Consider the following 445,344-nt stretch of genomic DNA (forward strand, 5'->3'; position numbering starts at 1 on the left):
GGGGAGCGGCGAGCTGGTCCTGGTCCTTCCGGTCTTGGCGGCTCCGGGAAAGATCGATTCCTCCCTGCGGGCGGGATTCCAGCGCGCGCGGGACGCCCTGCCCCAGCGCCCGCCGCATACCGTGCAGGCGAGCACCTGGGTCGATCGGGGCAAGCTTTACCTCGAGCTCAAAAGCACCGAAAAGAAGGCGGTCATGCTCGAGTCGCCCCGCTTCCTGCCCGCGGAGGAGGGCCTGATCGCCGACAGCGCGCAGCAGTCTTTCCGCCTCAAGCAGTTCGGCATTCAGATCGAGATTCCCGAACGCCCCCGGGCTAAGCCTCTTCCCAGAACGCTGGAAGGACTCCTGCTCGCCCAGTCGACCGAATGGAAGGGGACCCGGAAGATCGCCTGGGAGATCCGGGCGGCGCGGGTGCCGCCTCCGGTCAGCCTTCGCGCTCTCCCCGGTTCCCGGAGCTTCTGGCTGATGATGGGCTTTGCCTTCCTGGGCGGGCTGATCCTCAACTTGATGCCCTGTGTGTTTCCGGTCCTTTCCCTCAAGGTGCTCCATCTGGTGGAGCAGGGGCGGGAGGAAGGCAAGACCGCCTTCGCGCACGGGCTGGCCTTTGCGGCCGGCGTGGTCTCTTCCTTCCTCGTCTTGGCGGCGATCCTGGTCGTGCTCCGGGCGCAAGGGGCGCAACTGGGATGGGGCTTTCAGCTGCAATCCGCCCCGTTCGTCGCGTTTCTGGCCGTCCTCTTCTTCCTGGTCTCCTTGAGCCTTTTCGGGGTCTTCGAGTTCGGCGCCTCCTTCGGAAGGGTAGGGCAGGCCGCCGAGCGGATGCACGGTCTGTGGGGGAGTTTCGGAAGCGGGGTGTTGGCGACCGTGGTGGCCAGCCCGTGCACCGCTCCGTTCATGGGGGTAGCGCTCGGCTTCGCCCTGACTCAGCCGTTCTGGGTCTCCTTGCTGGTCTTCGGGGCCCTGGGGTTGGGGGTGGCTACCCCGGTCTTGCTCTTCTGCACCTTCCCGTTCCTGTTGCGGCTGCTGCCGCGGCCGGGCCGGTGGATGGAAGATTTCAAGCAGCTCTTGGGTTTTCCCATGATGGGGGCCGTCGTCTGGCTTCTCTGGGTCTATGGGAAGCTGCGCGGAATCGACGGGATCGGGTCTCTGCTCCTGGGCCTTGTCGGAGTCGGATTCGGCGCCTGGCTCTACGGGAGGTACGCGAACCCGAGCCGGATCCTGCCGGTGCGGCTCCTGGCGGGGCTGGCCGGGGTGCTCGTAGTCGGCTTGACGATCGGTTATCTCCTGCGGGACGCTACTGCGGGCCGCAAGGCGGAGGAGCCCTGGGTCCCCTATTCGGCCGCGCGGTTGAGCGAGCTGCGGGCCGAAGGGGTTCCGGTCTTCCTCGATTTTACGGCGGCCTGGTGCTTGACCTGCAAGGTCAACGAGCGTGTCGCTCTGGATAATGCGGAAGTGCGCAAGCGGTTCGCCGAGCGGGGAGTGGTCTGGATGGTTGCGGACTGGACCAACCGGGATCCGGCGATCACGCAGGCTTTGACCGAGCTGGGCAGAAGCGGGGTTCCGACCTACGTGCTCTATCCCCCGGACCCCCAGTCGCAACCGAAGCTGCTGCCGGAGCTGCTGACCCCCCGCATCCTCCTGGAGGAGATCGATAGGCTCCCGAGCCCGCCGATCGCTAGGCCGGGAGCCGCACCCGCGCTCTCCGCCACGCCGCAGGTCCGGCCGTGAACCGCAGCGGGCTCTCGTCGGCGCCGGAAGGAGGCCGTTCGTTTTTTCCGGGGTTCGGCGCATTCGAGACGCTGCGGGTCGAACAAGGGACCCCGCAGTTTGTCGAGGAGCATTGGCGCTCCCTCGGCTTAGCGGCCGAGGCCCTGGGCATTGCGCGAAAGATCGACTTCCGGACTCGGGCTTCCGCGCTGCCGCCCGGGGAGACGGGCCGGTGGCGCTGGGTGATCACCTGGGAGGATCAGTGGGATGATTTTGCCCGGGAAAAGGTTTCCGATCGGACCGCCTACTCGCTCGAACCGGCTCCCCAGCGCGTCGGCTCGGAGAATTGGGATGCCCGCTTCAAGACGCTCAGCTACTTGACCAGATGGCAGGCTCGGCGGTCGGTGACGGCCGACGAGGCGCTCCTGTGCAACGAGCGGGGCGAGATCGCTTCCGGAGCTTGCACCAATGTCTTCTGGGTGCGCGGAAAGTCGATCTACACGCCTTCCCCGGAAGCGGGCTGCCGAGCCGGTGTGATCCGCGGCTGGATCCTCGGGCGCGCGACGGTGATCGAAGGGCGCTTCCCCCTTTCCGCGCTCGACGACGCGGAGGAGATCTTCCTGACCAACAGCTGGATCGGAGTCATGCCGGTCAACCGGTACCTGGGCCGGGCCTTTCCCGTCGGTCCGGTCGCCCGCCGGCTGCGCAAGGAGCTCGAAACCGCACTGCACGGCGGAAAGAGGGATGCACGCTAAAGCGGGAGGTCGTGCTCCTCGGGTCCGATTCGCTCCGCGGGCGGGAGGGGAGAGGAAAGCCGACCGCTCCGCTTCCGTTCGAGGCCGATCGCGAACCAGAGGGAGGCTTCGTAAAGGAGGTACATCGGGACCGCAAGCAGGGCGAGGGTGAACGGATCGGATGTAGGGGTGATGCAGGCGGCCGCGATGACGATGGCCACGATCGCGTGGCGGCGGTACCGGCGCAGAAGCTCGGCGCGGAGGATGCCGAAGTAGGTGAGGAGGACGACGACAAGAGGGAGCTCGAAGGCGAGGCCGAAGCCGACCACCATCTGGACGACGAAGTCAAGATAGTTGGGTAGGGTCCACTGGGTTTCGACCCCCAGGCTGTGGCTGTACTGGATGAAGAAGCGGAGGGCCTGGGGGAGGAGGACGGCGTAGGAAAAGAAGCCGCCGAGGAGGAAGAGGAAGGCTCCGGCGGAAAAAACCGGGAAGAGCGCCCTCTTCTCCGCCGGGGTGAGCGCGGGGAGAAGAAACTCGCCGACGAAGTAGAGGACGGCGGGCAGGGAGAGGACGACTCCGGTCAAGAGGCTGATTTGCAGTTGGACCGAGAAGGGATCGACGACCCCGAGGAAGCGGAGAATCTTGGCCGGGTCTTCTCCCGCCTGCTTGAGGGGTGCGAGGAGGAGTCCGAGGATCGGCTTGGTGGCGGCGAAGCCGACCGCGGAAGCCAAGGCCAGGGCGGCCAGCGCCTTGAAGATCGTCCAGCGCAGATCTTCCAGATGCTCGAGGAAGGGCTTCTCGTCGGAGGAAGGGGGCATTCCTAATCGGGAGGCGCCGCCGGTGCGGCGCAGCGGGGGTCCGGCGGCGACGGACTTCCGTAAAACTTCTTTCCCAGCTCGATCTTAGGTCGCCCATGCGCGGTCCGCCAGCGGTTGGCGTCGCGCAGCGAATAGAGGCAGCCGCAATACTCCTGCTGGTAGAAGCGTTCTTGGCGGGAAATTTCGATCATCCGCTGGGATCCGCCGCGCTTTCTCCAGTTGTAGGTCCAGTAGGTCAACCCGGGATAGCGAGCGGCGGCGCGCATGCCGGCCCTGGTGACCTGGTCGAAGTCCTTCCAGCGCGAGATGCCTAGGCTGCTCGTGAACACCGGGAAGCCGTGCTCGGCCGCGTAGAGGGCGGTCCGCTCGAAGCGCAAGTCGAAGCAGACGGTGCAGCGCGCCCCCCGTTCCGGCTCCCATTCGAGGCCGCGCACCCGGGCAAACCAGCGATCGGTGTCATAATCGGCGTCGATGAACGGAACGGAGAGCTTTCGGGCGAAGGCGATGTTCTCCCGCTTGCGCAGCTCGTACTCGCGAAGGGGATGGATGTTCGGATTGTAAAAGAAGACCGTAAGCTCGCAGCCCGCCGCCAGGATGCTCTCCATGACGGCTCCGGAGCAGGGGGCGCAGCAGGAGTGGAGAAGGACCTTCCTCGCCCCCAAGGGGGGCTCGAGCGTCGGAGCCGGAGTTGGTCGGCGCATTTTCTTTATCGTAACCCAAGCGCTGAACGGCGTCCCTTGGCAAGCGGAAGTTGCCGGAGGAATCTCCCGCTTTCCTCATTTCCGCGTCACCGGAAGGAGCGCTCGAGGGTAGCGCGCAGAGCTTCGAGCTTAGCCGAGAAGCGAACCGGGTAGGGAACCGCCGCCGGAGCGAGGTCGCGCAGATCCTCCGGTAGGGCCGCGAGGGATCGGGCGGCCCGCTCCCGGACCGAACGCAACGATTCCGGGGGAGCCAGGCGTTTGCCCTCCCGCATCACGGGAAGCAGGAGAGGAGTGCCCGGATGGTCTTCCCCGTCGAGAGCCACGAGGTCGGAAAGCGCCTTGCCGTCGCGGCCGTGCTGCCGGAAGACCTGCTTGCGTCCCGGCCAGGTCGCCTTGCCTTCCGACCGCTTCCGCCGCGGCTTTCCCGCGTACTCCTCGAGCTTATAGACGCAGTCGAGGTACGGAGCATCCGAGGAGGTGTCGAGGGAGGTTCCGATCCCGAAACCGTCGATCGGGGCTTCGGTCCGGACGAGCTCCCGGAGCCGTTCCTCATCGAGGTTCCCGCTCGCGAAGATGCGGACGTCGGCTAGGCCCGCGCGGTCGAGGATTTGGCGGATCGCCCGCGCATGGGCGCCGAGATCGCCGCTGTCGATCCGGACGGCCAGTGGGCGGATCCCGCGCTCCTGCAGCCGCGGAACGAGCGCGGCCAGCTTGCGGACAGCCTGCTGGGTGTCGTAGGTGTCGACGAGGAAGACCGCCCGGTCGGGGTTGGCTTCGGCGAAACGGAGGAAAGCCTCTTCCTCGGAGTCGTGGGCTTGGATGAAGGAGTGGGCCATCGTCCCGGAGAGGGGGATGCCGAATCGCTCGCCGGCCAAAACAGTGGCGGTCGCTGCGAAGCCTGCCAAGAAGGCCGCTCGGGCCGCGTAGAGCCCCGCCTCCGCGCCGTGCGCCCGGCGGAGGCCGAAATCGACCAGCTCCTTGCCGGGGGCGGCCAGCACCGCCCTTGCCGCCTTGGAAGCGATCATGGTTTGGAAGTGGAGCAGGTTCATGATCCGGCTCTCGAAGAACTGCGCTTGCGCGATGGGTGCGGTCACCCGAAGGATCGGCTCCTCCGGAAAGAAGACCGTGCCCTCGGGCATCGCGTGCACCTCTCCCCGGAAGCGAAAATTCCGGAGCCATTCGAGGAACTCCCGCCGGAAGCCCTGGGTCCCCAGCCAGTCGATCTCCTCGGGCTCGAACCGGGCCGATTCGAGGAAGGCGAGCACCTGCTCGAGCCCGGCGGCGACGAGGAAGTTCCGATTTTTAGGAAGCTTGCGGACGAAGAACTCGAAGACGGCCGTCTCGTTCATGGCCGCGTGGACATAGCCCTGAAGCATGGTCAGCTCGTAGAGGTCGGTGAGGAGCAGGGTCGATTCGAGGTTCATGGTCCGGCTGGAGGAAATACAACTACATGGCCGAGAAGCGCGCCGGAGGCAAGCCGGCGATCCCGCCTCTTCGCGCCGGGCGCGGCTTCCGAACGGCTGCTTGCGTGCGCCGAACCAACGGTGATAGGCTTTCCGCCGTGATGGCGCCTGCCGCCGACGATGGACCCCATTCTCCTCCTTCGCCGGCGGTCGTCGGTCGGATCGTGGAGGTCCACGGGCCGGTGGTCGATATCGAATGCGATCGCCTGCCCCCCATTCACTGGTGCCTGCGGACCTGCTTCGATCACGAATGCTACACCTTCGAGGTCCACCAGCACCTCGATGCGCATCATGTCCGGGCGATCACCCTCCATTCGACGGCAGGCCTGCGCCGGGGCATGCCGGTAGAGGACGGGGGCGGCTTTCTCCGGGTTCCCGCCTCGCGGGCGTGCCTGGGACGGCTGGTCAACGTCTTCGGGGAGCCGCTCGACGGGAAGGAGCCGATCGCCGCGACCGAGTACCGGAACATCGTCCAGGACCCGCCCCCGATTTCGGAGATGATCGGGGCGAAGGAGATCCTGCGGACCGGTCTCAAGGTCATCGACCTGCTCTGCCCGTTTGTCAAGGGAGGCAAGACCGGGCTCTTCGGCGGAGCGGGCGTGGGTAAGACGGTGCTCATGATGGAGTTCATGCATGCCGTCGCTTCCATCTACCAAGGCGTGTCGGTCTTCGCCGGAGTAGGCGAGCGGATTCGGGAGGGTCACGAGCTCTGGCATTCGATGCAGGAGGCCGGGGTCATGGAGCAGACCCTGATGGTTTTCGGCCAGATGAACGAGTCGCCCGGCGTCCGCTTCCGGGTAGGGCTCACGGCACTCGCCTACGCCGAGTACCTGCGGGACACTCTTCAGAAGGAAGTGCTCTTCCTGATGGACAACCTTTTCCGCTTCGTTCAGGCCGGCAGCGAGGTTTCCGGGCTCTTGGGGCGGATGCCGGCGATGGTCGGCTACCAGCCGACCCTTCTGACCGAGGTGGCGGAGCTCGAGGATCGGATCGTCTCGACCCAGCGGGGCAACATCACGGCCGTCCAGGCGGTCTACGTTCCGGCCGACGACATGACCGACCCGGCGGTCATGGCGATCCTGAGCCACCTCGACACGGTGGTGATCCTCTCGCGGGGACAGGCCGCCAAGGGGTTCTACCCGGCGGTCGACCCCCTTCTTTCCACGAGCCGGATGATGGATCGGGCTTTTCTGGGCGATCGCCACTACCGGATCGCCGTCGAGGTCCGGAAGGTCCTCGCCCGGTACAAGGAGCTCGAGGACATCATCAACCTTCTGGGCATGGAGGAGCTTTCCGAGGAGGATCGAAAGACGGTCCTGCGGGCGCGCAAGCTCCAGCGGTACCTGACCCAGCCGTTCTTCACGACCGCAACGCACACCGGGATTCCCGGGCAATCCGTGCCGCTCGAGGAGGTGCTCGACGACTGCGAAGCCTTTCTCCGGGGGGATTGGGACGGCTTGACCGAGGAGCAGTGCTACATGCGCGGGAGCATGAAGGAGCAAAAGAAGGAGGAGCGGAAGAAGGGAGCATGAGAGTCTTTTCGCTGATCCTGCGCGATCCGACGCAGATGGTACGGCGGGACGACGTCGTCTCCTTGGTGGGGGCGGACGCCTCGGGAAGCTTCGGAATCCTCGCCGGCCACGAGCGCTTTCTTACCTCTCTGCGGCTGGGATTGGCCCGGTTCCGCGCGGAAGCGGGCGACGTCACCTATCTGGCGCTGGCCGGAGGGCTCCTCTCCTTCGAGGGCAACACGGCGACGATCTGCACCCGGCATTTTTTTCTCGACCGGGACCGGGACCGGATCGCTCAGGCTCTCGAGGGAGAGATCGAGCGGGAAGAAGCCGATCTGCGGGAGATGCACGCCCTTGCACGCAATCTCGAGCGGGAGATGCTCCGCCGGCTCCGGGAGCTCGGCCGGACGGCTTCCAAGCCGATGCTGTAGGGCCGGGGAGGGCCGCGACTCGTGGAGGGTGACGAAAAGGACGGAAAGAACCGGGAAGTCCGGCGGAAGCCGACGGAAGAAGACCGAAGGCGGCTGGCTAGCCAGGTAAGCCAGGACGTGGAGAGGATGAAGAGGGCCGAACAGGAGAAGCACCGCATTCTTTCCTCCTGGCTCACCCTCGGAACGATCGGTCTTCTCTTCATCCTTCCGGTCGTCCTCGGGGCCTTCGTGGGCCGCTGGCTCGACGAGCACCTGGCGGGCTATGCCATCCACTGGACGATCACGGGGATTCTCTTGGGGGTCATTCTCGGCGCCTGGAGCGTCTACAACCATATCCGACCCAACCTATGAGCTCGGGAGGACTTCTTGGGCAGCCGACTTTCCGGATCGGCTCCTTCGCCGTGAGCGAGTCGGCGGTGACCGCGACGGTGTTGACGATCCTCTTGGTCGGGGCGGCCGGCTGGGCGAGGAGCCGGCTGCGCCTCCGGGATCCCGCCGGCTGGCAAGTCGTCGTCGAGGCGGCGGTCCAAGCGATGGACACTACTGTGCGCGAGTCGATTCCCAAGGCGCCGGAACGCGTCCTGCCGCTGGTCGGGGCGCTCTGGATCTATATTCTTTTCGCCAACCTGATCGGGCTGCTCCCCGGGCTCCATTCCCCGACGGGGGATCTTTCGGTGACGGGGGCCTTGGCGGTGATCGTCTTTCTGGCAGTGCCCTATTACGGGCTGCGCGCCGAGGGCCCGGCCGCCTACCTGCGAGAATATTTTACCCCGATGTTCTGGATGTTCCCTTTTCATGTGATGAGCGAGCTGACCCGAACCTTGACCTTGGCCGTCCGGCTCTTCGGGAACATGACGGGAATGGAGGTCGCCATCGGCATCCTCCTGCTGCTGGCCGGATTCCTGGTGCCGGTCGCCTTTCTTTTTCTCCATCTGATCGAGGCGCTCTTGCAGGCCTACATTTTCGGGATGCTGGCCCTGGTCTACATCTCCGGAGGCATGCAGGCGCTAGCGGAAAAGGAACAATAACGGGAGGAATCAGACGATGAGCGAGTTGGGCATGTTTACTACCCTTGTGACCGCTTTGGCGGTTCTGGCTATGGGGGTAGGCGTCATCGGGCCAGGGATCGGCATGGGGATGGCGATCGCCAAGGCCCTCGAGGCATTGGCCCGTCAGCCGGAGGCCGAAAAGTCGATCATGCGCTGGCTCTTGATCGGCCTGGCGATGATCGAGTCGCTGGCGATCTACGTGCTGGTCATCGTGCTCATCGTTCTCTTCCGCAGCCCGATGCTCGATTACCTGCTCCATAAGTAGGTTCCGGGTGGAATCGAACGAGAGGCGATCGCCGTGAGCTTGGACTGGACGACCTTTCTTCTTCAGGTCTTCAACTTCCTGGTCCTGGTCTGGCTGCTCCGCCGGCTCCTCTTCCGTCCCGTCCTGCGGCTGATCGCGGAGCGGAAGGAAGCGACGGCAAAGGCGTGGGAAGAAGCGGAGAGGATCCGGAAGGAGGGCGAGGATCTCCGGAGCGCCTACGAGAACCGAATGGCCCTCTGGGAAGCGGAAAAGGAGAAGGCGCGCGCCAAGCTTTTCGAGGAGATCCAGGCGGAACGGAGCCGCCTCCAGGCCGAAAATGACCGGCTCATCCGGGAAGAGCGGGAGCGGGCGCGGGCGGCAGAGGCCCGCCGGCTAGCCGCGCTTTCCCAGGAAGCGGAGGCCCGGGCGCTGCGGATCGCCAGTCAGTTCGCCAGCCGCTTTCTCCGCGATCTGGCCACACCGGACCTGGAGGCGAAGCTGATCGACCGGGCGGTCGAGGAGATCGAGCGGCTGCCCGAGGCGCAGCTGGCGGAGATCCGGAGCTCGGTAGCCCGGGAAGGCGTGGAGCGGATGGAGATCCGGACCGCCTTCGCCCTGACGGAAGAGCGGCGTGAGCGGTTGGCGAAAGCCTTGCAGAAAGCCTGCGGAAAGGAGTTGGCCTGCGAATCCTTTGTCGACGGTTCGCTCGTGGCGGGCGTCCGCGCTATCGTCGGCAGCTGGATGGTCCGTGCCAACGTGAAGGACGAGCTGGCATTCTTCGCTGCGAAAGGAGGGGGCTGAATCATGCCGGAAGAGAAGGAGCTTTCTCCGCTCGAGCAGAAGGCGAAATGGGTCGAGCGGTACCGGTTCGCGCCGGAGGTGGCCGAATTCGGCCGGGTCATTTCCGTCGGAGATGGGATCGCCTGGGTCGACGGTCTCTCCTCGGCCGCCATCGACGACCTGCTCGAGCTGGAGGACGGGAGCCAGGCGCTGGTCTACAGCCTGAGCGCGGAGTCGGTCGGGGTAATCTTGCTGGTGCAGACGAGTCGGCTGACGGCCGGCACGCTCGTCCACCGGACCGGGCGGCGGCTGAGCATCCCCGTCGGAGATTCGCTCCTGGGGAGGGTGGTCGATCCCGTAGGGAACCCGCTCGACGGGAAGCCGCCCCCCGCTGCCGATCGGACCGGGCTGTTGGAGGCTCCCGCACCGGCGATCATCGACCGGGACTATGTCGATCAGCCCCTCTACACGGGAAACAAGATCGTCGATGCGATGATCCCGATCGGCAAAGGGCAGCGGGAGCTGGTGATCGGGGACAACGGGCTGGGCAAGACGACCTTCTGCCTGGATATGGTCATAAACCAGAAGGGACGGGACGTGCTTTGCGTCTACGTCCTGATCGGCCAGAAGCGATCGAGCATCGTTCAGGTCGTGGAGACGCTCCGGGCGCAGGGCGCCCTGGAATATACGGCGGTCGTGGTGGCCGAGGCGACGGCGCTTCCCGGTCTCCAATACCTGGCGCCCTTCGCCGGCTGCGCCTTGGCCGAGGAGTGGATGCGCGCCGGGAGGCAGACGCTGGTCATCTACGACGATCTTTCCCAGCATGCGCAGACCTATCGGGAGCTCTCGCTCCTCTTGCGTCGGCCCCCGGGGCGGGAGGCCTATCCCGGAGATATCTTCTATCTCCATAGCCGGCTCCTGGAGCGGTCGACGCGCCTGACCGCCGCCCAAGGAGGGGGAAGCCTGACGGCGATCCCGATCGTGGAGACCCAGCAAGGGGAGCTCGCCTCCTACATCCCCACCAACCTGATTTCGATTACCGACGGACAGGTCTTCTTCGAGCAGAGCCTTTTCGCCGCGGGCATCCTGCCGGCGATCGACGTCACCCGATCGGTCTCGCGCATCGGAGGAGCGGCGCAGCATCCGGTGCTGCGCAAGGAGGCCGGGCGGATGAAGCTCGATTATCTCCAATTCCTCGAGCTCGAGGTCTTCACCCGGTTCGGAACCAAGCTCGAGGCATCGCTCGAGAGGAGAATCCAGCGGGGAAGGCTGCTTCGGGAGCTTCTCAAGCAGGATAAGCTCGCTCCGGTGACTCCCGAGCAAGAGTTCGGATGGCTCTTGGCCTTCAACGAGAACCTCTTCGATCCGATCGCGCTCGACCGGGTGCGGGCCGCGCAAGCCGCGCTGTTCGCCCGCATCGACCGGTCGGGCTTGACCCTGGAAGAGCCCCGCGAACGCTGGCTTGCCTTGGCTAAGGAGGTCCTGGTCCCGCTGGTCCCCCCGCCGCCTCCGTCGCCTTCGCCGAGGCAGGCCGCCTCCGTCGCCGCATGAGCCGCCGCCGGGAAGTGCTCCGCTATCGCCGCTCCCTCCGGGAGATCGGCGAGATCATGAAGGCCATGAAGAACATGGCATTGGTCGAGGTGCGCAAGCTCGCCAAATTCGCGGGTGTGCAGCGCGACCTGATCGCGGCGCTGGAGGCGATGGCCGAAGCCTTCTATGGATCCCATCCCGAGCTGCTCCCGCCGGATCGGCCCGGGGATCGGCCTATCTACCTGCTCCTGGGCTCGGAACGGGGCTTTTGCGCCGATTTCAACTCGTCTCTGGTCCGTTTTTGGGAGGAGCGGGTTCGGGAGGTCGCGGGAAAGGGGGATTACGAGCTGCTCCTGGTCGGAGCGCGGCTGGAGGCCCGCGCGGCGGGCTTTCCCAAGATCACTAGAGCTTTGGCGGGGCCGAGCGTCTGGGAGGAAGTCGCCGGCTTTCTCCCGCGCCTGATGGCTGCGATCCGGGAGCTGGTCGAGAGGGGAGCGACCGGACTGATCGTCGTCTTCCACGAGTCCGACCGGGAGTCGATCGAGGAGCGGAGGCTCCTGCCCCTGCCGATCGCGGCCGAAAAGCTCCGGAAGCGGGTTCCGGGGCCGGCTCCCCTGCTGCAGATTCCCGCGCGGGACTTCTCGGAGGATCTGGTCGAGACCTATCTGCTGGCGGCCCTGCACGAGGCACTCTATTCGTCGCTGGCCGCCGAGAACCGGAAGCGGATGGAGCACATGCAGAACGCGCTCGACCAGCTGGACAAGCGGGTCGCCGAGCTGACGAACGCGGCAAACCGGCTCCGTCAGGAGGAGATCACCGAGGAGATCGAGGTGATCCTGCTTTCGGCCGAGGCGCTCCGGCGGAAGGAGGCGCGGAAAAGGATTCCCAGGCCGGCAGGCTAGCAAAAAGGCCGACGCTCTGCGGCTCGCGCAACGGGAGTCGCGCGTCTTTTCCCCGGCGGCCGATCGGATGGTGCCGGCCTCGTCAGGTCGGCTCTGTCTTGCAGCGATGCGATCAGCGGACAAGAGACATGCCCGTGCTGCGAGCGGCAGGCGGATACCAGGCCGGAGAGCGTGGTTTCTATGCGTGCCAGATCGGCGATCTTTTCCCGCACGGCCTTGAGCTTGTTCTCGGCCACCTGGGCGGCTTCCTCGCAATGGGCGCCGTCGTCCAGCCGCAGCAGGTCCGCGATCTCCTTCAAGCTGAATCCGAGCCGTTGGGCCGACTTCACGAACTTCACCCGAGCCACGTCCGCGGCGCCATAGCGGCGGACGCCCCCGTGAGGCCTGGCGGGTTCCCGCAGGAGGCCTTTGCGCTGGTAGAACCGGATCGTCTCCACGTTGACTCCGGCCGCCTTGGCAAAACCGCCGATGGTCAGCTTCTCCCCGGTGTTTTTCATCTCGCTCGATCGGGGCTTGGACCCGTAACGATCAGAGGCTGCGCGTGAAACGGAACACAAAGCAGGGACGGCCGATCCGCAGCATCTACGAAGCTCTTCTCTCGTCCGATATCCTTTTTCGGATAAGCGGTCCCCCTTTCCTTTCGAAAAATCGGTTGGTCCTGCTCCGTCCTCACTATGGCACGACTATTGCACAGGTTCATAGCCGAAAAGCCGTCCGGCTACGCCGCGGCGGATTCGGCTGAACTCATCCAATCGGAGCTCGAAGAATTCCTGGTCCTCGTTGTATCCCCCGTGGCCGGCTCCCACGCAGGCGAAATCGGAAAGAAACTCGATAGCCGCAATCCACTTGAGTTGCTTGAAGCCAAGCCGCCATTTCTCACAAGCTTTCTCCTACGGCTTGCAAAACGGTCTCGGTCTGCTTCGCTCCCGCTTGGTTTTCCTCGCACTATGTCTTCCTGCAGCTCCGGTGGAAAACCTGCGCCCCGCCTCGCACCCAAGCCCATTTGCGGTGCCTCGGCTACGAAAGTTGTAAGAAATGGCGGGCTAGCCGACCGCCGGGCGCGGGGCGCTCCACGTCCAATTCTGGATTTCCGGCATGTCGTCGAGATGGCTTTTCACGTAGATGCGGTGTTCCGCCAGCTTGGCTTCGAAAAGATCGATCGCCGGCTGGGCGCGCGAGGCGAGCCGGGGGACGCGGCGGAGCGCTTCGATGGCGAGGTGGTACCGGCTTATCTCGTTGAGGACGACCATGTCGAAGGAGGTCGTCGTCGTCCCTTCCTCGACGTAGCCCCGCACGTGGAAGCGCGCCGGATTGGGCCGTCCGTGCACCAGGTCGTGGACCATCCGCCGATAGCCGTGGAAGGCGAAGATCACCTCCTTCTCCTCCGTGAAGAGGTTGACGAAATCCTGATTATCCATTCCATGGGGGTGGTAGGCGGGGGGAGAGAGGACCATCAGGTCGACGACGTTGACGACCCGCACCCGCAGCTCCGGCACGTGGGTCTGGAGCAGCCAGGCGGCGGCGACCGCTTCCAGCGTCGGGACATCGCCGGCGCATCCGAGAACAATGTCCGGATCCCCTCCATCGTTTCCGGCCCAGCTCCAGACGGAAGCGCCGCGGGCGCAATGCACCCGGGCCTCCTCGATGGTCAACCATTGGAGCGCCGGCTGCTTCTCGGCGATGATCAGGTTGATGTAGTGCCGGCTGCGCAGGCAGTGGTCGAGTGTCGAGAGAAGGGTGTTTGCGTCGGGCGGAAGATAGATCCGGACGACGTCCCCCTTCTTGTTGATTAAGGTGTCGATGAATCCCGGCCCTTGGTGGGTGTAGCCGTCGTACTCCTGCCGCCAGACATGGGAAGTGAGCAGGTAGTTGAGGGAAGCAATGGGATGGCGCCAAGGAATCTCTTTGTAGAGCTTAAGCCATTTCGCATGCTGGCTGGCCATCGAGTCGAGCACGGTGGCGAAGGCCTCGTAGGAGACCAGGAGCCCGTGCCTCCCGGTCCACAGGTAGCCTTCGAGCCAGCCCTCGCAGGCATGCTCGCTTAAGACCTCCATCACCCTTCCGTCCGGGGAGAGGTTGTCGTCTCCCGGCAGGACCTTGGAAACCCAGCAGCGGTCGGTCACCTCGAAGACCGCACCCAGCCGGTTCGAATCGGTCTCATCCGGGCAGAAGACCCGGAAGTTGTTGGGATTGCGCCGGAGGACGTCGCGGATATAGTTGCCCGCCACCCGCGTGGCTTCCGCATCCACCGTCCCGCGCGGCTTGATCGCCACCGCGTAGTTGGCGAAGTCGGGCAGATCGAGATCGACCAGGAGCTTTCCTCCGTTGGCGTAGGGGCTCGCGCCCATCCGGAGGTCGCCTTTCGGCGCGAGCGCCTCCAGATCGGGCCGGAGCCTTCCGTTCTCCAGGAAGAGCTCTTCGGGCTTGTAGCTCCGCAGCCAGCTTTCGAGCAGCCGGAGGTGCTCAGGGTTCTCGCGCGCGTCCATCAAGGGCGAACGGTGGGACCGGTAGGTGCCCTCAAGGGGAACGCCGTCGACCTCCTTGGGACCCGTCCAGCCGTCCGGGGTCCGCAACAGGATCAGGGGCCAGCGGGGACGCCCCTTGACCCCGCTTTCCCGAGCCTCCTTTTGGATGGAGCGGATCTGCCCGTAGGCCTCGTCCAGCGCTTGCGCCAATTCGGGATGCACCTTGACGGGATCGGAACCGGCGACCGTGAGCACCTGGTATCCAAAGCCCGCGAAAAGCAGGCGAAGCTCCTCGTCCTCCATCCGGCCGAAGACCGTCGGACCGGAGAGCTTGCCGTCGTTGACGTGGAGGATCGGCAGCACCGCCCCGTCCCGTTTCGGGTTGAGGAAGTTGATCGACTGCCAGCTTCCGGAGAGGGGGCCGGTCTCCGCCTCGCCGTCGCTCACGACGGCGACCGCGATCAGCTCCGGATTGTCGAAGGCCGCTCCGAACGCATGGAGCAGGGAATAGCCGAGCTCTCCGCCTTCGTGAATCGACCCCGGGGTCATCGCCGATACGTGGCTCGGCACGCCTCCCGGCGAGGAAAACTGCCGGCAGAACCGGGTGAGTCCCGGCAAATCGCGGGTCATCTCGGGATAGAATTCGGTATAGGTGCCCTCCAAGTAGACGTTGGCCAGGACGGCGGAAGCGCAGTGGCCCGGGCCGGTGAGGAAGAGGAAGCGAGCACCGGTATCCTGGATCAGCCGATTGAGGTGGACGTAGATCAAGTTGAGGCCCGGCGCGGATCCCCAGTGGCCGCGGATCCTCGGCTTGAGATGCTCGGGGCGCAGCGGTTCCCGGAGCAGGGGATTCTCCTTGAGGTAGAATTGAGCCGCGGCCAGGTAGTTGGCGGCGCGCCAGTAGGAGTCGAGCTTTGCCAGTCTTTCGGCGGAGAGCGGGGTCATGATCGGGCCAAACCTCCCAATAGAGTGTTACGGTGGATTACGCCGGTCCCGGCGTGACGCCAGCATGGCAAAACGGCCGGCCCGATGGCAAGCCCGCCTCCAGTGCGGCGGCGGGCGCGCTACTTTTTGTCGTTCTTCCCGGACGCCCGGCGGGAGGGCTTCTTCTCCGGGGTCTTCTTGGCACGGGCGGGCGCTCGCTTGTTGCTGCCGGCCGAAGCGGGGGAGCCCGCCTCCAGTGCGGCGGCGGGCGCCCGCTTTGCGAACGTGAAGCCGATCTTTCCCCCGTCCTTGAGCTCCAGGAAAGCCGAGAAGCGGCGCTTGGTCTTCCGGGAGAGAAAGCCCGAGAGCAGTCCGGTCTTCCGGTCGCGCAGCAGCTGGGCGATCTCGGCGCGGGAAATCGGCCGACCGAGGATCTGCTTTCCGATCCGGAACGAGCAGCTCGGACTTTCCTTGAGGGCGTGCTCGCAGGCGTAGGCGGCGGCGGTCTCGACCACGCCGCCGCCGTCGACCGGACAGGAGCCGAGGGGTTCCGGATCGATGATCCGCGGGGGATCTTCCTCGGAGCCCTCTTCGGCGAAGACGAAGGCGACCTTGCCGTCGGGGCCGAGCTTGAGCCGAGCCGAAAAAGGCCGGCCCGAGCGGCTGCGAAAGCCCGAGAGGGGGCCGATCTCTCCCTCTCTCAGGAGCACGGCCACCTCCTCCCGGGAAAGAGGCCGGCCGGCCAGAAACTTCGGAATCCGGAAGCCTTCGGCCGAACGGTAGTCATAGAGAGTCTCCACGAGAGGGGAGCCGTCCGGAGCCTGGACCTCCATCGGCTTGACGTAGGCGTCGGCCGAGCCGAAGCGGCGTGCCTGGTCGACGATCTGGCGGGTCAGCCGGCGGATCTCTTCCATGAAGCGAGGCCGGGTGAAGGATCCCCGCTCGATCTGCTGGAGCTTCCATTCCCAGTCGCCCGTCATCTCCGGGGAGGAGAGCACGGGGATTCCCGCGGCCTGCAGCAGGTCGAAGAGCGCAAAGGCCTTCGGCGTGGCCAGAAGCTCCCGCCCCTCGCGGCGAAGGTACTCTTCCTCAACGAGGCCGTCGATGATGGCCGCCCGGGTGGCGGGCGTGCCGAGCCCCTTCTTGGCCATCGCCTCCCGGAGCTGCTCCTCTTCCACGAGCTTTCCGGCATTCTCCATGGCCGAGAGGAGGGTCGCTTCGGTGAAGTGAGGCGGCGGCTTGGTCGAGAGCGTGACGACTTCGACGGCTTCCGCGCGTGCGCTCGCCCCGGGAGGAAGGGGGGCGAGGTTCGCGTCTGGCTCCGCTCCCATCTCCTCCGCCGCCTCTCTCCCGTAGACGGAAAGCCAACCGGGATCGCGGAGGATCTTCCCTTCGGTCCGGAAGCTCTCTCCTTCGACCACCGTGATCCGGGTGAGCGATTCGAAGCGGGCCTGGGGATAGAACACGGCCAGGAAGCGCTTGCAGACCAGGTCGTAGATCCGCCGCTCGGCCGGATCCAGGCCGCCGGGCAGGGTGCCCGTCGGGATGATCGCGAAGTGATCGGAGACCTTGGCGTTATCGAAGATCCGCCTGTTGGGACGGATCCAGCCGTTCTCGAGAATCGCCCGGGCCGCGCCACCCCAAAGCCCTACGAGCTTTTCGATTACGCCGCGGACGGTCGCCGGGAAGTCTTCGGGAAGGTGGCGGGAATCGGTTCTCGGATAGGTGAGGACTTTGTGGACTTCGTAGAGGGCCTGAGCGATCTGCAGGGTCCGCTTGGCGCTGAAGCCGAAGCGTCCGTTCGCTTCCCGCTGGAGGGAGGTCAGGTCGAAGAGGGGCGGAGGAGATTGCAGGACGGCCTTCCGCTCCTCGCTGACGGAGCCGCTTTTCCCGAGGCACTTCTCCCGGATCGCCCGGGCCCGCGCCTCATCCCAGATTCGCTCGGGCCTCTCTTCCGAGGAGTCGCCTCGCCGGCCGGAGGCGGAGATCCCGGGATCGAACCAGCGGCCGGTGTAGGAGTGGGCGTCCGCCTGGAAGGTAGCGTGCAGCTCCCAGTAGTTGCGGGGGCGGAAATCCTGGATCTCCCGGTCCCGCTGGACGACGATCGCCAGCGTCGGCGTCTGCACCCGGCCGACCGGGGTAAGGACGAAGCCGCCCGGCCTCGAGTGGATGCCGGTCAGCGCTCGGGTTGCGTTGATCCCGATCAGCCAGTCGCTTTCGGAGCGGCAGAGGGCCGCCTGGGCCAGAGGCTCCATCTCCTCTTGGGGACGAAGGCGGCTCAGGGCTTGACGGATCGCCTCCGGCGTCATCGATTGGAGCCAGAGACGGTCTACCGGCTTCCGGACGCGGGCGTACTCGATCAAGTAGCGGAAGATGAGCTCGCCCTCCCTCCCCGCGTCGCAGGCGTTGATAATCCGCTCGACATCGCTGCGCCGGAGCAGCTGGAGAAGCAGATCGAGCCGCCGCTTGGTCTGGGGGATCGGGCGCAGCCGGAAGGAAGAAGGGAGGATCGGGAGATGCTCGAGCGACCACTCCTTGTGCTTCTCGTCCATCTCGCCCGGCCTGCAGAGCTCGACCAGATGGCCGATCGCCGAGGAGATGACATAGCGGTCGTTCTCGTAGACGTCCTGGCGTCCCTGGGAAAATCCGCCGATGGCCGAGGCGAGATCGGCGGCCACGCTCGGCTTTTCGGCAATGATCAGGGTCTTAGCCATACGTTCCCGAGTGAAGGGCCCGAGATGCTTTTTAGCCGCCGCCCGCATCGCTAAGCGACGCGCACGAAGACGTTGCCCGGAAGACGACGGACGAGCCGCTTCAACTCGAGTCGGAGCAACGTAGAAGAGACGGTGGGCGATGGCAAACCCGTTCTCGCGACGATCGCATCGAAAGGGCTTTCCTCCAGGCCGAGAGCGGTAAAGACCGCGCGCTCTTCCTCGGACAGAGAGGAGGGGAGCGGCCGCTCCCCGGTCGCAGGGACCGAAGGGAGCCAGAGCGCCAGCTCCGATGCGATGTCCCCGGCGTCCATCACGAGCTTGGCTCCTTGCTGGATGAGCCGGTTGGAGCCGGCGGCCAGGGGGTTGTCGATCCGTCCCGGAACGGCGAAAACCTGGCGCCCCTGCTCGAGGGCGCACTGTGCGGTCAAAAGAGCGCCGCTGGCGCTCGGCGCTTCGACCACGAGCACCCCGGACGAGAGGCCGCTGAGGATCCGGTTGCGCTGCGGGAAGGTGTGGCGCGCGGGGGCGGTCCCGAGCGGGAGCTCGCTCAAAAGGCAACCGGACTGCTCGATCCGCCGGGCCAGCGCCTCGTTTTCCGGCGGGTAGAGGCGATCGATCCCGGAGCCGAGGACGGCCCAGGTCGTCCCCTGAGCGGCCAAGGCCCCCATGTGGGCGGCGGTGTCGATGCCGCGCGCCAGACCGGAAATCACCGGAATGCCGGAGTAGGCGAGCTGGTAGGAGAGCCGGCGGGCCGCTTCGATCCCGTAGACGCTCGTGCGGCGCGATCCTACGACGGCCACCCCGCGCAGCCAGCGCTCGGGCCGCTTGCCGCGCAGATAGAGCAGGAGGGGCGGATCGGGGATCTCGGCGAGCGCCTCGGGATAGCCGGGCTCTCCGAGGAAGAGGAGCGCAATCCCCTGGTCCCGGCACCGGGCGGCCTCCTTTTGCGCCCTGGCGGGATCGGCGCGGACGATTTCCGCGGCGAGCTTGGGTCCGATCCCCGGCAGGCGAGCCAGTTCGGCTTCTTTGGCGGTGAAGACGGCTTCGGTGGAGCCGAAGGCTTGGGTGAGGCGGCGCGCCCGGGCCGGCCCGATTCCCGGTAGGAGGTGAAGGAGAAGCGCCGCTTCGCGATGGGTCATTCCGGCGGATCGAGGATGAGGCCGAGCGCCCGCTCGACTTCCTCCTCGGGGACTCGGCAAACGAGCGGATCGCCCAGTGCGCGAAGCAGCACCCAGTGATTGATCCCCCGCTCCCGCTTCTTGTCGGCCTGGAGCGCCTCCCGAATCCGGACCCGGGAGACGCCCGGCAGAATCCGGGGAAGGCCGTGGCGGAGGAGCAAGCGGTCGAGGAGAGCCCCAGCCGATTCCGGAAGCCCGCAGATCCGCTGGGAGAGGCGGACCGCCACCCGCATGCCGAGCGCGACCGCTTCCCCATGGACGAGCGTCTCGTAGGCCAGGGCGGCTTCGAGGGCGTGGCCGGCCGTATGGCCGAAGTTGAGGATCGCGCGCCGCCCGCGGGTCTCCCGTTCATCCTCACGGATGACCGCCGCCTTAATTTCCGCCGAGCGTCCGACGAGCTCCTGCCAATCGAGCGGGCTCTCCTCCAGGCGCGCAAGGAGGGAGGGATCGACGATCATGCCGTATTTGATCACCTCGGCCAGGCCCGCACGGATCTCCCGCTCCGGCAGGGTCGCGAGCGTCCGCAGATCGGCGAAGACCTCCCAAGGCTGGTAGAAGGTTCCCACCAGGTTCTTTCCTTGCGGAAGGTTGACGCCGGTCTTCCCTCCGATCGCGCTGTCCACCATGGAGAGAACGGTCGTCGGCAGATGGAAGAGCGCGATCCCCCGGAGGAAGATCGAAGCCGCCAAGCCTGCGAGATCGCCGACCACCCCTCCACCCAAGGCGAGCACGGCTCCCTGTCGGTCGATCCGGTGCTCGGCCATCGCTTCCAGGAGCCGGCCGAGCTGTTCCAGGCTTTTCGAGCTTTCTCCGGATGGAACCCAGAGGACCACCGGATCGAAGCCCGCCTCCGAGAGCGAAGCCAGAACCGCTTCCGCATAGAAGGAGAGACGGGCGTCGGCGACGAGCGCGACGCGCGCGCTAAAGTCGTAGTCGGAGGAGAGCCGCTGCCCGATCGTCTCCAAAAGGCCGTTGCCGATCCGGACCGGATAGGAGCGGCTGGCGGCCGAGACGGTGAGAGAGCGGATGGGATTCATGCGGGAGAAGGGAGAGAAGAGGGAGAGAGGGAGCGAGAAGAGGTGCGCGGCTGCTCTTCTCTGTTTCTTCGGCGGGACCCGACGCGCGTCGGAATCCGGCCGGAGACGAGAAGCTCGACCGCTTCCGGGCCCAGCGCCTGCTCGAGGGCGGAGAGGAGCGGCGCGGTCACCTCGACGAAGAACTTTCGGGACGGCTCGATCTCGACGAAGGCTCCGTCGGCTCGCCGGCAGCGGAGGCGCACGGCGACCTTTCCCGGCCGGCTTCGGAGGATGGCGGCGAGCCCTTGCCACCGCTCCGCCGACCACCGGTCCAAGGAAATGTGGAGAAGAACGGCCTCCACCAGACGCTCCCGGGCCTCCGGCAGCGAGAGAAGCTCGGTGGCCCGCACGCTGACCCCGTTGTCCCGCCGGGAGACCGTGCCGGCCAGGATCGCGATCTCGCCCGGTTCCCACCCTTTGGAAAGGGAGGTGTAGAGGTCGGGAAAGACGATCGCTTCGACCGAACCGGTCGCATCTTCGATCTGGAGACGGGCGAAGGGACGCTTGTCGCGGCTCGAGACCCGCACCTCGACCCGCGTCAGAATCCCGGCCAGCCGAACGGGGGTGGCGTCGGCCAGGGCTGGGAGCGCGCTGATTTCGGTCGCGCGGAACGGCCGGAGCTGGCTCTGGTATTCCTCGACCGGATGGCCGGAAAGATAGACGCCCAGAAGTTCTTTCTCGAAGCGGAGCTTCTGGGAGGCAGGAAACTCGGGAAGATCCGCCTCCTTTTTCGGGGGCGCCGGAACGGACACGAGGTCGAAGAGCGAGCCCTGCCCTTCGGCCCGCTCCCGGGCGGCCGCCGCCGCCGAGGCGAGGGCCAGATCGATTTCGGAGCAGAGCTGGGCACGCGAGCGGCCGAAGCCGTCGCAGGCTCCCGCCTGGATCAGGCTTTCCAGGACCTTGTGATTCAGTGTCCTGCCCGTCACGCGCAGGCAGAGATCGGCCAAGGACGAAAAGCTCTTCTGCTTCCGAGCCGCAACGAGGCTCTCCGCCACTCCGACGCCGACGTTCTTGATCGCCGCCAGGCCCCATCGGATGCCGCCGCCTTCGACCGTGAAGCGGGCTTCGCTGCGGTTGACGTCCGGGCCGAAGATGGGGATACCCAGCCGACCCGCTTCGGCGACCAGGGAGGCGATCTTGTCGGTGTCTCCCATTTCGTTGGACAGCAGGGCGCTAAGAAAATAGACCGGATAATGGGCTTTCAGGTAAGCGGTTTGGTAGGCGAGGAGCCCGTAGCAGGCGCTATGGGCCTTGTTGAAGCCGTAGCCCGCGAACTTTTCAAGCGTGTCGAAGATCCTTCCGGCCTGCTCCTCGGGAATGCCGTTCTTCTCCCGGCAGCCGCGGACGAAGAGATCCCGGTGCAGGCGCATCTCTTCGGGTTTCTTCTTCCCCATGGCCCGCCGCAGGAGATCGGCTTCTCCTAAGGAGTACCCGGCAAGCACGCTGGCCGCCTGCATGACCTGCTCCTGGTAGATCATCACCCCGTAGGTATCCTTGAGGATCGGCTCGAGGAGGGGGTGCGCATACTCGATGGGGATCTTGCCGAGCTTCCGGTCGGCGTAGGCCGGAATGTTCTCCATCGGCCCCGGGCGGTACAGGGCCACCAGCGCGATCACGTCCTCGATGTTGCGCGGCTTGAGCCGGCGGCAGAGATCGAGCATTCCCGGAGATTCGAGCTGGAAGATCCCCACGGTCTTCCCGGCGGAAAGCAGTTCGTAGGTGGGAGCGTCGTCGAGCGGGATCGAGCCGGGCTCCAGAGAGAGACCGGTGTGCTCGCGGATCGCTGCGAGCGCATCGGCGATCACCGTGAGCGTCTTGAGGCCGAGAAAGTCCATCTTCAGAAGGCCGATCTCGGCCAGCGGCTCCATCGACCACTGGGTGACCGTTTCGCCCTGCTCCCCCCGGGCGAGCGGGACGAACTCGACCAGGTCGCCGGGGGCGATGACCACCCCGGCGGCATGCACGCCCGGCTGGCGCGTCAAGCCCTCCAGGCATCCCGCCAGCCGCAATACCTCCCGGGCGTCCGCGTCATGCTCGTTCTCGAAGCGAAGGTCGGCGCTCTCCCGCAACGCCCGCTCCAAGGTCATCGCGGGATCGGCCGGAATCATCTTGGCCAAGCGGTCGGCCTGCCCGTAGGAGAGGCCGAGAACGCGGGCGACGTCGCGCACGGCCATCTTCGCGCCGAGCGTGCCGAAGGTGATGATCTGGGCTACCGACCCTGTGCCGTACTTCTTCCGCACGTATTCGATCACCTCCGGGCGCCGGTTGTAGCAGAAGTCGATGTCGATATCGGGCGGAGAGATCCGTTCCGGATTGAGAAACCGCTCGAAGACAAGCCCATAGCGAATCGGGTCGATGTCGGTGATCCCGAGCGCGTAGGCGACGAGGCTGCCGGCGGCGCTTCCGCGGCCCGGTCCGACGGGGATCCCCCGCCTCTTGGCGTAATCGATGAAGTCCCAAACGATGAGAAAGTAGCTGACGAATCCGGTCTTCTCGATCACTCCCAGCTCGTAGTCGAGCCGCCGCCGCAGCTCCTCGCTCGGGTTCCCGTAGCGAGCCGCCAGGCCCTTCTCGCAGAGCTCCCGCAGGAACTCGGCCTCGCTCCGGCCGGCGGGCGGGGTGAAGGAGGGGTACCGGTTGCCTCCGAGGGCGATCTCCAGACGGCAGCTTTCGGCGATCCGGACCGTGTTGGCCAAGGCTTCGGGGTGGTCGGGGAAGAGCGAGGCCATCTCCTCGGCCGACTTGAAGTAGAACTCGGCGGCGCCGTACCGCTTGCGATCGCTGTCGGTCAGGCGGGCGCCGGTCCCGATGCAGAGGAGGGCGTCGTGGGCGGCGGCGTCCTCCTTACGGAGGTAGTGGACGTCGTTGGTGGCGACGAGAGGATGGCCCGTCTCGCGGGAGAGCTGTGCGAGCCCTGCCCGGACGATATCCTCCCCGGGAAGCCCGTGGTTTTGGATTTCGAGGTAGAAACAGCCGGGCTCGAAGCAGGCGGCGAGAGTCTCGATCGTGCGCCGGGCGCCGTCGCGGTCCCCCTCGAGCAGGTGCTGCGCCACCTCGCCCTTCAGGCAGCCGCTCAATCCGATCAGCCCTTTGCCGTGCTCGCGCAGAAGCTCCTTGTCGATGCGCGGCTTGTAGTAGAAGCCTTCCAAGTAGGCGAAGGTCGCCAGGCGGAGCAGGTTGCGGTATCCCTCCTCGTTCCGGACCAGGATGGTCAAGTGGCTCGTTTCGGATCGGCCGCCCTTCCGGGAAAAGCGGCTCTCCCGAGCCAGATAGGCTTCGTATCCGAGGATCGGCGTGATCCCGGCCGACCGGCAGGCCTTGTAGAATTCGATGGCGCCGAATAGGTTGCCATGGTCCGTCAAGGCGACCGCCGGCATGCCCGCCTCGCGGGCGGCCAGCGCCAGCCCAGGGATCCGGCAGGTGGCGTCGAGCAGGCTGTAGTCGGAATGGACGTGGAGATGAACAAAATCGGAAGAGGCCATGGCTCGTCCTTTTCAACGTACTCGATCGGACGGCGATCGCCGAAGCGCTTTTTCGCCGAACGATGGGCGGGCTAGCCGGGACGGAGATCGGTGTAGAGCTCGCGGGGAATTTCCGCAAGAAAGCGGGAAGGGCGGAGCGAGTTTTCGCCGTATTGGGACGCCCGGTATCGCGGATAGACGAGGAAGAGGCGGTCCCGGGCACGGGTCGTCGCCACGTAGAAAAGCCGGCGTTCCTCTTCTTCCCCCATGAGGGATTCGGCCGAGCGGCCCGAAGGGAAGAGACCGTCGGCTAGCATGATCACGAAGACCGCCTGCCACTCGAGGCCTTTGGCCTGGTGAATGGTGGAAAGCTGGACCCCTTCCCGGGAGGCGGCGCGGTCGGTGTTCGTCAGGAGGGTGAGCTGGGTCAGCAGGCTTTCGGTATCCGGGAATCCGGCGGCGAAGGAGACGAGCTGAGAGAGGTCTTCCAGCCGGTGCGCGGCATCCGCATGCTGCGATTCGAGGTAAGTGCGGTAGAAGGTTTCGATCACCTTCTCGATCTGCGCCCCGGGCCGGCATCGCAGCTCGGGCGAGGAGATCTCCCGGTGGAGCTTGACCCACTCCTGCCATGCCGTGCCGCAGGACTTGGGCGGGACGACCGAGGCGAGATCGCCCTTGCGGGCAAACTCTTCCCAAAGGCGTCCGGCGGTCTTCTCCCCGATGCCCGGAAACATCCGGACCACTCGGGAAAACGCAACGGAGTCGCGAGGATTGACGGCCAGCCGCAGGAAGGCGGCAACATCCTTCAAATGGGCCTGCTCGAAGAAGCGGAGACCGCTGGTGATTTCGAAGGGAATGCCCGTCCGGGTCAGCTCGAGCTGGATCTCGAGGGCATGGAAATGAGCGCGATAGAGGATCGCGATCTCTTCCCAAGGGATCCCTTCTCGGTGCAGTTCCTGGATCCGGGAAGCGACGAAGGAAGCCTGGGCGTTGGCCGTCGGACAGCAGACGACCAAGGGCTTGAGGCGCAAACCTTTGCGCACCGGGGCCAGCTCCTTCGGGAACTGAAAGCGGTTTGCCGCAATCGCCGCGTTGGCCAGGGAAAGAATTTCCGGGGTGCTGCGATAGTTGGCCCGCAGGTAGAGGGTGCGGGAGCCGGGATAGCGCTCCGGGAAGGAAAGCATGTTGCGGATGTCGGCGCCGCGCCAGGAATAGATCGATTGCGCGTCGTCGCCGACGGCCATGATCTGCCGGTGGCCCGAGGCCAAGAGATGGATGAAGTCGGCTTGCAGGCGGCTGGTGTCCTGGTACTCGTCGACCAGAATGTGATGGAAGCGGTCCTGGTATTCGGTGCGGAGCGTCTCCTGTTCCCGCAGCAGCCGGACGGTCTCCGAAAGCAGATCGTCGTAGTCGACCGCCGAAGCCTTCTGCTTCCGCCTTCGATAGAGGCGGGCAAGCTCGACGAGCCGGTCGGTCTGTTCGGAGAAGTGGGGGAACTCCTCGGCGATCAGGGTCTCCAGCGGGATCTCCCGGTTGGCGGCCAGCCCGAAGATCTCTAGCGCTCCTTCGCGCCGCGGGAAACGAAGCCCGCAGCGGGCGAGCTTGAGCTCGTCGTAGCATTCGGAGAGAAGCTCCGCCGAGTCGGAACGGTCGAGGATCGTGAAGCTCGGATCGTATCCGGCGAGGGAAGCATGACGGCGCAGAATCCGGTGGGCGAGGTGGTGGAAGGTCCCGCCCCAGATCGCCTCGATCCCGTGGGGAATCAGCTGGGCGACCCGTTCGAGCATCTGCCGGGCCGCCTTGTTGGTGAAGGTGGCCAGCAGAATGCGGGACGGCTCGACACCGTTGTCCAGAAGATAGGCGACCCGGTAGGTGAGCGCCCGGGTCTTCCCGCTGCCCGCCCCCGCCACCACCAGAATCGGTCCCGGGGGCGCGGTCACCGCTTGGCGCTGCTCTTCGTTGAGGAGTTTTTCGTAGTCGATCACGGTCCGGCGATCAAGCTAACGGGCGCTCGGTCGATTGACAATGAAGCGAGGCGCCGAAGCGGAGCATCATCCATTTGCCCTTCCGTTTTTTCCCTTGCAGGCGGAGGCCCTTTGCTTCGAAAGCCGCAATCAGCTCCGGAGCCTGTTCCCGGAGGAGGCCGCTGACCAGGAGGATACCGTCGGGAGAAAGCCAGGCCGCCAGACGGCCGGCTCTTTGGAGCAGCGGCATGAGAAAGAGGTTGGCGACGATCCGGTCGAAGGGCGGACGGGCGTGCCAACGGGCCAAATCGGCTTGGATCCAGCGGATGGTGCTCGATGGGAAGTTGGCTTTCTCGTTCCGGCGGGCGACTTCCAGGGCAGCCGGATCGGTATCCAAGGCCCAGATGCGGGCCGCTCCCAGCCGGCGGGCGGCCAGGGCCAGGATGCCGCTTCCGGTTCCGATGTCGAGCACGCGGCTCCCCGCCCAGCCGGGGAGAGCCGCCATCTCCCTCAGGATCATCCCGGTGGTGGCGTGCCTCCCTGTGCCGAAAGCCGTGCCGGCCGGGATGACCAACAGGCGCCGCGAGCGCCGGCGAGGATCCTCGCCCGGCATTCCGGGTTCCGCCTCCGACACGATCCAGAGCTTTCCGCCGATACGGATCGGTTCGGCGGGCTCGGAAGAAACCGGGGCCGCCATGGGGACCGTGCGGAGCTTCCCGCCGTAGCGGTCGAGAAGCGAGTGGCCCATGTCCTGGTCGGGCAGATAGGCTTCCAGCCTGACGGTCCGGCGGCCGGCCAGCTGGTGGAGGGCGAGCCTGCCTTCCCCAAGGAAGCGCAGACGCTCGGCCCAGCAGTCCGCCATCTTGGCGGAAGCCAGCCGACTCCATACCCAAAGGACCGGCGGTTTGTTCACATCGAGAAGCGGGGGCCGAGGTAGAGCTCGCGGGTGACCGGATCGTTGATCAGGAAATCACTCGTCCCATGGCTCATGACGCGCCCCTCGCAGATCAAGTAGGCGCGATCGACAATGGCGAGCGTCTCCCGGACGTTGTGATCGCTGATGAGCACGCTCAGGCCCCGGTTGCGGAGGCCGAGCACGATTTGCTGCAGGTCGTCGACGGCGAGCGGATCCACACCGCTGAACGGCTCGTCGAGCAGGAGCACGGTAGGGGCGGTGGCCAGGGCGCGTGCAATGGTCAGCCGCCGCTTTTCCCCGCCGCTCAGGGCGAGGGCCATGGTCCGGCGCAGATGGGCGATGCCGAAATCCTCCAAAAGGGCCTCGCAGCGGAGGCGCCGTTCCTCGGGGTCGATGTCCAGAAAGTCCAAGATCGCCATCAGGTTTTCCTCGACCGTGAGCTTGCGGAAGATCGACTCTTCCTGCGGGAGGTAGCCGAGTCCCTTTTGCGCCCGCCGGTGCATCGGCATCCGCGTGACCTTTTCTCCGTCGATGAAGACATCGCCTTCGGTAGGCCGGATCAGGCCGACGAGCATGTAAAAGGTGGTCGTCTTCCCGGCCCCGTTAGGACCCAGGAGCCCGACGATCTCGCCCCTTCCGATGTGCAGATCGACGCCGTTGACGACGCGCCTATGGCCGAACTGCTTGACGAGCCCCTTGGCAGAAAGGGGATAGATTCCCTCCTGCTCGTCGGCCGCGGGGGGGTGAAGAACCCGGGACGGAACCGGCTGTCCCGCCGCCTCGTGGACCGGGGCTTCGGAAACTTCGGGATTGGTTCGGTGCGGCGAGCTTCCGCCGGGGCCGAACGGCGAGGGATTGTCCCATGGCGGGAAAGAGACGCGGCCGCGGGAACCGAAGGGGTGGGAGGCCGGATCGGGAAGGCCGTCCTGGCGGGGACTGTCCATGCTTCCCGCCAAGAGTATCAGAAGTGCCGCCCTCAGGCAATGGACTCGGCGGCCTGAGAGGGGAAGAGAGACTTTCGATTGCCATCGGGCGGCGATTTCCGCAAAGATCCATAGGTTGTGAATCCTGCAACCGCCGGAAAGCTGGAGCCCAAGGAGGGGCTCTTCGTCCTCCACCTTTTCTACCGGTTCGAAGGAAGAGATCTCGCAGGGGCGGCGTCGTCCAAGGTGCTGCTGGGAAGCCTGGAAGCATTGCTCGCGGAGGCCCGCGAGGCGGATCGGACGCAAGTTGCTACCCTGTCCCTGATCGGGAGGGCCGACCTCGGCTTCCTTTTTTTCTGCCCCGACCTCCACCGGCTCCATCGCTGGGAGAAGCGGCTGGCCGCCCTGCTTGGCCGCAACGGGTGGGCGAAGACCTTCTCCTTCTTCTCGATGACGGAACGTTCCGAGTACACGACCTCGGAAGAAGAACATGCCGATCAGCTCATTTCCCAGGAGGGGCTCGTTCCCGGATCCCAGGAATTCGAGGAGAAGATGAAGTCCTTTCGCGAGCGGATGCGCCACTACACCGAGGTCCGGCTCTACCCCACCCTGCCGGATTGGCCCTTCTTCGCCTTCTATCCGATGAACAAGAAGAGGGAGGCGGGGATGAACTGGTACGTCCTCTCGCTCGCCGAAAGGAAGGAGCTGATGCGGGGCCACGCGCTGGTCGGACGGCGTTACACCGGGCGGGTCGTCCAGTATGTGACCGGATCGACCGGCTTGGACGACTGGGAGTGGGGTGTTACCCTCTTCGCTCACGATCCCTACGAGGTGAAGGCGATCGTGACCGAGATGCGCTTCGATTCTGTAAGCGCCCGTTACGGGGAGTTCGGTCCCTTCTACACCGGGTTGCAGGCGCCCGTCGCCGAAATCCTCGACCGGCTCGCCGTTTGAGCTATCCTCATCGGCCGGGAACTCCTCGACTTTTCATGCGGGAAGGAAAAGCGAGCCTGAGCGACGGAAATGAAGAGGCCGTCAATCGCCGTTTGAAGCCATGCAGCGAGTAACCCTATACGTGAAAACAGGTTGTCCTTGGTGTGCCGAGGCGGAGGCCGTGCTGCAACGCTACGGCATCTCCTACGATCGTTTCGACGTTTTACGGAACCCGGAGGCCTATCGCCGGATGAAAGCGATCTCCGGACAGTCGCGAGCGCCTACCATGGAATGGGGGGACGAGGTGCTTGCGGATTTCGGGGCCGAGGAGCTCGAGGCCTTCCTTCGGGACAAGGACTTGAAGTAAGCCGAACGGTCGTCCCGGCCGCTTCTTATTCTTTCGGAGCCATGGCTGGCAGACCTTGCCGGATGCGCGCGAGCTTTTCCTTGATCTCCTTCCGCTGAGCGGGCTTGAGGTAGTCGATGAAGAGCTTGCCGTGGAGATGATCGACCTCGTGTTGAATCACCACGGCCAGAAAGCCGCTCGCCTCGAAGACCAGGGGCTTCCCGCGAAGATCCTGGGCCCGGACCGAGACACGCCGGGAGCGCGGGACGTCGATCCGCAGCCCGGGAAAGCTCAGGCAGCCTTCGTTGCCGATCTCCTTGGATTTCGTCAGCGAGAGGACGGGGTTGGCCAGGAAAAGGGGCATCTGCTCTTCGAGCGGCACCGGCCTGCCTCCGACGATCATCGAGGAGGCGGCTTTAGCCGCCGTGACGTCTACCACCGCAAGCAGCAGAGGCTTGCCCACCTGCTGGGCGGCGAGGCCGACACCCTCATTGGCGGCCATCGTTTCCCGCATGTCCTCGGCGAATTTTTGGAGATCGGAATCGAATCGCCGAACGGCGGCACCGGGTTGGCGAAGAATCGGATTGCCGTAGAGAACGATCGGAAGAATCACGGGTTGGGGACCTGCGAGGATTTGGCTTCTACCGTAAAGGTGGGAAGGTTGGCAATCCCGGCAACTTTGGCGGCATCCATGACCTGGAGAATGATTTCGAAGGGGGCCTTCTTGCTTGCCTTGAGAGCGATCTTGGTCTCCGGCGACTTGGCGAGCGTCTCCTTGAGGAGACGCCCCAGATCCTTGGGCTCGACCGGCTTGTCGTCGAGGAAAACCTTCTCATCCTCGGTCACGTAGAGGATGCGGGGAAGATCGGCCCGGACGGGCTTGGCACGCGCCGACTCCGGCAAATCGATCTTCACGGCGGGCTCCTCTCGCTGAAAAGTCGTGGTTACGACGAAAAAGAGGAGCACGATCGACAAGATGTCGATCAGAGACACCAGGTTGATGAGGGGTTGCCGCTTCGGGCGTTCAACAAACCGCATGGAAAGTCCTGCTCAATGGAAACGATTTCCGGGCGCGATCAAGGAAAAAAGTTCAGTCGGAGCCTCGCGTTTTTCGGAGCGTCAGGGGCGCGTCGGCTGCGCCTCCTGGGAGAGGACCGGGGGAACCCGATTTGCCTGCTGGAAGAAGATGTAGGAGAGGATCAGGGACATTTTATCCTCCCGGGCGATGCGGAGGTTCGGCGGGACCCGGAATGGGGTGCCGCTGGTGAAGAGCACTCGGACCTTTCCGCCGGCCAGCAGGAAGACATGGACCAGCGGGGCCTTCGGGGGTGGAAGCCTTTCGTGAACGAGGATGTAGCTCCCGCTAAGGGAGTCGGTCCTGCCGACTAGCGCGTGGGTTCCTTTTCGATTCAGATGGTGCTCGATGGCTTTCCTCTGCGCATCGGACAGCGATTCGAGAAACTGCCGCAGCCCCCCGGTCGGATCAAATGGAGCTTCCTGACCGTTTCTCTGGGCGCCGCCGACGGCTGGCGCAGGCCTGGGCGCGGGGTCGCCGGCTTGGCCTATCTGCACCGGATGCAGGGGGGGTTCCGACGGAGCCCGTTCGGGTGCCGGGGCTTGGCCTTCCGCTGCCGGCAGTGGATATTCGGGGTCGGTTTGCGCCGCAATCGGGTCGGGACCCAGAAGGACGGCGAGAAGAAGGGGCAAGGCGACCAGCCATGACAGGTCGGTAAGACTCGTAGGCTCGTCATTTGCGAATCCATGTGCCGTCCGGCTCTTGTACATATTCTCCCGGGAATGCGCGTCGGCTCCAGCTACGCGCATAGGCTTCCTGGATCTCTTCGAGGGGCTTGCCCTGTAATTTACTTTGGGCCATGTAGAGCTGCAAGCGGTCCCGGTTCTCATCCTGGACGACGCGCTCCGCGTACTGCTTGTACGCGGGGTCGGCCGGAGGATGGACGACGGCCAGGTATCCGTCGCGGTCTTCTCCGACGATGCCTGCGTTCTTCAACCCCTGGATCTCCCCGGAACGGAGCCGCCGGCGCTCCGCGACCTGCGGCGAGACGGGCGGGGCATGCGCGCTCTCCTTCTCGGTGACGACCACATTCATGTGGACGTGGATTTTCACCGGTTCCGGAGTCGTGACGCGCACCGTCGGAGAGCACCCGAAAAGGACGATCGGAACGGCGGGAAGAAGCCAACCCTTAGGGGGAAATCGGTGGGTGCTCTCCATTCGTGACCTCCGGCAACTGATCAGAATTCGGCTCCAGAGACAAGCCGCTTGCGATCGGCTTCCCCAAGCGGGGATCTTGTTGCCAGCGGATCGTGAAGTTTCTCCTTCCTTCGGGCCCGCGCAATTCCAGCCGGAGGCGGCTCTCCGGGAGGGCGTAGGAAAGGGAAAGAAAGCCGACGTTGTAGGCATAGCTGCGGAGAGCACGGGCGAGCATCTCCATGAGCTGGCGCTTGGCCGGCGTCCAGTCGGCGGGAAGGTGTTGGAGGAAAGGATCGATGTCCCGGATCTCCAGCTTTCCCGGACCGTCGAGCGTCAAAAAGCCAATCGCGCTCCGGAGGCTCGTTCCGCGCGCGTCGAGGCGGAGGCGGCCCTCCGCCGTGCCCGTGAGCAAGAGAGCGAAGCGATCGCTGGTGAACTGACGGGCGATCGGTTCGACCGGCACGCCGGTAAAGTGAATCCACCCGCTCCATGGGAACTCGTTCTGGAAGAGGATCGAAAACCCTCCGTTCCCCTGTCCTCCGTAGAGGTTTCCTCCGAAGTGGCCGAAGATCCCGCTGCTATTGAAGGTGACGTCGAGCCAGTCGTCGGTCGCCGTGATCCCCCGCCAGGATACCGAATCGAAGAAGATCGTATGGACGAGATTATTGGCCTTCCGTTCGCTCGCCGGCAGGTTGAAGGAGAGATGTCCGCGGCGCACTTCCAGCACGACATTGTAGGCCGGATACTCGATCCGCCCCGGCATGATCTCGATCTCGTTCCGAAGGCTTGCTTGCGACCAGTCGTTGAGCGGGACATCGTGAGCAGTCAGGCCGAAAAGGAACGGGAGGACAACTCCGGGCGCGCCGAAGGCGCTGATGAGGAACTGGCCGCCCCGAACGAGCACGTCGTCGGCGGTCCAGTATTCCAAGGTTTCTTCGCGGTGTTTCTTGCGCCGGATCTCCTCCTCCCTCCGGAACTGTTCCACATACCAGAAAAGATCGGGTCCGAGATAGAGGACCGGATTGAAAATGCCCAACTGCTCGACGCGGTGCTCCGAGAGCCCGCGCCAGGAAAACTTCACTCGGAGAGCGCCGATCGTGAGGATCTTGGCAAGGGGGTCGTAGGGAGAATAGACCTCCACGTTCCGGGCGGTGGCGATGTTTAGCAGGCGATCGTCCCGGCTCAGTCCGGCGATCGGGATGTCGTGGAGCTCGATGGGGTGGTCGTGAAAGCCAAGGGCCAGCGGGATCGGCGGCAGGTGGGGCGCCAAGCGGTCGATGTTGATCGTGGCCCGACCCACCCGGACGGTGTCGATCCGGAGGCGGGGCTGCGGCAGAAGCTCGACCCACCGGTGAGGACGCCCTCCTGAGCTCGAGGCTCGCTCGAGAAAGGAGATCAGGGCCGAGCTCCAGACCGTCGGCGAATCGATTCCTACGTAGGCCAGCCGTTGCCGTAGGAGGAGATCGTCCCACCGCCAGCCGACCTCGACACGGGGAATGGAGCCGACCTCCCCGAGCGAGACGTCGCGAAGGAGGAGGGAGTGCGGGGAGAGCCATTCGGCGGACGCCACGTCGAACGGAAGGTCGAGGGAGCGGGCGAGCCGGGTGAGAAGCAGGGCCGTATTGGCCCGGATCCGCCGGCCGACCCATGGCCCGACGGCGAAGAGCAGCGCCGCGAGTACGAGGGGTAGGGCGAGCGCCCAAACGGACCTCCGGAGAACCCGCTTCTTCCACGGAGGGCCGTGCGGCTGCGGCTCCGGTCCATCGTCCGTCATCCGGCACGGGATGATAGCAACGGTCCTCCGGATCGGAAACCGTAAAGCAGCGATTGGTGCGAAACCTAGAAAAAGAGATTGAAATGAGCCTTGTAGCCGCGTTTGCTATGCGGGGAACAGGGGGAAGGCTTTGGTGTGTCTTTTCTACCGATGAGTACTTCTACGGATGCGCAAAAAAACGAGGGAGAGAACCACGGTCCTAAGGTGACGGTCTTGACGAGGGATACCGAATTCCGGGGGACGGTCGGCTTCACAGGAGAGCTGCAGCTCAACGGAAGGCTGGAAGGAGAGATCCTCTCCGAAGACGGAACCCTGATCATCGGCGATACGGCTCTGGTCAAAGCCGACATTCGGGCGAAGCGGGTGATCGTGCGCGGCCAGGTGTTCGGCAACATCCTCGCCCGCGAGCGGTTGGAACTGGTCGGCTCGGCCCGCGTCGTGGGGGACGTCCAGACCGGGGCTCTTGCCATTGAACAGGGTGCGGTCTTCATCGGAAAGTCGGAGAGCTTGCAAGCAGACAAGGTCGAGAAACCCGATCTCTCCTCCTTCTTCAAGATGCTGACCTCCGTCAGCCGGGAACCGGCGCCTACGAAGGCCGGGAAGGGGATCGACGCGACCAGGCTCATTCCCGGCATGGAAGCAAAATCCGGCGAGAAGGGAAACCCTTAGCCGCGCGGCAGGACGGCCTTCTTTTGCGGCTGGAAACCGCGCCATGGGCTTGCGCATCGGCATCGTCGGGGTGACCGGAGCGGTCGGTCAGGAGGCTCTCCGCCTGCTCGAGCAGGGGGATCTTCCGATCCGCGAAATCCGGCTTTTTGCCTCGGCCCGTTCCGCGGGGCGGAGCTTTCTCTTCCGCGGGGAGCCGGTTCGGGTCGAAGAGGTCGCGACGGAACGGCTCGCGGGGCTCGACTATGTCTTCTTCAGCGCCGGCGGCTCGATCTCCCGTCGGTACGCGCCGGAGGCGGTCGAGGGCGGTGCGGTGGTGATCGATAATTCGTCGGCTTTCCGGATGACGGACGGGGTCCCGTTGGTGGTACCCGAGGTCAACGCGAAGGCGCTCGGCCGCCATCGGGGCATCATCGCCAATCCGAATTGCACCGCGGCCATTCTCGCCACGGCGGTTTGGCCTCTCCATCGAGCCGCAGGTATCGAACGGATGGTGGTCGCGACCTATCAGGCGGCAAGCGGAGCCGGGGCGAAGGCCCTGGCCGAGCTCGACGCCCAGGTCCGGCAGTATGCGGCTGGAGAAGCGATTCAGAAGAAGGTCTTTCCGGAGCAGATCGCCTTCAACGTCTTTTCCCACAACACCCCGATCGACGAATCCGGGTTCAACGAGGAGGAGAATAAGGTCGCGCAGGAGATCCGCAAGATTTTCGGCGAGCCGGATCTAGGCGTATGCGCCACCTGCATCCGGGTGCCGGTCTTCCGGGCGCACTCCGAGGCGATCGTGATCGAAACCCGGCGGAAGCTTCCGGCGGAGGAGGCCCGGGAGATCCTGAGCCATGCCCCCGGCGTCACGGTCGTCGATGACCGTAAGGCTAATCGCTTTCCCACTCCCCTGGAGGCTGCCGGAAAGCGGGAGGTTTTGGTCGGCCGGATCCGGGAGGACCTTTCCCATCCGCGCGCGCTCGCGCTCTTCGTGAGCGGCGATCAGCTCCTCAAGGGCGCCGCCTGGAACGCGGTCCAAATCCTCGAGCTGCTCGCGGGTCGTTAGTCCGGGGAACCCGGTCCGTTCCCGCTTGGGGAACGGCGCGGCGGGCGCGTATAGTGAAAGCATGACTATCCGACTGCGAATCGGCGGCATGACTTGCTCCAACTGCGCCCGGCACGTGCAGAGCGCCTTGAGCGCCGTTCCGAAGGTGATTTCGGCGCGGGTCGAGCTGGAGAAGGGACGGGCGACGGTCGACGTCGAGGAGGGCGGTCCTTCCCCGTCGTCGCTCGTGGAAGCGGTCCGGAAGGCCGGCTACGAGGCCGCGCCGGCGGACGAAGAAGAAGACTCTTCGGGGCCTTGGCAGCGGGGCTTGCTGGTCGGCATCGTGCTCACCCCGCTCCTCTTCCTCCTGCCCTGGCTCGTTCGGGCTCCCCCGCATGCCGCCTGGGTCGGCTGGCTCGAGTTCGCCCTGGCCCTGCCGGTGCAGATCCTCACGGGCCGTCCTTTCTACCAGGGAGCCTACCGGCAGCTCCGCCACGGAAGGCTCGATATGGACGTGCTGGTCTCCTTGGGAAGCACGGCCGCGTTTCTGTTGAGCCTCTACGGCCTCTTGCGGCCGGCGGCACTTGCCCATGTCTACTTCGACGAGGCCGCGGCGATTCTTACCCTGGTCAGCGTGGGTCATTGGCTCGAGGCGCGCGTCTCGCTCCGCGCTTCCCGCACGTTGCGGACGCTTCTGTCGCTGGCTCCGCCCAAGGCGCGCCGGCGGCTCGACGACGGTAGCGAGGAAGAGGTTTTGGTGGAGGATCTCCGAAAGGGCGACTTGGTCGTGTTAAGACCCGGAGATCGCGTCCCGGTCGACGGCGTCCTCGAGGAGGGGAAAGCGGTCCTCGACGAAAGCATGCTCACCGGAGAGTCCCAAGTGGTGGAAAAATCAGCCGGCAGCCCGATTTATGCCGGGACGATCAATATGAGCCGCCGGATCACGTTGCGGGTTTCGGCCGCCGGGTCGGAAACCGTGCTCGCCCACATCACGTCGGTCGTCGAGCGGGCGCAGCAGAGCCGGGCGACGATCCAGCGGCTGGTCGACCGGGTGAGCAACGTCTTCGTGCTTGCGGTGCTCGCGGTGGCCAGCGGAACCGTGCTCGGTTGGGCATGGGTCGGTCTGGGCTGGGAAACGGCTCTGCTGCGGGCCGCGTCCGTTCTCGTCGTCGCCTGCCCCTGTGCGATGGGGCTGGCGACTCCTGCGGCGATCCTGGTCGCCGCCAACGTGGCGGCGCGCCGCGGCGTTCTCCTCCGCGATGCCCAGGCGCTCGAAAAGTGCGGACGGATCCGGAAGATCGTCTTCGACAAGACCGGCACGCTGACCGAGCCGGCCGTAGGGAAGCCGGTCTACTACGGGAAGCCCCAGGCGGGGGTCGAAGGACTGGCGCTGGCGCTGGCCGCCCCGAGCCGCCACCCCCTGAGCCAGGCGGTGGCGAGGCGTTTCTCGGACGCCCCGGAAGTGGAGTTGGCGGACTGGGAGGAGGAACGCGGGCTTGGGGTGCGGGCTTCCTACCGGGGGGAGGTCGCGCGGCTGGGCTCGCTGCGCTGGCTAGCCGAAATCGGCGTTCGGGTCCCGCCGGAGGCGGAGGGAGAGGCGGATGGGGCGCTCGGACTCGCCGTGGGGAAGGAGTTGTTGGCGACCTTTCCGATCCTCACCCGGCCCAAGCCCTCCGCCGCGGGCGTGCTGCGCGGCCTCCAGGAACGGGGCTACGAGGTCTATCTTGTATCGGGCGATCGGGCCGAGGCGGCGTTCGCCTTCGCACGCGAGGTGGGAATCCCGGCAGAGCGGACCTTCGCCGAGGTGCGCCCGGAAGCCAAGGCCGAGATCGTCCGAAGGCTCCAGGCCGAAGGAGGAGGGGTCGCGTTCGTGGGAGACGGGATCAACGATGCCCCGGCCCTCGCCCAGGCCGATTTGGGCATCGCAGTCCTCCAGGCGACCGATATCGCGCGGGAATCGGCCGACGTGATTCTGCTCCGGCAAGACATCGAGGCGATTCCGGAGATTCTGGCCCTGAGCGCCAAGACTCTCCGCACGATTCATGAGAATCTCTTCTGGGCCTTTTTCTACAACGCGGCGGCGATTCCACTCGCGGTCTTCGGAGTGCTCTCTCCGGCTGTCTGCGCGGCGGCGATGGGCCTCTCCGACCTGTTCGTCGTCGGGAATGCCTTGCGACTCTCCCGCCGGTGACGTAGGAATGGGGTCCGCGGCCCAGGCCGCTGCGAGGCCGCGCAGCCGTCGAATCCAATGGGTTGGGATCTCTGGCTCTTTTACGAGATCAACACGCGCTGGACCTCTCCGCTGCTCGACCGCTGGATGCCCGTGGTCTCCCACTACCACCACTTCCGGGGAATCGTGCTCGCGGGCGTTCTGGCCTTGGCCGTCTTCGGCCGCTTTCGGGACCGCTGTTTCCTCGGCCTTGTCGGGCTTTGTCTCGTCGTGGGGGACATGGGTGTGACCGATGGAATCAAGCATCTGGTCAACCGGCCCCGGCCGTTTTCCGTTCTTCCCGGTGTCCGCCTGGTCGACGAAGGAAAGATTTCCTGGTCCGATCCGAGCCGGGGGCCGCAAGGCCGGTCGTTTCCTTCCGGGCACGCGGCAAACAACGCGGCCCTCGCCTACTTGGCGACCGCTTTCTACGGGCCGAGGTTTGCCTGGGTTTGGCTCTGGGCGGGACTGGTGGGCTACTCGCGGGTCTATCTCGGGGTCCACTATCCCTCCGACGTTCTGGCGGGCTGGCTGGCGGGAGCGTTCTACGGCTGGGCGCTGAGCTCCGGGGCCGCCTATGCTTGGCAGCGGTGGGGGAGTCACGCCTTCCCGCGACTCTACGCCGCCCATCCCCGCCTCCTCTACGAGCCGCGGAAGCCGCGAAAGGAGCCGGAGCCGCCGCGGGAGAGCAATATCGGCTAAGATCGGACGACGACGGATGCTCATCTCGGCTAAGGCTGTCCTCCTCGAACCCGGAGAGATCGTGGCTCCCGGTACGGTGCGCGTGCTCGGAAGCCGGATCGTCGAGGTAGCGGAGGATATTTCCTGCCGCCCCGGCGAAGAGCGGATCGTCCTCGAGGACGCCGTTCTCTCTCCGGGCCTGATCAATGCGCACGTCCATCTCGATTACTCGGGCCTTCGCGGAAAGCTACCCTCCGGGTCCTTCCCGGCCTGGCTGAAGGAGATCATCCGCCTCAAGGCCGCCTTGAGGCGGACGGATTTGCAGGCGTCTCTCGAGGAGGGGTTCGCGCGGCTGGCCGAATCCGGCACGACCGGCGTGGCCAACATCGAGGCCTTCCCCGAGCTTCTTCTTTGGGCCGAGCAGTTCCCGCTCCGCTGCTGGTGGTTCCTCGAGCTTATCGACGTCCGCCCTCATATCTGGTCCGCGGAGGCGACCGGCGCTGTGCTCCGCTTCTTCGACCAACCTCCCGGCCCGCTCGGCAAGCTCGGGCTGGCGCCGCATGCGCCCTATACGGTCTCGCCCGAGCTCTACCGGCTGGTCCGGGAGGCCGCCCGCCGCTTTCGGCTTCCTGTGACCACGCATCTGTCCGAGTCGCCCGAGGAGTGGGAGATGTTTTATCACGGAGACGGTGCGCTCCTCGACCTGGTCCGCCAAGCCGGGCGCACGGCAGAGAAGGGGCGGGAGATCTCTCCGCTGCAGTGGCTCGACCGGATCGGCGGCCTCGCTCCCGGAATGCTGCTGGTCCACTTGAACTATTTAGCCGATGCGGACTGGGCCCTGCTGGCACGAAGGGACTACTCTGTCGTCCACTGCCCCAAGTCGCACGCTTTCTTTTCCTACGCTCCTTTCCCTCTGGAGCGGATGCTCTCGCTCGGAATCCCCATCTGCCTGGCGACCGACAGCCTCGCCAGCAACGACTCCCTCGACTTGCGGGAGGAGATCCGGTCGGCCCGCCGCAAGCATCCCGGAATTCCCGCCGAGCGGTGGTGGGAGATGGTGACGGCCGCGCCGGCTCGAGCGTTGGGCTACGGCGGCACCCTGGGCGAGATCCGAAGCGGAGCGTGGGCGGACCTGGTCGCCTTCCGGTGGAAGAGCGGGCTCGATCCGTGGGAAGCCTGCTGCGAGGGCCGGGAGGAGCCGCTCTTCCTCATGGTGCACGGGAGGGTGCTCAAGGCGGAGGGACGCTGGCATCGATGAGCGGGGAATTCCGCGCGGCGCTCCGGAGGGAGCTCGAGAGCCTCTCGGAGGCGGGGCTCTACCGGTCGCTGCCGCAACCATCGCACAAAGACGGCAAGCGGCCCTGGTGCAACTTCGCCTCGAGCGATTATCTCGGGCTCGCCCGACATCCGGAGGTGATCGAGGCGGGCTGCCGGGCATTCCGCGGATGGGGGGCGGGCCTCGGCGCCTCCCGGCTGCTTTGCCCCGATGCGTCGCTGCACCGGGAGCTCGAAGCGCGCTTGGCTTCCTGGAAGCGGCGTCAAGCGGCCCTGGTCTTTTCGAGCGGCTATGCGGCCGCCGTAGGAACGATTCCCGTTCTGGTGGGGGCCGAGGATCTGGTCCTCCTCGACCGGCTCAGCCATGCATCCCTGATCGACGGAGCGCGCGCGAGCAAGGCGACACTGCGCGTCTTCCCCCACAACGATATGGCCGCGCTCGGCGAAATCCTGCTTCGCCAACGGCGGCGCTTCCGGCGGGTGCTGCTGGTGACCGAGTCGGTCTTTTCCATGGACGGTGACGTCGCTCCGTTGCGGGAGCTGGTGGCGCTCAAGGAGCAACACGGGGCCTGGTGCCTGGTGGACGAGGCCCACGCCGAAGGCGTCTTCGGGCGGACCGGAGCGGGGCTTATCGAGGCGCTCGGCTTGGAGGGCCGGATCGAGGTGGAGTTAGGAACCCTTTCGAAGGCGCTGGGATCGGCGGGCGGGTTCGTCGCGGGAGACCGGGAGCTTATCGATCTCTTGGTCAACCGGGCACGCTCCTTCGTCTACTCGACGGCCCTCCCGGGGCCTGCGGTCGCGGCGGCCGCGGCGGCTCTCGCCCTGGCGATCGGGGAGGAGGGAGAGGAGCGGCGGAAGCGGCTGCGCGAGCGCATCGCGCTCTTCGCGGGAGGCGACGGAAGCCGCCCTCCCATTTTTCCGGTGGTCTACGGGGAGGAACGCCGGGCGGTTGCGGCGGCGGCCCGGCTTCGGGAGGGGGGAATCTTCGCACCGGCGATCCGGTTTCCGACCGTTCCCAAGGGGGAGGCCCGGCTGCGGATTTCCCTTTGCGCGTTCCATACGCCGGAGGAGATCCGGGCGCTCCAAGCAGAGCTCCGGAGAGAGGAGCCGTGAGCCCCGCGGAGCGAGACAGGGCCTTCGTCTGGCACCCTTTTACGTCCGATCGGCCCTGGCGCGATCCGGCGTACCCGATGCCGGTGATCGTGCGCGGGGAGGGCGCCTATCTGTGGGACGAGAGAGGGAATCGCTATTGGGACGGCAACTCCTCGATTTGGACCAACATCCACGGCCACCGCCATCCCCGCCTGGTGGCAGCCGTCCGGGAGCAGCTGGACCGGATCGACCACGTTTCTTTTCTCGGGCTGACTCACCCCTGGGCGTGCGAGCTTGCCGAAAAGCTGAGCGTCATCGCGGGGGGCGAGAGCGGCCCTCGGTACCGGACTTTTTTTTCGGATGACGGCGCGACGGCGATCGAGGCGGCTGTCAAGATTGTTTGGCAATATTATCGGCAAAACGGCCAACCCCGGCGCAACCTGTTTCTCTGCCTCGAGGAGGGCTACCATGGGGACACCGCGGGGGCGATGAGCGTCGGCCGGAGCCGGTTCCACCGGCTCTTCCAGGAACTCCGTTTCCCTTCGGCTTCCGTTCCTTCGCCGGCGTGCTACCGCTGCCCCTTCAACCGCGCGGCGGCGGGCCTTCGGGATGCGAGGCTCGACCGCCGCTGCTCCTGGGAATGCCTCCGGGAGCTCGAGAACGCGCTCGATCGCCACTGCGATCGAGTCGCCGCGCTGGTGATCGAGCCCAAGGTGCAGGCCGCCGCCGGGATGTGGATGCATCCGGAAGGGTACCTGCGGGAGCTCGACCGGCTCTGCCGGGAACGGGGGATCTTGTGGATCGCCGATGAGGTTTTCACGGGCCTGGGCCGGCTGGGGAGCTGGCTCGCCTGCGGGCGGGAAGGGGTCTTCCCCGACCTGCTCTGCTTGGCCAAGGGGCTCACGGGGGGGATGACTCCCTTGGCGGCCACCCTCGTGCGCGAGGAGATCTACGAGGGATTCCGCGGGGGGCGCGGCCGGGCCTTTCTCCACGGGCACAGCTACACTGCGAACCCGATTGGCTGCGCGGCGGCGCTGGCTTCGCTCTCGGTCTTCGCAGAGGAGAGGGTCCTTGAGCGGGTCGCCCGGCGGGCGGCAACTCTGCGCGAGCTTGCCATGGGGTTCTGGCGGCACCCGCGCGTGGGGGATGTGCGGCAAGAGGGTCTGGTGCTGGCGGTTGAGCTTGTCGAGCGCCGGGAGGATCGGGCACCCTTTCCCGCGGAGATGGAGGTAGGCTTTCGGGTCTGCGAGCGGGCGCGAGCGTACGGTCTTTTGACGCGGCCCGTCGGGGACGTCCTGGTCCTGGTCCCGCCCCTGTGCGCTTCCCGCGACGACCTGGCCGGGATGGTCGGCGCGCTGGAGCGGGCGCTCCGGGAGGAGCTGCCGTGAGCATCGAGCGAAACAGGGCAGGGAACGGAAAGCGATGTTTTGGTCCCGGACCGTTTGGGGAGGGGCGGCTCTTTCGCCCCTTCGGCAAGTTTTGGGGAAGGCCCTCGGGGAAGATTCCCTTCGGCTTCTCGAAGCGGGGATCTTCGTTCTGGCGATCGTCCATACTTTCCTTGCGCCCTCCCTCCACCGCATGGGATGCGGCCGTTTGGAGCGGGCGCGCCGGCTCGAGTCGGGACAACAGGCGAGCGCGGCGAACCAGCGGATGGTCGGCGAGCTGCTGCTATTCCTGGGCCATGTCGAAGTGGTCTTCGGCATCTGGGTCGTGCCGCTTTTCTGGATTCTGGTCGGCGTCAAGGGATGGGCCGGAGCCATCCAGCGGTTGGGGCTGAGCCGGGATTTCGCAGAGCCGGTCTTCGTGGTTGCGATCATGGCGGTCACCTCAAGCCGGCCGATCCTTCTCTGCCTGGACCGATGGCTTCAACGGGTGGCCGCCTTGGGGCGCGGGTCGGTCGCCGCTTGGTGGTTTTTCCTGTTGACGCTGGGGACCCTGACCGGCTCCCTCGTCACGGAGGCAGCGGCCATGACCGTGACCGCTCTTTTGCTCGGCAAGCGCTTCTTTTCCCTCGGCCCTTGTCCCGCCCTCTCTTACGCGACGGTCGGTCTTCTGTTTGCCAACATATCGATCGGCGGCTGCCTTACCCATTTCGCTGCCCCGCCGGTGTTCATGGCCGCGCGTCCTTGGGGCTGGGGAACCGGATATATGTTCGTCCACTTCGGGGCGAAGGCGATCGTAGCGACCGTGTTGAGCAGCCTGCTTTACCTGGCGGTTTTCCGGAAAGAGTTCGCCCGCCTCGAAGCGATCCGCCGCCGGGGCCCGGCGGAACAAGTCGCCCCGGAACGGATTCCCGGATGGATCACCGTAGTCCATTTCCTCTTCGTTGCTTGGATCGTGGCTGCGGCCGACACGCCGATCCTCTGCCTGGGCGGACTCCTCTTCTTTCTCAGTTTTTTTCGCATGACGCGGCCCTTCCAGAGCGGGCTCTCTCTTCGGCAAGCGGTGCTGGTCGGGTGTTTTCTCGCCGGGCTGGAGATTCTCGGGAGCCGGCAGAGTTGGTGGATCCGCCCGCTCCTCGAGCGGCTCGGCGAAACGAGCCTCCTCTTGAGCGTCGCGGCGATTGCAGCCTTCAACGACAACACGCTCGTGACCTACCTTGCCAGCCTCATCCCCGACCTGACGGAGACCTCAAAGCAGACCGTGATGGCAGGGGCGATGGCCTCCGGGGGACTCACGGTAATCGCCAACGCTCCCAACCCGGCGGGTCAAGCCCTTTTGAGCCGGTACTTCCCGCATGGCCTCTCCCCGCTCGGATTGGCCGCAGGAGCTCTGATGCCCACCGCGATCGCCCTGGTGCTGCTCAGTCCGTAGATGCTTCAGTTTCCGCAGCCGCACCCCATTCGGCCGCCCATGCGGTGGTGACGGCAGTGTCTCCTCCCGCCTCCGCCCATGCAGCTCGAAGCCGGGCCCGTGGTCGGCTCGCCTTTTGTTTTCCCGCGGACGGAGGCGACCTGATCGGCCGAGATCTTCTCTCCTCCCCGGTTCGACCGGAGATAGGTGAGGATGGAAGCGATTTGCCCATCGCTCAGGATCGTTCTCCACGAAGGCATCCGGCCGGTGTACTCCTCTTCTCCGACGCGGATCCTCCCGGCATAGCCGTTCAAAACGATCCGGATCAGCCGCTCCGGATCGCCGGTCACCCAGGGTGAGTCTTTGAGCGGAGGATTGGGATCAAGCCCCTCTCCGTCGGCGCCGTGGCACTGCGCGCAGTGCTCGAGGAAGAGCGCCCGCCCGCCCTTCGCGTGCAGCGGGAGAGCCGAGAGAAAGAACAGCAGGACGAAAGAGGCGAAGAGCCGGCCGGCGGTGACATGTCTAACGGAAGGGATCACGGAAAGAACATTCCCGCATCCGCGATCCGGAGAAAGGGGAAAGATTGCCAGCTTTGTCCTATTCGCGGAGTCCGGGTTTTGCTGATTCAAGACGGCGGGTCGGACAGGGTGCCTGCGGCCAACATCTCCAAGAGATCGACAAGCCTCGGCTCTTCGGGCAGCGAGAGCCGGAACCGGCTTTCGAGCACCCGCCGGATCTCCCCGCCGCTCGCCAGCCGACGGCGCTCCGTCTTTCCCCCGATCCCATAAATCTTCAGCTCGCCGTTTCGAAGCGCATACCGGCAGCCGGCGTCCGGCCGCGCAGCGATGAGCTCCTTGCGGAACCGGGAGGCCGGATGGGAGCAGACATACCAGTTGGCCATCTCATAGTCGACCGGAAGTTGCGGCTGCAGGTCGAATCGATAGAGGGCCTGCCACTCCCCGCCAAGGAGGACTTGCACAAGAAAGCCGTCCGCGGAGCGGAGGATCCGCATCGGTTCGTGGCGGGTCTCCTGAACGACATCGGGCTCAAGGCGGAGAGGAGCGGTGAAAGTAAGCCCTCCGAATCCGACGTCGGCGATGCAGGGTGTGTCCAGGTTTACGAGAAGAACCATATGCGTTCGAGGGGACGGGGTATTTTCGGGAAGGTTCCAACAGACGCGGGCTGCTAGGCCGGTGACCGGAAAGCCGAGCGAGCGCAAGACCTCGGCGAAAAGGAGATTGTGCTCGAAGCAGTAGCCCCCGCGGCCTGCGAGAACGAGCTTTCGCTCGATCGAGTCATCTTCCGACGACACTCAATGCGGGACAGGAAGAGCTGGTGATCTACTTGCGCACGCAGCTCCGGCTGCCGCTGGACGATCTGCTGGCCGTCATCCGCGAATTTATCGAACCCTCCATGACCCGCTCGGCCTTGGGCCGGCTCCTGCGGCGCCGAGGCCACTCCCGGCTGCCTCAACCGGAAAAACCGGCCAATCCCACTCAACCCTTTAAAGTTTACCTGCCGGGCTACTTTCATGTGGACCTCAAATACCTGCCCCAGATGGCCGACGAGACGTCTCGCCGTTATGTCTTCGTCGCCAAGGACCCGAGCCACCCGTTGGGTCTTCTTGGCGGTCAAGCGTGCAAAGACCCCAGCGGCCGTCCGCAGCTTTCTCCAGGCGCTGGCCAAGGCGGCACCCGTGAAAATCCGAACCATCCTCACCGATAACGGCAAGGAGTTCACCGATCAGGTCTTCGGCCAAGAACCCAAGGATGCCACCGGATCCCATGAGTTCGACGCGCTCTGCCAAGCATTGGGAATCGAGCACCGCCTGACCAAGCCAAAGTCGCCTCGCACCAATGGCATGGTGGAGCGCTTCAACGGAAGACTGGCGCAGATCCTCCGTACTCATCACTTCCAAAGCTCCCTCGACCTGAAAACCACGCTCCACCGCTACGCCTGGCTCTACAACGAACACCACCCTCAAAAATCGCTCAATCACCAAACCCCACTTCAGGCCCTCAAAACATGGCAACAATCCCATCCGCATCTCTTCCAAAAAGCAGTACGCAATCATGCGGGACCTGACAGCTAAGGAATCTATCGAGACTACCAGCGGGAAAAGGGAATCCCAGTTCAGCGGGAAACCCACGTAATCCCGGATAAACCCACGTACATGTTTGCGCGGGTGGTTTTCCTTGGCTGGACGTGCGTCCAGCGGGTTTGAGGAAAGAGGGCGGATCCCAGAGGGAAGCGGCTGATTTAAGTGGCTGCCGCGCTAGGACTCGAACCTAGAACACCCAGATCCAGAGTCTGGTGTGCTACCAATTGCACCACGCGGCAGTGAGGTTGGCGGAATCCTTTGTAGGGCAAAAGCCGCGTCATGGCAAGGGCGGGCGAGGGGCGGCCGCAAAGTAGCGCCATTCGAGGTTCGGGAAGAGGTTGTCCCGCCGTTCGCATTCGTCCAGGAACGCGAAGTCGGGGGAGCCTCTTTCCAGCTGGTCACAGAGCCGATCGAGCCGGTAGAGATGGGTTTCGGTCCGCTTCCGGGCGTAGGAGGAAGCGGTGCCGGTCTTCATGAGGAAGGCCCAGTCGCTCGCTTGGGCGAGGAGAAGCTCGCGGGCCGCCTGCCGCAGCAGCCTTTCGGGCGGGTCCGGACGGGCGGCGTATCGGGTGGCCTGGGCGACCAGACGGCGGGCGCCTGCGTGGAGGGGCGGATAGATCCAGTCGTTGACGCCGTCGAGCCAGACCTCCGAATGGCCGCGCCACCCCCAGGAAGAGGAGGCGGGCTGGGCGAGCTGCTGGGTCGGGTAGCGCTCGAGGAATTCGCCCGGGGTGGTCGGGGAGAGGGGAGCGGGATCGGAAGCCATTCTTCGGAAAAGGGCGTCGAGGAACCAGGGCCCTTCGTACCACCAGTGGCCGAAGAGCTCGGCGTCATAGGGGGCCAGCACGATCGGGGGGAAAGGAAATCCCTGTTCCCGGAGAGAGGCGACCTGGCGCCGGCGCTTGGAAAGAAAATCCTCGGCGTGGACGGCCGCCTTCGCGCGCGCCGCCTCCGGAGAGTACGGCTCTTTGGCCGGGGTCGGGCCGGTGATCCGGTAGTACTTGATCCCGAGGAACTTTCTCTCGCCCGTCGGGAGGATGTAGGGGCGCAGGTAGTCATGGGCGAGCTCGAAGCCGATATCCCGGTAGAACTCCCGATAGTCGAAGTCCCCGGGGTAGCCTTCGGAAGCGCTCCAGACCTCGCGGCTCGAATCGACGTCCCGGGCGAAGGCGGCCGGCCCATGGGGGGTGTAGACCGGGGCGTAGGAACCCAGGAAGGGACGGGGATCGGCAAAGAGGAGGCCGTGGGTATCGACCGCGAACCACCGGATCTCGGCCTCTTGGAGATAGGCGTCGAGCCCCGGATAGTAGGCGCATTCCGGGAGCCAAAAGCCCCGGGGCTCCGCGCCGAAGATCTCCCGGTGGGAATCCCGGGCTACGAGGATCTGGGCCCGAACCGCTTCGGGGGTTTCGGCCAAGAGCGGCAGGTAGCCGTGGGTTGCTGCGCAGCTGATCAGCTCGAGCTTTCCCGTATCGGCAATCCGCCGGAAGGCTCCCGGAAGATCGGCCCGATAGCGGTCGACGTAGGCCTCGCGAGCTTCCTCGAATCTCTTCCGGTAGAACCCGGCGAGCTTGTGGAAGGGCGGGGAAGAGATCGTCCGGTCCGATTCCCGGCAGGCGAGCTCGAGAAGCCGCTCCAGGTGGCGCCGGAACCGCCTTCGGAGGAGAGGATCTCCGAGCATCGCGCAGAGGGTCGGGGAGAGGGAGAGGGTGAGCCGGAAGTCGATCCCGTCGCGCAAGAGCCCCTCGAGGACCTCCAAAAGGGGGAGATAGCATTCGAGGATCGCCTCGAAGAGCCAGTCCTCCTCGAAGAACTCCTCATGCTCGGGATGGCGGACGAAAGGGAGGTGGCCGTGAAGAAGAATCGAGAGGTAGCCTCGGGCTTCCATCGGGCGGGGCCGCTTTCTCTCCGGAGGCCGTCTTAGCCGGGGATGCGTCCTAACGGCTCGGGGGGAAGCGGCGGCTGCGGGGTGGCGTCGACCTTCCCGCGATAGGTGCTCCTCCGGAAAAAGGCGAGGGTGGCCCCGCGAGTCTCCACTTTGTCGGGAGAAAGCGCTTCGATGGGGATTCGATAGCTCCCGTCGGGAAGGAGGAAGTGGTAGCGGAAGGTTCCGTCGGGCTGGAGCGGGATCGGTTCCCCGAGTACGGTGACCTGCGCTTGGGGATCGGTCCCGCCGTAGAGGATGAGCTCCGCATTAACGTGGAGGAAGAAACCGCGCTCGCCGCCGAGCCCCGGCGGAACGCCCCAGGCGGCTCCGAAAGGGCTGGACATCCATGACGCGGGCCAGGCGAACGAGCCCGGCCAAGCGAAGCTCCCCGGCCACCCGACTGCGGCTCCCGGCCGAGCCAGAGAACCGGGCCAAGCGCTCACCGAGCCCGGCCAAGGCAGGGAGCCCGGCCAGGAAAAAAGGCCGAAGGCGGGAGGGCTGCCTCCAAAGCTTCCGGCGGTCTGCGATCCGGCCCAGGCTGCCGTCCACCTGTCGGGGAGCCCGGGGGAAGACGGGGAGGGTCTCCCCCCGCGCGGCTGTTGGAGGCGGGCGAGGGTTTCGGCGAGCCTCTCGCCGGGTCGGGAAAGCGGGTGAAGCTCCGCGGCGATCCGGCGGAACGGGACTCCCGGGGGGAAGGTGACCAGCGTCCGGTCGGTCCGCTCCGAGGGGGCGAAGCGGGGAAGCGGAACGGACGGGGAGGCGCAAAGCGGAAAGAAGGTCTTCTCGGTTCCGCGGACCCTATAGACTCCGAGCTCGGCCGAAAAGCTCCGCCCGCCCTCGGGGAGCCGGAAGTACCAGTTCCGGCAGCCGGGGGAAAGAACATGCTCCTCGCGGACCGTCCCGTCGGCCCGGCGGAGCCGGAGGACGATGCAGCCGTCGCCGGCCTCGCGGGCGACTTGAGCCAGGCGCGCTTCGGATCCGTTCCAGTAAGCGAAGAGGGAATCCGGTCCTCGCGCGACTAGGCACAGGCGGAGGGTGTGCCCGTCGCCCGAGGAGACCGGGACCCCGGAGGGCGGATCTACCGGCGTCGAGGCTGGGCGGCGGGGTGCCGTTGCGACGGTCGGTTCGAGCGAGAGGGTCGGATCGGCCGGAAGCTTTCGCCGAGGGGGGCGCCGGCCGGGCCGGTTCGCTTTCTGGATGCGGACGGCGGCCGCTTCGGATCGTGCGGAGCGTCGACGGGCGGTGTTCTTGCGCGAAGTCATGGCCTAAATCTTCCTACCTCTTTCGCAGATCCCGCGAGCCGTCTCCGTTCTGCCCTCGGCCGGCGCCTAGACTTTCCGATAAGCGGTGCGGCCGGCGGAGGAAGCGATCTCCCGAATCTGCTCGGCTCCGATACCTATTTAGAAGCTTACCGGAACGCCGGCGGCGTGACGAGGAGGAAGTCTCGAAAACTCTTTCTTCCGGCTGCCGGAGACGGGGCGCTCTGCGGCGGAGCCCTATGAATGACATGTCCATATTCGACCTTGGTGGCGGCGATCATCGGGACCGCCGTCATCCCGACCGTGATCGCCAATAGGTTCTTTCTTTCGCGCCATCGCCTGCCGAAGACCGCTGCGGTGCCTCCGGTTGCCGGAGAGAAGGCGGCCCGGCTCCGGCCGCCGCTTCGGCAGCAGTCCAGCCGTCTATAACGCGCACCGGGCCCAGGAATAGCGCTACTCCATCCCATGCTCCTCCCGAAGCTTCTGGTGAAAATGCCGCCCGTTTCACCCTCGTAGCGCTCCCGATACAGTCCGAGGTCCTGCTCCACCGTCTCCATCGGCGCTCTTGCGGACGAGGGACTTCCCGCTCCTCCGATCCAAAAGCCGCGTCGCATCCAACCAACGGATCCGCTTGGCCATCGCCCGGATGATCACCTCCGGAACTTTCCTGACCCGCCATCCTTCCGCCTCGCCATAAGCCGTCCATGCCCCCATCTCATGGACGATCCTACGGCCCCCACACTGCACTTGCTTACGACAGCTTTCCGGCCGACCCCTTGACCGGTAGAGACCGAGCGGCTACCCTAGCGAGTCACGGTGCTTATTCGGCGGCTCCTTTTGGCTCTGCTTGTGACCGGGCTCGTGCCCGCGCGACTCTATGCTCCGCTTGTCTGGAGGCCCGGCGAGGGTTGGACCGACGAAAGCACGGGAGCCGGCCTCTCGGCGTCGAGCTCGCGCGATCAGCTCGCGCTCGGCAAAAAATTTCTGGAGGCGAAAGACTACGACAACGCGATGCGAGCGTTTATGGTGCTCGTGCGCCGCTGGCCATACTCTTTCTTCGCCCCGGAAGCCCAGTTTCGGATCGCCGAATGCCTGGAGAAGCGAGGGGATTTCCTTAAAGCCGACAAGGCCTACGACAAGATGATCCAGAAGTATCCGGCGAGCTCCTTCTTCGAGCAGGCGCTCGAGCGGAAGCTGGCGATCGGCAACCTCTATCTGGCGGGCGAGCCCCAGCGAGTGCTGGGCGTGCCGTTCGGTCCCTCGATGAAGATCGCTGTCGAGATTTTCGAGTCGATCATCCGTGCGGCCCCATACGGCCGGCTGGCTCCGATCGCGGAGTTTCAGTTGGGCCTGGCGCGGACCAAGGAGAAGAAATACAGCGAGGCGATCGCGGCTTTCAGCCGGATTCTCGACAAGTATCCGAACTCGGAGCTGGCCGACGACGCCCAGTACCAGCTGGGCTACACTTGGTACTTGTCGGCCTTGTCTACGGCCTACGACCAGAGCGCAGGGGAAAAGGCGGTGGAAGCCTTCGAAGATTACATCATCCGCTACCCCTTGGGGGATAAGGTAGCCGCCGCGCGCGAGCATCTGGAGCTGCTCAAGAAGCGGGCCACGCTCGGCAGCTTCAACATCGCCGCCTTTTACGAAAAGATGCACAACTACAAGGCCGCCTTCATCTACTACAGCGACGTGATCCGCCAGAACCCGCAATCCGAGCAGGGGAAGGTCGCGGAGCAGAAGGTCAAGCAGCTTCGTCCGATGGTCGAAAAAGACCTCGGCTTGCCGGGGACCGCAACGGCCAGCACGGCTGCTCCGGCGCTGAATCCCCCGAGTCCGGCTCCGGCGGGTGCCCCCGCTGACGGCAGCGGAGCGAGCGGCCCGTGAGGCTTGGGTCGAACGCGAAAAGGATGGGGCCTTGTTGGCTCTTGCTCCTGCTCCTTGCGGTCTTGCTCACCGGTTGCTCGGGAGGCTATCGCCTTGGAACAGTTGGGGGCAAGCAGATGCACGGGCTGCGCACCATTTGGGTCCCGACCGTGCGGAACAAGACCGTCATCCCTCAGCTTCAGTCGATGGTCACCAACGAGATCATCCAGGCCTTCGACAACGACGGGAGCTTGCGGACGGTCGGACCGGAGGAGGCGGACGCGGAGCTCGATGTCACGCTCACCGACTTTGTCCGGATGCCCATCCGTCCGGAGGTCCTTGATCCGCTGACGACCGCCGAATACCGCTTCGTCCTTATCGGAACGGTCACGCTCTTGAATCGGAAGCTCGGGAGGAAGGTGATCAACGGCGCGGGCGTGTCCGGATCGAGCTTCTTCTTTACCCAGATCAACTCGCCGGAGGCGCAGCGGCAGGTGATGCCTTGGGTGGCGCAGGATTTCGCCAAGCGGGTCGTGACCCTGGTTACCGAAGGTTGGTAGTGTCCCCGCTCGGACCGGGCGGTGGCAGGAATTCGTAGGGTCCGGATCGGGAGGTGTGGGGAAGCAGCGCGGTGAGCCACCCTTTGGCCGCCGCCACGGCGGCGGGGAGTGGATCTCCCCAAGCCAAGCGGGCGGTGATCGCGGCGGAGAGCGCGCAGCCGGTACCGTGGGGATCCGATCCGGGGACCCGCGGAGCCTCGAAGGAGCGCACCGTTCCCCCTTCGGCAAGAAAGTCGACCGCCCGATCGCCCCTCAAGTGGCCGCCTTTGACCAGGAAGGGAACCCCGTGGCGCTCCTCTAGCTCGCGGGCCGCGTCCGCCAGCTCCCCCGGGGAACTGATCCGCCTTCCCAGCAGCCGCTCGGCTTCGGTTCGATTCGGAGTTACCAGGCGGGCGATGGGGAAAAGGGAGTCCGCGATGGCAGCGAGGGTCTCTCGCGCGGCGAGGGGCTCGCCGCACGAAGCGGCGAGGACCGGATCGATAACCAGGGGTAAGCCAGACGCGAGCTGCCGCAGGCGGTCGGCCGCCGCCCGGACGATACCGGGGAGGGGAAGCATTCCGGTCTTGACGGCCGCAACGGGGAGGGACGCGAAGACGGCATCAATCTGGCTGCCGACCAGGGAAGGATCGACGGCGGAGACCGCCACGACCTTGCCGGGGTGTTCGGCGACGATGGCGGTGATCGCCGTGGCACCGTAGACGCCGAATGCGCAGAAGGCCTTAAGGTCGGCTTGGATGCCCGCGCCCGCGCTCGAGTCGGAGCCGGCGATCGTCAGGGCGACAGGAGGGAAAGGAGGCATCGAGTGGCCTTGCCAAAGGCAGGGGGCGGATTTAGTCTAAGGGGATAGTCGCCCTCTCGGAAAGGGAAATGAAGACCTCTTTCTCCCCACAGGCTGTACCCGGGCTCGAGGTGAAAATCGAGCAGCTTCGATTCCGGGTCTCCGGCAAAGGAGAGCCGGAACGGCCGCTGGTCTGCCAATATTATCTCAGCATCCGCAACGGAAGCGATCGGACCGTGCAGCTGCAGGGAAGAAAATGGGTCCTCACCGACGAGGAAACCGGCGAAAAGGTAGTGATCGAAGGCGAAGGGATTGTGGGATCGTTTCCGGAGCTGCGGCCCGGCGGAAAGTTCCGCTATTCAAGCTATCATCTCTACCGGCAACCTACCTGGGCTGAAGGAGCCTATTTCGGACGGGATGAGAGCGGGAGGCCGATCGTGGTCAGCATCCCGCGGTTTCGCATGGCGGCCGTCCCCGAGGGAGAGGGCGATCGACCGCTGTTTTGAGCGCAAGGCATCTTCGCTCCTCCCGCTCGGAAAATTCGTTGCGCGGGCGGGGCGTTCGCTTATGCTTAAAAGCAGAGTTCTCAATCACGAGACGGAGACAAGACATTCTGCGCGTGGAAGAGGAAATCGCTGCCGGACCGGAAACCTCCCCCTTTCGATGGAGGATAGGTAAGCAAGCGGCGTATTCCTCGGCTTCGGTCCGAGCTTCTTTACGGCCGTTCGTCTCGTCATCCCGATTAGGGGATCACCATGGCGTGGCGGCCGGGGAAGAGAGGTCTCTTCCTTTCGCCGACCGACTTCCGGCATCGCCTTGTCTCCGCTTCCCGGCTATCCGCGGCGGATCGCGGAGGGAAGCCGTTCCAAGAACAGGAGACGCACGAATCGAATCGAACCATAAGCCAGAGATCCCTTTCGGCTTCCCGGCGCTAGCGGGCAGCGGAATTCGGGATCTTCGCCAAGGGATAGTTCATCATGAGCCAGGATCCTTCAACATCACGAAACGACAGGCGCTATTCTCGGCGCCGCCAGCGGTCGCGGAGGCGCGGAGGACGCGGCGGCAGGCCTTCCGAGGAGCCGCGCAAGCTCTCCTTCGGGAAGAAAGTGCAAGCCTTTTTCCAGGGGCTCTTTCGGAAACGGCAGGAAGCATCGGCTGCCTCCCCCCGTCCGAGCGCGCCGCGGGAGGACGGGCGGCCGCCCAAAGCCGCAAAAGCCGCAAGCCAGGGGCCGAAGCGCGAGGAGCCGATGTTCGAATCGGTCGTCGAACCCTCCACCCCTCGGCTCTACATCGGCAACCTCTCCTACGAGGTGGCGGAGAGCGATCTCTTCGAGTTGTTCTCCAAGGTCGCGCCGGTCAAAAACGTCGACATCGTTCGCGACCGGAGGACCAATCGCTCGAAGGGCTACGGCTTCGTTGAGATGGCCGACCTGGAGGCGGCCAAGCTGGCCTTCGCGCAGCTCAATCACGCCGAGCTTGTCGGCCGGCAGATCATCGTCAGCGGCGCCAAGTCGGAACGGCGGGACGGGCGAAGGGAGACCTCCGAGCCCCCTCGGTAGGCCTCGCGCGTCATGGCGGTCGAGGAGGCGTTGGCGCTGCTGCTGAGCGGCACCGAGCAGGTACATTCTCCGCAGGAGCTGCGGGCGCGGCTGGCGGCCTCCCGCCCGCTGCGGGTCAAGTTCGGGGTCGACCCGACCTCCCCCGATCTGCATCTGGGCCATGCGGTGCCGCTCTTCAAGCTCCGCCAGTTTCAGGATCTGGGGCATCTGGCGGTGCTGGTGATCGGCGATTTTACCGCCCAGATCGGCGATCCGACCGGACGCAAAGCGGTCCGGCCGGAGCTTTCCGCGGAGGAGGTGCGCCGCCATGCGGCGACCTACCGGGAGCAGGCGTTCCGAATCCTCGATCCCGACCGGGTCGAAATCGTCTGGAATGCCGACTGGTTCGAGAAGATGACGAGCCGGGATCTCCTGCTCCTCGAGCGCCGTGTGACCGCCACCCGTATCCTCCAGCGCCGCGACTTCCAGCAGAGATGGGAAAAGGGCGAGCCGATCGGGCTCCACGAGCTGCTCTATCCCCTTCTCCAAGGATGGGATTCGGTCATGGTCCACGCCGACGTAGAGATCGGCGGCAGCGATCAGCTCTTCAACATGCTGATCGGCCGGGATCTCCAGGAGCAGATGAATCAGCCGCCTCAGGTGGTCCTGACCCTTCCCCTCCTTGAAGGCCTCGACGGCGAGAACAAGATGAGCAAGTCGCTGGGGAATGCGATCGGCGTGGCCGAGCCGCCGGAGGAGATCTTCGGCAAGACGATGCGCATCTCCGATGCCCTCATGGCCCGCTGGTATCCGATCCTTTTGGGTCGGCCGCTCTCCCCGGATGTCCATCCGATGGAAGCAAAGAAGGCGCTCGCCGAGTGGCTGGTCGCCCGGTTCCACGGCACGGAGGCGGCCCAAAGTGCGCGCAAGGGCTTTGAGCGGGTCTTCTCCCAGCGGGAGGTCCCGGAGGAAGTCCCCGAGTTCGCGTTGCCCGGCCACCAGATGCCGATCGTGGAAATCTTGCTTTTGATCGGAGCGGCGCCCTCCAGGTCCGAAGCCAAGCGCCTCCTCGCGCAAGGGGCGGTGCTTATCGATGGGCAGCGAGTCACCGACCCCCGCGCGAACGTGAACCTCTCCGGGCATCCCCTCCTTCGCTGCGGCCGCCGTTTCTTCGCGCGGCTCCACCCCGCGCCGGGGTAGCGAGGGGTTCGCCGGGGGGGCATCCTCCAGGCTTTTCCGCCGGCGATAGCGGCCATTTTTTACCAAGGCGAGGTTTCGCGCGAGGGAGAAGCGCAGTGAGTTGTCGACGAGGAACTTCGGCCCCGAAGAGTTTCTGCTCGAGGAGATCCTGGCGGCCGGACCGGCTCGCAAGCGACTCAATCGGCACCTCTCTCGCGCGAAAGCTCGTACTGGTGAGAAATGGGGGCTAGCACCGATGGGCTGGAAAGCCTACAGCACGGGGCGTGCTCCCGCGGCGACGCCCGCACGAGCAAGCTGGTGGTCCGGAAGATCGCCCGCCCTACGTCGATTCGCTTCCTTCGGAGCGGACGGGCTTGGGCTTGGGTTGGACCTTTTCGTAGAAGATCCGGACTTCGCTCTCTTTTTTGCCGAGGAGCTGCTGGGCGCGGAGGAGGGCGTTCCGGGTGGAGAGGTTGGGATGGACGCCGAAGAGGGGGAAGACGTTTTCCCGACCGATGGTGTCGATCACCCCGCTGCTGCGGAGCACGCGGATGATCGGCCGTGTCGCCCCGCTGATGAGGAGGTGGCGGCCGCTCTCGTGCATCATCTTGGCCAGCTCGTCGATAGCCAGCGCGCAGGTCGCGTCGAGATGGTGGGCGTTGCGCATCCGGAGGATGACTACCCGGAGAGAGGGATCGAGACAGATCCGGCGGATCTGCTCCCGAAAGAGATCGGCGACGCCGAAGAAGAGCTCTCCCTCAACGTGGATGATGCAGATCTCGGGAAGGATCCTCTCCTCGCTGCGGCCTTTTTCCCGTAATCCCTCTTCCGCGTCGTAGGTGTACTCGACGAGGGTGGGCTGCCCGACTTGCTTGAGAAAGAGGAGCACCGAGACGCCGATCCCGAGGCCGATCGCGAAGTCGAGGGGGGTGAGAAGGGCGCTTAAGAAGGTCACCCCGAACGCGATCCCGTCGGCTGTCGTCGATTGGAGGGCGATCCGGATCTCGCGCCAGTTGATGAGGGAAAATCCGGTCAGGACGACCAGAGTCGCCAGAGCGGGCATGGGGATGTAGGCGAAGAGGGGGCCCGCCAAGAGGAGGCCAGCGGCCAGCAGTAGTCCGCTCCAGAAGTTGCTCAGGACGGTGGCGGGCCTGCTGATCCAGTTGAGTGCGGAACGGGTGAGCGAGCCGGAAACCGGCATCCCGCCCAAGAAGGCGCAGGCCACATTGGCCGCTCCCTGGGCAAACATCTCGCGGTTGAGGTCGATCGGCTCCCCGGAGCGGCTGGCCAGCGACTTGCCGATGCTCGCCCCCTCGATCGCGGCGAAGGAGGCGAGCGCCAGGGAGGTGCTGGCGAGCTGGGAAAACCACTGCCAGCGGAAAGAGGGGAGGGTAACCGGCCAGTACCCGAAGGGGATCGGATCGAGATAGCGGACCGGAAGGTGGAGCAAGCGGAAGGGAAGGGCCAAGACCGATACGACTAGGAGGGCGACCGCCACCGCGGGCAGCTTGGGGAAGAGCCTCTTGACCCACAACCAGGCGAGAAAGGCGAGGAGGCTCAGGGCGACGGACGGCCATTGGGCTTGGGGGGCGTGACGGACCGTCTGCTGAACGATGTCGAAGAAGGTGGAAACTTCCGGGATCGAGATCCCGAGCATATGGTGCGCCTGATTGGCGATGATCAGGAAGGCCGCCCCGGTGACGTAGCCGATCACGACGGTCCGGGAAACGTATTGGGTAAGGGCCGCGGCCCGGAAGAGGGCTCCGGCCAGAAGGGCGATCCCCATCAGGAGCAGCAGCAGGCTCAGGGAATGGAGCTTGTCGATCTTGCCCTGCATGCCCAGGTAGAAGCTAAAGACCAGAACGGCCGTGGCGTTGGTCGGCCCGAGGACGACATAGCGGGAGCTCTGGAAGAGGGGGCCGACGATCGAGGCGACCGCGCAGGCGTAGATGCCGAACTGGACCGGTAGTCCCGCGATCAGGGCATAGGCCATCCCCTGGGGAAAGGAAAGGAGGGCGACGTTGACCGCCGCGCTCAGGTCGGCGCGCAGCTTGGCCGGGGAGTAGGAGCGAAAGGTGCTTCGGAGGGGGCCGAGATCCAGGTGGAGCTCATTCCACTGGTCGCGCAGCCTGCGGGCCAGCCGAGCCGAGACCGGCCGGACGCGTTTCAGGAGGAGCCGTCGCGCATCGTCCGCCAGTCGATTCCCCTTGAGCGGCTCCATTTCCGATAAGCCTCCGGCAAGATTTCCGATGGTTTGATTTCGCTGCGTCCTCCCCAGAAAATGTTCGAATAGAGGACCGGGATCCCGATCTGCCGAAGATGGTCGTCGATGGCGGCCTTGTGGAGCAAGAGCCGATCCTTTTCCCGGCCGTGCGCGACCGCCATCAGGTTGACGTTGCCGAACTCGGGACCAGCCTCCCGCCAGTAGCAGTGCGTCAGGATCTCGAAGCGGCCGATCTCCTGGCCCGCCTCCTCCACTCTTCCCGGCGGCACCGCCCAATGGAACAGACCGTTGAAGCGCGTGACCCGCTCGCCCGTCGAAAGCGGTTTCACATGCTCGAGGAAGGTCGAGAAGCGGCCGAGAATGCCAAGCCGCTCAAGCTCTCGCGCCACGCGGACGAACTCCGGGAAGTCGAGGCCGGCCGATCGGGTGCGGGACTGCCAGAAGCCCAAGCGGATCTCGTCGGGCCGAAGCTCTTCCTTGAGCACTTCCAGGACTTTCCACTGCACGTCGGAGAGCCTTCGCACTGTGACCGGGTGCATCCGGGCCCGGGCGGGAGAGAGGGCGCCGATTTCGAGAGTCCGTCGGCGGACATGACCGACGCCCAGGGTGAAGATCCCCTTGGCGCGCAGGATCCGGTGGCGAACCGCCCCGATCTGGCCGGAGAGGTAGCGGCAGTGGGCTTCGAGGGAGAATCCCTGCGGAACCTTGAGGGTGCTCCAGAGGCGGAAGGAAGAGCCGGCGGAGGCGGAATCGGTGGAACGGATGACCACATGGCCGCTGAAGGGATCCTCCGCCACGAGAAAGTCGAAGGCCGCGCCGAGCTTCTCCTCGGGAATCTCCCAGGCGATCAGGGCGCCGGGGGCCAGATCGTTGGCGAGCAGGGTCTGCCGGACTCGGCGGATTGTGCCTGCGGAGAGCATCGCCCGGATCCGGGCAGTGACGGTCGCGAGGGGAAGGCCGGAGAGGCGGGCGATCACGGCAAAAGGCTCCTCGTGGAATCCGGCCAGCTTGTCCTCGGAGACAGCCAGGATCCGCGCGTTGACCGGATCCTCGGTGCTCACGGGAAGAGGTTCGTCGAGGTCGAGGGAGCTCATGATCCTTCTTTTTGACAACGAAAAAGCACGCAGGGAAAGCAAAACCCCACGTCCCCGGAGGCGCTCAGGGGTTTTCGAGGCGATCGAGGATTGCTTGGGCGAAAGCTTCGGTTCCCACCGTCTTCCCGCCGTCGTCGGCGATGTCCGGCGTACGGAAGCCGTCGCTCAGGGCGGCGCGGAACGCCGTTTCGATCGCCTGGGCCGCCTTTTCCTCGCCCAGGCTGTAGCGGAGCAGGAGGGCCCCGCAAAGAATTTGCGCGCTCGGATTGGCGATCCCCTTGCCGGCGATGTCCGGAGCCGAGCCGCCCGCAGGCTCATAGAGGCCGAACCGGGCCTTGCCCAAGGAAGCGCTCGGGAGCATGCCCAGAGAGCCGCAAAGAGCCGCCGCCTCGTCGCTTAGGATGTCGCCGAAGAGGTTTTCGCAGAGGAGCACGTCGAACTGGCGCGGATTGCGCACCAGCTGCATGGCGGCGTTGTCGACGTAAAGAAAGCCCAGCTGGACGTCGGGGTATTCGGCGGCGATCCGGCGCACGGTCTTGCGCCAGAGCAGGCTCGATTCGAGCACGTTGGCCTTGTCGACGAGGGTCACGAACTTTTTGCGGGAGCGCGCGGCCGAGAAAGCGACACGGGCCACCCGCTCGATCTCGGCGGTCTCGTAGACCAAGGTGTCTATGGCTTTCTCGCCCCGGTCGGTCATCACGGTTCCCTTGGGCTGGCCGAAATACAGGCCGCCTGTCAGCTCCCGGACAACGAGCAGGTCGACGCCGCGGGCGATCTCAGCCTTGAGAGGGGAGGCGCTCAGGAGTTCCGGGTAGCAGATGATCGGGCGGAGATTGGCGTAGAGGCCGAAGGTGCGCCGGAGGGGAAGAAGGGCGGCCCGCTCGGGCTGCTTTTCGGCGGGAAGGGCTTCCCATTGGGGGCCGCCGACCGCACCGAAGAGGATCGCTTGCGAGTCGCGGCAGATCGCGAGGGTCTCCTCCGGCAGGGCCTTTCCGACGGCATCGATGGCCGCCCCCCCCACCAGGGCTTCCTCGAAGTCGAGGCGGAAGCCGAACCTGTGCGCCGCGGCCCGAAGGATCGGCAAAGTAGCGGCCATGATTTCCGGCCCGATGCCGTCGCCGGCGAGGACGGCGATGCGATAGGTCTTCATGAGCGGAAAGAGATCCCGGATCGAAGCGTCCCTATGGGGTGGGAACCATGCCCGCTCGGCGGGCGTATTGGAAAAGACCTCCGGCCTCGATGACGGGCCGGGCCTCTCCCAGGGGTTTTAGCGGGTGGAGCGCACCGCCCGAGCGGAGACTTTCGTCCTGGAGATCGATCTGGACGGGATCGCCGGTTCGGATCGTTTCGCAGAGGCGCTGGGCGCACTCATAGGGATAGAGGGCGCCGGTCGAAACCGCATTGCGGAAGAAGATCCGGGCGTAGCTTTCGGCGATCACGATCCGGCAGCCCGCGGCGGCGAGCGCGATCGGGGCGTGCTCCCGGGAAGAGCCGCAACCGAAGTTGCGGCCGGCGATCAGGATGGGATAGCGGGTGGTTTCTTCCCCCGGGCTGACGAAGCGCACCGGGTAGAGTTCCTCGGGGAGGCCCGAGAGCGCATGGGAGCCGAGCTTGCGGTACTCTTCGGGCACCGTCGGAAGCAACATCAAATACTGGGCGGGGATGATCTGATCGGTGTCGATGTTATCGCCGACGACGTAGGCAAAGCCGGAAATCGTAGCCACTGTGTGGTCTCATTCGAGCTTTATCGAGGTCCCGGAGGGATGGCAATCGCAAAGTAACCCGTTCTTGCGGAAAAATCAAAACGGAGCTTGTCCTTGCGGGCGGTGCCGGCGCGCCGGGGCGGAGAGGAAAAGCGGAGCAAGAGGCTGGACGGGGTAGCCCCCTTTTGCGATTTTCCTTCCACCATGGCGCCGGAAAATCCCGGGGAGATTGCATCCTCTTCCCGCGCGGGAGGTTGGCTGCGCCGCCATCTCCTCGGACTGCGGGATCTTGAGAAGGAGGAGATCCTCCTCCTGCTCGATGCGGCCGAGAGGATCGCGAAGTGCTTGGAGGCCGGAGCAGAGCTTCCTTCTCTGCACGGGCTGACCGTCGTCAATCTGTTCATCGAGCCGAGCACGCGGACGCGGGTCTCCTTCGAGCTGGCGGCCAAGCGGCTCGGGGCGAGCGTTCTGGAGATCGACCAGGAGTCGAGCTCGATCCGGAAGGGGGAGAGCCTCAAGGACACCGCTCGCAACCTGGAGGCGATGGGGGCCGATTTCCTGGTACTCCGCCATTCGGCCGCAGGGGCGCCGCACTTTCTGGCCGACCGGGTGCGCTCCTCGGTGATCAACGCGGGCGACGGCGCGCATGAGCATCCCACGCAGGGGCTCTTGGACCTTCTCACGATCCGGCGCCGCCTCGGGAGGGTCGAAGGGATTCGCGTCGCGATCGTGGGGGATATTCTCCACAGCCGGGTGGCCCGTTCGGATCTCTGGGGCTTGCGCAAGCTCGGCGCCGAGGTGACACTCGTCGGTCCCCGGACCCTGCTCCCGGAGGTCTTCAGCCGCTTCGGGGTGCGGGTGAGCAGCGAGCTCGACCCGGTCCTCCCCTGGGCGCAGGTGGTGATCCTGCTGCGCATCCAGCACGAGCGACAGCGGGAAGGGACTTTCCCTTCCCTCGAAGAGTATGCTTCCCTCTACGGCCTCAACGCCGCCCGTCTGCGCCGCTGTCCCCCGGAGGTGCTGCTGATGCATCCGGGGCCGGTCGAGCGGGGGGTGGAGATCGAGAGCGAGCTTGCCGACGGTCCGAGCTCGGTGATCCTCGACCAGGTGGCCAGCGGGGTGGCCGTCCGGATGGCCGTCTTTTCGGAGTTGGCCCGGTTTCACCGGCGGGAAAAGGGGGGGAGGTGAGCGGCTTCTACCGTCTTTCGGGCGGACGCATCCTCGATCCGAGCCGGGGCCTCGACGAGGTCGGCGACCTTTTCGTGGCCGGGGGCCGCCTGGTCGATCCCGCTTCCCTTCCTGCGGAGACGCGATGGGAGCCGATCGACGTCTCGGGCCACATCGTCGCTCCGGGCCTCATCGACATCCATGTCCATCTCCGCGAGCCGGGAGAGCCGCACAAGGAGACGATCGCCTCGGGAACGCGCGCCGCCGCTGCGGGCGGGTTCACGGCCGTCGTGGCGATGCCCAATACCCAGCCGCCCGCCGACCAACCGAATACGATCGGCTGGATTCGGGAGCGGGCGCGGGAGCAGGGGGTCGTGCGCGTCTACCCGACCGGCTGTCTTTCCGTGGGGCGGAAAGGGGAGAAGCTCGCTGCCTTGGGCGCTCTGCGCGCCGCCGGGGCCGTCGCGGTGACCGATGACGGGAGCTGCATCCAGAACGCGGGCCTCATGCGCCGGGTGATGGAGTATGCCGCCATGCTCGGCCTTCCGATCCTGGAGCACTGCGAGGAGACGAGCGTTTCGGCCGGAGGGGTGATGCGCGAAGGCTACTGGAGCGCGGTCCTGGGCCTCCGCGGGTGGCCCGGCCTGGCCGAGGAGCTCATCGTGAGCCGGGATCTCCTCCTGGCGGAGCAGACCGGCGCCAAGCTCCACTGCCAGCATCTTTCGAGTGCGGGCTCGGTCCGGCTCATCCGGGAAGCCAAGCGGCGCGGGGTGCCCGTTTCGGCCGAAGTGACCCCGCACCACCTAGCCTTGACCGACGCAGAGCTCGCGCGCTACGACACCCATTTCAAGATGAATCCCCCGCTCGGCTCGGAGGCCGACCGGGAAGCCTTGCTGGAGGGGATCGTCGAGGGGACGATCGACGTGATCGCCAGCGACCACGCCCCGCACGCTTCTTTCGAGAAGGAGGTCGAGTTCGATCGGGCGCCATTCGGCGTTGTGGGTCTCGAAACGATGCTCGGGGTGGCGGCGGAGACCCTGGTCAAGACCAAGCTGCTTGATTGGCCGGGGCTGATCGCCCGGCTGAGCACGATCCCCGCCCGCCTTCTCGGGCTTCCGGGAGGAACGCTGGCCATCGGAGCCCCGGCGGACATCGTGGTCATCGATCCCCATCTCCGGTGGATGGTGGATCCGCAGGCATTCCAATCCCGGGGCCGGAACACGCCGTTCTCTGGGCGGGAGCTGCAGGGGAGGGCGGTGCTCACGATGGTGGAAGGGAAGATCGTATGGCGGCTGTGAGGGAGAAGGAAGCCGTGCTCGTCCTGGAGGACGGGGAGGTTTTTCGGGGACGGGCGGTGGGGGAGAGGGACCGCCGTGGGGAAGTCTGCTTCAACACCGCGATGACCGGATATCAGGAGGTGCTCACCGATCCCTCCTACCGAGGACAGCTGGTGGCCATGACCTTCCCCGAAATCGGCAACTACGGGGTCAATCCTTCGGACGATCAGTCGCCGAAGGTGCAGGTCGCCGGCTTTTTGATGCGGGAGCTGTCCGAGCGGGCGAGCAGCTGGCGCGCGACCGGAACCCTTCGGGAGTATCTGGCCGCGGCAGGGGTGGTCGCCGCCGATCGGATCGATACGCGGCGCTTGACCCTCCGGCTGCGGCAGCAGGGGGTCTGCCGGGGGGTGCTCTCGACCGAGCCGATCGAGGTGGCCGAAGCGGCGGCGATGGCCCGCGAGTGGAGCTACGGGGAGCGCGATTTTGTGCGGGAGGTGACCTGCGCCGAGCCCTATGCTTGGGAGGACCACCCGGCGGCGCAGGACTTCCCGGAGGACGGGGAGGGAGCGAGAGGAGGAGCGGCGGCCAAGGCCCCGCTCCGGCTGGCGGCCTTCGACTTCGGGATCAAGTACGCGACGCTGCGGCTGCTGCGGTGGGCGGGCTTCACGGTGCGGGTCGTGCCGGCGGGGACCTCTCCCGAGGAGATCCTGGCGGGTGGGTTTGACGCAGTCTTTCTGTCCAACGGCCCCGGGGATCCTGCGGGCCTTCCCGCGCTCCACCGGACGGTGCAGGCGCTGCTCGGCAAGAAGCCGATCTTCGGGATCTGCCTCGGGCACCAGCTCCTTGCCTTCGCGCTGGGCGGAAGGACCTTTAAGCTGAAGTTCGGCCACCGCGGCGCCAACCATCCCGTAGCCGATCTCGAGACAAAAAAGGTGAGAATCACTTCGCAGAATCATGGCTACGCAGTCGATCCCGAGTCGCTGCCTCCGAACGTGCGCGTCCGGGAGGTGAGCCTCAACGACGGGACTTGCGAAGCGATGGCCCACGAAGAGCTGCCGATCTTTTCGGTCCAGTATCATCCGGAGGCGGCCCCCGGCCCCAATGACGGGCTCGGCTGGTTCTCGGTCTTTCGAGCCATGGCGGAGAGCGGCCGCCCGCTGGGGGGGGGCCCGGGCGGATCATGAAGCCTTCGGAGCTGAGGGACCTATGCGGCCGGCGGCTCGGACGGGAGGAGGTCGAGAGGGCGGTTGCGCTCCTGCTCGACGCGGAGATCCCAGAGGAGGAGAAGATCGCGTTCCTGACCGATCTGGAGGAACGCGGGGCGACGGGCCGGGAGGCGGCGTTTTTCGCCGCAGCCTTTCGGGCGCGGGCGGTCCCCCTGGGATTTTCCGGCCATTGGGAAGGCAAGCCGCTCTTGGACTGCTGCGGCACTGGCGGAGGAGGGCTGAACCTCTGCAACGTCTCGACCGGAACCATGTTCGTGCTGGCGGCCGCAGGCATTCCGGTCGTCAAGCACGGCAACCGCGGGATAAGCAAGGTTTCGGGGAGCGCGGACGTCCTGGAGGCGATGGGCATCCCGATCGAACTCTCGCCGGAAGCGGCGGAGCGCAGCCTGCGGGAGCTCGGGATGACCTATCTCCATGCCCCTGACTACCATCCGGCGTTCCGGACGCTGGGTCCCCTGCGGAAGAAGCTCGCCGCCCGGGGCCGGAAGACGATCTTTCACCTGCTGGGGCCGCTCCTCAATCCGGCCCGCCCTTCGGCGCAGGTGGTCGGGGTCTTTTCCCGCGCACACCTGGCCCTTATCGAGGAAGCGCTCCGGCTGGGCGGTTGCCGGAGGACCGCTGTGGTCTTCGGGACCGATGCGCAGGGGCGGGCTCTCGGAGAGCTCGGCATCGACGGCGAGGCGGAGGTCCGGGGTCTTGCCCTCCAAGGGGTCCGGGAGGCGTTGACCGTCTTCGCCCGCCGTCGGGGCTATGCGGGCTCCAGGTTGGAGGAAGCGCTGGTCGGGTCCGCGCGGGAGAGCGCGGCCCGGCTCCGGGCGGTGTTCGAGGGTCGGGAGAAGGGGCTCGTCCGGGGGCTTCTCGTGGCGAATGCCGCGGTGGGGCTGATCGCCGGCGGGTATCCCGGTTCGTTCGCCGAAGCGCTCGATGCGGTTGAGGATCTGCTCGATCGCGGTATGGCGGCGGAGAAGCTCCGGGCGGCCGAACGCCTCGCCCCCGACCTGCGCCGCGCCTCTCGGTTCTAGAACGGAAAGCGGAACCGGGAGGGAAGGGAAGTGCGTTTTGCCGCGGAAAACGGAGAGAAGACCAGACCGATGAGACGACGATGGAGAGCGAAGGGCTGCGCCGGACTCGCCCTTCTTTGGCTGCTCGGCCCGGCGCCCGGCCGGGCCGAGGCTCCGGCCGACGAGCCGGCCGTCCAGGTCGTCCAGCGAGTCCTCCCGGCCGTGGCGAACATCAACGCCGAGCGGGTCGTGCGCCGGCAGGTGCGGGATCCGTTCGAGCTCTTCTTCGGCCGCTACTATATCTTCTCGGAGCGGGTGCGGAGCCTCGGTTCGGGCGTCGTCGTCGCACCCGAGGGATTCGTCCTTACCTGCGCCCACGTCGTCGAGCGGGCGGTCAATCGTGCGGTCAAGGTAAGCCTCTCGCAAGGAAGCGGCTACCAGGCAGATGTTCTGTTCGAGGACCCGGCTCAGGATCTGGCGCTTCTCAAGGTCCATGCGCATAAGGCTCTCCCTGCTTACGACATCCAAAGGCTTTCTCCCAACCTTTTGGGCCAGACGGTGATCGTGCTCGGAAACCCGGTCGGCTATCAGAACAGCGTCTCCAAGGGGATCCTGAGCGCCAAGGACAGGGCGATCCAAACGGAGGAGGGGCAGATCGGTGGACTGCTCCAGACCGACGCCGCGATCAATCCGGGCAACAGCGGCGGGCCGCTCGTCGACCTGACGGGCGCCTTCGTCGGGTTGAGCTCGGCCAAGTTCAGCGGGGAGGCGATCGAGGGGATCGGCTTTGCCATTCCCGGGGAGCGGGTGCTCGCCTGGTACCGGAAGGCGAGGGAAGCGGCCCTGGGCGGCCGGAAGGCTCCGGTCGCCACCCTCGACCGTTTTCTGGCGAAGCGGTTCGGCATCGTCGCCCAGGAGCTGACCGAGGAGCTGGCCGCCTCCTTCCGGGTCGCGCCGGGAAGCGGCCTCTTGATCGGATCGGTGGAGAGAGGAAGCCCGGCCGCCGCCGCCGGGATCCAGGCGGGGATGATCCTTGTGGCCATCGGGAACATTCAGGTGTCGGATCTTGGGGATCTTCCGCCCGAGCTGGCGAAGATCGGTCCGGGAGCCCGGGTCCCGCTGACGATCACGATCGTGGAGCAGCGGGGGCCGATCCTTTTTCAGCGGACGCAGACGGTGGAGGTCGTCGCCCGTTAGCGCGGAGTGCGCATGGCAGGCGGTCGGTGGCGAGGTGGCGGAAAGGAGGGGGGCGGGATGCTCGCCCCTTGTGCGCGCCTCCGCATTTGCATAGAGTCTTTCTAATGTTGAAGAAGACCCTGGAGATGCTCTTCGGTTCCAAGAACCGGAGGGAGCTGGCGCGGATCTGGCCGCTGGTGGCGGAAATCAACCGGATTGAAGAGCGGCTGCGGGCTCTTTCCGACGAAGAGATCCAACAGAAGACGGTCGAGTTCCGGAAGCGGCTTGCGGCGGGAGAAACCCTCGATGACCTGCTGCCCGAGGCCTTTGCGGTCGTCAAGAACGTCTGCCGCCGGTTTACCGAGGCCGGGAAGGTGGTCGAGGTGCGGGGCCACGCGATCCGCTGGGAGATGATCCCCTTCGACGTCCAGCTGGTCGGAGGCATTGTCCTCCACCAGGGAAAGATCGCGGAGATGGCGACCGGCGAGGGGAAGACCCTAGTCGCGACCCTGCCGGTCTACCTGAATGCGTTGACGGGAAAAGGGGTGCACGTCGTGACGGTCAACGATTATCTGGCTGCGCGCGACAGCGAGTGGATGGGCGAGATCTACCGGTTCCTCGGGCTTACGGTGGGCTGCCTGCAGCAGGGACAATCCTTTGAGGAGCGCAGACGCCAGTACGCATGCGACATCGTCTACGGGACCAACAGCGAGTTCGGCTTCGACTACCTGCGCGACAACAGCATCGTAACGAGCCGGGAGGAGAAGGTCCAGCGGGGCCATGCCTACGCGATCATCGACGAGGTCGACAGCATCCTGATCGACGAGGCACGGACCCCTCTGATCATCTCGGGCCCGGCTACGGTCGCCTCGACCGGGGAGTACGAGCGCTACCGGGGCGCGGTCGCCCGTCTGGTGCAGCAGCAGATGATCGAGTGCGCGCGGCTTGCCGAGGAAGCGCAGAAAGCCTTGTCCGAAGGGCGCCCTCGGGAGGAGACGGGTCGGATCCTCTTCAAGATCAAGCTCGGGATGCCGCGCAACAAGCAGCTGCTCAAGATCCTGGAGGACGGGGAAGCCCGCCGGATGATGGAAGATGCGGAACTGGCCCTCTATCAGGACTCGCGGCGGATCGAACTCTACCAGATCAAGGAAGAGCTCCTTTTTGCGATTGACGAAAGAAACCACGAGGCCGACTTGAGCGAGCGCGGGCGCAAGTTCCTGAGCCCGGACGACCCCGATTACTTCGCTCCGCCGGACCTGGCCACGCTCTTCGACGCGATCGGGAAGGATACGGCGCTGAGCGACGAGGAGAAGGAGAAGAAGCGTCAAGAGGCCCAGAAGCGGTACGAGGAGGCCAGCGAGCGCATCCACACGATCGCGCAGCTTCTGCGCGCATTCTGCCTCTATGAAAAGGATGTCCACTACGTCGTGCAGGACAACAAGGTGATCATCGTCGACGAGTACACCGGTAGGCTCATGCCGGGCCGCCGGTGGAGCGACGGCCTCCACCAGGCGATCGAGGCAAAAGAGGGGGTACATGTCGATCGGGAGACGCAGACCCTCGCGACGATCACCATCCAGAACTATTTCCGGCTGTATGCCAAGCTCGCCGGAATGACCGGCACGGCGGCCACCGAGGCCAACGAGCTCCATGACATCTATAAGCTCGACGTCGTGACGATCCCGACCAATCGTCCGTGCATCCGGAAGGACCTCGACGACAGCATCTTCAAGACAAGACGGGCCAAATACCGGGCGATCGTCGACAAGATCCGGGAGCTCCATGCGAAAGGCGAGCCGGTCCTGGTGGGCACGATCTCCGTCGAATCTTCCGAGCTCCTGAGCCGGATGCTCAAGAGGGAAGGGATTCCCCACAACGTGCTCAACGCGAAGTACCACCAGCAAGAGGCCGAGATCATCGCGCGGGCGGGCCAGCGGGGAATGGTGACGATCGCCACGAACATGGCGGGGCGCGGCACGGACATCAAGCTGGGAGAAGGGGTCAGCGAGCTGGGCGGGCTCTTCGTCCTCGGGACGGAGCGCCATGAGGCGCGGCGGATCGATCTCCAGCTCCGGGGGCGCTGCGCCCGCCAGGGAGATCCCGGCAGCTCGAAGTTCTTCATTTCCTTGGAGGACGATCTGATGCGCAACTTCGGCGATTCCCGCCGGATCGCCGGTCTGTTGACCCGCCTCGGGATGAAGGAGGACGAGGAGCTTGAGCATCCTTGGCTTACGAAGGCGGTCGCCACCGCGCAGAAGCGGGTCGAGCAGCGCAACTACAGCATCCGAAAGCATACCCTGCAGTATGATGACGTGATGAACCTCCAGCGGGAGGTGATCTACAGCTTCCGCGACCAGATACTGGAATCCGAGGAGCCGCGGAAGGAGCTTTTCGATGTTCTCGCCGAGGTCGTGCGGGAAGAAGCTCAGGCCCGATTGGGCGGAAGCGCCGCGGACTTGGAAGGGCTGCTCGGATGGACGAATGCCACCTTCCCGGTGGGGATGCGCAGGGAGGATTTGGGCGACGGCGATCCGGAAACCGCCGCGCAGAAGATCCTCGAGCGGGTCCAGCAGGCCTACGAGCTGAAGATCAAGTACGAAGATCCCGCTTCGCTCCAAGAGCTCGAGCGGATCACGGCCTTGTCCGCCATCGATCGGCTCTGGCAGGAGCATCTATACGCGATGGACGGACTGCGGAGCGGGATCGGGCTGCGCGCTTACGGCCAGAAGGATCCGCTGATCGAGTACAAGCAGGAGGCCTACGCCCTCTTTCAAGACCTGATGAGCAGGATCAAGCGGCAGATCGTACAGAACCTTTTCCGGTCGGCCTCGAGCGTGCTCGCCTTCGAACGCTTCCTCTCTTCTCTGCCGCAGCAGCGGACGCGGCCCGAACTTGTGGACGGGAGCGCGGCGGCCCCATCCCAACCGGCTGCTGCGGTGCCGGAGCCGGAAGCGGTGCCTCACGATCGTCCGATCCTCCCGATCAGCCGCAGCGGCCCCAAGATGGGGCGCAACGACCCGTGCCCGCTCGATCCGACCAAGAAGTTCAAGAATTGCTGCGGCGCCTTGGGCGAGAAGACTTGCATCAAGGTCTCCTTTCCGGCGGGGCAGCCCTTTCCGGCGGCACCGGCAAAGAACCAGAAGAAGAAATCCTGATCGTCCGGGGATCAAGAGAGGCCAGCGGACGCTGGGACCCGATGACCGTCGAACTAGTGAGCACCGGAACCGAGCTCCTGTTGGGCGAGGTGGCGGAGGCCCATCTGGCCTTTGTGGGCAGGGAGCTTCGGTCCTTGGGGCTGCGGCTGGAGCGGCAGACAGTCGTGCCCGACGGGATGGTTGTCCGGCGCGTCCTTGAGGATGCGCTCTTCCGTTCGGATGTCGTGCTCGTGACGGGCGGGCTGGGAGCCACCTCCGACGACAACACGCGGGAAGCCGCGGCCGAGGCGATCGGCCGGGAGCTCGAGTTCCAGCCGGCGGTCGAATCGCGAATCCGGGCCTTTTGCTCCGCCAAGGGGATCGCGGCGCTGCCGGAAGCCATTCGGCGACAGGCGATGGTTCCCAAGGGGGCGCAGGTCCTCTGGAACTCCGCAGGCCCCGCGCCCGGACTTTTCATCCAGAAAGGGAGGCTGGCGATGTTCCTGCTGCCGGGACCGCCCCGGGAGCTGGTGCCGATGTGGCGCTCGGCGGTCGTCCCTTGGCTGCGCGCCCGCGCGAACGGTCAGGCTTTTTTCTGGCGCTCCTGGTGGAGCGTGGGCTTGAGCGAGTGGGAGGTCCAGGAGCGGGTGGAGAGAGATCTCCGCGCCTTGGGGATACAGGAGATCGGCTATTGCGAGCGGGCAGGAGAGGTGGAGCTTCGTATTGGCCACTCCGAGGCGTCGGTCCTCGACCGCGCGGAGGTGCTGGTCAAAGAGCGGCTAGGATCGTCTCTCTTCGGCGGGGAGGGTATGACCTTGGAGGGAGCGGTCATCGAGCTGGCGACGCGTGCCGGCCGGACCATCGCCACTGCGGAATCCTGCACGGGGGGGCTGGTCGCTCACCGACTGACGGATGTGCCGGGAAGCTCCGCAGCGTTTACTTTCGGCTGGATCGCTTATGCGAACGCGGCGAAAGTGGAGCAGCTCGGAGTGGCTCCCGAGCTGCTGGAGGCCCACGGGGCCGTGAGCTCCGAGGTGGCGGAGGCGATGGCGGCTGGTGCGCTGCGGCGGAGCGGGGCCGACTTGGCGGTTTCGGTGACCGGGATCGCCGGGCCGACGGGGGGAACCCCCGAAAAGCCGGTCGGCCTAGTCTGGTTCGGGTTGGCGGCCAAGGGAAAGGTCGTTTCCTTCCGGAAAATCTTTCCTGGGGATCGGAGCATGGTGAAGCGGCTGGCTTCGCAAGCGGCGCTCGATGCGCTCCGGCGGGCTCTTCTCGCCGGTGGTGAGCTTGGATAGTGATGAAATTAAGAGTTGTTTTGGAGCGGGAACTTTTTTTTAAAATAACGCCGTGGCAGCGATCATTCTGAACCTCTTCCGCATTCATTTTCCGGATGTATCCCGCGCCGATCCCGACGGCTTGGTGGCGGTCGGAGGGGATCTGTCGGTGGGCCGGCTTCTCGCGGGCTACCGGTCGGGCATCTTTCCCTGGACCGATCGGCCGCTGACTTGGTGGTCGCCCGATCCGCGGGCCATCTTTGAGCTGGATCGCTTTCATGTCCCCCGGCGCTTGGCGCAGAAGCTGCGGCAAGGGAAATTCGCGTTCACGGTCAACCAGGCCTTTCCGGAAGTCATCCGCGGCTGCGCCCGCCCGGCGCCCGGACGGGAGCACACATGGATTAGCCCGCGGTTTATCAAGGCTTACTGCGAGCTGCACCGGCAGGGATACGCCCACAGCGTCGAGGTCTGGAAGGACGGCGAGCTTGTCGGAGGGCTTTACGGAGTGGCGATCGGGGGGTTCTTTGCCGGCGAATCGATGTTTCATCTGGTCTCGGATGCCTCGAAGGCGGCCCTTGTCTTCACGGTGAACCGCCTGATCGAGCGCGGCTTCCGGCTCTTCGACACCCAAGTGGCCACCCCGACGACGCGCCAGATGGGGGCGATCGACATCAGCCGCGACGAGTACCTGCAGCGGCTTTCCGAGGCTCTCTCCCAGCAGGCTTCTTTTGCTCCCTAGCGGTCCCCGCTGGACGGGGCTTCCCCGGCCGGTTCCTGCTCGCTGCCCGGCGGCCGGACCGCGGCCTCCCCGCAGATGTCCCGTGCGAGGCCCGGCCGGCCGCAGCAGTCGTGGAGGAGATAGCCGATCAGCCGATTGACCGTCGCGAAGTTGACCGAATAGAGGACGAGCTTCCCCTGCCTTTGCGAGCGCGCCAAGCGGGCGTGCTTCAGCTGCTGCAGATGGAAGGAGAGGGTGGCTAACGGGACCTTGAGCCGCGCCGCGATCTCCCCGGCCGGCATCCCCCCGGGTCCGGCCTGAACCATCAGCCGAAAGACGTCGAGCCGGGTCTCCTGTCCCAGCGCGGCGAGGACTTCGACGGCTTGACGCGTTCTCATGGTTTTAGTATTGTAAAAATATCAATATGGATGCTAATTGGCTTCCTATTGCTTTATAATCGCTTATGAATGCACAGTCAAGCAAGCGGGTTGCCTTCTTCGAGCGCTATCTCAGCCTGTGGGTTGCGGCGTGCATGGTGCTCGGCGTAGCTCTCGGCAGGGCATCTCCCGCGGCCGCCCACCGCCTAACAGCCTGTCGGCCTTAGTACGAGAGTTTGCCACGATGCGGCGACGGTCCGATGCGGCATGGGGAGCGATTGTCTCGGGAATCCTAAAAACCAAGACAATGCGACGACCGTTTTTCCGGCGGAGAGCGACCATAGGGATCCAATCGGAAGGGAACCGGGCTTGCGGGCTCCCCCAAGCTTCCAAAGTCGCTTGAAGTTGTACGCCAAGCAGACCAACGACCATTCGCCCTGGACTTTGGCTTGCCCGCGGAGCCGAAATGCTCGGAAGCCCATTACCGATTTGATGATGCCGAAGACCGGTTCGACCGTCTGCTTGCGTCGAGCATAGAGGCGGCGGCCTTCCGGACTGGCGAGCTTCTCAACCATCTTGCGTCTCCACGGGGCGGTATATTCCACGGGCTTCTCCCGTCGACGATCGGTGGGCCGGAACTCGTATCGCCGGCGGCATTCCCGAGCTTCAGCCCTCATCGGACAGTAGACTTCGATTCCCTCCGCCTGCAGAGCCTCGACCTGTTCGCCATTGGCATACCCCGTGTCTACCAGCACCGCACGGACCCGACCGGCTTCCGTAGGAATGGCCCGCAGGTCGGCTTCCCACTCGCCGGCATCGTTGGCGCACACACTCACCCGAGCCGAAAGAAAGCACCAAGGCACTCCCTTCCGCATCTACGGCCGCTTGCGCATTAATAGCTCCGTGCGAAGGCTTCGCTTCCCGCTCTTGCGCATCTGCCGGCTCAAGGGCTCGGTCAGGTTGCTTTGCTCCTCCGCCCCAGGCTTCTCCTCCGGAGGGTGGATATGCCGCCCTTTGGCACTCCCCTTGCGAGCTTCCCGTTCTTTTCCCTTCCGCTCGTAATCCGCACGCTCCCGCTCCGCTCGCTCCTTGGCCCGTTCCTCCAGCCGGCGTTGCGCTTCCTCTAGCTTTGCCTGGAGCCGCTCCCGCCGACCAATCTCCTCAGGTAGCTTGCCCGGATCCGCTTCCTCTCTCCGGTCCGCTTCCTCCGCCTTCTTCAAGAGATCTGCCACATCCGCCCGCAAAAGCTCCACCAGTTCTCCGGCCCGCTCGTAGGTCACATTCCGATGCTTGCTCGCGTTGGCCCGAATCTTGGTCCCGTCGACACTCACCACCCCGACCTTCAAAAGCTTCATCTCCCGGGCCAACTCCAAGACCTTCAAAAAGCAGTCCGCCACCGCAGCAAAGTTCTCCCGCCGAAACCGGCAGATCGTGTCGTGATCCGGATGGGTCTTCGCACAAAGATAACGCACCGCCACGTCCCGCCGCGTCGCTGCCTCAATCCTCCGACTCGAAAAGATTCCGTTGGCGTAGCAATAAATCAAAAGCGAGAGCATCATCGACGGCGGATACTGTGCGTCCCCAGTCCCGCATACGTTCACCCGAAAGCCCCGCAGATCCATCCTCTCCACCGCCTCGATGACAAAATGCACCAAGTCGTCCTCCTCCACCCAATCTCGCAGGTCCTCGGGCAAAAGCATCGGCGTCATCCGATCCACCGTCACAAATCGCTCAGCCATGCCCTCTTTTACCATATTCCAGAAGGAAAAGGAAAGTCCGACAGGCTGCTAAGCGGCATGGAATGGGGAGGGAGCCACATCAACATCCCGATCGCGGTTCTGATCTGGCTCATGATCTTCCCGATGATGCTCAAGATCGACTTCGGCGGCCTGCGCGGGGTCGCCCGGCGGCCGAAGGGGCTGGCGATCACCCTCTTTGTCAACTGGCTGGTCAAGCCCTTCAGCATGGCTCTGATCGGATCGCTCCTCGTCGTCGGGCTCTTTTCCTCGGCGTTCCACTGGATCGACCCGGCCACCGCCCACAATTATCTAGCCGGCTTGATCATCCTGGCGGCGGCTCCTTGCACGGCGATGGTCTTTGTCTGGAGCTATCTGGTCGAAGGGGATGCGGCGTACACGTTGGCGCAGGTGGCCGTCAACGACCTCATCATGACCTTCGCCTTCGCCCCCATCGTCATGCTGCTTGTCGGGGTGAGCGGGATCGTGGTCCCCAAGGAGGTGCTGCTCACCTCTGTCGTCGCCTTCATCGTGATTCCGCTGGCGGCGGGCTGGGTGACCCGCAGCCTCGTCATCCGACTCAAGGGCCTAGCGGCCATTTCTCACAAGCTTTCTCCTACGGCTTGCAAAACGGGCTCGTCTGCTTCGTTGGGCTTGGTTTTCCATCCTCGCAGTATGTCTTCATACAGCTCCGGTGGAAAACCTGCGCCCGCCTCGCACCCAAGCCCATTTGCGGCGCCTCGGCTACGAAATTTGTGAGAAATGGCCGCTAGCCTGGTTCGAAGGTGCGTTCCTTCCGCCCTTCCAGCCGGTGACGACTCTCGCCCTCCTGGCAACGCTGGTGATGATCTTCGCCTTCCAGGCGGAGAACATTCTGGCGAACGGGATTGCGGTCGGGTTGCTGGCCATTCCGATCCTGATCCAGGTTTATGCCAACGCGGGCCTCACCTACCTGCTCATGCGCTGGTTCCGGGTGCCGCACCCCGTCGCTTCTCCCGGAGCATTGATCGGGGCGAGCAACTTCTTCGAGCTTGCGGTGGCGGTCGCGATCACGCTCTTCGGCCCGACCTCCCCCGCGGCGCTGGCGACGGTGGTCGGGGTTCTGGTCGAGGTGCCGGTCATGCTTTCGGTCTGCCGCTTCTGTGTCGGCACCAAGGCCTGGTACGAAGCGATCGGATTGGATTTCTTCGACACGGAATCGATTCCGCAGGAAATCGAGTGTGTCGGAAAGGCAGCGGAAGAGAAAATCGGACAAGGAAAGGAGAAGCGATGACGACGATCGAGATTTTTGAACCGCCTCTCTGTTGCCCTACGGGCGTTTGCGGGGCCGAAGTCGACCAGGCTCTCGTCGATTTCGCCGCCGACGTGGAGTGGGCGAAGCACAAGGGCATGACGATCCGCCGGTGGAACCTCCTCCGACAACCACTCGCCTTTGCGGAGAACCCCAAGGTGAAGGCCTTCCTGGAGCGGTCCGGCCAAGAAGCTCTTCCCTTCTTCCTTGGAGGAAGGTTGCCTAGACGATCGGCAACCGCTTGCTCAGAGCGAACTCGGCCAACCTGGCCAATTGCCGGTCCAGATCCGCTTTTGGATCGGCGCTGGACACGCGCGCCTAGAGGGCGACGCCGTTAGGCTGCGCCGGCTCCGCATGCACGATCACGGTTCCGGCCGGCAACTGCTCGGCCGGGACGGGCAAACGCCCATCCTTCCGCATCCGCCAAGCCGTCTTGTAGCTAATGCCCTGCTGCTTGGCCCAGACACTCAACGTAAATTTCGCTCTAGGCAAGCCGCCACGGGGGTAGGCTGATTCGTCAGCGGGGCCGGCGGGTCGGCCGCTACCCCGACGAGAGCTTGCGCAGCTCGGCCTCGAGCTGCGGCCGAGCGAGGCTCTCCAGCGGAAGAGCAAGCAAGCGCCGGAACCGCTCTTCGAGCGCCTGCGCGATGCCGACGAACGCCCGCTCTTTTTCCTCGACCGTCCCTTCAACGGCGGCGGGATCCGGAAAGGGCCAGTGCGCGCGGGCGGCCGGATAGGGCCAGAGGGGACATTCGGCCGCCGCGCTGTCGCAAAGGGTGATTACCGCCGCGAAGGGATCGCTCGGAAGCTCGTCGAGCCGCTTGCTGCGGGCAGAGGAAGCATCGATGCCGTACACCTTCCGGAGCACGGAAAGGGCGTGAGGGTTGACCCGGCCTGCCGGGTGGGAGCCGGCGCTTTCGACCCGGCATCGGCCGCCGGCTAGGGAACGGAAGAGGAATTCGGCGAGGATGCTCCGCGCGGAGTTGCCGGTGCAGAGGAAAAGGAAGCCGGGCTTGGTCGGGGACGCGAGCGGTTCGGCTAGCATGGGTGCCGGGGATAGAGTTGCGGATGCAACGGATTTGCTTGTTCGGCGCTGCGATGGCAAGGCAAAGTTTTGGCTCCCATTCGATGAGAAGCCAACCGGATTGCTCACAGGAGACGGCGGCAGGAGATCGATACCCCGGCCTGCGCCCGGCGGCGAACGGCTTACCCGCCAAGGACCGGAAGGGAGAGCACGGCTACGGGCGGCTCGACCAGTCCGGGAGGGACCGCTTTTTTGCCATCGGGGGAGCGATCTGCCACTGCGTTCTCCGCAGGAGCGCTCGCATCGCGATCGAAGGATTGGAGCGGATCCCCCGCAGCGGCGGCTGTCTTTTGGTCGCCAACCACATCAGCCATTTCGATCCGATCCTGCTCGGGATGAAATCTCCGCGGCCGATCGACTATGTGGCGGACGGGAAGCTCTTCAACGACCTGCTCCTCGCGCAGATCCTGAGCGCGCTCAACGTGATCCCGGTCGACCGGAACCGCCAGGATGCCCGGGCGGCCAAGGCGGCCATCGACCGCCTCAAGCAGGGTAGGATGGTGGGCCTATTCCCCGAGCGCGGGATCCGCCATGGGAAGGCCTCGATCCTGCTGGGCGCCCGGCTCAATCCGAGCGCGGCCGTGCTAGCCCAGAAGGCCAACGTGCCCGTTCTGCCCGCGGTCGTCGTGGGTTCCGACCGGCTCTATCAATTCCGTTCGTGGCGTCGCCCGCCGCGGGTCTTCGTCGCCTTCGGGGAGCTGCTCGCTTCGGAACCGGGCGAGGACCGCTCCTCCTTTGCCGCGCGCATTCATGATCGGCTCCTTTCCCTCTTCACAAGCCTTGTCAAGCGCTATGGGATCGACCCGATCGACTTTCCCCATTCGGCGCAGGAGAGGTGGAGGGAAGAGGAGCGCGCGCGGACATAACATCCTGGGAGCGGCGGGAGGAGACGCGGCGCGGGCGGCCATCGCCGGAAGGCAGCCTCCCTGCGGCGAGCAGGGCGAGCGCCGCGTCGATCGCCTCCATGTGGGCTTTGACGCGCAAGCCGACGTCGAATTCCGAGGGGGTCTCGATCGTGAAGACCCTCCGGCATCCCTGGAAGTGGAGATAGGCGGCTTCGGGCAAGCCGATCTTCTCCAGCCATTTTTTCCGCAAGGGCCGTGTGAGAATCCCGTTGCGGTGCTTGCGCCCTTCGATCCTGTCGCGGGGATCGACGGGACACCAGGAGCTCACCCGGGAGAGGATCTCTTCTCCGAACCCGGCTTCGCCGCTCCGGCCCGTCTCGTAGAGGTAGATGCCGCAGGCATCGTAATCCTCGTGGAGGAGGAGGGCGAGGTCGAAGGGACCGCGGCGGTCGTAAAGGGCGTGGAGCTCCCGGATCAGCGGCAGGTCGCTCCGGTGAAAGGATCGATTGAGGTCAAGACCCTGCTCGTTAAGCCGCGAGTTGTGGCGCAGCCCCCACGGGTTGAGCAGCGGGACGACCGTAAAGCTAAATTCGGAAACCCAACGCGGCTTTTGCTCGAAGTAGGAGAGCAGGGCTTCGACTCCGGCGGGCTCGTCTCCATGGATCCCTGCCGAGAGGAAGACATGGGGCCGTCCCTTGCGGCCGCCGAGTTCCCGGGAGCAGAGCACCTCCACCGGGTCGTTGCCGATCCGGAGGAGAATGGTCCGCCTCCATCCCAGCAGCCGGCCCAGCGCAATCGCCCGCCTGTGGATGCAGGCGGGGTCGTGAACGGCATGAATCATGGGTTGAGGAAAGGGGACGGAACGAGCGCCGGAAGTCAAGAGGGATCGGGAAGGGTGCCGCGTCCTCCGGCGGCCTCTTTGCTCTGCTGCCAGAGAAGCTCCAATTCGGCCGACGTGGGCGCGTTCCCCGGAGGGAGGTTACGCAGTTTCTCCTCGATGAACTCCACCCGGGACCGAAAGCGCCCGGCGGCCGCGCTCAGCGCGCATTCGGCGCTAACGCGCAGATGGCGGGCTAGGTTGACGACCGTGAAGAGGAGATCGCCGATCTCCTCCTCGATCCGCTTCGGATCCCCTCCGGCGACCGCATCCTCCAGTTCGGCCAGCTCCTCGGCGATCTTCGCCCTAGGTCCGTCCGCATCGTTCCAGTCGAGGCCGAGTTTGGCCGCCTTGCTCTGGTACTTCTGGGCGCGAAGGAGGGCGGGCAATGCAAGCGGGATTCCGTCGAAGACGCTCTTCCGCTCGGGCTTTTCTTCCCGCTTGGTTCGTTCCCAGTGGACGATGACCTCCTCGGCGGTCTCGGCGCTCGCGTCTCCGAAGACATGGGGATGGCGCCGAATGAGCTTTTCCGAGAGGCTTTGGGCGACGTCATGGAAGGAGAAGGAACCCCGCTCGTTCGCCATCTGGGAATGGAAGAGCACATGGAGGAGAAGGTCGCCGAGCTCCTCCCGGAGCGCTTCCGGCTCGTTCCGGTCGATCGCTTCGAGCACCTCAAAACACTCTTCCAGGAGCTGCCCCTTGATGCTTTGGTGGGTCTGCGCCCGGTCCCAAGGGCAGCCGCCGGGGGCCCGCAGCCGGGCAATGATGGATTCGAGCCGGTGGATGACGGAGTCGGAGGAGGTGCTCATCGGAGGGGAACCAGCAGGATGTTCTTGGGATCGGAGGTACCCAGCCCGTACTCGACGGCGGTCTGGATGTAATGGATCATGGGCTGCAGCGAGGGGATGTGCGCCCCGATGCGCCATGCGTCAACGCGGCCGACGAGCAGCGAGTCGATCGCCACAGGATCGTTGCTCAGGTAGATCGCCCCGAGGGGATAGGTATATTCCGGGGAGAAGTCGGGCCCGCCCGCGTATTGGGCGATGAGGGCGTCCATCACGTGGAGAACGACCTTGCTCCGGACGAAGGGCCGGTCCAAGATCTCCGCAATAGCGGGATCGCCCCAATTCCCCTCTCCTTGGAACCGCCGCGTGTTGTCGACCATCCCGAGGGCGAGGGAAGCGAGGCTGCCGTAGAAGCCCACCGCGCTGTTGTCGGTGCAGACCGGGACGTTGATGATTTTGGTGCAGATCTGCGTCACCAGCCGCGCGTAGTAGGACTTGTTGCTCACCTGGTTCTCCAGGCTTCCCGCCGACACGCCTTGGCCGTAGAGCTGCGCGACACTCTGCTTTTCGCCGCGCTTCTGGGATCGCTGCGCCTCTCCGCCGCCGGGCTTGATGCCGCGAAAGGCTAAATCCCCCCAAATGAGGCGGCCGAGGACTTCATTCACATAGAAGACGTGCTCATCGAAACCCGTTTCCGGAATCACGGAGCGGACGCTGTACGGCGCGCCTTGCGGGCGGGGCAGGTAGGCGGCTTCCCGGAGGTCATCTTCCAGCTTGTCCCAGACGACGACTTGGTAGAAGGGAACGCCCGCTTCCTCCAAGCTTTCGGCGATGGCGGCCACCAGAGGCTTCCGGCTCGACATGACCGGACCGCCCGAGGCGCAGATCTTGATTCCCACGACGTCCTGCGGTGAGACGCCGAGCTTGGCCCAGGCCGCCTTCATCGATGCCTGCTTGGTATATTCGAGGAGGGCGTCGCGGAACATGGTCCGAACCGCGGCATCGTCTACCGAGAAGTTATGGACCACCGAAGGCCGCTCGACGATGACCACGGCCGAACCGGCGGAGATCGCCCTCGGGGTGTCCGTAAGCAGCAGTAAGAAAGGTACAAGAAAAAGCAGGTGCCCCATAAGGAGCGCGAAGGCCTTGCGTTTTGCCACGGTAACCGATTTATTCCAGCGCGATGGGGACGCCGGCATTCCGAGATTTTGTCGAAACGGTCCGAGCCGCCAGCGACATCGTCGAGATCATCGGCAGTTATGTTCCTCTAAAGCGAGCGGGCTCCAAATACAAGGCTCTCTCCCCATTCAATCCCGAACGGACTCCTTCTTTCTTTGTCGATCCTCAGAAGCAGCTTTTCAAGTGTTTCAGCAGCGGTCACGGGGGTACGGTGTTCGATTTCGTGATGCGCTACGAGCGGCTCGATTTCCTGGGCGCCTTGCGCTTGTTGGCCGAGCGCGCCGGAATAGAAATGCCCGCCGGCTTCCGGAAAGAGACGGAGTCCCCTTCGTCGCGCGAGCGCCTTCTCTCTCTCCACAAAGCGGTAGCCGACTGGTGGCGCACGATCTTGTGGAAGGAGGCCGAGGGAGAAGCGGGTCGGCGCTATCTGGCATCCCGAGCCGTACCGCGGGAGATCGCGGAAGCTTTCGGGATCGGATACGCGCCGAATCGCTGGGACGGCGTCCTCCGATGGGGGGCGGCGCAGGGCTACCCGGTCGAGCTTTTGGCGGAGGCCGGTCTGGTCGTGCTCGGAGAGAAGGGGAGGCCTTACGACCGGTTCCGCGACCGGCTCATCCTCCCGATCGCCGACGAAGGCGGCAGGATCGTGGGCTTCAGCGGCAGAATCGTGGGCGGCGACGGATCCGGCCCGAAGTATCTCAACTCTCCCGAGACTCCGATCTTTACCAAGGGGAAGGTCCTCTTCGGCATGGACCGAGCCAAGCGGGCGATTCTTCAGGAAGGGAGAGCTGTTCTCTGCGAAGGACCAATGGATCTGATCCGCTGCCATGCCGTCGGGTTTTCGCATGTGGTCGCCGTCCAGGGCACGGCCCTCACCGAACACCATGCTCGGCTTCTCCGGAGATTTACTGAAGAAGTGATCGTCTGCTTCGATGCCGATCGAGCGGGGGAGAACGCCGCCGTGCGGGGGATCGAGATCCTGACCGAAGCCGGACTCGAGGTGCGCGTGGCATCGCTCCCGGCGGGCGAGGACCCGGACAGCTTCCTCTGCGGGGGCGAGGCGGCGGTCTCCCGCTTCCGGGAGATTTTGCAGCGGGCCCCTACCTACCTCTCCCATCTGCTGGAACAGGCCGCATCCCGGAATGACCTGAGCCTGCCGCGCGGCCGCAGCCGCGCAGTGCAATCGATTGCCCCCTGGCTCGCCAAAGTGTCCGACCCGATCCGCCGGGAAGCTCTCGCTCTGGAGGCGGCGGTGCGCCTAGGCGTTTCTCGCGGCGCCCTGGAACAGGCGATGCGGAAGGCCGACATGCCGAGCCAAGGCGGCCGATCCCCCTCCGTACCTCTTCGGGCCAAACGGGATGCGGTCCTGACCGAGTTGATCTGGTTGCTCTGCGAAGCACCGGGGATTCAGGGGAGGGTCCGCATGGAACTGGATCTGCGGTGGCTTGAGGAAAACGAGGAGGGAGGGCTCGTGCAGAAGATCCTTTCGGCCGGGTCGGATCCGGAGGCGCTTTTCCCCGCTCTATCGGAAGAAGAACGGTCCTTGGTCACGGGCTTGCTTGTGAGTCCGCCGCCCGTCGATCCTTCCATCGAGCCGGAGGAGCGGTGGAGCCAGCTCCGCGAGCGGCTTGCGTATCTTTGGAAGCAAAGGCGCATCCGCCTCCTCGAGGAGCGGGTTCGCGCCGGAGGTTCCTCCGCAGAGATACAGTGTGCCTTGCGGGAACTCGTTGACTTGCGCAGGAGCCTCGAGTAACCTTAACCACTTTGTCTTTTTGTGGCCGTCTCCTAGACGTCGGAACCTTGAACCTGAGTCGAGCATGACCATGCCGCGAAATCCAAGAAGCAAGAAAACCAGCCTGTCATCCACTCCGTCCTCATCGATTCCTTTCCCCCACTCTGCGGATGCGCCCATGCATTCCCCGACTGCGAACAAGACAGACCACGCTGCGGAAAACGGCCATTCGGCCGTCGTCCCCGCTCAGCCGCCCCTGCCGTCCGTCCCGCTCGTCGTCGAAGAGCAGCAGCTAGCCCAAAAGCTCGCCAAGATATGGTCTGATGAGCCGCTACGGCAGGAGAAGCTGCGGGCGCTGGTCAAGCTCGCCAAGGAGCAGGGCTATCTCACTTACGACGACATCAACGAGGCTCTTCCCGATTGCGTGCCGCAGCCCGACGAGATCGAGGCGATCATCGCCTTCTTACGGAGCCTGGAAATCGATGTCATCGAAAGCTCCGAGGTCGATCGGCAGAAGAGCCCGGCGCCGGCAGAAACCGGAATGGCGGCCGAGGAAAAGGAGGCCAAGCTCGATATCCTCGACGACCCGGTGCGGATGTATCTGCGGCAGATGGGACAGGTGCCTCTGCTGACCCGCGAGGAGGAGGTGGAGATTTCCAAGCGGATCGAGAACGCCGAGCTGATGGTTCAGAAGTGCCTCCATAGCTTCGGGTTCATCGCTCGGGAATACCTAAACCTAGCCCGCAAGCTCGAGCAGGGGCGGGAGCGCTTCGACCGGCTGATTCAAGACAAGCATATCGAAGGGCGCGATGCCTACATGAAGATCCTGCCCGGCCTCATGAAGAAGCTCGAGGAGAAGATCGAGGAGAGCGATGCCACCTATGTCCGAATGAGCGAATTGCCGGCCGGCTCGAAAGAGAGGGAGAAGCTCGCCAAGGAATTGGAAAAGCAGCATCAAGCCCTCGAAAAGATCGTGCGCCGCTTCTATTTCAAGCAGAAGGTCGTCGAGGATCTTGTGCAGGTAAGCGAAGAGCGCTTTCAGGAAATCTGCCGGTGGGAGAACGAGAGGAAGCGGCTCCGCGCCCAGGGACGCGGGGCCAAGACCGCAGAGGCGCTGGCGGCCGTCGAGGAGCAGCTGCAGCAATTCCAGCGGCAGGCCCACGCCGGGATCGAGGAGTTTAAGAGAAAGCACAACGAGCTCAAGAAATGGTTGCAGCAGGCGATGCGGGCCAAGACCGAGATGGTCGAAGCCAACCTCCGGCTGGTGATCTCGATTGCGAAGAAGTACACCAATCGCGGCCTCTCCTTCCTCGATCTCATCCAGGAAGGAAACATGGGGTTGATGAAGGCGGTCGAGAAGTTCGAGTACCGCCGAGGCTACAAGTTTTCGACCTATGCGACCTGGTGGATCCGCCAGGCGATTACTCGGAGCATTGCGGATCAGGCTCGGACCATTCGGATTCCGGTGCATATGATCGAGACGATCAACAAGCTCATGCGGGTCCAGAAGCAACTGATTCAAGAGCTGGGCCGGGAGCCGAATCCGGAGGAGATCGCCGACGAGATCCAGCTGAGCGTCGATCGCATCCGAGCGATTCTCAAGATGGCCCAACAGCCGATCTCCCTACAAAGCCAAGTCGGCGAGAGCGACGACACGACCTTTGGCGACTTCATCGAGGACAAGTCGGCGGAAAATCCTTCTGAGATGACCGCCTACTCGCTTCTCAAGGAGAAGATCCGCGACGTGCTGCACACTCTCACCGAGCGAGAGCGAACGGTGATCGAGCAGCGCTTCGGGCTGCTCGACGGCTACCCGCGCACGCTGGAGGAGGTCGGTCGGCAGTTCCGCGTCACCCGCGAGCGGATCCGGCAGATCGAAGCCAAAGCCCTTCGGAAGATGCGCCATCCGACTCGACTGCGTCATCTCGAAGGCTTTCTCGAAGCCAATCGAGGCTTTTAGTTGCCGTCATGTCTCCCAGGCCTTTTGGCGGAGCTTCCCTTCCGGATCGGCCTCGGCTTTTGCGGAGTCGCGCGGAAGGCTTCTTTTGTGGTAAGATGGGCGGCGGAAGCAAGGAGGTGTTTTGTGGAATCGGAAAAGATGGATCTCAAGGGGCGGAGGCAGGATAAGAATCTCGATCTGGCTATCCAGGCCATCGCGAAGGAATATGGCGAGGGGGCGATTCTTCGCCTGGGGGACGATCAGGCCCGGCTGCAAATCGAAGTCATTCCCACCGGCTGCCTGGTGATCGATCGGGCCCTAGGAGCCGGAGGCTTTCCCCGGGGCCGTGTCATCGAAATTTTCGGCCCTGAATCTTCCGGGAAGACCACGCTCGCCCTCACCGTCGTGGCCCAAGCCCAAAAGCTGGGAGGGGTCGGCGTGATCATCGACGTCGAGCACGCGCTCGACCCGCAATACGCCCAGAGGCTGGGTGTCAACATGTCCGAGCTGCTGATCTCCCAGCCCGACTGCGGGGAGGAGGCCTTAACCATCGCGGAGACTTTGATCCGTTCCAACGCGGTGGATGTGATCGTGGTCGATTCGGTGGCCGCGCTCGCCACACGTGCCGAATTGGAAGGGCAGATCGGAGACGCGACGGTCGGCGCGCAGGCACGCCTGATGAGCAGCGCGCTTCGGAAGTTGACCGCGCTCATCAGCAAGGCGAAGACGGTCTGCATCTTCACCAATCAGCTTCGCGAAAAGATCGGAGTGATGTTCGGGAATCCCGAGACGACGCCGGGAGGCAAGGCGCTCAAGTTTTATGCCTCGGTGCGCATCGACGTGCGTCGCATCGGACAGCTCAAGACAAGCGACGGGACCGTCTACGGAAACCGGACGAAGATGAAGGTCGTAAAGAACAAGATCGCTCCTCCCTTCACCGAGTGCGAATTCGACATTCTGTATAACGAGGGGATTTCCCGCGAAGGGGCGCTCATCGACTTCGGGCTCGACCAGAAGATCCTCGACAAGCGCGGCGCATGGATCTACTTCGACGGCACCCAGATCGGCCAGGGAAGGGAAGCGGCCGTCCAGGCGATCCGGACCAATCCGGAGCTTGCCGCCCGCATCGACGCGGCGGCGCGCGCAAAGGCCTTCGGCGGCGCTCAGGTCGAGGCAAGGCGGGAGGCGGCCGAGAAGCCGGCCGGCGACTGATCCCGCCGGATGCGCGGAAGCTCCTTACTGCGAGATCTCTCTCAGCTGATCTTCGATCCGGCGGATCGCGGTTTCGAGCGCTTCGGCCTGTTTTTTCCAGGTTTGGAGCTTTTCCGGAGCGACCCGGCCGGAGATCTCCGGATTCTCCAGCCGCTCCCGAACGGCCTTCCAAGTGCAAGCGAGCTTCTCTTTCTCGCTCGCCAGCCGCTTCCGCTCCAATTCCAGATCGATGACCCCCTCCAAGGGCAGATAGAGCTCGCCGATGGGGGTAAGCACCATCGGAGCCTTGGGAGGCGGGCCATCAATGTCGGCGATTTCGCTCGCGTTGGCGAGCGCTGCAAGCACCGCCCGCTCGTCCCTATTCAAGGGAGCCTCGGCTCGAAGTCGAAAGGGCACCTTTTGGTTGGAGGGAACGGCGTAGGTGGAACGTAGGCGGCGGGCGCGCTCAGCAGCTTGGTAGACCGCTTGCGCGCGCAGGGCGGCTTCCTTCCGATCCGAAATCCGGTGTGCAAGTCGCCGCGCCTCCGCCGCGCTGAACCAGCCGGCGAATTGAATAGTGGTGGCGCCGAGCCCAAGGCGGTTCCAAAGCTCTTCGGTAACGAAAGGGCAGAACGGATGGAGGAGCCGAAGAATCCAGGAGAGAGTGTAGTCGAAGGTTGCGAGGGTGCCCGAGGTGGTCCGGCTTCCCTCTTGGCCGAGATCCACCTTGGCCGCCTCGAGGAAGGAGGCGCAAAAGTCATCCCAGACGAAGCCGTAGAGAAGGCCGGCAGCCTCGCTGAACTCGTATGCTCCGAAAGCATCTTCAAGCCGGATGCCGGTCCGGCTCAAAGCGGAAAGGATTTCGACCGCGAACGGCGTCAGAGGGTGCTCCCAAGGCCGGGCGTGCGCCGAAAGAGGTCCATAGCGGACGCGAAAGCGGCAAGCGTTCCAGAGCTTGTTGCAGAAGTTGCGGCCCTCTTCGATCTGCTTTTCGTCGAAGCGGATGTCCTGCCCCTGCGGGGCGATCCGCAGGAGGCCGAACCGGAGGCCGTCCGCTCCGTACTTTTCGATCAGGACCAGAGGATCAGGGGAATTGCCGAGGGATTTCGACATCTTCCTACCCAATCGGTCCCGGATGAGGCCGGTGAAATACACGGTCCGAAACGGGATGTTCTCTTCTATATCTTCGCCTCGGCCCGGTCGGAATTCGAGTGCCGCGATGATCATGCGGGCGACCCAGAGAAAGATGATGTCGGGACCGGTCACGAGCACCGATGTCGGATAAAACTTTCTGCGCGTGGGAGGGTCCATCGTTTCGAACGCCCAGAGCCAAGAGGAAAACCAGGTGTCGAGGGTGTCGGGATCTTGCACCCAATCCGGGCCGGGCGATTCGATCTGGCATCGATGCACGCCGTCTTTCCACCAGACCGGAATGCGGTGTCCCCACCAGACCTGGCGGGAGATGCACCAGTCTTGGATGTTTTCTATCCAATGTTCATACACTTTTTCCCAATGCTCGGGGAAGAACCGGATCCGGCGCTCCCGCACGACCTGGAGGGCTTCCTCGAGCCTCGGATAGCGCAGGAACCACTGTTCGGAGAGCCGGGGCTCGATCGGCACGCCCGCCCGCTCGCTCACCCCCACGGTATGGCGGTAGGGCTCGACCTTGGCGAGCAGGCCCAATTCGTTCAAGAGCGCGGCGGCCTTCGTCCGCGCGGCGAAGCGATCGAGCCCGTCCAGCTCGGGCACCGCCGGGCAGTGGAGACGGCCGTCCGGATGGAGGATATCGACGATCGGCAGGCTGTGCCGTTGCCCGATTTCGAAGTCGAGCTTGTCGTGGGCGGGGGTGATCTTGACGGCTCCCGTGCCGAAGGAAGGATCGACCGCCGCATCGGCGACGATCGGAATCGGTTCGCGGGGAAAGGGACGAAGGGCCCGCTTTCCGATCCATTGCCGATAGCGCTGGTCGTCCGGATGCACCGCGATGCCCGTGTCACCGGGAATCGTTTCCGGCCGGGTAGTGGCCACCGTGAGGAAAGAACCGGGTTCGTCCTCCAGCGCGTAGCGCACGTAGTAGAGGTGCGACTCCTCTTCGCGCGGCAGGACTTCCTCGTCGGAAAGGGCGGTCAAGGAGGCCGGGCACCAGTTGATCATGCGCTTGCCCCGATAGATGAGCCCTTTCTGGTAGAGGGCGACGAAGACCCGTTGTACCGCCTGCGAATAGGCGGGATCCATCGTGAAGCGCTCCCTCGACCAGTCCGCCGAGCATCCCAGCTTCTTGAGCTGCTCGACGATGATGCGTCCGTGGGTTTCTCGCCATTCGCGGACCATTTGGAGAAACTCTTCCCGGCCTACTTCCTTGCGCCCGATGCCCCGCTGCTTGCGCAGCGCTTTCTCCACGACCATCTCGGTGGCCAGGCCCGCATGGTCGGTGCCGGGAAGCCAGAGAACCTCATAACCTTCGAGGCGGGCCTTCCGGGCCAGGACGTCCTGGATGGAGTTGTTCAGGACGTGCCCCAAGGTCAGCACCCCGGTAATGTTCGGAGGCGGCATGACCATGGAGAACGCGGGCTTGGGAGACTGGGGATCTGCTCGGAAGATGTCGTTGCGGAGCCAACGAGCGTAGAGCGATTCGGCGATCGTTCCGGGCTCGTATGCTTTCGGTAAATCGGACATTCGCTTTCCCTAGCCTATCGACCCTCGGGTTGGCCAGCGAGGATGTGCGGCGAATCAGGCCAGCGGACCCGGCTATAGGTTACGCGGCTTCCACTCCGGTGCGGTGAGCTTGCCGGAGCCATGATACTCGAAAAGCTTGCTGATCGGGAAGAGGACAACCCCCATCGGCCCGCGAAGGTTGACCCGGGCGTCGGCTTCCAGATCGTCGCGGAGGAAATTGTAGCTCCCCTTACCGATGACCGTAAAGGCGACGCTCGCGATGGTGAACTGCTCGGTCGAGATCTCGCCGTTTCCGACGCGGAAGTGGGCGTGCGCCTTATCCGCCTTGGCCATGGCGAAATCGGGGATGACCGTGCTTATGGCGGTCGACAGCCCCCCCAAAAACGGGATGGAGAGAATGTAGCCGTGACGAACGTCAAAATCCCCTTCGCCGGTGAGCGAGGGGAGATTGCCCACGTAGCCGGAGAGGTCGAGATGAAATTGCAGCGGACCCGAGCATTTCTCGATGTGGTAGAGGTTTGCCATGACCTTATGGAAATCGGCGTGATCGAGATCGAAGATCGAATGAAAGGGGCACGGGGCGGGCGGGGGTTGAGGGTAACCTGGACGCTTCCATGAAGCGGGCCGTCGAAAAGGGACGCGCGGTCGACCTGGACGGTGAGCTCGCTCCGGCGCAGGAGGACCCTCCCTTTGGGCGCCACGACGGGGAAGTTGCGCCCGAAAAGGACGTAGTTGAGGATCGAATCAGAATCGACCTCGACCCGGAGGTTGGTAACCGGGTTCTTGCTCCCCTCGTTAAGATCGACGATGCCGCTCACCTGGAGTTTCGGCGGCTTTTCGAAGCGATAGGGCTCCACATATTTCGGGAACTTCTCTCCCAGCGCCGGAGCCGAAGCGATGACGTCGATCGAGGAGGAAAGGTCGTGGACGGTCACGATCTTGCGGGCAAAATCGTTGTCGAAATTTGCCGAAACCGTCCCTTCGGGCCGCACCGCCACGAAGTGCGAGAACCGGAGGGTTTGGTCCCGATATTCGATGTCGGACTGGATGGAGCGGACGGAGACTCCCTTATACGAGCAGTTCTTCGCCGAAAAGCTGCCGCGGGCTTTCCAGCTCGAGAGATCCAAGGGATTCAGGCTTAGGACCTCGCCCCGTGCCCGGGGAGGCTCCTTCGGGAAGGAGAGCGACTCCAAGAACCGGTCGGCTGCGGAACCGCCTAGGCCCAGGAAAACGGTCGGGTCGATGCTCGACTCCGCCTTGATGCGTAGCTTGGGCGGCGAGACTTCGTAAAGGATCTCCGCATCGACATTTCCTCCGGCGGAACGAAGCTTGGCCTCCGGAATGAAGAGCTTGAGCCCGTCGTAGGCCAGGGGGACGGAAAGCTCCTCGAAGGGATGACCCCGATAACGGAAGTGGTGCCAATGGAGATCGGTCGAAACGCGGAGGGAGCGTTCCGAGCCCCACTTCGCCGTCAGCCGTCCGCTCAAGCTGGGGAGATCGAGGAAATGGAACTCTTGGACGACGGCGGCGATGCGGTCCGGAAGCGAAGGACGGAGGACGGTCGGATCGGCGTTGCTCAGGAATTCGACGAAGCCGGTCCGTTGCGTAAGGTCTGCCTCTCCCCAGAGGGAGATCTCCCCCCGCGGAAATCCGAGGCGGACCTCTTCCATGCGGAAGGTCCGGCCGGCCAGACGGAGATCCCCGGTAAGCCGTCCGAGGGGAATCTGCCGCCAGGAGATCGGGGAAGGGAGGATTCGGCACTGAATGCTCGCTTCCCAGGGGGCTTTCGTCGCCATCGAAAGCTCGACCTCCACAGGAATCGGCCGCTCGGTTTCGATTTCATCGACGACGGCCAGAATGCGGTGCCAGAGTTGATCGGCCGCTTGATACCCCTCGGGAGTGGCCGGCGGCAGCGAGGGGTATCCATTGAGGAGGATGCGTCCTTTGATCCGGAGCTCGAAATTGAGGACCCGAGCGCTGGCGCTCAAGATTTCCAAGGCTCCCGGCACGAAGTTGACGCGAGCAGAGACTTGGGAGAGCTCTACTTCGCACTGCGGAGTAATCGGAAGGCGGATCGTGGCGTTGTGCACCGATGCGTTCTTGATCCAGGGTGTGCCTTTCCACCAGGCGAGCCAAGCGACCGAAAGCCGGACGCGGTCGACCTGGAGCCAAACGTCCTGTCGATCCCGATTGCGGAAGATCGCCACCCGGCTGGCCACGAGATGACCGAAAGGGTCGAGGGATAGGTGCCCGACGGAAACGGGTATATCTCGCGCCTCCAGCTCCGCCAAAAGGACGTTTTTGATTTGCGTGGGGACTCCGTTGAATCGTAATAGGAGGAAGACGGCGACGAGCACGGCCCCCAGCAGCCCGACCGTGGCGAGGACAAAGTGGCTCGCGACTCGGGCAGCGAAACCGGAGAGTATCCGCAGGACGGAGGACCGGGAGGGGGGTAACTTCCTTGTCTTTGACCTTCGTGACATCGATTCGCGGCCGCTCTCGTCGGCATCCGACGGGACGGGGCACTGGGCCTTTGTTCATTTTATGACAGAAGAACCTTTAATGGAAAAGATCGTTGCGCTCTGCAAGCGACGCGGCTTCGTCTATCCCTCTTCGGAAATCTACGGCGGGCTCAACGGCTTGTGGGATTTCGGCCCGCTCGGCGTCGAGCTCAAGAGAAACATTAAGGAGCATTGGTGGCGTTCGATGACCCAGCTGCGCGACGACATCGTGGGTTTCGACGGCTCGATCCTCATGAACCGGGCGGTCTGGAAGGCGAGCACCCATGAGGATCAGTTCGTCGACTGGCTGGTCGACTGCAAGGTCTGCAAGGCGCGCTTCCGGGCCGATCAGCTCGCCGACGCCCGCTGCCCCCAAAAGCCCTCAAAGCATCCGGGAGAGTGCGGCGGCGAGATGACCGAGCCTAGAAGGTTCAACCTTCTCTTCCGGACTTACGTGGGACCCCTGGAAGAGGAGAGCGCGCTCACCTATCTGCGCCCGGAGACCGCGCAGGCGATCTTCGTCCAGTTTCGGAACGTGCTCGAGACCTCGCGAAAGAAGATCCCCTTCGGGATTGCGCAGATCGGCAAGTCGTTCCGCAACGAGGTGAATCCCCGCAACTTCCTCTTCCGGTCACGCGAGTTCGAGCAGATGGAGGTCGAATATTTTATCCGGCCGGGGACCGGGCTCGAGGAGCTGGAAAAGTGGAAAGAGGCCCGCCTGGCCTGGTACGAGTCGATCGGGATCCGGCGGGAGCATATTCATGTGCGGGACATTCCGGCCGGGGAGAGGGCCTTTTATTCGGAAAAGACCTATGATCTCGAGTACACCTTCCCTTTCGGACGCCAGGAGCTCGAAGGAATCGCCTACCGGACCGATTTCGACCTGCGCCAGCATGCGGAGGCCAGCGGCAAGCCGCTCGACTATTTCGACGAGGAGACCGGGCAGAAGTACATACCGCATGTGATCGAGCCGAGCGGCGGCGTCGACCGGACTTTCCTGGCGCTCCTTTGTGAGGCGTATGACGAGGAGGACGTGGCGGCCGAAGGCGGGAAGGTCGAAAAGCGGGTCGTCCTCCGCTTCTCCCCGCGCGTGGCGCCGATCAAGGCGGGCGTCTTTCCCCTTCTCAAGAACAACGAGGAGCTGGTCCGGAAGGCCCGCGAGGTCGCCGACCTCCTCCGGATATCGATGCGCGTCTTTTATGACGAGAGCGGAGCGATCGGCCGCCGGTACCGGCGGATGGACGAGGTGGGAACGCCGTTCGGCGTGACGATCGACTTCGAAACCTTGGAAGGGGTGCGAAGCGGAGCGCTTGCCGGGGAAAAGGATACGGTCACCGTCCGGGAGCGTGACTCCATGCGCCAGGAGCGCGTCCGGATCGCCGACCTGCTCGAGTACCTCAGACCGCGGGTTTCTTGAGCCCGACAAGCGAGGATGCGTAAAAATTTCCGGCAATAAGAATTCGACTTCCGATCGGAACGTGGGGATCGGGAAATCATGCCGACGCCTCTTCCACCCGGCGAGCTGTCGAAGGATGCCGAGGAAGTTCCCTTCAAAAATGCGCAGCGAGGGATGGACGGTCGCGGAACTGGAGGACGGCACCGCCGTCTGGGTCAAGGCGGAGATCATCCGGATCCTCCGTTTGCGAGAAAAGAAGGATCCTGCCGGCAATCCTCTTTACGGCGTTCGATCGGCCCCATTTGTGTTCATCGAACACGCGTCCGGCACCGAGCGGAAGGATCAACCATGATTGCTGCGGAAATGGCCGCCGGAAGCCTCTTTTTGCAGACGGAATCTTGGAGGCTTTGCCTGCCCACGGAGGAAAAGGTCGAAGAGCCGGCATCTTCTGCGGCGACAATTGCATGGATCGGGGCCGGCCGACCGCGGCCCGGGCAGCCGGTGACGCCCCTCCTCGCCCTCTCTCCACGAAGGGCGCACGGCGGTCGGGATTTGTCTTGCCGACTGTTGCCGGCGAACAACTTGTTTCCTTTGTCTCATCGGATGCGGTTTTTGTTTCCGGCGACGCATCTCTGCCGTTCCTCCCTTCCGACATCGAGGCAAAAAAGCGGTTCTGTCCTTCCTGCGACAAAATCCGGATTTACTACGACCGGTGATCGCCGGCATCGCCGAGAAACTTGCAGCATATTTTAAGAACCGGCCGGTTGCTCCTCCCGCGTTAGAGGTCGTCGAGAATCCGGAGGAGCCGGACGATCGGATGCTCGTGCTTTTCGCGGAAGCTCGGCTCTCGATCTCGGAAGGCCTTCGGGATCTCGAGGCGTTCTGCCGGGAGTGGTGGTTTCGACGGCAAGCCTTTCGCGAAGGCGACCGGGATGTTCCTCTCGGCTTCTCCGAAGTTTGACCGGTCCGGCTTCTTTGCGTTGGCCGGGAGCCTACAACAAGGTTCCTTTCCCGCCGGTCCCCGCGAGGCATGCCTGCGCACCGCAAGGAACCGGGCGTATTTCGCGGTCTTTTGCCCCGCCAAGACCTATTCGGGATTCCGTGCCCGAGGCAAGAACGCAGGGCATAGGCGGGTGCGCGATCGCTTTAAGCAATCCTCCAATCTAGCGGCCATTTCTCACAAGCTTTCTCCTACGGCTTGCAAAACGGGCTCGTCTGCTTCGCTCCCGCTTGGTTTTCCATCCTCGCAGTATGTCTTCATACAGCTCCGGTGGAAAACCTGCGCCCGCCTCGCACCCAAGCCCATTTGCGGCGCCTCGGCTACGAAATTTGTGAGAAATGGCCGCTAGTCGAACGATCCATTGGACAACTTGTTGACGCAACTCCCTGTCGACCGCTGCCATGCGGACTACAAGGCGGACGCCGCAGATCCGGAGAGGAGAACTCCGGAAAGCTCGGCCAAAGCTTCGAGGATCGCCGAACTTCTGCGAGAGCTATCCGATGTCTGACGCCGGGAAACGGGAAGAGGCCCGGACCGCTCCGAAACCTCGGTAAGCGTGAGAAATCGCGCGTTTCGGCCGACACGGGAGGGCGCGCGGCCGGACGCCGCATCCTTGAGTGGCCTCGCTCTTGAGCGTGCGGACGGGTGCCGCTTCTTTCCGCGCGTCCGTCGGCCCCGGCTCGGCATCCAATCGGACAGGAAAATGAAAATACACTATCCGCCGAAAGGTCGATCGATTAATAATAAAAAAAAACGGTTTTCGCTTTTTTCGTTTCCCACCATTAATCGATGAGCTTATGGCAAGGCAGGCTGCCTCCTCTTTATCCCTGGATCGGATCCTTCGTCTTGCACGCCCTGAGGAGAATCGCGAGTGAAGCGCGTCAATTGGCCGACTAGTCTCTTTCTCTTTTCCACCTTGATTCTCGCGGTAACCGTGACGCCGGCGTACGCGTTCTTCTACGGGATCGATCGGTTCCAGTGGGCGCTGTTCCTTTCGCTTTTCCTGGCCACCGGGTTGAGCATCACCCTCGGCTACCACCGGCTCTTTTCCCACCGTTCCTTCCAAGCGAAATGGCCGGTGCGCCTATTCGTGCTGCTTTTCGGCGCGGCCTCCTTCGAAGGGTCGGCGATCTCCTGGGTGTCCGACCACCGCCACCATCATAAGCATGTCGACCAGGACGAGGATCCGTACGACATCCGCAAGGGATTTTTCCACGCCCACATGGGATGGCTCCTCGTGAAGTTCCTGCCGGAACGCCCGATCGACAACGTCAAGGATCTCTTCTCCGACCCGCTCTGCCGATGGCAGCACAAGTATGCGGTGCCGCTGGCGTTCCTGGTGGGCTTCGGCCTCCCGACCGCCTTGGGCGCGGCGCACGCCGGATGGATCGGCGCGTTGGGCGGCTTCCTGGTCGGCGGGGTCGCCCGGGTGGTGGCCGTCCAGCAGATGACCTTCTTTATCAATTCGCTCTGCCACATGATCGGGGATCAGCCCTACTCGTTCCGCTGCACTGCCCGGGATAGCTGGATTATGGCGCTCTTTACCTTCGGGGAGGGCTACCACAATTTTCACCATGAGTTTCAATACGATTACCGCAACGGCGTGAAGCCCTGGCAATGGGATCCGACGAAGTGGACAATCTGGCTTCTGCACCGGATCGGCTTGGTCAGCAACCTGAAGCGGGTCCCCTCGGAGAAGATCCTTTTGGCCGAGCTCATGGCGGCCCAGCAGAGGATCCATTCCCATCTTTCCCGTGTGCCGGCCAACGGGTCGATGTGCCGGATCGCCGCCGCTTGGCACGATTGCCTCCACCGGGTGGCCGCGTCGCTGGCCGCCTATCGAGACGAAGTGAGCTCGGCGCTCGAGGAGAGGAAACGCCTTTCTCGAGACGCGCTCCTGATGATTCGGCGCGAGCTCCGTCTTGCGCTGGCGCAGTTGAAGCTGGGGACGAGCATCCTGGCTTCGTAGCCGATTCCCCGGCCGTCGAGAGGAAGTGGAGGAGCTCGGCGCGATGCGGCGGGCGCTTCCGCGTGGTTACGAAGGCGGAAATAGGTTCCCGCAACGCCGCGGCTTCGGCAAGCGAAAGATCGATCCCGAGCCGCCGATATCCCCACTGGATAGCGCGGGGCCCGGAGTGTTTGCCCAGCACCAGCTCGTGGGAGCGGCCCAGCTCCTTCGGATCGAAGGCTTGATAGTTCCAGGGGTCCTTGAGCAGCCCGTCGATATGGATCCCAGATTCATGGGTGAAGACGCCTTCGCCGACGATGCTCTTTCCTGCGGGAACCGGACGTCCGGAAATTTCCGCGACGAGCCGGGAAAGAGGGAGGAGAGCGTCGGGGCGCACCCCGCAGTCGATCCGGCTGCCGTAGCGGAAGGCGGCGACGACCTCTTCGAGCGCGGCATTGCCCGCCCGCTCGCCTAATCCGTTCACCGTGACGCTGATGTGCGTCGCGCCTGCCCGGTAGGCCGCCAACGAGTTGGCCGTCGCCATGCCTAAATCGTCGTGTGCGTGGATTTCGAGCTCGACGTCGACCGCACGGCGGAGCCTGCGCAGCGAGCGGAAGGTCGTGAAGGGATCGAGGATGCCGAGGGTGTCGGCGAATCGGTAACGCGAGGCGCCGGCTGCCTGCGCGGTCTCCGCGACCCGGAGAACGAAATCGAGATCGGCGCGCGAGGAATCCTCGCCGCCGACGGCGACCTCCATGCCCAGGTCGACAGCCTCCCGAACGAACCGGCGGATGGTCTCGAGCACCCAGTGGCGGGACTTTTGGAGCTTGCGCTCGATCTGGAGATCGGAGACCGGAATGGAGAGGTTGGCGAAGCGAATCGGCAGGGTTCGCATCGCCGCCAAATCGGCGGGATGCATCCTGCCCCACAAGACGAGCCGGCAGCCGGAGCCGGCGAGCGCCGCCATCTCCCGGAGAATTTCCTGCTCCGCGGGGCCCATGACGGGAGTCCCCGCCTCGATCTCGCCCACCCCGGCGGAAATGAGGGCTCGGGCCAGACGGAGCTTCTCCTCCCGCGAAAAGGCGACGCCCGCAGCCTGCTCCCCGTCGCGAAGGGTGGTGTCGACCAGCCGCGGAGGCGTGCGCGGTTTCCACAAGGGCGCCACGCCCGCTTTCGAGCAGGAAGCATGCCAGCGCTCCTTTCCCGCGAGTCCGCTTCGAGAGCGGGCCGGGCCTGTTTGTTTTGCGACATCGGCCGGCCGTTTGTTGGTTTTCGCACGCGGCTGCAGGGAACGATGTCGGGCGGCCGCCGGATGCCGGAGTCCGCCCGTGCGCCGGGCTGCCGCCGGTGCCTGCCCCTGGCCGAAAAAGGCGGAGCCGGCTCATTGAGGACGGCGTTGGCACGCGATCTGCTCGGTTGGACTGGAAGCGCCGAAGGGTGAGAGCAGGAGACGATCGCCCTCGGGAAAAGGAAAAAAAACAAGGGAGATCCAGAATGAGCGAGCTGCGACAAATTGCCTTCTATGGAAAGGGCGGAATCGGGAAGTCGACGACTTCCCAGAACACTCTTGCCGCTTTGGCGGAGCTGGGACAGAAGATCCTGATCGTCGGTTGCGATCCGAAAGCCGACTCCACCCGGCTGATCCTCCACTCGAAGAATCAGGACACGATTCTTCACCTGGCTGCGGCCGCCGGAAGCGTCGAGGACCTGGAGATCGAGGACGTAATGAAGGTCGGCTACCGGAATATCCGGTGCGTCGAGTCGGGCGGGCCCGAGCCCGGGGTCGGCTGCGCCGGGCGGGGCGTCATCACCTCGATCAATTTCCTCGAGGAAAACGGGGCCTACGAGGGGATCGATTACGTATCCTACGACGTCCTCGGGGACGTGGTCTGCGGCGGCTTCGCGATGCCGATCCGCGAGAACAAGGCTCAAGAGATCTACATCGTGATGTCGGGGGAGATGATGGCGATGTATGCCGCCAACAACATCGCCAAGGGGATCCTCAAGTATGCCAACTCGGGCGGGGTGCGCCTCGGCGGCCTTATCTGCAACGAGCGGCAGACCGACCGGGAGCTCGAGTTGGCGGAGGCGCTCGCCGCCAAGCTCGGGACCACTCTTATCCACTTCGTTCCCCGCGATAACGTGGTGCAGCACGCCGAGCTGCGCCGGATGACGGTGATCGAGTATGCGCCCGAGTCGAAGCAGGCGGACGAATACCGCGCCCTTGCGAAGAAGATCCACGCGAACAAGGGGAAGGGTGTGATCCCCACGCCGATCACCATGGACGAGCTCGAGGATCTGCTCATGGAGTTCGGCATCATGAAGCGGGAAGACGAATCGCTGGTGGGCAAGGTCGCCGAAGAGGCGGTCCTGTGCGCCTGAGGAACCAAAAAGAAGGATCGGCCGGTCGGGTCGGCGGTTTCCCGACCGGCGTTCCTCCGATGGGGGAGGAGGAAGCAAACCGCAGAGGAGAGAGGAATTATGAGCCTGACAACGTCTGCGCCTGAACAGAGCCAGGAAGTGCGTGCCCGGAACCGCGAGCTGATCGAGGAGGTGCTGAAAGCCTATCCCGAAAAGGCGGTCAAGAAGCGCGCGAAGCATTTGGGGGTTTTCGAAGAGGGGAAGCCCGACTGCGGGGTCAAGTCGAACATCAAGTCCCTGCCCGGCGTGATGACGATCCGGGGCTGTGCCTACGCGGGCTCCAAGGGGGTCGTCTGGGGGCCGATCAAGGACATGATCCATATCAGCCACGGCCCGGTCGGCTGCGGACAATACTCCTGGGCCTCGCGGCGGAACTACTACATCGGGACGACCGGCGTGGACACCTTCGTGACCATGCAGTTCACGACCGATTTCCAGGAGCGCGATATCGTCTTCGGCGGCGATAAGAAGCTCGCGAAAGCGCTCGACGAGCTGCAGGAGCTCTTTCCCCTGAACAAGGGGATCACGATCCAGTCAGAATGCCCCATCGGACTGATCGGGGACGACATCGAGGCGGTAGCCAAGGCGAAGACGAAGGAATTCCACGGCAAGACGATCGTGCCGGTGCGCTGTGAAGGGTTCCGCGGGGTCTCGCAATCCCTCGGCCACCACATCGCCAACGACAGCATCCGCGACTGGGTGCTCGACAAGACGGCCGGAAAGGAGCCGGAATGGGTCTCCACCCCCTACGACGTCGCCATCATCGGGGACTACAACATCGGGGGCGACGCCTGGTCCTCCCGCATCCTGCTCGAGGAGATGGGGCTGCGCGTGGTCGCCCAATGGTCGGGGGATGGAACGCTCAAGGAGCTCGAGCGGACTCCCAAGGTGAAGCTCAACATCCTCCACTGCTACCGGTCGATGAACTACATCTCCCGCCACATGGAGGAAAAGTTCGGGATTCCGTGGGTCGAGTACAACTTCTTCGGCCCGACAAAGATCGAGGAGTCGCTGCGCAAGATCGCCAGCCACTTCGACGACAAGATCCGGGAAGGGGCGGAGCGGGTGATCGCCAAATATCGGCCGATGGCCGACGCGGTGATCGCGAAGTTCAAGCCGCGGCTGGCCGGCAAGAAGGTGATGCTTTTCGTCGGGGGACTCCGCCCGCGCCATGTAATCGGTGCCTATGAGGACCTCGGCATGGAGGTGATCGGCACCGGCTACGAGTTCGGCCACAACGACGACTACCAGCGGACGACGCACTACGTGAAGGACGGCACGCTCATCTACGACGACGTGACCGGATATGAGTTCGAGAAGTTCGTGGAGAAGCTCGAGCCCGATCTGGTCGGCTCCGGAATCAAGGAAAAGTACGTCTTCCAGAAGATGGGAGTTCCCTTCCGCCAGATGCATTCCTGGGACTATTCGGGCCCTTACCATGGCTATGACGGCTTCGCCATCTTCGCGCGGGACATGGACATGGCGATCAACAACCCGATCTGGGGGCTGACCAAGGCGCCCTGGAAAAAGGACTGAAGCCGGCGGGCGGGAAGCGGGTCCGGCGGAACACACCAAGGAAGAAAGGGACAAGCTATGGAGACAAACGGAGAGACCAAGAGTCAGAACGCCGAGCACGTTCTCGACCACTTTCATCTCTTTCGGCAGCCGCAGTACCTCGAGATGTTCGAGCGAAAAAAGCGGCAGTTCGAGGACCCGGCCTGCGCCGAGGAGGTCGAGCGGATCCGCGAGTGGACGAAGACCAAGGAGTATCGGGATAAGAACTTCGCCCGCGAGGCGATCACGATCAATCCGGCCAAGGCCTGTCAGCCCCTAGGGGCGATCTTCGCGGCGGTCGGGTTCGAAGGAACGCTCCCCTTCGTCCACGGCTCGCAGGGGTGCGTCGCCTACTTCCGCAGCCACTTCAGCCGGCACTTCAAGGAGCCGAGCGGCTGTGTCTCCTCCTCGATGACCGAGGATGCGGCGGTCTTCGGCGGGCTCAACAACATGATCGACGGGCTGGCCAACAGCTACGCTCTCTACAAGCCCAAGATGATCGCGGTTTCGACGACCTGCATGGCGGAGGTGATCGGCGATGATCTCAACGCGTTCATCAAGAACGCCAGGGAGAAGGGAAGCATTCCCCAGGACTTCGACGTCCCCTTTGCGCATACGCCCTCGTTCGTGGGCAGCCATATCACCGGATATGACAACATGATGAAGGGGATCCTGGAGTACTTCTGGGACGGAAAGGCGAAGACGGTGGCCCCGCTCGAGCGGAAGCCCAACGAAAGGATCAACCTGATCGTCGGCTTTGACGGCAACGTGGTCGGGAACATCCGGGAACTCCGGAGGATTCTCGATCGGATGGGGGTCGACTATCTGATTCTCTCCGACAATAGCGACGTCTGGGATACCCCGACCGACGGGACCTTTCGGATGTACGACGGCGGGACCAAGCTCTCCGAGATCTCCGAGGCCCTCCATTCGAAGGCGACGATCTCGATGCAGAGCTTCTGCACGCCCAAGACGCTGCCCTATATCCAGAGCAAAGGGCAGGAGACCGTCGCGTTTCATTACCCGATCGGGGTCGCGGCGACGGACCGCTTTCTCCAGGAGGTCTCGCGCCTATCGGGCAAGCCGATTCCCGAAACGCTGGAAAAGGAGAGAGGACGGCTTGTGGATGCGATCGCCGACTCGAGCCCCCACATCCACGGCAAGCGCTTCGCGGTCTACGGCGATCCCGATGTCGCGCTCGGAATGGCGGGATTCCTGCTCGAGCTCGGGGCCGAGCCGGCGCATATCCTGGCCACGAACGGCGATTCGGAGTGGGAAGCGAAGGTGCGCGAGCTCTTGAGCAGCTCTCCCTTCGGGGCCGGCTGCCAGGTCTATCCCGGAAAGGATCTCTGGCATCTGCGCTCGCTGCTCTTCACCGAGCCGGTCGACTTCCTGATCGGGAACACCTATGCCAAGTACCTGGAGCGCGACACCGGGACGCCGCTGATCCGGTTCGGTTTTCCGATCTTCGACCGCCACCACCACCACCGGTTTCCGGTCTGGGGCTACCAAGGAGGACTCAACGTGCTCGTGAGGATCCTCGATAAGATCTTCGACGAGATGGATCGGAACACCAACGTTCCTGCGAAGTCGGACTACAGCTACGACATCATTCGCTGAACGGACGGAGAGCGGGCGTCGGCGCGGAGACTCGGATGAGCAATCTCTCGGAGAAGGTCCAGGCGGTATTCCAAGAGCCCGGTTGCCCGAAGAACCAGGCGAAATCGGAAAAGGAGCGGAAAAAGGGGTGCACCAAGCAGCTCCAGCCGGGAGCGGCAGCCGGCGGCTGCGCCTTCGACGGGGCGAAAATCGCCCTCCAGCCGATCACCGACGTGGTCCATCTGGTCCACGGGCCGATCGCCTGCGAAGGAAATTCCTGGGACAATCGGGGGTCCAAGTCCTCCGATTCCCATCTCTACCGGATGGGCTTCACGACCGACATCCAGGAAATGGACGTGGTCTACGGGGGGGAGAAGCGCCTTTTCCGGGCTATCAAGGAAGCGATCGACCGCTACGACCCGCCGGCGGTCTTCGTCTACCAGACCTGCGTCCCGGCCCTGATCGGCGACGACATCGACGCCGTCTGCCGGGCGGCCCGGAAACAGTTCGGCCGTCCGGTCGTCCCGGTCCAGTCGCCGGGCTTCGCCGGGAGCAAGAACCTGGGCAACAAGCTCGCCGGCGAGGCGCTGCTCGATCATGTGATCGGCACCGAGGAGCCGGCCTACACGACTCCGTACGACGTCAACATCATCGGGGAGTACAACCTGGCGGGCGAGCTCTGGCAGGTAGAACCGCTTTTCGAGCAGCTCGGCATTCGGATCCTGGCCTGCATTTCCGGAAATGCCAAGTATCGCCAGATCGCCTCCTGCCACCGGGCGAAGGCGGCGATGCTGGTCTGCTCCAAAGCCATGATCAACATCGCCCGCAAGATGGAGGAGCGCTACGGGATTCCCTTCTTCGAGGGCTCCTTTTACGGGATCTCCGACACGAGCGATGCCCTGCGGAATCTCGCCGATCTGCTCGTGCGGCGGGGCGCCCCCGAGGAGCTGCTGGCAAAGACCGAGCTGCTGATCCGGCGGGAGGAGCAGAAGGCTTGGGAAGAGCTCAACGCCTACCGGAAGCGGCTGGCGGGTAAGCGGGTGCTCTTGATCACGGGCGGGGTCAAGTCCTGGTCGGTGGTCTCCGCCCTCCAAGAGGTCGGCATGGAGATCGTAGGGACCAGTGTGAAGAAATCGACCGAGGAGGACAAGGAGAGGATCAAGAAGCTCATGGGGGATGAGGCCCATATGATCGAGGAGATGACGCCGCGGGAGATGTACCGGATGCTCAAGGAGGCGCGGGCGGACATCATGCTCTCCGGCGGACGCTCTCAGTTCGTCGCCTTGAAGGCGAAGATGCCCTGGCTCGACATCAACCAGGAGCGCCACCATGCCTACGCCGGCTATGAGGGGATGGTTGCGCTGGTCCGCGAGATCGACCGGGCTCTTTACAACCCGGTCTGGCAGGAGGTGCGCCTTCCGGCTCCCTGGGAGGAAGGATAGGCCGCCCGATCGGAAAAAGGAGGAAAGGTGGCTGAGGTCGTAACATCCAAGAAAGCGTGCAGCGTAAGCCCGCTCAAGATGAGCCAGCCGATCGGCGGAGCGCTGGCCTTCCTGGGCATCCAGGGCTGCCTGCCGGTCTTGCACGGCTCCCAGGGTTGCACCGCCTTCGGGCTGGTCCTCTTCGTCCGCCACTTTCGCGAGATGATCCCGCTGCAGACGACGGCGATGAACGAGGTCACGACTATCCTGGGCGGAATGGAGAACATCGAGCAGGCGCTCTTGAACATCGCCAAGCGGGCCAAGCCCGAGATCGTCGGGATCTGCTCCACGGGGTTGACGGAGACCAAGGGGGACGACGTCGCCGGCTATTGGAAGCTCATCCGTCAGCGGAGACCCGAGCTGGCGGACCTGCCGGTCGTCTATGTCTCTACCCCCGACTTCCAGGGAGCGTTCCAGGACGGCTGGGCGAAGGCGGTCGCCCGGATCCTCGAGGAGCTTGTGCCACCCGCGTCGCACCGTTACGAGGACCAGATCAACCTGCTGGCGGGAAGCCATTTGAGCCCGGGGGATCTCGAAGAGATCCGCCAGATTGTCGAGTCCTTCGGCTTTCGGCCGATCCTTCTTCCCGATCTCTCCGGCTCCCTCGACGGGCATATTCCCGAAGATTTCACCCCGACGACCCTGGGCGGCACCCGCCTGGAAGAGATCCGGAGCATGGGCTCTTCGCGAGTGACGATCGCCCTCGGCGAGCAGATGCGCGGGGCGGCGCTGGCTCTCGAAATGAAGTGCGGAATTCCGCACATCCTCGTAGATCGGCTCATGGGGCTCCGGTCGGTCGACCGATTCTTCCGCCTGCTTTCGGAGCTCTCGGGCCGGCCGGCGGCTCCGATCTATCGCCGCCAGCGATCCCAGCTGGTCGACGCGATGCTCGACAGCCACTTTTTCCTGGGCGGGGTGAAGGTGGCGATCGGCGCCGAGCCCGATCTGCTGCAGAATGTGGGGCATTGGCTCGTCGAGCTCGGCGCCGAGCTCAAGGCGGCCGTTTCGACGACCGAGTCGATCGTCTTCGCGGACCTGCCCGTGGCGCGGGTCCGGATCGGCGATCTGGAGGATCTGGAGCAGGAGGCTCTCGGGTGCCAGCTCCTGCTGACCCATTCCCACGGCCGCCAAATGGCCGCTCGGCTCCGGATTCCTTTTTACCGGATCGGTCTCCCCATCTTCGACCGGCTGGGCGCGGCCCACCAAGTGCTGGTGGGCTACCGGGGGAGCCGGAACTTTCTTTTTGAGGTCGCCAACCTGCTCATCGCGGCGCGGGAAGAAGAAGAGGGAGCGCATCGGCCCCGGCGGATGCCCCGCGAGGGGATCGGCCGGGAATGCGGATGCCAAGAGGAGATTCGGAGGACGGGATGAAGGTGGCTTTTGCAACACAGGATGGAATCCGGGTCAATGCCCATTTCGGCTGGGCGAAGACCATCGCGATCTACGAGGTCGACCAGACCGAGGTGCGGCACTGGAAGACGGTCGAGTTCTCCGGGGAGCTCGAAGAGGACGGGAACGAGGACAAGCTCGAGCCGAAGCTCGCTGCGATCAAGGATTGCTCGATCCTCTACGTGGCCGCGATCGGTGCTTCGGGGGCGGCGCGTGTGGTCGCGCAAAAGATCCACCCGGTCAAAGCGAAGGACCTGGAGCCGATTCGCGAAATCCTGGAGAAGCTCCAGGAGGTGCTTCGGGGGACGCCTCCGCCTTGGCTGCGGAAGGCGCTCTTGAAGGGAAAGGAGAGAACATGGGACTTCGAGGAGGAGAAGGAGTGAAGACGACAAGCGAACCGCAGAGTGGGACGAGCGAGCTGCGCGAAGAATTCCTTCGGGAGCTGGCGAAGCAGCAGCGAGCCCAGGACACCTACGGGGTCTGGGACGGAAAGAAGGACGAGGAGCTGCTCGCGCCTTTCATTCTCGATGCCGCGAAGCGGAAGGAGATCCCCATCGTGGGCGATCCGGATCCCGAAACGCTCGAACGGGTGGAGCTCTTCTTCAACGCGGTCGGACTCGTGATCGAACGGAAGACGGGGGTGATGGTGGTGCCCATGATGTCGATGCACCACGAGGGATTCGGGAAGGTGGTCCTGCTCGCGGGCCGGCTGGCGGTGGTCAACAAGGTGCTCCGGGATGTCCATCGCTTCGGCTTCCCCAGCCGGGAGAAGCTCGGAGAGGCCGGGGAAAAATACGTCGCCGCAGCTCTCGGGATGATCGAGAAGTTTCCCGAGGTCGCCCGCTACGGGGGATAGGCGATTATGGTTGCCTGCGCCGCTTCTTCTCCCGTATCTTTATCGAAAAGTTCGACTTTTCCCGTCGGGCGGACGGACGAGGAGGCGGTGCTCCTTCGGGGCATGTTCCTGCACGTCCTTCGGCGGTTCGCGTCTGCGGGCGCCTACCCCTGCGTCCCGCGCCTCGGGCTGGCGGAGCCGACGTTCGGCCGGCTGCTCGCAGCCTGCGAGGTCGAGGGGATTTCGGAGCCTTCGGGGGGGATAGTGCCGGAGGATTTTTGGGACCTTGCGTCTCTCTTGACCGCGTCGGGGGACGGATCGGAAGAGACGCGATGGGTGGCGCATGCAATCGCTGCGGGCTGTCTGGCGGACGACCACCTCTGGCGGGATCTTGGCCTGCCGGATCGGAGGGCGCTCACCCGGCTCTTGGAGCGCTACTTTCGGCCGCTGCGGGAGCGGAACGTCGGTGAGATGCGTTGGAAGAAGTTCTTTTACAAGGAGCTTTGCGAGCAGGCCGGATTTCGGGCTTGCAAGGCGCCCAGTTGTGGGGAATGCAGCGATTACGCGATGTGTTTTGGGAAGGAATAGGCAACAACCAAAGGAGAGTACGATGACGACGATTGGGTACGCGCATCCGGAAAAGTTGGTCGAGACCGAATGGCTTGCCGAACACCTGAACGATCCGGGCATCCGCATCGTGGAGAGCAACGAGGACGTGCTGCTCTACGATACGGGGCATATCCCGGGGGCCGTCCATATCGACTGGCGGAGCGATCTCCAGGATCCGGTGGTACGGGACTATATTTCGCCGGAAGCCTTCGCCGCCCTCTGCCGGCGAAACGGGATTGCTCCGGATACCACCTGCATCTTTTACGGGGACAAATCGAACTGGTGGGCCTGCTACGCCCTTTGGGCGTTCGAGCTCTTCGGTCATCGGAACTCGAAGATCCTCAACGGAGGCCGGGACAAGTGGATCCGCGAGGGCCGGCCGCTTACCCGGGAAAAGCCTTCCTATCCCGAGACGAACTACCCGGTGCCGACCGCGCGTAGGGATGGGGAGATCCGCGCTTTCTACGAACAGACGCTCGCCCACCAGCGTGCAGGGCTTCCTCTGATCGACGTGCGGAGCCCGGGCGAATACACCGGCGAGCTCCTCCACATGCCCGAGTATCCGCAGGAAGGAGCGCTTCGCGGCGGCCATATCCCCGGGGCGAAGAACGTGCCCTGGAAGATGGCGGTCAAGGAGGACGGCACGTTCAAGCCGGTCGACGAGCTCCGGAAGATCTACGAAGGGGATTGCGGGCTGAAGCCCGACAGCGACACGATCGTCTACTGCCGGATCGGCGAGCGGTCGAGCCACACCTGGTTCGTGCTCACCTATCTGCTCGGTCACACGAAGGTGCGCAACTACGACGGATCGTGGACCGAGTGGGGCAACAAGGTCGGGGCGCCGATAGCGCGGCCTTAGACGGCTTTTCCAGTGATCGCTGAGCGGGTTTGTGCAGCGCGGCCGGGGTCTGCCGCCCGGCCCCGGCACGCTGCATGGATTCTGACCGCATCGAGCAGCCGGACGTCGGAAGGAATCGGGGCGTATCAAAAACGGTAACCGATCGCCACTACGCCCAGTGGCACATAGATCCAGCCGCCGGACAACCCGGCGTGAGGCGTTTCGTTCACTGTCCAATCGGAGCCGGAGCCGGTGAGTCCGTTCACCCCGCCAAGGAATCGGAAGAGACCTTCGACGGTGATCGACCATCGCGTCTGCGGGATGTAGTAGCGGAGGCCGGTAACGGGGGCGAACCAGTAGCCCCAAACTTCTCCACGGTTGATCCCTGCGCTTTCTAGCGGCCATTTCTCACAAATTTCGTAGCCGAGGCGCCGCAAATGGGCTTGGGTGCGAGGCGGGCGCAGGTTTTCCACCGGAGCTGTATGAAGACATACTGCGAGGATGGAAAACCAAGCCCAACGAAGCAGACGAGCCTGTTTTGCAAGCCGTAGGAGAAAGCTTGTGAGAAATGGCCGCTAGATTGACAATCACGCCTCCCCCGGCAAAGCCGATGAACGGCTCGAACCGGTCCTGCGCCACCCGGTAGCCCACCCTTCCCCGCAAGCCCAAGAATCCCAGGTTGATCTGACTCCTCCCTTCCAAGGCCGAGGTGCCTGCTCCCAAATACGCGCCCACGAAATCGGCATCGAACGACCAGTGGCCCCACCGCTCCGGATCGAACCAACGATACCCTACTGACAGAAGCCCGGTGAAGGCGAAGCTGGCGTCGGCTCCGAGCGGCCTCACCATTCCGGTACGGTGATTGACCAGTTCTCCGTCGTCGTATTGCGGAAACCCCGTGCCGGACCCAATGCTGAGGAACCAGCTGCCTGACGAGTGTGTCGACCTGCTGGGCAGATCCGCAAAGAGTAAGGGAGTCTGAGGTTTGCGACTCTTTGGCGTATCCTGGACCGACGCCGCATTATCGGGTGCCGCCAGCTCCTCCGGCAAAGGAGCGGGGAGGAGGCACGGCGCGGTGAAGGCCAGAAATGCGAGGCCGGCGGTAAATAGCGGTAGGACGCAAAAATCGTTCATGAGCTCCTCGAAGAAGAGGGATCGGGTGATCCAGGCAGTCTTCGTCCGGTGTCCTGGACAGGAAGCGGCCGACGGCTCGGGTTACTCCGGCGATGGCGAGAGGAGCCGCAGAAGAGCTCTCTTCCAGGGAATCCGATCCAAGGTGCCGGCGGCGGCGGCTGCGGCGAGCGCCCCGCTAAAAGCGAGGAGAGCGGGGGCGTAGGAATGGGTCAGGGACTTGACCAAGCCGAAGGCGATGGGGAGCAGGAAGCCGCCCACCCCGCCGGCCGCCCCGATGAGACCGGTGACAAGGCCGATGTGGGGCCTCATCCGCGAGCCGACAAGCTGGAAGACGGCTCCGTTCCCCATCCCGAGGCATCCGAGAAAAAGGAAAAATGTCCCGACTTCTAAGGGAAGGGGAAGGAAGGCGCTCGTCGCCAGGGAGCAGAGAGCACCGACAACGAAAAGAGCGGCGAGGACAGCTTGGCCGCCGAGTCGATCGGCAAGACAGCCTCCCACCGGTCGCAGGAAGCTGCCGGCGGCGACCACAAGCGTCTGCAAGAGTCCGGCAGAAACTGCGCTTACGCCGTATTGGTCGTGGAAGAATATGCCCAGAAAGTTAGTAAAACCGATAAAGCCGCCGAAGGTGACACAGTAGAGCAGGCAACAAGTCCAGGTATCGGGCAGGCGCAGCACTTGCCGGTATCGGCGCGCTCGGCCGCGGGTTCCGCTTGGTCGCGGGCCGTCCTTGGCTAGGAGAAGCACGCTCAGAAACGTCAGCAGGACGGGCAGGAGGGCCAATCCAAAGACCGCATGCCATCCGAAGCGGGAGGCCAAGAAGGGGCCGAGAAGCGTAGCCAGGAGCGTGCCGCTGTTCCCGGCGCCCGCCAGGCCCAAAACCAGACCCTGATTCTCCGGCGGAAACCAGCGGGAGGCCATCGGCAGGGCCACCGCAAAGCTCGCTCCGGCAACACCCAAGAGAATGCCGATCGCCGGAAGCTCCCAGAAGTGAGAGGCCCCTATCCAGCTCCAAAGAAGCGGGAGTGCGGTGAGGCCGAGCCCGGTCAGTGCGGTTTTCTTTCCGCCGAAGCGGGTTTCCGCCCATCCCAGGAGAATGCGGAAGAGGCTTCCGGCCAAAATCGGCACGGCAACCAGGTCTCCCTTCTGCCAGGGCTCCAGCCGGAATTCGGCGGCGATTAAGTTCGCCAGCGCCCCGAAAAGGACCCAGACCGCAAAGCTGATATCGAAGTAGAGAAAAGAGGAGAAGAGCGTCAAGAAACGGACATCGATCGCGGTATTCGTGGGCCGGTCCATTTTTTTTCTTTCCGTGGAGAGAGTGGCCGAATTCTGCCCGAGGAGGCGGATCGAGCAACGTGGCGGTCCCATGGTGCGCAACGGCCTAAGGCACATCGGCCAGGGTGATCGGCACATAGCGATCCGGTTTCATCGCCTCCGACGCGGCTTCGATGCATACGCCGGCGGCCAGGTTGTAGGCGCCGATCCAAGATTCCGCCATTTCCCCAGACCATGCGGGCCCCAGAAAATGCTTGAGCGTGGCCAAAAGGCACTTGCCGACGACCGAATAGTGCTCGGGCCGGACGTCATATCGGATGTGCCTGACGCCCAGATTCCTGAGGTACGGCAAGAGCGCCTCGGTTTTGTCTACGTTGCCGGTGATGAACAGGAGCGACTGGAAGAGCCGCAACTTCTGGTCGGTCATCTCCGCCGGGAAGAGGGAACGGACCTCCGGATAATGAGTGAACATGTAGTCGTAAAAATGCTCCGTGACCGTGGTTCCCAGGCTTTGAAGGGCGGCTCCGCTCTGTTGAATCAATGCGGTGTTGATGCTCATGGTTTCTGTTGTGCCTCTTGCTGTGGTTGATCCTGCAAACCGGCTTCCCAACCGCAGGAGCGCGCCGGGAATCCGGGGCCATCGCCGGTTCTTCCGGGCGCGCAACGCGCGCCGAAGGGCTTTTGAGAAAGTGGAATCTTCGCCAGAATCCGTCCGTCCGAGGATCGGACCTCATACGAGCGGACCGAGAGCGGATGTCCGAGTCCCTCTCCGGTTCGTAGCGAAAAGGCGAAGCCATGGAGCGGGCAGAGCACTTTTTCTCGGTCGAGGATGCCCTCGGAGAGCATTCCCGCCTGGTGGGGACAGACGGCATCGAGAGCCCGGAGTCCTCCCTCACGGAGCCGAAATACCGCAATCCTCCGGCCGCCTGCCTGAAAGCAGCGGCCCTGGCCGACGGGGATCCGGTCGATGCGGCCCAGGTCGAGCCAGACATCTTTCCCCGGAGAAATGGCCTGTGTCATTCCCCCCCCCGTGCGGAGACCGTCGTGACGCTCCGGAACTGGCCCGGTTCGACAGGGTCTTCTCCTTCCTGCCATGGGTCACGATAGGCGGAGACCGCCGCCTCGATTTCGCGATCGAGCTCCGCGGCCCGCCCTTGCGCGTCCTCGACGAGGAGAGAGCGAAGCCGTTCGATTCCAAGTCGCTCGACGAAGGAGTAGCTCCGTTCGGCGTACCGGGCGTTTTCCTGATAGTAGGCAAGAAATCGGCCGACGAGGCGGAGCACCTCCTCCGGCCAAGCGACGGTGGCGAGCAGATCTCCCGCGCGCACGCGGGATCCGGCGGCTCCCCCCACGTAGACTTGCCATCCCGACTCGATGGCGACGACGCCGATGTCCTTCGTGGTCGCCTCCGCGCAATTCCTCGGGCAGCCGCTGACGGCCATCTTCACCTTGGCAGGGGTTTCCAGCCCCTGGAACCGCTTCTCGATGGCGATTCCCAGCGCGGTCGAGTCGCCTAGCCCGAATCGGCAGAAGTCGGTGCCCACGCAAGTCTTGCACGTACGAAAAGCCTTCGTGTACGCATGACCGCTCGGCATTCCGAGATCCCGCCAAACGGCCGGGAGCTGCTCCTTGCTTATTCCCAGCAGGTCGATTCGCTGGCCGCCGGTGATCTTCACCATCCGGACCTTGTATTTCTCCGCAACGTCGGCGATCCGGCGCAGCTCGGCGGGAGACACGATGCCGCCGTAGATGCGCGGCACCACCGAATAGGTGCTGTCCTTCTGGATGTTGGCGTGCACCCGGTCGTTGATGTGCCGGGCATCCCGCTCGTCTTCATACCGGTCCTTCCAGAGGCTTTTTAAGAGGGATGCTAAGCCCGGCTTGCTTGCGGCGTCTTCCCGGCCGCCGGCAAGCTCGCGAAAAACCGCCGAAACCGACCGAAGCTCTTTGCGGCGGATTTCCGCCACCAGCTCGGCCTTGGGGAGGGGCACTCCGGGCACGTAGTAGTGTGCCTTCGGATCTTCTTCCGCCGGTGCGCCCAGGAATTCCTGAAGGAGCTTTTCCACCTCCGTCTTGCAGGAGCCGCAGCCGGTGCCCGCCCGTGTCCTCTCGGAGACCGCCCGGAGGGTGCGGCACCCCGCTGCGACCGCTTGACGAATCTCTTTTCTGCTGACGCTGTTGCAGAAGCAGACCCGTTGCGCTTCGGCGGCTTCCGGGAGAGCCCCCGCGCCCGAGAGAGATCCGAAGAGGATCCCACCGGGGGAAGCGGGAAGGGGGATTTGCAGGTCGAAGAGGCTTAAGAGCTCGGCCGCTTTCGGGTCGTCGCCCAGGATGATGGCTCCCGCGAGCTTTTTCTCTCGAAGAACGATTTTTTTGTAGACCCCGGCGCTCGGCGCGGCATGCTGAAGAATTTCATCGTCCGGGCGCTGCGGCTCTATCTCTCCCATGACGGTCAGATCGATGCCGCCTACTTTCAGGCGAGTCGCAATCCGGGATCCGCGGTAGCGGGCCTGCGGATTTCTTCCTGCGAGGAGATCCGCGAGCGTCTCGGCCTGCTCCCAGGCGGGGGCCACCAGCCCGTAAACCCGGCCCTCATGCTCGGCGCACTCGCCGATTGCGTGGATGCACGGATCGGAAGTGCGCAGCTGGTCGTCCACGACGATTCCCCGCCGCACTCGGAGGCCGCAGTTCTCGGCGAGCGTCACGTCCGGCCGGATGCCCGCGGCCACGATGACGAGGTCGGCCGGAAGGGTCGTTCCATCCGCGAGCCGGATGCCTTCGATCCGGAGGCCGGTGCCTAAGATCGCGCGGGTCTCGGCCTGGAGATGAACGACGATGCCACGCCGCTCCAAGGCGGTTTGGAGGATCGCCGCGGAGGCCGCGTCGAGCTGCTGCTCCATGAGGTGCCTTTGGAGGTGGACGACATGGACCTCCAACCCGTGGGCCGCCAGTCCGCAGGCCGCTTCCAGGCCCAGAAGGCCACCCCCGATCACGACGGCGCGCCGGCAATCTGCGGCCGCCTCCAGGATCCGCCGGCAGTCTTCCACGGTGCGAAAGAGGAAAACACCCGGGCGAAGGCGGCCTTCACCGGCTTGGAGCCCCGCGATCGGAGGGAGCAGCGGCCGGCTGCCGGTCGCCAGGACAAGCTTGTCATACGGCAAGGCGGCGCCGGCTGCATGGACGAGCCGCTTTGTCCGATCGATCCGTTCGGCACGGGTCCCCAGCCGCGTGCGGATGCGATTTGCGCGATACCACTCGGGCGGCTGGAGGAGAATGTCTTCCGGCTTCCGGCTCTTTTGTAGAATGGAGGAGAGCAGGATCCGGTTGTAGGCCGCGGTCGGCTCCTCGCCGATGAGCGTCGTCTCCCAATGGTGGAGTCCGCCGCCCGTTTGCATCTTTTCCAGCAGGCGGGCGGCGGCCATTCCCGCTCCGATCACGACCAGCCGCGGACGTTGCCGACGAGTGCCGGTCGGTTCAGGGATCTTGTTGTTCGTCATGGGCTTTTCCTTTGCTTCCCGGCGTTGCTTCGGAAAGGCTTGCCTTCGTTTCCGAGAGCCCCTCGGTCTCTCGCTCCAGCCGGGCGGAGCAGAGCTTGAACTCGGGCATCCCGGATTCCGGATCCAGGGCCGGGTTCGTGACGCGGTTGACCGAGCCTTCCCCGCCCCAGTGAAAGGGGGCGAAGAGACAGTCGATGCGAAGCTCTTCGGAAATCCGGGCGATCGCCCGCAGGGAGCCGCGGCGAGTCGTTACCCGCACACCATCTCCTGCCTTGATCCGGAGCCCCTTGGCGGTTTCCGGGTGGATCGCCACGGTCGGCTCCGGCTCCATGGCCAGCAGGGTGGGAGACCTCCTCGTCTGGGTTCCCGATTGGTAATGGACGAGGAGGCGCCCGGTGATGAGCCAGAGGGGAAAATCCGAGTCGGGCAACTCGGCGGGGAACGACTCCTCGATCGGATGGAATCGCGCCTTGCCGTTCCCGGTGGCGAACCGGTCCAGGAAGAGCCGGGGCGTGCCCGGATGGTCCGCCCCGGGGCAAGGCCAGAAGATCCCCTCTCCCTCGCGCAGCCGGGCATAGGAGATCCCCGAGTAGTCGGCGGCTCCGCCCGCGCTCGCCCGGCGGAGTTCGTCAAAGACCCGAGGCGACTCCGCCGGAAAGGCTTGCCCGCACCCCAAGCGGCAGGCCAGCCCGTGAAGGATTTGCAGGTCGGTCCGTACCCCGGGCGGCGGGGGCAGGGCCCGCTCGCGAAGGAGGACCCGGCCTTCGAGGTTCGTAACGGTCCCCTCTTCTTCGGCCCACTGGGCCGCGGGCAGGACTACGTCGGCCAGAGCGGCCGTTTCGGATAGGAAGAAATCGGAGACGACGAGAAAGTCGAGCCGTTCGAGCCGCTCGATTACCTCGAGGCTCTTCGGCGCGGAGACGGCGGGGTTGGCGCCCATCACGAAGAGGCCCCGGAGCCCGCCGGCCTCCCCGCAGCTCCGTAGGAGAGGATCGGCAGTCGGCCCGGATCCGGGCAGGTCGGCGTCCGCAACCTTCCAGAACCGGCACAGGCGGGCCCGGTCCGCCGCCGCCTCGATGCTGCGGTAGCCGGGCAGCTGGTCGGCCTTCTGTCCGTGCTCTCGTCCTCCCTGGCCGTTGCCTTGGCCCGTGAGCGAGCCGAAGCCGCAGAAGGGCTTCCCCACCTTACCGAGAGCCAGGCAGAGGTTGATCCACGCCAAGAGATTGCCGACCGAGCGGCTTTGCTGCTCCTGCCCGCGGCCCGAGAGGACAATCAGGGTTTCGGCGTTGCCCAGAAGCGCGGCCGTCTCCCGAAGCTGCCAGGAAGAGAGGCCGGTCAGGCGGGCCGCGCGTTCCGGCCAGAATGCCACGGCTTGCCTCCGCACCTCCTCGAAGCCGGTTGTCCTCCTCTCCACGAACTCCGTGTCGACCCGGCCCTGCGCGATGATCAGGTGCAGGAGGCCGAGTGCCAGGGCCGCGTCGCTCCCCGGCCGGAGAGCAAGATGGAGATCCGCCCGCCGCGCTGTCGGCGTGGCGCGCGGGTCGATGACGACGAGCCTCCCTCCCCGGCGCCGCTGCTCCTCGAAATACTGCTGGAGCGGAGGCATGGTTTCCGCGATGTTCGCCCCCACAAGAACGAGGACCTGAGCCTGCGCGATGTCGGCGATCGGGAAAGGGAGCCCGCGGTCGAGGCCGAATGCTTTTTTAAGGGCGACAGCGGCCGAAGCCATGCAAAAGCGGCCGTTGTAGTCGATGGAGCGGGTTTTCAAAGCGACCCGGGCGAACTTTCCCAGGAGGTAGGCTTTCTCGTTGGTTAGGCTTCCCCCGCCGAATAAGCCGAAGGCGTCGCGGCCGCAGTCGGACTGGATGCGCCGAATCGCCGATGCGATTCGATCCAATGCTTCATCCCATGGCGCAGGGCGGAGCCTAGCCCCCTTGCCGTCGCGGAGGAGCGGGGTGAGCAGCCGATCCGGGTGGTGCAGCGGCTCGGCAGCCGCCCACCCTTTGGGGCACAAGATCCCGCGGTTGGTCGGAAAGGGCCTCGCCCGCACAAGAACACGCGGGGAGGCCACGCGGACCTCGATCGCGCACTGGAGAGCACAATACGGGCAGTGGGTCCCGCGGCTCTCGGCGGGCCAACCCGCTTGGGCGTCCGCCGCAGCGGATTCCGTTCCAGGCTTCTGCATAACTTTAAAAAGCAGGCGCCGTGCCACGCCATTACCTGGAAACGATGCGTTTAATCTATTATTAACATAAAAAACATGTGTAAAACGCATCAATAGATCGCCGGACGGTCCGCGCACGACGACCGGGTTTCGATCCGGAGAGAAGGTCGGAGGAGAAAAAGGTTCTTTTCCGAAGCCCGACCTTGTTCGGCCGGGTTAGGCCCCGGCGGGAACGATGCGTAACCTCGCCCTCCGCGCGGCGGCGAGGTAGGCCTCCCGGCAAAAGACAGGCGAAGGACGGGTTGCGGTCGGCGGGACCACCCCCGCCTCCCGGAGATTCCGCCAGACCCAATCCTCCTGCCCGGGATTCGGGTCATTGACGGCCGGCCCCGAAAAGATCACAAAGCGCCTTCCCGCGAGAAGGCCGGCAGGGGCGGGAAAGGGTCCGCATAAGCTGAGCGCCACCCAGTCTTTGGGCAGGCCGAGCCAACGCCGGCTTGCGAGCAGGTCGGCCAAGGCGAGGCGATTTTCGGCCAGATCGCACCAGGCGCAGGCTTCGAGCAGCGATTCGATCAGGGCCGCGTGTGCCTCCGGTTCGCGGCCCGCAAAGTCGGGGTGGACCAGAAGAACCTTCTCCGGATGGTTCGGCTCCAGATCGGCGCTCGTGGCGACGCAGGAGCCGAAGCCTTCGACGAGCGCCGCGGATCCCCACGGTTCCCCCACGCAATACCCGTCCAGGTAGCCTTCCTTTAGGTGCACGGCCATCTGCGCAGGGGGCAGCACGGGGATGTAGACATCCCGGTCAGGATCGATCGCCCCGCGGCGAAGCCAGGAGCGCAGCAGAAAATGGTGAGCCGAAAAGCGGGATACAACCGCCAGCACCGGCTTTCGACCGGCCCGCGCTGCGAAAAGCCGCAAGGAGCGGGGATCGCGCACGCCGTCCGCCCAGAGGGATTTGGCTAGGATGAGGACGTTTCCCTGCTGGTTGAGGACGAGGCTGACCGAAACCGGAGAGGGGATGCAGCCGATTCCGAGAAGGGCGGAATACGGCAGACCGCAGACCGCATGGGCCGCATCGAGTTCCCGGTAAATGATCTTGTCGCGGATCGTGGCCCAACCCGGCTGCGGATCGATCCGAACCCGCAGCCCTCTCCGGGCGAAGATGCCCATCTCCTCGGCGACGGCGAAAGGGGCGGCATCGACCAGCGGGACGAAACCGATGCGTACGGTCCGGCTGCCGGCGGCGCAGCGAGGTGCGGTCATGCGGCTTGCTTCCGGGGAAGCAGGGACCATGCCAAAGCACCCCGGGGTTGCATCTGCCGAATTGCGCAAAAAACATCGCTGCCATAAGCAATAAGCATCGATGGAGGCTGATATCGATTGGCGGCAGTTGCGTGCTTTTATCGCTGTCGCGGAGAGCGGAAGCTTCACGCAAGCCGGCCGGCGAATTCGCCTGAGCCAGCCGGCGGTCAGCCGGGCGGTCGCCGCGCTCGAAAAGCAGCTCGGCGTGCCGCTCCTGGAGCGAGTCGGAAGGCGCGCCTCGCTTACCGGCGCGGGGCAAAAGCTGCTCGCTCGCGGTCGACGCCTTCTGGCGGAGACCGCCGCTCTCCGCGAGGAACTCCAGGCGTCGGAACGGCTGGGAGCCGGATCCCTGCGGCTCGCCGCCGATCCGAACGCTTGCCAATTTCTCCTCCCGGCGGTGCTGCGGGAGTTCAAGGAGAGCTTTCCGGCCTGCGGGTGGACGATCACCCCGGCAAGCTCGCTGGCGGCCGTCGATTTCCTCCGGGAGAAGAGTGCCGATGTAGCGATGGTGACCCGTCCGCTGCGGCTCCCCGCCTCCGTCCGCTTCGAACGGCTTTTCGAAGAAGAGCTCGTCTTCGCCGTGTCCCGCTCTCACCCCTGGAGCCTCAATCGGAGGGCGCCTCCGGGCGACCTCGAGAGGTATGCCTTCCTTCTGCCGGAAAAGGGGAGCGAAAGCTATGAGCTCATCGAACGCTACTTCGCCAAGAGGGGCAGGCGCCTGAAGATCTTGGCCGAGCTGGGAAGCGTCGAGGCGATTCGCGTCATGGCGGCCTACGGCCTCGGAGTCGGCATCCTGCCTCGCTGGTCGATTCCGGGCACGGCCGAGGAGGAGAAGCTTGTCGCGATCCCCTTGGGGCGGAACCCGCTCCGCCGGAGTTGGGGCCTTCTCACGCTGAAAGGGAGGCATCCCGGCTTGGCCGAGCGCGCCTTTCTCGAGCTCTGCCGCTCGATTGTTCCGCAGCTCATCCGGGAAAAGGCGAGAGGAGGCCCGTCCGCCTCCGACGGGGACTAGCGGCACTCCGAGCGGTGCTCCCGTGAGGGAGAAACCGAGCGGCGCTCCCGAATGTTGCTCTTCGGCGGCTCGATGTAGGGCAGCAGCGTTCCGTCGTCAATCTGGGGCCGAATGTCCGGGCAAATCCAGGGGTAGGCGCTCAGCACGAGGGCATCGGGCTTTTCGAGGACGACATAGGCCGACCCTACCCAGGTGCGTTCTTTAGAGCCCGTCACCTTAATCCCGGCGCAATCGGGAATGTCCACCGGTTCATTCAGCAGGACTTCCACGCACGGCTTCCGGCCCCCGAACGGCCGGTTAACCATTGGATAGATGTAAAACACATATAGCAAGAAGGCGGGAGCGACGAAAATGAGCGCCGGCATTGCGACACGCAACCACAAAAAACGATCCCAGTTCGTCAGCCGGCTGAACCATGCCGCCAGAAAGAAAAGAATTCCGGCCAACACAGAAAGAATGACGATGGCCAGCGAAATGGACCAAGGAGCGGGCGGAGCCCAATACAGCATCGCCAATCCTCCCAGCCACACAATCCAAGCAAGCACCGCTCCAAGGCGCAGAGCCCATAGCACGAGTTGATGCTGTGGGTCTTCGGGACGGCGCATCGGATCCCATGCGAAGGAGCTCACCACCAGCCCCGAGCCGATCGCGCCCACCCCAACCCAACCAATGCAGATGGCAAACATGGAACTGGTAGGGGTATGGCAAGGTAGCCAGTAAAGTGAAGCGGCCCATAGCCATAGCAACAATAGAGAGAATCCCAAAAACATGGTCGAGTAGGGTAGCGAAAGGAGCACGTGGAGACGGGGAGAGGAGGGCAAGCGGAGCCCCATTCGCCTCAGCCATTCGATGAAGGGAGGGAGCGTTCCAGCAAAGAGAAAAAATCCAAACGCGGTGGATGCGGCTAAAAAACCGAGCTCGAAGAAGCCGATGGCCAGATAGTCAGCCTTCGCCAGCTCGACGGGAGCCAAACCATAGGAACCCAGATCGAGCGAAACCGAGAGAAAGCCCAGGACGTAGCTGACCCCGACCGCAAGCGCAACAAATTGGGACGCCTGCGTCAGGAACTGCGTCACCCTATCCATCGGCGCGCGCTCCTATTCCAGCCTGGAGTGTTCGGCCGGAACCGGATACACCCGGAAACTTCCGCCCGGGAATTCGGGGATCTCGCCGCACAGATTGAGGTATGCCATGACCAGGACCCCGGGCAATCGGAATTGCGGAAGGCGGCGGTAAGAGTCAATCCTTTTTCGGCCGACCGGAGGAGAGCCGATCCTTCGAGCCCGGGCGAAGCCTGCGGGGAACCCTCCGAGCGAAACGTTCGTATCGGGACGCCGTCCCGACGGAAGCGAAGCAATGTTGTTGCCGGACGGGCAGGCTTCGTGGCAAAAGCGGTGCAATCTTGTAACGGGTAAGAAAAAATGGACTCGACGAGGACCAGCTGCTACCAAACCCAAGCCGCGCTGCGGCTCATATGTCTATTTCTTGTCCTAGTTCTGGGCGAGTTCCGGTTGCGGGCCGAGGGCCAGGCGGAAGGAGCTTCTCCCAAGGCCGACTTGGCCGCGCTCGTCCAAAAGCGGACGCTGAGCAACGAGGAGCTTTTATCCCTGGTGAAGACGATCGCCACCTGGCCATTGCCGGAGTTTAACAAGCTCCCCGGAGCCTTTAACGTGCCCTTTACCGGAGGCTTGCAGGGCCAATATCCCGCAGAACTTTTCAACCTTCACTGGGGCGCGCCCTATTATTGCCAAGAACATGCTTCGATGTGGTTCGATCGGCCGTCCGTGCTCGTCGAGCCGCCACGCCCGGCTGAGGCTGCGCCTCTGTTTCCTATGGATGGACCTCTGTCCGCTGGCCTGGTGCTTGGCCGCCGTTTCGAGGCAGCCGTGGACGATCCCGATTCGGATCGCAAGGGAGCGGTTCTTGAAATCATCATTTACACTGACTGGAGTCTTTGGAAGGATAGCCGGGGCCGCTTGGTCTTTACACGGGTCAATCTCGCCTTCCGGAAGGGCCGGGTGTCGCTGCGGGAAGCCGACGTCATCCGTGCTTGGGGGAAGCCGTCCAGTTCGCAGCTTGAGAGCCACGAGGACACATGGGATCGGAATGTCCCCTATTCGGAAGTTGAATATGATCCTTCTCCGGGCAGTTCGGATACCGGGACAAAGTTTTGCTTCTACACGGCGTCGAGCGAGGAGGTGCCGCTCGAAGTGGAAATTCTGTTCCGCTTCCGCCAGCCGAAGCCGCCGGAGGAGCTAAGAAGAAGCCATTTTCCACCAAGGAGAAGCGATCCCCATGAACTCCCGAGCAGCGGTCCAGCCGCCTCCCGCAGCCCCTCCCCGGCTCCCTGATCCCACCAACACCCTCATCGTCGCGTGCGGAGAGGAGCACGCATGGATCGGCAGTTTTGACTACGAGGAGCTTTGCCATGTTGTAAACGACGCGACGGATTGCGGCTTCCGCGATCTTGCTCTCGAGCTGCCCCGGGATTGGCAACCCTTGGTGAACGAGTTTCTTCGCGACGCGGAAGCCGATGTGCGGAAGTGGCGGCGGACGCAAGGACCCGACGCCACCTCGGAAGACGCTTGGGTCAACGTCGGCATACGGAAGTCATTAAAAAAGTCCTGGGACGCGACGTGGAAAAAACTGAGAGAAAACGGCTGCTATGTTCCGTCTGATGTCGCGACGGAGGTCGAATCGGGCAAGATCCTTGGGATGGTAGCCTGCGTCAATGGATTGCATCCCGAAGCGCGGATGCGGGTCCATTGCGTCGATCTTCCAAGCGAAGAGTGGCGGAAGGCGATCCGCGAGGGAGATCTCTTTTTGGGAGTCGCTCTTCCGCAAAGCTGCCAGAGGGAGATCGATGGATACCTCGCGCACGGGGAAACTCTGGCTCGGCAGGGGAAAAGGCTTTCTTCTCAAGCTGAGAAGAAGTTCGGGGAGGCGTTCTAGCCAAGCTACAGGCCGCAAATCGGGAATTTGGACGGAGCCCGGAGCAACGCGCGGCTTTTTGGGCTCAAATGAAGACTCTCTGCGAGGGCCCCCCCGGGATGGACTGGCGAGGACTGAATAGCTTAGCCCGGGCTTGGGCCTTGCATCCGGTGGAAAAGCCGCAGGTGCGGACCCTTCCTCTGGACGACCGGACCTATTGGCAGGAAGTCAGAAAGCCGATGCCCGAGCTCTTGCCGACGTCGGAAGTGACCGCGCGGTTCGTCGACGGTCGCACCGAGCGGATGGCGGCCCGCATGGCGGAGATCGCTCAATCGGTCCTACGGGAGGAGCCGGTCTGCCAAATGATCGCTTGGGCGGGCAAGCTTCATGTGGACCCGAATCTTCGGAGGGCCTCGCCTTACGATCCGCAAACGCTCCGGCGAACTCTGGGAAGCGAGCTCGCGGGACGGGCGGATACGCCGGCCTATGTTTGCGGTCAGAAGGGAGAAACGCTTTACGATCTCATCTGGCGAAAAGGAGAAGAATTTCAAAGGCGGGCCGAGGAGCGGGAGCGGGGGCGCTCCCAACCCGAGCGGAAGGCGCCTCCGAGGGAGTCCTCCGCCGGCGACAGGAAGCTGCCGCCGGTGCGGGTGTGCGCGCAAACGGTTCAGGATTTCGCGGCTCGGTTCCGGGGGGTCGCCGAAGCGATGGAGGCCGCCCGGGGCAGGGCGACCACGCCCGAGGAGTGGGCGGAAGCCCGGAGCAGGAAGCCGCGCCAGGGGCTGACGCCCGGTCAAAGGCTCTTTCTGGTCACGGCGCGGCAGCGGAATGCGTGGGAGCATCCTCCGGATCTTGCCCGGCAGCCGATCGGGGTGCTCCGGGGAGCAGCCAATGCGGAGGTCGCGGCGGCTGCGGCCCGTTTGCAGGAAGTTCCAGGGAGGCCTGCTGTTTCCCGCGGGTTGGTGCTCGCCAAAGCCGATCCCGAGCGGAAGGAAAGGCAGGCGCAAGCGTTGGGCCGCCTGTCGGGAGTGTCGCGGGACGGCGTGGACGCGCGGGAAGGCGGCCGGCGGGAGGATCCGATTTGGCGGGAGGCGATCCTCTCCAGGATTCCCGAGCTCAAGCATCCAGCGGAGTTGTCCTCGGAGAAGCTGACTCCGATTGATTACAGTAAAACGAATTGGCGGGTCGATCGCTGCCGGCAAGCGGCTCGCGAAGGGCGGTAAGCGGATCGCCTCCTCGTTGCCTCGGGACCGGAGTATGGCCGAACCGGAAGGAACATGCATCGCCGCAGGCGTGCGTCTTGATCCTGCCAAGATAGCTTGCGCAGGCATCCTTTGGCGGGTGCCTCCTCCCTATCGTTCTTGCTCTCGGTAGCCTTGGCATACTCCGTTTCCGGTGAGCTCCGAAGCGCTCCCGGTCCAACTGGACTCGGCAAAACGGTACTACACCCTCTCTCTGGCGGGACCCGCTGCTCCGGGCGAGGGGGCGCAGCCCTACGTCCGTTATCCGGCGGAATGGCGCTTTCAATAACGGCCATTTCTCACAAATTTCGTAGCCGAGGCGCCGCAAATGGGCTTGGGTGCGAGGCGGGCGCAGGTTTTCCACCGGAGCTGTATGAAGACATACTGCGAGGATGGCCAAAAACCCAAGCGAGAGCGAAGCAGACGAGCCCGTTTTGCAAGCCGTAGGAGAAAGCTTGTGAGAAATGGCCGTTAAGGGCTCCAGCTTACGTTTCGAGACCGAGAACGACGAAGTCGCTTATCTTCCTTACCTGGAATACCGCGCTTGGGTCGGCGGCATCCCGCTCCCGGGGCAAAAGATCGGCAATCGGTATTTCTTCCGCATCGTCCTGCGGCGCCGGCAAACCGCCACGGTCCAGGTCTCTTCGCCTCCGCGTGTCCTGCCGATCGGCCCCGCCCGAAAGACCGACGAGTTTGAGGATCGTATCGAGTGGCGCGGCTGGAGGCCGCCCATCGAGGATTTTGGGATCGTCGTCGACCTAGGTGGCATCTTTGCCGTCTACCGGAAACAAGCGCCCGCTCCCGGTCTCTCCTTTCCGCAATTTCTTGCAAACCGGATCGTCCAAATTTCACCGGGCGGCTACCGGCAGGGCGCGGGCAAGAAGACCGGTCGTGCGATCTTCCCCTCTCGGCGACGCAACCCGGGACGAACAGCGCGGAGGCGTTCTGTCGCTGCTTTACACCCGGGCCGTGAAGACGATCTCCAACTTTTTCTTTTCTGTGGTAAGACTACGCGCCAGAATCTCCGGCTGGAGAACTCTCGCGTACGGGAGGAAACCGATGAAGCGCGCGCTCCGGCTCATCTGCGGTGGGTTCTTGCTCCTGCTGCTGCCTTCCGCGCGCGCTTGGGCCGCCAGCGCCACCGAAGTCTTCGCGCGGGTCTCTCCCAGTGTGGTGGTGGTATTGAGTCTGGACAGCGCCGGCAAGCCGCTGGCACAGGGCAGCGGGGTGGTGATCCGGAGCGGTGTGGTGGCGACCAACTGCCACGTCATCCAGGAAGGCAGCAGCTACACGGTGCGCGTCGACGGTCAGGATTACCCCGCGCGCCTGCGGGCCACCGACTGGCGGCATGATGTGTGCAGCCTGGATGCTCCCAATCTTTCGGCGCCGCCGGTTGTGCTCGGCGACACGGCATCGCTCAAGGTCGGAGCCACGGTTTACGCGATTGGCGCGCCGGAGGGATTGGAACTGTCGCTGTCGCAAGGAATCGTCTCCAGTCTGCGTCATGTAGGGGACGGCCGCTACATCCAGACCACCGCCGCGATCTCTCCGGGCTCCAGCGGTGGCGGCCTCTTCGACGATCAGGGGAAGTTGCTGGGCCTGACCAGCTTTGGCGTCAAAGGCGGCCAGCAGCTCAACTTCGCGTTGCCGGTGGAATGGATCAAGATGCTGCCGCAGCATGCGGCTCGGTTGTCGCGACGGGGCGAGAGCGAGGTCGCTTGGATCGGTCGCGCCGCTGTGCTGGAGGCTAGGAATGACTGGGGCGGTCTTCTATCGGTTTCCCAAGCCTGGGTGAAGGAGCAGCCCGAGAGCGCGCTCGCCTGGTATGCTCTGGGTGAAGCTTACGAGGCTGCCGGCCGGTATGCGGAGGCGCTCGAGGCCTGGCGTCAGTCGGTGAAGATCGATCCGCGAGATGCGCAGGCTTGGTTCCACCTGGGGAATGTGTGCTTTAAGACCGGTCAGTACGCCGACGCGATTGCCGCGTGGCGGCAGACGTTGCAGCGTAATCCGCAGGAAGTGCATGCTTTGTACAACCTGGGCAGCGCCTACCACAAGACTCACCAGTACGCCGAGGCGATTGCGACCTGCCGTCAGTTGTTAAAGATCGACCCGCAGCAAACGGCGGCTTGGTGGCTCTTGGGAAATGCCTACGATGATGCCGGCCAGCGTACGGAGGCGGTTGAAGCCTACCGCGAGGGGTTGAAGATCGACCCGCACGATGCGATCGGTTGGTATAACTTGGGCGTGTGTTACTGGAACGCTCATCGGTATGCGGAGGCGATCGATGCCTCCCGGGAGGCGGTGAAACTCGACCCACAAAATGCGAGCGCTTGGTCCAACCTGGGAAATGCCTACGAGGGTGCCGGTCGGTATGCGGAGGCGATCGAGGCCCTCGGCCAGGCACTGAAGATCGACCCGGGGCATTGGATCGCTTGGGGCAATCTGGGATGTACCTATTTGCACACCGGCCGGTATGCGGAGGCGATCGAGGCCCTCAACCAGGCAGCGAAGATCAACCCGCAGTCCGCGTCGATTTGGTACAACCTGGGAGTCGCCTACAAGCTATCTGGCAAAAATGACCAGGCGATCGAGGTCTATCAAAAACTGAAGCCGGTGGCACCGGAACTGGCCAACGAGCTTGCCAAGCTTCTGAACGTGCCGCGCTGATCCGGGGACGAAAGCGAGGAGCTTGAAAAGTCTTGAACATGGGGTGCTCTGGGTTGATGCCGCTGCTGATTTAACGGCCATTTCTCACAAGCTTTCTCCTACGGCTTGCAAAACGGGCTCGTCTGCTTCGCTCCCGCTTGGTTTTCCATCCTCGCAGTATGTCTTCATACAGCTCCGGTGGAAAACCTGCGCCCGCCTCGCACCCAAGCCCATTTGCGGCGCCTCGGCTACGAAATGTGTGAGAAATGGCCGTTAAAAGTGATTTACTTGCGTTTTGAAGATTGACCAGTGGACTCAAGAGCACGGGAGCGGCCCGAAGCCGTGGAGGACGAGGGTTGTTCCGGCGGCGGTAGTCCGGGCAGCGAGACCGCTGCCACGGGCGGATAGGGTCCAGCCGCCATGGCTGGAAGCAACTCCCCCGAGGTTGTCCCCATCGCCGGACACAATCCGGAGCCGGCGTCTCTTTTCCTGCTTTCCGACCCCGGAACGGACGGCCAACCTTTCGATAGACGAAACTTCCACACGGCCGGAAGGCCAAGGCGGCGGCAAGAGTCAATCCTTTTTCGGCCGACCGGAGGAGAGCCGATCCTTCGAGCCCGGGCGAAGCCTGCGGGGAACCCTCCGAGCGAAACGTTCGTATCGGGACGCCGTCCCGACGGAAGCGAAGCAATGTTGTTGCCGGACGGGCAGGCTTCGTGGCAAAAGCGGCGCCATCATTGGAGCGGGTAAGACCGAGGCCCTGGAACAGGGCGAGGCGCCGCGGAACGCAAGCGGATCGCAAGGGGCGGCAGGCGGATCGCCTCCTCGAATCCATTGGAAACGGAGCATGGCCGAACCGAACGCAACCAGCATGGCCCCGGGCGCGCGCCGGGATGCTCTCCGGATTCCTTGCCCAGGCTTTCTTCGGGGGCACGCGCTCCCGATCGTTGTTGCGCTAGCCGGCCTAGCGGCTTTTCTCCCGGCGGCCTCGAAGGCGATCCCGGTCCAATTGGTCTCCGCAAAACGGTATTACACCCTCTCTCTGGCGGGACCCGCTGCTCCGGGGCAGGAGTCCCGGCCCTACGTCCGTTATCAGGCGGAATGGCGGTTGGTGAACAAAGGCTCCGGTTCGAGCTTCGAGATCGAAAACGACGAACTTGCTTATCTTCCGTACTTGGAATACCGCGCTTGGGTCGACGGCGTCCCGCTCCCGGTGCAAAAGATCGGCAATCGGTATTTCTTCCGCATCTACCTGCGGCGCCGGCAAACCGCCACGGTCCAGGTCTCCTCGCTCCAGCGCGTCCTGCCGATCGATCCCGCCAGAAAGATCGACGAGTTTGAGGATCTTATCGAGTGGCGCGGGTGGATGCCGCCCATCGAGGACTATTGGGTCGTCGTCGACTTGGGCGGCATCTACACCGCCTACCGGCAACAAGTGCCCGCCTTCGGACTCGGCGGGAACGGGCCCGCTCCCGGTCTCTCCTTTCCGCAATTTCTTGCGAACCGGATCGTCCAAATTTCACCGGGCGGCTATCAGCAGGGCGCGGGCAACAAGATCTGGTGGCACGAGCAAAATGTTTGGAAGCCGCAGGAGTATTTCACGCTGCGCGTCCGGTGGCAGGCCTGGTATCGGTAGGCTCGGGGCCGGAATGGGCATAGCCTGTAGGCCGGGCGGGATCCGGAGAGGATCAAAACTTCTTGATCGGGATGCCGTACTTGCGCAGGGCGTAGCCCAGCTGGCGGGGGGTGAGGTGGAGCATCCGGGCCGCCTTGGCTTGGACCCAGCCGCACCGTTCCATCGCTTCGATCAGCTGTTCGCGTGCTCCGGAGGGCGAGCGAACCAAGTTGGGTTTCCCTAGGCCGTTCGTCGGCACCGGCGGCGGCTCGGCGACGATCGGAGTTGGAAGCGGGGTAAGCTCGCGCTTCCACAGAAGGGAGGAGAGGCACTGGCCGGTTTGGCAGGCGATGTGGGTCTCCGCGATCCGGCCGGCGCCTCCGGCGGCGTTGGCGGCGCGCTCCAGGCAGTTTTGGAGCTCCCGGACATTGCCCGGCCACTGGCACCGGACGAGAACCTCCAACGCGGGGCTGGAAATCGAAAGCCGACGGCCGAACTCCTCGCTCATCTTGTTGAGGAAATGCTCGACGAGGAGGGGGATGTCCTCGGTCCTCTCCCGCAAGGGGGGCAAAAAGAGGCTGACCACGTTGATCCGGTAGTAGAGGTCGGCGCGGAATTCCCCCTTGAGCACGGCCTCCTCGAGATTCCGGTTGGTCGCGCTGATGAGGCGGACGTCGACGCGGATGGTCCGGGTTCCGCCCAGCCGCTCGAATTCCCGTTCCTGGAGGACGCGCAGAAGCTTAACCTGCACCGCCGGAGAGATGTCCCCGATCTCGTCGAGAAAGAGAGTTCCGCCGTGGGCCAGCTCGAAGCGACCCTTCCGCTCTTGGAGCGCTCCGGTGAAAGCCCCTTTCTCGTGTCCGAAAAGCTCCGACTCGAGCAGAGATTCGGGCAGGGCGGCGCAATTGAGCTTGATGAACGGACCGTTCTTCCGCGGGCTTAAAAAATGAATGGCGCGGGCGATCGCTTCTTTTCCCGTTCCGCTCTCGCCGCGGAGGAGAACCGTGGAGCGGCCGGGGGCGACTTGATGGGTGAGCGCGATCACCTCCTGCATCCGCTTGCTCTGACCGACGACATTCTCGATCCGGTGCTTGGTCGCCAGCTCGGTCCGGAGGCGGTCTCGTTCCGCGACCAGGCGGCGCTGCTCTTCGGCTACCTTGTTGCGGAAGCGGATCGCCTGGCCCATCAGGTTGGCGACGAGTTGGAGCAGCCGCATGTCCTTGTCGAGCTGGGCGGAAGGTCCGGCCGATCGCCGCTCGAAGATCAGCACCCCGAGGCACTCGCGATCATGGAGGATCGGGATGGCCAGGAAGGACATCGGGGTTCCCTTCCGGCGCGGGAAGCCGACGAGGTAGCTCGCCAGCAAGGGCTCCTGGCTTTCATCGGGGACCGCCGTCGGGAACCCGGTCTTTTGAATGTAGCGGACGACCGATCCCGCTCCGGCCATCCGGTCGGGTCCGAGTTGCTCTTGAGGGAAGCCGAACCAGGCGACGGCACGCGCCGCCTCGTCCCGTCCCAGGACGACCATGCCCCGCTCCATTGCGAGGTTGGCGGCCAAAAGCTTGAGGATGCCGCGGAACGCCGGCTCCAAATCGAGGGAGGAGTTGAGGAGCTTGCCGATCTCGTAAATCGTCGTGAACTCGGGGTTGAACGGCTGCCGCGCCTTCCGGCTCTGATCAGCGATCGAGGAATCGATCATCCTGAGTGAAGGAAAGCAGATTCCTTGCCAACTTTCCGCGCGAGCCGCCGTCTTCCTGGCACGCAATATGCTTGGCGGAAGCGTATGGAGGCAAGCACGACGGCAGGGAAAGACAGGCTGGGGCCGGAAGCGGAGGTTGTCCCCGCGGTCACGCTGACGGCGGACGCGGCGGAGAAGATCCGGGCCCTTCTCGAGGAAGATGGGCGGACCGACCTCAAGCTTCGCGTCTATGTCACGGGCGGGGGATGCGCCGGTTTCCAGTACAATTTCGCCTTCGACGAAAAGCGGGAGGAGGACGACTTCGCCGTGGAGTGGGGCGGGGTGACCGTGGTGATCGATCCGCGGAGCCTTCCTTTCCTGGCGGGAGCGCAAATCCGGTACGAAGAGGACTTGAGCGGCGCCCGTTTCGTGGTGGTCAATCCGAACGCGGCTTCCACCTGCAGCTGCGGATCCTCGTTTTCGACCTGTTCCCAATCGGAGGGATGACCGGAGGCGGCACGCCATGGCGATTGAGCTGACACCTGCGGCGGCTGACCGCCTCCGCTCTTTTCTCAAGGGCAAGTCGGAGGAAACCGCTTTCCGGGTCGGGGTCACCCGCTCCGGTTGTGCCGGTTGGAGCTACCGGCTGGAGAAGGCGGAATCCATTTCATCGGAAGACCGGATTTTCGAAAGCCGGGGCTTGCGCCTCGTGGTCGACCCCGAGAGCCTCCCGCTGATCGACGGTCTTCTTTTGGACTATGTCCGCAAGCCGTTCTCCGAGGGGTTTGCGTTCCACAACCCGAAGGCAAAGAGCGAGTGCGGCTGCGGCCAGAGCTTCAGCGCATGAGCCGGCTCCGCCCCGTAGGGCGCCGGCTATCCTTCCCTGTTTGGCCCGTTAACGCTTTTCCCGGCGGATTGCGCCGTCTCCGCTTTTGTGTCTGTCCGCGTGCTGTGGGGAAGCAAACAAAAGAAAACAACGTGCTGTCGCGGTTGCGACAGGGTGCGCTCCCGAGGCAGCGGGCAAGACGCTCGCCGGCTCGGCATCCCCCCGATGGGAAGAGACGATCCATGAGTTGGCACGCACTTTGCTCGAATCGATTCCGGTGTGCGACTTTCCGTGACCGAAAGCACGGAGGCCGACAGGAGCAACAAAGAAGCCGCCAGAAAGGACAATGCGATGGAAGCTCTGATGGAACCGGAACGGGGTGTCAAGGCACGGTTTGCAAATCTCAAGGGGCTGGCGATTCCCGTCGCGCCACACAAAGGTTGCGGCTCCAGCGGGGGAAGCGGCAAGGCCAGCTGCGGCTCGGGGGCCGGCTCCGGCGACCTGCCGCCCGAGATTTGGGAGAAGGTCAAGAACCATCCCTGCTACAGCGAGGAGGCGCACCACCATTACGCCCGGATGCACGTGGCGGTCGCTCCCGCTTGCAACATCCAGTGCAACTACTGCAACCGGAAGTACGATTGCGCCAACGAGAGCCGTCCCGGGGTGGTGAGCGAGCGGCTGACCCCGGAGCAGGCGGCCAAAAAGGTGCTCGCGGTGGCCTCCGCGATCCCGCAGATGACGGTCCTCGGGATCGCGGGGCCGGGGGATCCGTTGGCCAATCCGGAGAAAACTTTCCGGACCTTCGAGCTGGTGGCCAAAGCCGCTCCGGACATCAAGCTCTGTCTTTCGACCAACGGGCTCGCCCTGCCGGATCACGTCGCGCGGATCAAGGATTTCCGGGTCGATCACGTCACGATCACGATCAACATGATCGATCCTGAAGTCGGGGCGCGGATCTACCCTTGGGTCTTCTTTCGCCACAAGCGCTACACGGGGAAGGACGCGGCGAAGGTTCTCACGGAGCGGCAGCTCGAGGGGCTCGAGATGCTGACCCAGGCGGGAATCCTCTGCAAGGTCAACTCGGTCATGATCCCCGGGATCAACGACGACCACCTGGTCGAGGTGAACAAGGCGGTCAAGAGCCGCGGGGCGTTCCTGCACAACATCATGCCGCTGATCTCCGCGCCCGAGCATGGAACGGTCTTCGGTCTCTCCGGCCAGCGCGGCCCGACCGCCCAGGAGCTGAAGGCGCTCCAAGACAAGTGCGAGGGCGAGATGAACATGATGCGCCACTGCCGACAGTGCCGGGCCGACGCGGTCGGCCTGCTCGGGGAGGACCGGGGAGCCGAATTCACCACGGACCGGATCGAGTCGATGGAAATTACCTACGATGCATCCAAGCGGCAGGCCTATCGAGAATCGGTCGAAATCGAGCGGGCGGCGCGGCGGGCGGCCAAGGAGCGGGAGCTCCTCACGCTCGCCGGGGAGAACAGCAACCGGAAAATTCTCATCGCGGTCGCCACGAAAGGTGGGGGCAAGGTCAACGAGCATTTCGGCCACGCCAAGGAGTTCCAGATTTACGAGCTGAGCACCGCCGGCTCGAAGTTCGTAGGCCATCGGCGCGTCGATCTCTACTGCCAAGGAGGCTATGGCGAAGAGGACGCCCTCGCAGGGGTCATCCGCGCGATCAACGACTGCGTCGCGGTGCTGGTCGCCAAGATCGGAGCCTGCCCGAAGGAAGAGCTCCAAAAGGCGGGAATCGAGCCGGTCGACCAATATGCCTACAGCTACATCGAGACCGCGGCGATCGCCTACTACCGGAGCTACCTGGAGAGGTTGAAGAGCGGGGCCCTCGCCGAGGTCAAGCGGGGGGATGCGCTGATCCGCCAGGGCGCGTTCATCGATTCGGGCGCGGCCGTGCCGCAGGCGGCTTGAAGGGCGGAACGAAAACAGAAAGGAAACGGAGAAACATCGATGCCATACAAGATCGTGGCTTCGCAGTGCACGGGCTGCTCGGCCTGCGAGCCGGAGTGTCCGAACAAGGCGATATCGGAAAAAGATGGGATCTTCCGGATCGATCCCAAGAAGTGCACCGAGTGTGTCGGCTTTTTTGACGAGCCCCAATGCGTCGCCGTCTGCCCGGTCGACAACACCTGCATCATCGACAAGAGCCTTCCGCGGTACCCGAGATGAAGATCACGCTCACCCCGAAGGCCCAAGCCTTCATCAAGAAGATGACCCGGATGGGGACCGGAGGGCGACCCGGAGGCGGCCTGCGGTTGAGGGTCCAGCCCGGCGGGTGCTCCGGGCTTTCGACGGAGTTCACCGTCGAGCTGGGACCCAGGGAAGGAGATGCCGTCTGGGAAGGGAACGGTTGCCGGATTTTCGTCCCTGCCGAGAGCCGGCCGCTGCTCCGGGAAGCGATCCTCCATTTCGTCGAAAATCCCATGGAGACGCGGTTGATCGTCCTTTCCGGGCCTACCGGAAGCTGCGCCTGCTCTCAGGAAGCGGCAGCGGGAGCCTCCGGCGCATCCGCGAAGGCGGGATAGGAGGAAGATGCCGATGGAAACGGGGGGCGCGGTCGCTGCGTGCCGGGAAGAACGGCTGGCGGAAGCGCATTGGGGCCCGCTCTCGAGGCGGACCGAAGATCTCCTGCGCGCCGCAGGCCGCTTGGGTCGGTCCCAGGCTCGGGCCGAGTCGCTTTTGCGCGAAGCGGCCGAGGCGGAGCCCAACCATGTCGCCGTCTTGATCGGCAACTACCGGTACGCTTTCTACTCGGGCAAGCTTGCGGAGGCTCGGGATTGGGCTCTCGCCTGCCTTGCGGCCGTGGCGCAGAAGGCGGGTTTTCCTGAGGAGTGGCCGTTGGTCCGACCTCCGCTTCGGAAGGAACGGGCCCGGGAAGACCCTCTCTTTCGCCTCTACCTCTTCGCCCTTAAGGCCTACGGCTATCTGGAAATCCGGCTGGGCGAGCGGGAGAAGGGGCTTGCGGCTCTGCGGAAGCTGGAGGAGCTGGACCCGGAAGGACTGCTGCACGGCGGCGATCTGCGGAGGATCGTCGAGCGGGGAGCGGCGGAAGAAGAAGGCTGAACGGAGGAACGGATGGGGATGAACGACGAAGTGGAGCTCGATCGGCCGCCCGCCTTCACCTACGGCCAAACGGTGGTTTCCCGCAAGCATATCCGCAACGACGGCACCTTCCCCGGAAAGGAGATCGGCGAAATCTTGATCAAGAAAGGGGAGAAGGGAGTGGTCACCAGCATCGGCACCTTCCTCCAGCGATTTTACATCTATGGGGTGGACTTTTACGAGCGGGGCTGCGTGGTCGGAATGAAGGAAAAGGAGCTCGAGCTGGCGCCGGAAGGAGAAGAACAGAGACTCGAGCGGCCCGAGTCCGAGGCGAGCCATGGGTGAGTGCGACCGGATCGATCTCGACCATAACGCGACGGCTCCGCTGCGGCCGGAAGCCCTGGCGGCCATGCTTCCCTATCTTCGGGAGCGCTACGGGAACCCGTCGAGTCCCGGCTTCCGCGGAAGGCTCGCCAAGGAAGCGGTCGGCCGGGCGCGCGGCGAAGTGGCCGCCCTGATCGGTGCCAAGCCCGAGGAAATCGTTTTCACCAGCGGCTGCACCGAATCGATCCACCAGGCGGTGCTGGGCGCGCTCGAGCTGGCTCCGCATTCCCCCCGGGTCGTGACGACGGCGGTCGAGCACCCCGCCAGCTCCCTGCTCTTTGACCGGCTGAAGAGCCGCGGGGTGGAAGTCGTCCGCCTGCCGGTCGATCGCCGGGGTCGGCTCGACCTGGAAGCCCTCGAAGAAGCGCTCGCTGCTCCGGCGGCGCTGCTTTCCCTTGTCTGGGTCAACAACGAAACGGGGGTGATCAGCCCTGTGGAAAGGGCGGTCGCCCTGGCGAAGGAGCGGGGTCTCCTCTGCCACCTGGACGGGGCGCAGGCGGTCGGGAAGCTCCCGGTCGATGCGCGCTCCCTCCCCTTCGATCTGCTCTCCTTTTCCGCGCACAAGCTCGGAGGACCCAAGGGGACCGGCGCGCTCTTCGTTCGGAAGGGAATCGCCCTGCCTCCGTTGATTTGTGGCCACCAGGAGCGGGGCCGGAGGGGAGGGACGGAGAACGTGGCGGGCATCGTGGGCTTCGGTGCGGCGGCGCGGCTGGCCGGAAACGATCTGGGGGATCGGGCGGCTGCGGTAGGGCGGCTACGTGACCGGTTGGAGGAGGAGCTCCTCCGGGCTCTCCCCTTTGCGGCGGTCAACGGCCGGGAAAGTCCGCGGGTGGCGAACACGACGAGCGTCCGATTCGGCGGAATCGAGGGAGAAGAGCTGCTCGTCCGGCTGGAGCGGCGCGGAATCGAGGCTTCCTTAGGCTCGGCCTGCGCAAGCGGGGGAACGGAGCCCTCCCGGATTCTTTCGGCGATGGGGCTCTCGGAGGCCGAAGCCCGATCCACCCTCCGGTTCAGCTTGGGTGCGGAGACGACCATCGAGCAGGTCGACCGGGCTTCCCGGGCTATCGTGGAGGAGGCTCGGGCGCTCAGGGATGGAGAAGAGAAAGGAGGGAAGGCGGCGTGAAGGTGATGATTCGGCGAGGAGCCGCGGGGGGGCTTTCGGTCTACGTAGCCAAAAAGGACCTGGAAGAGCCGGTGGTCCGCGCGGAGAAACCCGGGCTTTGGGGCGGGACGGTGACACTCGCCAACGGTTGGCGCTTCCAGCTTCCGGACATGCCGGGCGACACACCCCTGCCGATCACTGTCGAGGCGCGGCGCTTGTCCGAAGAGGGAGAGCCATGAGGGAGGGGTCGCCCGCCACGGGTCCTCGGTCGAGGATTCCGTTATCCGATCCGGATTTCACCGAGGAAGAGCTGGCGGCCGTCGATTCGGTCCTCCGGTCGCCGGATGTCAGCGGCGGATCCTTGGTGGAAGCATGGGAGGAAGCGTTTGCCGCCTGGGTAGGACGGAAGCAAGCGGTGGCGGTCGCGAGCGGCACCGTCGGTCTCTGGCTCGCGCTGCGGGCTCTGGGTATCGGCCCCGGGCAGCGGGTGATCCTCTCGGGCTACACCTGGCACCAGATAGGAGCGGCGGTGGCCTTGTGCGGGGCGGAGCCCTTCTTCGTCGACATCGACTACTGGTCGGGGGCCCTGTCGCCGGAACGGGTTGCGGAGGCGGCCCGCCTAGGCGCCCGGGCGATCCTCGCCGGCAACGTCCTCGGACATCCGGCGCCATGGAAGGAGCTCGCCCGGCTGGGCGAGGAGCACGGGCTGCTGCTCCTGGAAGATTCGACCGAGGCGATCGGGTCCCGCTACGGCGATCGAATGACCGGGAGGTTCGGCCATGCGGCGGTCTTCGATTTTTCGCAACCCGGGGCGCTTGTCTGCGGAGAGGGAGGGATGGTCGTGACCGACGACGAGGAGCTGGCCGCCGCCATCCGGCACGGGAGGAGCCGCCCACGGACCGACCGTTTTTCGGACATCGCGACGATGGTTCCCTGCCTCCAAGCGATCCCGAGCAATCTCGCCGCCGCGCTGGGGATCGCGCAGCTCCGCCGGGTCCGGGAGATTCTGGAACGCCGGCGCCTGGTCGAAGCGTGGTACTTCCGGCAGATGAAGTCCTTCGAGGGCATCAAGGACCCCTACATCGCCCCGGAGGTCACCGAGGTGCACTGGTTTCTCTATCCGGTCCATTTGGGGACGCGTTTCGGCCGCTCGAGCCGGGATGCGATCCTCGAAGACCTGGCCCAGGCGGGGATCGAGGCGTCGGCCTATTGCCGGCCGATGCATCGGCATGGATATTTCGTCGATCGCGGCCGGCGGAAGGGAAGCCTCCCGGTCACCGAAAAGGTGGCCGACCGCTCCATCGTTCTTCCGTTTCACGTCCATCTAACCGAAGAGCAGGTCGCCTTTGTCGTGAAAACGCTCAAGGACGCTTCGGTCAATGTCGGAGCCGGCGCGGCGATATACTTGTAAGCCGGAAACAAGAGGAGAGCCAATGAACGAAGAGTTGGTAGTCATCCATGTCCGTTTCGCCAACGACGGGTCGGTGCAGGAGATCGGGGAGAGACCGCGCGGGCTTTCCGCGCAGGCCTGGTTCGGCCGGCTCTGGAAGAAAGCCGGCGACCGGTTCCAAGCGTTGGCCGGCGGGCGGGGCATCTTCCGCCTGCCGCGGGCCGAGCTCGATGCGTTGCGGGTGCCGGAGCCCGAGGGGGAGACCCAGGGAGAAGCGGAGAAAGGAGCCGGAGCATGAGCGGCGCCGAGAGCGAAATCACCAGATGCCTCGAGGAGGGGAAGCTCGTTCCCTATTTGGGGCCCGGGATCTGGAGCGGAGAGGGCGGCAACACCCCTCCGTTCCCGACGGACGCCGAAAGCCTGGCCGAGAGCCTCGCCCGTCGAGTGGCCGTCCCAGGTCGGGCGAGGAAGATCCTCTCGGCGGCGGCCCAATATATCGAAAGCCAGAAGCATCGCAAGACCCTACGGAAGCTCCTTCTGGATACTTTTTCGGTCCCGAGCCCCAAGCTCGTTCTCCATGAACGGCTGGCCGGCCTAGCTCCGCTACCCCTGGTCGTCGATGTCTGGTATGACGGAGCCCTCCGCTCGGCATTCCAAGGGCGCTCGGATTGGGGGGAGATTCAAGGGGTGAGCCAAGCCGAACATCCCGGCAGCTGGACGCGAGCCTATCGGCCGGACGGCGAGGAGGCGGCCCCGGAGGAGGCGAGCCGATGGGGGACGGTTCTGTACAAGCCGCTGGGCTCGGTCAGTCCCGCCGGGAATTTCGTCGTCTCGGATTCCGACTTGGTGGAGGTGTTCACCGAGATCGATATCCAGACGCCGATCCCGGGGGTCGTGCAGGAGAGGCGCCGGGGTCGACACTTCCTCTTCCTCGGGTGCCGCTTTGCGACCCAGGCGGAGCGGATCTATACCCGGCAGATCCTCAAGAGGTCGTCGGATCGCCATTGGGCGGTCCTACCAGGCGAGATCACCCGCAACGAGGAGCGCTTCGTGCAGGAGATGCGGATCGAGCGGATCCCGTTTTCCCTAGGCGAGATCTGCGACCGCCTCTTCGCCTCGCCTCCCGCCGCAAATCCGAATTTGTCGTAAAAGCGACCAGAATCGGGTGCGTTTGGCCGGAAGACCACAGAACTACCCACCTCGCGGGCGCTTCCCCGCCTCCTTTGCCGGGCAACCTCAGGAGCGAAGCGGGCCGGCGGAAGCTCGAAAAAAGGGAAAGGTTGGCACGCGGCCTGCTGCTCCAGTCGGCAGAGGATTCCGATGATCGATCCGATTCTCGCCGACTTGAGCCGCCTTTCGGCGGCAGAGGAGTTTTTCGACTATCTGGAGCTTCCCTACGATCCTCAGGTCGTTCGCGTCAACCGGCTCCACATTCTCAAGCGCTTCCAGAAGTACCTGCTCTCGGCCGAGGCTCCGAAGGAGCGGCACCAGGCTCAGCTTCGCGTCTTCTACCGGGGGCTGCTCGAAGCGGCCTACCAAGATTTCGTCCACTCGACCGCGCTGCAGGAAAAAGTTTTCGCGGTGTTTCAGCGGCCCCCTCCGGAAAAGAAGCCGATGACCGCCGCCGTCGCAATCGAGGACCTGCGCTCCTCGCTGCGCGGGAAGCCGGTGCCGGGGGGGGCGCCGACGGTGCCGGGGAGTCGGCTCCCTTCGGGAGGGGACGGAGCATGAGGGGCCCTGAAATGGTGGTTTGTGTGAAACAGGTGCCGGATAGCGCCCAGATCCGGGTGCATTCGGTGACCGGAACCATCATGCGCCAGGGAGTTCCCGCCGTGCTCAACCCCTACGATCTCTTCGCGTTGGAAGAGGCTCTCCGGATCAAGGATCGGCTGGGCGGCCGGATCGTCGCGCTCTGCATGGGACCGCCGCAGGCGGAAGCGGTGCTGCGCAAGGCCCTCTCTCTCGGAGCGGACGAAGGGGTTCTGGTGTCCGACCGAGCGTTTGCCGGGTCGGACACGCTGGCCACTTCGTTTGCGCTGGCCTCGGCCATCCGGCGGCTCTCCGAAGAACGGCCGGTGGACCTGGTCTTCACCGGCAAGCAGACGGTCGACGGAGATACCGGCCAGGTCGGACCCGGCGTCGCCACGAGGCTCGGGATGCGGCTCCTCAGCTATGTCTGCCGGATTTCGGTTCTGGATAGGAATCGCGGGAGCATCGTAGTCCACCGTTGGACCGAAAAGGGAGTCCAGGTGCTGCGCAGCCGGTTACCGTGCCTGATCACCGTCTTGGAGGGGACGGGAGAGCCCCGGTTTGCTTCGCTGCCCGAGATGATCCGAGCGGCCCGGCAGCCGATTCGGGTCTGGGACCGGAAGGCGGCCGGCATCGAGGACGTGAGGAAGATCGGCCTAAAGGGATCGCCTACGGTGGTGGGAAAGGTGTTCGCGCCCGCCCGCCGCGCGGAAAGGGCGGAATGCCTCGAGTTGGATGCGGAGGAGCCTGCGAAGGCGGCGGCGTTGCTTTGGGAAAAGGTTCTCTCCCGTCAGCCGGGGCTCGCGGCGAAATGCTTCGGCGTCGCGGACGAAGGGGAGGGGAAGGAGGGAAGTTCCGAATGAGCGAAGCGGAGGGTAAACCGGCAGAGAGGAAGGGAGGCGCACGGAGGCAGGCGACCTTGGATCCGCGACTAGCGGAGTATCGTGGAGTCTGGGTCTTTGTCGAAAGGGATGCCCAAGGGGTCCATCCGGTCTCCTGGGAGCTTCTGGGCGCGGCCAGGAAGCTCGCCGATCAGCTCGGAACGGAGGTGGGCGCGGTGGTGGCGGGAGCTCCTTCCGAATCGATCGACGCCGATTCCCGGGATGCCATCGCCTATGGGGCCGATCGGGTCTTCGCGGTCGCGCATCCGGTGCTCGCCGGATATCGGAATGAGCCTTACGCCAAGCTCCTCTGCGGGCTGGTCCGCACCTACAAGCCGGAAATCCTGCTGCTAGGGGCCACCTCTCTCGGGCGGGATCTGGCGAGCACCGTCGCCACGACGCTCGAGACGGGCCTGACCGCAGATTGCACGGAGCTGGCCATCGATCGGGAGAGCCGTGCCCTGGCCGCGACACGACCCACCTTCGGGGGCAACCTCCTCTGTACGATCCTGACCCTCAACTACCGGCCCCAGATGGCTACGGTGCGGCCGCGGGTGCTTCCCCTGCCTGCGAAAGACGGCCGCAGAACCGGGGAAATTCGAAACGAACCGATCGACCTTCGGGAAGAGGAGGTCGTGACGAAGCTGCTCGAGTTTCTCCCGCACTGCGGCGGCGACCAGAGTGATCTAGCCCTGGCCGAGGTGATCGTGGCCGGAGGCAAAGGGCTGCAGAAGGCGGCCAACTTCGCCCTCCTGCGCGAGCTGGCCGGAGCCTTAGGGGGCGAAGTGGGAGCGACGCGGGCGGCCGTGCACGCGGGATGGATCGAGCCCCATAGGCAGATCGGCCAGACGGGCAAGACGGTGCGGCCGAAGCTGTATATTGCAGCGGGCATCTCGGGAGCGATCCAGCATCGGGTCGGCATGGAAAGCTCGGACCTCATCGTCGCGATCAACACCGATCCCGATGCCCCGATTTTCGAAGTGGCCCATTACGGGATCGTCGGGGACGCGCTCGTCTTCCTTCCCCTCCTGACGCGGGCCGTGCGCGGGCACCCTGGTTCGGGAAAAAGGACTGCAGTGGCACTGGGGGCTTCGTCGTGAAAGAACGGTTCGATGCGATCGTTGTCGGCGCCGGGCCTTCGGGAACCGCCGCCGCGCTCACCTTGGCGCGAGCGGGATGGAAGGTCCTCCAGATCGAACGCGGGGAATACCCGGGCTCGAAGAACGTACAGGGAGCGATTCTTTACGCCGACTCGCTCCAGAAGCTGGTCCCGAATTTTCGCGAAGAGGCCCCGCTTGAGCGCCACCTAGTCGAGCAGCGGCTCTGGATTCTCGACGATCGGTCTTATATCGGCACCGCCTTCCGCTCGCCGGCCTCGGAGGAGAGAGAGCCGGACCGATACACGATCCTTCGGGCGCAGTTCGACAAGTGGTTTGCCAAGAAGGCCCAAGACGAGGGTGTTCTCCTGATCTGCGAAACCACCGTCCTCGATCTGCTTCGCGAGGGCCGACGGGTGGTGGGGGTACGGACCGACCGGGAGGAAGGCGATGTGTATGCCGATGTCGTGATCCTGGCCGACGGTGTCAACTCCCTGCTGGCTCGGAAAGCCGGGATTCGCCCGGAACTCCGGGCGGGAGAAGTCGCGCTCGCGGTGAAGGAGATCCTCTTCTATCCCCAGGAAGTTCTGGAGGAGCGCTTCGGGCTTTCCGGCGAGGAAGGCGTGGCGATCGAGATGGTCGGGAAGATTACCCAAGGGATGGTGGGGACGGCCTTTCTCTACACGAATAAGGAATCGCTTGCGGTCGGGATCGGCTGCCTTCTCTCCGATTTCCGCCGGGAGAAGATCCCGCCGTATGTGCTGCTCGAGCGGCTGAAAGAGCATCCGGCCCTACGTTCTTTCTTGCGCGACGGGGAGATGAAGGAATACACCGCGCATCTCATCCCGGAAGGCGGCTACAAGGCAATCCCGAAGCTCTTCGGCGACGGTTGGCTGATCGTGGGAGACGCCGGGATGTTCGTGAACTCGGTCCACCGGGAGGGATCGAACTTGGCGATGGAGACGGGGAGGATCGCCGCAGAGACCGTCATCGAGCTCAGGCTAGCCAAGCAACCGCTGATCGAGCGCAACTTGCGCCGCTATCGCCAGCGGCTCGACCAGAGCTTCGTGATGAAAGACCTGCGGAAGTATCAGCATGTCCACGAGGTGCTCGATCGGAACCGCCACTTTCTCACGACCTATCCGGAGCTCGTCAATCGAGCGGCGGAAACGCTGCTCCGGGTGGATGGAGTGGATAAGCGCTCGAAAGAGAAGGAGGTGACCCGAAGCTTTCGGAAACACCGTTCCTACGGCGGCCTTTTCTCCGACGCGGTGAAGCTCTGGAGGGCATTCCGATGAATCCGGTCGAAGAAAAACTCTATCAAAACCGGTATCGCCTCGACGCGGGACGGCCCCATATCCGCATCCGCAACCCGGAGGTCTGTCGGGTCCGCTGCACGGAAAAATCGTGCGCCTCCTGCTGCCCGGCGGGCTGCTATACGCTGGGATCCGCCGGTGAGGTCACGCTCCTGACCGACGGTTGCCTCGAATGCGGAACCTGCCGGATCATCTGCAGCGAATTCCGCAACGTCGATTGGGAGTATCCGCGGGGCGGTTTCGGCGTCCTCTTCAAGTTCGGCTGAGCGGAAGCCCGGCCGCGCCGCTCCTCCGCGCGGCATCCGCTTTCGCGGATAACCGGATTGACGGCGGGGTTTCTTGGCGGGAACGGACCGCCGGAGGCCCGCCGGCAGCCCGGCTTTTATTGCAAGAAATACTTGACCGGACCGCGGGAGCGGAGCAGTGGTACTTGTACGTTAACATTAAAGAAAGGCTGAGAAAGCTATGAGGCTTGGAGAAAAGAGATTGTCATCGGGATGGCTGCTTGCTTTTTGTCTCGTTTGTTTGCTCGGGCTCAGCGCGGGATCGAGTCCGGCGCGCGTGCTCGAGTCGACCAACGGGCCGAGGCTCACGGTCGGGCCTTCCGGCCATGCGTATACGAAGGAGGAGCTGGCCAAGCAGCAAGCCGGTAAGTCGCACGGGAAGAAGAAGAGGGCGTCTTCCGAAAGCGGTCCGAAAGAGACTCTCGGAAAAGAGTAAGCAGGGTAACCGCCGGATCCCGTGGTGGAAGTCGTTCGCTTGAGTCGGCGCGTCCCCAAAGGGGGGACGAGGCGCATGAGGGAAGAGCGGCAGAAGCGTGCACAGGCGGAGAAGATACAAATTCTTCTCGCCGAACCCGATGCGAAGGTAGCCGCCACAATCGAAGCGGAGCTGGAAGCCAAAGGGTTTGCCTGGAGCCGGGCGGCGACGTCCGAGGAAGTGTTTCTGGAGCTCAATTTCGGGGAGTTTGCCGCCGCGCTTCTTGACGCGAAGCTTCCGGGCCGCCCGGTTCTCGAGGTGATCGAGGTGCTCCGCAAGCGGAACATCACCACCCCGATTCTGCTTCTAGGCGAGGAAGCCGATTCCCAGTCCCGGATCCGCGCTTACGAAAAGGGGGCGGACGATATCCTGCCGAAGCCGTCCGTAGCGGCGGAACTCTCCGCCCGTCTCAAGGCGCTGCTGCGGCGAAGGTCGAGCGCGCCCCCTTGGGTGCGGTCGGTGGAGGATCTGGAAGTCGATCTTTCGGCCCGCAGGGTCTTCCGCGCGGGGCGGGAGATCGCGCTCACGCCCCGGGAGTTCGGGATTCTTGAGTATCTGCTTCGCAATCAAGGCAAGGCGGTGAGCTTCGAGGCCTTGGCCACAGACGTCTGGCACCAGCCGGAGCGGGCCAAGACGATCAGCAACGTGGTCCGTGTCCATATGGCCAGCCTGCGCAAGAAGATCGACTGCGGCCGCCCGATCAAGCTTCTCCACACGATGCGCGGCTACGGCTTCGTCCTGCGCTCCGGCAACCGCTAAGTGGTTCGCGGCGAGTGCGCGGGAGGGTGTGCCTGCGGCTGCGCTCGTTCGGAAAGCCGCTTCGATTCGGTCGGATTCCGGTAGCGCCAAGAGACCGCTTCCCGGTTCTCCGCTTCCAAAAGGGCCTCCTCGATCCGGTGATGATGGGGCGAGAGGATGCATGCCGGGTCGGTTGCGCCCGCATCCTGGGTGAGCAGGAAGGCTTGGCAGCGGCATCCTCCGAAGTCGATCTCCCTGCGCGGGCAGCTCCGGCAAGGTTCCGGCAGCCAATCGGTCCCGCGGAATCGGTTGAAGGCCTCGGAGTGGAACCAGATATCCCGGAGGCTCTCCTTCCGGACGTTCGGGAACGAAAGGCGGGTGATCTCCCGGGCCGCCTGGCAGGGCAGGGCCAGCCCGTCGGCGGACACCGTGAGGAAGGCTCGTCCCCAACCGTGGAGGCAGGCCTTGGGATAGGTGGCGTAATAGTCGGGGATCACGAAGAGGATCTCCATTTTGCCGCGCAGCCGCGCCCGCGCGGCCTCGGCAGCCCGGGAGGCGCGTTCGACTTGAGCGCGGGTCGGCAGGAGCCAGCGGCGGTTATGGAGCGCCCAGCCGTTATATTGGCTGTTTGCCAGCTCGAGCCGCTCGGCCCCCCAAGCCTCGGCGAGGGCGATGATCTCTTCGATGCGGTCGATGTTCTGCCGATGGAGGACCGCGTTGATTCCGAGCGGCAGGCCGGCGTCTCGCGCCAGGCGGGCGGCCTCCGCCTTCTTGGCGAAGCTGCCGCGCATGCCGGCGATCCATTCCGCGCTCTCGGCGCGGCTGTCCTGGATGCTCAGCTGGAAGCCTCCCAACCCGGCCGCCTTGAGCCGGCGGGCAAGCTCGGGGCTCAAGAGGGTGCCGCCTGTGCTCAGATTCGTGTAGAGTCCGAGGGAATGGGCCGTCGCGACCAGCTCCGGCAGATCCTTCCGCAAGAGCGGCTCTCCCCCGGAGAAGTGCGCCTGCAGGACGCCGAGGCCCGCCGCTTCCTCCAGGACGCGCCGCCACTCCGCGGTTTCCAGCTCGTTTCCCAAGGTGCGGGCGAAGCCGAGCGGGTTGCTGCAGTAGGGGCATTGGAGCGGGCACCGGAAGGTCAGCTCGCAAAGGAGCGAGAACGGATAGCCCAGGTCTAAAGCACGGACCTCCCCCCGGGCGGCCGGACGATCTTTGCCGGAAGGCTCATTCGGGATCCGCATTACGTTTGCCCTTCCTGCGGCGCTGCGAAAAGGAGAAGTCCTCGGTCGCGAAGCTCTTCTAAAAACTGCCACACGTCGGCTTGGACGGCAACCGGGTCCGCCCCGAAGCGGCTCGCGAGCTCCGAGACGATCGCCGGAACGGCCCGCCGGCCGTCGCAAAGGGAAAGGATCGCTTCCGCCGTCCGGTTCAGGATGAGCACTCCTTCCGGATAGAGAAGGATCGGCTTCTTCCGTACCGCATCCCAACGCAGGGAAGCCTTGGAAGCCAGACGGGGGGTGGCGCGGTTAAGGTCCATCCGGGGCGGGCATCTGGATGCGGAGGACATAGGCCATGTACATGGCGTCGAGCATCGACCAGAGCAGCTCGCACTTGAAGCGGAGAGCGGCCAGAGCCGCTTCCTGGGCCGCCCGGGTCCGGCAGCGATCGACCACTAGCCGGAGGGTGAAGCTCACGTCCTTCGGAGCTTGGGTGAGCCGCTTCCGGAAATACCGGAGGCCCTCTTCCCGGATCCAAGGGTAGAACTTAGGGAAGGCATCGATCCGGGTCTGGTGGATCGACGGGGCGAAGAGCTCGGTGAGGGAAGAAGCCATCGCCTCGATCCAGCTGTGGCTGCGGCAGAAGTTCACGTAGGCGTCGACTGCGAAGCGGACCCCGGGGAGCAGATGTTTCTGCTCGAGGAGCTCTTCCCGGGAAAGGCCGACCGCTTCCCCGAGCATGAGCCACCGTTCGATCCCGCCGGGATCCTCTCCGGTCCCGTCATGGTCATGGATCCGGCGGATCCATTCCCGGCGCAGCTCCCGGTCGGGGCAGAGGGAGAGGATGATGGCGTCCTTGATCGGAATCTGGGCTTGGTAATAGAAACGGTTGGCCACCCAGCCGCGGATCTGCTCCCGGCTGCACTTCCCTTCATTCATGAGGACGTGGAAGGGGTGCCTGTCATGGTAGCTGCTCCGGCCGATCGCGCGCAGCCGCGCCTCGAAGTCGGGCGGGGAGAGCGGCGGCTCGGTGTCCGGCAGGAAAGAAAAGGGCATGCTCATGAGTCCGTAGGATAGAAGGAGAGAAGCATACCGTCATAGGCAATTTGCACACCCGCTTCTCTCACCTCTTTTGCCTGGGGGGAGTCCGGGTCAAGCATGGGGTTGGTGTTGTTGATGTGAATGTAGAACTTCTTTGCGACAGGCAGCTTCGCGAGCCGGGCAAGCGAGCCTTCCGGGCCGGAAACGGGCAGGTGGCTTCGCCGGATCGACCGGCGGCGCTCCTCGCTCATCGGCGCGAGCTCCTCCTCCGACCAGAAAGTTCCGTCGACGAAAAGCGCGTCGCAGCCCGAGACGAAGGCGAGGAAGGCGTCGGAAATTTCCGGAAGGCCCGGCGCGTAGGCAACACGCCGCCCGCTCTTCGTGCCGAGGAGGCGGAGGGCGACGACCTGCCCGGGCTCTTCCGAGGGAGCCTCATAAGGTGCCGGGGCGCCGGGGAGGGAGAGAGCTTCGATCCGAACGCCGCCGAATTCGGCAGGATACGCGGAACGCTCGACAGGGAGGAAATGGCGGAGGACGGATACGATCGGGAAGGTCGAGTTGAGGCTCTTCCAGACGGGATCGGTGCAGGCGATCCGGATCTCCGTTCCCTCGCGCAGGAAGAGAAGCCCGGTCGTGTGATCGAGCTGTCCGTCGGTCAGCGCGACACCGGCAAGCGGGGAACCGCGGAGCGCCCCCTCGGGAGGGGCGAGCTCCGCTGCTTGCGCAAACTGAGAGCAGAGATCGGGTGAGGCGTTGATAAGGGTCCAGCGCTCTCCGGGCTCCGAGACCGCGATCGAAGCCTGCGTGCGCCGAAAACGCTTTTGCGCCGCGGGAAGGTCGCGTTCCTCCCGGGCACGGCGGCACTGGGGGCAGAGGCAGTTCCACTGCGGAACTCCGCCGCCCGCTCCGGAGCCAAGAACGAGCAAGCGCATCGAGAGCGCATCTCCGCAGCCAAGAGAAAGGAGAGAGCAGAAAACCGGGAAGAGGGCGACCCGGACGGATCGCCCTCTTCCCGAAAACATTGCGGAGATTACTTGCCCGCTACGTTAACGTAGGCGGTGACCTCCATGCAAAGGCTGATGTCTTCAAATTCCGGCTTTACCCAATTCATAATAGCATAGGCTCCTGGTTTGGAAGGCGCTTTCTCCTCAAAACGCACTCCCGGTTGCACACTGCAACCTACTGATCCCCCGAAGAGGCCTCAAGGACTTTTTGCGGCTTTCCCCGGCGGCCGGAAAGAACGCAAAAACGCAAATTCCGCATTGTCGACGGCTGGCGGGATGATTAGTAGTAAAGGAGGAACGCGCGAGGTGACCCTCGGTTACTAAGGGAATCTACTACCGGAAGGAGAGACGGATCGGAGGCGGGATGGAGAACGGGAAGGCCGAGAGAAAAAACGAGCTGGAGAGCATCTTGGAGAAGTTTGCTCGTCAGGCGAACGGATTGATCCCCGCCTTTCATGCGATTCAGGAGCGTTTCGGCTACGTCCCCAAGGAATGTCTCCCCGAGGTGGCGCAGGCCTTCAACCTCTCCCAAGCCGACGTCTACGGCGTGCTCACCTTCTACCACGACTTCCGGCGCGAGCCGGCGGGACGGCACATCGTTTCCGTCTGCCGAGCCGAGGCGTGCCAGGCGAACGGATCGGGGAAGCTGATCGAAGAGCTGCGGGGGAGGTTACGGATCGATTTCGGCGAGACCACTCCGGATAACGAGGTCACTCTTCTGCCGACCTACTGCTTCGGGAATTGTGCCTGCGGGCCTTCGATTGCGATCGACGGCAAGCTCTACGGCCGGATGACCGCCCAAAGGGTGGAACGGATTCTCCGGGGAATGGGGGCGCTCGAATGAAGGTCTACGTTCCTCGGGACTATTCGGCATGCGCTCTGGGGGCGGACGAGGTGGCCCGCGCCATCGAGCGCGAAGCGGCCGCGAGGGGGCTCTCCATCGAGCTGATCCGGAACGGATCGCGCGGCCTCTATTGGCTCGAGCCGCTGGTCGAGGTGGAGCGGAACGGGCAGCGCATCGGCTATGGACCCATCGGCGAAGAGCAGGTCGAAAGCCTCTTTGCCGCGGGGTTCTTAGAAGGCGGGGAGCATCCCGCGCGCGTGGGCGATCCGGAAGAAATCCCCTACTTGCGCCGGCAGAAGCGGCTGGTCTTCCGCCGCGTCGGGAAAAACGACCCGCTTTCGCTGGACGCCTACCGGAAAGACGGCGGGCTTGCCGGCTTGGCGCGGGCGCTCACGCTCTCCCCCGGGCAGATCGTGGAGGAAGTGACCAAGTCGGGATTGCGCGGGCGCGGAGGAGCCGGTTTTCCCACGGGAATCAAGTGGAAGACGACGCTCCAGGCGGAAGCCGATCAGAAGTATATCGTTTGCAACGCTGACGAGGGAGACTCCGGCACCTTTTCCGACCGGATGGTGATCGAGGGGGATCCCTTCCTCCTGATCGAGGGGATGGTCATCGCGGGCCTCGCGGTCGGAGCGACCGAAGGCTACGTCTATCTCCGCTCCGAATATCCTCTGGCGCGCCGGATTTTCGAGCAGGCGCTCGAGAAGGCGGAGGCCGGCGGCCTGCTGGGGAAAGATATCCTAGGAAGCGGCAAGTCTTTTCACCTCCACCTTTATATCGGGGCGGGAGCCTATGTCTGCGGCGAGGAGACCGCGCTCCTCGAAAGCCTCGAAGGGAAGCGGGGTATGGTTCGCCCGCGCCCGCCGCTGCCCGCCGTTCGCGGCCTGTGGCAAAAGCCCACCGTGGTCAACAACGTGATCACGCTCGCCTCGGTGCCGGCCATCCTGGCCGAGGGGGCGGAGGCGTACGCGCAGCTCGGGGTGGGGCGGTCGAAGGGCACCCTGCCGGTGCAGCTCTCGGGAAATCTCAAGAGGCCCGGCCTTGTCGAGGTGCCTTTCGGGGTCACCCTGGAGGAGCTGCTCTTCGAGTACGGCGGGGGGACCGCGAGCGGGCGGCCGCTCAAGACGATCCAGATCGGGGGTCCCTTGGGACCGTATCTGCCGCCTTCGCTCTTTTCGGTGACCCTCGATTACGAGGAGCTGGCGAAGGTCCGAGGAATCGTCGGTCATGGGGGGATCGTGGCTTTCGACGACACGGTGAACCTCGGGCGGATGGCGCGCTACGCGATGGAGTACTGCGCCGGGGAATCCTGCGGAAAGTGCACGCCCTGCCGGATCGGCTCGACGCGCGGCATGGAGCTCATGGACCGGATCCTCTCGGGGAAGAAGGAGCCGGGAGCCGCCGAGCTCCTTGTCGATCTTTGCGACGTGATGGTCAACGCGTCGCTCTGCGGGCTGGGGGGGATGACGCCCTTCCCCGTGCTGAGCGCCCTGAGATTTTTCCCGGAGGATTTCGGCTATACGAAAGAGGAAGTGGAACCGTTGCTGCAACGGATGTAAAAGGGGGCAAAAGGAGCGGGGGAAGCCGGTAGCCGGTAAAGCGGAGGGAGATCATATGCTGATGCAGAGACACGTCGATTTGGGAACGCCGAGCCGCGGCTGCGAATGCGGCGGGCACGGCCCCCACCACGGCCTCAACGGCCATTGCGGGGAACCGCGCGTGGAGGGGCGGCAAGTGACGGTGTCGATCGATGGGAAGGAGATCACCGTTCCTGAAGGGACTTCGGTGCTGCGCGCAGCCGGGCTCGCCGGGGTGGGCATTCCGAAGCTCTGCGCGACCGACAGCCTCGAGCCCTTCGGCTCCTGCCGGCTCTGCCTGGTGGAAATCGAAGGGAAGAGGGGCTTTCCCGCTTCTTGCACCACCACCGTCGAGCCGGGAATGAAGGTAAGGACCTATTCGGAGAGGTTGGCGAAGCTGCGGCGGGGGGTCATGGAGCTCTACATCTCCGACCATCCGCTCGATTGCCTCACCTGCCCGGCGGACGGGGATTGCGAGCTCCAGGACATGGCCGGAGACGTGGGCTTGCGCGAAGTCCGCTACGGATATGCCGGGAAGAACCATCTTCAGGCCGAAAAGGACACGAGCAACCCGTATTTTACTTTCGATCCCGCCAAGTGCATCGTCTGTTCCCGATGCGTGCGCGCTTGCGATGAGATTCAGGGGACCTTCGCCCTGACCGTCGAGGGCCGCGGGTTCGATTCGGTGATCATGCCCGGCCCCACGGGCGAGTTCCTGAGCTCGGAGTGCGTCTCTTGCGGGGCCTGCGTCTACGCCTGCCCGACCTCGGCGTTGATGGAAAAGGCGGTGATCGAACTGGGCCTGCCGAGCGAGTCGACCGACACCACCTGTGCCTACTGCGGCGTCGGCTGCTCTTTCCATGCGGAAACCAAAGGGACGACCGTCGTGCGGATGACGCCGAATAAGGAGAGCCTTTCCAACCACGGCCACTCCTGCGTGAAGGGGCGCTTCGCCTGGTCGTACGCCTCCTCCAAGGACCGAGTGACCAAGCCGATGATCCGGAAGCGGATCGAAGATCCCTGGCAAGTGGTGAGCTGGCCCGAGGCGATCCAGTACGTGGCATCCGAGTTCCTCCGCATTCGCGAGCGGTACGGGCGGAATTCGATCGGAGCCGTAAGCTCCTCCCGTTGCACCAACGAGGAGGACTATATCGTCCAGAAGCTGGTTCGGGCGGTCTTCCGCAACAACAACATCGATACCTGTGCCCGGGTCTGCCATTCTCCGACCGGCTACGGTCTCAAAAAGGCCTTCGGGGAATCGGCCGGGACCAATCCGTTCGACTCTGTCGATTCCGCAAACCTCATCTTCGTCATCGGAGCGAATCCGACCGACGGCCATCCGGTGTTCGGCTCCCGCATGAAGCGGAGGTTGCGGGCGGGGGCGAAGCTGATCGTCGCCGATCCGCGCCGCATCGACCTCGTGCGCAACCCCCACATCCAGGCGGATATCCATCTGGCGCTTCGGCCGGGCACCAATGTCGCCCTGCTCAATGCGATGGCGCATGCGATTCTCGAGGAGGGTCTGGAGAACCGGCAGTACATCGAGAGCCGCTGCGATCCGGTCTCCTATGCGAAGTGGCGGGACTTCATTCTGCGGCCGGAGAACTCACCCGAGGCGATGGCCCCGGTCACCGGGGTTTCCGCCGACGCCATCCGCGCCGCAGCGCGCCTCTACGCGACGATCCGTCCGGCGGCGATCTACTACGGCCTGGGTGTGACCGAGCATTCCCAAGGATCGACCGGTGTCATGTGCTTGGCCAATCTTGCGATGTTGACCGGAAACGTCGGCTTGGACGGGGCCGGTGTCAATCCGTTGCGCGGCCAAAATAACGTCCAGGGAGCCTGCGACATGGGCTCTTTCCCCCACGAGCTGTCGGGCTACCGGCATATCTCGGATGAAGCGGCCCGAAGACGCTTCGAGGAGGAGTGGGGCGTGGAGATCGATCCGGAGCCGGGCTTCCGGATCACCAACATGCTCAGCGCCGCTGCGGCCGGAGAGTTCAAGGCCCTCTACATGCACGGAGAAGATCTGGTGCAGTCCGATCCGGATGCTTCCCATGTCATCGAAGGGCTGCGGAAGATGGAGCTGGTCGTCCTCCACGATCTCTTTCTCAACGAGAGCTCCAAATACGCCCACGTCTTTCTGCCGGGCTGCTCCTTCCTCGAGAAGGACGGGACTTTCACCAATGCCGAGCGCCGCATCCAGCTGGTCCGCCAGGTTATGCCGCCGCTCTGCGGCAAGCAGGAGTGGGAGGTGGTGCAAGAGATCGCCCAGGCGATGGGCTATCCGATGCACTACCGTCACGCCTCCGAGATCATGGACGAAATCGCGCGATTGACTCCGACCTTCCACGGCGTGAGCCACGAGAAGATCGCGCGGCTCGGCTCGATCCAGTGGCCGTGCAACGACAAAGCTCCCGAAGGCACTCCGATCCTGCACGAGGAGGAGTTCGTCCGGGGGAAAGGGTTCTTCGCCCTGACGGGCTACGTGCCGACGAAGGAGAAGGCTTCCAGCCGCTTCCCGCTGCTCTTGACCACGGGTCGGATCCTCTTTCACTACAACGTCGGAACGCAGACCCGCCGGACGGCGAACGCGACTTGGAGCCGGGAGGACCTGCTCGAGATCCATCCGAGCGATGCGGAGGAACGCGGCATCCGGGACGGGGACAAGACGGAGCTGCGGAGCCGGAAGGGAAGCGTGATCATGCGTTGCCGCGTTACCGATCGGGTGGCACCGGGAACGGTATACGCCACCTTCCATTTTCCGGAAAACCGGACGAACGTGCTGACGACCGAGAACTCCGACTGGGCAACCAACTGCCCCGAATACAAGGTCACGGCGGTGCAGGTGACCCGGGTGTTCGAGCCGACGCCTGCCAAAGAGCGGGAGAACGGGAAAACCCTGAAACGGCGGGAGGCCGTTCCGGCTGCCGGGGAATAGCGGAAGGGAGCGCATGATCGAAGACTTGGTGCGGATGGCGAACCAGATCGGCGAATTCTTCAGCAGCTATCCTTCCCCGGACGAAGCGGCGGACGGAATCGCCGATCATTTGCGGAGGTTTTGGACTCCGTCGATGCGGGAAAAGCTCCTCCACTATGCCGAGCGGGACGGCAAGGATCTATCGGAGCTCGTGCGCGCGGCTCTGGGCCGCCTTCGGAAGCCTGTCTCGGGTGGCGCCTCCTGAAGCGGAAGTTCCGGCGGCCGATCTCGGGGAAAAGATCGCCGCGAAGGCGGGCGCGGTTCTTCTTTGCGGCGGTCAGGGACGGCGGATGGGCGGCATAGAAAAGTGCCTTCTCCCTCTGCTCGGCAAGCCTCTCTGGGTCCATGCCGCGGAGCGGCTGCGGCCGCAGGTGAGCTGGATCGCCGTCAGCGCCAATCGGGAAAGCAACCGCTATGCGGCCGCGGGGCTGCCGGTTCTTCCCGACCGGCGCTCCGGCACTGGTCCTTTGGCCGGCGTCGAAGCGGCCTGGGAGGCTCTCCCGCCGGACTTGTCGCTTCTTCTAGCCGCTCCGGGAGACTCGCCGTTCCTGCCGGACGACTTGGTCGTGCGGCTCTTCCTCAGAATGAACGCCACGGGCGCAAGGGGCGCCTTCGCGCACGACGGGGCGCGCGGACAGTTTCTCTGCGCGCTCTTCGAGAGGCGGTGCGCGGAATCCCTGCGGGACTTTCTGGACCGGGGAGAGCGGAGAGCCGAAGAGTTTCTACGCTCGATCGGGGCTGCGGCGGTTGATTTTTCCGATCGACCCGCCGATTTTTGGAACGTGAATGCGCCGGAGGATTGGGAGCGAATCCTGCAGAGGGCGGCTGCGGAGCGGAAGGCGCGGTGAGTCAAGGGTGGAGGCCTCCGGCCATCGCATTCGTCGGACGGAGCGGTGCGGGCAAAACGACCCTTCTCTGCTCGGTTCTGCGGATCCTTAGGGCCAAAGGGATCCGTGTCGCTGCGATCAAGCATGCCCACAAGGGTTTCGAGATCGATTACCCGGGAAAGGACAGCCGGCGCTTGCGAGAGGCGGGCGCAAACCCGGTCCTTCTCGTCGGTCCGACCCGGCTAGCCCGGATCGAAGAGCTGGCCCCGCCGAGGGAACCGGAGATTGCGGAGGCGATCGCGCTCCTCGGCCCCACACCGGTCGACCTGCTCCTCATCGAAGGGTTTCGGGCGGAAGGGGTGCCGAAGATCGAGCTCTTCGTGCCATCTTTAGGTCAGCTTTTTTGTCGCAACGATCCCGATCTTCTCGCCGTGGCCTCCGAAGGGGATGGAGCTGTGCTTCCCGAAGGCGTGCTCTCCTTCGACCGGAACGATGCCGAAGGGATCGCCGCGCTGATTCTCCGGGCGTGCGGCCTGTTCCCGCGCTCCGATGGGGGCTGCAGGGGTTCGGCATCGACTCCGAAAGGCGCGATCCCGCTCAAGGAGGCGCGAAGAAAGCTTCGGGAGGCGATGGCGGCGGATCGGCCGAACGCTGCCGAAGAGGTGAGCCTGTCGCAAAGCGCCGGACGCGTCCTGGCACGGGACCTCGTTTCTCCCTTCGATCTCCCCTTGGCACCGACGGCGGCGATGGACGGCTATGCGGTGAGAGCATCCGAGCTGGGCGAGGAGGGTCGGGCGTTCTCCGTCGCAGGGACGGCCGCGGCGGGAGCTCCCTTTGCCGGCGTTCCGCCGGAAGGGAGTTGCGTGCGCATTTTCACGGGGGCGGTTCTGCCGGAGGGGACCGACTTGGTGATCCCTCAAGAAGAAGTTGTTCTTCACGGCGACCGAGTAATCTTGCCCGCGGGCCGGCGGGCGGGGGAAAACGTGCGGGCAAGAGGAGAGAGCTTCTTGCGGGGCCAGGAGTTATTGCGCGCGGGCACCCGGATCGGCCCCGGGGCGCTCGCGCTGCTCGCCGCCGCCGGACAGGACACGGTCCCGGTCTATCCCAAGCTTCGCGTCGGGCTCCTCTGCACCGGCCGGGAGCTGCGGCCAGTCGGTGCACCTCTCCGCCACGGGGAGATCTACGACAGCAATCGGGCCTTTCTCTCCTCCGCGCTCGCCGAGCTCGGGGTCGTGCTGGTCGATGAGGGAATCGTCGATGACGATAGCCGAGTTTTGGAGGAGAGGCTCGATGCTCTCGCGGAAAAGGCCGATCTGCTGGTAACCACCGGCGGGGTCTCCGCCGGGGAAAGCGATTACGTCGGCAAGCTCCTCGCGGAGCGGAACGCCGTCGTCATCCGGCAGATCGCGGTCAAGCCCGGGCGCCCCTTTCTCTTCGCCCGGTGGAGAGGCAAACCCCTATTCGGCCTGCCCGGAACGCCCGCTGCGGTCTTCGTCCTCTACTACGATCTGATCCGCCCGCGGGTCCGATCGGCCATGGGGGAGAGAGAGCCGGTAGAAAGGGCGCGGCTGCCCGCGCTTTCCCGGATTCCGAAGAAAGCGGGCCGCACGGAGTATTGGGCGGGTCGCCTCGCCCTCGGGACGAAGGGAGAGGCCGCCTTCGCCCCCGTCAGCACGGTCGATGCCGCGGGATTTCTTCCCGCCGCCGCCGCGGATCTCCTCGCTCTCCTGCCGGAGGAGTCGGAATGCGTCGAGGTCGGCGAGCCGGTCGAGGTGATCTTTTTGCCGAAGTAAAGGGGAGGGAATACGGAGGAGAAGCGTGATTTCCGCCGGCCGTCCATGGCGGGAACGAGGCGAAGGATGCCCGGACCGATGGAGGGGCGCCGCTTCCCTTCGGGGAGGGAAACGGTGGTCAGCGGGCGGTCGCCGGATAGGCGGCCGCAAATTCGAGGAAATCGGTGACGACACGGCGGAAGTCGGAGGCAAAGGTCCGCTCCTCGTGGGAGGCATGAGGAATCACCCACCACCGTTTCGGCTCCGGCGCAGCATCGTAGATCTTATGCACGACGTCGACCGGCATCCGGCGGTCTTCCTCGGCCGCGAGGACAAGAATCGGCGCATGAATGTGCCGAGCGGCTTCCACGCAGTCGACCTTGCTCGGGTCGAGGGAATAGAGCCGCTCGAGCTCCCAGGAGACGAGATCGACAAAAGGAAAGGCGGGAAGGCCGAAGAAGAGCCGGGCGTGGACGGCCATCGAGTTGCGCAGGTTGTCGAAGGGGGCGTCCGCGATCACCCCAGCTACCCGCGGGTCCTCGGAAGCGAAACGCAAGGCCGTGACCGCACCGAGGGAGGTTCCCCACACCAGCGGATGCGAGAGCCCCTTGCCGGCCAATCGATCCGTCCAGGCCTTGAGATCATCCGGCTCTTTCCACCCGAGGGTGGTTATGGTCCTCTCGCTCTGCCCGTGACCCCGGAGGTCGACGGCGAGCACAGGGAAACCGAGCCGGTGTCCTAACACGATGTAGTTGATCTGGAATTCCTTGCTGGCTCCGAGTCCGTGCACCACGATGAGCGGGGGCTTGGTCGGGGTGCCCTCGGGCGGAACGAACCAGGCCGCCAGCTGGAGTCCGTCTTCGCTTGTGATCCGCCAGTCTTCGTAGGGGATGCCGGCCAGGGCGGGGGTGATGCTAAGGAAGCTGTGCGGGGGGACGGTGACCGCGACTCGGGCCAGAGAGTCGATGTACCACTTGAGCCCGGCGAAGAGCGCCGCGAGCAGACCGAGAAGCCCTACCGCCGCGAGGAAGCGCTTCGTCCCGCCGGGGAAAACAGCCGCAACCAGGGGGTGCGGCCGGTCCGCGGCCGACTGAGAGGCTAAAATTTCCGCTGCGTTCTCCTCCTTGCCCATCGCCTCGCCCTCGAGCACGACAAAGAATCGCTCAAGGAGGGGCGGAAGGCAAGCGGCGGTAGGCAGTTCGCGGCGACCGTCCTTCCGTTGGGCGAAAAGGGCGCCTAAGGCAACGGGCGAACCCGAAAGAGGGGACGGTCGAAGTCCACCGGCTTGCCGTTTTCGGCGAGGACCTCGGTGATAATGCCGCGCATCTCGGCCTTGATCTCGTTCATGACCTTCATCGCCTCGATAATGCAGACGACCGTGTTTTCGTTGACCTCCTGGCCAACCTCGACGTAGGGGGCCGAGTCGGGCGAGGGAGAACGGTAGAAAACGCCGACCATGGGGGAACGGATCTCGCGGATGGTTTCGGCCGCGGGCGCTGCCAGCTCCTTGAGCTTTTCGGGCGGGACGAGCGCGGCGTGGGAAGGATAGACGATATGGGGGTGGGCCGCGGCCGGCGGCGGTTCCTTTCGGAGCCGTATCCGGAATCCCTCGCGCTCCACCTCGAGCTCCGAAAGGTTCCCTTTGGCCATCAACTCGATCAGTTCGGCAATTTCTTTCGTATCCATGAAGGTTCCCTACGGGGAGATGGGCTCATCTTGGTCGACCCCTCGATCTCGAGGCAAGCTCGGGTGTATGCGAGTCCCGGGTCGAGCCCCCCCCGGAGATCCCGCAGCAGCTCCTCGAGGATCCGAATCTCCCGACCCGGCACTTCTCCTCGTTCCGGATCGGCCGCCTTCGCGTAGGCCTCCTCCAGTTGCGCCAGCAGCTGCTCGCGCCGGAGGTCGACTTCCGATTCGATGAACGACGCACGGATCTCCTCGGGTTCGTTCTCGTCCGCTTCGCTCACTTTGCCTTCGATCTCTTTGCGGATCTCGAGCACAGTGTTTTCCAGCAGGGCTGCGCGCCGGAACGCCCGCAGAAGGCCCGGATCCGGACTAAACCAGTCGGCCAGAAATCGGGCGTGCCGCGGATCCTCCGGCGCGGTGGCGCGTCGCTCCGCCCGCACAGCCAGCGAGAGGCAGCGGGAGGAGACCGTGGGAAGGAGCATCTGGGGCTGAGTGCTGGTGAGCAAGATCACCACATCCCGGGGCGGCTCTTCCAGCATTTTCAAGAAGGAGTTCGCCGCTTCCCCGCCTCCGAGGCACATCCGCTCGGCGTCGCAGACCAGCGCCACGCGGAAACGGCTGCTATACGGCTTGAGCGCGAGCATCGCCATAAGCGACCGCATCCGTTCCACCGGAATGCGGCGCAACCGGGACTCGGGCTCCACCAGGTGGAAGTCGGGATGGATCTCCGGACGGGGCCCAAGCAAGAGTTCGGCGATCCGGAGCGCGAGCGCCTTGAGTTGAACGGAAGAGGAACCAAGCAGAAGGTAGGCATGGGCGAGGCGGTCTGCGGCTAAAGCCTCTCGAAGGCGAAGGAGAATGGTGTCAGAGTCCAAAGACACGGCTTACGTTCTCCCAGATGCGGGTGGCGATCTCCTCCTCGGATCCGCTGGCGTCGATGAGCACGATGCGGCCGGGCTCGCTCTCGGCCAGCTTTCGATAGGCGGCCCGAACCCGCTCGAAGAATTCGGGCGGCTCCGTTTCCATCCGGTCGGTCGAAGCGCCCGCTGCCGCGCGCCGGGCGATGCGGGCTCTTCCCTCCGCCGAGGAGATGTCGAGGACGAAGGTCATCCCCGGGGTGAGGCCCGCGCAGGCGATCTCGTTGAGCGAGCGGAGGAGGGGGGCCGGAAAGCCCCGTCCCGATCCCTGGTATGCGAGTGTCGAGTCGGAGAAGCGATCCGAAAGGACCCAGGATTGGTTGCGCAAGGCGGGTTCGATGGCTTCCCGGACGACCTGCGCCCGTGCGGCCAGGAAGAGGAGGAGTTCGGCTTCCGGACAGATCGAAAGTTCGGGGGTTCGCTCCTTGAGCAAGGCGCGGAGCCGCTCCCCAAGCAGAGTGCCGCCCGGCTCCCGGACGGTGAGGACCCGGTGGCCCAAAGCGCGCAGCCGGGCTTCGAGCCGGCGGACTTGGGTCGACTTGCCGGCTCCTTCCGACCCCTCGAAGGTGATCAGGCGGATCGGTCGGGGGAGGCTCATTTCCTCCGGAGCTCCTGGCCGCCGGGGGTATCCCGGACGGTCCATCCCTCCTTTTCGATCGCTTCCCGCAGCAAGTCGCTCTGCGGCCAATCCTTCCGCTTCCGCGCCTCCGCCCGCCGGGCGGCCATCTCCTGCACGTGCGGCGGGATCGCATCCTGCGGCTCGCCGAGGCCGAGGATGGCATCGATCGCCTTCCAGATCGACGGCAGATCCGGCAGAGGGGCGCCGAGATCGATGGCCCGGTTGGTGGCGCGGAGGAATTCGAAGAAATGGCCCAGAGCCTCCGGGAGGTTGAGGTCGTCGGCCAGGGAGGCGCAGAATTTGTCCAGGAACTCGTTGCCGACCGGAGACCCGGCAGCGAACCGTTCGGCGGGAAGGGTGCGCCAGCGCGCCGTCCAGTCGTCGATCCGTTCGACGGCCGCCTTGGCCGCGGCGAGGCCATCCCAGGTGAAGTTCAAGGTCTGGCGGTAGTGGGCGGACGTGAGCAGGAGGAAGCGAAGATGGCGGCCGGTGTAGCCTTTGGAGAGGATGTCCTCGACCGAGTAGGTGTTGCCGAGGGATTTGGACATCTTCTCTCCGTCGACGAGCATGTGGCTGCAGTGGAGCCAGGTGCGGACGAAAGCCTTTCCGGTCGCGCAGCAGCTCTGCGCGATCTCGTTTTCATGGTGCGGGAAGATCAGATCGACGCCGCCGCAATGGATGTCGAACTCCTGCCCCAGGTAATGCATGCTCATGGCCGAGCACTCGATATGCCAGCCGGGCCTCCCTCTGCCCCAGGGAGAATCCCAACCGACCTCCCCATCCTCGGGCTTCCAGGCTTTCCAGAGGGCGAAGTCGCCCACGCTCTCCTTGATGTATTCATCCTCCGCAATCCGGGTGCCGGGCTGGAGCCCCTGGCGATCGAGGTGGGCGAGCTTCCCGTAGTTAGGGTAGGAGCTGATCCGGAAGTAGACCGAGCCGTCTTCGCCTACGTAGGCATGTCCTTTCCGAAGCAGCTCCTCGATCAGGGCGATCATGATCCCGATGTGGTCGGTCGCCTTGGGGTGGTGATCCGGGAGCAGGATGTGAAGGATCTTCAGGTCTTCCTCGAAGAGGCGGATGTACCGGCTCGTGAATTCCCGGAGCGGAAGGGATGCCGCCCGCGCCGCGGCGATCGTCTTGTCGTCGACGTCGGTGTAATTCATGACCGATTCGGGCTCGAAGCCGAAAAGCCGGAGGACCCGCCGGAGAAGGTCGACGAAGAGAAAGGTCCGGAAGTTCCCGATGTGGGCCCGTCCATAGACCGTCGGACCGCAGGCGTAAAGGCGGACCTTGGGCGGGGAGAGCGGTTGGAACTCCTCCCGCCGACGGGAGAGGGTGTTGAAGAAATGCAGGCGGTGGCGGCAGCGGATCATGGGTTCATCGGCTTCCGTCGAGGGCGGGAGACCCGGACGCCCGGCGCCGGGCGACCAGCCGATCGATCTCTTCGGCCGGATAGGTCAGAATCTCGGAGAGGGTGGGATGATAGTGGGGTAGCCGGGCCAAGTCGCCTGCCGTGGCGCGGACGGACTGGAGGGCGACGAGCTCATGGATGAGCTCCGACGCTTCGGGGCCCGCGATCCCCGCCCCGAGGAGCTCGCCGTTCTCGGGGTCCGCCAGCAGCTTGACGAAGCCTTTGGTTCGTCCCATCAGAATCGATTTGCCGTGATCGGCGAAAGGGTACCGGGCGACAACCACCGGGCGGCCGGCGAGGCGCGCAGCGGCCTCGGTCAGGCCCAGGCGGGCCATTTGCGGTTCGGTAAAGACAATTTCCATCGCAAGCCGGTAATCGAGGCGGCGAAACGGTCCGCCGAGGCCCATCGCCTGCCGGGCCGCATTCTCTCCGGCCGCCTCTCCTTGGAGCACTGCGATGTGGACGACCTCCTCGATTCCGGTAACGTCGCCTGCGGCGAAGATGTGGAGCACGCATGTCCGCATTTCGGCATCGATGGCGGGAGCCCGAGAATGCGCTTTGATCCCGGCGGCCGAGAGGCGGAGCCCTTCTACGGCCGGGGACCGCCCGGTGGCCAAGAAAATCTCCTCGGCCACCAAGTCCTGGACTGCTTCCTGTCGGACGATGCGGAGCCGCTTCCGCTCTCCGCACCGGTCCGCGGAAAGAAGGGAGGCGTGGGTGAAAAGCTCGATCCCCTCTTCCCGAAAGGCCTCTTCCAGTACGACGGCGAGGTCCGGATCGAACCGTTTGAGGAGATGGGCTCCCCGCTGGACGAGAGAGACGGCGGTGCCGAGCCTGGCAAAGAACTGGGCGTATTCGACGGCGACCGGCCCGCCGCCCAACACGATGAGGCTTTCCGGGAGCTTGTCCTGCTCGAGGACGGTGTTACTGTCCCAGAAGCCCACCTCCCGGAGCTCGGGCAGGGGGAGGGCTGATCCGTGATCCGGTGGCGATCACGAAGGTCTTGCTGCGCAGGCGGCTCTTCTGACCGTCCCGGTGGGTCAGCTCGACGTGATCGGCGTCGAGAAAGGCGGCGTGGGCGCGGATCAGCCGGAAGCCGCCTTTGGCGAGGTCTTTTTGACGGTCGGCGGCAAACTCCGAGACGAGCCGCCGGGTCCGGGCCAGGATTGCGGAAAAATCGGCTCGTACCGGCCGCACCTCCAGGCCGAAGAGCCCCGCCTCCCGGCTGTCGTGCCAGCGCCGACTCGCTTCGAGCAGGGCCTTGGTCGGCATGCAGCCGGCCAGGATACAGAGGCCGCCCAGTCGCTCCGCTCCGTCCACCAAGGCTGTGCGCGCCCCCATGGCGGCCGCAGTCCGCGCCGCGGCGAAGCCCGCGCTGCCTCCGCCGATGACCGTTACGTCAAATACCGGCACCATTCCTTTGCCTCCGGACTCCGGCTCCATACCCCCCTTACGTCGCCTCGCGCTTCTGCCCTCCGTTGTGATGCGGATCGGTCTCAGGAGCACCCACCGACGAGGGCGAGCACCGGCTTGAACTGGGCCAAATCCGGCAACAGCAGGGTCGGCCGATAGGCGGCGAGCTCCGAGAGGGAATAGCCCCCGGTGGCCACGGCGATAGAATAGGCGCCGATTGCTTGCGCGCAAAGCACGTCGTAAGGGGTATCGCCGATCAAGAAGATCTGCCGGGCGCAGAGGGTATCGCCCCATCGCTCCCGGAGGAACGCGAAGGCGGCCCGCGCCACCTCGTTCCGACACTCCCGCCTGTCACCGAAGGAGCCGAACGCGAAGAAACGTCGCAGCCCGAAGCGGTCGAGCTTGATCTCGGCTCCGCGCTCGAAGTTTCCCGTGAGCAGACCCTGCGTCCAACCCGGTGTCTGTTCGATCGTGGAAAGCATCGGCTCCACCCCGGGAAAGACCTGTCCGGAGCAGGCCGCGATCTCTTCCTGCAGATGTTCGAGGTAGGTGTCGCGGAATCGGACCACGTTCTCTTCGGACCAGGGGATTCCGAACCGCGTGAAGATCTGCCGGACGATCCGGGAATCGGTTTGGCCCCGGTAGTCCAGCTCGTGCAGGGCGAGATCTTTTCCGTAGAGGGTCCGGGCGGTACGGATGATCGCCCTCTCTCCTGCCCCTCCGCTATGCAGAAGCGTGCCGTCGATATCCCAAAGGATGACGCGATGCGGATTCACGGTAAAACACACACCCTCGGCAGCCGGCGGCTAGGCGCCCAGGATCGAATAGCCGCCGTCGAGATAGATCGTCTGCCCGGTGATCGCGGCTCCTCCTTCGCTGGCCAGAAAGACGGCGGCAGCCCCGATTTCCGCCGGCTCCACCAGCTTCCGCAAGGGAGCCTTCTCCTGGTGATGCTTGAGCATCCGGGTAAAGCCCGGGATCCCGCGGGCGGCGAGGGTGTTGACCGGACCCGGGCTCAGCGCGTTGACCCGGATCCCCCGCGGCCCGAGCTCGTAGGCCAGATAGCGGACCGAGGCTTCCAAGGCCGCCTTGGCGGTTCCCATGATATGATATTGCGGCGTCACCTTCTCCGACCCGTAGTAGGTGAGGGTTAGCAACAGCCCGCCGCGAGTCATGAGCCCCTTCGCGCGCCGCGCGATCGCCAGAAACGAATAGACGCTGATGTCGAAGGTAGTAAGGAAATCGGTCCGCTTGACGTCGGAAAGCTCGCCGTCAAGCGCCTCCTTCGGCGCAAAGGCGACGCTGTGCAGGACTAGGTCGACGGTAGGCGTTGCAGCCGCGACCTCGGCGAAAAAGGAATCGAGCTGCCGATCGTCGCCGACGTCACAGCCGATCGCTTTTCCCGGCGCCGGCAGGGACCGAGCCAGCTCTTCGACATTTTCGCGCAACCGTTCTCCTTGGTAGCCGAGGACGAGCGAGGCGCCGGCCGCGCTCCAGGCCTGCGCGATCGCCCAAGCGAGGCTTCTCTTGTTGGCCACTCCGAAGACGAGGCCGGTTTTCCCTTCGAGGGATTCCGTTTTCATCTTCTTCACAGAAGCCCGCACCCGGGGCAAAAGTCACGTTCTTTTGTGGGTCGGCCAGCTTCGGAAGGGAAACGGATGGGGAGGAGCACAAGCGGGCTATGCCGCTCCCTCTTGCAGAAAGGGGTTGGTCGCCTTCTCCAGACCGATTGTCGTCGGACGTCCATGGCCGGGGAAGACCTCGGTTTCCGGAGGGAGCCGGAGCAGGTAGCGGCGGATGCCCTCGAGGAGCTCCTGCCGGGAGCCGCCGGGCAGATCCCAGCGGCCGACGCCGCCGGCGAAGAGGATGTCGCCGTCGAAGACCCGGCCGGCGCGGGGTTCGTAGAAGGCGGTGCTACCCGGACAGTGGCCGGGAATGTGAAAGAGGACGAACTCGCGGCCGCTGCAGCTCCAACGGACCGAGCCGTGCGGTGGGACCGGGAGCGGCGTCACCTGCCGGAGGGGGGGGTACTCTCCGGATACGCCGTAGTTTCGCGGCACAACTGGATGGTAAAGCAGCGGGAAGTCGGCCGGATGGGCATAGGCGACCGCTCCGAATTCGGAAACGAGCTCGGCCGCATCCCAAACATGGTCGAAGTGGCCGTGGGTAAGAAGGAGGGTTTCCAGGCGCAGCTTTTTTTGCCGCACAAAGGAAGCGATTCCTTGCGGCGCGTCGACGCAGATCCAGCCGTCTTCGCCGGGGAAAAGGTAGGCGTTGGTCTGGAGTGGGCCTCCGACGAAGATGTGAAGATCGCGGTTCATGGCAGGGTTTTCCGGCTCATCCGTTCTCGGGCCCGCGCCACCTCTTCCGCGTAGGTCTGCGCGGGGTTTTCGCCCTCAAGCCCGCTCTCCTTGCGCTCCCAGGAGCCCGGAGTGCCCGCCGAGTAGAGGCCGAAGCGCGGAGCATAGCTGCCCCACTCGTAGTTATCGACGAGGGACCAGTAGAGGTAACCGAAGAGCGGAGCTCCCTCCTCCCAGAGACGGGTCACCGTTTGGACGTGGGCGCGGATGTAATCGGTCCGCCGCACCGCGTCCGGCCGGTCTTCCAGGACGCCGGAAGCATCGCCGCGGTAGGCGATTCCGTTTTCGGCGATGAGCAGGGGGAGGCCGAAGCGGCGGAGCTGCTCGACGACAAAGGCGAGTCCCTCGGGCAGCATGTGCCAGTCCCACCATTTGCTCGTGAACCCTTCGACGAGCCATTCGTGGAACGCCTTGTTCTGGCGGGGGAGCTCGTCCCGCCAGTGAGGCCAGCGAAAGGCGTGCTCGACAAAGGGGTCGTAATAGTCAAAGGCGATGTAGTCGAGCGGGCGCCTCGGGGAGGAGTAGAGCACATCGACCAGCCGGTCCCAGCTATCCCCTAGGGAGCAGGCGTAAGCCAGGAAGTGCTGCAGCATTTTGATGGCGCTTCCGAGGAACCTGCGCCCGAGGGAAAGGGTGGGGAATCGGGCGCGCCCGAACTCCCGGTCGAGACGGCGGGCGTTTTCCCAGAGGTGGGAAAAGATCCGCTGCTTGGGGATCCCACGGTGCTGGCAGTGGAGGAGGTCGAGCCACGCCTGATCGAGCCAGTAGAGGTTGTTCGCGTAATTGTTGAACCCGACCAGCGGGCGGATCGGGGTGTCCCGATAGAGGTCGTGGATGACGCGGTAGGCGCGGATATGGGCTTCCAACAGATGCATGAGCGTCTTGGCCGCCGGGTGCACTCCTCGGGCGGGGCCGGTGGGAAAATAGCCGTAGAGGTAGTGGCAGGCCGCAAGCATGTTGGGCTCGTTCGTCGTGAGGTAAACGCGGGGCGGGAGGACGCCGTGCCTTTCGGCGAGCAGGGAGAGGAGAGATTGGACTGTATGGCGGACATAGGCGACGTAGTGGTCGATCGTCTCGGTGTGGAGCCAGGCATCCAGGCCGAGCCAAGCCGGGTGGGTAAAATGGTGGAGAGTGACGATCGGCTCGAGTCGGAGGAGACGGCAGTGGGCCAGGATCTCGGCATACCGCTCGAGAGCGCCGGAGTCGAAAGGAGGCGGTGCTGCGCCCCTATCCGGGTCGGGAAGAATGCGGATCGGCTGGATGCGGCTCCAGGAAAGCTCGAGCCGAAAGGAGTTGAGTCCAAGCCGGGCCGCCCTCTCCAGGTCGGCTTCGGCCAGCTCCCAGAAATTGCTGGCCCGTCCAGAGATCTCGACCAGCCGGTCCCGTTCGGCCCAAGCCCAATTGTTGAGAGGTTCTCCGGCCCCGTTGATCCCCCCCTCGTGCTGATAGCCGGAAGTGGCCACACCCCAGAGGAATTCGGGGAAGGCGGTGGCGACGTCCGAAAGAAAAGCACGGGAAGGAATTCCCGGAAGGCCGAAACTCTTACCTAGAGTCGCACTGCCTTGGCCGCCTGGGCGATCTGTTCTTTTTGTTTGCGATTGATCCAAATCGGTTCTGGCTCCTGGGCTTCGTCTTCGAGAAGGCGGCGGACAATGATCTGCGCGGCGTTGGGGTGGGCCGCGTTCCGAGCCGCCGTCCGCATCACCTGCAAGCGGGAAGGATTGCCGAGAAGGGAGTCAACCTTGTAAGCGAGGGTGGTGAACTCGTGGCATTTGACCGCAGCACCCTGCTCCAGCAGGTAATCGCTGTTCAGCTCTTCCTGGCCGGGGATGGGGGCCACGATGACCATCGGCAGCCCCCTGGCCATCGCTTCTGAGGCGGTAAGACCGCCGGGCTTGCCGATCAGGAGGTCGGCAGCGGCCATCCACCGGTGCATCTCTTGGGTGTAGCCGAACACTTTCAGAGGGGAAGATGCCCTCCATTCGGCTTTCGTCTTCAAGAGCCGCTCGCGGAGAGAAGGGTTCTTGCCGCAGATGACCACGATCTGGACGAGCGTGGAAAGGCTGCGGAGGGATTCGACAACCACCTCTGCGGGTCCGACGCCGAGGGCGCCGGCGGAGACCAAAAGGAGGGGGAGGTGCGGGTCGACCCCCAGGGCCCGACGCGCGTCGGAGCGGGCGAGCGGCACAGAAAACACGGGGTCGATCGGGATCCCGCTGACAGTGATCCGCTCTTCCGGCAGACCGAGGCGGCTCAAGTGGACGCGCGTCTCTTCGGTGGCGACGAAGTAACGGTGGAAAAGGCGGCAGAGCCACATAGCATGGAAATGGAAATCGGTCACGACAATCGAAAGGCGCGTGCGCAATCGAGCCTGGGAGATCAAGTGAGAGATCAGCTCCGCCGGAAGGAAGTGGGTGCAGACGGTGATGTCGGGGGCGTAGCTTTCGAGGAATTCGACGAGCGGGCCGGTATTGAGCCGATCGAGCATCAGCCGCATCCGGTCGGTCTTCCACGGCTCGTCGGTCATCTTGTACCACCAGCCGAGAAAGGCAGGCGCTTTTTCCACGAGCTGGATGTAGAGGCTCGAATAGAAATCGCGAAAGATCTTGTTCGTGAACTTGAGGGCGTCGAGGGTCAGGACTTCGTCGGTTTCCGGTTGGCGGCGGAAGACCTTGCCCAGCGCCTCGGCTGCGCGAAGATGCCCCGTGCCGGCGCTCGTGGAAAGGATGAGAACGCGTCGACGAAACATGGCGCGGGCCTTTCCTTATCGATTGGGGGCGGGCTGCGGCGGCTGCGCCGGATTCGCCCCTTGGTAGAGGACGACCTTGCTATGGCCGTCGACCTGCATCTGGTCGGTGTCCCGAAACAGGGTGATGACCGTTCCGGTCACATGGTTCTGATCATCGATCACCTCCGGATTTCCCGTCATGATGAGCTTGTTCTCCGCGACGATGTATTCCATCTGTTGGGACTTGCCTGTCCTCTTCGGCTGCTCGAGAAGGGCATCGCCGCGGGCGATCAGCCGCTTCACCTGGCTGCCGCTCTCATCGAAGAAGACGGTCATCTCGTTGGATCGCAGGCGCATGTTGTTGGTGATCATGATGACGTTCCCGTTAAAAAAGCCCTGATGGATATTCATGTCCAGCCGGAAGGTGTTGGAGGTGACGACCGTAGCGTCCGGATGCGCCTGCAACTCCGGCGGCTTCGCCTCCGGAAACTGAGCATGAAGCTCGGAGGGCCCGCCGGCGATGAGAACCAGCAGGCAGGCTGCGAGAGGAAGGAGGGATTTCATGGCGTCGATTCCAACGGCTTTAAGAGAGGCGGTCCGCCGGACCGCAAAGCGGGAGCTCCGTTGCCGGCGCTCTCCTGCCTGGCGGGCTTGGCCAGGGGGAGATGATAGAGGACGACGCGGACGTTTTGGCGGAAGACGCCGCGGTGCCCGCCGACCTCCCAGTCCATGATCTGGCTCGTCAGCCGCAGATCGGGCCGCTCGATCACCGCTCCCGATTGCGTGCTCAGCCGGCCCTCCAGCTTCCAGAGGTCGCACCGCGGCGAAAGAATCGTGGTGCTCACCTTGCCTTGGTCGTAGAGGTCGATCTTCATATCCAGGATTTCGGTCCGGTTGACGCTAATCGCCCGGGCTTCGCGGCCGGTGATGATGCCGTCGAGCTGGCCTTGGGAGTTCCGTTGCGGGAGGCGGAACTCCTTGACGACCGATCCAAGCGGGATCGAAGCCGAGTCGGCGGCCGACCGCTCCGAGAAAGCGAGGATCACCGCCCAGCAGAGCGCTAGGAGCAGGAAAGCCGGGGAGAGGGAGACCTCCCGCGGCGGGCGGGTCCCTCGACGGACAGGCTGGGGATCCCCGTTTTTAGGCAGGCTCGCCGGGTTCGGCCGCTTCATGGATTTTCAAGAGCTTCTCGAGGACAGAGGGGACTTGCGCCAGGGGAATCATGGTCGCTCCGTCGGAAGGGGATTCTTCGGGTGCGGGATGGGTCTCCAGGAAGAGTCCGTCGATTCCCACGGCGACGGCCGCCCGCGCCAAGGGATAGGCCAGATCCCGGTCTCCTCCGGAAGCGGAGCCGAGAGCGCTCGGCTTCTGGACCGAGTGGGTGGCATCGAAGATGACGCGGTGACCGCTCTTTCGCATCCGCACTAGATTTCGCATATCGACGACGAGGTCATGATAGCCGAACGAAGTCCCCCTCTCGGTAAAAAAGAAGTGGGAGCAGCCCGCCGAGCGGAGCTTTTCGGCAATCCGGTCGACGTCCGAGGCGGCAAGAAACTGCCCCTTCTTCACGTTGACAGGCTTCCCCGTCTCGGCGGCGGCCAAGAGAAGGTCGGTCTGCCGGGAAAGAAACGCAGGGATCTGCAGCAGGTCGACCACCGCCGCGACGGGCGCGGCCTGGGCGCTCTCGTGGATGTCGGTGGTCACCGGGATGCCCAGCTTTTCGCGGATGCGCCCCAAGGTTTCGAGGCCGGCGGCCAATCCCGGGCCCCGGTAGGAACCCAGGGACGATCGGTTGGCCTTGTCGAAGGAAGCTTTGAAGCAGAAAGGGATCCCGAGCCGTGCGGTGGTTTCCCGCAGGCTTGCGGCGATCTGAAGCGCCAGAGGCTCGGATTCTAACACGCAGGGTCCGGCGATGAGGAAAAAAGATCGACTCTTCGGGAACATGGGACTATCCGGCCGGGGTGCGGAGCGCTTCCCGCAAAAAGCCAGAGAAAAGGGGATGGGGGGAGTTGGGCCGGGAATGAAATTCCGGGTGGAACTGGCAACCCACGAACCAGGGGTGGTCGGTCAGCTCCAGCAGCTCGACCAGCTTGCTGTCCTCGGTGGTTCCCGCCACCGCGAAGCCCGAGCGCGCGAACGCTTCGCGGTAGGCGTTGTTGAACTCGTAGCGGTGGCGGTGGCGCTCCCGTGTCGTCATCGCCTGATAGGCGGCCTGACACTTGGTCCCGGGAACCAGCCGGCAGAGGGAAGCGCCCAGCCGCATCGAGGCTCCTTTTTGCACCGTCTGATGCTGTTCCTCGAGAAGGCAGATCACTGGGTCGGGCGTCGCCGGACAGAACTCGGTGCTGTGCGCCTCCGGCAAGCCGAGGACGTTCCGGGCGAACTCGACGGCGGCGATCTGCATGCCCAAGCAGAGGCCGAGGTAGGGGATCTTTCGCTCCCGGGCGAAGCGAGCCGCCTCGATCTTTCCCTGAACGCCCCGGTGGCCGAAGCCTCCCGGCACGATGATGCCCTGCGCCTTCCCGAGCAGGTCCTCCGGACCTCGCTTCTCCACCTCCTCCGCATCGACCGGGATCAGATCGATTCCGGTTTGGAGTGCCGCGCCCGCATGCGCCAGGGCCTCGTTTACGCTCTTGTATGCGTCGTGATGCTCGATGTATTTGCCGACCATGGCGATCCGCACTCGGTACTTCGGCGCGAGGATCTGCTGGAGAAACTTTTCCCACTCCCGCAGGTCCGCGGGGGGCAGCGCCAAGCGGAGGGAACGGACGACCAGCTCGTCAAGCCGCTCCTTTTGGAGGAGGAGCGGTAGCTCGTAGATCGAATGCTCCAGGTCGATTTCCTCGACGACTGCCTCCAGCGGAACGCTGCAATAGAGGGCGAGCTTGGCCCGCACCTCGGGTGTGAGCGGACGCTCGGTGCGGCAGACCAGAATGTTGGGTTGGATGCCGATCTCCCGAAGCTTGGCGACACTCTGCTGGGTCGGCTTGCTCTTGAGCTCTCCGGCGGCGCGAAGGTAGGGGACCAGCGTGACATGGAGGAAGAGGGCATTGCCCGGTCCGACTTCCAGCGCAAGCTGCCGGACCGCCTCCAGGAAGGGCAATCCTTCGATGTCCCCGGTGGTTCCCCCGATTTCGGTGATGAGCAGATCGTAGTCGCCGGCGGAGGCCGCCGCGCGGATCCGTTCCTTGATTTCGTCGGTGATATGGGGAATGACCTGGACGGTCTTTCCGAGATAATCGCCGCGCCTTTCCTTGTGGATGACCGATTCGTAGATCTGGCCGGTGGTCGCGTTGTTCTTCCGGGTGAGCTTGACCGACGTGAATCGCTCGTAGTGGCCGAGATCCAGATCGGTTTCGGAGCCGTCCTCGAGCACGTAGACCTCTCCATGCTGGTAGGGGTTCATGGTGCCCGGGTCGACGTTGATGTAAGGATCGAGCTTTTGCAGGGAAATCTTGAGGCCCCGGCTTTCCAGGAGCGTACCCAAGGCAGCGGCGGTCAGTCCTTTCCCAAGGGAGCTGACCACTCCGCCCGTTATGAACACGTACTTCATCTTTGATTCACCTTTTCTTCCAAATAGGCGCGGGCTCGCTCGATGTCTTCCGGAACGTCGACGCCGAAGGATCTCATGGCGGTAGGCAGGACGATCACCGGCACGCCGTTTTCCAGGGCGCGCAACTGCTCAAGGCCTTCCGCCTGCTCCAATTCGCCCGGCGGGAAGCCGACGAAAGAGCGAAGCGCATCCGCTTGGAATGCGTAAATTCCCACGTGCGCCCACCGAGGAGGTGCGGCTGCCCCGTTGCGGACATGAGGAACGGCCGCCCGTGAAAAGTAAAGCGCGTAGCCGCGCCGGTCGCAAACCACTTTTGTCACGTTCGGATTGTCCGCTTCCCCCGGCGCCAGCCTGCGGCGGAAGGTGACGATCGGAGCCGAGCCGGCTTCCAGGATCAACCGGTCGATTTCCTCCGGATCGACGGCCGGCTCATCTCCCTGAAGGTTCAAGTAGAAATCCGCGGGGATCCGCTCGGCCAGCTCCGCCATCCGGTCCGTCCCGGACCTGTGGTCGGAGCGGGTCATCTCGACGCGGGCGCCGAAGGCCCGAGCCGTCTCGAAGATCCGGCGATCGTCGGTCGCCACAATGACCTCGCGCACCCGCCGGCAGCGGATTGCCGCCTCCCAGACCCAGCGGAGGAGCGGCTTGCCGGCGATCACAGCCAGCGGCTTGCCCGGAAAACGGCTCGAAGCCCAGCGTGCCGGAATGACTAGGACCGTCTCTTTTCCCATGAGGATCCCGTAGGAAGCCGCCTCAGGCGGGATCCGTCGAGGCCAAAATCCAATCCGCCGCTGCCGGCAAGGAAGGAACCACCCGGTCCGCAAGGTTCCGCGCCCACTCCGCCGCCCGCTCGGTCTCTGGATCCGGCCGGTCGTCGGCAAGGAGGACGGTGCGGCAGCCGGCATTCCGTCCACAGAGGACGTCGGCGATCCGATCGCCGACGAAATAGGATCGGCGGAGCGCGATGTCGAATTCAGCCGCAGCGCGCCAGAGGAGGAGCGGAGAGGGTTTCCGATCGCCTAGCGGGTCGTTGTCGGGAGCGGCAAAGGAAAGATAGATCTTTGCAAACGAGATTTCTAGCCGCTTCTGAAGGGACCGGTTGACCGCCTCAACGTCTTGCGGGCGCAGCCAGCCGCGGCCTACACCGGATTGATTGCTGACCAGGAAGAGCAGGAAGCCGGCGTCCCGGAGACGGGCGAGGCTTTCCTTAGCTCCCTCGGCAAGGACGATCTTCTCCGGATCTCCTAAGTAGGGGAAATTTTTGATCAGGGTATCGTCCCGATCAAAGAAGACAGCCCGCCTCTTCATGGCACCGGCGTGAGGTTCGCGCGGAGCTCAGCGGGGGAGACCGTTGCGGTCCCCAGCTTTCCGACGACGATACCCGCCCCGAGATTGGCCAGCTCGGCGGCCTCCATCGCCTCCGAGCCGGCCGCGAGCGCAAGGCTGAAGAGACAGAGGGAGGTGTCTCCGGCCCCTGAAACATCGAAGACCTCGCGTGCCGCCGTCGGGATGCGCCGAGGACGGCTCTGCTCGTCAAGCAGCAGCATGCCTTCTTCTCCGAGAGTCACGAGCAGGTGGAGACAGCCCCACCGTTCCTGCAGTTGACGGGCCGCGTTCTCGACCGCGGCAAGGCTCTCCTCCGGGTCTTCCATGCCGCTTAGAGCGAGCGCTTCGGAGCGGTTCGGCTTGAGCACGCTCACCCCCTTCCAGCACAGGCGGTTGTGGGTGTGTGGATCGGCCGCCGTGAGCTTGCCGGCCCGGGTTCCCTCTTCGAGGATGAGGTCGACGATCTCCTGGTCAAGTAGCCCCTTCGCGTAGTCTTCGACCAGGATCAGATCGAAGGAAGGGATCCTCCGCCGAAGGAAATCGAGAAGTTCCCCTCGTGCCGGAAAGGGCAAGGCATCTCTCGTCTCCCGGTCAACGCGGACGATCTGCTGCTGCCTCCCGAAGACCCGGGTCTTGACGGTCGTCGGCCGCCCGGGAATGGACCAGATGCCGCTGACATCGCATCCGATCTGCTTCAAGGATCCGACGAGCTCCACCCCGGCGGGATCGTCGCCGACCATTCCGCATAGCGTGACGTGCGGGGTGAATTCCAAAAGATTGCGAGCGACGTTGGCAGCACCGCCGGGAAAGCGGGAGCAGCGCTGCACCTCGACCACGGGGACGGGCGCCTCCGGAGAGAGCCGGCGGACCCGTCCCCAGAGAAACTCATCGAGCATGAGATCTCCGATCACCAGGGCGCGCAAGCGGCCGAAGCGCGCCAGCAGCAGGTCCAGCCGGTCGGGGGCGAGAGGCACGGAGCCAAGGGGTACCCGAAGGTCTCCGCTCTGTCAAACGCCATCTCCGGCTTCGCCGGAAGATGGAGGCGGAAAGACAAAGAATCTTGCTCCGCCGGACATTCTCTCGAAGGATACAGCATCGCATCGAATCGCGCGAAAGGAGATCCTTTTCTTGTCCATCATCGCCTATCTCGGTCCGGAGCATACTTTTTCCCATCTGGTCGCACGCAAGAGGTTCCCACAAGGACGGCTTTTTCCCTGCGCGTCGATCGCCGAGGTGATCGCCTTCGCGCAGGACCAGGAAGAGCATCTGGGCCTGGTCCCGATTGAGAACTCCTCCGGCGGGATGATCCTGGAAACCGTCGATCTCCTCCTAGAGGAGGACAGCCCGCTCTTCATCCAGGAGGAACTCTCTCTCCGTGTCCGTTTGGCCCTCGTCGGGCATCCCGGCACCCCTCCGCGGATCGTCTTTTCGCACTGGGCGCCGCTTGGCCACTGCCGGCGCTGGATCGAGACCCGGTTCCCCCGAGCCGAGCTGCGGGTCGCCGGAAGCACCGCCGAGGCCGCCCGACTGGCGGCGAAGACTCCCGGAGCCGTAGCGCTGGCGACTCGAGAGGCGGCGGCCGCGACCGGGCTTTCCGTGCTCCACTACCCGGTGGAGGAGGAGATCCTCAACTTGACGCAGTTCGTTCTCCTGGGCCGGCAGAAGCTTACCTCCGGAGGACAGGAGACCAGCCTCGTGTTTTCCTTGCCGCAGAAGCCCGGGAGCCTCTGTTCGTTCTTGGAGCCGTTTCGTGCCGAAGCGATCAACCTCAAGCGGATCGTTTCCCGGCCCGTCCCCGGACAACCCAACACCTACGTCTTCTTCGCCAGCCTTGAGGGGAGCGATGCGGAGCCTCCGATGGAGCGGGCTCTCAAGACGGCCGAGGGGCGGGCGCTCCGGTGCCGTTCCCTCGGCTCCTATCCGGTTCTTGCTCCTTACGAGTCGTAGCGGCCGGCGCTTTCGCGCCGAGGCCCCGGGCCGGCTCTCTCCCCGGCCGGAGGATGTCCTCCCACGGTGTGGTGAAGCTCTCGTCCGAAAGGAAGAAAGAGGCGGGCGGGTCGGGCGCTTTTTCATCCTCGGGGTGGCGCACGTTCTTCCCAAGCGTCTGATCTTCGGGCTGGGTTTTGGCGATCGAAACGGGCGTCCCCGGGCCGATCAGCTCGTAGAGGCGCTCCGCATCCCTTCCGGTCAAATGGAGGCAACCATGCGTCCGAGGAACCGACCAGAGAAACCCTTCGTGGAAGCCGTACCCGGGTAGGAACCCTATCCAGAAGGGCATCGGGTAGCCGACGTAGCGCCAGCCGGGCTTTCGATCCGGAGGGCCGCCGACCCGGGTGCCTTCGACCGCCCGGCCATCCTTGACCCAAAATCCATACCGCCCCGAGCGGCGCCGCTTAGCCTTGCCTCGCACATGAAAGTCGCCGGTCGGCGTGGCATGGCCCGGCATTCCGGAGCAGATCGGGGCGACCAGCAGGGGCTGACCGCCTTCCAGCACGTAGACAACCCGCCTCTCAAGGGAAACTTTGACGATCCGCGAAGAAGCGGCGGACGCAGGCACCCGGTGGTGGACGCCGGCGGTCCACGAGCCCGCCTGCGTCGTTCCGGCACGGGCCGAAGGGCCGGCCGGGAAGAGCGCCGGAACCAAGAGGAATATTAGGATAGGACCAAGAGCGGGCCGACCATGCCGGAGCGTCTGCATCGCCGCGAGGAGTCGAACTCTTCTATCGGATCCCCCGGCTCGGGGAAAGGCCAAAAGAATCGGCGGCTTTCGCGGCACCGGCAGCCGGCTTGCCTCCTGCGGAGGGGGAGGCGCCGCTTTTGCCCTTTGCCTTTATACAACATTAACGTAGCATGCACGGTATCGGCCGACCGGCCCGGCGATATTCTCCCCTCGTTTCGCAGGCAATCGAATGGACCGTGCCGGGCCGGCGGAGGACGCGCGTCATGCCACTTGAAAACCCATGGGTCTTCCTTTCCGTTTGGATGGGAGCGGCTTTTCTCGCCGCCGTCATAGCCCTCCAGCTCCGAGTTTCGGTCGCCCTGATGGAGGTGCTGGTCGGCATCGCGATGAGCCATCTCCTCGGAATGGACCAGCCGACGGAGTGGATGGTCTTTTTGGGCCGGATGGGGAGCGTGACCCTCGCCTTTCTGGCGGGAACGGAGATCGATCCCCGATCGTTCCGCCACCACCTCGGCTCCAGCCTCACCATCGGCTTCCTTTCCTTTCTCCTGCCCTTCGGGCTCATCTTCCTGCTGGCGCATTCCACTCTCGGCTGGACCCCCGCCCAATCGGTCATCGCCGGCATCGCCCTGGCGACCACATCGGTCGCAATCGTCTACACGGCCGTGGTCGAAAAGGGGATGCAGTCGACCCGCTTCGGCCAGCTGCTCTTGACAAGCTGCTTCGTAACCGATTTCGCCTCGGTCTTGTTCTTGGGTCTTTTCTTCTCCCACTGGGCGCCGCGCTCCTTCCTCCTGCTCCTCTGCGCTCTTCTCCTGCTTCTGGCTCTTCCGCTTTCGCTCCGACCGCTGCTCCGCTGGTTGCGGCAAAGTCCGGTCAGCGAACCGGAAATCAAGTTTCTTTTTTTCGTTCTCGCTCTTCTGGGTGCCCTCGCGTCGGTAGCCCAGACCGAGCCCGTGCTGCCGGCCTATCTCGCCGGCGTCCTCGTCGCGAAGCCCTTCGCCACCGATCGGGAGCTGGTCCATCGGATGCGGTCGCTCGCCTACGGCCTCCTTACGCCGTTTTTCTTCATGAAAGCGGGCTTTCACGTGTCGCTCCATACGCTTTTGTACGGCTCGCTGCCCATTTTCCTCTTAATCGGAGCCAAGCTTCTGGGCAAGGTAGCCGCCGTATGGCCGTCGCTCCGCCTGTACCGGTTCTCCCGGCAAGAGGCGCTTTTCGGCTCTTTGCTGACGAGTGGTGGCCTTACCTTCGGGCTCATCGCCGCTCACTACGGCGTGGCCAACGGCATCTTGGGAAGGAAGATGTATTCGCAGGTGACGATCGCGATTCTCTTGAGTACCCTGATTCCGGTTATCGGGGCGAGCCGGCTTTCGCTGCCGCCCACCGGTATCAGGGAGAAGACGGAGGAGGAGCGGGAGATCGCCAAGCCCGGGGAGTTCGAAGAAGAGGGGTGAACCGCCTCGTGCGGGTCCAAGGAGGGATTCGGCCGGCGGCGAGGGAGGATCGACGTTAAGCCGCCGCGGGGCCCGCCGAGGCTCGGCGAAAGAGAGACCGAAGGGATAAACACTTGCCATGCCCGATCGCACGCTGATCCGGAGGCTGCGCCTCGCCTCGCTGCTGGAAGGCTTCTCCTTGCTTCTGCTCGTCTTTGTGGCCGTCCCGGCCAAGCACCTTTTCGGCCACCCGATGGCTGTACGGATCATCGGGTCGGTTCACGGCCTCTTTTTCCTCTTTTTCGTCTGGAGCCTTGTCGCGGCCGTTTCTGCCGGCGGATGGTCCCGCGCTGAGGTGTTGCGCGTTTTCGTAGGGGCCTTTATCCCGTTCGGGGTCTTCCTCAACACATCTCTCCTCAAGCAGAAAGAGATGGTGGCGAGCCTGAGCGAACGGGGGGAGGGAAGTTCTTGACCTACCTCTACCTCTGGATCAAGGCCTTGCACGTCGCGGCGGTCCTGGTCTGGATCGGAGGGCTTTTCACGCAGTCGATCCTCCTCGCAACCGCGACCCGGACGGGTCTGGATTCCTCCTCCCGGGCGCTGATCGGATCACTGCGCGCCTGGGATCGATGGTTGACGGTTCCGGCGCTCCTCTTGACCTGGGGACTCGGAATCGTGCTCGGGGTGTGGGGCGGGAGCTTCCGGACAGGGTGGCTTTCCGCGAAGCTTGTGTTCGTGATCGTCCTCTCAGGCCTCCACGGGATGCAGGCCGGGATGCTCCGGCGCGCTTCGTCCAGTCCCGGAACGCGAATTCCCGGATTCGCCCGCTTCCTTCCCGGCCTGATCGCCCTCTCGGTGCTCGCGATTGCGGTGCTCGCGATCGTGAAGCCGGGATAGAGCGGATCGTTGGGCCTCAACCCGACACCGGCGGGGGTGCGTATTCGCGGGGAATGACCTGGGTTCCGGACACGCGATCGACGAACCGGTAGTAGAGCCAAACGGCTGACGGGATGCTCAGCGCCAGGAGTGCCCAATGCAAGGGCGAGGGAACCTTGGTTCCCGAAAGAGCCAGCGGCCAGAGTGCCGCTATCGCCCCGGCGATCCGGCAGCAATGGCGGAGGGTGGCACGCACCAGGGTTATCGGTTCACCCGCGGTGGTGTAGACGCGGAGGTTGAGCCAAATTTTTCCCTGGGCGCCGCCGTGCGAGCTTCGCTCCAAAAGGGCGAAATAGGTCCACGGCCCGAGAATGAAGGCCGCAGGCAGACCGACCGATCGGAATGCCGGAATCGCAGCATGATGCTGCGAGAGATAAAAGGCCGCCGCGAATCCTTCCAGCTGAAAGAAGAGGAGGGCGGCGAAGTAGGCGCCGAAGGCGTCGATCAGGTCGGCGGTGATCCGCCGCCGCCAATAGTGCCGAACCATGCCGTCTCCACGCGGGCCTGGATTTTCCATGCGTCAAAAAAAAATCTACTCCGTCTTGGTTGCAAACGCCAGGGGGAGTTTCGGTTCTTGTCGCTTTCGGCCCGCCCCGCCCTATCGGCTCATCTTGTATGCACTAAGACAAGTTGGACGGCACCGCTGCTTTTGAGAATTTCGATCGAGGCATCGCCCCGATGACGGCGGATCTTAACATCGAGGCTTGCGTCCAGCAGCCGCAATCTCCGGAGGACGACTTCGTCCAGAAAAGCGGGCAGATGCGGATTTCTCATTCGGATCTCCCCCGCCTGCGTGTCGAACTCCAACCCGAGAGACGCGGAAAGGAGCGCGAAAGGAGTTGCGCTCGCCCAAGCCTGCGGTGAACAAGCAACCGGATAGAGGGTGGGTCCTTGACCGCGGACGCGCTGAAAGCCGCAAAAAAGCTCGGGAAGGCGTCGGAATTCCATGTAGCTTGCCGCTTCGAACAGGGCGGTGAATACCCGTTCCACCGCATCTTTCCGATCGTAGCGGGCCAGGCCGAGAGCGATAAGGCTATTGTCATGCGGCCAAACCGAACCGTTGTGATAGGACATCGGATTGTACCGCAGCTGTCCTGACGCCACGGTGCGAATCCCCCATCCCGAGAAGAACCGGTGCTCCAAAAGCCCGCTCGCCACTTGTGCCGCGCGCTCGGCCGAGGCGATTCCGCTGAACAAGACCTGCCCGGCGTTAGACGTGCAGACCTGACACGGTTTCTTTTCTCCGTCAAGGGCGAGCGCGTAAGTTTTCAGCTCGGGACACCAGTAAGCGGTCTCGAATCGCGCGGCCAAGTCCTGCGCTTCCGCCTCCAGCTTGGCCGCGTAGCTCTCCCAACCCATTCGACGCGCGTAGCGCGCGATCACGCGCTTGGCGGCGAAGACATAGCCTTGAACTTCGCAGAGAGCGATCGGCCCTTGAGCCAAGCTCCCGTCGGCATGAAAGACGGCGTCGCGCGAATCCTTCCAACCCTGGTTCTGCAGTCCTTGCCGCCCGCCGCGCTCATACTCGACGAAGCCGTCTTGATCGCAATCGCCGAAGTGGTCGATCCAATGCAGCGCGGACACGATGGACGGCCAGAGTGCCGCCATCGTTTCGCTATCGCCCGTACGCTCGAAATAGAGGCCGGCGAGGAGGACGAAGAGCGGAGTGGAATCGACGCTGCCATAGTACAGCCCGAACGGGATCTCGTGGAGGGCGGCCATTTCGCCGCTGCGCATTTCATGAAGAATCTTGCCGGGTTGTGCATCGGCCGCCGGGTCGACCTCCTTGGCCTGATAAGCGGCAAGGCGTTTGAGCACGCCGCGCGCGATGTCCGGGTCGACCCAGAGCATTTGCAGCGCGGTGATGAGGCCGTCGCGACCGAACGTGGTCGAATACCAGGGTATTCCCGCATAAGGGTATCGTCCTTCGGGCGTGTCGGTCATCAACATGTGCAAGTCGGCCATGGAACGGCACAAGACCTCGTTGAAGATGTCGTTGGAGGTCTCCACGGTGGTCCCGCCACGGGTTATGGCTCTGAGCTCGCGACGCGCAGCCCGAACACCACGGAAGAACGGCAAGGGGGAATGGCCGCCGGGCGGGTTGCAATCGACCGTCAGGAAGACGGAGTCGGTGTGTCCGGGCGGCAGATCGAGACAAAAGGACGCCTTCGTCAGCTCGAGGGTAGACGGGATGGGCTCGAAGGTCAGCGTCGTATGGCGCCGCTTGCCGTCCAGCCCCTGGTAGGTGAGAATCACCCGGTCGGTCCCGATTGCGTGGCGAACAACGACCCCGCGCTTCTGCCGGTGGAGTCCGCGCACCTCGAATATGTCGGCGAAATCGCTGTCGAATGCGAATGCAAGGCGAACCCCGACCTTTCGCTCGCCGTAATTGCGCAACCCGATTCTCTGATAGACAACGCCACGCCATATAAATGTCGTGCGGATGATATGGATGGTGTCCTTCGGGAGGACCAGACGCCTGTCCAGGTAAAGGTCGGGATTGGCGAGATCGACGGTTAGGATGGCGTTGTCATCGCGTAGATTCGAGCCGAGCAAGAGCGGTTGCAGGTCATTGAGAGATAGCTCCAAGCGGGAAAGGTGGCGTGTATCCTCGTGAAACAGCCCGTCCGGCCCGTCCGCCGAAACGCCGACGTCGCCGTGGCTGTCGAGGACGATGAAGCTGTCGCCGTATTTCAACGTCCGGCGAGGCCGCGCCACAGGCCCGGTCGCAGGAATGTAAAACGGAACTTCTTCCGCGGCGTCCAAGCCTGCGGAAACTTCTTCCAAGAGCTTTTTGGCAGACGAGTCGGAAAGCATACCGTTATCCCGTTGTGGGCTAAAACTCCTCTCCGTCCATTCGGCGACTGGTCGGCGGAATGGAAACGCCCGCGGCGCCGATCGCCGCAGCGGAACGTTTCCGCATGCCGATAGCGCTCACCGCTTCAGGAGTCGTAAGCCGGGTCTTCCAGGAGGGGCTCGCCAGCCCCATCCGATATCCCCTGCGAATCGGGTCCGCGGCGACGGAAGCCCGCTCCCCCTTCCGGCATTCCGTGGACGCCGCCCCTACCGATACCCAGGGGAGTTTTTCGGTTTCCCTCCACTGCCGCCTCGATAAGCATAACGGCCGAACGCGACGCGATAAGCTGGCGGTACAGCTCGAGGTAATCCCTCGCCATCCGCTCCACCGTAAAGCGGCGCTCAAATGCCGCCCGAACGCGGCGGCGGTCCAGGTCGGGAAGGCGGCGAACGGCGGCGACGGCCTGCCCGACATCCTCCACGATGAATCCGGAGACGCCATCTTCGACTACTTCGGGAACCGAACCGCGGCGAAACGCAATCACGGGTGTGCCGCAGGCCATCGCTTCGATCATGACCAGCCCGAACGGCTCCGGCCAGTCGATCGGAAAGAGCAGCGCGGCGGCGCCGCCCAGCAGCTGCGCTTTTTCCCGCTCATTGACCTCGCCGATGAACTCTACGTTAGGATGCGTCTTGACCATGGGCCGGATTTTCTCCTCCCAATAGGCTTGATCGACCCGGTCGACTTTGGCTGCTATCTTGAGCGGCATACCCGCCTTGGCCGCAATCTTGATAGCGAGGTCGGGCCTCTTTTCCGGGGCGATGCGGCCGAGGAAAGCCAGATAGCCGCCATGGGCTTGCGCTTGAAACGGCAAAAGGTCGCGGGGCAGCCCATGATGGACCGTGCCGACCCAGTGGGCGTGGTGTAGGTAGCTGCGCTGATCTTTCGATATGGAGACCAGCGGCATGTCGCGGAACAGCCGGTAAAACTCGTTTATCTCCGGCTGGTCAAGCCGGCCATGATGCGTCGTCAGCGATGGACAGGGCAAATGGGGAAGCAACGGGGCGTGAAGGAAATCGATGTGGAAGTGGAGGATATCGAAGCGGCCGGCTCTCCGCCGAACCTCCTCCAGCATCATGGCATAATAGGGTATCGGGTCCCGAATGGTCGGGTGGAGCCGTAGCGCCCGATCGGAACAGGGCACAAGCTTTGCCGACGTCGTCGAGTCGCCGCTGGCGAAAAGCGTCACCTCGTGGCCCTGCCGGACAAGCTCTTCGGTCAAGTAGGAAACGATTCGTTCGGTCCCCCCGTAGCACTTGGGGGGCACGCTCTCGCATAAAGGGGCGACTTGGCCAATCTTCATTGAACCTCCTCGCTCTTTATCTACTTACTAAACTTGCCGCGGAAATTATGCCTTATGAGGCACGCTTCGCAAGTCCGGCGTGAAGCCGGCGCCAAGCGTCCCCAGGATCGGCTGCCGGGCGGCGCCTGTTTTAGCGTTGCTGATCGGACAGGATCCTCGGGTGGCGCTTATCCTGGAACATCGCCGAGCGGCTCCAAGCGCTTTGGCGAGAATACCGGTGCAAGCGAGGGCGTAGCGGCGAACGAACCTGCGGACAGGGAGGGATTCGAACCCTCGGGCCGCTTTTGGCGACCACACGCTCTCCAGGCGTGCCCAATCAACCGCTCTGGCACCTGTCCTCGGGAATAAGACGAGAGAACGGCAACCGCGGGCCGATCGCAAGTAGATTCTCGGATCGGCGGGGGGCGGTCAAAACATTCCGGCGCTGCCCATCGAGGAACCGCCGTAAGCCCCCATTCCGGCTTGCTCCGGTCCCCGTTGCAGGTCGGACATGCGCACGAACCCGCGGATTCCCCGCGTTGTCTCCACACGGGCATACGCCCCTGTCGATTGGACGATCCTCACCCGGGTCCCCTTCTCGAGGTAGGTGTCCGGCACTTCCTGACCCGGCCCCTGGTAATAAAGAGGGGTGTCGTTCTTGGTGACCAGGTCGTAGCCTCCCGAGAGCGATGCGCATCCGGGAAAGCTCAGCGCAAAGGCAAGGATGAAAACCAGGGGACTGAGGAAGGGGAGACGCGGCGGCGAGCAAGCTGGGGATGCGTTCACGAAGACAGATATTCCCGCGGATCGGTGATGCGTCCGGTCAGCGCGGAGGCGGCGACGGTATATGGAGAAGCCAGATAGACCTTCGATTCCTTGTGGCCCATCCGCCCGGGAAAGTTCCGGTTGGTCGCCGAAATGCAGACCAACGGCCGGTCGAGCCGCCCGAAGGTGTCCATAGGGCCTCCCAGGCAGGCGGCGCAAGAGGGGTTTTCCGTGAGCTGCACGCCCGCAGAACGTAAGATCTCCCAGACGCTCTTTCCGTCGATCCGCCTCCGGTGAAGCTCCGCGACAACCTTCGGCGTCGCGGGCACGGCGAAGGTTTCTACGGCGACGGTCCTTCCGTTGAGGATTTGCGCGAAGGCGAGGAAGTCGGAAAGCTTTCCGCCGGTGCAGGAACCCAGGTAGGCGCGATCGATCCGCACCGAAGAAAGACGTTCCGCCAGCTCTCGGTTGCCGGGGTTGGGCGGCTGGGCCACGGTCGGCCGCAGCGTGGAAAGATCGATGGTGTACTCGGCTTGAAAGCGAGCCTTCGGATCAAGCTCCACGGGCTCGAAGTCCACACGGGTTCCGTTGCGCGTGCAGCTTTCCCGCACGAAGTCGGTGGTTGTTTGGTCGGCGGGGAAGACCCCGTTTTTGCCGCCCGCTTCGATCGCCATGTTCGCGATTGTCATCCGGTCCTCCATGGAGAGGCCGGCAACGCCGGGGCCGTCGAACTGCATAGCGCAGTAGGTCGCCCCGTCGAATCCAATGCGACCGATGATCTCCAGGATCACATCCTTTGCCATGACTCCCTTGGGAAGCTCCCCTTCCAAGCGGAAGTGCAGGGTGGGCGGCACCTTGAGGAGCAACTTTCCCGTGCCCAGTACAAATCCTGCTTCGGTGTTGCCGATACCGGTGGAGAATAGGTTGAAGGCTCCGGCGGTGCAGGTGTGGCTGTCGGTGCCCAGAAAGATCTCTCCGGGCCGGGCATGGCCCAGCTCGGGCGCGGCGGCATGGCAGATGCCCGCGTAACGGCTGCCGTATTGACGGGCCAGGGGCCCCAGGGAGGGGTCGAACTGCCAGCGGCCCCTTTCGTCGTCGATCACGTCGTAGAAGTAGGGCAGCCCCTGCTCGCGGGCGAATTCGCGGAGCAAATCGACGTTCCGGTTCGACTGGGAATCGGAGGTGAAGATGTAATGATCGGGAATAATCACAATTTTGCGCGGATCCCAGACTCGAGCCGATTTGCCGAATTCCCGCTGAAAGACGCCAATGGTCCCGGGGCCGCAGATGTCGTGGGTCAAAAGGACATCCACGTTTACCCAAATATTATCGCCGGGGGAGACGGTTTTTTTTCCGCTCGCCCGCGCAAGAAGATGTTCGGTGAGAGTCATGGTCGAGTCGGATACTCTACCCGCGTGTCCCGCCCCTTGTCAAAGCGGTGGAGCAATCGCGGACTCCTCACGCTTCGATCACGGCTAAAAGTTCGGTGAGCGTGGGCCCGATCGAGATCGGTTCGGGGGGCGCGATGCAGGTGGCCATGTCCGGGTCCTTGAGTCCGTGTCCGGTCAAGGTGATCACGATGCGGCTCCCGGGAGGAATGCGCCCACGGGCGACCTCCTTGCGAAGTCCGGCCACTCCGGCTGCGGAAGCCGGCTCGACGAAGAGGCCCTCCGCCCTAGCCAGGAACCGGTAGGCATCGAGGATCTCGTCGTCGGTGACCGAGCCGAACCATCCCCCGGATTCTTCTGCGGCGGCCAGCGCTCCTTTCCAACTCGCAGGGTTGCCGATGCGGATCGCCGAAGCGACGGTCTGCGGGTCGGAGACGGGCCGTCCCTCGACGATCGGAGCCGCTCCCCCCGCTTGAAAGCCGACCATCCGCGGCCGGCACGCGATCTTTCCGGCCTCCGCGTACTCCCGGTAGCCTTTCCAATAGGCGGTGATATTGCCCGCGTTGCCCACGGGCAGGAAGTGGAAATCGGGACCGTCGCCCAGGGTGTCGGCGATTTCGAAGGCGGCTGTCTTTTGTCCTTCGATCCGGTAGGGGTTGACCGAGTTGACAAGCTCGATCTCCGGCCGCTGCGCCGCCAGCTCCTGCGCCAACCGCATTGCGTTGTCGAAGGGACCGGAAACCGACACGATGCGGGCACCGTGCATGGCGGCCTGGGCGAGCTTGCCCCGGGCGATGCTCCCTCCGGGCAGAAGGACGATGCAGCGAAGGCGGGCGCGGGCCGCATAGGCGGCCGCCGAAGCAGCCGTGTTGCCGGTGCTCGCGCACACGCAAACGGAGGCCTTTCGCGCCAGGGCCCGGGCGAACGCGACAACCATGCCGCGATCCTTGAAGGAGCCGGTGGGGTTGAGGCCTTCGTACTTAAAGAAGATCTGGAGGTTCCCCGCCAGGCTCTCATGGAGCGCCGCCGAGCGGAGGAGCGGGGTGTTGCCCTCCAGGAGGGTCAGATCCGGAGCATCGTCCGGCAGCGCCAGCCGACTTCGATACGCCGCGATTACGCCCGCCCACGGCTTCATCCGGCGGCTTCCTCCTCTCCGAGGTCTTCGACGCGCAGGAGAATCGCTGGCTGCTTCACCGCGGGTAGGGTCTCGATGATCCGGCAGGCCCTCTGCACGTCGGCTTCCCGGGAGCGATGAAGCAGGACGATGAGCGGGACGGTTTCGCCCCGATGTCCCTCCGGCTGGATCACCGAGGAGATGCTGATCTTCTCCGCGGCGAAGACCCGCGCAATCTCCGCCAGCACCCCTGGCCGGTCTTCCACGAGAAAGCGGACGTAGTACCGGGTGAGGATCTGCTCCATCGGTCGAAGCGAAAGAGCGGCTTGCGGCTCCGAGGAATAGCCCGCGCGGGCGATGGCTTCCCCGGATGCCAAGGAGGCCAGATCGCTGATCACCGAGCTCGAGGTAGGATCCCCGCCGGCCCCCCGGCCGTAGAAGAGGGTTTCGCCGACGATGTCTCCCCGAACGGCCACGGCGTTGAAGACCCCGTTTACCGAGCTTAGGAGGTGACCCTTGCGGAGGAGGGTCGGGTGCACGCGCACCTCGATCTCCCGGCTCGCCGCGTGGCTCCGGAGAATCGCGAGGAGCTTCAAGCTGTAGCCGAGCTCCTGGGCGTAGTGGAGATCGAGGGGATCGACCCGCTCGATTCCTTCGGTATGCACCTCGCTGAGCGGCGGCCAAAAGCCGTAAGCGAGGGCGCAGAGAATGACCGCTTTGTGCGCGGTGTCATGACCCGCCACGTCGAGGGTCTCGTCGGCCTCCGCATAGCCGAGCTCCTTAGCTTCCCGCAGCGCTTCACGATACGGAAGGCCGCGGGAGGCCATGGCGGAAAGGAGGTAGTTGCAGGTGCCGTTGATGATGCCGTGGATGGAGAGGATCTCGTCGGCGATCAATCCCCTTCGCAGCGCGAGGAGTAGAGGGATACCCCCGGCCACGCTCGCCTCGAAGAGCAGCCGCTTGCCCCTCTGCGCGGCGAAGGCGGCCAGCTCGCTTCCCCGTTCGGCCAGCAGCGCCTTGTTTGCGGTGACGACGTCCTTTCCATGAGAGAGGCTCTCCCGGATGAGATCGGCGGCGACCCCGGTTCCTCCGATGAGCTCGATGACGACGTCGAGGGAGGGATCCCGAACCACATCCCGCCAATCGGTGGTCCAGCAGGATTCGGGAACGCCGGCGGCGAGCACCCGTCCCCGGTCTTTTTCGGCGACCTTTTCGATGCGGAGGGCCTTGCCGCAGCGGCGCAACAGGAGCTTCTCTTGCACACGAAGATTTTTCCAGACACTAGCGCCGACCGTTCCGAGTCCTACCAGTCCGATCCGCAGCGCCTTCATGGTTGGTTCGAGGGCGTGTCGGATTCGGTGCCGCCGGATCCGGACGCCACCCGTTTTTCGAGCGCGAGGAGCCGCCGCCAGATCTCGGGAAGCCGGAGGTAGAGGGCTTCCAGACGGAGGGTGTCGTTCGCCGGCCGCCCATGGCGCCCGGACAGGACGGCTCCGGGAGGCACATCCTTGGTGATGCCCGATTGGGCGGTGATGATCGCGCCGTCACCGATGCGCAGGTGGCCGGCAAGGCCCACTTGGCCCGCGAGCGTGACGCGGGACCCGAGTGTGGTGCTTCCGGAAATTCCGGTCTGCGCGACAACCAGGCAGTGAGGTCCTAGGACGACGTTGTGCGCGATCTGCACCAGATTGTCGATCTTGCAACCTTCCTGGATCCAGGTTTTCCCGAAGCGTCCTCGATCGATCGTCGTGTTCGCCCCGATCTCGACATCGTCGTCGAGCTGGACCGTTCCGGTCTGGGGGATCTTCCAATGACGACCGCCGGAGAACTCGTAGCCGAATCCGTCGGAGCCGATCACGACGCCGGGATGGAGTATCACCCGTTTGCCGATCCGGCAGCGTTCGCGGATCACGACGTGAGGATAGAGAAAGCAGCCCTCGCCCAGAGAGGTCTCGGTACCGATGAAGCAGCCTGCGCCGATGACCGTTCCCGCCCCTACTCGGACGCCGGCCTCGATGACGGCTAGCGGGCCGACATGGACTCCTTCCTCGAGGACGACACCGGGTCCGATCACTGCTGTCGGGTGGACGCCCGGCGGATAGGTGACCGGAGGCGGGGCGAAGAGCGCGACGATCTTGGCGAAGGCTAAGGAAGGCGCGTCGACGCGCACCAAGGCGCAGGGAAAGTCTCCGGAAAGATCCCGATGAATCAGGAGCGCCGAAGCCCGGGTCCGGCGGGCGGCCTTCTCGTACCGGGGGTTGGCGTAGAAGGAGATCTCGCCCTCGACCGCAGACTCGATATCGGCTACCCCACGGATGACCGTCTTTCTTTCCCCCTGAACTTCGCCGTTAACCAGATCGGCTAATTCTCCCAGTAGGAAAGATGCCACGCCGCGCCTCGATCATGGATGGACGGATGCCGCCTTGGGAGCCGCCGCCCCCGCTCCCTTGGTCGCGTTGATCGTGCGGACGACTTCCTCGGTGATGTCGGGAAGGTCCTGGCAGTAGAGAAGAACGGGGGTCCCATTGAGGCTCCGCCCTGTCTTGTCGATCACCATCGTATACTTCTCCTTGGCGCCAATCTCCAGAACGACCTTGGTGATCTCATCGATAAGCCCCTGCCGGATGCGTTGGGAACGCTCTTCGAGCTCGCGGCCGCGGGTCGCGCGGAATTCCTGGATCGCCCGTTGCAGATTCTGCACTTCCTGAACCTTGGCCTGGAAGGCCTTCAGCCTTTCCTGGCGCGCCGCCTCGGAAAGCGTCTTATCCTGGGCGCCGTCCTGGAGCTTCTGCGCCTCTTCCGCCAGCTTCCGATAGTCGTTGGTTCTTTCCTGATCTTCCTTCTTGAAGGTCGCCACGCGGGCTTGGAGCTCTCCTTCCGCTTCCTTCGTCTTGTAGTATTCGCTGAAGGCTTTTTGGAAGTCGAAGGTCGCGATCCGGAGCTGCTGGGCTCCCGCGAGCGATGCGGAAAGAAGCAGAGCCGATACAAAGAACAATCCTGGTTTCATGTTGCGTCCTGCAAGGTAGTTAAAACGAGTAACCGACGTCAAAGTAAAATCGCCCGGTTTGGTTGAGCCACGACGTGTAGATGTAGGGAATCCCGTAGTCGAGCCGCAAAGGCCCGATCGGCAGGTAAAGGCGAAGGCCGATGCCCGCATCGGCGACGATGTTGATCCCCTCGCCGGCGATGAGGCCCGGTATGTTCGGCGTCTGGATCGGCCCGATTAGCGAACCCGCGTTGAAGCCGATATCGGTGAAGGCCGCCACGCGCACCCGGTCGACCACCGGAACCGTAAACTCGAGGTTGGTGAAGGCCATCGTCTGGCCGCCGATCGGAAAGTCGTACGGAAGGTAATTCGGGCCGACGAGCGCATAGTCGAAGCCCCGGAGGCTCCGCGGGCCGCCCAGGAAGTAGCTGTCGAAGAGGGGCACGAAGCTGCTGGTGCCGTACGCCTGCACCATGCCCGCGTTGAGGTGGGACCAGAAGATGATGTCGAAGGGAAGGCTTTCGTAGTGGGAGATGTTGATTTGCGCCTTGTAGATATCGGTCTGCCCCAGCAGAGGCCCGCCGGCGCCCAGGAGGTTCAAGTCGACCATGGTGCCGTGCCGGGTGATGGTCACGCTGTCCCGGCTATCGTAGATCAGGTCGACCGACACGTCGCTCTGCGAGCGGGAACCGTGGTTTTGGGCGTAGACGGGAACCTGCTCGATCTGCGGCAGCATGCCCCAGAGGGTGTAGTCGGTGAGGTCGTAGCGGGTCGAGAGGGTCACCCACTGGGAAAGCCGCTTGGCCGCGCGCAGGTCGAAGCCCATGTTGGTCATGTTGAATCCCTGGTAGAACTGCATGTAGGTGTACTGGTTGAAGAAGAGGTCGCCGCCGACCGCGATCGGCTTGTCCATGAACCAGGGCTCGGTGAACGACATGAGCAAGGTCTCCATGAAGATGCCGAGCTGGGCGCGGACGCGGAACTTCTGCCCGGCCCCGGTGAACGAAGGCGGGTTGGCGATATCGAAATTACCCTGGTTGAGCTCGACGAAACCCATCAGGCTTTCGATCGTGCTGTAGCCGAGCCCGAAGCTCAGGTTGCCGGTATGTTTCTCCTGGAGGGTGATCACCATGTTCTTCCGGTTGGGAACGTTGGTATCCTGGGGATTGATCTCGACCTTCTCGAAATATCCGAGGTTTTCGAGCCGCTTGCGGCTCGCGTCGACCTCGACGCTGTTGTAGACATCCCCCGGCTGCACCGCCAGCTCACGCCGGATCACCTTGTCCTTGGTGACCGTGTTCCCTTGAATGACGATCTTGTCTACGTAGGCCTGGCTCCCTTCCGTGATCTTGAAGAGGAGGTCGATCTTGCCGCTCTCCACATTGGGGAGCCGCTCGGGCCGGATCTCGGCGTCGATGTAGCCCCGTTGGCCGTAGTAGTCGCGCAACTCCTTGATGTCGTCGTCGAGCCCCTTCGGCGAAAAGACCGACCCTTCGGTCATCTTCAGCAAAGAGAGGATCTCGCCGTTGGAATAGATCTGGTTGCCGGAAAGCTGGATCGTGCCGACGTGGTATTGCACCCCCTCATGGATGACGATCGTGATGGTCGTCTGCTCCTTGGTCGGATGCTCGATCTTGATGTCACGGATGCTCATGTCGATGTAGCCGTGGTTCTGGTAGAATTCCTTGAGCTTCCGGAGGTCCTCCTGGAACTGTTCTTCCTTGAGCAGTCCCGATTTGTTGAAGAAGGAAAGCAGGTCCTTTTTCTTGGTCTTGAATGATTTCCGCAGCTCCTTCGCAGGGAAGCTGTTGTTGCCGACGAAGTTCAAGCTGGTGATGAACCGCTTTTCCCCTTCCGTGATCAGCATGGTGACCACGGCCCGCCCGAACTCCTCGTTCACGTCGATCTTGTAGTTGACCTGCGCGTCGCCGTAGCCGTGGTTCTGGTAGTACTCCTTGATCTTTTCCGCGTCGGCCGATATCTGGAATTCGCTCAACGGGTCACCGACCTTGGCTTTCATCTGGCGGCGGATCGTCTCGGTTTTGATTCCGCCGGAGCCCTTGATCACGATCTCCTTGATGAGGGGCTTGGGCTGAACGACCACCAGAACTTTGACGCCGTCCTCCATCGGTTCGGTGGTGATCCGTAAGTTTGTGAAGAGGCCGGTCGCATAAAGGTTGCGCACGTCTTCCTCGACGGTCGCTGGCACGTACGGCTGCCCGACGGTGGTGTGCATGTTGGAGAGGATCATGCTCCGGTTGACCGACTTCGGCCCCACGTAGACAACCTCGATCTCCTTGACGGGCGGACCGGGCGCCTGCGCCCCGGACGCGCTGGGCGGGGCGACGACCTTCTTCGGCCGATGCTTCTTCGGCGCGGCGGGAGCTGGGGAGGGCTGTTCCTCCGCAGGGGCTGCCGGCTGCGCCGCCGGCGGGGAGGGCGCCTCGGAGGGAAGAGGCGGTGGGGCGAGTCGCGGTGCGGTGGGAACGACGGGTTCCGGCGCCGGCGACTCCGCCGGCGCAGGACCGGCCGCTTGCGCTTCGCTCGCGGTGGCAGCCGGCACCGGAGGCTGATCGAGGAGCGCCGGAGGCGTTTTCGGGGCGCTATCCAGGGGGGAAATCGCCTGGGCCCCTGTGCCCGCGCTGCCTTGGGACGAAGAAGCGCTGGTCTCTTCCCCTTCCGTCGCGGAGCCTGCCGGATGCGCTTCGTATTCCCACAGCCAGAAGGCGAGGCCCAGGATAAACGGGGTAAGCGCCGATGCCCGACCGCGGAGCCACCGAAGCGGAAACCCTGTTGATCGCTTCACGAGTGGGTGCTTTGGGTCCGGATGGACGGGCAAGCCCTTCGTTTCCGAATCAAGGGCTGCTTACGCGGCGGTGCCGGGCGAGGGATGTTCCTTCTCGGACGAGGGCACGATCTTGGTTTTCCTCGATGAGGGCTTCTTCGGCGCGTCGGATTTCGCTTTAGCCTCTTTGCGCTTGGGTTTGTCGGTCGGCGCGACGAGCTCGACGGAGAGCTGTGCGGTCACATCGGGATGGAGGTCGACCGGTAGGGTGTAGGCCCGCAGCTCCTTTAGAGGACGATCCAAACGGATCTTCTTCCGATCGATTTCGATCCCTTCCTCCCGCAGACGGTCTGCGATATGCTGCGCAGTGACCGCGCCGAAAACCTTTTCCTGCTCTTCGCCGCCCGAGGCGAGCGTGAAGACAAGCTTGAGCTTTTGCAGGCGGGATGCCAACTCCTGCGCGGCTTGGAACTCGGCGGCTTCTCGCTCGGCCCGGCGCTTCCGCAAAAGCTCGATATGGCGTTTGGTCGCCATCGTCGCGATCGTCGCCATGCGCTTGGGCAACAAAAAATTGCGCGCGTAACCGCTTTTGACCTTCACGAGGTCGCCCTCCGCTCCCAATCCGTCGATTCTCGTGTGCAGAACCACTTCTACCAGCATGCTATTTCTCCGTTGTTCGCCCTGGAAAATTCGTTCGCCGGCCACCGGGTTCAGAACGGGACGTCGTCAGCCTCGGGCATGCTTTCTTCCGTAGGCCGGGCTGCCTCTCCCGTTTCGCGAGGCCGTTCGGATTCTTCGCCGGGAGGATGGCTTCCGGCCGGTCTGCCCCGACCGAGGAACTGGACCCGCTCCGCCCGAACCCGAATGCGGTTTCGCTTCTCTCCTTCTTTCGTTTCCCACTGGTCGAACTGGAGCCTTCCTTCGACCAAGACCGGCGAACCTCGGTGCAGGTACTCCTTGGCCGTTTCCGCCTGCCGTCCCCAAGTCACCACGTCGATGAAGCAGGTTTCTTCCTTCACCTGCCCGTCAGGACTGCGGATCGTCGTGTTGACCGCCAGCGAGAGATCTCCGACCGCGGTTCCCTTGGGGGTATACCGCACCTCGGGATCCCGGGTTAAATTGCCGATCAGAAAGACGCGATTGAGGTCAGCCACAGGAACTCCTTGGTCTAGGCGGTGGATGGGGCGGGCTCCGGAGCCCGCTTTCTGCGAAGATAGAACTGCCGGAAGAGGAAGGGGTGGGCTTTTTGTGCTTCGGCTAAAGCGGCGATGCGGTCCGGCGCCAGCGAAAACGTTAGGTTGACGTAATAGCCGAACTCGATCCGGTGCGCGATCCGCTCGAAGCGCCGCCGATCCATTTTCTGGCACCCGAGCAGCTCGCCTCCTTCGGCGCGGAGAGTCTTCTCGAGAACTTCGATGGCTTCCTTCACGCTCTCGTCCTTCCCCTGCACATTCAGGATATACAATCCGTCATAAATTGCTTTCATGATCGTTCCGAACGCCTTTCTTCGCGAACGGTGTGATGGGTTACGAGTTAAACCGGCTCATCGCTACCGCAATGCCACCCTCCTGGCAACACTCAAATGCATCGACGGCCCTCTCGATCATCTGGCCGAGCAGCGGCAGCTCTTCCTCCCGGAATCGGGCGAGGACGAAATCCGCCAAGTCGATGCCTGGAGGGAGCGGGCCGATTCCGCAGCGCAGCCTGCTGAAGCTCTCCGTCCCGATGGCGGAGGCCACGGAAATCAGCCCGCGGTGGCCGCCGGAAGAGCCGGCCGCGCGCAAGCGCACCTTGCCCAGCGGAAGGGCGACATCATCAACAATAACGATGATCTCCTCCGGTTTCTTTCCTAATCTTTTTAGGATCTTACGCACGACCACCCCACTTTCGTTCATATAGCAGGTCGGGGCGATCAAGAGCGCGTCCTTGTCCTGGGCGACAAAGGCGGGTGCCCAACGCTCCGGCCGCCACGAAAGCCGGCGGCGCTGGGCGATGGCCTCGACCACCATAAGACCCACGTTGTGCCGCGTGCCGGCGTACTCCGGACCCGGGTTGCCCAACCCGAAAACAAGAGAAAACATTGTCCCGCATCCCCGGGTCGGTGGCGAAAACCCGGGCGGGAGGGCACACCGACCGGGGGCTCCACCCGTACCCTTCCTCGGACGAAGAGCGGCTAGGATTCTTCGTTCTCTTCCCCGCCCTCCTTCCGCTCGCGCACCAGCTCGGGCTCCTTCGTCTCCTGCGTCGCGGCAGCTTCTTCGGTCTGCGGGGCCGTAACCGTGAAGAGAACTTGGTCCTTCGGGTTGAGAAATTCGACGCCGGCCGGAGGAGTGATGTCGCCGACGTGGATCGACTGGCCTACGTCGAGCGCTTCGACATTCACCGAGATCGACTCCGGAAGATCGTGGGGCAGGCAGCTGATGCGCAGGTGGCGGATCGGCGTTTGCAGCAAACCTCCGCCGGTCCGAACGCCAACCGGTTCTCCAACAGGGTGAAGCTCAACCTCGGTGTGGATCTTCTCATCGGTGGAGAGCTCGTGCAGGTCGACGTGGAGGATGCGATCGGTCAGCGGGTGCTCCTGGATCGCCTGCAAGAACGCGAGCTTCTGCTGCTCGCCCTCCTCGCCTTCGACCTTCAGATCGATCAGCACTTTTTCCGTCTTCCTTCCGTGAAGGGCCGCGAGGAGATCCACGGCGTGGATTTCGAGCGCCATATGGCCCTTCCTTCCGTAGAGCACGGCGGGGATTTTTCCTTCCGCCCGCAATCGGCGCACCCGATGTCTTCCGACCGCCGAGCGCTCTCGCGCCTTGAGCGATATTGTACGCGCCATAGTTGGTGGACCTCCGATTCGATTCAAAAAAGGAAGCCCTAGCATACAGGCGGCAAGCATGCACGACAATTCTCTTTTCTTGCGCATGTCGGGGCCTAGGAGGAACTGCTTCCTGGTTTTGCTCGTAGGAGAAGAGGATCGATAATTATTATTACTGTAGGAAAGGTCATGGCCGCGCAGTCAGACGAGCGTCCCAATCCGGATTCGCTCTTAGCCGTCGTCGCAAAAGAGGAACAGGAGAAGCGGCGAGGCAATCTCAAGATCTTCCTTGGCATGTGCCCAGGGGTCGGAAAGACCTTCGCCATGCTTCAGGCGGCCCGGGTGGAGCACGCCAACGGCCGTGACGTCGTGATCGGGTACGTCGAGACGCACGGGCGCAAGGAGACGGAGGCGCTGGCCGAAGGGCTGCCCAAGATTCCGCGCCGCACAGTGGAGTATCGGGGACTCCGGCTCGAGGAGATGGACCTCGACGCTTTGTTGGAGCGGCGCCCGCATCTGGCCGTCGTCGATGAGCTGGCCCACAGCAACGCACCCGGCAGCCGCCATCCGAAGCGCTATCAGGACGTGGAGGAATTGCTCGAAGCCGGAATCGATGTGTTCACCACGCTCAACGTCCAGCACATCGAGAGCCGTACGGATACCGTCCGGCAAATCACCGGCGCTCCCGTCCAGGAGACGGTGCCGGATCAGCTCATCGATCTGGGGGAAATCGAGGTCATCGACCTTCCGGCCGAGGATCTGCTCAAACGCCTATCCGAAGGGAAGGTCTACATTCCGGAACGGGCGCGCGCCGCCGCCCTCCACTTCTTTCGCGAAGGGAACCTGCGGGCGCTTCGGGAGATCGTCCTGCGGCTGGCCGCGGAAAAGGCGGGCAAGGATGTGCACGAGTACATGCAGCTCATGCATATCCTGGGGCCGTGGAAAACCGGCCATCGACTGATGGTCGCGGTGAGCGCCAGTCCCTTTTCGGAGCCGCTCATCCGGTGGACCCGCCGGCTGGCCGACAGCCTCGGCTGCCCCTGGATAGCCGCCTACGTCGAGTCGCCGCACCCTCTCTCCGCGGCAGAGGAAGCCCGCTTGGGGAACCATCTCGACTTGGCCCGCCGGCTGGGTGGAGAAGTAGTCACGGCGACCGACGAAGATCTGGTGCGCGGGCTGGTGCGCGTGGCCCGGCAGCGTAATGTGACCCAGATCGTTTTCGGGAAGCCGGGGGGCAGCGGTTTTCTCGACTGGTTCCGGAGCCGGTCTCTGCTGCACCGATTGGCTCGGGAGAGCGGAGAGATCGACCTCCATATCGTGCGAGTGGAGGAAGAGGCCAAACTGCCACGACCCCCGCGCCGGTGGCGGGCGACGGAATCCCCCGGCTCTTCCTATGGAATCGCGGCCGCCGTCGTCGCGGCCGTAAGCGTTCTCAATCTCACCTTCCACCACTGGCTCGGCAGCCGGTCGATCGGCCTGATCTACTTGCTGGCGATCGTCCTGTTGGCGCTCTTCGTGGGACGGGGTCCGGTCCTCTTCGCCGCCTTCCTGAGCGCGCTTCTCTGGGACTTTTTCTTTCTCTCTCCACGTTTCACGCTGGGCGTCTTCGAGCTCGAAAACGCGATCATGGTGGGCACCTTTCTTGTGGTCGCCCTGGTCCTGGGGCAATTCATCGCCCGGAATCGGGCGCAGGAAAAGGCGGAACGAAGGCGCGAGCAGCGGGTGACCGCGCTCTATCTGCTGACCCAGGAGCTCTCCTCCGCCACGACAATGGACGATATCGTCTCGCGCGTCGTGGAACACATCGGCAGAACTTTTCACGCGGAGGTGGCCTTCTTTTTGGCGAACCCGATGGAGAAGAGCCTCTACTCGGTGCCGCACTGGGCGAGCACCTTCCGGGTGAGCGAGCGGGAGGCGGCCGTCGCCGCCTGGGCGTTCGCAAACGTCCGTCCTTCGGGGCGCTTTACCGATAACCTTCCGCTTTCCCAGGGCCACTATGTCCCGCTGGTCAGCTCGGGAAAGGCGGTCGGCGTGCTCGGGGTGCGGTTTTCGGAGGAAAGAAACCTGACCTTCGATGAAAAGACCCTGCTGCAAGCGTGCGCCAATCAGATCGCCCTTGTGGTCGACCGGCAGAATCTCTGCGAGATGGCGGAGCATTCCCGCGTGGCGGCCGAGTCCGAACGCCTGAGTCAAACGCTCCTCAATTCAATCTCCCACGAGATGCGCACTCCCTTGGCCGTGATCACGGCGGCCGTCTCCAGCCTTTCCGAAGAATCGAGGAGAAAGCTGGGAAATGAGGCGGTCTACCTGGAGGAGATCGCCTCCGCCTCCACCCGGATGAACCGGATCGTCGAAAATCTCCTCGATATGGCCCGGCTCAGTTCCGGCCGTTTCACACTCAAACGGGAGTGGTGCGACGCGAAGGACCTGATCGATGCGGCGCTCCGCGACACGGAAAAGGAGCTGCGGGGGCGGGAAATCCAGGTCAGGACACCGAGCGGCCTTCCCTTGGTCCGCCTCGATTTTCCGCTGGTGCAGCAGGCGCTCACCAATCTTCTGCTCAACGCCGCCATGCATACGCCCTCCGGCACTCCGGTTGAAGTGACGCTCGAGGCGGATCCGATTCGGGAGGAGTTGGTCATCCGGGTGGCGGACCGCGGGCCGGGACTGGGGCCGGACACCGGAGGCCACCTCTTCAACAAGTTCTACCGAGGGAGCGGAGCGCCGCCGGGAGGGACCGGACTGGGGCTGTCGATCGTTAAAGGGGTGGTCGAAGCGCACGGCGGCAGAGCCGAAGCCGAGAATCGAGAGGGGGGAGGAGCGGTCTTCTCTCTGTTCTTCCCCTTGGAAAAGGTTCCGGAGACCGCTGTCTCCCTGAAGGCATGATCGTCCCGGAAACAACAGCCAATCCGGAGCACCCGGCCCGGCTCGTCGTGATCGACGACGAGCCGCAAATCCGCCGCCTGCTCCGGCTGGCGACGGAAAGCCATGGCTACGAAACGGTCGAGGCCGCAAGCGGCCAAGAGGGGGTCCTGGCGGTGGCCCAAAGCAGGCCGGAAGCGGTGGTGCTCGATCTGCTGCTGCCGGACATCAGCGGCGTGGAGGTGATCCGGCGCATTCGCGAGTGGAGCGAGGTTCCGATCCTGGTGCTCTCGGCCCTCGGTCAAGAGAAGGAGAAGGTAAGCGCGCTCGATGCGGGCGCAGACGATTATCTGACCAAGCCGTTCGGGGTCGAGGAGCTGCTCGCTCGGATTCGAGTCATGCTCCGGCGCGCCCTGCGCCCTGCCGAAAGCCCTCATTTTTCGAGCGGGGGCCTCAAAGTCGACCTGAGCGCCCGTCGCGTCTGGGCCAAAGGGGAGGAGATTCATTTGACGGCGACCGAATATGCTCTTCTCCGGCTTTTTGTCCGTCATGCAGGCAAGGTGCTGACCCATCGGCAAATTCTCCAAGAGATCTGGGGCCCGAAGGCGGTAGAGCAGATTCATTACCTGCGGGTCTACGTCGGACGCCTCCGTGAGAAGATCGAAGCCGATCCCGCTCGACCGCTCCTGCTCCGGACCGAGTCGGGTGTAGGGTATCGCCTCGCGTTGCTCGATTAATCCATCTCTCCGCCCCGGCCGCAATGTTCTGCGCGGACTGCTGCGCATGGGCTCGAACGCGAGGGGAAGGGGAGAAGGCTAGCAAGAGGGGCTGGAGGAAAATCGGGTTGCTCCCAGGGCAGGTTGGTGGCAGCTTTCTCCCGATGCCGGCCAGCCACCAGAAGCCGATGGAAGCCTCCGTCTGGGAAGGGGTCGGCGGCTGGCAGCAACTCCAAGGAGATATTCACGGTCTCGGCTGGAGCGTGGAAGCGCTCGACTTTTCCGCGGCCGAATCGGTGAACTGGGCGAAGAGCTTTCATCCCGACTGCTTGGAAATTTGCGTCAATTTCGCCGGACATGGATTGGTGCGGGCGGGGGAGCGCAGCCTCGTTTTCCGACCGGGTTTCTTCGGATTCTATGCGCAGCACGAGCAGGGGCTGGAGGCTACCCGGTCGAGTGGGGAGGCAAACCGGTTCTTGACATTCGAGTGGTCGCGTTCCCGTCTCGCCCGGGAGGTCGAGGGGCTGGAGGATACCCTTCGGGCCGAGGTGCGCAAGTGGCTGGCCGGGCGGAGCAGCGACCCGCTGGTCGGCGGGGTGCGGCCGCTCCCGGAATACTGGGGTCATGCCTGGAGCCATTGGGTATCTCCCGACGTGCCGGGCCGAGCGCGTTTTCTCTGGTTTTGGGGCCGCGCGCTCGAGCTGGCGGGAGCGCTCCTTTTCGCAGAGGCTCCGAACAAGGGGCAGGCGCGTCGACGGTGGAATAATGCCCGCCGCCGGGTGGAGCGTGCGCAGGAATATCTTCGGGAGCACCTCGCCGAGCCGCTCTGCTTGCAGTCTCTGGCCCGGGAAGTCGGATGCAGTCCGTTCTACCTCAGCCGAATCTTTTCGGAGCAAACGGGGGAAACCCTCCCGGGCTACCTCCGCCGCCTGCGCATGGAGAAAGCAGCGGAGCTGCTTCGAGCCGGAGGGCACAACGTCACGGAAGCGGCCATGGCGGTCGGCTATTCGAGCCTAAGCCATTTCAGCAAAGCGTTTTGCCGAGTCATGGGATGTTGCCCCTGCGTTTATCCCTATCCGGCGCGTCTGGCGCGGTAGCGCCCCGCGTCATTCCCCCGCCGCCAGCCCGACCATCTCCCGGATCGCTTTTTGCCACCCGACCCACAGCGCGCGGCAGACGATCGCGTGGCCGATGTTGAGAGTATGCAGGTGGGGGACTCTAGCCACGTAGCGGCGGACGTTCCGGTAGGTCAGCCCATGGCCGGCATGGACTTCCAACCCGAGCGAATGGGCTAAATCGGCGGCGGCCGTCTGCTTGGCGATCTCTTTCTCTTGGTCTTCCACCCGGATCGCATTGGCGTAGCCGCCGGTATGCAGCTCGACGCAATCGGCCCCGGCGGCACGCGCGGCCCGAACCTGGGCTTCGACCGGATCGATAAAGGCGGTGACGAGGATTCCTGCGGCGCGGAGGCGAGCGATGCCGGGACGGAAACGTTCCTCTTGGCCGAGAAGATTCAAGCCGCCTTCGGTCGTCACTTCCTCGCGTCGCTCGGGGACGAGGCAGACCTCATCCGGGCGAAGCTCGCACGCAAAGGCGATCATTTCCGGGAGAAACGCCATTTCAAGGTTGAGCCGGCGGACAATGCGGCGGATCCTAAGGATGTCCTCGCGCTGGATGTGGCGCTGGTCCTCGCGGAGATGGGCGGTGACAACGGCCGCCCCCGCCTCTTCGGCGAGCCGGGCGGCTTCCGTGGGGTCGGGCTCCGCCAACACCGAAAAGGGATCGGCCCGATACCGGGCTTGCCGCAAGGTTGCTACGTGGTCGATATTTACGCCTAAGCTAGCCATAGATTCTGTGTGGATGGTCGTGGGAAAACCTGACAAGGAAATTCTGCCGGATCCGGTCGCACCTTTCCTGAAGCCGCTTGAGAAAGCGCTCCGCGAGGCCGAGCGAGAGCAGCTCTCCGGCGAGAGGCGGATCGCGGATCGCGCCGCCTTCTACCGGCAGTTCCTCCGCAAGCAGCTCCATATCCTGCGGACGGAGCATTCCCTCGGGGCCGGGGGGAGGGTCAGGGCTCGGCGTCAGGCCGCGCTGTTGACGGCCTTGCTGCGGCATCTGTGGGGATCGATCGTGGAACGGCTCTTTCGCACGGCCGAAGACGTTCCTCCTCTTCTCCTGGCCGCGGTCGGCGGGTTCGGTCGGGGGGAACTCTGCCCGTATAGCGATGTCGATCTCCTCTTTCTCTCCGGACCTTGCTCCCGCGATGAGGAAGAGCGGGTCGCGGAGATCGTGCAGCAGGTACTCTACACGCTTTGGGACATCGGGCTTCAGGTAGGTCACTCGACGCGGCAGATCGAAGATACCGTCGACTATGCCAACCAAGACCTGCGGACCAAGACTTCTCTGCTGGAGGCTCGGCTTATCGCCGGCCCGCCGGCGCTCTGGAAAGAATTTCAAGCGCTCTTCGAGAACCGGTGCCTACGGGGACGGGAGGAGGAATATGTCGAATGGCGTATGGTGGATCAGCAGATGCGCCATGCCAAATACGGGGGCACGGTCCTGGTGCAAGAGCCCCACATCAAGAACGGCTGCGGCAGCCTTCGGGACTACCAGAATCTTTTTTGGGTTCTTCGCGTGCGCGAGGGGATCGGCACCACCGATCACCTGGTCAAAAGCGGGCGACTGGAGGCGAAGGAAGGGGAGCGTCTGGAAGAGGCCTACGATTTTCTGCTCCGCGTGAGGGCCGAGATGCACTACATCGAGAAGCGACCGAGCGATCTCTTGACCCTCGGATTGCAGGCGAAGGTGGCGGGAGGTCTCCGGTACCCGGGGCCGAACCTCTTGCGGCGGATCGAGGAGTGCATGCGCGACTACTATCGGCGCGCTTATGTCATCTACCAGCTAGCCAATCTCGTGTTCGACAGCCTCGCCAAGTCCAAGCGCGCTTGCTCGGCCGTCACGGATCGGGACCGACAATTCATCGAGGATTTCCCCCTTGTCGACGGCAAGCTTGAGGTTCCTCCGCGGCGAAGGCTGCGCGAGAATCCCCTTGGGATCCTCAAGGCCTTCGTGCTCGCCGCGAGGCACGACGTCGGGATCGGGCCGGGACTGGCCATCGAGATCACCCGCACGCTGCCGTTGCTCCGAGGGGCTCTCCTGCAAAGGAAAGAGGTGCGGGAGATGCTGCTTCTGCTTCTTTCGAGCAAGGGAAGGGTGGGTCGGGTCTTGCGACAGATGCATGAACTGGGGCTGCTCGGTAGGCTCGTTCCGGAGTTCGCTCCGTTGACCTGCCTGGTGCAGCATGAGTTCTACCATCGCTACACGGCCGACGAGCACACGTTGCGCTGCCTGGAAATGCTTGACCGGATCTGGACCGATCCGGATGCCCCGTTCGCCGCCTACCGGCCTATTCTGGAGAGTGTGGAACGCCCCTATCTTCTCCCCTTGGCGATCCTCCTCCATGATACTGGGCGCGCGACGAACCGGCGGCATCATGCCGAAGAGAGCGCGACCAACGCGATGCGGGTCGCCAAAAGACTCCGGCTTTCGCCGCGGGATCTGGCTACGGTGGTCTTTCTGGTCAGCAACCATTTGCTCATGTGGCAGACGGCGCTCCGGCGGGACCTTGACGAGGAAGAGACGGTCGAAGAGTTTTGCAAGATCGTGGCGACCCAGGAGCGTCTCGATCTCCTCATGGTGCTCACCTTCGTCGATGGAGAGGGAACAGCCGGAACCGATGCCTGGTCGAGTTGGAAGGATCTTCTTCTCTGGCGGCTCTACCGGTCGGCGAGCGCCCATTTCGGCCGGGCAATCGCGGCGGAAGGAGGGCCGAAGCAATCCAGGGAAGAGATAGCCAAGCAGATGCGGGAGCGGCCTCCGCCGGAGGTTTCTCTCGAAGAGGTCGACGCGCACTTCGAGCACCTGCCCAAGAGCTATTTTCTCCGCTGTCCGGAGGATCGGATTCGGCGCCATCTCTCCGTGATCCACCGGTTTCTTTACCAGCAGGTCGTTGCGGTGGAGCCCATGCTTTGTCCTGTGGTCGACTGGGTGGACGTACCCGCGCAGGGATATTCCGAAGTCATCGTGGTCACCTGGGATCGTGCCCGCGTCTTCGCGCGGATCTGCGGCGGCTTCGCCGCTCTGGGCGTCTCGATCCTGAGCGCCGAGGTCTATTCGCGCAGCGACGGGATCGCGATCGATACGTTCTGGGTCTGTCTTCCGGATGGTCTGGTGGCGGACGCGGATCGGTATCTGGCTCCCTTTTCGCGGCTGCTCGACAATGCCTTTTCAGTCGAGGAGTTCGATTTTTCTCCCTTGGTCGAGAAACAGTTCGACCGCCTGCCCGAGTGGATGCGGCAGGCGGAGTTCCCGACGCGGATCCATTTCGATCTGACAAGCAGCAAGCACTTTACCATTCTCGACCTGGAGACTCCCGACCGGCCCGGACTGCTCTACCGGATCGCCTCCTCCCTGGCCGCCGCAGGTATCGACGTGGCTTCCGCTCGGATCGCCACGGAGAAAGGGGCCGCCCTCGATACCTTTTACCTGCGAAAGGCCGGCGGCGGTAAGCTTGAGGACGAGAAGGAGATCGAAAGGGTCACCCGGCGCCTCCGGAAAGCCATGGGCGTTTGATATGCGCGGGGCCGGATTGATTATCGAGAGGGCCCGACCGGAGGAAATCCATACCCTCCTGAACCCACGGGCCGCCATCCGTCACTTTCTGCGGCTCGCCCTGGCGAAGACGGAGGCGGACAGCGGCTCTTTTGTCTTGCTCAATCCGAGCACGGGATTTCTCGACATCGAGGCTTCTTTCGGCCTTCGAAAGGGGGCCGGGCGCACGAAGCTGCGGGCAGACGAAGGGGTAACCGGTTGGGTGGCGACCACCGGCAGGTCGATGCGCGTCTCCGACGTGCGGCGGGAATGGCGCTACGTTCCCATCGATCCGCGCATCCGCGCCGAGCTCGCGGTCCCGGTGGAGATCGGCTCGACGGTGATCGGCGTGCTCAATGTCGACAGTCATCGGGTCGGCCATTTCACGCGGGCTCATGAGCAGGTTCTGATCCAATTGGCGGCGAAGGCGGCCCGTTGGCTGGCGATCGGATGGGAGATCGAAGGCTTTCGCCAGAAGGCCAGACAGTTGGGGATGCTGGTGGAGATCGCCCAGACGCTGGTTTCACAACCGGGCTTGGATGCGCTTTTCGAGGGCATCGTCCGAAACGCGGCCCGCTTGATGGGCGCAGCCCGCTCTTTTCTTTTCCTGCTCACGGAGGATAAGGAGCATCTTGTCCTCCGAGCGGCATTCGGAGAGGGCTGCGGCCTTCCCGCGGACTTTACGATCCCGGTGGATGAATCGGTTTTCTCTGTCGTGGGGAAAAAAGGAAAGCCGCTCTTGGTTTTGGACCTCATGGAAGAACCTTATGTCCATTGCCCGGAACTCCGGCTCGGGAAGGACGTTCGATCGCTCCTCGCCGTCCCGCTCTCGTTCGTCGAGAGGATGGGGGTCCTGTGCGTCGGCATGGCGCAGCGCCACCGCTTCGCCAAGAGCGAGATCGAACTCTTGCAAACCCTGGCGGATCTTTCGACGGTCTCCATTCAAAAGGCGCAGCTGCTTCAGCAGGTGATGAAAATCGAGGAAGGGTTGCGGCAGTCGGAGCGCCTCTCGGCGCTCGGCCTCCTCGCCACGGAGGTCGCCCACGAGATTCGGAACCCTCTCACGGTTATCCAGATGCTCTTTTACACGCTGGCGGATCGGCTCCCCGATGATCCCGGAGTGCGCAAAGACGTGGAGGTGATCGCGGCGAAGCTGCGCCAGATGAACCGGATCACCGAGCAAGTGCTCTCCTTGGGTCGGTCGACCCAACCACTGGTGGAAACGATTTCGGTCGAGCGGATGCTCGACGAGATTCTCCTCTTGGTCCGCCACAAGCTTTCGGCGCAGGCCATCCGGGTGGAAAAGTCGATTTCTCCTCAGGTTCCCGCGCTGCAAGGTGACCGCGGGCAGATCGAGCAGGCGCTCCTCAACCTGATCTTGAACGCCGCAGAAGCCATGCCGGGAGGCGGAGTCCTGGAGCTGGATGCCTCGGTTGTGGAGCGGGACGGCGTCGCCTATCTTGCCGTCGCCGTCGGAGACAGCGGCCCCGGAATGACTCCGGAGGAGATCGAAAGCCTCTTCGTCCCCTTTCTCACCCGAAAGGCGCAGGGCACCGGAATCGGGATGGCGATCGTGCGGAAGATCATGGAGGATCATCGCGGGAAGGTGGAGGTCGACTCGACTCCCGGCCGGGGCAGCCGGATCTCGCTGCTCTTTCCGCTGACTCCGATCTAACCGTTCGTTCCGGTTGCGCCCGAAGGGTTCGGTTCGAAGGAGGTCCAGAGGCTGCGGGCACGGGGCCCGTCGAACTCGCAGAAGAACACCGCCTGCCAGGTGCCCAGGCGCAATCGCCCCTCATGGAGGAAGCAGCGGATCGAGGAACCGAGCAGCGCCGCCTTGATGTGGGCTGCGGTGTTCCCCTCGCCATGACGGTAGGCACGGCTCTCCCAGGGGACCGCCGAGCCGAGCCAGCCCAGGATATCGTGGACCACATCCGGATCGGCTCCTTCCTGGATCGTGATCCCGGCCGTCGTGTGGGGAACGAAGACGGTGAGGATCCCCTCCCGCCAGCCAAGGCGTTGCGCCAGCTCCTGGAGGCGGCCGGTAATATTCACAAACTCCTCCCGGCGCGCAGTTCGAATCTCCAGATCGGCTCGCAGGGACGGGTACGATCGATCTTTGGCTTTCGGCGGAATCTCCATGAACCGAAGGATGGTAGCCCCAACGGGATTCGAACCCGTGCACCGGCCTTGAGAGGGCCGTATCCTAACCAGCTAGATGATGGGGCCGTCCGATTATCCTGAGAAACACAACTAAATCCGTCGTGTTTTCTTGGCAAGCTCGGTCTTTGCCGGGCGGAGTGAGAAGGGTAGGGGATGTCGCACGGGGAGGACCGATACTGTCCGCGGATCGGGCTCCATGGCTTGCGCGATCCGTCAAATCCTGGCCCCGGCGTCGGGCGATCCAGGCGGGGAGAGGGGATCGATGACATCGATCAGAGCGGAATAATCGAGATCCATCCGTCCCGATTCCGCCGCTTCCCGCACGATCCTCCTCGCTCCTTTCAAGGCATCCGAGCGCACTCCCAGCCGATCGGCTTCCGGGAGGAAAAGGTCGATGTCCTTGAGAAGCAGACGGAGCGAAAAGGTGGGAGCGGTGAAGTTCCGATCCCGCATCCGCGCAAGCTTCTTGTCGAAGGTTGGACAGTAGAGCGAGCTTCCCCGGAGGATTTCGAGGAAGAGCTCGACCGGTACACCGGAGCGGCGGACGAATCCCAGGCTGAGTGCGAAGGCGGCCGTCTCAGCGGCGATCAGCTGATTCAAGGCGAGCTTGAGAGCGGCAGCCTTGCCGACCGGTCCGATCCAAAAGCAACGACCCAGCAACCCGAGAAGACGGCACCAGCGATCGTGGTCCTCGGATTCGGCTCCGATCATGACCTGGGCTCGGCCTTCCTCGGCATCCTTGCCGTTGCCGAGGATCGGGGATTCCAGATAGCGGGCTCCTCGGGAGGAAGCGAGCCGGGCCAGGTCTCGGCTCTCGTCCGGACCTATGGTCCCCATCTGGCAGAGGCTTTTTCCCGACAGGAACCGCGACAGAGGGTCCGAAAAGATGGTTTGCCGGATCGCGGCCGCATCGGCCAGACAGAGGATAGCGAGCTCGGACGCTTCGATCGCCTCGCGGGGGGTCAGGCAGAGCAACGCCCCGAGGGGGACAAGGGCTTCGGCCTTGGCGGGCGAGCGGTTGTAGACAGCAACGGAGAGCCCGCAGGCGAGAAGGCGTCGCGCAACGCCCTGACCCAAAAGGCCGGTCCCCAAAACGGCCAAGCTTGTCGGAGTCATCTCCGCTAGCTATAGAGCGGATCGAGGCCGGGGTAAAGTGTCGGCTCCAGCCGATCCGGTCGAGCGGAACGCCGAAGTGTGGGCCTAAGCGAAGCGAAAGGAACCAAAATGGGACGCGTGGGAATTGGCTATGACGCCCACCGCTTGGTGGAGGGGAGGAAGCTCATGCTAGGGGGGGTAGCCATTCCCTCCGACAAGGGGCTGCTTGGTCATTCCGATGGCGACGTGCTTCTCCACGCCGTCGCGGATGCCCTTCTCGGCGCGGCGGGGGAGCGCGATATCGGGCATCTCTTCCCGAATACCGATCCGCAGTGGAAGGGAGCTTCAAGCCTGTTGTTCCTCGAGCGGATCGCTGAGCGGCTCCGGCAGAAAGGATGGAGGATCGACAACGTCGACGTGTCGTTGATCGCGGAGGCGCCGAAGATCGCTCCTTATCTGACGGCGATGCGCGAAGCGGTGGCGAAAGCTTTGGGGATCGAGCCCGAGCGGATCGGCATCAAGGCGACGACCAACGAGGGGATGGGTTTTCCCGGGAGGGGCGAAGGAATGGCCGCGATGGCGGTTGCTGCCCTGGAGCGGGCTGAGGGCGGTGGTCCTGGAAACGCGCGGGCTGCCGCAGGCCCTGCCGGGGGCACCGGCCTTGCCGGTTCCACCGGATCTACTTTGGATATGGGGCGTTGAGCGCGTCCAAAAGCGGTTTCGCCTTTCGGGGCGGCGCCACTTTTCCGGAAAGAATCTCGCCGGCCGTAACCGCACGGTGATAATAGCGTTCGTTGGTATCGGGCGCTTCCCGCAGATCCGACCCGGTGAACGCGATGCCTCCGAAGAGTCCTTCTGTGGACCGGTAGACGTAGACGGCGCCCTTAGGCTTTAAGAAAACCTCGTGCTCGCTTTCGGGGCCGGCGACTCCGCTCATCTCCCCGGTCATGTGCACCTTGCCGCCGCGGGCGAACCGCCGGACGGCGCGATCGGTGTTCAAGATGAAAATGTAGTTGGTCTCGCTTGCGCCGATCTGCGCCCCGATTCCCACTGCACTGCTCGAGATCGCCGAAGGACCGGACCAGCCGCCGTTAGGCAAGCGTTGGACGACCAGCCCATGACCGTACTCTCCGCTGATGACGAGTCCGCCCTTGGTCATCCGCAGAAAAGCGATACCCTTGGCCCGGTCGAACACGCTTTTGGGGATCTTTCCCTCTTGCTTGAACTGGTGAATGACGGCGGCCGCTTCGTCGACGGTCTCCTGCAAATTCCAGGAAGCAAAGCATCGTGGGGCGGCCGAAAGGCAGCCGAGCAAAAAGAGAAGCGACCATGCGGATAAGAAGAGGCGATTTTTCACAGAGATTTTCTCCCGGAATTTGTACGATATAGTATGAGCTAGCTCGAGAGTAGCTTGCCGCCGCCGGTTGGCAAGTAAGAAGTGATTGATATTTCCCGTGATGCAGGAGGCGGGCCGGAGAGAGCCGGCGATTGGCTCCAGGGAAACGGAAGCGCCGGAATGAGGAAAATAGGGGGAAAGGCACCGATGGGACGGCTTGCCCAGGCGATCGGCTCGGGTCTTTTCTTGACGGGCGCTCTGCTGCTTTCCGCCGTCTCTGTCGAGGCTCGAAACGTCGCTTTCCAACCCTGGAAGGGAGAGCCGCCTCCGCCAGAGACGGGGGCCCGGATTCTCGCGATCTACCGGATCGGCGGACAGGACATGCCGGTCTGGTCGCGAATGCCGCGGAGGCCGTATCGCGTCTTGGGAGTGCTCCGTTCGTTCGAGACCGTTGGTCTCTCCCATCGACCTTTCTATCGCCTGGCACAGGAGGCGCGCCGACGCGGAGGAGATGCGATCGCGGTGCTGGCTCCTAGGGATCTTCCCGGCGGTTGGATTCGCGGCGATGACCCTGGGGTCACCATCCATGGGGAACGTTTCACGGTCTTGGTCCTCCGTTCGGAAAGCGGACTGCTTCTGCCGAACCCGCCCCGAGCCGTCGCAGAAGGGTGCGGGATCATCACCCGGGCCGCGTGCCGGACGACATGAGCCTGCCGCGATTGCCGCACGGCCCGGGCTTTACCTGGATCGACGAGGTGGAGGTCGATCGGGAGAGAGCGAGCGCCCGCGCAAAAACTTTTCTCGATCCGTCGCTGCTTGTCTTCGCGGATCACTTTCCCGGCCGGGCGATCTTTCCCGGGGTCCTGCTGGTCGAGTGCGGAGCCCAGGCCGCGGGATGCCTCTGGTCCGAACTTCTGGGCGTGACGCATCCGCAGCCCCTCCTGCTGGCGCGGATTCAAGCATTCCGATTCCGACGGCCCGCCTTGCCCGGCCAGACTCTTGTTGTGGAGATCCGGCGGGAACGCTTACGGCAGGCTGGCGGAATTCTCCGTATCCATTTACGAATCGGAGGAGCCGCTCGCCGAAGGACGCATCTGGCTCGCGCGGGTCGACGGGAACGGGCGATAGATATCGTGAAAAAGCGCCCGCAGCGATTTTTCCTCGACCTTCCCTCGTGCGTTGCGGGGAAGCGCCGGAAGGCAGACGAGAAAGCGCGGGATCTTCCATTCCGGCGCGACATCGGCCAGGAGCCGCAGGAGCTCGCTTGCGCTTTTCGGGCTTTCCGCGGCGGCGATCAAATAGCTTCGGGTTCGGCCGCGCACGCCGCGAACATGGGCGTCGGTCACCGACGGGAGCCGACGCAATAGGGCTTCGACTTCGGCCGGATGGATTTTACGGCCGCCTATCGTGATGACCGGATCGGCGCGGCCGAGCAAGCGTATCTCTCCCCGATCGGTCCACTCGGCGAGGTCGGGAAGGGTGATCCGTCGGCGACGGCCGAAGAGGGCTCTGCTGGAAACGGAGACGCGTCGAGTGCGCGTGATCGTGACCGAGACGCGGGGCAGCGGAGTGCCGACGGAGCGGCCTGCTAGGGTGGCCTCGCCGGAACCGTCATAGCTGATGCTCCCGGTTTCGGACGACCCGTAAAGGCTGTGGATCTTCACAGAAAAGCGTTCCTGGATGCGTTGGGCCGTTTCCGCCGGCAGAGCGGCACCCGCGGAAACGGCGATCCGGAGGGATGGAAGGGGCAACGGCCTGGGCAGCTGCCCCAACGCGCGCCAGACATCGGGAACCGAAGGAAAGAAGGTGATCCGATGGCTTCGAATCCATCTCGGAATCTGGCTTGCCAGGAACGTCGCGGCCGAGACGAGGCGCATGCCCCGAAGCAGGAAGGGGAGGACCAAGCTTCCGAGAGCGTAGGAGTGTCCGAGCGGAAGGAGGGCCAAGGCTCGGTCGTTTTCTCCCGTGCCCATGGCGCAGGAGGTGTTCCATCCGTCTTCGATCATGGCTTCGGCGGAGAAGGGGAGCGGCACGGCTTCCCGCCGGCTTCCCGAAGAAAGCTTGACGACAGCGATTCCGGCGCGTCCGATTCGTCGAGGGGCAAGCCGTTCCCAGCGATGCGGTGTCCACAGGAACGAGGCGCCCAGCCGTTGGGCCGTCGGCGCTAGCTCTCCCTCCGGGATCGTAGCGTCCAGCGGCATGGCTGCGGCTCCCGCCGCCTGGCAAGCGAGAAAAGCCCCGATCCACTCCGGCCCGTTCGGCAAAGAGAAGGCGATCCAGGCGTTGCGCGCGTCGGACAGATGCTCGTGCGCAAGGGCTCGCGCCGCCGAATCGATTTCACGAAAGGAAATCCACCGATCGGATTCCAAGGGAAGGAAGGCGGGTTCCTCCGCCAGACGTGCCGCGGTGCGTTCCCAGGCCTTCCAGAGAGCGGTCGCGCAGGGAAATGCCGTCGGAGGCGCAGGGGCGCCTTGTGCTTGTTCCTTTCGGAGTGACGGCGCGGCTTTGCTCCGGGCCGGGATCTGGAGCGGCCGGCTCCCGTCGGTCGGTTCCGTCTCGGATCGACTACCAACTTTGTGAGCCATGCAAGCGAGGCCCCGCCATAACGGCGGCGGAGACTCATAACGCTTTTGCTCTCGCGAAGGCGAGCGTAATCGAGCGGAGAACGAGCGCAAGCGGCGACCCACTGTGAAGAAAAAATAAAATCTTGCCCGGGCTGCCGGTTTCCGGCATAAGGCAATGCCCGATGGCTTTTGCTAAGCTTCTTTTTAGCGGTTCGGTCGTATTTTCGGTTGCGGTAGCGGCTTACGGCCAGAAAGGAGCGGCGGTCTCCTCCATCCCGGTGAGCCCGAATCCCAGGGCGTTCGTGCAGGCGCTCCCCAAGCAAAAGCACTCCCGCGGGATGTGCGCGCGTGCGGTGCGCATGGCCGTAGAAAAGCTCACGGGCCGGAAACTCGAGCGGAGGGACTATGCCAAGGAGTACGGAGTGCCGCTTCTGAAGACCGGCTGCTATCGGCGGATCTCCGCCAACGTGGTGCCGAAGAACTACGACGTGCGGATCCTTCTACCGAGAAAGAGAAGCCACTACGGCCATATCGAGGTGTTTTACCAGGGGCACTGGTACTCCGACTTCCGGCAGCCGGGTTCTCTTTGGAATGTTTGGCCCAAGGAGTATGCCGGCATCCAGCATTACCGATTCGTCGGTCAGACGTCCCCGCAACCGACAGAACGACGGGCGATTCCGGTCCAGCACGTGAGCCGGACGGGCGCGCGCCGGGCGAACCTGCGGACCGCCGGGGCTGCCTTGGCCAGCCCGGTCTTTTAACCTCCGGCTTCCTGCCGTTTCTGCGCAAGGAGTCGAAAAGGAGCAGGCCTGGAACGACCCGGTTGCGCTCCGGCAGTACTCTTGCGGCGTTCCGGAAGCAGCAGGGCTCGGGAATGAGCCGGGTTATTTGTCGACCGTGCGCTTGCCGGTGAAAAATTCTTCCAAGTCGCCGCCGATCCCGCGGAAGGTTTTGTCCACGTCGTTCCCGAACTTCCCGAACGCGTCGGACTTGCCCGTTTTTTTGGACTGCAAACCGTGCTTCCTGCCGGCAGACCGCTTCGTGCCCGCGCCTGCGGTTTTGCCGGCGGATGCCTGATTCCGGCCGGCAGAAGAAGGAGAACCGTTCCGCGCTCCGGATTGCGCCGTCTTCCCTCCCGAAGGAGACGCCGCCGCGGACGCCGGAGCAGCGGCAGCACGACACAGCAGGGCAGCCGGCGTGAAGAGCGAAGCGGTGGCCAGCGCCCCGGTCGCCAGCAAAGAGAGCGAACGCGCAGAAAGTCCGTCCCTCATGCTTTAATACGAATAATCATACGGCGTAGATCCGATTTATCCAGCGAGAAGAAAAGAAAAACGGTTCGACAACCGGGTGCGCATGCCGGTGAAGAACGAACCGTTTCCGGCGTGAAGCCGCCCGCGAGAGTGCGACCTACCCATAAGATGGGAAGTGCTCGCCGGGGCCACAGACAGCCTGCCCGCGACGGCTCAATCATCCTTATCCACCGTTCGGGTTCCGACGAAAAACTCTTCGAAGTCGGCGCCGATCTTCCGGAAGAGCTTCGCGATCTGAATGCCGACGGGTTCGGGCTTGGCGGCCTGCGTCGTTTTCGCGCTTTTGCGCTGCTGCTCCGTCGAGGACAATCGGCTCGGCCGGGGTTGTGCTGGAGCGGTTTTGCGGCCGGTCTGCGGGCGGGCGAGGGGCCCTGGCTTGTCTAACGAATCGGTTCCCGCTGCCGTCGGCGGGACGCTGGCCGGTTCATCGGAGTGGGTGGTGGTCCATTCGGATCGATCGGCACCGGCTGCGCTGCTGCCGTATGCCGTAAAGAGGGACGGAAAAAACTCGGCGCTCAGGAGCCAGCCTGCGCTTACCATCGCCGGAAGAACAGCGTAACGGGCCGCGGCCCGAACCACGGATCGCACGCCGGAAAGCTGACCGAGGTGGCACTGCGAATCAAGAAGAAAATTGACAACGTATTTAGACAGATCAGCTTCTAGGGAATGAACGCCTGCCGGCACGACGTTGCGGAGACAAAAATCCGAGGTGGCGGAGAGAGGCGTTGGACCCGGGCTCGGCTCGACAGCGAGATCTCTGGGAGCGTGCGAGGGGGGGGCGCGCGAGCCGATTTTCGGCAACCGGATTTTCGTCCGTGGGGTGATTGAAGTCGGCAATTTTTGCCGGCAAAACTGCATGTATTGCGGGATGCGCCGGGAGAACGGCGATCTTCGCCGATTCCGCTTGGCGCGGGAAGCCGTTCGGCGCCTGCTCGAAGAGCGTCTGCCCGCGTCCGTTACGGACCTGAACTTCCAGGCGGGGGAGGATCCTGTCGTCCTTCGGGAGGTGGTGCTGCCGGTGATCGAAGATCTGGCAAAGGAAAGCCGGCTCGGGATCAGCCTCTGCATGGGAACTCTCGCGTTTCGTCTTTACGATGCCGCGAAACGAGCCGGCGCACGGGGATACATCCTCAAGTTGGAAACGGGGGATGCCCGGCATTATCGGCTGCTGCAACGCCCGGGAACGCTGGAAAGCCGGATCGAGGCGATCCGGTATCCGGCCGAAACGGGTTGGCGCGTCTCCTTTGGCTGGATCCACGGGTTGCCGCAGCAGACCCCTGCTCAGGAAGCGGAGACGCTCGATTTGCTCTGTTCGCTGCCGCTTTCCGGTTGCGGCGTGAGCCCTTTGACGGCCATTTCTCACAAATTTCGTAGCCGAGGCGCCGCAAATGGGCTTGGGTGCGAGGCGGGCGCAGGTTTTCCACCGGAGCTGTATGAAGACATACTGCGAGGATGGAAAACCAAGCGGGAGCGAAGCAGACGAGCCCGTTTTGCAAGCCGTAGGAGAAAGCTTGTGAGAAATGGCCGTTCATACCCGGGGAGGGTACTCCGGTCGCTTCCGAACCGCCGGGAGACCTCAACCGCACGCTCAACGCCGTGGCGGTTCTTCGGCTCTCCTCGTCGCACTGGATGATTCCGGCCGTGAGCGCCCTGAACCTTTGCGACGTTTCCGGGTACGTGCGGGCGATCGAGGCGGGAGCGAACCTGGCTACCGTCAATCTGACGCCCGACGAATGGCGGGAAGATTACCGAATCTACTGCCGGAGCCGATGGATTATGACCGAGGAGCGGGTTCTGCGGGCGATCGAGCAGGCGGGCTGCGAGCCGAGCTCGCAGAGTTGGATCGCCGCCTTATCGCCTCGCTGCCGCCTACGTCTCCTCATCCCGAAACGAGCAAGCCTACGGCTTGAAGAACGGCGGGCGGCGCTCTCTTCGGCCGGCCCCCGGCGCGAAGTGGAGATGGATCCACGACAGCTGGTGGCTGGTACCCCAAATCGGAACAAGGATTTCCGGCCTCTTTTCGGATAAGAGCGTAGCCGCGCGGATCGTCTGCCATCCGGAGGAGACAGAGAATGCGCTTCCGATATAGGGATAGGATTCCACGCAAGGGAAGGAGCCGAGCACCTGTCTTTCCAGCGACTCAAGCCACGAGCCCCGCGCCGTCGGATGGACGGGCACATGCGGCAGCCCTTGGGCGAAGCGGGATGCAATCAGCGGCAGTTCCTTTCGGCTCGCATACGGGAAACTCATCGGCGCGGGTGCAACGGAGAAAAGCCCGCTTTCCGGGCGGGCGGTCAGAAGCAGCGCAACCGCGCCTTCCGCCGGTCGAAAAGGTCGAGAGGGATGAAGCCAGCTGGCGGAGCGGAAGGCGTCCAGGGTTATGGAGGTGATCTCCTCGGAGGCGGCGAGCAGAACCGTCGACGCGTGTCCGAGTTCCAGCCAGATCCTTCCCATCCGGAGTCCTTCCACCCAAGCCGATTCATCTCCGACGAGCGAGCAGCTAGGACCGCGAAGGCCGAATACGGCGGCCGCATGGCTGGTAGCCGCATTGTAGACGGTTTCAGGAAAGAGAAGAGGACTGGCGAACCGCCGCCCTTGGCCTCGATAGCCGGCGAAGAAGCGGGCGCTATGGGAGATGCTGCCGTTGTTGAAGACCGCAATGAGCCCCATTCCGCCTCGATCCGCTGCACCGGCTCCGGCCAGCGCTTGTCCGATCGCTTCCACGAGGAACTGTGTAAGCGAGCCCGCCCGGCGAAGCCGCGGCTCTTCCGCCCAAACCTGCCACCGCCGATCCGATCGGTCCACCGCGAAGACAGGAAAGCTCCGGGTCGGGGCGGAAGCCAGGACCATGGCGCGCTCTTCCGGCGGGACCGGCCGGATCAGGCTTTCCGGGCCGAATCCGGCGGGGGAAACCACGCCGAGGGCACGCGCGTGGAGGAGCAGACGGTCAGTCATGTCGGGTAAAGACCAGTGCGGCGTTGGTCCCGCCGAATCCGGCGTTTACGCTCATCACGTGGGTGAGCGGCTGGAGTGGTTCCTGCGGTCGGACAAGGGCTTGCTCGACTTCGGCAAGGGGAGAGACGGTGTTCCACTGCGGAGGCAGCCGCCCCGTCCGCAAGGCGAAGATCGAAAAGACGGCTTCGATCGCGCCGGCAGCGCCCAGCGTATGGCCGATGATCGCCTTCACACTGCTCATCCGCGGGATCCGCCAGCCGATCCCGAAGAGGCGCGAGTAAGCGCGGGCCTCCGATTCATCGTTCAGGCATGTACCGGTCCCGTGTGCATTCAGGTACCCGATTTCCCCCGGATCTACTTTCGCGGAAAGGAGGGCCGCCTCGATGGCCCGGCAAAGGGCGGTTCCGTCCGGGGCCGGCTGGGTCAGATGATAGAGGTCGGTGGCTTGACCGTACCCGCTCAGCAGGCAGAGAGGGCGCGCGCGCCGGCTCGATGCGTGCTCTAGGCTTTCCAGCACCAGAAAGGCCGCGCCTTCTCCGAGAAGAAGTCCACTTCGCCTCTGGTCGAAGGGAGCGCAACGCCCGGCAGTGAGGATTCGTAACGAATCGAATCCAACGAAGACGGTCTCCGCAAGAGCCTCGAACCCCCCCGCCAGAACGCAGTCGGCTTCGCCGGACCAGATCATTTGAGCGGCATGGCCGAGCGCATCGGTCCCGCTGGAACAGGAATTGGCGATCACGAGCGAGCGGCCGCACAGGCCGAATGCTCGCTGAAGATCGACGGCCTGCTGCTGGGGCTGGTACCGCCCGACCCAACGGAGGCGCCCGCGGCGGCCTGCGAGAAGCTCGCCGAGAAATCGCTCTCCGAACTCCATGGCTCCTTCGGTGGTGGCCAGGCAGAGGGGGATCTGCGGAAGCCGCACCCGCCCATCGGAGGTAAGCAGATCCGCCTGCGCGAGGGCTTCCCGAGCGGCCGGAATCGCCAGGCGCGAGGCGCGCGGGAGTTTGCGGGACGTGTGCGAGGGGAGGGAGGGCAGGCATGCTTGAGCCGCAGAGCGGCAGCGGCATCCTTCCGTATCGAATAGATCGACCGCGCGAGCGCCGTCTTTTCCTTCGAGCAGCCCATCGCAGGAAGAGCTGACGTCTTCTCCGAGAGCCGTAACCATCCCAACTCCGGTTACGGCGACGATGGGTCTTTGTGTGCTTCGGGTGGCCATGCCCCGCATGCTACCGGATAAAGAGCCAGAAGACGATCTAGGAAGGAAAGAAGCGGCGTTATCTTGCCGGGCCCATGGAGGGCCTCTGTGCGCTTGCCGCTGCGGAGGCGGGCTTTACCGCGGTCGATGGGGCGGAAAAGAGAAATTTTCGGGTAGACTTCTCCATAGCGTTTTTCTCTAAATACACCCGACCTTTCTGCCTGGATGCCGGCCCAATCGGTAACGTACGACGAATTGCGCGCCCTTTTGCGAGAATGCTGCATGCTTCGGTTCCCGGCCGAAAGCCTCGGGGAGGAGACTCCTTTTTTCGGACCGAACGGGATCGGACTTGATTCGATCGATGCGCTCCAGCTCACCACGGAACTCGAGCGGAGGTACGGGGTCTCCCTCCAGGATCCGGAAGCGGCGAGGAGGGTATTGGAAAACTTGTCCACACTGCGTGCCTGGCTCATTGCGCAGCAGGCGGAGGCGAAATGAACGATCCGGTGATCATCGTGGGAGGGGGTCCGGCGGGAAGCGCCGCCGCAAGCCTGCTGGCTCGGAACGGGAAGCGGGTCTTGCTTCTGGAGAAAGAGAGCTTCCCCCGCTTTCATATCGGCGAATCGCTCCTGCCTTTTTGCCATCGAGTGCTGCAGAGGATCGGAGTCTGGGACAAAGTGCGGAATGCCGGCTTTATGGTCAAGGCCGGAGCCGAGTTCGTGCTGAGCGATGGGAGCTCCTTTCGGCGCTTCTGGTTCGGGGAAAGCCTACCCGAGCCCTATGATAAGACTTTCCAAGTGGAGCGGTCGAAGTTCGACGCGCTGCTCCTTGATCATGCCAAAGAGTCGGGGGCGACCGTTCTCGCCGGCGCGGCGGCTCGGGACTTTCGGGAGACGCCGGACGGTGTGGAGGTGGACTATGCGCTGGCGGGAAGGATCGAGCGGGCCCGGGGGCGATGGCTGCTGGATGCGACGGGACGTGAGCCGTTTCTAAGCAGACTTTTGCGCATACCTAAAACCGACCTGGGCGTTCCGAAGAAGATGGCCGTCTACGCCCACTTCCGGAACGTGCGGCGCAACCCGGGCAAGGCCGAGGGGAACATCACGGTGGTCCGCCTCCCCCACGGCTGGTTCTGGTTCATTCCCCTGGACGAGGAAAAGACGTCGGTCGGCATGGTGAGGCCGCTGTCGGTTTTCCAAGAAGCCAAGAAAAGTCCGGTAGAGCTCTTCGAGGCCACGGTGCAGGACAGCAAAGAGCTGCGCTCGCGCCTGCACAAGGCGCAGGCCATGACCCCATTCCGGACCACGGCCGACTACACTTATCGTTTAGAGCGGCTGGCGGGTCGGCGGTGGCTGGCGGCGGGAGATGCGGCCGGGTTCCTGGATCCGGTCTTTTCCTCCGGGGTGACGGTCGCCCTCGAGGGTGGGCTGGCAGCGGCCGAAATGATTCTAAGCCAATCGGAAAGATCGCGCGAGTTCTCCGGCGCCGCGCAGCGCGCGTACACCCGGCGGATTCATGCTCTTGCGCGCCGTTTCGAAGAGATGATCCAGATGTTTTACGACGATCGGTCCTTCGAGGTGTTCATGACTCCTCGTCCGCCGCAATCGATGAAGGAGGCGGTCATTCATCTTCTGGCGGGAAACAGCGATCTCCATCCGTCTCTCTGGCTTCGAGTGAAGGTGTTTTACCTCCTCTGCAAGCTCCAGCGGAATTGGCGGCTGGCGCCCGCTCTCGAATATCGGCCGAATCCCGCCCTTCGCCTGGGGGCATCCCGCGTTTCCTTATAACCGGCGGGACGGCCGCGCCGCTCGGCGGGTGTTCCAGAATGGCAGCGGCCTCCGCCCGGAGGAAGGCGAGGAAGGCCTCTGCGGTTCGGGAAAGATGCTTCCCCTTGGGATAGACCGCGTACCAGTGCCGCCGGAGAGGGAAACCGACGACATCGAGGATCCGAAGACGGCCCTGCTGCAGCTCGGGCCGGATGTTGTGGACGGACAGAACCGAGATGCCCAATCCGGCGATTACGGCTTGCTTGATGGCCTCGCTGCTGCCGAGCTCCATGTAGGGTTCAACGACCATCCCTTCCCGTCGAAACGCCTGATCGACGGCCGCGCGGGTCCCGGAGCCGGATTCCCGACTCAAAAACCGTTCCCGAAGGAGGTCGCGAAGCGGAATATCCTGCCTGGCGGCATACGGATGATTCGACCAGGCTACCACTACCAGGGAGTTGTCCAAGAAGGCGAAGCTCTCCACCGGCAACCCTTCCGGCACTTGTCCCATCACCACCAAATCATCCTGGTTTTCCGCGAGCCGCTGCAGAACGCGCGCCCGATTGGTGACCGTCAGGCTCGGTCGCACCCCGGGATACAAGCGGATGAAGGCCCCAAGGAGATGGGGCATAAAATATTTGGAAGTCGTGACGCCTGCGATCCGCAGCGGCCCCTGAACCCCTCCGCGAAGCGAGAGCACCAGGGCGTCAAGGGAATCGAGCTCGCGGCGGATGATGCGAACCCGCTCTGCGACGGCTTCTCCCGCCCGGCTGAGATAGACCTTTTTCCCGATGCGCTCGAAGAGCGGAAGACCGACGGTTTCCTCAAGACGCTTGATCGCGATGGAAACGGCCGGCTGAGTCAAGTGGACGGCCTCGGCTGCTTTGGTAAAGCTCCGGTGATGGACGATCGCCTCGAACACGCGCAGTTGCTGGAGCGTTATATCCATTAAACAAAGTTATTGATTAGTGTAAAACAATCAACCCACTTCGTTTCGAGGGCGGGAAGAAAAGCGGGGGAATTCCGTCGGCGGTACGCGCCGGTCTTCTGCGGCATTTCGCCTAAAGCCGGCTACCGGGACTGGGCATGGGGAAAGCTAAACGCCCTCTCCCGAAGAGAGGCGCTCCGCAAATGTGCTCTTCGGGATCCGAAGGGAACCGAGGCCGGGCGAAGGCGGCTAGTCTTCTTCCGGAAAGCCGCGGCGATGGAGATGCTGCCGGGCCTTCCGGCGCTCGTAGCGACGGGCGAGGATCTTCTCCTGCTTGTGGCCAGGCAGGCGGAACAGGGTCTTGGACTTCAGGCACGAATCGAACGGATCTTGGGCTAAACGCATCCTATACCTCCTTCCGGTTTCCCTCTCCAAACCGATTCCGCTGCGGGTAGGAAAGCGAAAACCGTGCCAATCGGATTCGCCGTTCCTATTCAAAGGAATCCGGTTGCTATCGCTTTTTGCGAAGCCTACTCTTTTTGCTGATAACACAAAGTCCGCCATGAAGTCAAAGTTAGTAAATGCGGAGTGGAAGAGAAGCTTTACTCTGCCGGGAGGAGAAAAGTTTTGGTTCTTTTCGCTTCCCGCTCTGGAAGAGGCGGGATTGGGTCCCGTCCACCGGCTTCCGATCAGCTTGCGCATTTTTCTGGAGTCGCTGGCGCGCTTTTGCGGAACAGCGGGGATCGAGGAGAAGGACGTAGAGGCTCTGGCACGCTGGAACTCCAAGAACCCGGCACGCCGGGAAATTCCTTTTCGGGTGGCCCGCATTCTCCTACAGGATTTCACGGGAGTTCCCCTATTGGTGGATCTTGCTGCGATGCGGAGCGCGCTCGCGCGGATCGGCCGGCCCCCGGGCCGGGTGGAACCGGAAATTCCGGTGGACCTCGTGATCGACCACTCCGTTCAGGTGGATTTTTTTGGAACGCCGGATGCGCTGGCGAAAAACCTGGAATGGGAGTTTGTCCGCAATCGAGAGCGGTACGCCTTCCTAAAGTGGGGGGAAGGGGCATTCCGAAAGTTGCGGATTATTCCGCCCGGAATCGGGATCTGCCACCAGGTGAACCTGGAGTTTCTTGCCAAAGGGGTCTTCGTTCAGCAAGAGCCGGACGGGAAGATCGTCTATCCGGATACTGTCCTGGGAACCGATTCCCATACAACGATGGTCAACGGGCTGGGCGTGGTCGGATGGGGTGTCGGCGGCATCGAGGCGGAAGCCGCGATGCTGGGCGAGCCCTACTACCTGCTGACGCCCGAGGTGATCGGCGTCCAGTTGACGGGTGCTCTGGCTCCCGGAGTCACGGCGACCGATCTGGTTTTGTGGATCACCGAGAAACTCCGCCAGTTCGGAGTGGTCAATAAGATCGTGGAGTTTTTCGGCCCGGGTGCCTCATCGCTGAGCGTCCCGGATCGAGCCACTCTCGCCAATATGGCGCCCGAGTACGGAGCGACGATGGGATACTTCCCGTTCGACAAAGAATCTCTCGCCTATCTGCAGAGGACCGGACGCCCGCGGGAGCTGCTCGAGCTCGTGGAACGCTACTATGTCAGCCAGGAGTTGTGCCGCATCCCGCAAGAAGTGGACGAGATCGACTATAGCCGGATTGTGCAGATTCCGCTGGAGGCAGTGGAGCCTGCGGTCGCCGGGCCCCGCCGCCCGCAGGATCGCATCGGGCTCAGATCGGTTAAAAGTGCGTTTCAGCGGTTGCTCGCTCTTCCCAAGGATCAGGGCGGCTATGGGAAGGGACCGGAGGAGCTGAGGACACGGGTCCGTGTCGAAGGAGGACTCATCGCCTGCGGCCTGCCGCCGGCCGATCTCAACGGAACGGAGCCGGACTCGCCCAGCGAAAGCGAGCTGCGGGATCTGCACCCGGAGCTCGACCGCGCGGCTGCGCCTATGGAAGGAATTCCCGCGGAGATCGGCCACGGGACTGTGGTCATCGCCGCTATCACCAGCTGCACGAATACTTCGAACCCGAGCGTGATGCTCGCTGCCGGGCTTCTGGCGAAGAAGGCGGTGGAGCGTGGACTGACGGTGCCCCCTCACGTGAAGACCTCGGTAGCGCCAGGCTCCCGCGTCGTCTCGGATTATTTGGCGCGGACGGGGCTGCAAGATTTCTTGGACCGGCTCGGCTTCGCGGTGGTGGGCTACGGATGCACGACTTGCATCGGCAATAGCGGCCCATTGTCTGTGCCGTTGGAGGAGGCGATCGGCTCTAACCAGCTGATCGTGGCGGCGGTGCTCTCCGGAAATCGGAATTTCGAGGCACGGATCCATCCGGCGGTTCGCGCCAATTTTCTTATGTCCCCGCCTCTGGTCGTTGCCTTCGCGCTCGCCGGGCGGGTTGACTGGGACCCGGAATCGGAACCCTTGGGCCGGGATCCCGCCGGCCGTCCGGTGTTCCTCCGGGAGGTATGGCCGAATGCGGAAGAGGTGGCGAGGCTGATGGGATCGGCAACCGATCCCGAAGCCTTCGGCCGCCTTTACCACGATTTCGCCGAGCTCAACCCGCAGTGGTGTCGGATCGAAGCTCCCCGCGGGGAGATTTATCCATGGGATCCGAACAATTCCTATATCCAGGAGCCGCCCTTCCTGGAAGGCTTTTCCTTGGAAGTGCCCCCCCGGCGTCCTTGCCTGGGCGCGCGCGCCCTCTGCATCCTGGGCGACTCGGTGACGACGGACCATATCTCGCCGGCCGGTGCGATCAAGCCCGATAGCCCCGCCGGCCGCTACTTGAGCGAGTTGGGCATCGGCCGCGCTGAGTTCAATAGCTACGGCAGCCGGCGCGGCAACGATCGGGTGATGGTACGCGGCACATTCGCGAACATCCGGTTGCGCAACCGGATGGTGCCCGATGCGGAAGGAGGTGTCACCCGCCACATGCCCGACGGAAGCCGGATGTCGATTTACGATGCCGCCATGAAGTATCGGGAAGAAGAAGTGCCGTTGCTCGTCTTCGCGGGACGGGAGTATGGGACCGGCAGCTCCCGCGACTGGGCGGCAAAGGGATGTGCTCTCTTAGGCGTGCGCGCCGTGATCGCCGAAAGCTTCGAGCGCATTCATCGAGGAAACCTTGTCGGAATGGGCGTCTTGCCTTGCACCTTCCTTGGCGGCGTCCGGCTTTCCGATCTCCTGCTCGACGGCAGCGAGCTCTTCGATATCCCCGGATTCGAGCAGGACCTCGAGCCGGGCCAGGAGCTCTGTTTGCAGATCCGCCGCGGGAACGGTTCGGTCCGCCAGGTGCCGATCCTTTGCCGGATCGACACCCCAGCCGAGGCCGACTATTTCCGGCATGGGGGAATTCTACCCTACGTGTTGCGCCGGATTCTCGCCCGCGGGACGAAGGGGACGTGAGGACTCGGTTTCCGCCGGCCATATCCCGCATCTGCCGCATCGTGTTTCATGGTGCCGGCCCCGCCGGACCAGGATGGGTCAATTATGTGCTGGTTGAGGCCGCCAGACGGGCGGGGGCGCATGTGTTTCCTCCGAGCGCGGGCTGGATTCTTCCCCTTTTCTTCTCTGGCTTGTGGGAAAGAACCGAAGGCGTTGCTCTTTTCGGCTACAGCCGGGGTGGGGTGAGCGCCGTCCGTCTTGCCCGCTTCCTAGCCAAAGAACGGATTCGGGTGGTTCTCCTCTATTTGATCGATCCGATCACCTTTTGCGGTCGGCTGCTTTCCATCCCATCTTGGGTGGAACATGCTTTCTGCTGCCGGCAACGCGCCGGCGCCCGCTTCTGGCTCCTTCGCGGACGATTGGGCCGGGGTACCCCCTGCCGGGTCGAAGGAGCACGGAGCACGGTATTGGAGGAAGAGGTGGTAGATTCGTTTCCGGATGGGCGGCCGCTCCGGCATGAGGACATGATCCGATACGCACTCGACTATGCCCGCTTGCCGCTGGAGCAGGGATTAACCTGCTCGTATCCGAAACTAGCTCCCGATAGGGTCGAGCCGATCCCGCAGCTTGTCTCCCAGAGCGTTGAGCGCCCATAGGGTCCAGGCGAGCATCCCTCCGGGAAAGACCAGCAGCCACCAAGCCGTCTTCATCGGGTTGATCGCCTGGGCTCCGTCCGCCAAGAGAGTCCCCAAGCTGGCGGAAGGCGGTTCGACGCCCAGTCCTAGGAAGCTGAGAAAGGATTCGGCCAGGATTACGGCGGGAACGGTCAAGGTCAGGTAGACCGCGACGATTCCCAAAAGGTGCGGCAGAATGTGATGACGGAGAATGCCGAAAGGCGATCGGCCGATGACGCGCGCTGCTTGAACGAAAAGTGCGGATTTGAGCACGAGGACCCGGCTCCGCACAACGCGGGCCATGGTCAGCCATTCGACGAGTCCGAGCCCGAGAAAAAGGAGGAAGATGCGGCTGTAGGGGAGAAGGCCGGCCAGCTGACAGCCGATCAATGCCTTTCGCAAGGGAGCTTCCAGCAAGGCGATCAGGACGATGACGAAGATCAAGGTCGGGAGGGAATAGAGGAGATCGACTATCTGCATGAGGAATCTGTCAACCTTTCCTCCGGCGTATCCGGCGACCGCTCCATAGGTAGAGCCGATCACCAGGCTCACAACCGCGCCGAAGAATCCGACGAGGAAAGAGATCCGTGCGCCGCAAAGCAGGCGGGTCAAAAGGTCGCGGCCATGGATATCGGTCCCCATCCAATGGCTCGGACTGGGAGGCGCCAAGGACTCTTCACCGATTGCCGCCGCCGGATAGCGGGAGAGCATCGGGCCGAAGATCGCGGCTAAAACCAAGAGGGCAAGCGAGGCGGCCGCAAAGGCGGTCCACCCGTCGAAGCCTTTCTTGGAAGCACGTACACTGGCTTTCACGAAAGCTGCACTCTCTTGTCGAGCCAAGCGGATACGAGATCGGCCAACAAGTTGAAGCCGATGAGAAGGGTGCTATAGACCAGAGTCACGCCCGCAACGAGGAAGACATCGCGGCTCAGGACGCCTTCGACGAAAAAGGAGCCCATTCCCTGGATCCCGAAGATCTCCTCGATGACGAGCGAACCGGTCAGGAGATTGGCGGCCAGAGGCCCCGCGTAGGCGATGATGGGAAGAGAGGCGGGCTTGAGCGCATGGACGAAGAGGACGGCTGCGGGGGTCAGCCCCTTGGCCCGCGCGGTGCGGATATAGTCCATCGGCAGGATCTCGAGCATGCTGGCACGGGTGAGCCTGGCGACAACTGCGGCGTAGGGTAGGGCGAGGCAGATTGCAGGTAGAAGGAGCTCGCGGAAGCTTCCCCAACCGCCGGAAGGGAGAAGCTTCCATTGCAAAGAGAGCAGCAGGACGGCGAGGGGAGCCAACACAAAGCTCGGAATCGAGATGGCCCCCATACAGAGGAGCTGGATGAAGCGGTCCGCCGTCCGGTTATGGCGAACAGCCGCCCAGACACCGGCTGCGATGCCGAAGCCGAGGGCCACACAGAACGCGCTTCCCCCGAGCGTCAAGGAGACGGGAAGGGTCTGGCCGATGATCTCACCCACGGTTCGATTCCGATAGCGAGTCGAAAGACGGAGATCTCCATGAAGGACGTCGGATACGTAGCTCGTATACTGTTCCCAGAGGGAACCGTTGAGCTTGTAGCGGCTTTCCAGCTCCCGCAGGATCGCCGGAGGGATGGCTCGTTCTCCGGCAAACGGGCTGCCAGGAGCCAGACGTACCAAAAAGAAGGTGATGGTGATCACCCCCAGAAGCACCGGAATCGCTCGGATCAAGCGGCGGATAAGGAAGATGACCATGAGGGTTTCATCCGGATTGCACCTTTCCCCTGGCGGCCGCTTCGCTACTGGCTCGGCTCGGACTGGTTGCTGCCAGGGGTGGGAGAGAGCCGATCGATGGATGGGAAATCAAAAAAGCAAAGAATCCCGACGAAACATAATCGTGGTCGGGAGGGGGCTGGTGTGCCATGGTGGTCAACGCTGGACCGCGCCCGCCGCGGAGCGGGGACGGAAGTAGATCTCTCGAAACGGGTGCTCATCGAGCAGGTTGCACGCGATGCCTCCCAGGCGGTTTTCGTCGTAAAGCATGATTCCCGAGTAGAAGTAGATCGGAAGAATGGGAAGTTCCTCGTTGACGAGAATGGTCTCGGCCTCGTGGAGCAGGGCCAAGCGTCTCTTGAGATCCACGGTGACCGTGGCTTCCGCCAGCAGCTGTTCGTAGCGGCTGTTCGACCAGCCGGTATTGTTGTTTCCGCTGCCGCGCAGAAAGCACCCGAGAAAGGTGTACGGATCCGCGTAATCCCCCACCCAGCTCGAGCGCGCGATTTCGTAGGAGAGCGACTGCACGGAATTGAGGTATACCTTCCACTCCTGATTGCGCAGGCTCACGGAGATCCCCAAGATCTGGCGCCAAAGGGCCTGGATCTCGGTCGCGATCTGTTCGTTCTGCTCGCTCGAGTTGTACAGGAGAGTCAATGGAGGAAATCCCCGACCGCCGGGGAATCCCGCTTCGGCCAGCAGGGCCCTGGCCTTGTCCGGATCGAATTCCAAGCCAGCGGGTGGGGTGTATCCGGGAATTCCCGGCGGGGTGAGAGATCGGGCCGGCAGCTCCCCGCCGCGGGTGATGGTGCGGATCAGGCGCTCCCGGTCTATCGACAGGGCTAGGGCTTTTCGGACGCGAGGATCGTTGAGCGGAGGAACGGTCACATTGATCCGATAAAAGTAGGTAGCCAGGAAAGGGGCGGAATGAAAGTAGGGCTGCTTCCGAAGCTCGGAAAGAAAGAAGGTCGGAATGAGCCCCTTGTCGAGAAGGAGATCGGCCTTGCCGCTCGCGTAAAGGTTGAACGCCGCCGACGCCCGTGTCACGGCGAGCGCTTCGATCCATGGGATGCAAACCGTCTCCTGTCGCCAGTACCGGGGATTCTTCCGCAGCACGATGCGATCGTTGATCCGCCACGATTCGAGAAGGTAGGGGCCGTTGCTCACGAGCTTTCCGGGTTTGATCCAATTGTCGCCATGTTTTTGTATGGCCGCGAGCGGCACTGGAAAATAGATGGGTTGTGCGCAGAGGGCGGGAAAGAAAGGGGTAGGACCAATCAGCCGGACTTCGAGCGTGTGCGCGTCGATTGCCCGGACACCGACTTTGGAGAAATCGTGCAGCCACCCCCGGTTGTAGGCTTCCGCGTTTTCGATGAAATAGAGCAGGTCCGCATACTTGGCCGCCATCTCCGGTGCGAGGGCCCGCTGCCAGGAGGCGACGAAATCGGCGGCGGTTAGCGGGCTGCCGTCGCTCCAGCAGCTCTCCCGGAGAAGAAATCGGTAGGTCCTTCCGTCCGGAGAAACGGTCCACTCTCGGGCGATGCCCGGAACGATGTTGCCGTCCTTGTCTTCGGCCGTGAGACCCTCGAAGAGAGCCTTGCAAATCCGTCCCTCGGGTTGTCCGGTGATTACCTGCGGATCTAGGCTTTCCGGTTCCGGTCCGTTGATGAGGGTCAGTCGATCGGAGCCGGAGGGCCTGCTGCAATTCGCCAATAGGACGAGCGCAATCCCGCAAACGAAAGCCGGGAGGCTACGCGAAGCCATCGCCCAGGGTCATCTCGCTGGTTTGGGCGTCGTGCCCGGGGCAGACGGAGCCGAAGGCGAAGCGGTCCTGGGATGGCGTAGCTTCTCCTGGATCCTGGCATGATCCGAGGCAAGCCTTCCGGAAAGATTCGAGAGGATCACGGCCAAGCCGAAAAAGATCGCTGCAAGCCATGCGGTTGCCTTGACGAGGATGCTGGAGGTTTGAGCGCCGAAGAGCGCGTCGGTGACTCCGCTGCCGAACGTCGCTCCCAACCCCTCCTGCTTGCTCCGTTGCATGAGGATGACTAAGACGAGCAGAAGAGCCACCAAGGCATATCCGACAACCAGGACATCGAAAAGAATCCGTATCATGGATGGCTTATTCTACCGAAAGAACGATGGAGGCAAAGCTTCCGGCCTCCAAGCTGGCTCCTCCGACGAGTAGCCCATCCACATCAGGCTGGGCTAAAATCTCCCGCGCGTTTTCCGGGGTGACGCTTCCCCCGTACTGAAGCCGCAATCCGGTGGCGACGGAATTCCCATGGAGCCGCTCCAGCTCCTGCCGGAGGAAGGCGTGGGCTTCCTGCGCTTGCTCCGGGGTGGCGGTTCGTCCGGTCCCGATGGCCCATACCGGCTCGTAGGCCAGCACGACTTCCATTAGGATGGACGGAGGCAGATCGTGCAGCACGGCTTGAAGCTGGGAACGCAAATGGTCCGGCCAGCGTCCCGCTTCCCGATCCGCAAGTTCTTCTCCTACGCAAAAGATGGGGTGCAAGCCCGCCGAAACGGCAGCGAGAAGCTTGTCGCGGAGGAAAGCGTCGGTTTCGCCGAAGTAGCGCCGCCGCTCCGAATGGCCGACAATCACGAAACGACAGCCGACGTCCGAAAGCATCGAAGCCGAAATTTCCCCCGTAAATGCCCCCTTGGGGGCGGGATGAAGGTTCTGCGCCCCTAGCTGGATCCGAGGGGTCGATTCCAGGAGCTTGGCGACGCTCGCCAGCGCCGTAAACGGCGGACAGAGAACAACATCGCAACCAGAAAACGTGGCCAAGCGCCCTTGGAGCTCGCAGACGAGGGATCGCGCTTCGGCAACGGTCTTGTTCATCTTCCAGTTGCCGGCGATGATCTTGGTGCGCGCATTCACGTCGGAAGAAAAGACTCGGTCGGCCCTTCGCCGGTCGCGTGGGCGATCGCAGCCTTGGCTTCTTCTTCGGCCTTATCGGGTATCACCGAGATCCCCGGCAACGGTTTCCCCTCGAGAAACTCGAGGGATGCACCTCCACCCGTCGAAATAAAGGTGATGCGGTCGGCCAGCCCGGATCGGTGGAGGGCCTTGACGGAATCTCCGCCGCCTACGATGCTCACCGCATCCCGGTTTTCGGCAACCATTTCCGCTACGGCGAATGTTCCCTTGTCGCAGCCTCGGATTTCAAAAACACCCATCGGGCCGTTCCAGAAAATCGTCCGTGCAGCCGCGAGCGGGCGTTTCATAGCCGCAAGCGTCGCAGGGCCGATATCGACGGCTCGCCAGCCGTCGGGAATCTCTTCGGCAGGTTGCGTGTATCGTCCCGGAGAGGTTTGGCGGCGCTCGAAATCTATGTGTTCGACAATGTAGCTGTCGACCGGCAGGAGAAGCTCGATCCCGCGGCTTGCCGCCTTGTTCAAGGCAAGCCGCGCCATTTCCACCCGGTCGGGCTCGACGAGCGACTTTCCTACCGCCTTGCCTTGAGCCAGATAAAACGTGTACGCCATCGCCCCACCGATGATGAGCACATCGGCCTTGGCCAGGAGCCTATCGATGACGCGAATCTTATCGGAAACCTTCGCACCTCCCAGGATCACGACGAAGGGGCGGGCCGGATGCGCCAGCTCCTCTCCGAGAAAATGGAGCTCCTTCTCCATGAGTAGACCGATGGCCCGCTCCGCAAGGAAGTGGGCTACGCCTTCGGTAGAAGAATGGGCGCGGTGTGCCGTTCCAAACGCATCGTTGACGTAGATCTCTCCCAACTGGGCGAGCTGCCGGCTGAATGCGGGATCGTTCTTTTCCTCCTCCGGATGAAAGCGAAGGTTTTCGAGCAGGAGGACTTCTCCGTCCTGCAGAGACTTCGCCGAATTTTCCGCACCGGCGCCGATGCAGTCGTCGGAAAACCGAACCCGCTTTTGCAGCAGATACCCCAAGCGGTCGGCCACCGGACGCAAGCTCAGCTTGGGATCCGGCTTCCCTTTAGGACGACCCAAGTGGCTCATCAGCACGACCCGGGCGCCTCTCTTCACAAGATTCTGTACGGTCGGGAGGGTGGCGCGGATCCGTGTGTCGTCGGTAATTCGCGCATCCCCGTCCACGTGTTCGATCGGAACGTTGAAATCCACGCGCACGAGCACTCGCTTTCCGCGCACCTCCACGTCCAAAATAGTCCGTTTTGCCATGACCTTTTTGCCTCCCTGATGCAAAGAACCCCTCTGGTTCCGTTACGTCTGCTCCCGGTTTTCCGTCCGCCGGACGGCCTACGTCGACCGGATCAGATAGTGCACGAGATCCACGCAGCGATTGGCGTAGCCCCACTCGTTGTCGTACCAGGCGATCAGCTTGAAGAAATGGCTGTTGAGGCCGATGCCGGCACTGGCATCGAAGATGCTGGAGCGGGAATCCTTAAGGAAGTCGCGCGACACTACCGCATCCTCCGTGTAGCCCAAGACCCCGGCTAAGTAGGTCTCGCTGGCCCGCTTCATCGCGGCGCAGATCTCCTCATAGCTCGTCGCCTTGGTGGTCCGGACCGTCAGGTCCACCACCGAGACGGTCGGAGTCGGAATGCGGAAAGACATTCCGGTCAGCTTTCCTTTGACCTCCGGTAAGACGAGCGCCGTCGCCTTGGCTGCGCCGGTGCTCGCCGGAATGATGTTGCCGTCCACCGCGCGACCCCCGCGCCAATCCTTACGGGACGGCCCGTCCTGGATCTTCTGGCTGGCCGTGGCGCTGTGCACGGTGGTCATCAGCCCTTCCTCGACGCCGAACCCTTCTTTGAGCAGCACGTAAACCACCGGGGTCAGGCCGTTGGTCGTGCAGCTGGCGTTCGAAATGATCGCGTGCCTGCTCCGATCGATCTCTCGGTGATTCACCCCGTAGACCACAGTGATGTCCGCATCTTTGCCCGGAGCGGTGATAATCACGGTCGACGCGCCGGCCTTGAGGTGCCCACGGGCCCGTTCGGCGCTCGTAAAGAGACCCGTGGCTTCGAGCACCAAGTCGACACCCAGATCGGCCCACGGCATCGCCGCCGGCCCCTCCTTTATTTCCAGGCAGCGGATCGTATGGCCGCCAATCTCCAAAAGGTCATCCTTTTCCAGGTTCGGATTCGACTTGGCGGACTGGACGGGAAGAGGAAATCTGCCATAGTTGCTATCATAGCGGAGTAAATAGGCTAAATTATCCGCGGCGACTAGGTCGTTGACGGCGACAACCGGGATCTGGCCCAATAGGTTTCGTTCCGCCATGATGCGCAAGATCAACCGGCCGATGCGCCCAAATCCGTTAATAGCAATTCTTGTCACGGCGCTTCTCTCCCAAAATAGATCGTTTGCCCCGCTCGCTTGCTTGGTTGGGGTTGATCCTACAAGCCGAACGAGCTCGCGTCAACGGCAAAAGGAGTAATCGCGCCAGGAAAATCATCCTTCTGCCGGCATGGGGTTGCTTTTCTTGAATAGAATGGAGAAAAAGGCAATAGAAAAAAATGGTGCCGAGATCCTGGAGGAATGCCGAGAGGATGGGTCTTGCCGCAACGCTGCTTCTGGCTGGAATGCTCGGGCTTTGGCACGGAATGGGATCGGAAACTATGACGCGGGATGCCTCGACAGGCTCCGGGACCTTCGTTTTCTTGGATGAGTGGGGTCGGCCGAGCGAGCCTACCAAGGGAGCCTATATTCGGAAGCCGAAGGAGCAATGGCGGTATCTGCTGGGCGATTCGACGTACGCAATCACCAGGGAAGCGGCGACCGAGCCGCCGTTCTGCGGCCGCTTCATCGCCAGCAAGGAAGAAGGGTTTTATCTTTGCGCCGACTGTGGGCTGCCCCTCTTTTCCTCGGCCGCGAAGTATGTTTCCGGGACGGGTTGGCCGAGCTTTTTCGCTCCCTTCGCCTCTCAGAACATTCGGCAGGCGGAGGATCGGAGCCATGGGATGGTTCGCCAGGAGATCCTCTGTGCGCGTTGCGGAGCCCATTTAGGCCATGTTTTCCCCGACGGTCCTCCGCCGACCGGGCTCCGCTATTGCATCAACTCCGGAGCGCTCGTCTTCCTTCCACAGCATCTGCTCCAGGGTAGGGGAAAGGATGGCGAGCGCTTGGAACGGGCGGCCTTCGCGGGCGGCTGCTTTTGGGGGGTCGAGCAGGCGTTCGAGAACGAGAAGGGAGTCGCCGCAGCCTTTTCCGGATATTCCGGCGGCTCAGTTCCGTTCCCGACGTACGAAGAGGTATGCACGGGACGGACGGGCCACGCCGAAGCGGTGCTTGTCCTCTTCGATCCCAAAAAGATTTCCTACGAAGAACTCTTGCAGAAATTCTGGAGCATCCATGATCCGACGACCCGGAACCGGCAGGGTCCGGACATCGGCTCGCAGTATCGGTCGGCAATCTTTGTCTACGACGAAGAGCAGAGAAGGGTCGCCGAGCGTTCGCGCCGCACGTTGGACGAGAGCGGACGATTCCGCAATCCGATCGTCACGGAGATCGTGCCCGCCGACGGATTCTTCTTCGCGGAAGAATATCACCAGCGATACAACCAAAAGCACGGTATTTCCGGCGGCTGCGCACACCTCCGGTGAATTCTCTCCTTTGATCGCGAACGTCACGAGGCGGAGAAACCAAACGGATCGTATCGGCGACTCGTTCAGGAACATAAAGTTACGGAGGGAGGTCTGTGCCGCTGGCTGCTGCCGTTGACCTCGGCTCGAATAGCTTCCACTTGCTGGTCGTGCAGGAGGAGAACGGGCAGATTCGCCCGATCGACCGCATCAAGGAATCCGTGCGCTTGGCCGCAGGCCTCGGTGCCGATGGAACCTTGTCCCGAGACGCGATGGAACGCGCAGTGCGCTGCCTGGAGCGATTCGGGCAACGGTTGAAGCCGATCCCTCGGTCGCGCGTCCGGGTAGCCGGGACGAACACCCTCCGGAAGGCGCGCAACGCCTCCGAGTTCATCCAAAGGGCCGAGAATGCCCTCGGCCATTCGGTCGATGTGATCTCCGGCCATGAGGAGGCGCGGCTGATCTATCTTGGCGTGGCGCACGGCATCCAGGACGACGGGGGGTTGCGGCTGGTGGTGGATATCGGAGGAGGAAGCACCGAGCTCATTTTGGGCAGAGGCTTGACTCCGGAAAGGATGGAGAGCCTTTTCATGGGCTGCGTCAGCATGAGCACCGCCTTCTTTGCCGACGGGACGATCACTCCGTCCCGCCTCCGGCGTGCAGAGTTGGAAGCTCTTCGGGAATTGGAACCGATTGCGGCGGTCTACCGCTCCGCAGGTTGGAAAAAAGCCATCGGCTCCTCGGGGACGATCCTGGCGGTCCTGGAGGTAGCGCAAGCCGAGGGCTGGTCGACGAACGTCATTACGGCGAGCGCCCTCAAGAAGATCGTTAAGGCGCTTTTGGACGCGCAGAGGATCGACAAGCTGCCTTTCCGGGGACTCGATGAGGATAGGAGGCTCGTATTTCCCGGCGGGGTGGCCATTCTTTCGGCGCTTTTTTCGTCGCTCGGCATCGAGAGTCTCGATATTTCGCAAGGCGCTCTACGGGAAGGCCTAATCTACGATCTTCTCGGAAGGAATTCGGAGGCCGATTCCCGGGAGAAGACGGTGCGGAATCTAGTAGAGCAGTTCCGTATCGACGTGCGACAGGCCGACCGAGTGGAGAAGCAGGCCTTGCAGCTCTTCGGGCAGGTGGCCGGGAGCTGCCGTCTCACGGAGGAAGATCGCCATTTTCTATCCTGGGCAGCCCGCCTCCACGAGATCGGGATGTTGATCTCCTACACCCAGCACCATAAACACGGTGCTTACATCCTTGACCACATCGATATGCCGGGCTTCTCCCTGCGGGACCAGCAGCGGCTGGCGTTTCTGGTTCGAAGCCATCGCCGCAAGTACCCCAAAGGAGAGCTGCTCCGGCTCCGGGAGGAGGACCGGATGCCCACCTTCTCCTTGAGCATCCTGCTCCGGATTGCGTGTCTACTGGAGCGGGGACGGCAAGATTCCCTCGTCCCCAGGATCGCGATCGCGGCCGAGGAAGGTGGTTGGAAGCTCCGGTTTCCGACGAATTGGTTGCACGAACATCCGCTGACGAAGGCGGATCTGGAAGCCGAAGCCGCGTATCTCGAGGCGACCGAATTCCGATTACGATTCGAGTGAAAACGCGCCGAGCTCTCCTTCCCACCAGGCAAGGTAGCGCCCTTCGACTCGCTCCGGAGAGAAGGCGACGATCTCCGGACATTCATACGAGTGCTGCCGGCGGACGACGGTTTCCAGCTTCTCCCATTGCTCTTGGGCGCTCTTGACCAGCAAAAGAACCTCTGCGGCTTCCTCCCGCTTGCCTTGCCACCAATAGAACGAGCGAATCGCCGGCAAGAGGTTGACGCAGGAGGCCGCCCGAGCTTCCAGAAGGGCGCTCGCCAGCCGGGCTCCTTCCTCTTCGGAAGAAACGGTGATGAGGATGAGGAGCGGCTTCACGCAACGGCTCCCTGCGCGCTCCTTTCAATCCATCCTCCGCCCAGCAAGAGGTCGTCCGCGTAACAGACGGCAGCCTGTCCCGGCGCCAGTCCGGCTTGCGGGGTTTCAAAATCGATGCGTGCACGCCGGTCGGAAAGCAGGGTCAGCCGGGCGGGAGCCGCTGGGTAGTTGTATCGGACCTTAACGTCCACACGCACGGAGGAGGGCGGAATGGGCTGCTGCCAGTTGGTGTCAGAGAGAAAACAATGGGTCCGCTCGAGGGTTTCGCGAGGGCCGACGACCACCTGCCGCTTGCCGGCATCGATATCGACCACGTAGAGAGGCTTTCCTTGGCCCCCGGGCAGCCGCCGGCGCTGGCCGACGGTATACGACTCGATACCCTGGTGACGGCCCAGCGGCTTTCCGGAGATATCGACGATCTCTCCGCAAGCCTCCTCCCGGGTGCCGATCCGTTCTGCCAGGAAGGCATCGTACCGGTGACCGGGAACGAAGCAGATCCCCTGACTCTCTTCCTTATCCCAGACGGATAGCCCCGCTTCCCTCGCGATCCGGCGCACCTCCTCCTTGTGGTAGTCTCCCAGAGGGGTCAACATCCGATCGAGGGTGTGCGGCTGGAGACGAAAAAGGAAATAGGATTGGTCCTTACGCCGGTCTTTCGCCTTGAGAAGCCGAACCCGCCCCTGTCCGTCCCTTTCGATACGGGCATAGTGGCCTGTGGCGACATGTTCCGCGCCCCACGCTCTTGCTTTTTGCGGAAGCCGGCCGAATTTCATCTTCTCGTTGCAGAGCGCGCAAGGGTTAGGGGTGCGGCCACGGCGGTATTCCCGGATAAAGGGGGCGATCACTTCTTCTTCGAATGCCTCCGCTTCGTCGAGAACGAAGTGGGGAATTCCCAGCCGGTGGGCGACCATGCGCGCGTCAGTGATCGACTGCGGTCCGCAACACTTCTCCTGCGAGCGGGAGAGACAAGAGTCGGACCAGACCTTAAGGGTAACCCCGATCACTTCAAATCCTTGCTGCTGCAGAAGGTAGGCGGCCACGGAGGAATCCACTCCCCCGCTCATCCCCACGACGACGCGTTCTTTGGCGGACACCTTGTCTTTCTCCTTGTCAGAACTCGGAAGAAGGCGCTGCCGGGTTCTCGGCTACGCCGCTTCGCGCTCTTGCCGCCGACGAAGAATGGGCGGACGCTTGCCTTCGACGACGGGACGGCTGATGATGACTTCCTCCATGTCGGTTCGGGAGGGAAGGTCGTACATCACCTCGAGCATGATCTTCTCAAGGGCGGCGCGAAGGCCGCGCGCTCCCATACCTTTGCGGATCGCCTCCTGGGCCAGCAGCCGCAAGGCATCCTTGGTGAAGGAGAGTTTCACCTGATCCATGGCAAGAAGCTTGGCATATTGCTTGACCAGAGCGTTCTTCGGTTCCGTCAGGATGCTGACGAGCTCATCCTCGGTCAAGGCATCCAGCCAGGCGAGGACCGGCAACCGGCCCACAAACTCCGGGATCATCCCGTACTGGACAAGGTCCTCGGGCTCAATCTCCGCGGGAGCCGTCGGGTCGGTCTCGCTCTGGCTATGAGCCGCAAAACCCAGGCGTCGCTGACTGCGCCGACGGGCGACAATCTTGTCGAGGCCGACAAACGCGCCTCCGCAAATGAAGAGGATATGTTGCGTATTTAGGCGGATGCACTCTTGGTGCGGATGTTTTCGTCCACCCTGGGGAGGCACGTGGCTGACCGTCCCCTCGAGCATTTTGAGCAGGGCCTGCTGCACTCCCTCCCCGGACACGTCCCGTGTGATCGACGGGCTGTCGGTCTTTCTCGCAATCTTGTCGATCTCGTCGATATAGACGATGCCGATCTCGGCCCGCTTCACGTCGAAATTGGCGTTCTGGAGCAACCGGAGAAGGATGTTTTCGACATCATCACCGACGTACCCGGCCTCCGTGAGAGAAGTGGCATCCGCGAGACAAAATGGAACGTCGAGCATCCGGGCCAGGGTGCGCGCCAGCAATGTCTTGCCCGAGCCGGTCGGCCCGATAAGCAGGATGTTGCTCTTTTCCAGTTCGACGTCCGGATGCTTGTCCAAGCGGCTCGCCAGACCGGCCGGGGAGCCAGCGCCCTGGGCCAGTACGCGCTTGTAATGATTGTGGACCGCGACCGACAGCACCTTCTTTGTCCGCTCTTGCCCGATCACGTATTGATCGAGAAATCGGTGGATTTCGCTCGGCTTGGGGATCATCGCCGCGCCAGCGGCCGGAGCTTCCCCTTTTTCTTCCCGATCGAGGATGTCCTTGCAGACGTTGATGCAGCTATCGCAGATGTAGACGCCCGGGCCCGAGATCAGCTTGCGAACCTCCGCATGGCTCCTCCCGCAGAAGGAGCACATGGTCAGTTGCACGGGACGGGCCATGGCACTCCGGTCTCCTATGCGATCGTCGGCTCCGGCACCTGCGGGACGGTGACCTTAGTCTTCACGACTTCATCGACGATGCCATAGGCCTTTGCTTGCTCGGCCGACATGAAGAAATCCCGATCGGTGTCCTTTTCCAGTCTTTCGAGCGGTTGGCCGGTGTGCATCGCCAGAATTTGGTTGAGCTGCCGCTTGGTGCGCAGGATTTCCTTGGCCTGGATGCTGATATCCGAAGCTTGCCCTTGAGCCCCTCCCAGAGGTTGATGAATCATGATCCGAGCATTGGGCAGCGCGAACCGTTTGCCCTTGGTTCCGGCCGCGAGAAGAACAGCGGCCATGCTCGCCGCCTGCCCGATGCAATAGGTCGCTACGTCGCAGCTGATGAACTGCAGAGTGTCGTAGATCGCCATGCCCGCCGTGACATAGCCACCGGGCGAGTGGATGTAGATGCTCACGTCCTTCTTGGGATCTTCCATCTGGAGGAAGAGCAGCTGCGCGATGACGACGTTGGCAATCATGTCGTCGATCGCCACGCCAAGAAAGATAATACGATCCTTGAGGAGGCGGGAATAGACGTCGTACCGCCGTTCTTCCCGGCCGATCTGCTCAATGACGGACGGAATGATCTGTGCTCTCAAGCCATGGTCTGTCATACGGTAGCAACCTTCGCTCTTTCGATGAGGAAGTCGATTACTTTCTCTGTCAATATCTGCCTTTTGAGTGCCTCCAGGTTTTCCCGGGAAATCCGTTGGATGAACTGTCGGGGAGGAAGCTTCTGCCGATGCGCGAGAGAAGCGATCGCGCCGGAAAGCTCTTCGTCTGTCACCGTCAGTGATTCATTCCGCGCGATCCGCTCAATGAGGAAACGCAGCTTCACCCGCTGGGCGGCCAGCCTGCGCGCATTCGCGAAGATTTCCTTCGTCTTCTGCTGAACCACGGACAGAGGAATGCCGCGTTCCTGATTCTCGGCGACGATTTCCCGAACGGCGCTTGCCGTCTCCTCTTCCACCAGCGATTCCGGGAGCGGGAATTCGACCGAGCCGAGGAGAGCGTTTACGATGTGGTTGGCTTGCTCCCGGCGTGCGGCCCGCTTCTTTTCGGTTTCCACCGCGGTTTGCAGCAGCGAGAGGAGTCCCGACTCGTCGGTTCCGGCGATCTCCTTGGCCAGTTCGTCCGAAAGCGGAGGGACGTGGCGCTCCTTGATCGCCAAGAGGGTGATGGAGTAATCGACTCTCTTGCCGCGGAGCGGTTCAAAAAACCAATCCTCCGGAAAGGATAGGGACAGCGAGCGGGTTTGCCCGATTTCCATCCCGAGGATGCCCTCCGCGAAGCCCGGAACGAAGATTCCCGGCTTGACCAACAGCCACTGATCCTCGGCGCGGCCGAGGATTCCCGCCGCCGGAAAAAGTGTAGACAGCGGCTGACCGTCTAGAGTTGCTTCGTACCGAAGCACCGCATAATCGCCTTCCGCCAGCGGGCGGTTCGGAGCATCGGCGAACGTAGCACGGGTTTCCAGGAGCTTGCCGAGAGCTTGATCAACTTCCTCCTTGCTTACCATCAACTCCAATTTCGGGATAACCATCGACGAATATTCGGGCAGGGAAAAGGTAGGAGCGCAGTCGACCATGGCCGCGAAAGAAAAGGAAAGCCCGGGGAGGTAACGGACATCTTCGGTTCCCAGCCCGCGGACCACGTTGAGCTGCTGCTTCTGTACGGCTTCTTGAAAGCCCTGGCTAATCAGCGTTTTCTGCAGCTCGTCATCGATACGTTTTTGGAACTGCTTTTCCACCAGGGGCACCGGCGCTTTCCCCGGCCGGAACCCCGGCAGCCGGGCCGCTTGCGAAAAACGTTCCACGACTTTCTTGCGGATCTGCGCGACTTGGTCTGCGGAAACCTCGATCCGAAGTCGTTTCCGGCAAGAACCGAGCTCCTCGGTTTGGACAGTCACCATGGGTTATTTCTCGTAAAAACTCCCAAACTAAGCTCCGATTTCCCCGGAATCAAGCGTGCGATGCCGCAGCGGCCGAGGAGAGATATCTTTCCGCGTCCAGAGCGGCCATGCAGCCCATGCCCGCCGCCGTCACGGCTTGCCGGTAGGTGAAATCCACGCAATCGCCCGCCGCGAATACCCCGCGCTGGTCGGTGTGGGCTCCCTGGCGAACCCGAATATACCCGCGCTCGTCGAGATCGACCTGGCCGCGAAAGGGCTCCGTGCTCGGTTGATGACCGATGGCTACGAAAAGTCCCGCGCAGGAGAGGATTCTCGTCTTGCCCGTTGGGAGCTCGCAGAGGGCCAGCCCCGTCAGCTTGCCCTCATTGCGGCCCAACACCTCGGTTACCACCGTGTTCCAGATAGGTCGGATCTTGGCATTGCCGAGCACCCGCGCGGCCATGATCGGTGAGGCGCGCAACTGATCGCGTCGATGAATGAGGTACACTTCCGACGCGAAGCGAGTCAAATAGAGGGCTTCCTCGCAGGCGGTATCGCCCCCGCCCACGACCGCCAAGGGCCGATTGCGAAAGAGAGGAAGCGCACCGTCACAGGTCGCGCAATAGCTGACTCCGCGCGTCTCGAGCTCCCTTTCGCCCGGCGCATCCAGATGTCTTGGGCGAGCGCCTACGGCCAGAATCACGGCCTTCGCCTCCAGCACTCCGTCTTCGAGAAAGATCCGCTTGGGAGTACCGCGAAGCTCGGTCCGAGTGACCACCGCCATCGAGAGGACACGCGCCCCGAAACGCTTCGCCTGTTCTTCCATAGCCGCCATTAGGTCGGGCCCCTGGATCCCGTTGGGAAAACCGGGGAAATTTTCCACCAGCGTCGTCGTCATCAACAGGCCTCCCGGCAAGGTGCCTGTGATTACGAGCGGACGGAGGTTGGCGCGCGCGGCGTAGATGGCCGCGGTCCAGCCGGCGCAACCGGAACCAACGATGATGAGTTCTTCCATAAAAAGCCGATATAATCGGTGAACGAAGCGAGGCGCAAGCCTTGGAGCGGGTTTGCCGAAGGAGAGCGGGTTCCTCGGCCGGGCCGAAGCAGACAGCGGGGAAACCAAGGCCCGATCTCCCGCTGGCGGATTGAGCCCGTTCACCCGATTCCTCGCCCACCATTTGCTCCCTGGCGATTGGCTGCGTCTTTGACCGGCAGAGAAGAGGTTGACGAGCCGATGGCCGGCGGGCTAATTACGGTAATGCCAGCTCGGAACTGCCTTTAGGAAGCTGGCTCCCACGCGTTTCGGTTGCGTTTGCGGTTTCGGCCGCCGGCGCAAAGCGTTTGGCATCGTCTTTTCGAGGGCCTGCTACCGAACAAGGCTGCGGAGGAGCACTCCTGAACAGAGGAACAGTCCTAACACCCCGGGCCCGGAACGGATCTGTTTTTTGAACGCTCTCGATCGATTGTCGTTGTTACGGAGGGGAATGCCCGAATCGGGCCTGCTGGCCGAAAAGGAATGGCGGGTCAGCGACACCTCCTTTCCCCTAAGCGAGCGGCACGTCGCAATATTAGAACGGCTCGGTCCGGTCCTGCAGCACTTCGTGCAGGGGTGTAATCTCCTCTATCGGTGGAGCGTGCAAGGAAGAGCACCGGCCTGGATCGCCGAGCTGCTCGACCGCGGCAAGCCCAAAGATCTGATTTCCCTATCGCGGCACGCCGCCTTGGCGAATCAGGTTCCCCGGCTGATCCGGCCCGATCTCCTCTGGACCGATTCGGGTTTTGCGCTCTGCGAGCTCGACAACGTACCGGGCGGCATCGGGGTGACCGCTTGGTTGCAGGAACGCTTCGCCCACTGGGATGCAAAGCTTCTCGGGGGAACAGACGGAATGCGGAAGGGCTTCTCCCGTATCTTTCCCGCCGGGGACGTCGTGATCTCCGAGGAAGCCTCTTCCTACCGGCCGGAAATGGAGTACCTAGTCGGACCGGACCGGATCCGTCGGGCGGAAGATTATCGATGCGGCGACCCGGCGATCTACCGCTTTTTCGAGTGCTTTGATTGGGAAAAGCTTCCCACGATCCGGGCGAGCTTCGTTCCCGATCGGACCGTAATGACGCCGCCGCTGAAGCCCTACTTGGAAGAGAAGCTTTGGCTCGCGCTCTTTTGGCTTCGACCGCTGCGGGACTTTTGGCGGCGTCAGCTCACCGAAAAAGGTTTTCGATTCCTGCGGGAGCTCATCCCCCAGAGCTGGATTCTGGATCCGACCCCTCTTCCTCCGCAAGCGGTCTATCCGGGATTGGAGATCAACGATTGGCGGGAGCTCGGTCATTTCAGCCAGACGGAGCGGGATCTGGTGCTCAAGATTTCCGGCTTTTCTCCTCTGGCCTGGGGCTCGCGAGGCGTCTTTGTGGGCTCGGACTTGGCACAAGCCGAGTGGCAGAAGCGGATCGAGCAGGCCCTCGAAGATTTCGAGACTCATCCCTGGGTTTTGCAGCGGTTTGTCAAGGGTTCGCTCGCCGAGCACCCTTTTTTCACTGCGGACGGGGCAAAAGAACGAATGACCGGCCGTGTACGGATTTCCCCCTACTATTTCGTCTTGGACGGCAAAGCCGAGCTTTGCGGGGTTTTGGCGACCATTTGCCCTGCGGACAAGAAGCTGGTGCATGGCATGCGTGACGCGATCCTCGTTCCGGCTTCGCGGGCGACGGAGGTGCAGGAACCCCATGGTGGAGACGGGCGCGAACGGAGGTTCGACCGGGCGCTATGAACGTCTACGAGTATCAAGCGAGGGATCTCCTTGCTCGTTATGGCTTACCGATTCCCGCCGGCGCGGTCGCATCGAGTCCCCAGCAAGCCCGCGATATTGCGGAGCGGTTGACCGGTCGACCCTTGGTTGTCAAAGCGCAGATTCTGGCCGGGGGAAGGGGGAGGGGACGCTTTGTAAGCGGTTTTGCCGGAGGAGTCCGCCTTTGCAAGAATCCCGCGGAAGTGGAATCGGTTGCGCAGGCGATGCTCGGGGGAGTCTTGGTCACCGCCCAGACCGGGCCGGAGGGCCGACCGGTGAACAAGCTGCTGGTTGCCGAGGCGCCGCGGATCAGCCGAGAGCTTTACCTGGCGATTCTCATCGACCGCGAACACCGTTGCCCTCTGCTGATCGGGAGTTCTCGAGGAGGGGTGGACATTGAAGAGGTTGCGCAAAAGGAGCCCGATGCCATTCAACGGCTACGGATCGACTTCCTATCTGGGCTCTGGCCCTATCAGGCGCGCGAGCTCGCCGGGCGGATGGGCTTGCATGGCTCCCTGCGGAATCAGGTGGTGGATGTGGCGGTTCGGCTCTACCGGTTCTTTTGCGATTGCGACGCGAGCCTGGTCGAAATTAATCCGCTTGCCATCGTCGAGAACGAAAGGATCGCCGTGATCGACGCAAAGGTCGGATTCGATGAGAACGCTCTCTTTCGCCATCCGGAAATCGCCTCTTACCAGGACGAGGTCCTCGAAGACCCGCGAGAGGCGGCGGCCGCGAAAGCCAGACTCAATTATGTCGGTCTCTCCGGAAATATCGGCTGTCTGGTCAACGGGGCCGGCCTTGCGATGGCCACGATGGATATACTCCACCGTTACGGCGGAGAACCGGCCAACTTCCTGGATGTCGGTGGGGGTGCCGACTTGGAGCGGGTTACCCGGGCGTTCGACATCCTGCTAGGGGACCCCAAGGTGCGGTCGGTTTTTGTTCACATCTTCGGCGGCATCCTCCGTTGCGACCTGATCGCGCGCGGCATGGTGGAGGCGATTTCCCGTCTGCAACCCAAGGTGCCGATCATCGTTCGACTCCAGGGCACGAATTTCGAAGAGGGCAAGGAGATCCTGGAGCAGTCGGGACTACCCATCCGGACCTCCGACGATCTGGCCGAGGCGGCCCGAAAAGCGGTAGAGGCGGCCAGGGAGGCCGGGTAGATGTCGATCCTCGCCGACCGTTCCTCTCGGGTCGTGGTGCAGGGCATCACCGGGAAGGCGGGATCTTTTCATGCGCGAGCCTGTCTCGATTACGGGACGAAGATCGTGGCAGGGGTGACGCCCGGACGTGGGGGGCAGAAGTTCGATGGGCGGGTGCCCATCTTCGATTCGGTGGCCGAAGCAAAGGAAGCCACAGGGTGCAATGCGAGCTTGATCTTCGTTCCTGCGGCCGCCGCCCCCGATGCCCTCGTTGAGGCCGCCGCTTCCGACATCGAATTGATCGTTTGCATCACCGAGGGGATTCCGACTCTCGATATGGTGCGGGTCCTGGCCTGCTTGGAACGAAGGAACACGCGCCTGATCGGCCCCAACTGCCCGGGGGTGATCACACCGGGTGAGTGCAAAATCGGAATCATGCCGGGGTATATTCACAAACCGGGGCCAGTCGGTATCGTCTCCCGCAGCGGGACACTCACCTACGAGGCGGTCTGGCAGCTCTCGCAGAAAGGCATCGGCCAGAGCAGTTGCGTGGGAATCGGGGGTGATCCCGTCCATGGGCTCAGCCTCAGGAGCGTCGTCGAGATGTTCGATGCGGATCCGGCGACGGAGGCGATCTTGATCATCGGGGAGATCGGAGGGGTCGAGGAACAGGAAGCCGCCGCCTTTTGGAAGACTTCTTCCCGTAAGCCGATCGCGGCTTTCCTAGCCGGCGCCACGGCACCACCCGGGAGGCGCATGGGGCATGCGGGGGCGGTCATTACGGGGGCCGCCGGCACGGTGAAGGCGAAAATCGAAGCCTTCGAAGCGGCAGGGATTCCCGTTATCCTTTCTCCCGCCGAGATCGGAAGCGGAATGGCCAGAGCCATGCGGTGAGCCGCCGGTCGCGCGCCGCCGGGTCGTTTTGCTTCAGACGACCATGCGGATCTCGCGAATCGGAGTGCCCAGGGCTTCGGAAAGGAACGAGCAGAGATCCGGACGTCGGCGCAGCGAAAACGCAAGCGACGCATTAAGCGACCGGATGATGGCGCGGCAGGATTCTCTGTCGATGCGAACGAGCTGGGATTCCGCGGCGATGCGCGGGCCGACGGCCTTTTGCCAAACCTGATCCAGCCAGGGACGACTGTTCAGCCGTCGTCGTTCGATGCGGGTGAGCAGTCGCTGAACAAGCGCGCGTCGATAGAGGCGGGCTCTCCATTTCGCCGGCTTCCGGCCGGAAGCGGTTAATTCCGAGGAACCCTCTTCCCGCAGAACCGCGTCGTAGGCCGCGAATCGCAGTCGCTCCCGGAAGTAGGTGGTTAGAAAGGTCGCCGAAAAGAGAGACGGGTTGTCGCGAATGGGAAAGAGCCGGGAAGCGATCAACCGGTTGAGGATCGCTTCATAGCGATCCTGTCCGACGAGAACGCGCGGGTATTCGGGAATTTCCCCTCCGATCGCGACCGCCTTGTCTGGAGATTCGGCGTCCAGCCGGAGCGGGGCTTTCCCCAATCCCAGCGAACGGTAGGTCGCGTCAGCGTCTTCAGTGCTGAGATTCATGGCGCGGAGCCCGCGGACTGCGCCTGTCGCTGTTCGACGAGCAGGCGTCGACATGCGCCTTTGAGGCGTGCCAGGATGTAATAGACGGTCTGGCTCCGCTGGCGGACGAGCTCGGTGCCGACGATTTTCGGTACGAAGGTGTTCGGGATCGCCATCACCTCCGCCGCGGTCGAACCCGCCAATCCCTGACAAAGGATCGAGGCCATAGCACGGGTAAGAGTCTGCACGTGGGGACCGAGCGACATTCGGAAAAGAAGTCGATCTCCCGAATCAGCCTTCAGGAAGACACCGACCGAATCGGTGCACTCCTCGTCTTTACGGACATCCGAGAGTAAAAAGGTCTCCCCCTCCTTTGGGGCATATTCGCCGGCACGGTCGCTGTAGGCGATGAGCAATTCCCTCTTTTCCTGCGCAGGGAGGCTTTCAAAGAGATGGACGATCTCCTGCAGGCCCGCGGGCAATGGTGCGTCGACGCTTGGCATGGAATTACAATCAAGTCACAATCGGCGCGAACGTCAATCGCCACGTTGGTCAACCGATCCCGCAAAGTTGCTGCCGCGGCAAGGATTTCGCCGGAGGAGCGGCTCAGCTGACTTCGATCGCGGGCAAGAATTGGAACCGGACGAGCTTACCCCCAAGCTTTCGAAAAGCACGCGATCGGAATCGAACGAGGCATTGGGTGTGGTGAGCAGCTTTTCGCCGATGAAAATCGAGTTGGCGCCGGCCAGAAAGCAGAGGAGCTGGGTTTCGGGCGGCAAGCGGCGCCGCCCGGCCGCCAACCGGATCCGGCTGCGGGGGAGGACGATGCGCGTCACGCAGATTAGTCGCACCAAGTCGAGTGGGTCGACCGGCGGTTGAGAACTGAGAGGGGTGCCCGGAATGGGAACGAGAAGATTGAGCGGGACGCTTTCCGGCGCGGGGTCGAACTCAAGAAGGGCCAGCAGCATTTCCAAGCGGTCATCCACGCTTTCCCCCATGCCCAGGATGCCGCCGCTGCAAAGGCGCAAGCCGGCCTCTTGCGCCGCGCGCAGGGTGGCAATCCTGTCCGCGAAGGAATGGGTCGTCGCGATTTCCCGATAGAACTTCGGACCGGAATTGAGGTTGTGATTGTAAACCGTGACCCCGGCCTCGCGAAGACGACGTGCGGCCGCCGGTCGGAGCAGACCCAAGGTCACGCAGATCTCCAGGCCCTCGTCACGAATCGTTTCCACGAGTCGACAGACCTCATGGAGCCGGCTATCTCCTTCTTTGAGACCACGCCAGGCAGCTCCCAGGCAGAGACGGGTTGCTCCGCGGAGGCGTGCTTCCCGCGCCGCCCGGCGAAGAGAGGAAGGGTCGAGAATCCCCTGCCGGGTGATTCCGGTTGCGTACCGCAAGCTTTGCGCGCAGTACCGGCAGTCCTCCGAGCACCCTCCCGCCTTGATGTTCACAAGCTCACAGCGCTGGATCTCATTCTCCGGATGGTGGACGACATGGACGGAGCGGGCGCGCGTGAGGAGAGGCAGGAGTGGCTGATCATAAAGCCTTCGAAGACTTTCCAAGGTCTCCATGCGCCAACGTTATGGGCTCGCCGATGCCAGGCAAAGCTCTTTTTGCCTGAAGCGACCGTCTGAAGACAGGCCGATTCGGACCGAGCGCCAAGGGGAAAGCGTCAGCGGACAAAAAAAGGGATGTTGAACAAACCATGGCTATATTCTCAATCATAGGGACCGATCAGCCATCTCCGGGATGGCCCGGAAGCGAGCGGGCGCGGGTGCCGAATTGCCGATCGCCGGCGTCCCCCAGCCCCGGGAGAATGAAGCCGCGCTCGTTCAGCCCGCGATCGATGGCTCCGGTGAAGATGGTCACTTCCGGATGAGCTTCCTGTACCCTGCGGATTCCTTCCGGGGAAGAGAGGCAGCAGACGAGGCGGAGCCGCCGGGCTCCTCGCTCCTTGAGCAGGTTGAGAATGGTCACGGCGGTGCCTCCGGTTGCGAGCATCGGATCCAAGAGAACGACCTGCGCATCGGAAGTCACCGCAGGAATGCGGTCGAGATAAATGGACGGTTCCAGCGTATGCTCGTCTCGCAGCGCGCCGATGAAGGAAACAGCGGCTTGGGGAAGAAGGGTACGGAAGGGCGGGAGCATGCCCAAGCCGGCGCGCAGGATCGGCACGAGCACAACCGCTTCCGAGAGGATGGGGCCTCGAGTGTCTTCCAACGGGGTAGCGACAGGGATCGACTTGAGCGCGAAATCGCGCGTCGCCTCCACGGCGAGAACAAAACAGGCTTCTTCCAGCAAGCGAACGAAAAGGCTCTGATCGGTTCGCCGGTCGCGCATCTGGGTAATGCGATCGTAGAGGACGGGATGTTGGACATGATGCAGGCCGGACATGAGCGATCGCCTCGTGCGCGTTGGCTCTAGAAAGGCAAAAAACTATTGAAAAGCAAGGAGCAGTATGGCGGAGCCCCGGCTTTGGGGCGAAGATCCCCGCCGTGCGGCATCCGACACAGCTGGGGAGGAAGCCCGAGGCCGCTTGCGAGGGCAAGTCTCCGGGCCTTCGGCAGAAAGCCCTTGGAAAGGGAAAAGAGAACGTCATAGCGTAGGACATGGCAAATTCCTCCCATAAGCTTGCACTGCGCCGCCGTCCTCGGAGGCTCCGGGCCACCGAGGCGATCCGGCGGTTGATCGAAGAGCACGTTCTGAACGTGAGCGACCTCGTCGCACCTATTTTTTGCAAGGAAAGCGGGCCGCAGGAGGAGATCGAGTCGATGCCCGGGGTCTTTCGACACAATCCGGCCGACGCCGTCCGGCTGGCGCTGGATTTATACGAAGCGGGGGTACCGGGTGTCGCCCTCTTTCCCTGCATCCCCGAAGAAAAGAAGGACGCGAAGGGATCAGCCGCGCTGGACCCTGCGGGGTTGATACCCCGGGTGGTGCGGGAGATCAAGGCGAGAGGGGCGGGTCTGCTGGTGATCGCCGACGTCGCTCTGGATCCCTATACGGACCACGGGCACGACGGTGTTTGGAATGCGGAGACCGGAGAGATCGAGAATGATCCGACTGTCTTCGTACTCTGCGAGATGGCGCGGATCCTCGGCGAGGCGGGCGTCGATTTCGTCGCGCCTTCCGACATGATGGACGGAAGGATCGCCGCCATCCGGGTGAGCTTGGATGCGGCGGAACTGGAGCGGGTGGGGATCCTGGCCTATGCCGTCAAATTTGCTTCCGCTTTTTACGGGCCTTTTCGCGACGCTATCGGAAGCCGCCGAGGGAAAGGGTATTTGGATAAAAGAAGCTATCAGCTCAATCCGGCCAACCTTCGTGAGGGCTTGCTCGAAGCGCAGCTCGATGAGGAGGAAGGAGCGGATATCCTCATGGTTAAGCCGGCGGGACCCTATCTGGACGTGATTTCGAACGTCCGTGCGCGCACTCTTCTTCCCGTCGCCGCCTACCAGGTCAGCGGCGAATATGCGCAAATCATCGCTGCCGCGGGAAAGGGCTGGCTCGATCTGGAAGCGGCCTATCGGGAATCTCTTCTCGCCATCAAGCGCGCGGGGGCGGATCTTATTTTTACTTATTTCGCCCCTCTCTTTGCAGGCATTAAGCTGTAAGATCTACGCATTCAATTATTTGTAAAATTTACTCTCTGTAAAAGAAACGAGCGACGCGATAACGGAAGCGTTCTGTGCGATCCGGCAGGCGCGAGGGGGAGAGCATTCCATGCAAGAAACTTTCGGTCGATTTCCGAGCTTTGACGACGCCCTTGCGGCGTTCCTGCGCTTTTCGGCGGTATCGCGCAATCGCTTGGCGTTCCACTCCGATTGGCGGGATTGGCTGGTTGCGGTTGCGGCCGCGCCTCCCGGGGGGGTACGGGGTCCAGGCAGGTGGAGAATGGACTGGCGTGAGCTGTGCGGGGCCGGCGCGGATGCTTCCCGCAAGCTCGACGCGTTGCGGGTCTTGAAGCACCGGGAGCAGCTGCGGATCGGCTTCCTCGACTTTGCGGGACGTTATTCTTGGCAGGAAACAGTCGCGGCCCTTTCGCATCTCGCCGATTTTTCCATCGCCTCAGTTCTACGACTCGTTGAGGAAGAACTTCGTGTGACGCACGGTTCGGTTTCGGTGCTTGCGTTGGGGAAGCTGGGCGGACAAGAGCTGAACTACAGCTCGGACATCGACATCGTCTTCCTTGCCGGGGACGAGGAGAGCCGTTTTGCCGCACCGCTTCGGACGACCATCGCCCAACGCGTCATATCCGGGCTTTCCGGTGCGGGCAAAGCCGGAGCGCTCTATCGGGTCGATTTGCGGCTGCGCCCGGATGGCGACTCCGGGGCGCTGGTGCCCTCATTGTCCGAGAGCGAGCGGTATTATGCGGCCTCCGGCGAGACCTGGGAGCGGATGGCGCTGATCAAAGCACGCTACGTCGCAGGAGATCCTGACCTGGGGTACGAGTTCGAACTGTTGCGGCAACACTTTTGCTTTCCCCGCCATCTCACGGAGGAGGTCTTCGAGGAGATCGCCGCGATGAAGGCCCGCATCGATGAGGAGATCCTGCTCGGCGATCGGAAGCTGCGTGACGTAAAGCTCGGACCGGGAGGAATCCGCGAGATCGAATTCGTCGCGCAGGCGCTGCAGCTTTTTTATGGGGCCCGGCAGCCGATCATCCAAGTGCGATCTACCTGTTCCGCGTTGCGCGCGCTGGCAACCGTGCAGATCCTGCCGTTCGAAGAAGCGGAGGCGTTGACGAAAGCTTACGGCTTTTTGCGGAACTTGGAACACCGGCTGCAAATGGTGGAGGAATTGCAAACGCATTTGCTTCCTACGGATTCGGATGCACGGGCGGAGATCGCCAAGTCGCTGGGATTATCACCGCCGGACTTCGAGTCGACGCTGCAAAAGCACCGCACGCTTGTCCATGAATTATTTCAAAAATATTTCATTAAAAAATGTGAAACGCACGCTCATATTCCGCTCGGAGTCTTCGCTGCTCCCGCGGAGGCGGAACGAAATCTCGCGGCTCTTCAGGTGCGCGATTCCCTCTTGAGCGCTCCCCGCGCCGCTCGCGCGTATCGTCGCTTAGCTCCCTTTCTGGCACAGTCGCTCGCATCGGCGGTCGACCCCGATGCCGTCCTCCGCCGTTTCGTCTCTTTCGTATCCAAATACGGAGCGCGGTCTTTCCTTTACGAAACCCTGGCGGCCAATCCGAAAGCCCTCGATCTCCTGATCCGGCTTTTCGACGCCAGCTCCTTCTTCAGCGAAATCCTTTTCGCGCAGCCCGAACTCTTCGAAGAGGTTACGCAAAGCCCTTCCCTGGGAAGGCAGAAGAATCGGGCCGACTATCTCCGAGAGCTGGAAAGTTTGCCGGGGGAACCGGCGGTCGCCGCGCGGATCTATCGTCGCGGCGAGCTTCTCCGTATTCTCCTCCGCGATATTCTGGGGCTGGCCGATCTCGCTGCGATTCAAGAAGAATATACGGCGCTTGCCGAAGCCTGCCTTGAACTTGCCTGCCGAAGATCGAGCCGGGGAAATCTGGCCTACGTGGCCCTCGGCAGGTTTGGAGGCGGTGATCTCGCTTACGGGTCCGATCTCGACTGCCTTTGCATCGGCGCACCGGAAGAAGCGGCATTGGCCGTGCACCGTTTTCTTACCGAAACGCTGGGGGCGGGAATTCTTTTTCCTATGGATTACCGTCTGCGGCCGCACGGAGAAGGCCCTCTGGCTCGTCCGGTGGAAGCGTACGAGCGCTACTACCGCGATGAGGCGGAGTTTTGGGAAATTCAGGCTTTGACTCGCGCGCGCTTCGTCGCGGGCGACCCAACTACCGGACAAAGGTTCATCGACAAAGTGGAACGGATCTGGCTCGATCGAACCGCGTCCTGCCCGGTGGACAAGGTCATCGCCATGCGGGAACGAATCGAAGCGGAACGTCACGCGGGCGTTCTTTCTTTCCGACGTTTCAAGACCGGCATCGGAGGGATTCTTGATATCGAATTCGGGATCACCCTCTGGCTTATGAAGGAACGCAAACGGGAGCCCAATTTCTGGAAGGCGTTGGTCGCCCTTCAGGCCGCCCTTCCCGCGGTGGCGCAGCGGTTTGAGCAGGGATACCGATTCCTCCGGCGCTTGGAAGCCGTGCTCCGGCGGGAAAGAAACCAGCACCAGGAAATCTTGCCCGAAGACCCTCAAGCGTGGAACCGACTCGGCCGCCGCTTGGGATTTGCTACCCTGGAAGAGTTTATCGAGGCCTACGAAGGGCAGCGAAAGGCGATTCGTGCGGGCTACGTTGAGCTATGCGAGCGAGTGCGTCGCTCGCTGCATTGAGCTCCGCCTCTTTTTTGCTGCGGCCGGTACCTTCTCCGAGAGGTGCCTCGCCCCACTCGACGACGACGGTGTACCATTTGCGATGCGCTTCGCCGGATTGGCCAATGCAGCGGTACCGAGGGGGCTCGCCCCCTTCCTTTTGCAGAAATTCCTGCAACAATCCTTTCGGATTGCCCAGAAGAGTTTCCGGCGACGAACCCACCCGCTGGAGCGCCTCCGAAAAAAGCTTGCGCACGATCATCTTCGTTTTACGCCAGCCGGCGTCTCGATAGATGGCGCCGATCAGCGCCTCGAAGGAGTCGGCCAGGGTAGAGTCTTTTTCTCGCCCGCCGCTTTTCTCTTCCCCTTTGCCGAGCAAGAGCAGAGCGCCCAGGCCGAGTTCCCTGGCAATCGTGGCAAGACGCGCGCGGTTGACCAGAAAGGAGCGCGCTTTCGTGAGCAATCCTTCGTTGTGCTTGGGGAAAAGAGAATACAGGTAGTCGGTGATGGCGAGTTGCAACACGGCGTCCCCTAGAAATTCCAGCCGCTGATAGTCGGGGCTTTCGCGTCGGCTTTCCGCCGCGTAGGAAGGATGCGTGAGCGCCTCGCGCAGCAACGACAGGCTGCGAAATTCATGCCCGATGGCCACTTGGAGGCCTTCCAGATTCATTTCCCGCTTTTGCTGTCAAACACGTAATAATCCTTCGGCTGCGCGGTCCGCCGCAGGAAAGCAAGAGGCACTCCGGTCCAGCAGGGACCCCAAGGGAGACATTCCCCGCGAGGGAACCGCTTCTCCCGGCACGGCCACGAGGAACGGAACGCGACGGGTTCGCTGCGGAAAATGCTTTTGCTTGGATGCCGTAAAAAGGCGTTCCGCGACGAAGGCGTCATTGACCTCTCGGATGAAACCGCCGATGCACTTCCCGGAGCCGATCGGCGTCGACATGGGTATAAATCTGAGTGGTGGCGAGGTCGGCGTGACCGAGCAAGAGCTGCAAGGATCGGAGGTCCGCGCCGTGATGAAGAAGGTGGGTCGCGAACGAATGGCGCAATAGGTGGGGATGAATTCCCCGGCCGAGGCCGATCCGCCGGGCTAGGCGGGAGAGGAGTTGATTCAAAGCAAAACGGCTGAGCGGACCGCCGCCGCGCTTCACAAAAAGAAAGTCGCTTCTTCGCGCGCCCAGAAGGAGAGGACGACCCTCGCGAAGGTAGACCTCAAGCGCGCGAACCGCGGCCCTACCCAAGGGAACCATCCGTTCCTTGCCGCCCTTTCCAAAAACACGCAACAACCGTTCTTCCCGCAAGAACGAGGTGAAGCGGAGGCCGACCAGTTCGCTCGCCCGTAGGCCGGCTCCATAGAGGGTCTCCAGGATGGCGCGATCGCGAATGCCTTCCGGGGTAGATGGATATTCTATGGATAAAAGATGGATTATTGTCTTCTCCGACAAAACTCGGGGGATTCGAAGCCCGACTTTCGGCATCTCCAGATCAGTAGCGATGTCGGAGGAAATTGTGCCCTCTCGTCGCAAGAAGAAGAACAAATGACGCAAAGCCACGATCAGCGATTTAAGAGAGCTAGGAGCCAATCCCCTGTCGCGCTCCCGCGCCAAGTATCTGTGAATGTCTTCGATGGTGACGCGGGCGGGATCGCAGAGGCGGTTTTCCACCGCCCATCGGGCGAAGGCTTCGAGAAGAAGCCGATTGCTGAGCTGGGTGTTGGCGGCATGATCCTTTTCGGTAGCCAGATAGCATAGCACGGATTCGATGGCTTGGGCCCAAGCATCGCCATCGGTTTTCCTCACGCTTCCGCGATCCCCCTAATGCCGCCTGCGATTGAGCTCCGCCAAAACTTGCGGATCCCGGACGTCGGCCCAATCGCCCTGTAAAACCAGCCCATGCACCTTGCCGCTCCGGGCCAGCTCGCGGACGGCCGCTGTCAATTCATACTCGCCTCTCGGGGATTTTTCCAACCTCTCCATAAAAACAAACGCCCGGGGCGAAAACACGTAGATCCCGGCATTGTAGTAGCGATTCGGCCAGAGATCGGGATTTTGCGGTTTTTCAATAATATCCTGGACTAAGCCGTTGGAGTCGAGTCGTACGGCTCCTCCCAACCGGAGGTCCTGCCGGGAACAGACGGCGACAACCCCGTCGTCGCAGTATGCCGCGATCAGGCGAGGATATTCCTGCGGGTCGACCAAGATGTCCCCGTAAGAGAGGAGAAAGGGCTCTTCGCCAACCCAGTCACGCGCGAGCAGAGGGGCGCGCCCCGTGCCGTCGAGGACTTTTTGCTCCCGATAGACGATCGAAACTCCAAGCGGCGCTCCATCCTGAAAATAAGAGCGGATACGCTCTTGCTGGTGCCCCACGACCAAACAGAACTCCGTTACCCGGGCGGAATCCCGGAGGCCGCAAACAATCCGATCGAGTACCGGCCGCCCGCCGACGCTCAACATCGGCTTGGGCACCTGCGTGGTTAAGGAACCCATGCGAGTGCCTTTGCCGGCGGCCAGGATCATCGCTTTCATAGCCGAATTGTCGTCGAAGCCCTCGCATTTGGTCGAGTCGAATGCAAAACAAATTGGACCGAAACACAGGCTCGGCTCCTATCCGATCCTTTGGGCGGACGCCAGCCATTCGCGGAGCCGCGCGACCGCCTGCGACCGATGGCTGTAGCGGTCCTTCTGCTCCGGTGTCATCTCCGCGAAGGTAAGCAGGGCCCCATCGGGCAAGAAGATGGGATCATATCCGAACCCTTCGCGGCCTCGGGGTAGCGGTGTGATCCTACCTCGGCAGCTCGCCTCCACGGTAACCAAGATTTGGCCGTTCGTCGCCAAGGCCAGGGCACAAGAAAAAACAGCGGTGCGCTCCTCTTGCGGGACGTCTGCAAGGCGGTGAAGAAGAAGGCGGCGATTCTCAGCGTCGCTTGCCCGGGGGCCGGCATAGCGGGCAGAGCGAACTCCAGGCTCGCCGCCAAGGGCTGCGACCGAAAGGCCGGAATCATCGGCCAGCACCAACCCGGGGTGGGTGAGGCTATACGATATAGCTTTTGTGATGGAATTATCCATAAACGTCAGTCCATCTTCCTTCCATGGGTTGTCGGCGGCGGGGAAGATTGCGGGCACCAGGGTTAAGGAAGGCCCGAAAAGGCGTTGAAACTCCGCCAACTTGTGGGGATTGGTGGAGGCGAGGTGGAGTGTCAGCATACGCCAAGCTAGCATGGCAGAGAGGGATGAGAAAGCCGGACGGCGTGTCAGGCGACGTGAGGAACTGATTCGCTGGCGACAGGGGGAATTGACCGCTATGCAGGTTTCGGAACGGTTGCGGCAAAGGAGCTGGGCTGTTGCTGCACCAGCACCGCCGCGCGCGGTCTCTCGATGAGTCGATAGCCTCCTCCACGGGTCGTGGCCGGTAGCTGTGGTGGAGGAGCCGATCGACGATCGCGGTCATTTTGAGACAAGTCATCATGGCCTAGAGCCGTTTGTGGTCGATCATCAGAAGGTTCCAGATGTCGTCAGGGGGGCATTTTGGGCTGTCGGCTCACTTCGTGCATCCCCTAGGACTTTGTGCCCGGCGGCGAGTTTTCTTTGCTTGCTGCCGCCCAGGGGCATGGGTTAGCGTCAGGGAGCGGGCGCGGTTAGCTCAGAGGGAGAGCACTACCTTGACACGGTAGGGGTCACAGGTTCGATCCCTGTACCGCGCAGTCGAATTTCCGAAAGAAGCAATTCTGGAGGCGACGGAGCGTCTATTAGGCTATCCGATCGGCCAGCCCTTTCGCCGACCCGACGGGCCGCAGTGCACCCTTAACCTCGCCGCGGCTGATCTTATCACAAAATAGCGGAAAAAAGTCGTTTTTAGCCTCTGTTTTTACGCGGAGCGGAAACCCATGGAGTTACGCGCTGGAAGATGGGATGCGGGGAGGAGCGCGGCCATTCATATGTGTAACTGCCGTTCCGGCGCGTGGGCTGCGATCGTTTTGCTGTCGGCATGGCTGGGAAGCGCGGGCATGGATGCCGCCAGGGGAGAGATGGAGAGCGTGCGGACCATCCGGGTCCATGCAGAGGCCGAGGCGGCAGTGCCAATCGATCGAGCGGTCGTGCGGTTCGCTTTGATCAGCGAGGGGAAGACTCCCGGCGAAGCCCAACAGCGGGACGAATGCCGCTTTGGGGACATTCGCAAACGGGTGGATGGTGAATGGGGCGGAAAGGCGGCCTGGAAGACCTCGGAAATTCGACTGCAGCCAGTCATGGCCGAGGGAAAGGGGAAAAAGGAGGGGAAAGAGCGCACCATCGCGTACCGAGTGACGCGCCGGGAGGCGATCGAGCTGGCGGAGTTCTCCCAGTTGGGCGGGCTGCTTGCCGTTCTTTTCGCTGCGGGAGTCGACGAGGTTTCCGGAGTCGAATGGCTGTCGAATCGACTAGAGCCTCTCTATCGGGAATTGCTGGGAAAGGCGTTGGAGAAGGCGCGGGGGAAGGCTGAACTCCTGGCTAAGGCGGCAGGTGCACAGTTGGGGCCGGTCTTGAACATCCAGGAAGGGCCCGAGCCTGCGCGTCCGCTTTCGCGGTTGGAACTGGAAGGCGCTGCAAGCGGGGTGGCACAGCAGGGCACTGCGGCCGTGTTTCCCGTCAGCGGCGGAGAAATGAGGATTCAGGCCTCGGTCCAGGTGGTCTTTCGCTTGTGGTGATTCGTCCGGCGCAGAGGAAAAAGAGGCGGCCGTTCCTTGCCTTTGCGCCGTGCCGGCTGTATGGGAAAGGAAGATGCATCCGGATCTTCCTCCTTTGCTTGCACTACAGGAGATCGATCAACAAATCGCGCGCCTTCGCTTGGAGATCGCGCAACTGCCTCTTGCCAGGAGACGTGTGGAAGCGGTGTTGGCGGATGCGAAGCGGAAGCTGCTGGAGGCCAAGCAGGCACAGCAGTCGACCGAGCTGCTGCGACGGCAAAAGGAAGGTGAGATCGAGGAGCTGGGCCGCCGTCTGGCCCGATATCAAGCACAACAGATGCAGGTGCGGAAGAACGAAGAATATCAGGCGCTCTCCCATGAAATTCTCCAGGTCAAGAGCGAGGTGGAGAGGGAAGAGGAGGAGGTGCTGCTGCTCCTCGAAAGAGGCGACGCCTTGAAGATCGACGTGAAGCAGGAGGAAGAGAAGGCGAGGGAAGCGGAAGAGGAAGCCCGGCAGCAGCGAAAGGCGCTGGCGGAGAAGGAATCCCGGTTGAGGGACCAGCTGGCAGATGCGGAAAAGGATCGGGAGAGGCGGGCGACCGCCGTAAATCAAGCCCTTCTGGCGCGTTATCAAAATCTTGTGCGAGGACACAGAGAAAATGCTGTCGTCCCGGTCGTCCACGGAAACTGCGGAGGCTGCCACATGAAGCTGACTCGGCAGACGCTCTTGCGGGCGGAAGTGGGGGCGGAGTTCGCTTTTTGCGATAATTGTGGACGGATCTTGTTTGTTGCGGGCTGATGGTTCGAGGGCTCGAACGCGCCGGCTCCGGCCGCAAGGGTTCCCCGGCTTCTCGAGGATTTTCCGGGGAACGGATTGCTTTTTCCAACGAATAGCTGTAAGTAGGTCCCCTTGGGCTAAGCAATAGAGCAAACCGTGAGCGATACGATTACGATTACCACGCTGCTCCCCGCAGCACTTGAGAAAATGGGCTCCCCGGAAATCTTGATCAACGCGGTTTCGGGGCGGGTGCGTCTGTTGGCGAAAGGGGCACGGCCATTGGTCGAGGTCCATCCGCAATGGGGCTTGCTCCATATCGCCTTAAAGGAGATCGCCGATGGGAAGCTGACGGTGGCTCCCGCGGAGGAGCCTCCCACAGCATTAACCTCGCTGGTTCTGGAAGAACCGGTGGTCTGATGACAGACGCCTGGCAAGCCCCTGGTACAAGCCATGGGGAGCTTCAGGAGAGACCTAGGCTCTCGTAGCGAGCAAATCGCGCCGTTCTTGAGGCGCAAGGACCGGTCGGTGAGCCCGTGAGTGAGCGCGCTATCATCGATCTAGTCGTAAACCGTCGTGCCCGAAGGGATTACACCTTTTTAGAGACGTTTGAGGCAGGCTTGGTGCTCCTCGGCTCTGAGGTGAAATCGCTTCGGCAGGGAAAAGGGCAACTCGATGGAGCATTTGCTCGCATCGAGGACGGGGAGGCATGGCTCTACCAGATGAATATCCCCATTTACGAAAATGCCGCCGGCTTCACCACCCGGGACCCGAAGGCACGGCGGAAGTTATTGCTCCACAAAGCCGAAATTCGGAAACTTTTCGGCGAGACCTCGCTCAAAGGACGCACGCTCATTCCCCTGAAGCTCTATTGGAAGGGGAGCACGATCAAGGTGCTGCTCGGTCTCGGGGTCGGAAAGGCGGAACACGACAAGCGGGAAGAGCTTCGGGCCGTGGAAGCGAAAAAAGACATGCGTGATGTCATGCGCCGGCGGGGTTAGCCGTCCGGCCTAAGCCTAAATAGGGTAAATCCGAATGCCGAGGGCGACGAGCAGCCCGATAGCGAATTGAATGACGGATAGGAAGAATAGGAGGAGGCAAAGGAGAAAGGTGTGCCGCATCCACCGCCGGTTGCCGTCATCGTCGGGAGGCCATTTGGGATTTCCCGACATCGCTTGCGATCCTCGCTTCCCAGCGCGAAATCGGTCTGGGGCTTTGCGGAAATTCCTCTTTCTTGGCGTCCTTGAGAAGGCGGCCGCGTTTGACAGAGCGCGATCCGCTGCATAAGGTTGTATGGTTATCGACGGGGGCGCAAACGGTAATCGATTCTTGCGCATCCCCGTTCGTGGCAAGTCGAGGGCTCGCGAGTGGGTTGGCCTCGTAAAAAAACCCGCTCGAAAAAGATAACTGCCGACCACGAGTTGGCTCTTGCTGCCTAAGCGAACTGCTGGACAGCAAGCGTTTATTTCGACCCGCGCCGGTACGGGCGAGATAAGCGTGTTCTTCTGCCGGACGACCTGCTCATGGTTGCGGGCTCCAGGAGCGGGTGGCAAGGAAAAGCCCGGCGTACCGCCTGCATCGCGTGTAGCCCGGCTGGCGGCGGGCGCGTTATGTTCATCGGGCTACTAAACTTGTAGAAGCGAACGGGAGTCCGCGAGAAGACGAGGGTTCGACTCCCTCCGCCTCCACTTTGAGGCTTTTCTCTGTAAACAATACGAAAAGCTAGCTCAACAAAGAAGAACTCGTCCTTCTCCCGGCACAAGTTTGCCGATGATTCTTCCGCCGACCGCCTGAGCGACGCGCTCGGCGCAATCAGCAGCAGCAACCAGAACCATGCCGATCCCCATATTGAAAACGCGATAGCTTTCTTCCTGGGAAAGCTTCCCGACCTTGGTCAGAAAGCGGAACAGGGGAGGTATCCGCCAGCTTCCGATCTTGATTTGGGCGTCGAGCCGCTTGGGCAGAATGCGCGGGAGATTCTCCGGCAGCCCTCCGCCGGTGATGTGCGCGATTCCCTTAACCGGAAGCTCGAGCCGGCGCAGCCGCCGAAGCTCAGGCAAATACGAACGATGGACTCGGAGCAGCTCATCTCCCAAGGAAAGGGGGCAGCCGGGAATCCGCGAATCGAGCGTGAGGTTCTGTTCCTCGAATAAAATTTTTCTCGCTAGGGAGTATCCGTTGGTATGAAGGCCCGAGGAGCGGAGGCCGACCAGAAGATCTCCGGCCCGCATTCCGGCGCGGGGTAGGAGCGCTGAGCGGTCCACGACTCCGACGATAGCGCCCACCAAGTCATACTCGCCGTCCCGGTACATTCCCGGCAACTGGGCCGTCTCTCCGCCCAGAAGCGCGCAGCCGGTTCTCCGGCAAGCGCGAGCCATTCCCCGCAGGATGTCGTGAAAGCTTGTCGGATCGAGGCGGGAGGTCCCCACATAGTCGAGAAAAAAAAGGGGCTCCGCGCCCGTGGTGGCAATGTCATTAACGCAATGATGGACCACGTCTTCACCCACTCCCTGATGGCGACGGGCGAGGGCGGCAATCTTGAGCTTCGTGCCGACTCCGTCGATGCTCGCAACGAGGATCGGTTCCCGAAAGGCATGGAAGTCCGGGCGAAATAGCCCGCCGAATCCGCCGATGGCCCCGATGACCTCGGGACGTCTGGTGCTTCGAACAAGCCCCCGAAGGCGAGCCTTAACCGAGGCGGCCAGATCGAGGTCGACACCGGCTTCGCTGTATCGGTCCATATTCGGAATGGGAAATCGCAGCGATGCTCGCTATTTGGCCGCCAGCCGCGTCGATGGGCTGTTCTCCAGAATCTCCTTGTAGCGCCCGCGATGAAACGCGACCGGATAATCGCCTGTAAAGCAAGCTGTGCAAAAATCGATGGCGGACCGCCCCGCGCCGCAGGCCCGAAGCAGGCCGTCGATGTCGAGGTATCCGATCGAGTCCGCATTCAAGTAGGACCGAATGCTCTCGACCGGCAGTTGATTGGCCAAGAGAGAATTCGGGTCGGGAAAATCGATTCCGTAATGGCAGGCGAAGCGGTGGGGCGGACAGCTCACGCGAATGTGCACCTCCGCGGCACCCGCTTCCCTGAGGTTAGCGACCCGCGCACGGGCCGTCGTGCCCCGTACGATCGAGTCGTCCACCACGACGACGCGCTTCCCGCGAACCGATTCTTGGACTAGGTTCAGCTTAATCCGGACGTTGAAGTCCCGGATGAGCTGGGTGGGCTGGAGGAAAGTCCGGCCGACGTAGTGATTGCGTACAAACGCTAAATCGAAAGGGATCCCCGCCTCTTCCGCAAATCCGAGCGCGGCATAGTTACCCGAGTCCGGCACCGGTATGACCAGATCCGCCTCGACCGGGTGGAGGCGAGCCAATTCACGTCCCATTTGCATGCGAGCCTGGCTCACGTTGATCCCGTGGATCGTGCTATCCGGACGGGCGAAGTAGACGTATTCGAAGATGCAAAAAGCTGAAGTTTGCCTCGGGTTCGGTGGCCGCAAGATGTGCACTCCGCCGGCATCGATAGCGATGACCTCTCCCGGAGCGATATCCCGGAGAAATTGGACATGGAGCAGATCGAAGGCGCAAGTTTCGCTCGCTACGAAGTAGCCGTCGTCCAAGCGTCCGAGCGACAAGGGGCGGAAGCCGTGCGGATCCCGGGCAGCGAAGATCCTGTCCTTGGTCATGAGGACCAGGGAATACGCACCCTCCGCTTGGTCGAGGGCCCAGAGAAAAGCTTCCTCTACGGACCTGCCCACTTGTTGGGCCATCAGATGGAGAATCACCTCGCTGTCGGTGGTCGTTTGGAAGATCGAGCCGCGTCCCTCCAGCCGGGCGCGGAGATGGCTTGCATTGACGATGTCTCCGTTGTGCGCCAGGGCCAGCTCTCCGTGCGAGCAGCGGACGGCGATCGGCTGCGCGTTCGTCAGGTTGCTGGATCCGGTGGTAGAATACCGGACGTGGCCGACGGCTATCTGTCCCGGAAGCGCGGCCAGGGAAGACGAATCGAACACCTGTGAGACCAGACCCATCCCCTTGTGAATCCGAAAGGGCTGCTTGCCGTCCGAGGTGGCGATTCCGGCGCTTTCTTCTCCCCGATGCTGCAACGCATACAGGCCGTAGGTAGCCAGAGCGGCCGCGTTGACGTGGCCGTATACTGCGACGACCCCGCACTCCTCTCCGGGATAAATGCGCACCACCCATTGGTAACTCACGTGGGCCGGCGGCACAAGGATAAGAATGAGTTAAGAAAAGAGGCGCTCCGGTGAGGGGCGAAGCATGTATGGAAAATGGATCATGTATTAGTAAAACATGGATCAATTGCGAGATGTGTCTCTCCTTGTTTTCTAGAACATTTTTCTTTTGACGAGATGGGCGGGGCTGCCTACAAAAGCAACGATGGCCGGGAAGCCGTACCGGAGCAAGCTGGAGGCCCACTGGGATACGATCCGGGAATTGCGCCAGAGGCGGAAGAGCTGGCGCGAAATCACGGACATACTACGCGGGCGGGGCGTGAGCGTGAGTCAGCATGCCTTGTACAACTTTGTGCAGGTGCGTAGGAAGTGGGCTCGGGAAGGAAAATTCAGCGAGCTTCCCCATCCAAGCCTGATCGGCAAGGGAATAGCGCTAGGGGCCCGGGCAGGGGCCGAAGCAGAGACGATGGGCAAGATCGAGCCGGAAAGGAAGACGGCCGCAAAGCGGCCGCAGGCCGAGGCGGCTCGAATCCCGGAGGAGCAACCGGGCGAATGGCCGACCGAATCCATGGAGATGAGCGTGGAAGACGCCATCGCCGCCGCCAAAGCCGCCGCCAAAGGGCGCGCCGCTCACCAGAAGACCGATGCATCATCCGTCGCACCGATCCAAAGGCTTACCTTCCTGCCTTCCCGCGGAGAGCAGAAATCGGAAGAAAATCAGCCGAAGACACAGAAGGGCCGGCGCCGCGGCCCGGTTTCCGGCAAATCATCCGCGGCGTAAAGAAATTCTGAGTTGCTAGCCATGACCAAAAGCGTAATCCATATCGTCCTCGGCACGAAAGGCGGGGTAGGCAAGACAACGTTGGCCTGCCATCTGGCGGACTATCTGGCGGGTCAGCACGTCCCGCATCTGCTCGTGGATGCGGATGATGAAAACCAATCTTTTCATCGGTTTTTCCCGGATGCGATGCCGGTGAGTCCTCGCAATGTCCGGAGCGTCGATTCCGTGGTCGCAATGGCGGAAAGCGGCGACCATCGCATCGTGCTCGTCGATTTGCGCGCAGGCAGCGGCGACGAGATGCTGCGATGGTTCGAGGATGTGCCGTTCGATGAGCTGCGGGAAACGGTTCGTTTCGTGGGCTGGGGATGTATCACCACCGATCCGGATTCGGTGGTTGTCTTGTTGCGATGGGCAGCCTCTCTGGGAGACCACCTTCAGTACGTCGTCGTCAAAAATGAGAAGGACGGCAAGGAAATGGATGCACTGGAACACACCAAGGAGGGTGCGGAATTTCTTAAAAAGAGGCTCCCGCAAGAAGTTCGGATTCCCCTGCTCGCGCCTACCTCCGTCGTGGTCGATCTCAACAAGAATAACCTTTCTCTAGGAAGCGCCCTTACTCTAAAGGAAAAGATTCCGGGCCTGACCGATACAATGATGAGAAGCCGTTTGCGAAGATATCAACGCGGCATCTTCGATCAGTTCGACCGGCTGGCCGAAGTCATTTTCCCTTGAATCAGGGCGCTGGCCTCCGCTCGTAGGACCGGGTGGTCACCACTCCAACAAAGCGCTGGCCCAGGTCAGGCCGCCTCCGAACGCGATCAGCAGGACCTTTTCCATGGGCCGGATGTCCCCCGCAGTCAGTGCCTCGTGGAGGGCGATCGGGATACAAGCCGCCGACGTATTTCCGTAGCGCTCCAAGTGGGTGAAGAAACGCTTGAGCGGGAGATGTAAGCGTTCGGAAAGCAACTCGATGATCCGCATGTTTGCCTGATGAGGGATGACGTAGCCCACCTCTTCCGGCTGGAGTGCCGCCTTCTTCAGGCAGTTTCTGGCGGTCGTTTCCATGGCGTCGATGGCGAGGCGGAAGACCTTCTTGCCGGCCATCTGAATAAACTGGAGCCCTTCTCCGATGTTCTCCGGGGTGAGGGGCAACCGCGAGCCGCCGGCCGGGACGGTGAGCACCTGGCCTTGAGAACCATCCGATCCCAAGTCGTGGGCGATCATCTGTCCGCCCTGAGTGGATTGCTGGACGATCACGGCACCGGCACCGTCGCCGAATAGAACACAAGTATTTCTGTCCGACCAGTTTACGATGGAAGATAGCTTCTCGGCGCCGACGACGAGGACAGTGGGATAGGTCCCCAGGGCCACCATGTGATAGGCCATGACAAGACCGTAAAGGAATCCCGAGCAGGCCGCTTGCAGATCAAAGGCCGGGATTTTGCGCGCACCGATTTTTTGCTGAATATGACAAGCCGTCGAGGGGAAGAGTGTGTCCGGCGTCGTCGTCGCCACTATGATCAAATCTAGGTCGTTAGGCGCCAGTCCCGCACGCTCCAGTGCCATCAATGCCGCCGCGGCCCCCATGTCGGAGGGACATTCCTTTTCGGCGGCAATCCTCCGTTCTCGGATGCCCGTTCGCTCGACGATCCAGCTATCGCTCGTTTCGACCATCCGCTCAAGGTCGCTGTTGCGGAGCACCTTTGCGGGAAGATAGGCCCCTGTGCCTACAATCGCGGGTCTAGACTGTCGAAGCCGTTGTATTTTCGGATTTCGCCTCACAATGACGCCTCATTTCCTGGACGATCCTGCTGTTCACATTCTGCATAACGGCTTCCCGCGCAATACGAATCGCGTTGCGAATGGCTTTCGGCGTAGAGGCTCCGTGGGCGATGATGCAGGTCCCGTTGATGCCAAGGAGGAGGGCACCCCCATATTCTTCGTAGCTCGACTTCCGCTTTACCGCGAGAAAGGCTCCACGAGCGAGGGAGGCTCCGAACATCCGGAGTGGGTTCCGGCCTAGCTCGGAGCGCAACCAGTGCATGACGGCCTTCGCGACACTTTCGGCTGTTTTCAGTACTACATTGCCGACGAAGCCATCGCAAACAACGACATCCACCGGATTTTCGAAGAGATTGTGACCTTCTACGTTGCCACTGAAGCGGATGTCCGCCTGCGTCAAGAGCTTGAATGCTTGTTTCGTCAGCTCATTCCCTTTGACGTCTTCGGTCCCGATGCTGAGGAGTCCGACTCGCGGATTCGCGACGTGAAGGACCTCGCGCGAGTAGATGCTGCCCATGATAGCATAGCCGAGGAGGTGCGTGGGACCGGAGTCGATGTTGGCTCCGGAGTCGATGAGCACAAACTGCTTCTGCTCGGTCGGAATGACTGTGGCGATCCCGGCGCGCTGAATTCCGGGGAGAGTTCGCAAAAGGATCGTAGCCGCGGCCACGACGGCTCCCGTATGGCCGGCAGATACGAGGGCATCGGCCTTGCCTTCTTTCACGAGCCGGACACAGTGGCTGATCGAGGAATCCCGCTTTTGCCGGACGCTCTCGATTGCTTGCGCGTCCATCGGCACCACTTGGGTGGAATGGACAAACTCGACGCGATCCGCGAAAGGATGTCCGCCGTGGCGCCAGAAGGCTTCGGCAACCTGGTTCTGATCCCCTACAAGGAAGAGGTAGGTGTCGGGGTAGGCTCGAAGCGCCTCCAAGGCTCCCAATAAGGGGTTTTGCGGCGCGAAATCACCTCCCATTACGTCTAAAGCGATCTTCATCGTCTTTAGCACTGGCGATCACGCTTCAGTTTTCTTGGTCAGAACTTGGCGGTCACGATAGCTGCCGGTGGCGGGATCTACGCAATGGGGAAGGTGGAGGTTGCCTGTCTTCGGGTCCTTAAAAAGCCCCGGAGGCTTCCACCGGTTCGCCGCCTTTCGGGAACGAAGGCGGGCTTTGGATGTCTTGCGCTTGGGAACTCCCATGTTGTCTCCTTTGTGAGCCTTCTGCGGAAAATCCGTAATCGACCGGTTCTGCTGCCGTCGTTTCGAATCGTTTCAGCCGGAGGGAATCACCGATTCCACTGGAACCGTTCCAAGATCTCCCAAACGTCCTTGCCGTGGATCGACTCTTGTGTTTCGCCTTCGCTCCCCGCTCCGGTCCATTCGGCGAAACATCCCTCCTTACAGACGGCGATCATCGGAAGGGCCAACAGGATGTCTTCCCGGACAAAAGGTGTCAAGTCGATCCACAGAGGGAACGGAGGCCGGATGCGGACCTGGAAATCCGGCAGACGAACCGGCCAGCGCATCCAGCGGCAGCACCGGCCGCACTGGAGCTCCACGGCCGTCTCGACCAGTCCTCCACCGAAGATCAGATCGTCGATCAGGGTCAGCGAAAGGTCGACGACAATCGGCTCTTTCCCTCGGGCCGCCGGCTCCTCGAGGCCGAGGATCGCCGGTTGCAGGATCTCTTGCACGCGAAGCGGTTCTGCCGAAAGACTAGCCGTCTTGATTTTCATGGGCCAAGTAAGCCCACGGCGATGCGCATTTCCACTAAAAAAACAAATAGCCGCACGCCCAGACTGGCATATACCCGGGGCAACCGTAAACTCCTGGCCGGAACGAACTTCGCCTGACGAATTTTTCAAACGCGCCGGGCTATACGTTTGCCGGAACTCCGGTTATTCTCTACCAGGATCATGAAGGGAGCGTGCTCCGGCCCGGCTTATACGATCGAGCAAAGGGCAGGGGGCAAGCGCAGTCATCAGACGGTAGCTGCCGTCGCTTCGTCTCCCTTTTCATGCCCCATGGAAGAAAAACAGCGGCCGCCTGAATCACGATGAAATGCCCAAAATGCGGAGCCTTGCGGGATCGGGTGATCGATTCCCGGCCGTTGCAGGAAGGTGCGATCATCCGACGGCGGCGCGTATGTCTCCAATGCGGCGCGCGCTTCACCACCTATGAGGAGATCGAGAGGCTCGCCTTGCGGGTGCAAAAGCGTGACGGGAGCTTCGAGCTCTTCGATCGTCAAAAGATGATCCTCGGTATCGAGAAGGCGTGTGAAAAGCGTCCGATCAGCCTTAAGACGATCGAGGATCTCGTCGATCGCGTGATGGCCGAACTTGTCCAGGCTCACGGTCACGAGATCCCGTCGAGTGCCATCGGCGAAAGGATTGTCGAAAAGCTGCGGACACTCGATGAGGTGGCGTACGTCCGTTTCGCTTCCGTCTACAGGAAGTTCCGAGACGCGAGCGACTTCGTCCATGCCGTCAAGAAATTGAATCGATCATCTCCGCAGTCGGAAACCTTGCCGCTGCTATGAGCCGTTCCCATCAGCCGCGCGCCCGGAATTTGCCATGAAAAGCTTGTTCAGCCGCATCATCGATCGAGAGCTTCCTGCTCAGGTGATCTACGAAGACGACCATTGCATCGCGATTCACGACATCCATCCGGTCGCCCGCGTTCATGCCCTAGTGATTCCGAAGAAACCGATCCCACGTCTTTCCGAGGCCAAGCAAGAAGATCAGCAGCTGCTCGGACATCTGCTGCTCGCGGCCAAAACCGTTGCCGCGCATCTGGGGATCGCGGAGACGGGCTTCCGATTGATCATCAACAACGGGAAAGACGCGGGAGAAAGCGTGCCGCATCTGCATCTCCACCTGCTGGGCGGAGAGCCCCTGGGCTGGAAGCACGGCGGTTCGAACTGAACGGACCGAGCCCGAGCGGTGCCCGCAGACGGAAGGGGAAGGAGCCGAGATCCGGGCTTTTCGGAGGCGGCGGAATGGGAGGTTTAATTACTGCGCACAATAGTAGTTATGTTAACACACTAGGGCGCAGAATGGGGAGGTCTTGACACGGGAACGCTCCCGTCCCGCGGCCGGGCAACGCGTGCGATCGTCGCGAAAGGGTTCCCGCGCCGTGCCGGGCGTCGGCGACTCGGGGACGCCCGGGGATCGACGCGGGCAACGGCGGGTGATCGAAAAGCGTTTGCTGGCATAAAAGATGCTTTTCGTGTTGCAGTCGTGGCAAAAGACGGCTAGCAACACAGTGGTGGTTCCGGAAAATTCGGCAGTCCGGAGAGGAGGAATCGGAAAGGAAAAACATGGCGCTGTGCAAGGTTGAGGCGGTGATAAAGCCCTTTAAGCTGGAAGAGGTCAAAGAGGCGCTCACGGAAATCGGGATCGCCGGATTGACCGTGGCGGAGGTCAAGGGGTTCGGCCGCCAGAAAGGGCATACGGAGATTTATCGAGGCAGCGAGTATACGGTCGACTTTCTTCCTAAGGTAAAGATTGAGGTGGTTCTGGAAGAGGAGTTGCTCCCCAAGGCGACGGAGGCAATCATCAAGGCCGCGCGAACGGGTAAGATCGGTGACGGAAAGATCTTTGTCGTTCCTGTGTCCGAGGCAATCCGCATTCGTACCGGGGAACGCAACGAGCATGCGATCTAGGGCTATGGCCCCCTGCTCTGTCGCCTCGACGGAAACCGGTCGGTCTTTCCTCGTCCCGGCGGCGCTCGCCGGGCGGCCGGCCTGACCCATTCCCCTGGCAACGCATGTGAGTCATGGAATGGGCTGCGCCGGCGGCGCGCCCGGTTTGCGGGAAACGGTTGGAACCATAGAGTGCGTAGCGGTTTAGATCTCTTTTGCGCGGGAAGGCGGTTCCGGCTTTGCTCCGGATGAGGGTCCCCGGCGCGAAAAAAGAGGACGGAAGCGGGGGCGCTGGCGCCCACGCCAACTCCGGTCCAGACAAAAAGGGAAAGCGATTCAGAGGAGAAAGAGGGAGTCGTATATGGCAGAAAAGTATAGGCGGTGCGCTTCGGGAGAGGAAGCGCTGGCATTCGGGCGGGAACACAATGTGCGCTTTGTCGATTTGAAGTTTTCCGATCTTCTCGGAACCTGGCAGCACTTTACCATGGGAATCAACGAGCTGGCGGTCGAAGCCTTCGAAGAAGGGGTCGGTTTCGACGGTTCCTCGATCCGGGGATGGCGGGGCATCCAGGAGTCGGACATGTTGGTCATGCCCGATCCGTACACGGCGTTCATCGACCCGTTCATCGCCGAACCGACGTTGAGCTTCATCTGCTCGATTTCCGATCCGATCACGAGGCAGACGTATGTTCGCGATCCTCGCAGCATCGCGATTCGCGGCGAGGCGTATTTGAAGAGCACCGGCATCGCGGATACCGCCTTCTTCGGGCCGGAGGCCGAGTTCTTCATCTTCGACGACGTCCGCTACGACAACCAGGCCAACGGCGCTTTCTACGAGGTCGATTCCGTCGAGGGAATCTGGAACACGGGTCGGGACGAGGAGCCGAACCTCGGCCATAAGATCCGGCACAAGGAAGGCTATTTTCCCGTCCCGCCGGCCGATACGCTCCAGGATGTACGCGACCAGATGGTTTTAGGCTTGGAGAGCCTCGGGGTCGCCGTGGAAAGACAGCATCACGAGGTGGCTACGGCGGGACAGGCGGAGATCGACATCCGCTTCAACACCCTGCTCCGGATCGGCGATGACATGATGATCTACAAGTATGTCGTCAAGAACGTCGCCCGCCGCTTCGGCAAGACCGTGACCTTCATGCCGAAGCCGCTTTTCGGCGACAACGGGTCGGGGATGCATACCCACCAGTCCCTTTGGAAGGACGGGAAGCCGCTCTTTGCGGGGAACCGCTACGCGGGGTTGAGCGAGCTTGCGCTGCACTACATCGGAGGCATCCTCAAGCATGCGCCGGCGCTGACCGCTATCACCAATCCGACGACCAACAGCTATAAACGGCTCGTTCCCGGATTCGAGGCGCCCGTCAACCTCGCCTACTCGGCGCGGAACCGGAGTGCTTCGGTTCGGATTCCGATCTATTCTCCGAGCCCCAAGGCCAAGCGCATCGAGTTCCGCACCCCCGATCCGGCGGCCAACGTCTATTTGGCGTGCACGGCGATGATGATGGCGGGCTTGGACGGAATCCAGAATCGGATCGACCCGGGCGAGCCGCTGGAAAAGAACATCTACGAGCTTCCTCCCGAGGAGCTCAAGAATGTGCCGACCGTTCCCGACTCCCTGCGCGGCGCCATGGAGGCGCTCGAGAAGGATCACGAATTCCTGCTCAAGGGCGACGTCTTCACCAAGGACGTCATCGAGACCATCCTCGAGCTTCGGAAAAAAGAGTACGATATGCTGCGCCTCCGCCCGCATCCCATCGAATACCAGATGTATTACGACGTCTGAGCCGTTTTCGGAGCGTTCAGGAAGGGGGAAGGCCGCGGGCAGCTTGCCGCGGCCTTCTTCCTTTTTATTGCGGACCGAGCAAAAATGAGAAGAGCGGCACGGGAACCGCGCCGCTCTTCCGGGAATCGTTAGAGGAGGAAACAATTCGATCGAGGTACCTATTTTTTTTAACGCGACTGCCCGCGTTTCCGTTCAAGCCACGCATGCCGCGGAGAAGCCGGCGCGGGCTTCGGCCTGGGAGGAAGCCGCCCGAGGAGCAGCCGGCCGAACCCGATCCCCCATAGCGCGCCCCAGAGCGCGCCTACGGCGACATCCGACAGGTAGTGCTGCCGCAGCTCCATGCGCGACCAGCAGACACCGGCGGCCAGCAGAGTCAAGGGAATGCCGATCTCCGGAACCAACGGGAGCACGGCGACCGCGCTCGCCGTCGACGAAGTCGCGTGGCCCGAGGGAAATCCCTGAAACATGTGGATGCCGACCGGGCCGTAGAAGCCATCGGGGAGATCGGTTCCCGGACGCGTTCTCCCGAACGAGACTTTCACCTCCGGAGCGCGTCCGAGCTGAAGGGCCGCAGCGGCCGCGGTGGCGTACGGCCGCGGGCGTCCGAAGGAAAAGCGGCAGGCATCCACGCTGAGCCCGGCGCAGGTAGCGGCGAGCAAGCTAGCCAAGGCAGCCGATCGAATCCGCCGGTTCCGTGCGAGCAAGCCGCCCGTAAAGAGGATCACCGAGACTAGGACGCTTCCGGGAAAGTAGTCTCCCCAGAAGCTGAACTGCTGCGCAGCTTGTTGGAAGAGAGGGTGATCGATCCGTTCCAAGGCCTGGTAAGCGGAAAAATCCAGGGGAAACGTGAGGAGAAAACCTGCAATCAAGAGTGCGGAGGCTACCAGAAGCCGCCCCCTCACCCGGTGTTCGGTTCCCGGAGCGGCGGCTCCGTCCTCTCTGCCTGCGGCCGGGCTCCGGGGCTCGTTCATCGGCCGCCCTCGCCCGGGAAAGGCCGCGAAGCCAAACGCTCCTTCGCCAGCCGCCAGGCGGGCGAGAGCGATCGTAGCCGTTCGATGACCTTGGGATAGATTCGGCAGAAAAAGGCGACATCCGCTTCGGATGTCTCTCGGCTCAAGGTCAGCTGAACCGCCGAGCGGATAAGTCTGGCCGGAACACCGATCGCCCGGAGGACATGGCTACCTCGCAACGATTTGCTGATGCAGCTCGGACCCGCGGCGATCGCCGCGCCCTGAAGATCGCAGGCGAGCACCTGCGCCTCCCCCTCGACCCCCTCCGGACTCCAAGAGAGATGGTGCGGGAGCCGTTCTTCTCCGGGAGGCGGACCGTGCCAGTGGAGTGCGGGAATCTCGTCGCGGATCGCCTTCCAGAGAGTTTCGGCAAGGAGACGCAGGCGGGACACCGAGGGGCCCACGGTCCCGGACGCCAATTCCGCCGCCTTGCCCGCTCCGACGATTCCCGGAAGATTTTCGGTGCCGGCGCGCAGCCCCTTTTCTTGCGGCCCGCCATGAATCTGGGGCTCGAGGGCCACTTCTTCCCGTTTGTAGAGAGCCCCGACCCCGACCGGACCTCCGCACCCACGGAAATGCGCCGCGGCGAGCGACACCGATGTCTGAGAGAAATCCACCGGCGTCCAACCCACGGCCGCCGTAGCGTCGCAAAAGAGGGCTGTTCCTGCTTCCTCGCAGATCCGCCCGATTTGGGCGATCGGTTGGATCGTGCCCGTCTCCCCGTTGGCCCACTGGACGCAGACCAAGATGGTCCGAGGATCGAGTGCGGCGGCGACCGCGGCGGGGTCGACGCGGCCTTCCCGATCGACCGGGATCGATACGATCTCCGCCCCCTGTTCGCGCAGCCGATCGAGCGAGCGCAGGACCGCGGCGGATTCGATCGGTGCGCACAGAATACGGGCGCCCGGCTTTCGGTTGGCCTCGTAGAAGCCTTTGATGGCGAGATTGATCGCCTCGGTTCCTCCGGAGGTGAAGAAAATCTCGGCGGGAGCCGCTCCGAGCAAACCGGCCACCGCCTCCCGCGCCCGCTCCAAGGCTTCCCGCGCCCGCATGCCGGCGCTGTAAAGGCTCGTCGGGTTGCCGGGCTCCCGAAAAAAAGGGAGCATGGCCTCGATCACTTCAGGAAGGACCGGGTTCGCAGCCGCTGAATCAAAGGAAATCACGCGTTGCTGCCGGAGGTCCCTTACGAGCCATCCAGTTCTAGGAAGCCCCCGAGTCCGCCGGCGCGACCGAGGCGGATCCGGTCTCTACGGCGGAGGCGTAAATCGGACCAAACCAAGTGTCGACAAGGCATAGCCCGAAAAAGAGGGCAAAAGGAATCGTATAAAAAAGAGACATCAAAATAGCGTTCAACCCTCCGAGGAAAGCGGAAGCGATCAGGAAGTCGCCGCGATGTTTCCAAAAAATCCGTAAATTTTCCCGGTAATCGAGGGCGCAAGCGAACACCGACGCACCGTCAAGCCAGCGGCAACAGGCCACGGCGCAAAACGGCACCGCAAGCCAGCTTCCCAAAGGGACAAAAAGAGAAAGCAACTGTGGGGAAAGCCCCAAGAGCCGGATGAACAAGCCATGGCAGAAGGCGATCCAGAGGACGAGGGGCAAAAGCAACGTCGTGAGGGAAATCACAAATTTGACCGCTCCCTCGCGGAGGTATTGTCCGAGAACGTGGAAATTCCATTCGGGTAGTTGCCTCCCGCCGAAGCGGGCCCGGCGGAGGACCTCGAAGGTGAAGCCCAAGGAGAACCAGAAGCTGGAGACGTTAACCGCCAGCAGGGAAACCGCCAGCGTTTTATGCTGGGCAAGCCAGCCGCCCGCCTTCGGGGCGAGCGATAAGAGAATCGGGTTGATGAGAAGAAATCCGCCGAGGAATATCTTCGGAAACCAGAAGCGGTCGGCGAAGATCTTCGCGAATCCGGCGCGGATGTCACGGAAGAAATAACCGCTATCTCCTTGCTCCCGTGACAGATCGACCGCATGCCGATGCATCGAGTCCCCCTCCCTTCTCCAAGGGCATCGGAGAGATTGGTGCGGAACCGCACGCAGTGTCAAGCCGTTCGTGGCTTGATCGATCGATCGGCGTCAAGCGCCCGGTGGGCGGGCGGTTCCCTTCCACAGGCTTCGAAAGCTCTGTTCCAGCGGCCGGAGCCGGGACGCCGCTCGGCAAACCCGCTCCGCTCCCTCGAAGCCGAGCAGGCCGAAAAGGGTGCGATAGGCGCGGGAAGCCTTCGGCCCGCAAGGATAGACGAGGCCGCCCTTCTCGCGCTCCTGGTAGAGCCGTGCCGCCTCGCGCACGTCGTCCTTGGCGATTTCCCGAAGCACCCGGAAATATCCTTGTGCCGCCGCTTCCCGCCGCGCGTCCGTCCAGAGGCCGCGTCTCTCGAGCCAGCGGGACATCCTGTCGAACAGGGAGAGCTCGGTCTGAAAAAGTTCCCGATGGTTGCGGTGGCACAACGACCCTTGCGACCAGTCCGCCCGATAGACCGCACCCGCCGTGGGCGTCCAAGCAAAGAGGAAATCCGCCTGGAGCGATCGCAGATAAAGTTCGTTGTCTTCGGCGCAGCGAATGGAGCGGTTCCAGCCTCCGATGCGGGCCAGCGACTTCTTGCGCCAGAGCCCGGCGGCAACCTGCGGATTCTTGCGCTGAAACCAGCGGACGATCGGATCCGGGTCTCCTTCGTCCGGCGGCTGGCGGACCGGCAACGGCTTCCCCGCCTCCCACCGCTCCTCGAGCAGAGGAGAAAGGATGACGTCCGCATCCCGGCGGGAGCACTCGATCCACTGACGCTCGATCTTTTCGGGAAGGAGATAGTCATCGGCATCCAGGTACTGGATCCATTCCCCGCGGGCTTCCAGGAGGATGCGGTTTCTCGCTGCGGCTGCCCCCTGATTGGTTTGCCGGAGGATCGTCACCCGGTCGCGATATCGCTCCAGGATTTCCGGCGTCCGGTCCTTGGAGCCGTCGTCGACCACGATCACCTCCTCCGGAGGCCAGCTTTGGGCCAGGGCGCTTTCGATCGCCTGCGCGATAAAGCGGGCACCGTTGAAGACCGGGATTCCCACCGTGACCAGCGGCTTTTCGGGTTCGGACATCAGCTTGGTTGCCTTTCCTGCCCGGACGCGGGCACCGTCGAGCTTTCTCCCTCTCCTCCCTCCGGCTTCCAGCAGGGGATCAGAGCCCGGTTGACGGGATCCCGATGGTAGGCGCGCGTCGGCTTTCCGAAAAGCAGCGGATCGAGGGCCGATCCGACATCGAGGTAGGTATTTTCGGCTGACACCTTCCAGAGGGCATGGATGAGGATCTTTCCGAGAGGCCCCCCCGCGACAAGGAAGACCGCTCCGCGGGAAAGCGAGGCCTTGAGATCGACTAGATCGAGAAGCTCCCGCTCCTTCCTCCGCCACAGCCTGACGCAGTCCCCGGCGAGGGGAAGAAAATCGGAGATGCCGAGCAGCTCCTCCAACCGGCGGCGGGAAAGGCGGGCGTTCCCCACAAAGAGAATCGGGCGGTCCCGGCGCCGGAGCCGGGGAACGAACTCCTCCAGAAATCGATCGTGATTCCCGTTGGCGAAGAGCGCGGCGAAGGTCAGGCTTTCCCGACGCGCGGCGGTGAGGCCCCGCACCAGATCGTGCATCCAGGGGCTCATGTCCCAGGAAGGCAGGCCGTAAAAATAGCGGTCGTGCCGCACTTGGAGCGACTCCCGGAGCGACGCGCGAAAGTGCAGATCGTTTCCCGGCCGGTATTGCCATTCGTGCTTGCATCCGACCGGTTGGTTGGCGAGGATGCGGGCTTCCCCATCGTTGAAGCGGGCGAAAGCGAACGGGATCCCGGAATCGTAGAGGTCCAGAAGCTCGTCGAAATCCTTCCGGAAATCCTGCCTCATCCCCGATCCGCTCCCACGGACGCCCGTTCCCGACGGCCGGCGGGAAGGCACCCTTTTCCCTTCGGGTCGCCCTCTTCCCTGCCCTCCGCCGCCGCCCGGATGGCTGCGTACTTGCTCCACCGCTCGTTCCAGCCGCTCGCCCGTCCGGCCACCGGTCGGCAGAGGCCGAGCAGGAAGAGCTCCCAGGAACTCTTTACCCATTGACGGATCCGGATCCGCCGGATCGACCGGCCCGAATAGTGCTTCCGGTAAAAGAGGTACTCCCCTTGGAGCTTCTTGCGCCAATATTCCCGCGGGCTCGTCCCGCGTTCGCTGTGTCGGCCGATATGGACCGCACGCACCTCGGAAACGCAGCCGAGCCGCAGCCCCAACCGGCGGACGCGGAGGCAGAGATCCTGGTCCTCCCCGTACAGAAAGAAATCCTCGTCGAACCCTCCGACCGCCGCGGCCGTTTCCGCGCGCAACGCGAGGCAGGCGCCCAACAGAGCCGCGATCTCGCCGGGCAAACCGCTCAGCTCTCCCCTCGTCGACCGTTCGTTCGGGTAGCGTCGAGCCGTGCTCGGCTGCCGCGACCCGTCTTCTTGATAGAAAGCCGGACCCACGATACCCAAGGAGCGATCGGCACGCAGGGCCGCGGCCAGCCGCGCCGCCGCATCCGGCTCGGGGAACCGGAGGTCGGGGTTGACGAAGAGCAGGATCTCCCCCCTCGCCTCCCGCATCCCCTGGTTGCACGCCCTACCGAAACCGACATTCTCGGGATTCCGCCGCAGGCGGACGTCGGGGAAGCTCCGGGCGACCCAATCGGCCGTGCCGTCTTCGGATGCGTTGTCGATGACCAGAATCTCGAGCCGAATCCCCTCTTGCCTTTGCAGGGAGCGGAGGCAGCCGTCGAGCACCGGACGGCTGTTATAGGTCACCAGGATGGCGGATACCTCGATCGACTCCCTCACCACTGGTCGCTAGGGTGAAACGCGAGAGAAGCCCTGTCAAAGCCAAAGCCGGGGAAGCCCGTGGTTTTCGGTTTCGAGGAGAGGGATCGAAGCGGATTTTTGCACTGCCGTTTAAAAAAAGCCTATCTTTCTCCGTGAACCCGGCTTCCCCGCCCCCAGCCTCCTCTGCCGTCTTTACGCTTGGACACGGCACGCGCTCCCTGGGCGAGTTCGTTCTCATCCTCAAAGCCGCGGGAATCCGGCTTGTCGTCGACATCCGGACCATTCCCCGCTCCCGCCATAACCCGCAGTTCAATCGGGAGAGACTGCCGGCGGCACTCGCGGCGGAAGGGATCGGCTACGAGCATTGGGCCGTCCTCGGAGGTCTTCGCCACCCGAAACGGGACTCGCCCAACGGAGCCTGGCGCAATTCCAGCTTTCGGGCCTTCGCCGACTATATGCAGACCCCCGAGTTCGCCTCCGCCGTGGTCCGCCTGGAACAAACTTCCCGCCGGACTCCTCTCGTCCTCCTCTGCGCGGAGACGGTCCCTTGGCGCTGCCACCGTTCCCTCGTCGCGGACGCCCTGCTCGTGCGCGGCGTCCCGGTCGTCCATCTTCTCGACGCGACCCACCGCCGGCCGCACCGGATCACCCCCTGGGCGCGGGTCGCGGATAGGCGCCTCACCTATCCCGCGGCTCCTCCGCCGGGCGGCGAGCCGGAAGGTTCTATTGGTGATGCAGGGTGAGCCCGCCTTCCGGCGATCCGGGATCGGAAACCGCCCGGACAACGAGCCTTTTGGGATGGATCAGGATAGCAGGCCGACAGGCTTTCGCCGATGTTCAAGGTGCCGCGGGCGCCTGCCGGATCGTGCCGAAGTCATACTGGAGGGCGACCCACCCTTCGAAGTCCTGGTACCAGCCGGTGCGGGAGCTGATTGCGGAAACGACGTCCGGATGGAGCCCTTCGACCGTCGACTCGGTGGGAGCGATGAAGCGGGTCGCGTATCCGAGGATCCAGTTCCAGTGAGGGACGATCCGGATGGCGATCCCCGCCAGAACCTTGGTCGACGGGGCGTAGGTGAAGACCGTCTGTCCCGGAGCGACCAGCTCTTCTCCGGACGGGCTGATCACCGAATTTCCGCTCGTCCAGGAGAGCGCCACTCCGGCCGTTGCGCCCAGGAACGGCACGAAGCGGGTCGGATTGGAGAAGATGACGACACCGCCGATTTCCGGGAGAAACGTCCGGCTCGACCCGCTGGAAGCGGTAGGTCCTTCCGAAGAGGAACTGTAGGAGAGAGCGGAAGAGCTCATCTCGGCATAGTTGAGGATCAGGAGCACTCCGGGAATCGCCTTCCATTTCCCGTCCTTGGTCAGCGGCAAGCCGGCATCCATGAAGTTGTAGCCGAGATAGGGGCCGGTGAAGATGCCGGTGTGAGGCTGCGAGTAGCCATGGGAGCTTTGCAGACCTTCCGGCGTCCGGGCGATGCCCGAAACTCTTTGCGTCGTGGGCCAGGCACCACCGAAGAAGCCGCCGACAACGAAACCCTTGGTCCAGTTCTCCTCGGGATCCGGAGGCCGCCGGAGCTCGAGCCGTGCGGCCGCCTTCTCCGGAGTCAGCTCATCGATCCCGATCTCCTCCGAGGAAATCGGTCCCCCGACCGCACCCGGCGCCGCCGCCGTCCAGAGCAGGATGCCGACCGCCAGCCGAACCCGGATCGCCGCCCTAGGGCGCCGCCTCCGCTCTCCATGAGGGCGCGGCGGGGCGATGGCCATACGGAGACGGTGGGACGGGAAGCGCGGACCCGCAGCGTGCCGGAAAGCAAGAAATCTGTCAATCGATCGACACAACTTTGCCCGGCCCGATGCGCGGAGAGGCCCGATCGACTAACAACAAAGACAAGAGGCCGTCGTCGGCCCAAACCCGGAGGAAGCCATGCCTGAAGAAGCCAGGAAGCCGGAGGAAGGGCACCCTTCCCCTTTTCCCCCGTCCTCTCCCGTCGAGCGGGAGCTCGACCAGTTCGTCAGCCGGATCGGCGAAGGTTTGAGCCGGGGAGCGGCGGCCGCTTGGAATGAGCTCGGCCATTGGTCGGCGGCGGCTTGGAAAGAACTCAACCATGGGTTGGAGAGCAGCCCGGAGAGGAAGCCCGAGGCGAAAACGGAGCCTCCCGCCCGGAATCCCCCTCCGGCCGTCCCGACCCAGGGTCAGTCCGGGCCGTCTCCCGCCCAAGATGCCAAGGCGGCCGCCCCCGATCCGCTGCTGGTCGCGATGAACCAGAAGCTCGATCAGGCACAGAAAGAACTTGCGGAACTTCGGATGAGACTTGACGAGCTCAGCAAAAAAAGCGGCCCGGCAGCCGAAGCCCCCGAGAGGAAGCGGCATGCGGAAAAGCCTCGCCAATCCCCGGATCCGCTTCCGCTCGCGGGATGGGATGAGTACGGCATCGAGTTTCCCAGCGATCCCAAGGCTTATCTCTCCCACCGGCACTCTCCGGCGCACCCGCATTCCCGCGCGAGCGCGGATCCGCCCGCCCCGGCCCATGCCCGCGAAGCCCTCCGGCATCTCCATGAGGCCTCCCGGGAGATCGGAGGAGAAGCGCCGCAGGAGGAACGGCGGCTCGAAAGAGAATTTACGCGGCTTCAGCACCGGAGGGAGCAGTTCTTTGACCAGGCCGGAAGAGTGGTCAAGGACAGCGCGAAGCTCCAGCAAGACCAACGCCTCCATCCCGAGCGGGCGGCCGAGGACCGGCAGAGGCTGCTCCATGACCGGCAGCTCCTCGGGCAAAAGCGGGAAATCGTCGAGCAGGGCTCCCGCACGCTGGCAGACGACGCCGCCCGCTTCGGCCGGGAGCATCCCGAGCTGCGGAAGGAAGCCGGCGTCCTGGCCGAAGAAGCCCGTCGAGAAGGGCGCGATTTTCCGCGCGTCCCCTCCGCGCCGTCATCGACCCACCACCGGTCCCCGGTGCCGAGCCATGCGCAGAAGGCGATGGAAGCTCTCCGGGCGCGGGCCAGGGAGTCCCACTCCCCCGCCTGCGAGATCGTCACCCAGGCCGGCCGGCACGTCCATATCTTTGAAAGCAGCCGCAAGGAGCTTCTGGCCCTGCATCGGAAATATGGAGAAGATCTCGTGCGCGCCCAAAGGGACAAAGCCCTCCATCCGGAAGAGTGGAAGCGGCTCCGGGACGATCGGGAGAGGCTCGAACGGGATCAAGCGGCGATCCGCAAGGACGAGCGGGTCATGGGAAGGGAAACGCATGCCGTCGGGCGGCTTGCCCGCGAAATCGGCCGGGAAGACCCCTCCCTGCGCGAGTATGTCCGGAAGCTGAAGGATCAGGTGGAAGCGGAAAACCGCGATGCCCGGCACCTGGTCCCTCGCGTTCCCGGCAGCCGCGAAGGCCGGGACCGTTGATTGCTTCTCGCGTGCGGGCCTCCGGCGTTTCCTCCCCCTCCTCGCGAAGGTCGAGGAGCGCATGCCTTCGGCCCGCGCTTCGCACGGATCTCCTGCGGATCCCTTCCTCCACATTCAGCAAAAAGCCCGTGCCCCGCGGGAAGCCTACTTCTTCCTGTTCTCGCCGCCGGCCGGTTGCTGCGGCACATAGCGGCCATCTTTAAATATCGGTGGCGGAGGAGGAGAGAAGTCCGACCGGACCAGTCCGAACTTTTTATAGGCTTTCACGTAGGCCGGATCCGCGAGCTCGCCAGTGCTATACCCCTGTTGAAGGGCCTCTTGGTACTCTTGCATAATGGAATCGCGCAAGCGATGGAAAAGCCCTGGCCCTCCCTTTTCCAGCCGAGTGGCCAGCTCCTGTTCCGCAAAGGAGTCCGCTACGGACTGGGGAATGCCGACCTCGCTGAGGTTGGGAGCACCGCCTCCGCCGGTAATCATCTTCGGCACTCCATCCTTGACCTGGACGATGAACGAGCCGCCTCCCTCTCCGCTGGAGTCGACCACACCGATGTAAAAGTAGATGCTTCCGTCCGGCCCGACGGCCTTGGCATCCACTGTCCTTTCCTTTGCCCCGGGCTCAAGCTCTTCCCAGAACTTCCGGGGGATTTCCGGCGGCCGCTCGTTCACAGCCCACGCTGCGGAGAAGAATAAGAGCAAGCAGGACAAAAGAAGAGACATAACAGGCTCCTGTTCAATATCGCAGACGAAAATAGCGCGTAGTCAATCCCCGACCTCCATAGTACCGATTCCAACTGGTTAGGGTAAAGTTGTCGAGGAAGTTGTGCCGGCTCGAGCTGTTCGAGTAGATTTGCCCATCTCCCATGTAAACTCCGATGTGACCGGCGTTTTTTCCTACGGTCGGGCTGATGACGATATCCCCGGGTTGTAGTTGATCTTGGGAGATCTCGATCCCACGGCCGTTCTCGAGCTCATTGTATACGTCCGGCGTGTATAAGGTCCGAAATGTCTTAAGTCCTCCATTTTTCAGGACCTTATTGAGGTTCCAGACGCACGCCTTGTTTCCCCCGTCCGGTCCCTCGTCCGAAGGAGAATTCCCTACCATCTGCTCGGCGGAATTCCGAAGCCGTTGTCCCGGGGTCACGGCTTGCTCCGATCCTCCGGCGGCGGCTGCATTGCCGCTCGCCGACCGTTGCTCGGGCGAACCGGGATTCCCGGAAGGCGCCTGGCTTGCCCCTCCGCTTGCGGCGCCGGCGCCGGAATCGGCGGAGGCCTTCGTGCCGGCTGCTCCGGCTGCGTCCTGAGGGAGGGGCGGGCAGCAATTCTCTGCAGGCGCGCAACCGTCGCACGGAGCAGCCTGCCCGCCGGGAAGCGGCGCATTTTGCGCGAGGCTCCCGCAAGCCCAAAGCACGATCAACCCTGGGCATATTCGACGGAACCCGGGCCACCCCGGGCGCAGCAAGAGCGCAGTTCGATGAGGATGGCGCGCCCGCGGCGCCGGCGCCTGCTCGTCGGCCATACTTCCAGCCATAGGACAGCGCCCGCGGACGCCCCCGCTCGCTGCTCTCCGCTTTGCCGCAGTTCCGTACGGGCACACCCCCCATGCCGCCTCGCAGGAGGCTTTTCCCGTGCGTAGACGCCCGCCTCCCGGGCGCAAGCGGGCAAAAGCCAAGGCCGAAAGCGATGCGCACGGGCGAAACCACGCCGATCCTCCCAACGAGAAACAGCACCCCGGCATTGGATTGGCGCCCGACTGCCGAACCGGCGGGTTTCCGGTTTGGCGGCCCGCCGTCCTATGGCAATAGGCATGCGCTGCCGGCGCTGTTTCCCTCTGCTCCTCCGGCTGGCCATCGCCGCGTCTTGGCTCTCCTCCGCTCTTCCGGCCCCGGCGCAGCTCTACCAGATGGAAGCCTTGCCCCCTGAAGACGCGGCTCCCCAAGCCGCGCCCTCCTCTGCGCCCGAAGGCGGCGCGCCGGCGGCGGCTCGGAACGGCGCCACCGTCGCCCCTGCCGCCGCTTGCGACCCATGCCCTCCGCTTCCTTCTTCCGACCCTCCCGACCAAGCCGCCGGTGGCGCATGTTCCCCCCTCGGAAGCTCCCCCGAAAAAGAAGTCCGACGAGCCATCCGCCGCCGACTCTCCCTCCGTCCCAAAAGCGCCCTGGTTTAACACGGATGACCTAAGAAACCCACAGAGCGAGCTGGCCGCTCGGCTTGCGGTTCAATCCGGAATCACCCCCAACCCCGGCTCGCCGTTTGCGAAGAAGCAAGGTTCGGCTGCCTCCGACAGCTCCTTCGCCGACACGCCCGACTGGGCGCTCCGGCCCATGTTTGGTGAAAAGCGGCCTCTTGGACGACGGCTCCAGGGTTAGGGAACGAAAGTTTGCCAAAATGTAGTGCCACACTGTGAACAACTTTATCGCATGCAATTAGCCTTTTGCTCTTGCGCATCACGATGCTGCAGTGTAATGCTATTTCCTGTTTTTGCGCACCCTGCAGTTGCGTCGGAGGACGGGAGCGAGGCGGAGTAGCCCATCTTCCGCACAATTTTGAGGATTGTTTTGGCACATGAAGGAATTACGCAAAATAATGTAGGACGTGTAATGCGAATACAATGTGAATAACATTTGTTTGCATAAGCATCATGCTCTTGGCATATTGTAGGCATGTACGTGCAAGAGGTGCGCACTTGCCAGAGGGGCAAAGTCTACCGATCCGTTCTTGTCCGGGAGTCGTATCGGGTGGGCAAGCAGGTCAAGACGAGGATCCTGTCCAATCTGACCCGGATGCCGGTGGAGGTCCAGCAGGCGGTCCGAGCGCTGCTGCAGGGGAAGAAGCTGGTGCCCCTGGACGGACTGGAAGGGCAGGAAGCTCTGGATTACGGAGGAATCGCGGTCCTCGAGCAAGCGTGGCAGCGATTTGGACTCGATCAGGTTCTTTCCGGGGTGGGTTCGGAGCGGAAGGGGCGGCTTTTGAAAGCGATGATCTTTGGACGGATTCTCTTTCCCTCTTCCAAGCTCGCCCTTCGGGAGGAAGCAGGCGGGACGCTTTTGGCTAAGGTATGCGGGCTGGAGGAGAAGGACCTGGAAGAAGACGATCTCTACCGGGCGATGGATGGGCTCAACGGCGTTTGGAGCGGGATCGAGAAGAAGCTTTACCGGGAAGCCCAACCAGAGGGAGCGAGCTTGGTGCTCTATGACCTTTCGAGTGTCTACTTCGAGGGGGACGGCCCCGAGGGATTGGCGCAGTACGGCTACAGCCGGGATCACCGGCAAGATCGGCGGCAGGTGCTTCTTGCGGTCGCCACCGATGCCCGGGGGATCCCGATCCATGTGGAGGTCCTGCGGGGGAACCGGGCGGACAGCACGACGCTGACGGGGCTCTTGGTGACTCTCAGACGCCGACTCGGGATCCGAGAGGCTACCTTCGTCTTCGATGGCGGGATGAAGAGCCGGTGGAATCTGGAGATGCTCACCGGCATGGAGCTTGAGTACGTGACCCGATCAACTGGGACCAAGCTCCAGGAGATCGTTCGGCGACTTCCCAAAGATCGGCAGCTCTGGCTGACGGATCGAACCCGGGTGATGGAGATCGAGCACCAAGGGGTTCGCTACGTCGTTGCCGGAGGGGAGTGGCGCGCGATGCGCGATCGGGAGCGGCGGCAGAGCCGCATTGCCCGAGGAGAGGAAGAGCTGCGCCAGATTGCCAAGGCAACGCGCAAGGGAGCAGACCCGGTCGAGCTCGGCAGCCGGATCGGCCGGGCGCTCCAGCGGATCCAGGCCCATAAGTACTTTCAGTATGGAGTCGACGCCAAGGGCCGGTTCTGGTGGAAGCTTGACCAAGAGCGGGTCAAAGAAGAAGAGGCGATCGACGGCTGGTATCTTTGGAGACCAACCTCCCGTCCGCCAAGGCTTCTCCTCAGGAGGTGCTGACCCACTACAAGCGGCTCGCAGAGGTCGAGGCCGCTTTTTCAGAACTCAAGAGCTACCTCGAAGTCCGTCCGGTCTATCATTGGCGGCCCGATCGGGTCCGCAACCACGTGAGAATCTGCTTCTTGGCTTTCTGGATGAATGCCCGCCTCAGGACCGAATGGGTGGCCAAAGGGTTTACCGAAGAGGTGCCCAAGGTGCTCCGCCGCCTTCAGGCGATCCGCTTGATCCGGCTTGCCCCAAACGGACGGCCTTTGATCGGGTTCTTCTCCAAGATCCCCGCCGACATCAACGCACTGCTCCAAAAGCTCGACCTGCTCCCCCTCTTTGCTCGCCCGCCCAAATGGGCCATGTAGGCAGAACGAAAAAGTCTTAACGTTCTGCTACAATCACTTGCGACACTACACAGCGGAAGTTCGGGTAGGTCCGCTTGGTCGAAAGCTACCGGGAAAAGGGACGGGTCAAGCAGCGGATCGTCGCGACTCTTGGCCGCAAGGATCTCTTGGCCCCCCACTTGGATCGGCTCGCGGAGATGCTCGGGCGCAGGGATGCGCGGGCTTGGCGGTAAAGAGCGGCACAGGGATCAGCACGAGAAGGAAGGTAGCCCGAAGGAGCGGGAGGCGTAGCGGCCGTGGCGCATCGGAAACGGGATGGGAGCAAGCCGCATGTTTTGGATGGTGAGATTTCGTTTCATGGGCTTGAATTGGGCTGAATGGGGCCGATCCAGCGGAAAAAGCGGATCGGTCCGTCAGTATGCCTCTTGGTAAGCGGATCAAGATTCTTCCTTTCCCATCCGTGGAAATCGGCGGTTTAAGCGCCCTCCTGAGTGCTCGCTGCGAGTGCAGGGGGCCATCCGCTGTCTGTTGTTAGCGTTGCTCGGCCGGGGCGCGCTTTGCTCCGACGGCTTGGGGTGAAAAAGCTCAGGGTGAAAGATCTCGTCGAGCTCCCGATTGGCCTTGTCCATCGCCTTCTTGTCCCCTAGGGCATTGGCGCGGACGAGTTCGCCCAGCTTCCGGGTAATCGCGTCGTTCTGCTCCTTGGTAAAACGGGGCTTCACCTTCTCTTGGCCGAGCATAACCTTAAGAAAGTGCTGATCCTTCTCCGAGAGTGGCGGCGGAACAAAGTCCGGAGGAAGGAGCCCAAGCTCCTTTTCTGCTTCTATGCTCTCTGGATAATAGTTTTGAATATCGAAGGAGTGTCCTGGCAGCTTGGCCGACGCCTCGTATGCCCTCCGAATATGGTCGCGTAAGTTCTCAAACCCAACGACTTGTATCTCTTTTTCTGCGCTTTGCTTTACCATCTCGACCGCCTCCCGCTCAGTCAAGCCGAGGGAAGCCCATGGAGGGTCGATCGTTCCAAAGGGTTGGAAACGCCAGGGGACGGTGACATGCCCGTCTTTTACTTGAACGTAGGTTGCGGCACCCCCCATCCCGCGGACTTCCGGACTCGGATCCCAGTTTCGAAACTCATAGCAGCTTACTCCCTTTGTTGTGACAAGGTGTGCGGTAATGATTTGCGGCGTTCCTCTAAAGAGCCGTTCCCAGTCGGCGGCGCTAATGTCAGCGGGGCGAGAGACGGGAGAAAACAAGACGTCAGCGGAGAGGGGGCCAGCGACTAGCAGAAGACCGCTAAATAAGACTGTGCTTTTTAATAACTTAAACCGGAAGAAAGTCGGGACCAAGCGGAAGTCGAGTTTTGTCTTCATGGTTTTGGAGGATAAGGAACGGGGCCGTTCCAGTGAAAAAAGCGCATCGGTCCGTGGGTATGCATCTCGGAAAGCGGCATGACGTTCCATAGGGGACTGCCGTCCACATTGGTGGAGACGGCCACCCAGTCGTTTGTCGCGGTATCAAATTTCACGAACCCAATGTGACCAGCAACATATTTAGGGACCCGGTGCCAACTTGTTATACTAGGCGGGTTAGACGGATCGATGGCCGAGGACGCAGGGATGATAAAGGTATCCCCGCTCATGGTTTCTATTTCCGGGACTTCGACGAAATATGGATTTAGTCTGTGGAGATCTCCATCCAGCATGGCCTGACCCATTGGAGATATTCTCGTCTGGTCTAACTTTGCGGCATTGTCAAGCGAAGGAAAGTTGGCCAAAAAGATCCCACGGCCCAGGTCTATGCTCGAGTCGGCGAGGGTCGAATTCCAATCCGTAAAGCAGAGCCCTTGAGTTTCGGGGTCGAAGCCATTATATTGCAAATTCAACTCCTTATCCAGCGTCTGGACAATGCGCGCGTTGGCCACCGACATCGGTTTGGCCACATGAGCGGACGCCGCTGGCGTGTTCGAGCCGGATTGTGAGCTCGGGTTCGGAGTGATTCCGTATTGAACCGCAAGCTGGGCGGCGAGTTCGCTCTCCGGGTTTCTTAGGTCTTTCTCGGTAAACCAGGGAGCTTTCTTGACGTTGGGAAGATCGGCGTCGGCCGGTTCGTTGGATTTGTTCTCCGGGGGAGCTTGCGTGGCCGAAGATGCGCCGCCGGCCGCTTGCGGGGCGGCCTGGTTGGCAGGGGCGGGAGCGGGAGGGCATGCGTTGCAGGCGGCGGCCGTGGCGCCGTTCTGGGGCACGCTCTCCACGGGCGCGGAACTTTCAGCGGGCAGGACTTCCGACTGGTAGAGCTGCCCGGGGGCCGAGAAGGTCCAAAAGCCCCAAAACGCGGCGATCAACAGCCGCAGGAGGAGCGGGCAGCGGCGGTGCCGGGATGTTGACGGTGCAGCCACGCCCTTGGAAATAGGTCAGCAAACTTCAAGGTTCGATCATTCGGCCGCTTGCCTCCGCCCGAACTCCTCGGCGGCCTTCTTGGCCCGAAGGAGCTCTTCCCGAAGCGCCTTCTCGGTGGCCTTCCTCTCGGCTTGCCGGGCGCGCTCCTCCTCACGAAGCCGCCGATGGAGCCGGCCCATGTTTGGTGAAAAGCGGCCTTTTTGACGACGGCTCCAGGGTTGGGGAAGGAAATTTTGCAAAAATGTAGTGCCACACTGTGAACAACTTGGCCGCATGAAAGTGGCCTTTTGTGCTTGCGATTCACGGTGACGACCGGTAATGCTATTTCCTGTTTCTGCGCACCCTGCGGTTGCGTCGGAAGGACGGGAGCGAGGCGGAGTATGTCCGCTTGGTGGAAAGCTACCGGGAAAAGGGACAGGTCAAGCAGCGGATTGTCGCGACTCTTGGCCGCAAGGATCTCTTGGCACCCCACTTGGATCGGCTCGCGGAGTTGCTCGGGCGGAGCGCGCCGGCTTCTCGGAGAGCGCTTGAGCCTCAGGAATCCACAGTTTGGGGTCCAACGCTTGTCGCCAGACATCTCTGGAAGGAGCTGGGTATGGAAGAGCTCTTGGAGGAGAAGAGGGGGAAAGGCAAAGGACTGTCCCTTGCGGAACGGGCGTTCGTCCTTGTGGTCAACCGGCTCTTGTCCCCGGGGAGCGAACACGCCTTGGCCCAGTGGCTGGAGACCGACTACGTTCCCGACGGGAGAGGAGAGCGGATCCGGCCGGTCTGGAAGCAGAATGGCCGAGTTCGGGTCGACCCCCGCTTCCTTTGGCCGTGGTACCGGACCCTTGACGAGCTCATCGGGCGGAAGGAGCGGACCCTAGGAAGGGCTCTTTGCCCGGCTGCGGGATCTCTTTTCTCTTAAGCCCGAGATGGTCTTCTATGATTTGACTTCCTCCTATTTCGAAGGGGAAGGCCCCGAGGGTTTGGCTCAATACGGCTACAGCCGGGATCAGCGGGAGGGAAACCGGCAGATCCTCTTGGGGGTCGTCATGGCCAATGGCTGGCCGATTGCCCACCATGTCTTCCGGGGCAATCGGCACGATTCGGAAACAGTTCTGCCGATCGTCGCCGATTTGGAGAAACGCTTCGGGTTGCGTCGGATCGTCTTCGTCGGGGACCGGGGGATGGTGAGCACGGCCAACTTGGGCTTCCTGTGGAGCCAGGGGCATGGGTTTTTGTTCGGCTTACGCCGGCGAAGGAGCCCGGAGGTCTTGGAGTATGTCCGCAAGGCCCAGAGCGGTTCCTGGCAGCCCTGCTCTCCGGAGGAAAAGGATCGGGTCTGCGAAGTCGAGGGAGCGCTTCCCGGGCAGCGGATCTTCGTGGTCGAAAGCGCCGAGCGGCTGGCCTACGAGCAGGCCATGCGGGAGAGGGATGTCACGAAGACCCGGGAAGAATTGGGCAAACTCGCCAAGCGTATCGAAAAAGGAGAGCTTCGGAATCGGGAAGAGATCGGCAGCTGCGTCGCCCGAATCCTCTCTCTCCATCGCGGCCACCGCTACTTCCGCTGGAGTCTGCGGGCAGGCAAGCTCCAAGTGTCCGAAGAGCCGGTGGAGACCGAAAAGCTTCTGGAGGGGAAGTACGTGATCCTCACCGAGGAAAAGGATCTCTCCCCGCTCGAGGCGGTCCGGGCCTACAAGGAGCTCTCCGAGGTGGAAAGAGCCTTCCGGAAGCTCAAGGACGTGCTCGAGCTTCGTCCGATCTACCACCACAATCCCAAACGGGTGCGGGCGCACGTCTTCGTCGCCGCCTTGGCCTTCCTGCTCGACCGGCTCCTGGAGAAGAAACTCAAGGCGGCCAATCTGCCCTTCTCCAGCGAGCAAGCTTGGGTTGCCCTCCGAACCATCCATCTGGTGGATTTCTCCTTCGGAAGCGAAAAACGTCGCGGGGTCACCGCCGGGAATCATCAGGCCCGGCAAATCCTCTCCGCCTTACGCATCTCTGCCCGGGAGCCGTAGCCGACCGCAAAGGGCAAAAATAGCCCCTGTAGTGCCAATTGGAAATGACGGGTACTGTCTCGCAACGACTTACAAGACCTTCCCCCAAACATGGGCCGGCGGAAAGCCGATCCGCTTTTTCCGCTGGATCGGTCCGATTCAACCCAGAAAATCAAGCCCATGAAAAGAAACCTCCCCACACAAACCGTGCCGCCTGACCCCCGGCCATTCCCGATGCGCCACGGCCGCAGATGCCTGCCGCTCCTGTGGAGCGTCTTCGTTCTCCTCCTGACCCCTCCCCTCCTCTTCGGCGCCAAGCCCTTGCATCCTTGCGCCCGTCCACCGGAGATCTCCCCGGAAGCCTGGAAGGATCTCTTTTGGGGAACCCCTCAGGTGATCCAAGCGCAAATCAAGGCGGCCGATGGCGCCACCTATTATGATTTCATCGAATGGAACCCTCACAGCAAGTATGGCGTAGGTCCTATAGGCACTTATGTTCGCGCCAAGGACGGAAAGGCTACCCGTCTATGGACCAATCTTGTATACAATGGTCCACCCGAGCCGCCGTGGACGGCGCTGGGGCTCACTTTTCGCGAAGCGGTGGAGATGCGAAAGCAAAACTTGCTACCATCGCTCCAAGATGCCATTGCGGAGAACCGAAAGGAGGAGATGATCCGGGCCTGGCATAAGATGGCGGAACGGAAGCCGGGCACGCCCATCCCACACTTCGCAGAGAGTCCTTGGGATTACTATCCTGAAGTCATCGAAGCGGCCAAAGAGCTGGGCCTTCTTCCGAAGGATTTCGTCCTCCCGGCTCTGGCTCCCAAGGATCAGCGCTTCCTCAATATCATGCTCGGCATTGAAGAACCCACTATGACTCCCGAGGAAGAAGCGCGCCAGGAAGCCATCGCCAACGCGCTTGCCCGGATGATTCGCGCAAGCCTCGAAGGCGACAGGAAGACGGCCGAGGAGGCGAATAACAAGCTCCTGGAGTTGCTGGACCTTTCGGAATTGACCGGCGAATCCGGCGACAATCCTTCCCCTCCCCAGCAGCCGCCGGCGGGGAACGCCCAGGGAAAACAGCCAATCCCCCCGAGGAGTCGGTGACAAAGAGCTCTCGGAGCTTAGGATTCGGCTCCCCTGATCCCCGCCGGGAGATGCATCGCTGGCCGGCGATATGCTGTTCGTGACCGCTCGCACCATAGCTATTCTTCCGGCCAGCAAGGCCTTGCCCGCCGGCGGAAAGCCGATCCGCTTTTTCCGCTGGATCGGTCCGATTCCACCCAGAAAATCAAGCCCATGAAAAGAAACCTCCCCACACAAACCGTGCCGCCTGACCCCCGGCCATTCCCGATGCGCCACGGCCGCAGATGCCTGCCGCTCCTGTGGAGCGTCTTCGTTCTCCTCCTGACCCCTCCCCTCCTCTTCGGCGCCAAGCCCTTGCATCCTTGCGCCCGTCCACCGGAGATCTCCCCGGAAGCCTGGAAGGATCTCTTTTGGGGAACCCCTCAGGTGATCCGAGCGCAAATCAAGGCGGCCGATGGCGCCACCTATTATGATTTCACCGAGTGGAACCCTCACAGCAAGTATGGCGTAGGTCCTATAGGCACTTATGTTCGCGCCAAGGACGGAAAGGCTACCCGTCTATGGACCAATCTTGTATACAATGGTCCACCCGAGCCGCCGTGGACGGCGCTGGGGCTCACTTTTCGCGAAGCGGTGGAGATGCGAAAGCAAAACTTGCTACCATCGCTCCAAAATGCCATTGCGGAGAACCGAAAGGAGGAGATGATCCGGGCCTGGCATGAGATGGCGGAACGGAAGCCGGGCACGCCCATCCCACACTTCGCAGAGAGTCCTTGGGATTACTATCCTGAAGTCATCGAAGCGGCCAAAGAGCTGGGCCTTCTTCCGAAGGATTTCGTCCTCCCGGCTCTGGCTCCCAAGGATCAGCGCTTCCTCAATATCTGCTCGGCATTGAAGAACCCACTATGACTCCCGAGGAAGAAGCGCGCCAGGAAGCCATCGCCAACGCGCTTGCCCGGATGATTCGCGCAAGCCTCGAAGGCGACAGGAAGACGGCCGAGGAGGCGAATAACAAGCTCCTGGAGTTGCTGGACCTTTCGGAATTGACCGGCGAATCCGGCGACAATCCTTTCCCTGCCCAGCAGCCGCCGGCGGGGAACGCCCAGGGAAAGCAGCCAATCCCCCCGAGGAGTCGGTGATAGGGATCGCCCGGAGCTTTGGACTTGGCTCCCCTGATCCCCGCCGGGAGATGCATCGCTGGCCGGCGATATCCTGTTCGTGACCGCTCGCACCATAGCTATTCTCCCGGCCAGCAAGGCCTTGCCCGCCGGCGGAAAGCCGATCCGCTTTTTCCGCTGGATCGGTCCGATTCCACCCAGAAAATCAAGCCCATGAAAAGAAACCTCCCCACACAAACCGTGCCGCCCGCTCCCCGGCCATTCCCGATGCGCCACGGCCGCAGATGCCTGCCGCTCCTGTGGAGCGTCTTCGTTCTCCTCCTGACCCCTCCCCTCCTCTTCGGCGCCAAGCCCTTGCATCCTTGCGCCCGTCCACCGGAGATCTCCCCGGAAGCCTGGAAGGATCTCTTTTGGGGAACCCCTCAGGTGATTTGTGCGCCGCGATCGCATTGGCGGTCGCCTCCGGCTTGCTCCTTGCTCCGATTCGGGCGGAGGGGGTAGCCCTCTCTCCGTCCCCTCGTCCTCTCGATATTTCGCCGGAGAATTGGCAGAGGATCTTTCCGGAGTACCGCAGGTCATCGTCGCCCGCCTCAAGGCCGCCAACGGCATCACCTACTACGAGTTCGTCGATTGGGATCCCAATCCACCCCGCACGGGCCTCGGAGGTACGATCGCCTATGTCTTTGCATAAAACGGGGAAGTCCGGGTTCCCTGGCGCTTCCAGTGGTTCAGCAATGATGCTCCCCCGTGGATCCCGTGGATCCGCCTAGCGGCCATTTCTCACAAATTTCGTAGCCGAGGCGCCGCAAATGGGCTTGGGTGCGAGGCGGGCGCAGGTTTTCCACCGGAGCTGTATGAAGACATACTGCGAGGATGGAAAACCAAGCGGGAGCGAAGCAGACGAGCCCGTTTTGCAAGCCGTAGGAGAAAGCTTGTGAGAAATGGCTGCTAGGGCTCAGCTTTCCCGAAGCGGTCGCCATGGTAAAGCAGCGGTATCAAAAGTACATCCAGGCCTTTGGCCTCGAAGAGGCGCAGCGAGCGTCGGTTGGTATGTATACGGACAAAGGGGTTCGGACGCCCATCGACTATTACTATCCCGAGGTAATCGAGGCTCAGAAGGAGTTGGGTCTTCTACCCAAGGATTTCATTCCTCCCGCTCTTTCCCCGCGGCGCGAGCGCTACTTGCGGATCATGCTCGGGCGGGAAAAGCCCAAGAGCCAGTTGACCGAGGAGCAAAATCGCAAATTTGGCGAGAAGCTCTCGGAGCTGATTCGCGCCAACGCCCGCGGGGACAAAGCGGCCAAGGAAAAGGCCAACCGGGAACTTGACGAAATCGCGTACCCGAATCCCGCGGGACAAACCGTTCCGCCCATGCAAGAGCAGCGGTGATGGCTATACCGCAGCGCGAATCATAACTCTTGGGCGCCACGGCCGGAGTCGCCCATCCCTTCGCTTCCCCGATCGTTCATCCGACAAGGAGCGCTGGGATGCCCTTGCTATGAAAGGACTACCGAAGGACGGGGACGGTCTGGTACGTCCCCGGGTAGGTTACTCCGCTGGCGTCATCCTTCCGGGAAGGCACATAGGTGCTCCGGTAGCTCGGCTCATTGACGCGCTGGTTGTAGGGATAGACGTCGTTCTTTTTTAGGTCGGCCTCGTTTTGGGCGAGCTCGGCCAGCGCCTGCGCCTTTCCGACGGCGATCCCTTTGTGGTAAGCATCCATCCGCCGCTTGTCGTTGTACTTCTGAAGCCCGTATTCTCCGACCGCGCCCACCCCCGCGCCGGCGGCGCCGGCGGCTCCGCTGCCTCCCAGTTGTCGACCGGCGAAATATCCGACGGTTCCCGCCCCGCCGATGCTGCCGTAGCGGACCGCGGCATCCGTCATGGAGCGGGTCGGACTGTCGTACTGGTTGTAGACCTCGTGGGAACAGCCTGCGGTGAACAGGATGGCGAGCAGGGAGCCATAAAGGGGAATCTTTTTCATCTCGAATCCTCCGTCCGGGTCGTCAGCGGTAGACCGGGACCGTCTGATACGACCCGGGATAGGTGACGCCCGTGCTCTCGTCTTTCCGGGAGGGAACGTACGCCGTCCGGTATTTGGGATACCCGACCTTCTTTCCTTCGGGCGGAATGCCGTACTCCGCCTCTTTCTTCCATTTTTCGTTTAAAATGTCGGCCGTAACCTGAGCCTTGCCGTCGGCCACTCCTTGCTCGAAAGCGTCCTTCCGCTTCCGATCGTTGAACTTGTTGACCGCCCACTGCCCGAGAACCCCTACCCCGGCCCCCACCGCGCCGGCGGTCGGTGTCCCCGATCGCCTTGCCCGCAAAGTAGCCTCCGGCGCCCGCGGCGGCCATCGAGCCGTAGCGGACGGCGTTGTCGGCCACTAGCTGGCCGGTCGAATCGCCCTGGGTATACGGCTGGCTGGCGCAGCCGCCGGCAAGGATGGCCAGGGCCAACCAGGTGAGTCTAGGGAATCGGAATGGTTTTTCGCACATAGGTCGCAATGCCTCCGGTTTTATCCTCTATTAGGTTTTCCCAAAGCAGCCGGTCGGTGAGGATCGCGGTCATGATCGCCTGCTCGAGCATCCGCATCTCCGAAGCCCAGCCGAGCTCGCCCCCCTTCGCCTTCGCCATCCGCACGACGACCGCGCGAAGGAAAAGCGGATGCTCCTTTAGGGCGAGGGCGAAGGCGTTTTTCCAGCCGTCCAGCGCTTCTTTTCTGGAAAGAATCCATTGGGCGACCACGGGCGATTGGTCGCCGAACTTGGTGACCAGGAAGACCGATCTCTCCCAACCCTCCCGGAAGGAGGGGTCGGACAGGCAGCCGGAGAGAATCTGCCGCGTAGCGGTCGGATCTTCGGCAAGGATCTGAAGAAGATCGGTGGTCTTTCCGAGGGACCGGGCGAATTTGTCCGCCAGCGCTCGCGCCTCCGGCCGCTCGAGCACGTTTTTGGTAGCGGTCACGAGCACGCCGTTGAGATCGCTGAGCCCGTCGGAGTGAAGCACCGCCTCGACCAGAAGTGCGCGATCCTGCGGGGAATCCCACAGCGCGTCCCAGACGCGGCCGCAAGCATCGGCCACCGCGTAATCCCATCCGGCGATGGCGCGCAACGCGGCTTCCGGACCCCCGTAGGCGACCAAGGTGTCGGCCGCTCGCTCGCAGGCGGTTTTGGCGCTCGGCAGGTAGGCGAGCCCTCCGTAGCCGCGCCAAAAGGCTTCCGGATCGGCACGCCAACTGGTCAGGAAAAGTCGGCGAAGCTCCTCGGCCACGCCCACTTCCCGTTGCAGCCGGCGGAGGATGAGCTCCCAGCCCGTCTCGCTCGCCCACTGGGAGAAGGCTTCCACGAAGAGCTGAGCCTCCTCCCCAAGCACCGGGCTATTCTTTTCTAAAGCCTGCCGCAGCTGGTCCCCCGCCTCCTGGAGCCACGGGGCATAGGCGGGAACGGCCACGCGTGCCTGCGGCCGCGAAGTCATCCACCGGCCGAAGGCGACGAATGCCTCCTGATCGTTGTGCAGCAGCGTATCGAGCCAAGCCAAGGCGCATTCCGGGGTCACCTGCACGAGCAGGGGAAAGACCGAGAGCAAAAAGGGCGAGCTTAGCGGAGTTCCCTCCTCTTTGTTCACGAACAGAGAGCACCAGGCCGAATCGCTCCTTTCCAGCAAGGAAGCGATGACTCCGCCTACGCCCAGGAGCGAGTTCCGATCGAGCTCGCCCCGGGAAGAGCTCCGGCGGATCTCGGCCGCGCTCTTCCCCCGTGTCGCCTCGCAGAGGCTCCACCAGGGAGATTGCTCCAGCTGGCCCGCCAACTCGATCTGCCCTTCCCAAATCGACTGCAAGGCTTTGCGGACAACCCCCTCGTCTTGCCGCAGCGCGTGGACAAGGGCGCTTCGGGTCGCCTGCGCCGCCGCTTCGGCCGGCCGCGTCAGATGCCAGAGAAGGAAGTCGGCGTAGCGGTCATCGGTCATCAAGAGAGAAGCGAGCTTCTTCTTGGCGAGGGGCAGGAGGCCGCCGCCCGCTCGGGGCCCCACCAGGCCTTCCCAGAGCCATTTGGCCCGACCGACAGGTGTGGGGTGGAGGAAATCGATGGCGAAGTAGTGGCGGAGGAAGTTGTCCCCCTCCACCGAGTCGAGAGCGGTCTGCAAGGTCTGCACGAGCCACCGGCGGCTCGTGGAGGAAAAGAGCAAGCGGTCGCGGTATTCCCGGAGGAGAGGCGGATCTTCCACCAGGGAGCGCCAGGCGAGCTGCCAGAGGGTATCATAGAAGGTTGCTTCCTTCTTGGGAAAGGTCGTCAAAAGGAGCAGGGCCCCCCCTCCCTCCCCGCCCAGCGTGCCCAGCCTCTTTGCGGCCTCCCACCGGGCTTCCAGGCCCTCGGGCTTCTTGGGCGGGAGGAGAAGGGAGCGCATCGCCGTCTCCATGACCGAACCGGGGAAAGCGTCGGGATCGTCATGCTCCCACGCATCGATGGCGAAGAGAGCCGACGGGTAGCCGGACGGCGTCGAGAGCAGGTAGTCCCGGACGGCCCCGACCGCACGCTGGCTTGTGGAAAGGCTTGTCCAGAGACGGCAGTGCCCTTCCCGCGCCAACTCCTCGACCTGTTCGCGGGCTGTCCGGCTGCCGACCCGAAGGATCTCGAAGCCTCGCGTCAACGCATCGGCCAGCAACCCGTCCCCACGCAAAAGATCGCGTCGGATGAGGGCGGACGACTCGTCCTTTCGGAGGAATTGCAGGAGGATCGTATCCAGCCAATCCGGTCGCAGAAAATCGCGCCCGTTGCCCGAGCTGATCAACCATTTCAAGGTCCGGTCCTTCCATCCGGTCTGGGCGAGCACCGGGTCGAGATCTACGGCTTCGGACAAGGTTCCCGCCCGCAGCGCAAGGGTCCCCGCTCCGATCCCGAGGATCAGGAGAAGAGTCGCCGACGTGGATAACCGGCGCCTGGACGGTTTCATCGTATGGCCATCGGTTCCGCAGGAATCGCGGATTTTCCCGCCGCCTCTTCGCGCACCCCGATGGGGAACCGGCGAGCCAGGGAAGAGAGGGCTTGAGCCAAGTCGTTGGGAAACGCTTCCCGGGCCGCCTTCCAAGCGGGCAGGTCGGCGGGCGTGGTCGTCGTCAGCCAATACTCTTCGGGCTCGATCTCCACGCGCACGATCCCGGAGAGGGCATCGGCGCCCCTGCCCCGCAGGTAGAAGGCCTCTCGCCAGAGCTCGACTTCCCCATCGGGGTGGAGGCGGGCCGCGTTCCGGAGGTTGAGCAGACAATCGCGTTGCCCCTTGGTGAGCTCAAGCTCCTTGACGGCGAACTCGACGTGCTGCTCGCTTCCCTGCGGCAGCATGATCCAGGTATCCACGTTCTGGATCACCGCCTTGGCCACCTTGGAGTTGTCCGTTAGATCGAGGATTGCCTGGGATTCCCCGACGATGGCGCACCGTTTCTTGCGGTACGTTTTGAACGCGTCGACGATGAGGTTGGCGCTCGTCGGGTTATTGATGTGCTGCCACATCTCGCCGAAGACCAGGATCTTGAAGACCTCCGGATGCGAAAGGATCATGTCGCTTACGAAGAGGGTCGACATGGGAATCAGGGCGGCCGCCAGGGTCTCGTCCTTGGCGACATGCTCGAAGTCGAAATGGACCACCCGGCTTTTCAGGTGGAATTGGGTTTCTCCGTTGAACCAATCCCGATAGCGCCCCTCGCTGAAGGGCTTGAGCCGTTCCGCCAGAAAACGGGCATCGGACCGGTAGGCGAGCTGCCGGGTGAAGTCGCTGAGCGTGACCAGCTGCTCGCGGTTCTTGACGGCGTTGGAAAAGGTCTGCCGCGTGATCGCCTCAAGGATGTTCCTCCCTTCGGTCGAAAGCCCCTCGTCCTGGCCGGCGTTCGCCAAAATCTCCAGGCAGTTGATGACCTTGGCGAGCTCGGCCGGCTCCGGTTCCCGAAGCTCCCCGGAGGCGGTCGCCCCGACGTAAACCTGGAACGGGTTGAAGCAGATGGGATGACCCGCGTCGAGCCGGACCGTGGTTCCTCCGAGAAGCTCGACCAGCCGATCGTAGCTCGATCCTTTGTCGATGATGAGGAGGATCGAGTCCGGACCGATATGGCGGAGGACGATCAGCTGGGCGAGCACGCTCTTCCCGGAGCCTTTGACCCCGCTCACGTAGAGCATCGTCGCCCCTTCGTTCCTCTTGTCCTCCAGATCAAGAGCGACGAGGCCGCCGGTGGTGTTCCCGAAGAGGTGAACCGGCCTTTCCTGAGTTTCGAGGCCGCGGAAAATAGGCATTAGATCGGCGGCCATTCTGGCGCGGACAAGAAGGGGCCGGAGGAGCGGGGCGTAGACCCCCGGCATTTCGGTCATGAAGACCGGCAGAAGGCTCGATCGCTCGATCCAGCCCCGCGCACGGGAGAGATCGCCGAACCGGTTGAGGATCTGCTTGGCCCGGCGGCGAAGCTCGCTCGCCTCCCGATGCCAGGAATGGACGGTCAACTGGATCTGGACAAGGTCGTCGGCCCCGGAACGCACATCGCTTAAGAGCGACTGGGCCTCCTCGATCTGCATCCAGGCCTCGATATTTTGAACGCCGGATTCGCGGCGATCATCATGCGGCTTATGGAGCATGTCGATTAGGTTCAACCCCATCCGCATCCGCTGGTCGGCCCAGTCGATCCGGTTCCGCAGCTTCTCCATTTCCGCCAGCTTGCTTGTTCGCCGGACGATCAAGCTGACGCGGACATCCCGGAACGGAAGACCGACCGTCATCCGCTCCATGTCCCGGGGGCGCGTTTCGAGCGGAAGACTGACCAAAGAAACCAAGCCGTGGGCATAATCGCCGATCCGCAGGTGATCGGGCTCTACCCGGACCTCTTGGAGCATCCAGGCGTCGACGAAGGGCATCCGGTTATAGTCGTAGTTGACGCGCATGCCGTTCTCCACGGCGAGCCCGGGATTCCAGAGGCGGAAGAAATACTCGGCGATTCCGTGGGCATCGAGCGGGCTGACGCGGGCACCGGCGCGTCGCGCGGTATCGACAAAGACCGATTCGGCCATTTCGAGGCTGTGCACCGCCGCATCGAATTCGGCGCGCGTGATCCGCCTCCGTTCAATGGAGGGGGCTCCTTGGCCGCTCACCCGCTGGGTCCATTCGCTTCCCCCCTGCCCGGATTGGTGGCTCGGGACGGCCGTAAGGATCGTGTGCGTTTCGATCCAGACCAGCTTTCGGGCCACCATCCGCTCGGAGAGCCTCCGGGCCTTCTCGGCCCGCATCGGAGCGACGGACGGATGAGAGGGGATACGCGCAAACTCTTCCAGGACAGGACCGTAATCCCCGTTGCAGGTGAAGAGGTGCTGGGTTTGGGCGATTTCCGGAGGCAGCTGCGTCAAGAGCAGCCGGAGCTGCTCCTGGAGCTCGGAAAGCCGCTCGGGACTCGCAATGTCGGCCTGCGGGAAGTAGGTGCGGTAGAAGGCATGGACCGCCCCGAACTTGTCGACGAGAAACCGGTCGTACAGCCCCACGTAGGGGCAGGCGTCGCTCCAGTCATGGAACACCGGCGTTTTCTTGGCATGGAAGAGCTGGGTTTTTTCCCATAGCCTCCGCGGTGGGGCAAAGAAGGTGCTCATCGGGAGGAGTGCGGTTCGAAGATCGACGCCGGATCGAAGCGGGTCAGGACATTGTGAAAACGATGCTCGTAGCGCTTTGGGAGCTGGTGATAGTCCGCCATCAGCTTCAGGAAATCCTTCGGCTTGTCGTTGAGGTAGATGCGCAGGAAAAGGTAGACGGCCACGAAGGCGATCAGGCAGAGAAAGAAATTCTTGGTGATCTTGTGGAGCGTGATGAAGACGAGCGCGGGCACGAAGATCAACGGCCCTTCCAGGCCGAGAAAGGTGTCCTTCTCGTTGGCCAGCACTACCGACCGGGTGACCGGCAATCCGCCCCGCCTCTCGGGACCGCGTTGCAGGTTGGAGAACGAGTAGGCGGGCTGGAAGCCGACCACTCCCGGCGTTCGATCGGTCATGGGCGTCGATGGCGGAAGGAACTGGTTCTGCGTCCCGGAGATGGGCTCGGAATAACAGCAGAGTCGACCCTCGCGTCTTCCCTCCCTGATAGGCCGGCCGGCTTTCCGGTTATGACCCCGAGAAGCTTTGCAGGAAGATCTGCCCGAGTCCTGTCGCGCTCACGATCACCAGGGCTCCCGCGAAGAACGCAAACCAGCGCTCGGTTTCGACCGTGTGGATCGAATGCGAGAGCCCCAGGTAGATCGTATAGAGCGAGAGCAGCTCCAAGCTGACCGGTGTCAGAATCTGCTCGTAGGCCGTCTGCACCACCGAGATCACCGGCTGCGAGAGGCTGGCGGATTGCGCAAGAACCAGAGGCAGGAGCGGTTGCGGATTCATCTGTCCTCGTCGTTTGCCGATTCTTCTTCGAGCCGTTGCCCTCGGCGGCGATTTGCGGCCGCGGTCGGCGGAAGGCTCTTAGTGCTGTCCCATCGCACCCGCGTTGGCCATCTGCGCGATGCCGTTGGCCAACTGGGGGCCTCCGTAGATCACGCCCGCCGCCACCAGGGCACCGATCGTGAATGCCGGCCGGTTGAAGAACCACATCACCCCGCCGAAGACGAGCATCGCCAGAGAGATCTGGAACGCGTAATCGGTCAGGACCTGCCGGGCGTAGACGATGGGTTGGGAAAAGCCGGTGGCCCCGCTTGTGCTCGGCATCACCGCCTGCGCCCAGAGCGCATCGGCGGTGAGAAGCACGAAGAAGACCAAGAGAACTCCCAAGAATGCGCGGTAACCAATCGATGGAAAGTTTGTGTTCATGGAGGTGGGAATAGGACACGGCGCGGCGTTTCGATCCCCTCACGGCGGGGAAGAAAGGGAAGAATACGCACGGTCGGCGCCGCCTCGCCGGTGGCGCAACTATTCTCTAGTCGCCTTCGGGAGGGGGCGCCTGGGTCTCCCCTTCTTCGGCAACCGGCGGCTTCCCGGGCAGATGCAAGAGGACGACATCGGGCCATCGGAATGCCGCGAGGCTCCGGATTGCGGGGTCATCCGCCTCTCGGAGCGCCGAGAGGAAGGGGGAGAATACATTCCGGGGAGCGACCAGCGGTCCGACTCCCCGCCATCCCCCCTTGCCCGTCGGCCGGCGTTCGGTCGCGCCCCCCGGCGCCGGAAGCTCGATCCAAACGTCCGAGGCGATCGGCCGGAAGCCGCCTCCCGGCTCCTGGAAAAGACTCAAGACTTGGCAGGCGGAAACCCGGGGAGCGGAGGCCATAAAGGGGAGGTCCTCTCCTAAGACCATGGTGGCCTCCAGAAGAAAATGGCCGTTCCCCTGCCGGTCGATCCAGAGCGGGATCGGCCCGCTTTCTTCTCCATCGGGATGGATCCAGCGAGCGACCCAGCATCCCTCTTTGGACGGCAAAGCAAGACTCCGGCGCATGACGCCCGGGACGCATCGCTGCGGCGCGCGCTCGACCGGTGGAGTCTCTGGCCGCGCCGCCGGCGCATCCTTCCTCGTAGTCTCCTCGGCGGGAAGAGCGCTTTCTCCCTTTTCCTTCGGCTCCGGCTTTGCCGAGGGCTTGGTCCCGCCGAGCAGGTCGGGAATTTCGCGCGCCACGAGCGCATTCCCGGTCCACGCGAGCAAAACGGAGGCGAGGATCGAGAAGCGCAGCGGGCGCATCTTACTTCACCGGGAGCGGATAGTCGGAATTGTCGGCGTTGGGAGGGGCGGCGGGCGGGCTTCCCTCTGCGGCGATACCGCGCGCGTTCCCCGGCTCTTGGCCTTCCCTCGGGTCGACCACCTTCCCCTCCGCCCGCAGGGCTTCCAGCACCTCGATATTGCGCAAGAGGGCCGCCTGCCTTCGTGCCAGGGCGGCGATCTCGCGCTCCAGCTCGTGCTTCTGGCCTTCGCCGTTAGAGGTGATCAAAAAAATTCGCCCGTCCTTGGCGGAAACCTCGAAAAGACCCGAACTCTTGAGCGGGACGATCAGGTCCGCCGGAGAAATGCCGCGGGGCTCGATCGAGATGACAAGATCGCCGCCCAGCTCTCTGGCGATCCTCTTGAGTTCCATCAACTCCCGCGTTCGAAAGTCGAGGACGATCCCGTGCGCCTGCGCGGCCGAAGCCTCTGCCGGCTCGCCGCCCCGCTCCTCCGATCCCGCCGTCTCCTCCGGCGAAGCGGCGGCGCCTTCGGCCAGCGGGCCCGATGGCACCGGTCGCCAGACGCCGTCATCTTGCGTGTCCGGCGGTCGCCCGGCCGGGGTGCTCTTGACGCTCTTGCGAGGCGGCGCAACCGCCCCGGCCGCCGTCGCCGTCTGCGGGGGCGCCGACGGAGGATCGCCCCAAGCTGTCGCCCCCCAGAGAAAAGCAATCAGGATGCCGCATACGCTTCTACGCATATCTCTCCCTCTAAGCCACTTGAGCGGATTCGTGTTCCTGGCCGCATCGGGCGGGCCAAACGGACGCCGTTCGCCGGATCCGATTCCAGCCTCCTCCGCCTGCTATTAGGATAGGCAGCCGCTTCCGGCCTCGCCCGCATCGACCGTCCTCGGCTCGATGCCGGCTCGCGGATCGGTCGGGGCCGGCTCCTCGGCCGCGAGCCGCCGGGTCTTCTCCGCCAGGAATGCCCCCAGAGCCGTTGCGGCGATGGCGATCTCCCGGTGTAGGTCCAGCCACCCGGCTAGGAGGGAATCGGCTATGCTGCCGCTGCGGCGGAGGACGTGCCAGAGGCCGGCCAGTGGGAGGACGGCGCCCAGGAAGAGGGTGGAGCAGACGGTGATCGCCACGGTGCAGTAGCCGATCAGGCCGCCCATCATCTCGTACAGTCCCAGGAAGATCATTCGCGGAAGCTCCGGGGTGAGCGACCAGAACACCAGGAGCAGCGATCTTTTGCTCGCCAGCCCCCTGAGCCATTCGCCGCCGGTCTCCCGCAGCTCGCTGAAGAGCCCCCTCTCCCCGAGCACCGACGCAAAGAGCGTTGTCAGGCCGAGATACGAGAGGGCTGCGAGCAGCGACCAGAGAATCGGGACCAGCGATGCGATAAGGAAGAGTCGGAGCCAGGTCCGCCCGTGGCGCACAGGAAATCCCACCAAAATCCCGGGGAGCGCCACAAGCGCCGCCGCCATGGTCAGCTCCCAAAGAAAGGTGCTTGCGCCGCAGAAAAGCAGCTGAAGCCCCGAAAGGAGAAAGAAAGCGATGCCTAGGAGCGCCAGGGAGAGAAAGAGAAGGAGACGCAACGATTTTCTCTCCGCCAGGAGCAGGAGCGTGTTGAGGGCGTTGTCGAGCTTCTTGCCCGGAAGAAGATCCTGCCGGGCCGAAGCGGTCAACGCGCGGCGCGCCTGATCGATGAGGTAACGGCGGGCTCTGCCTCCCCCCTCCGGAAACCCCAGGACCCTCTCTTGCGCGTAGGTGGGCGAGAGCTTGCCGCCGCCGGGATCGTCAAGGGATCCGAGCCAATGCCGCCACCATTGTCGCGCATTTTTCCCCCGAGCCCCTTCCGGCGAAAGCCGGGCCAGCCGATTGGCGGCGAGCTGCGCCGCGTTCGGGAGCAGCCCCTTGGCGGGATGCAAAAAGATTTCGGGAGCCCGGAGAATCAACAGGGCGGAGAGCAGAAGATAGAGCGCGGCATTGGCCGCCCCCTCGCCGTTTGACCGCCCGCGAAGGAGGCGCCAGCCGGCGATCGCGATCGCCAAGGCAAGACACAAGGGCGTGATCGCGCGGTTGACCCGCTTAGCGTGGGCATACAGCCAGCGGCCGGCTTCTTCCGCGTGCTCGTTGAGGGCGTCCACGCCCCGGTCGAGCGTGTCGCCGCCGCGGGCTGGCGGGGCGGCATGGGCAAAGCCGGATGCGGTGATCCAGAGAAGAACGGCGCCAAGAAGAGCGGTGAATCGGTTGTTCATGGCTCCCCGTGGATCGATCGACGGCCGACCGTCACCCGGCCCGAAGCCGGACGAGGGCCCCGCCGCGCGAACGCCCGCCGTCCAGGCCGATCTTAACAGATGCCTTTTCTTAACATCGACATTTCCCGATGCGGCAACAAGACAGGAACGAATGCAAGCTATGCGGATAGAATGTCACTTAGAATTCCGTTCATTTCGGGCCGGGCCGTCATATCCGCACGGCGTCGCGTCCCGGGTCGATTCGCCCTCCCCTCTATTAGAGTCCACGGCTTCTCGGCTTTACAATGAGAAGGAATCGTCTGGGCGATAAGCAAATCGAGATGGGTCGCAACGTTAAAAAAAATTCACAAAAACGTCACATGGCAGTTTCTCCCCTTCTCTTTAATCTTACCTCGAAACGGTTGTTGTCCTTCGAGACGACGGAACCCTAAAGAGGAGAAAGGAGGAAAAATGGTGGCTGGGAAAAGGAGGAGCGTTCCCGCATGGATCGTGCGCGCCCGGGAGCGCACGAAGGAATACGAAAGTCAATTAGCCGAACAGCAGCCGCGCGTGTTGGCGGCGCAGGCAGGGGATCCGGATGCGTTACGATGGCTCTGCGCACACACCGAACCCGCGCGGAAGGAGGCGGCTCGGTTCTACCTTCCGGCCCGTACGGACCTCTGGCCGGATGCGGAAAACGTGGGCTGGATCGGGGTGGTGGATGCTCTCGGCCGGTGGAACGCCGGCGCGGGCGTCCGTTTTCTCGACTATGCCGTCCACCACATCGGGAATCGAGTCCGGGAATTCGCGCAAGCCTACCGGAGTCCTGTCCGCCGGCCCGCTTGGGTCTACCGTGCCTATCGAAAAATGGAGCGCCTGATCGACCAGGGGCTCGACTGGGAGGAGATCGGCCGGCAGTGGGGCTATTCGGAATCGACCCTCGCTTCGATCGTAGGGGTCTACCGTGGAGACGCGAGCCTTCACGCCCAGGTCGGCCGCCCAGGGGAGGAAGATGATCGAACCTGCCTCGACCTTCTGCCCGCCCCCGAAGGGTCGGGCCAGGAGGAAGAAGGGGGAGAAGAAGATCGGCTTCTCACCTTAAAGCTGCTTCTCTCGGGACTCGACCGGCAGGCCCAGCGCGTCGTTCGCCTTTCCTTCGGGCTTGACGAAGAGGAGAGCAAGCCGCTGACCCCGCGGGAGGTCGCAAGGAGGCTCCGCCTCCCGGCAAAGACGGTCGAGCGGATCTTGACGACGGCGCTCGAAACGATGCGTATCGGGCTCTTGCGCCACGAGCGCTGCTATGCGCTCCACCCCCTTCCCGTCGGGGTGGCTGCCCACCAACTCCACCAGCCGCTCCCTCTCGACGAGGAGTGCCCGGAGGATTTCGAATGAAGACCGACTCCGAGATCAAGTCGATACCCTTGGACCAAATTGTCGCTTCGCCGCATAACCCAAGAAAAAGCTTTCCGGAAGAAGGGTTGGCGGAGTTGGCGGAATCGATCAAGCGCCATGGGCTGCTCCATCCGATCCTGGTTACCCCCCGGGGCGAGCAGCGCTATCAAATCGTCGCCGGAGAGCGGCGCTGGCGCGCATGTCAGCGGCTCGGGCGCGCCACGATCGAATGTTTCGTCCGGCATCTGGACGAGAAGACCGCGATCAGCATCGCCGTTATGGAGAACATCCAGCGCTCGGGTCTCAATCCGATCGAGGAGGCCGCGGGCCTGCAGGCGATGATCGACGTGGGCAAGATGACTCCGCGGGAGGTGGCCTCCATCATCGGCAAAGGACGGGACTATGTCGCCCGCATGCTGCTGCTCAATCGCCTTCCGGAAGCCGCCAAGGAGGCGATCCGCACGGGGCGGATGGGCCGGAGGGCCGGCTGGTACATCGCACGCATCCCGCTGGCCTCTCTTCGGTCGCTCGTCACCTCGGAGGCGTTGAGCAAGCGGCTCTCCACGGCGGAAGTCGGCAAGCTCGTGCTCGAGAACTACCTCCTGGATCTCCGGAAGGCGGAATTCCCGCTCCACGCGGCGGATCTGCTCCCGGAGGTGCCCTCCTGCTTGAATTGCCCTTCCCGCACGGGGAATGCCAAGGACCTCTATTCGGACATTTCCGATCCCATGATCTGCACAGACCCCGACTGCTTTGCGCGCAAGCGGGAGGCGGACTGGATGCGCCGCTGCCAACGGGCCTGGGCGGAGGGAAACGCGGTGGTGCCCGATTCGGAGGCGGTCGACGAGTTCCTCTTGGGGACGGCGCAGCTCAGCGAAGAGTCCCGCTACATCGACCTGGAGGTCAAGTGTCCCTGGGATCCGTCGGGACGCCGCTGGAGCGCTCTTCTGGCAGAGGAGCTCCAGTGTCGCGAACCGCATTCGCGTTTGCGTCTCTTTCTTGCGAGGAGCCCGGTCGGAACAATTCATCAGCTTTTGCGGAAGGAGGAAGCCCTCTCGGCGCTCAAGCGGCGCGGCTACGCCTTTGCCCGGAAGGCGCATGCCGCCCTCACCGAAGAAGACCTACGAAAGCAAAACGAGAGGCAGCGGGCGGAGTTCATCCGGCTAAGCTGCCGCTCTCTGGTGTCGCAAGCGAGCCAAAAGGCCGCCTTGGAAAGCCACGTCGGACTGGATGATCTCTTTCTGGGCTGCATTCTCCGGCTCGTGCCGCGTCTGGTCGTCGCCGGTGTCTTCGAACGGCAGCAGCTCAAGCTCGGGACTCATGAGGAGACCGTGGCGCTGGTGCGCGCGCTCGAACCTGCCAAGCGGCGTGCGCTCCTGGTGGATCTGCTCTTCAGCGCCGAGCTTGAGGCGGAGCGCCTACAGAATGTTCCCGATCTCCTCCGGGAACTCTGCTCCCGACTGGCGATCGACATCGACGGCGTCTGCCGAGAAGTTGAGGCCGTCCTTGACCAGGATGCGCAAAAGCCGCCGCTTCGGCGGCGCGGCCGTCCTCCGAAGCGGGCGGCCGCGGGGCTGAACGGCTAAAGCATCGGCCGAAGCCGATTCGCTATTCCGGCAAGGTGATCTGCACGACGTCCTTCCCGGCGGGTGCCAGCCGGCGGATCGTCTGGCCTCGATAGACCGCCTTGACGGCGCGGTTCGGGAGAAACTCGAGCACGACATAGTCCCCCTGGGGGGCTTTGACCGCCATCGCTTGACCGGCCTTGCCGATGGGAACCTCGAGGACGGCCCCGGAGCGGTTCCCGCGCCGTTCCGGCGGAGGAGTTGTCGCCTCCGGCTCTTCGTCTCCGACCACGATCGCCGATGTCTTGTGGGGCCGCGACCCGGAAAAGGGGCTCCCGGCCGATTCCCCCTCGGGTTCCCCCACACGGATCGAAGGCAGGGTTTTCGCCTGCCCGTCACGCTTTTTTTGCTGCGCGGCATTGGTGTTGATCGCCTCCCGGACCGGACCGCCGGGAACGGCGTCCGCAACCATGCTTTCCAGCTTGGCGAGGCGGTTGCGCATGGTCGTCAGATCGATCTCCATCCCGTTGTCCCCCGTGCCGGGGTTGGCCTCCGGCGGGTTGGGAACGACCATCTGGCCGTTGTCGGCCCGCATGTAGGGCCTTCCGGAAAGTTCCGCTTCCTCGAGCGTCGCCCAATGCCCCTGATCGATTACCGTTCCGACATAGTGACCGCCGATCCACTGTCCGGTTTTCGGATCGACCTCCGCCTTCGCCCACCCGGTGTTAATGACGGGCAGCATATAGACGGGCTTTGTCTTGTCATGGACATCGCGCGGCTTGGTGTAGTCGTAGCTGTTTTGGATGAGCGCCGGATCCACGGGAACCGCCGCCGTCCGTTCGTGAGTAGAGCATCCGATCAGCGTGAGCGTGCATAGTCCCGTGCCGGCAACGACCGTCAGCTTGGCTCGCATGTTTCTCCGGAGGATTGGACCCAAAAGATCATTTCCCATAGTCGGCTTGCGAAACGTCGAGATAGTTCTTGAGGTAGACGCGGAAGCGCGTCCCCGCCGGAACGAAGGTGTACGGCTTGTACTGGCCAACATCCTGGCTGAGGATCTGCATCAGCTGGTTGACGGCTTGGGACCCGCCCATCATTCCGCCCATCATCAATCCCTGCTGCATCATCTGGCTTCCGTTGATTCCCGTGTTCGGCATCATGCCGCCGTACGGATAGGCTCCGAACATCCCGTAGGGCGAATAGCCCATGCCCATGTAGGGGTTCATCGTGAAGAGCGATGCCTGCATCATGAGGGAGTAGAGGGCCCCCTGGGTCAGGGCGCCCAGCAGCGGGCCGACCATCTGCTTCCCCAGCTCGCTGACCCGGTAGCCCTTGATTCCCTCGGTGCCGTCGGTATGGAGCGCCACGCCGTCGATCGGCAACGTCCGTCCATCCTTGAGGACGATCCGGTCGAACTTGACCGGCATCCGATCCCGAAAGGCCGAGTTCCCCTTGGCCGTGCCCAACAGCCGATCGCCCGGCTCCAAGAGCAGGTTCCCTTGGAAGTAAAAGGGCAGCCAGACCGCGCCCACGACATCGATATCGGTGTTCGAGCTGAAGGCGGACATCGTCGCCGCCGCTTCGATGATCTCTCCCCGAGGCGCGAAGGTATCGAGGTTGATCTTGGAACGCTCGTCCCCTTCCTCCTTTCCCCCGGCGCTCGTCTCCACGGCCGAGTCCGACAAATTGCGGAAGAGATAGCGCTTCTTGGCGATCCGAGTGACGACGGGACTGCTTTCTCCGAAACTATCGACCAGGGCATGCTGGTTGACCAACCCGGTCGGGACGGGCGCTTGCCGATTGGGGGGAGCGGCATCGAGCGGCCCCAGGGTGTTCTTCTCTTTCTCCGTCCGCGGCCGGCTGATTTGAATCGGGGGGCTTGGCGCCTCCGGAGGCCTTTCATGGGCCTTGGCCACATCCAGAGGCACGGCGGACGGAGCGGGACCGCCGGATCGTTTTTCCACGACAAGGGCCTGCTCCCGGGGAGGAAGCGCCCGCTTCTGCGGAAGCGCCGTCAGACGCGCAGGCGCCTGCCGCTCCCGATAGATGGCTCTCGCATGTTCCACGAGCCGGCGTGCCAAGGCGTTGACCCCGTAATCGGCGCCGGCCAGCAGCAGCAGGACCAGGAGCCCGACCGCGCTGAAGATGGCCAAGTCCCGGTGGCGGCGGATCCATTCCCGCGCCCGGTTCAGAAAGCGTTGGATCGGATTCATGGCGACAGGAGAGTCACAGAGCGGCTTTTCCCTTCATTTCGATTTCCAGACCAAGGTGAAGGGCTGATCGAGCGCGAACGGCGGATCAAAGAGGATGAGGAATCCGGAGGTGGCGGCCCGTGGGGGCAGCAGCTCCTTGTTCATCGACACGAAGTCGGGGATGAACCGGCTCTGTCCGATCGCTACGCGCAGTGTTGATTCGTCCAAGCGGACCGGATAGGGAAAGGGATTGCGCCAGCAAAAGGTGATCGCCAGCGGACCCGACGCGAACCGGTAGAGATAGTAGTAGTCGAACCCGGTCAGCTGGGAATGGCGGAAGAGCGGCAGCCGCTGGATGTCGCGCGGGCTGATCGAACCCTCACGTGCGAGAAGATCGTAATTTTCGATGACGCGGGCGACCTCGGCGACATCCGCGTACTGCCCCGGCTGCGCTCCTCCCCCCCAGGAAACCTTCTGGACCAAGCCCTCCTGTCGGCGGAAGGGAGCGACCCGGATCAGGGTCTGCGTCTTGGCGAACGATTCCTCGATGAACACATGATACGGCCGGGCTTTTCCGCCGCCGAAGAAGACGATGAGCGACGTATCTCCCCCGCGTTCGGTCGCTCGGAGGATGAGCGATTGATAGGACCGTTTGACGGAGAGCAGCTTGCCGTCCCCGACTTCCCAGCCGGAAATCGGATCGGCGAATTCGAGAACAAGCGGATATCCCGGCGCGAGCCGCAGCACCTCCACCTGCCCGTCCCCTTGGTGGATCATCCGCACCTTGCTCTGCAGGAAGCCGAGCATCTCGTCGTCGGTCAGCTCGTCCGCCCGGCGCCCGTTGATGACCACCGGGGGGGCTTCTTCCTCGACGACCTGCTTGTTCGCCCCTCCCGGGTTCGCCAGCGCTTCGTTGACGCCCGGCGGCAGGTTCGGCTGCGGGATCGTGCCCGGCGGGAGGGCTCCCGGCAGCGGATCGGCGGATAGCGATCCCCCGAAAACCAGCGAAAGGGAAAGAAAGCTCAGGCAGAGGACCGGAGCGTCGGCTTTCATGGTTTCTTTTCTATGCCCGCGGGCAGCGGCTCTTTATGGATTAGGCTCGGATCGACGATGGGAGCGGTCATCGCCCAAACCTTGTCGGCTTCCGCCCCCTTGAACTCTTCGACCCCTTCCAGCCGGAGCCCGAGGGGGTTCGTAGGCGTGTTGCGGGTCTGGCTCAGGTAGAAGACGATCACGATCTGTTCGCTGACGATGTCGTGGACGCCGTTCTCGATCCGGTACCGGGCGCGGTCGCACTTCCCCGCAATGGTGAGATAGCCGGGATGCTTCGGATCCTCGTAGCGGCGGATCTCCCGCAGGGTCCAGACGATCCGCTCCGCGTTTCGGCCCGTGGCGATCGGGCCGTAGTACTCCCGGAAAACCTGCGCGATTCCGGGGGAAATCTTGTCGACCACCTGCTGAATCTCGTAGGAGCCGGGGCTGACCTCGTAGATCACTTTGCCTACCTGGTTGAGAAAGGTGCGGAGCAGTTCCTCGCGCAGCTGGAGCACCTCCACCTTCGGCCAGATCACGTATCCGGGCAGATCGACGATCACCCGCGTGGGCTCGTGCACCTTGGCCCAGAGCGCCAATCCCAGAAAGATCAGGGCTACTCCTTCCAGGCTGCCGAGGATCACCAGCCAAGTGTTGACGATCGCCAGATCCTCCTTCCACTCCCAGACCGGTCGGAGAAACGAGGGGAGCGTCAGCCGTTTGGCCGGATACCGGTCGTCGTGCCGGTGCTCCGGCGGCCGAACCTCGTGCGCACTCGTGGGCTTCCAGCGCATGCCACCACCCGCTACCTGCGCAATAGGACAGCGGAAATTCGGCGGTTCCTTCGGGACAAGCGCGGCCGCCGGTGGCGCCTGCTCTTTTTTCCGTGCGGGCCGGCCGAGGCGCGCGGCTGGTTTCCCGCGGCGCCGCCGCCCGCCGCCCTACTCCAATCGGGAGAAGGAGAACGCCGTTGACCGGTCCCCCCCCTTGCCCGTCGCCGTTCCGCCTTTCGCGGAATCCGCATCCGGCCGTCCAGCGCCTGGAGTCCTTCCTGATCCGAAGCCGCCTTGTGCTGGTCGATACCCTCAAAGCGTGGCATGCCGAAGCGACGGATTTCGACCTGGAAGAAGCACTGGTGCGCCACAGTCGCTCGCTTCCGTGGGAGCGGTGGGCGGAGGCATGCGCCGGACAACCCGGATGGCCGCCGCTCTACCCGGCGGATGCGGGGCACCCGCTGCCGGAGGCCGCCTTCTCCGAGACAGGCCGGCGGTTGCGGCGCGAGAGCCACGGGATCCTGCTCTCCCAAGAGCCGGCTTGGTGCATAGGAATTCTCAATCCGTTCCGGCTCGAAGAGGTCGAATCCTTTGTCGCCGGCCATCTGGCCGACAAGCCGCGCTGCTTCTTTTTGCTAGCGCCCGGCGATTACGGCACGCTCGCGCTCCGCATCGAGCAGGACGCGGCGGGATTCCCCGACTGGGAAGAAGAGGACCGCGAAGAGTGGGCGTCCCGACTCGGGCTGGATCCCGCCCTCTATCCCTCGGTCTCCGCGCTCGTGGGAGAAATTCTCTTCGGAAGGGATCCGCACCCGGTCATCCCTCTGGGAGCCGTCGCCCAGGCCGGGCCGATTCCCGGGTGCGAAAAGGCGCTCCTGTGGCGCCGATCGCAAACTCACGCCTGGGTGCTGACTCCCGACGCCTTTTGCCCCTCCTTGATCGACAGCCTGATCGAAACCCTGCGGGCCAAGATCCATCCGGTCGCCTGCGGTCCGAAGCACTTCGCCCGGCTCCGATCCCCAATCGAAAGGCCGAAAGAGCCTCCGGGCCTCCTTTCCGCCGATCCGCTGCACGTTCGGAGCTGGCCGCCGACAGAGCTGCTCAACCTCAACCGCTCCGGCATCGTCCTTTTCGATGCGATCGTGAGCTCCGCCCTGGATATGGGGGCTAGCGATATCTCTTTGGAACCCAAAGAGAAACAGGTTAGGGTGCGGTTCCGGGTCGATGGGGACTACTACGAACAGGCGCCGCTGACGCGCTCCCAGTACGCCGCGCTGCTGGACCGGGTGAAGCTCTACGGCAACATGGCCGCCGATGCCAAGGGCATCTTCCAGGACGGCAGCGGGACCCATCTCCATCGTGGGATCCGCTACGACCAGCGGTACAGCATCGTCATCGCCAAGGGAATGGAGGAGGTGACGGCCGTCCGCCTTCTTTCCTCCCGCGTGCCGAGCCTCGCCGATCTGCGGCTCCCTCCCTTGGAGCATCAGACGCTCCTCTGGTTCCTCAAGCAAGGAGAGGGCATGTTCATTTCCACGGGCCCTACCGGGAGCGGAAAGACCACGACCCTGTATGCGATGCTGCGGGCGATCAGCACGCCCAGGCGAAAGCTGATGACCGTCGAAGATCCGGTCGAGAAGCATTTTCCCGATGCCGTGCAGATCGAAGTGCGGGAAGAGGCGGGGATCACCTTCGCCTCCGCTCTCCGCGGGATCGTCCGGCAGGACCCCGACGTCCTCATGGTCGGAGAAATCCGCGACCGAGAGAGCGCGCAAATCGCCATCGACGCCGCTCTCACCGGCCACCAGGTCTTTACTTCGATTCACGCGAACGACGCGGTCGGTGTGGTCGAGCGGATGGTGCAGAGCTTCGGCATCGATCGGCTGGCGATCGCGTACGCGCTCCGGCTTGCCGTCGCCCAACGGCTCGTCAGCAAGCTCTGCCCGTTTTGCCGGCAGACACGCCCCGCAGAGCCGGAGGAGATCGCGCCTTTCCCCGAGGTGGCGATTCCCGAGCCGGTTGTGGCCGAGGCCCCGGGCTGCCCGGTCTGTCGAGGGACCGGAACCGCAGGACGAATGCCGGTGATGGAGCTTTTGCCCGTGGACGGGGAGATCTTGGCGATGTTCGAGGCGGGAGCCACCCCCAACGAGATCCGCCGCCACAACGAGGGGCGCGGCTTCAAGCCGCTTTCCCGCCAGGCTGCCGAGCTCTTCATGACGGGGACAATCACCAGGGAGGAGGCGATGCTTCTCCTCTCCTCCCGGACGCTTTCTAAGTAACGCGAACCGGACCGCGCCGCCGCGGATGCGCCCGCAAGGGCGATCGCCTAACAAGGAGGAGGAGAATCCACAATCCATGCAACCGGTTCAAATCAATCCTCAGGGGACGAACGCCGCCGAGCCGCACCGGCCGATGCTCCATCCCTTGCACGGGCAAAATGTCGATCTGGCGAACGAGAGCGGCCTGGGCGTAGGAGACCTCGCCCGGGCGGCGCGCAACCTCTGGAGCCTCTGCAAAAGATCCCTGCCGTGGCTCATGGGCGCCTTCGGCGTCTACCAAATCTGGCGGTTGTTCGAAGACCGCGCAGACCACGCGCCCGCGAAGAGCCCGGAGGAGGCCGCTGTTGTGCCGGCGGGAGGCCGGCCGGCGCGACGGCCGCCCTCCCCTTCCCCCGCTATATCCGGACCGATTGCCGGATTGCGCGCCGCCGCCCTTGGGGTCGTGGGAGCGGCGGTTGCCGCCATCGAAGATCCGGAAAAGCGGAAGCCCTCCGATCCCTTCGCCCTGCGACTGCTCCGAACGGTCACCCGCTTCGCCGGCCCCGGTGCGAATACCGGCCTTGCGTTGGAGGAAGCGGCCCCCGATGTGATCTGCGGAACCCGGCTTCTCTCGCGCGGGGACGCTGTTCATGCCGGCGGGGCCTTCGCGCGCGCGTTCGTCAAGACGGCGATGACGATGGCGGCAGGGAGGGCGGGGAGACCGCGGGCGAATGGGCCCTCGGGTGGCTTCCCGCCGGAAGGCCCGTCGGCCGCTGGCTGGGGTGGGTCTTGGGATCGGCGTTCGGCGAGCGGCTCGGCACCGCCGCTCTGGCCGGGCTGCAAAAGATCGCGGCCTCGCTAAAACAGGAGCCCTCCGCGTCCCCATCTTTGCCCGAGGAGCTTCCGACGAAGACCTCCGTCGGGGCCCGGCGCAAGGCGGCGGCGTCGCCGGAGATTCGACCGGAAGAAAAGCGGGCTGCGGCAGGTCCGAGGCCGGACTTCGTGACCCGGACCATGGACCGCGGCATCGGGCGCTAAGGGGAGGGCAAGGCTTGCTACAAAAGCGTGCCCGAGCACGCGAAGGGAAAGCACGGAATCCGAATCGGAATAGGAGGGGATATGGGAGAGCATGTTCGTCCGGTAGAAGTGCGCAGCCACACAGGAGGCGAGGGAGCGGTCCGGGCTCCGGAGATCGCTTCGCTCTCGGCTCCGGTCGGCGGCCCGGACTACGCCGGGCAGTCGCTGGGTGGCGCGCTCGGGCAAGCCATGGGCCGAGCGGAGCCGCCGGAAGAGGCGCGCCGGCCGGGGCCGATCGGCCCGCTGCGCCACGCGGCGCAGCAGCTGACGGCGAAGGCCGTAGAGACCGCACGCTCGGCCGGCGAGACGGTGCACGAGATGGAGCAAGATCTGGATCGGGCCACGGAGCACGGTCTTTCCGAGATCAAGCAGCGGGTGGTCGAAATCTTTTCCACCCGCTATCGGCCGAGCGGACCCGAAGCCGAAGAGCAGCAGGCCGCTTACGCTCGGAGCCGGGAGCGTTTGGATCGGGCGTCGCCAATGGCGCTCCCGCGGCGAAAGGAAGCCGAAAACGCTCCTCCGCCGCTGGATTCCAAAGATTTTCCCCTTCAGCCTTACCTCCATCCCGGGCGCGACCGGCAGGACGAGCAGAAACGGCAGATGGAGCGGGGAGGCCGAACTTTGTGAGCCCGATCCGCTATCGGATCTGGCTGCGGCCGACGAGTTCCTCGGCTTCTTCCTTGATCTGGATGATACCGCGCACGTCTGCGATGAGCCGGTAGGGGTTCTCTTTCTCGGAAAACCCATCCGCCAGAGGCGAAAAGGTTTCTTGGACTTCTTGGGCCGCCTGCGCCACGGCCGCTACATCCTCCATGAGCGCATTGCTCCCCTTGCCGAGCAGCGGGAGATAATCCTTCAGGAAAAAGCTCGCTCCCTCGTGCAGAATCCAGCCCATCATCGCGGAGACCGGGAGCGAAAACTCTCCTGCGCAGCCCTGAGAACACCATGCGAGATAGCGCCAGAGGTAGTCGCTCGCCATCATCGCAATCGCTTGATGGATCAACGCGCTCGCTTTGAGGGATTCTTTCCAGCTTGTGGCCAAATTCCCGAAGAAGCCGATGTGCTCCTCGCAGAGACGCTCGACGATCGGCGACTGCCCGAAGTAGGCGACGACCGGCGGATAGGTGGTCAACCAGAGCGCAAGGCGGTGGGCCTTTGTCGCCGGAAACGCCAAGTCGATCGGCGTGCGCAGATCCGCGTCGTCCAGGAGAGCGAAAAAGGCCAGATTGCCCATTTCGTTGGGAATGGGAAAAAGCGGACGATATTCGACGGGTCCGCCGCCACCACCGTTTGCATTCATGTCCTATCCAATAGGGCAGCAGAGTCTTCTCCCGATGAGCACATCCGATGGTTCGCCGGAGAGCCGATCGGCAAAAACTTCCGAGGAGCTCAACCGGCGGCTCCGGTTCCGGCGGAGCCTGCGGGAGCTTTCCTCGCTCCCTCCGATCCCCCCATCCCTGCTCTCGCTCGATCCGGAACCGAAAACGGGGGCGATCGATGCCGGCCGCGTCGATTCCGGATGGCTCCACCTTTGGACGCCGATCGGGCAGTGGCCCGATCCCTGGCGAGCCATCTATCGCCAGGATCTGTTGGCCGTTTTTCCGTCACAACGCAAGCCCGAGCCGGCCGGGATCGAGGAGGTCGCTCTCTGCTCGGGGGTCTTCCGGTGCCCGCGGAAGGGATTCCGGCTCGAAGAACGAAGCTGCCTTTTCTACTGCCAAGGCATCTGCGCCCTGGCGACGCTCCAGCGGCGCGCGGATGCGCCGGATCCATCCCTAAGCCCGAGCGCGCTGAGCTATTACCTGGGGATCTCCCGGCAGCGGGCATCGCTGCTCTCCAGTCGAGCCCGGGCCTACGTCGAGAGGGGAGTGCGGAGCAAGCGGGGCTTTCGTGAGCTCTGCCCTCCCGGCGCGCGAGGCGCGAGCGCTTCCCGGCCGGGCGGCTGACGGACCCCGCGCGCCGCCGGCGCGACGGTCGCCTTCGCCCTCAACTGCCGCTGCGGCGGTGGATGCGCCAGAAGACTAAGAGGGCGAGCGTTTCGGCGGCGAGCGCCAGAAGGATAGCGCGACTCCAGAAGAAGCCGAGCGTGGCGCAAAGAAAAGCGGCCATGGCCAATGCCGCCCCCAGGCGCGCCGGACCTTGGCGGGAAGCGGGAACCGCCCGCCAGAGACCGGGCAGATCCCGGAAGATGTCGACGAACTGGATGCCTTTTTGGAGAACCGCCCGCGGCTCGATCTCTTTGGCCAGCGCCTCGACCTCGGCGAGCTCCCGCTGGTTTTCCAGCCGGACGACCAGCGGTTCCGGGCAGCCGGGAAGGTAGAGATAACCGGAATAGGAACGCGGGCTAGTCTTGCGGCAGATGCCGAGCGAGAGGATGCCGGCGGCCGTTTGGGCTGCGACGGAGCGCCGCCGGCACTGTTCCCGGAACTCGTCCGGGGTGGCAAAGCCGTAAGCCCGCCAGGCTCCTTCCCGGACGAGCAGGCTTCGGCCGCCCCCCGCCGAAAAGGAGGCTACCGCCGATCCGTCCGGCCACTTCTCCGGCCAATCCGCCGGCTCGGAGCGAAGGACGAAGCCGTCGATCCTGCCTTCGGCGACTCCGCGCACCCAACTGCGCCAATGGGCCGGCCATCCGGTCTCCTGCTCGTGCATTCCGGGTAAAAAATAGAACGCAGGAACCGATGCGCCATGTGGCGCACCGATTCCGGCGGCCTATTCTCCGTTTTGCCATGCTCGAAAAGTTGCAGACGCTGGGCCGAGCCTTCGGCAAGCGGATTTTGGCTCCGCTCTCCGCCGATCCGAAGGCGCCCAAGGCGACGCTCGCCGCCCGCTCCACCGGAACCGACTACTGGAAACGGGCGCCGATCGGCGAAGGGGAATACGGAGCCCTCCGCTTCCGCGTGGCCACCGAACCTCAAGAGCTGGTTGACGAGCGGGGGCGGCCGCTCACGATCGGGGATCTTTACTCGCACGCCAGCATCATCGGCGGGTCCGGAGCGGGAAAGACGCGCTATGTGCTGACCCAGATTCTCGAGAGCCTCTTCCGGGCGACCGACCTGCGCAACCCGGAAGCGCGCCGGGCCCGTAAATTCGGCGGCCTTTTCCTGGACGGAAAGTGCGAGCTCACCGGAATTCTCCGGTGGCTTGCCCAGAGGTACGATCGAACCGAGGATCTCCTCCTTTTCGGGCCGGACCACGATCTGGCCATCGATCCGTTCAACGATCCGGACGCGCTGCCCTCGGAGCTGGGGGATCTGATGATCACGCTCAAGCAAGCGGTGGACGACGGAAAGACCGCCCAGGATCCGTTTTGGGATGCGGCGGGCCGGAAGCTGTTCACCTCCCTCTTCCAGCTCCACCGGGCTCTTGTCGCGGCGGCGCAGGAGGGGTTGATCGAAACCCCGCCTCCGCCGATCTCCTTTTCCCTCTTGAACCTGCTGGTCATGGATCGCGGGCTTCCCTCCAATCAAGCACAGATCACCCAGGCGGAGGCGCTCATCAAGGAGCTTCGCGAGAAGGCCTTTGCCTGCTTCGAAAAGCTCTCGCGGATCACGAACCGGGTCGAGCCCGAGATCCCCATGCTCCTAGCCCGGATCAAGAAGAGCCTTCGTTCCGTCCTGGAGGAAGACCGTCCAACCGAAGACGACGCGCGGGAGGCCTGGCTCCTCCGGCGTAGCTCCTTCGAGACGGCGGTAAGGCTCCTCGAAGGGGATCCGCAGCCGAAGCTCCGGGGGTCGCCCGCGGCCTGTCCGCTCCTCGCCTATCTCCCGCAGGTCCGCACGTTGCGGACGATCCTTTACACCCACCGGGTCGACGAGGAGCTCTATGAAAGGGCGGCCGGCATCCTCGAAGAGGTCGCCCACCGTTTCCGCGGCCTCATGCCCCACTGCGAGCTGCTGCCGGAGCGGGGCGGGGAGCTGCGCGATCTCTTCCTTGATTTTCTGAGCGAAGCCGACCAGGCCGTCGCCCTCCTCTCGGAGCTGAGCCGCACGCCGGTGCCGGCGCCGGAGCATGGGCCGCTCCAGCAATGGCTCGAGCAGTACGAGCGGGTCCTGCGGAGGCGGGGCGTGGAGCCCAATTCCGACGAGATCTACCTATACTTCCGAGGTGAATACCTCAACATCGCCAACGAACGCACCTCCGGATCGATCGGCATGACCGTCTCCACCCTCACCTCGCTGATGACGCAGCCCCCCTTCAGCTCGATGGTCCGACCCGGTGGCCGTCTCACCTTCCGCGACGTCATCGACCAGGGGAAAATCGTGGTCCTCGACATGAACTTCGCCCGCTGGCGCAACGCGGCGAAGGTGGCCAGCCTCCTGCTCAAGCTCGACTTCTTTCGGGCGGTGTTGGCCCGGAAGACCTTGATGAAGGAAGACAAGACCCCGATCAACCAGGAGCGCCCCGTGATCTACCTCTGCGACGAGTTCGCCACGGTGGCCACCACCGGCGACTGGACGGGAGAGCGCGGCTTCTTCGACAAGGCGCGGGAATACCGCTGCGCCTGCATCATCGCCTTCCAGTCGCTGGCGGTCTTGGAAGGCCGCCTGCCGAAGCCCGAAATCGAGGCCATCCTCACCAACACAGCGACCATGATCTTTCTCCGGAATCCGCACACGGCAACCAACGAGTTTGCCTCCCGCCTCTTCGGCGAGGTCGATCGCAGCGATGGATTTCTCTCCCGCGGAACGCAAGAGCTTCTCTTCGATCTGAACAAGCCGATCGCGGCCCAGGATTTCCAGATCAACTTCCGGAAGGACCTGCTCTACTCGCCCTATGTTTTTCCGAAGCTCAAGGACGGAGAAGCGATCGTGAAGCTCCATCCCCGCTTCGGGCGCCGGAGCTTCAAGCGGGTGCAATTTCTTCTGCATCTGGTTCCGCGATAGAGGGGGAAACGGCGCGCCCGAACCACTGGAAACAAAGAAAGGAAGACAGCGATGTTCGAGCAGATTCACAATCCGAATGCCGGAGTCCACCAGCAGAACCTCCAGATCGTCGGCCTCATTTTCCTGGCGCTGATCTCCGGGGTGCTGACCGTGAACGGGGACCGCCTCTTTTTTTCCAGCACCGTTTCGTCGGGCCCGGAACTCTGGCTCATCTTTCCTGTTGCCGTGGCCTATCTCGCGGCCGGTTCTCGCTCGGCGGCCGACCTCGCGGTCTTCTCCTTCTACACGGTGGTTCTTTCGGTCACGCTCCTCGGCGCCACCCACCTCTACGCCCGCTACATCGGCACCCCGCGGAGGATCCGCATGATGGTAGAAGAGGGGGAATATCAAGCGGAGCTCAAGCAACGCTACACCGACGCGATCCGGGCCAGAAAGGGGCAGTAGCGGCGAGATCCCCGATCGCCCCACGAGGAGTCATGTCCAATACGCTCTCCCCCCGATCTCCCTTAGCTCAACGGCTTTCACGGCCATTTCTCACAAATTTCGTAGCCGAGGCGCCGCAAATGGGCTTGGGTGCGAGGCGGGCGCAGGTTTTCTACCGGAGCTGTATGAAGACATACTCCGAGGATGGAAAACCAAGCGGGAGCGAAGCAGACGAGCCCGTTTTGCAAGCCGTAGGAGAAAGCTTGTGAGAAATGGCCGTTCACATCTCTGCTTGGCCTTCGTGGCCTTTTCGGCGGTCCGGGACGCGGCGGCACTTCTTTCCCGTTCCCGGCACGATGCCAGCCGCTTTCTTTGGCAAGGAATCGCCCTGGCCGCCGCCGCCGGATGGGGAAAGACGGGTCAGAGCCTGGAACATTGGCTGCTGGAGCTGGGAGCGATGCTGGAAGGGGGATTTCAGGAGATCGGAGGACACCGGCGGCACGATCCCTCTTCCCGCCTCCGCTAAATTCGGAAGGCGACCGTGGCGCGCAATCCAAACGAGGGAGCCGAGGGCGAGACGGCGGAGCGGCCGGAGCGGGTGGTCTACCCGGAGGATCTCGCACTCGATCTTTTAGGCGGCGGAACCCCGTCCGTCTCTCTGCAGCAGCGCGCGCTTCTCTTCGAGGCCTACTTCGCGCAGCGCCTGGGCGGGGATCTGCCCCGCACGAGCAGATCCGAGCCGGCCTTTCCGGCGATCGTCGTCGACCGGACCTTCTTTCGGGAACTGCTTGAGGGGGAGTACCCGATCTGGGCGCGAATGCTCGACGAGTCACCCGATGCGTGGGCGGAGTGGTTCGTGGTCGATTCGGCGCGGGATCCCGGATCGGTGCTCCTCTCGATGCCGATCGAGGATCCTTCGGTCGGAGAGCACTCGCTTTGCTTCCTCTCCCGCTCTTCGGACCATCCGCAAGGCCGGCTGCTGATCCCCGTGTGCCGCGAGCTGGCCTCCGCCTGCCAAGCGCTCCACCGGCGCTGGAAAGGCCGTCCCGTCCCCTTCGTCCGCTTCGACCGGCTGCCCGCCGGGTTCGTCAACCGGCGCACACGCCTCCTCCAGCTTCAGGCGTTGGCGGGGCGATAGGGAGGAGACGGCCGTAAATATCCTATTACCGGGAGCATGAACCGAATTCTCTCCAATGGCGCCGCGGTCGTGCTTCTGCTTGCCGCCTTGGGCTTGCCTCTCTGGCCGCTCTCCCGCGCCGACGCCCAATACTCGGTCAACGTGACCGACTTCACGGGCCAAGCGGGAATGCTCATGCAGCAGATCCAGCAGCAGCTGGCCTGCATCCAGACCAAAACCCAGCAGGTCCAGCAGCAGACCTTGCTTCTCCAGCAGATGGAGCAGGGGACAAAGAAGAGCGCCTCCCAACTCGCCGGCCTCAGCCAGTTGTCCGCCTACGAGAGCCAGCTCAATCAGAGCCCCTTGGCGGCGCAGAACCTGCTCGGGCCCGGCGGTCCACTGGGGATGCTATTCAACGGCAGCGGCTTGGTCGGTGCCGGACTCGGCTTTATCGGCAACCTGATGGGTCTCTCCGGCCTGCCGCTCGGCATGTCCTGGATGCCTCCCTTTCTGCTCACCGGCCTCAATGCGGCCCAAATGGCGGCCGCGCAGGCTCTCGGCAACCAGTTCCTGGGAAGCGGCAGCCCTGTTCTGGGCGGGATGCTCGGAAATCTCGGGACGATGGCGACCAGCTTCGCGCCGCTGTTCCTGGGGGCATCCAACCCGCTCTCGACGATGGGCGCAGGAGCGCTCGGCAACCTGGCATCGCTCGCCGCGGTAGGCGCTTCCGGCGGGTTGAGCGGGGCCGCTCTCCCTGCAGCCCTCTCCGCGATTCTTCCCTCTGTGCTTAACGGCGCGACGATGATTGGAAACGGGGCGTACGTCCGTCCGGCGGCGCAGCCGACCGATGCCGCTTACCAGGCGGTCACCTGGGAGGGCACGGGCCCCCAGCAGGCGGCATTCTGGACGAGCCAAGCGGGACTTCCGAATGCTTCCGCCACGGCGGGCGGGCTCTACCATCCGATCACCGGCCCCAACGCGAACGCCGCCTACGGATTGAGCCCGGTCGCATCCGACATCTTCACCAGCGGAGCCTGGGGGGCCGTGCAGCGGTATCAGATCGACCAAGCCCAAAGAGCCGGCGCGGGCGGCACCGGCCTCGCGAATCCGTTGGATACCTATGCCCAGCAAAACCTCCCTGCGATCCAGACGGCTCTGCTCACGACCCCACCCGGAGAGCCGATCGTGCCCCGCCCCGCCAGCACCTTCCACCCCTTGCCGGAGGAGAGGCTCCCGATCGTGCCCGTGCAGCTCGGAGCCGGCGGGCTGGCGGGCGCCGTGGGCACGCTCGTCACCGGAATGGGAGCCGCCGTCATGCAGACCTTTTTGGGCCAGATGGCTGCGAACCTCCAGCGCATCCAGCAGAATTATGCGAGCGAGCAGATCAACCGGCAGCTCTACCAGCATACGCAGGCGACGATCGCCGCTTTGCAAGACCTCCAAAAGGCGGCGCAAGGATTGGCGGCGACCTTTACGGACAACCCGAATCTTCCGATCGCCCAGGTGGCGCAGTTCCGAATGCTGGTGAACAGCGAGATCAACGCCAGGCATCAGCATCTGAACGCTCTCCAGCAGCAGATCGAGCACCACCGGCAGACCCGTTACGGGCTTCTCCAAGAGCATGAGCATCTCCGCCAGGCGATGCGCCAGAGGACGATCCTCGATGGCGGCGGGACCGCCAACGCGCTCTTGAACCAGATCAACGCACGGGTCAACGCCGGGAGCAACGGAGCCTAAAGGAGGGTTCGCGGCCGGCCGAGCGGGCTCGGGGACGAGCGGAAAAGAGCGGCAACCATCCACCCTGCCAAAAAAAATGCGCATGCGCCACGGCCGCTGTCGGCGAGTCCTCCGGATCCCATTATGGCTTCTGCTGCTTCTCGTTTGCCTCCTGCCGGAGAGCCTCTGGGCGCAGAGCGGGTATCAGGTCAATCAGGCGTTCAACGTCTCGCCCCTCCTGGAAGCGATCATGCAGTTCGCCTTCCGGATGGGCAACCTTCTGCGCCAAAACGGGCTGGCGATCGCCCAGGGGGTGATGCCCTATGTCCTCTTCTCGGCCGCCACCTTTGCCGGATGGCGGATCGTCTTCGGCCGGCCGATTCTCGATGAGCTCCTCGATTACACCCTGCTTGCGTTTCTGGTCTGGCTTCTGGTATATGCGCAGGCGCCCCAGCTCCTGATCGACCGCTATCGCCAGGCGATGATCGCCGGCGGCCAGCAGATCGGCATCCAGATCGCCCAGATGGGAACGTCGGACGACCCGCCCCCGAGCGGACCCGATCCGGCCCAGTGGTGGTTTGCCTGGATGGGACTTCCTCCGGGCACAGGAGGGGAGTCCGCGACCCCCGCTTCCTCTCCTTCGCCGCAGACCTTCAAATTCGGTCCCACCTATATCGGATCGGTGATGTTCAAAACCGTCTTCCCGGGAATGGGCCCGAATCCCTTCGAAAACGTACAGCTCTACCAGCAGCTCCAACAGATTTTGCAGACCTTGACGAATAGCTTGAATATTGGCGGCGGCAACCCGAAGGGGGGCGAAAACACCAATTGGAATGAAATCCTCTTTGTGGGGATTCCTTTGATCACCTCGCTCGGAATGGTGATCGGGTTGATCGTAACGGCCGCGATCCTGGCGATTACCGCGGTCTTCAGCCTGATCTTCACCCAGCTCCTGATCGTCGCGGGGAGCGAGCTCGCCTATCAAGCCCTGCTCGCCTTCGGGCTTGTGATGTTGCCCTTCATCTTCTTTACAAGCTTCCGGGGGATCTGGCGGCCGATGCTGCAAGCGCTGGTCGCCACCGCCCTGGTACCGACCCTCTACTTCGTCTTCGCGGGCGTCGGCTACGCCCTCTCCGTGACGATCTTCCACTTCATGTTCGGCCAAGGGCAGACCCAAACGGTGCTCGGATCGGCGATCCCGACGATCCTGCAGGCGATGGTAGGCTGGCCGACGCTGAACCCCGTCAGCCCCTCTCCGGCCAGCGACGCGGGCAATAGCGTTGCGGGTTCGGTGGTGGCCGTCATCCAAAAAATTTTGGCATCCGGCGGCAGCATGGCGCAAAATCTGGCGACCGCCTTATGGGGCCTGCTGGAGGTGGCGGGCGCGTGGGCGTTCTACAGCCTGGGCGTGAACGTCGTGGCCGCCTTCATCCACGCCGGCTCGATGTTTCCCTTTGTGGCCGCGCGCATCGCCTTCGGCTGGTCCTCCGCGTTCGCCGATATGGCCGGCGCCATGCTCGAAGGGTTCAGCCAGAGCTTCAGCCGCATTCATGGGGCGGTCAGCGAAGGGCTGCGGAGCACCGGGCAAGACGCGATCGGCCGCGTCTCCAGCTGGGTTCAGTCGGTCGCATCGCGGCCGGGATCTTCCCGGTAGGGCGAAACCGGGCTGCGGCTGCGGCGCACCCGTGGACAAACTTCTTGTCAGGGGCGGGAGAGCACCCGCGAAGGACCCGGCGGACCGGCATGCCCGTTTTGGTGCCCGCCGACGGTTGCCGGCGCCGCATCGGCGGCCGGCTCCTCCCCCGGCCGGTCGGCGGCAAGGATGAGGGAGCGCAGCCGCGCGGCCAAGGCCATCGGGTTTTCCTCCAAGTACTTCCGGTCCTGCGGCAGGGGAATGAGGCCGGCCACCAGAAACCGGCTCCACTCCAAGAGGGTGAGATGGCGGCGGCGGATGCGCCAGCAGTCGCCGAGCAGCCGGACGATTTCCGGCGGGGATGGTTTCTTCCTTACCCCCGGGTGCTGGCGGAGCTGGTTGGCGGCGGCCACCAGCGGCTCGCAGAGCTCTCTGGTAGCCCAGGGCCAGGTACGCTGGATCAGCCGGATTTCGGTTTCCGGCGCGGGCCATCCCATGTAGACGGTGCGGCAACGGCGGATCAGCGCCTCGGTCGCATCCCGGAGATCGTTCTTGGTGATCGCCACAAAAAGATTTCCGGGATCGGCGCGCAGCTCGCCTCCGAGCTGAGGAACCGTGATCGCGCCTTCGTTGAGAAAATCGAGCAGAAAGCTGTCGACAGACACGTCGGCCTTGTCGAGCTCGTTGAGAATCAGGACCGTCTTCTGCCCCCTGGAAGCCGCAATCGCCTGGGGGAGAAGGCCTTCGACGAATCCCTGCCCGTCCAAGGAGCGATCCCGAAGGAGTTCCTCCTTTCCGCAGCCCGGGAAAAACTGGAAGAGATAGCGCTTGGCTCCCAAGATCCGGGCGATCGCCTTCCCCAGAAAAGTCTTGCCGCAACCCGGCGGTCCGTCGAGAAGAACGGCTGCCAGCGACTCGTCCGTTCCCATCGAGTGGACGGCGCATTCCACCGCCAGCACCGCCGCCGGATCCGTCAAAATGTAGTCCGGAGGGAAGACGAGCCGGGGAGCGGGTTCGAGGCTTCTCCCATCGGACCCCGGGGATCCGGTTGCCGGCGGACTCTCCATCGTCCTACTCCATAGGTTATGGAACCAATTCGTTTTTCCGTCATCCCGTTTCCCGACGAGTGCCGCGTATGCCAAGCCCGGAATGGGCGAGAGCTCGGGCCGTGGCTCGACAAGGCGAACCCTTCCGCCTTCGGCCCCTTGACCGCCGGCGGAGAAGAGCGGATGCCGACCCGTCCCGAACCCGAGCGGAAGAGCATCCGTTGGCGCGATCGGCGCGACTGAGCGCCTTTCCTCCTCTAACGGCCATTTCTCACAAATTTCGTAGCCGAGGCGCCGCAAATGGGCTTGGGTGCGAGGCGGGAGCAGGTTTTCCACCGGAGCTGTATGAAGACATACTGCGAGGATGGAAAACCAAGCGGGAGCGAAGCAGACGAGCCCGTTTTGCAAGCCGTAGGAGAAAGCTTGTGAGAAATGGCCGCTAATCGCCGGATCGCCTCCGGAGCCGGACGATGCACGAGGTCAACGGGTTTGCTCTGCTCAACGAGGCCGAGGTCGCCTTGGTGCTCGGCCCCTCTGGGCAGGGGAGCGGACCGATCGTCCGGATCGGCGCGCCTTCGCTGAGCCGCGCCGGGATGGAGGCCCTCCGCCGAGAAGCCGAATCTCTTTCCGGACAATGGCCTCGGCTGGCGCGCACTTCCGATCCGGGTTCCCTCCTTGCGGAGCGATTGGAGCGGATGGCGGCCGCGCAAGAGGCCCGGAGCGACAGCGCCGCTTGCTCGGCGACCGCGATGGCCCTGCGCGATCCGCAATGGCGCACCAATCCGGCCGTCCTCGCGGATCTGGCGCGCGTCACGGATCGGATGGGACGGCCTTGCGCCGTCGCATCGGAGGCCGAGGGCGGGACGGAAACGGCCGTCGAGGGCGACCGGATTCCCTCCTTCGAAGAGTTTGTCTCCAGCGTCCATCGGAGCCTGCCGGCGGAGCAGAGACGCCGGTTGGCCAACCTCTACGAGGAGCTTGCCGCCGCTTACCGGAGCCGCTACGAGGCCCTTTTGCGATACCATTGGGTTCTCGCCGGCGCAGAAAACGCCCGGCAACGGTCCTGCCCCTGGTCGGCCAAGGGCTACTATCGGCCGATGCGGGACGGACGCGATCGGGTGCTCGCCGATGCCCAGGGACGGATCTTCTTCGAGTACGTGAATCCGGCCTCTCCGACCCGCTGGGCCCGCAAGGCGGCCCGGGCGGCCGCCCTCGCCTGCGGGAGCGGCCGGGAGCAGGCCGACCGGTTCGCCGAGCGCTTCCACTTTTTGGACATCGCGGCCGGGGAGCTTCGGGCCGGGCTCGAGAACACCGCTTCCCACTTCTTCCATATGGTCAACAGCAAGAACGTCACCGATCCCTATGCGCGGGCCTTCGCCATCGTGTTCTGGTCGGTGAAAGACTTCCTGGACAGCCGGAGCGGGGAATATCCGGAGGTGGTTCGGGGTGCCGCCCTTCGCGAAGCGGCCGGCAAGGCCGCGGCTTTGCTCGCGCTCCCGCAGGAGCGGGCCCGGGCGGAGGAGGAGCTGGCGGCGATCGATCGCCGAATCGGCGCGCGGGAGCGCGAGATGGAGGCGGTTCTCGGGCAAAACGGGTGGAGGCCGGGGGAACGGAGGGCGGCGCCACGGGCGCCCGTGGCGCATGGCGGCGACCGGAGCCGATAGGTCCGTTGTCCTAAAGAAAGGAAGCGTGAAGCTGGCCGGAGAGGACTCGCCGGAACCCGGCGGCGGGAAGAGAAGCCCGATCCCTTGGGCGGAGGAGATCGCCCGCTATCAAGAGAGCCTGCGTCGGGAAAAGCTCGCCCTCTTGGCGGTTCCGGCGGTTCGCGGGATCTTGGTCGAGAGGCTTCTCTCGATGCACGAGCCGAGCCGGCAGCGCCGGATCAACGCTGCCGAGGTCGTCGGATTGATCTCCCGCCTTCGCAGCCAGCACGCTCCGGCGCTGGAGGCCGTGCTCGCCGCTTTGGACCGGTTGAAGCTCAACATATTCTGGTGGAACACGCTGCGCGAGGCGGCCGAGGAAGACCGATCCGGCGCGGCAGAAGAGTGGCGCCGGTGTCGCTCCAATCTCGCCGCAGTCGCGGAACCCCTCCTGGTCGTCGGCTTGCGGATCGTCGAGCGGTTTGTTTCCGAGGAGCAGAAGCCGGAGATCCGCGAGGCGATCCGAAGCGACGGCATCATCGGCATCTACCGGGCCTTGGAGCGCTTTGATCCCGGCCGGAACAAATCCTTCCCCCAGTACGCGACCTACTGGGTGCGGAACGAGATCGCCACGGGAGCGCTTCGGTCGCGCGTCGTCCCGCTCACGGGCCATGGCCGGCGCAAGCAACGAAAGGAAGCGGTCTCGACCTCCGACCCCGAGGCCGCCTCTCCTTCTCCCGAGCTCCACCTGCTCAGCTTGGACGCGCCAGGGGCGGCGATCGATTCCGAAGAGGAAGGGGGCTCCCTGCACGAGGTTCTCCCCGATCGCAAGACCTCACCGCCACTTCTCGACGCCCAGGAACTGATCCGGGAGTGGCTCGAGATTCTCCAGGACTGTCCCGACTCTTTGCGCGCCTTCCTGGTGCTCCGCTACTACTTCCCCGTTTGGCCGGCGGAAGCCGTCGGCGCGGTCCGCGGAGCGGAGGTGTTCGAGGCGCTAGCGCCCATGGCGCGCGAAAGGCTGACCGCAGCTACGTCGCCGATCCGGATTTCGGGTTTCCGACATCCCGCCTGCGCACCGAGGGACCGCCACCTCTCGGGCACAAACGTTGCGAGACCGGCAGGCTACCGAGAATGAAACAACCGGCCGACCCAATGGACCACCGCCTCCATCGCATCGCCCGTCATGTTCCAACCGTTGAGGAGCCAGGAATGGATCGGTTCGGGGGCGAAGCGGTCGAGGGCGATCGCCACGAGCAGGGCGGTGCCGATATCGACGATGTAGTGTCCAATCTTTTGGCGCATGCGTAAGACCGTTCTCCGGAATCAGGTTCTTGCCTGCCTGTCTCACGAGGTCGGCATCCGCGGCGTCCGTCCCTTTTCGGACGCCGGCCCGAGAGAAGCGAACCGGGTTTGCCATAAGTAGGACCAGACCACAAGGAAAGAGAGCGATGGAGGCGGGCCTGCTGCTCATTCTGTACAGCGGACTTCTCTGGGCGCTGCGGGGAGTGCCTCCGCCGCCGGCTCCTTCCGGCCGGCTCGCCGTTCTCCTCTGGCAGCTGGTCTGCCTGGGTTGGTGGCCTCATGGAGCGTTCCTCCGTCAAGATCCGAAGGCGAAGTGGATTGCGAGCGCCTGGATCGCGGGGACCTTTTTGCTCGGCCGGGCCAGCCTTTTCGCTCCCCACTCCCCCCTCGCCTATTCCCTGGATCAGCTCGGAAACGTAGCCGCCGGCCTCTGTCTTCTGGCGGGCTTCGGCTTGGCCGCGTTCCAATTGCGTGCCCGAGCGGAGGAAGCGACTCCCCGAGCACAGGAGAACCCACCGCCTCCCCGGGCGCTCGTGGCGCTTCGCGAGGACGAAGGGGTAGTCCGGCTGCCCGGCCATGCGGTGCAAGCCGCACGCCGGTTAGCGCCCAAGCTCTACGTGATGCCGGGCGAAGCGGCGGCTCTTCTCGGGAGAGATCGAGTGGTAAGCCTGGCGCCATGGCCGCCGGAGGCCGAAGCCGTCGAAACGGCGTTGGTCGCCGTCCAGGAAAAGCTCGCGCAAACCGAGGAACGGGCGCTTGCCCTAAGCTTGGAAAAGGACCGGGCGATGGCAGGGCTGCGCGCGATCGAAGGACGGCTCGAGGAGCTGGAGCGGGCCCGTTCCCAGCTCGTCAAGGATCTGGCGCGGATGCGGGCGGAGAGCCGCCTCGGAAGCCAATCGGAATTCTATCGCCTCTCCGAGGAGGAGTTGATCCAAGCGCGCGAGGTCCGGCGGAAGGAGATCCTGTGGATCGAGCAGATCCTCGAAGTCCGGCAGAAGGCGGGCGCGGCGGAAGCCGATCCGGCGGCGCCGGAGCCGGTGCCCTGAGCGGCTTCCGGCTCACCGGTAACCTTGCGGCTTCGGTCGGGAAAGAGGGGGGGAGAATTTTCCGGAGGGAGGGCAGACGGTCCAGCGGCAGCCGGTGCAGACGTCGAAGAGGGTCACCCGGCGCCAGCCGAAGTGAAGGAACGGGAAAAGCAGGCGGAGAACGCCGCGGGCCAGCGATCGGGCGAGCGTGAGCCGGCCGGCGGATTCCAGCCGCCAGCCGAGAAGCCGATGAACGGGCCGGGAGCCGATCTTCGCCTCCCAGGTAGCGCACCAGATGGGATGAAGAAGAAGGAAGAGCAGATCTCCCGAGCGTCCTGCGGCCCAAAGGCAGAGGGCCAAGAGCGTGACGGCTTCCGCAAGGCTCGCCATGCCCCGTTCCCAGAGCGCGGGCCGGGCCGGCTTTCCTTCCTTCCGTTCGACCGCCGCCATCCTTCCTGTTTCATAGGGCGCCCGTCTCCTTCCGCGACCGGTGTCCTAGCGGCCATTTCTCACAAATTTCGTAGCCGAGGCGCCGCAAATGGGCTTGGGTGCGAGGCGGGCGCAGGTTTTCCACCGGAGCTGCATGAAGACATACTGCGAGGATGGAAAACCAAGCGGGAGCGAAGCAGACGAGCCCGTTTTGCAAGCCGTAGGAGAAAGCTTGTGAGAAATGGCCGCTAGTAGACCGGTGCATCCCACCGATCCATCCTGCCGCTCCCCTATGAAAAAGAGACCTCTGGCTCTCTTCTGCCTCGCAGCCGCAGCCCTCGTTCCGGCCGGATGCGGAACCGGCTCCCCGGTCGCCTTTGCGCCGGCCTGTCCGGTCGACGTTCCGTGCCGAGCCAGCGACCCGATGCTCTCCTCCCAGCCCGTCCGCGTCCGGCCTTCCCGTTACGGCTTCGTCCTGAGCGAATCGCTGCGGCTGGGCGGCAAGCGCATCCTTCCGGCGGGAACCGAGCTCCGCGCCGAGCGGGTCTACGTCCAATCGCTTCCTCCCCGCTACGTCGTCGATGGGCTTCGCTTGGATCCCCGGATGCCCTTCGTGCCGGCGACGGGCGACGTGATCGAGGACGGCGGAGTCTTTTGGGCCACGCTCAGCAATGCACGCATTCCGCGGGAGAGGCCCTCTCCGAAGCGGTAGCCCGCGGAAATAGCAGGCGGGTGGCGATGTCCTATGGAAGGCATGGAAGCGATGAACACAGAGCGGAGCTTGGCCGAACGAGAAGGGGAGGACCGTGGGGAGCCACGCCGTACCCCGGCGCCTCTGCGCCCCGGCGGCAGCGTCCCGGCGGCGCGGAGCCCCGGAGCCTCCGGGCAATTCCCTCGCCCTCCGGAAGCTCCGTCCGGCAGCCCTCCCTGTTCGGACGAAGCGCCGGCAAGCCCCGCAGACGCCCCGGAACTTTTTTCCAAGGGAGAAGGAGCCACCGCGGGAAGCCCCGCGCCTTCGGAGTCCCCGTTTTCCCGTTCTGCTCGCATCCCAAGCCCGATCGAGCCTATGCCGCCCGGGACCTCCCATCGGACCGACAAGACCAGGAGAAAGCCCCCTCTTCTCCTCGGGACGATGGGAGGGATCCCGGCATGGACCAATGGGCGGGACGCGGCAAAGGCCGCCCCGTCTCCTCCCAACCTGTTCGGCCTTCCGATCGAGCGCTTGACTCTCTTGGCCGGTTGGGCGGTCCTTGCCGCCAGCTTTTTCTACCTGGCCGTCAAAGCCGTGCCCGTTCTTGCCGCCCCTTCCTGGTGGCAGGCCGACGGCGCCGCGGTTCGGCTGGCCCGCGAGGCGGCGACCCTCGTCGAGGGGGCCCGCGCTCTTGCGCAGGAGGAGGCGGTGCGGACCCGGCTCGCGCCGCTGATGGCGGCCGTCGCCTTCTCCTCGGTGCCGACGCTCCTTGTCGACGAGGCGGAAATCCTGGCCCCGCTGCCGAAGCAACCGGGTCGCGTCCGGATCCAGATCCGCAGCTATGACGCCGACGGCATGGGAGCGCTGGCGACCTTCGGCGCGATGGTGGCGATGGGCTTCGAACGGAGCACGGGGAAGAAAGTTCGGCTCAACCCGACCGGTCTCAAGATCCCCTATGCGTTGGATGCGGGAAGCCGGTACAGCCCGGAGCCGATTCGGGCGACTCTGACGGCTCCCCTGCGCTGGGAGGAGTGGCAATGAGCGCCCGCACGCTCCTCTCCCTGGCTTCCTGCCTCGTGCTCAGCCTGATCCTCCTCGGGCTCGCCTGCTGGATTCCGGAAGAAGGGAAGAGGCGTGCGCGCCTCTTCCAAGAAGACGAGGAGGCGAGGGCATTCCTCAGCCGCCACGCCCGGGAGATCGAGGAAGCGCGATGGAGGCTTTCCCGCTGGCAGCAAGGGACCGCGGGCTCGGCCGAGAACCGGCTGGTGGACGCCGTGAGCCGCTTTCAACGGCACAGGGATGACTTCCGGCTGGTCGGGCTGATGCCGGCTCCCGAAGGAATCCTGATGGAAGCGGAATGCCGGTCGCAGGCGGCCGTCGAATTTCTTCTCTTCACCGATCGCGAGCTCCCCGACCTGACGCCATCCCGGATCTTCCTCAGCCGCCCCCCGGAAACCCGGGTGGGCAGCTTGCGCGCCGAAATCAGCTTTCGGCGGCTGCGGCCTCCGGAGATCCATCCCGCCGGCCCCGCTTCTCCCGATCCCGAAACCTTCCCTCCCCCCCCGTTGGATCCGCGAGCGGCCGAACTTCGAATCCGTCCCTGATGCACTAAGGAGGAAGCAATGCAGGAGAGCACCCCGCCCCGTCAGGCCGAGGAAGTTCGACCGCCGGCCAAAGGAAAGACGCCTTCTCGGACGACCCTTCTCCTCTCGGCCGTGCTCGGGTTGCTCCTCCTTCTCCTCTTCCTTCCGAACCGGCGCAGCGGCGGCGGCTCGATGGGGAAGATCACACATGCGGCGGCTGAAACGGTTTCGGCCGGTGTTCTGCCCGGAGAGAGATCGAGGCGGATCGTCCAAGACCTTCCCGCGGCTCCCGTTCCGAAACCGGCGGCAAGCCTCCCCATCCCCCCTCCGGGAGGCGTCGATGCTTTCGGGTTGCCGGCCGACGGCGCCTTCGAAACCGGCTCGGCCCAAAGCGGAGACCGGCCTCTTTCCTTGGCGAGCCTTGCCGCCTACCTGCCGATTTGGGGCTATCTGGAGGGAGAGGAAGTGATCGTCGGAGGGCGGGTCTATCATCCGGGCGATCAACTGGTGATTCGGACGCCCTCCGGGCTGTGCAAGGCCCGCGTGGCCCAAATCGACCGCCACTGTCTTGTCCTCCGCGACGAGGAAGATACGGAGGTCCGCGTTCCTTGGCCGCGTGCGAGCGGGGGAGCGGCATCGGCGGTCAACGAGATCTTCATCGACCCGACATCCTCCCAACGATGAACACCCTGCTGCGACTCTCGCTCCGGGTCGGCGCACCGCTGCTCTGCTTTCTTGCTCTTCCGGCCCAGGCAAAGCCATGGAGCCGGCAACCTCCGCCGCCTAAGCAGTTCGATCTCGATTTCCGTCCGGGAGCGAAACCGGCTCCTTTTTCCGCCGAGAGCCCTTCGGAAAGACCGCCTGACGACGGAGCCTCCAGGGCCTATCACATTCTCGGCATGCCGCTGAACGCCTTCCTCCAGGCGATGGCGCAGCGTGCCGGAGCCAATTACATCCCCTCGCCGGAAGTCCAGGGGATGGTCAATTCGGTCTTCTACGATCTCGACCCCTTATCGATGGCGAAGGCCGGAGCCCGGAGCAACGGCTATTCCCTCGAGTCCCTCGACGGCGTTTTCGTCGTCCACCGGATCCCGCCCCCTGAGCAGACCCAGCCACCGCCCAGCACCTTTCTCCAGCGCAAGGCGAACACCGGCGCCTCCGTCCCTCCGCCCCCTCCGGCGCCGGCTCCGGACGGGCCGCTGACCAAAGCCGCCTCCCCGCGGCGGCAGCCGCCGGCCCATCCGGGGCCCGTCAAGCCGGAGCAACTCGCCTCCGGGGAGAAGCCCCCGCGCAAGAAAGCCCCCGCAACGCCGCAATCCGTCCTGGCCGCCGAGGACAAGAAGCTTGTCGCGCTCACCAAAAAAAGCTGGCCCGGCAGAAGATGGAGGAGAAAGAGCTGCTGGCACAGGAGCGGCAGCTCCACCGGCGGCTTCAGGAGGAGGAGCGCGCCCTCCAAGCCGAGAGGAAAGCCACCGAGAAGGCGCTCCGGGAACAGCTCCTCCGGGCCAAGAAGGCCGCCGAGGAGCTCCGGCGGATGCAGGCGGCCGAATAGCCTAAGCCGCCCCCGCTTGCGAGTCGAGGCCCCGGCCGCCGGGCGTTGACCTCGTCCACCCCGCGCTCCGCCTCGCTGTCCTATGGGAATAGGCATGGCCCGGCCCTCCCCATCCCGCCGCCGTTGCCCGCTCTTCCTCCGCCTGCTCGTCGCCGCCTATTGGCTCGCTTGGTCCTTCCGGGCCCCGGGGCAGCTCTACCAACTTGAAGCCTTGCCCGCCGAAAGCCCGGCTCCCCAAGCCGCTTCCTCCGCGCCGGCGGCAAGCGGGTCCGATGCGCCGGCGCAAAACGGCGCCACGGGCGCCACGGCCGCCGCTTGCGACCCATGCCCGCCGCTCTCCCCTTCGGCTGTGCAGCCGGCCGCGAAAGCAGCCGGTGGCGCCTCTTCCGACACCCAAGCTCCTCCGGAGAAGAAGTCCGACCAACCGGCCGATGCCGACCCTCCCCGCCTTCCGAGAGCACGCTGGCCCACCGCAAGCGAGTGGCTCCAACTCCAGGCTGCGGAGAGCGCCGCAAGAAGCAAGCTGCCGGGCAACTCCTTCCCCGATCGGCCCGACTGGGCGCTCCGGATCGGCGATCCCACCCCCTGCCCCCATTCGGCCTACAGGCATCCTCTCCTCCCGCCGGCGCAACCCCGCAGTGGGACATCACCTTCGTAGCCAAGCCCGCCGTCCAGGCCGACAAACCGATCGACCGGCCCATCGACCATGCCCCGGCGGCCCTACCCGATGGCCGGGCCCATCCCGCGCCCTCTTTGCCGGCACCGCTCCCTTCCCCTCCACCGGCGGCGCGGGCCGAATCGGCCCCTTCCGCAGCCCCAGGGCTTTCCGGACCATCGATCCCCCCGGGTACTGGTACTCCGAGCCCGCTCGGCGAGGCGGCCGGCTTCGCCCGGGGCTTTGCCCAGGGCGCAGGAGATGAGCTCAAGGACACGGCAACCACCCTCCGCCGGCTCCCCACGGTCGCCTACGAGGTCGCCACCGACGCCCGGTATCGCCAGCAGGTTGGGAAGGCGGTGGCCGCCAGAGCCCGCGCGGCGGCCGAGTTCGCCAAGACGGCGCTCACCCATCCCGACGAGGCGGCCCGCCGGATCGCGAGCGCCGCCGGCCAGGCTTGGCAATCCTTTCTAGACGACTACCAGCGCGAGGGGGCCGCCGCCCTCGGCCGCGCCCTCGGCCATGCCGTGGTCTTCGTCGCCACTACCATCATCCCCGGCGGAGGAGAAGCGGCCGCCGCCGCCAAAGCGGTCAAGGCGTTCGAAGCGATCCAGGCGTTCGAAAAGGCCGGAGACCTCGAAAACGCGGTTGCGCTGTTGAAGGCGGCCAGGGCGGCCGGACTCGAGGATAAACTAGCGCAGGAAGCCAAGCTTGCATTCATAAAGGCGGGCTGCCCTCGCGGGTACGTCGACATATTTGCGATTGAATTTTCGAAAGATTATCATTGGGCACGTCCCGAAACCTTGTACCGCCACTCGGTGGAGCACGAAAAGGACTTCGGGGCAACGGGCCCGGCAAGCTATGCCAGGATGGCGCAGGAGTTCTTGCGGCGCGCGCAAGCCGAAGGGCTGCCCACCAAGATCGATTCGGAAGGGGTGATTCGAATCTACGATCCGGCCACCGCCACTTTTGGCGTCTATAACGCGGATGGAACGACAGCGACGTTTTTCAAGCCGTATGGCGGCGAGCCAAAGAAAGCCCAAGCCTATTTTGACCGACAGCCCGGAAATTCTCCGAATCTTTTAGGAGGGCCTTGAAATGCCGTACATCTGTCCCGTATGCGGTTTTCCTGATTTGCTAGATCCGCCCCGCAGCAAGTCCGGCGGAGGTTCATATGAGATCTGTCCCAGCTGTCGGTTTCAATTTGGGTACCATGATGATGCTTATACCTACGAAGAGTGGCGCCAGCGGTGGATCAAGGACGGGATGGGTTTTTGGGCGTATTGGGAGCGGCCTCGTGGCTGGGATCCGGTCGAGCAGCTCCGCAATCTCGTAGCTCTTGGAGCGGACATAGACCTCGAAAAGGCGGCGCGCGCCGCCGACGCCACAAGATATCGAGCCGACATAATTGCGAAGGAATTTTCGAAAGATTATCATTGGGCACGTCCCGAAACCTTGTACCACCACTCGGTGCGGCACGATAAGGACTTCGGGGCAACGGGCCCGGCAAGCTATGCCAGGAAGGCGCAGGAGTTCTTGCGGCGCGCACGAGCGGAAGGGCTGCCGACAAAGATCGATTCGGAAGGGGTTATTCGAATCTACGAACCGGCCACGAACACTTTTGGCGCCTATAACGCGGATGGAGCGACCAAGGCGTTTTTCAAGCCATCGACGGGCCGACGCTATTTTGACAGACAGCCCGGAAATTCTTCGAATCTTTTAGGAGGCATTGAAATGCCGTACAGAGGCCTTGAAATGCCGTACATCTGTCCCGTATGCGGTTTTCCTGATTTGCTAGATCCGCCCCGCAGCAAGTCGGGCGGAGGTTCATATGAGAACTGTCCCTGCTGTGGCTTTGAATTTGGGTACGATGATGATGATCGTGGCTTTACCTACGAAGAGTGGCGCCAGCAGTGGATCGAGGGCGGGATGCTTTGGCGTGAGAGGCCCGCTTACCCGCCTTTTGGCTGGGATCCGGTCGAGCAGCTCCGCAATCTCGAAAAGCTAAAATAAGTTCGAAGAGCGCTTCCCTGCCGCCCAGGAGCGCCCACACCACCCACGCGACGGCACGGAGGAAAGGACCTTGGGGCAACGAGCTCGGCAGACTATGCCAGGAAGGCGCAGGAGTTCTTGGGACGCGCGCAAGCCGAAGGGCTGCCGACAAAGATCGATTCGGAAGGGGTGATTCGAATCTACGATCCGGCCACGAACACTTTTGGCTCCTATAACGCGGATGGAACGACGAGGACGTTTTACAAGCCGTATGGCGGCGAGCCAAAGAAAGCCCAAGCCTATTTTGACCGACAGCCCGGAAATTCTCCGAATCTTTTAGGAGGGCCTTGAAATGCCGTACATCTGTCCCGTATGCGGTTTTCCTGATTTGCTAGATCCGCCCCGCAGCGAATCCGGCGGAGGTTCATATGAGATCTGTCCGAGCTGTGGAATTCAATTTGGGTACGATGATGATGCTTATACCTACGAAGAGTGGCGCCAGCGGTGGATCAAGGACGGGATGGGTTTTTGGGCGTATTGGAAGCGGCCTCGTGGCTGGGATCCGGTCGAGCAGCTCCGCAATCTCGTAGCTCTTGGAGCGGACATAGACCTCGAAAAGGCGGCGCGCGCCGCCGACGCCAAAAGATATCGAGCCGACATAATTGCGAAGGAATTTTCGAAAGAGTATCATTGGGCACGTCCCGAAACCTTGTACCACCACTCGGTGCGGCACGATAAGGACTTCGGGGCAACGGGCCCGGCAAGCTATGCCAGGATGGCGCAGGAGTTCTTGCGGCGCGCACGAGCGGAAGGGCTGCCGACAAAGATCGATTCGGAAGGGGTTATTCGAATCTACGAACCGGCCACGAACACTTTTGGCGCCTATAACGCGGATGGAGCGACCAAGGCGTTTTTCAAGCCATCGACGGGCCGACGCTATTTTGACCGACAGCCCGGAAATTCTTCGAATGTTTTAGGAGGCATTGAAATGCCGTACAGAGGCCTTGAAATGCCGTATATCTGTCCCGTATGCGGTTTTCCTGATTTGCTAGATCCGCCCCGCAGCAAGTCGGGCGGAGGTTCATATGAGAACTGTCCCTGCTGTGGCTTTGAATTTGGGTACGATGATGATGATCGTGGCTTTACCTACGAAGAGTGGCGCCAGCAGTGGATCGAGGGCGGGATGCTTTGGCGTGAGAGGCCCGCTTACCCGCCTTTTGGCTGGGATCCGGTCGAGCAGCTCCGCAATCTCGAAAAGCTAAAATAAGTTCGAAGAGCGCTTCCCTGCCGCCCAGGAGCGCCCACACCACCCACGCGACGGCACGGAGGAAAGGACCGGCTCTTCGCTGTGCGGAGTGGAAGGAGGGGGCAGATTTGCCATTGAGGGATGGCAAGAAACGGTGTTCTTGCCATCCGTCTTCGACGGATTTTGAGTCCGGGCGAATTGCCGTCAAGGACACTTCGACTTCGTCGATCCTCCTTGACGGCGGATTGCCAAGCTCGCCTCGTTTTCCGATTCTTCGGGCATGGATGCGAACAAGCTTTTTGGGATGGCCTTACAGTTGGGTCCGGAATGGAAGGTGACTCGAAGCGAACTGTCTGCGGTGGATCACACCTTGAAGATCTGGCTCGATTTTCGCGAGGGCCATCGGTTCCCCTGTCCGGAATGCGGGCGTCCTTCTCCTGCGCACGACACGGTGGAGAAGCGGTGGAGGCACATGAACTTCTGGCAGTACAAGACCGAGCTGGTGGCGCGGGTTCCTCGGGTGGACTGTCCGGAGCACGGAGTGCGGTTGGCGGAAGTTCCCTGGGCCAGACCGGGGAGCGGGTTTACCCTGATGATGGAGGCGGTCATCCTGATGCTTTCCCAGGAGATGCCGGTTTCCCAGGTGGCCAAGATGCTCAAGGAGCAGGACACCCGGCTGTGGAGAATCTTGGAGCATTACGTGGAAAAGGCCTATCGGAAGGAGGATTGGAGCGGGGTGAAGCGGATCTTGGTCGACGAGACCAGCAGCAAGCGGGGTCACCGCTACGTGACCGCCGTTACCGACGCGGAGAGCCGGAAGCTCCTCTTCCTGGCGGAAGGCAAAGGGAAGGAGGCCTTGGAGGCATTTGCCAAGGAGATGCGCGAGCATGGAGCGAGTCCCGAGCAGATCGAGCTAATCTGCATGGACATGAGCCCTTCCTACATTTGCGGAGCCAAGGAGCACTTCCCCAAGGCGCAGATCGTCTTTGACCGCTTCCACCTCATGCAGATGGCGGGGGAGGCGGTCGACCAGGTGCGTAAGGAGTTCGTGCGTCAGGGGCTGCTGCCGAAGGGAAGCCTCTGGGCGCTGCGAGGCAACGAATGGACGCGAAGCGAGGGGCAGAAGAGTCTGCGCGCTTCCCTTTGCGCCGCCTACCCCCGACTGGGAAGAGCCATTGGGTTGCGGGAGGCTCTGCAAGAGATCCTCGCCCAAGAGGATCCCCAAGAGCTCCGCTGGTGGTTCCAGTGGGCCGACCGCAGTCGGCTTGCTCCCTTCCGAAAGCTTTCCAAGACGATCAAAGACCATCTGGACGGCGTCCTTGCTTTCCTCCAGAGCCGGGTGACCAATGGTCTCATCGAGGCGATCAACGGACTCATCCAGCTTGCCAAAAGGATGGCCAGAGGCTTCCGAAGCTTTCGGTGCTTACGGATCGCCGCTTTCCTCAAAGCCGGAAAGCTGAGGTTGGATATTCCCGCCTTGGCCACATGAAACAGCGAGGAGGCAAAGGACCTTGGGGCAACGAGCCCGGCAAGCTATGCCAGGATGGCGCAGGAGTTCTTGCGGCGCGCACGAGCGGAAGGGCTGCCCACCAAGGTCGATTCGAAAGGGGTGATTCGAATCTACGAACCGGCCACGAACACTTTTGGCTCCTATAACGCGGATGGAACGACGAGGACGTTTTACAAGCCGTATGGCGGCGAGCCAAAGAAAGCCCAAGCCTATTTTGACCGACAGCGCGGAAATTCTCCGAATCTTTTAGGAGGGCCTTGAAATGCCGTACATCTGTCCCGTATGCGGTTTTCCTGATTTGCTAGATCCGCCCCGCAGCGAATCCGGCGGAGGTTCATATGAGATCTGTCCCAGCTGTCGGTTTCAATTTGGGTACCATGATGATGCTTATACCTACGAAGAGTGGCGCCAGCGGTGGATCAAGGACGGGATGGGTTTTTGGGCGTATTGGGAGCGGCCTCGTGGCTGGGATCCGGTCGAGCAGCTCCGCAATCTCGTAGCTCTTGGAGCGGACATAGACCTCGAAAAGGCGGCGCGCGCCGCCGACGCCACAAGATATCGAGCCGACATAATTGCGAAGGAATTTTCGAAAGATTATCATTGGGCACGTCCCGAAACCTTGTACCACCACTCGGTGCGGCACGATAAGGACTTCGGGGCAACGGGCCCGGCAAGCTATGCCAGGAAGGCGCAGGAGTTCTTGCGGCGCGCACGAGCGGAAGGGCTGCCGACAAAGATCGATTCGGAAGGGGTTATTCGAATCTACGAACCGGCCACGAACACATTTGGCGCCTATAACGCGGATGGAGCGACCAAGGCGTTTTTCAAGCCATCGACGGGCCGACGCTATTTTGACCGACAGCCCGGAAATTCTTCGAATCTTTTAGGAGGCATTGAAATGCCGTACAGAGGCCTTGAAATGCCGTACATCTGTCCCGTATGCGGTTTTCCTGATTTGCTAGATCCGCCCCGCAGCAAGTCGGGCGGAGGTTCATATGAGATCTGTCCCTGCTGTGGCTTTGAATTTGGGTACGATGATGATGATCGTGGCTTTACCTACGAAGAGTGGCGCCAGCAGTGGATCGAGGGCGGGATGCTTTGGCGTGAGAGGCCCGCTTACCCGCCTTTTGGCTGGGATCCGGTCGAGCAGCTCCGCAATCTCGAAAAGCTAAAATAAGTTCGAAGAGCGCTTCCCTGCCGCCCAGGAGCGCCCACACCACCCACGCGACGGCACGGAGGAAAGGACCTTGGGGCAACGGGCCCGGCAAGCTATGCCAGGATGGCACAGGAGTTCTTGCGGCGCGCGCAAGCCGAAGGGCTGCCGACCAAGGTCGATTCGAAAGGGGTGATTCGAATCTACGATCCGGCCACGAACACTTTTGGCTCCTATAACGCGGCCCATGTTTGGTGAAAAGCGGCCTTTTGGACGACGGCTCCAGGGTTAGGGAACGAAAGTTTGCCAAAATGTAGTGCCACACTGTGAACAACTTTATCGCATGCAATTAGCCTTTTGCTCTTGCGCATCACGATGCTGCACTGTAATGCTATTTCCTGTTTTTGCGCACCCTGCGGTTGCGTCGGAGGACGGGAGCGAGGCGGAGTAGGTCCGCTTGGTCGAAAGCTACCGGGAAAAGGGACGGGTCAAGCAGCGGATCGTCGCGACTCTTGGCCGCAAGGATCTCTTGGCCCCCCCACTTGGATCGGCTCGCGGAGATGCTCGGGCGCAGGGATGCGCGGGCTTGGCGGTAAAGAGCGGCACAGGGATCAGCACGAGAAGGAAGGTAGCCCGAAGGAGCGGGAGGCGTAGCGGCCGTGGCGCATCGGAAACGGGATGGGAGCAAGCCGCATGTTTTGGATGGTGAGATTTCGTTTCATGGGCTTGAATTGGGCTGAATGGGGCCGATCCAGCGGAAAAAGCGGATCGGTCCGTCAGTATGCCTCTTGGTAAGCGGATCAAGATTCTTCCTTTCCCATCCGTGGAAATCGGCGGTTTAAGCGCCCTCCTGAGTGCTCGCTGCGAGTGCAGGGGGCCATCCGCTGTCTGTTGTTAGCGTTGCTCGGCCGGGGGCGCGCTTTGCTCCGACGGCTTGGGGTGAAAAAGCTCAGGGTGAAAGATCTCGTCGAGCTCCCGATTGGCCTTGTCCATCGCCTTCTTGTCCCCTAGGGCATTGGCGCGGACGAGTTCGCCCAGCTTCCGGGTAATCGCGTCGTTCTGCTCCTTGGTAAAACGGGGCTTCACCTTCTCTTGGCCGAGCATAACCTTAAGAAAGTGCTGATCCTTCTCCGAGAGTGGCGGCGGAACAAAGTCCGGAGGAAGGAGCCCAAGCTCCTTTTCTGCTTCTATGCTCTCTGGATAATAGTTTTGAATATCGAAGGAGTGTCCTGGCAGCTTGGCCGACGCCTCGTATGCCCTCCGAATATGGTCGCGTAAGTTCTCAAACCCAACGACTTGTATCTCTTTTTCTGCGCTTTGCTTTACCATCTCGACCGCCTCCCGCTCAGTCAAGCCGAGGGAAGCCCATGGAGGGTCGATCGTTCCAAAGGGTTGGAAACGCCAGGGGACGGTGACATGCCCGTCTTTTACTTGAACGTAGGTTGCGGCACCCCCCATCCCGCGGACTTCCGGACTCGGATCCCAGTTTCGAAACTCATAGCAGCTTACTCCCTTTGTTGTGACAAGGTGTGCGGTAATGATTTGCGGCGTTCCTCTAAAGAGCCGTTCCCAGTCGGCGGCGCTAATGTCAGCGGGGCGAGAGACGGGAGAAAACAAGACGTCAGCGGAGAGGGGGCCAGCGACTAGCAGAAGACCGCTAAATAAGACTGTGCTTTTTAATAACTTAAACCGGAAGAAAGTCGGGACCAAGCGGAAGTCGAGTTTTGTCTTCATGGTTTTGGAGGATAAGGAACGGGGCCGTTCCAGTGAAACAAGCGCATCGGTCCGTGGGTATGCATCTCGGAAAGCGGCATGACGTTCCATAGGGGACTGCCGTCCACATTGGTGGAGACGGCCACCCAGTCGTTTGTCGCGGGATCAAATTTCACGAATCCGATGTGACCAGACACATAGTTCACAGGACGCTCGTTCAGTATACTAGGCGGGTTATACGGATCGATGGCCGGGGACGCAGGGATGATAAAGGTATCCCCGCTCATCGTTCTATTTCCGGGACTTCGACGAAATATGGATTTAGTCTGTGGAGATCTTCATCCAGCATGGCCTGACCCATTGGAGATATTCTAGTCTGGTCTAACTTTGTGGCATTGTCAAGCGAAGGAAAGTTGGCCATAAAGAACCCAGGGCCCAGGTCTATGCTCGAGTCGGCGAGGGTCGCATCCCAATCCGTAAAGCAGAGCCCTTGAGTTTCGGGGTCGAAGCCATTATCTTGCAAATTCAACTCCTTATCCAGCGTCTGGACAATGGGTGCGTTGGCCACCGACATCGGTTTGGCCACATGAGCGGACGCCGCTGGCGTGTTCGAGCCGGATTGTGAGCTCGGGTTCGGAGTGATTCCGTATTGAACCGCAAGCTGGGCGGCGAGTTCGCTCTCCGGGTTTCTTAGGTCTTTCTCGGTAAACCAGGGAGCTTTCTTGACGTTGGGAAGATCGGCGTCGGCCGGTTCGTTGGATTTGTTTTCCGGAGGAGCTTGCGCGGCCGAAGATGCGCCGCCGGCCGCTTGCGGGGCGGCCTGGTTGGCAGGGGCGGGAGCGGGAGGGCATGCGTTGCAGGCGGCGGCCGTGGCGCCGTTCTGGGCCGCCGCATTGGGCGCGCTCGCTGCCGGCGCGGCTTGGGGTGCGGGGCTTTCCTTCGGCGGGCAGGACTTCCGACTGGTAGAGCTGCCCGGGGGCCGAGAAGGTCCAAAAGCCCCAAAACGCGGCGATCAACAGCCGCAGGAGGAGCGGGCAGCGGCGGTGCCGGGATGTTGACGGTGCAGCCACGCCCTTGGAAATAGGTCAGCAAACTTCAAGGTTCGATCATTCGGCCGCTTGCCTCCGCCCGAACTCCTCGGCGGCCTTCTTAGCCCGAAGGAGCTCTTCCCGAAGCGCCTTCTCGGTGGCCTTCCTCTCGGCTTGCCGGGCGCGCTCTTTCTCACGAAGCCGCCGATGGAGCCGGCGCTCCTGTTCGAGCAGCTCCTTCGGCTCCATCTTTTGCCGGGCCAGCTTCTTGGTGAGCGCGATTAAGCTTCTTGTCCTCGGCGGACAGAGAGGCCTGGGCCGGCGCGGAAACTTTCTTGGGCGGCTGCCGTGGAGGGTGGACGGCTTTGGTCAGCGGCCTTGGAGGAGCCGAGGCCGAGGCGAAGGAAGTTCGGTTATCGGCGGCAGGGCACCATCGCTGCGGTGACGGGTCGGGTCCTGGCTGACCCTCCTCATCCAGAGGCCGCGCGGACGCCAAACGCCGCAGGGAGGAGTCAATCAGCAACTCTATTTTCCTTTCGAGAGGTTACGGAGCTGCTCGACCGGATCCCAGCCAGGAGGAGGCTTCCGGCTCGGACTCCACCACACCATCCCGCCCTCGATCCACTGCTGGCGCCACTGCTCGTAACTAATCTCTAGATCATCATCCGTGACCCCAAATTGAAATCCGCAGCACGGGCATATTTCATATGATCCGCCACACCCCTCGGTGCGAGGCGGCTCGTACAAATCCGGAAAACCGCATACTGGACACATGTAAGGCATCTCAAGGCCCTCCTACAGTTACCGGAGACACTCCGTCCTGTCGATCAAAATAGGCCCGGCGCGCTCGCGGCTTGTAGAATGTCTTAGTCGTTCCATCTGCGTTATAGGCGCCAAAAGTGTTGCTGGCGGGATCGTAGACCCGGATCACACCCTTCTTGTCGATCTTGCTCGGCAGCCCTTCGACTTGCGAGCGGTGGAAGAACTGCTGCGCCATCCTGGCATACTCCTCAGGGCTCTTTGCTCCAAAGTCCGCTCCGTGGTCCACCCAGTGGTCATAAAGGGTATCGGGACGTGCCCAATGATATCGTTTAGCAAGTAACTCCGCGTTGGCCTTGATCAGATTTTCTGTAGTCGCCGCCTTGGCCAACTCTTCGGCAGCGATGGCCGCCTTTCCAAGGCCTTCGGCCGCTCGGATCGCCTTGGCGGCGGCGGCCGCTTCGCCTCCGCCGGGGATGAAGGAGGTGGCGGCGATCACCACGGCATGGCCGAAGGCCCGACCGAGAGCAGCGGCACCCTCGCGCTGGTAGTCATCCTGAAACGCATTCCATGCCGCGCCGGCCGTGCTGGCGATCTGATGGGCCGCCTCACCGGGATGCGTTACCGCCGTCTTGGCAAACTGGACCGCCGCGCGTGCGCCGTTCCAGGCCGCTTGCCAAGCCTGCTGGCGATAGTGGGCGTCGGTGGCGATCTTCTGGGCGATTGTGGAGAGTTGGGCGATGCTAGCCGCCGTATCTTTAAGTTCGTCCCCCACACCGTGAGCGAAACCGCCGATGAACTCGCGGGCCTGGGAGGCCAGACCGGCGGTGTCCGGCGGTCTTGAAGGTCCGGAGATCTCGGAGGGGGCGGGCTCGCTCCGCGCCTCCGCGGGAACCGAAAGGGGCGGCTGCGGCGGATTCGTGGCGGCATCGGCATGGGCTTCGGCATCGCGCCCGGCGGCCGGGGCTTGGCCGACTGGCTGGTTCGGCTCCGCGGTAGGCTTGGCTACGAAGGCGATGTCCCATTGCGGGCTTGGGCCGGCGGGAGGGGACGCCCTTTGGCTGAATGCGGGCGTCGGGGTGGGATCACCCATCCGGAGCGCCCAGTTGGGCCTGTCGGGGAAGGAGTAGTAGAAGGAAGCGGGGCCTTGCCGCCTACCGGATTGCCAGCTCGGGTTCGGAGCGATTCGGGTTCGGAGCGATTCGGTATTGAACCGCAAGCTGGGCGGCAAGTTCGCTCTCCGGGTTTCTTAGGTCTTTCTCGGTAAACCAGGGAGCTTTCTTGACGTTGGGAAGATCGGCGTCGGCCGGTTCGTTGGATTTGTTTTCCGGAGGAGCTTGCTCAGACGATGATGCGCCACGGGCGGCCTGGCTGGCAGGGGCGGGAGCGGGAGGGCATGGGTTGCAGGCGGCGGCCGTGGCGCCGTTCTGGGCCGCCGCATTGGGCGCGCTCGCTGCCGGCGCGGCTTGGGGTGCGGGGCTTTCTTCGGCGGGCAGGACTTCCGACTGGTAGAGCTGCCCGGGGGCCCGAGAAGGTCCAAAAGCCCCAAAACGCGGCGATCAACAGCCGCAGGAGGAGCGGGCAGCGGCGGTGCCGGGATGTTGACGGTGCAGCCACGCCCTTGGAAATAGGTGTTGGGGTTCGCATGATTACCTTCTAGAAAATCGCCGTCCGTTGCTGATCGGGCGTGCGGTGCTTCGGGAGGTTGTGGCAAGCTGGAAAGCCGAGGTAAAGATATGAGAATCACCCTGCACAAAAATGCGACGACTACGCCGGCGATCCGCACGGCGATTCAACGGGCGAAGGGCAGCGATTACGAGTTGGCGAGGCAGTTTCGCGTGACTCGGGAGACGATTCGTCGGTGGCGGAAGCGGGATTTTGTCGAGGATGCCAGCCACACCCCGCATCATCTTCCGACGACACTCAATCCGGGACAGGAAGAGCTGGTGATCTACTTGCGCACGCAGCTCCGGCTGCCGCTGGACGATCTGCTGGCCGTCATCCGCGAATTTATCGAACCCTCCATGACCCGCTCGGCCTTGGGCCGGCTCCTGCGGCGCCGAGGCCACTCCCGGCTGCCTCAACCGGAAAAACCGGCCAATCCCACTCAACCCTTTAAAGTTTACCTGCCGGGCTACTTTCATGTGGACCTCAAATACCTGCCCCAGATGGCCGACGAGACGTCTCGCCGTTATGTCTTCGTCGCCATCGATCGAGCCACCCGTTGGGTCTTCTTGGCGGTCAAGCGTGCAAAGACCCCAGCGGCCGCCCGCAGCTTTCTCCAGGCGCTGGCCAAGGCGGCACCCGTGAAAATCCGAACCATCCTCACCGATAACGGCAAGGAGTTCACCGATCGCGTCTTCGGCCAAGCAGCCAAGGATGCTACCGGAGCCCATGAGTTCGACGCGCTCTGCCAAGCATTGGGAATCGAGCACCGCCTGACCAAGCCAAAGTCGCCTCGCACCAATGGCATGGTGGAGCGCTTCAACGGAAGACTGGCGCAGATCCTCCGTACTCATCACTTCCAAAGCTCCCTCGACCTGAAAACCACGCTCCACCGCTACGCCTGGCTCTACAACGAACACCACCCTCAAAAATCGCTCAATCACCAAACCCCACTTCAGGCCCTAAAAACATGGCAACAATCCCATCCGCATCTCTTCCAAAAAGCAGTACGCAATCATGCGGGACCTGACAAATAGGTCAGCAAACTTCAAGGTTCGATCATTCGGCCGCTTGCCTCCGCCCGAACTCCTCGGCGGCCTTCTTAGCCCGAAGGAGCTCTTCCCGGCCCATGTTTGGTGAAAAGCGGCCTTTTTGACGACGGCTCCAGGGTTGGGGAAGGAAATTTTGCAAAAATGTAGTGCCACACTGTGAACAACTTGGCCGCATGAAAGTGGCCTTTTGTGCTTGCGATTCACGGTGACGACCGGTAATGCTATTTCATGTTTCTGCGCACCCTGCGGTTGCGTCGGAAGGACGGGAGCGAGGCGGAGTATGTCCGCTTGGTGGAAAGCTACCGGGAAAAGGGACAGGTCAAGCAGCGGATTGTCGCGACTCTTGGCCGCAAGGATCTCTTGGCACCCCACTTGGATCGGCTCGCGGAGTTGCTCGGGCGGAGCGCGCCGGCTTCTCGGAGAGCGCTTGAGCCTCAGGAATCCACAGTTTGGGGTCCAACGCTTGTCGCCAGACATCTCTGGAAGGAGCTGGGTATGGAAGAGCTCTTGGAGGAGAAGAGGGGGGAAAGGCAAAGGACTGTCCCTTGCGGAACGGGCGTTCGTCCTTGTGGTCAACCGGCTCTTGTCCCCGGGGAGCGAACACGCCTTGGCCCAGTGGCTGGAGACCGACTACGTTCCCGACGGGAGAGGAGAGCGGATCCGGCCGGTCTGGAAGCAGAATGGCCGAGTTCGGGTCGACCACCGCTTCCTTTGGCCGTGGTACCGGACCCTTGACGAGCTCATAGGGCGGAAGGAGCGGACCCTAGGAAGGGCTCTTTGCCCGGCTGCGGGATCTCTTTTCTCTTAAGCCCGAGATGGTCTTCTATGATTTGACTTCCTCCTATTTCGAAGGGGGAAGGCCCCGAGGGTTTGGCTCAATACGGCTACAGCCGGGATCAGCGGGAGGGAAACCGGCAGATCCTCTTGGGGGTCGTCATGGCCAATGGCTGGCCGATTGCCCACCATGTCTTCCGGGGCAATCGGCACGATTCGGAAACAGTTCTGCCGATCGTCGCCGATTTGGAGAAACGCTTCGGGTTGCGTCGGATCGTCTTCGTCGGGGACCGGGGGATGGTGAGCACGGCCAACTTGGGCTTCCTGTGGAGCCAGGGGCATGGGTTTTTGTTCGGCTTACGCCGACGAAGGAGCCCGGAGGTCTTGGAGTATGTCCGCAAGGCCCAGAGCGGTTCCTGGCAGCCCTGCTCTCCGGAGGAAAAGGATCGGGTCTGCGAAGTCGAGGGAGCGCTTCCCGGGCAGCGGATCTTCGTGGTCGAAAGCGCCGAGCGGCTGGCCTACGAGCAGGCCATGCGGGAGAGGGATGTCACGAAGACCCGGGAAGAGTTGGGCAAACTCGCCAAGCGTATCGAAAAAGGAGAGCTTCGGAATCGGGAAGAGATCGGCAGCTCCGTCGCCCGAATCCTCTCTCCATCGCGGCCACCGCTACTTCCGCTGGAGTCTGCGGGCAGGCAAGCTCCAAGTGTCCGAAGAGCCGGTGGAGACCGAAAAGCTTCTGGAGGGGAAGTACGTGATCCTCACCGAGGAAAAGGATCTCTCCCCGCTCGAGGCGGTCCGGGCCTACAAGGAGCTCTCCGAGGTGGAAAGAGCCTTCCGGAAGCTCAAGGACGTCCTGGAGCTTCGTCCGATCTACCACCACAATCCCAAACGGGTGCGGGCGCACGTCTTCGTCGCCGCCTTGGCCTTCCTGCTCGACCGGCTCCTGGAGAAGAAGCTCAAGGCGGCCAATCTACCCTTCTCCAGCGAGCAAGCTTGGGCTGCCCTCCGAACCATCCATCTGGTGGATTTCTCCTTCGGAAGCGAAAAACGTCGCGGGGTCACCGCCGGGAATCATCAGGCCCGGCAAATCCTCTCCGCCTTACGCATCTCTGCCCGGGAGCCGTAGCCGACCGCAAAGGGCAAAAATAGCCCCTGTAGTGCCAATTGGAAATGACGGGTACTGTCTCGCAACGACTTACAAGACCTTCCCCCAAACATGGGCCGGTCGAGCAGCTCCGCAATCTCGAAAAGCTAAAATAAGTTCGAAGAGCGCTTCCCTGCCCCCCAGGAGCGCCCACACCACCCACGCGACGGATCGGCCGCCGGCCTCGCACCGATTTGGCGCCGGAGCGATCGGCCGCCCCGGACACTCTCCTTCGATCCTCCTAAACGGCAGAACGGATCGGCTCTTTCCGGTAGCCTTGGGCGTCCGCCCACTCTCCGGATGAGGAATGCCATGAGCTGGGGGCAGAACCCCGGCGATAGCGCATCGCAGCCGATTGCGTGTTCGGCTTTCGTCCTATAAAAGGAACCCATGACCGCCTACCTCATCGGATACTTCATCGGCCGCCTCTTCATCGCCTGGTTCCTGGTCTTCCTGGGCACGCTGGTATGGATGCGGGGCCGCTGGCGCCGGGCACTCTTGCGCAGCGTCTGGCCCTGGGGATGGATCGCCGTGGTGATGCTTTTCGGGCTGGGACTCTTGGGCTCGGCCATCGCCTCCTACAAGGGAGGGTAAGCGAGCTTCCGGAGGAAAGCTTGCGCAAGGCAAGAGAAGAAGAGAAAGGAGCAAAAGGTCTACAACCGGAATCTGAACACTCTTCGGCTACTTTCTTATTGATCGGCGGCGAACCGGCGTAGTTAGGCTAAGCCGGGATGTACATTCATCGCGTTCGGAGCATACGGAACGGCAAGGTCTACGAGTCGGTTCTTCTGCAGGAGTCCGTTCGCACCCCGAAGGGGCCGCGAGCTCGGACGATCCTGCATTTGAACCGGCTGCCGCCGGAACTGCAAGCGGCCATCATCGCCGCCGTCGAAGGAAAAGAGATGGTCTCCCTGCCGGATTTGGCAGTCTCCCCGGCGCTGGACTGCGGGGGCTTGGCGGTTTTGCGGGACGCATGGGATCGGTTGGCAGCGGAGAGGCTTTTCGCACCGATTCCCGGGGAAAGGCAGAGGAAGCTTCTGCGGGCGATGGTCTTCAGCCGGATCCTTTCCCCTCGTTCGCAGCCGGCGCTTCGGGAGCAAGCGGCGCAGTGCTTGCTCGCCTGCTCTTGCGGCTTGGAACCGGACGAAACCTTCAGCGAAGAGGATCTCCACGCAGCGATGGCTGCGCTGGACGGGCGCTGGAGCCGAATCGAGCGCGAGCTGTACCGGCAGGCCGCTCCTGGAGGGGTGAGTCTTGTGCTCTACGACCTGACGCGGATCGATTTCGATGACGATGCGCTGATGGACGACTACGGCAGCGCCTACCGGGGCGAGCGCCGGGGTGTGCTCTTGGCGGTGGCCATCGATCCGGAAGGCGTTCCGGTTCATGGGGAAGTGCTTCGGGGGAGCCGGTCGGACAGTGCGACGTTGACCGGGCTCCTGGTCAGTCTGCGGCGCAGGCTCGGGATCCGAGAGGCAGCCTTCGTCTTCCCCGCCGGGCTCAAGGGCCGGTGGAACCCGAAGCGGCTGCGAGGCCGCAAGCTCCCCTACGTGACTCGGGCGAGCCGAGGAAAGCTGCAGGAGCTGCTGAAGGGCCGTCCGCAGGACGCCCGACCGGAGCCTGCGGAGAAGACACGCCTTTGGGAGATGGAGCGGGACGGAGTGCGGTATGTGATCGCCGGAGGGAAAGAACAGGCGTCGCGGGATGCGGATCGGAGAAGGAGAAGGATAGCGCGGGGGGAAAGAGAGCTTACGGCGCTGGCGGCGGCGCTTCCCGAGAACCTCAACGTTGTCGACCTCGGGAGACGGGTCCGGCCCGCGCTGGAGCGGCTCAAAGCTCATCAATACTTCCTCTACGGGATCGATGAAAAGGGAAGCTTCTTTTGGAAACGCAACGAGGAGGCGATCCGGGAGGAAGCATCGCTCGACGGCTGGTCTCTTCTTTTAGAGACTAACCTCCCCGCCGAAACGGCGGCTCCCGAAACGGTGCTCCGTCATCACCAAGGCCTTGTCTTCCTCGAATCGGCCTTTTCCGATTTCAAAAGTTCGCTTGCCGGCCTTCCCCTCCGGGACTGGCAGCCGGATCGGATCCGCAGCCGCGTTCGGATCTGCTTTTTGGCCTGCTGGATGACTGCCAAGATTTCCCAGGAATGGAAGAAGCTCGGGGTGACCGAAGAGGTTCACCGGCTCCTCTCGGAACTCCAGCAGATCCGGGTCAGCACCGTTTACGCCGCCGGCAAGGCTTTGCGGAAGCCGCTCGTCTATATCCCGAATCGGCTGGAGAGCCGAATCGACCGGCTCGGTATCCGCCCTCTGTTCCGAGACCTGCCGGCTTGGGCGAGAGCGTAGCCCCACAGAAAACCCCCGGCCGACTCCGGGGAGCAGGTTCAGGCCGCCGACTTCCGGAGGTGGGAAGGAAGGATCTTGAGCGCGGTCCGGTACTTGGCCACCGTCCGGCGGGCGAGCACGATCCCCTTCTGCCGGAAGGCTTCGACAATGTCCTGGTCCGACAGGGGATTCCTCGGGTCCTCTTTGCGCACCATCTCCTCGATCGCCGCCTTGATGGTCTGGTTGGAGAGGCGGTCGCCCTTGGCCGTCTGGTAGCCTGGGCGGAAGAAGTACTTGAGCTCGAAGACTCCATGAGGGGTTTCGATGTATTTGTTGGCGATCGCGCGGCTGACCGTCGTCTCGTGAATGCCTATGCGGCGGGCGATCTCGCTCATGGTGAGCGGCCGGAGGCGGCTCAAGCCGTGGTCGAAAAATTCCGTTTGGCAGGCGACTACCGCAGAAGCCACCTCGGAGAGCGTCTGCTGGCGCAGGCGTAGGCATTTCAGGAGGAATCGGCCGGATTGAATCTTCTCTCTAAGGTAGTTCCGCAGGCTCGGATCCTGCCCGCTGGCATGGAGCAGATCTTTGTACGCTCCGTTGATCCGTAGACGGGGAACGGCCGCCTCGTTGGCGATAACCGTCCACGTGCCGTCGACCTTTTCGACGCGCAGATCGACCTCGATGACCGCCTCCCTCTCGGTTCGGCGGAAGCTCCCGCCCGGATTCGGTTGGAGCGTCCGGATGAGGTTGGCGGCGGTCGTGATGCGGGGGACGGAGACGCGGAGGAGCTTCGCAAGCTCGGAGAATTTCTTCCGCGCAAGGAGCTCGAGGTGGCACTCCACGATTTTCCCCTCCACCTCCTCTTCCTTTCCGAGGCGGCGGAGCTGGAGCAGGAGGCACTCCTTTAGGCTGCGGGCGGCCACACCCGCCGGATCGAAGCTCTGCACCAATCGGAGAGCCTCTTCGGCTTTCTCCTGAGGAACTCCGGCAAGGCCGGCCACCTCCTCCAGGTCGGTCCGCAGGTATCCCCGGTCATCAAGATTGCCGATGATTTCGATTCCTGCGCGGACCAGCTCCGGATCGTCCGTCGAGGCCGTGAGCTGGCGCGCCAGGAAGTCGCGCAGCGTCTCGGGGACCGCCTGCGAGTCGAAGAAGTACTGGTGTTTTTCTTCGGAATCGTCGGAAACCGCGATCTTGGTCTCCGTAGGACCGAGGTAGTCCCGCCACGACTCCTCGACCTCGGCTAGGGCTTCGAGCGAGCTCTCCCGCCCCTCTTCCGGCGCGGCCGTTTCCACCTCCTCCTCCAGCACGGGATTGTTCAAGAGCTCCTGCGCGATCACCGAGCGAAGCTCCACGGCGGGGGCCTGCAGCAGAGCCAGCGACTGCTGCATCTGCGGCGAGAGAGACTGGCTCAGCCGGACGGATTGGAAAAGCCCCAGGGAAGGCACAGGCTAAACTAATCAACCGACTCCGTTGCCGCCAGGAGAAAAAAGCGGTGCTCTGGGCTTGCCGGAACGAGGAGGGCGACCGGCCCCGGCCCGCCGAGAACCCGGAAAGCTCGCCCCTCTAGGGAGTGAGGCTCCGGGTCGAGCTCCGCATGGCATCCCGAAGAGACTCAGGCGGGATCGCCCAAGAGGGAACGGACGATCTCCTGCCACTCCCGCTCGAGCGGAGCACGGCTTTCCGGCTTTCCCGCCCGCGCATACCAGTACCGGGCGTTGCCCAAGTCGCCTTCCCGGCGATGGAGATAGGCATGAACCCAGGCCGCAGAAGCATCGCCCTCGGCCTGAACGATCCGGTGGGCTCGGTCCCACTGTCCCGCCCGCTCGTACCAGAGAGCTGCCAGAGCAGGACGCAGACCGGAGGGGACACCGCCTGCGGGGTCGTCGCACGTCTTAAGAAATTCTTCGTAGTTCATGGGTTGGTTTTCAATGGAAAAACTCTCTCGGGCGCGGTGAAAGGCAAGGAGAAAGGATGAGGGGCGATCGATGAGGCCCGATTGCATTCACGCGGGGAAGCCTTTAGCATCGCTCGATGATCTACGAGTTGCGGGAGTATGCCATCAAGCCTGGATGCCTGGAGGAGTTCGTGCGGTTCCTGGATGAGGAGCTTCTGCCCTTCCAGGCGAGCAAGGGGGTAAGGGTCGTGGGCTCCTTCACGGTCTCCGGAGATTCCGGCCGTTACGTCTGGATCCGCGCCTTTGCGGATGAGAAGGAGCGGGAGCGGATCTGCCAAGCGGTCTACGGGAGCCCTGAATGGAAGGAGCGGTTTGGACCGAGGTGCGAGCAGCTGATGGAAGCCCAGGGTATCCGGGTGTCGATTCTCGAGCCGACTCCCGCTTCGCAGCTGCAATGATCGGCCGGGAGGCAGACGGCCTGTCGGAAACGGCGGCCGGTCGATCGAGGAGACGAGAGCCGCAAAGCCGGAGGCGACGGTGAAAGCCAACGGCAGAGCGGCCTTTGCCGCCGGTTGGCTCTCGCTCCTCCATCGGCGCTGGGCGCGGTGTGTCGACGAGGCGAGCTTTGCCTGGATCTCCCTTCTCCAAGCCCGGCACCGGCCGGAACCGACATTCCGGCAGCGGCTGGAAGCGTACGTCGAATCCTGGCGCGGCGCCTCCCTGGACCAATATTACGCGCTTCCCTCCGGCTGCTCCCCTGCTCTTTCGGTCGCCAAGCGCGGCAACGGGCTCCGCATCCGCTTCCCGAGTCCCTTGTCGCCCGGACCGGAACGGCGCAACCGGACGGCCGTCTTCGATTTCTGGCTGGGTCCGGAAGGCTGGAGCGGCCCCACTATGATCCTCGCGCACGGCCTGATGTCGGTGAGCGATGTCGGCTACCGGTACTGGGCGGGCCGGCTGGGTGCTCTCGGCTGGAACGCGGCCTTCATGCATCTGCCCTATCACTACGCCCGGCGCCCCTTCGGCCTTTTCCCCGGCGAAATGTGCGTGACTGCCGACCTGGTGCACACCGCCGAGACCTTGCGCCAAGGGGTGCTCGAGCTGCGGGTCTTCGTTCGCTGGCTACGCGCGCAGGGCACCCGGCTCGTAGGGGGATGGGGAATCAGCTATGGAGGCTGGGTATTGGCCGAGGCGGCCTGCGTCGAGCGGGTCTTCGACAGGCTCATGCTCCTGGAGCCGATTTTCCGGATCGAGCATGCGATGTGGGAATCTCCAAGCGGCCGCGGCATCCGTCGGACTCTCGAGCGGCTGGGGATTTCCGCCGAGGCGGCCGCACCCCATCTGCGGCTCGTCTGCCCGAGCCTTGCCCGGCCACACCTCAAGCCCGAAGAGGTGCTCCTCTTGGGAGGGATCTACGATCGGGTGGTGCCGCTGCGGCTCCTGGAGGAGTTTCGCGATGCCTGGCGGGGCTGCCACTTGTATCCCTTTCCCCAAGGCCACGTCGGCTACCGGCTCATGCGGGAGAGCCTAGGCATTGCGCAAGAGATTTGGCCGGGGGATTTTGCCCCGGCACGGCATTGACAGCGAACCAAAAAAATTGATCATTTTCCTTATGGATGCTCCGCGCGCGGTATCCGTAGCCTATTCCGGTCCCTTTTCCGAAGGCGCAAGCCGGACGATTGCCGAAGAGCTGCGGGCGAAGCTCGGCGGCGGCCCCTCGCTCGTTTTGGTCTTCGCTTCTTCCTCGTATGCGGCCGACTTGGCCGAGCTTTGCGAGGTGCTGACCATCTACGCCCACGCTCCCCTCCTGGTCGCCGTGACCGGGCAGGGCTTCCTGGCCGAAGGAGCCGAGTTCGAAGCCGAAGAGGGGTTTTCGGTGCTCGGCCTCCGCCATCCGGGGATCCGGGCGACTCCGGTCCCCTTGTTGCCCGAGCAGCTGGAAGCTGGGGAAGAACCGGCGGTCTGGCATCGGATCACCGCGGTCGGGCCTGGAGAGGCGGTAGGATGGATCCTCTTCGCCAATCCCAACCTGCTTCCGGTGGAGCGGCTCCTGCAGATCTGGAACCGTGCATATCCCGGAATTCCTGCCTGGGGGTTGGCGGGCGGGACCGATGAAGGGACACCGCCGTCTTTTTGGATCGGAAGCCTGTGGAGGGGGGAGTCGCGATCGCCCTTCAAGGGGACATCGGCTTTCATGTCATCGTCTCTCAAGGATGCCGACCGATCGGCACCCCCTACACCGTGACCGGGGCCGACCGGAACATCCTCTACACGCTGGGTTCCGGGAGCGCGTACCAGGCCTTGGCCAATGCCTTCGAATCCCTCTCGGAACAGGAACGGGAAAGGGCGCATGGGCATATCTTCATCGGCCTCGCCGTCTCCGAATATCGGGACGAGTTCCGCCAAGGGGACTTCCTCGTCCGCAACATCCTCGGCGCGGACCCCTCCTCCGGCGCGGTCGCGATCGGAGCGCTCGTCCGCATCGGCCAGACGCTGCAATATCAGCTGCGCGATCCCGAATCGGCCGAACGCTCCTTGCGGAGGATGCTCCAAGCCGAAAAGACCGAGCATTTTCACACGCGGCAGCCTCTGGCCGCCTTGGCCAGCCTCTGCGCCGGGAGAGGAAAAGGGCTCTTCGGGGTGGCCGGCAAGGATGCGGGATTGATTCAGGAGCTTTTCCCCCGTCTGCCCGCTGCGGGATTCTTCGCCAGCGGGGAGATCGGCCCCGTGGGGAAGCCGAACTATCTCCACGGCTACTCTGCTTCGGTGCTCTTTCTTTCCTGATCCTTCGGGCCCTCGGGGGCCTTGGCCGAGGCGCTATAGGAGGCGAGCACCCAGCGGTTCAACACCGCCTCGGGCTCTTTTACCGCTTCCGGAGTGATCGTGAACGTGTCTTGACCGGTGTTGGCCCGGATGAGGCGGAGCCCGAAGGGAAAATCCTTGAACTTCGTCCGGCAAAGCGCGGCGGTCGCCCCGGCTTGCGAGCCCGCCTCGTCCCGAAGCGCTTGCACAGCCTCCGGCTGGAAGCGCAGCCGCAGCTCGTGGTCGCGGAAAAACTCCTGCGCAAATGCTTCCACCTCCTGGGCGGTCTCCCCGCCTCCTTCCCGGAATCGAGTCAAGGTCGCCTGCAGCCCCTTTTCCGGGTCTTCGACGGTCTCCTCGTCGATCAGGACCTCGCGCAAGCCCGTGCCGGGGCATTCGAAGCGGAAGGGACGCAAGATCCGCTCGCAAATCGTCATAAGGCCGCGGGCTCCGGTCTCTTCCTCGGCGGCGCGCTGGGCGATCCGCCGCAGCGCCCCCTCGGTGAAGCGCAGCGAAATTCCATAGGCCTGGAAGGCCGCGACATACTGCCGGAGAATCGACCCTTCCGATTCCCGCAAGATCCGGAAGAGGTCGTCGGCGGAAAGGGGTTCAAAGAAGACCCGGACCGGTAGCCTCCCGATGAATTCGGGCTCGAGCCCGTATTCGATGAAGTCGGCGGTGAGAGCCTCCTTAACGGACTCGCCGGCGTCCGGCTCGGAGCCCGCCGCGCGGAATCCGAGCTGCCCGCGCCGCCTCCGGCGCGCGACGATCTCCGGAAGGCGGGTAAAGGCCCCGCTGACCAGGAAGAGGATGTGCCGGGTGTTGATGGTCCGCTTTTCCCGCGCGCCTCGGCGGAAGTCGAGCATCGTCTGGATCTGGCCTTGCAGGTCGTAGGGAGCTCGCACGGGAACCTCGGTTTCTTCGAGCAGCTTCAGCAGGTTCGCCTGCACCCCCCGACCGCTCACATCCCGGCCCAACGAGTTCGGCCCCGCCAGCTTATCGATCTCGTCCAAATAGATGATGCCGTACTGGGCGATGGAGACGTCCCCGCCCGCCTGCTGGACCAGCTCACGGACCAAGTCTTCGACATCGCCGCCGACGTAGCCCGTTTCGGAAAACTTGGTCGCATCCCCGCGGACCATCGGCACGCCGATCCGTTCCGCCAGGCAGCGCACCAGATAGGTCTTCCCCACTCCGCTCGGCCCGACCAGCAGCACGTTCTGCTTGACGTAGTGGGGGAGATCCTCGCCCGCGAGGGCGGCCCGGACGTGGTTGTAATGGTCGCAGACGGCGACGGAAAGCACCCGCTTCGCCTCCTCCTGCTGGATCACGAAACGGTCGAGGTAGGCTTTGAGCTCCTTGGGTGTGAGGCTGAAGGACCGGATCTGCTTCTCGAAGGCTTCCCGATTTTTCTCCGCCTCCTTCGGATCGGTCGCGGCCGGCATCGGCGCCAACGAACGGAACATTTCCTGGAAGCGGCGCTGCCACTCCTCGGCGTCGGGAAACTGTGGAGTGCTCACGGAACAAAGATGGTGGGAAAGGCGGGGAGAAGCAAGAGCCTACTCCTGGGGATCGCGCCCGAGCCAACCGGATTCCCGATAGGCCTTGATCCCTTTTTCCAAGGAGAACCGGGGCTCATATCCGATGGCGGCCCGCGTAGCGGCAATATCGGCTTCGGTGTGCGGCTGGAAAAACGCGTACGGACAGGGAAAATAGTCGGGCTCCGAGCGGGTTCCGAGCGCAGAGTCGAGGCAGGAAACCACCTCGTTGAAGGACCGCGCCCGGCCCGAGCCGACGTTAAAGACTCCGTTCCCCTTCACTGCGAAGGCTGCGGCCAGGGTGGCCTCGACGGCGTCGGCCACGTAGATGAAGTCCCGCTTCTGGTTCCCGTCTGTGAAAAGCCGCGGGCGCTTCCCGGAGCGGATCTGGGCGGCCAGCTGGCCGATCATGCTCGCCGACTGCCGCTTGTGGGTCTCGCGCGGGCCGTAGACGTTAAAGTAGCGCAAGCCGGCCATAGGGATACCCGGATTTTCTCCGGCGAAGCGCCGGGCCAGGTGCTCCATCTGGAGCTTGGAAAAGCCGTAAGCGTTGGCGGGCCGTTCCGGGTCTCCGACCCGGTTCCGAGTCGAGCCGCCGATGCCGTAGACCGCGGCGGAGGAGGCGTAGACGACCCGCAACGACTTGCCGGCAAGAAAGGAGAGAAGATGACGCCACCCCTCAACGTTGGCCCGCATCTGGATCGCCGTATCGGTCACGGTCGTGTCGGTGATCGACGCCAGGTGGAAAACCAGCTCGGGCGGCCGGTTGCCGAAAAGGCGATGCCAATCGAGCTGCCCCACGTCGGCCGTCACCAGGTCTCCGCGAAACCCGGAGAGATTCCCGAAGGCCCCGCTGCGAAAATCGTCCACGATCGTGATCTCCGCTCCCGGCTCCCGGCGCTGAATCTCCAGAACAAGATTCGAACCGATGAAGCCGGCTCCCCCGGTGATTACGATATCTCTTGCCATAATCCCCCCTCCTCCTCTCCGGATCGCGCCCCCGCGATCTCGTAGAGGAAGACGGCGGCACAGAAGAGCGCCGCCGTTTCCGACCGCAAGACGTTTGGACTGAAGGAGACGGGGAGAAATCCCGCCTCTTCCAGGAGCGTCCGCTCTCCCGGTGTAAGGTCTCCCTCCGGGCCGATCAAGGCAAGAACGCCGTGCTCCGATGCTTTTCGGCGAGCGGAAAGAATCGCCCGAAGCGGCGGGCTGCCTCCCTCGAGCGATCCGAAGAGGCGCAGCGGGTAGGAGGCGCTCTCCCGGCACACCGATTCGAGATCGACCGGCTTGCGGATCGCCGGCAGCCAGGCACGCCGGCTCTGCTTGGCGGCCGCGACGGCGATCTCCATCCAGCGGGCGTGCTTCCGGGCTGCGCTCTCCCCGGGCTCGACCGAGCGGGCGCAAACCACCGGGAAGATTTCCGTTACTCCAAGCTCCGTCACTTTCTGGAAAAAGAGGTCCATCGCCTTTGCCTTCAACACCGCTTGGGCGATGGCGATTCTCCGGGCGGGCGGAGGCGTCTTTCTTTCTGCAATCTTACGGAAGGCGAGCCGGCGGCCGCTTCGCCCGGTCACCTCGGCGATCCATTCCGTGCCCGCACCGTCAAAAAGGGCGATCCGATCTCCGGGACGGTGGCGCATCACCCGGAGGGCGTGGTCCGATTCGCGGATTCCGAGAAGACCTTCCTCGGGTTCGGGTAGATAATAACGCTCCAATGGCGGCGCGTTCACGGTTTTGCCCTCGCCGCGGGGGATCGCGCCGAAGCGCTCGAAGCGATCACCTTCGGCCGCTTCCTACAAAAAGCCTTCCTGCCGTAAGTCGTGGATGTTGCGGGGAAGGGATTTTTGAACCCATTCGAGGCAAAAGCGGAGAAGAGAGATCTCCCAGCCATCCTCCACGCCGACAAGAACCGCCGCGAACGGATCGTCCTGTTCCTGGACTTGGCGGGTCACGCTCTGGGTTACCGATTCGATCGGGGCCTCGACTTGGCGGAACCGCAGCTCCTCCTTGCGCAATTGAAAGCCGTAGCGCAAGAAGGGGAGAGAGCCGGGCTGCCTGCTCAGCCACTCCGCATAGGCGCGGGCTTTCTCGCCGAAGCCTTCCAAAAGGAGCTTTCCCATCGTCCTCGGCAAGATAACCCGCGGCTGGTCCGCTTCGAGGTTCCCTTCGCGGACGAATGTCGTGCCCACCCGGTCCATCGCCTCGGTCATGAGCGTGTAGTGGATCAGGGAGGTACGGAAGGTCGCCAGCCGCGTGCGCGGCAACAGGACCACCCGGCTCGCCTCGAGCGAGTAGGAAAATGTGTCCTCGAACGACATAGGTTTACGACACGGGGTGCCCGGAGCGCGGCATTCGTGCCAAATTGGCCAGAATTACGATAGGCGAGAGCAAAATCAAACGAATTTTCCCGGATTCAGCAACCCTGCGGGGTCCAAAGCGGCCTTCAACCGCTCATGCAGCTTGCGGACCTCCGGAGACGCCGCCAGGGGCCACCAGCGATCCTTCGCGAGGCCGATTCCGTGCTCTCCGGTGATCGAGCCCCCCCAGCCGATGACTTGCGCGAAGAGAAGATCGAGCGCTTCCTCCGCCCGCGCTTCCGCGCCGGGCAAGCTCCGATCGATCATCAAGTTGACGTGGATGTTGCCGTCCCCCGCGTGGCCGAAGCAAGCGACGGGGAATCCGAACCGACGCTCGATCTCCCTTCCCAGCCGCAGGAGATCGACAAGCCGCCTCCTTGGGACCACGACGTCCTCATTGAGCTTGGTGAGGCCGCTTTGCTTGAGGGCTAGGGAAAACGATCGCCGGATCCGCCAAAGCCGCTCGCAGCCTTCCTCCCCGCGGCCGATGCGCACCTCGCCCGCACCCGCCCGGCGGAGGATGGGCAGGAGGCGGTCGATCTCCGCATCGACGCCCGCGGGCTGGCCGTCGCACTCGATGAATAGATGCGCGTCGCCGGGCGGGATCGGTTCCTCGCAAAACTCGCGGGCCCTCTCCAAGGTAAGCCGGTCGGCGATCTCGAGAGCCGAGGGGAGGAGGCCGGCTCCGAAGATCCGCTCGACGGTTCCGGCAGCCGCCTCGACCGTGGGAAAAACGGCCGCGACCGCCACCCGGTAGGGCGGATGCGGGATCAGCCGGAGCGTGGCCTCCGTCACGAGCCCCAGGAGACCCTCGGAGCCGACGAAGAGGCCGACTAGGTCGAATCCTACCTTGTTCTTGTGCGTGCGCCCGCCGACGCGGACCCGGGTCCCGTCGGCCAGCACGACCTCCAGCCCGAGCACGTAATGGCGGGTCACCCCGTACTTGAGGCAGCGGGGGCCGCCGGCGTTGGTGGCGATGTTGCCCCCCAGGCTGCTTTCGGCGGCGCTGGCGGGATCGGGGGGATAGAACCAGCCGAGCTTGGCGGCGGCTTCCTGGAGGTGGGCCGTGATCACTCCGGGCTCGACGATCGCCACCCCGTCCTGCGGATCGATTTCACGGATCCGGTTCATCCGGGAAAAGTTGACGACGATCCCTCCCTGAATAGGGACGCATCCTCCCACATAGCCTCTCCCCGCTCCCCGGGCGGTGATCGGGACGGCCGCCGCGGAGGCCCAGCGGGCCAGACGGGCGACCGATTCCGCACTCTCCGGATACGCGACGGCTTGGGGAGGGTGGGCCGCCAGCCAGGCGTCGCCCGCGTTTTGCGCGAGCGCGTCCGGCGAGGCGGTCGCCATCTCCGGAAACTCGGCGAGAAAAGCGGGGAGCCAATTCTCTTCCCGGCCTCCCTTTCCTCTCCGATCGCTTCCCCCGCACAGAGCGGCTTTGACCTCACCCTCGTCCTTTTTCATACTGCGGTTGTCGGCATCAGCTTGAGCCGACCGCCGCGGCAAGACAAGACCATGCGCAAACCTCTACTGGTCGGTTCCCGAGCGCCGGCGGCCACCCTCCGCGATCCCGAGGGAAGGAGCGTCGCCCTGGCTGACCTCCTCGCCGCCGGCAAGATCCTCCTCTACTTCTATCCGCGTGCCCATACCCCCTATTGCACGAAGCAAGCCTGCAACCTCCGCGACCACGGGAAGGAGCTGGCTGCCTGGGGCATCCAAATCATCGGCGTGAGCGGCGACTCTCCGGAGCGGCTCGCCTCCTTCCGGCGGCGATACGCTTTGCCTTTCCTCCTTCTTTCCGATGGGTCCGGCGAAGCCGCCCGGGCCTTCGGGCTGCCCGCCTTCCTCGGCTTCGTCAAGCGCGCCTCCTTCCTGATCGAAGAGGGGGTCGTCTCCTGGCGGGATCTCCATCCCCGCGTCGAAGCTCATGCGCAAGACCTCCTCCGCATGTTGGCAGCCCGGGGGCGGATGCCGCTTCCCGGGTCGGAGGAGCCATCCGGAGCCGGGGAAGAGCGGGATCCCGGCCGCCCTCTTCCATCATGCTCCTCCGACGACTAGCCCTCCGATTTCCGATCCGCGGCGGCCCGCGCCGCACCTACCGATTGGCGATCTGGCTTTTTCTTCGCGGGGTCGCCGCCATCTACGCGGTCGCTTTCCTCTCGTTGGCCATCCAACTGCCGGGGCTTCTCGGCTCGCGCGGCATCCTGCCGATCGCCGAAGTGCTCGCCGCCGGGCCGGCCGCCCTGGGCGTTTCCCGCTACGTGCAAGCGCCATCCCTCTTCTGGTGGACCGGCGGAAGCGATCTGCTCCTGCAGCTCTTCGCCTGGGCGGGATTCTTGCTCGCCGTTCTCCTTTTTTTTGACCTGGCGCCGGCCTGGACCGCCCTGGCGCTCTGGGCGCTCTACCTCTCGTTCGTTTCCCTCGGGCGGGACTTCTTTTTCTTCCAATGGGACAGCCTGTTGTTGGAAGCGGGCCTCCTGGCGGTCTTGATCGCCCCTTGGCGGCTGCGGCCGGACTGGGGAGCGGCCCCTTCGCCGCCGCCGTTCGCTTCGTTCTGGCTGCGGTGGCTTCTTTTCCGTGTGCTTTTTCTCTCCGGCGTCGTCAAGCTGGCAAGCGGAGACACCGCCTGGCGGGCGCTGACCGCGCTCCAATACCATTACGAAACTCAGCCTCTTCCTTCCCCTCTCTCCTGGTTTTTCTTCCATCTGCCGCTGGCCTTCCACGAGATTTCGACCTTCCTGGTTCTCGCCGCCGAGCTGGCGATTCCGTTTTTCTTTTTTCTGGGCCGGCTGGGCGGTCTCTTCGGCTTCGCCGTTTCGGCCCTCCTGCAGCTCTTCATCCTGCTCACCGGAAACCACGCCTTTTACAACTGGCTCACCCTTGTCCTCTGCTTCGCTCTTCTGGAAGATTCGGTCCTCCGACGCCTCCTGCCCCGCCTCCGCTGCGATTGCCACCCGATTTCTCCTCTCCAGCGCCGTTGGAGTCCCGTCCTGGGGGGCGTCCTCTTCCTGCTGAGCGTCCCGCTCTTCTTGGCGGTGCTGGGAGTCCGGCCCCCTCGGCCGGTGGCCATAATTCTTGTCGCGATCGGCCCGTTCCGGAGCGTCAACAACTATGGCGCCTTCGCGGTGATGACCACCCGCCGGCTCGAGATCGAGATCGAGGGCAGCCGGGACGGTGCGGTCTGGATGACCTACCCCTTCCGCTGGAAGCCGGGCGATCTGCACAAGATGCCGGCATTCGTCGCCCCCTACCAGCCGAGGCTCGATTGGCAGATGTGGTTCGCCGCCTTGAACGGCCCCGCACGGACTCCCTGGTTCCCGAGGCTCGCGCAACGGCTCTTGGAGGGCAGCCCCGCCGTGGTCGCGCTCTTTGCTTCCAATCCCTTCCCCGGCGCTCCGCCCACGTATATCCGGGCCCTCCTTTACGAATATCGGTTCAGCTCATGGGGCACCTTGCGGCGCACCGGGGAGTGGTGGCAAAGGGAGCTGATCGGGATCTATCTTCCCCCTAGCGCCTTGCGGCAAACGCCGCCGGGACAGCAGGCGCGCAAACGCCTGCCTTCCGAAGCCGCGGCGCCGCTTCCAATGCTGTAAAACGAGCGGCTAAGGCCTTCCCTTGGCGTCGACGGACTCGGGCTCCCTCTTGGCTGGGCGACGCGGCCGTTTCGATTTCTCGAGTTTCGCGACTTCCGAGCTCGCTTGCACGTAGGGCGGCCGCGGGCTGAAGACCAGGTCGGTCGCCGCGACGCAGTAGGGGTTGCCCTTGGGGTCGGTCGGAGCGTACGGAAACTTGGGGATCGGCGGCTCGAACTCCGTTCCTGCCCGTGCGGAGGGTGGTGTCGGGAGCCCGCTCCATCCGGCAACCAGGCCGGCTGCGAAAAAAAGAAGGACTTTCTTCATTAGAACTTGTAACGGAGCCCGGCCAGCACCAGGTTTGCGGTAAATTGATCGAAATGCTGGCTCACCGCCTGGTTGGGGCCGAAGACCGCCGGGTTGCCGTTGAAGCTGAAGTTCGTTCCGGTGAGCAAGAGGAAACGGTATTCGATAAAGACCGACCACCGTTTGCCGATCCATCGGTCGATTCCGGCAATTCCTTGAGCGGCGAAGGCGCCCGCATCGGTCGTGATCCCCGCACCGAGCAGCTGCTCCCCTCCGGCCGGTCCGCCGTTCGGCACCGCCGACGCCGAGGAGTTGCTGATATAGGCGCCGCCGACGCCGACTCCGAAATGGAGAGCCAGGACCGGCGTATACAAGTTCAAGAGCCCATCGACCGTGATGACTCCGGCATTGAAGTTCTCCTTCATGTCGATTGCGCCCGGCACCGCCGGCGCGCCGTAGCCGGGCCCCGACGAGGCCGCGGTCAGGCCGAGATAGTAGGCATCGAGCTGGACGGCGGGCCTCCAGTAGAAATCCCAGCTGTCTCCGATCTTGTTGCCGGCGAACTCGTAGCCCAGAAGCAGCCCGCCCATCCCGTTGACGATGCCCCCTCTTTCCGTGAAGACCGAAAGGCCGACCGGAGCGGGATAGGCCGAAGATCCGAATTCGGGATTGGAAAAAGCAGCGCCGCCGAAGATGCCGGCGTAGAGGCCTGACTTGACCGTAAAAGGATTTTGAACGGGCGGCGCTTCCTTGGAGCTCCCCTGCCCGGTTCCGGCTGCAATCTCTTCGCTGACGGGGTCCGTCCCGGCGAGGGAAGGACCTTGGATCGCGGAATCTCCGGCGGAGGCCGGGGCGGCCCAAGCCGAGCCGCACCCGATGAAGCCCAAAAGAACCCCGATTAAGAACCGCTTTGGCAAGCCCTCCTCCTTTCCCCGAGATCCCGCGGCAACCGCCCGGGAGTTAATGACTTTTGCTTCCGGCCACGACCGCTGTCAATCGGAATTCCGATACTAGCGGGGATGGCCGCCGCCGTCTTTCCAGGGGCCGGAAAACAGAAAGGCCCTCCCGCAAGGAAGGGCCTTTCTCCGGAAAGGGAGGACCGCGCCCTCAACCTTTCACCTCGATCGTCTTGGGCTGCGCGTGCTCTCCTTTGGGGAGGTGCACCTCGAGGATGCCATCCTTGAAGTGGGCCTCGATCTTGTCGGCCACCACATCGTCGGGGATCACAAACGACCGGGAGAAGGCGCCGTAGGCTCGCTCGATCCGATGATACTTCTTGTTCTTTTCTTCCTTTTCTGCCTTCCGTTCACCGGATATCGTAAGCTCGCCCGACTCTATGGTCACCTTGACCTCTTCCCGCTTCATGCCGGGAAGCTCGAGTTTTACCACGTATTCCTTGTCATCCTCCGTGACGTCGGCCAAGGGCCGCCATTCGGAGACCTCGATCCGCTCGCTCGGCATCTCGAGCAGCTCCAGCGGCCGCTCCCAGAAAGTGGCCAACCTCTTCCGCATCTCCTCCAACTCCCGGAAAGGATCCCAGACACTTCCTGTCTGCGTTCGCCGCACCAAGCCATTCATTGGTTCCTCCTTTCGTTCGAGTTTTCCCATGCCGGTTCGCTACCAACGGGATAGCGACCTATTAATACTAATAAGTATACGCGGCCGGACCGAAGTGTCAACTTAACGGCGGGAAGAGCGCTCCCCGCGGGAGGAAGAACAACGATGGATTGGCTCGCGTTCTGGACCGGCTGGGAGGAGCTTCTCCGGTCGGTGGTGAAGGACCACCGCTTTTGGGCCTATCCCTTGCTCTTTGCGATCGTCTTTTGCGAGACGGGCCTGGTCCTCACCCCGTTCCTGCCCGGCGACAGCCTTCTCTTCCTCCTGGGCGCCTTCGCAGGCCAAGGGTGGCTCCACCTGCCTACACTCCTCTTGGCCCTCATCCTCGCCGCGGTTCTCGGCGACTCGACGAACTACTGGATCGGCCTCCGAGCTGGACCCGCGATCTTTCGCGATCGGGAGGCCCGCTGGCTGAGTCGCCGCCATCTCGTTCGCGCCCGCGCCCTCTGTCGGCGGTACGGCGCCCGCGCGATCGTCATCGCCCGCTTCATTCCAGTGCTCCGCACCGTCGCTCCCTTTGTCGCCGGCGTGGGATCTATGAACTATTCCCGCTTCTTTTTTTGGAATGCAGCAGGAGGCGCCGCCTGGGTGGCCCTCTTCCTCCTCGCCGGCTTTTTCCTGGGAAGCGCTCCGGCGGTTCGGACCCATCTCCACCTCTTCCTCTTCTTGATCATCATCCTCTCCCTGCTTCCCGTGGCCCGGGAGATCCTGCGCGCGCGCGCCGCACGGGCCGGTCCGGCCGCCAGGAAGTAGACGGTTGCGGTAGGGGAAAACTTTGGCTACGGTGAGTGGGCTGTGGAAGAAAACCAGCTCGATTTCCTGAGTGCTCTGATCGAAACCCCCAGCCCTTCGAGCGGGGAAATGCTCGCCCAACAGCTCTGGATCGACTACCTCAAGCCCTATGCCGACCGGATCGAAACCGACGCCTACGGCAATGCGCTCGCGTTCCTGCATCCGGAGGGATCTCCCAAGATTCTGCTGGCGGCGCACATCGATGAGATCGGCTTCCAGGTTCAGTACGTCGATGATCGAGGCTTTGTCTACTTCACGACCGTAGGAGGGTCCGACCCCCTGCTGGCACGCGGCCAGCGCGTGCGGATCCACCACGGGGGGCAGCCCGTGCTCGGCGTGATCGGCTCGCTGGCCATCCATTTGCAGGAGCGGGAGGGCAAGCAGGAACCGCCCAAATGGCACGAGCTCTTCATCGATATCGGTGCCCAAAGCCAGAAAGAGGCCCTCGAGCGTGTCTCCGTCGGGGATCTCATCACGTACGATTCGGGTTTCTCCCCCCTGCACGGCACCCTCTGGGCAGGCCGGGCTTGCGACGACCGCGTCGGCGCCTTCGTGGTGGCCGAGGCCTTCCGGAAAACCGCGTTGCGGCGGGAGAAGCTGGCGGCTTGCGTCATCGCGGCATCGACAATCCAGGAAGAAAACGGTCTCTTCGGTGCGGCCATGGTGGGCTACTCGACCCACCCCGACGCGGCGCTGGTGGTCGACGTCGGCCATGCGACCGACATTCCGATCGCCGATAAGAAGCGCCACGGCGACGTCCAGCTCGGCAAGGGGCCGATCTTGAGCAGGGGAAGCGTCAACCATCCGTTGCTCGTGCACCGGCTCGCGGAGGTGGCCCGCGCGCACCAGATCGCGTTTCAGCAGGGAATCGATCCCCGGCGGTCGGGGACCGACGCGGACGCCATTTTTTTGCAGCGCGGAGGCATTCCGACGGCAGCTCTCGGCATTCCGAACCGGTACATGCACAGCCCGGTGGAAGTCGTCGATCTCCAAGATCTGGAGACACTCGCGGATTGGCTCAGCCTTTTTTTAGGGAGTCTTCGTCCGGAGGAACGGTTTCACCAGCGGTGGTAAGCGATGAGCAGCCCATCCCCGACTTTTTCCTGCGCCTCCGAACGCTTTTTCCCGGAAGGGAATGAGGAACTCCGGTGAAGGTGCGTCGCCTCCTGCACACGCGCTATCGCGTCAACGACTTAAGAAAGAGCGTCTCCTTTTTTACCGAACTGCTTGGCCTCCAGGAAGTGAGCCGATCGACCTCCCCTCGAGGCTCCACGCTGGTCTTTCTCAAGGCCCCGGAAAGCGAGGAGCTACTCGAAATCTGCCACTATCCGGCGTCGGGCCCGGTTGTCGTGCCGCCCGACCTGACCCATCTGGCCTTCGAAGTCGACGACCTGGAGGCTTTCGGCCGCGAAGCCGCCCGAAAAGGCTACCCCTTTTCCGACGGTCCTACGACGAGCGCTTCCGGAACACGCTTTGCCTTCATCGACGGCCCGGACGGGTACGAAATCGAGCTGATCGAACGCAAGTCCGCGTAGGAGTGCTCCCACATGAGATCGGTCCGGTTCGCCGCTGTGATCGGAGCTAAGCCCTGCCAGATCGAAAGCGAGGTTCGTGATCTGGAAGCGGCCGGAATCGATCTCCTCCACGTCGAGGTGATGGACGGCCACTTCGTGCCCGATCTAGGCGGCGGCCCCCGTCTGGTCGCCGCCCTTCGCACGACAACCGAGCTGCCTATCGAAGTCCACCTCCGGATCGAGCAGCCTGATCGCTACGCCCGCGCCTTCATCGAAGCGGGGGCGGATATCGTGACCGTGCACCTGGAAGCCCGCCACGACGTGCGAAAGACTCTCGAGCTGATCCGGTCGATGGGGTGCCGCTGCGGGCTTGCGCTCAATCCGATCACCCTTTTGAAAAAGTCCTTCCCGTATCTGCCCTATATCCACTCCCTGCTCTGTCTGACGGCTAACGCGGGACCGAGACTACCTTTCCTTCCGGAGACGCTCAAGAAGGTGGCGCTGGCCAAGGCGCACCGGGAAGCGGCCAACCTAGCCTACGAGATCGGAGTTGAAGGCGGAATCACCCAGGAGAGCCTCGCGTCGGCGGTCATCCACGGCGCCGACCGGGTCGTTTTGGAGAGCCGGCTCGTGAACTCGGGAGAGGACGACCCGCTCCGCGAGCTGCGCGCCGCTGCCGAAGAAGCCAACATGGGCGGCTGATCCCGTTTTTTGGTTAGGCTTTCGACCCGCGGGAAACGGGAGCGAAGACGAAGGCGGCCAACGCCCCCGCCGCTCCGAGCAGGAGTGCCCAGTCGATTGCGGCCTTCGCGGAAGCGGTGGGAATCCGCACCGCCGCGGTCATCCAGGGGCCGAGCTCCGCAAGCGCGGCGGGCGGCTCATCGAAAAGGATCTTCACCGGGATCCGCTGCTCAGGCTTGACGTAGTTGAGGCGCATGTCGAGCGTCGGGTAGAGGCTGAACGCGGAATTGGCACCGCGCTGGATGCTCTCGACATGTCCCCGGTAGACGCGGCCCGGGCGCGCCCAGATGCGAATTTCTGCGGGTTTGCCCGGCGCGATATGGCGGATCTCCTTCTCCCGGAAGTTAGCGCTGACCCAGACCCCCTCCGGGACGATCGAAAAGAGAAACTGTCCCGGATTCACCAGATTCCCCTGCTCGACGCGCCGCCCCGCGATCCTCCCGGCGATCGGCGCCCGGATCTCGCTGTAGCCGAGGCTTAGGGACTCCAACCGGAGTTCGGCCTCGGTCGTCGCGTTGAGGGCCGCTGCGGCATCGAAATTGAGCATGGGCGTGGCGCGCGTGGTCGCCAGCCGCTGCATCCGCAGCCGCTCGGTTCCGGATAGAAGCCGAACGGCATCCGCCGCGGCGACGCGCGCCTGGTAGTCCCTCGGGTCGATCAGCGCCATGAGCTGCCCCTGGCTCACCCGGCTGTTGTCATCGATAAGGAGCTTCTCCAGGTAACCGGAAACTCTGGGGGAGATGCGCACCGCGTGGGCGCTCAAAAACGAATCCTCCGTCGAGACGAACGCTCCTTCTGTACCCAGGAGGAATCGGGTCGCCGCGTAGACCAGCAGGCCTACCCCGACGCACAGGAGAATTCGTTTTCCGAGCGGTCGCCCGCTTCGCTTTCCGTTGCCCCGTCCCTGTCCTGGCATCGCCCGCTTTCGCTTCTCCGGCGGCCCCGCCGCCGGCGCGAGCCCAGGCTGGCAAGCCGGCCGAGTGTCGTCAAGCCGGAAGCGTCCCCCGACCTTGACAAGCGCCCCGCCCGGGAGCAGAAGGGAACTGACTCCGGGAGCCGTGCCTGAGCGGCCGAAAGGGACGGTTTGCTAAACCGTTGTACCCCAAAAGGGTACCGAGGGTTCGAATCCCTCCGGCTCCGCCAGGTTCGGCAAAGATCGGCATGCGGCGGATCCCCGGCTTCGCGCCGGGGACGCAGACGGCCGCATCGGCTGCAGGCCGGCGGGTGCCGTGCCCCCTTCCGGGCGGACCTGCCTGTCGGGGGAGCTCGCGGTTATCGCTCCGGCTTCCGGGCGCGGAGGAGGGCGCTCAGGAATTTCCCTTCCCTCAGGCGAGCCAGGGCTTCCGCATCGAGCTGCGCGCTCGCAACGGTCCGGAGGAACTCCATGGCATCGGACGCGGAATAGCTTCGGACCGGCTCGATCCGGATGTCGGTGAAACCGGCCGTGGCGAGCTTGGTCCGGGATTCCGATTCCTCCAGAGCGCCGGCGAGGCAACCGGCCCAGATCTCCCCGTTTCGGCACAGTAGGAGGACGATGTCCGCCACGGCGATCCGCCCGCCCGGCTTGAGCACCCGGAAGGCTTCCGCAAACACCCGATCCTTTTCGGTCGATAGATTGATGACGCAATTGGACAGGACCACATCGACGGAATTGTCGGGCAGGGGAATGTTTTCGATTTCGCCTTTGAGAAACTCGACGTTGTCCAAGCCGGCCTTGCGTTGGTTCTCCCGAGCCAGCTCCCACATCTCCTCGGTCATGTCGAGACCATAAGCTCTTCCTGTTGGGCCCACCCGCCCAGCGGCAAGAAGAACGTCGATTCCTCCGCCGGCGCCCAGATCAAGCACGATTTCTCCGACTTGCAGCTGCGCCAGGGCCACCGGGTTGGCGCATCCGAGGGAGGCGGCAAGCGCTTCGGCGGGCAGCTCTGCTGCTTCCTTCGATCGATAAAAGCCTTTCCCGCAGCAAGACGCGGATCGGCTCGCGTCGCTGCGGTCTCGCCGCGCCTCCTCCGCGTAGCGGGCTTTCACCAGTTCCCGAATCGAGCGTTGCTTATCCAGAGAGGGATCTCCTTTGTATATAACTATAATTCTAGTATCATGGAAATATGTGCGGCGTCAATGCGGGAATGCGTCTCCAACGGGGCAAAGCCGCGCGCCGACAGCCGTGCTCGGCGCTTCGGATACGAACGTTCCGCAACGGCTGCGCCGCCGAAATCCCCACAGCCGGGGATCCAAGCGGAGGACGACGATCCCCTTCCGGCCGACCCGCCGAGCCGCAGCGTGGACCCGCCGCGCTCTTCTCCTCCCTTCCCCGACAGGAGCTTGGCGTGTACAACAATAACAATGGGCGGACCCCGCGGGCCGGGGCGAAGAGGAGCGCGATGGAACGGAAAGAACTTCTGCCAGCGCAGGTGGACGTGCGGCGCGAGCGGATCCTCGCCGCTTGGGCTGCCGACGACGAGCGGTGCCGGGAAGAGCTGCTGGCGCGGCTGCCCGAGCGGGAAAGCCTGGATCGGCGTATCGAAGAGAAGACGCGCTGGCTCCAGGAGCGTATGCATGCGACGGAGCGGCCGCGCTGGGTCGACCGGATCCTGGCTCGCTATCCTCTCTCGCAAAAGGAAGGACGCCTGCTTCTGGAGCTTGCCGAAGCCCTGCCGCGGATCCCCGACGAGCGGACGGCGGATGCCCTGCTCGCCGAGAAGCTGACCGAAGGAGAGTGGCGCTCGGGCGGAGACCGGCCGGGAGACCGCATCGGGAGGCTAGCATCCTGGGGGTTGACGGGTCTGCGGGCCCTTATCCGCTGGGAGAGCCGCGGCTCCCTTCCCGGCTGGCTCCGCCCTCTCTTGCAGAGGGCCGCCCGCAAATCGGTCCGCAAGGTCGTGGAGGCGATCATCGGGCGCTTCATTCTGGCGGAAGATCCGCGGGCGGGAGCCTCCCGGGCCGCGCTCCTCGGCTCCCGGGGCTATCGGTTTTGCTGGGATATGCTCGGCGAGGCCGCGCGGTCGCGGCGGGTCGCCGAAGAGGTGCTCGGCCGCTACCGGCAGGCGATCGCCGTGTTCGGCCGGAGGGGAGGCGGAGAAGAGGAGGCGCCCGAGCTCTCCCTCAAGCTCTCGGCCCTGCATCCGCGGTGGGAGCCGCTGCAGGAGGAACGGATCCGCGAGGAGCTTTATCCCGTCGTCCGGGAGCTTTACCGGGAGGCGCGGCAGGCGGGCATCCGGCTCGTCTTCGACGCGGAGGAGACCGCTCGCTTTTGGCCCCTTATCAACCTATTTCTGCGGCTGCTGGCGGAGCCGGAGGCCGGGGACGGGATCGGCTTGGGAATCGTCATTCAGGCCTACCAGAAGCATGCCTGGGCCGCTGTCGATCTTTTGCTCGAAGCCGCGGCGGAAGCGGGGAAGCGGATCGCGCTCCGGCTGGTCAAAGGAGCCTATTGGGATGCGGAGATCCGGAGGGCCCAGGCCCTGGGGCTCCCCCGCTACCCCGTGTTCACGCGGAAGGCGCTGACCGATCTCTCCTACTTGGCGTGCGCCGAGCGGTTGCTGGAAGGCTCCGACCGGGTCTTTCCTCAGTTCGCCACTCATAACCCCGCGACGGCCGCGGCCATCCTCTGCCTGACCGAAGGGCGATCGAGCGGCTGGGAGTTTCAACGCCTCTACGGGGTGGCCGACTCCCTCTCTTGGGCGCTCCGCGAGGCGGCCTTTCCGGTCCGCCTCTACATTCCGTTCGGAGCCCGGGCGGAGCTCTTCGGCTACCTGGCCCGGAGGCTTCTGGAAAACGGGGTCGGCCAAGCGGGCTTCCTTTCGGCCGGGAGATCGGAGTTCCGTCCCTTTTCGGTGAGCGGGGCCGCACGGCTGGCGCCGGCACGCCACCCCCGGATTCCGAGCCCGCCGGATCTCTCCTTGCCGGCCTGGAAGCGGTCCGAGGGAATCGACTGGGCGAATCCGGAGGCCGTCCGGACCCTGCTGCGCCAGATCGAGGCGACGGCGGGTCCCGGACGGGCCGAGCCGCTGGTGGCCGGAAGGCCTGCCGGCGGGAAGGAAAAGCCGGTCCTCTCCCCGGCTGACCCGGCGCGACGGGTGGGCACCGTTGCCTGGGCAGCGGATGCGCAGATCGAGGAGGCGCTCCGGATCGGCTCCGAGCAGGCTCCGCGCTGGGAGCGCGTCCCGGCCGGAGAGCGGGCCAAGGCCCTGGAGGCGCTCGCCGACCGTCTCTGGCGGGAGCGCGGGAGGCTCCTCTTCCTCCTGCGCGAGGAGGCGGGAAAGACCATTCCGGATGCGTTTGCGGAGCTGCGGGAGGCGATCGACTTCTGCCGCTACTACGCCGCGGAGGGCAGGCGGCTCTTCGGGGCCCCGCGGAGGCTCGGCGGACCTGCCGGGGAGCGCAACGAGATTTCCTGGCGGGGACGCGGGCTCTTCGCCTGCATCAGCCCGTGGAATTTTCCCCTATCGATCTTCCTAGGACAGGTGGCGGCCGCCTTGGCGGCGGGAAACGCGGTCGTTGCCAAGCCGGCCGAGCAGACGCCGCTCGTCGCGGCCGAGGCGGTCCGGCTGGCCCTCGCCTCGGGCATCCCTCCGGAGGTCCTCCACTTCCTGCCCGGCGACGGGCGGGTGGGCGAAGCGCTCGTCCGGGATCGGCGCATCGCCGGAGTCGCCTTCACCGGATCGGGCGAGACCGCCGCCCGGATCGCCCGGGTCCTCGCGGATCGGGGAGGAGCATTGACCCCACTGATCGCCGAGACCGGAGGAATCAATGCGATGGTAGTCGACGCCACGGCGGCGCCGGAGCAGGCCGTCGACGACATTTTGGCTTCCGCCTTCGGGAGCGCCGGCCAGCGCTGCTCCTCCCTCCGCCTGCTGCTGGTACAGGAGGAGGCGGCTCCCCGCCTGCTCGATCTGCTCGGTGGCGCGGTCGAGGAGTTGGTGGTCGGGGATCCGCGGAACCTCTCGACCGACGTCGGGCCGCTGATCGACCGGACCGCTTTGCTCGACCTGCAAAAGGAGGCTTGGCGGCTCACGCGGGCCGGCAAGCTGTTGGCCGAGGCTCCCCTGGCCCCGACCGCGCCTTCCGGAGGCCACTATTTCTGTCCTCGGGTCGTCGAGATCCCTTCCCTTTCCTTGATCGATCGGGAGATTTTCGGCCCCCTCCTTCCGGTAGCACGCTTTCGCATCGAGGAGTGGGATCGGGTCTACGACGAGATCCACCAAAAGGGGTTCGGCTTGACCATGGGGCTCGAAACCCGCCTCCGGGGGCGGATCCGCTCGGTTCGGGAGAGAGCGCGGGTCGGCAACCTCTACGTCAACCGCCCGATGATCGGAGCCGCGGTCGCCTTCCAGCCCTTTGGAGGAGAAGGTCGTTCCGGAACCGGGCCGAAATCCGGAGGATCCCGCTACCTCGAGGCGTTCGGGGCCGAGCGGGTCTTTTCGGAAAATGTCGCGGTGACCGGCGATCCCGATCTTTTCCTCCTAGCCGAAGAGGAAGAGCCTTCCCGGGTGGACTCTTCCCCCTAGCACAGGTTGCAATTGTCGGGCAAAGATGCTCAAGTTTGGGCGCAGCGGACCGTCATGGAGAGTCGCGGCGTCGGAGCAGGGTGCGGGAAGGAGAGGCTTTGAGACGCGTGGTCGCCCGGCTCGATCAGGTATCCAAGTATTACGGCTCCGGGGAGAGCGCCACCTGCGCGCTCCGCTCGGTCAGCTTGGAGATCGAGGAAGGGGAGTTCGTGGCCCTGGTGGGTCCGAGCGGCTGCGGCAAGAGCTCGCTGCTCCACCTCCTTGCGGGAATCGACCGGCCGACCCAAGGAAGCGTGGTCGTCTTCGGCCAATCCTTGGCGGAGCTCGAGGACCGGAAGCTGACCGAGATGCGCTTGGGGAAGATCGGTATCGTCTTCCAGTTTTTCAACCTGCTGCCGACCCTGACCGCCGTGGAGAACGTCGAGCTGCCGGGTCTGCTGCGCGGGATCGATCCCAAGGAAGCGCGGCGGAGAGCCATAGCCTTGCTGGAAGAGGTAGGGCTCGGCCACAGGAGCGGCCACCGCCCGGAGCAGATGTCCGGGGGGGAGATGCAGCGGGTCGCGGTCGCCCGGGCCCTGCTGCTGGAACCCGGAATGGTGCTGGCCGATGAGCCGACCGGGAACCTCGATTCCGAGGCGAGCCGAGTCGTCATCGATCTCTTTCGCGACCTGGGGAAGCGGCACGGAGCGACACTGGTGCTCGCCACGCACAGCCCGGAGGTGGCTGCCGCCAGCTCTCGCATCATCCGGATGCGGGATGGCCGGGTTCTTGAGGAGGCGCCCGGAAAGTCCTGGGATTCCTAGCCTTTCCCCTTCATGCTCGCCCTTTTTCTTCGACACTGCGGACGCCAGCTCCTGCGCCACCCGGCGATGTCCGCCGTCATGGTTCTGTCGGTGGCCCTGGGCGTCGCCCTTTTCGTCGGCGTCCTGATCCTCAACCGGAGCGCCTTGGCTGCGTTCCGGGCCTCGGTCGACGCGACGGCCGGCAAGGCCAACCTCGAGGTGTCGGGCGATGGGGTGCCGATGGACGAGGAACTCCTTCGGACGGTCCGGAGCACGCCGGGAATCGCGGCGGCCACCCCGCTGGTCGAGCAGGTCTGCCTGATCGCCGATCATCCGGGGGAGTATCTGCAGCTCGAAGGGATCGACCTCTTTTCCAACGTCCGGTTCCGGGCCTTCACCCTCGAGGCGGGCGAAAGCCCCGAAAGCAACCTGCTCGAGTTCTTCCAGGATTCCCGAGCGATCGCGCTCACCGCCACGCTCGCCCGCAAGCTGGGCCTGCGGCTCGGGGACCGGATCACCGTCCGGACGGAGACCGGCCCGGTCGACTTCGTGCTCCGCTACCTAGTCGAGTTTCACGGAAAGGCGGTGGGTGCCGACGAGCATCTGGCCTTCCTCGACATCGCCGGCGCCCAAGAGAGCTTCGGCAGGATCGGAAAACTTTCCCGGATCAGCTGCCTGCTCGAGGAGGGAGCGGACTCCGGCGCGGTCGTCTCCTCTCTCCGGAGGCGGCTGCCCCCGTCGGTGATCGTCCAGACCCCGGAGGGGAGGAGTCGGCGGGTGGAAAAGATGCTCGGAGCCTTCGAGCTCAACCTGACCGCCCTTTCCCTCGTGTCCCTCTTCGTCGCGATGTACATGATCTACAATGCGGTGCAGGCTTCGGTCGTCCGGCGCCGGGGGGAGATCGGGCTTTTGCGCAGCCTGGGGCTCCAGCGGTCGGGCGTCCAGGCGCTCTTCCTGGGAGAGGCTCTGGTGGTCGGAGGCATCGGCGTCCTCCTCGGGCTGCCGCTCGGCCTGCTGCTGGCGCGAAGCCTCCTGGGGGTGATTTCCGAAAGCGTCACGGCGATCTACGCCCTCCTCCACATCGAGCGGATCTCGGTTTCCCCCGAGGCGATCGGCATCGCCGCGGGCTCCGGGCTCGTCGCAGTGGCGGCGGCGGCCTGGTTTCCGGCCCGAGAGGCATCGTGGATCGCTCCGGTGGAAGCCTTCTCGCTGGGGACCCTGGCGGACCGCAGCCGCCGGGCCAGTCCCCGGTGGGCCGGCGCCGCACTCCTCTGCTGGGGACTTGCCGCCGGTCTCGCCTGGCTAGCCCTCCACACCGGGCCGGCGCCGCTGGGCTTCGGCTCGGCCCTTTTCGCCCTCCTCGGGTTCACGCTGCTCGTCCCCCTGGTCTGCCGGTGGATCGCCGACGCTTTCCGCTTCCGCTCGGCCTTGCCGCGGCTGGCGATGGCCCACTTCGGGCGCTCGCTCCATCATAACGGCATCACCGTCGCCGCTCTGCTGGCCGCGCTGGCGATGTACGTGAGCGTGACTGTGATGATCTACAGCTTCCGGAAGACGGTCGACGATTGGCTGCGGCGGACCGTGACGGCCGATCTCTTCGTCGCTCCGGCCGTTAACGTCCGCGCCGGGACCCAACAGTCCCTCCCCCCGGCGGTCGAGGAGGCGGTCGCTTCCCTCCCCTCGGTCGCCGCCTATGAGCGCTACCGGGAGCAGCGGATCGTGTTTCGGGGGGAGACGGTCAAGTGCGCCGCTCTCCGTTTTCCGGTTGCCGCGCAATTCAGCGGTCTTTCGCTGCGCAGGGGAGACGCGCGGCGGATCTTGCGCGAATCGGCGGGATCGGACCGGATCGTCGTCAACGAGAGCTTCGCTAAGCGGTTTCACGCCCGGGAAGGCGATCGGATCGAGATCCCGACGCCCCGGGGCGTCCGACCCTTCACGATCGCCGGGGTCTTCTACGACTACACGACCGAGTTCGGACTCTTCCTCATCGACTGGGAAGCCTATCGGCGCTATTGGGACGAGGACCGCTGCCAGACCCTGGGGCTCTATCTCCGGCCGGGAGCCGATCCGGACGGAGTGCGCCGACGGCTCCAACAGCGGATTGCGCCGATCGGGGATTGGATCGTCTACTCGAACCGGGAGGTGCGCAAGGAAGTCTTCCGCGTCTTCGACCAGACCTTCACGGTGACCGAGCTGCTCAAGGGGATCACCCTGATCGTCTGCGTGAGCGGCATCTTTCTCAACTTCGTGATCCTGAGCGTCGAACGCCGCCGGGAGATCGGGGTCTTGCGCTCGATCGGAGTCGGGCGTTCCGGAGTCGAGGCGATGCTGGTCGGGGAAGCGGCCCTTCTCGGCGCCATCGCCTCCGCGCTCGGCCTGGTGGCCGGAACCGGACTCTCCCTCGTGCTCACCTACGTGATCAATCCCGCCTTCTTCGGATGGACCGTCCGGTGGACGATGCCCTGGAGCCTTCTCTGGGAGCTCCCTCCCGCCGTGATCGCGGCCGCCGCCCTTTCGGCCTATTGGCCGGCGCGGACGTGCGCCCGCCTTCCCGTCGCCGAAGCGATGCGGATGGAGTAAACTTTGCCACTCATGCGCGCCCGCCTTGCTGCCACCGCTCTCCTCCTGTTGGCGATCCTCGGCGGGGAAAGATCCGCGGCGGCTTCGGCTGAGAGCTGGCGCTTTGCGGAGAGCCCGTGGAGCTGGAGCTTCCCCCGCGATCACGGCAACCATCCCGATTTCCAGATCGAATGGTGGTACCTGACCGGCAACCTCTCCTCCCCGTCCGGATCGCCCTACGGATTCGAGATCACCCTCTTTCGGCGCGGCCTCTTTCACACCCCCCCGCAGCGGGAGAGCCGATGGAAAATGCGCGATGTCTTTTTCGGCCATTTTGCGATCAGCGATATTCGAGCCAAGGAGTTCTTCTTTGCGGAGCGCGCCGACCGGGGAGCGCTGGGAGAAGCGGGAAGCGCCGAGAAAACGATGGAGGTCTGGGTCGGAGACTGGCGGATCGAGGCGCAGCCGGACGGCTCCCTCCGGGCGCAGGCGGCGGAGAAAGGGAGGAAGCTCGCCCTCAGCCTCCACCCGTGCAAGCCGCCGGTGCTCCACGGGGAGGCGGGCTTGAGCCGCAAGGCCGACGAGCCGGGTGCGGCGTCCTACTACTACTCCTTCACGCGGCTGCAGACCGAGGGGTTGCTGACGGAGCCAAAGAAGTCGATCCCTCTCCGCGGCACGAGCTGGTTCGATCACGAATTCAGCTCGAGCACGCTGGGCAAGGACCAAGTCGGTTGGGACTGGTTTGCCCTCCAGCTCGATTCGGGCGAGGAGCTGATGCTCTACGGCCTCCGCAAGAAGGACGGCTCGGTCGACCGGACCGCCGGCGGGAGCTGGGTCGCGCCGGACGGGACTCGGAAGGGGCTCCGCTACGGAGAGTTCACGTTCGAGCGGCTCGGGGCCTGGAAGAGCCCGCATACGGGGGCGCGCTACCCGGCGGGCTGGCGGATCCGGATCCCTTCCTTGGAACTGGATGTGGAGGTCGCCCCCCGGATGGCCGATCAGGAGCTCCACCTCCATGCACTCGGCGAGATCGCTTACTGGGAGGGGGCGGTCCGGGTTTCCGGCACCCGCCAAGGAAGCCCGATCCACGGCGTCGGCTACGTGGAGCTCACGGGCTACGCGGGAGATCCTTTGCGTTAGCGGCCATGCCCGGCGGCTTTCCGGGCGCGCGCGGCAGCGGACGGATTGGCTTTTGTTCCCCGGAGAAGCGGCCTACCGCTCCCGCCCGCGCGAAGTTGGTGGGCGCTCCCGGCAGAAGGAATAAACCGGGTTGACCGAGGGAGAAGGGCTCGGACTGCTCTTGGGCTTCTCTTCCCTCTCCGGCGGAAGCTCACCCTTGCGCCGCTTTTCCTCCATGATGGGATAGACGAAGCGGCAGAGGTCCTCCCGCATCTTCTGGAGCTCCGGAGTGTCCTTAACCCAAGGGTGGAGTCGGAAGCTTGCGACCATCTGCTGGATGGCGCGCTCCCTTGCTTCCTCGGGAGAGACCGGAGCCGGCTCTTGGGCGGCCTTTCCCTTGGCCCTCTGGTTCCCCCGATCGGGAGCGGCCATCCCGAAAGCGGGGCCCACCCGGCCCGGCTCCGAGGTCTGCGGCAGCTTCGGAGCGACCCTTGCGCCCGGAACGGAAGCCGAATCCGCTATGGCTTCCTCCTCCTCGGCAAGCGCCCGCGATGGTCGCGGCGCCCAGCGGCCGGGCGCCTCTCCGAAGAATCCTCTTGCGGACGGCTCCTCCGGTTTCCCGTTGTTCAAGGACTCGACCGAATGCCCCGAATCCGGAGACTTCCCGATCTCCCGCTCTTTGGCCGGGGACACCTCCTCTCCCCTTCCGGCTCCTTCCCTCCTCCCCGCAAGCCTCGATCCCCCGAATGCGGCCGCTTTCCTCGACGCCATCCTTGGCCATTGCAGACATCCGCTCGATCCCGGCCGCCTCCCGCTCGGTGAGGGCCGAAACGGCGAAGGCGCCCGCCATCCCCCATGGTCCGGCCGCCGATAGGGCCAAGTTGCCCGCGGCTCCCGCTCCCCGCCAGAGAGCCTGCCGCAGCCGGACGCCCGCTTCCTCTCCCTTCCCCGAGAGGGCGCACCGGAGCGCCTGGTAAGCGTCGTAGCCCGCCTCGGCAAAACCGGCGACGGCCCCGATCACCGGAAGCCGCTTGAACACCATCATCGCGGACGTGCGGAAAAGCGCCACCGCCGGTGTCAAGGCGTAGGCTGCCGAGCCCACCGCCCGGAGCCCGTCCCGCCCGGCTTCGGCAAGCTTCCCTCCCGGAACTCCCGCCCCGCCTCCTTCGCCTCCTGGAAGGCGGCCATCCCCGATTCGAGGGCACTTCCCCGGCCAAAGATCCCCGGAGGAGCGCCCCCGCCCTTCCCAGCAGGCTCTCCCGCTCCGGAAGAAGATGGCGCCAAGCCTCCCCCGTGAGACTCTTAAACTGCTCCGCGGTGCGAGATATGAGCTTGTTAAGCTCGCCGGGAGCCTTGCGACCCATCTCGCGCAGCTTGGGATACCTCGGGTTCTCCTTGGCCACCCCCGGCAACTCCCGGGCCTTGAGCCCCGTGGTGGCTAGCTCTGGGGCGGGATTCTTGGTTATGGCCTCCAAGGGACGGAGCTCCTCTTCGAGGCTTAGGATCCTGCCGTTGAACCGATCATAGAACGGCAGGGACTCCAGCTCCGCGGTCGGCACCCATATCTTTTGGCCCGGCTTGAGGATCTCCGTCACCGGGGCGTAGATCGCATCGTCGAAGGCGCTGTGCGCCCTGCCCGGAATTACGAGGAGGTTCCCGACATGGTTGATCTGCTCATGCTTCCACTCGCCCGCCAAGGAACCCGGCACCCGGTGATGGAGGCGGTAGAGGATCCCCTGAGGGTTGATGAGACCCGGGCCGTATTCCTTTCCTTTGGATCGATGCCTGGCCAACCGCTCCACTTGCTCCAGGAGCCCCGCCTCCTCGAGCCGGTCCTTGTGGTAGTCCCGGAGCTCGGCCCAGAATTGCGGCGTCTGCTTGCGCTCGAGGAAGTGCTTGCGCCAGCTCACGGGCCTTCCCTCCGCGTTAGGTTCGACCCGGTTTGGATCCCGCCTTTCTAGTTCCTGCCACCGAAATCCGGTAAGCGGAGGAAGGTTCATGGCCTACTCCTTTTCCGCTCCCTCTTCCTCCGGCACGGGGAGCTGCATAGCGTCGTGCATGTCCCGGATGAAGGTCTCGAAGTCGGGCGAGCTTATCGATGCCCCTGCGATGCTGGAGAGATCGTCATCGTTATAAAACATGTGAAAGGTCGCCGTGCGGGGATCGTAGATCCAATATTCGACCCATTCGTCCTCCACGCCTCCCCCAAAGCAGAAGAACTCGGGGTTGACCCCCCTCTTATCCATGCTGAGAGAGCCGCGTCCGTAGTCGGCGTGATCGAGCTCATGGAGGTTGTCATTCCAGGAGAAGAGGAAGCAGGTGTGGTAGTACCGAGGGCGCTTGGTCCCCGTTCGTATCCACTCGACCGGAGAGCGCTTGTCCTGGATGCAGTAGATAAACCCGTTTGCTAAACGGAACCCGTTGTAATAGGGGAGGAGATCCCGGTAGAAGAGCGGGAGGGGATAACCGTTAAGCCGGCGGGGAGCCTCCGCGATCGCCTCCTCAATCGCCTCAGGACTCGCTGGGATGGGAGGCCAGTCATCTATAGGGTCCGCCATCGCCGCTTGCAAAACCGGCAGGCTCGTCGGATCGAAGCGGGCTTGCGGGCGCCGCTCGGCCAGAAGCCGGCGCTCGATCTCCGGATCGAGGCTCATGGCTAGCTTATGGACCGGATCCCCCTCCCTCCGAGGTCTCGGCACGATGCGCTCGATGAAGGAGCCCGGATCGGGAAAGCTGACCAGCGCCGTCGAGGCGTCCTCAAGGGCAAAGAGCGGGGAAAAGAGATGAATGCTCCCCTTTCGGGTATCGTAGGCGAGGTAGTTTTCTTTCCAAAAGCGGCCGAAGACAAAGAAGTGGGAAGCGATCCGCCAGGGCCTCCGCCTTGTCCGAAAACGCCGGTTTTGGCGCACAACGCTCTCCCACTCCAAAAACCCCGGATGGCCGGGCTCGGGATAGAGCAAAAATTTCCCGCCCCAGAACGGATAGCCGTTGGATTGCTTTAAAGCCTCGACATAGAAGTCGGGGAGCGGAAAGCCCAGCTCCCGGGCGCACCACTCCTTGGCCGCCTCAATCGTCTCGGGCTTGGCCGGCGGAAAGAACTGGGGATGGTCCGAATCCCGCTTCTCCAGTTCCACCCACTTGAATCCTTCAAGCGGGGGAAGGTTCAGCGGGTCTGTGGGGTCGATGGGGTGCATCGTCTACTCCTTTCCTTTTCTTTCTATCCCTACACGGAAATCCGTTTGCGCTTCTTTTTGTATCCAATAGCACAGACCCGGCTTGGACCCCGGCTTTCTTCCCTCTTCCCACAAAAAAGCCCGTCCTGTCAGCGAAGACCGGTCCAGCGGCGGGAGCGGAAGCCGATGCGGGGTATGCTTTTGGCGACTCTATGCTCCATAACGACGGGGCGATCCATTTGGCTACCTCACTCCGCCACCCCGCCTGGGAGAGGACTGTTCAGAATCCGATCGACCAGATCCCTGGCCACTCGATCTTTCCCGATACATTGCAACGTCGTTGCCATCGCGCGGGCTTCTTGCTCCCTGCCCGTCATTTTCAGGCAGAGAACAAGAAAAGAACGGGCGAGATCGCTCTCTGGTTCAACCTGGAGGGCGTGGAGCAATCGCCCAACGGCGCGCGGCGGATCACCGCCGCGCAGGTAGACGAGGCCCTAACCAATCCACGGAAGGGCGCTGCGAGGATATAGTCGCTCCATCGCGAGGAATATCGTTTGGGCTTCTTCGACAAATCCCGAAAAGAGCCCGAGCAAGCCGATTTCCATGAGCATGTCCGGCGGCGGCATCCTTCGCTCTCTCTACTACTCTCTCATGGCAGCGTTGCTTCGTAGCCTTAGGGGTAAGCGTTTAGGGCAATCGTCTTCGCGGCGGCCAGTGCTTGCGCCACGAGCTTCATGGTCTGGTAGCGCTCTTGAGGCAATCCTTCCCGCATCTGTTGCCAGACGGTCTCCTCGTAGCTTTCGATCAGGAGGACGAGCCTTTGCCGGAAGCTCCCGTCCACATCCTGCTGAAGGAGTCTTTCAAGATCGAGTCCCGTTTGCATGGCCGCGCAACCGCTTGCCGATTACGGCGGGCTTAGCGAACCGGATTCAGCCGAGGAGGATGAGCAGCGGTGCCGATGAAGCGGATGGCCCGTCGCTCTCCTCTTCCACCGAGAGCGATCGTGCGGCCCCCACCATCGCCCGCAAAGGAGCCCCTTGCGCGACCGAAAGGCCGGCCTCGGCTTCTCCCTCACCGAGGAAACCTCCCACATCTCCGAAAGTCGAGCCGGAGAAACCGTCCCAGACGCCATAGCCTCCGCGAACCGTCGCCCACAGGCCGCTCGGGAAGAAGAGAGTCGTCCCCATCGTCCCGGCGCCCTCCCCGTCTTCCGCCATTCCTGCCAGCGCATCGCGGAGCTGCTGCCCGAGGCTCTTTACTTCTTCCTCCTCCCGATCTGTGACTCGGCCCACGCGCATGCTTCCGATGGCGTCGAACGGGTGGTCATTTTCTTTCCGAACCCACCCATTCACGACGAATTTCCCGTCCGCCTGCGCCTCCAGGGCAACACCGCTCGCTCCCCGTTTGTGCGTCGACTCAGCCCCTGCGGCGAGGAGACCTCCGGTAGCGTCTCCCCCCGCAGGGGTTTGCGGGCGCAACCGAGAAGCGATCTCCGCAACCGCCTTTCCCAACTTAGACGGCTGGAAGATCCGACTTCCGGCAGCTTTCGCGGCGCGCGTGGCCTCCTGCCACAGCGACACAAAGGGACCCGGCGTCTCCGCGGCGAGGGAGGCGTCTTCGGCGGAGAGCAAAGGGGGCAACGAGGGTAAGAAGGCGTCCGGTGCGGCTTTGATTCGCCGACGAGCCCGGGTTCCCCGGCACCATGGGTTGCGCTCGGATGGAGGCCCCGGAACTTCTTTCCGCCAACCCCGCCGCCGCGGCCTGGTGAACCTTTCCCGATAGGAACGCCTTTCCCACTTGCGAAGACAAAACGCCGAAGAGCTTCCCGAAGGCGCCCGACCATGAATTCCCGTCGCTCGCCCATCCTTTTCCAGCGGACAAGAGCCGCGCAAGCCCCCGCGCCGAGGCGACCGCCATCTCAAGGAGAGGGTGTTGTACGCCCCCCTCCGCCAAGCCAACGGAGGTCGGCCAGGCAAGGAGGTCCGCACCGCTTGTTGGCACAGAAGGCCAGAAGAGCGATGAATTCGGTGTCTGCGCCCTTCCCAGGCTTGCGCCTTTCGCCTCAGACGAGACCGAGGAGAAGTGGAAATCCAGGGGGTGCGCGACAGGGTACGCCGAACACTCCGCGGGCCCACCGTTTTCGGACCCGAAGTTCGGCGCCTCTGGTGGCCGAAACGTGAGGAACGGGTACGGTGCCTCCGCCGAACTTCCCAGGATGCTCCCTTGGCCCGAGGAGGTGGGCCGGTACAGGGGTAGGTCTCCAAAGACCGCCGCGTTGCGCAGGCTGTCGAGCGGTATCAATTCCGTCACTATTCTGATCCTCCCTCGATCCTCTTGTCCTCCCGCCTGCTACTTCGAGCGGATCGCTCGCTTTCTTACGCGAAAATTTACCGGAATTCGACCGTGGAAGGCAAGAAACATCACGATGCTCTATTGCAAACGAGCCGAGCGACCACGTGCATGATTAACCCGCGCTCCCTTCGCGGTAGCCATCGACCCGGTTGAGCCAGCCGCGTAGCCAGCGCTCTTCGTGCCGTGCCGAAGGCGCGTTCCGCACTCTCCTCTCCAGGACAAGCCGTGCCGCCCGCCGGAAGGAGGGAAGCGCGGGGCCGGGTTCCATGGCCCGGAGGACGTCCAACAGCCCCCACCCCGCGTTTTGATAACGCTCCGTCGGAAAGGTGCCGTCCCCTTTGAAATTCACGTAGTCGACAAGCGCAAAGAGACCCCCGGGAGTGGCTTCGAGAGCCCGGAAGTTTGTTTCGATCCGCTGCCGTTCTCCTTCGGGAGCGCAGGCGAGCATCTTCGGGAGCGAGCCGGACAATCGATGGATCGCGAACCGGGTCTGCTCCGCGACCGTATCGGCCAAGAATGACCGGAGCTCGCGCATCCGCCCGCTCTCGAACTCAACGAAAAAGGCCCGGCGGTCCGGCCAGGGGCAAAAGCGAGCCTCCCGGAGCCAACCGGGAACGGACACCCCGCGGCTCTCCAGAAAACGGAGCAGCTGCGGGAAGCTCTCCTCGAAGGGGCCGCGGACTCCGGCGGGATACCAGATGAAGTGGCCGATTCCGAGCGAAGCGAAGTTTTCCCCGGGGTTCCAGGCGGTCAAACCGGAGAGGGTTCCTCCCGACTCGTTCTGCCAGAGACGCCGGCCGATCCATTCCGCTTGCGCCGGAGACAGCGGGAAAGCCGGCGCTGCCGCAGGCCCTGCCAAGAGGAGAAGACCGGCCAGAAGCCGGCGTGCGGCTCCGAGGGCGAGCCGGGCTCGACCGGTTCGGGAACACCGATGCCGCCGCAGGCCCGATCGACCCACCCCGAGGGTAGAATGGCGCAGGACTTCTCGCGGGAACAACGAGGGAAAGCGGCTCGGCGCCTCTTTGTCCTTATCGCCGGCTTTTGCGAGGAACCGCTCCTTCGCCGCCTCACCGCCCTCCTTCGAGGCAGGGGAATCCACAGCAAGATAGCGAAGCATTCCGAAGAAGCGATAACGCTCGCCCATCGGCTGCCTTTTCCCGTCGTGCTGCTCCGGTGGCCGACCGAGTCGCCCGTGCAGGATCCCGTGCCCGGACTCCGCCGGCTTTCCTGGTGGGTCCCCATCCTGGCACTGGCGGAATCGGACGAACCGGAGGCAAGGAGGGAAGCGCTGGAAAGCGGCGCCGACTTCCTCCTGCGATTCCCGGGGGCCGAGCGGGAGCTCCTGGCGATCTTGGAAAGTCTCGGGAGTCGATACGCGCGGAACCCTCCGGAGGAATCGCCGGGCTCGCGCCCTCCGATCTTGGATCGAAAGAATCGAATCGTGCGGTGGCGCGATCAGGCAGTTTCCCTCACCCCTGCGGAACTCACCATCGCCGACTACCTCTTCCAGCACGCGGGGCGGGTCGTCATGGCCGAAGAATTGGCCGCGCAGCTGTATCGCCGCCATCCGGCTCGCCTCCCGTCGCCGCTTTCCCTGCACACCCACCTGTCCAACCTGCGACGAAAGCTGAGCCGGCTCTCTACGGGGATTCTGTTGCGATCGGTTTGCGGGAAGGGATTTCTGCTGGAGTGGGGACCGGGGGGAGAGCCGCCGGAGTAACCGTGCGGGCCACGGTCGCCGGAACGGGGGCCGGAACCGCGGTCGAGGAAGCCGCGCTCGAAGGGCTGGTCCGTTCTCCGCCCGATCCTAACCGGACGGAAATCGAGGAGGTTTGCGGGGGATCCAGATCGAGCCAGGTGAGGACCCCGCCGCCGGCGAGGAAGAGCTGCCTCACCCGTGCCGGATGCTTCGGGGTGATCACGATCCGGTCGCCGTTGCGGATCCTTCGGGGCTGATGCACGTAGAAGATCGCCCTGGCGGGAATCTCGACGATCGGATAGATCAAGATCGCCCCGACGATCCACTCGATCACCCGTCGGCTCTCGACGCCTGCCGGGGTTGCGGTGAAGATCCCGTCCCGGAGATCCGAACGGGCGCTGAAATTCCCCCAGGTCCAGAGGTTCTTCGGATGCGGTCCCTCCACCTTGGCGATGGAGCCAAGCTGCTGGAAATAGACCACGCGCCGAGGCGGATTCTTGTCGGCGGATGCGTTCCGGGAATCGTTTCCTGGCTTGATCGGACGCCCGGCGCTGGTCTGCGATTCGATCACCGGCGGAGCTTCGAGCACCATGCGCGCGATCGTCCCATCCACCTGGTCGATCTCCACGAGCCTGGCCGGATGCTCTTTCGGGATCGCGAACTTGGTCCCTTTGCGGATCTCCGGCAACGGCATCTTGGTCCGGAAAACCACCCGGCGGAAGACATAGTTCCCCGGATTGTCGATAAGATTGAAATGCTCCTCCCAATCGGGCCAGTTGACTCCCTCGTTCACCGAGGCGATGAAGAAGCCGTCGGTGACGGGGCCGCGCGCGGTGAACCGGCCGTAAACCCAGACGTTCTTCGGGCGAGGCCCCTCTTCTTGGAGAATCTCCGGAAGATGCACGAACTTGGTCACACGTGCCCCCGCTCCCGGGGTCTTGCCGGTCGGCTGCTCCTCGGAGGCGGCACGGAGAGAGCCCGTCAGCGCCGCAGCCAGCAAGCCCGCCAGGCAAGCCGACCAGAGGCGGCACCCGGCAAATCCCTGGTCGGCGGGGCGTCCGGCGCTATTTCGCGCCTCCTCGCCGGCGGCCGCTTCCGGCCAAGCTTCGGGAGCAGGAATCATGGGCCGAGAATTCTTGCGCTGGAAAATGCGAACCAGCTCGGCTAGATCGGCCGCGATCGCCAATTTGCTGCCGAGAGGCAAGGCGCGGAAAAGCCGCCTTTGGGCGGTTCGGGGAACATTCCACTGGTTACTGCTCGAATCCGTATCAACTTCCATTCCTTCCTCCTCCCTCCTCGATCGAAAGCTTCAGCTCCGCAACGTCGGCGAGGTCTTGGTGACGGCCGGCTCCCTGCTTCATCGCGATCAGGGTCTCGACACGAACGAAGCGGATCGGTTCCCCGCCCGGCAGACGCTCTTGCAAGGCGTGCTTGTACTCGCGTTCAAAGGAGAAGGGTTCATCGATGAAAATGTCTATCGGCGTCTCCCAATGCGCCTCGCTCTGGAGAGGAAGCACCCGCATCCCTTTTTCCTCGATCCAGCGCTTGCGCACGGAAGGGTCGGCGAGAGCCAGCGGATCGACCGGCGGCACCGGGCGATAGCCCAACCGAGCCAGGGCCGAAAAGACGGCCGAAAGGTTGCGGGGCGAAAAATCGACGACAAGGTCCATATCCATGGTCGATCTCCCATAGCCGTGCGCCACGACCGCAAGGCCCCCGACCACCAGGAACCGGGCGCCAGCGGCGTTCAGCGCTGCTGTGATCTGCTGCAGGCTTTCGAGCTTCACCGACTTCCCTCGCGGGCTAAAAACAACTCTTTTTAGCGATAAGGCTTCGACTAGGCAACCCCGGCTTGCCGAGAGCAAGAAGAATCTTCGCCGCGGGGGGGCACGCTGCTCTCAGCGCGCGCGCCGGATCTCCAGGGGACGGGCGGACGACCCTTTGGCATCCAGGAAGCCGGCGAACTTATCGATAGACCGGGAGGCGCTTTCCAGATCCTCGTTGAGCGCGCCGAAGCTCGGCGGCCACCAGCAGCAGAAGAACTTCCACGCCCCCTCCCCCAATTCGTCCCGGACATCCGGCGGCGGAGGGACATAGAGGGTCAGCGCACGAAGCGCATCGAGGATGATACCCTCGACCATGCCAGCGGCCTCGCCCTCGGTTCGGAGCACGGTCTTTTCGGTGATCACACCGGCGGAGTTGAGGAAGAATGCGACGGCCACGAACCCGTGGGTCGGGGTCATGGCCAGGCCTGCCAAGGAAAGCCGCCTCCGTGCCGCTTCCTGCTGGACCTTGGTTTCGAAAGCTTGGGAGAGCTCCGCCAGATACCGGTCCTTCTCGGACTGCGCTTCGGGCGAAATCTGCGGACCGTACTCGACCACGGCGAAGATCGTAGGCTTTTTCCTAGGGCTCTTTTTTTCGGCGCCGGAGGGGTCGGAGGAAGCGGCGGCCGGTGCCGAGAGAGCCGTCTGCCCGATGAGGCAGAGACAAGCGAACGGAAAGAGAAGAAGACGGGCGTTCATCGGGACTCGGTCGGTCGCTGCGGCCGAAGAAGGGCCAGGAGCTTGAGGGCATTGTCCACCGCCGCTCCCTGCGCCGTATTGTCGAAATATACATGCACCGTGCATCCGTCCCGCCGCCAGGATCCGATCCGGCAAGCCCAGGACACAAGCTCGTTCTCGGAATAGGCGGAACGATACGTGGCCTGGGAGCCGTGCAGGCGGACGAAGACCAGGTCGGTGGTGACCGCGTCCCAGCGGGGCCAATCGGCGGCATCGCTCTGACAGGAGCCGATCCGGCAAGACTTCAGGAGTCGAAAGACCTCCTCATCGAACCAGGAAGGATGGCGGAACTCGAGGACGTGCCGGGGGCCGTTGCGGCTCCCCGCCAGCACCTTGGCGAAGGATTCGAGGCGCCCGAGGTCCTTCCGGAACGAACCCGGGAGCTGCCAGAGAAAAGCCTTGAGCTTCCCTCCGAGGGGAGAAGCATCCTCGACCTGCCTCCGGACCGCCTCCCCTACTTCCTGGAGCCGCTTCACGTGCGTGACGAACCGGTGTCCCTTCAGTGCGAAGGCGAACTCCGGAGGCGTGGACTCGGCCCAGCGCCGGTAGGTTTCGGGCCGATGGCGCCGGTAGAAGGAAGAATCGACTTCGACTGCGAGAAAGCGGCGCGCGTAGAGAGCGAGCCAATCCCGCCTCGGCGCCTCACCGTAGAGGATAGGCCGCCAATCCGGGTAGTTCCAGCCGCTGGTGCCGACATAGACCCGCGGAAGATCGGCGGTATGTGGATCGGTCCGATCCCCTTCTACGAGATTCCGGTGCATCGCCCCCCTCCGGCAGCACTCGCTCCCTCGCCCCCTCCTCCGGCTTCAGAGCAGCTCCTCGAGCAGCCGGCCGGTGAGGTCGTACCGCAGGAACGGAGTGATCAGGTAGACCCCTCCGAACTGCTCGAGCACCGCCTCCGCCAGCGCCCGTGCCGCTTCCAATCCGGCCTCCGTCGCCTTGGGCCCCTCCAAGTGGCGCAATCTCTCCCGAAGGCTTTCGGGAATCGAAATCCCCGGCACCTCGTTGTGCAGGAACTCGGCGTTGCGGGCGTTGAGCACCGGCATGATCCCGACGAAGACCGGGATGCCCAAAGGCTTGAGGTGCTCGGCGGTCTTCCGGATGAGCGCCGCGTCGAAGACCGGTTGGGTCATCGCGTATTGGGCGCCCGCGGCGATCTTCGATTCGAGCTTGCGCACCTGAGAATCGAACTGCACCGAGTTGGGATTGAAAGCGCAGCCGATTACGAAGTTGGTCTTCGCCTTGAGATCCCGCCCCGCGGCGGAGACTCCCGTGTTGAGCTTCGCGATCAGCTTGATGAGCCCGAGCGAGTTGAGGTCATAGACCGAGGTCGCTCCCGGATGGTCGCCCGCCTTCGCGGGATCTCCGGTCAAGGCGAGCACGTGACGGAAGCCGAGCACCGCGAACCCCAGCAGCTCGGACTGGATGCCGAGGAGATTTCTGTCCCGGCAAGCGAGGTGGAGGATCGTGTGGAGGCGGGAGGTGCGCCGGGCCGCCACCGCCGCCGCCAGATTGCTGACCCGGAGAATGGCCAGCGAGTTGTCGGCCAGCGTGAGCGCGTCGGCTCCCGCCTGCTCCAGCGCCCGAACCCCATCGAGAAATTTGTCCATGGCGAGCGTTCGCGGAGAATCGAACTCGACTATGGCGACCGGCTTCCGCCGGTACCGATCCAAGAGGCTCTCTTCCTCGATCTTCAGCGGCTCTTCTTTCCTTGCCGCCTCGATCGCGGGCAAGGACTGCCGCCGCGGCTTCTCGAGCCGGGGACGGTAGCGGGCGAGCACGGGCGCCATCGCAGCGATGTGGAGAGGGCTCGTTCCGTAATCCCCACCCAGCAGGCGGACTCCTTCGGCGACGAACCGCTCCACGTTCGCGGCGAAATATTCCGGGCTGGCCGAATAGGAGAGCCGCCCCTCGTAGAATTCGGGCTTCCCCGCGTTCGGGAAGGCGCAGAGGAAGGCTTCCGGATGGACCTCGATATCCTCGAGCAGGTGGAGCGAGGCCAGGACGCCGCAGCTTCCGCCGATACCGACGATCCGGGCTCCCGATTGCCGGAGCGAGGCGAGGCCGGAGCCGAGCGTCTCCCCGTTGCCGAGCCGGCCTTCCTCGAAGGCGGCGAGTGAAACCGCCGCCAGAGGGGCTCCTAACTCTCGGGCGACCGAGAGCGCGAGTGTCGCTTCGGAAAGCTCGGTGAAAGTCTCCAGAAAGATCACGTCGCAGCCCGCCTCCAGCAGAGCGGTGATCTGCTCCCGGTAGAGGATGCGCCGCTCCTCCGGAGAAAGGCTCCCTTCCCAAGGGCGGAGCCAGATCGGCCCGATGCTTCCCGCCAGGAAACACTCGCCTCCCCCGGCCTCCCGCGCGAGCTCCACCCCACGCCGGTTGATCTCAACAACCCTCTCCTCGAGACCGAACCGGCCGAGACTGGCACGATTCGCCCCCGTCGTGTTGGTGCGGAGGAGGCCGGCTCCGGCCCGGCGGTAGTCGGCATGCGCGCGCCGGACCAGATCGGGACGGCTCAAGTTCGCCTCTTCGAGGCAATAGCGGCGCGGGAGCCCGAGCGAATAGAGGTAGGTTCCGAGCGCCCCGTCGCCAAGAAGGAGCCGCTGGGAGAGGTATTCTAATAGATTTGCCATGAAAGGAAGCCGACGCATTATAGGGCCGGGATGACCGAAAAAAAAAGCGCGGGCTATTCGACGGGCGAGCCTGCGCTGGATCAGAAAATCCTCGAGTTGCTCGACGCAGCCGGCATCCGCGGCGCTCAGCGGGAATATTTTGAGATGGTGGCGACCGCCCTCCGCTTCGGCCGCCAGGCGACGACTCCGGGTGACATCCGGATGATCAACCAGGTGCTTAAGGAGATCCGGTATGCCGACGCCGTCTTTCAGCCCTACCGCGGGGTCAAGAAGGTGACGATCTTCGGCTCGGCCCGGGTCGCTCCCGACCAACCGGATTGGCGGATGGCCCGGATGTTCGCCGAGCGGATCGCTAAGGCCGGCTTCATGGTCCTGACGGGCGGCGGGGAGGGGATCATGGGCGCGGCGCAGCTCGGAGCGGGAAAGGAGATGAGCTTCGGGTTGAACATCCGCCTTCCCTACGAGCAGCGCCCCAACGAGGTGATCGAGGGTGACCGGAAATTGATCTTCTTCCGCTACTTCTTCACTCGCAAGCTCCACTTCGTCAAGGAGTCCCACGCCATCGCCCTCTTTCCCGGCGGCTTCGGCACGATGGACGAATGCTTCGAGGCCTTGACCCTCATGCAGACGGGCAAAGCCCCCATCGTCCCCATGGTCTTCCTCGAACACCCGGGAGGGTGTTATTGGAGCGCCTTCCGGGAGTTCCTGAACAAGGAGCTCCTCTCACGCGGGCTCATTTCGGAGCAGGACTTTTACCTGTTCACCTTCACGGACGACCTGGAGGAGGCGGTCCGGGAAATCGAGCGCTTCTATCACAACTTTCATTCCTACCGGTTCGTGGGTGATCTCCTGGCCTTGCGGCTGCATCGGGCTCCGGGCGACTCGGACCTCGCCGCGATCGAGCGGGACTTCCACGACATCGTCGTCGGACCCGGCTCCTTCGCAAAGAGCGGCGCGCTGCCGCCCGAGGCCAACGAGCCCGAGCTGCTCTCTCTGCCGCGGGTCTGCTTCCCCTTCGACCGGAGATCCTTCGGCCGGCTGCGGCAACTGATCGATCGGCTCAATGAATTTTGAACCCTGGGATACCTCGAGGCTGGGCTTGGTTCCGAAGGGAACCTGGTTTCATGTTTCGGTCTGGGAGCAGAAAGTCCGCGTACTGCGGGACAAGGAGCCGCTCTGGGAAGCGCCGGTAAGCACCGCCCGGCTCGGCTGCGGGGAGGAGGCCGGCAGCCACCGGACCCCACGGGGATGGCACTTCGTCTGCGAAAAGATCGGGGAGGGAGCTCCGCTCGGCACCGAGTTCCGCGGGCGAAAGCCGACCGGATTCCTTTGGACTCCCGACGCCCCGTTTTTCGAGCGGAGCCTGATCCTCACCCGCATTCTCTGGCTGGCGGGAATGGAGCCTCACAATCTGAACACACGCGAGCGTTTCATCTATTTCCATGGCACCAACCGCGAGGATGCGATCGGAAAACCGATGAGCCGGGGCTGCATCTGCCTCCGGAACGAAGATATGATCGAGCTCTTCGAGCATGCCTCGATAGGCACGCGGGTCTTGATCGAGGAAAAGGGACATCGGCTATGAGCCGGGCCATCGGCACGATCCTGCTCGACTGGTCGGGCACCCTAGTCGACGATCTTCGCTTCGCCCATCGGGCGGCCAACCAGGTGCTCGCCCTCTACCGGAAGCCTACGATGACGCTGGAGGAGTTCCGGGAGCGCTTCTTTCTCCCGCTGCGCGACTTCTACCGGACGATTCTTCCGGAAGTCCCCTTGGAGACCCTCGATCGCTTCTATCACGCCGCCTTCCGTTTCTTCCGCCCGCGGATTCCTCTTTTGCCCCACGCCGTCGACTTCCTCGAGTTTTGTCGTGCCAAGGGCCTGCGGATGATCCTTTTGAGCACGATTCAAAAGGACCATTTCCTCGATCAGGCCCGACGGCACGGGATCCTCGGCTATTTCTCCCAAATCCATACGGAGGTCACCGACAAGCGCGTTGCGCTTTCCCGGCTGCGGGAGGAGATGGGGTTGGCGCCGCAAGAGGCGATCTTTTTGGGCGACATGGTCCACGACATCGAAGCGGCGCATGCGGCAGGCATTCTTTCCGGCGCCCTCCTGACCGGCTACGACACCCGCGCCAAGCTCGAGGCGGCGCGCCCGAGCTTTCTCTTCGCAGATCTGGCCGAAGCTCGGAGCTTCCTGGAAGAGAGGCGGGAGACAAAAGGCGGCTAGCAGCGCCGCCCGGCCCTTTCTACTTCCCTTCCCTTCCTCCCCGTTCCGGCGCGGAAACGGACCGCAAGGGAAGATGGAGGCTCAAGGAGCCGCGGAGCGACAGCGGCCGGCCCGGCCCGAACGGGCCGCCCGTTTCCCGCCTCCCTGCGGACGGCCTTCTTCCCATTTCGGCCTCCTTCTCCCTCCCGTTCCGATGGAGGGAAAGCTCGAGCGCGAGGTGCAGCCCGTAGCCGCCGGAGAGATCTCCCGCCGCCGCGGGACTCTCCTCGAGCTTCTCTTTCCGGGCCCGGCGCAGTCCGCCCTCCGCCTCCTCCACCGCCTTGCGGCCGGCCTCCCGCGTCTGGCACACCCGTTCCTCGGTCTCCGGCTCCTTTCCGGCGGCAGGCACGGATTCGGGGTGCGAACCGGCACACGGCTTTGCCTTCGGATCGGTTCCCTGCTCCCTCGCCGCAGGCGACAAGACCTTGCTTTTCCCGCTTTCCTTCCCCCCTTCCGCCGCGCACGGCTCCGGCGGCGGAAACGGGGAAGCGGCGAAGAATTGCCGGGCCCAGGCGAAACCCGATCGGGCGACGGAAAGCAGATGGCCCGCCGCCCGGAGCAGATCGGCCGTGCTCAGGGAAGCGGAGAACGGATCGAGATTGCGCTGCACGAAGGAACGCATCTGCGGATCGAGCGTGGCCGGGACGTGCGGCATCGAGGTGTGGTGGCCGACGCTCAGCTGGACGTGGAGGGAAGCCATTTCTTTTGCCTCCGTTACGAAAGGTTTCGGAATCTTTTTTTCGGCAGTGCGTCGATCGCCCGACCCGCGTCACCCGGCTCCTCCTGCACCGGGCTCTGCAAGCCGGCGGAGGCGCAGCCGCTTTCCTCTTTGACACCGCAGGAGCAATCCGGCAAAACCGGATCAGCGTGCCGACAACCGTTTCTTCCTCCCTCGACTGGGGCCGCCTGGGCGCGGAAGCATTGGAGATCCTGCAGGCGTACGTTCGTATTCCCTCGGTCAATCCGCCGGCCGACACGACGAAGACGGCGGACTTCCTGCGGCAGGTGCTGGAGGAAAACGGCGTTCCCGCCCGGGTTTATGCCAGCGGTCCGATCGCGCGCAACGTCCTGGCCCGCCTTCCGGGCCGCGATCCCTCGCGAAAGCCCCTCCTCCTGCTCAACCATATGGACGTGGTGCCCGCGGACGCTTCCCGATGGAAGGTCCCCCCGTTTGCGGCCGCGGTTCATGATGGTTTCCTCTGGGGTCGGGGCACGCTCGACATGAAGGGACTGGGGATCCAGCAGCTCATGGCCTTCCTGGCGCTCAAGCGGGCCGGGATCGTGCCTCCGCGGCCGATCCTCTTTCTGGCCACGGCGGACGAGGAGAGCGGAGGCCGGGCGGGCATCCGCTGGATGATCGAGAACCATTGGGATGTGCTCGATCCCGAATATGTGCTCGACGAGTCGGGATTCGGCACCCGCGATCTTTTCGCTTCCCCCAAGCTGGTCTTGACGGTGCAGGTGGGGGACAAGCAACCGGTTTGGCTGCGGCTCGCCGCGACCGGCCGGCCTGGGCACGGCTCGATCCCCACTGGGAACGACGCCCCGGCGATCCTCCTACGCGCAATCGGAAGGATCCTCGAGCGAAAGGAAGCCGACCGGCCTCCCGCGGTGGTGGAGGCGATGGTCGCCCGAGTCGGAGCTCCTCTCGCTCCCCATCCCTTCACCGACTCGATCCGGCGCAACACGGTCGCCTTGACCAGCCTTTCGGCCGGGGTCGGCACCCCCCCGAAGATCAACGTGATCCCCTCGTCCGCCGAGGCGACCTTAGACTGCCGCCTCCTTCCCGGAGTCGATCCCCAGGAGTTCCTCTCCTCGATCCGAACGCTGGTGCAGGATCTCCCGGTCACCATCGAGCTCGCCAACGAGCTGGCCGATCCCGCGCCTCCGAGCCGTTGGGACACCCCGCTCTTCGCCGCGATCGAGCGGACGGTCGCGGCGCACTATCCGGAGGCGGTGGTCACCCCGCTGCTTAGCTCGGGCTTCACCGACTCCCGTTACCTGCGTCAGAAGGGTGCGGTCGGTTACGGGTTCATGCCGATGATCCTGGACTCGGAGACCGCTTGGAGCGCCCATTCCGATTCGGAACGGATCCCCATAGCCGAGTTCCAGCGCGGGATTCGGGTTCTTTTCGACCTGTTGCAGGAGGATTTTTAGATACGCCCAGGACAGGTTTTTCCACAACGGCTCAAGGCAGAAACACGATGAAGATCGCCCTGCTCCACCACGCGGCCCTTCCGGTCACCGACCTGGAACGATCGAAGGCCTTCTACCGGGAGATCCTGGGACTCCAGGAAGTACCCCGCGCCCCTTTCCCTTTTCCGGGAGCCTGGTTCGCCCTTCCGGGCGGCCAGCGGATCCATCTGATCGTTTCCCCCGGTCAAACCATGCGTACCGGCAAGGGGATCGACTCGCGGGACGGACACATCGCGCTTCGGGTCGCCAGCTACCGGGAAACCCTCGAGGAGCTACGGGCGAAAGGCTACAGCCCCGAGGCGGCCGACGAGCTTCACCGGATCAAGGTCGATCCCCATTCGGTCGCGGGCTTTCCGCAGCTCTACCTTCTCGATCCCGACCGGAACTTGATCGAGATCAACGCCGAGAAGCTCGATTTATAGAAAGGGCGGCGGCCGTGCCCGATCGCGACCGAACATTCCGGGCGGATCCGCTGTTGCTCCTCTTGCTCTTTCTTTCCCTTCTCGTATCCGGTTGCGGTCGCTCCTCCTCTTCGCCCGAGGGCGAGTACGGCGGCACGTGGACGGAAGCGGATCGGTCGACCGTCGAGGTGAGGTTGGCCCTCAAGCCGGGCGGCAAGGCCTCGATGCAGCGGACGGTGCGCTGGCCGGACGGCCGGACCGAAGCCGATTCCTGGGAATCGGACTACCGTTTGGAAGGCGATCGGATCCTGATCGGTTCCGAGGGGAAGGTCTACGCCGTCTTCCGTCGGCAAGGGACCTCTCTTCTCGACGCGAGCCACTTGGTGGACGGGAAGCCGATCCGCCTGGCTAGGCTGGCGTCGCCGCCGCCTTAACGGCCATTTCTCACAAATTTCGTAGCCGAGGCGCCGCAAATGGGCTTGGATGCGAGGCGGGCGCAGGTTTTCCACCGGAGCTGCAGGAAGACATACTGCGAGCATGGAAAACCAAGCGGGAGCGAAGCGAACGAACCCGTTTTGCAAGCCGGAGGAGAACGCTTGTGAGAAATGGCCGTTAACCTAGGCCCAGCCTTCCCGGCGACCGCTGCGGATATTTGAGGCAACAAGACCCCGAGAGCGGGAAACTTCTCCATTGCAGAACGCGCCGAAGAAACGGGAGAATGGGGCGCATGGCTCTCCGGATTTCCGTTCCGTCTCGACTCCTCTTCCTTCATCTCTACTCCCCTTTTCTTCTCTGCTTTTTTTGGGCTGCGGCATCGCTTCGCGCCGAGGGGAACGAGATCCGGATCGGGCCCCATGACCCTTGGACCCGCAGCGACATCCTCCTGCCGGAGGAGTTCCTGGCGCAAAAAGGATCGGGAAGCTCTTCCTATCTGGTCTGCCACGTCGGCTTCCGTTTTCTCTATATGGCGGGCCATATCCCGGGAGCGATCTACGTCGGCGCCGGCAAGGATTCCGACGGGATCGAAGCCCTCCGAAATGCCGTATCGGCGCTGCCCAGGGATCGGAGGATCCTCCTCTACTGCGGCTGCTGTCCGCTGGATGTCTGCCCGAATCTCCGCCCCGCTTTCCAGACCGTCCGGAAGCTCGGATTCGCAAACGCCAAAATCCTTTACCTCCCCCACGACTTCGCCGAGGACTGGATCCGCAAGGGATATCCGACCGAAAAAGGCCGATGAAGCCTCCGGCGGAACTGGAGTCGTCTATGCCTTTCGAACGCGGCTCCCGCTCGGCCGACGACCGGCCGCTCGACGAGAAGGCGGCCCGGACCGCAGCGCGCTTCCGCGACGGCGGCGTCGGGATGCGTTTTGCCGTGGGCACCTGCTCGCTAGGGTTCATCCTGGTGGCCGCGAGCCCTTGCGGGGTTACGGCCATCTTCCTTGGGGATGCTCCGGATGCGCTTTCCGATGAGCTGCGACGCCGCTTCCCGGAGGAGCGGCCCATCGCCGGGGGTGAGGCCTTCGGCCGACTGTTCGCGGAGGTTGTGGGGTTCATCGAGGAGCCGAGCCGAGGCCTCGATCTCCCCTTGGACGTCCGCGGCACCGCCTTCCAGCGGCGGGTTTGGCAAGCGCTGAGGGCAATTCCGCCCGGAGTCCGGGTAAGCTATCGCGAGATCGCCCGGCGCATCGGCGCCCCCCGAGCGGCACGCGCGGTGGCTCGCGCCTGCGCGGCCAATCCTTTGGCTGTTGCGATCCCCTGCCACCGTGTCGTGAGGACGGACGGCGAGCTGTCCGGCTACCACTGGGGTGCCGCGCGCAAGGAAGCGCTCCTGCGGCGCGAAATTGGGCTCCGATCGGGTCGAGAACATCCGGGAGCGCGCGCGCTTGCTTCGCGACCGCGGCGCAAGCGCGATTCCCGGTTCGATCGCCCCGGTTGTTGAGGAAGCCGGAAGGCCGGATCCCTATCGCCGCCACCCTCGCGTTCGACCGACCGCGTCCTTCCACGCTTCCCGCTTGCGGCGCCGTTCCCGCGCATCGAGGAGTGGGGAGAAGATCCGCTCGATCCGGCCGAAGCCGCTCCGCTCTTCGGGTGTGGCGAAGAAGCCCGCTTCCCGTCCCGCTAGGAGCCCGACCCCCAGGGCGGTGGCCTCGCGGCAACCGGAGCGCACCACCGAGAATCCGAGCAGGTCAGCTTGGATCTGGAGGAGCAGATCGCTTCGCGCGGCACCCCCGTCGACCTTCATTTGGTGCAGCGGAGCTCCGCCCGCCCGGGCCATCGCCTCGATCACGTCGCAAACCTGGTGAGCGATTCCTTCCCACACCGCCCGGGCGATGTGCGAGGGCCGGGTCCTGCGGGTGATTCCGATCAAAAGTCCTTCGGCCGAGGGATCCCAATACGGACTCCCGAGCCCGGTGAGGGCCGGTACGAAGACGAGCCCCTCGGTTTCGGAGGCCTGCCTCGCCAAGGCTTCGGCCTGCTCGACGCCCGGCGCCAGCCGCAGACCGTCCACCAGCCATCCGACGGCCGCCCCGGCGGCGAAGACGCAGCCTTCGAGCACGTAGGTCGTCTCCCCTTCGAGGCGCCATCCGGAAGAGACCAGCAAGCCTTCCGCCGCCGTCGGGGGCCGGCTGCCCAGGTTCATCAGCGAGAAAGCCCCGGTGCCGTAGGTCGTCTTGAAGCTTCCCGGTCCCCAGCAGAGCTGGCCGTAGAGCGAAGCCTGCTGGTCGCCCAGGACCGCCAGGATCGGAATTCCCTCCCAAAAGCCCGCTCCTTTCCCGAAGGGTCCGGCCGAGGGTAGCACCTCCGGTAGCAGCGAGGGAGGAGTCTGGAAGAGGGCGAGCAGATCGGCGTCCCACCGGTGTTCGTGGATGTTATACAGGAGAGTCCGCGAAGCGTTCGACTCCTCGGTGGCATGGACCTTTCCGCCGGTCAGCTTGGCGAGAAGCCAGCTGTCCACGGTGCCGAAGCGGAGGCGATCGCGCCTGCCGGAAAGCACCGGAAGGTTTTCCCAGAGCCAGAGGAGCTTGGTCCCCGAGAAATAAGGGTTTAGGCGGAGCCCGGTCTTCATCCCGATCGGCTCTTCCCAACCCGCCTTCCGGAGCCGGTCGCAGAGAGCCGTCGATCGACGGTCCTGCCACACGATGGCGTTTCCCACCGGTTCGAGGCTCTGTCGGTCCCAGAGCAGGAAGGTCTCCCGCTGATTCGCAATGCCGATGCCTGCGATCCGGCGGGGCACGGCACCCGCGCGTTCGAGGGCCTCGCACGCCGCTTCCTCCAGCGATCGCCAGAGCAGCTCGGGACTCTGCTCGACCCATTCGGGCTTCGGCGTCAGGAGGGAAACCGGCCGCATCGCCTGCCCGGCGATCCGCCCCTTCCGATCCAGAAGCAGCGCCCGGGAGCTCGTTGTTCCCTGGTCGAGAGCGAGAATGTAGTCCATGCGCCCGCTATAGAGCAACGAGCAGCTTTCCCAAGGACTTCCCGTGAAGCAGGTCGCCGAGCGCCCGCGGGGCGTTTTCGAGCCCCTCCACGACGGTCTCCTTGTAGCGGAGCTTCCCGTCGGCCGCCCATCGCTCGAGCCGGGCCAGGGCTTCCGGCCAGCGATCGAGCCGATCGCCGACGATAAATCCCTGGAGCCGGACCCGGCGCGAGAGCAGAAACTCCCATCCCTTCGGCAGAGGGCTTTCCGGCCGGTCGTAGGTGGCGATGTGGCCGCAGAGGACGATGCGCGCAAAAGGATTGAGGAGCGGCAACACCGCTTCGAGAACCGCTCCTCCCACGCTATCGAAGTAGACGTCGATCCCCTCCGGAGTCGCGCGGCGGAGCTCGGCGGGAAACTCGGCCGCTTTATAGTCGACCGCCGCCGCGAAACCCAGGTCTTCCACGATATGCCGGCACTTGGCCGCCCCTCCGGCGATCCCGACCACGTGGCAAGCGTGCATCCGGGCGAGCTGGCCCGCGATGCCGCCCACCGCCCCCGCCGCCGCGGAGACGGCGACCGTCTCTCCCGCCCGGGGACGGCCGATATCGAAGATGCCGAGGAAGGCCGTCACCCCGGGCATTCCGGCGACTCCGAGGTAGGCCGGGAGCGGCAAACGCCCGCTCACCTTTCGTACCTCCGCGCCGCGGCAGATGCCGAAGAGCTGCCAACCGAGATAGGTCACCACCTTATCGCCCGGGAAAAGCTTCGGGTCCCGGGAAGCGACCACTTCTCCGACCGCCCAACCGGGCATCGGCTCCCCGATGGCGACCGGCCGGGTAAAGGTCTCCCCGCCGCCCGCCAGCAGCCGTTGATAGGGATCGACCGAGACGAAGAGATGGCGAACCAAGATCTCGCCCGGAGCCAGCTCCTCCGAGAGTTCGGTCGCAACGATCAGAAAATCTTCGGTCCGCAAGGCCCCCTCCGGCCTTCGCACTAGAATCACCTGTCGATTCCGGAGGCTCATCGCTGTCCCGATCCTTGAGCGGCGGGGCTCGCTCTTCAATCGATTTTTGCCCGAATTGCCGCCGATGCGCTCAAGGGAGCAAAAAAAGTCGGCTGCTCCCGCGAAGAAGCAGCCACCTTTTTTCGGAGAGGGAGTAGAAACGGCCGCGCCGACGGCTAGCCGAGAACCTCTTTTTCGATCGCCTTCCGGAACTCGGCCGCCGCCTTCGCCTGGGCGACTTTCGCCTGCCAGCGGGCTCCCTCGGCCGCCACAAACGCTTCGGCTCCTTTTTCCAGGTGCGCGCCGTACGCCGCGCGGATCTTTTCCTTCAGAATTTCGGTCACGACCTCCTGCCAGGCCTTGCAGCCGGCGGATTTCCACCAATGCGTCATCTGCTCCACCAAGCTCCCCTCTGCGTGAGACTTCTGGGCTTCCTTATCGTGGCCGCTCGCCTCCTCGCAGCAGCTCTTCTTTTCGCAATCACTCATTGTACTGTTCTCCTTGGTTGTGTTTCCGGAATCAACCGACCGATCCTCCGATCCGGCAAGCGATGCCGCGGACGATTCACCGGCGAGTCTGCCAGCGCGGCGCGGTGTGCACCAGGGCGCCCACGGACAAACTTCGGGTCGAAAACGCCAATCGCTTCTTCTCCGTTGGACGGAAGCGGCCTCCCATCTTATCCTTTGGCGCGAGATGGAGCGCTCCCGCCCGCTGATCGCCCTGATTCCCCTTCTCTGCGGAGCGAAGCCCATATCGGTTGTCGGCCCTGCGCATCTCCTTGGCCGGATGGGGAAGTCCATGGACACCCCGTGCCTAGAACGCGGGCAAGGTCGCTTCCGGGTTCTTTGGGTCTCCGCCAACGGGATGCTGGCGGAATACGGACCGGTCGTGGTTCGGTCCGAGGGTGCGATTTCGGATTTCGGCACGCCCGATTTGATCTATGTTCCGGCTCCGGATGGGGATTTCGAGGAAGCCTTGCGAAGCAATCGCCCCTACCTCGATTGGCTGCGGGAGTGCCACGCCCGGGGAACCATCGTCACAAGCTCCTGCACGGGGGCGCTCTTCTTGACCGAGGCTGGCCTGCTCGATGGGCGCCGCGCAACGACCCACTGGTGCTATGCCGACTTCTTCGCCTCCCGCTACCCCAAGGTAGATTGGCAAATCTCCCGGTTGGTCGTCGAGGATGGCAGCGTAATCACCGCGGGAGGGGCGACCGCGTACCTCAACCTGATGATTCGGATCGCCGAAAGATTTCTTGGCCGGGCGCACGCCCTAGCGGTGGCCGGTTCGCCCTGGTGGATTCCGAACGCGACTCCCAACTTCCCTACATGGTTCACGGAAACCGGCGGCCGCATGGGGATAGCGTGGTCCGGAAGGCGCAGGAGCTTCTTTCCCAAGACCTCGCGGAGCCGATGGCGCTCCCGCAACTGGCGGCCGCCTGCGGCGTCAGCCCCCGCACCCTCTTGCGCCGCTTCCGGACCGCCTTGGGCCGGAGCCCGGGGGAGTATCTGCAGGAATTGCGCATCGAGAAGGCCAAGGATCTCCTGGAAAGGACCGATCGCACCGTGGAGGAGATCGTCGCGGCAGTCGGCTACGACGACTCGCGGTCCTTTCGTCGCCTCTTCCGGCACCGAATGGGCATCTCGCCGAAACGCTACAGGCGCAGGTACACCCTATTTCCGGCCGGATGCAAGGAGGAAGCGGCGGTTCGCGACACACGCTGCTGCCAGGCGCCGGCATAGACCTGCAGGCGGCGCGCTCTCCGGATCGGCGCGCGGGCGCCGCCCGAAGCCGCTTCTCTTAAGACCTCAGGGGAGGTCGCGGGCGCTGACGGGCAGGAGAAAGAAGGGCTCCCGGAAGAGGGAGGCATGCTCGGGATGGACCCCCGGGTCGTTGCCCAGCACGAATCGGCCTGCGTCCGCCTCGAGCCGCCACTGGATGGTCCACCGGCCTTTTTTCAGCGTCGCGTCGGCGCTCACCATCACGATCCCTTGGCGCCACTTGCCCCAGGAGCGATCGGCATACGAAAAGAGACGAAACATCGTTCTCGGTTCCAAGGTCAACGGATCGAGAACCCGCCGGAGGAGCAGAAAGCCCCCTTTCCATTGCACCCCGGCCCGCCTCTCTTCCGGAGAGATATCGCGAGAGGAAGACCAGACCTCCGGACCATGAAAATTGGCGATCTCGGCGAGCCAGGACCAACCGGCCGGCAAGCCGGCGGCTCCCGGAAAAGCACGCAAAAACAGAGACCGATACTCATAGTTGGCCGCCCTCAGATAGAGATGGCCGTTTTCTCCGATCCAATATCTCCCCTCGAGCTGCCGGAGCGCGAGGGCTCCCAATTTCCTGGCATAAGGCTCGTCGGGACATGTCAGCGTCAGCCCGCTAGGGGTTAGGAACGTCGATCGGCCCGGCTCCACCGCGCTCCTCTCTCCGGTTAAGAAAGGCCCGCTCGTCCCTTCCGGAGGAAGCAGAAAGGATGCGCTCGAGAGCGGATCGCGGTCGGATCGATCGCCGAAGAGCAGCCGGTCGAGCAAGACGCCGGCCAGCGCGGCCGTGGCGACCAGCGCCATGAGATCGAACGTCTTTTTTAGTATTGGGCTTGGCATGATCGATGCACAGCTTCCCGACAAGGCTGCCTCCTGCACCCGGCACCGTCTCCGCGCGGCGGGAGGAGAGCACCCGCATCGGGAATCGGAACGGTGGGAAAAAGCCGACGCTCGATTTGCGAAACAATCATAATCGCCTCACGACGGCGAGCAGACCGAATCCGGAAGCGGATTTAGACGGGCGGCCATCCGCTTCGCTTCGGCCGCCGCCGGGAGCGGAGATCGTCGCCCGCTCCAGGCCTCATCCACCCGAGCCACAGTCGAACCATCCACAGTGTTCGACGTTGCTCGGGCGGATCTCGTTCAGCGAACGTTTCGCTCGGGCAAACGGATCGGGACTACTGGCCTTCCTCCGGGGGAGCCGTTGGCGCCTCGCCCTCCTCGGCGGGCGCCTGCTTTTCTTCATCGCCGGCGGGCTTTTCCTCCCAAGGGAACCCTTCGGGCAGCCCTTCGATTCCCTGCACCGGGATGGCCTGAGCGAAGGCCTGAGGATTCCCAAGCGATCCCCCCTCCCGGCCGGTCCGGTCCACGGGCACGGGCCACATTCCCTCTGCTGCGGCGGCGGTCTGCCACGGCCGATCGGCAAACAACCCTTGGCCGAAAACGACCGGCGGCGACAGAAAAAACCCAAGCGCGGCGAGAAGGACTGGCACGCCGCCGAGTGAAGGCGCGCAACTCCGTCCGGTCAAGAAGGAATCCTTTCCCGTCCTTTTCCCGCCGGCTTACGGTACGGAGGCGGGCTCGCGGTGAGCGGGTGAAGGGAATCGAACCCTCGCTACAGGCTTGGGAAGCCCGTGTTCTACCACTGAACTACACCCGCAGTTCGGGAAACAATCGTTTCTTCGATCGAGAGAATTGTCAAAAGCAATTCTCGATCCCGGCGGATTTAGCCGAGGTATTCGACCTGGCCCCGTCCGTCGCGGAGGGAAACCGACGCACCCGGCTCTGCGAGAGTAAGCTCCAGCCGGGAGCCGGATTCGAGGACCAGGGAGAAGCGGTCGCCCGCTTCGAGGACCTTCTCGACGGTGCCGGTTCCGGAGAAGGGCGGTGCCTCCCCCGCCAGCCGCACGACCAAGCACGACCCATCCGCAAACGTGATGGAGAGCTGTCCGGGGCGGGCTTCATATTTGACGATCGGACGCCCGCGTAAGATCGGACTAAGCTTCCGATTCAGGGCCATGGCCGCCTTTCTCCTTCGCCTGTTGCGCTATTCGCCTGTGCCATGGGCGGGATGGAAGCCCTTCGCCTTAGCCTCCTCCTCGGTCATATAGTGCCCGCGCTTGGTCTTGCCGTAAAAGGAGGAACCGGCCTTCCAGTAGGTCCCGGAGCGCGTGTTCACCCAGACCCGGGCCCCTCTGCCGGGTGGCGTTGCCGATGACCGGGCCGCCCTATCCTCCTTTTTCGGCCGTCCGCCGTCCTCGCCGATGTATTTCCGGTAGGCTTCGATCCAGTCGGTCGCGATCGCCTTCTGGGCTTCCGCCAAGTCGACCTTTCCGGAGCAGACAAGCTTGTGGAGCCGGTCTTCCAAGAAGTCTTTCTTCCGGGCATTCCACGGCTGGGTCTTCCGGGACTGCGGCCAGAGATTCCGAATCGAGTTGGAGCCACCCAGCGAGAGCGGGATCAAATGATCGATCTCATAATCCCGCCGGTCCGCCAGGGGAATTCCGTAGCGGCGGAGCACCTCGCGTTTCTCCTCCCACGGGACATCCCGGACCTTCTTGGCGTAGCCCGGGGTGCAAACGTCGGATCGGCTCACCGGAAAGGTATCCCCCGGGGTCAGCTGGGGATCGGGCAGGATCGGCGGCTCGGCGACCGCCGAGCAAGCGACCGCGAGCAGGAGGACCGATGCAAGGAGCGCCGGACGCATGGGGCGATGCTACCCGATCCGGAGTTCGGTCAGCAACGGATTGTTTGCTCTATGCCAACGGGTTACCCTAAGAATCGCGTGAAGACATCTGATCTCCCCGAGACCGTTCGATCCTAGCGGCCATTTCTCACAAGCTTTCTCCTACGGCTTGCAAAACGGGCTCGTCTGCTTCGCTCCCGCTTGGTTTTCCATCCTCGCAATATGTCTTCATACAGCTCCGGTGAAAAACCTGCGCCCGCCTCGCACCCAAGCCCATTTGCGGCGCCTCGGCTACGAAATTTGTCAGAAATAGCCGCTAAGGCCGACAGGCTGCTAGTCGGCGGCGTGCGAGTGATCGGCTTCGATTGGGCTGGCGTCCCGCCCGTCTTTCCGATAACCGGAAAGCATGCTTCGGCTCACGATCCTCGCCAGCGGGAGCAGCGGAAACGCGGCACTGCTGGAAGCGGGGAGTCGCCGTTGGCTGGTCGATGCCGGGCTCAGCAGCCGCCGTCTGGAAGAGCGCCTCCGGGCGGCCGGAGTCGAGCCTTCGAGTCTTTCGGGGGTCTTCTTGACGCACGAGCATGCCGATCATGCCCGCGGTTTGCGCGTTTTTCTGCAACGCCACTCCCTGCCGTTGTATTGCAACGAATTGACCTGGCTTGCCCTCGGGTGGCAAGCGAAGATCGACTGGCGGCGCATGGAAACCGCCGTCCGGCTCGACTTGGGCGGGATGGAGATCGAGAGCTTCCCGGTTCCGCACGATGCGGCGGATCCCGTCGGCTTTCTCTTTCACCATCCCGCCGGAACGATCGGTGTCTTGACCGACCTAGGCTACGCCACGCGCTTGGTCTGGGAAAAGATGAGCCGCTGCCGGGCGCTCCTCTTGGAAGCCAATCATGATCCGGGGCTCTTGCAGGCCGATTCCCGGCGGCCCTGGTCGGTCAAGCAGCGGATCCTCTCGCGCCATGGCCATCTTTCCAACCAGAGCGCGGCGGAGATCGCCACGGAACTCGCACGCCACGGCCTCCAAGAGATTATCCTCGGCCATCTCAGTGCGGACTGCAACCGGCCGGAACTGGTGGAGGAGACCGTCCGGAGCCGGCTGGAGGAAGCCCGCCTCCCTTCCCTCTCGGTTCATGTCTGGACCGAGGGTGCGCCCGTCCCTCCCCTCTGCTGGGGATAAACGCGCCGCCGGAGCCGACTCGCCGCTTGTTGCCGCTCCCGCGCTCCCCGCCGCTTGCTCTGCTGCGTTCTCGGATGCAGAGAGCGCGAAGTGGAGATCCAGCGAAGGCGCTTTTCTCGGCGCTGCGCGAGCGGTGCGAGATGCTCGGATTCGCAAAGGGCCTGCGCCGACTCCAGCACCGGTCGAAGCATGATCTGATTTCCGCTCCGGTTGACACCTCCGGTGGTCGCCGCGGGGCCCATTCTTCGTCTCGTTTGGGGGTTAGTTGCCGGCTGTCGGTGGAGAGGCGGCCGCCGGCTACCAGTCGCCGGCGGAAAAGACGCCGAACCGATTCGTCAGAACAAACCCGAACGTGAGGACCATGACGAAGAGTATCAGAAGGATAAGAATCAAGACGGGGCGAAAGTTCGTCTCGTTTCCGTCTCCGTCGGAATACGGCCATTTTGGATTACTGACCATTACGAGCAGCATACCAGCACTTCCCAGATCCCCAAGACAAGAATTCCATGGCGGGGGAAACCGGCGGATCGGATTTGCAGAAAGAGGAGCGGGTGTGCAAGGTTGCAAGAAGGAAGATGAGCAACGGCGTGAAAGCGGCCGCCGCCCTGATGGCTCTCGGCGGCTGGATTCTGCTTGTGATCGCGACCGCATCGGCCTTCCCGTTCGGAGCTTCCCTCTGGCTTTCGCTGGGTCACGCACCTCTGGATGCCCTACCGCAGATTCTCCCGTGGCGGAATGCCGTCTGGGCGCTTGCCGCCGGAGCGGGCTGGCTCCTGCTGCGCAAGCTCCGGTCGCGGCTCGAAGAGCGGCTTTCGGCCGAAGCGCAACGGCCGAGCCCCGAGGCGATCGAGCGACGCCTGCGAAGCGGCCGCCTCTATCAATGGTTCCTCATCGCCGTCACCTCCACGATGATCTTGGCCGCATGGATTTTCCATAACGCTCTCGGGTATGAACAAGAGCGGTTTAACCAGATTCTGCTCTGGCTTCTCGGGATTCAAGGCTTCCTGACCGCCGGAACCATCGCCTTCTTCGCCTACGGCGTAGATATCAGCGGCTTCTTCGGCCGCGGTACCGGGCGGCGCCGGCGCGGATAGGGCGAAGCATCGGCCGGAGCCGCGACACCGCTCGGGAAGCAAGAAGCTTTCCTCCGATCTCCGCGGGAGCCGTCGAGACCTTCCTCGCCGTATTCTCCTCTCGGAGAGCCTACCTACCGCTCGGGGACAAACTCGAGGAAGTATTGATACGGGAGGAAGTCGTGCTTCTCCACAAGACGGTAGCCGGCTTGCCGGAACTCATCCTCGGCTTCCTTCTCCAGGATCCGATGCGCCGGAGGCGGTCCCACGGGCGAGGTCGGGTTGAAGTCGATCAGGGCGATTCTCCCCCCCGGACGAAGAGCCGGCGCCAGCTTCCGGAGATATTCGATCCGGTTGTCGATGTGGTGGAGAACGACGCAGAAAAAGATCAGGTCGACCGATTGCGGCTTGAGGCCCGGGTCGCCCGGCGGAACCAGCTCGACCCTTACGTTCTTGAGGCCTTTCTTCGCGACTTCCTTGCGCAGGTAGTCGGCCATGGCGGGCTCGGAGTCGATCGCGTAAACCACCCCTCTCTCCCCGACCGCCCGGGAAAACCTCCGGGTGAAATAGCCCGTCCCGGCGCCGATATCCGCAACGGATGCCCCGGGCCGGAGCGCGAGCGCCTCGATCACCCGATCGGGCTTTTGCCACTTGTCTCTCTCCTTGGACTCGAAGAGCCGGGCATACTTCCCCACGTCGTGAAAGCTGTGGTGATACCCGTGCAGGGCCTTCGATCCTGTTTCCGGCGCGCTCGGCGCCTCTCCGGGAAGGATCGTCGCGCTCCCCAGCAGAAGAAATGCGGATAATGCGGATAACCGGACGAGCCGCCGGCCCGCCGTCGGAGGCAAATGATTCATGGGCACAACATCCTTCCCGGGTTTCGCAAGGAAGCACATTTCAGGGCACACGCACGGGCGTCCGCCGTGTCATGACAAGAATCGGCCTTCCCGCCCGCCCTGTCGAGAGGGTTTTTCCGCTGCCGGGACCTTCCTCGCGGGCCGCCCTACCCGTCGCCGCACGGCCGGACCCGGATCCTCGCGGACCCGAGAGCCGGGAGATGGGCGCGCAGATCCCGCTCCACGGCCGCGGAAACCCGCTCGGCCTCCCGGAGAGTGGGGTTCCCGTCCATCCCCAGGTCGAGCTCGACCGCCAGCCGATGGCCGATCCAGCGAGCCCGGACGTCAAGCAGCCGACACACGGACGTGGTATGGTCGGCGGCGTAGCGGATCGCCTCGACCACTTCCGGCTCGACCCCGTCGAGCATCCGCAAAAGCACCACGCCGGCCGCCTGCCAGAGGATGCCCAGGATGGCTGCGGTGATCGCCAGGCCGATCAGCGGATCGGCAACCGGAAATCCGAGCGCAGCACCGATGGCGCCCAACACCACAGCCAAGCTCGTCAGCCCGTCGGTGCGGGCGTGATAGCCGTCCGCAATCAAGGCTGCGCTCTGGATCCGCCGCCCCACACGGATTCGGTAGAGAGCGACGAGCTCGTTGCCGAGAAAACCCGCCACGCCGGCGGCGGCCACCCAGCCGGCGCCCGCGAGCGGCTTAGGGTGCAGGAGCCGCCGGGCCGCCTCGTAGCCGGAAACGAGCGCGCTCAAAAGGATGATGGCGACAATCGCCAAGCCCGCCAGATCTTCCGCCCGGCCGAGCCCGTAGGGGAAGCGCGGCGTCGGCTTGCGCCGGGCCAGCCGGAAGGCGGCCACGAGGGGAAGCGCGGTCGCCGCGTCCCCGATATTGTGGATCGCATCGGCGAGGAGGGCTACGCTGCCCGAGAGGAGGACGATCCCGAACTGCACCGCGGCGGTGACCAGCAGCACGCAAAAAGACCATTGCACCGCCCGGACTCCCTGTTCGGATGCAGCGATCGCCGGATCGATGCTCCCGTGCGAGTGGCCGTGACCGTGGACCGTCATGGGCTGAGGCGCGTGGGCAAATCCGGACGCCTCCCGCAGATGCGCGCGCGGTCGACCGCCCAAACGGGCGGAGGAAGGATCGTCCATCGCTCGGATTGTAATCGAATGCCGGCGGGGACAGAAAGCCGTTCCTAAAACCATAGACAACCATTCCCCTACCAGGGAAGATCGTCCACGACGTCGGCCGAACAGTGTTGCCGACGATTCGCGTGCCGGGGTTTCGCCGACAAAGTCCGGGTAGCGCCCAATGCCCGCGCTTTCGGGAGCAGAGGCGCGGGAGGCAAGCGGTTGCCTCCCGACCGGGCATGCGCTGCATGCGCCGCTTTGAGCCCCTTCCGAACGTCCGACCAGAACGACCACACATGCTTCGTCCGATTCCTCGCGGGTAGGGCGAAGGTGACGTGGCCGCCATTGCGGGTCGGCACGACGGCCTCCCGCACGGACGGGCGCTCGGATAGGCCCAATCCTCTCCGGGCGATGGCGTAGGCCGCGCCCTGGTGAGAACCGATGCCATGACGGCGCGCGTGGTTGACCGCGCCAATCACGGAAGTGTAGGCCGGGTCGACTTCGATCACCTCGACTCCGGCACGAAAGGAAGCCGCCTTGAGCATCGCGATTGTCTTGGCGTAGGCGAAGGATGAGAGCGAGCGAGCCCGGACGGGATCGACCGCCTCCAGCTCGGCCCTCCGCTTGCGAAGATCCAATCGCTCGATCACGAGCGGCTTGCCCGATTCGGCGCAGGCCCGGGCGATCTGTCGGCACGCATCGCCGATTCTGGCTTTCGCTTGCTCCTCGCTCTTCCCATAGAGATGCAATCCGATCCGGCGGACTTCCACGAGATTCCCGAAGCGATCCGTTTCGGCCAAGGCAAGATGATCCGGGTTAATGTCAACGCCGATCGCTCCGGCAAGGCGGCGTGTCACCAGGGCAACCGGTTGCGCCTCGACGCTCACGAACACCCGCCAGCCTTTCCGATCCCGCACGAAGCGGTAGCTCACGGCGGATCCCTCCCGCTTGCGGACGAGCTTCACCGTCTTGGTTTGTGCGATCACGACCCGGCCGGCGGAGAGGGTCTGGAGGATCGCTTCCTGGCCGTAGGCGAAGCGAACACCCTCAATCACCAGATGCTTGCTTGGTTCCCCCGTTCCGTCCGGCAGCCGCAACCGCAGCCGCAGGCTGCCGTCCGGAGCGACCGTGGCTTGGCAGGACTGGTTGCCCGATGTCTCGTCCTTCGATCCGAGCACAAAGAACTGGCTGCTCCGCTCCGCCTGCCAATCCTTCTTCCATGCGGCATGGTCCGCATAGCCGTTCTCTTCCAGGGCAAACTGCCTCCGGAAGAGGCGTCGGGAACCGAAGCAGAGCCGGACCCGGCCGGACTCCTGATCGGCGCTCAGAGAGGCGAGTTTGGCCTGGAGGATGGCAAGCCGACGCTTTTTCTGATGCAGGGTGTTCGATCCAGGCGCTTTCTTCTCAAGCCTGATGATTGCTTTCTGGCCTCTCTTGATTCGTGCTTGTAACTCCTCGATCAACTCGGGCCGCCTCTCCCGGATCGAGGCGATCTTGCCTTCGAGCTCGACCCGAATGGCGTTGAACTGCCGGGCGGTGAGGCCGAACCGGCGCAGAAACGACCGCTTGAGCTCGTTCATGGATGCGCCAGCCCGCATCTTGGCGAAAAGAGTCCGCTGCGCCCGCCCGTAGAGTTCCGCATAGACATCAAGCGACGCCGACTGCTCGGGTGTGAGCCGCAAACGGGTCTGGTAGGTGACAACCGGGAGCTTACTCATGGATCGCTTCCAGTGCCTTCTTGGCGCGGTTCTGGGCGGATCGCTTCCCGTAAAGCCTGGCACACATCGAAACTATGACCTCGTGCAGGTCGCGCACGATATCGTCGGTCATCTCGTCCGGATCGACCACTAGAACCGATCGGCTCTGCGCGTACAGAAGCCGCTTCCACGTACTCCAAGCCGAAGCGCATCAGCCGGTCCCGATGCTCCACCAGAATGACGCCAACCTTCGGATCACGCAAGAGCCCGATCATGCCTTTCCGATGGCCGTTCATTCCGGAGCCGACCTCCTTGACGGCCTTGACGATCGGCAACCGTTTGCTTGAGCGCGAACTCGGTCAGCCGAGCCAATTGCCGGTCCAGATCCGCTTTCTGATCGGAGCTGGATACCCGTGCGTAAAGGGCGACCCCATTGGGTTGCGAGGGCTCCGCATGCACGATCACCGTTCCGGTCGGCAACTGCTCGGCCGGGACGGGCAAACGCCCTTCCTTCCACATCCGCCAAGCCGTCTTGTAGCAGACGCCCTGCCGCTTGGCCCAGACACTCAACTTCACTCGGACATACTGCCATTAAACTTGCTATGTGTCCATATATTTTTTAGCTGCTGGCAGCCCCTAAGAATCCGGCCGCAGGAGAAAGCCCGTGAGACCTGCCGACCGGGGCGATCCTCAAGGCTTCGGCGGATCCCTTCGAAGACGCGAGCCGGCCCGACCTATCGGACCTTGCCTGCGCGGAAAAGGAACGCTGCTCGGCGCGGGAACAAAGGCTCCGAGCGAGCGTATCCGGTCGATCGGGCCGGAAGGAGAATCCTCGTCCTTTCCGGCGGAGCGCCGGCGACCGATGCCGGACGGGACGGCGCCGCCCCTCCGGAGAGTTGGAAACCGCGGGAGTCCTTCCTTAAGGCTCCTTGTCGTGCATCGTCGCCTCGCCCTTCGCGGCCTCCTCGGCATGGTGCTCGGCATGTCGGGCATGCCCATGGGCGATGTGCGCGTGGTGCCCGGACTCGGCGTGCTCTCCCTTGCGATGGTGCTCCGCCGCCTTCTTGTGATGGGCGGCTGCACGCTCATGATGCATGGCCGCTTTCTCGTGGTGTTCCGCGACTGTGTCCGCCATAGATACCTGTCCGTCTTCCGCGTTGGAGTTGGTAGGAAACCAAAAAGCAATGGTCTTTGGTTAGCAATTTTTAACTAAATCCCTTGTCCCTCGTCAAGGGGAAAGCGGCGGATCCGGAGCGCCGGGTGGCGCCGCGCCTATGGCAAAAGAGCGGACGCTCCTCCGATCGCCGGTCTCGGCTGCGGAAAAACTCGCTTGCCGATGAAATCTCATTGTTCTCCGCCTGCCTTTGGGCTTACAAGCGCTAGGCTTATGCCGACAGGAATCCTCGAAGAGCGTCCTCTCTCCAACGCAAGCCGCCGCCGATGAAACGGATTTGCTCCTTCAAGATCCCGACGCTTTCCCTCCCGCTGATTCTCTTCTTTTTCTGCCCCGCAGCGAGCCGAGGCGCGGCACTTCTGAAGACGACCAAGGGCTACCGGCTCTCGATCCTCCCGGCGATGGGGGCGGAACCGGTTGAGCGCGAGGCGCCGCCGAAGGCCAAAGGGAAGGTCCGTGTGAAGACCTTGCGGGAGACGGTCTACGGAACGAAGAAGCGCCCGTAGCGCCCGCTCTCCGGGCCGGCTCGGGTTTCCCACAAAAGCGATAGCCGCGCCTTAGCCGCCTAAGGCGCCGCGAGCTTTCGGGCGAGTTCTTTCCCCGCATCGGGATCCAGCTCGCGAACCTTTCGGCTCGCCTCGGCCATTTTATCCTTGCGGCCCGCTTCCTTGTACACGGTCGCAAGATTATACCAGGCTGCTACATAGTCGGGCTTGAGTCGAACGGCCGTCCGGCACGCCGCGATCGCCGCATCGTATCGCTTCAATTCCCCGTAGGCGCACCCGAGATTGCACCACGCCTCCGGAAGGTCGGGCCGGAGCCGCGTCGCCTTTTCCAAGGCTGCAACCGCTTCGGAATGGCGCCCGAGCTCTACGTAGACCGCGCCCAAATCTGACCAAGCTCTGCCGAAATCTTCCTGCTGCCGGACGGCCTTCTTCAGGGCATCCGCCGCTTCCGCGTACCGCCCCAAATACGCATACAGCAGGTTCCCAGGTTACACCATGCCTTGGCAAAATCCTGCTTTCTTCGGATCGCTTCCCGGTAGGCGCGGATCGCTTCGTGATACTTGCCCAGCTTCTCGTCGGCGAGACCGAGGAAAAACCAAGCAGCCGCCTCGCTCGGATAGGCCTCGCTCCATTTGCGGGAGAGGTCGAGCAGGCTCTTCCATTCGTTCGCTTTTTCGAGCGCGATCGCCCGCTTGAAGTAAGCAAGTTCCCGATCGCCGCCGTCCCGCTCGCGACGAGCGCCGGCGATGTCCGATTCGCGAAGAGGGCTTTCCGACAACTCCTCGGCGGGAAGCGCAACGTCTCGGAGGCCCGCGCCGTCGGACAGGACCCGGTCCGCGACCGGGAAGGAAGGGAAACCGGTCTGCTTCCCGCTTAGCGCCCAGGCCCGAGCCGAAAGCGGGAGCAGATCGAGTCCCGCCCCGAAAAGGAGGAGAACGGAAGAAACAACAGCCCGTCGCCTGCCGCGGAAAGAGGGTCGAGGGCGTCCGACGTGCTCGGCCGCAAGGACGTGCATCGGATGAAGGACCCTTGGATGATCCGTAGGAGAGAATGACATCCCTAGCTGCCGTTTTTTTTGGGTGGGAGTATGTCCGTAGCACCTCCTTTTGGCAAAGGAATTAGCACAAGGCCCTGTTTTTTCAGCCGGCCGCGCAAGGCGGAGCGCCGACCTCGATCGACCCGAGCACGGCCAAAGAGATTGCCTTTCCGCGGATGTCTGCGCCATAAAATAGCCGGCAGACGCAACCGCACCAGTCTGTTTTGCGGCCCATGAGCATCCCCGTCCTCGATCTGACCATGCGCCCGCCGCGCAGCCCGCGGGTTCGGTTGGGAGGGTACGTCTGCCTCCCCCGCCTCCTCGACAAAGGCCGGGCTCATCTTGCCGGCAAGGCGGGCGACTATCGGTACAACTGCCCTCTGGACCAACGCTGGTTTGCCTTCGCGGGCCTTTCGGCGGATGCCCTTCTGGCCGAGATCGCGAAGGAGAAGGGAGACGGCGAGCTGCTGGCGTGGATCTCCGAAAACGCCGCGTGCCGGCGCGCTCCCTGGGAGATCGCCGCCTGGTCCGCCTACATGGAGGCCCGCGCCCCTGGAGATGCCGAATCGCACGAGATCTTCGCCGAAAAAACCCGCAAGCTCGCTCCCTTCCGGGAAGACATCGTCACTTGGTTCGATCTTCTCGATCTGGACGACTATGTCTCCTTCGGAGGAAAGGCCTAACCGCCGTTTCTAAATTCCGTAGCCGAGGCGCCGCAAATGGGCTTGGGCGCGAAGGCGGGGCGCAGGTTTTCCCCCGAAGCTGTAGGAAGGCATGCTGCGCGGAGGGAAAACCCACCCCAACGAAGCAGACGAGCCCGTTTTGCAAGCCGTAGGAGAACGCTTGTGAGAAATGGCGATTAACCATCCAGCCGGCCCAACGCCCGAAGCAGGAGATCTCGATCCGGGGCCGTCCGGATCCCGGGCTCCGGAGACCTCAGCTTCTCCTTCAGCCGGCGGCAAGCCGCCAGGATGATCTCCCGGTGATCGAAGGCAAGAGCAGGGAGGTCGGCGACCGGAAACCAGCGGACCGCGGCCGCATCGCTTCCCGCCTCGGCGCGCACCGACCCGGGCTCGACCCAGGCCGCATGAGCGACGCTCACGACGGGCCCGCGCGGATCGCGCCCAGGTCGCCCGAAAACGCCTACTTCCCAAAACGCAAGACCGGCCAGCCCCGCCTCCTCGCGGAGTTCTCGAGCCGCCGCCGCAAGCGGCTCTTCTCCCGCCTCGACGAAGCCTCCGGGGAGAGCCCAGCAGCCCGCATAGGGGGGATTTTTCCGCTCGACCAGCAGCACGGAGAGCTCTTCCCCGTTGAGCCCGAGGACAACCGCGTCGGCGGTCAGCGCAAAGCGCGCGATCTCCGCCCGGAGGCCCGGAGAGGCGGGCGATCCGCCCGCGGCTCCGGCCGGTTCTTTTTCCTCGGTCCGGAAGACGATCCCTTCCTTTTGCACCTCCCGGTAGGGCAATAGCCAGACCAGCGACTCGTCATGAAGATCGACGACCTGGATCCGATTCCCCCACGGGTCCCGGAAATCGCAGCGGAAGCCCGGAATGAGCGAGAGCCCGTACTTCCGGGTGATCTTCTCGCGCACCTCCGCCAGCTGGCGCTCGTCCCGGACCAGAATTCCGAAGTGGCGCTGCCGATCCGGCCGGACCTCCGGAACGACGAAGAGAGCCAGGAACTGGTGCTCGCCCAGGGCGAAGAACGCGTCGCCCTCCCCTTGATCGAGCAGCCGCAGGCTGAAGACATCCTGATAGAAGGCGATCGCGGCTTCTCGCTCTCCCACCTCGATCGCGACATGGTTGCACCCGTAAACCCGGACGCTCACGCGGCGATTATCGGCGAGCCGGTGCCGAAGGACAATTCGGATTCCCCAGCTCCCCCTCAGTCCGCGGAAGCGCCTCCCGCCCGAAGCCAGAAGGTGACTGGCCCCGCGTTGACCAGCGCCACGTCCATGTCGGCGCCGAAGATCCCGCTGGCGACCTCTCCGTGACGCTCCCGCGCCCGATCGACTAGATACTCGAAGAGCTCCCTTCCGATCTCCGGGCCGGCGGCGGGCGAGAAGCTCGGGCGGCACCCCTTTCGCGTGTCCGCCGCAAGCGTGAACTGAGGAACCAGCAGCAGCCCGCCGCCGGCCTCGCGGAGAGAGCGGCCCATCCGCCCCGCCTCGTCCGGAAAGATCCGGTAGCCGAGCATCCGCTCCAGGAGCCTTTCGGCCGCGGCCTTCCCATCCCCGCGCTCGACGGCGATCAGGCCGAGAATCCCCGTTCCGATTGCGCCCACCGGCCGCCCGGCTACCAACACCCGCGCCTCGCGTACCCGTTGAATCAACGCGATCATCTTCGATTCTCCCGCCCGCCGGTCGTCTCGATCGGGACCGGTTCGGGCCCGCCCCGGGCGAAAACAAGTCCGGGATTGCCGGAATTTAACCTTGCCAGCCGTCCGCTTCGATCGTAAAGAAAGGCAATCTGTGGAACGGCCCCGAGCGGTAGCAAACGCCCGGAAGTCGTCCACCCAAACTTGCATGCAAGGAGGAAAACGAAATGAAGCATCGTAGCGTAGCACTCCTGACGGCTGCCGCCTTCGCCGGATTGCTCGCCGGATCGTCCCTACGCGCCAGCGGGGCGGATCTTACTACGGAATCGGGAAGCGCGCACTCCCAGATGACGTCGGAAAAAGGAAGCTGCGGGCAGTGCAGCAGCAAGAAGGAGAAGAAGGAGAAGAAGTCGAAGAAGAAAAAGAGCAAAGAGGGTGAGCAGGGCGGGCAGCAGTAGGCGTCCGGCCTGATCGTCTCTCGATATTTCGGCACTTCTAGGCAGGCGGGTTGGCTCGCCTGCCTTTCTTCTCTCTAAACCGGCTCCCTTGCCCAGCAATCGATTCAACGCGTTCTCTGGATACGGCATCGGTATCGGGCTGCGCCTTCCCCATTACGATCACATTCTACGGGAGAAGCCGGTAGTCGACTGGTTCGAGCTGCTCTCCGAAAATTTTCTGGCCGAAGGCGGGAGGCAGCGGGCGGTGCTCGACCGGATCCTCGAGCAGTACCGGGTGGTCCTCCACGGCGTCGGCCTCTACTTTGGCTCCGCCGGCCCGCTCGACCGCGACCATCTTCGAAAGCTCAAGGCGTTGGTGCGCCGGACGAAGACGCCCTGGCTCTCGGACCATCTCTGCTGGGGAAGCGTCGATGGGCGGTATAGCCACGACCTTCTCCCCATGCCGTTTACGATGGCCGCGGCTCGGCACACCGCGGCCAAGATCCGCCAAGCCGCGGACTTCCTCGAGGTTCCCGTCTCCGTGGAGAACATCAGCAGCTACATGGAGCTCAAAGCGTCCACTATGACCGAATGGGAATTCCTCCGGGAGGTTTCGGAGCTGGCCGATTGCGGGATCCTGCTCGACGTGAACAACGTTTATGTCGCAAGCCGGAACCATGGCTTCGATCCCGGCACCTACCTCGACAACGTTCCGGCCGATCGCGTGGCGCAGATCCATATCGGAGGCCACAGCCGCCAGGCCGGCCTCCTCCTCGACACCCACGACCGGCCGGTGGCCGATCCGGTCTGGCGGCTCTACGGCCGGGCGATCGCCAAGTTCGGACGGACCCCTACCCTCCTCGAATGGGACGATCGGATCCCCTCTTTTGAAGAAGTCCACCGTGAAGCCCGCAAAGCCGACCGCTTCCTCGCCTCCCTCGCCCCGGTCCATGCCAAGCGCGGATAGCCTCGAGGAGCTCCGGGAGCTCCAGCGGCTTCTCTTCTCCTGCATTACCCGCCCTTCCGGCCCGGACGAGGGTTCGGTCGGCTTTGCGGCGCAGCTCGTCCGATCCTCCGGCAAGCTCGCCCCCGTCGACCGGATCGAGATCTACCGCCGACAATACTGGATCCGGCTCCTCTCGGCTTTGTCCGAGGACTATCCGGGCCTGGCGGGCCTGCTGGGAGCCGAGCGCTTCCGCCGGACCGCGCAAGCCTACCTTCTCCGCTATCCTCCCACTTCTCCCATGCTCCCGGAGCTCGGTTCCCGGCTTCCCCGCTTCCTCCGCGAAGAGCCCGGCTGGGCGGCTCCTTTCCCGCCGCGGCTGGTGCTCGACCTCGCGCGATTCGAGTGGGCGAAGATCGCCGCCTTTCATGCCCCGGAAGCCCCGCTTCCGCAAAAGGAGGAATTGAGCTCTCCGGAGATTCGGCTTTTCCTGCAGCCCCACCTGAACCTCCTCCATCTGCGCTATCCGGTCGATCGGCCGGAGCCCGGGGAGACCTTCCGGTCCACCCCGCTCCGTCCCGAAGCCCGGCGGATCGTCGTCCACCGGCAGGGATCGACCGTCTACCACAAGCTCCTCCCGCGCGAGGCCTTTTCCCTGCTCCGCTCCTTCGCCAAGGGAATCTCTCTTTTTCAAGCCTGCCGGCGGACGGCCGCCCGGTTTCCCGATCTCGCGCCCGAGCGCTACCGGGACTGGTTCCGGGAATGGGCCGCGCTCGGCTGGCTGACGACCTCTCCCTCCCTCGCCAGGGCGGGTCGGCCGCAGGCCTCCAAGACTGCTTGACCTCCCCGTGGTTATCCGTATTGGTTTTCCTGCCCCGCCGAACAGCCCCCTTTCATGGAACGCCCGGAAACCGCTCTTGTCCGCTGCGAATTCGGCCGGGGCCTCCTGCAGAAGGCCCTTCTCCGCTTCTTCCGGATCGCGGTCGCCGCCGCCTTCAACCTGATCATCCTCCTGCTGCTGGTCGGACTGGGGATCGAGATCGTCCGGAGCATCGGGGAGCTCGCTCCGACGCTGGTGGGAGCCGCCCCGGCCTGGAGCTTCCGCAACCTGGTCGCCAGAACGCTCTCGCTTGTCGTGCTCCTCGAGCTCTTGCGCGCCTTCGTCGAGTACTTCCAATTCGATCGGATCCGGCTCCACGTGCTCTTGGAGGCGGCGGCCGCTTTCGTCTTGCGCGAGCTGATGCTCTCGCTCTTCGACGAAAAGATCTCCGGGGTCAACGTGCTCATTTGGAGCGTCGCGGTGGTCGTCCTTGTGATCGGTCGGTCGATCGCGCTCTTTTCCTCTCCGCAGAATCTCTGGCCCCCATCCGGCAAGCGGCCGCTTCCGGAAACGCGCGCCGAGGGCTCCCAAGCCGGCCGCCCGATGGTCGACTAGCAGATACGCGGCAGCTGCTCGCCCGGCAGTAGCGGGAGCAGGCGCCGTCCGCCGATCACAGGCGACCCCTTCCAGCAGCTCCTCCACCGCCATTTCTCACCAGTGCGAGCTTTCGCGCGAGAAAGGTGCTGGTCGAGTCGCTTGCGAGCCGTTCCGGCCGCCAGGATCGAGTGAGATTTTCATTCGATTTGCCTTAAGGCGAGCGCTGCAAAGCGCAAAAAGCCGCTTGTGGAGCAAGGCTCCGCCCGATCGTAGGCTTTGCGGAAGGAGAAGAGGTGGGGTTTTGATACCTGCTCAACAACGCAGCACTCGGAAGAGGTGAGTAAAGAGGCTCTTCCAAGGATAGGCGCTGCTCATCGAGAGGAAGACGCGGCGGACGCTGACGCGGACCAGCGTGCCGATCTTAAAGAGCTTGAGCCGTAGGGTGTCGACCTGGGCCTCGGCCCAGTCCGTTCCTCGCAGACCGAGCCGTCGCAGCGCTTCCAGGTACTCGGCTTTGGCGACCACCCGGCGCTCCCTCGACCAGCTGCTCAAGGTGCGGTAGGCAAACTCGGTAAAGAAGCGGGCCGACTTGCCACTCGACTCGTGCAGACGACGGGCTTGCTCCATCGACCCCTGAATGGTCCGGCACAAGCGCTCGTTGCGCGCCAAGCCGAAGAGGTAGTCGACTTGATTGGCTTCGCACCAAGCCATGATCTCTTCCCGGCAGAAGCCCGAATCGGCCCGGAGCACGATCCGGACTCCGGGCCAACGGGTACGGAGTTGTTCCACGATCCGGCTCACCTCCGTAAGGGAGCCCGCCGACGCATCCTGGTTCGATGGCCGAAGCCGGACGCCAAGGAGTTGATCGCCAGCAAAGATGTAGAGCGGCAAATAGCAGTAGGAGTCGTAGTAACCATGGAAGAAGCGCTCCGGCTGATGTCCGTAAAGGGGGATGTCGGTCGCATCCAGATCGAGCACCACCTCCTCAGGGGGCTGGGGATGCGATTGGAGGTAGAGATCGACCAGAAGACGGTCGATCGCTTCGGCCGAGTAGTCGATCTTGTGGTAGCGCTCGCTTCGACCCACCAGTTCCAGCCGGTTGAGCGTGCTCTTGCCCGCCAGATCCTCTTCCAGATCGCTTTTCCCGCTCAGGAGAGCAACCAGCGGATCGGTCCGCAACTGCTCATGGTCGTCGAGGTCTTCGTAGCCCATCGCAATCCCGAAAATGCGCTGGGCAAGCATCTCCCGTACCCGATGCACAATGCGTTTCGGATGGCGTCGATCCACGAAGCAACCCTCTAACCGTCTTAACAAACCGATCTTCCGATCCGCTTCCCGCAACAGAATTGCGCCCCCATCGCTGGAGATCCGACCCGCGGTAAATCCCGCTTCCACCCGTCGCGAAAAATGATCTGTAAACGCAAAAGTCTCTTGGCTACACTCTGTCAGGGAAGGCCGTTTCTTTTTCCTGGTTGTAGTAACGTGTTGTTAACGCACTTATACCAGGGAAAGACGGCCTTTCCTATGCCCTTTTGCCGGATTTTTTGCCTTCCGCTATGCCTGCCATTGGTGAGAAATCGGGGCTAAGGCCGACAGGCTGCTAGCAGATCCGCGGCAGCTGCTCGCCCGGCAGGAGCGGGAGCGGGCACCGCCCGCCGATCGCGCTCCGCAGGAGCGCCTTGCCCGGATGCTCTCCGACGACTCGCCCGATGACGGCGGCCTGCGGCCACCCGTTCCTCCTGAGCTCGGCAACCGCCTCCTCCGCGACCCCGGAGGCGACCACGGCGGCGAACCGCCCTTCGCAAGCCACGTAGAGCGGATCGATTCCCAGGATCTCGCAGGCCGAGGCGACCGGATCCTCCACCGGAATCGACGCCTCGTCGACCTCGATCCCCCGGTGGCTCTGCTGGGCCGCCTCCGCCAGGACGGTGGCCAGCCCCCCCCGGGTGGCATCGCGCAGGAAGTGGATCTGCGGCCCGAACCGGTCGAGCAGCCGGAGAACCGCATCGTGCAAGGGAGCGGTGTCGCTCGCGATCGTCGATTCGAAGGAGAGGCCTTCCCGCACCGAGAGGATCGCCGCGCCATGGTCGCCCACCGGCCCGTTGAGAAGGATCCGGTCGCCTTCCCGGATTCTCCCGGCCGAGATCGCGGCGCGGGGGTGGAGATCCCCTATTCCGGTCGTGTGCAGAAAGATCCCGTCGCCCTTGCCCCTTTCGACGACCTTCGTGTCGCCGGTCACGATCGCCACCGAACATTCGGCGGCGGCCTGCCGAATCGAGCAGAGAACCTTCCAGAGGTCCGCGACCGGAAGCCCCTCCTCCAAGATCAATCCCAAGGCCAGATAACGGGGCCGGGCGCCGCACATCGCCAGGTCGTTGACCGTCCCGTGGACGGCGAGCCTGCCGATGTCTCCTCCGGGGAAGAAGAGGGGAGAAACGACGAAGCTGTCGGTCGTCATCGCGATGCGGCCCCCCGCGGCCACCACCGCCCCGTCATGCCTTTCGGCAAGCTCAGGACTGCCGAACAAGCCGAAAACGGGCTCGAGCAGCTTCTGCATCAACACCCCGCCGCTCCCGTGGCCGAGCTGGATCTCGGAGAAGTCGAGCTTCGGCAGCGGACAGGAGAAGCCTGGATTCATGTTTGGCCGCCGCCCGCGCTTCCGGCTCCCTCCCCCGAGCCGATCCCGGCGAAATGATAGTAGGCGGCGCAGGCTCCCTCCGAGGAGACCATGGGCGCCCCCTTGGGGGTTATCGGGGTGCACTCCTTGCCGAAGAGCGGGCACTGGTGCGGCTTGAGAATCCCCTTGAGGATCAGCCCGGCCCGGCAGCCGCTTGCCGCCCCCCTTCCGCCGGAATCGAGCGCAAACTTGAGGCGCGCGTCGAAGGCCTTCCACTCCGGGCGTAGATCGAGCCCGCTCCCGGGGATCGTGCCGATCCCCCTCCACTCCCGATCGACGCGGGCGAACACCCGCGCCAGCAGGGCCCGCGCCTCCGGATTCCCCTCCCGGCGGACTACCCGGCGATAGGCGTTTTGCGCCGTCGCCCTTCCCTCTTCCAACAGGACGACCAGCTCGAGGATCCCCTCGAGCAGGTCGAGCGGCTCGAAGCCCGTGACCACGATCGGCACCCGGTGGCGCGCGGCCAGCTCCTCGTACTCCTCGTATCCCATGACGGTGCAGACGTGGCCTGCGGCCAGGAAGCCGTCGATCCGGCAGTCGGGATCGGCCAAGAGCGCTTCCATCGCGGGCGGAACGAGCACATGGGCGGAAAGGAGCGAGAAGTTGCGCAGGCCCTCCCGGGCCGCATGAACGACCGCAAGGCCGTTGGCGGGAGCCGTCGTCTCGAAGCCGATCGCAAAGAAAACAAACTCCTTGGCAGGGTTCTCCCGCGCCATCCGCACGGCCTCCAAGGGAGAGTAGACCATGCGCACATCCGCTCCGGACGCCTTGGCTTCCCGCAGGCTCTTCCGCGAACCGGGAACCCGCAGCATGTCCCCGTAGGAGCAGAGGGCGACCCCCCGCTCGGCGAGCTCCACGGCTTGGTCGACCAGGCGAAGGGAAGTGACGCAGACCGGGCAGCCCGGTCCGTGGACGAGCGTGATCTCCTTCGGCAGAAGCGAGAGGATCCCATACTTGACTAGGTTGTGCGTCTGCCCGCCGCAGACCTCCATGATCCGCCAAGGGCGGGTGACTCGTTCGCCGATCCGGGCCAAGATCCGCCCGACGAGCACCGGATCCCGATACTCGGAGAGCAGCTTCATGGCGGGCCCCCCCGGTCGTCTCCGCCGTCTGTCGGCGCCCGGGCTGCTTCTTCCACCTCCTCAACCTCTCCCATCTCCCGCAGCAGGGCGAAGGTCTTTTCCGCTTCCTCCGCGTCCACCCGGGCGATCGCCAGCCCCACATGGACCAGGACGTAATCCCCCTCCCGCGCCTCCGGCAAGAGCTCGAGGTTCACCTCCTTGACCACCCCGCCGAAGCTCGCCTTTCCCATCCGGAAGCCGCCCGGAAACGGGGTATAGATCTCCTTCAGTTCGCCAGGAATTGCCAAGCACATCGGCTAGCCCCCTTCCTTTCCGCCCGTCATCGCCCTGCCCGCAGACGTCGGGCTTCTCTCCCTAAGCCGGCCGGCCGCCCAGGCCGAAGCGACCATCTGGCCGAAGGAGATGCTTTCGTCGTTCGGCGAAAGCTCCCGGCAAATATAGACCGAAAACCGATCGCCCCACAAAGCGTCGATCAGGTCGACCAGGAGCCCGTTCTGGAAGACCCCTCCGGCCAGCGCCATCCTCCGGCAGCCGGTCCGCTCGGCGACCCGCCCGGCAACTTCGGCCAGGGAAAGATGGAAGCGGAACGCGATCTCCTCCGGAGGCACGCCGCGCTGCCGATCGCAGGCGACCCCTGCCAGCAGCTCCTCCAGCCGCACGGTCCCCGCCGGGGAGACCGTCAGCGGATAGGGGGTGCCGGGCTTCGTCCCTTTCCTGATCCCTCCCAGCGATCGGGCGCGGCGGACCGCCAGCGTCTCGAGCCGCCCCGCCGCCTCTCCTTCATAGGAAGCCCGGTCGCATAGGCCGAGGAGGCTCGCAACCCCGTCGAAGAGCCGGCCGACGCTCGTCGTTCGCAAAGCGCTTCCCCGCTCCAGAAGATCACGGTAGACGGACCGTTCGGCCGGACGGAACTTCGCGGCGAGCACTCCTTCCATAGCTTCGCTGGAGCGCCAGAGGCCGAGCGCCGCAAGGCGCGGCTCCCGAATCGCCTTCTCGCCCAAAAGGAGCGGAAACTCCTCGAAGTGGGCCGCCCGCTCCATCCTGCCGTCGCGCCAAAGAAAAAACTCGCCTCCCCAAATCACGCCGTCCTCTCCGAGCCCGGTCCCGTCCCAGATAACCCCCAGGACCGGCTCCCGTCCCCAGAGCAGGGAGTTCTCCGCCAACACCGCCCAGAAATGGGCCCGGTGGTGCTGCACCTTCTCCAAAGGGAGACCCAGTTCCCGGGCGATGGCCGCTCCCTCCTCGCTCGAGACGTATCCCGGGTGGAGGTCGACCACGATCCGTTGCGGATCGAAGGAGAGAAGACGCCGGAGATGGGCGAGCGCGCTGCGGAAATGCTCCTGGGCCTCCCAGCTCTCGAGATTCCCCAGGTATTGAGAGAGATAGATGTTCCCCTGATGCGCCAGGCAGACGGTCGCCTTCTGCTGCGCGCCCATCGCCAGAACGGCCGCGTCCGAATCGACGGCGAAACCCCGAGGCAGGTAGAGCGGGGCGAATCCCCTGGCGCGGCGCAAGAGGATGGGACGGCCGAAAAAAGGAGAAAGCCGGGCCACCGAATCATCCAACGGAGTGGCGATTTCCCGGTCGTGGCTTAGGATCGCATCGGAGACCCCGCCCGCCGGGCCGAGCATCTCCGCCTCGGTCGTCAAGATCGGGCATCCCGATAGATTGGCGCTCGTCGCCACGACCGGGCCGCCGAGCCGGTCGAGAAGCAGGGCGGGCAGCGGTGCAGAGGGAAGCATGATCCCCAGGGTATCCTCGCCCGGCGCGACACCGGGGGCGATCCGGCTCGGGCCACTCCTCCGCTGCAGAATCAGGATCGGCTTCTCGCGGCGCAGCAGCCACCGCTCTTCTTCCGGGCGAAGTTGGACCTCCTGCCGGATTCGGTCGGGATCGGCGAAGAGCAGGGCCAGGGGTTTGGTCGGGCGGTGCTTCCTCCGGCGCAGCTCGGCCACGGCTTTCCCGTTCTCCGCGTCGACCAGGAGGAGATATCCGCCGATTCCTTTGAGGGCGACGATTTGGCCTCGAGCGATTCGGTCGGCGGCTCCCTCGATCGCCCCGCTCCCGGAAGCCGCAACCCGTCCTTGCGGGTCGAGCAGCGTGACCCTCACCCCGCAGGCGGGGCAGGAATTGGTTTGGGAGTAGAAGCGCCGATCGGCGGGGTCGCCGTATTCACGGGCGCATTCCGGGCACATCCGGAAGCGGTCCATCGTGGTCCGCTCGCGATCGTAGGGGAGAGCGCGAATGATCGAGTAGCGCGGACCGCAATCGGTGCAGGTGATAAAGGGATAGCGAAACCGGCGGTTCTCGGGATCGGACATCTCCCGCCGGCAACGCTCGCAGAGGTCGAGATCGGGAAGCAGCAGGACCGTCGCCCTGCCCCCTTGCCGGCTCTCCCGCACCGCGAAGGCGGAGCTCGCCTCGGGCGACACCTCCCGGATCTCCACGCCGGTCACCGACGCGATGGGGGGATAGTCCCGGACCAGGGCCGCGCAGAAGCGCTCCAGCGCCTCCGCCTCCCCCTCCACCTGGATGTGGACCCCGTCGGCACCGTTGGTCACCCAGCCGGCCAGCCCCGACGCACGCGCCAGCCGGTAAACAAAGGGCCGGAACCCCACCCCTGCACCTTTCCCTCCAGGTGGATCCGCCGCGCCTCCACCCTCCGGCCCACCCTACATCCCTCCCGTCCAGAGCCAGAAGACCCCGATTCCGATTGCAAACCCGCCGGTCGCCAGGCGGGCGGCCCGAAAGCCCCGGCTTCCGGGCGTGATCGGCCGGGAAACCCATTTCCCCAGGACCCAGGAAAAGAAGGCCATGCCAAGGATCGCCCCCAGTCCGAAGCCGCCGATGTATCCGGCAGCCGCCGCCCCGTTCGGAAGGGCGAGCACCGGAAGGGCGGCCAGGAAATGGTGGCTTCCCGCCACTCCGTGAAGGAGCCCGATCCCGAGCGGGGCGGGATGGCGGTGGGTCCGGCCCGCCCGATCCGCCTCCGCGCGGAAAGAAAAGGAGTCGCCCGGGGCGGAGAGGGGGAGAGCGATCCGGCTCCGGAGAGCGCGCCGGCAGGACCAGACGCCGATGGCCACCAGCACCGCTCCCACGAGCCGCTCCCCCCAGTGCGAGAGGACCGCGGTGGGGACGGCGCCGCGCAGCCCCAAGGCGAGCACGCTCAAGACCCAGACCCCGCCGCTGTGCCCGAGCCCCCAGGAAAGCCCGATCCGCCAGGCGCCGCTACGCCTCTCGAGCGAAAGAGGAGCGATCGCCGCCAAATGATCCGGCCCGGTGAGCGCATGCACGATCCCGGCAAGAAGCCCCGCCCCGAAAGCGGCTGCAAGCAAGAAGTCCACTCTCCCCCCCGCCTACTCCGCCGCCTCCTCCGCCTGATAAAACGCCTTCTCGCGAAGCCACCCATCCTCCACCCAGCGGAGCCATTCCTCCATCCCCTCTCCCGTCTTAGCGGAAAGGAGGAGCGAGTCGAGGCCCGGCCGCAGCCGGTGGGCGAACTCGGTGCATTCTTTTACGGAGAAACTGACGTAGGGGAGGAGATCCGCCTTCGAAAGAAGCAGGAGATCGGCTCCGTGAAAGGCCTCGGGATATTTCCGCGGCTTGTCCTCCCCTTCGGTGACCGAAAGAATCACCACCCGCTTGCCTTCTCCCAGGTCGAAGAGCGCGGGACAAATCAGGTTGCCGACGTTCTCGATCCAGAGAATCCCCCGGAACGGCAGCGGCAGCTCTTCGAGCGCGTGGCTCACCGCGTGGGCGTCGAGGTGACAGCTCCTGCCGGTCTGAATCTGCAGGGCGGGAACACCCGTCGCGCGGATCCGCTCCGCGTCGAGATCGCTCTGCTGATCGCCTTCGATGACCGCCATGGGAATCCTCCCCCGAAGCGCCTCGAGCGTCCGGGCGAGCAGGGTCGTCTTGCCGGAGCCGGGGCTCGAGATCAGGTTGACCGCGAAGATGCCGCCGCGGCGGAAGACTTCCCGGTTCCGGCGGGCGAAGGCCGCATTGGCCTCGAGCAGGTCGGCCTCCAGATCGATCCTCCGTCCCTCCGACGACTCATGGGGATGGTCGTGTCCGTGGGGGAATCCGTGCTTGTGTCCTTCGCCGCCGCATCCGCAAGTCGCACACATGGTTTTCCCTTTCTTCCCGCCGCCGCAAGCACCGCCGGTTCAATCCACCACGATCTCCCCCAGGCGGAGCCCGATGTCCTCCTTAACCAACAATCGATAGCTTCCGCACTGCCGGCAGGGTTGCGCAAGCTTCGCCACCCGGCCCTCGCATCCGCAATCAAGGCAGACCGCCCGGGCCGCAACCGGATGGATCTCGAGAAGCGCTCCCTCGGCCAAGGTTCCGCGCGCGGCGACCCCGAAGGAGAAGATCATCGCCTCCGGCTCCACCATCGCCCGCGGCCCCACGCGGACCTCCACCCGGAGGACCCTCCGGTAGCGGTGGCGCTCGGCCTGCTCTTGGAGAATCCCGAGGATCGACCGGCAGAGAGAGAGCTCGTGCATCGACAGCCGTCTCGATTCGCCGGGAAAGCCGTCTTCGCCCAGCAATTCTCAGCACATCTTCGCTCCGATTTCGGCCGGCGTCAGCAGAAAAAACGCCTGAACCCATTTCCGGCTTCGCGGCTGCGAAATTTGTAAGAAATGGCGGAGCGAGGCGGCTTTGCACCGTCAACGGCTCGCGGAAAACGGCATTTCCGGAAGGGCGCCCGGAAGGCGCAGAAGGCCGCCCCGCCGTCCGCAGGGCCTTCCGGTCCGGAGGCGCGCCGGCTCGCTTTCCGGCGTCCGGCAGGGATCGAGGAGTCCGCCGAAGGGTTCGCCGTAGAGGTGGCTCGGGTGGCTCCTCCTTCCGCCGATCCGCCCGCTCCGACTCGCGCCGGACCGACCGCCTGCGGCCTGATCCGCCGCCGAGATCCCCGCCGGCATGGAAGCGCGCCTCCCCAAGGGTCGGCTCTTTCTCTTTGCCCGACCGCGCGAACAGACCCCGCGTCCCTCGCCCGGTTCCCGATCGCTGCACAGAGCGCCGGAGGCTACTTCTTCCCGTCCGTCACCGAAAAATCGGGTCCGCGCTTCTCCTCGATCGGCCCTTTCGGCGGGATAAAATCCCGCCTCTCGAGCATGAGATCGGCCAGAGTATACCGATCCAGCGTGCGAACAAAGTTGTTGAGCGCTTCATTCAGCACCTCGGGCAGGCGGCAGCGCTTGGTGATGACGCACCGATTGCCGGCGGCGAAGCATTCGACCAAGGCAAAGTCCGGCTCGGTCGCGCGTATGACGGCGCCGAGATGGATGGCCCCGGGCGGCTTTGCCAGGGTGAAACCGCCGGAACGTCCGCGCACGCCTTTGAGGTAGCCCAACCGCGTCAGGATGTTGACCACCTTCATCAGATGGGCGCGCGAAACGTTGTAGGCCTTCGCCGTCTCCTCGATGGTAATAAAGACGCTGGCCTTCGGCGGAGGCATGCATCAGCACCCGGAGCGCGTAATCGGAAAATGTCGTCAGCCGCATCGAAGCATCCGATCGAGAAGATCTGACCGATCCATGCGCCGGCGGCGCGACAGCAACCGACTTCGCGGCCGGTCCGGGGCGGCTCGGCCGCCGCGCGTCAACTCTCTCCTGCTGTTACAAGGATGATGCAATCCATAAACAAGCGTTCCAGGTTTGTCCAACAAGCTCGATACGACTTCCTCACGGCGGCGCGTCCCGTTGCGGTCGCGCTCTTTCCGGGCGGCGCAGGCAACCGGTCGCGCCCGGACCTTTGCGGCAACGCACTGCGCCCCGCATATCCGCGCCGGACTCCGCGATACGGCGGACGCCGTCTACGGCGGCGGCTTATTGCTCGCGGCACGGCCTTCTCCTCGCCAGGCCCGTGTGTCCGGCGGAGCCCCAGACCGTTGGTGCGCAGCGCCTGGAATTTGCCATCGACACTACCGGGCCCGATTTCAGCCGTCGCGGGCGCCGGCGGCTCCCGGGCAAAACGGGCGTCCGGAGCGTCGCTCTCCGCGAAAGGCAAGGCGAAGAAAGATTTGGCACCTGGCCCGAGGGTGCTCGCAATCCGCTCCGGCTCCAGGCTTGCGATCATGCGCTTTCCGTCCTCGGCCGGGCCAAGCGCTGCCCGGCTCAAGCCCGCCCACTCCGCCGGCCGCCGCTCCGTCAGGGAGCCGCTATGCCCGGCCGACCCCTTGACCAGTAGAGGCCGAGCGGCTAACCTAGCGGGTCACGGTGCTTATTCGGCGGCTCCTCTTGCCTCTGCTTCTGATCGCGCTCCTGCCCGCGCGGCTCTATGCTCCGCTCGTCTGGAGGCCCGGAGAGGGCTGGACCGACGAAAGCACGGGAGCCGGCCTCTCGGCGTCGAGCTCGCGCGATCAGCTGGCGCTCGGCAAGAAATTTCTGGATGCGAAGGACTACGACAACGCCATGCGCGCGTTCATGGTGCTCGTGCGCCGCTGGCCCTATTCCTTCTTCGCCCCGGAGGCGCAGTTCCGGATCGCCGAATGCCTGGAAAAGCGGGGGGATTTCCTCAAGGCCAATAAGGCTTACGACAAGATGATCCAGAAATATCCGGCGAGTTCCTTCTTCGAGCAGGCGCTCGAGCGGAAGCTGGCGATCGGCAACCTCTACCTGGCGGGAGAACCCCAGCGGGTGATGGGCGTGCCGTTCGGTCCATCGATGAAGATCGCCGTCGATATTTTCGAGTCGATCATCCGTGCGGCTCCCTACGGCCGGCTGGCTCCGATCGCGGAGTTTCAATTGGGCTTGGCGCGGACCAAGGAGAAGAAGTACAGCGAGGCGATCGCGGCCTACAGCCGGATTCTCGATAAGTATCCGAACTCGGAGCTGGCCGACGACGCGCAGTACCAGCTGGGCTACACTTGGTACCTGTCGGCCTTGGCGACAGCCTACGACCAGAGCGCCGGGGAAAAGGCGGTGGAAGCCTTCGAAGATTACATCATCCGTTACCCCTTGGGAGACAAGGTGGCCGCCGCCCGGGAGCATCTCGAGCTGCTCAAGAAGCGGTCCACTCTCGGAAGCTTCAGCATCGCCTCCTTTTACGAGAAGACCCGCAACTACAAGGCCGCCTTCATCTACTACAGCGATGTGATCCGCCAGAACCCCCAATCCGAGCAGGGGAAGATCGCGGAGCAAAAGGTCAAGCAGCTTCGCCCGATGGTCGAAAACCCCGATATCTCACCAATAGCGGGCATAGCGGAAGGCAAAAAGCCGGCAAAAGGGCATAGGAAAGGCCGTCTTTCCCTGGTATAAGTGCGTTAACGACACGTTACTACAACCAGAAAAAAGAAACGGCCTTCCATGACAGAGTGTAGCCAAGAGACTTTTGCGTTTACAGCGCATTTTTCGCGACGGGTGGAAGCGGGATTTTCAGTGGACCCCGATGGCAAGACAGATTTCCTCTGAATTTAAGCTGCATCTATTCCTTCAGTCGCAGCGGAACAGCGCTGCCCTGTTGTTGCGCGGGGAGAATCCCCTGCGCAGCGTAGCGGAGCAGGGCGTTCTCCCCGCGTTCCGCCGAAATGATCCGGGATGCTGGCCCCTCCTCCATTGCCATCCGCATAAACGGCGTTCGGTGTTCGGTAGCCCAGCGACTGGTGCGGACGCTCGCCGTTGTAGAAGGCAAAATACTCCTCCAGCCCGAGCGTCAACTCGGCCACCGTGCCGTACCCCTTCAGATACACATCCTCATGCTTGAGGCTGCGCCAGAGCCGTTCGACAAAAATATTGTCCAACGCTCGACCCCGTCCATCCATGCTAATCGCAATGCCTGCGCCCTTGAGCATGCCCGTGAACGTAGCGCTGGTGAACTGGGAGCCCTGATCGCTATTGAAGATCTCCGGCTTCCCGTACAGAGCCAGCGCATCCTCCAGGCAGTCGACGCAGAACGAGCTGTCCAGGCTGTTGCTGATCCGCCAGCCCAGTACCCGCCGCGAGTACCAGTCGATGATCGCCACCAGATAAACAAAACCTCGCAGGAGTTGAATGTACGTAATGTCGGAGCTCCAAACCTGATCGGGCCGGCTGACCTCCACGCCGCGCAGCAGGTAGGGATAAACAGCCTGCTCGGGATGTCCCACGCTCGTCGAAGGCCCCGGCGCCATCCCAGCCAACCCCATATGGCGCATCAACCGCTGCACCCGCTTGCGGTTTGCAACATATCCCAGTCGCCCCAGAAAACCACCATCCGCCGGCTGCCGTAAAACGGCCGCCGCGTGTATTCCTCATCCATCAGCCGGCACAGCAGCAAATCCTCCTCGCTTTGCTCGCCAGACGCCCCCCGCCCGTAGAACGTAGCCCGCGCCACCCCTGCCAGTTCGCATTGCCGCACCACCGCCAGTTCCGCCTCTCGCTCTATCCAGCCTATCCGTGCCTCGCTGCTCATAGTCCGGACTTTTTTTTAAGCCAGTCCAGCTCCATCTTCAGCCGACCAATCTCCCCATACAGCCGATCTTCATCCGCATGCGCAGCCGGCTTCGGCCCTCGCTTCCCTTCAAAAATCGTCGCCGCCCGCTCCAGGAGCTCTTTCTTCCAATGCCCGACCACGACTGGATGCACCCCGTACTGCTGCCCAATCTCGTTGAGCGTCTTCAACCCCCGGATCGCTTCCATTCCCACCTTCGCCTTGAACTCCGCGCTATGTGCCTTGCGCTTCCTGCCTTCGCTCATGCCATCACCCTCCCAAGATGGCAGCTTAAATCCCTGTCTCAAAATCGGGGTCCACTATAATCATGCGGGACCTGACACCTATCGACGACGTCGGCGTCGGATGGTTTGCTGCGTGTCGACATAACGAGGCTCCTCGGTCGCCGGTTCGATCCGATCGGCCGGCGAGAGCGACCTCTTTCTCCGGATGCTCGAGACGGTTCCGCAGACTGGATATCGCCTATTGTCGGACGCCCGATGGGTGCACCGCCGAGGCCGGTATCGGCACGCTGAGCATCGGTCACGACAGCAAGCTCTTTGTAAGGTCGCGACCATCGACGGTCTTCGGCATCCCTTTCTGCGACACCGCCGGGCGGTCGGTCGACTCTGATCCCGGCGCGATCGACGGCGGACTCGGAAGGGAACTGCGGTTGGTCGCGGCCGACCGATGTAACCGCCTTGCTCGTAACTCCGACTCCTGTTCTTCGATCCGCCTTGGATCGTTTGTGGAAGCTTACTGCAGCTTCCCTATCAAACATATATGAGCCCTATATCTTTGTTCGTCTTTTGCTGCCACCCACCTCTTCGACCGATGCGTCCGACGCGTCCACCATTCGGCCCTCCGCCGGGAAGAGGAGCTTCCGGCTCCCCATCCTCAGGCTGGTGACGACAATCGGGCGGCGGTGATTCCGCTTGCCGCCGATCTCGCCGACCAAAAGCTGCCTCATTCCGCTCCCCTTTCCGCCCGGCCCGGGCGCCGACCGGATTCCATGATGCGGACAGCCGGACGGAGGCCCGCTCCACCGGCTGGGCCTTATAACGCCCCGGGTTGCTGCGCCCGCATTGCTGCTCCGCCGTTTCGTGCGCAGGAGCAGGACGCCCGCATCCCGAACGGCGAAAGCGGCTGACCCTGGAAAAACAGACCGGTTCGCTCCGGCCGCGAAACGGTTGCGAAATGAAGCCGAGACGAAACATATCGGCGCCGTTCTCTTTTTTTGTTGCCTTAGTTGTCATCATAGCAATAACCTCGGCATGCAAGCGGTGCGGATGGGACTTTCATGAAAGCCTTCGGAAAGGGGGCGGCGGGCATCGGGGCCAGGAACGAGCGGGAGTACGAAGCGCTTCGCCGGCGCTGCGAAGAGCGTCTCCGGGATCTCGAGGCGGCCAAGCCGCTCCGCGAGGTGAACCTGCCCTCCCTCCTGCGCTCGCAGGGGATGAGCCGCCGGGATTTTCTCAAGTGGGCTTCGGCGACGACCGCCCTGCTCTTCCTGCCCGGGAGCTTCGAGAAGCTCGTGGCCCGCGCGGCGGCGGTAATGAACCGGGTGCCGGTGATCTGGGTCGAATACCAGGATTGCGCGGGCAACTCGGAGGCGATCCTGCGTGCGGACGGTCCCACGATCGACGAGCTGCTCCTCGACGTGATCTCCCTCGAGTACAACGAGACCCTGATGGCCCCCGCGGGCTTTCAGGCGGAAGCGCAGCTCGCGGACGCGGTGGAGACCTTCCGGGGGAAGTACATCCTGATCGTCGAAGGCTCGATCCCCACCGAAGCGGGCTTCGGGTGGAACGGGCCGCGGGGAGAGCTCTTCCTTGAGAACCTTAAGCGCCTCTCCCGCGACGCCCTGGCCGTCATCGCCGTGGGGAGCTGTGCCTCTTTCGGCGGAATTCCCGCCGCCTATCCCAATCCGACCAAGGCCGTCGGCGTCTGGGATGTGGTCAAGGGGAAGCCGATCGTCAACATTCCGGCCTGCCCGATGAACCCTGCCAACTTGGTCGGAGTCATCCTTCACTACGTGCTGACCGGCACGCTTCCCGAGCTCGATTATCTGCTCCGGCCGAAGTTCGCCTTCGGCTATCGGATCCACGACAACTGCGAGCGCCGCGCCCATTTCGACGCGGGGGAGTACGTCGAAAGCTGGGGGGACGAGGGAGCCCGCAACAACTTCTGCCTCTACAAGATGGGCTGCAAGGGCCCCATGACCTTCAACAACTGCTCGATTATCCGCTACAACGACGGAACCAACTGGCCGATCGGCGTCGGCCGGGGATGCATCGGCTGCTCGGAACCCGGCTTTTGGGACAAGTATGCTTATGAGCGCCCCATGGCGGGAGCGAATATTCCCGTTCCGGGCCTCTGGAACCTCGGAATCGAGAAGAGCGTCGACATTCTCGGCGTCGGCCTCCTGACCGCCGCCGCCGCAGGAATCGCGATCCATGCCTTCCTCAGCGCCAAGTACGGAAAGAAATCGGAGGAGCCGGGCGGCGGAGCGCGTCCCGACAAGGAGCGGCCATGAGCAGGCGCATCGTCGTCGACCCGATCACCCGGATCGAGGGTCACCTCCGGATCGAAGCAGTGTTGGATGACCAGAACACGATCCGGGACGCCTATGCCTCCGGAACGATGTTCCGGGGGATCGAAACGATCCTCAAGGGACGCGATCCGCGCGACGCCGGCCTTCTGGCGATGCGGATCTGCGGAGTCTGCACCGGAGCCCATTACTGGACCTCCATCCGAGCGGTCGAGGACGCCTTCGGAATCCGCATCCCGAATAACGCGCGGCTCGTCCGCAACCTGATCGCAGGCTCTCTCTACCTTCACGATCACTCGGTCCACTTCTACCATCTCCATGCGCTCGACTGGGTCGACGTCCTCTCGGCGCTCAAGGCCGACCCGCGTAAGGCGGTCGATGTCGCCTACCAATTTACGGACACCCCATGGAACGCAAGCGTCGAGCACTTCCGGAAGGTCCAGCAGCGGCTCGGAGGCTTTGCTGCTCAGGGCCGCCTCGGGATCTTCGCCGGCGGCTACTGGGGAAACCCGAGCTACCGCTTCTCCGCCGAGGAAAACTTGGTCGCCGTTTCCCACTATCTCGATGCGCTGGCGATGCAGCGGGGCGCGGCCAAGATGATGGCGATCTTCGGGGGAAAGAACCCCCACCCCCAGTCGATCGTCGTGGGCGGGGTCACCTGCGTCCAGGACATCGAGAACCCGAGCCGGATCTCCCTCTTCCAAAGCCTGCTTGAGGAGCAGCACCGGTTCATCCGGCAAGCCTACCTGCCCGACATCCTGATGGCCGCCCATGCCTACCGCGAGGAGGGCCTTTCCGGCATCGGGTCGGGCCTCAAGTCCTACTTGGCTTACGGCTTCTTCGACATGGACAACGACGGTCCGGGTCGCGGAAAGACCCTCTTCCCGAGCGGGATGGTCCTGGATGGAGATCTGTCCAAGGCCTACGATTTCGATCCCGGCAAGGTGACCGAGGACGTTCTCCACTCCTGGTATCGGGGCGGCGACGGCCTCCATCCCTATGTGGGAGTCACCGATCCGTCCTTCACCGGGCTGCGGAAAGAGGGGGACATCGCTTATTTGGACACCGAAGGCAAGTACAGCTGGATCAAGGCGCCGACCTACGACGGGCACCGGGTGGAGACCGGCCCCTTGGCGCGCCTGATCGTCGGCTACGCCCGGGGCGATGCCCGAATCCGAGCGGCGGTCGACGGGGTGCTCCAGCGCGCGGGTCTGCCGGCCACCGTCCTCTTCAGCACCCTCGGCCGGACGGCGGCTCGGGCGATCGAAGCCGACCTGATCGCCGACGCAATGGCCGGCTGGGCGGGAGAGCTCGCCAAGAACACGGCGGCCGGAGATCTCTCGACCTGGACCCCGTTTGATTTCGCAAAGGTCTCCGGGGACGCCCAAGGCTGCGGCTTGTCCGAGGCCCCGCGCGGGGCGCTCGGCCACTGGGTCAAGATCCGGGATGGGAAGATCGAAAATTACCAGGCGGTGGTCCCCACCACTTGGAATGCCTCTCCCCGCGACCGCAAAGGCAGGAGGGGAGCCTACGAGGAGGCGCTCATCGGCACCCGCCTGGCCAATGCCGACCAGCCGTTGGAAATTCTTCGCACCATTCACAGCTTCGACCCCTGCCTCGCCTGCTCGGTCCACATCGTCGACTTCCGCGGGAGAGACTTGGGTACCTATCAAGTGCTGTAGACCGGAAGACACGGCGGAGGAACTGTCGATGAAAGGAGAAGCAAGCGGAAATCTCGTTCGGGTGCTCCGGATGCCCGTAAGCTGGCGGATCTTCCACTGGGTCAACTTTCTTGCGGTTTTTGCGGCGGTCGTCACCGGCATCTACATCGCCCGCCCGTACTACCAGGCCATGATCGCCGAGCCGGCGGTCCGAAAATTCGTGATGGGATGGAATCGGGCGATCCACCTCTACGCCGCAATCCTGGTCGATGTCCTCTGCGTCGTCTCCTTCTACCTCTATTTCCTGAGCCGATTCGAGCGTCCCGTCCGCAAGCTCCTGCCGACGAAGGAACATCGACGGGAATTTCTCGAGGTGCTGGCCAACTTCTTCACCTTCAACCGGAGGAAGCGCTTCGATTCGGCCGAGCTCGACACCTTCAACGCCGCCTGGTTCACGCTCCTCCACCTCCTCCTCTTTTTTCAGCTATTCACCGGCCTTCAACTCTACGTCGACGGCCTCGAAAGCGGCCTCAGCTCGATCGGCGCCTGGTGGCCCTGGATCATCCACCTCGGCACGGACTGGACCTATTGGGCCTTCGGCGGCCGGATGGGAGTCCGCTGGGTCCACCACTTTACGATGTACCTGATCCTCGCGTGGATCGCCTTTCATGTCTATTATGAGATCTGGCGGACCGTCTACTGGCGCGAAGGCGATATCGCCATCGCCTTCGGCGGCGAAAAGATCGCGCGCCGGCTTCCGGGTGCAGCCGCCGACTGACCTTGCCGTCATCGGCTTGGGAAACGTGATCCTCCGCGACGAGGGGCTCGGCGTGCTCGCCGCCTGGATTCTGGAAAGCAACTACGCCTATGCGCCGGAAGTCCGCTTCTTCGATGGCGGGGTTCTCGGCCTCGATCTGGTTTCCGAGTTCGAGCGCCACGGCGGGCTGATCGTCCTCGATGCGGTCGCCAGCCTCGACCCGCCGGGCACGATCTATCGCTTCCCCGGAGAAGCGCTCTGGAAGCGGGAGGGAATGGCCCGAACCGCCCATGAAGTCGATCTGCTCGATGTCCTCAAGGTAGCCACGCTCCTCGGTTCGGTCCCCGACCTGGTCCTTCTCGGCATGGTTCCTGCCGAGGTCGGAGGACCCGCGCTCGGCCTCTCGTCGGCCCTGGAAAACTCCTTTCCTCGGTTCCTGGCCGCGGTGCTGCGGGAAATCCGCTCGCTCGGGATCGAGGTGCGGAAAAAGGCCTGCCTCTCCCTTTCCCAGATCCTCGAGGCCAAGACGCGGGTCCCGACGCCATGAGCGTTCCCTCGGCCCCTCTCCTGCTCCGGCTCGACCGATTCGATCCGGAAAGCGGGCTTTTCGCCTCCTTTGCCGATTCTCCCCGGGTGCCCCTGCTCCGCCTCCGCCCTCTCCCCACCAGCGGCAGAAAGATCCTCGAAGCGATCGGAGCCCTCGACGAAAACGCGGCACGGCTCCTGCCCCGGTTCCGGCGGAAGTTTCCGGACATGTGGGCAGCGGTGGAGGCGGTCGGCGCGGGTCTTCCGAACGGCACGGATCAAAGCCTTTTCTTCTTTTTCTCTCTCTGCAGCGTCGCTCTCGGGATCGAGGAAGCTGACATTCGGGATGCCGCCTCCGTTTTCTCCGGCCTCCAGATCGACTATGCCCTCATCCAGGAAGAGGAGCAGTGGCTCCTCGACACGAGAACGACCCTCCGTAGCCTCTGGAGCTACAAGCTGGCGGAGGTATCCAACGCCCTTCTGCTCTTCTCGCTCTTCGAATCCCTGGGGCAAACCCTGGGAGCCTTCGCGGGACGCTGCGGCGACCTCCTGCGGGCGCAGGCGATCCGCCTCTCCGGCGACCTGGCGGCTCATCCCTTTCTCCGGGCGGGCCTGCGCCGAGGCCTTCCCCGCGGGTTCGCAACGCTGGAGGAAGCACCGGCCTCGGATGCCTCATTGCCCAACGGGCTCAATGCTTCCGGGCGAAAGAGCGCGGACCCCGATCTCCTTCCCGCTCCGGCCGCTCGCGCGACGGAAGAGAGAGAGCCGACCCGAGTAGAAGGCTAGCTGTCAGGTCCCGCATGATTGCGTACTGCTTTTTGGAAGAGATGCGGATGGGATTGTTGCCATGTTTTTAGGGCCTGAAGTGGGGTTTGGTGATTGAGCGATTTTTGAGGGTGGTGTTCGTTGTAGAGCCAGGCGTAGCGGTGGAGCGTGGTTTTCAGGTCGAGGGAGCTTTGGAAGTGATGAGTACGGAGGATCTGCGCCAGTCTTCCGTTGAAGCGCTCCACCATGCCATTGGTGCGAGGCGACTTTGGCTTGGTCAGGCGGTGCTCGATTCCCAATGCTTGGCAGAGCGCGTCGAACTCATGGGCTCCGGTAGCATCCTTGGCTGCTTGGCCGAAGACCCGATCGGTGAACTCCTTGCCGTTATCGGTGAGGATGGTTCGGATTTTCACGGGTGCCGCCTTGGCCAGCGCCTGGAGAAAGCTGCGGGCGGCCGCTGGGGTCTTTGCACGCTTGACCGCCAAGAAGACCCAACGGGTGGCTCGGGTCCTTGGCGACGAAGACATAACGGCGAGACGTCTCGTCGGCCATCTGGGGCAGGTATTTGAGGTCCACATGAAAGTAGCCCGGCAGCTAAACTTTAAAGGGTTGAGTGGGATTGGCCGGTTTTTCCGGTTGAGGCAGCCGGCAGTGGCCTCGGCGCCGCAGGAGCCGGCCCAAGGCCGAGCGGGTCATGGAGGGTTCGATAAATTCGCGGATGACGGCCAGCAGATCGTCCAGCGGCAGCCGGAGCTGCGTGCGCAAGTAGATCACCAGCTCTTCCTGTCCCGGATTGAGTGTCGTCGGAAGATGATGCGGGGTGTGGCTGGCATCCTCGACAAAATCCCGCTTCCGCCACCGACGAATCGTCTCCCGAGTCACGCGAAACTGCCTCGCCAACTCGTAATCGCTGCCCTTCGCCCGCCAGAATCGCCGTGCGGATCGCCGGCGTAGTCGTCGCATTTTTGTGCAGGGTGATTCTCATATCTTTACCTCGGCTTTCCAGCTTGCCACAACCTCCCGAAGCACCGCACGCCCGATCAGCAACGGACGGCGATTTGCTAGAAGGTAATCATGCGAACCCCAACATCTAGCGGCCATTTCTCACAAGCTTTCTCCTACGGCTTGCAAAACGGGCTCGTCTGCTTCGCTCCCGCTTGGTTTTCCATCCTCGCAGTATGTCTTCATACAGCTCCGGTGGAAAACCTGCGCCCGCCTCGCACCCAAGCCCATTTGCGGCGCCTCGGCTACGAAATTTGTGAGAAATGGCCGCTAAGAACGATGAGAGCCGCCATCTTTCCGGTCCTCGTTTTGCTCTAAGAGTTCGGGCTTCACGAGCGCTCGCTCGAGCGCCCGAAAGACGATGCCGAAAAGATGCGGCGATCCCAAGAGGCCCATCATCGCCGTCATCAGAAGCGCCGCTCCCTCCGCAGACGAAATCTCCGGCCGAAAGATCCCCTCCTCGCTTCCGTCCCGCAGCATGGCCTCCAGCCCGCCTCTCCATTCTTGCAGGAGCGGTTGAAGAATTCGGTCAATCGCCGGGCAGCGGCGGGAGCGATGAATGAGCTCTTGCATCACCAGCAGCAGCCCTTTCTCCTTCTCCCAGTAGAAGGCGGCATCCGCGAATTCCTGCCGGAGCCGCGCCAGCCCCGGGTTCCGCGCCCGAGGCGGTCCCGGCGCGTGCAGCGCCCGGAAGCGCTCGGCCAGGTGCCCCGCGACCCCTTGAATCAGCTCTTCCTTGGTCGGAAAGTAGTAGTGAAGCGTTGCGACATTCACACCCGCCTCTTCGGCCACGCGCCGGGTCCGCAGGCCTTCGAAGCCGCATTCGACCAGCACCGTCATCGCCGCCTCGATCAGCTGAGTCCTCCGGTCGAGGGCATCCGCCCGGAAAGATCGCTTCGGACGCCCCCTCTTTTTCTCCGCTCGGCTCGCCGCTCTTGCCTTCACCTCTTCCCCTACTTTTTCCCACGGGAGGCGACGAGCAGTGGGGAGTGGGAGCCGATCTCGAAGGATTCCACCACGGGAAAATCCGCTTCGGCCAGCCACTCGCCATACTCCTCGGCCGAAAAGATCCCTCCTTCCTCCGTGTTGAGAACCATCCGCAACCCGAAGAGCACCGGGTCGAGCGGCCCCGTCCTCTCGCGGTTGGGGAGGAACTCGGCGATCGCAATTCGTCCTGCCGGCCGGAGCGCCTCGGCGACCCGGCCGAGGAGCCTGCGCGACTTCGCCTCCCCCTCGCTATGGAGAATGTTGGCCAGGATCGCCAGATCGTACTCGGATTCGGGCAGCGAAACCTCCTGGATGTTGCCGGGCAGATATTCGTAGCGGTCGGCCATCCCGTGACGCTCGACGTAGCGGCGCGTATGCGCGAGCACGCCGGGGAAGTCGACGGCGGTCACCCGGGCCTCCGGATCGGCGTGCCCCACGGCCAGGCTCCAGACCGCCGATCCGCAGCCGATATCGAGAACCCGCAATCCCCGATGAGACGCACCGGCTCCCAGCGCATGCGCGGCCGCGATCGCCGGTCCCCGGTTGACGACGTGGAGGAAGCGGATCAGCAGCGGGAAAAACTCTTCGGCCCGCTTTTGCCGTTCCACCGCCTCGACCCCCTCCGCAGGCCCTCCGTTCCGAACCGCCTCGGCCAGGCGGTCCCACTCCTGATCCAAAACGGAGCCCTGGACCAGATCGCCGAGATAGTCGGGGCTTCCCGGCACCAGCAGCGCTTCGGCGATCGGCAGGAGCCGGTACGAGGCCTTTTCCTTTCCGAGGAGCTGGAGGGCCGTCAGGCCGTCCAGGAGAGCCCGTGTTCCCCGCACGCTGATTCCGAGGGAGCCGGCGACCTGCTCGGCGGTCCCGGGCTCCTTTGCGAGCCGGGAGAAGACGCCGAGGTCTACCGCAGCCCGGACGATACGGGAACCTCGAACGCTATCGGTGCAGAACAAAAAGGGCGAGAGATCGAAATCGAGCGCAAACTTCCGAACATCCATCGGTTTTTCCATCTTGTTTTCTCCTTTGCATTTCCCGGAGGACCGGGGGAAGCGCCGTGCTTATCCATCAACTGATTGATGAAATTACAAGAGCGCCCGCCGCGTCACAAGCGGCTGCTGGTCCGGAGGAAACGCCGCAGCGCAGCGGATCGCAAACTTCCCCGCTTTTTTTGATCTTGCCTCCGCTCGGCGCGCGTATCAGAGTACATGGTCGTCTTGCGGGTGTAACTCAGTCGGTAGAGTGCAACCTTGCCAAGGTTGATGTCGCGGGTTCGAGTCCCGTCACCCGCTCACCCCCTCAAAAGGAGAGCGCCTTTGTCCGGCCGGAGGAGCCGACCTGGATGGGATCCTCTGCGTTCAGGACGACCGGATCGTGAGCAACGATAACACGGTCCACCGGGGGCGGAAGAAGCTCCGGATCTTGCCCCAAAGCTGGCGCATCGGCTTGGCCAAATGCCGCGTCCGGGTCTGTGAGCCTCTCGACGGAAACCTCAGCGTCCGGGATGGCCACCGGATCGTCGGCTGGCACGACTCGGAGGGCAAGCCAGCCGCTGGAACTACACCAAACCAAGGCGGCTTAAAAGAAGAGCAGAACTTTGCCCCTGCCCCGGGGCCAGGGCAAGAACCGCAAAGGAAAGAACAATCCAATATCCCAAGCGGTCAGATTACTTGCTACCGAAGCGGTCAGTTTGACATGCCTTCAACAAGGAAAAAGGACAGGCGCGTGCAAAAAAGTTATGCACTGTGTGGCACTATTTTTTTGCGAAAGTTCGTTCGACAACCCTGGAGCCATCGTCAAAAGGGTCGCTTTTCCCCAAACATGGGACGGTTCACGGGCCGGCGGCGTCATTCCGAAATTCCCAGGAAGCAGCCTCTCCACGAAGGGGGGAGGGTGCGAAAGGCGGGAGTTCCGAAGACGCCGGTTATCCGCAGCTCCGCGAACGATTCTGTTCTGCCCCAGAACAATGTCCAGCCATCCTCGCCGCCGCATGAACCCCAAAACAAAAGACCCTGCTCCTACCTCTCCGGTCCTCGCGAAGGAGGAGGCCGCCGCGGGCCCGAAACATACCCCCAGCCGGCCCGGCAAGGGCGGCCTGGCTCCTTCTCGGGCTCCTCCGGCCTCTCCGGCCGAAGCGCGCCCTTGTGCCGTTTCTCCTCCCTGGCGGGGTAGGGGAAGCGGCAGAGCTCCTCCCCCCGCTCCCGGCCTCTCCCCTCCGCCGCGGCCGAGGAGATCCCTCCGTGGGGATCGCCCCCGGGGACGGCCTCCTTGGCCGGGGAGCGATTCCGCCGCCAGTCCTCGATCCGCGCCGCCTGCTGCTCGGCGAGAGCGGAGGCGGCCAACGCTCCCGCCATCCCCCAGGGTCCCGCTCCGGAAAGCACCAGATTCGCCGCGCCGCCGACCGCCCGCCAAGCCGCCTGCCGGAGCCGATCGGCCGCTTCCGGGGCGTCCCCCGTACGGAGGCTCCGCCACGCCCGGTAGGCGTCATAGCCAGCCTCGGCGAAGCCCGCGAGGGCTCCCATCACCGGCAGCCGCTTGAGCACCATCCCCACCCCGGGGGTCCGTAGGAAAACCCTCGCGGCGGGAGCGAGCGCGTTGGCGGCCGCGCCCGCCGCCTCCACCCCATCCCGGGCCGCTTCGGGTACTTTCCCGTTCCGCAGCTCCTCGCCCGCTTGGCCCGCCTCCGCATACGCCGAAGCGGCCGAAGAAAGGCTCGCGGCTTTCCCGAAGGCACTCCCCATCACCCGCCCCATCGTGGGAACATCCTCGATGACGGGCAGGCCCCGGGGCCCGAGCGGCTCCCGGGGATTCTCCCGGGCCCGCCTCCAAAGCTCCTTCCGGCGGTTTGCTTCCGCCTGCTTTTCGGTCAGGATCTCTTGCTTTGCGGCGGGATCGCCCGCCTGGGCCAGCGCCTCGGCATACGACTTGCGGAACTGTTGCTCAAGCACCGCGGAACGTCCGGGGTTCTTGATCGCAATCGCCTCCTTCGCCATCCCCAGCGCGGCCAGCTCGGCCTTCTTTTCCCCCAAAGCCTCAAGCTCTCCATAGAGCGGGATCGCCTCCCTTCCGGCCTTAGCCACCGGAAGGCGGACATCCTGGCCGCGTTCGATCCAATCGCTGAGCCGATCGTAAAAGGCGTCATCAAAAGCATGGTGCGCCGCCTTCGGCAAGAGCATCAGGTTGGAAGGGGCGTTGATCTCCTCGAGCGTTTTGCCCCCGGAAAAGGCCAAGGGAATCCTGTGGTGGAAGGCATGATCCCTTCCGGTCAGGTCTTTTGCCAATTTGCTAAGGTCCCTTAGCGCTCCGCCATCCCGCGCCGCCTTTTCCACCCAGGAGCGGAGCTGGGGATGGAGCTCGGCCAACCCCTCCTTGTGGGTTTCGAGAAACTCCCGCCAGAATTCCGGAGGCTGGTGGGCCTTTTTGAATTTCTCAAACTTTTTTCGCCACCCTTTCCTTTCTTTCGGATGCTGCCTTTGCAGCGTCTCCCACGTAAAGCCCGCCTCGAACTGATCCCGGAGCCTCCGGAGCTCTTCCCGCTCGATCATATGGCTACTCCTCCTCTCCCGCCCCGTCCTCGGAGGAAGGGAGCGGAACATCGTCGAAGAGATCCTTCACGAAAGAGTCGAAGTCGGGCGCGCTGACGGTCGCCATCCCCAGGTCGGCGTCGCTCGAGTCTAGCTCATGAAAGGTGGCGCTCGGCAGGTGGCAGACGTAGTAGATGCCCTCGGAGGCACCCCCGAAGCAGAAGAGCTCGTCTCGATAGGCGCGCGCTTCCTCTTCGTCAAAAAAATGAGACCGCCGAAAGCGTTCGATGTATGCAAAGAGATAGTCCTTTTCCCACTCGGGAATCCCGGCGTCCTCGATCGGAGCAAACACCAGATCGACATTGACGTTGAATCCGTTGATCCGGCGGAGGAAGTCCCGGTAGAACGGGGGAAGGGGATAGCCGTAGTCCCGCTCGCAGCGCCAGTCGGCTGCGGCGAGCGCCTCGGGGCGGGCCGGTGCCGGAGGCCAATCTGGTTCGTAACTGGACAACACGGCCTGAAGGAAGGGGAAGGTCCGGGGATCGAAGCGGGCGGGAGCCCGGGAGCGGAGCCGGCCCAGCCGCTTGACCAGCTCGACCGTAAGCCAGTCGTGGCGGAGGTGGGCCGCGTCGCCCTCCCGGGTTCGGAGCACGCCCCGGAGCAAGGCCCCCAGGTCGGGAAAGCTCGATAGGCTCTCCCGGGTATCCTTCCAGGGAAAGAGCGGGGACATCAGGTGAAAGGTCCCGGCTCGGGTATCGTAGACCAGCGGCTGAAAGTGAAACTCGCCGAAGACAAAGAGGTGGGAGCCGATGCGATAGGGCTCCTGCCGCCGTTTCCGGAAGCGGTGGTTTTGGAAAAAAAGGTTCTCTATATTGAGGAGTTCTTTCTTCCCCTCCTCTGGAACGGCATAAAAGGCGCCATAGCCAAACGAAAACCCGTTGGAAAGGGAGAGCAGCTCCCGGCAGAAGCCGGGAAGCGGAAAGCCGAGCTCCCGCTCGCACCAGGCTTCGGCCTTGGCGAGGGCCTCGGCGCTGATGGGTGGCGGGTAAACCTCCGGGTTGTTCCGGTATCCGGCGAAATCGAGCGCCTTTTCGATATGCTCGAGGAGCTCCGGGGTGAGTTCCTTCATGGGGTTGCCCTCCGCGGGAATGCCGCCGCACGATCTTACCGGCGCCGGAGCCGAAAGCAAGCCGCGCCCCTAGGATCGATGGCTACTCCTCCTCTCCCGCCCCGTCCTCGGAGGAAGGGAGCGGAACATTGCTGAAGAGATCCTTCACGAAAGAGTCGAAGTCGGGCGCGCTGACGGTCGCCATCCCCAGGTCGGCGTCGCTCGAGTCTAGTGTCCTGTATTGTAATTGGAATAACATACGGTCAGCAGGGCTTCCCATGCGCGGTAGATCTTTTCTAAGGTCTTCTGCGCATCCGCATGCCAGCGATAAGGCCGAGGATTCCCATTGCGTTCGCCGATCCAGCGGGTGATGTCTGCCACGAGAGCGGGAACGCTGCGAAAGCTTCCGCGAACGATGACTTGGCTGGTTAATTCGGCGAAGAAACGTTCGACCATGTTCAGCCAGGATGAGGATGTCGGCCCATGTTTGGGGGAAGGTCTTGTAAGTCGTTGCGAGACAGTACCCGTCATTTCCAATTGGCACTACAGGGGCTATTTTTGCCCTTTGCGGTCGGCTACGGCTCCCGGGCAGAGATGCGTAAGGCGGAGAGGATTTGCCGGGCCTGATGATTCCCGGCGGTGACCCCGCGACGTTTTTCGCTTCCGAAGGAGAAGTCCACCAGATGGATGGTTCGGAGGGCAACCCAAGCTTGCTCGCTGGAGAAGGGTAGATTGGCCGCCTTGAGCTTCTTCTCCAGGAGCCGGTCGAGCAGGAAGGCTAAGGCGGCGACGAAGACGTGCGCCCGCACCCGTTGGGGATTGTGGTGGTAGATCGGAAGAAGCTCGAGCACGTCCTTGAGCTTCCGGAAGGCTCTTTCCACCTCGGAGAGCTCCTTGTAGGCCCGGACCGCCTCAAGCGGGGAGAGATCCTTTTCCTCGGTGAGGATCACGTACTCCCCTCCAGAAGCTTTTCGGTCTCCACCGGCTCTTCGGACACTTGGAGCTTGCCTGCCCGCAGACTCCAGCGGAAGTAGCGGTGGCCGCGATGGAGAGAGAGGATTCGGGCGACGGAGCTGCCGATCTCTTCCCGATTCCGAAGCTCTCCTTTTTCGATACGCTTGGCGAGTTTGCCCAACTCTTCCCGGGTCTTCGTGACATCCCTCTCCCGCATGGCCTGCTCGTAGGCCAGCCGCTCGGCGCTTTCGACCACGAAGATCCGCTGCCCGGGAAGCGCTCCCTCGACTTCGCAGACCCGATCCTTTTCCTCCGGAGAGCAGGGCTGCCAGGAACCGCTCTGGGCCTTGCGGACATACTCCAAGACCTCCGGGCTCCTTCGTCGGCGTAAGCCGAACAAAAACCCATGCCCCTGGCTCCACAGGAAGCCCAAGTTGGCCGTGCTCACCATCCCCCGGTCCCCGACGAAGACGATCCGACGCAACCCGAAGCGTTTCTCCAAATCGGCGACGATCGGCAGAACTGTTTCCGAATCGTGCCGATTGCCCCGGAAGACATGGTGGGCAATCGGCCAGCCATTGGCCATGACGACCCCCAAGAGGATCTGCCGGTTTCCCTCCCGCTGATCCCGGCTGTAGCCGTATTGAGCCAAACCCTCGGGGCCTTCCCCTTCGAAATAGGAGGAAGTCAAATCATAGAAGACCATCTCGGGCTTAAGAGAAAAGAGATCCCGCAGCCGGGCAAAGAGCCCTTCCTAGGGTCCGCTCCTTCCGCCCTATGAGCTCGTCAAGGGTCCGGTACCACGGCCAAAGGAAGCGGTGGTCGACCCGAACTCGGCCATTCTGCTTCCAGACCGGCCGGATCCGCTCTCCTCTCCCGTCGGGAACGTAGTCGGTCTCCAGCCACTGGGCCAAGGCGTGTTCGCTCCCCGGGGACAAGAGCCGGTTGACCACAAGGACGAACGCCCGTTCCGCAAGGGACAGTCCTTTGCCTTTCCCCCTCTTCTCCTCCAAGAGCTCTTCCATACCCAGCTCCTTCCAGAGATGTCTGGCGACAAGCGTTGGACCCCAAACTGTGGATTCCTGAGGCTCAAGCGCTCTCCGAGAAGCCGGCGCGCTCCGCCCGAGCAACTCCGCGAGCCGATCCAAGTGGGGTGCCAAGAGATCCTTGCGGCCAAGAGTCGCGACAATCCGCTGCTTGACCTTTCCCTTTTCCCGGTAGCTTTCCACCAAGCGGACATACTCCGCCTCGCTCCCGTCCTTCCGACGCAACCGCAGGGTGCGCAGAAACAGGAAATAGCATTACCGGTCGTCACCGTGAATCGCAAGCACAAAAGGCCACTTTCATGCGGACTACATTTTTGCAAAATTTCCTTCCCCAACCCTGGAGCCGTCGTCAAAAAGGCCGCTTTTCACCAAACATGGGCCGAGGCGCGAACGCCTCGGATACGTGGTCGTAGAGCGGACTCAGAAACAGCCTGCGTTTGGCTGCGCTTCAATGAGGCCGAGGCGCGAACGCCTCGGATACATCGCCAGGACCTGGGCCGAAATCGGCCAGCTAACGCTTCAATGAGGCCGAGGCGCGAACGCCTCGGATACACGAAGGACGACTCCACAAAAAAGGACACCCTAAAGGCGGCTTCAATGAGGCCGAGGCGCGAACGCCTCGGATACCATCGAGTTCTTGAACCTCGCTTCGCTCCTGGAGAGCTTCAATGAGGCCGAGGCGCGAACGCCTCGGATACCCGGACGGGATGTGAAATCCCGGTCCCGGACTCCAGTAAGCTTCAATGAGGCCGAGGCGCGAACGCCTCGGATACCGGGAGAAGCGTCGTGGTCGATACTACTATCATCTCGCGCTTCAATGAGGCCGAGGCGCGAACGCCTCGGATACCCGCCGACATACAGTGAGATGAAACTCGCCAAAATCCCGCTTCAATGAGGCCGAGGCGCGAACGCCTCGGATACCCCCCCTCCGGCTGATAGCGTTTCTATCGCTACAATGAGCTTCAATGAGGCCGAGGCGCGAACGCCTCGGATACGTTCAGCGACAAGAAGCGTTGCACTCCTGGATGCGCGGGCTTCAATGAGGCCGAGGCGCGAACGCCTCGGATACAGGCTGGCCGACCTGCAATCACGTATAGAGTGGTGGGGCTTCAATGAGGCCGAGGCGCGAACGCCTCGGATACCTGGGGAGAAAGTGGTAGGCCACTTCGCGCCGGGCGATAGCTTCAATGAGGCCGAGGCGCGAACGCCTCGGATACCGGTCGCATATTTCCCGTCCTGGTCGCCCCCGAAATAGCTTCAATGAGGCCGAGGCGCGAACGCCTCGGATACAGCCGCTATGTAAGTCCTTGGTCACCAAAGTCCAGTTTTTGCATTTTCGAGCGGTCTCCTAGAGCTGTCGCCAAAACGCACCAATGTCTCTGCCCCGCGGTACCTGCGATGTCAAAGAACACCACGACTCCAACGACTTGCAGCATTTCGAGCGGGTCCGGGGGTTTGCGCGTCACCGAACCGCTCGAAAGCAGCCGGCGGAAACCGCGCAATCCCTCCGGGAACCACCCACCCTTGTCGGAGTCCCGGGCCAGCTTCGAAAGCCGACTTAAATGATAGTGGCGCGCCGTTCGACTTTCGAGAACGTTTTTCCGATGCTCTCGATGGCAAGCTCGATTTTCTCCGCCGGCCCGACATCAATCAGAAGGACGTGATCTTCGCCGTTCTTGACCAGTTGGCGCAGTCGCGTCTCGAGCTCGGCGCGGCGCCGCTGCGACAGACGGCATTGGAAAACGGAGAGCTGGATCCATTCTCCGTACCCGTGCACGGCTTTGAACACCTGCCGCCAGCGCTTCGGATTGGAGATGTCGTAGGTGACGATGAAGAGGCGTTCGTCGGCCATCGGAGCCTTTATCGGGGTAAATAGTGAGGATAGGCCGGCAGTTCTCCCAGGAGAAATCGGGAGAGCAGCCGTGCCTGAATCAGGAGCATGCGGCGCATGCTCCCCGGATAACCGAAGACCGGATGCGTGGTTTTTTGAGAAAGACGGCGCTCGAAGGCCTCGACAAAGCGACGGCGTCCCGCTTGCGTCAGCGCAGTCCCGGTAATCCCCACGACGAAATCCTTCGGCCCGACCTCGCCGGTGTTTACCGCCGAGAGCACGACCGAATCGGCAAGGATCGGACGAAACGGTTCGATGAGGTCGAGGGCCAGCGCCGGACGGCCGTACCGGGGCGAATGGTAGAAGCCCCGATAGGGATCGAGGCCGACCGATGCCAATGCGATCGTCAAATGCCTGGTGAGCATCGCATAGGCGAGCGAGAGCATGGCGTTGACCGGATCGGTCGGCGGCCGCCGGTTCCGGGCCTCGAAATGGAACGGCCGCATTCCGGAGACGCCTCCCCCCTCGGGCGGTTGCAACAAACCGGAAAAGGCTCGGAAATAAATGGCGGCCGCGTCTCCTTCGACTCCGAGGAGCTGCGCCTTTGTTGACGCCCGCTCCGCCGATTGGCGTGCGGCTCCTAAGCGATCGAGCGCTACCTGCCGTTCCTCCGGAAGCCCCCGCCAATTCCGGCGGAGGATCGTTCTCTGATTCATGACCTTTGCGGCGACCAGCTGCTTGGCGAAGCGGAGGCAGGCGGCCTCGTCAAAGCTCATCCGGTATTGCGCCGTGCGGACCTCCACATTCCGGTGGCCGATGCCGTGGGCGATGCCGCGAAACCAGCCGCCGTGGCTGTGAAACGTGACCGGGATGTCGCGTTCGAGCAGGGCAGAGAGCGCCGGGGTCGTGATCGAAACGTTGCCGAAGAGCGCCACATCCGAAATGTCGATCAAGCGCACCTGCGTTTCCCCTTTCCCCTCATCGGTAATCTTGAGGGTTTCGCCTTCCTTGGCGATGCGGGCGTGCTGGGATTGGACGATCAGCGGCAGCGCCTCATCGGGCGGGACGGCGATCGTTCGCGGGGCGAGCGAGGAGCCGCAGAGCGAGTGAACCTCGTCCGGCAAGCATACCGTCACAAGCGCGCAGCGCGGACATTTCGGGCTGTCCCGGAGGGGTGGGGGGATCCGCCCCTGACCAACGGTTAGCCGGAGCTCGCTGACCGCGGCTCGCGTTGCGGCGCGCAAGGCTTCATCGAAGAGGACCCGTACCCGTTCGCGGCTTTCGGCATAATAGATTGCACCTTCCTCTACTCGGTAGCCGTGCTCCTCGAGGAGCAGCCCTTGGAGGCAGAGTTGAATCCGTTCGGGCTCATAAGCTCCCTGGGGAACATGGGGCCGCTTGCCGCGCTTGTAATCGATGGGGGTCACGACCCCATCCTGGGCCTCCGCCACGTCGAGCTTGGCGATCACTCCCAGGGCCACCGAGGAGAGGGTCAGGGAACGGGTGCGGACCTCTTCTCCGGTTTCCACCGCCTCCGGCGCGGGAAGCGGAGCGGCCGGCGTGTCGGTGCGCACGTGGATGCGGCTTCCCTCAACCGTCTCGGCCGTTTCCACCCACTCGCCTTGCGTCCACATGAGGTAGGCAAGCCGGGGGCAGTAGACGAACTCGTTCACCATCCGCGCCGGAATGAGCGGGGTGTCGCCGCCGAGCGGCGGGGCCGGCAGAGGGAGCTCGAGTTGGTCATCGGTCGACATGCCCATCCTCGTTGGTGGCCGCGAAGAGGCCGCTGCCCATATGGTTACCGCAACCGAGGAGGAGAGGGCCTTCCACGGCAACGGCGAACGCGAGGCGGAGCCGCGCACGGAGGCCGCCGCGGGGACCGATGTGGTGGTGGCCGCTGCGATTCCCGATCTCTCTCACAGCCATCGGATGATCCTCCGCCATAAGCGCTTCTAACTCAAGGAGAAACACTGCGCTGGGTCGCTTGCTGCCGTGACACCCATCCCATTGGCGCAGTCGTTCCGAAGCCCAAAATAGGAGGACAACTTCAGCTGTCGCCGGGCGATCCGTTCCCTATGTCACTCGACATGGATTGCTTGGCGCCTTGTTTGCCTGCCGAGTGAAGCAAGGGCGGTGTCTGTGAACACCTTCCCAAGCTCCTGCGCCGCCATCCATCGGATACGCTACGGCCTTCCGCCCGGTCCAAGGGAACCGATCGATCGTCTTTTTGACCCGGTCTTCTCGGAAGCGGAGGCCGCCTCTGAAAAAACCGAAAACTCCGCCTTCTCCCGCTTGTTTCGCTGGCACCGGCCTGGACCGCCATCTCTCCAGCACCGGAAAAAAGTGTAATCCTTGCTCATCTCTGCGCTGCGCTGGCGCTCCGGGGTATATTCCTAATGGCCAGCAACGAGGGGTGCACTACCGACGAGGTGTATCCGATCTCGCCCGAGCCACTGGCAATGGCAGTCCGAAGGGAATGCCCGGGTGCAGGGCGCCCCGCGAGCCTCTCCTCCTTCCGCTGGATGCCGGTTGTGCCTGTACCCATGGAGGATATGATCTGATGGTGCAAGCCGGATTTCGTGCCCCGGAGTTCCCTTGGTGGTGGAGTCGGTTCTCTTTGGTCGAATTGGAAAGGTTCCCTTCCCCGCCCAGTTCCCGGCAAGGACCTACGAAGGATCGGCACGTTTCTCGGCTCTCGCCATCCGAAGCATCCCAGTCGGCTGCAGGTTCCACGCGGGTATGTCCGCATCACCGGTCCATCGTGAGCCGGGCATCCAGACAGGACCGCTGATCCGGGGATCACACTGTCCTTTAGCCATGTCCCATCCCCCGATGGCTTCCTGGTTGCCAGAGAGATCGGCTTCCGTGTCGTGCGCATGTGCCGGCAGGTACTCGGCGACAACACGAGGCTCATCCTGATCTAGCTCCACCTCCATCCCGAAAAATGTCGCGGCTGGCTCCATGGACTCCCGCTCCAGTCGTCCAAGCCCGTAGCGGGTGTCCCCACCGACAAACAACCTTGCTATCGGGCGGATGCGTTCCTCCGGGCCCGATTCCTTGAAAAGGATATAGCCGGCCATCGCGACCGGCTCGACCGGCGCGGTCTGCGAATCGTCGCCTTGTCGCCAGAAAGGCTGGACGCACTCCGTCTCACGCAAGGACCCTTCCCGTGCGGAATCGCTGTCAGGGACGATGGCAGTACCGGATCGCGCCCAAAGGAGACGACGACGGAAGCGTCTGTCCGAAATGCGATGGGCGTCATTATCCTCGCGAACCCAGCAGAGGCCCTCCCCCTCCCGATATTGCGGAAGCCAGGCGCACCAGCCGCCGTGGATGACCTCTGCTGGATATAGGTAAGAGAGGCGCGTATGGTCCCGAATCATCTCCCCAATCCCAGCGTAATCCGGGTCGCCGGATGCTTCCTGGCGCGCCAACTCGGCGGTGAGAGCGCCCCAAAGCGGCCGGGCTGGCACATAGAGCCGACACCGATTCAGGGCGCCAGATGGCGTCGAGCCGACAAAAAGTGGACTCGCCACGCGCCAGACCCACCGGCATAGGTTCCAACTCATTCCTAGCTTCTGGCGTTACTTCGTGCTTTGGCCTGATAGCGGCCGTAAACGAGCGCTTGGCGCAAGAGGTCACGGGCCAGCAGAAGCCGATCGATGTCCTTGGCAAGACCTCGGACGCCGGATAAGGGGTCGGCCGGGTCGATTGCGCTGCCGACTTGAGCCTTCAAGAACGACGAGCAGCTCTCGATGAGGGCCTTCCGATCGTCCTTCTGTTGGAGGTAAAGGAAGAACGCGTAGAGGCCCTGCTCTTCGAGAACGGAGAGAGCATCGGTGAGTATCTTGTCGTTAGCCTGCTGCGAAAGCTTCGAGCCGAGTCTCGCACACTCCATGTCCAGATTGATCGCCATCACTTTTCCTCCGGCGATGCGCTCCGGGCGTTCGGCTTCTCGGACTTGAGCACGCGAAGGCGTCCCATGCCCCGGGTACCCATGCCGCCGATTCCCAGCGCCTCCATGTAGGGGAATCCCTCCTCTACGACCTTGTAAACGCCATCAGGACTGTCGACTTTGGCAATGTTTTCCCCATTGATCTTGAAGTGATGGGGACTCTTGCAGGTGACCTCCCAGAAAAGCACCGTGCCGCGGGGCAAGGCCTCGTAGGTAAAAAGCGCTCCTTCCTCGGCCGCGCCCGTCGCCGGATCGATCGCGACCGATGTACGCACTTCAAGGTTGCTGTTGACGACGTGGGGAAAAAGCTTGTCGGAGACGAGGCCGAGACGCTCCAGGATATAGGGGGGAACGCCCATCGCTTGCAACTTCTCTTTTACGGTCTCCATCTGGCCGTGTTCGACGACCGGGAGCAGGAGCCATCCCAAGTTCAACTTGTCCGCCGCGGCAGCGCGGTTAACGGCATCCTCACGGACATCCATCACATTCTGGAGGCCCGCCAGCCATCGGAGCGCGAGCGGCGCGGTAATCCAGACCGGTCCTTCGCAAGTCGCGACCGGAAAGAGCAGCACATGCGCATCGCTAAACGCGGCCAGCCCCGCGAACCCGCCGCGTTCCCCGCGCGCGAAGCCGAAGACCGTGCAAACGGGGCAGGTGAATTGGCCACAGTGCCCCCCGGAACCATCCGGGCGGGGTTGACCTTGACCCGCGCAGTCCGGGAAGTAGGGTTTCTCTCGGCTATCGATCCGCCGATTGCCCTCCGTGGCTTGCTTACGCATGGCGACATAGCTGCGCAGCACGCCCGCCAAGCTTGAGCCGGGGATCTTCGGCACCTTTGTAACGGGATCGCGGACGATGGCGTTGTCGACACGTCCCAGCCGCGTTCCGCCGGTGCCCACATGGATCGGATCGACCGCCAGGGCGGCCGTAGGGTATGTCTGAAAGCTCGGGTTCGTCATCGCCTTACCTCCACTGACTCTTTAAGCGCTCTCAGATGCCAATCAAGAGTGAGCTCCAAAATTCCGGAGGCGGCCGCATCCACGAGCGTTTCCAAAACGGCCCCCTCCACTTCTAGGCATTGCGCGAGGACCGGACGGGCGAGTTCCACCCATGCGCGGCGGGTTTCTGCGGGATCGGCAGCCGGTCCGTCCCAATCCTCCCTTACCTCCACCAGGATGCTCCAGGCTCTCCGCAACGCGGTGATGCTCGGGGCTTCCCGCCGGAGGAGGGACCAGATACTGCGCAGCCGTTTCCAGTCCGAGAGATAACGCGGGCGGACAGGCTCGAACCGGCCGGCTGTGCTCTCGAGGAAGAGGAGCGCGAACCGGGCGGGCGCAATCTGAATCCGATCTCCCAAGGCCAGGTCCGCCACATGGCGGTAGACGATTCCTTTGGGCGTCGCGAAATCGCGCGGCTGCCGCAGCTTGCCGTCGGCAACCTCCAGGTAAGGATAGAAGACATCCGCCCGTCCATCGGGCAGACAAGCCGGAACGACCGCCAGTTCTTGCTCGCCGTCCGGTCGAGCGAGGCTTAGTGCGGTCATCCCGCCGCGGGAGACTGTCTCGACGACCCGCCACGCTTCTTTCTTCTCCTGAATCGGCGCATGCACCGCATCCTCGACATTGCGCGCCGCCTCGACCACCGCCTGGAATGGAGTCCTGCGCGCAAAGGCCACCGCGCTCACGCGCAGCGGCATCCGGCCCCAGACGCGCGAGAACTCCTGCTCCCACTTCTCCACGGCGGCCTCGATGCAGGCATTGACCGCGCTCAGCGGCAAAAGGATGCGAAAGCGCTCGGGGTCTTGTTCCAGGACGAGGATGGGGGCATAGGACCCCAGTCCGGGGGCGGTCTTTGCCGAAGCGATTTGGAGCGTTCGCGCTTTTCCGTCATCCCCGGCCACCTCGATCGGTTGGTCGATGAGGAGATCCTCGCTCTCCTCTTGCCCAAGCAGGCGGGAGAGGTTGCAGATCGTCACGAAATCCCTCCTCGCCGAACGGTAAAGGACCTCAAACGGAGCGCCGCGAAAGGACCCGAGATAGGTTTGCCGGTCTTCCCATCCCGCTTGATCCGGATCATTGACATTGACGGTGAGCGCCAAACGTCGGGTGCGCCATCGATTGGGAGCCGCCGAGGCGATCTCCCGGAAGCGGGGCAAGAGCTGATCGAAGAATCTCTGGGTGGTCCGCCAAAAGCGGTAGATTCGCCCCGGGGAAGCGTTCTTCCGGAAGAGCTGGTGGGCCAGCCAGTGGGCCCGGTCTTTTTCGGTGAGAGAATCCCATGACGGTGCGTCGGATCGGTCCTCGACAATCTTTTGAAAGAAGGCCTGGATGTCGTCTTCCCACGAAAACCCCTCATTGAGGGAGGCCAAAAGGGGATTGTCCAGCTTACCCGACCGTTTTCCGCTGCGAACCGTGACTGGATTTCTTACGAAGCGCTCGATTTCCTCGACGATCGAATCGTGAGGCCGGTGGATATCGACGGGATTATCGGTTCCATTGAGGGTCGGGTTGTGCCGCCGCCACTCCCTAACGTTTTGCGTGCGCAAGCAATCGATTTGCGAACCATCGAGCCACGGGCCGAGGTCGAAGCTTAACGTAAGCAGGGCGAGCCGGTCGTTTTCGTCCGCTACTTCGGAAATCCAGATCGTCTCGTTGCCGGAAGCGAGCCAAGAGTCGAGCCGTCCCTTGCGGCGCTCGCTGCACACCCGACATGCGCGCTGCTTGGAGAGGTTCGCATGCCTCTCCTCCGGCCCACCGTTGAACCGAACTTGGCAAACCGGGCAGACGTGCCCCTGGCCTTCGTCTGTCTGCGGGATCGACCATGAGCGGTGCATGGGAACGGCGAGCGTCTGCCGAGCCCCTCGCAGCTCTGCGGTCATAGGGATAAGGGACCGAGTGGATGTGGAGAGGCGGCAGAGCGGGGGCGTTTCGAAGCTACGGTCTTTTGCGAGCTCATCGATCTCCTTTTCGAGCTCCTGGCGCAAGGTCTCGGCACTCGAATCATCGAGGCTGCCCCTCGGGGCTGCGCTGTCGACCTCATCGAAGCGCAGGCCGGGAAAGGTGAAGACCAAGAGTTGGTTGTCCCGGAAGACCAGCGAGCCGATGGCGAGGTCAACCTCGATGAGGCGCCGGATATCCTCAAAGAAGGCCTCGATCTGCCGCCGAGCCCCGGCCCAGTCTCCGATCCGCACGGCGCGAGCCTCGTAATGGTCCGTGCCGAAGCCTACGGTGAGCACGCGCCAGCGGGTCTGGGACTTTAGCGATTCCCAGCTCGGGTTTTGCGAGAGCAGGCTCCCCGCGACGGCCGACTTGAACAGCGCGGCGGCGACATAGGACTGGTCCCAGAGCGTGACGTCGTTGTTGGGTAGCCTGGTCTCGGCGAGCGTGGCCATGAAGGCCTGACGCAACCAGCCTTCCGGCCCGATCGCCTCCTGCCGCCAGCGCCACCAAGGTTCTAGATCCGATGGAGGAGAGTCGCCGAGTTCTGACAAACCGTCCAGCAGCGCGCCTATCCGCGCAGTTAGCCCTGCCCATCCATTTTGCGTGAGAACTTCCGGAGGATCGGAAAGCAGGTTGCGGATCGGGTGACCGAAGGGCGAGGCAAGCCACATATGCGTGGCGTCCTGGCCGAGATACTTGGAGGGCTGCGTAGGCAAGTTCTTCTCGACCCCGGAGGCCATTGCATGCCCGGCTTGAAGGAATCCGACGAGGGTGTTCTTGGAATCTCGGTTATCGTATTCCTGAAGGAACTCGAGAAATGTGCTCGGCCACCGCTGAGTGGTGAATCGGGAACGGAGCCAGCCAAGGCGCGTGCTCCAGTCCGGGTCAAGACTCTGATGCCAATTCTTTTCGTCATAAAGCACGCCCGTCGAGCCATGTCGGCGCAAAAAGTCGGGGTGCGCCTTGCCGGTCATGTGCAGCCAGCCGATGGCCTCGCAGGCAAGAAGCAGCGGGCGGTGTTCCCGGAGCTTCCCAAGGCACTCTTGACCGGCTAAGCTGGTCATTGTTTCCCCTTCCCCTCGCCGAGAAGCTTCGCAAGCAAGGTTTTTGCCTCTGCGAGAGTTTTCGCCTCCTTCCAACCAGAGCCCTTTGTGCACAGTTTCCGGGCTTGGATCCCCGCGACTCCCCAGCCCGCCGTCCGCTTGGCCGAGAACCCGTATCGGGTCAGCAGCTTTTCGAGCGCCGGGAGGAGACGATCAAGGACTTCGGTGGGCACCACGCCCTGGCGCCGGGCTTGGCCCGGCATCGGCGCATAAAGCAGAGAGAGTGTCCCGGAGGTAGAAGCCGGCACGACCTCGTAGAGGATGGGCTGGGTGCCTGCTCGCCGCGCTCGATCATGGGGATTGATGACCTCGAAGCCGATTTTGTTGAACCAGGTCGGAAAGCAGTGGAGAGCTCCTCGTGAGAAGATTTCATCCTCTTCCTTCCCGTTGCCAAAGAGATGGAGGATCCAGCTTGGCTCCTTCCAGCCATCGAGCCCGCCCTCATGCTCGGCTAGATGCTCGAGCAGGCCATCTTCCATCCGGCAGGCCCAGCGCAGTAGGCCCTTCCAGCTTGCCGCCGACATGAAAGGGAGATCGAAGACTCGATCCTTCCGCACCGGATTGTCGCGCACATGAAAGGGACGGTCGTCCTTGGAATACCAGGGCGTCCGGAGTTTGAAGACGACCTCAATCGCCAGCCAGCCGGCAAGGAGCGGCTTGGGCCGTTCGCTGTGATCGAGCAGATCCGGCAAATTGAGGTCCAGCTTTTCCACTTGCCTCTGGTAATGCCTTCGAGCTCTGTTGCGGTCGCAGGTGGACCAGGAGAGGAATGCCTCGCCGAATCGGCTGACTAGATCCGCCGCGGCTGAAGCGGATCGCTTGGCGCTTTTTTCTGCTAAATGGGCGTGAAGGTCAAACATCAGGAAGCGGCTCCGCTGAGAAGCTCCTTTAGGATCGCCTTGCCTTCTTTTACCTCGTGGTCCGCGAGATCACTCCATGCGCACTTCAACTTGGTTTTCATCGTATCAAAGGTGACATCCTTGCCGTTCACAAAACCGAAGGTTCGTGCCGGATCCTTGAAGCTGAACACCTTCTTGCTTTCGGCGTCCACTTTGTGGGCTCGATCCGGTCGGCGTCCGGCGATCCACGAATCGTTCCCGCTGCTTTGTCGCTTCGGCTGAGGGCGTCCGATCAGATGGTTAAACGAGCTGAAGCTTTCGTTCTGTCGGGCCAAGTACTTTCCGTTCACGCACCAGAAGTTCGCAAGCGAGGCCCAGGCAAAGCCGGCTTGGTTGACTCTCCGCCAGCACGGACGGGCGGCATAGTCCTCGAGCATTTGAACGGAAAAGGATTGGATGTCGGAGGGGCGGCGCTCGATTTGGATCAGGCCGTAGTCCTTATGGTGTGGCTCGTTCTGCCGGTTCTGCTCGTCGGAAGGCTTCAGGACGGTCTTGCCCCCAATCGCCCCGTAGTCGGCGATCAAGCGGAGTGTTAGGTCGAGCAGCGCCCATTCTTTCGGCTGAATCGGCCGGAGCGGCATGAAGGAGAAGCGGAAGGAATTGTCCTTTTTGATCTGCTGGGGCATGTCATGCTGGTCCAGCACGTCGAAGCGAAACTTCCGCGCCCAGCCGGTGCAGCCGAAGAATTCACAGGTGGGGCACCGCCGGCCCGAATCATCCGGACAGGAGCCGGGACCCGAAGGGTCGCACACCATCCCGCCGAGGCCGCGGACCACCACTTCGAACCACCAGCGGATCGAGCCCAGCAGCCCGGTAGTCACCAGACGATCGGGTTTCCCGCGGCAATCGCCCGTCCATAGATCGGAGCGAGCCTTGAGCTCGTAAATGACGGAAGAACGCATCCTTGTCCTCAGTCGCGATATTCCCGTTGGTTCTCCGGCGATGCTACGCTATTATCCCGATTCTGGCAAACGCCTTGTGCGCATAGAGAATAGCCTCATCGACCTCGGGAAGGGCCTCGGGAGGCGGAAAGGGGAGGCGGCAGCGTGACGTTAGCTAAAGGGGGAAGCGGCGACCAAGGATCGGCCCCAGGAGAAAAGTTCGAAAGCCGTAGGCACCAGGCGCGCACCGGGATCGGGCCTGGAGGAAAAAAACATGGATATCACTGAAGTTAGCCGCATGGTCGCCGAAGACGCCGCCTTGCGGCGCAGGCAGAAGCTCCAGCCGATGGGCGGCAAGGGCGACAAGATCTTCCCGCCGACCTATCCGGGAGAAGGGCGCAACGCTCCACCCCGGCATGTCTATGAGCTCCGCCGCCTGAATGGCCAGGATGTCTGGTGCGTCCTTATTGACAGCGTGCAATCCCAAGCAAACCGGCTGGAGGAGTGCCTGCTCCAAGCGATCCGGGACGGCCTGCCGATTCCGTACGTGGTTGTGGATTTCAGCGAAGCCAAGCTCGACGGCATCACCCGGATCACCTCGCTCGACGCCCCGCATCGCGTTTATGACGCCATTCTGCGCGACAGCCTTCTGAATGGCGAGCCATTCATGAACAGCGACACGGGGAAACGCCTCGCCAAGGCCAAGGCGGAGGACGCCTCGGCACTTCTGGAAGTCTCGCCTACCGCTCTCCTGTTCGGCGCCTGGCATTCGACCGGAGAAGGCGGCGGGCTCGGCGCTAAGTTTGCGCGTTGCCTCGTCTCGGAAATTGTGGGCATCGGTGTGCCGGTGGAAGAGGTCGTGAACCAGGGAAGCGGCGAGAAAAGCATCCGAACGGCGGGCCGCCGCACCGGCAGCCGGATCGATCCCTTGGGTGTGCTGAGAAAAATCGATGTGTTCAAGGGCGCGAATGGTTGGAGTACGACCCAGGCCGACGCCGGCCGGGGAGCGAAGAAAGTCCGGCCGTCCGAAATCAATCATGGCAACATCGCCCCTTCGATCCAGCCCCTTGGCGTGACCTGCGATTATGCGGAGCAGAGCTTCGTGTTGAGCTTTGCCTCACTGCGTCGGCTGCACTTCGGCGGAAGCAAAAAAGACGCAGCGGGACGCGGCTTGCTTGCTGCGCTCGGGCTTGTCGCGCTTGCCGAACAGGACGCACGCGGCTATGCGCTGCGGTCCCGATGCGATCTCGTCTGCGACGGCCGGGCGCCGTTGGAGCTGGTGCGTCCGGACGGTAGAACAGAGGAGATCTCGATCGACCGCGAGACGGCCCGCACGCTCTATCGAGAGGCTTTTAAGACAGCGCAAGAGGCCGGCTTCCACTTGTCGGCCACTCCACTTCGCCTCACACCCCAGGGCAAGCTTGTGGAGATTGTCCGCAAAAGCCAGGAACTGGCCCTTGCGGGCGCAGGTGGTGAAGCCGAGGAAGGAGCAGCCACCGATGAGTCTGGTCCTAGAAATTGAGTATCTTTCCGGCGTCTGCTTCGCAGCGATCGGCCCTGACAGTCCGACGCCCGATTGGCCGCCGCAGCCCGATCGCATCTTTTCCGCTCTCGTCGCCACATGGGCTGCGCGGGGGCAGGACAAAGGGGAAGCGAAGGCGCTCGAATGGTTGGAGAAGCTCGACCCGCCGCACGTTCTTGCGTCTAGCGCTGAGCCACGCACGGCGCCGCCAGTGTACGTGCCTCCCAATGACTACGAAACGCCTGACGGTGAATTGAGCACCCTTATCTGGTACCGGGATTTCATATCGAAAGGCCTTCGACCACGGAAGGAACATCAAAAATCTTGGCGGCGGGCATGGAATGTCCTGCCGGACGAGAGAAAGCGCTCGGGACTTAAGGAAAGAAGTTTTCCCGCATCGCGTCCACACAAGCCCATTGTGCAACTATTCTGGGCAACGGCAGACCCGGAAGACGAAGTGATTGCTGCGTTGCAGCGGCTGGCGAGCGACACCGCCTATGTCGGCCATTCGGCAAGCCTCACGCGTTGCCGCTTTCTGCTCGACCCCGATGCGCCTGAGCCGAACGAAGCCAAGTTGCCGGAACGCCGTGTCTATGCCGGACGTTTTGCTGAACTCCGCCGGACCTTCGAGGAAGGGCGAAGACCGCTTCCCGGCGCGCGCGTTGTGTCCGTAATGGAGGCAAAGCCGCATCGTGCCAGTCTCTTCGGCAAACACTGGCTACTCCTCGAGCATGTCGCGGGCCGGATGCCGGACCTGCGGGCTTGCGCCTTCCTGGCCAAGACCGCGCGGGATGCGCTGCTTAGCGGCTATCAACGAATCGGCCTTGGAAAGGAAATCCCGGAAGTAATCAGCGGCCATGCCGCAGACGGGAATCCCACGCGCGCGCCGCATCTGGCCATCATTCCCTTGTCCTTCACGGGCTTTCCTTATGCGGATGGCCATGTGCTGGGCTTTGCGCTTGTCCCGCCGCGCGACAGCAGGATCCTGGAGGATGAGAGCTTTCGCAAGGTGCTAAGAACGCTTGCGCCGATGGATGAAACGCGCGGGCGGCGGGTCTTGACGCTCAGGACCAAAGAAGGGACGCCCTCCGGCCGGGCCTTTTCCATCGGCCTTTCTCCGACCTTCGAGCCGCCCGCAGGCAAACGCTCCCTCGACCCGGCGTGGTACACCCGCCCGTCGCAAAGCTTCGCCTCGGTCACGCCCATCGCCGCCGACCGGCATCTAAAGGAGGAAGGGGAGGCACGGCTGGAGGAACTCGCGGCGCAGATCGCCAGCGCCTGCCGCAACATCAATCTGCCCGAGCCGGAAGCGATCGTCACCGACAACCATTCGGCCATAGAGGGGGCGCCTCCGGCCTATCCATCGGGGAAATCGCCGGCCTGGATGCGATGGGGTCTGCCCCGATCGCTGGCCAGTCGTCCACTCACCCATGCGGTCATCCGCTTCGCTCAGCCCATCGAAGGTCCGGTGATTCTCGGAGCGGGACGTTTCCTGGGACTGGGGCTCTTCCGTCCTCTCGATCCGGAGGAATGATCGTGGCATCGCCGGACGATTTTGCGGCCTTCTTTGAAGAGGTTCACGGCTACCCGCCTTTCCCTTGGCAAACGCGCCTCCAGCGTCTGGTGGCCGAAAGCGGCCGATGGCCGAGGGTGCTCGATTTGCCGACCGGCTCGGGCAAGACGGCGGCGATCGATATCGCTATTTTTCATCTCTCGCTGGAAGCGGATCACGGGAAGGCGCGGCGTGCGCCTGTCCGCATCGCCTTCGTGGTGGACCGGAGGCTGGTGGTGGACGACGCCTTCCTACGCGCGCAGAAGCTGCAAAAAGCACTCGCCACTCCGCAAGGGCCCGTCACGGCGCGCGTGGCGCAGCGGCTGAAAAAGCTCTCCGGTGACGGCCCACCGTTGATCGCACGCCGCCTGCGCGGCGGCATTCCGCGTGAGGACGACTGGGCGCGTACACCCTCCCAACCAACGATACTCTGCTCGACCGTCGACCAGATCGGCTCACGCCTTCTGTTTCGCGGCTATGGTGTGTCCGATTCCATGAAGCCGGTTCATGCCGGGCTCATCGGGTCGGACTGTCTGATCCTGCTCGATGAGGCGCATCTGGCCGAGCCATTCCGGCAAACGTTGGAATGGGTGCACGAATATCGGGGGAAAAACTGGCGCCAGGCGGAATACGCTGCGCCCTGGGGGGTCGCACTTCTCACCGCGACGCCGAGAGAGAGACCTCAAGAGGTCTTTCAGCTTGAGGACGAGGACTGGGAACACCCGATTTTGGGGAAGCGCCTGAAGGTTTCCAAGCGTGCGCGTCTTGTGGAAGCGGCAAAGGGAACAGCAAAGGGGGAAGAAGCTGCTCGCCCCACAGGGAACGAGGCGGAAGAAGGCGACAGTGACCTTGGCCGCCGTATCGCGGCCATCCTCAAAGAAGTTCATGCTTCCATCGATCACTTCCGCGGCGCTCCTCCCCCCGCCATCGGCGTGGTGGTCAATCGCGTCGTCCGTGCGCGGGAGGTCTTTCGGCAATTGCGGGAAGAGATTGGCGCGGAAGAAGCGGATTGCCTCCTGTTGATCGGTCCGAGCCGTCCGGTGGATCGGGACAACGTTGCCGATCAGCTTGCGTCGATCCGGACCGGCGCCGAACGCACGCTCCAAAAGCCGCTCATTGTCGTTGCGACGCAATGCATCGAAGCGGGCGTGGATATTGATCTCGATGCGCTCATCACCGAAGCCGCTCCGTTGGACGCACTACGCCAGCGCTTCGGCCGTCTCAACCGTGCGGGAAGAGATATCCGGCCGTATGCCGTCATCGTTGCCGCGAAATCCGATCTTTCCGCGCGAACCGACGATCCGGTCTACGGCAAGGCGATCCGGCCGGCATGGGATTGCCTACAGGAGGCGGCGGCTGCGAACGGCAGCGATCCGAGGGTGGAGTTCGGTCTGCGCGATTTCGCTGTCTGCATGGAAAAGGACGCCCTTTCTAGGAAAGACGACGCGCCTATTCTCCTGCCCGCCCATCTTGACCTGTTGAGCCAGACATCGCCCATCCCGGCGGCCGATCCGGAGGTTGCCCTCTACCTCCATGGAACATCCCGCCAGCCGGACGCGATCACCATCCTTTGGCGCGGCGACATCGATCCGAAGAACCAGAACGACGAGCAGGTCCGCCGTCTTCTGCTGCTCGTCCCACCCCGCTCAGCCGAAGCGATTGCCTT

At 63.7% G+C, this 445,344-nt stretch carries 431 protein-coding genes, 7 tRNA genes, 1 other RNA gene, 10 pseudogenes and 1 CRISPR repeat array (2 of these 450 running past the window's edge); of the genes and pseudogenes, 216 read left to right on the forward strand and 233 right to left on the reverse strand.

Going from position 1 to position 445,344, the window contains the following annotated elements; genetic code table 11:
* Both MTHMO_RS04075 and MTHMO_RS04080 read left to right on the forward strand, forming a co-directional pair.
* Positions 1-1,723, forward strand: partial view of a protein-disulfide reductase DsbD gene (locus MTHMO_RS04075; protein WP_202213646.1) — the 3' portion only. Its footprint begins 464 nt before the window's first position; 1,723 of the gene's 2,187 nt are visible here — the last part of the coding sequence; its start codon lies off the left edge, out of view; it ends in the stop codon at positions 1,721-1,723.
* The gene (locus MTHMO_RS04080; RefSeq protein WP_202213647.1) at positions 1,720-2,457 is read left to right on the forward strand and encodes an aminotransferase class IV; all 738 of its coding nucleotides are present in this window, start codon (positions 1,720-1,722) and stop codon (positions 2,455-2,457) included. The genes MTHMO_RS04075 and MTHMO_RS04080 overlap by 4 nt, the downstream gene beginning before the upstream one ends.
* Here MTHMO_RS04080 and tatC read toward each other — a convergent pair.
* The 3 genes from tatC to MTHMO_RS04095 all read right to left on the reverse strand — a co-directional run bounded on the left by tatC (position 2,454) and on the right by MTHMO_RS04095 (position 5,382).
* Positions 2,454-3,257 (reverse strand): twin-arginine translocase subunit TatC, encoded by an 804-nt coding sequence (tatC, locus tag MTHMO_RS04085; protein ID WP_202213648.1) that lies wholly within the window; start codon positions 3,255-3,257, stop codon positions 2,454-2,456. The two genes, MTHMO_RS04080 and tatC, sit on opposite strands and share 4 nt — an antisense overlap.
* A gap of 2 nt (positions 3,258-3,259) precedes the next feature.
* Positions 3,260-3,958, reverse strand: a complete 699-nt coding sequence (locus MTHMO_RS04090; protein ID WP_202213649.1) for an epoxyqueuosine reductase QueH — start codon at positions 3,956-3,958, stop codon at positions 3,260-3,262.
* Between the two features lie 86 nt (positions 3,959-4,044).
* On the reverse strand, positions 4,045-5,382 hold the full coding sequence (locus tag MTHMO_RS04095) for a nicotinate phosphoribosyltransferase (protein WP_202213650.1): 1,338 nt from the start codon (positions 5,380-5,382) through the stop codon (positions 4,045-4,047).
* A gap of 140 nt (positions 5,383-5,522) precedes the next feature.
* On the opposite strand from MTHMO_RS04095, the gene atpD reads away from it, so the two are divergent.
* From atpD to MTHMO_RS04135, 8 genes are read left to right on the forward strand one after another with little or no spacing between them, the layout of a single operon-like run.
* Positions 5,523-6,953 (forward strand): F0F1 ATP synthase subunit beta, encoded by a 1,431-nt coding sequence (gene atpD / locus MTHMO_RS04100; RefSeq protein WP_202214836.1) that lies wholly within the window; start codon positions 5,523-5,525, stop codon positions 6,951-6,953.
* Complete coding sequence (locus MTHMO_RS04105; RefSeq protein WP_202213651.1) at positions 6,950-7,363, forward strand: F0F1 ATP synthase subunit epsilon; 414 nt, start codon at positions 6,950-6,952, stop codon at positions 7,361-7,363. The genes atpD and MTHMO_RS04105 overlap by 4 nt, the downstream gene beginning before the upstream one ends.
* A 21-nt stretch (positions 7,364-7,384) precedes the next feature.
* Entirely contained in the window at positions 7,385-7,714 is a 330-nt protein-coding gene (locus MTHMO_RS04110; RefSeq protein WP_237394753.1) for an AtpZ/AtpI family protein, read from the forward strand.
* A complete protein-coding gene (locus MTHMO_RS04115) occupies positions 7,711-8,391 on the forward strand; it encodes a F0F1 ATP synthase subunit A (RefSeq protein WP_202213652.1) in 681 nt (226 codons plus the stop codon). The genes MTHMO_RS04110 and MTHMO_RS04115 overlap by 4 nt, the downstream gene beginning before the upstream one ends.
* 16 nt (positions 8,392-8,407) lie before the next feature.
* Complete coding sequence (gene atpE / locus MTHMO_RS04120) at positions 8,408-8,677, forward strand: ATP synthase F0 subunit C (RefSeq protein ID WP_202213653.1); 270 nt, start codon at positions 8,408-8,410, stop codon at positions 8,675-8,677.
* Between the two features lie 33 nt (positions 8,678-8,710).
* Positions 8,711-9,457 carry a F0F1 ATP synthase subunit delta gene (locus MTHMO_RS04125; RefSeq protein WP_202213654.1) on the forward strand — a complete coding sequence of 249 codons (747 nt, stop codon included), beginning with the start codon at positions 8,711-8,713 and terminating at the stop codon, positions 9,455-9,457.
* 3 nt (positions 9,458-9,460) lie between these two features.
* Positions 9,461-10,987: a F0F1 ATP synthase subunit alpha gene (locus tag MTHMO_RS04130; protein ID WP_202213655.1), complete on the forward strand. Its 1,527-nt coding sequence runs from the start codon at positions 9,461-9,463 to the stop codon at positions 10,985-10,987.
* A complete protein-coding gene (locus tag MTHMO_RS04135; protein ID WP_202213656.1) occupies positions 10,984-11,868 on the forward strand; it encodes a FoF1 ATP synthase subunit gamma in 885 nt (294 codons plus the stop codon). Before MTHMO_RS04130 ends, MTHMO_RS04135 begins: the two co-directional genes overlap by 4 nt.
* On the opposite strand, the gene merR is transcribed toward MTHMO_RS04135, so the two are convergent.
* The 9 genes from merR to lptB all read right to left on the reverse strand — a co-directional run bounded on the left by merR (position 11,865) and on the right by lptB (position 27,510).
* Positions 11,865-12,365, reverse strand: coding sequence for an Hg(II)-responsive transcriptional regulator (gene merR, locus MTHMO_RS04140; protein ID WP_202213657.1), 501 nt, complete (start codon positions 12,363-12,365; stop codon positions 11,865-11,867). The genes MTHMO_RS04135 and merR overlap by 4 nt on opposite strands.
* 546 nt (positions 12,366-12,911) lie before the next feature.
* Positions 12,912-15,278 carry a phosphoketolase gene (locus MTHMO_RS04145; RefSeq protein WP_202213658.1) on the reverse strand — a complete coding sequence of 789 codons (2,367 nt, stop codon included), beginning with the start codon at positions 15,276-15,278 and terminating at the stop codon, positions 12,912-12,914.
* 119 nt (positions 15,279-15,397) lie between these two features.
* Positions 15,398-17,971, reverse strand: coding sequence for a DNA topoisomerase III (locus MTHMO_RS04150; protein ID WP_202213659.1), 2,574 nt, complete (start codon positions 17,969-17,971; stop codon positions 15,398-15,400).
* A 50-nt stretch (positions 17,972-18,021) separates the two neighbouring features.
* Entirely contained in the window at positions 18,022-19,110 is a 1,089-nt protein-coding gene (gene dprA / locus MTHMO_RS04155; RefSeq protein WP_202213660.1) for a DNA-processing protein DprA, read from the reverse strand.
* Positions 19,107-20,186 carry a 3-dehydroquinate synthase gene (gene aroB / locus MTHMO_RS04160; RefSeq protein WP_202213661.1) on the reverse strand — a complete coding sequence of 360 codons (1,080 nt, stop codon included), beginning with the start codon at positions 20,184-20,186 and terminating at the stop codon, positions 19,107-19,109. Before aroB ends, dprA begins: the two co-directional genes overlap by 4 nt.
* Positions 20,183-23,707, reverse strand: coding sequence for a DNA polymerase III subunit alpha (dnaE, locus tag MTHMO_RS04165; RefSeq protein ID WP_202213662.1), 3,525 nt, complete (start codon positions 23,705-23,707; stop codon positions 20,183-20,185). Before dnaE ends, aroB begins: the two co-directional genes overlap by 4 nt.
* 71 nt (positions 23,708-23,778) lie before the next feature.
* A complete protein-coding gene (locus MTHMO_RS04170) occupies positions 23,779-25,671 on the reverse strand; it encodes an ATP-dependent helicase (RefSeq protein ID WP_237394754.1) in 1,893 nt (630 codons plus the stop codon).
* 10 nt (positions 25,672-25,681) lie between these two features.
* On the reverse strand, positions 25,682-26,563 hold the full coding sequence (locus MTHMO_RS04175) for a 50S ribosomal protein L11 methyltransferase (RefSeq protein WP_202213663.1): 882 nt from the start codon (positions 26,561-26,563) through the stop codon (positions 25,682-25,684).
* Positions 26,560-27,510 (reverse strand): LPS export ABC transporter ATP-binding protein, encoded by a 951-nt coding sequence (gene lptB / locus MTHMO_RS04180; RefSeq protein ID WP_370568223.1) that lies wholly within the window; start codon positions 27,508-27,510, stop codon positions 26,560-26,562. The genes MTHMO_RS04175 and lptB overlap by 4 nt, the downstream gene beginning before the upstream one ends.
* A 117-nt stretch (positions 27,511-27,627) precedes the next feature.
* On the opposite strand from lptB, the gene MTHMO_RS04185 reads away from it, so the two are divergent.
* A complete protein-coding gene (locus tag MTHMO_RS04185; protein WP_202213664.1) occupies positions 27,628-28,443 on the forward strand; it encodes a chlorite dismutase family protein in 816 nt (271 codons plus the stop codon).
* Positions 28,444-28,543: 100 nt separating this feature from the next.
* On the forward strand, positions 28,544-28,789 hold the full coding sequence (locus tag MTHMO_RS04190) for a glutaredoxin family protein (protein WP_202213665.1): 246 nt from the start codon (positions 28,544-28,546) through the stop codon (positions 28,787-28,789).
* A 25-nt stretch (positions 28,790-28,814) separates the two neighbouring features.
* On the opposite strand, the gene def is transcribed toward MTHMO_RS04190, so the two are convergent.
* From def to MTHMO_RS04215, 5 genes are all read right to left on the reverse strand, one after another.
* The gene (gene def / locus MTHMO_RS04195; RefSeq protein ID WP_202213666.1) at positions 28,815-29,381 is read right to left on the reverse strand and encodes a peptide deformylase; all 567 of its coding nucleotides are present in this window, start codon (positions 29,379-29,381) and stop codon (positions 28,815-28,817) included.
* Positions 29,378-29,806 (reverse strand): biopolymer transporter ExbD, encoded by a 429-nt coding sequence (locus MTHMO_RS04200; RefSeq protein WP_202213667.1) that lies wholly within the window; start codon positions 29,804-29,806, stop codon positions 29,378-29,380. The genes def and MTHMO_RS04200 overlap by 4 nt, the downstream gene beginning before the upstream one ends.
* Before the next feature lie 81 nt (positions 29,807-29,887).
* The gene (locus MTHMO_RS04205) at positions 29,888-30,475 is read right to left on the reverse strand and encodes a hypothetical protein (RefSeq protein ID WP_202213668.1); all 588 of its coding nucleotides are present in this window, start codon (positions 30,473-30,475) and stop codon (positions 29,888-29,890) included.
* Positions 30,476-30,515: 40 nt separating this feature from the next.
* A complete protein-coding gene (locus MTHMO_RS04210; protein WP_202213669.1) occupies positions 30,516-31,001 on the reverse strand; it encodes a YdbL family protein in 486 nt (161 codons plus the stop codon).
* Positions 30,973-32,754: a hypothetical protein gene (locus MTHMO_RS04215; protein ID WP_202213670.1), complete on the reverse strand. Its 1,782-nt coding sequence runs from the start codon at positions 32,752-32,754 to the stop codon at positions 30,973-30,975. The genes MTHMO_RS04210 and MTHMO_RS04215 overlap by 29 nt, the downstream gene beginning before the upstream one ends.
* 150 nt (positions 32,755-32,904) lie before the next feature.
* On the opposite strand from MTHMO_RS04215, the gene MTHMO_RS04220 reads away from it, so the two are divergent.
* The 8 genes from MTHMO_RS04220 to MTHMO_RS04255 all read left to right on the forward strand — a co-directional run bounded on the left by MTHMO_RS04220 (position 32,905) and on the right by MTHMO_RS04255 (position 42,518).
* On the forward strand, positions 32,905-33,423 hold the full coding sequence (locus tag MTHMO_RS04220; protein ID WP_202213671.1) for a polymer-forming cytoskeletal protein: 519 nt from the start codon (positions 32,905-32,907) through the stop codon (positions 33,421-33,423).
* A 43-nt stretch (positions 33,424-33,466) separates the two neighbouring features.
* Positions 33,467-34,468 carry an aspartate-semialdehyde dehydrogenase gene (locus tag MTHMO_RS04225; protein WP_202213672.1) on the forward strand — a complete coding sequence of 334 codons (1,002 nt, stop codon included), beginning with the start codon at positions 33,467-33,469 and terminating at the stop codon, positions 34,466-34,468.
* A 61-nt stretch (positions 34,469-34,529) separates the two neighbouring features.
* Entirely contained in the window at positions 34,530-36,638 is a 2,109-nt protein-coding gene (locus MTHMO_RS04230; protein ID WP_202213673.1) for a cation-translocating P-type ATPase, read from the forward strand.
* Positions 36,639-36,695: 57 nt separating this feature from the next.
* Complete coding sequence (locus MTHMO_RS04235; RefSeq protein ID WP_202213674.1) at positions 36,696-37,358, forward strand: phosphatase PAP2 family protein; 663 nt, start codon at positions 36,696-36,698, stop codon at positions 37,356-37,358.
* A 16-nt stretch (positions 37,359-37,374) separates the two neighbouring features.
* Positions 37,375-38,595: an amidohydrolase family protein gene (locus MTHMO_RS04240; protein WP_202213675.1), complete on the forward strand. Its 1,221-nt coding sequence runs from the start codon at positions 37,375-37,377 to the stop codon at positions 38,593-38,595.
* A complete protein-coding gene (locus MTHMO_RS04245) occupies positions 38,592-39,725 on the forward strand; it encodes an 8-amino-7-oxononanoate synthase (RefSeq protein ID WP_202213676.1) in 1,134 nt (377 codons plus the stop codon). The genes MTHMO_RS04240 and MTHMO_RS04245 overlap by 4 nt, the downstream gene beginning before the upstream one ends.
* Positions 39,722-41,092 (forward strand): adenosylmethionine--8-amino-7-oxononanoate transaminase, encoded by a 1,371-nt coding sequence (bioA, locus tag MTHMO_RS04250; RefSeq protein ID WP_202213677.1) that lies wholly within the window; start codon positions 39,722-39,724, stop codon positions 41,090-41,092. The genes MTHMO_RS04245 and bioA overlap by 4 nt, the downstream gene beginning before the upstream one ends.
* Before the next feature lie 34 nt (positions 41,093-41,126).
* Positions 41,127-42,518, forward strand: coding sequence for a putative Na+/H+ antiporter (locus tag MTHMO_RS04255; protein ID WP_202213678.1), 1,392 nt, complete (start codon positions 41,127-41,129; stop codon positions 42,516-42,518).
* A 5-nt stretch (positions 42,519-42,523) separates the two neighbouring features.
* On the opposite strand, the gene MTHMO_RS04260 is transcribed toward MTHMO_RS04255, so the two are convergent.
* Positions 42,524-43,036: a c-type cytochrome gene (locus MTHMO_RS04260; RefSeq protein ID WP_237394755.1), complete on the reverse strand. Its 513-nt coding sequence runs from the start codon at positions 43,034-43,036 to the stop codon at positions 42,524-42,526.
* A gap of 86 nt (positions 43,037-43,122) precedes the next feature.
* On the reverse strand, positions 43,123-43,809 hold the full coding sequence (locus MTHMO_RS04265) for an arylamine N-acetyltransferase (protein ID WP_202213679.1): 687 nt from the start codon (positions 43,807-43,809) through the stop codon (positions 43,123-43,125).
* A 23-nt stretch (positions 43,810-43,832) separates the two neighbouring features.
* Between MTHMO_RS04265 and MTHMO_RS10850 the strand changes: the two genes are divergently transcribed.
* Both MTHMO_RS10850 and MTHMO_RS10855 read left to right on the forward strand, forming a co-directional pair.
* Positions 43,833-44,222 carry a hypothetical protein gene (locus tag MTHMO_RS10850; protein WP_237394756.1) on the forward strand — a complete coding sequence of 130 codons (390 nt, stop codon included), beginning with the start codon at positions 43,833-43,835 and terminating at the stop codon, positions 44,220-44,222.
* Complete coding sequence (locus MTHMO_RS10855; protein WP_237394757.1) at positions 44,122-44,589, forward strand: integrase core domain-containing protein; 468 nt, start codon at positions 44,122-44,124, stop codon at positions 44,587-44,589. The genes MTHMO_RS10850 and MTHMO_RS10855 overlap by 101 nt, the downstream gene beginning before the upstream one ends.
* A 172-nt stretch (positions 44,590-44,761) precedes the next feature.
* Here MTHMO_RS10855 and MTHMO_RS04275 read toward each other — a convergent pair.
* The 3 genes from MTHMO_RS04275 to MTHMO_RS04285 form a co-directional block, all read right to left on the reverse strand.
* Positions 44,762-44,837: transfer RNA gene (locus MTHMO_RS04275), tRNA-Gln, on the reverse strand.
* Between the two features lie 38 nt (positions 44,838-44,875).
* On the reverse strand, positions 44,876-46,486 hold the full coding sequence (locus MTHMO_RS04280) for a glycoside hydrolase family 57 protein (RefSeq protein ID WP_202213680.1): 1,611 nt from the start codon (positions 46,484-46,486) through the stop codon (positions 44,876-44,878).
* A gap of 32 nt (positions 46,487-46,518) precedes the next feature.
* Positions 46,519-47,787 carry a DUF4912 domain-containing protein gene (locus MTHMO_RS04285; protein ID WP_202213681.1) on the reverse strand — a complete coding sequence of 423 codons (1,269 nt, stop codon included), beginning with the start codon at positions 47,785-47,787 and terminating at the stop codon, positions 46,519-46,521.
* Positions 47,788-48,027: 240 nt separating this feature from the next.
* Here MTHMO_RS04285 and MTHMO_RS04290 point away from each other — a divergent pair, with 240 nt between their 5' ends.
* A complete protein-coding gene (locus MTHMO_RS04290; protein WP_202214931.1) occupies positions 48,028-48,213 on the forward strand; it encodes a hypothetical protein in 186 nt (61 codons plus the stop codon).
* A 75-nt stretch (positions 48,214-48,288) separates the two neighbouring features.
* Here the strand turns inward: MTHMO_RS04290 and MTHMO_RS04295 are convergent, their stop codons facing one another.
* Positions 48,289-48,531, reverse strand: coding sequence for a hypothetical protein (locus MTHMO_RS04295; RefSeq protein ID WP_237394758.1), 243 nt, complete (start codon positions 48,529-48,531; stop codon positions 48,289-48,291).
* Between the two features lie 69 nt (positions 48,532-48,600).
* On the opposite strand from MTHMO_RS04295, the gene bamD (MTHMO_RS04300) reads away from it, so the two are divergent.
* Both bamD (MTHMO_RS04300) and lptE read left to right on the forward strand, forming a co-directional pair.
* A complete protein-coding gene (bamD, locus tag MTHMO_RS04300; RefSeq protein ID WP_202213682.1) occupies positions 48,601-49,671 on the forward strand; it encodes an outer membrane protein assembly factor BamD in 1,071 nt (356 codons plus the stop codon).
* Positions 49,672-49,694: 23 nt separating this feature from the next.
* A complete protein-coding gene (gene lptE / locus MTHMO_RS04305; protein WP_202213683.1) occupies positions 49,695-50,210 on the forward strand; it encodes an LPS assembly lipoprotein LptE in 516 nt (171 codons plus the stop codon).
* On the opposite strand, the gene thiD is transcribed toward lptE, so the two are convergent.
* Positions 50,194-51,009: a bifunctional hydroxymethylpyrimidine kinase/phosphomethylpyrimidine kinase gene (thiD, locus tag MTHMO_RS04310; RefSeq protein ID WP_202213684.1), complete on the reverse strand. Its 816-nt coding sequence runs from the start codon at positions 51,007-51,009 to the stop codon at positions 50,194-50,196. The genes lptE and thiD overlap by 17 nt on opposite strands.
* A 68-nt stretch (positions 51,010-51,077) precedes the next feature.
* Here thiD and MTHMO_RS04315 point away from each other — a divergent pair, with 68 nt between their 5' ends.
* The 3 genes from MTHMO_RS04315 (at position 51,078) to tyrS (ending at position 53,726) form a co-directional block, all read left to right on the forward strand.
* Positions 51,078-51,494: an ApaG domain gene (locus MTHMO_RS04315; RefSeq protein WP_202213685.1), complete on the forward strand. Its 417-nt coding sequence runs from the start codon at positions 51,078-51,080 to the stop codon at positions 51,492-51,494.
* Between the two features lie 741 nt (positions 51,495-52,235).
* Positions 52,236-52,547: an RNA-binding protein gene (locus MTHMO_RS04320; protein WP_202213686.1), complete on the forward strand. Its 312-nt coding sequence runs from the start codon at positions 52,236-52,238 to the stop codon at positions 52,545-52,547.
* Positions 52,548-52,559: 12 nt separating this feature from the next.
* Positions 52,560-53,726, forward strand: coding sequence for a tyrosine--tRNA ligase (tyrS, locus tag MTHMO_RS04325; protein ID WP_202213687.1), 1,167 nt, complete (start codon positions 52,560-52,562; stop codon positions 53,724-53,726).
* A 319-nt stretch (positions 53,727-54,045) separates the two neighbouring features.
* Here tyrS and MTHMO_RS04330 read toward each other — a convergent pair whose 3' ends face one another.
* The 4 genes from MTHMO_RS04330 to MTHMO_RS04345 form a co-directional block, all read right to left on the reverse strand.
* Complete coding sequence (locus MTHMO_RS04330) at positions 54,046-55,926, reverse strand: SulP family inorganic anion transporter (RefSeq protein WP_202213688.1); 1,881 nt, start codon at positions 55,924-55,926, stop codon at positions 54,046-54,048.
* The gene (locus MTHMO_RS04335) at positions 55,872-57,023 is read right to left on the reverse strand and encodes an Lrp/AsnC family transcriptional regulator (RefSeq protein ID WP_202213689.1); all 1,152 of its coding nucleotides are present in this window, start codon (positions 57,021-57,023) and stop codon (positions 55,872-55,874) included. The genes MTHMO_RS04330 and MTHMO_RS04335 overlap by 55 nt, the downstream gene beginning before the upstream one ends.
* 64 nt (positions 57,024-57,087) lie before the next feature.
* Positions 57,088-58,173: a 3-isopropylmalate dehydrogenase gene (gene leuB, locus MTHMO_RS04340; protein ID WP_202213690.1), complete on the reverse strand. Its 1,086-nt coding sequence runs from the start codon at positions 58,171-58,173 to the stop codon at positions 57,088-57,090.
* 31 nt (positions 58,174-58,204) lie between these two features.
* Positions 58,205-58,747, reverse strand: a complete 543-nt coding sequence (locus MTHMO_RS04345; RefSeq protein WP_202213691.1) for a 3-isopropylmalate dehydratase — start codon at positions 58,745-58,747, stop codon at positions 58,205-58,207.
* 183 nt (positions 58,748-58,930) lie between these two features.
* Here MTHMO_RS04345 and MTHMO_RS04350 point away from each other — a divergent pair, with 183 nt between their 5' ends.
* The 8 genes from MTHMO_RS04350 (at position 58,931) to aat (ending at position 69,720) form a co-directional block, all read left to right on the forward strand.
* Positions 58,931-59,914, forward strand: a complete 984-nt coding sequence (locus MTHMO_RS04350; RefSeq protein ID WP_202214841.1) for an aspartate carbamoyltransferase catalytic subunit — start codon at positions 58,931-58,933, stop codon at positions 59,912-59,914.
* Positions 59,911-61,191: a dihydroorotase gene (locus tag MTHMO_RS04355; RefSeq protein ID WP_202213692.1), complete on the forward strand. Its 1,281-nt coding sequence runs from the start codon at positions 59,911-59,913 to the stop codon at positions 61,189-61,191. The genes MTHMO_RS04350 and MTHMO_RS04355 overlap by 4 nt, the downstream gene beginning before the upstream one ends.
* Positions 61,179-62,354, forward strand: coding sequence for a glutamine-hydrolyzing carbamoyl-phosphate synthase small subunit (carA, locus tag MTHMO_RS04360; protein ID WP_202213693.1), 1,176 nt, complete (start codon positions 61,179-61,181; stop codon positions 62,352-62,354). Before MTHMO_RS04355 ends, carA begins: the two co-directional genes overlap by 13 nt.
* Positions 62,351-63,418 carry an anthranilate phosphoribosyltransferase gene (trpD, locus tag MTHMO_RS04365; protein ID WP_202213694.1) on the forward strand — a complete coding sequence of 356 codons (1,068 nt, stop codon included), beginning with the start codon at positions 62,351-62,353 and terminating at the stop codon, positions 63,416-63,418. Before carA ends, trpD begins: the two co-directional genes overlap by 4 nt.
* 69 nt (positions 63,419-63,487) lie before the next feature.
* Positions 63,488-64,594, forward strand: coding sequence for a S1C family serine protease (locus MTHMO_RS04370; protein ID WP_202213695.1), 1,107 nt, complete (start codon positions 63,488-63,490; stop codon positions 64,592-64,594).
* Between the two features lie 104 nt (positions 64,595-64,698).
* Positions 64,699-67,728 carry a preprotein translocase subunit SecA gene (secA, locus tag MTHMO_RS04375; RefSeq protein ID WP_202213696.1) on the forward strand — a complete coding sequence of 1,010 codons (3,030 nt, stop codon included), beginning with the start codon at positions 64,699-64,701 and terminating at the stop codon, positions 67,726-67,728.
* A 41-nt stretch (positions 67,729-67,769) separates the two neighbouring features.
* Positions 67,770-69,002: a CinA family nicotinamide mononucleotide deamidase-related protein gene (locus MTHMO_RS04380; RefSeq protein ID WP_202213697.1), complete on the forward strand. Its 1,233-nt coding sequence runs from the start codon at positions 67,770-67,772 to the stop codon at positions 69,000-69,002.
* Between the two features lie 52 nt (positions 69,003-69,054).
* On the forward strand, positions 69,055-69,720 hold the full coding sequence (gene aat / locus MTHMO_RS04385) for a leucyl/phenylalanyl-tRNA--protein transferase (RefSeq protein ID WP_202213698.1): 666 nt from the start codon (positions 69,055-69,057) through the stop codon (positions 69,718-69,720).
* Here aat and MTHMO_RS04390 read toward each other — a convergent pair.
* Together MTHMO_RS04390 and MTHMO_RS04395 are read right to left on the reverse strand one after the other, a co-directional pair.
* Positions 69,717-70,097 (reverse strand): helix-turn-helix transcriptional regulator, encoded by a 381-nt coding sequence (locus tag MTHMO_RS04390; protein ID WP_202213699.1) that lies wholly within the window; start codon positions 70,095-70,097, stop codon positions 69,717-69,719. The genes aat and MTHMO_RS04390 overlap by 4 nt on opposite strands.
* Positions 70,098-70,450: 353 nt before the next feature.
* Positions 70,451-71,815, reverse strand: a pseudogene (locus MTHMO_RS04395) (IS1182 family transposase); the annotation flags it as partial.
* Between the two features lie 72 nt (positions 71,816-71,887).
* Between MTHMO_RS04395 and MTHMO_RS11215 the strand changes: the two are divergent.
* Both MTHMO_RS11215 and arsD read left to right on the forward strand, forming a co-directional pair.
* Positions 71,888-72,980, forward strand: a pseudogene (locus tag MTHMO_RS11215) (arsenic resistance protein); the annotation flags it as partial.
* A gap of 101 nt (positions 72,981-73,081) precedes the next feature.
* On the forward strand, positions 73,082-73,441 hold the full coding sequence (gene arsD, locus MTHMO_RS11220) for an arsenite efflux transporter metallochaperone ArsD (RefSeq protein WP_370568225.1): 360 nt from the start codon (positions 73,082-73,084) through the stop codon (positions 73,439-73,441).
* On the opposite strand, the gene MTHMO_RS11225 is transcribed toward arsD, so the two are convergent.
* Positions 73,422-73,574 carry a hypothetical protein gene (locus MTHMO_RS11225; protein WP_370568226.1) on the reverse strand — a complete coding sequence of 51 codons (153 nt, stop codon included), beginning with the start codon at positions 73,572-73,574 and terminating at the stop codon, positions 73,422-73,424. The two genes, arsD and MTHMO_RS11225, sit on opposite strands and share 20 nt — an antisense overlap.
* A 70-nt stretch (positions 73,575-73,644) precedes the next feature.
* Positions 73,645-74,148, reverse strand: coding sequence for an arsenate reductase ArsC (locus MTHMO_RS04420; protein WP_202213700.1), 504 nt, complete (start codon positions 74,146-74,148; stop codon positions 73,645-73,647).
* Between the two features lie 83 nt (positions 74,149-74,231).
* Here MTHMO_RS04420 and MTHMO_RS04425 point away from each other — a divergent pair, with 83 nt between their 5' ends.
* Complete coding sequence (locus MTHMO_RS04425; RefSeq protein WP_202213701.1) at positions 74,232-75,053, forward strand: 1-acyl-sn-glycerol-3-phosphate acyltransferase; 822 nt, start codon at positions 74,232-74,234, stop codon at positions 75,051-75,053.
* On the opposite strand, the gene MTHMO_RS04430 is transcribed toward MTHMO_RS04425, so the two are convergent.
* The 3 genes from MTHMO_RS04430 to MTHMO_RS04440 are packed head-to-tail and all read right to left on the reverse strand — an operon-like array spanning position 74,971 to position 77,854.
* A complete protein-coding gene (locus MTHMO_RS04430; RefSeq protein ID WP_237394759.1) occupies positions 74,971-75,873 on the reverse strand; it encodes a M14 family metallocarboxypeptidase in 903 nt (300 codons plus the stop codon). The two genes, MTHMO_RS04425 and MTHMO_RS04430, sit on opposite strands and share 83 nt — an antisense overlap.
* A gap of 35 nt (positions 75,874-75,908) precedes the next feature.
* Positions 75,909-76,718, reverse strand: a complete 810-nt coding sequence (gene mazG, locus MTHMO_RS04435) for a nucleoside triphosphate pyrophosphohydrolase (protein ID WP_202213702.1) — start codon at positions 76,716-76,718, stop codon at positions 75,909-75,911.
* The gene (locus MTHMO_RS04440; RefSeq protein ID WP_237394760.1) at positions 76,715-77,854 is read right to left on the reverse strand and encodes a DUF362 domain-containing protein; all 1,140 of its coding nucleotides are present in this window, start codon (positions 77,852-77,854) and stop codon (positions 76,715-76,717) included. The genes mazG and MTHMO_RS04440 overlap by 4 nt, the downstream gene beginning before the upstream one ends.
* 23 nt (positions 77,855-77,877) lie before the next feature.
* On the opposite strand from MTHMO_RS04440, the gene dnaG reads away from it, so the two are divergent.
* The 3 genes from dnaG to recA all read left to right on the forward strand — a co-directional run bounded on the left by dnaG (position 77,878) and on the right by recA (position 82,756).
* Positions 77,878-79,626, forward strand: coding sequence for a DNA primase (gene dnaG, locus MTHMO_RS04445; RefSeq protein WP_202213703.1), 1,749 nt, complete (start codon positions 77,878-77,880; stop codon positions 79,624-79,626).
* A gap of 157 nt (positions 79,627-79,783) precedes the next feature.
* Positions 79,784-81,565 (forward strand): RNA polymerase sigma factor RpoD, encoded by a 1,782-nt coding sequence (gene rpoD, locus MTHMO_RS04450; RefSeq protein ID WP_237394761.1) that lies wholly within the window; start codon positions 79,784-79,786, stop codon positions 81,563-81,565.
* A 138-nt stretch (positions 81,566-81,703) separates the two neighbouring features.
* Positions 81,704-82,756, forward strand: coding sequence for a recombinase RecA (recA, locus tag MTHMO_RS04455; protein ID WP_202213704.1), 1,053 nt, complete (start codon positions 81,704-81,706; stop codon positions 82,754-82,756).
* A 24-nt stretch (positions 82,757-82,780) separates the two neighbouring features.
* Here recA and MTHMO_RS04460 read toward each other — a convergent pair whose 3' ends face one another.
* Complete coding sequence (locus MTHMO_RS04460; RefSeq protein ID WP_202213705.1) at positions 82,781-85,411, reverse strand: valine--tRNA ligase; 2,631 nt, start codon at positions 85,409-85,411, stop codon at positions 82,781-82,783.
* A 72-nt stretch (positions 85,412-85,483) separates the two neighbouring features.
* Positions 85,484-85,936, reverse strand: coding sequence for an AsmA-like C-terminal region-containing protein (locus MTHMO_RS04465; RefSeq protein ID WP_237394762.1), 453 nt, complete (start codon positions 85,934-85,936; stop codon positions 85,484-85,486).
* Between the two features lie 2,037 nt (positions 85,937-87,973).
* On the opposite strand from MTHMO_RS04465, the gene MTHMO_RS04475 reads away from it, so the two are divergent.
* From MTHMO_RS04475 to MTHMO_RS04490, 4 genes are all read left to right on the forward strand, one after another.
* The gene (locus MTHMO_RS04475) at positions 87,974-89,329 is read left to right on the forward strand and encodes a glycine--tRNA ligase (protein WP_237394763.1); all 1,356 of its coding nucleotides are present in this window, start codon (positions 87,974-87,976) and stop codon (positions 89,327-89,329) included.
* A 139-nt stretch (positions 89,330-89,468) separates the two neighbouring features.
* Complete coding sequence (locus MTHMO_RS04480; protein WP_202213709.1) at positions 89,469-89,660, forward strand: hypothetical protein; 192 nt, start codon at positions 89,469-89,471, stop codon at positions 89,658-89,660.
* Between the two features lie 360 nt (positions 89,661-90,020).
* Positions 90,021-90,269 (forward strand): hypothetical protein, encoded by a 249-nt coding sequence (locus MTHMO_RS04485; RefSeq protein WP_202213710.1) that lies wholly within the window; start codon positions 90,021-90,023, stop codon positions 90,267-90,269.
* A 910-nt stretch (positions 90,270-91,179) separates the two neighbouring features.
* Positions 91,180-92,277, forward strand: a complete 1,098-nt coding sequence (locus MTHMO_RS04490; protein WP_202213711.1) for a fatty acid desaturase — start codon at positions 91,180-91,182, stop codon at positions 92,275-92,277.
* Here MTHMO_RS04490 and nifV read toward each other — a convergent pair.
* Positions 92,276-93,412: pseudogene (gene nifV / locus MTHMO_RS04495) on the reverse strand (homocitrate synthase); the annotation flags it as partial. The gene MTHMO_RS04490 and the pseudogene nifV sit on opposite strands and share 2 nt — an antisense overlap.
* A 338-nt stretch (positions 93,413-93,750) precedes the next feature.
* On the opposite strand from nifV, the gene nifH reads away from it, so the two are divergent.
* The 9 genes from nifH (at position 93,751) to MTHMO_RS04540 (ending at position 103,003) form a co-directional block, all read left to right on the forward strand.
* Positions 93,751-94,638 (forward strand): nitrogenase iron protein, encoded by an 888-nt coding sequence (nifH, locus tag MTHMO_RS04500; RefSeq protein ID WP_202213712.1) that lies wholly within the window; start codon positions 93,751-93,753, stop codon positions 94,636-94,638.
* 99 nt (positions 94,639-94,737) lie between these two features.
* Positions 94,738-96,213, forward strand: coding sequence for a nitrogenase molybdenum-iron protein alpha chain (gene nifD, locus MTHMO_RS04505; RefSeq protein ID WP_202213713.1), 1,476 nt, complete (start codon positions 94,738-94,740; stop codon positions 96,211-96,213).
* A gap of 57 nt (positions 96,214-96,270) precedes the next feature.
* A complete protein-coding gene (gene nifK, locus MTHMO_RS04510) occupies positions 96,271-97,851 on the forward strand; it encodes a nitrogenase molybdenum-iron protein subunit beta (protein WP_202213714.1) in 1,581 nt (526 codons plus the stop codon).
* 35 nt (positions 97,852-97,886) lie between these two features.
* Positions 97,887-99,272, forward strand: a complete 1,386-nt coding sequence (gene nifE, locus MTHMO_RS04515) for a nitrogenase iron-molybdenum cofactor biosynthesis protein NifE (protein ID WP_202213715.1) — start codon at positions 97,887-97,889, stop codon at positions 99,270-99,272.
* 27 nt (positions 99,273-99,299) lie between these two features.
* Positions 99,300-100,682: a nitrogenase iron-molybdenum cofactor biosynthesis protein NifN gene (nifN, locus tag MTHMO_RS04520; protein WP_237394764.1), complete on the forward strand. Its 1,383-nt coding sequence runs from the start codon at positions 99,300-99,302 to the stop codon at positions 100,680-100,682.
* Positions 100,679-101,083 carry a nitrogen fixation protein NifX gene (gene nifX, locus MTHMO_RS04525; RefSeq protein ID WP_202213716.1) on the forward strand — a complete coding sequence of 135 codons (405 nt, stop codon included), beginning with the start codon at positions 100,679-100,681 and terminating at the stop codon, positions 101,081-101,083. Before nifN ends, nifX begins: the two co-directional genes overlap by 4 nt.
* Complete coding sequence (locus MTHMO_RS04530; RefSeq protein WP_237394765.1) at positions 101,080-101,556, forward strand: NifX-associated nitrogen fixation protein; 477 nt, start codon at positions 101,080-101,082, stop codon at positions 101,554-101,556. Before nifX ends, MTHMO_RS04530 begins: the two co-directional genes overlap by 4 nt.
* Before the next feature lie 87 nt (positions 101,557-101,643).
* Complete coding sequence (locus MTHMO_RS04535; RefSeq protein ID WP_237394766.1) at positions 101,644-102,123, forward strand: nitrogen fixation protein NifQ; 480 nt, start codon at positions 101,644-101,646, stop codon at positions 102,121-102,123.
* A gap of 22 nt (positions 102,124-102,145) precedes the next feature.
* Positions 102,146-103,003 (forward strand): sulfurtransferase, encoded by an 858-nt coding sequence (locus MTHMO_RS04540; protein WP_202213719.1) that lies wholly within the window; start codon positions 102,146-102,148, stop codon positions 103,001-103,003.
* A 387-nt stretch (positions 103,004-103,390) separates the two neighbouring features.
* On the opposite strand, the gene MTHMO_RS04545 is transcribed toward MTHMO_RS04540, so the two are convergent.
* From MTHMO_RS04545 to MTHMO_RS04575, 7 genes are all read right to left on the reverse strand, one after another.
* Positions 103,391-104,116, reverse strand: coding sequence for an outer membrane protein (locus tag MTHMO_RS04545; RefSeq protein ID WP_202213720.1), 726 nt, complete (start codon positions 104,114-104,116; stop codon positions 103,391-103,393).
* 81 nt (positions 104,117-104,197) lie between these two features.
* The gene (locus MTHMO_RS04550) at positions 104,198-105,409 is read right to left on the reverse strand and encodes a NarK/NasA family nitrate transporter (protein WP_202213721.1); all 1,212 of its coding nucleotides are present in this window, start codon (positions 105,407-105,409) and stop codon (positions 104,198-104,200) included.
* Between the two features lie 85 nt (positions 105,410-105,494).
* A complete protein-coding gene (locus MTHMO_RS04555) occupies positions 105,495-105,947 on the reverse strand; it encodes a globin domain-containing protein (RefSeq protein WP_202213722.1) in 453 nt (150 codons plus the stop codon).
* Positions 105,944-106,408, reverse strand: a complete 465-nt coding sequence (locus MTHMO_RS04560; RefSeq protein ID WP_202213723.1) for a nitrite reductase (NAD(P)H) small subunit — start codon at positions 106,406-106,408, stop codon at positions 105,944-105,946. The genes MTHMO_RS04555 and MTHMO_RS04560 overlap by 4 nt, the downstream gene beginning before the upstream one ends.
* Positions 106,405-108,885 carry a nitrite reductase large subunit NirB gene (gene nirB / locus MTHMO_RS04565; protein WP_202213724.1) on the reverse strand — a complete coding sequence of 827 codons (2,481 nt, stop codon included), beginning with the start codon at positions 108,883-108,885 and terminating at the stop codon, positions 106,405-106,407. Before nirB ends, MTHMO_RS04560 begins: the two co-directional genes overlap by 4 nt.
* Positions 108,863-111,070, reverse strand: a complete 2,208-nt coding sequence (locus MTHMO_RS04570; protein ID WP_202214845.1) for a molybdopterin oxidoreductase family protein — start codon at positions 111,068-111,070, stop codon at positions 108,863-108,865. The genes nirB and MTHMO_RS04570 overlap by 23 nt, the downstream gene beginning before the upstream one ends.
* A 195-nt stretch (positions 111,071-111,265) precedes the next feature.
* Entirely contained in the window at positions 111,266-112,312 is a 1,047-nt protein-coding gene (locus MTHMO_RS04575) for a CmpA/NrtA family ABC transporter substrate-binding protein (protein WP_202213725.1), read from the reverse strand.
* Positions 112,313-112,412: 100 nt separating this feature from the next.
* On the opposite strand from MTHMO_RS04575, the gene MTHMO_RS04580 reads away from it, so the two are divergent.
* A complete protein-coding gene (locus MTHMO_RS04580) occupies positions 112,413-113,363 on the forward strand; it encodes a LysR family transcriptional regulator (RefSeq protein ID WP_202213726.1) in 951 nt (316 codons plus the stop codon).
* Here MTHMO_RS04580 and MTHMO_RS04585 read toward each other — a convergent pair.
* Positions 113,360-114,448, reverse strand: a complete 1,089-nt coding sequence (locus MTHMO_RS04585) for a hypothetical protein (RefSeq protein ID WP_202213727.1) — start codon at positions 114,446-114,448, stop codon at positions 113,360-113,362. The two genes, MTHMO_RS04580 and MTHMO_RS04585, sit on opposite strands and share 4 nt — an antisense overlap.
* A 336-nt stretch (positions 114,449-114,784) precedes the next feature.
* Here MTHMO_RS04585 and MTHMO_RS04590 point away from each other — a divergent pair, with 336 nt between their 5' ends.
* The 6 genes from MTHMO_RS04590 (at position 114,785) to MTHMO_RS04610 (ending at position 121,817) form a co-directional block, all read left to right on the forward strand.
* Positions 114,785-115,714, forward strand: coding sequence for a hypothetical protein (locus MTHMO_RS04590; protein WP_202213728.1), 930 nt, complete (start codon positions 114,785-114,787; stop codon positions 115,712-115,714).
* Positions 115,659-116,315, forward strand: a complete 657-nt coding sequence (locus MTHMO_RS04595; RefSeq protein ID WP_202213729.1) for a hypothetical protein — start codon at positions 115,659-115,661, stop codon at positions 116,313-116,315. The genes MTHMO_RS04590 and MTHMO_RS04595 overlap by 56 nt, the downstream gene beginning before the upstream one ends.
* A 98-nt stretch (positions 116,316-116,413) precedes the next feature.
* Positions 116,414-117,517 carry a hypothetical protein gene (locus MTHMO_RS04600; protein WP_202213730.1) on the forward strand — a complete coding sequence of 368 codons (1,104 nt, stop codon included), beginning with the start codon at positions 116,414-116,416 and terminating at the stop codon, positions 117,515-117,517.
* 172 nt (positions 117,518-117,689) lie between these two features.
* Positions 117,690-117,824, forward strand: a complete 135-nt coding sequence (locus tag MTHMO_RS11100) for a hypothetical protein (RefSeq protein WP_255535342.1) — start codon at positions 117,690-117,692, stop codon at positions 117,822-117,824.
* A gap of 770 nt (positions 117,825-118,594) precedes the next feature.
* Positions 118,595-120,202 (forward strand): tetratricopeptide repeat-containing serine protease family protein, encoded by a 1,608-nt coding sequence (locus MTHMO_RS04605; protein WP_202213731.1) that lies wholly within the window; start codon positions 118,595-118,597, stop codon positions 120,200-120,202.
* Between the two features lie 988 nt (positions 120,203-121,190).
* The gene (locus tag MTHMO_RS04610) at positions 121,191-121,817 is read left to right on the forward strand and encodes a hypothetical protein (RefSeq protein WP_202213732.1); all 627 of its coding nucleotides are present in this window, start codon (positions 121,191-121,193) and stop codon (positions 121,815-121,817) included.
* 52 nt (positions 121,818-121,869) lie between these two features.
* Here MTHMO_RS04610 and nifA read toward each other — a convergent pair whose 3' ends face one another.
* Entirely contained in the window at positions 121,870-123,495 is a 1,626-nt protein-coding gene (gene nifA, locus MTHMO_RS04615; RefSeq protein WP_202213733.1) for a nif-specific transcriptional activator NifA, read from the reverse strand.
* An 84-nt stretch (positions 123,496-123,579) separates the two neighbouring features.
* Here nifA and erpA point away from each other — a divergent pair, with 84 nt between their 5' ends.
* The 18 genes from erpA (at position 123,580) to MTHMO_RS04705 (ending at position 136,803) form a co-directional block, all read left to right on the forward strand.
* Positions 123,580-123,981, forward strand: a complete 402-nt coding sequence (gene erpA / locus MTHMO_RS04620) for an iron-sulfur cluster insertion protein ErpA (RefSeq protein WP_202213734.1) — start codon at positions 123,580-123,582, stop codon at positions 123,979-123,981.
* 16 nt (positions 123,982-123,997) lie between these two features.
* A complete protein-coding gene (locus MTHMO_RS04625) occupies positions 123,998-124,321 on the forward strand; it encodes an iron-sulfur cluster assembly accessory protein (protein ID WP_202213735.1) in 324 nt (107 codons plus the stop codon).
* 342 nt (positions 124,322-124,663) lie between these two features.
* Positions 124,664-126,235, forward strand: a complete 1,572-nt coding sequence (gene nifB / locus MTHMO_RS04630) for a nitrogenase cofactor biosynthesis protein NifB (protein ID WP_237394768.1) — start codon at positions 124,664-124,666, stop codon at positions 126,233-126,235.
* Positions 126,236-126,274: 39 nt separating this feature from the next.
* Positions 126,275-126,493 (forward strand): YfhL family 4Fe-4S dicluster ferredoxin, encoded by a 219-nt coding sequence (locus tag MTHMO_RS04635; protein ID WP_202213737.1) that lies wholly within the window; start codon positions 126,275-126,277, stop codon positions 126,491-126,493.
* Entirely contained in the window at positions 126,490-126,849 is a 360-nt protein-coding gene (locus MTHMO_RS04640) for an iron-sulfur cluster assembly accessory protein (RefSeq protein WP_202213738.1), read from the forward strand. The genes MTHMO_RS04635 and MTHMO_RS04640 overlap by 4 nt, the downstream gene beginning before the upstream one ends.
* Positions 126,850-126,862: 13 nt before the next feature.
* Positions 126,863-127,387, forward strand: a complete 525-nt coding sequence (locus MTHMO_RS04645) for a hypothetical protein (RefSeq protein WP_202213739.1) — start codon at positions 126,863-126,865, stop codon at positions 127,385-127,387.
* A 12-nt stretch (positions 127,388-127,399) separates the two neighbouring features.
* Positions 127,400-127,711, forward strand: coding sequence for a nitrogen fixation protein NifZ (locus tag MTHMO_RS04650; RefSeq protein WP_202213740.1), 312 nt, complete (start codon positions 127,400-127,402; stop codon positions 127,709-127,711).
* On the forward strand, positions 127,704-128,873 hold the full coding sequence (locus MTHMO_RS04655; protein ID WP_202213741.1) for a cysteine desulfurase family protein: 1,170 nt from the start codon (positions 127,704-127,706) through the stop codon (positions 128,871-128,873). The genes MTHMO_RS04650 and MTHMO_RS04655 overlap by 8 nt, the downstream gene beginning before the upstream one ends.
* On the forward strand, positions 128,870-129,091 hold the full coding sequence (gene nifT, locus MTHMO_RS04660) for a putative nitrogen fixation protein NifT (RefSeq protein WP_202213742.1): 222 nt from the start codon (positions 128,870-128,872) through the stop codon (positions 129,089-129,091). The genes MTHMO_RS04655 and nifT overlap by 4 nt, the downstream gene beginning before the upstream one ends.
* Positions 129,088-130,263 (forward strand): DegT/DnrJ/EryC1/StrS aminotransferase family protein, encoded by a 1,176-nt coding sequence (locus MTHMO_RS04665; RefSeq protein WP_202213743.1) that lies wholly within the window; start codon positions 129,088-129,090, stop codon positions 130,261-130,263. Before nifT ends, MTHMO_RS04665 begins: the two co-directional genes overlap by 4 nt.
* Before the next feature lie 22 nt (positions 130,264-130,285).
* Positions 130,286-130,540, forward strand: a complete 255-nt coding sequence (locus MTHMO_RS04670; protein WP_202213744.1) for a hypothetical protein — start codon at positions 130,286-130,288, stop codon at positions 130,538-130,540.
* Positions 130,537-131,391, forward strand: a complete 855-nt coding sequence (locus MTHMO_RS04675) for an SIR2 family protein (protein WP_202213745.1) — start codon at positions 130,537-130,539, stop codon at positions 131,389-131,391. The genes MTHMO_RS04670 and MTHMO_RS04675 overlap by 4 nt, the downstream gene beginning before the upstream one ends.
* A gap of 171 nt (positions 131,392-131,562) precedes the next feature.
* The gene (nifW, locus tag MTHMO_RS04680) at positions 131,563-131,973 is read left to right on the forward strand and encodes a nitrogenase-stabilizing/protective protein NifW (RefSeq protein WP_202213746.1); all 411 of its coding nucleotides are present in this window, start codon (positions 131,563-131,565) and stop codon (positions 131,971-131,973) included.
* Entirely contained in the window at positions 131,970-132,854 is an 885-nt protein-coding gene (locus MTHMO_RS04685; RefSeq protein WP_237394769.1) for an electron transfer flavoprotein subunit beta/FixA family protein, read from the forward strand. The genes nifW and MTHMO_RS04685 overlap by 4 nt, the downstream gene beginning before the upstream one ends.
* The gene (locus MTHMO_RS04690; protein ID WP_202213747.1) at positions 132,851-133,972 is read left to right on the forward strand and encodes an electron transfer flavoprotein subunit alpha/FixB family protein; all 1,122 of its coding nucleotides are present in this window, start codon (positions 132,851-132,853) and stop codon (positions 133,970-133,972) included. Before MTHMO_RS04685 ends, MTHMO_RS04690 begins: the two co-directional genes overlap by 4 nt.
* Positions 133,969-135,267 carry an FAD-dependent oxidoreductase gene (locus tag MTHMO_RS04695; RefSeq protein ID WP_202213748.1) on the forward strand — a complete coding sequence of 433 codons (1,299 nt, stop codon included), beginning with the start codon at positions 133,969-133,971 and terminating at the stop codon, positions 135,265-135,267. The genes MTHMO_RS04690 and MTHMO_RS04695 overlap by 4 nt, the downstream gene beginning before the upstream one ends.
* Entirely contained in the window at positions 135,264-135,551 is a 288-nt protein-coding gene (locus tag MTHMO_RS04700) for a ferredoxin family protein (RefSeq protein ID WP_202213749.1), read from the forward strand. The genes MTHMO_RS04695 and MTHMO_RS04700 overlap by 4 nt, the downstream gene beginning before the upstream one ends.
* A gap of 529 nt (positions 135,552-136,080) precedes the next feature.
* Positions 136,081-136,803 carry a response regulator transcription factor gene (locus tag MTHMO_RS04705; RefSeq protein ID WP_202213750.1) on the forward strand — a complete coding sequence of 241 codons (723 nt, stop codon included), beginning with the start codon at positions 136,081-136,083 and terminating at the stop codon, positions 136,801-136,803.
* Here the strand turns inward: MTHMO_RS04705 and pqqE are convergent.
* Genes pqqE through pqqA form a run of 5 tightly spaced genes read right to left on the reverse strand, consistent with a single transcriptional unit; the run spans position 136,800 to position 140,145 of the window.
* Positions 136,800-138,017 (reverse strand): pyrroloquinoline quinone biosynthesis protein PqqE, encoded by a 1,218-nt coding sequence (gene pqqE / locus MTHMO_RS04710; protein WP_202213751.1) that lies wholly within the window; start codon positions 138,015-138,017, stop codon positions 136,800-136,802. The genes MTHMO_RS04705 and pqqE overlap by 4 nt on opposite strands.
* On the reverse strand, positions 138,017-138,313 hold the full coding sequence (gene pqqD, locus MTHMO_RS04715; RefSeq protein ID WP_202213752.1) for a pyrroloquinoline quinone biosynthesis peptide chaperone PqqD: 297 nt from the start codon (positions 138,311-138,313) through the stop codon (positions 138,017-138,019). Before pqqD ends, pqqE begins: the two co-directional genes overlap by 1 nt.
* A complete protein-coding gene (pqqC, locus tag MTHMO_RS04720) occupies positions 138,303-139,055 on the reverse strand; it encodes a pyrroloquinoline-quinone synthase PqqC (protein WP_202213753.1) in 753 nt (250 codons plus the stop codon). The genes pqqD and pqqC overlap by 11 nt, the downstream gene beginning before the upstream one ends.
* On the reverse strand, positions 139,052-140,056 hold the full coding sequence (locus tag MTHMO_RS04725) for a pyrroloquinoline quinone biosynthesis protein PqqB (RefSeq protein ID WP_237394770.1): 1,005 nt from the start codon (positions 140,054-140,056) through the stop codon (positions 139,052-139,054). Before MTHMO_RS04725 ends, pqqC begins: the two co-directional genes overlap by 4 nt.
* An 8-nt stretch (positions 140,057-140,064) precedes the next feature.
* On the reverse strand, positions 140,065-140,145 hold the full coding sequence (gene pqqA, locus MTHMO_RS11230) for a pyrroloquinoline quinone precursor peptide PqqA (protein ID WP_370568359.1): 81 nt from the start codon (positions 140,143-140,145) through the stop codon (positions 140,065-140,067).
* Between the two features lie 257 nt (positions 140,146-140,402).
* Here pqqA and MTHMO_RS04735 point away from each other — a divergent pair, with 257 nt between their 5' ends.
* Genes MTHMO_RS04735 through glp form a run of 6 tightly spaced genes read left to right on the forward strand, consistent with a single transcriptional unit; the run spans position 140,403 to position 148,059 of the window.
* Entirely contained in the window at positions 140,403-140,882 is a 480-nt protein-coding gene (locus MTHMO_RS04735; RefSeq protein ID WP_202213755.1) for a formate dehydrogenase subunit gamma, read from the forward strand.
* Positions 140,879-142,441: an NADH-quinone oxidoreductase subunit NuoF gene (locus tag MTHMO_RS04740; RefSeq protein WP_202213756.1), complete on the forward strand. Its 1,563-nt coding sequence runs from the start codon at positions 140,879-140,881 to the stop codon at positions 142,439-142,441. Before MTHMO_RS04735 ends, MTHMO_RS04740 begins: the two co-directional genes overlap by 4 nt.
* 55 nt (positions 142,442-142,496) lie before the next feature.
* The gene (gene fdhF, locus MTHMO_RS04745; protein ID WP_202213757.1) at positions 142,497-145,400 is read left to right on the forward strand and encodes a formate dehydrogenase subunit alpha; all 2,904 of its coding nucleotides are present in this window, start codon (positions 142,497-142,499) and stop codon (positions 145,398-145,400) included.
* 13 nt (positions 145,401-145,413) lie between these two features.
* Positions 145,414-145,644 (forward strand): formate dehydrogenase subunit delta, encoded by a 231-nt coding sequence (locus MTHMO_RS04750; protein WP_202213758.1) that lies wholly within the window; start codon positions 145,414-145,416, stop codon positions 145,642-145,644.
* Positions 145,631-146,287, forward strand: coding sequence for a molybdenum cofactor guanylyltransferase MobA (gene mobA / locus MTHMO_RS04755; RefSeq protein ID WP_202213759.1), 657 nt, complete (start codon positions 145,631-145,633; stop codon positions 146,285-146,287). Before MTHMO_RS04750 ends, mobA begins: the two co-directional genes overlap by 14 nt.
* Complete coding sequence (glp, locus tag MTHMO_RS04760; RefSeq protein ID WP_202213760.1) at positions 146,284-148,059, forward strand: gephyrin-like molybdotransferase Glp; 1,776 nt, start codon at positions 146,284-146,286, stop codon at positions 148,057-148,059. Before mobA ends, glp begins: the two co-directional genes overlap by 4 nt.
* A 118-nt stretch (positions 148,060-148,177) precedes the next feature.
* On the opposite strand, the gene MTHMO_RS04765 is transcribed toward glp, so the two are convergent.
* The 19 genes from MTHMO_RS04765 to MTHMO_RS04855 all read right to left on the reverse strand — a co-directional run bounded on the left by MTHMO_RS04765 (position 148,178) and on the right by MTHMO_RS04855 (position 165,025).
* Positions 148,178-149,188 (reverse strand): alpha/beta hydrolase, encoded by a 1,011-nt coding sequence (locus MTHMO_RS04765; protein ID WP_237394771.1) that lies wholly within the window; start codon positions 149,186-149,188, stop codon positions 148,178-148,180.
* A gap of 86 nt (positions 149,189-149,274) precedes the next feature.
* Positions 149,275-149,724: an acetyl-CoA carboxylase biotin carboxyl carrier protein gene (accB, locus tag MTHMO_RS04770; protein WP_202213761.1), complete on the reverse strand. Its 450-nt coding sequence runs from the start codon at positions 149,722-149,724 to the stop codon at positions 149,275-149,277.
* Positions 149,697-150,605 carry a hypothetical protein gene (locus tag MTHMO_RS04775; RefSeq protein ID WP_202213762.1) on the reverse strand — a complete coding sequence of 303 codons (909 nt, stop codon included), beginning with the start codon at positions 150,603-150,605 and terminating at the stop codon, positions 149,697-149,699. Before MTHMO_RS04775 ends, accB begins: the two co-directional genes overlap by 28 nt.
* The gene (gene tmk, locus MTHMO_RS04780) at positions 150,589-151,239 is read right to left on the reverse strand and encodes a dTMP kinase (protein WP_202213763.1); all 651 of its coding nucleotides are present in this window, start codon (positions 151,237-151,239) and stop codon (positions 150,589-150,591) included. The genes MTHMO_RS04775 and tmk overlap by 17 nt, the downstream gene beginning before the upstream one ends.
* Positions 151,236-152,633: a cysteine--tRNA ligase gene (cysS, locus tag MTHMO_RS04785; RefSeq protein ID WP_202213764.1), complete on the reverse strand. Its 1,398-nt coding sequence runs from the start codon at positions 152,631-152,633 to the stop codon at positions 151,236-151,238. The genes tmk and cysS overlap by 4 nt, the downstream gene beginning before the upstream one ends.
* Before the next feature lie 4 nt (positions 152,634-152,637).
* Positions 152,638-153,615 carry an NAD(P)/FAD-dependent oxidoreductase gene (locus MTHMO_RS11105; protein ID WP_202213765.1) on the reverse strand — a complete coding sequence of 326 codons (978 nt, stop codon included), beginning with the start codon at positions 153,613-153,615 and terminating at the stop codon, positions 152,638-152,640.
* On the reverse strand, positions 153,596-154,114 hold the full coding sequence (locus tag MTHMO_RS11110; RefSeq protein WP_370568231.1) for an FAD-dependent oxidoreductase: 519 nt from the start codon (positions 154,112-154,114) through the stop codon (positions 153,596-153,598). Before MTHMO_RS11110 ends, MTHMO_RS11105 begins: the two co-directional genes overlap by 20 nt.
* Positions 154,115-154,167: 53 nt before the next feature.
* Positions 154,168-154,860 (reverse strand): HAD family hydrolase, encoded by a 693-nt coding sequence (locus tag MTHMO_RS04800; protein WP_202213767.1) that lies wholly within the window; start codon positions 154,858-154,860, stop codon positions 154,168-154,170.
* A 30-nt stretch (positions 154,861-154,890) separates the two neighbouring features.
* Positions 154,891-155,667, reverse strand: coding sequence for an enoyl-ACP reductase (locus MTHMO_RS04805; RefSeq protein WP_202213768.1), 777 nt, complete (start codon positions 155,665-155,667; stop codon positions 154,891-154,893).
* Between the two features lie 96 nt (positions 155,668-155,763).
* The gene (locus tag MTHMO_RS04810) at positions 155,764-156,405 is read right to left on the reverse strand and encodes an MBL fold metallo-hydrolase (RefSeq protein ID WP_202213769.1); all 642 of its coding nucleotides are present in this window, start codon (positions 156,403-156,405) and stop codon (positions 155,764-155,766) included.
* Complete coding sequence (locus MTHMO_RS04815; protein ID WP_202214849.1) at positions 156,402-157,967, reverse strand: family 1 glycosylhydrolase; 1,566 nt, start codon at positions 157,965-157,967, stop codon at positions 156,402-156,404. The genes MTHMO_RS04810 and MTHMO_RS04815 overlap by 4 nt, the downstream gene beginning before the upstream one ends.
* Positions 157,968-157,990: 23 nt before the next feature.
* Positions 157,991-159,193 (reverse strand): glycosyltransferase, encoded by a 1,203-nt coding sequence (locus MTHMO_RS04820; protein WP_202213770.1) that lies wholly within the window; start codon positions 159,191-159,193, stop codon positions 157,991-157,993.
* Positions 159,194-159,208: 15 nt separating this feature from the next.
* Positions 159,209-159,736, reverse strand: coding sequence for an LptA/OstA family protein (locus tag MTHMO_RS04825; protein ID WP_202213771.1), 528 nt, complete (start codon positions 159,734-159,736; stop codon positions 159,209-159,211).
* Complete coding sequence (locus MTHMO_RS04830; protein WP_202213772.1) at positions 159,733-160,344, reverse strand: hypothetical protein; 612 nt, start codon at positions 160,342-160,344, stop codon at positions 159,733-159,735. Before MTHMO_RS04830 ends, MTHMO_RS04825 begins: the two co-directional genes overlap by 4 nt.
* Positions 160,313-161,116 carry a 3-deoxy-8-phosphooctulonate synthase gene (gene kdsA, locus MTHMO_RS04835; RefSeq protein ID WP_202213773.1) on the reverse strand — a complete coding sequence of 268 codons (804 nt, stop codon included), beginning with the start codon at positions 161,114-161,116 and terminating at the stop codon, positions 160,313-160,315. The genes MTHMO_RS04830 and kdsA overlap by 32 nt, the downstream gene beginning before the upstream one ends.
* 4 nt (positions 161,117-161,120) lie before the next feature.
* A complete protein-coding gene (locus tag MTHMO_RS04840) occupies positions 161,121-162,725 on the reverse strand; it encodes a CTP synthase (protein WP_202213774.1) in 1,605 nt (534 codons plus the stop codon).
* Positions 162,722-163,456: a 3-deoxy-manno-octulosonate cytidylyltransferase gene (kdsB, locus tag MTHMO_RS04845; RefSeq protein WP_202213775.1), complete on the reverse strand. Its 735-nt coding sequence runs from the start codon at positions 163,454-163,456 to the stop codon at positions 162,722-162,724. The genes MTHMO_RS04840 and kdsB overlap by 4 nt, the downstream gene beginning before the upstream one ends.
* 22 nt (positions 163,457-163,478) lie before the next feature.
* Entirely contained in the window at positions 163,479-164,033 is a 555-nt protein-coding gene (locus MTHMO_RS04850) for an HAD-IIIA family hydrolase (RefSeq protein WP_202213776.1), read from the reverse strand.
* Positions 164,030-165,025 (reverse strand): bifunctional heptose 7-phosphate kinase/heptose 1-phosphate adenyltransferase, encoded by a 996-nt coding sequence (locus tag MTHMO_RS04855; RefSeq protein ID WP_202213777.1) that lies wholly within the window; start codon positions 165,023-165,025, stop codon positions 164,030-164,032. The genes MTHMO_RS04850 and MTHMO_RS04855 overlap by 4 nt, the downstream gene beginning before the upstream one ends.
* A 154-nt stretch (positions 165,026-165,179) precedes the next feature.
* Here MTHMO_RS04855 and MTHMO_RS04860 point away from each other — a divergent pair, with 154 nt between their 5' ends.
* Positions 165,180-165,998, forward strand: a complete 819-nt coding sequence (locus tag MTHMO_RS04860) for a prephenate dehydratase domain-containing protein (protein WP_237394774.1) — start codon at positions 165,180-165,182, stop codon at positions 165,996-165,998.
* Here the strand turns inward: MTHMO_RS04860 and MTHMO_RS04865 are convergent.
* Positions 165,922-166,749, reverse strand: a complete 828-nt coding sequence (locus MTHMO_RS04865) for a L,D-transpeptidase (RefSeq protein WP_202213778.1) — start codon at positions 166,747-166,749, stop codon at positions 165,922-165,924. The genes MTHMO_RS04860 and MTHMO_RS04865 overlap by 77 nt on opposite strands.
* A 245-nt stretch (positions 166,750-166,994) precedes the next feature.
* On the opposite strand from MTHMO_RS04865, the gene MTHMO_RS04870 reads away from it, so the two are divergent.
* The 3 genes from MTHMO_RS04870 (at position 166,995) to MTHMO_RS04880 (ending at position 169,064) form a co-directional block, all read left to right on the forward strand.
* Positions 166,995-168,188: a cation:proton antiporter gene (locus MTHMO_RS04870; protein ID WP_202213779.1), complete on the forward strand. Its 1,194-nt coding sequence runs from the start codon at positions 166,995-166,997 to the stop codon at positions 168,186-168,188.
* A 118-nt stretch (positions 168,189-168,306) separates the two neighbouring features.
* Entirely contained in the window at positions 168,307-168,639 is a 333-nt protein-coding gene (locus MTHMO_RS04875; protein ID WP_202213780.1) for a DUF3817 domain-containing protein, read from the forward strand.
* On the forward strand, positions 168,636-169,064 hold the full coding sequence (locus tag MTHMO_RS04880) for a CopD family protein (protein ID WP_202213781.1): 429 nt from the start codon (positions 168,636-168,638) through the stop codon (positions 169,062-169,064). Before MTHMO_RS04875 ends, MTHMO_RS04880 begins: the two co-directional genes overlap by 4 nt.
* A gap of 16 nt (positions 169,065-169,080) precedes the next feature.
* On the opposite strand, the gene MTHMO_RS04885 is transcribed toward MTHMO_RS04880, so the two are convergent.
* From MTHMO_RS04885 to MTHMO_RS04960, 16 genes are all read right to left on the reverse strand, one after another.
* Positions 169,081-169,590 carry an RDD family protein gene (locus MTHMO_RS04885; protein WP_202213782.1) on the reverse strand — a complete coding sequence of 170 codons (510 nt, stop codon included), beginning with the start codon at positions 169,588-169,590 and terminating at the stop codon, positions 169,081-169,083.
* 119 nt (positions 169,591-169,709) lie between these two features.
* Positions 169,710-171,920 (reverse strand): amylo-alpha-1,6-glucosidase, encoded by a 2,211-nt coding sequence (locus MTHMO_RS04890; protein ID WP_202213783.1) that lies wholly within the window; start codon positions 171,918-171,920, stop codon positions 169,710-169,712.
* A gap of 125 nt (positions 171,921-172,045) precedes the next feature.
* Complete coding sequence (locus tag MTHMO_RS04895; RefSeq protein ID WP_202213784.1) at positions 172,046-173,263, reverse strand: glycosyltransferase family 4 protein; 1,218 nt, start codon at positions 173,261-173,263, stop codon at positions 172,046-172,048.
* Between the two features lie 250 nt (positions 173,264-173,513).
* A tRNA-Ser gene (locus MTHMO_RS04900) sits at positions 173,514-173,601 on the reverse strand.
* A gap of 70 nt (positions 173,602-173,671) precedes the next feature.
* Complete coding sequence (locus MTHMO_RS04905; RefSeq protein ID WP_202213785.1) at positions 173,672-174,028, reverse strand: SH3 domain-containing protein; 357 nt, start codon at positions 174,026-174,028, stop codon at positions 173,672-173,674.
* Positions 174,025-175,398: an aconitase family protein gene (locus MTHMO_RS04910; protein WP_202213786.1), complete on the reverse strand. Its 1,374-nt coding sequence runs from the start codon at positions 175,396-175,398 to the stop codon at positions 174,025-174,027. The genes MTHMO_RS04905 and MTHMO_RS04910 overlap by 4 nt, the downstream gene beginning before the upstream one ends.
* 67 nt (positions 175,399-175,465) lie before the next feature.
* On the reverse strand, positions 175,466-176,530 hold the full coding sequence (gene thrC, locus MTHMO_RS04915) for a threonine synthase (RefSeq protein WP_202213787.1): 1,065 nt from the start codon (positions 176,528-176,530) through the stop codon (positions 175,466-175,468).
* Positions 176,527-177,840, reverse strand: coding sequence for a homoserine dehydrogenase (locus MTHMO_RS04920; RefSeq protein WP_202213788.1), 1,314 nt, complete (start codon positions 177,838-177,840; stop codon positions 176,527-176,529). Before MTHMO_RS04920 ends, thrC begins: the two co-directional genes overlap by 4 nt.
* Positions 177,837-178,898, reverse strand: a complete 1,062-nt coding sequence (gene lpxD / locus MTHMO_RS04925; RefSeq protein ID WP_202213789.1) for a UDP-3-O-(3-hydroxymyristoyl)glucosamine N-acyltransferase — start codon at positions 178,896-178,898, stop codon at positions 177,837-177,839. Before lpxD ends, MTHMO_RS04920 begins: the two co-directional genes overlap by 4 nt.
* 12 nt (positions 178,899-178,910) lie before the next feature.
* Entirely contained in the window at positions 178,911-179,516 is a 606-nt protein-coding gene (locus MTHMO_RS04930; RefSeq protein WP_202213790.1) for an OmpH family outer membrane protein, read from the reverse strand.
* 19 nt (positions 179,517-179,535) lie between these two features.
* Entirely contained in the window at positions 179,536-182,301 is a 2,766-nt protein-coding gene (gene bamA, locus MTHMO_RS04935) for an outer membrane protein assembly factor BamA (RefSeq protein WP_202213791.1), read from the reverse strand.
* Between the two features lie 60 nt (positions 182,302-182,361).
* Positions 182,362-182,940 carry a 50S ribosomal protein L9 gene (rplI, locus tag MTHMO_RS04940; protein ID WP_202213792.1) on the reverse strand — a complete coding sequence of 193 codons (579 nt, stop codon included), beginning with the start codon at positions 182,938-182,940 and terminating at the stop codon, positions 182,362-182,364.
* Positions 182,941-182,990: 50 nt separating this feature from the next.
* The gene (locus MTHMO_RS04945) at positions 182,991-183,434 is read right to left on the reverse strand and encodes a single-stranded DNA-binding protein (RefSeq protein ID WP_202213793.1); all 444 of its coding nucleotides are present in this window, start codon (positions 183,432-183,434) and stop codon (positions 182,991-182,993) included.
* 14 nt (positions 183,435-183,448) lie between these two features.
* Positions 183,449-183,766 (reverse strand): 30S ribosomal protein S6, encoded by a 318-nt coding sequence (locus MTHMO_RS04950; RefSeq protein WP_202213794.1) that lies wholly within the window; start codon positions 183,764-183,766, stop codon positions 183,449-183,451.
* A gap of 40 nt (positions 183,767-183,806) precedes the next feature.
* Complete coding sequence (pth, locus tag MTHMO_RS04955; RefSeq protein ID WP_202213795.1) at positions 183,807-184,361, reverse strand: aminoacyl-tRNA hydrolase; 555 nt, start codon at positions 184,359-184,361, stop codon at positions 183,807-183,809.
* A gap of 92 nt (positions 184,362-184,453) precedes the next feature.
* Positions 184,454-185,110 (reverse strand): 50S ribosomal protein L25, encoded by a 657-nt coding sequence (locus tag MTHMO_RS04960; RefSeq protein WP_202213796.1) that lies wholly within the window; start codon positions 185,108-185,110, stop codon positions 184,454-184,456.
* Positions 185,111-185,278: 168 nt separating this feature from the next.
* On the opposite strand from MTHMO_RS04960, the gene MTHMO_RS04965 reads away from it, so the two are divergent.
* From MTHMO_RS04965 to MTHMO_RS04975, 3 genes are all read left to right on the forward strand, one after another.
* Entirely contained in the window at positions 185,279-187,975 is a 2,697-nt protein-coding gene (locus MTHMO_RS04965) for a sensor histidine kinase KdpD (protein ID WP_202213797.1), read from the forward strand.
* Positions 187,972-188,688 (forward strand): response regulator, encoded by a 717-nt coding sequence (locus MTHMO_RS04970; protein ID WP_202213798.1) that lies wholly within the window; start codon positions 187,972-187,974, stop codon positions 188,686-188,688. The genes MTHMO_RS04965 and MTHMO_RS04970 overlap by 4 nt, the downstream gene beginning before the upstream one ends.
* A 167-nt stretch (positions 188,689-188,855) precedes the next feature.
* A complete protein-coding gene (locus MTHMO_RS04975; protein ID WP_202213799.1) occupies positions 188,856-189,764 on the forward strand; it encodes an AraC family transcriptional regulator in 909 nt (302 codons plus the stop codon).
* 9 nt (positions 189,765-189,773) lie between these two features.
* Here MTHMO_RS04975 and MTHMO_RS04980 read toward each other — a convergent pair whose 3' ends face one another.
* Positions 189,774-190,514: a pyridoxine 5'-phosphate synthase gene (locus MTHMO_RS04980; RefSeq protein WP_202213800.1), complete on the reverse strand. Its 741-nt coding sequence runs from the start codon at positions 190,512-190,514 to the stop codon at positions 189,774-189,776.
* A gap of 13 nt (positions 190,515-190,527) precedes the next feature.
* Here MTHMO_RS04980 and glnD point away from each other — a divergent pair, with 13 nt between their 5' ends.
* Both glnD and MTHMO_RS04990 read left to right on the forward strand, forming a co-directional pair.
* The gene (gene glnD, locus MTHMO_RS04985) at positions 190,528-193,299 is read left to right on the forward strand and encodes a [protein-PII] uridylyltransferase (RefSeq protein WP_237394775.1); all 2,772 of its coding nucleotides are present in this window, start codon (positions 190,528-190,530) and stop codon (positions 193,297-193,299) included.
* A 1-nt stretch (position 193,300) separates the two neighbouring features.
* A complete protein-coding gene (locus MTHMO_RS04990) occupies positions 193,301-194,992 on the forward strand; it encodes a GAF domain-containing protein (RefSeq protein WP_202213801.1) in 1,692 nt (563 codons plus the stop codon).
* Here MTHMO_RS04990 and MTHMO_RS04995 read toward each other — a convergent pair.
* From MTHMO_RS04995 to MTHMO_RS05005, 3 genes are all read right to left on the reverse strand, one after another.
* A complete protein-coding gene (locus tag MTHMO_RS04995) occupies positions 194,989-195,459 on the reverse strand; it encodes a secondary thiamine-phosphate synthase enzyme YjbQ (protein ID WP_370568237.1) in 471 nt (156 codons plus the stop codon). The genes MTHMO_RS04990 and MTHMO_RS04995 overlap by 4 nt on opposite strands.
* 11 nt (positions 195,460-195,470) lie before the next feature.
* Positions 195,471-195,546, reverse strand: a tRNA-Glu gene (locus MTHMO_RS05000).
* Positions 195,547-195,693: 147 nt separating this feature from the next.
* Positions 195,694-196,596: an NAD(P)-dependent oxidoreductase gene (locus tag MTHMO_RS05005; RefSeq protein WP_202213802.1), complete on the reverse strand. Its 903-nt coding sequence runs from the start codon at positions 196,594-196,596 to the stop codon at positions 195,694-195,696.
* Positions 196,597-196,704: 108 nt separating this feature from the next.
* Between MTHMO_RS05005 and ispF the strand changes: the two genes are divergently transcribed.
* A complete protein-coding gene (gene ispF, locus MTHMO_RS05010) occupies positions 196,705-197,277 on the forward strand; it encodes a 2-C-methyl-D-erythritol 2,4-cyclodiphosphate synthase (protein ID WP_202213803.1) in 573 nt (190 codons plus the stop codon).
* Here the strand turns inward: ispF and MTHMO_RS05015 are convergent.
* A complete protein-coding gene (locus MTHMO_RS05015) occupies positions 197,255-197,932 on the reverse strand; it encodes a lipid-binding SYLF domain-containing protein (RefSeq protein ID WP_202213804.1) in 678 nt (225 codons plus the stop codon). The genes ispF and MTHMO_RS05015 overlap by 23 nt on opposite strands.
* A 186-nt stretch (positions 197,933-198,118) precedes the next feature.
* Between MTHMO_RS05015 and MTHMO_RS05020 the strand changes: the two genes are divergently transcribed.
* Both MTHMO_RS05020 and MTHMO_RS11235 read left to right on the forward strand, forming a co-directional pair.
* Positions 198,119-198,619, forward strand: coding sequence for a hypothetical protein (locus MTHMO_RS05020; RefSeq protein ID WP_202213805.1), 501 nt, complete (start codon positions 198,119-198,121; stop codon positions 198,617-198,619).
* Positions 198,616-198,936, forward strand: a pseudogene (locus MTHMO_RS11235) (3-hydroxyacyl-ACP dehydratase FabZ family protein); the annotation flags it as partial. The gene MTHMO_RS05020 and the pseudogene MTHMO_RS11235, both read left to right, overlap by 4 nt.
* 33 nt (positions 198,937-198,969) lie before the next feature.
* Here the strand turns inward: MTHMO_RS11235 and MTHMO_RS05025 are convergent.
* Positions 198,970-200,496, reverse strand: a complete 1,527-nt coding sequence (locus MTHMO_RS05025) for a class I adenylate-forming enzyme family protein (protein WP_202213806.1) — start codon at positions 200,494-200,496, stop codon at positions 198,970-198,972.
* Positions 200,497-200,657: 161 nt separating this feature from the next.
* On the opposite strand from MTHMO_RS05025, the gene MTHMO_RS05030 reads away from it, so the two are divergent.
* Positions 200,658-201,236, forward strand: coding sequence for a hypothetical protein (locus MTHMO_RS05030; protein ID WP_202213807.1), 579 nt, complete (start codon positions 200,658-200,660; stop codon positions 201,234-201,236).
* A 702-nt stretch (positions 201,237-201,938) separates the two neighbouring features.
* Here the strand turns inward: MTHMO_RS05030 and MTHMO_RS05035 are convergent.
* The gene (locus MTHMO_RS05035; RefSeq protein WP_202213808.1) at positions 201,939-202,373 is read right to left on the reverse strand and encodes a hypothetical protein; all 435 of its coding nucleotides are present in this window, start codon (positions 202,371-202,373) and stop codon (positions 201,939-201,941) included.
* Between the two features lie 121 nt (positions 202,374-202,494).
* Between MTHMO_RS05035 and MTHMO_RS10870 the strand changes: the two genes are divergently transcribed.
* Positions 202,495-203,418 (forward strand): radical SAM protein, encoded by a 924-nt coding sequence (locus MTHMO_RS10870; RefSeq protein WP_237394777.1) that lies wholly within the window; start codon positions 202,495-202,497, stop codon positions 203,416-203,418.
* 266 nt (positions 203,419-203,684) lie between these two features.
* On the opposite strand, the gene MTHMO_RS05045 is transcribed toward MTHMO_RS10870, so the two are convergent.
* Both MTHMO_RS05045 and MTHMO_RS05050 read right to left on the reverse strand, forming a co-directional pair.
* The gene (locus MTHMO_RS05045; RefSeq protein WP_202213809.1) at positions 203,685-204,740 is read right to left on the reverse strand and encodes a beta-ketoacyl synthase N-terminal-like domain-containing protein; all 1,056 of its coding nucleotides are present in this window, start codon (positions 204,738-204,740) and stop codon (positions 203,685-203,687) included.
* Positions 204,733-205,956, reverse strand: a complete 1,224-nt coding sequence (locus MTHMO_RS05050; protein ID WP_202213810.1) for a beta-ketoacyl synthase — start codon at positions 205,954-205,956, stop codon at positions 204,733-204,735. Before MTHMO_RS05050 ends, MTHMO_RS05045 begins: the two co-directional genes overlap by 8 nt.
* 204 nt (positions 205,957-206,160) lie before the next feature.
* Here MTHMO_RS05050 and MTHMO_RS05055 point away from each other — a divergent pair, with 204 nt between their 5' ends.
* Both MTHMO_RS05055 and MTHMO_RS10875 read left to right on the forward strand, forming a co-directional pair.
* Positions 206,161-206,433 (forward strand): acyl carrier protein, encoded by a 273-nt coding sequence (locus MTHMO_RS05055; protein ID WP_255535344.1) that lies wholly within the window; start codon positions 206,161-206,163, stop codon positions 206,431-206,433.
* Positions 206,430-207,722: an NAD(P)/FAD-dependent oxidoreductase gene (locus MTHMO_RS10875; protein ID WP_237394778.1), complete on the forward strand. Its 1,293-nt coding sequence runs from the start codon at positions 206,430-206,432 to the stop codon at positions 207,720-207,722. The genes MTHMO_RS05055 and MTHMO_RS10875 overlap by 4 nt, the downstream gene beginning before the upstream one ends.
* A gap of 106 nt (positions 207,723-207,828) precedes the next feature.
* Here the strand turns inward: MTHMO_RS10875 and MTHMO_RS05060 are convergent.
* Together MTHMO_RS05060 and MTHMO_RS05065 are read right to left on the reverse strand one after the other, a co-directional pair.
* A pseudogene (locus MTHMO_RS05060) lies at positions 207,829-208,650 on the reverse strand (LysR family transcriptional regulator); the annotation flags it as partial.
* A gap of 228 nt (positions 208,651-208,878) precedes the next feature.
* A complete protein-coding gene (locus tag MTHMO_RS05065; protein ID WP_202213813.1) occupies positions 208,879-209,034 on the reverse strand; it encodes a hypothetical protein in 156 nt (51 codons plus the stop codon).
* Positions 209,035-209,191: 157 nt separating this feature from the next.
* Here MTHMO_RS05065 and MTHMO_RS05070 point away from each other — a divergent pair, with 157 nt between their 5' ends.
* Positions 209,192-212,041 carry an aconitate hydratase gene (locus tag MTHMO_RS05070; protein WP_202213814.1) on the forward strand — a complete coding sequence of 950 codons (2,850 nt, stop codon included), beginning with the start codon at positions 209,192-209,194 and terminating at the stop codon, positions 212,039-212,041.
* Positions 212,042-212,127: 86 nt separating this feature from the next.
* Positions 212,128-212,676, forward strand: a complete 549-nt coding sequence (locus MTHMO_RS05075; protein WP_202213815.1) for an alpha/beta hydrolase — start codon at positions 212,128-212,130, stop codon at positions 212,674-212,676.
* On the opposite strand, the gene MTHMO_RS05080 is transcribed toward MTHMO_RS05075, so the two are convergent.
* The 7 genes from MTHMO_RS05080 to gap all read right to left on the reverse strand — a co-directional run bounded on the left by MTHMO_RS05080 (position 212,614) and on the right by gap (position 219,731).
* The gene (locus tag MTHMO_RS05080) at positions 212,614-213,507 is read right to left on the reverse strand and encodes an ABC transporter permease (RefSeq protein ID WP_202213816.1); all 894 of its coding nucleotides are present in this window, start codon (positions 213,505-213,507) and stop codon (positions 212,614-212,616) included. The two genes, MTHMO_RS05075 and MTHMO_RS05080, sit on opposite strands and share 63 nt — an antisense overlap.
* A complete protein-coding gene (locus MTHMO_RS05085) occupies positions 213,504-214,421 on the reverse strand; it encodes an ABC transporter permease (RefSeq protein ID WP_202213817.1) in 918 nt (305 codons plus the stop codon). The genes MTHMO_RS05080 and MTHMO_RS05085 overlap by 4 nt, the downstream gene beginning before the upstream one ends.
* Positions 214,422-214,595: 174 nt before the next feature.
* Complete coding sequence (locus MTHMO_RS05090) at positions 214,596-216,203, reverse strand: peptide ABC transporter substrate-binding protein (protein ID WP_202213818.1); 1,608 nt, start codon at positions 216,201-216,203, stop codon at positions 214,596-214,598.
* Between the two features lie 9 nt (positions 216,204-216,212).
* Positions 216,213-216,554 carry a preprotein translocase subunit SecG gene (gene secG, locus MTHMO_RS05095; RefSeq protein ID WP_202213819.1) on the reverse strand — a complete coding sequence of 114 codons (342 nt, stop codon included), beginning with the start codon at positions 216,552-216,554 and terminating at the stop codon, positions 216,213-216,215.
* Positions 216,555-216,561: 7 nt separating this feature from the next.
* The gene (gene tpiA / locus MTHMO_RS05100; protein WP_305060979.1) at positions 216,562-217,326 is read right to left on the reverse strand and encodes a triose-phosphate isomerase; all 765 of its coding nucleotides are present in this window, start codon (positions 217,324-217,326) and stop codon (positions 216,562-216,564) included.
* Positions 217,323-218,609: a phosphoglycerate kinase gene (pgk, locus tag MTHMO_RS05105; protein WP_202213820.1), complete on the reverse strand. Its 1,287-nt coding sequence runs from the start codon at positions 218,607-218,609 to the stop codon at positions 217,323-217,325. Before pgk ends, tpiA begins: the two co-directional genes overlap by 4 nt.
* Before the next feature lie 78 nt (positions 218,610-218,687).
* Positions 218,688-219,731, reverse strand: a complete 1,044-nt coding sequence (gap, locus tag MTHMO_RS05110; protein WP_202213821.1) for a type I glyceraldehyde-3-phosphate dehydrogenase — start codon at positions 219,729-219,731, stop codon at positions 218,688-218,690.
* A gap of 281 nt (positions 219,732-220,012) precedes the next feature.
* Between gap and MTHMO_RS05115 the strand changes: the two genes are divergently transcribed.
* Complete coding sequence (locus MTHMO_RS05115) at positions 220,013-220,996, forward strand: bifunctional methionine sulfoxide reductase B/A protein (RefSeq protein WP_237394779.1); 984 nt, start codon at positions 220,013-220,015, stop codon at positions 220,994-220,996.
* Between the two features lie 95 nt (positions 220,997-221,091).
* The gene (ppx, locus tag MTHMO_RS05120; RefSeq protein ID WP_202213823.1) at positions 221,092-222,570 is read left to right on the forward strand and encodes an exopolyphosphatase; all 1,479 of its coding nucleotides are present in this window, start codon (positions 221,092-221,094) and stop codon (positions 222,568-222,570) included.
* On the opposite strand, the gene cutA is transcribed toward ppx, so the two are convergent.
* Genes cutA through trxB form a run of 6 tightly spaced genes read right to left on the reverse strand, consistent with a single transcriptional unit; the run spans position 222,556 to position 228,247 of the window.
* Entirely contained in the window at positions 222,556-222,888 is a 333-nt protein-coding gene (gene cutA, locus MTHMO_RS05125; RefSeq protein ID WP_202213824.1) for a divalent-cation tolerance protein CutA, read from the reverse strand. The genes ppx and cutA overlap by 15 nt on opposite strands.
* Positions 222,885-223,982: a tRNA 2-thiouridine(34) synthase MnmA gene (gene mnmA / locus MTHMO_RS05130; protein WP_202213825.1), complete on the reverse strand. Its 1,098-nt coding sequence runs from the start codon at positions 223,980-223,982 to the stop codon at positions 222,885-222,887. Before mnmA ends, cutA begins: the two co-directional genes overlap by 4 nt.
* A gap of 51 nt (positions 223,983-224,033) precedes the next feature.
* The gene (gene clpX, locus MTHMO_RS05135; protein WP_202213826.1) at positions 224,034-225,302 is read right to left on the reverse strand and encodes an ATP-dependent Clp protease ATP-binding subunit ClpX; all 1,269 of its coding nucleotides are present in this window, start codon (positions 225,300-225,302) and stop codon (positions 224,034-224,036) included.
* Between the two features lie 14 nt (positions 225,303-225,316).
* Entirely contained in the window at positions 225,317-225,955 is a 639-nt protein-coding gene (gene clpP / locus MTHMO_RS05140) for an ATP-dependent Clp endopeptidase proteolytic subunit ClpP (protein WP_202213827.1), read from the reverse strand.
* Positions 225,952-227,253 carry a trigger factor gene (gene tig, locus MTHMO_RS05145; RefSeq protein ID WP_202213828.1) on the reverse strand — a complete coding sequence of 434 codons (1,302 nt, stop codon included), beginning with the start codon at positions 227,251-227,253 and terminating at the stop codon, positions 225,952-225,954. Before tig ends, clpP begins: the two co-directional genes overlap by 4 nt.
* Positions 227,254-227,302: 49 nt before the next feature.
* The gene (gene trxB / locus MTHMO_RS05150) at positions 227,303-228,247 is read right to left on the reverse strand and encodes a thioredoxin-disulfide reductase (RefSeq protein WP_202213829.1); all 945 of its coding nucleotides are present in this window, start codon (positions 228,245-228,247) and stop codon (positions 227,303-227,305) included.
* Between the two features lie 469 nt (positions 228,248-228,716).
* Here trxB and MTHMO_RS05155 point away from each other — a divergent pair, with 469 nt between their 5' ends.
* Genes MTHMO_RS05155 through sucD form a run of 3 tightly spaced genes read left to right on the forward strand, consistent with a single transcriptional unit; the run spans position 228,717 to position 232,057 of the window.
* Complete coding sequence (locus MTHMO_RS05155) at positions 228,717-229,997, forward strand: hypothetical protein (RefSeq protein WP_202213830.1); 1,281 nt, start codon at positions 228,717-228,719, stop codon at positions 229,995-229,997.
* Positions 229,994-231,184: an ADP-forming succinate--CoA ligase subunit beta gene (gene sucC, locus MTHMO_RS05160; RefSeq protein ID WP_202213831.1), complete on the forward strand. Its 1,191-nt coding sequence runs from the start codon at positions 229,994-229,996 to the stop codon at positions 231,182-231,184. Before MTHMO_RS05155 ends, sucC begins: the two co-directional genes overlap by 4 nt.
* On the forward strand, positions 231,185-232,057 hold the full coding sequence (gene sucD, locus MTHMO_RS05165; RefSeq protein ID WP_202213832.1) for a succinate--CoA ligase subunit alpha: 873 nt from the start codon (positions 231,185-231,187) through the stop codon (positions 232,055-232,057).
* A gap of 33 nt (positions 232,058-232,090) precedes the next feature.
* On the opposite strand, the gene MTHMO_RS05170 is transcribed toward sucD, so the two are convergent.
* From MTHMO_RS05170 to upp, 4 genes are all read right to left on the reverse strand, one after another.
* Positions 232,091-232,717 carry a hypothetical protein gene (locus tag MTHMO_RS05170; protein ID WP_202213833.1) on the reverse strand — a complete coding sequence of 209 codons (627 nt, stop codon included), beginning with the start codon at positions 232,715-232,717 and terminating at the stop codon, positions 232,091-232,093.
* Positions 232,714-233,199, reverse strand: a complete 486-nt coding sequence (locus tag MTHMO_RS05175; protein ID WP_202213834.1) for a SufE family protein — start codon at positions 233,197-233,199, stop codon at positions 232,714-232,716. The genes MTHMO_RS05170 and MTHMO_RS05175 overlap by 4 nt, the downstream gene beginning before the upstream one ends.
* A gap of 33 nt (positions 233,200-233,232) precedes the next feature.
* On the reverse strand, positions 233,233-234,267 hold the full coding sequence (gene bioB, locus MTHMO_RS05180; protein WP_202213835.1) for a biotin synthase BioB: 1,035 nt from the start codon (positions 234,265-234,267) through the stop codon (positions 233,233-233,235).
* A gap of 163 nt (positions 234,268-234,430) precedes the next feature.
* Positions 234,431-235,090 (reverse strand): uracil phosphoribosyltransferase, encoded by a 660-nt coding sequence (gene upp / locus MTHMO_RS05185; protein ID WP_202213836.1) that lies wholly within the window; start codon positions 235,088-235,090, stop codon positions 234,431-234,433.
* A gap of 215 nt (positions 235,091-235,305) precedes the next feature.
* On the opposite strand from upp, the gene hemB reads away from it, so the two are divergent.
* Positions 235,306-236,310, forward strand: coding sequence for a porphobilinogen synthase (hemB, locus tag MTHMO_RS05190; RefSeq protein WP_202213837.1), 1,005 nt, complete (start codon positions 235,306-235,308; stop codon positions 236,308-236,310).
* A 280-nt stretch (positions 236,311-236,590) separates the two neighbouring features.
* Complete coding sequence (locus tag MTHMO_RS05195; RefSeq protein ID WP_202213838.1) at positions 236,591-239,017, forward strand: glutamine-synthetase adenylyltransferase; 2,427 nt, start codon at positions 236,591-236,593, stop codon at positions 239,015-239,017.
* Here MTHMO_RS05195 and rnc read toward each other — a convergent pair.
* The 4 genes from rnc to MTHMO_RS05215 form a co-directional block, all read right to left on the reverse strand.
* Positions 238,932-239,666, reverse strand: coding sequence for a ribonuclease III (gene rnc / locus MTHMO_RS05200; RefSeq protein ID WP_202213839.1), 735 nt, complete (start codon positions 239,664-239,666; stop codon positions 238,932-238,934). The two genes, MTHMO_RS05195 and rnc, sit on opposite strands and share 86 nt — an antisense overlap.
* Before the next feature lie 217 nt (positions 239,667-239,883).
* Entirely contained in the window at positions 239,884-240,798 is a 915-nt protein-coding gene (locus MTHMO_RS05205; protein ID WP_202213840.1) for a tyrosine recombinase, read from the reverse strand.
* Between the two features lie 15 nt (positions 240,799-240,813).
* On the reverse strand, positions 240,814-241,524 hold the full coding sequence (locus MTHMO_RS05210) for a sugar phosphate nucleotidyltransferase (RefSeq protein ID WP_202213841.1): 711 nt from the start codon (positions 241,522-241,524) through the stop codon (positions 240,814-240,816).
* A gap of 78 nt (positions 241,525-241,602) precedes the next feature.
* On the reverse strand, positions 241,603-242,202 hold the full coding sequence (locus MTHMO_RS05215; protein ID WP_202213842.1) for a non-canonical purine NTP pyrophosphatase: 600 nt from the start codon (positions 242,200-242,202) through the stop codon (positions 241,603-241,605).
* 425 nt (positions 242,203-242,627) lie between these two features.
* On the opposite strand from MTHMO_RS05215, the gene MTHMO_RS05220 reads away from it, so the two are divergent.
* The 5 genes from MTHMO_RS05220 (at position 242,628) to smpB (ending at position 245,435) form a co-directional block, all read left to right on the forward strand.
* A tRNA-Val gene (locus tag MTHMO_RS05220) sits at positions 242,628-242,699 on the forward strand.
* Positions 242,700-243,002: 303 nt separating this feature from the next.
* Positions 243,003-243,680 carry an SIMPL domain-containing protein gene (locus MTHMO_RS05225; RefSeq protein WP_202213843.1) on the forward strand — a complete coding sequence of 226 codons (678 nt, stop codon included), beginning with the start codon at positions 243,003-243,005 and terminating at the stop codon, positions 243,678-243,680.
* 73 nt (positions 243,681-243,753) lie between these two features.
* Positions 243,754-244,458 (forward strand): zinc ribbon domain-containing protein, encoded by a 705-nt coding sequence (locus MTHMO_RS05230; RefSeq protein ID WP_202213844.1) that lies wholly within the window; start codon positions 243,754-243,756, stop codon positions 244,456-244,458.
* A gap of 135 nt (positions 244,459-244,593) precedes the next feature.
* Positions 244,594-244,854, forward strand: coding sequence for a DNA-directed RNA polymerase subunit omega (locus MTHMO_RS05235; protein WP_237394781.1), 261 nt, complete (start codon positions 244,594-244,596; stop codon positions 244,852-244,854).
* Between the two features lie 116 nt (positions 244,855-244,970).
* The gene (smpB, locus tag MTHMO_RS05240; RefSeq protein WP_202213845.1) at positions 244,971-245,435 is read left to right on the forward strand and encodes an SsrA-binding protein SmpB; all 465 of its coding nucleotides are present in this window, start codon (positions 244,971-244,973) and stop codon (positions 245,433-245,435) included.
* A gap of 15 nt (positions 245,436-245,450) precedes the next feature.
* On the opposite strand, the gene MTHMO_RS05245 is transcribed toward smpB, so the two are convergent.
* The gene (locus tag MTHMO_RS05245; RefSeq protein ID WP_202213846.1) at positions 245,451-245,606 is read right to left on the reverse strand and encodes a hypothetical protein; all 156 of its coding nucleotides are present in this window, start codon (positions 245,604-245,606) and stop codon (positions 245,451-245,453) included.
* 133 nt (positions 245,607-245,739) lie between these two features.
* On the opposite strand from MTHMO_RS05245, the gene ssrA reads away from it, so the two are divergent.
* Positions 245,740-246,125: a transfer-messenger RNA gene (gene ssrA, locus MTHMO_RS05250) on the forward strand.
* Positions 246,126-246,161: 36 nt separating this feature from the next.
* On the opposite strand, the gene purM is transcribed toward ssrA, so the two are convergent.
* Both purM and purF read right to left on the reverse strand, forming a co-directional pair.
* Complete coding sequence (gene purM / locus MTHMO_RS05255; protein WP_202213847.1) at positions 246,162-247,175, reverse strand: phosphoribosylformylglycinamidine cyclo-ligase; 1,014 nt, start codon at positions 247,173-247,175, stop codon at positions 246,162-246,164.
* A gap of 30 nt (positions 247,176-247,205) precedes the next feature.
* Positions 247,206-248,654 (reverse strand): amidophosphoribosyltransferase, encoded by a 1,449-nt coding sequence (gene purF / locus MTHMO_RS05260; RefSeq protein ID WP_237394782.1) that lies wholly within the window; start codon positions 248,652-248,654, stop codon positions 247,206-247,208.
* A gap of 184 nt (positions 248,655-248,838) precedes the next feature.
* Between purF and MTHMO_RS05265 the strand changes: the two genes are divergently transcribed.
* Positions 248,839-249,414: a hypothetical protein gene (locus tag MTHMO_RS05265; protein WP_202213848.1), complete on the forward strand. Its 576-nt coding sequence runs from the start codon at positions 248,839-248,841 to the stop codon at positions 249,412-249,414.
* 21 nt (positions 249,415-249,435) lie between these two features.
* Complete coding sequence (locus MTHMO_RS05270) at positions 249,436-250,146, forward strand: AAA family ATPase (RefSeq protein WP_237394917.1); 711 nt, start codon at positions 249,436-249,438, stop codon at positions 250,144-250,146.
* Between the two features lie 36 nt (positions 250,147-250,182).
* Here MTHMO_RS05270 and MTHMO_RS05275 read toward each other — a convergent pair whose 3' ends face one another.
* From MTHMO_RS05275 to MTHMO_RS05290, 4 genes are all read right to left on the reverse strand, one after another.
* On the reverse strand, positions 250,183-251,178 hold the full coding sequence (locus tag MTHMO_RS05275) for a beta-ketoacyl-ACP synthase III (protein ID WP_305061211.1): 996 nt from the start codon (positions 251,176-251,178) through the stop codon (positions 250,183-250,185).
* Positions 251,156-252,193, reverse strand: coding sequence for a phosphate acyltransferase PlsX (gene plsX / locus MTHMO_RS05280; RefSeq protein WP_202213850.1), 1,038 nt, complete (start codon positions 252,191-252,193; stop codon positions 251,156-251,158). Before plsX ends, MTHMO_RS05275 begins: the two co-directional genes overlap by 23 nt.
* Before the next feature lie 18 nt (positions 252,194-252,211).
* Positions 252,212-252,397: a 50S ribosomal protein L32 gene (gene rpmF, locus MTHMO_RS05285; protein WP_202213851.1), complete on the reverse strand. Its 186-nt coding sequence runs from the start codon at positions 252,395-252,397 to the stop codon at positions 252,212-252,214.
* Positions 252,398-252,483: 86 nt separating this feature from the next.
* Positions 252,484-252,933 carry a DUF177 domain-containing protein gene (locus MTHMO_RS05290; RefSeq protein WP_202213852.1) on the reverse strand — a complete coding sequence of 150 codons (450 nt, stop codon included), beginning with the start codon at positions 252,931-252,933 and terminating at the stop codon, positions 252,484-252,486.
* A 320-nt stretch (positions 252,934-253,253) separates the two neighbouring features.
* Between MTHMO_RS05290 and nrdR the strand changes: the two genes are divergently transcribed.
* The 4 genes from nrdR (at position 253,254) to glnA (ending at position 256,635) form a co-directional block, all read left to right on the forward strand.
* Positions 253,254-253,736: a transcriptional regulator NrdR gene (nrdR, locus tag MTHMO_RS05295; RefSeq protein WP_202213853.1), complete on the forward strand. Its 483-nt coding sequence runs from the start codon at positions 253,254-253,256 to the stop codon at positions 253,734-253,736.
* Between the two features lie 34 nt (positions 253,737-253,770).
* Positions 253,771-254,121: a histidine triad nucleotide-binding protein gene (locus MTHMO_RS05300; RefSeq protein WP_202213854.1), complete on the forward strand. Its 351-nt coding sequence runs from the start codon at positions 253,771-253,773 to the stop codon at positions 254,119-254,121.
* A 401-nt stretch (positions 254,122-254,522) separates the two neighbouring features.
* Positions 254,523-254,861 carry a P-II family nitrogen regulator gene (locus tag MTHMO_RS05305; protein WP_202214857.1) on the forward strand — a complete coding sequence of 113 codons (339 nt, stop codon included), beginning with the start codon at positions 254,523-254,525 and terminating at the stop codon, positions 254,859-254,861.
* A 340-nt stretch (positions 254,862-255,201) separates the two neighbouring features.
* On the forward strand, positions 255,202-256,635 hold the full coding sequence (gene glnA / locus MTHMO_RS05310) for a type I glutamate--ammonia ligase (protein WP_202213855.1): 1,434 nt from the start codon (positions 255,202-255,204) through the stop codon (positions 256,633-256,635).
* Between the two features lie 167 nt (positions 256,636-256,802).
* Here glnA and MTHMO_RS05315 read toward each other — a convergent pair whose 3' ends face one another.
* The 6 genes from MTHMO_RS05315 to MTHMO_RS05340 form a co-directional block, all read right to left on the reverse strand.
* Complete coding sequence (locus MTHMO_RS05315; protein ID WP_202213856.1) at positions 256,803-257,606, reverse strand: phosphatase PAP2 family protein; 804 nt, start codon at positions 257,604-257,606, stop codon at positions 256,803-256,805.
* Complete coding sequence (locus tag MTHMO_RS05320) at positions 257,603-258,808, reverse strand: cysteine desulfurase family protein (RefSeq protein WP_255535346.1); 1,206 nt, start codon at positions 258,806-258,808, stop codon at positions 257,603-257,605. Before MTHMO_RS05320 ends, MTHMO_RS05315 begins: the two co-directional genes overlap by 4 nt.
* A gap of 37 nt (positions 258,809-258,845) precedes the next feature.
* Positions 258,846-259,631, reverse strand: a complete 786-nt coding sequence (locus MTHMO_RS05325) for a DUF4013 domain-containing protein (RefSeq protein ID WP_202213858.1) — start codon at positions 259,629-259,631, stop codon at positions 258,846-258,848.
* A gap of 93 nt (positions 259,632-259,724) precedes the next feature.
* Entirely contained in the window at positions 259,725-260,735 is a 1,011-nt protein-coding gene (locus tag MTHMO_RS05330; protein WP_202213859.1) for a glycosyltransferase family A protein, read from the reverse strand.
* A complete protein-coding gene (locus tag MTHMO_RS05335; protein WP_202213860.1) occupies positions 260,735-261,523 on the reverse strand; it encodes a hypothetical protein in 789 nt (262 codons plus the stop codon). Before MTHMO_RS05335 ends, MTHMO_RS05330 begins: the two co-directional genes overlap by 1 nt.
* Positions 261,520-262,476 (reverse strand): glycosyltransferase family 2 protein, encoded by a 957-nt coding sequence (locus MTHMO_RS05340; RefSeq protein ID WP_202213861.1) that lies wholly within the window; start codon positions 262,474-262,476, stop codon positions 261,520-261,522. Before MTHMO_RS05340 ends, MTHMO_RS05335 begins: the two co-directional genes overlap by 4 nt.
* Before the next feature lie 131 nt (positions 262,477-262,607).
* Here MTHMO_RS05340 and MTHMO_RS05345 point away from each other — a divergent pair, with 131 nt between their 5' ends.
* On the forward strand, positions 262,608-263,198 hold the full coding sequence (locus tag MTHMO_RS05345; protein ID WP_202213862.1) for a DUF488 family protein: 591 nt from the start codon (positions 262,608-262,610) through the stop codon (positions 263,196-263,198).
* Between the two features lie 94 nt (positions 263,199-263,292).
* On the opposite strand, the gene MTHMO_RS05350 is transcribed toward MTHMO_RS05345, so the two are convergent.
* A complete protein-coding gene (locus tag MTHMO_RS05350) occupies positions 263,293-264,225 on the reverse strand; it encodes a hypothetical protein (RefSeq protein WP_202213863.1) in 933 nt (310 codons plus the stop codon).
* Positions 264,226-264,385: 160 nt separating this feature from the next.
* On the opposite strand from MTHMO_RS05350, the gene MTHMO_RS05355 reads away from it, so the two are divergent.
* Positions 264,386-265,858: a hypothetical protein gene (locus tag MTHMO_RS05355; RefSeq protein WP_202213864.1), complete on the forward strand. Its 1,473-nt coding sequence runs from the start codon at positions 264,386-264,388 to the stop codon at positions 265,856-265,858.
* 144 nt (positions 265,859-266,002) lie between these two features.
* On the opposite strand, the gene MTHMO_RS05360 is transcribed toward MTHMO_RS05355, so the two are convergent.
* Positions 266,003-266,524, reverse strand: coding sequence for a hypothetical protein (locus MTHMO_RS05360; RefSeq protein WP_202213865.1), 522 nt, complete (start codon positions 266,522-266,524; stop codon positions 266,003-266,005).
* Between the two features lie 64 nt (positions 266,525-266,588).
* Positions 266,589-266,999: an NlpC/P60 family protein gene (locus tag MTHMO_RS05365; protein WP_202213866.1), complete on the reverse strand. Its 411-nt coding sequence runs from the start codon at positions 266,997-266,999 to the stop codon at positions 266,589-266,591.
* A gap of 1,519 nt (positions 267,000-268,518) precedes the next feature.
* Here MTHMO_RS05365 and MTHMO_RS05370 point away from each other — a divergent pair.
* The 3 genes from MTHMO_RS05370 (at position 268,519) to MTHMO_RS05375 (ending at position 270,349) form a co-directional block, all read left to right on the forward strand.
* A complete protein-coding gene (locus MTHMO_RS05370; protein ID WP_237394784.1) occupies positions 268,519-269,784 on the forward strand; it encodes an IS1634 family transposase in 1,266 nt (421 codons plus the stop codon).
* Complete coding sequence (locus MTHMO_RS10880; protein ID WP_237394785.1) at positions 269,736-270,137, forward strand: hypothetical protein; 402 nt, start codon at positions 269,736-269,738, stop codon at positions 270,135-270,137. Before MTHMO_RS05370 ends, MTHMO_RS10880 begins: the two co-directional genes overlap by 49 nt.
* A gap of 74 nt (positions 270,138-270,211) precedes the next feature.
* A complete protein-coding gene (locus tag MTHMO_RS05375; protein ID WP_202214932.1) occupies positions 270,212-270,349 on the forward strand; it encodes a hypothetical protein in 138 nt (45 codons plus the stop codon).
* Positions 270,350-270,553: 204 nt separating this feature from the next.
* Here the strand turns inward: MTHMO_RS05375 and MTHMO_RS05380 are convergent, their stop codons facing one another.
* From MTHMO_RS05380 to MTHMO_RS05390, 3 genes are all read right to left on the reverse strand, one after another.
* Positions 270,554-271,486, reverse strand: coding sequence for a hypothetical protein (locus MTHMO_RS05380; protein ID WP_202213867.1), 933 nt, complete (start codon positions 271,484-271,486; stop codon positions 270,554-270,556).
* Positions 271,483-272,367: a hypothetical protein gene (locus MTHMO_RS05385; RefSeq protein WP_202213868.1), complete on the reverse strand. Its 885-nt coding sequence runs from the start codon at positions 272,365-272,367 to the stop codon at positions 271,483-271,485. The genes MTHMO_RS05380 and MTHMO_RS05385 overlap by 4 nt, the downstream gene beginning before the upstream one ends.
* 180 nt (positions 272,368-272,547) lie before the next feature.
* Positions 272,548-272,691 (reverse strand): hypothetical protein, encoded by a 144-nt coding sequence (locus MTHMO_RS05390; protein ID WP_202213869.1) that lies wholly within the window; start codon positions 272,689-272,691, stop codon positions 272,548-272,550.
* Between the two features lie 209 nt (positions 272,692-272,900).
* On the opposite strand from MTHMO_RS05390, the gene MTHMO_RS10885 reads away from it, so the two are divergent.
* From MTHMO_RS10885 to MTHMO_RS05425, 8 genes are all read left to right on the forward strand, one after another.
* Positions 272,901-273,419 carry a hypothetical protein gene (locus MTHMO_RS10885; RefSeq protein WP_237394786.1) on the forward strand — a complete coding sequence of 173 codons (519 nt, stop codon included), beginning with the start codon at positions 272,901-272,903 and terminating at the stop codon, positions 273,417-273,419.
* Between the two features lie 7 nt (positions 273,420-273,426).
* Positions 273,427-274,512: an IS1634 family transposase gene (locus tag MTHMO_RS10890; RefSeq protein WP_237394787.1), complete on the forward strand. Its 1,086-nt coding sequence runs from the start codon at positions 273,427-273,429 to the stop codon at positions 274,510-274,512.
* 159 nt (positions 274,513-274,671) lie between these two features.
* Positions 274,672-275,598: a hypothetical protein gene (locus tag MTHMO_RS05400; protein WP_202213870.1), complete on the forward strand. Its 927-nt coding sequence runs from the start codon at positions 274,672-274,674 to the stop codon at positions 275,596-275,598.
* A 192-nt stretch (positions 275,599-275,790) separates the two neighbouring features.
* Complete coding sequence (locus tag MTHMO_RS05405) at positions 275,791-276,486, forward strand: hypothetical protein (protein WP_202213871.1); 696 nt, start codon at positions 275,791-275,793, stop codon at positions 276,484-276,486.
* Positions 276,483-276,716: a hypothetical protein gene (locus MTHMO_RS05410; RefSeq protein WP_202213872.1), complete on the forward strand. Its 234-nt coding sequence runs from the start codon at positions 276,483-276,485 to the stop codon at positions 276,714-276,716. The genes MTHMO_RS05405 and MTHMO_RS05410 overlap by 4 nt, the downstream gene beginning before the upstream one ends.
* Positions 276,717-276,908: 192 nt before the next feature.
* Complete coding sequence (locus tag MTHMO_RS05415; RefSeq protein WP_202213873.1) at positions 276,909-277,196, forward strand: hypothetical protein; 288 nt, start codon at positions 276,909-276,911, stop codon at positions 277,194-277,196.
* 43 nt (positions 277,197-277,239) lie between these two features.
* Entirely contained in the window at positions 277,240-277,386 is a 147-nt protein-coding gene (locus MTHMO_RS05420; protein ID WP_202213874.1) for a hypothetical protein, read from the forward strand.
* Between the two features lie 287 nt (positions 277,387-277,673).
* The gene (locus tag MTHMO_RS05425) at positions 277,674-278,084 is read left to right on the forward strand and encodes a hypothetical protein (RefSeq protein ID WP_202213875.1); all 411 of its coding nucleotides are present in this window, start codon (positions 277,674-277,676) and stop codon (positions 278,082-278,084) included.
* A 118-nt stretch (positions 278,085-278,202) separates the two neighbouring features.
* Here MTHMO_RS05425 and MTHMO_RS05430 read toward each other — a convergent pair whose 3' ends face one another.
* The 10 genes from MTHMO_RS05430 to MTHMO_RS05475 form a co-directional block, all read right to left on the reverse strand.
* Positions 278,203-278,679, reverse strand: coding sequence for a hypothetical protein (locus MTHMO_RS05430; protein ID WP_202213876.1), 477 nt, complete (start codon positions 278,677-278,679; stop codon positions 278,203-278,205).
* 22 nt (positions 278,680-278,701) lie between these two features.
* Positions 278,702-278,983: a hypothetical protein gene (locus MTHMO_RS10895; protein ID WP_237394788.1), complete on the reverse strand. Its 282-nt coding sequence runs from the start codon at positions 278,981-278,983 to the stop codon at positions 278,702-278,704.
* 179 nt (positions 278,984-279,162) lie between these two features.
* Complete coding sequence (locus MTHMO_RS05440; RefSeq protein WP_202213877.1) at positions 279,163-281,646, reverse strand: hypothetical protein; 2,484 nt, start codon at positions 281,644-281,646, stop codon at positions 279,163-279,165.
* The gene (locus MTHMO_RS05445; protein WP_202213878.1) at positions 281,643-284,309 is read right to left on the reverse strand and encodes a VirB4 family type IV secretion system protein; all 2,667 of its coding nucleotides are present in this window, start codon (positions 284,307-284,309) and stop codon (positions 281,643-281,645) included. Before MTHMO_RS05445 ends, MTHMO_RS05440 begins: the two co-directional genes overlap by 4 nt.
* Positions 284,306-284,704 (reverse strand): hypothetical protein, encoded by a 399-nt coding sequence (locus MTHMO_RS05450; protein ID WP_202213879.1) that lies wholly within the window; start codon positions 284,702-284,704, stop codon positions 284,306-284,308. Before MTHMO_RS05450 ends, MTHMO_RS05445 begins: the two co-directional genes overlap by 4 nt.
* Before the next feature lie 109 nt (positions 284,705-284,813).
* On the reverse strand, positions 284,814-285,083 hold the full coding sequence (locus MTHMO_RS05455; protein ID WP_202213880.1) for a hypothetical protein: 270 nt from the start codon (positions 285,081-285,083) through the stop codon (positions 284,814-284,816).
* 78 nt (positions 285,084-285,161) lie between these two features.
* Complete coding sequence (locus tag MTHMO_RS05460; protein ID WP_202213881.1) at positions 285,162-285,506, reverse strand: hypothetical protein; 345 nt, start codon at positions 285,504-285,506, stop codon at positions 285,162-285,164.
* Between the two features lie 106 nt (positions 285,507-285,612).
* Positions 285,613-286,365 carry a hypothetical protein gene (locus tag MTHMO_RS05465; protein WP_202213882.1) on the reverse strand — a complete coding sequence of 251 codons (753 nt, stop codon included), beginning with the start codon at positions 286,363-286,365 and terminating at the stop codon, positions 285,613-285,615.
* A 1-nt stretch (position 286,366) separates the two neighbouring features.
* Positions 286,367-287,083 (reverse strand): hypothetical protein, encoded by a 717-nt coding sequence (locus MTHMO_RS05470; protein ID WP_202213883.1) that lies wholly within the window; start codon positions 287,081-287,083, stop codon positions 286,367-286,369.
* Between the two features lie 105 nt (positions 287,084-287,188).
* On the reverse strand, positions 287,189-288,583 hold the full coding sequence (locus MTHMO_RS05475; protein ID WP_202213884.1) for a hypothetical protein: 1,395 nt from the start codon (positions 288,581-288,583) through the stop codon (positions 287,189-287,191).
* 450 nt (positions 288,584-289,033) lie between these two features.
* On the opposite strand from MTHMO_RS05475, the gene MTHMO_RS05480 reads away from it, so the two are divergent.
* Positions 289,034-289,954 (forward strand): sigma-70 family RNA polymerase sigma factor, encoded by a 921-nt coding sequence (locus MTHMO_RS05480; RefSeq protein ID WP_202213885.1) that lies wholly within the window; start codon positions 289,034-289,036, stop codon positions 289,952-289,954.
* Complete coding sequence (locus MTHMO_RS05485; protein WP_202213886.1) at positions 289,951-291,540, forward strand: ParB/RepB/Spo0J family partition protein; 1,590 nt, start codon at positions 289,951-289,953, stop codon at positions 291,538-291,540. The genes MTHMO_RS05480 and MTHMO_RS05485 overlap by 4 nt, the downstream gene beginning before the upstream one ends.
* 22 nt (positions 291,541-291,562) lie before the next feature.
* Here the strand turns inward: MTHMO_RS05485 and MTHMO_RS05490 are convergent, their stop codons facing one another.
* Genes MTHMO_RS05490 through MTHMO_RS05505 form a run of 4 tightly spaced genes read right to left on the reverse strand, consistent with a single transcriptional unit; the run spans position 291,563 to position 295,537 of the window.
* Positions 291,563-292,432: a hypothetical protein gene (locus MTHMO_RS05490; protein WP_202213887.1), complete on the reverse strand. Its 870-nt coding sequence runs from the start codon at positions 292,430-292,432 to the stop codon at positions 291,563-291,565.
* 28 nt (positions 292,433-292,460) lie between these two features.
* Positions 292,461-293,732, reverse strand: a complete 1,272-nt coding sequence (locus tag MTHMO_RS05495) for a TrbI/VirB10 family protein (protein ID WP_202213888.1) — start codon at positions 293,730-293,732, stop codon at positions 292,461-292,463.
* A gap of 33 nt (positions 293,733-293,765) precedes the next feature.
* On the reverse strand, positions 293,766-294,764 hold the full coding sequence (locus tag MTHMO_RS05500) for a hypothetical protein (protein WP_202213889.1): 999 nt from the start codon (positions 294,762-294,764) through the stop codon (positions 293,766-293,768).
* Positions 294,761-295,537 carry a hypothetical protein gene (locus MTHMO_RS05505; protein WP_202213890.1) on the reverse strand — a complete coding sequence of 259 codons (777 nt, stop codon included), beginning with the start codon at positions 295,535-295,537 and terminating at the stop codon, positions 294,761-294,763. The genes MTHMO_RS05500 and MTHMO_RS05505 overlap by 4 nt, the downstream gene beginning before the upstream one ends.
* Positions 295,538-295,713: 176 nt before the next feature.
* On the opposite strand from MTHMO_RS05505, the gene MTHMO_RS05510 reads away from it, so the two are divergent.
* From MTHMO_RS05510 to MTHMO_RS05520, 3 genes are all read left to right on the forward strand, one after another.
* A complete protein-coding gene (locus MTHMO_RS05510) occupies positions 295,714-297,795 on the forward strand; it encodes a GspE/PulE family protein (protein ID WP_237394789.1) in 2,082 nt (693 codons plus the stop codon).
* 76 nt (positions 297,796-297,871) lie between these two features.
* Entirely contained in the window at positions 297,872-298,636 is a 765-nt protein-coding gene (locus tag MTHMO_RS05515) for a hypothetical protein (RefSeq protein ID WP_202213892.1), read from the forward strand.
* A gap of 257 nt (positions 298,637-298,893) precedes the next feature.
* Positions 298,894-299,478: a hypothetical protein gene (locus tag MTHMO_RS05520; RefSeq protein WP_202213893.1), complete on the forward strand. Its 585-nt coding sequence runs from the start codon at positions 298,894-298,896 to the stop codon at positions 299,476-299,478.
* A 10-nt stretch (positions 299,479-299,488) separates the two neighbouring features.
* Here MTHMO_RS05520 and MTHMO_RS05525 read toward each other — a convergent pair whose 3' ends face one another.
* Entirely contained in the window at positions 299,489-300,151 is a 663-nt protein-coding gene (locus MTHMO_RS05525) for a hypothetical protein (RefSeq protein WP_202213894.1), read from the reverse strand.
* Positions 300,152-300,185: 34 nt separating this feature from the next.
* Here MTHMO_RS05525 and MTHMO_RS05530 point away from each other — a divergent pair, with 34 nt between their 5' ends.
* On the forward strand, positions 300,186-300,797 hold the full coding sequence (locus MTHMO_RS05530; protein WP_202213895.1) for a hypothetical protein: 612 nt from the start codon (positions 300,186-300,188) through the stop codon (positions 300,795-300,797).
* Between the two features lie 40 nt (positions 300,798-300,837).
* On the opposite strand, the gene MTHMO_RS05535 is transcribed toward MTHMO_RS05530, so the two are convergent.
* Entirely contained in the window at positions 300,838-301,500 is a 663-nt protein-coding gene (locus MTHMO_RS05535) for a hypothetical protein (RefSeq protein WP_202213896.1), read from the reverse strand.
* Between the two features lie 77 nt (positions 301,501-301,577).
* Between MTHMO_RS05535 and MTHMO_RS05540 the strand changes: the two genes are divergently transcribed.
* The 6 genes from MTHMO_RS05540 (at position 301,578) to MTHMO_RS10900 (ending at position 308,644) form a co-directional block, all read left to right on the forward strand.
* Entirely contained in the window at positions 301,578-303,734 is a 2,157-nt protein-coding gene (locus tag MTHMO_RS05540; protein ID WP_202213897.1) for a TraM recognition domain-containing protein, read from the forward strand.
* Positions 303,735-303,785: 51 nt separating this feature from the next.
* A complete protein-coding gene (locus MTHMO_RS05545; RefSeq protein WP_202213898.1) occupies positions 303,786-304,178 on the forward strand; it encodes a hypothetical protein in 393 nt (130 codons plus the stop codon).
* Positions 304,179-304,422: 244 nt separating this feature from the next.
* Positions 304,423-304,683 carry a hypothetical protein gene (locus tag MTHMO_RS05550; protein ID WP_202213899.1) on the forward strand — a complete coding sequence of 87 codons (261 nt, stop codon included), beginning with the start codon at positions 304,423-304,425 and terminating at the stop codon, positions 304,681-304,683.
* A gap of 15 nt (positions 304,684-304,698) precedes the next feature.
* Complete coding sequence (locus MTHMO_RS05555; RefSeq protein WP_202213900.1) at positions 304,699-305,295, forward strand: hypothetical protein; 597 nt, start codon at positions 304,699-304,701, stop codon at positions 305,293-305,295.
* 36 nt (positions 305,296-305,331) lie between these two features.
* On the forward strand, positions 305,332-307,011 hold the full coding sequence (locus MTHMO_RS05560; RefSeq protein ID WP_202213901.1) for a hypothetical protein: 1,680 nt from the start codon (positions 305,332-305,334) through the stop codon (positions 307,009-307,011).
* A gap of 82 nt (positions 307,012-307,093) precedes the next feature.
* Complete coding sequence (locus tag MTHMO_RS10900) at positions 307,094-308,644, forward strand: hypothetical protein (RefSeq protein WP_237394790.1); 1,551 nt, start codon at positions 307,094-307,096, stop codon at positions 308,642-308,644.
* A gap of 47 nt (positions 308,645-308,691) precedes the next feature.
* On the opposite strand, the gene MTHMO_RS05570 is transcribed toward MTHMO_RS10900, so the two are convergent.
* A complete protein-coding gene (locus MTHMO_RS05570) occupies positions 308,692-309,690 on the reverse strand; it encodes a MoxR family ATPase (protein ID WP_202213902.1) in 999 nt (332 codons plus the stop codon).
* 18 nt (positions 309,691-309,708) lie between these two features.
* Here MTHMO_RS05570 and MTHMO_RS05575 point away from each other — a divergent pair, with 18 nt between their 5' ends.
* The 3 genes from MTHMO_RS05575 (at position 309,709) to MTHMO_RS05585 (ending at position 312,447) form a co-directional block, all read left to right on the forward strand.
* Positions 309,709-309,912 (forward strand): hypothetical protein, encoded by a 204-nt coding sequence (locus MTHMO_RS05575; protein WP_202213903.1) that lies wholly within the window; start codon positions 309,709-309,711, stop codon positions 309,910-309,912.
* Positions 309,913-310,139: 227 nt separating this feature from the next.
* Positions 310,140-311,333 (forward strand): hypothetical protein, encoded by a 1,194-nt coding sequence (locus MTHMO_RS05580; RefSeq protein ID WP_202213904.1) that lies wholly within the window; start codon positions 310,140-310,142, stop codon positions 311,331-311,333.
* A gap of 25 nt (positions 311,334-311,358) precedes the next feature.
* The gene (locus MTHMO_RS05585) at positions 311,359-312,447 is read left to right on the forward strand and encodes a sigma factor (protein ID WP_202213905.1); all 1,089 of its coding nucleotides are present in this window, start codon (positions 311,359-311,361) and stop codon (positions 312,445-312,447) included.
* On the opposite strand, the gene MTHMO_RS05590 is transcribed toward MTHMO_RS05585, so the two are convergent.
* Complete coding sequence (locus tag MTHMO_RS05590; protein WP_202213906.1) at positions 312,435-312,614, reverse strand: hypothetical protein; 180 nt, start codon at positions 312,612-312,614, stop codon at positions 312,435-312,437. The two genes, MTHMO_RS05585 and MTHMO_RS05590, sit on opposite strands and share 13 nt — an antisense overlap.
* A gap of 146 nt (positions 312,615-312,760) precedes the next feature.
* On the opposite strand from MTHMO_RS05590, the gene MTHMO_RS05595 reads away from it, so the two are divergent.
* On the forward strand, positions 312,761-313,660 hold the full coding sequence (locus MTHMO_RS05595; RefSeq protein WP_202213907.1) for a hypothetical protein: 900 nt from the start codon (positions 312,761-312,763) through the stop codon (positions 313,658-313,660).
* A gap of 12 nt (positions 313,661-313,672) precedes the next feature.
* On the opposite strand, the gene MTHMO_RS05600 is transcribed toward MTHMO_RS05595, so the two are convergent.
* Positions 313,673-314,089 (reverse strand): hypothetical protein, encoded by a 417-nt coding sequence (locus MTHMO_RS05600; protein WP_202213908.1) that lies wholly within the window; start codon positions 314,087-314,089, stop codon positions 313,673-313,675.
* A gap of 271 nt (positions 314,090-314,360) precedes the next feature.
* Between MTHMO_RS05600 and MTHMO_RS05605 the strand changes: the two genes are divergently transcribed.
* The 11 genes from MTHMO_RS05605 to MTHMO_RS11115 all read left to right on the forward strand — a co-directional run bounded on the left by MTHMO_RS05605 (position 314,361) and on the right by MTHMO_RS11115 (position 324,708).
* The gene (locus MTHMO_RS05605; protein ID WP_202213909.1) at positions 314,361-314,780 is read left to right on the forward strand and encodes a hypothetical protein; all 420 of its coding nucleotides are present in this window, start codon (positions 314,361-314,363) and stop codon (positions 314,778-314,780) included.
* A 420-nt stretch (positions 314,781-315,200) separates the two neighbouring features.
* Positions 315,201-315,800 carry a hypothetical protein gene (locus tag MTHMO_RS05610; protein WP_202213910.1) on the forward strand — a complete coding sequence of 200 codons (600 nt, stop codon included), beginning with the start codon at positions 315,201-315,203 and terminating at the stop codon, positions 315,798-315,800.
* Positions 315,797-316,363 (forward strand): hypothetical protein, encoded by a 567-nt coding sequence (locus MTHMO_RS05615; RefSeq protein ID WP_202213911.1) that lies wholly within the window; start codon positions 315,797-315,799, stop codon positions 316,361-316,363. Before MTHMO_RS05610 ends, MTHMO_RS05615 begins: the two co-directional genes overlap by 4 nt.
* A gap of 18 nt (positions 316,364-316,381) precedes the next feature.
* Complete coding sequence (locus MTHMO_RS05620) at positions 316,382-317,026, forward strand: hypothetical protein (protein WP_202213912.1); 645 nt, start codon at positions 316,382-316,384, stop codon at positions 317,024-317,026.
* A 697-nt stretch (positions 317,027-317,723) separates the two neighbouring features.
* Entirely contained in the window at positions 317,724-317,894 is a 171-nt protein-coding gene (locus MTHMO_RS05625; protein WP_202213913.1) for a hypothetical protein, read from the forward strand.
* Between the two features lie 480 nt (positions 317,895-318,374).
* Positions 318,375-319,646 (forward strand): hypothetical protein, encoded by a 1,272-nt coding sequence (locus MTHMO_RS05630; protein ID WP_202213914.1) that lies wholly within the window; start codon positions 318,375-318,377, stop codon positions 319,644-319,646.
* 1 nt (position 319,647) lies between these two features.
* Positions 319,648-320,562 carry a hypothetical protein gene (locus MTHMO_RS10905; protein ID WP_237394791.1) on the forward strand — a complete coding sequence of 305 codons (915 nt, stop codon included), beginning with the start codon at positions 319,648-319,650 and terminating at the stop codon, positions 320,560-320,562.
* Positions 320,563-320,893: 331 nt separating this feature from the next.
* On the forward strand, positions 320,894-321,808 hold the full coding sequence (locus MTHMO_RS10910) for a hypothetical protein (protein ID WP_237394792.1): 915 nt from the start codon (positions 320,894-320,896) through the stop codon (positions 321,806-321,808).
* A gap of 259 nt (positions 321,809-322,067) precedes the next feature.
* Positions 322,068-323,276 carry an ISL3 family transposase gene (locus tag MTHMO_RS05645; RefSeq protein WP_202213915.1) on the forward strand — a complete coding sequence of 403 codons (1,209 nt, stop codon included), beginning with the start codon at positions 322,068-322,070 and terminating at the stop codon, positions 323,274-323,276.
* A 283-nt stretch (positions 323,277-323,559) separates the two neighbouring features.
* A complete protein-coding gene (locus MTHMO_RS10915) occupies positions 323,560-324,474 on the forward strand; it encodes a hypothetical protein (protein WP_237394793.1) in 915 nt (304 codons plus the stop codon).
* Between the two features lie 102 nt (positions 324,475-324,576).
* The gene (locus tag MTHMO_RS11115; protein WP_255535352.1) at positions 324,577-324,708 is read left to right on the forward strand and encodes a hypothetical protein; all 132 of its coding nucleotides are present in this window, start codon (positions 324,577-324,579) and stop codon (positions 324,706-324,708) included.
* A 636-nt stretch (positions 324,709-325,344) separates the two neighbouring features.
* Here the strand turns inward: MTHMO_RS11115 and MTHMO_RS05655 are convergent.
* The 4 genes from MTHMO_RS05655 to MTHMO_RS05670 form a co-directional block, all read right to left on the reverse strand.
* Complete coding sequence (locus tag MTHMO_RS05655; RefSeq protein ID WP_202213916.1) at positions 325,345-326,184, reverse strand: hypothetical protein; 840 nt, start codon at positions 326,182-326,184, stop codon at positions 325,345-325,347.
* Between the two features lie 262 nt (positions 326,185-326,446).
* Positions 326,447-326,737, reverse strand: coding sequence for a hypothetical protein (locus tag MTHMO_RS05660; protein WP_202213917.1), 291 nt, complete (start codon positions 326,735-326,737; stop codon positions 326,447-326,449).
* Between the two features lie 532 nt (positions 326,738-327,269).
* A complete protein-coding gene (locus tag MTHMO_RS05665; protein WP_202213918.1) occupies positions 327,270-327,440 on the reverse strand; it encodes a hypothetical protein in 171 nt (56 codons plus the stop codon).
* A 535-nt stretch (positions 327,441-327,975) separates the two neighbouring features.
* Positions 327,976-329,043 carry a hypothetical protein gene (locus tag MTHMO_RS05670; protein WP_202213919.1) on the reverse strand — a complete coding sequence of 356 codons (1,068 nt, stop codon included), beginning with the start codon at positions 329,041-329,043 and terminating at the stop codon, positions 327,976-327,978.
* Between the two features lie 188 nt (positions 329,044-329,231).
* On the opposite strand from MTHMO_RS05670, the gene MTHMO_RS05675 reads away from it, so the two are divergent.
* The 7 genes and pseudogenes from MTHMO_RS05675 (at position 329,232) to MTHMO_RS05695 (ending at position 334,933) form a co-directional block, all read left to right on the forward strand.
* Positions 329,232-329,462, forward strand: coding sequence for a hypothetical protein (locus MTHMO_RS05675; RefSeq protein WP_202213920.1), 231 nt, complete (start codon positions 329,232-329,234; stop codon positions 329,460-329,462).
* A 224-nt stretch (positions 329,463-329,686) separates the two neighbouring features.
* Positions 329,687-330,652 carry an IS481 family transposase gene (locus MTHMO_RS05680; protein ID WP_202213921.1) on the forward strand — a complete coding sequence of 322 codons (966 nt, stop codon included), beginning with the start codon at positions 329,687-329,689 and terminating at the stop codon, positions 330,650-330,652.
* A 243-nt stretch (positions 330,653-330,895) separates the two neighbouring features.
* The gene (locus MTHMO_RS10920; protein WP_237394794.1) at positions 330,896-331,402 is read left to right on the forward strand and encodes a hypothetical protein; all 507 of its coding nucleotides are present in this window, start codon (positions 330,896-330,898) and stop codon (positions 331,400-331,402) included.
* A 189-nt stretch (positions 331,403-331,591) separates the two neighbouring features.
* A pseudogene (locus MTHMO_RS10925) lies at positions 331,592-331,957 on the forward strand (hypothetical protein); the annotation flags it as partial.
* Positions 331,958-331,985: 28 nt separating this feature from the next.
* Positions 331,986-332,567, forward strand: coding sequence for an IS1634 family transposase (locus MTHMO_RS10930; RefSeq protein ID WP_237394795.1), 582 nt, complete (start codon positions 331,986-331,988; stop codon positions 332,565-332,567).
* A gap of 408 nt (positions 332,568-332,975) precedes the next feature.
* Positions 332,976-333,179: a hypothetical protein gene (locus tag MTHMO_RS05690; protein ID WP_202213922.1), complete on the forward strand. Its 204-nt coding sequence runs from the start codon at positions 332,976-332,978 to the stop codon at positions 333,177-333,179.
* Between the two features lie 137 nt (positions 333,180-333,316).
* A complete protein-coding gene (locus MTHMO_RS05695; protein WP_202213923.1) occupies positions 333,317-334,933 on the forward strand; it encodes a hypothetical protein in 1,617 nt (538 codons plus the stop codon).
* Positions 334,934-334,971: 38 nt separating this feature from the next.
* Here the strand turns inward: MTHMO_RS05695 and rpoN are convergent, their stop codons facing one another.
* Positions 334,972-336,360: an RNA polymerase factor sigma-54 gene (gene rpoN / locus MTHMO_RS05700; RefSeq protein ID WP_202213924.1), complete on the reverse strand. Its 1,389-nt coding sequence runs from the start codon at positions 336,358-336,360 to the stop codon at positions 334,972-334,974.
* 167 nt (positions 336,361-336,527) lie between these two features.
* Entirely contained in the window at positions 336,528-336,830 is a 303-nt protein-coding gene (locus tag MTHMO_RS05705) for a hypothetical protein (protein ID WP_202213925.1), read from the reverse strand.
* A gap of 116 nt (positions 336,831-336,946) precedes the next feature.
* On the opposite strand from MTHMO_RS05705, the gene MTHMO_RS05710 reads away from it, so the two are divergent.
* The 4 genes from MTHMO_RS05710 to MTHMO_RS05725 all read left to right on the forward strand — a co-directional run bounded on the left by MTHMO_RS05710 (position 336,947) and on the right by MTHMO_RS05725 (position 339,593).
* Positions 336,947-337,267, forward strand: a complete 321-nt coding sequence (locus MTHMO_RS05710; protein WP_202213926.1) for an NIPSNAP family protein — start codon at positions 336,947-336,949, stop codon at positions 337,265-337,267.
* A 79-nt stretch (positions 337,268-337,346) separates the two neighbouring features.
* On the forward strand, positions 337,347-338,390 hold the full coding sequence (locus MTHMO_RS05715) for an alpha/beta hydrolase (RefSeq protein ID WP_202213927.1): 1,044 nt from the start codon (positions 337,347-337,349) through the stop codon (positions 338,388-338,390).
* Positions 338,391-338,406: 16 nt separating this feature from the next.
* Positions 338,407-339,054 carry an FIST N-terminal domain-containing protein gene (locus MTHMO_RS05720; RefSeq protein WP_202213928.1) on the forward strand — a complete coding sequence of 216 codons (648 nt, stop codon included), beginning with the start codon at positions 338,407-338,409 and terminating at the stop codon, positions 339,052-339,054.
* The gene (locus MTHMO_RS05725) at positions 338,943-339,593 is read left to right on the forward strand and encodes an FIST C-terminal domain-containing protein (protein WP_202213929.1); all 651 of its coding nucleotides are present in this window, start codon (positions 338,943-338,945) and stop codon (positions 339,591-339,593) included. Before MTHMO_RS05720 ends, MTHMO_RS05725 begins: the two co-directional genes overlap by 112 nt.
* Here the strand turns inward: MTHMO_RS05725 and MTHMO_RS05730 are convergent.
* From MTHMO_RS05730 to MTHMO_RS05750, 5 genes are all read right to left on the reverse strand, one after another.
* Positions 339,563-341,131, reverse strand: a complete 1,569-nt coding sequence (locus MTHMO_RS05730) for an AAA family ATPase (RefSeq protein ID WP_202213930.1) — start codon at positions 341,129-341,131, stop codon at positions 339,563-339,565. The two genes, MTHMO_RS05725 and MTHMO_RS05730, sit on opposite strands and share 31 nt — an antisense overlap.
* A gap of 39 nt (positions 341,132-341,170) precedes the next feature.
* A complete protein-coding gene (gene rfaD, locus MTHMO_RS05735; protein ID WP_202213931.1) occupies positions 341,171-342,118 on the reverse strand; it encodes an ADP-glyceromanno-heptose 6-epimerase in 948 nt (315 codons plus the stop codon).
* Positions 342,100-342,879 carry a 16S rRNA (uracil(1498)-N(3))-methyltransferase gene (locus tag MTHMO_RS05740; RefSeq protein ID WP_202213932.1) on the reverse strand — a complete coding sequence of 260 codons (780 nt, stop codon included), beginning with the start codon at positions 342,877-342,879 and terminating at the stop codon, positions 342,100-342,102. The genes rfaD and MTHMO_RS05740 overlap by 19 nt, the downstream gene beginning before the upstream one ends.
* Before the next feature lie 63 nt (positions 342,880-342,942).
* Positions 342,943-343,467 (reverse strand): hypothetical protein, encoded by a 525-nt coding sequence (locus MTHMO_RS05745; RefSeq protein WP_202213933.1) that lies wholly within the window; start codon positions 343,465-343,467, stop codon positions 342,943-342,945.
* Between the two features lie 75 nt (positions 343,468-343,542).
* A complete protein-coding gene (locus MTHMO_RS05750) occupies positions 343,543-344,976 on the reverse strand; it encodes an FAD-binding oxidoreductase (protein WP_237394796.1) in 1,434 nt (477 codons plus the stop codon).
* A gap of 51 nt (positions 344,977-345,027) precedes the next feature.
* Here MTHMO_RS05750 and MTHMO_RS05755 point away from each other — a divergent pair, with 51 nt between their 5' ends.
* Together MTHMO_RS05755 and MTHMO_RS05760 are read left to right on the forward strand one after the other, a co-directional pair.
* Positions 345,028-345,570, forward strand: a complete 543-nt coding sequence (locus tag MTHMO_RS05755) for a peroxiredoxin (protein ID WP_202213934.1) — start codon at positions 345,028-345,030, stop codon at positions 345,568-345,570.
* Positions 345,552-347,105, forward strand: coding sequence for a lipase maturation factor family protein (locus tag MTHMO_RS05760; RefSeq protein WP_202213935.1), 1,554 nt, complete (start codon positions 345,552-345,554; stop codon positions 347,103-347,105). Before MTHMO_RS05755 ends, MTHMO_RS05760 begins: the two co-directional genes overlap by 19 nt.
* Positions 347,106-347,114: 9 nt before the next feature.
* On the opposite strand, the gene MTHMO_RS05765 is transcribed toward MTHMO_RS05760, so the two are convergent.
* The 3 genes from MTHMO_RS05765 to MTHMO_RS05775 form a co-directional block, all read right to left on the reverse strand.
* A complete protein-coding gene (locus tag MTHMO_RS05765) occupies positions 347,115-347,411 on the reverse strand; it encodes a hypothetical protein (protein WP_202213936.1) in 297 nt (98 codons plus the stop codon).
* Complete coding sequence (locus tag MTHMO_RS05770) at positions 347,411-348,307, reverse strand: hypothetical protein (RefSeq protein ID WP_202213937.1); 897 nt, start codon at positions 348,305-348,307, stop codon at positions 347,411-347,413. Before MTHMO_RS05770 ends, MTHMO_RS05765 begins: the two co-directional genes overlap by 1 nt.
* Positions 348,308-348,497: 190 nt before the next feature.
* The gene (locus MTHMO_RS05775) at positions 348,498-348,968 is read right to left on the reverse strand and encodes an Hsp20/alpha crystallin family protein (RefSeq protein WP_202213938.1); all 471 of its coding nucleotides are present in this window, start codon (positions 348,966-348,968) and stop codon (positions 348,498-348,500) included.
* Positions 348,969-349,112: 144 nt separating this feature from the next.
* On the opposite strand from MTHMO_RS05775, the gene MTHMO_RS05780 reads away from it, so the two are divergent.
* The 4 genes from MTHMO_RS05780 to MTHMO_RS05795 all read left to right on the forward strand — a co-directional run bounded on the left by MTHMO_RS05780 (position 349,113) and on the right by MTHMO_RS05795 (position 352,015).
* On the forward strand, positions 349,113-349,760 hold the full coding sequence (locus MTHMO_RS05780; RefSeq protein WP_202213939.1) for a VTT domain-containing protein: 648 nt from the start codon (positions 349,113-349,115) through the stop codon (positions 349,758-349,760).
* A 42-nt stretch (positions 349,761-349,802) separates the two neighbouring features.
* Positions 349,803-350,873, forward strand: a complete 1,071-nt coding sequence (locus tag MTHMO_RS05785; RefSeq protein ID WP_202213940.1) for a M42 family metallopeptidase — start codon at positions 349,803-349,805, stop codon at positions 350,871-350,873.
* Between the two features lie 74 nt (positions 350,874-350,947).
* On the forward strand, positions 350,948-351,334 hold the full coding sequence (locus tag MTHMO_RS05790; protein ID WP_202213941.1) for a VOC family protein: 387 nt from the start codon (positions 350,948-350,950) through the stop codon (positions 351,332-351,334).
* A 12-nt stretch (positions 351,335-351,346) separates the two neighbouring features.
* On the forward strand, positions 351,347-352,015 hold the full coding sequence (locus MTHMO_RS05795) for a ribulose-phosphate 3-epimerase (RefSeq protein ID WP_202213942.1): 669 nt from the start codon (positions 351,347-351,349) through the stop codon (positions 352,013-352,015).
* A 13-nt stretch (positions 352,016-352,028) separates the two neighbouring features.
* Here MTHMO_RS05795 and MTHMO_RS05800 read toward each other — a convergent pair whose 3' ends face one another.
* Positions 352,029-352,970 (reverse strand): HlyD family secretion protein, encoded by a 942-nt coding sequence (locus MTHMO_RS05800; protein WP_202213943.1) that lies wholly within the window; start codon positions 352,968-352,970, stop codon positions 352,029-352,031.
* 136 nt (positions 352,971-353,106) lie between these two features.
* Here MTHMO_RS05800 and MTHMO_RS05805 point away from each other — a divergent pair.
* Positions 353,107-353,197 (forward strand) — tRNA-Ser (locus tag MTHMO_RS05805).
* A 129-nt stretch (positions 353,198-353,326) separates the two neighbouring features.
* Here MTHMO_RS05805 and arsM read toward each other — a convergent pair.
* Entirely contained in the window at positions 353,327-354,112 is a 786-nt protein-coding gene (gene arsM / locus MTHMO_RS05810; protein ID WP_202214862.1) for an arsenite methyltransferase, read from the reverse strand.
* 323 nt (positions 354,113-354,435) lie between these two features.
* Between arsM and putA the strand changes: the two genes are divergently transcribed.
* From putA to MTHMO_RS05830, 4 genes are all read left to right on the forward strand, one after another.
* A complete protein-coding gene (gene putA / locus MTHMO_RS05815) occupies positions 354,436-357,561 on the forward strand; it encodes a bifunctional proline dehydrogenase/L-glutamate gamma-semialdehyde dehydrogenase PutA (protein ID WP_202213944.1) in 3,126 nt (1,041 codons plus the stop codon).
* A 107-nt stretch (positions 357,562-357,668) separates the two neighbouring features.
* A complete protein-coding gene (locus MTHMO_RS05820) occupies positions 357,669-358,364 on the forward strand; it encodes an ABC transporter ATP-binding protein (RefSeq protein ID WP_370568360.1) in 696 nt (231 codons plus the stop codon).
* A gap of 12 nt (positions 358,365-358,376) precedes the next feature.
* Complete coding sequence (locus MTHMO_RS05825; protein WP_202213946.1) at positions 358,377-360,923, forward strand: FtsX-like permease family protein; 2,547 nt, start codon at positions 358,377-358,379, stop codon at positions 360,921-360,923.
* A gap of 12 nt (positions 360,924-360,935) precedes the next feature.
* Complete coding sequence (locus MTHMO_RS05830) at positions 360,936-362,042, forward strand: lipocalin-like domain-containing protein (protein WP_202213947.1); 1,107 nt, start codon at positions 360,936-360,938, stop codon at positions 362,040-362,042.
* A 72-nt stretch (positions 362,043-362,114) separates the two neighbouring features.
* Here MTHMO_RS05830 and MTHMO_RS05835 read toward each other — a convergent pair whose 3' ends face one another.
* The 3 genes from MTHMO_RS05835 to MTHMO_RS05845 are packed head-to-tail and all read right to left on the reverse strand — an operon-like array spanning position 362,115 to position 365,215.
* The gene (locus MTHMO_RS05835; RefSeq protein WP_202213948.1) at positions 362,115-362,714 is read right to left on the reverse strand and encodes a hypothetical protein; all 600 of its coding nucleotides are present in this window, start codon (positions 362,712-362,714) and stop codon (positions 362,115-362,117) included.
* Positions 362,648-364,021 carry a hypothetical protein gene (locus MTHMO_RS05840; RefSeq protein WP_202213949.1) on the reverse strand — a complete coding sequence of 458 codons (1,374 nt, stop codon included), beginning with the start codon at positions 364,019-364,021 and terminating at the stop codon, positions 362,648-362,650. The genes MTHMO_RS05835 and MTHMO_RS05840 overlap by 67 nt, the downstream gene beginning before the upstream one ends.
* Positions 364,022-364,024: 3 nt before the next feature.
* Positions 364,025-365,215, reverse strand: coding sequence for an SMI1/KNR4 family protein (locus MTHMO_RS05845; RefSeq protein ID WP_202213950.1), 1,191 nt, complete (start codon positions 365,213-365,215; stop codon positions 364,025-364,027).
* Between the two features lie 191 nt (positions 365,216-365,406).
* Between MTHMO_RS05845 and MTHMO_RS05850 the strand changes: the two genes are divergently transcribed.
* Positions 365,407-365,724 carry a hypothetical protein gene (locus tag MTHMO_RS05850; RefSeq protein WP_202213951.1) on the forward strand — a complete coding sequence of 106 codons (318 nt, stop codon included), beginning with the start codon at positions 365,407-365,409 and terminating at the stop codon, positions 365,722-365,724.
* 143 nt (positions 365,725-365,867) lie between these two features.
* Here the strand turns inward: MTHMO_RS05850 and MTHMO_RS05855 are convergent, their stop codons facing one another.
* From MTHMO_RS05855 to MTHMO_RS05865, 3 genes are all read right to left on the reverse strand, one after another.
* The gene (locus MTHMO_RS05855; protein ID WP_202213952.1) at positions 365,868-366,077 is read right to left on the reverse strand and encodes a hypothetical protein; all 210 of its coding nucleotides are present in this window, start codon (positions 366,075-366,077) and stop codon (positions 365,868-365,870) included.
* A gap of 46 nt (positions 366,078-366,123) precedes the next feature.
* Positions 366,124-366,705 (reverse strand): hypothetical protein, encoded by a 582-nt coding sequence (locus MTHMO_RS05860; protein ID WP_202213953.1) that lies wholly within the window; start codon positions 366,703-366,705, stop codon positions 366,124-366,126.
* A 953-nt stretch (positions 366,706-367,658) separates the two neighbouring features.
* Positions 367,659-368,504: a hypothetical protein gene (locus MTHMO_RS05865; RefSeq protein ID WP_237394798.1), complete on the reverse strand. Its 846-nt coding sequence runs from the start codon at positions 368,502-368,504 to the stop codon at positions 367,659-367,661.
* A 12-nt stretch (positions 368,505-368,516) separates the two neighbouring features.
* Between MTHMO_RS05865 and MTHMO_RS05870 the strand changes: the two genes are divergently transcribed.
* Complete coding sequence (locus MTHMO_RS05870) at positions 368,517-369,266, forward strand: response regulator transcription factor (protein WP_202213954.1); 750 nt, start codon at positions 368,517-368,519, stop codon at positions 369,264-369,266.
* Here the strand turns inward: MTHMO_RS05870 and MTHMO_RS05875 are convergent.
* From MTHMO_RS05875 to MTHMO_RS05895, 5 genes are all read right to left on the reverse strand, one after another.
* Entirely contained in the window at positions 369,187-370,524 is a 1,338-nt protein-coding gene (locus tag MTHMO_RS05875) for a hypothetical protein (protein WP_202213955.1), read from the reverse strand. The two genes, MTHMO_RS05870 and MTHMO_RS05875, sit on opposite strands and share 80 nt — an antisense overlap.
* Positions 370,514-371,032, reverse strand: coding sequence for a hypothetical protein (locus MTHMO_RS05880; protein WP_202213956.1), 519 nt, complete (start codon positions 371,030-371,032; stop codon positions 370,514-370,516). The genes MTHMO_RS05875 and MTHMO_RS05880 overlap by 11 nt, the downstream gene beginning before the upstream one ends.
* A gap of 111 nt (positions 371,033-371,143) precedes the next feature.
* Positions 371,144-371,767, reverse strand: a complete 624-nt coding sequence (locus MTHMO_RS05885; protein WP_202213957.1) for a hypothetical protein — start codon at positions 371,765-371,767, stop codon at positions 371,144-371,146.
* A complete protein-coding gene (locus MTHMO_RS05890) occupies positions 371,764-372,567 on the reverse strand; it encodes a DUF72 domain-containing protein (protein ID WP_202213958.1) in 804 nt (267 codons plus the stop codon). Before MTHMO_RS05890 ends, MTHMO_RS05885 begins: the two co-directional genes overlap by 4 nt.
* 45 nt (positions 372,568-372,612) lie before the next feature.
* Positions 372,613-374,436, reverse strand: coding sequence for a bifunctional homocysteine S-methyltransferase/methylenetetrahydrofolate reductase (locus MTHMO_RS05895; RefSeq protein WP_202213959.1), 1,824 nt, complete (start codon positions 374,434-374,436; stop codon positions 372,613-372,615).
* A gap of 30 nt (positions 374,437-374,466) precedes the next feature.
* On the opposite strand from MTHMO_RS05895, the gene MTHMO_RS05900 reads away from it, so the two are divergent.
* From MTHMO_RS05900 to MTHMO_RS05910, 3 genes are read left to right on the forward strand one after another with little or no spacing between them, the layout of a single operon-like run.
* Entirely contained in the window at positions 374,467-375,510 is a 1,044-nt protein-coding gene (locus tag MTHMO_RS05900; RefSeq protein WP_202213960.1) for an LOG family protein, read from the forward strand.
* Complete coding sequence (locus tag MTHMO_RS05905) at positions 375,500-376,021, forward strand: L,D-transpeptidase (RefSeq protein ID WP_202213961.1); 522 nt, start codon at positions 375,500-375,502, stop codon at positions 376,019-376,021. The genes MTHMO_RS05900 and MTHMO_RS05905 overlap by 11 nt, the downstream gene beginning before the upstream one ends.
* A complete protein-coding gene (locus MTHMO_RS05910; RefSeq protein WP_202213962.1) occupies positions 376,018-376,668 on the forward strand; it encodes an HAD family hydrolase in 651 nt (216 codons plus the stop codon). The genes MTHMO_RS05905 and MTHMO_RS05910 overlap by 4 nt, the downstream gene beginning before the upstream one ends.
* 19 nt (positions 376,669-376,687) lie before the next feature.
* Here MTHMO_RS05910 and MTHMO_RS05915 read toward each other — a convergent pair whose 3' ends face one another.
* On the reverse strand, positions 376,688-377,407 hold the full coding sequence (locus MTHMO_RS05915) for a hypothetical protein (RefSeq protein WP_202213963.1): 720 nt from the start codon (positions 377,405-377,407) through the stop codon (positions 376,688-376,690).
* 5 nt (positions 377,408-377,412) lie between these two features.
* Here MTHMO_RS05915 and MTHMO_RS05920 point away from each other — a divergent pair, with 5 nt between their 5' ends.
* From MTHMO_RS05920 to MTHMO_RS05940, 5 genes are all read left to right on the forward strand, one after another.
* Positions 377,413-378,864, forward strand: coding sequence for a M20/M25/M40 family metallo-hydrolase (locus MTHMO_RS05920; protein ID WP_202213964.1), 1,452 nt, complete (start codon positions 377,413-377,415; stop codon positions 378,862-378,864).
* A 47-nt stretch (positions 378,865-378,911) separates the two neighbouring features.
* Positions 378,912-379,325: a VOC family protein gene (locus MTHMO_RS05925; RefSeq protein WP_202213965.1), complete on the forward strand. Its 414-nt coding sequence runs from the start codon at positions 378,912-378,914 to the stop codon at positions 379,323-379,325.
* 14 nt (positions 379,326-379,339) lie between these two features.
* Positions 379,340-379,738, forward strand: coding sequence for a hypothetical protein (locus MTHMO_RS05930; RefSeq protein ID WP_202213966.1), 399 nt, complete (start codon positions 379,340-379,342; stop codon positions 379,736-379,738).
* Between the two features lie 293 nt (positions 379,739-380,031).
* Positions 380,032-380,541, forward strand: coding sequence for a rhodanese-like domain-containing protein (locus tag MTHMO_RS05935; protein ID WP_202213967.1), 510 nt, complete (start codon positions 380,032-380,034; stop codon positions 380,539-380,541).
* A gap of 26 nt (positions 380,542-380,567) precedes the next feature.
* Entirely contained in the window at positions 380,568-381,242 is a 675-nt protein-coding gene (locus MTHMO_RS05940; protein ID WP_370568255.1) for a methylated-DNA--[protein]-cysteine S-methyltransferase, read from the forward strand.
* A gap of 21 nt (positions 381,243-381,263) precedes the next feature.
* Here MTHMO_RS05940 and MTHMO_RS05945 read toward each other — a convergent pair whose 3' ends face one another.
* The 3 genes from MTHMO_RS05945 to MTHMO_RS05955 form a co-directional block, all read right to left on the reverse strand.
* Positions 381,264-382,739 (reverse strand): glycerol kinase GlpK, encoded by a 1,476-nt coding sequence (locus MTHMO_RS05945; protein WP_202213969.1) that lies wholly within the window; start codon positions 382,737-382,739, stop codon positions 381,264-381,266.
* A gap of 7 nt (positions 382,740-382,746) precedes the next feature.
* Positions 382,747-383,745, reverse strand: coding sequence for an NADP-dependent oxidoreductase (locus tag MTHMO_RS05950; protein WP_202213970.1), 999 nt, complete (start codon positions 383,743-383,745; stop codon positions 382,747-382,749).
* A gap of 155 nt (positions 383,746-383,900) precedes the next feature.
* Positions 383,901-384,212 carry a hypothetical protein gene (locus MTHMO_RS05955; RefSeq protein WP_202213971.1) on the reverse strand — a complete coding sequence of 104 codons (312 nt, stop codon included), beginning with the start codon at positions 384,210-384,212 and terminating at the stop codon, positions 383,901-383,903.
* A 376-nt stretch (positions 384,213-384,588) separates the two neighbouring features.
* Here MTHMO_RS05955 and MTHMO_RS11240 point away from each other — a divergent pair.
* Both MTHMO_RS11240 and MTHMO_RS05965 read left to right on the forward strand, forming a co-directional pair.
* Positions 384,589-384,960, forward strand: a pseudogene (locus MTHMO_RS11240) (DJ-1/PfpI family protein); the annotation flags it as partial.
* Positions 384,961-385,019: 59 nt separating this feature from the next.
* Positions 385,020-385,466 (forward strand): helix-turn-helix domain-containing protein, encoded by a 447-nt coding sequence (locus MTHMO_RS05965; protein WP_202213972.1) that lies wholly within the window; start codon positions 385,020-385,022, stop codon positions 385,464-385,466.
* A 66-nt stretch (positions 385,467-385,532) separates the two neighbouring features.
* Here the strand turns inward: MTHMO_RS05965 and MTHMO_RS05970 are convergent, their stop codons facing one another.
* The 5 genes from MTHMO_RS05970 to MTHMO_RS05990 all read right to left on the reverse strand — a co-directional run bounded on the left by MTHMO_RS05970 (position 385,533) and on the right by MTHMO_RS05990 (position 388,200).
* Positions 385,533-386,333, reverse strand: a complete 801-nt coding sequence (locus MTHMO_RS05970) for a hypothetical protein (RefSeq protein WP_237394799.1) — start codon at positions 386,331-386,333, stop codon at positions 385,533-385,535.
* 338 nt (positions 386,334-386,671) lie between these two features.
* Positions 386,672-386,986 (reverse strand): hypothetical protein, encoded by a 315-nt coding sequence (locus tag MTHMO_RS05975; RefSeq protein WP_202213973.1) that lies wholly within the window; start codon positions 386,984-386,986, stop codon positions 386,672-386,674.
* 96 nt (positions 386,987-387,082) lie between these two features.
* Positions 387,083-387,153 (reverse strand) — tRNA-Gly (locus tag MTHMO_RS05980).
* A 66-nt stretch (positions 387,154-387,219) separates the two neighbouring features.
* Positions 387,220-387,513 carry a hypothetical protein gene (locus MTHMO_RS05985; protein WP_202213974.1) on the reverse strand — a complete coding sequence of 98 codons (294 nt, stop codon included), beginning with the start codon at positions 387,511-387,513 and terminating at the stop codon, positions 387,220-387,222.
* A 27-nt stretch (positions 387,514-387,540) separates the two neighbouring features.
* Positions 387,541-388,200 carry an HNH endonuclease domain-containing protein gene (locus MTHMO_RS05990; protein ID WP_202213975.1) on the reverse strand — a complete coding sequence of 220 codons (660 nt, stop codon included), beginning with the start codon at positions 388,198-388,200 and terminating at the stop codon, positions 387,541-387,543.
* Positions 388,201-388,585: 385 nt separating this feature from the next.
* Here MTHMO_RS05990 and MTHMO_RS05995 point away from each other — a divergent pair, with 385 nt between their 5' ends.
* Positions 388,586-389,362 carry an MBL fold metallo-hydrolase gene (locus MTHMO_RS05995; protein WP_202213976.1) on the forward strand — a complete coding sequence of 259 codons (777 nt, stop codon included), beginning with the start codon at positions 388,586-388,588 and terminating at the stop codon, positions 389,360-389,362.
* Between the two features lie 297 nt (positions 389,363-389,659).
* On the opposite strand, the gene MTHMO_RS06000 is transcribed toward MTHMO_RS05995, so the two are convergent.
* On the reverse strand, positions 389,660-389,821 hold the full coding sequence (locus tag MTHMO_RS06000; protein ID WP_202213977.1) for a hypothetical protein: 162 nt from the start codon (positions 389,819-389,821) through the stop codon (positions 389,660-389,662).
* A 116-nt stretch (positions 389,822-389,937) separates the two neighbouring features.
* Here MTHMO_RS06000 and MTHMO_RS06005 point away from each other — a divergent pair, with 116 nt between their 5' ends.
* Positions 389,938-390,456, forward strand: a complete 519-nt coding sequence (locus MTHMO_RS06005) for a hypothetical protein (protein ID WP_202213978.1) — start codon at positions 389,938-389,940, stop codon at positions 390,454-390,456.
* A gap of 113 nt (positions 390,457-390,569) precedes the next feature.
* Here MTHMO_RS06005 and MTHMO_RS06010 read toward each other — a convergent pair whose 3' ends face one another.
* The 5 genes and pseudogenes from MTHMO_RS06010 to MTHMO_RS06030 form a co-directional block, all read right to left on the reverse strand.
* Positions 390,570-391,292, reverse strand: coding sequence for a class I SAM-dependent methyltransferase (locus tag MTHMO_RS06010; RefSeq protein WP_202213979.1), 723 nt, complete (start codon positions 391,290-391,292; stop codon positions 390,570-390,572).
* Positions 391,293-391,438: 146 nt separating this feature from the next.
* The gene (locus MTHMO_RS06015; protein ID WP_202213980.1) at positions 391,439-392,440 is read right to left on the reverse strand and encodes a cation diffusion facilitator family transporter; all 1,002 of its coding nucleotides are present in this window, start codon (positions 392,438-392,440) and stop codon (positions 391,439-391,441) included.
* Between the two features lie 68 nt (positions 392,441-392,508).
* A complete protein-coding gene (locus tag MTHMO_RS06020) occupies positions 392,509-394,137 on the reverse strand; it encodes an IS200/IS605 family accessory protein TnpB-related protein (RefSeq protein WP_202213981.1) in 1,629 nt (542 codons plus the stop codon).
* Positions 394,130-394,692, reverse strand: a pseudogene (locus MTHMO_RS06025) (IS607 family transposase). Before MTHMO_RS06025 ends, MTHMO_RS06020 begins: the two are co-directional and overlap by 8 nt.
* A 343-nt stretch (positions 394,693-395,035) precedes the next feature.
* On the reverse strand, positions 395,036-395,251 hold the full coding sequence (locus MTHMO_RS06030) for a hypothetical protein (RefSeq protein ID WP_202213982.1): 216 nt from the start codon (positions 395,249-395,251) through the stop codon (positions 395,036-395,038).
* A gap of 305 nt (positions 395,252-395,556) precedes the next feature.
* Between MTHMO_RS06030 and MTHMO_RS06035 the strand changes: the two genes are divergently transcribed.
* Positions 395,557-395,796, forward strand: coding sequence for a hypothetical protein (locus MTHMO_RS06035; RefSeq protein ID WP_237394800.1), 240 nt, complete (start codon positions 395,557-395,559; stop codon positions 395,794-395,796).
* 59 nt (positions 395,797-395,855) lie between these two features.
* Here MTHMO_RS06035 and MTHMO_RS06040 read toward each other — a convergent pair whose 3' ends face one another.
* Together MTHMO_RS06040 and MTHMO_RS06045 are read right to left on the reverse strand one after the other, a co-directional pair.
* Positions 395,856-396,260 carry a tetratricopeptide repeat protein gene (locus MTHMO_RS06040; RefSeq protein ID WP_202213983.1) on the reverse strand — a complete coding sequence of 135 codons (405 nt, stop codon included), beginning with the start codon at positions 396,258-396,260 and terminating at the stop codon, positions 395,856-395,858.
* Positions 396,227-396,811, reverse strand: a complete 585-nt coding sequence (locus tag MTHMO_RS06045; RefSeq protein ID WP_202213984.1) for a tetratricopeptide repeat protein — start codon at positions 396,809-396,811, stop codon at positions 396,227-396,229. The genes MTHMO_RS06040 and MTHMO_RS06045 overlap by 34 nt, the downstream gene beginning before the upstream one ends.
* 254 nt (positions 396,812-397,065) lie before the next feature.
* Here MTHMO_RS06045 and MTHMO_RS06050 point away from each other — a divergent pair, with 254 nt between their 5' ends.
* Positions 397,066-397,515, forward strand: coding sequence for a DUF5069 domain-containing protein (locus MTHMO_RS06050; RefSeq protein ID WP_202213985.1), 450 nt, complete (start codon positions 397,066-397,068; stop codon positions 397,513-397,515).
* Positions 397,516-397,691: 176 nt separating this feature from the next.
* Here MTHMO_RS06050 and MTHMO_RS06055 read toward each other — a convergent pair whose 3' ends face one another.
* Positions 397,692-398,660, reverse strand: coding sequence for an NUDIX domain-containing protein (locus MTHMO_RS06055; RefSeq protein WP_202213986.1), 969 nt, complete (start codon positions 398,658-398,660; stop codon positions 397,692-397,694).
* 56 nt (positions 398,661-398,716) lie between these two features.
* Positions 398,717-399,172, reverse strand: a complete 456-nt coding sequence (dtd, locus tag MTHMO_RS06060) for a D-aminoacyl-tRNA deacylase (RefSeq protein WP_202213987.1) — start codon at positions 399,170-399,172, stop codon at positions 398,717-398,719.
* 203 nt (positions 399,173-399,375) lie between these two features.
* Here dtd and MTHMO_RS06065 point away from each other — a divergent pair, with 203 nt between their 5' ends.
* From MTHMO_RS06065 to MTHMO_RS06080, 4 genes are all read left to right on the forward strand, one after another.
* The gene (locus MTHMO_RS06065) at positions 399,376-399,606 is read left to right on the forward strand and encodes a hypothetical protein (protein ID WP_202213988.1); all 231 of its coding nucleotides are present in this window, start codon (positions 399,376-399,378) and stop codon (positions 399,604-399,606) included.
* Between the two features lie 88 nt (positions 399,607-399,694).
* The gene (locus MTHMO_RS06070; protein WP_202213989.1) at positions 399,695-400,552 is read left to right on the forward strand and encodes a DUF692 domain-containing protein; all 858 of its coding nucleotides are present in this window, start codon (positions 399,695-399,697) and stop codon (positions 400,550-400,552) included.
* Positions 400,536-401,369: a putative DNA-binding domain-containing protein gene (locus MTHMO_RS06075; RefSeq protein ID WP_202213990.1), complete on the forward strand. Its 834-nt coding sequence runs from the start codon at positions 400,536-400,538 to the stop codon at positions 401,367-401,369. The genes MTHMO_RS06070 and MTHMO_RS06075 overlap by 17 nt, the downstream gene beginning before the upstream one ends.
* Before the next feature lie 54 nt (positions 401,370-401,423).
* Positions 401,424-401,963: a phosphate-starvation-inducible PsiE family protein gene (locus MTHMO_RS06080; protein ID WP_202213991.1), complete on the forward strand. Its 540-nt coding sequence runs from the start codon at positions 401,424-401,426 to the stop codon at positions 401,961-401,963.
* Between the two features lie 294 nt (positions 401,964-402,257).
* Here the strand turns inward: MTHMO_RS06080 and MTHMO_RS06085 are convergent, their stop codons facing one another.
* The 9 genes from MTHMO_RS06085 to MTHMO_RS06125 all read right to left on the reverse strand — a co-directional run bounded on the left by MTHMO_RS06085 (position 402,258) and on the right by MTHMO_RS06125 (position 411,168).
* Positions 402,258-403,394, reverse strand: a complete 1,137-nt coding sequence (locus MTHMO_RS06085) for an IS1380 family transposase (RefSeq protein ID WP_202214866.1) — start codon at positions 403,392-403,394, stop codon at positions 402,258-402,260.
* A 151-nt stretch (positions 403,395-403,545) separates the two neighbouring features.
* Complete coding sequence (gene hypE / locus MTHMO_RS06090; RefSeq protein WP_202213992.1) at positions 403,546-404,583, reverse strand: hydrogenase expression/formation protein HypE; 1,038 nt, start codon at positions 404,581-404,583, stop codon at positions 403,546-403,548.
* Positions 404,580-405,704: a hydrogenase formation protein HypD gene (gene hypD / locus MTHMO_RS06095; protein WP_202213993.1), complete on the reverse strand. Its 1,125-nt coding sequence runs from the start codon at positions 405,702-405,704 to the stop codon at positions 404,580-404,582. The genes hypE and hypD overlap by 4 nt, the downstream gene beginning before the upstream one ends.
* The gene (locus MTHMO_RS06100) at positions 405,701-405,997 is read right to left on the reverse strand and encodes a HypC/HybG/HupF family hydrogenase formation chaperone (RefSeq protein ID WP_202213994.1); all 297 of its coding nucleotides are present in this window, start codon (positions 405,995-405,997) and stop codon (positions 405,701-405,703) included. Before MTHMO_RS06100 ends, hypD begins: the two co-directional genes overlap by 4 nt.
* A 3-nt stretch (positions 405,998-406,000) precedes the next feature.
* Positions 406,001-408,322, reverse strand: a complete 2,322-nt coding sequence (gene hypF, locus MTHMO_RS06105) for a carbamoyltransferase HypF (RefSeq protein WP_202213995.1) — start codon at positions 408,320-408,322, stop codon at positions 406,001-406,003.
* Between the two features lie 54 nt (positions 408,323-408,376).
* On the reverse strand, positions 408,377-409,048 hold the full coding sequence (locus MTHMO_RS06110; RefSeq protein ID WP_202213996.1) for a nickel transporter: 672 nt from the start codon (positions 409,046-409,048) through the stop codon (positions 408,377-408,379).
* A 12-nt stretch (positions 409,049-409,060) separates the two neighbouring features.
* The gene (hypB, locus tag MTHMO_RS06115) at positions 409,061-409,831 is read right to left on the reverse strand and encodes a hydrogenase nickel incorporation protein HypB (protein WP_202213997.1); all 771 of its coding nucleotides are present in this window, start codon (positions 409,829-409,831) and stop codon (positions 409,061-409,063) included.
* A gap of 39 nt (positions 409,832-409,870) precedes the next feature.
* Positions 409,871-410,212 carry a hydrogenase maturation nickel metallochaperone HypA gene (hypA, locus tag MTHMO_RS06120; RefSeq protein ID WP_202213998.1) on the reverse strand — a complete coding sequence of 114 codons (342 nt, stop codon included), beginning with the start codon at positions 410,210-410,212 and terminating at the stop codon, positions 409,871-409,873.
* A gap of 524 nt (positions 410,213-410,736) precedes the next feature.
* Complete coding sequence (locus tag MTHMO_RS06125; protein ID WP_370568260.1) at positions 410,737-411,168, reverse strand: Rrf2 family transcriptional regulator; 432 nt, start codon at positions 411,166-411,168, stop codon at positions 410,737-410,739.
* A 760-nt stretch (positions 411,169-411,928) separates the two neighbouring features.
* Here MTHMO_RS06125 and bamD (MTHMO_RS06130) point away from each other — a divergent pair.
* A complete protein-coding gene (bamD, locus tag MTHMO_RS06130; RefSeq protein WP_202213999.1) occupies positions 411,929-412,969 on the forward strand; it encodes an outer membrane protein assembly factor BamD in 1,041 nt (346 codons plus the stop codon).
* 266 nt (positions 412,970-413,235) lie between these two features.
* On the opposite strand, the pseudogene MTHMO_RS06135 reads toward bamD (MTHMO_RS06130), so the two are convergent.
* Positions 413,236-414,385: pseudogene (locus MTHMO_RS06135) on the reverse strand (IS3 family transposase); the annotation flags it as partial.
* Between the two features lie 524 nt (positions 414,386-414,909).
* Positions 414,910-415,089, reverse strand: coding sequence for a hypothetical protein (locus tag MTHMO_RS06140; protein ID WP_202214000.1), 180 nt, complete (start codon positions 415,087-415,089; stop codon positions 414,910-414,912).
* Between the two features lie 330 nt (positions 415,090-415,419).
* On the opposite strand from MTHMO_RS06140, the gene MTHMO_RS06145 reads away from it, so the two are divergent.
* Genes MTHMO_RS06145 through MTHMO_RS06165 form a run of 5 tightly spaced genes read left to right on the forward strand, consistent with a single transcriptional unit; the run spans position 415,420 to position 420,399 of the window.
* Positions 415,420-416,655 carry a hydrogenase small subunit gene (locus MTHMO_RS06145; protein ID WP_202214001.1) on the forward strand — a complete coding sequence of 412 codons (1,236 nt, stop codon included), beginning with the start codon at positions 415,420-415,422 and terminating at the stop codon, positions 416,653-416,655.
* On the forward strand, positions 416,652-418,352 hold the full coding sequence (locus MTHMO_RS06150; protein WP_202214002.1) for a nickel-dependent hydrogenase large subunit: 1,701 nt from the start codon (positions 416,652-416,654) through the stop codon (positions 418,350-418,352). Before MTHMO_RS06145 ends, MTHMO_RS06150 begins: the two co-directional genes overlap by 4 nt.
* A 28-nt stretch (positions 418,353-418,380) precedes the next feature.
* Positions 418,381-419,109, forward strand: coding sequence for a cytochrome b/b6 domain-containing protein (locus MTHMO_RS06155; protein WP_202214003.1), 729 nt, complete (start codon positions 418,381-418,383; stop codon positions 419,107-419,109).
* Positions 419,093-419,635 (forward strand): hydrogenase maturation protease, encoded by a 543-nt coding sequence (locus MTHMO_RS06160; RefSeq protein WP_202214004.1) that lies wholly within the window; start codon positions 419,093-419,095, stop codon positions 419,633-419,635. The genes MTHMO_RS06155 and MTHMO_RS06160 overlap by 17 nt, the downstream gene beginning before the upstream one ends.
* Complete coding sequence (locus tag MTHMO_RS06165) at positions 419,632-420,399, forward strand: hypothetical protein (protein ID WP_202214005.1); 768 nt, start codon at positions 419,632-419,634, stop codon at positions 420,397-420,399. The genes MTHMO_RS06160 and MTHMO_RS06165 overlap by 4 nt, the downstream gene beginning before the upstream one ends.
* Here the strand turns inward: MTHMO_RS06165 and MTHMO_RS06170 are convergent.
* The 3 genes and pseudogenes from MTHMO_RS06170 to MTHMO_RS06180 all read right to left on the reverse strand — a co-directional run bounded on the left by MTHMO_RS06170 (position 420,396) and on the right by MTHMO_RS06180 (position 423,365).
* Positions 420,396-421,363, reverse strand: a pseudogene (locus MTHMO_RS06170) (IS481 family transposase). The gene MTHMO_RS06165 and the pseudogene MTHMO_RS06170 overlap by 4 nt on opposite strands.
* A 287-nt stretch (positions 421,364-421,650) precedes the next feature.
* Positions 421,651-422,325, reverse strand: coding sequence for a TetR/AcrR family transcriptional regulator (locus tag MTHMO_RS06175; protein WP_202214006.1), 675 nt, complete (start codon positions 422,323-422,325; stop codon positions 421,651-421,653).
* A gap of 8 nt (positions 422,326-422,333) precedes the next feature.
* Positions 422,334-423,365 (reverse strand): methyltransferase, encoded by a 1,032-nt coding sequence (locus tag MTHMO_RS06180; RefSeq protein WP_202214007.1) that lies wholly within the window; start codon positions 423,363-423,365, stop codon positions 422,334-422,336.
* A gap of 218 nt (positions 423,366-423,583) precedes the next feature.
* On the opposite strand from MTHMO_RS06180, the gene MTHMO_RS06185 reads away from it, so the two are divergent.
* A tRNA-Gly gene (locus MTHMO_RS06185) sits at positions 423,584-423,656 on the forward strand.
* Between the two features lie 726 nt (positions 423,657-424,382).
* Here the strand turns inward: MTHMO_RS06185 and MTHMO_RS06190 are convergent.
* From MTHMO_RS06190 to cas1, 9 genes are all read right to left on the reverse strand, one after another.
* Complete coding sequence (locus MTHMO_RS06190; RefSeq protein WP_202214008.1) at positions 424,383-425,909, reverse strand: hypothetical protein; 1,527 nt, start codon at positions 425,907-425,909, stop codon at positions 424,383-424,385.
* A gap of 4 nt (positions 425,910-425,913) precedes the next feature.
* Complete coding sequence (locus MTHMO_RS06195; RefSeq protein WP_202214009.1) at positions 425,914-427,017, reverse strand: SMI1/KNR4 family protein; 1,104 nt, start codon at positions 427,015-427,017, stop codon at positions 425,914-425,916.
* Between the two features lie 82 nt (positions 427,018-427,099).
* Positions 427,100-427,255 carry a hypothetical protein gene (locus MTHMO_RS06200; RefSeq protein ID WP_202214010.1) on the reverse strand — a complete coding sequence of 52 codons (156 nt, stop codon included), beginning with the start codon at positions 427,253-427,255 and terminating at the stop codon, positions 427,100-427,102.
* The gene (locus MTHMO_RS11245) at positions 427,225-427,527 is read right to left on the reverse strand and encodes a hypothetical protein (RefSeq protein ID WP_202214011.1); all 303 of its coding nucleotides are present in this window, start codon (positions 427,525-427,527) and stop codon (positions 427,225-427,227) included. Before MTHMO_RS11245 ends, MTHMO_RS06200 begins: the two co-directional genes overlap by 31 nt.
* A 44-nt stretch (positions 427,528-427,571) precedes the next feature.
* Entirely contained in the window at positions 427,572-428,021 is a 450-nt protein-coding gene (locus MTHMO_RS10940) for a transposase (RefSeq protein WP_237394919.1), read from the reverse strand.
* On the reverse strand, positions 427,943-428,656 hold the full coding sequence (locus tag MTHMO_RS10945) for an IS1634 family transposase (protein ID WP_237394801.1): 714 nt from the start codon (positions 428,654-428,656) through the stop codon (positions 427,943-427,945). Before MTHMO_RS10945 ends, MTHMO_RS10940 begins: the two co-directional genes overlap by 79 nt.
* Before the next feature lie 7 nt (positions 428,657-428,663).
* Positions 428,664-429,182, reverse strand: a complete 519-nt coding sequence (locus MTHMO_RS10950; protein ID WP_237394802.1) for a hypothetical protein — start codon at positions 429,180-429,182, stop codon at positions 428,664-428,666.
* Positions 429,183-429,363: 181 nt separating this feature from the next.
* A CRISPR array of direct repeats spans positions 429,364-430,286; the repeat unit is 36 nt; unit sequence GCTTCAATGAGGCCGAGGCGCGAACGCCTCGGATAC.
* A gap of 268 nt (positions 430,287-430,554) precedes the next feature.
* Positions 430,555-430,848 (reverse strand): CRISPR-associated endonuclease Cas2, encoded by a 294-nt coding sequence (gene cas2, locus MTHMO_RS06215; RefSeq protein ID WP_202214012.1) that lies wholly within the window; start codon positions 430,846-430,848, stop codon positions 430,555-430,557.
* An 8-nt stretch (positions 430,849-430,856) separates the two neighbouring features.
* Positions 430,857-432,581 (reverse strand): CRISPR-associated endonuclease Cas1, encoded by a 1,725-nt coding sequence (cas1, locus tag MTHMO_RS06220; protein ID WP_202214013.1) that lies wholly within the window; start codon positions 432,579-432,581, stop codon positions 430,857-430,859.
* 40 nt (positions 432,582-432,621) lie between these two features.
* Here cas1 and MTHMO_RS06225 point away from each other — a divergent pair, with 40 nt between their 5' ends.
* Positions 432,622-432,783: a hypothetical protein gene (locus tag MTHMO_RS06225; RefSeq protein ID WP_202214014.1), complete on the forward strand. Its 162-nt coding sequence runs from the start codon at positions 432,622-432,624 to the stop codon at positions 432,781-432,783.
* Positions 432,784-433,493: 710 nt separating this feature from the next.
* On the opposite strand, the gene MTHMO_RS06230 is transcribed toward MTHMO_RS06225, so the two are convergent.
* The 6 genes from MTHMO_RS06230 to cmr1 form a co-directional block, all read right to left on the reverse strand.
* Entirely contained in the window at positions 433,494-434,396 is a 903-nt protein-coding gene (locus tag MTHMO_RS06230; protein WP_202214015.1) for a hypothetical protein, read from the reverse strand.
* Positions 434,397-434,398: 2 nt separating this feature from the next.
* A complete protein-coding gene (locus MTHMO_RS06235) occupies positions 434,399-434,743 on the reverse strand; it encodes a hypothetical protein (protein ID WP_202214016.1) in 345 nt (114 codons plus the stop codon).
* The gene (gene cmr4 / locus MTHMO_RS06240) at positions 434,743-435,741 is read right to left on the reverse strand and encodes a type III-B CRISPR module RAMP protein Cmr4 (protein ID WP_202214017.1); all 999 of its coding nucleotides are present in this window, start codon (positions 435,739-435,741) and stop codon (positions 434,743-434,745) included. The genes MTHMO_RS06235 and cmr4 overlap by 1 nt, the downstream gene beginning before the upstream one ends.
* Positions 435,738-438,785, reverse strand: coding sequence for a CRISPR-associated protein Csx11 (locus MTHMO_RS06245; RefSeq protein ID WP_202214018.1), 3,048 nt, complete (start codon positions 438,783-438,785; stop codon positions 435,738-435,740). Before MTHMO_RS06245 ends, cmr4 begins: the two co-directional genes overlap by 4 nt.
* Positions 438,782-439,537, reverse strand: a complete 756-nt coding sequence (locus MTHMO_RS06250; RefSeq protein ID WP_202214019.1) for an RAMP superfamily CRISPR-associated protein — start codon at positions 439,535-439,537, stop codon at positions 438,782-438,784. The genes MTHMO_RS06245 and MTHMO_RS06250 overlap by 4 nt, the downstream gene beginning before the upstream one ends.
* A gap of 146 nt (positions 439,538-439,683) precedes the next feature.
* A complete protein-coding gene (cmr1, locus tag MTHMO_RS06255) occupies positions 439,684-440,625 on the reverse strand; it encodes a type III-B CRISPR module RAMP protein Cmr1 (RefSeq protein ID WP_202214020.1) in 942 nt (313 codons plus the stop codon).
* A 253-nt stretch (positions 440,626-440,878) separates the two neighbouring features.
* On the opposite strand from cmr1, the gene cas7u reads away from it, so the two are divergent.
* The 3 genes in view from cas7u to cas3u are tightly spaced (each overlapping or abutting the next) and all read left to right on the forward strand, a layout consistent with a single transcriptional unit that may run on beyond the window.
* Positions 440,879-442,126 carry a type I-U CRISPR-associated RAMP protein Csb1/Cas7u gene (cas7u, locus tag MTHMO_RS06260; RefSeq protein ID WP_202214021.1) on the forward strand — a complete coding sequence of 416 codons (1,248 nt, stop codon included), beginning with the start codon at positions 440,879-440,881 and terminating at the stop codon, positions 442,124-442,126.
* Positions 442,104-443,660 (forward strand): type I-U CRISPR-associated protein Csb2, encoded by a 1,557-nt coding sequence (csb2, locus tag MTHMO_RS06265; RefSeq protein WP_202214022.1) that lies wholly within the window; start codon positions 442,104-442,106, stop codon positions 443,658-443,660. The genes cas7u and csb2 overlap by 23 nt, the downstream gene beginning before the upstream one ends.
* Positions 443,657-445,344: the 5' portion of a type I-U CRISPR-associated helicase/endonuclease Cas3 gene (gene cas3u, locus MTHMO_RS06270; RefSeq protein ID WP_202214023.1), read on the forward strand. It continues 1,273 nt past the right edge of the window; the window shows 1,688 of its 2,961 coding nt (coding positions 1-1,688); it begins with the start codon at positions 443,657-443,659; its stop codon lies beyond the right edge, outside the window. Before csb2 ends, cas3u begins: the two co-directional genes overlap by 4 nt.

It is taken from the genome of Methylacidimicrobium sp. AP8, from assembly GCF_903064525.1.
Classification (GTDB): Bacteria; Verrucomicrobiota; Verrucomicrobiia; order Methylacidiphilales; family Methylacidiphilaceae; genus Methylacidimicrobium.

Bases quoted from the DNA above. Each gene is read 5' to 3' on its own strand.
- MTHMO_RS05830 (WP_202213947.1), top strand. From the start codon at position 360,936: ATGCGCGCCCGCCTTGCTGCCACCGCTCTCCTCCTGTTGGCGATCCTC.
- MTHMO_RS05705 (WP_202213925.1), bottom strand. From the start codon at position 336,830: ATGAACTACGAAGAATTTCTTAAGACGTGCGACGACCCCGCAGGCGGT.
- mazG (WP_202213702.1), bottom strand. From the start codon at position 76,718: ATGAGCACCTCCTCCGACTCCGTCATCCACCGGCTCGAATCCATCATT.
- nifE (WP_202213715.1), top strand. From the start codon at position 97,887: ATGAGCAATCTCTCGGAGAAGGTCCAGGCGGTATTCCAAGAGCCCGGT.
- pqqC (WP_202213753.1), bottom strand. From the start codon at position 139,055: ATGAGCATGCCCTTTTCTTTCCTGCCGGACACCGAGCCGCCGCTCTCC.
- MTHMO_RS04875 (WP_202213780.1), top strand. From the start codon at position 168,307: ATGCCCGATCGCACGCTGATCCGGAGGCTGCGCCTCGCCTCGCTGCTG.
- MTHMO_RS10900 (WP_237394790.1), top strand. From the start codon at position 307,094: ATGCGCCACGGCCGCTGTCGGCGAGTCCTCCGGATCCCATTATGGCTT.
- MTHMO_RS05475 (WP_202213884.1), bottom strand. From the start codon at position 288,583: ATGAACAACCGATTCACCGCTCTTCTTGGCGCCGTTCTTCTCTGGATC.
- MTHMO_RS05885 (WP_202213957.1), bottom strand. From the start codon at position 371,767: ATGAACGCCCGTCTTCTTCTCTTTCCGTTCGCTTGTCTCTGCCTCATC.
- MTHMO_RS05910 (WP_202213962.1), top strand. From the start codon at position 376,018: ATGAGCCGGGCCATCGGCACGATCCTGCTCGACTGGTCGGGCACCCTA.
- MTHMO_RS05590 (WP_202213906.1), bottom strand. From the start codon at position 312,614: ATGCGCCAAAAGATTGGACACTACATCGTCGATATCGGCACCGCCCTG.
- MTHMO_RS05170 (WP_202213833.1), bottom strand. From the start codon at position 232,717: ATGAATCTCAGCACTGAAGACGCTGACGCGACCTACCGTTCGCTGGGA.
- MTHMO_RS06000 (WP_202213977.1), bottom strand. From the start codon at position 389,821: ATGGTCAGTAATCCAAAATGGCCGTATTCCGACGGAGACGGAAACGAG.
- MTHMO_RS05415 (WP_202213873.1), top strand. From the start codon at position 276,909: ATGAAAAGAAACCTCCCCACACAAACCGTGCCGCCCGCTCCCCGGCCA.
- MTHMO_RS04635 (WP_202213737.1), top strand. From the start codon at position 126,275: ATGCCATACAAGATCGTGGCTTCGCAGTGCACGGGCTGCTCGGCCTGC.
- thrC (WP_202213787.1), bottom strand. From the start codon at position 176,530: ATGAAGCCGTGGGCGGGCGTAATCGCGGCGTATCGAAGTCGGCTGGCG.
- MTHMO_RS05380 (WP_202213867.1), bottom strand. From the start codon at position 271,486: ATGAAGACAAAACTCGACTTCCGCTTGGTCCCGACTTTCTTCCGGTTT.
- accB (WP_202213761.1), bottom strand. From the start codon at position 149,724: ATGGATACGAAAGAAATTGCCGAACTGATCGAGTTGATGGCCAAAGGG.
- MTHMO_RS05890 (WP_202213958.1), bottom strand. From the start codon at position 372,567: ATGCACCGGAATCTCGTAGAAGGGGATCGGACCGATCCACATACCGCC.
- cas1 (WP_202214013.1), bottom strand. From the start codon at position 432,581: ATGTCGACCGATGACCAACTCGAGCTCCCTCTGCCGGCCCCGCCGCTC.
- MTHMO_RS05845 (WP_202213950.1), bottom strand. From the start codon at position 365,215: ATGCACCCCATCGACCCCACAGACCCGCTGAACCTTCCCCCGCTTGAA.
- MTHMO_RS04105 (WP_202213651.1), top strand. From the start codon at position 6,950: ATGAGAGTCTTTTCGCTGATCCTGCGCGATCCGACGCAGATGGTACGG.
- MTHMO_RS04705 (WP_202213750.1), top strand. From the start codon at position 136,081: ATGAGGGAAGAGCGGCAGAAGCGTGCACAGGCGGAGAAGATACAAATT.
- cmr4 (WP_202214017.1), bottom strand. From the start codon at position 435,741: ATGACGAACCCGAGCTTTCAGACATACCCTACGGCCGCCCTGGCGGTC.
- MTHMO_RS04560 (WP_202213723.1), bottom strand. From the start codon at position 106,408: ATGACACAGGCCATTTCTCCGGGGAAAGATGTCTGGCTCGACCTGGGC.
- MTHMO_RS04090 (WP_202213649.1), bottom strand. From the start codon at position 3,958: ATGCGCCGACCAACTCCGGCTCCGACGCTCGAGCCCCCCTTGGGGGCG.
- MTHMO_RS05055 (WP_255535344.1), top strand. From the start codon at position 206,161: ATGCCGGCCCAATCGGTAACGTACGACGAATTGCGCGCCCTTTTGCGA.
- MTHMO_RS06015 (WP_202213980.1), bottom strand. From the start codon at position 392,440: ATGGACGATCCTTCCTCCGCCCGTTTGGGCGGTCGACCGCGCGCGCAT.
- MTHMO_RS04230 (WP_202213673.1), top strand. From the start codon at position 34,530: ATGACTATCCGACTGCGAATCGGCGGCATGACTTGCTCCAACTGCGCC.
- pqqA (WP_370568359.1), bottom strand. From the start codon at position 140,145: ATGAATTGGGTAAAGCCGGAATTTGAAGACATCAGCCTTTGCATGGAG.
- MTHMO_RS04580 (WP_202213726.1), top strand. From the start codon at position 112,413: ATGGAGGCTGATATCGATTGGCGGCAGTTGCGTGCTTTTATCGCTGTC.
- MTHMO_RS05470 (WP_202213883.1), bottom strand. From the start codon at position 287,083: ATGCGTAGAAGCGTATGCGGCATCCTGATTGCTTTTCTCTGGGGGGCG.
- MTHMO_RS05440 (WP_202213877.1), bottom strand. From the start codon at position 281,646: ATGAAACCGTCCAGGCGCCGGTTATCCACGTCGGCGACTCTTCTCCTG.
- nrdR (WP_202213853.1), top strand. From the start codon at position 253,254: ATGAAATGCCCAAAATGCGGAGCCTTGCGGGATCGGGTGATCGATTCC.
- rpoD (WP_237394761.1), top strand. From the start codon at position 79,784: ATGCATTCCCCGACTGCGAACAAGACAGACCACGCTGCGGAAAACGGC.
- MTHMO_RS05800 (WP_202213943.1), bottom strand. From the start codon at position 352,970: ATGCCAGGACAGGGACGGGGCAACGGAAAGCGAAGCGGGCGACCGCTC.
- MTHMO_RS05355 (WP_202213864.1), top strand. From the start codon at position 264,386: ATGCCTGAAGAAGCCAGGAAGCCGGAGGAAGGGCACCCTTCCCCTTTT.
- MTHMO_RS04910 (WP_202213786.1), bottom strand. From the start codon at position 175,398: ATGACTCTCACCGAACATCTTCTTGCGCGGGCGAGCGGAAAAAAAACC.
- MTHMO_RS05600 (WP_202213908.1), bottom strand. From the start codon at position 314,089: ATGGCGGCGGTCGAACGGAAGGAAGGAAAGCCGGCCCGGCCCGCGCTC.
- MTHMO_RS04975 (WP_202213799.1), top strand. From the start codon at position 188,856: ATGGAAGCCTCCGTCTGGGAAGGGGTCGGCGGCTGGCAGCAACTCCAA.
- MTHMO_RS04655 (WP_202213741.1), top strand. From the start codon at position 127,704: ATGGGTGAGTGCGACCGGATCGATCTCGACCATAACGCGACGGCTCCG.
- MTHMO_RS04625 (WP_202213735.1), top strand. From the start codon at position 123,998: ATGGCGATTGAGCTGACACCTGCGGCGGCTGACCGCCTCCGCTCTTTT.
- nifX (WP_202213716.1), top strand. From the start codon at position 100,679: ATGAAGGTGGCTTTTGCAACACAGGATGGAATCCGGGTCAATGCCCAT.
- MTHMO_RS05625 (WP_202213913.1), top strand. From the start codon at position 317,724: ATGGAGGAGAAAGAGCTGCTGGCACAGGAGCGGCAGCTCCACCGGCGG.
- MTHMO_RS05680 (WP_202213921.1), top strand. From the start codon at position 329,687: ATGAGAATCACCCTGCACAAAAATGCGACGACTACGCCGGCGATCCGC.
- MTHMO_RS04465 (WP_237394762.1), bottom strand. From the start codon at position 85,936: ATGGCAAACCTCTACCACATCGAGAAATGCTCGGGTCCGCTGCAATTT.
- MTHMO_RS05445 (WP_202213878.1), bottom strand. From the start codon at position 284,309: ATGAGCACCTTCTTTGCCCCACCGCGGAGGCTATGGGAAAAAACCCAG.
- MTHMO_RS05515 (WP_202213892.1), top strand. From the start codon at position 297,872: ATGCAACCGGTTCAAATCAATCCTCAGGGGACGAACGCCGCCGAGCCG.
- MTHMO_RS10920 (WP_237394794.1), top strand. From the start codon at position 330,896: ATGTTTCTGCGCACCCTGCGGTTGCGTCGGAAGGACGGGAGCGAGGCG.
- MTHMO_RS04315 (WP_202213685.1), top strand. From the start codon at position 51,078: ATGAAGACCTCTTTCTCCCCACAGGCTGTACCCGGGCTCGAGGTGAAA.
- MTHMO_RS05610 (WP_202213910.1), top strand. From the start codon at position 315,201: ATGGGAGGGATCCCGGCATGGACCAATGGGCGGGACGCGGCAAAGGCC.
- MTHMO_RS06140 (WP_202214000.1), bottom strand. From the start codon at position 415,089: ATGAGGCAGCTTTTGGTCGGCGAGATCGGCGGCAAGCGGAATCACCGC.
- MTHMO_RS05085 (WP_202213817.1), bottom strand. From the start codon at position 214,421: ATGGTCATCTTCCTTATCCGCCGCTTGATCCGAGCGATTCCGGTGCTT.
- MTHMO_RS05290 (WP_202213852.1), bottom strand. From the start codon at position 252,933: ATGAAAATCAAGACGGCTAGTCTTTCGGCAGAACCGCTTCGCGTGCAA.
- merR (WP_202213657.1), bottom strand. From the start codon at position 12,365: ATGAAAAACACCGGGGAGAAGCTGACCATCGGCGGTTTTGCCAAGGCG.
- clpP (WP_202213827.1), bottom strand. From the start codon at position 225,955: ATGACAGACCATGGCTTGAGAGCACAGATCATTCCGTCCGTCATTGAG.
- MTHMO_RS04920 (WP_202213788.1), bottom strand. From the start codon at position 177,840: ATGAAGGCGCTGCGGATCGGACTGGTAGGACTCGGAACGGTCGGCGCT.
- MTHMO_RS05870 (WP_202213954.1), top strand. From the start codon at position 368,517: ATGGCGCAGGACTTCTCGCGGGAACAACGAGGGAAAGCGGCTCGGCGC.
- rnc (WP_202213839.1), bottom strand. From the start codon at position 239,666: ATGAATCTGGAAGGCCTCCAAGTGGCCATCGGGCATGAATTTCGCAGC.
- MTHMO_RS10915 (WP_237394793.1), top strand. From the start codon at position 323,560: ATGCCGTACATCTGTCCCGTATGCGGTTTTCCTGATTTGCTAGATCCG.
- MTHMO_RS04810 (WP_202213769.1), bottom strand. From the start codon at position 156,405: ATGAACCGCGATCTTCACATCTTCGTCGGAGGCCCACTCCAGACCAAC.
- MTHMO_RS04190 (WP_202213665.1), top strand. From the start codon at position 28,544: ATGCAGCGAGTAACCCTATACGTGAAAACAGGTTGTCCTTGGTGTGCC.
- MTHMO_RS05690 (WP_202213922.1), top strand. From the start codon at position 332,976: ATGACCGCCTACCTCATCGGATACTTCATCGGCCGCCTCTTCATCGCC.
- MTHMO_RS04585 (WP_202213727.1), bottom strand. From the start codon at position 114,448: ATGGATAGGGTGACGCAGTTCCTGACGCAGGCGTCCCAATTTGTTGCG.
- MTHMO_RS05950 (WP_202213970.1), bottom strand. From the start codon at position 383,745: ATGAGCCTCCGGAATCGACAGGTGATTCTAGTGCGAAGGCCGGAGGGG.
- MTHMO_RS04220 (WP_202213671.1), top strand. From the start codon at position 32,905: ATGAGTACTTCTACGGATGCGCAAAAAAACGAGGGAGAGAACCACGGT.
- MTHMO_RS04245 (WP_202213676.1), top strand. From the start codon at position 38,592: ATGAGCGGGGAATTCCGCGCGGCGCTCCGGAGGGAGCTCGAGAGCCTC.
- MTHMO_RS04370 (WP_202213695.1), top strand. From the start codon at position 63,488: ATGAGACGACGATGGAGAGCGAAGGGCTGCGCCGGACTCGCCCTTCTT.
- MTHMO_RS04600 (WP_202213730.1), top strand. From the start codon at position 116,414: ATGGACTGGCGAGGACTGAATAGCTTAGCCCGGGCTTGGGCCTTGCAT.
- MTHMO_RS05670 (WP_202213919.1), bottom strand. From the start codon at position 329,043: ATGGGTGATCCCACCCCGACGCCCGCATTCAGCCAAAGGGCGTCCCCT.
- fdhF (WP_202213757.1), top strand. From the start codon at position 142,497: ATGCTGATGCAGAGACACGTCGATTTGGGAACGCCGAGCCGCGGCTGC.
- rfaD (WP_202213931.1), bottom strand. From the start codon at position 342,118: ATGGCAAGAGATATCGTAATCACCGGGGGAGCCGGCTTCATCGGTTCG.
- MTHMO_RS05895 (WP_202213959.1), bottom strand. From the start codon at position 374,436: ATGGCAAATCTATTAGAATACCTCTCCCAGCGGCTCCTTCTTGGCGAC.
- pgk (WP_202213820.1), bottom strand. From the start codon at position 218,609: ATGGCAAAACGGACTATTTTGGACGTGGAGGTGCGCGGAAAGCGAGTG.
- MTHMO_RS05875 (WP_202213955.1), bottom strand. From the start codon at position 370,524: ATGGAAGTTGATACGGATTCGAGCAGTAACCAGTGGAATGTTCCCCGA.
- MTHMO_RS05430 (WP_202213876.1), bottom strand. From the start codon at position 278,679: ATGAAAAAGATTCCCCTTTATGGCTCCCTGCTCGCCATCCTGTTCACC.
- MTHMO_RS04350 (WP_202214841.1), top strand. From the start codon at position 58,931: ATGGCGCCGGAAAATCCCGGGGAGATTGCATCCTCTTCCCGCGCGGGA.
- MTHMO_RS04895 (WP_202213784.1), bottom strand. From the start codon at position 173,263: ATGAAGATTGGCCAAGTCGCCCCTTTATGCGAGAGCGTGCCCCCCAAG.
- MTHMO_RS04200 (WP_202213667.1), bottom strand. From the start codon at position 29,806: ATGCGGTTTGTTGAACGCCCGAAGCGGCAACCCCTCATCAACCTGGTG.
- MTHMO_RS05955 (WP_202213971.1), bottom strand. From the start codon at position 384,212: ATGAGTGATTGCGAAAAGAAGAGCTGCTGCGAGGAGGCGAGCGGCCAC.
- MTHMO_RS04290 (WP_202214931.1), top strand. From the start codon at position 48,028: ATGACATGTCCATATTCGACCTTGGTGGCGGCGATCATCGGGACCGCC.
- MTHMO_RS05465 (WP_202213882.1), bottom strand. From the start codon at position 286,365: ATGCGCCCGCTGCGCTTCTCGATCCTCGCCTCCGTTTTGCTCGCGTGG.
- MTHMO_RS05270 (WP_237394917.1), top strand. From the start codon at position 249,436: ATGACCAAAAGCGTAATCCATATCGTCCTCGGCACGAAAGGCGGGGTA.
- MTHMO_RS04700 (WP_202213749.1), top strand. From the start codon at position 135,264: ATGAATCCGGTCGAAGAAAAACTCTATCAAAACCGGTATCGCCTCGAC.
- MTHMO_RS04645 (WP_202213739.1), top strand. From the start codon at position 126,863: ATGGAAACGGGGGGCGCGGTCGCTGCGTGCCGGGAAGAACGGCTGGCG.
- MTHMO_RS04990 (WP_202213801.1), top strand. From the start codon at position 193,301: ATGCGCGGGGCCGGATTGATTATCGAGAGGGCCCGACCGGAGGAAATC.
- MTHMO_RS05455 (WP_202213880.1), bottom strand. From the start codon at position 285,083: ATGAATCCGCAACCGCTCCTGCCTCTGGTTCTTGCGCAATCCGCCAGC.
- MTHMO_RS04380 (WP_202213697.1), top strand. From the start codon at position 67,770: ATGACCGTCGAACTAGTGAGCACCGGAACCGAGCTCCTGTTGGGCGAG.
- nifH (WP_202213712.1), top strand. From the start codon at position 93,751: ATGAGCGAGCTGCGACAAATTGCCTTCTATGGAAAGGGCGGAATCGGG.
- MTHMO_RS04665 (WP_202213743.1), top strand. From the start codon at position 129,088: ATGAGGGAGGGGTCGCCCGCCACGGGTCCTCGGTCGAGGATTCCGTTA.
- arsD (WP_370568225.1), top strand. From the start codon at position 73,082: ATGACGACGATCGAGATTTTTGAACCGCCTCTCTGTTGCCCTACGGGC.
- MTHMO_RS05995 (WP_202213976.1), top strand. From the start codon at position 388,586: ATGCTTCGGCTCACGATCCTCGCCAGCGGGAGCAGCGGAAACGCGGCA.
- MTHMO_RS04285 (WP_202213681.1), bottom strand. From the start codon at position 47,787: ATGACTTCGCGCAAGAACACCGCCCGTCGACGCTCCGCACGATCCGAA.
- MTHMO_RS05210 (WP_202213841.1), bottom strand. From the start codon at position 241,524: ATGAAAGCGATGATCCTGGCCGCCGGCAAAGGCACTCGCATGGGTTCC.
- MTHMO_RS04460 (WP_202213705.1), bottom strand. From the start codon at position 85,411: ATGTCCGATTTACCGAAAGCATACGAGCCCGGAACGATCGCCGAATCG.
- MTHMO_RS05620 (WP_202213912.1), top strand. From the start codon at position 316,382: ATGCAGGAGAGCACCCCGCCCCGTCAGGCCGAGGAAGTTCGACCGCCG.
- MTHMO_RS04390 (WP_202213699.1), bottom strand. From the start codon at position 70,097: ATGAGAACGCGTCAAGCCGTCGAAGTCCTCGCCGCGCTGGGACAGGAG.
- hypA (WP_202213998.1), bottom strand. From the start codon at position 410,212: ATGCACGAGCTCTCTCTCTGCCGGTCGATCCTCGGGATTCTCCAAGAG.
- hypD (WP_202213993.1), bottom strand. From the start codon at position 405,704: ATGAAGCTGCTCTCCGAGTATCGGGATCCGGTGCTCGTCGGGCGGATC.
- MTHMO_RS06145 (WP_202214001.1), top strand. From the start codon at position 415,420: ATGAAAGCCTTCGGAAAGGGGGCGGCGGGCATCGGGGCCAGGAACGAG.
- trpD (WP_202213694.1), top strand. From the start codon at position 62,351: ATGAAGCCTTCGGAGCTGAGGGACCTATGCGGCCGGCGGCTCGGACGG.
- atpE (WP_202213653.1), top strand. From the start codon at position 8,408: ATGAGCGAGTTGGGCATGTTTACTACCCTTGTGACCGCTTTGGCGGTT.
- MTHMO_RS04255 (WP_202213678.1), top strand. From the start codon at position 41,127: ATGTTTTGGTCCCGGACCGTTTGGGGAGGGGCGGCTCTTTCGCCCCTT.
- ispF (WP_202213803.1), top strand. From the start codon at position 196,705: ATGGGACGCGTGGGAATTGGCTATGACGCCCACCGCTTGGTGGAGGGG.
- MTHMO_RS04240 (WP_202213675.1), top strand. From the start codon at position 37,375: ATGCTCATCTCGGCTAAGGCTGTCCTCCTCGAACCCGGAGAGATCGTG.
- MTHMO_RS04215 (WP_202213670.1), bottom strand. From the start codon at position 32,754: ATGACGGACGATGGACCGGAGCCGCAGCCGCACGGCCCTCCGTGGAAG.
- MTHMO_RS05500 (WP_202213889.1), bottom strand. From the start codon at position 294,764: ATGAAAGCCGACGCTCCGGTCCTCTGCCTGAGCTTTCTTTCCCTTTCG.
- MTHMO_RS05775 (WP_202213938.1), bottom strand. From the start codon at position 348,968: ATGAATGGCTTGGTGCGGCGAACGCAGACAGGAAGTGTCTGGGATCCT.
- clpX (WP_202213826.1), bottom strand. From the start codon at position 225,302: ATGGCCCGTCCCGTGCAACTGACCATGTGCTCCTTCTGCGGGAGGAGC.
- MTHMO_RS05990 (WP_202213975.1), bottom strand. From the start codon at position 388,200: ATGCGTCCGGCGCTCCTTGCATCGGTCCTCCTGCTCGCGGTCGCTTGC.
- hypE (WP_202213992.1), bottom strand. From the start codon at position 404,583: ATGAATCCAGGCTTCTCCTGTCCGCTGCCGAAGCTCGACTTCTCCGAG.
- MTHMO_RS06190 (WP_202214008.1), bottom strand. From the start codon at position 425,909: ATGATCGAGCGGGAAGAGCTCCGGAGGCTCCGGGATCAGTTCGAGGCG.
- cas2 (WP_202214012.1), bottom strand. From the start codon at position 430,848: ATGGCCGACGAACGCCTCTTCATCGTCACCTACGACATCTCCAATCCG.
- atpD (WP_202214836.1), top strand. From the start codon at position 5,523: ATGGCGCCTGCCGCCGACGATGGACCCCATTCTCCTCCTTCGCCGGCG.
- MTHMO_RS10890 (WP_237394787.1), top strand. From the start codon at position 273,427: ATGGTCTTCTATGATTTGACTTCCTCCTATTTCGAAGGGGAAGGCCCC.
- MTHMO_RS04670 (WP_202213744.1), top strand. From the start codon at position 130,286: ATGAACGAAGAGTTGGTAGTCATCCATGTCCGTTTCGCCAACGACGGG.
- MTHMO_RS05155 (WP_202213830.1), top strand. From the start codon at position 228,717: ATGCCCGAATCGGGCCTGCTGGCCGAAAAGGAATGGCGGGTCAGCGAC.
- purM (WP_202213847.1), bottom strand. From the start codon at position 247,175: ATGGACCGATACAGCGAAGCCGGTGTCGACCTCGATCTGGCCGCCTCG.
- dprA (WP_202213660.1), bottom strand. From the start codon at position 19,110: ATGACCCATCGCGAAGCGGCGCTTCTCCTTCACCTCCTACCGGGAATC.
- MTHMO_RS05645 (WP_202213915.1), top strand. From the start codon at position 322,068: ATGGATGCGAACAAGCTTTTTGGGATGGCCTTACAGTTGGGTCCGGAA.
- MTHMO_RS04425 (WP_202213701.1), top strand. From the start codon at position 74,232: ATGAGAAGCCAACCGGATTGCTCACAGGAGACGGCGGCAGGAGATCGA.
- lptE (WP_202213683.1), top strand. From the start codon at position 49,695: ATGGGGCCTTGTTGGCTCTTGCTCCTGCTCCTTGCGGTCTTGCTCACC.
- MTHMO_RS04640 (WP_202213738.1), top strand. From the start codon at position 126,490: ATGAAGATCACGCTCACCCCGAAGGCCCAAGCCTTCATCAAGAAGATG.
- MTHMO_RS04225 (WP_202213672.1), top strand. From the start codon at position 33,467: ATGGGCTTGCGCATCGGCATCGTCGGGGTGACCGGAGCGGTCGGTCAG.
- MTHMO_RS06245 (WP_202214018.1), bottom strand. From the start codon at position 438,785: ATGACCAGCTTAGCCGGTCAAGAGTGCCTTGGGAAGCTCCGGGAACAC.
- MTHMO_RS06235 (WP_202214016.1), bottom strand. From the start codon at position 434,743: ATGGCGATCAATCTGGACATGGAGTGTGCGAGACTCGGCTCGAAGCTT.
- MTHMO_RS06050 (WP_202213985.1), top strand. From the start codon at position 397,066: ATGAGCATCCCCGTCCTCGATCTGACCATGCGCCCGCCGCGCAGCCCG.
- MTHMO_RS04150 (WP_202213659.1), bottom strand. From the start codon at position 17,971: ATGGCTAAGACCCTGATCATTGCCGAAAAGCCGAGCGTGGCCGCCGAT.
- MTHMO_RS06020 (WP_202213981.1), bottom strand. From the start codon at position 394,137: ATGAGTAAGCTCCCGGTTGTCACCTACCAGACCCGTTTGCGGCTCACA.
- MTHMO_RS04950 (WP_202213794.1), bottom strand. From the start codon at position 183,766: ATGAAAGCAATTTATGACGGATTGTATATCCTGAATGTGCAGGGGAAG.
- MTHMO_RS10910 (WP_237394792.1), top strand. From the start codon at position 320,894: ATGCCGTACATCTGTCCCGTATGCGGTTTTCCTGATTTGCTAGATCCG.
- MTHMO_RS11115 (WP_255535352.1), top strand. From the start codon at position 324,577: ATGGCACAGGAGTTCTTGCGGCGCGCGCAAGCCGAAGGGCTGCCGACC.
- MTHMO_RS05090 (WP_202213818.1), bottom strand. From the start codon at position 216,203: ATGGCTTCGCGTAGCCTCCCGGCTTTCGTTTGCGGGATTGCGCTCGTC.
- MTHMO_RS05325 (WP_202213858.1), bottom strand. From the start codon at position 259,631: ATGCATCGGCATGCGGTCGATCTGTCACGGGAGCAAGGAGATAGCGGT.
- rpmF (WP_202213851.1), bottom strand. From the start codon at position 252,397: ATGGGAGTTCCCAAGCGCAAGACATCCAAAGCCCGCCTTCGTTCCCGA.
- MTHMO_RS04890 (WP_202213783.1), bottom strand. From the start codon at position 171,920: ATGCTTTCCGACTCGTCTGCCAAAAAGCTCTTGGAAGAAGTTTCCGCA.
- MTHMO_RS05175 (WP_202213834.1), bottom strand. From the start codon at position 233,199: ATGCCAAGCGTCGACGCACCATTGCCCGCGGGCCTGCAGGAGATCGTC.
- MTHMO_RS05480 (WP_202213885.1), top strand. From the start codon at position 289,034: ATGGTGGCTGGGAAAAGGAGGAGCGTTCCCGCATGGATCGTGCGCGCC.
- MTHMO_RS05780 (WP_202213939.1), top strand. From the start codon at position 349,113: ATGGATTGGCTCGCGTTCTGGACCGGCTGGGAGGAGCTTCTCCGGTCG.
- MTHMO_RS04420 (WP_202213700.1), bottom strand. From the start codon at position 74,148: ATGCTAGCCGAACCGCTCGCGTCCCCGACCAAGCCCGGCTTCCTTTTC.
- MTHMO_RS04570 (WP_202214845.1), bottom strand. From the start codon at position 111,070: ATGCAGAAGCCTGGAACGGAATCCGCTGCGGCGGACGCCCAAGCGGGT.
- sucC (WP_202213831.1), top strand. From the start codon at position 229,994: ATGAACGTCTACGAGTATCAAGCGAGGGATCTCCTTGCTCGTTATGGC.
- MTHMO_RS05615 (WP_202213911.1), top strand. From the start codon at position 315,797: ATGAGCGCCCGCACGCTCCTCTCCCTGGCTTCCTGCCTCGTGCTCAGC.
- nifA (WP_202213733.1), bottom strand. From the start codon at position 123,495: ATGATCGATTCCTCGATCGCTGATCAGAGCCGGAAGGCGCGGCAGCCG.
- nifD (WP_202213713.1), top strand. From the start codon at position 94,738: ATGAGCCTGACAACGTCTGCGCCTGAACAGAGCCAGGAAGTGCGTGCC.
- secG (WP_202213819.1), bottom strand. From the start codon at position 216,554: ATGATACGGATTCTTTTCGATGTCCTGGTTGTCGGATATGCCTTGGTG.
- MTHMO_RS05540 (WP_202213897.1), top strand. From the start codon at position 301,578: ATGCTCGAAAAGTTGCAGACGCTGGGCCGAGCCTTCGGCAAGCGGATT.
- cas7u (WP_202214021.1), top strand. From the start codon at position 440,879: ATGGATATCACTGAAGTTAGCCGCATGGTCGCCGAAGACGCCGCCTTG.
- MTHMO_RS04980 (WP_202213800.1), bottom strand. From the start codon at position 190,514: ATGGCTAGCTTAGGCGTAAATATCGACCACGTAGCAACCTTGCGGCAA.
- MTHMO_RS05915 (WP_202213963.1), bottom strand. From the start codon at position 377,407: ATGGCTTCCCTCCACGTCCAGCTGAGCGTCGGCCACCACACCTCGATG.
- MTHMO_RS05495 (WP_202213888.1), bottom strand. From the start codon at position 293,732: ATGAATCCGATCCAACGCTTTCTGAACCGGGCGCGGGAATGGATCCGC.
- MTHMO_RS04320 (WP_202213686.1), top strand. From the start codon at position 52,236: ATGTTCGAATCGGTCGTCGAACCCTCCACCCCTCGGCTCTACATCGGC.
- MTHMO_RS04480 (WP_202213709.1), top strand. From the start codon at position 89,469: ATGCGCAGCGAGGGATGGACGGTCGCGGAACTGGAGGACGGCACCGCC.
- MTHMO_RS04820 (WP_202213770.1), bottom strand. From the start codon at position 159,193: ATGTTTCGTCGACGCGTTCTCATCCTTTCCACGAGCGCCGGCACGGGG.
- MTHMO_RS06005 (WP_202213978.1), top strand. From the start codon at position 389,938: ATGAGCAACGGCGTGAAAGCGGCCGCCGCCCTGATGGCTCTCGGCGGC.
- MTHMO_RS05045 (WP_202213809.1), bottom strand. From the start codon at position 204,740: ATGACTGACCGTCTGCTCCTCCACGCGCGTGCCCTCGGCGTGGTTTCC.
- MTHMO_RS04685 (WP_237394769.1), top strand. From the start codon at position 131,970: ATGAGGGGCCCTGAAATGGTGGTTTGTGTGAAACAGGTGCCGGATAGC.
- MTHMO_RS05605 (WP_202213909.1), top strand. From the start codon at position 314,361: ATGAAAAAGAGACCTCTGGCTCTCTTCTGCCTCGCAGCCGCAGCCCTC.
- MTHMO_RS06180 (WP_202214007.1), bottom strand. From the start codon at position 423,365: ATGGATGTTCGGAAGTTTGCGCTCGATTTCGATCTCTCGCCCTTTTTG.
- MTHMO_RS05530 (WP_202213895.1), top strand. From the start codon at position 300,186: ATGAGCACATCCGATGGTTCGCCGGAGAGCCGATCGGCAAAAACTTCC.
- MTHMO_RS05535 (WP_202213896.1), bottom strand. From the start codon at position 301,500: ATGCACGAGCAGGAGACCGGATGGCCGGCCCATTGGCGCAGTTGGGTG.
- MTHMO_RS05570 (WP_202213902.1), bottom strand. From the start codon at position 309,690: ATGGAGAGTCCGCCGGCAACCGGATCCCCGGGGTCCGATGGGAGAAGC.
- MTHMO_RS04235 (WP_202213674.1), top strand. From the start codon at position 36,696: ATGGGTTGGGATCTCTGGCTCTTTTACGAGATCAACACGCGCTGGACC.
- MTHMO_RS05940 (WP_370568255.1), top strand. From the start codon at position 380,568: ATGCCTTTCGAACGCGGCTCCCGCTCGGCCGACGACCGGCCGCTCGAC.
- tmk (WP_202213763.1), bottom strand. From the start codon at position 151,239: ATGAGCCTCCCCCGACCGATCCGCCTGATCACCTTCGAGGGGTCGGAA.
- aroB (WP_202213661.1), bottom strand. From the start codon at position 20,186: ATGAATCCCATCCGCTCTCTCACCGTCTCGGCCGCCAGCCGCTCCTAT.
- trxB (WP_202213829.1), bottom strand. From the start codon at position 228,247: ATGGAAGAACTCATCATCGTTGGTTCCGGTTGCGCCGGCTGGACCGCG.
- MTHMO_RS04210 (WP_202213669.1), bottom strand. From the start codon at position 31,001: ATGGAGAGCACCCACCGATTTCCCCCTAAGGGTTGGCTTCTTCCCGCC.
- tyrS (WP_202213687.1), top strand. From the start codon at position 52,560: ATGGCGGTCGAGGAGGCGTTGGCGCTGCTGCTGAGCGGCACCGAGCAG.
- MTHMO_RS05665 (WP_202213918.1), bottom strand. From the start codon at position 327,440: ATGGAGCCGAAGGAGCTGCTCGAACAGGAGCGCCGGCTCCATCGGCGG.
- MTHMO_RS04605 (WP_202213731.1), top strand. From the start codon at position 118,595: ATGAAGCGCGCGCTCCGGCTCATCTGCGGTGGGTTCTTGCTCCTGCTG.
- MTHMO_RS04575 (WP_202213725.1), bottom strand. From the start codon at position 112,312: ATGACCGCACCTCGCTGCGCCGCCGGCAGCCGGACCGTACGCATCGGT.
- MTHMO_RS04995 (WP_370568237.1), bottom strand. From the start codon at position 195,459: ATGGAGATTCCGCCGAAAGCCAAAGATCGATCGTACCCGTCCCTGCGA.
- MTHMO_RS04330 (WP_202213688.1), bottom strand. From the start codon at position 55,926: ATGGAGCCGCTCAAGGGGAATCGACTGGCGGACGATGCGCGACGGCTC.
- MTHMO_RS05710 (WP_202213926.1), top strand. From the start codon at position 336,947: ATGATCTACGAGTTGCGGGAGTATGCCATCAAGCCTGGATGCCTGGAG.
- MTHMO_RS04850 (WP_202213776.1), bottom strand. From the start codon at position 164,033: ATGAAGAGGCGGGCTGTCTTCTTTGATCGGGACGATACCCTGATCAAA.
- MTHMO_RS04130 (WP_202213655.1), top strand. From the start codon at position 9,461: ATGCCGGAAGAGAAGGAGCTTTCTCCGCTCGAGCAGAAGGCGAAATGG.
- MTHMO_RS10905 (WP_237394791.1), top strand. From the start codon at position 319,648: ATGCCGTACATCTGTCCCGTATGCGGTTTTCCTGATTTGCTAGATCCG.
- hypB (WP_202213997.1), bottom strand. From the start codon at position 409,831: ATGTGTGCGACTTGCGGATGCGGCGGCGAAGGACACAAGCACGGATTC.
- MTHMO_RS05405 (WP_202213871.1), top strand. From the start codon at position 275,791: ATGAAAAGAAACCTCCCCACACAAACCGTGCCGCCTGACCCCCGGCCA.
- MTHMO_RS06080 (WP_202213991.1), top strand. From the start codon at position 401,424: ATGGAACGCCCGGAAACCGCTCTTGTCCGCTGCGAATTCGGCCGGGGC.
- MTHMO_RS04740 (WP_202213756.1), top strand. From the start codon at position 140,879: ATGAAGGTCTACGTTCCTCGGGACTATTCGGCATGCGCTCTGGGGGCG.
- MTHMO_RS05985 (WP_202213974.1), bottom strand. From the start codon at position 387,513: ATGGCCCTGAATCGGAAGCTTAGTCCGATCTTACGCGGGCGTCCGATC.
- MTHMO_RS04885 (WP_202213782.1), bottom strand. From the start codon at position 169,590: ATGGTTCGGCACTATTGGCGGCGGCGGATCACCGCCGACCTGATCGAC.
- MTHMO_RS04825 (WP_202213771.1), bottom strand. From the start codon at position 159,736: ATGAAATCCCTCCTTCCTCTCGCAGCCTGCCTGCTGGTTCTCATCGCC.
- MTHMO_RS06155 (WP_202214003.1), top strand. From the start codon at position 418,381: ATGAAAGGAGAAGCAAGCGGAAATCTCGTTCGGGTGCTCCGGATGCCC.
- nifK (WP_202213714.1), top strand. From the start codon at position 96,271: ATGGAGACAAACGGAGAGACCAAGAGTCAGAACGCCGAGCACGTTCTC.
- csb2 (WP_202214022.1), top strand. From the start codon at position 442,104: ATGAGTCTGGTCCTAGAAATTGAGTATCTTTCCGGCGTCTGCTTCGCA.
- MTHMO_RS06225 (WP_202214014.1), top strand. From the start codon at position 432,622: ATGGTTACCGCAACCGAGGAGGAGAGGGCCTTCCACGGCAACGGCGAA.
- MTHMO_RS05490 (WP_202213887.1), bottom strand. From the start codon at position 292,432: ATGCGAGCCAAGCTGACGGTCGTTGCCGGCACGGGACTATGCACGCTC.
- MTHMO_RS05335 (WP_202213860.1), bottom strand. From the start codon at position 261,523: ATGAGGCAGGATTTCCGGAAGGATTTCGACGAGCTTCTGGACCTCTAC.
- MTHMO_RS04725 (WP_237394770.1), bottom strand. From the start codon at position 140,056: ATGTTTTCGGGAAGAGGGCGATCCGTCCGGGTCGCCCTCTTCCCGGTT.
- hemB (WP_202213837.1), top strand. From the start codon at position 235,306: ATGGCAAATTCCTCCCATAAGCTTGCACTGCGCCGCCGTCCTCGGAGG.
- tig (WP_202213828.1), bottom strand. From the start codon at position 227,253: ATGGTGACTGTCCAAACCGAGGAGCTCGGTTCTTGCCGGAAACGACTT.
- MTHMO_RS06030 (WP_202213982.1), bottom strand. From the start codon at position 395,251: ATGGCGGACACAGTCGCGGAACACCACGAGAAAGCGGCCATGCATCAT.
- MTHMO_RS05265 (WP_202213848.1), top strand. From the start codon at position 248,839: ATGGCCGGGAAGCCGTACCGGAGCAAGCTGGAGGCCCACTGGGATACG.
- MTHMO_RS04690 (WP_202213747.1), top strand. From the start codon at position 132,851: ATGAGCGAAGCGGAGGGTAAACCGGCAGAGAGGAAGGGAGGCGCACGG.
- MTHMO_RS04735 (WP_202213755.1), top strand. From the start codon at position 140,403: ATGGAGAACGGGAAGGCCGAGAGAAAAAACGAGCTGGAGAGCATCTTG.
- MTHMO_RS05005 (WP_202213802.1), bottom strand. From the start codon at position 196,596: ATGACTCCGACAAGCTTGGCCGTTTTGGGGACCGGCCTTTTGGGTCAG.
- MTHMO_RS04115 (WP_202213652.1), top strand. From the start codon at position 7,711: ATGAGCTCGGGAGGACTTCTTGGGCAGCCGACTTTCCGGATCGGCTCC.
- recA (WP_202213704.1), top strand. From the start codon at position 81,704: ATGGATCTCAAGGGGCGGAGGCAGGATAAGAATCTCGATCTGGCTATC.
- MTHMO_RS05855 (WP_202213952.1), bottom strand. From the start codon at position 366,077: ATGCAAACGGGACTCGATCTTGAAAGACTCCTTCAGCAGGATGTGGAC.
- MTHMO_RS06065 (WP_202213988.1), top strand. From the start codon at position 399,376: ATGAAGCATCGTAGCGTAGCACTCCTGACGGCTGCCGCCTTCGCCGGA.
- MTHMO_RS06230 (WP_202214015.1), bottom strand. From the start codon at position 434,396: ATGAGTTGGAACCTATGCCGGTGGGTCTGGCGCGTGGCGAGTCCACTT.
- MTHMO_RS05030 (WP_202213807.1), top strand. From the start codon at position 200,658: ATGGCTTTTGCTAAGCTTCTTTTTAGCGGTTCGGTCGTATTTTCGGTT.
- MTHMO_RS04545 (WP_202213720.1), bottom strand. From the start codon at position 104,116: ATGAACGATTTTTGCGTCCTACCGCTATTTACCGCCGGCCTCGCATTT.
- MTHMO_RS06075 (WP_202213990.1), top strand. From the start codon at position 400,536: ATGCCAAGCGCGGATAGCCTCGAGGAGCTCCGGGAGCTCCAGCGGCTT.
- MTHMO_RS05505 (WP_202213890.1), bottom strand. From the start codon at position 295,537: ATGCGCTGGAAGCCCACGAGTGCGCACGAGGTTCGGCCGCCGGAGCAC.
- MTHMO_RS04805 (WP_202213768.1), bottom strand. From the start codon at position 155,667: ATGAAAACGGAATCCCTCGAAGGGAAAACCGGCCTCGTCTTCGGAGTG.
- MTHMO_RS05660 (WP_202213917.1), bottom strand. From the start codon at position 326,737: ATGTCGGTGGCCAACGCACCCATTGTCCAGACGCTGGATAAGGAGTTG.
- MTHMO_RS05595 (WP_202213907.1), top strand. From the start codon at position 312,761: ATGGAGGCGGGCCTGCTGCTCATTCTGTACAGCGGACTTCTCTGGGCG.
- MTHMO_RS05485 (WP_202213886.1), top strand. From the start codon at position 289,951: ATGAAGACCGACTCCGAGATCAAGTCGATACCCTTGGACCAAATTGTC.
- MTHMO_RS06150 (WP_202214002.1), top strand. From the start codon at position 416,652: ATGAGCAGGCGCATCGTCGTCGACCCGATCACCCGGATCGAGGGTCAC.
- MTHMO_RS04865 (WP_202213778.1), bottom strand. From the start codon at position 166,749: ATGCAGACGCTCCGGCATGGTCGGCCCGCTCTTGGTCCTATCCTAATA.
- kdsA (WP_202213773.1), bottom strand. From the start codon at position 161,116: ATGTTCCCGAAGAGTCGATCTTTTTTCCTCATCGCCGGACCCTGCGTG.
- MTHMO_RS04135 (WP_202213656.1), top strand. From the start codon at position 10,984: ATGAGCCGCCGCCGGGAAGTGCTCCGCTATCGCCGCTCCCTCCGGGAG.
- carA (WP_202213693.1), top strand. From the start codon at position 61,179: ATGGCGGCTGTGAGGGAGAAGGAAGCCGTGCTCGTCCTGGAGGACGGG.
- MTHMO_RS05410 (WP_202213872.1), top strand. From the start codon at position 276,483: ATGACTCCCGAGGAAGAAGCGCGCCAGGAAGCCATCGCCAACGCGCTT.
- MTHMO_RS06165 (WP_202214005.1), top strand. From the start codon at position 419,632: ATGAGCGTTCCCTCGGCCCCTCTCCTGCTCCGGCTCGACCGATTCGAT.
- MTHMO_RS05925 (WP_202213965.1), top strand. From the start codon at position 378,912: ATGAAGATCGCCCTGCTCCACCACGCGGCCCTTCCGGTCACCGACCTG.
- MTHMO_RS05315 (WP_202213856.1), bottom strand. From the start codon at position 257,606: ATGAACGAGCCCCGGAGCCCGGCCGCAGGCAGAGAGGACGGAGCCGCC.
- pqqE (WP_202213751.1), bottom strand. From the start codon at position 138,017: ATGCGGATCCCGAATGAGCCTTCCGGCAAAGATCGTCCGGCCGCCCGG.
- MTHMO_RS04675 (WP_202213745.1), top strand. From the start codon at position 130,537: ATGAGCGGCGCCGAGAGCGAAATCACCAGATGCCTCGAGGAGGGGAAG.
- MTHMO_RS05370 (WP_237394784.1), top strand. From the start codon at position 268,519: ATGTACGTGCAAGAGGTGCGCACTTGCCAGAGGGGCAAAGTCTACCGA.
- tatC (WP_202213648.1), bottom strand. From the start codon at position 3,257: ATGCCCCCTTCCTCCGACGAGAAGCCCTTCCTCGAGCATCTGGAAGAT.
- MTHMO_RS05425 (WP_202213875.1), top strand. From the start codon at position 277,674: ATGGTAAAGCAGCGGTATCAAAAGTACATCCAGGCCTTTGGCCTCGAA.
- dtd (WP_202213987.1), bottom strand. From the start codon at position 399,172: ATGATCGCGTTGATTCAACGGGTACGCGAGGCGCGGGTGTTGGTAGCC.
- MTHMO_RS06125 (WP_370568260.1), bottom strand. From the start codon at position 411,168: ATGCCTCCGCCGAAGGCCAGCGTCTTTATTACCATCGAGGAGACGGCG.
- MTHMO_RS04595 (WP_202213729.1), top strand. From the start codon at position 115,659: ATGAACTCCCGAGCAGCGGTCCAGCCGCCTCCCGCAGCCCCTCCCCGG.
- MTHMO_RS10930 (WP_237394795.1), top strand. From the start codon at position 331,986: ATGTCACGAAGACCCGGGAAGAGTTGGGCAAACTCGCCAAGCGTATCG.
- leuB (WP_202213690.1), bottom strand. From the start codon at position 58,173: ATGAAGACCTATCGCATCGCCGTCCTCGCCGGCGACGGCATCGGGCCG.
- MTHMO_RS05795 (WP_202213942.1), top strand. From the start codon at position 351,347: ATGAGATCGGTCCGGTTCGCCGCTGTGATCGGAGCTAAGCCCTGCCAG.
- MTHMO_RS04970 (WP_202213798.1), top strand. From the start codon at position 187,972: ATGATCGTCCCGGAAACAACAGCCAATCCGGAGCACCCGGCCCGGCTC.
- MTHMO_RS05945 (WP_202213969.1), bottom strand. From the start codon at position 382,739: ATGGACTACATTCTCGCTCTCGACCAGGGAACAACGAGCTCCCGGGCG.
- MTHMO_RS04550 (WP_202213721.1), bottom strand. From the start codon at position 105,409: ATGGACCGGCCCACGAATACCGCGATCGATGTCCGTTTCTTGACGCTC.
- cmr1 (WP_202214020.1), bottom strand. From the start codon at position 440,625: ATGCGTTCTTCCGTCATTTACGAGCTCAAGGCTCGCTCCGATCTATGG.
- MTHMO_RS05450 (WP_202213879.1), bottom strand. From the start codon at position 284,704: ATGACCGATCGAACGCCGGGAGTGGTCGGCTTCCAGCCCGCCTACTCG.
- pqqD (WP_202213752.1), bottom strand. From the start codon at position 138,313: ATGGACCTTAACCGCGCCACCCCCCGTCTGGCTTCCAAGGCTTCCCTG.
- MTHMO_RS05840 (WP_202213949.1), bottom strand. From the start codon at position 364,021: ATGAACCTTCCTCCGCTTACCGGATTTCGGTGGCAGGAACTAGAAAGG.
- rplI (WP_202213792.1), bottom strand. From the start codon at position 182,940: ATGCTGGTAGAAGTGGTTCTGCACACGAGAATCGACGGATTGGGAGCG.
- lptB (WP_370568223.1), bottom strand. From the start codon at position 27,510: ATGGACAGTCCCCGCCAGGACGGCCTTCCCGATCCGGCCTCCCACCCC.
- MTHMO_RS05070 (WP_202213814.1), top strand. From the start codon at position 209,192: ATGAAGTCAAAGTTAGTAAATGCGGAGTGGAAGAGAAGCTTTACTCTG.
- MTHMO_RS05065 (WP_202213813.1), bottom strand. From the start codon at position 209,034: ATGCGTTTAGCCCAAGATCCGTTCGATTCGTGCCTGAAGTCCAAGACC.
- MTHMO_RS05850 (WP_202213951.1), top strand. From the start codon at position 365,407: ATGCTCCATAACGACGGGGCGATCCATTTGGCTACCTCACTCCGCCAC.
- MTHMO_RS05825 (WP_202213946.1), top strand. From the start codon at position 358,377: ATGCTCGCCCTTTTTCTTCGACACTGCGGACGCCAGCTCCTGCGCCAC.
- nifB (WP_237394768.1), top strand. From the start codon at position 124,664: ATGGAACCGGAACGGGGTGTCAAGGCACGGTTTGCAAATCTCAAGGGG.
- MTHMO_RS04930 (WP_202213790.1), bottom strand. From the start codon at position 179,516: ATGAAACCAGGATTGTTCTTTGTATCGGCTCTGCTTCTTTCCGCATCG.
- thiD (WP_202213684.1), bottom strand. From the start codon at position 51,009: ATGCCTCCTTTCCCTCCTGTCGCCCTGACGATCGCCGGCTCCGACTCG.
- nirB (WP_202213724.1), bottom strand. From the start codon at position 108,885: ATGACGAACAACAAGATCCCTGAACCGACCGGCACTCGTCGGCAACGT.
- MTHMO_RS04540 (WP_202213719.1), top strand. From the start codon at position 102,146: ATGACGACGATTGGGTACGCGCATCCGGAAAAGTTGGTCGAGACCGAA.
- MTHMO_RS05400 (WP_202213870.1), top strand. From the start codon at position 274,672: ATGAAAAGAAACCTCCCCACACAAACCGTGCCGCCTGACCCCCGGCCA.
- sucD (WP_202213832.1), top strand. From the start codon at position 231,185: ATGTCGATCCTCGCCGACCGTTCCTCTCGGGTCGTGGTGCAGGGCATC.
- MTHMO_RS05760 (WP_202213935.1), top strand. From the start codon at position 345,552: ATGCTCCTCCGACGACTAGCCCTCCGATTTCCGATCCGCGGCGGCCCG.
- cysS (WP_202213764.1), bottom strand. From the start codon at position 152,633: ATGATCCGCTGCCGCCACCGCCTGCATTTCTTCAACACCCTCTCCCGT.
- MTHMO_RS05230 (WP_202213844.1), top strand. From the start codon at position 243,754: ATGCATCCGGATCTTCCTCCTTTGCTTGCACTACAGGAGATCGATCAA.
- MTHMO_RS11245 (WP_202214011.1), bottom strand. From the start codon at position 427,527: ATGACGGGTACTGTCTCGCAACGACTTACAAGACCTTCCCCCAAACAT.
- MTHMO_RS04650 (WP_202213740.1), top strand. From the start codon at position 127,400: ATGGGGATGAACGACGAAGTGGAGCTCGATCGGCCGCCCGCCTTCACC.
- MTHMO_RS05935 (WP_202213967.1), top strand. From the start codon at position 380,032: ATGGCTCTCCGGATTTCCGTTCCGTCTCGACTCCTCTTCCTTCATCTC.
- MTHMO_RS05745 (WP_202213933.1), bottom strand. From the start codon at position 343,467: ATGTCGTTCGAGGACACATTTTCCTACTCGCTCGAGGCGAGCCGGGTG.
- MTHMO_RS05300 (WP_202213854.1), top strand. From the start codon at position 253,771: ATGAAAAGCTTGTTCAGCCGCATCATCGATCGAGAGCTTCCTGCTCAG.
- MTHMO_RS05025 (WP_202213806.1), bottom strand. From the start codon at position 200,496: ATGGCTCACAAAGTTGGTAGTCGATCCGAGACGGAACCGACCGACGGG.
- MTHMO_RS04475 (WP_237394763.1), top strand. From the start codon at position 87,974: ATGGAAAAGATCGTTGCGCTCTGCAAGCGACGCGGCTTCGTCTATCCC.
- MTHMO_RS04555 (WP_202213722.1), bottom strand. From the start codon at position 105,947: ATGAGCATCAACACCGCATTGATTCAACAGAGCGGAGCCGCCCTTCAA.
- MTHMO_RS05765 (WP_202213936.1), bottom strand. From the start codon at position 347,411: ATGAAGAAAGTCCTTCTTTTTTTCGCAGCCGGCCTGGTTGCCGGATGG.
- MTHMO_RS05970 (WP_237394799.1), bottom strand. From the start codon at position 386,333: ATGCCAAGCCCAATACTAAAAAAGACGTTCGATCTCATGGCGCTGGTC.
- MTHMO_RS05520 (WP_202213893.1), top strand. From the start codon at position 298,894: ATGGGAGAGCATGTTCGTCCGGTAGAAGTGCGCAGCCACACAGGAGGC.
- MTHMO_RS05525 (WP_202213894.1), bottom strand. From the start codon at position 300,151: ATGAATGCAAACGGTGGTGGCGGCGGACCCGTCGAATATCGTCCGCTT.
- MTHMO_RS04095 (WP_202213650.1), bottom strand. From the start codon at position 5,382: ATGAACCTCGAATCGACCCTGCTCCTCACCGACCTCTACGAGCTGACC.
- MTHMO_RS10875 (WP_237394778.1), top strand. From the start codon at position 206,430: ATGAACGATCCGGTGATCATCGTGGGAGGGGGTCCGGCGGGAAGCGCC.
- MTHMO_RS04280 (WP_202213680.1), bottom strand. From the start codon at position 46,486: ATGGAAGCCCGAGGCTACCTCTCGATTCTTCTTCACGGCCACCTCCCT.
- MTHMO_RS05115 (WP_237394779.1), top strand. From the start codon at position 220,013: ATGACGCGGGATGCCTCGACAGGCTCCGGGACCTTCGTTTTCTTGGAT.
- MTHMO_RS04430 (WP_237394759.1), bottom strand. From the start codon at position 75,873: ATGATTCATGCCGTTCACGACCCCGCCTGCATCCACAGGCGGGCGATT.
- MTHMO_RS05330 (WP_202213859.1), bottom strand. From the start codon at position 260,735: ATGTCCGAACCCGAAAAGCCGCTGGTCACGGTGGGAATCCCGGTCTTC.
- MTHMO_RS04335 (WP_202213689.1), bottom strand. From the start codon at position 57,023: ATGAGCTCCCTCGACCTCGACGAACCTCTTCCCGTGAGCACCGAGGAT.
- MTHMO_RS05215 (WP_202213842.1), bottom strand. From the start codon at position 242,202: ATGCTGACACTCCACCTCGCCTCCACCAATCCCCACAAGTTGGCGGAG.
- MTHMO_RS05350 (WP_202213863.1), bottom strand. From the start codon at position 264,225: ATGGCCATCGCCCCGCCGCGCCCTCATGGAGAGCGGAGGCGGCGCCCT.
- MTHMO_RS05900 (WP_202213960.1), top strand. From the start codon at position 374,467: ATGACCGAAAAAAAAAGCGCGGGCTATTCGACGGGCGAGCCTGCGCTG.
- pth (WP_202213795.1), bottom strand. From the start codon at position 184,361: ATGTTTTCTCTTGTTTTCGGGTTGGGCAACCCGGGTCCGGAGTACGCC.
- MTHMO_RS06035 (WP_237394800.1), top strand. From the start codon at position 395,557: ATGAAACGGATTTGCTCCTTCAAGATCCCGACGCTTTCCCTCCCGCTG.
- MTHMO_RS05695 (WP_202213923.1), top strand. From the start codon at position 333,317: ATGTACATTCATCGCGTTCGGAGCATACGGAACGGCAAGGTCTACGAG.
- MTHMO_RS05245 (WP_202213846.1), bottom strand. From the start codon at position 245,606: ATGTCGGGAAATCCCAAATGGCCTCCCGACGATGACGGCAACCGGCGG.
- MTHMO_RS04750 (WP_202213758.1), top strand. From the start codon at position 145,414: ATGATCGAAGACTTGGTGCGGATGGCGAACCAGATCGGCGAATTCTTC.
- MTHMO_RS05575 (WP_202213903.1), top strand. From the start codon at position 309,709: ATGGAACCAATTCGTTTTTCCGTCATCCCGTTTCCCGACGAGTGCCGC.
- MTHMO_RS05050 (WP_202213810.1), bottom strand. From the start codon at position 205,956: ATGGCCACCCGAAGCACACAAAGACCCATCGTCGCCGTAACCGGAGTT.
- MTHMO_RS04590 (WP_202213728.1), top strand. From the start codon at position 114,785: ATGGACTCGACGAGGACCAGCTGCTACCAAACCCAAGCCGCGCTGCGG.
- MTHMO_RS06045 (WP_202213984.1), bottom strand. From the start codon at position 396,811: ATGCACGTCCTTGCGGCCGAGCACGTCGGACGCCCTCGACCCTCTTTC.
- MTHMO_RS05460 (WP_202213881.1), bottom strand. From the start codon at position 285,506: ATGAACACAAACTTTCCATCGATTGGTTACCGCGCATTCTTGGGAGTT.
- upp (WP_202213836.1), bottom strand. From the start codon at position 235,090: ATGTCCGGCCTGCATCATGTCCAACATCCCGTCCTCTACGATCGCATT.
- MTHMO_RS05545 (WP_202213898.1), top strand. From the start codon at position 303,786: ATGTTCGAGCAGATTCACAATCCGAATGCCGGAGTCCACCAGCAGAAC.
- MTHMO_RS05225 (WP_202213843.1), top strand. From the start codon at position 243,003: ATGGATGCCGCCAGGGGAGAGATGGAGAGCGTGCGGACCATCCGGGTC.
- erpA (WP_202213734.1), top strand. From the start codon at position 123,580: ATGGAGGCAAGCACGACGGCAGGGAAAGACAGGCTGGGGCCGGAAGCG.
- MTHMO_RS05390 (WP_202213869.1), bottom strand. From the start codon at position 272,691: ATGGGCCGGCTCCATCGGCGGCTTCGTGAGGAGGAGCGCGCCCGGCAA.
- MTHMO_RS05560 (WP_202213901.1), top strand. From the start codon at position 305,332: ATGAACCGAATTCTCTCCAATGGCGCCGCGGTCGTGCTTCTGCTTGCC.
- MTHMO_RS04830 (WP_202213772.1), bottom strand. From the start codon at position 160,344: ATGAAGCGGCCGAACCCGGCGAGCCTGCCTAAAAACGGGGATCCCCAG.
- MTHMO_RS05750 (WP_237394796.1), bottom strand. From the start codon at position 344,976: ATGAAAAAGGACGAGGGTGAGGTCAAAGCCGCTCTGTGCGGGGGAAGC.
- secA (WP_202213696.1), top strand. From the start codon at position 64,699: ATGTTGAAGAAGACCCTGGAGATGCTCTTCGGTTCCAAGAACCGGAGG.
- nifW (WP_202213746.1), top strand. From the start codon at position 131,563: ATGATCGATCCGATTCTCGCCGACTTGAGCCGCCTTTCGGCGGCAGAG.
- MTHMO_RS05195 (WP_202213838.1), top strand. From the start codon at position 236,591: ATGGACTGGCGTGAGCTGTGCGGGGCCGGCGCGGATGCTTCCCGCAAG.
- MTHMO_RS04870 (WP_202213779.1), top strand. From the start codon at position 166,995: ATGCCACTTGAAAACCCATGGGTCTTCCTTTCCGTTTGGATGGGAGCG.
- plsX (WP_202213850.1), bottom strand. From the start codon at position 252,193: ATGAAGATCGCTTTAGACGTAATGGGAGGTGATTTCGCGCCGCAAAAC.
- dnaE (WP_202213662.1), bottom strand. From the start codon at position 23,707: ATGGCCTCTTCCGATTTTGTTCATCTCCACGTCCATTCCGACTACAGC.
- MTHMO_RS06200 (WP_202214010.1), bottom strand. From the start codon at position 427,255: ATGTTATTCCAATTACAATACAGGACACTAGACTCGAGCGACGCCGAC.
- dnaG (WP_202213703.1), top strand. From the start codon at position 77,878: ATGGGGACGCCGGCATTCCGAGATTTTGTCGAAACGGTCCGAGCCGCC.
- MTHMO_RS06195 (WP_202214009.1), bottom strand. From the start codon at position 427,017: ATGAAGGAACTCACCCCGGAGCTCCTCGAGCATATCGAAAAGGCGCTC.
- MTHMO_RS05580 (WP_202213904.1), top strand. From the start codon at position 310,140: ATGCACGAGGTCAACGGGTTTGCTCTGCTCAACGAGGCCGAGGTCGCC.
- MTHMO_RS04965 (WP_202213797.1), top strand. From the start codon at position 185,279: ATGGCCGCGCAGTCAGACGAGCGTCCCAATCCGGATTCGCTCTTAGCC.
- MTHMO_RS04145 (WP_202213658.1), bottom strand. From the start codon at position 15,278: ATGACCCCGCTCTCCGCCGAAAGACTGGCAAAGCTCGACTCCTACTGG.
- MTHMO_RS06100 (WP_202213994.1), bottom strand. From the start codon at position 405,997: ATGTGCTTGGCAATTCCTGGCGAACTGAAGGAGATCTATACCCCGTTT.
- MTHMO_RS10945 (WP_237394801.1), bottom strand. From the start codon at position 428,656: ATGGTCTTCTATGATTTGACTTCCTCCTATTTCGAAGGGGAAGGCCCC.
- putA (WP_202213944.1), top strand. From the start codon at position 354,436: ATGGAACGGAAAGAACTTCTGCCAGCGCAGGTGGACGTGCGGCGCGAG.
- kdsB (WP_202213775.1), bottom strand. From the start codon at position 163,456: ATGGGAAAAGAGACGGTCCTAGTCATTCCGGCACGCTGGGCTTCGAGC.
- MTHMO_RS05755 (WP_202213934.1), top strand. From the start codon at position 345,028: ATGCGCAAACCTCTACTGGTCGGTTCCCGAGCGCCGGCGGCCACCCTC.
- MTHMO_RS06010 (WP_202213979.1), bottom strand. From the start codon at position 391,292: ATGAATCATTTGCCTCCGACGGCGGGCCGGCGGCTCGTCCGGTTATCC.
- MTHMO_RS05905 (WP_202213961.1), top strand. From the start codon at position 375,500: ATGAATTTTGAACCCTGGGATACCTCGAGGCTGGGCTTGGTTCCGAAG.
- MTHMO_RS04960 (WP_202213796.1), bottom strand. From the start codon at position 185,110: ATGGCGCGTACAATATCGCTCAAGGCGCGAGAGCGCTCGGCGGTCGGA.
- bioB (WP_202213835.1), bottom strand. From the start codon at position 234,267: ATGGAGACCTTGGAAAGTCTTCGAAGGCTTTATGATCAGCCACTCCTG.
- MTHMO_RS05020 (WP_202213805.1), top strand. From the start codon at position 198,119: ATGGGACGGCTTGCCCAGGCGATCGGCTCGGGTCTTTTCTTGACGGGC.
- MTHMO_RS04840 (WP_202213774.1), bottom strand. From the start codon at position 162,725: ATGAAGTACGTGTTCATAACGGGCGGAGTGGTCAGCTCCCTTGGGAAA.
- MTHMO_RS11110 (WP_370568231.1), bottom strand. From the start codon at position 154,114: ATGGAGCCGGAGTCCGGAGGCAAAGGAATGGTGCCGGTATTTGACGTA.
- glnA (WP_202213855.1), top strand. From the start codon at position 255,202: ATGGCAGAAAAGTATAGGCGGTGCGCTTCGGGAGAGGAAGCGCTGGCA.
- MTHMO_RS05655 (WP_202213916.1), bottom strand. From the start codon at position 326,184: ATGAAGACAAAACTCGACTTCCGCTTGGTCCCGACTTTCTTCCGGTTT.
- glnD (WP_237394775.1), top strand. From the start codon at position 190,528: ATGGTCGTGGGAAAACCTGACAAGGAAATTCTGCCGGATCCGGTCGCA.